396 protein-coding genes, 2 tRNA genes and 1 pseudogene (2 of these 399 running past the window's edge) are annotated in these 457,852 nt (G+C 68.9%); 208 read left to right on the top strand and 191 right to left on the bottom strand.

Annotation, left to right across the window (positions count from 1 at the left end; genetic code table 11):
* A protein-coding gene (locus AC1MGR_RS08600; protein WP_480234306.1) for a heparinase II/III family protein crosses the window boundary here: on the bottom strand, positions 1-1,199 show its 5' portion. Its footprint begins 538 nt before the window's first position; the window shows 1,199 of its 1,737 coding nt (coding positions 1-1,199); its start codon is at positions 1,197-1,199; the stop codon falls past the left edge of the window.
* A 129-nt stretch (positions 1,200-1,328) separates the two neighbouring features.
* Entirely contained in the window at positions 1,329-2,183 is an 855-nt protein-coding gene (locus tag AC1MGR_RS08595; protein WP_480234305.1) for a tetratricopeptide repeat protein, read from the bottom strand.
* 148 nt (positions 2,184-2,331) lie between these two features.
* Between AC1MGR_RS08595 and AC1MGR_RS08590 the strand changes: the two genes are divergently transcribed.
* Positions 2,332-3,714 (top strand): leucyl aminopeptidase family protein, encoded by a 1,383-nt coding sequence (locus AC1MGR_RS08590; RefSeq protein ID WP_480234304.1) that lies wholly within the window; start codon positions 2,332-2,334, stop codon positions 3,712-3,714.
* A gap of 12 nt (positions 3,715-3,726) precedes the next feature.
* Here the strand turns inward: AC1MGR_RS08590 and AC1MGR_RS08585 are convergent, their stop codons facing one another.
* Positions 3,727-4,674: an EcsC family protein gene (locus tag AC1MGR_RS08585; RefSeq protein ID WP_480234303.1), complete on the bottom strand. Its 948-nt coding sequence runs from the start codon at positions 4,672-4,674 to the stop codon at positions 3,727-3,729.
* Between the two features lie 10 nt (positions 4,675-4,684).
* Entirely contained in the window at positions 4,685-6,142 is a 1,458-nt protein-coding gene (locus AC1MGR_RS08580; RefSeq protein ID WP_108034640.1) for an AmpG family muropeptide MFS transporter, read from the bottom strand.
* A gap of 333 nt (positions 6,143-6,475) precedes the next feature.
* On the opposite strand from AC1MGR_RS08580, the gene AC1MGR_RS08575 reads away from it, so the two are divergent.
* Together AC1MGR_RS08575 and AC1MGR_RS08570 are read left to right on the top strand one after the other, a co-directional pair.
* On the top strand, positions 6,476-7,627 hold the full coding sequence (locus AC1MGR_RS08575; RefSeq protein WP_480234302.1) for a histidine kinase dimerization/phosphoacceptor domain -containing protein: 1,152 nt from the start codon (positions 6,476-6,478) through the stop codon (positions 7,625-7,627).
* A complete protein-coding gene (locus AC1MGR_RS08570) occupies positions 7,624-8,079 on the top strand; it encodes a response regulator (RefSeq protein WP_108034766.1) in 456 nt (151 codons plus the stop codon). The genes AC1MGR_RS08575 and AC1MGR_RS08570 overlap by 4 nt, the downstream gene beginning before the upstream one ends.
* Before the next feature lie 34 nt (positions 8,080-8,113).
* On the opposite strand, the gene AC1MGR_RS08565 is transcribed toward AC1MGR_RS08570, so the two are convergent.
* Positions 8,114-8,626 (bottom strand): pilus assembly protein N-terminal domain-containing protein, encoded by a 513-nt coding sequence (locus AC1MGR_RS08565; RefSeq protein ID WP_108034638.1) that lies wholly within the window; start codon positions 8,624-8,626, stop codon positions 8,114-8,116.
* Positions 8,627-9,040: 414 nt separating this feature from the next.
* Between AC1MGR_RS08565 and AC1MGR_RS08560 the strand changes: the two genes are divergently transcribed.
* The 20 genes from AC1MGR_RS08560 to AC1MGR_RS08465 all read left to right on the top strand — a co-directional run bounded on the left by AC1MGR_RS08560 (position 9,041) and on the right by AC1MGR_RS08465 (position 30,753).
* Entirely contained in the window at positions 9,041-9,211 is a 171-nt protein-coding gene (locus AC1MGR_RS08560; protein ID WP_108034637.1) for a Flp family type IVb pilin, read from the top strand.
* A 267-nt stretch (positions 9,212-9,478) separates the two neighbouring features.
* Positions 9,479-9,985, top strand: a complete 507-nt coding sequence (locus AC1MGR_RS08555; protein ID WP_480234301.1) for an A24 family peptidase — start codon at positions 9,479-9,481, stop codon at positions 9,983-9,985.
* Between the two features lie 123 nt (positions 9,986-10,108).
* A complete protein-coding gene (cpaB, locus tag AC1MGR_RS08550; protein WP_108034635.1) occupies positions 10,109-10,906 on the top strand; it encodes a Flp pilus assembly protein CpaB in 798 nt (265 codons plus the stop codon).
* Positions 10,907-10,940: 34 nt separating this feature from the next.
* Positions 10,941-12,431, top strand: coding sequence for a type II and III secretion system protein family protein (locus tag AC1MGR_RS08545; protein ID WP_480234300.1), 1,491 nt, complete (start codon positions 10,941-10,943; stop codon positions 12,429-12,431).
* Between the two features lie 61 nt (positions 12,432-12,492).
* The gene (locus tag AC1MGR_RS08540; RefSeq protein WP_480234299.1) at positions 12,493-13,227 is read left to right on the top strand and encodes a CpaD family pilus assembly protein; all 735 of its coding nucleotides are present in this window, start codon (positions 12,493-12,495) and stop codon (positions 13,225-13,227) included.
* Between the two features lie 86 nt (positions 13,228-13,313).
* Positions 13,314-14,558: a CpaE/TadZ family protein gene (locus tag AC1MGR_RS08535; RefSeq protein ID WP_480234298.1), complete on the top strand. Its 1,245-nt coding sequence runs from the start codon at positions 13,314-13,316 to the stop codon at positions 14,556-14,558.
* A gap of 45 nt (positions 14,559-14,603) precedes the next feature.
* The gene (locus AC1MGR_RS08530; protein ID WP_108034632.1) at positions 14,604-16,058 is read left to right on the top strand and encodes a TadA family conjugal transfer-associated ATPase; all 1,455 of its coding nucleotides are present in this window, start codon (positions 14,604-14,606) and stop codon (positions 16,056-16,058) included.
* Positions 16,055-17,023 carry a type II secretion system F family protein gene (locus AC1MGR_RS08525; protein ID WP_108034631.1) on the top strand — a complete coding sequence of 323 codons (969 nt, stop codon included), beginning with the start codon at positions 16,055-16,057 and terminating at the stop codon, positions 17,021-17,023. Before AC1MGR_RS08530 ends, AC1MGR_RS08525 begins: the two co-directional genes overlap by 4 nt.
* Before the next feature lie 65 nt (positions 17,024-17,088).
* Complete coding sequence (locus AC1MGR_RS08520; protein WP_108034630.1) at positions 17,089-18,051, top strand: type II secretion system F family protein; 963 nt, start codon at positions 17,089-17,091, stop codon at positions 18,049-18,051.
* Positions 18,052-18,190: 139 nt separating this feature from the next.
* Positions 18,191-18,862, top strand: coding sequence for a metallophosphoesterase family protein (locus tag AC1MGR_RS08515; protein ID WP_108034629.1), 672 nt, complete (start codon positions 18,191-18,193; stop codon positions 18,860-18,862).
* 364 nt (positions 18,863-19,226) lie between these two features.
* The gene (locus tag AC1MGR_RS08510; protein WP_480234297.1) at positions 19,227-20,504 is read left to right on the top strand and encodes an amidohydrolase family protein; all 1,278 of its coding nucleotides are present in this window, start codon (positions 19,227-19,229) and stop codon (positions 20,502-20,504) included.
* A gap of 7 nt (positions 20,505-20,511) precedes the next feature.
* Positions 20,512-21,693 (top strand): amidohydrolase family protein, encoded by a 1,182-nt coding sequence (locus tag AC1MGR_RS08505; protein ID WP_480234296.1) that lies wholly within the window; start codon positions 20,512-20,514, stop codon positions 21,691-21,693.
* A 247-nt stretch (positions 21,694-21,940) separates the two neighbouring features.
* Positions 21,941-22,030 carry a K(+)-transporting ATPase subunit F gene (locus tag AC1MGR_RS08500; RefSeq protein WP_056473541.1) on the top strand — a complete coding sequence of 30 codons (90 nt, stop codon included), beginning with the start codon at positions 21,941-21,943 and terminating at the stop codon, positions 22,028-22,030.
* A 36-nt stretch (positions 22,031-22,066) separates the two neighbouring features.
* Positions 22,067-23,782 (top strand): potassium-transporting ATPase subunit KdpA, encoded by a 1,716-nt coding sequence (kdpA, locus tag AC1MGR_RS08495; RefSeq protein ID WP_108034626.1) that lies wholly within the window; start codon positions 22,067-22,069, stop codon positions 23,780-23,782.
* A gap of 84 nt (positions 23,783-23,866) precedes the next feature.
* A complete protein-coding gene (locus AC1MGR_RS08490; protein ID WP_480234295.1) occupies positions 23,867-23,989 on the top strand; it encodes a hypothetical protein in 123 nt (40 codons plus the stop codon).
* 63 nt (positions 23,990-24,052) lie between these two features.
* Positions 24,053-26,143 carry a potassium-transporting ATPase subunit KdpB gene (gene kdpB / locus AC1MGR_RS08485; RefSeq protein ID WP_108034624.1) on the top strand — a complete coding sequence of 697 codons (2,091 nt, stop codon included), beginning with the start codon at positions 24,053-24,055 and terminating at the stop codon, positions 26,141-26,143.
* A 31-nt stretch (positions 26,144-26,174) separates the two neighbouring features.
* Positions 26,175-26,780 (top strand): K(+)-transporting ATPase subunit C, encoded by a 606-nt coding sequence (locus AC1MGR_RS08480; protein WP_480234294.1) that lies wholly within the window; start codon positions 26,175-26,177, stop codon positions 26,778-26,780.
* 36 nt (positions 26,781-26,816) lie between these two features.
* Positions 26,817-29,552 (top strand): DUF4118 domain-containing protein, encoded by a 2,736-nt coding sequence (locus tag AC1MGR_RS08475; RefSeq protein ID WP_480234293.1) that lies wholly within the window; start codon positions 26,817-26,819, stop codon positions 29,550-29,552.
* Positions 29,553-29,590: 38 nt separating this feature from the next.
* Positions 29,591-30,292: a response regulator transcription factor gene (locus AC1MGR_RS08470; RefSeq protein ID WP_108034621.1), complete on the top strand. Its 702-nt coding sequence runs from the start codon at positions 29,591-29,593 to the stop codon at positions 30,290-30,292.
* Positions 30,289-30,753: a PTS sugar transporter subunit IIA gene (locus AC1MGR_RS08465; protein WP_108034620.1), complete on the top strand. Its 465-nt coding sequence runs from the start codon at positions 30,289-30,291 to the stop codon at positions 30,751-30,753. The genes AC1MGR_RS08470 and AC1MGR_RS08465 overlap by 4 nt, the downstream gene beginning before the upstream one ends.
* A gap of 28 nt (positions 30,754-30,781) precedes the next feature.
* Here AC1MGR_RS08465 and AC1MGR_RS08460 read toward each other — a convergent pair whose 3' ends face one another.
* Complete coding sequence (locus AC1MGR_RS08460; RefSeq protein WP_480234292.1) at positions 30,782-31,012, bottom strand: hypothetical protein; 231 nt, start codon at positions 31,010-31,012, stop codon at positions 30,782-30,784.
* A 546-nt stretch (positions 31,013-31,558) separates the two neighbouring features.
* Between AC1MGR_RS08460 and AC1MGR_RS08455 the strand changes: the two genes are divergently transcribed.
* From AC1MGR_RS08455 to AC1MGR_RS08435, 5 genes are all read left to right on the top strand, one after another.
* Positions 31,559-31,759 (top strand): hypothetical protein, encoded by a 201-nt coding sequence (locus AC1MGR_RS08455; protein WP_108034618.1) that lies wholly within the window; start codon positions 31,559-31,561, stop codon positions 31,757-31,759.
* Positions 31,760-31,941: 182 nt separating this feature from the next.
* Positions 31,942-32,451, top strand: a complete 510-nt coding sequence (locus AC1MGR_RS08450) for a ferritin-like domain-containing protein (protein ID WP_480234291.1) — start codon at positions 31,942-31,944, stop codon at positions 32,449-32,451.
* A gap of 371 nt (positions 32,452-32,822) precedes the next feature.
* A complete protein-coding gene (gene rplM / locus AC1MGR_RS08445) occupies positions 32,823-33,284 on the top strand; it encodes a 50S ribosomal protein L13 (RefSeq protein WP_108034617.1) in 462 nt (153 codons plus the stop codon).
* 2 nt (positions 33,285-33,286) lie between these two features.
* The gene (gene rpsI / locus AC1MGR_RS08440; RefSeq protein WP_056222465.1) at positions 33,287-33,766 is read left to right on the top strand and encodes a 30S ribosomal protein S9; all 480 of its coding nucleotides are present in this window, start codon (positions 33,287-33,289) and stop codon (positions 33,764-33,766) included.
* Between the two features lie 78 nt (positions 33,767-33,844).
* A complete protein-coding gene (locus tag AC1MGR_RS08435; protein WP_108034616.1) occupies positions 33,845-34,096 on the top strand; it encodes a hypothetical protein in 252 nt (83 codons plus the stop codon).
* 4 nt (positions 34,097-34,100) lie between these two features.
* Here the strand turns inward: AC1MGR_RS08435 and AC1MGR_RS08430 are convergent, their stop codons facing one another.
* Positions 34,101-34,604 carry a hypothetical protein gene (locus tag AC1MGR_RS08430; RefSeq protein ID WP_108034615.1) on the bottom strand — a complete coding sequence of 168 codons (504 nt, stop codon included), beginning with the start codon at positions 34,602-34,604 and terminating at the stop codon, positions 34,101-34,103.
* Between the two features lie 245 nt (positions 34,605-34,849).
* Between AC1MGR_RS08430 and argC the strand changes: the two genes are divergently transcribed.
* Both argC and AC1MGR_RS08420 read left to right on the top strand, forming a co-directional pair.
* Positions 34,850-35,788 carry an N-acetyl-gamma-glutamyl-phosphate reductase gene (argC, locus tag AC1MGR_RS08425; RefSeq protein ID WP_480234290.1) on the top strand — a complete coding sequence of 313 codons (939 nt, stop codon included), beginning with the start codon at positions 34,850-34,852 and terminating at the stop codon, positions 35,786-35,788.
* Between the two features lie 829 nt (positions 35,789-36,617).
* Positions 36,618-37,151, top strand: a complete 534-nt coding sequence (locus AC1MGR_RS08420) for a Ros/MucR family transcriptional regulator (protein WP_108034613.1) — start codon at positions 36,618-36,620, stop codon at positions 37,149-37,151.
* Between the two features lie 520 nt (positions 37,152-37,671).
* Here the strand turns inward: AC1MGR_RS08420 and AC1MGR_RS08415 are convergent.
* Both AC1MGR_RS08415 and AC1MGR_RS08410 read right to left on the bottom strand, forming a co-directional pair.
* On the bottom strand, positions 37,672-38,964 hold the full coding sequence (locus tag AC1MGR_RS08415) for a hemolysin family protein (protein ID WP_480234289.1): 1,293 nt from the start codon (positions 38,962-38,964) through the stop codon (positions 37,672-37,674).
* Between the two features lie 173 nt (positions 38,965-39,137).
* The gene (locus tag AC1MGR_RS08410; RefSeq protein ID WP_480234288.1) at positions 39,138-39,578 is read right to left on the bottom strand and encodes a PaaI family thioesterase; all 441 of its coding nucleotides are present in this window, start codon (positions 39,576-39,578) and stop codon (positions 39,138-39,140) included.
* A 141-nt stretch (positions 39,579-39,719) separates the two neighbouring features.
* Here AC1MGR_RS08410 and AC1MGR_RS08405 point away from each other — a divergent pair, with 141 nt between their 5' ends.
* Positions 39,720-40,142, top strand: coding sequence for a CoA-binding protein (locus AC1MGR_RS08405; RefSeq protein ID WP_480234287.1), 423 nt, complete (start codon positions 39,720-39,722; stop codon positions 40,140-40,142).
* Between the two features lie 35 nt (positions 40,143-40,177).
* On the top strand, positions 40,178-41,125 hold the full coding sequence (locus AC1MGR_RS08400; protein WP_480234286.1) for a hypothetical protein: 948 nt from the start codon (positions 40,178-40,180) through the stop codon (positions 41,123-41,125).
* A gap of 243 nt (positions 41,126-41,368) precedes the next feature.
* On the opposite strand, the gene AC1MGR_RS08395 is transcribed toward AC1MGR_RS08400, so the two are convergent.
* Positions 41,369-42,682, bottom strand: coding sequence for an MFS transporter (locus tag AC1MGR_RS08395; protein WP_480234285.1), 1,314 nt, complete (start codon positions 42,680-42,682; stop codon positions 41,369-41,371).
* Between the two features lie 443 nt (positions 42,683-43,125).
* Between AC1MGR_RS08395 and AC1MGR_RS08390 the strand changes: the two genes are divergently transcribed.
* The 4 genes from AC1MGR_RS08390 (at position 43,126) to AC1MGR_RS08375 (ending at position 46,464) form a co-directional block, all read left to right on the top strand.
* Positions 43,126-44,406 carry an O-acetylhomoserine aminocarboxypropyltransferase gene (locus AC1MGR_RS08390; protein ID WP_480234284.1) on the top strand — a complete coding sequence of 427 codons (1,281 nt, stop codon included), beginning with the start codon at positions 43,126-43,128 and terminating at the stop codon, positions 44,404-44,406.
* 69 nt (positions 44,407-44,475) lie between these two features.
* Complete coding sequence (locus tag AC1MGR_RS08385; RefSeq protein WP_480234283.1) at positions 44,476-44,649, top strand: hypothetical protein; 174 nt, start codon at positions 44,476-44,478, stop codon at positions 44,647-44,649.
* A gap of 62 nt (positions 44,650-44,711) precedes the next feature.
* Complete coding sequence (locus tag AC1MGR_RS08380) at positions 44,712-45,134, top strand: response regulator (RefSeq protein ID WP_108034607.1); 423 nt, start codon at positions 44,712-44,714, stop codon at positions 45,132-45,134.
* Positions 45,135-45,168: 34 nt separating this feature from the next.
* The gene (locus tag AC1MGR_RS08375; RefSeq protein WP_480234282.1) at positions 45,169-46,464 is read left to right on the top strand and encodes an O-acetylhomoserine aminocarboxypropyltransferase/cysteine synthase family protein; all 1,296 of its coding nucleotides are present in this window, start codon (positions 45,169-45,171) and stop codon (positions 46,462-46,464) included.
* Positions 46,465-46,491: 27 nt separating this feature from the next.
* On the opposite strand, the gene AC1MGR_RS08370 is transcribed toward AC1MGR_RS08375, so the two are convergent.
* From AC1MGR_RS08370 to AC1MGR_RS08340, 7 genes are all read right to left on the bottom strand, one after another.
* A complete protein-coding gene (locus AC1MGR_RS08370; protein ID WP_480234281.1) occupies positions 46,492-46,860 on the bottom strand; it encodes a hypothetical protein in 369 nt (122 codons plus the stop codon).
* A gap of 119 nt (positions 46,861-46,979) precedes the next feature.
* Positions 46,980-48,440: a methyl-accepting chemotaxis protein gene (locus AC1MGR_RS08365; RefSeq protein WP_480234280.1), complete on the bottom strand. Its 1,461-nt coding sequence runs from the start codon at positions 48,438-48,440 to the stop codon at positions 46,980-46,982.
* 447 nt (positions 48,441-48,887) lie between these two features.
* Positions 48,888-50,048 carry a GGDEF domain-containing protein gene (locus tag AC1MGR_RS08360; RefSeq protein ID WP_480234279.1) on the bottom strand — a complete coding sequence of 387 codons (1,161 nt, stop codon included), beginning with the start codon at positions 50,046-50,048 and terminating at the stop codon, positions 48,888-48,890.
* Positions 50,049-50,167: 119 nt separating this feature from the next.
* A complete protein-coding gene (locus tag AC1MGR_RS08355; protein ID WP_480234278.1) occupies positions 50,168-51,004 on the bottom strand; it encodes a PAS domain-containing protein in 837 nt (278 codons plus the stop codon).
* A gap of 446 nt (positions 51,005-51,450) precedes the next feature.
* Entirely contained in the window at positions 51,451-53,790 is a 2,340-nt protein-coding gene (locus AC1MGR_RS08350; RefSeq protein ID WP_480234277.1) for a putative bifunctional diguanylate cyclase/phosphodiesterase, read from the bottom strand.
* A gap of 58 nt (positions 53,791-53,848) precedes the next feature.
* On the bottom strand, positions 53,849-54,625 hold the full coding sequence (locus AC1MGR_RS08345) for an RNA methyltransferase (protein ID WP_480234276.1): 777 nt from the start codon (positions 54,623-54,625) through the stop codon (positions 53,849-53,851).
* A gap of 112 nt (positions 54,626-54,737) precedes the next feature.
* Entirely contained in the window at positions 54,738-55,286 is a 549-nt protein-coding gene (locus AC1MGR_RS08340; RefSeq protein WP_108034599.1) for a formaldehyde-activating enzyme, read from the bottom strand.
* Positions 55,287-55,678: 392 nt separating this feature from the next.
* Between AC1MGR_RS08340 and AC1MGR_RS08335 the strand changes: the two genes are divergently transcribed.
* The 4 genes from AC1MGR_RS08335 (at position 55,679) to AC1MGR_RS08320 (ending at position 59,631) form a co-directional block, all read left to right on the top strand.
* Entirely contained in the window at positions 55,679-56,242 is a 564-nt protein-coding gene (locus AC1MGR_RS08335) for a TadE/TadG family type IV pilus assembly protein (RefSeq protein WP_181259577.1), read from the top strand.
* Positions 56,243-56,249: 7 nt separating this feature from the next.
* Complete coding sequence (locus AC1MGR_RS08330; RefSeq protein ID WP_108034597.1) at positions 56,250-56,903, top strand: TadE/TadG family type IV pilus assembly protein; 654 nt, start codon at positions 56,250-56,252, stop codon at positions 56,901-56,903.
* A 14-nt stretch (positions 56,904-56,917) separates the two neighbouring features.
* Entirely contained in the window at positions 56,918-58,267 is a 1,350-nt protein-coding gene (locus AC1MGR_RS08325) for a pilus assembly protein TadG-related protein (RefSeq protein ID WP_181259576.1), read from the top strand.
* Between the two features lie 152 nt (positions 58,268-58,419).
* On the top strand, positions 58,420-59,631 hold the full coding sequence (locus AC1MGR_RS08320) for an NADP-dependent isocitrate dehydrogenase (protein WP_108034595.1): 1,212 nt from the start codon (positions 58,420-58,422) through the stop codon (positions 59,629-59,631).
* Between the two features lie 394 nt (positions 59,632-60,025).
* Here the strand turns inward: AC1MGR_RS08320 and AC1MGR_RS08315 are convergent, their stop codons facing one another.
* The 3 genes from AC1MGR_RS08315 to glgX (AC1MGR_RS08305) all read right to left on the bottom strand — a co-directional run bounded on the left by AC1MGR_RS08315 (position 60,026) and on the right by glgX (AC1MGR_RS08305) (position 64,472).
* Entirely contained in the window at positions 60,026-60,349 is a 324-nt protein-coding gene (locus tag AC1MGR_RS08315) for a plasmid stabilization protein (RefSeq protein ID WP_480234275.1), read from the bottom strand.
* A 36-nt stretch (positions 60,350-60,385) separates the two neighbouring features.
* Positions 60,386-62,002, bottom strand: coding sequence for a histidine kinase famiy protein (locus AC1MGR_RS08310; protein ID WP_480234274.1), 1,617 nt, complete (start codon positions 62,000-62,002; stop codon positions 60,386-60,388).
* A gap of 193 nt (positions 62,003-62,195) precedes the next feature.
* Positions 62,196-64,472 carry a glycogen debranching protein GlgX gene (glgX, locus tag AC1MGR_RS08305; RefSeq protein WP_108034592.1) on the bottom strand — a complete coding sequence of 759 codons (2,277 nt, stop codon included), beginning with the start codon at positions 64,470-64,472 and terminating at the stop codon, positions 62,196-62,198.
* Positions 64,473-64,786: 314 nt separating this feature from the next.
* Here glgX (AC1MGR_RS08305) and AC1MGR_RS08300 point away from each other — a divergent pair, with 314 nt between their 5' ends.
* Positions 64,787-65,518 carry an SHOCT domain-containing protein gene (locus tag AC1MGR_RS08300; RefSeq protein ID WP_108034591.1) on the top strand — a complete coding sequence of 244 codons (732 nt, stop codon included), beginning with the start codon at positions 64,787-64,789 and terminating at the stop codon, positions 65,516-65,518.
* Positions 65,519-65,548: 30 nt separating this feature from the next.
* Here the strand turns inward: AC1MGR_RS08300 and AC1MGR_RS08295 are convergent, their stop codons facing one another.
* From AC1MGR_RS08295 to AC1MGR_RS08285, 3 genes are read right to left on the bottom strand one after another with little or no spacing between them, the layout of a single operon-like run.
* On the bottom strand, positions 65,549-65,962 hold the full coding sequence (locus AC1MGR_RS08295; RefSeq protein WP_480234273.1) for a TadE/TadG family type IV pilus assembly protein: 414 nt from the start codon (positions 65,960-65,962) through the stop codon (positions 65,549-65,551).
* The gene (locus AC1MGR_RS08290; RefSeq protein ID WP_480234272.1) at positions 65,959-66,492 is read right to left on the bottom strand and encodes a TadE/TadG family type IV pilus assembly protein; all 534 of its coding nucleotides are present in this window, start codon (positions 66,490-66,492) and stop codon (positions 65,959-65,961) included. Before AC1MGR_RS08290 ends, AC1MGR_RS08295 begins: the two co-directional genes overlap by 4 nt.
* Positions 66,489-68,489: a hypothetical protein gene (locus tag AC1MGR_RS08285; RefSeq protein ID WP_480234271.1), complete on the bottom strand. Its 2,001-nt coding sequence runs from the start codon at positions 68,487-68,489 to the stop codon at positions 66,489-66,491. The genes AC1MGR_RS08290 and AC1MGR_RS08285 overlap by 4 nt, the downstream gene beginning before the upstream one ends.
* A 272-nt stretch (positions 68,490-68,761) precedes the next feature.
* Between AC1MGR_RS08285 and AC1MGR_RS08280 the strand changes: the two genes are divergently transcribed.
* Entirely contained in the window at positions 68,762-69,829 is a 1,068-nt protein-coding gene (locus AC1MGR_RS08280; protein ID WP_480234270.1) for a spore photoproduct lyase family protein, read from the top strand.
* A gap of 105 nt (positions 69,830-69,934) precedes the next feature.
* On the opposite strand, the gene AC1MGR_RS08275 is transcribed toward AC1MGR_RS08280, so the two are convergent.
* On the bottom strand, positions 69,935-70,582 hold the full coding sequence (locus AC1MGR_RS08275) for a DsbA family protein (RefSeq protein ID WP_480234269.1): 648 nt from the start codon (positions 70,580-70,582) through the stop codon (positions 69,935-69,937).
* 601 nt (positions 70,583-71,183) lie between these two features.
* Positions 71,184-71,273, bottom strand: a tRNA-Ser gene (locus AC1MGR_RS08270).
* Positions 71,274-71,518: 245 nt separating this feature from the next.
* Between AC1MGR_RS08270 and AC1MGR_RS08265 the strand changes: the two genes are divergently transcribed.
* The 3 genes from AC1MGR_RS08265 (at position 71,519) to flhA (ending at position 75,795) form a co-directional block, all read left to right on the top strand.
* Entirely contained in the window at positions 71,519-72,172 is a 654-nt protein-coding gene (locus tag AC1MGR_RS08265) for an ABC transporter ATP-binding protein (RefSeq protein ID WP_108034570.1), read from the top strand.
* A gap of 100 nt (positions 72,173-72,272) precedes the next feature.
* A complete protein-coding gene (locus AC1MGR_RS08260) occupies positions 72,273-73,517 on the top strand; it encodes a KpsE/RkpR family capsule polysaccharide export protein (protein WP_480234268.1) in 1,245 nt (414 codons plus the stop codon).
* Between the two features lie 112 nt (positions 73,518-73,629).
* A complete protein-coding gene (gene flhA, locus AC1MGR_RS08255; RefSeq protein WP_480234267.1) occupies positions 73,630-75,795 on the top strand; it encodes a flagellar biosynthesis protein FlhA in 2,166 nt (721 codons plus the stop codon).
* Between the two features lie 237 nt (positions 75,796-76,032).
* Here the strand turns inward: flhA and AC1MGR_RS08250 are convergent, their stop codons facing one another.
* The 3 genes from AC1MGR_RS08250 to fliI all read right to left on the bottom strand — a co-directional run bounded on the left by AC1MGR_RS08250 (position 76,033) and on the right by fliI (position 79,095).
* Positions 76,033-77,082: a lysylphosphatidylglycerol synthase domain-containing protein gene (locus tag AC1MGR_RS08250; RefSeq protein WP_108034759.1), complete on the bottom strand. Its 1,050-nt coding sequence runs from the start codon at positions 77,080-77,082 to the stop codon at positions 76,033-76,035.
* Between the two features lie 157 nt (positions 77,083-77,239).
* Positions 77,240-77,647, bottom strand: coding sequence for a flagellar export protein FliJ (fliJ, locus tag AC1MGR_RS08245; protein WP_056222585.1), 408 nt, complete (start codon positions 77,645-77,647; stop codon positions 77,240-77,242).
* Between the two features lie 92 nt (positions 77,648-77,739).
* Positions 77,740-79,095, bottom strand: a complete 1,356-nt coding sequence (gene fliI / locus AC1MGR_RS08240; protein WP_108034567.1) for a flagellar protein export ATPase FliI — start codon at positions 79,093-79,095, stop codon at positions 77,740-77,742.
* 421 nt (positions 79,096-79,516) lie between these two features.
* Here fliI and ctrA point away from each other — a divergent pair, with 421 nt between their 5' ends.
* Positions 79,517-80,218, top strand: a complete 702-nt coding sequence (gene ctrA, locus AC1MGR_RS08235; RefSeq protein ID WP_019903129.1) for a response regulator transcription factor CtrA — start codon at positions 79,517-79,519, stop codon at positions 80,216-80,218.
* Positions 80,219-80,394: 176 nt separating this feature from the next.
* On the opposite strand, the gene AC1MGR_RS08230 is transcribed toward ctrA, so the two are convergent.
* The 6 genes from AC1MGR_RS08230 to chpT all read right to left on the bottom strand — a co-directional run bounded on the left by AC1MGR_RS08230 (position 80,395) and on the right by chpT (position 87,087).
* The gene (locus AC1MGR_RS08230; protein ID WP_108034566.1) at positions 80,395-81,312 is read right to left on the bottom strand and encodes a CheR family methyltransferase; all 918 of its coding nucleotides are present in this window, start codon (positions 81,310-81,312) and stop codon (positions 80,395-80,397) included.
* On the bottom strand, positions 81,309-82,487 hold the full coding sequence (locus tag AC1MGR_RS08225) for a protein-glutamate methylesterase/protein-glutamine glutaminase (protein ID WP_108034565.1): 1,179 nt from the start codon (positions 82,485-82,487) through the stop codon (positions 81,309-81,311). Before AC1MGR_RS08225 ends, AC1MGR_RS08230 begins: the two co-directional genes overlap by 4 nt.
* Positions 82,488-82,572: 85 nt before the next feature.
* On the bottom strand, positions 82,573-82,956 hold the full coding sequence (locus tag AC1MGR_RS08220; RefSeq protein ID WP_056222602.1) for a response regulator: 384 nt from the start codon (positions 82,954-82,956) through the stop codon (positions 82,573-82,575).
* Positions 82,957-82,981: 25 nt separating this feature from the next.
* Positions 82,982-83,467 carry a chemotaxis protein CheW gene (locus AC1MGR_RS08215; RefSeq protein ID WP_056274868.1) on the bottom strand — a complete coding sequence of 162 codons (486 nt, stop codon included), beginning with the start codon at positions 83,465-83,467 and terminating at the stop codon, positions 82,982-82,984.
* Positions 83,468-83,500: 33 nt separating this feature from the next.
* Positions 83,501-86,200 carry a hybrid sensor histidine kinase/response regulator gene (locus AC1MGR_RS08210; RefSeq protein WP_108034564.1) on the bottom strand — a complete coding sequence of 900 codons (2,700 nt, stop codon included), beginning with the start codon at positions 86,198-86,200 and terminating at the stop codon, positions 83,501-83,503.
* Positions 86,201-86,352: 152 nt separating this feature from the next.
* Positions 86,353-87,087 (bottom strand): histidine phosphotransferase ChpT, encoded by a 735-nt coding sequence (gene chpT, locus AC1MGR_RS08205; protein WP_108034563.1) that lies wholly within the window; start codon positions 87,085-87,087, stop codon positions 86,353-86,355.
* Between the two features lie 142 nt (positions 87,088-87,229).
* On the opposite strand from chpT, the gene AC1MGR_RS08200 reads away from it, so the two are divergent.
* Positions 87,230-88,096 carry a 3'(2'),5'-bisphosphate nucleotidase CysQ family protein gene (locus AC1MGR_RS08200; RefSeq protein ID WP_480234266.1) on the top strand — a complete coding sequence of 289 codons (867 nt, stop codon included), beginning with the start codon at positions 87,230-87,232 and terminating at the stop codon, positions 88,094-88,096.
* 13 nt (positions 88,097-88,109) lie between these two features.
* Here the strand turns inward: AC1MGR_RS08200 and AC1MGR_RS08195 are convergent, their stop codons facing one another.
* Entirely contained in the window at positions 88,110-88,592 is a 483-nt protein-coding gene (locus AC1MGR_RS08195; RefSeq protein WP_480234265.1) for a YHS domain-containing (seleno)protein, read from the bottom strand.
* Positions 88,593-88,745: 153 nt separating this feature from the next.
* On the opposite strand from AC1MGR_RS08195, the gene AC1MGR_RS08190 reads away from it, so the two are divergent.
* The 5 genes from AC1MGR_RS08190 to lysA all read left to right on the top strand — a co-directional run bounded on the left by AC1MGR_RS08190 (position 88,746) and on the right by lysA (position 92,572).
* Complete coding sequence (locus tag AC1MGR_RS08190) at positions 88,746-89,366, top strand: DUF1134 domain-containing protein (RefSeq protein WP_108034562.1); 621 nt, start codon at positions 88,746-88,748, stop codon at positions 89,364-89,366.
* Between the two features lie 149 nt (positions 89,367-89,515).
* Positions 89,516-90,244 carry a hypothetical protein gene (locus tag AC1MGR_RS08185; RefSeq protein ID WP_480234749.1) on the top strand — a complete coding sequence of 243 codons (729 nt, stop codon included), beginning with the start codon at positions 89,516-89,518 and terminating at the stop codon, positions 90,242-90,244.
* 189 nt (positions 90,245-90,433) lie between these two features.
* Positions 90,434-90,730: a hypothetical protein gene (locus tag AC1MGR_RS08180; RefSeq protein WP_055952021.1), complete on the top strand. Its 297-nt coding sequence runs from the start codon at positions 90,434-90,436 to the stop codon at positions 90,728-90,730.
* 101 nt (positions 90,731-90,831) lie between these two features.
* The gene (locus AC1MGR_RS08175) at positions 90,832-91,185 is read left to right on the top strand and encodes a hypothetical protein (protein ID WP_108034561.1); all 354 of its coding nucleotides are present in this window, start codon (positions 90,832-90,834) and stop codon (positions 91,183-91,185) included.
* Positions 91,186-91,294: 109 nt separating this feature from the next.
* Positions 91,295-92,572, top strand: coding sequence for a diaminopimelate decarboxylase (gene lysA, locus AC1MGR_RS08170; protein ID WP_480234264.1), 1,278 nt, complete (start codon positions 91,295-91,297; stop codon positions 92,570-92,572).
* A gap of 3 nt (positions 92,573-92,575) precedes the next feature.
* Here lysA and AC1MGR_RS08165 read toward each other — a convergent pair whose 3' ends face one another.
* The gene (locus tag AC1MGR_RS08165; RefSeq protein ID WP_480234263.1) at positions 92,576-93,091 is read right to left on the bottom strand and encodes a DUF533 domain-containing protein; all 516 of its coding nucleotides are present in this window, start codon (positions 93,089-93,091) and stop codon (positions 92,576-92,578) included.
* A 214-nt stretch (positions 93,092-93,305) separates the two neighbouring features.
* Between AC1MGR_RS08165 and AC1MGR_RS08160 the strand changes: the two genes are divergently transcribed.
* From AC1MGR_RS08160 to AC1MGR_RS08125, 8 genes are all read left to right on the top strand, one after another.
* A complete protein-coding gene (locus tag AC1MGR_RS08160) occupies positions 93,306-95,972 on the top strand; it encodes a TIGR02302 family protein (protein ID WP_480234262.1) in 2,667 nt (888 codons plus the stop codon).
* A gap of 92 nt (positions 95,973-96,064) precedes the next feature.
* On the top strand, positions 96,065-96,250 hold the full coding sequence (locus tag AC1MGR_RS08155; RefSeq protein ID WP_108034755.1) for a twin transmembrane helix small protein: 186 nt from the start codon (positions 96,065-96,067) through the stop codon (positions 96,248-96,250).
* A 10-nt stretch (positions 96,251-96,260) separates the two neighbouring features.
* Positions 96,261-97,553 (top strand): AmpG family muropeptide MFS transporter, encoded by a 1,293-nt coding sequence (locus AC1MGR_RS08150; RefSeq protein ID WP_480234261.1) that lies wholly within the window; start codon positions 96,261-96,263, stop codon positions 97,551-97,553.
* Positions 97,554-97,720: 167 nt separating this feature from the next.
* Positions 97,721-98,335 (top strand): acyloxyacyl hydrolase, encoded by a 615-nt coding sequence (locus AC1MGR_RS08145; RefSeq protein ID WP_108034556.1) that lies wholly within the window; start codon positions 97,721-97,723, stop codon positions 98,333-98,335.
* Positions 98,336-98,499: 164 nt separating this feature from the next.
* Positions 98,500-99,072 (top strand): cob(I)yrinic acid a,c-diamide adenosyltransferase, encoded by a 573-nt coding sequence (locus AC1MGR_RS08140; RefSeq protein ID WP_108034555.1) that lies wholly within the window; start codon positions 98,500-98,502, stop codon positions 99,070-99,072.
* Between the two features lie 240 nt (positions 99,073-99,312).
* Positions 99,313-100,062 (top strand): electron transfer flavoprotein subunit beta/FixA family protein, encoded by a 750-nt coding sequence (locus AC1MGR_RS08135; RefSeq protein ID WP_108034554.1) that lies wholly within the window; start codon positions 99,313-99,315, stop codon positions 100,060-100,062.
* Positions 100,063-100,162: 100 nt separating this feature from the next.
* The gene (locus AC1MGR_RS08130) at positions 100,163-101,110 is read left to right on the top strand and encodes an electron transfer flavoprotein subunit alpha/FixB family protein (protein WP_480234260.1); all 948 of its coding nucleotides are present in this window, start codon (positions 100,163-100,165) and stop codon (positions 101,108-101,110) included.
* 191 nt (positions 101,111-101,301) lie between these two features.
* Positions 101,302-102,183 (top strand): 3-hydroxybutyryl-CoA dehydrogenase, encoded by an 882-nt coding sequence (locus tag AC1MGR_RS08125; RefSeq protein WP_480234259.1) that lies wholly within the window; start codon positions 101,302-101,304, stop codon positions 102,181-102,183.
* 28 nt (positions 102,184-102,211) lie between these two features.
* On the opposite strand, the gene AC1MGR_RS08120 is transcribed toward AC1MGR_RS08125, so the two are convergent.
* From AC1MGR_RS08120 to AC1MGR_RS08100, 5 genes are all read right to left on the bottom strand, one after another.
* Positions 102,212-102,514 (bottom strand): hypothetical protein, encoded by a 303-nt coding sequence (locus AC1MGR_RS08120; RefSeq protein ID WP_108034551.1) that lies wholly within the window; start codon positions 102,512-102,514, stop codon positions 102,212-102,214.
* 131 nt (positions 102,515-102,645) lie between these two features.
* Positions 102,646-103,656 (bottom strand): NAD(P)H-quinone oxidoreductase, encoded by a 1,011-nt coding sequence (locus AC1MGR_RS08115; RefSeq protein WP_480234258.1) that lies wholly within the window; start codon positions 103,654-103,656, stop codon positions 102,646-102,648.
* A gap of 77 nt (positions 103,657-103,733) precedes the next feature.
* Entirely contained in the window at positions 103,734-104,375 is a 642-nt protein-coding gene (gene upp, locus AC1MGR_RS08110; RefSeq protein ID WP_055951992.1) for a uracil phosphoribosyltransferase, read from the bottom strand.
* Positions 104,376-104,576: 201 nt separating this feature from the next.
* Positions 104,577-105,029 (bottom strand): DUF2852 domain-containing protein, encoded by a 453-nt coding sequence (locus AC1MGR_RS08105; RefSeq protein WP_480234257.1) that lies wholly within the window; start codon positions 105,027-105,029, stop codon positions 104,577-104,579.
* A 76-nt stretch (positions 105,030-105,105) separates the two neighbouring features.
* Positions 105,106-105,753 carry a TetR/AcrR family transcriptional regulator gene (locus AC1MGR_RS08100; protein WP_108034754.1) on the bottom strand — a complete coding sequence of 216 codons (648 nt, stop codon included), beginning with the start codon at positions 105,751-105,753 and terminating at the stop codon, positions 105,106-105,108.
* Positions 105,754-106,006: 253 nt separating this feature from the next.
* Between AC1MGR_RS08100 and AC1MGR_RS08095 the strand changes: the two genes are divergently transcribed.
* On the top strand, positions 106,007-107,101 hold the full coding sequence (locus tag AC1MGR_RS08095) for a helix-turn-helix transcriptional regulator (RefSeq protein WP_480234256.1): 1,095 nt from the start codon (positions 106,007-106,009) through the stop codon (positions 107,099-107,101).
* Between the two features lie 9 nt (positions 107,102-107,110).
* Here the strand turns inward: AC1MGR_RS08095 and AC1MGR_RS08090 are convergent, their stop codons facing one another.
* The 4 genes from AC1MGR_RS08090 to AC1MGR_RS08075 all read right to left on the bottom strand — a co-directional run bounded on the left by AC1MGR_RS08090 (position 107,111) and on the right by AC1MGR_RS08075 (position 110,552).
* The gene (locus AC1MGR_RS08090) at positions 107,111-107,332 is read right to left on the bottom strand and encodes a hypothetical protein (RefSeq protein WP_146180437.1); all 222 of its coding nucleotides are present in this window, start codon (positions 107,330-107,332) and stop codon (positions 107,111-107,113) included.
* A gap of 149 nt (positions 107,333-107,481) precedes the next feature.
* A complete protein-coding gene (locus AC1MGR_RS08085) occupies positions 107,482-107,673 on the bottom strand; it encodes a DUF1192 domain-containing protein (RefSeq protein ID WP_108034546.1) in 192 nt (63 codons plus the stop codon).
* A gap of 18 nt (positions 107,674-107,691) precedes the next feature.
* The gene (locus AC1MGR_RS08080) at positions 107,692-108,912 is read right to left on the bottom strand and encodes a phosphopentomutase (RefSeq protein WP_480234255.1); all 1,221 of its coding nucleotides are present in this window, start codon (positions 108,910-108,912) and stop codon (positions 107,692-107,694) included.
* A gap of 11 nt (positions 108,913-108,923) precedes the next feature.
* Entirely contained in the window at positions 108,924-110,552 is a 1,629-nt protein-coding gene (locus tag AC1MGR_RS08075; RefSeq protein WP_480234254.1) for an ABC transporter ATP-binding protein, read from the bottom strand.
* Between the two features lie 139 nt (positions 110,553-110,691).
* Here AC1MGR_RS08075 and AC1MGR_RS08070 point away from each other — a divergent pair, with 139 nt between their 5' ends.
* Entirely contained in the window at positions 110,692-111,720 is a 1,029-nt protein-coding gene (locus AC1MGR_RS08070; protein ID WP_480234253.1) for a lytic transglycosylase domain-containing protein, read from the top strand.
* Positions 111,721-111,843: 123 nt separating this feature from the next.
* Complete coding sequence (locus AC1MGR_RS08065; protein WP_108034543.1) at positions 111,844-112,752, top strand: alpha/beta hydrolase; 909 nt, start codon at positions 111,844-111,846, stop codon at positions 112,750-112,752.
* A gap of 26 nt (positions 112,753-112,778) precedes the next feature.
* Here the strand turns inward: AC1MGR_RS08065 and AC1MGR_RS08060 are convergent, their stop codons facing one another.
* The 7 genes from AC1MGR_RS08060 to AC1MGR_RS08030 all read right to left on the bottom strand — a co-directional run bounded on the left by AC1MGR_RS08060 (position 112,779) and on the right by AC1MGR_RS08030 (position 119,852).
* Positions 112,779-113,933, bottom strand: a complete 1,155-nt coding sequence (locus AC1MGR_RS08060) for an endo-1,4-beta-xylanase (RefSeq protein ID WP_480234252.1) — start codon at positions 113,931-113,933, stop codon at positions 112,779-112,781.
* A complete protein-coding gene (locus AC1MGR_RS08055) occupies positions 113,930-114,352 on the bottom strand; it encodes an acyl-CoA thioesterase (RefSeq protein WP_108034541.1) in 423 nt (140 codons plus the stop codon). The genes AC1MGR_RS08060 and AC1MGR_RS08055 overlap by 4 nt, the downstream gene beginning before the upstream one ends.
* A gap of 160 nt (positions 114,353-114,512) precedes the next feature.
* Positions 114,513-114,740: a hypothetical protein gene (locus tag AC1MGR_RS08050; protein ID WP_480234251.1), complete on the bottom strand. Its 228-nt coding sequence runs from the start codon at positions 114,738-114,740 to the stop codon at positions 114,513-114,515.
* A gap of 167 nt (positions 114,741-114,907) precedes the next feature.
* On the bottom strand, positions 114,908-116,557 hold the full coding sequence (locus AC1MGR_RS08045) for a TadG family pilus assembly protein (protein WP_480234250.1): 1,650 nt from the start codon (positions 116,555-116,557) through the stop codon (positions 114,908-114,910).
* Positions 116,554-117,000: a TadE/TadG family type IV pilus assembly protein gene (locus AC1MGR_RS08040; RefSeq protein WP_108034752.1), complete on the bottom strand. Its 447-nt coding sequence runs from the start codon at positions 116,998-117,000 to the stop codon at positions 116,554-116,556. Before AC1MGR_RS08040 ends, AC1MGR_RS08045 begins: the two co-directional genes overlap by 4 nt.
* 420 nt (positions 117,001-117,420) lie before the next feature.
* A complete protein-coding gene (locus AC1MGR_RS08035; RefSeq protein ID WP_480234249.1) occupies positions 117,421-119,211 on the bottom strand; it encodes an outer membrane protein assembly factor BamB family protein in 1,791 nt (596 codons plus the stop codon).
* 65 nt (positions 119,212-119,276) lie between these two features.
* A complete protein-coding gene (locus AC1MGR_RS08030) occupies positions 119,277-119,852 on the bottom strand; it encodes an ankyrin repeat domain-containing protein (RefSeq protein ID WP_480234248.1) in 576 nt (191 codons plus the stop codon).
* A 422-nt stretch (positions 119,853-120,274) separates the two neighbouring features.
* On the opposite strand from AC1MGR_RS08030, the gene uvrB reads away from it, so the two are divergent.
* The 3 genes from uvrB to AC1MGR_RS08015 all read left to right on the top strand — a co-directional run bounded on the left by uvrB (position 120,275) and on the right by AC1MGR_RS08015 (position 124,362).
* Positions 120,275-123,109 (top strand): excinuclease ABC subunit UvrB, encoded by a 2,835-nt coding sequence (uvrB, locus tag AC1MGR_RS08025; protein ID WP_108034536.1) that lies wholly within the window; start codon positions 120,275-120,277, stop codon positions 123,107-123,109.
* Positions 123,110-123,212: 103 nt separating this feature from the next.
* Positions 123,213-123,596 carry a hypothetical protein gene (locus AC1MGR_RS08020; protein WP_480234247.1) on the top strand — a complete coding sequence of 128 codons (384 nt, stop codon included), beginning with the start codon at positions 123,213-123,215 and terminating at the stop codon, positions 123,594-123,596.
* A 37-nt stretch (positions 123,597-123,633) separates the two neighbouring features.
* Positions 123,634-124,362, top strand: a complete 729-nt coding sequence (locus AC1MGR_RS08015) for a YidB family protein (protein ID WP_480234246.1) — start codon at positions 123,634-123,636, stop codon at positions 124,360-124,362.
* 7 nt (positions 124,363-124,369) lie between these two features.
* Here the strand turns inward: AC1MGR_RS08015 and AC1MGR_RS08010 are convergent, their stop codons facing one another.
* Together AC1MGR_RS08010 and mutM are read right to left on the bottom strand one after the other, a co-directional pair.
* Positions 124,370-125,773, bottom strand: coding sequence for a diguanylate cyclase domain-containing protein (locus tag AC1MGR_RS08010; RefSeq protein ID WP_480234245.1), 1,404 nt, complete (start codon positions 125,771-125,773; stop codon positions 124,370-124,372).
* A 239-nt stretch (positions 125,774-126,012) separates the two neighbouring features.
* Positions 126,013-126,912, bottom strand: coding sequence for a bifunctional DNA-formamidopyrimidine glycosylase/DNA-(apurinic or apyrimidinic site) lyase (mutM, locus tag AC1MGR_RS08005; RefSeq protein ID WP_480234244.1), 900 nt, complete (start codon positions 126,910-126,912; stop codon positions 126,013-126,015).
* A 131-nt stretch (positions 126,913-127,043) separates the two neighbouring features.
* Between mutM and ubiE the strand changes: the two genes are divergently transcribed.
* From ubiE to AC1MGR_RS07985, 4 genes are all read left to right on the top strand, one after another.
* Positions 127,044-127,829 (top strand): bifunctional demethylmenaquinone methyltransferase/2-methoxy-6-polyprenyl-1,4-benzoquinol methylase UbiE, encoded by a 786-nt coding sequence (gene ubiE, locus AC1MGR_RS08000; protein WP_108034532.1) that lies wholly within the window; start codon positions 127,044-127,046, stop codon positions 127,827-127,829.
* A 31-nt stretch (positions 127,830-127,860) separates the two neighbouring features.
* The gene (gene ubiB, locus AC1MGR_RS07995; RefSeq protein ID WP_480234243.1) at positions 127,861-129,417 is read left to right on the top strand and encodes a 2-polyprenylphenol 6-hydroxylase; all 1,557 of its coding nucleotides are present in this window, start codon (positions 127,861-127,863) and stop codon (positions 129,415-129,417) included.
* A gap of 47 nt (positions 129,418-129,464) precedes the next feature.
* Positions 129,465-130,736, top strand: a complete 1,272-nt coding sequence (locus AC1MGR_RS07990) for a bifunctional phosphopantothenoylcysteine decarboxylase/phosphopantothenate synthase (RefSeq protein WP_480234242.1) — start codon at positions 129,465-129,467, stop codon at positions 130,734-130,736.
* Positions 130,737-131,005: 269 nt separating this feature from the next.
* Positions 131,006-131,293: a hypothetical protein gene (locus AC1MGR_RS07985; protein ID WP_480234241.1), complete on the top strand. Its 288-nt coding sequence runs from the start codon at positions 131,006-131,008 to the stop codon at positions 131,291-131,293.
* 43 nt (positions 131,294-131,336) lie between these two features.
* On the opposite strand, the gene AC1MGR_RS07980 is transcribed toward AC1MGR_RS07985, so the two are convergent.
* The 3 genes from AC1MGR_RS07980 to speB all read right to left on the bottom strand — a co-directional run bounded on the left by AC1MGR_RS07980 (position 131,337) and on the right by speB (position 135,644).
* The gene (locus AC1MGR_RS07980) at positions 131,337-131,972 is read right to left on the bottom strand and encodes a glutathione S-transferase family protein (RefSeq protein ID WP_108034529.1); all 636 of its coding nucleotides are present in this window, start codon (positions 131,970-131,972) and stop codon (positions 131,337-131,339) included.
* Positions 131,973-132,086: 114 nt separating this feature from the next.
* Positions 132,087-134,579, bottom strand: coding sequence for an esterase-like activity of phytase family protein (locus AC1MGR_RS07975; protein ID WP_480234240.1), 2,493 nt, complete (start codon positions 134,577-134,579; stop codon positions 132,087-132,089).
* A gap of 60 nt (positions 134,580-134,639) precedes the next feature.
* A complete protein-coding gene (speB, locus tag AC1MGR_RS07970; protein ID WP_480234239.1) occupies positions 134,640-135,644 on the bottom strand; it encodes an agmatinase in 1,005 nt (334 codons plus the stop codon).
* Between the two features lie 242 nt (positions 135,645-135,886).
* On the opposite strand from speB, the gene rpsT reads away from it, so the two are divergent.
* The 13 genes from rpsT (at position 135,887) to AC1MGR_RS07905 (ending at position 150,059) form a co-directional block, all read left to right on the top strand.
* Entirely contained in the window at positions 135,887-136,153 is a 267-nt protein-coding gene (rpsT, locus tag AC1MGR_RS07965; protein ID WP_055951936.1) for a 30S ribosomal protein S20, read from the top strand.
* Positions 136,154-136,730: 577 nt separating this feature from the next.
* Positions 136,731-138,245 (top strand): chromosomal replication initiator protein DnaA, encoded by a 1,515-nt coding sequence (gene dnaA / locus AC1MGR_RS07960; RefSeq protein ID WP_480234748.1) that lies wholly within the window; start codon positions 136,731-136,733, stop codon positions 138,243-138,245.
* Between the two features lie 188 nt (positions 138,246-138,433).
* Complete coding sequence (gene dnaN / locus AC1MGR_RS07955) at positions 138,434-139,555, top strand: DNA polymerase III subunit beta (RefSeq protein WP_108034526.1); 1,122 nt, start codon at positions 138,434-138,436, stop codon at positions 139,553-139,555.
* A 61-nt stretch (positions 139,556-139,616) separates the two neighbouring features.
* Positions 139,617-140,744 (top strand): DNA replication/repair protein RecF, encoded by a 1,128-nt coding sequence (gene recF / locus AC1MGR_RS07950; protein ID WP_108034525.1) that lies wholly within the window; start codon positions 139,617-139,619, stop codon positions 140,742-140,744.
* Positions 140,745-140,995: 251 nt separating this feature from the next.
* Positions 140,996-142,846 carry a DNA helicase RecQ gene (gene recQ, locus AC1MGR_RS07945; protein WP_480234238.1) on the top strand — a complete coding sequence of 617 codons (1,851 nt, stop codon included), beginning with the start codon at positions 140,996-140,998 and terminating at the stop codon, positions 142,844-142,846.
* A gap of 166 nt (positions 142,847-143,012) precedes the next feature.
* Positions 143,013-144,176, top strand: a complete 1,164-nt coding sequence (locus tag AC1MGR_RS07940; RefSeq protein WP_480234237.1) for a hydrolase — start codon at positions 143,013-143,015, stop codon at positions 144,174-144,176.
* Positions 144,177-144,286: 110 nt separating this feature from the next.
* On the top strand, positions 144,287-146,512 hold the full coding sequence (purL, locus tag AC1MGR_RS07935) for a phosphoribosylformylglycinamidine synthase subunit PurL (RefSeq protein WP_480234236.1): 2,226 nt from the start codon (positions 144,287-144,289) through the stop codon (positions 146,510-146,512).
* Between the two features lie 34 nt (positions 146,513-146,546).
* Positions 146,547-146,783: a BolA family protein gene (locus AC1MGR_RS07930; protein WP_055951915.1), complete on the top strand. Its 237-nt coding sequence runs from the start codon at positions 146,547-146,549 to the stop codon at positions 146,781-146,783.
* A 22-nt stretch (positions 146,784-146,805) separates the two neighbouring features.
* Positions 146,806-147,312 (top strand): DUF29 domain-containing protein, encoded by a 507-nt coding sequence (locus AC1MGR_RS07925; RefSeq protein ID WP_480234235.1) that lies wholly within the window; start codon positions 146,806-146,808, stop codon positions 147,310-147,312.
* 32 nt (positions 147,313-147,344) lie between these two features.
* Positions 147,345-147,686 (top strand): Grx4 family monothiol glutaredoxin, encoded by a 342-nt coding sequence (grxD, locus tag AC1MGR_RS07920; RefSeq protein WP_108034521.1) that lies wholly within the window; start codon positions 147,345-147,347, stop codon positions 147,684-147,686.
* Positions 147,687-147,816: 130 nt separating this feature from the next.
* Positions 147,817-148,716: an NAD(P)/FAD-dependent oxidoreductase gene (locus AC1MGR_RS07915; protein WP_480234234.1), complete on the top strand. Its 900-nt coding sequence runs from the start codon at positions 147,817-147,819 to the stop codon at positions 148,714-148,716.
* Between the two features lie 71 nt (positions 148,717-148,787).
* Entirely contained in the window at positions 148,788-149,666 is an 879-nt protein-coding gene (locus AC1MGR_RS07910) for an SMP-30/gluconolactonase/LRE family protein (RefSeq protein ID WP_480234233.1), read from the top strand.
* Between the two features lie 168 nt (positions 149,667-149,834).
* A complete protein-coding gene (locus AC1MGR_RS07905; protein ID WP_480234747.1) occupies positions 149,835-150,059 on the top strand; it encodes a hypothetical protein in 225 nt (74 codons plus the stop codon).
* Positions 150,060-150,095: 36 nt separating this feature from the next.
* On the opposite strand, the gene AC1MGR_RS07900 is transcribed toward AC1MGR_RS07905, so the two are convergent.
* Complete coding sequence (locus tag AC1MGR_RS07900) at positions 150,096-150,917, bottom strand: hypothetical protein (RefSeq protein WP_480234232.1); 822 nt, start codon at positions 150,915-150,917, stop codon at positions 150,096-150,098.
* A gap of 86 nt (positions 150,918-151,003) precedes the next feature.
* The gene (locus tag AC1MGR_RS07895) at positions 151,004-153,106 is read right to left on the bottom strand and encodes a M3 family metallopeptidase (protein WP_480234231.1); all 2,103 of its coding nucleotides are present in this window, start codon (positions 153,104-153,106) and stop codon (positions 151,004-151,006) included.
* 386 nt (positions 153,107-153,492) lie between these two features.
* On the opposite strand from AC1MGR_RS07895, the gene AC1MGR_RS07890 reads away from it, so the two are divergent.
* Both AC1MGR_RS07890 and AC1MGR_RS07885 read left to right on the top strand, forming a co-directional pair.
* The gene (locus AC1MGR_RS07890) at positions 153,493-154,257 is read left to right on the top strand and encodes an extensin-like domain-containing protein (protein ID WP_480234746.1); all 765 of its coding nucleotides are present in this window, start codon (positions 153,493-153,495) and stop codon (positions 154,255-154,257) included.
* A gap of 70 nt (positions 154,258-154,327) precedes the next feature.
* Positions 154,328-155,653 carry a L,D-transpeptidase family protein gene (locus AC1MGR_RS07885; RefSeq protein WP_480234230.1) on the top strand — a complete coding sequence of 442 codons (1,326 nt, stop codon included), beginning with the start codon at positions 154,328-154,330 and terminating at the stop codon, positions 155,651-155,653.
* Here AC1MGR_RS07885 and AC1MGR_RS07880 read toward each other — a convergent pair.
* The 3 genes from AC1MGR_RS07880 to AC1MGR_RS07870 are packed head-to-tail and all read right to left on the bottom strand — an operon-like array spanning position 155,640 to position 158,436.
* A complete protein-coding gene (locus AC1MGR_RS07880; protein WP_108034516.1) occupies positions 155,640-156,377 on the bottom strand; it encodes an ABC transporter permease subunit in 738 nt (245 codons plus the stop codon). The genes AC1MGR_RS07885 and AC1MGR_RS07880 overlap by 14 nt on opposite strands.
* Positions 156,374-157,522 (bottom strand): ABC transporter permease subunit, encoded by a 1,149-nt coding sequence (locus AC1MGR_RS07875; RefSeq protein WP_480234229.1) that lies wholly within the window; start codon positions 157,520-157,522, stop codon positions 156,374-156,376. The genes AC1MGR_RS07880 and AC1MGR_RS07875 overlap by 4 nt, the downstream gene beginning before the upstream one ends.
* A 35-nt stretch (positions 157,523-157,557) precedes the next feature.
* Positions 157,558-158,436 (bottom strand): glycine betaine ABC transporter substrate-binding protein, encoded by an 879-nt coding sequence (locus AC1MGR_RS07870; RefSeq protein ID WP_480234228.1) that lies wholly within the window; start codon positions 158,434-158,436, stop codon positions 157,558-157,560.
* A gap of 366 nt (positions 158,437-158,802) precedes the next feature.
* Between AC1MGR_RS07870 and AC1MGR_RS07865 the strand changes: the two genes are divergently transcribed.
* Entirely contained in the window at positions 158,803-159,192 is a 390-nt protein-coding gene (locus AC1MGR_RS07865) for a response regulator (protein ID WP_108034514.1), read from the top strand.
* 2 nt (positions 159,193-159,194) lie between these two features.
* On the opposite strand, the gene AC1MGR_RS07860 is transcribed toward AC1MGR_RS07865, so the two are convergent.
* On the bottom strand, positions 159,195-159,575 hold the full coding sequence (locus tag AC1MGR_RS07860; protein WP_480234227.1) for a YraN family protein: 381 nt from the start codon (positions 159,573-159,575) through the stop codon (positions 159,195-159,197).
* The gene (gene rsmI / locus AC1MGR_RS07855) at positions 159,565-160,533 is read right to left on the bottom strand and encodes a 16S rRNA (cytidine(1402)-2'-O)-methyltransferase (protein WP_480234226.1); all 969 of its coding nucleotides are present in this window, start codon (positions 160,531-160,533) and stop codon (positions 159,565-159,567) included. Before rsmI ends, AC1MGR_RS07860 begins: the two co-directional genes overlap by 11 nt.
* 121 nt (positions 160,534-160,654) lie before the next feature.
* Here rsmI and AC1MGR_RS07850 point away from each other — a divergent pair, with 121 nt between their 5' ends.
* Positions 160,655-161,869, top strand: coding sequence for a penicillin-binding protein activator (locus AC1MGR_RS07850; protein ID WP_480234225.1), 1,215 nt, complete (start codon positions 160,655-160,657; stop codon positions 161,867-161,869).
* 15 nt (positions 161,870-161,884) lie between these two features.
* On the opposite strand, the gene hemW is transcribed toward AC1MGR_RS07850, so the two are convergent.
* The 3 genes from hemW to rph are packed head-to-tail and all read right to left on the bottom strand — an operon-like array spanning position 161,885 to position 164,470.
* Positions 161,885-163,063 carry a radical SAM family heme chaperone HemW gene (gene hemW / locus AC1MGR_RS07845; RefSeq protein WP_480234224.1) on the bottom strand — a complete coding sequence of 393 codons (1,179 nt, stop codon included), beginning with the start codon at positions 163,061-163,063 and terminating at the stop codon, positions 161,885-161,887.
* A gap of 49 nt (positions 163,064-163,112) precedes the next feature.
* Positions 163,113-163,745 (bottom strand): RdgB/HAM1 family non-canonical purine NTP pyrophosphatase, encoded by a 633-nt coding sequence (gene rdgB, locus AC1MGR_RS07840; protein ID WP_108034509.1) that lies wholly within the window; start codon positions 163,743-163,745, stop codon positions 163,113-163,115.
* Positions 163,742-164,470 (bottom strand): ribonuclease PH, encoded by a 729-nt coding sequence (gene rph / locus AC1MGR_RS07835; RefSeq protein WP_108034508.1) that lies wholly within the window; start codon positions 164,468-164,470, stop codon positions 163,742-163,744. Before rph ends, rdgB begins: the two co-directional genes overlap by 4 nt.
* A gap of 291 nt (positions 164,471-164,761) precedes the next feature.
* Here rph and hrcA point away from each other — a divergent pair, with 291 nt between their 5' ends.
* A complete protein-coding gene (gene hrcA, locus AC1MGR_RS07830; protein WP_181259582.1) occupies positions 164,762-165,817 on the top strand; it encodes a heat-inducible transcriptional repressor HrcA in 1,056 nt (351 codons plus the stop codon).
* Between the two features lie 64 nt (positions 165,818-165,881).
* Here hrcA and AC1MGR_RS07825 read toward each other — a convergent pair whose 3' ends face one another.
* Positions 165,882-166,820, bottom strand: coding sequence for a DUF1236 domain-containing protein (locus tag AC1MGR_RS07825; protein WP_480234223.1), 939 nt, complete (start codon positions 166,818-166,820; stop codon positions 165,882-165,884).
* Positions 166,821-167,115: 295 nt separating this feature from the next.
* Between AC1MGR_RS07825 and AC1MGR_RS07820 the strand changes: the two genes are divergently transcribed.
* From AC1MGR_RS07820 to AC1MGR_RS07810, 3 genes are all read left to right on the top strand, one after another.
* Positions 167,116-168,474 (top strand): MFS family transporter, encoded by a 1,359-nt coding sequence (locus AC1MGR_RS07820; protein WP_108034505.1) that lies wholly within the window; start codon positions 167,116-167,118, stop codon positions 168,472-168,474.
* Between the two features lie 368 nt (positions 168,475-168,842).
* Positions 168,843-169,616 carry a YfdX family protein gene (locus tag AC1MGR_RS07815; RefSeq protein ID WP_480234222.1) on the top strand — a complete coding sequence of 258 codons (774 nt, stop codon included), beginning with the start codon at positions 168,843-168,845 and terminating at the stop codon, positions 169,614-169,616.
* A gap of 124 nt (positions 169,617-169,740) precedes the next feature.
* Positions 169,741-169,941, top strand: coding sequence for a hypothetical protein (locus tag AC1MGR_RS07810; RefSeq protein ID WP_146180436.1), 201 nt, complete (start codon positions 169,741-169,743; stop codon positions 169,939-169,941).
* 31 nt (positions 169,942-169,972) lie between these two features.
* Here AC1MGR_RS07810 and AC1MGR_RS07805 read toward each other — a convergent pair whose 3' ends face one another.
* Positions 169,973-171,817 (bottom strand): chloride channel protein, encoded by a 1,845-nt coding sequence (locus AC1MGR_RS07805; protein ID WP_480234221.1) that lies wholly within the window; start codon positions 171,815-171,817, stop codon positions 169,973-169,975.
* 209 nt (positions 171,818-172,026) lie between these two features.
* On the opposite strand from AC1MGR_RS07805, the gene AC1MGR_RS07800 reads away from it, so the two are divergent.
* From AC1MGR_RS07800 to AC1MGR_RS07780, 5 genes are all read left to right on the top strand, one after another.
* A tRNA-His gene (locus tag AC1MGR_RS07800) sits at positions 172,027-172,103 on the top strand.
* 209 nt (positions 172,104-172,312) lie between these two features.
* On the top strand, positions 172,313-173,527 hold the full coding sequence (locus tag AC1MGR_RS07795; protein WP_108034502.1) for a transglycosylase SLT domain-containing protein: 1,215 nt from the start codon (positions 172,313-172,315) through the stop codon (positions 173,525-173,527).
* 201 nt (positions 173,528-173,728) lie between these two features.
* Positions 173,729-174,250: a response regulator gene (locus tag AC1MGR_RS07790; protein WP_480234745.1), complete on the top strand. Its 522-nt coding sequence runs from the start codon at positions 173,729-173,731 to the stop codon at positions 174,248-174,250.
* 135 nt (positions 174,251-174,385) lie between these two features.
* Positions 174,386-175,306 carry a transglutaminase-like domain-containing protein gene (locus AC1MGR_RS07785; protein ID WP_108034742.1) on the top strand — a complete coding sequence of 307 codons (921 nt, stop codon included), beginning with the start codon at positions 174,386-174,388 and terminating at the stop codon, positions 175,304-175,306.
* A gap of 73 nt (positions 175,307-175,379) precedes the next feature.
* Positions 175,380-176,186, top strand: coding sequence for a transglutaminase-like domain-containing protein (locus tag AC1MGR_RS07780; protein WP_108034501.1), 807 nt, complete (start codon positions 175,380-175,382; stop codon positions 176,184-176,186).
* Positions 176,187-176,249: 63 nt separating this feature from the next.
* Here the strand turns inward: AC1MGR_RS07780 and AC1MGR_RS07775 are convergent, their stop codons facing one another.
* Positions 176,250-176,777, bottom strand: coding sequence for a DUF4142 domain-containing protein (locus AC1MGR_RS07775; protein ID WP_480234220.1), 528 nt, complete (start codon positions 176,775-176,777; stop codon positions 176,250-176,252).
* 185 nt (positions 176,778-176,962) lie between these two features.
* On the opposite strand from AC1MGR_RS07775, the gene AC1MGR_RS07770 reads away from it, so the two are divergent.
* Positions 176,963-177,190 (top strand): hypothetical protein, encoded by a 228-nt coding sequence (locus AC1MGR_RS07770; protein ID WP_108034500.1) that lies wholly within the window; start codon positions 176,963-176,965, stop codon positions 177,188-177,190.
* Between the two features lie 6 nt (positions 177,191-177,196).
* Here the strand turns inward: AC1MGR_RS07770 and AC1MGR_RS07765 are convergent, their stop codons facing one another.
* Positions 177,197-178,126 (bottom strand): LysR family transcriptional regulator, encoded by a 930-nt coding sequence (locus tag AC1MGR_RS07765; protein WP_480234219.1) that lies wholly within the window; start codon positions 178,124-178,126, stop codon positions 177,197-177,199.
* Positions 178,127-178,251: 125 nt separating this feature from the next.
* Here AC1MGR_RS07765 and AC1MGR_RS07760 point away from each other — a divergent pair, with 125 nt between their 5' ends.
* Complete coding sequence (locus tag AC1MGR_RS07760; RefSeq protein ID WP_480234218.1) at positions 178,252-179,181, top strand: ring-cleaving dioxygenase; 930 nt, start codon at positions 178,252-178,254, stop codon at positions 179,179-179,181.
* 73 nt (positions 179,182-179,254) lie between these two features.
* Complete coding sequence (locus AC1MGR_RS07755) at positions 179,255-179,878, top strand: alpha/beta hydrolase (protein ID WP_480234217.1); 624 nt, start codon at positions 179,255-179,257, stop codon at positions 179,876-179,878.
* Between the two features lie 2 nt (positions 179,879-179,880).
* On the opposite strand, the gene AC1MGR_RS07750 is transcribed toward AC1MGR_RS07755, so the two are convergent.
* Genes AC1MGR_RS07750 through cyoA form a run of 5 tightly spaced genes read right to left on the bottom strand, consistent with a single transcriptional unit; the run spans position 179,881 to position 184,961 of the window.
* Positions 179,881-180,636 (bottom strand): SURF1 family protein, encoded by a 756-nt coding sequence (locus AC1MGR_RS07750; protein WP_480234216.1) that lies wholly within the window; start codon positions 180,634-180,636, stop codon positions 179,881-179,883.
* Positions 180,636-181,013: a cytochrome o ubiquinol oxidase subunit IV gene (cyoD, locus tag AC1MGR_RS07745; RefSeq protein WP_480234215.1), complete on the bottom strand. Its 378-nt coding sequence runs from the start codon at positions 181,011-181,013 to the stop codon at positions 180,636-180,638. Before cyoD ends, AC1MGR_RS07750 begins: the two co-directional genes overlap by 1 nt.
* Positions 181,010-181,678 carry a cytochrome o ubiquinol oxidase subunit III gene (gene cyoC, locus AC1MGR_RS07740; protein ID WP_108034494.1) on the bottom strand — a complete coding sequence of 223 codons (669 nt, stop codon included), beginning with the start codon at positions 181,676-181,678 and terminating at the stop codon, positions 181,010-181,012. Before cyoC ends, cyoD begins: the two co-directional genes overlap by 4 nt.
* 4 nt (positions 181,679-181,682) lie before the next feature.
* Positions 181,683-183,686 (bottom strand): cytochrome o ubiquinol oxidase subunit I, encoded by a 2,004-nt coding sequence (cyoB, locus tag AC1MGR_RS07735; RefSeq protein WP_108034493.1) that lies wholly within the window; start codon positions 183,684-183,686, stop codon positions 181,683-181,685.
* A gap of 60 nt (positions 183,687-183,746) precedes the next feature.
* On the bottom strand, positions 183,747-184,961 hold the full coding sequence (gene cyoA, locus AC1MGR_RS07730; protein ID WP_480234214.1) for a ubiquinol oxidase subunit II: 1,215 nt from the start codon (positions 184,959-184,961) through the stop codon (positions 183,747-183,749).
* Between the two features lie 347 nt (positions 184,962-185,308).
* Between cyoA and AC1MGR_RS07725 the strand changes: the two genes are divergently transcribed.
* From AC1MGR_RS07725 to AC1MGR_RS07690, 8 genes and pseudogenes are all read left to right on the top strand, one after another.
* Positions 185,309-186,643 (top strand): MFS transporter, encoded by a 1,335-nt coding sequence (locus AC1MGR_RS07725; protein ID WP_108034491.1) that lies wholly within the window; start codon positions 185,309-185,311, stop codon positions 186,641-186,643.
* 199 nt (positions 186,644-186,842) lie between these two features.
* On the top strand, positions 186,843-187,154 hold the full coding sequence (locus tag AC1MGR_RS07720) for a hypothetical protein (protein WP_480234213.1): 312 nt from the start codon (positions 186,843-186,845) through the stop codon (positions 187,152-187,154).
* A 98-nt stretch (positions 187,155-187,252) separates the two neighbouring features.
* Positions 187,253-187,903: pseudogene (locus AC1MGR_RS07715) on the top strand (BON domain-containing protein).
* Between the two features lie 58 nt (positions 187,904-187,961).
* Positions 187,962-188,276, top strand: coding sequence for a hypothetical protein (locus AC1MGR_RS07710; RefSeq protein ID WP_480234212.1), 315 nt, complete (start codon positions 187,962-187,964; stop codon positions 188,274-188,276).
* 488 nt (positions 188,277-188,764) lie between these two features.
* Positions 188,765-189,412: a BON domain-containing protein gene (locus AC1MGR_RS07705; RefSeq protein WP_480234211.1), complete on the top strand. Its 648-nt coding sequence runs from the start codon at positions 188,765-188,767 to the stop codon at positions 189,410-189,412.
* A 493-nt stretch (positions 189,413-189,905) separates the two neighbouring features.
* Positions 189,906-190,721 carry a universal stress protein gene (locus tag AC1MGR_RS07700; RefSeq protein ID WP_480234210.1) on the top strand — a complete coding sequence of 272 codons (816 nt, stop codon included), beginning with the start codon at positions 189,906-189,908 and terminating at the stop codon, positions 190,719-190,721.
* Complete coding sequence (locus tag AC1MGR_RS07695; protein WP_480234209.1) at positions 190,721-191,050, top strand: c-type cytochrome; 330 nt, start codon at positions 190,721-190,723, stop codon at positions 191,048-191,050. Before AC1MGR_RS07700 ends, AC1MGR_RS07695 begins: the two co-directional genes overlap by 1 nt.
* A gap of 15 nt (positions 191,051-191,065) precedes the next feature.
* On the top strand, positions 191,066-191,926 hold the full coding sequence (locus AC1MGR_RS07690; RefSeq protein ID WP_480234208.1) for a universal stress protein: 861 nt from the start codon (positions 191,066-191,068) through the stop codon (positions 191,924-191,926).
* Between the two features lie 23 nt (positions 191,927-191,949).
* Here the strand turns inward: AC1MGR_RS07690 and AC1MGR_RS07685 are convergent, their stop codons facing one another.
* From AC1MGR_RS07685 to AC1MGR_RS07675, 3 genes are all read right to left on the bottom strand, one after another.
* The gene (locus AC1MGR_RS07685; RefSeq protein ID WP_480234207.1) at positions 191,950-192,753 is read right to left on the bottom strand and encodes a universal stress protein; all 804 of its coding nucleotides are present in this window, start codon (positions 192,751-192,753) and stop codon (positions 191,950-191,952) included.
* An 84-nt stretch (positions 192,754-192,837) separates the two neighbouring features.
* Positions 192,838-194,184 carry an NRAMP family divalent metal transporter gene (locus AC1MGR_RS07680; protein ID WP_480234206.1) on the bottom strand — a complete coding sequence of 449 codons (1,347 nt, stop codon included), beginning with the start codon at positions 194,182-194,184 and terminating at the stop codon, positions 192,838-192,840.
* A 181-nt stretch (positions 194,185-194,365) separates the two neighbouring features.
* The gene (locus tag AC1MGR_RS07675) at positions 194,366-194,623 is read right to left on the bottom strand and encodes a hypothetical protein (protein ID WP_480234205.1); all 258 of its coding nucleotides are present in this window, start codon (positions 194,621-194,623) and stop codon (positions 194,366-194,368) included.
* A 452-nt stretch (positions 194,624-195,075) separates the two neighbouring features.
* Here AC1MGR_RS07675 and AC1MGR_RS07670 point away from each other — a divergent pair, with 452 nt between their 5' ends.
* A complete protein-coding gene (locus tag AC1MGR_RS07670) occupies positions 195,076-195,876 on the top strand; it encodes a universal stress protein (protein ID WP_480234204.1) in 801 nt (266 codons plus the stop codon).
* Positions 195,877-195,953: 77 nt separating this feature from the next.
* Here AC1MGR_RS07670 and AC1MGR_RS07665 read toward each other — a convergent pair whose 3' ends face one another.
* Positions 195,954-196,802, bottom strand: coding sequence for a Crp/Fnr family transcriptional regulator (locus AC1MGR_RS07665; protein WP_480234203.1), 849 nt, complete (start codon positions 196,800-196,802; stop codon positions 195,954-195,956).
* Positions 196,799-197,917 carry an HD-GYP domain-containing protein gene (locus AC1MGR_RS07660; protein WP_480234202.1) on the bottom strand — a complete coding sequence of 373 codons (1,119 nt, stop codon included), beginning with the start codon at positions 197,915-197,917 and terminating at the stop codon, positions 196,799-196,801. The genes AC1MGR_RS07665 and AC1MGR_RS07660 overlap by 4 nt, the downstream gene beginning before the upstream one ends.
* Before the next feature lie 208 nt (positions 197,918-198,125).
* Between AC1MGR_RS07660 and AC1MGR_RS07655 the strand changes: the two genes are divergently transcribed.
* Positions 198,126-199,211, top strand: coding sequence for a PAS domain-containing protein (locus AC1MGR_RS07655; protein ID WP_108040296.1), 1,086 nt, complete (start codon positions 198,126-198,128; stop codon positions 199,209-199,211).
* Between the two features lie 22 nt (positions 199,212-199,233).
* On the opposite strand, the gene AC1MGR_RS07650 is transcribed toward AC1MGR_RS07655, so the two are convergent.
* The 3 genes from AC1MGR_RS07650 to AC1MGR_RS07640 all read right to left on the bottom strand — a co-directional run bounded on the left by AC1MGR_RS07650 (position 199,234) and on the right by AC1MGR_RS07640 (position 202,736).
* Complete coding sequence (locus AC1MGR_RS07650) at positions 199,234-200,823, bottom strand: putative bifunctional diguanylate cyclase/phosphodiesterase (protein ID WP_480234201.1); 1,590 nt, start codon at positions 200,821-200,823, stop codon at positions 199,234-199,236.
* A 92-nt stretch (positions 200,824-200,915) separates the two neighbouring features.
* Complete coding sequence (locus AC1MGR_RS07645) at positions 200,916-201,230, bottom strand: hypothetical protein (RefSeq protein WP_480234200.1); 315 nt, start codon at positions 201,228-201,230, stop codon at positions 200,916-200,918.
* A gap of 441 nt (positions 201,231-201,671) precedes the next feature.
* On the bottom strand, positions 201,672-202,736 hold the full coding sequence (locus AC1MGR_RS07640; RefSeq protein ID WP_480234199.1) for a GGDEF domain-containing protein: 1,065 nt from the start codon (positions 202,734-202,736) through the stop codon (positions 201,672-201,674).
* 573 nt (positions 202,737-203,309) lie between these two features.
* Here AC1MGR_RS07640 and AC1MGR_RS07635 point away from each other — a divergent pair.
* A complete protein-coding gene (locus AC1MGR_RS07635) occupies positions 203,310-204,050 on the top strand; it encodes a Crp/Fnr family transcriptional regulator (RefSeq protein ID WP_480234198.1) in 741 nt (246 codons plus the stop codon).
* Between the two features lie 18 nt (positions 204,051-204,068).
* On the opposite strand, the gene AC1MGR_RS07630 is transcribed toward AC1MGR_RS07635, so the two are convergent.
* The 8 genes from AC1MGR_RS07630 to hemN form a co-directional block, all read right to left on the bottom strand.
* On the bottom strand, positions 204,069-204,872 hold the full coding sequence (locus tag AC1MGR_RS07630) for a universal stress protein (RefSeq protein WP_480234197.1): 804 nt from the start codon (positions 204,870-204,872) through the stop codon (positions 204,069-204,071).
* A gap of 296 nt (positions 204,873-205,168) precedes the next feature.
* Positions 205,169-206,245 (bottom strand): histone deacetylase family protein, encoded by a 1,077-nt coding sequence (locus AC1MGR_RS07625; RefSeq protein ID WP_480234196.1) that lies wholly within the window; start codon positions 206,243-206,245, stop codon positions 205,169-205,171.
* 52 nt (positions 206,246-206,297) lie between these two features.
* A complete protein-coding gene (locus AC1MGR_RS07620; protein ID WP_480234195.1) occupies positions 206,298-206,978 on the bottom strand; it encodes a helix-turn-helix domain-containing protein in 681 nt (226 codons plus the stop codon).
* Positions 206,979-207,082: 104 nt separating this feature from the next.
* Complete coding sequence (locus AC1MGR_RS07615) at positions 207,083-207,460, bottom strand: response regulator (protein WP_108040261.1); 378 nt, start codon at positions 207,458-207,460, stop codon at positions 207,083-207,085.
* Between the two features lie 84 nt (positions 207,461-207,544).
* Positions 207,545-207,970 carry a CBS domain-containing protein gene (locus AC1MGR_RS07610; protein ID WP_480234194.1) on the bottom strand — a complete coding sequence of 142 codons (426 nt, stop codon included), beginning with the start codon at positions 207,968-207,970 and terminating at the stop codon, positions 207,545-207,547.
* Between the two features lie 260 nt (positions 207,971-208,230).
* A complete protein-coding gene (gene fixJ / locus AC1MGR_RS07605) occupies positions 208,231-208,839 on the bottom strand; it encodes a response regulator FixJ (RefSeq protein WP_480234193.1) in 609 nt (202 codons plus the stop codon).
* A complete protein-coding gene (locus AC1MGR_RS07600) occupies positions 208,829-210,424 on the bottom strand; it encodes a sensor histidine kinase (RefSeq protein ID WP_480234192.1) in 1,596 nt (531 codons plus the stop codon). The genes fixJ and AC1MGR_RS07600 overlap by 11 nt, the downstream gene beginning before the upstream one ends.
* 57 nt (positions 210,425-210,481) lie before the next feature.
* On the bottom strand, positions 210,482-211,834 hold the full coding sequence (gene hemN / locus AC1MGR_RS07595) for an oxygen-independent coproporphyrinogen III oxidase (protein ID WP_480234191.1): 1,353 nt from the start codon (positions 211,832-211,834) through the stop codon (positions 210,482-210,484).
* Positions 211,835-212,077: 243 nt separating this feature from the next.
* On the opposite strand from hemN, the gene AC1MGR_RS07590 reads away from it, so the two are divergent.
* Positions 212,078-212,290 carry a hypothetical protein gene (locus AC1MGR_RS07590; protein ID WP_480234190.1) on the top strand — a complete coding sequence of 71 codons (213 nt, stop codon included), beginning with the start codon at positions 212,078-212,080 and terminating at the stop codon, positions 212,288-212,290.
* A gap of 67 nt (positions 212,291-212,357) precedes the next feature.
* Here AC1MGR_RS07590 and AC1MGR_RS07585 read toward each other — a convergent pair whose 3' ends face one another.
* From AC1MGR_RS07585 to ccoN, 9 genes are all read right to left on the bottom strand, one after another.
* A complete protein-coding gene (locus AC1MGR_RS07585; protein WP_480234189.1) occupies positions 212,358-213,635 on the bottom strand; it encodes an MFS transporter in 1,278 nt (425 codons plus the stop codon).
* Positions 213,628-213,765 carry a cbb3-type cytochrome oxidase assembly protein CcoS gene (gene ccoS, locus AC1MGR_RS07580; protein ID WP_480234188.1) on the bottom strand — a complete coding sequence of 46 codons (138 nt, stop codon included), beginning with the start codon at positions 213,763-213,765 and terminating at the stop codon, positions 213,628-213,630. The genes AC1MGR_RS07585 and ccoS overlap by 8 nt, the downstream gene beginning before the upstream one ends.
* 7 nt (positions 213,766-213,772) lie before the next feature.
* Positions 213,773-216,088 (bottom strand): heavy metal translocating P-type ATPase, encoded by a 2,316-nt coding sequence (locus tag AC1MGR_RS07575; protein WP_480234187.1) that lies wholly within the window; start codon positions 216,086-216,088, stop codon positions 213,773-213,775.
* A gap of 12 nt (positions 216,089-216,100) precedes the next feature.
* Complete coding sequence (locus tag AC1MGR_RS07570; RefSeq protein ID WP_480234186.1) at positions 216,101-216,607, bottom strand: FixH family protein; 507 nt, start codon at positions 216,605-216,607, stop codon at positions 216,101-216,103.
* 11 nt (positions 216,608-216,618) lie between these two features.
* Positions 216,619-218,172: a cytochrome c oxidase accessory protein CcoG gene (gene ccoG, locus AC1MGR_RS07565; RefSeq protein WP_480234185.1), complete on the bottom strand. Its 1,554-nt coding sequence runs from the start codon at positions 218,170-218,172 to the stop codon at positions 216,619-216,621.
* Between the two features lie 118 nt (positions 218,173-218,290).
* Positions 218,291-219,172: a cytochrome-c oxidase, cbb3-type subunit III gene (gene ccoP, locus AC1MGR_RS07560; RefSeq protein WP_480234184.1), complete on the bottom strand. Its 882-nt coding sequence runs from the start codon at positions 219,170-219,172 to the stop codon at positions 218,291-218,293.
* A gap of 5 nt (positions 219,173-219,177) precedes the next feature.
* Complete coding sequence (locus AC1MGR_RS07555) at positions 219,178-219,327, bottom strand: cbb3-type cytochrome c oxidase subunit 3 (protein ID WP_108040290.1); 150 nt, start codon at positions 219,325-219,327, stop codon at positions 219,178-219,180.
* Between the two features lie 5 nt (positions 219,328-219,332).
* A complete protein-coding gene (ccoO, locus tag AC1MGR_RS07550) occupies positions 219,333-220,079 on the bottom strand; it encodes a cytochrome-c oxidase, cbb3-type subunit II (protein WP_108040243.1) in 747 nt (248 codons plus the stop codon).
* Positions 220,080-220,179: 100 nt separating this feature from the next.
* Positions 220,180-221,823, bottom strand: a complete 1,644-nt coding sequence (ccoN, locus tag AC1MGR_RS07545) for a cytochrome-c oxidase, cbb3-type subunit I (RefSeq protein WP_480234183.1) — start codon at positions 221,821-221,823, stop codon at positions 220,180-220,182.
* A gap of 264 nt (positions 221,824-222,087) precedes the next feature.
* Between ccoN and AC1MGR_RS07540 the strand changes: the two genes are divergently transcribed.
* Together AC1MGR_RS07540 and AC1MGR_RS07535 are read left to right on the top strand one after the other, a co-directional pair.
* Positions 222,088-222,339: a hypothetical protein gene (locus tag AC1MGR_RS07540; protein WP_480234182.1), complete on the top strand. Its 252-nt coding sequence runs from the start codon at positions 222,088-222,090 to the stop codon at positions 222,337-222,339.
* 298 nt (positions 222,340-222,637) lie between these two features.
* On the top strand, positions 222,638-222,994 hold the full coding sequence (locus AC1MGR_RS07535; protein ID WP_108040237.1) for a hypothetical protein: 357 nt from the start codon (positions 222,638-222,640) through the stop codon (positions 222,992-222,994).
* A 58-nt stretch (positions 222,995-223,052) separates the two neighbouring features.
* Here the strand turns inward: AC1MGR_RS07535 and AC1MGR_RS07530 are convergent, their stop codons facing one another.
* From AC1MGR_RS07530 to AC1MGR_RS07515, 4 genes are all read right to left on the bottom strand, one after another.
* Positions 223,053-224,303, bottom strand: a complete 1,251-nt coding sequence (locus tag AC1MGR_RS07530) for a glutamate carboxypeptidase (RefSeq protein WP_480234181.1) — start codon at positions 224,301-224,303, stop codon at positions 223,053-223,055.
* Between the two features lie 218 nt (positions 224,304-224,521).
* Entirely contained in the window at positions 224,522-224,788 is a 267-nt protein-coding gene (locus AC1MGR_RS07525; RefSeq protein WP_055951813.1) for a DUF2312 domain-containing protein, read from the bottom strand.
* Positions 224,789-224,891: 103 nt separating this feature from the next.
* Entirely contained in the window at positions 224,892-225,200 is a 309-nt protein-coding gene (locus tag AC1MGR_RS07520) for a DUF1244 domain-containing protein (protein WP_480234180.1), read from the bottom strand.
* 48 nt (positions 225,201-225,248) lie between these two features.
* Positions 225,249-225,995, bottom strand: a complete 747-nt coding sequence (locus tag AC1MGR_RS07515) for an N-formylglutamate amidohydrolase (RefSeq protein WP_108040233.1) — start codon at positions 225,993-225,995, stop codon at positions 225,249-225,251.
* A gap of 241 nt (positions 225,996-226,236) precedes the next feature.
* On the opposite strand from AC1MGR_RS07515, the gene AC1MGR_RS07510 reads away from it, so the two are divergent.
* Positions 226,237-227,553, top strand: a complete 1,317-nt coding sequence (locus AC1MGR_RS07510; protein ID WP_480234179.1) for a glycerate kinase type-2 family protein — start codon at positions 226,237-226,239, stop codon at positions 227,551-227,553.
* Between the two features lie 163 nt (positions 227,554-227,716).
* Positions 227,717-228,115, top strand: a complete 399-nt coding sequence (locus AC1MGR_RS07505) for a DUF1036 domain-containing protein (RefSeq protein WP_108040286.1) — start codon at positions 227,717-227,719, stop codon at positions 228,113-228,115.
* A gap of 38 nt (positions 228,116-228,153) precedes the next feature.
* On the opposite strand, the gene AC1MGR_RS07500 is transcribed toward AC1MGR_RS07505, so the two are convergent.
* Entirely contained in the window at positions 228,154-229,284 is a 1,131-nt protein-coding gene (locus AC1MGR_RS07500; RefSeq protein WP_480234178.1) for an aldo/keto reductase, read from the bottom strand.
* A gap of 96 nt (positions 229,285-229,380) precedes the next feature.
* Here AC1MGR_RS07500 and AC1MGR_RS07495 point away from each other — a divergent pair, with 96 nt between their 5' ends.
* Entirely contained in the window at positions 229,381-230,298 is a 918-nt protein-coding gene (locus tag AC1MGR_RS07495; protein ID WP_480234744.1) for a LysR family transcriptional regulator, read from the top strand.
* A 768-nt stretch (positions 230,299-231,066) separates the two neighbouring features.
* On the top strand, positions 231,067-232,503 hold the full coding sequence (gene pyk, locus AC1MGR_RS07490) for a pyruvate kinase (protein ID WP_108040285.1): 1,437 nt from the start codon (positions 231,067-231,069) through the stop codon (positions 232,501-232,503).
* Positions 232,504-232,542: 39 nt separating this feature from the next.
* Here the strand turns inward: pyk and AC1MGR_RS07485 are convergent, their stop codons facing one another.
* From AC1MGR_RS07485 to ykgO, 3 genes are all read right to left on the bottom strand, one after another.
* Positions 232,543-233,523, bottom strand: a complete 981-nt coding sequence (locus tag AC1MGR_RS07485) for an alpha/beta fold hydrolase (protein WP_480234177.1) — start codon at positions 233,521-233,523, stop codon at positions 232,543-232,545.
* 6 nt (positions 233,524-233,529) lie between these two features.
* Positions 233,530-234,135, bottom strand: a complete 606-nt coding sequence (locus tag AC1MGR_RS07480; RefSeq protein ID WP_480234176.1) for a tetratricopeptide repeat protein — start codon at positions 234,133-234,135, stop codon at positions 233,530-233,532.
* Between the two features lie 78 nt (positions 234,136-234,213).
* Positions 234,214-234,339, bottom strand: coding sequence for a type B 50S ribosomal protein L36 (ykgO, locus tag AC1MGR_RS07475; RefSeq protein WP_056222898.1), 126 nt, complete (start codon positions 234,337-234,339; stop codon positions 234,214-234,216).
* Positions 234,340-234,712: 373 nt separating this feature from the next.
* Here ykgO and AC1MGR_RS07470 point away from each other — a divergent pair, with 373 nt between their 5' ends.
* Entirely contained in the window at positions 234,713-235,132 is a 420-nt protein-coding gene (locus AC1MGR_RS07470) for a PilZ domain-containing protein (protein WP_480234175.1), read from the top strand.
* 116 nt (positions 235,133-235,248) lie between these two features.
* Here the strand turns inward: AC1MGR_RS07470 and hpnH are convergent, their stop codons facing one another.
* Positions 235,249-236,412 carry an adenosyl-hopene transferase HpnH gene (gene hpnH / locus AC1MGR_RS07465; protein WP_108040219.1) on the bottom strand — a complete coding sequence of 388 codons (1,164 nt, stop codon included), beginning with the start codon at positions 236,410-236,412 and terminating at the stop codon, positions 235,249-235,251.
* 625 nt (positions 236,413-237,037) lie between these two features.
* On the opposite strand from hpnH, the gene AC1MGR_RS07460 reads away from it, so the two are divergent.
* Complete coding sequence (locus AC1MGR_RS07460) at positions 237,038-239,710, top strand: MMPL family transporter (RefSeq protein ID WP_480234743.1); 2,673 nt, start codon at positions 237,038-237,040, stop codon at positions 239,708-239,710.
* 97 nt (positions 239,711-239,807) lie between these two features.
* Here AC1MGR_RS07460 and hpnK read toward each other — a convergent pair whose 3' ends face one another.
* The 5 genes from hpnK to AC1MGR_RS07435 form a co-directional block, all read right to left on the bottom strand.
* Positions 239,808-240,644 (bottom strand): hopanoid biosynthesis-associated protein HpnK, encoded by an 837-nt coding sequence (gene hpnK, locus AC1MGR_RS07455; protein ID WP_480234174.1) that lies wholly within the window; start codon positions 240,642-240,644, stop codon positions 239,808-239,810.
* Between the two features lie 93 nt (positions 240,645-240,737).
* Positions 240,738-242,168 carry a hopanoid biosynthesis associated radical SAM protein HpnJ gene (gene hpnJ, locus AC1MGR_RS07450; RefSeq protein WP_108040213.1) on the bottom strand — a complete coding sequence of 477 codons (1,431 nt, stop codon included), beginning with the start codon at positions 242,166-242,168 and terminating at the stop codon, positions 240,738-240,740.
* A 57-nt stretch (positions 242,169-242,225) separates the two neighbouring features.
* Positions 242,226-243,404: a bacteriohopanetetrol glucosamine biosynthesis glycosyltransferase HpnI gene (gene hpnI, locus AC1MGR_RS07445; protein WP_480234173.1), complete on the bottom strand. Its 1,179-nt coding sequence runs from the start codon at positions 243,402-243,404 to the stop codon at positions 242,226-242,228.
* 106 nt (positions 243,405-243,510) lie between these two features.
* Complete coding sequence (locus tag AC1MGR_RS07440; RefSeq protein ID WP_480234172.1) at positions 243,511-244,122, bottom strand: MlaC/ttg2D family ABC transporter substrate-binding protein; 612 nt, start codon at positions 244,120-244,122, stop codon at positions 243,511-243,513.
* Complete coding sequence (locus AC1MGR_RS07435; RefSeq protein ID WP_480234171.1) at positions 244,113-245,201, bottom strand: flippase-like domain-containing protein; 1,089 nt, start codon at positions 245,199-245,201, stop codon at positions 244,113-244,115. The genes AC1MGR_RS07440 and AC1MGR_RS07435 overlap by 10 nt, the downstream gene beginning before the upstream one ends.
* Before the next feature lie 208 nt (positions 245,202-245,409).
* Here AC1MGR_RS07435 and AC1MGR_RS07430 point away from each other — a divergent pair, with 208 nt between their 5' ends.
* Positions 245,410-246,591, top strand: coding sequence for an amidinotransferase domain-containing protein (locus tag AC1MGR_RS07430; RefSeq protein ID WP_108040207.1), 1,182 nt, complete (start codon positions 245,410-245,412; stop codon positions 246,589-246,591).
* Positions 246,592-246,650: 59 nt separating this feature from the next.
* On the opposite strand, the gene AC1MGR_RS07425 is transcribed toward AC1MGR_RS07430, so the two are convergent.
* The 3 genes from AC1MGR_RS07425 to AC1MGR_RS07415 all read right to left on the bottom strand — a co-directional run bounded on the left by AC1MGR_RS07425 (position 246,651) and on the right by AC1MGR_RS07415 (position 251,318).
* A complete protein-coding gene (locus AC1MGR_RS07425) occupies positions 246,651-247,823 on the bottom strand; it encodes a polysaccharide biosynthesis/export family protein (RefSeq protein ID WP_480234170.1) in 1,173 nt (390 codons plus the stop codon).
* Positions 247,824-248,088: 265 nt separating this feature from the next.
* Positions 248,089-249,576 (bottom strand): LTA synthase family protein, encoded by a 1,488-nt coding sequence (locus AC1MGR_RS07420; protein ID WP_480234169.1) that lies wholly within the window; start codon positions 249,574-249,576, stop codon positions 248,089-248,091.
* 8 nt (positions 249,577-249,584) lie between these two features.
* Positions 249,585-251,318 (bottom strand): capsular polysaccharide export protein, LipB/KpsS family, encoded by a 1,734-nt coding sequence (locus tag AC1MGR_RS07415; RefSeq protein WP_480234168.1) that lies wholly within the window; start codon positions 251,316-251,318, stop codon positions 249,585-249,587.
* A 449-nt stretch (positions 251,319-251,767) separates the two neighbouring features.
* On the opposite strand from AC1MGR_RS07415, the gene AC1MGR_RS07410 reads away from it, so the two are divergent.
* From AC1MGR_RS07410 to AC1MGR_RS07400, 3 genes are read left to right on the top strand one after another with little or no spacing between them, the layout of a single operon-like run.
* A complete protein-coding gene (locus tag AC1MGR_RS07410) occupies positions 251,768-253,075 on the top strand; it encodes a capsule biosynthesis protein (RefSeq protein WP_480234167.1) in 1,308 nt (435 codons plus the stop codon).
* A 31-nt stretch (positions 253,076-253,106) separates the two neighbouring features.
* Positions 253,107-253,874, top strand: a complete 768-nt coding sequence (locus AC1MGR_RS07405; RefSeq protein ID WP_108040893.1) for an SDR family NAD(P)-dependent oxidoreductase — start codon at positions 253,107-253,109, stop codon at positions 253,872-253,874.
* Positions 253,871-254,725: a methionyl-tRNA formyltransferase gene (locus AC1MGR_RS07400; protein WP_480234166.1), complete on the top strand. Its 855-nt coding sequence runs from the start codon at positions 253,871-253,873 to the stop codon at positions 254,723-254,725. The genes AC1MGR_RS07405 and AC1MGR_RS07400 overlap by 4 nt, the downstream gene beginning before the upstream one ends.
* A 42-nt stretch (positions 254,726-254,767) precedes the next feature.
* On the opposite strand, the gene ettA is transcribed toward AC1MGR_RS07400, so the two are convergent.
* From ettA to AC1MGR_RS07380, 4 genes are all read right to left on the bottom strand, one after another.
* Complete coding sequence (gene ettA, locus AC1MGR_RS07395; protein ID WP_108040895.1) at positions 254,768-256,420, bottom strand: energy-dependent translational throttle protein EttA; 1,653 nt, start codon at positions 256,418-256,420, stop codon at positions 254,768-254,770.
* A 267-nt stretch (positions 256,421-256,687) separates the two neighbouring features.
* Positions 256,688-257,005 (bottom strand): hypothetical protein, encoded by a 318-nt coding sequence (locus AC1MGR_RS07390; RefSeq protein WP_480234165.1) that lies wholly within the window; start codon positions 257,003-257,005, stop codon positions 256,688-256,690.
* Positions 257,006-257,017: 12 nt separating this feature from the next.
* Complete coding sequence (locus AC1MGR_RS07385) at positions 257,018-257,917, bottom strand: DNA/RNA non-specific endonuclease (protein WP_480234742.1); 900 nt, start codon at positions 257,915-257,917, stop codon at positions 257,018-257,020.
* Positions 257,918-257,930: 13 nt separating this feature from the next.
* Positions 257,931-258,215 (bottom strand): hypothetical protein, encoded by a 285-nt coding sequence (locus tag AC1MGR_RS07380; RefSeq protein WP_480234164.1) that lies wholly within the window; start codon positions 258,213-258,215, stop codon positions 257,931-257,933.
* A gap of 408 nt (positions 258,216-258,623) precedes the next feature.
* On the opposite strand from AC1MGR_RS07380, the gene dxs reads away from it, so the two are divergent.
* From dxs to AC1MGR_RS07345, 7 genes are all read left to right on the top strand, one after another.
* Positions 258,624-260,597: a 1-deoxy-D-xylulose-5-phosphate synthase gene (gene dxs, locus AC1MGR_RS07375; RefSeq protein ID WP_480234163.1), complete on the top strand. Its 1,974-nt coding sequence runs from the start codon at positions 258,624-258,626 to the stop codon at positions 260,595-260,597.
* A gap of 163 nt (positions 260,598-260,760) precedes the next feature.
* Positions 260,761-261,783 (top strand): hopanoid-associated sugar epimerase, encoded by a 1,023-nt coding sequence (gene hpnA, locus AC1MGR_RS07370; RefSeq protein ID WP_108039509.1) that lies wholly within the window; start codon positions 260,761-260,763, stop codon positions 261,781-261,783.
* A complete protein-coding gene (gene hpnC, locus AC1MGR_RS07365) occupies positions 261,783-262,709 on the top strand; it encodes a squalene synthase HpnC (protein WP_480234162.1) in 927 nt (308 codons plus the stop codon). The genes hpnA and hpnC overlap by 1 nt, the downstream gene beginning before the upstream one ends.
* On the top strand, positions 262,706-263,560 hold the full coding sequence (gene hpnD / locus AC1MGR_RS07360; protein WP_480234161.1) for a presqualene diphosphate synthase HpnD: 855 nt from the start codon (positions 262,706-262,708) through the stop codon (positions 263,558-263,560). Before hpnC ends, hpnD begins: the two co-directional genes overlap by 4 nt.
* Positions 263,560-264,864, top strand: a complete 1,305-nt coding sequence (gene hpnE, locus AC1MGR_RS07355; RefSeq protein WP_480234160.1) for a hydroxysqualene dehydroxylase HpnE — start codon at positions 263,560-263,562, stop codon at positions 264,862-264,864. Before hpnD ends, hpnE begins: the two co-directional genes overlap by 1 nt.
* A 39-nt stretch (positions 264,865-264,903) precedes the next feature.
* A complete protein-coding gene (gene shc, locus AC1MGR_RS07350; protein WP_480234159.1) occupies positions 264,904-266,901 on the top strand; it encodes a squalene--hopene cyclase in 1,998 nt (665 codons plus the stop codon).
* Between the two features lie 81 nt (positions 266,902-266,982).
* Positions 266,983-267,687 (top strand): phosphorylase, encoded by a 705-nt coding sequence (locus AC1MGR_RS07345; RefSeq protein ID WP_480234158.1) that lies wholly within the window; start codon positions 266,983-266,985, stop codon positions 267,685-267,687.
* Between the two features lie 39 nt (positions 267,688-267,726).
* Here AC1MGR_RS07345 and AC1MGR_RS07340 read toward each other — a convergent pair whose 3' ends face one another.
* Both AC1MGR_RS07340 and AC1MGR_RS07335 read right to left on the bottom strand, forming a co-directional pair.
* Positions 267,727-269,058 carry a DUF5666 domain-containing protein gene (locus AC1MGR_RS07340; RefSeq protein ID WP_480234157.1) on the bottom strand — a complete coding sequence of 444 codons (1,332 nt, stop codon included), beginning with the start codon at positions 269,056-269,058 and terminating at the stop codon, positions 267,727-267,729.
* A gap of 11 nt (positions 269,059-269,069) precedes the next feature.
* Positions 269,070-269,903 carry a DUF6502 family protein gene (locus AC1MGR_RS07335; protein WP_108039523.1) on the bottom strand — a complete coding sequence of 278 codons (834 nt, stop codon included), beginning with the start codon at positions 269,901-269,903 and terminating at the stop codon, positions 269,070-269,072.
* Positions 269,904-270,041: 138 nt separating this feature from the next.
* Between AC1MGR_RS07335 and AC1MGR_RS07330 the strand changes: the two genes are divergently transcribed.
* Positions 270,042-270,332, top strand: coding sequence for a hypothetical protein (locus tag AC1MGR_RS07330; protein ID WP_480234156.1), 291 nt, complete (start codon positions 270,042-270,044; stop codon positions 270,330-270,332).
* 437 nt (positions 270,333-270,769) lie between these two features.
* On the opposite strand, the gene AC1MGR_RS07325 is transcribed toward AC1MGR_RS07330, so the two are convergent.
* From AC1MGR_RS07325 to AC1MGR_RS07310, 4 genes are all read right to left on the bottom strand, one after another.
* Complete coding sequence (locus tag AC1MGR_RS07325; RefSeq protein ID WP_480234155.1) at positions 270,770-271,654, bottom strand: BLUF domain-containing protein; 885 nt, start codon at positions 271,652-271,654, stop codon at positions 270,770-270,772.
* On the bottom strand, positions 271,651-272,952 hold the full coding sequence (locus AC1MGR_RS07320) for a putative bifunctional diguanylate cyclase/phosphodiesterase (protein WP_480234741.1): 1,302 nt from the start codon (positions 272,950-272,952) through the stop codon (positions 271,651-271,653). Before AC1MGR_RS07320 ends, AC1MGR_RS07325 begins: the two co-directional genes overlap by 4 nt.
* A 951-nt stretch (positions 272,953-273,903) precedes the next feature.
* Complete coding sequence (locus tag AC1MGR_RS07315; protein WP_108039530.1) at positions 273,904-274,158, bottom strand: hypothetical protein; 255 nt, start codon at positions 274,156-274,158, stop codon at positions 273,904-273,906.
* On the bottom strand, positions 274,155-274,814 hold the full coding sequence (locus tag AC1MGR_RS07310) for a Crp/Fnr family transcriptional regulator (RefSeq protein WP_480234154.1): 660 nt from the start codon (positions 274,812-274,814) through the stop codon (positions 274,155-274,157). Before AC1MGR_RS07310 ends, AC1MGR_RS07315 begins: the two co-directional genes overlap by 4 nt.
* Positions 274,815-275,680: 866 nt before the next feature.
* Here AC1MGR_RS07310 and AC1MGR_RS07305 point away from each other — a divergent pair.
* Together AC1MGR_RS07305 and AC1MGR_RS07300 are read left to right on the top strand one after the other, a co-directional pair.
* A complete protein-coding gene (locus AC1MGR_RS07305; RefSeq protein WP_480234153.1) occupies positions 275,681-276,007 on the top strand; it encodes a cyclic nucleotide-binding domain-containing protein in 327 nt (108 codons plus the stop codon).
* Between the two features lie 694 nt (positions 276,008-276,701).
* On the top strand, positions 276,702-278,918 hold the full coding sequence (locus AC1MGR_RS07300; protein WP_480234152.1) for a VTT domain-containing protein: 2,217 nt from the start codon (positions 276,702-276,704) through the stop codon (positions 278,916-278,918).
* Here AC1MGR_RS07300 and AC1MGR_RS07295 read toward each other — a convergent pair.
* Positions 278,885-279,670: an endonuclease/exonuclease/phosphatase family protein gene (locus tag AC1MGR_RS07295; RefSeq protein WP_480234151.1), complete on the bottom strand. Its 786-nt coding sequence runs from the start codon at positions 279,668-279,670 to the stop codon at positions 278,885-278,887. The two genes, AC1MGR_RS07300 and AC1MGR_RS07295, sit on opposite strands and share 34 nt — an antisense overlap.
* Before the next feature lie 17 nt (positions 279,671-279,687).
* Positions 279,688-279,939: a hypothetical protein gene (locus AC1MGR_RS07290; protein WP_108039609.1), complete on the bottom strand. Its 252-nt coding sequence runs from the start codon at positions 279,937-279,939 to the stop codon at positions 279,688-279,690.
* A 381-nt stretch (positions 279,940-280,320) separates the two neighbouring features.
* On the opposite strand from AC1MGR_RS07290, the gene AC1MGR_RS07285 reads away from it, so the two are divergent.
* The 9 genes from AC1MGR_RS07285 (at position 280,321) to AC1MGR_RS07245 (ending at position 290,368) form a co-directional block, all read left to right on the top strand.
* Positions 280,321-281,928 (top strand): ABC transporter substrate-binding protein, encoded by a 1,608-nt coding sequence (locus AC1MGR_RS07285; protein WP_480234150.1) that lies wholly within the window; start codon positions 280,321-280,323, stop codon positions 281,926-281,928.
* Between the two features lie 292 nt (positions 281,929-282,220).
* The gene (locus AC1MGR_RS07280; RefSeq protein WP_108039538.1) at positions 282,221-283,201 is read left to right on the top strand and encodes an ABC transporter permease; all 981 of its coding nucleotides are present in this window, start codon (positions 282,221-282,223) and stop codon (positions 283,199-283,201) included.
* Entirely contained in the window at positions 283,198-284,160 is a 963-nt protein-coding gene (locus tag AC1MGR_RS07275) for an ABC transporter permease (RefSeq protein WP_108039540.1), read from the top strand. The genes AC1MGR_RS07280 and AC1MGR_RS07275 overlap by 4 nt, the downstream gene beginning before the upstream one ends.
* A 10-nt stretch (positions 284,161-284,170) precedes the next feature.
* Positions 284,171-285,154 (top strand): ABC transporter ATP-binding protein, encoded by a 984-nt coding sequence (locus tag AC1MGR_RS07270; RefSeq protein WP_480234149.1) that lies wholly within the window; start codon positions 284,171-284,173, stop codon positions 285,152-285,154.
* 11 nt (positions 285,155-285,165) lie between these two features.
* The gene (locus AC1MGR_RS07265) at positions 285,166-286,185 is read left to right on the top strand and encodes an ABC transporter ATP-binding protein (RefSeq protein WP_480234740.1); all 1,020 of its coding nucleotides are present in this window, start codon (positions 285,166-285,168) and stop codon (positions 286,183-286,185) included.
* A gap of 57 nt (positions 286,186-286,242) precedes the next feature.
* Positions 286,243-287,736, top strand: a complete 1,494-nt coding sequence (locus tag AC1MGR_RS07260) for an amidase (protein ID WP_480234148.1) — start codon at positions 286,243-286,245, stop codon at positions 287,734-287,736.
* A gap of 45 nt (positions 287,737-287,781) precedes the next feature.
* Complete coding sequence (locus AC1MGR_RS07255) at positions 287,782-288,675, top strand: polysaccharide deacetylase family protein (protein ID WP_480234147.1); 894 nt, start codon at positions 287,782-287,784, stop codon at positions 288,673-288,675.
* A gap of 95 nt (positions 288,676-288,770) precedes the next feature.
* A complete protein-coding gene (locus tag AC1MGR_RS07250) occupies positions 288,771-289,517 on the top strand; it encodes a PIG-L deacetylase family protein (RefSeq protein WP_480234146.1) in 747 nt (248 codons plus the stop codon).
* The gene (locus AC1MGR_RS07245) at positions 289,517-290,368 is read left to right on the top strand and encodes a glycosyltransferase family 2 protein (protein WP_480234739.1); all 852 of its coding nucleotides are present in this window, start codon (positions 289,517-289,519) and stop codon (positions 290,366-290,368) included. Before AC1MGR_RS07250 ends, AC1MGR_RS07245 begins: the two co-directional genes overlap by 1 nt.
* 11 nt (positions 290,369-290,379) lie before the next feature.
* Here the strand turns inward: AC1MGR_RS07245 and AC1MGR_RS07240 are convergent, their stop codons facing one another.
* Genes AC1MGR_RS07240 through AC1MGR_RS07230 form a run of 3 tightly spaced genes read right to left on the bottom strand, consistent with a single transcriptional unit; the run spans position 290,380 to position 293,625 of the window.
* Positions 290,380-291,441: a glycosyltransferase gene (locus AC1MGR_RS07240; protein ID WP_480234145.1), complete on the bottom strand. Its 1,062-nt coding sequence runs from the start codon at positions 291,439-291,441 to the stop codon at positions 290,380-290,382.
* Entirely contained in the window at positions 291,438-292,550 is a 1,113-nt protein-coding gene (locus AC1MGR_RS07235) for a glycosyltransferase family 2 protein (protein WP_480234144.1), read from the bottom strand. The genes AC1MGR_RS07240 and AC1MGR_RS07235 overlap by 4 nt, the downstream gene beginning before the upstream one ends.
* Positions 292,543-293,625, bottom strand: coding sequence for a glycosyltransferase family 4 protein (locus AC1MGR_RS07230; protein ID WP_108039554.1), 1,083 nt, complete (start codon positions 293,623-293,625; stop codon positions 292,543-292,545). Before AC1MGR_RS07230 ends, AC1MGR_RS07235 begins: the two co-directional genes overlap by 8 nt.
* Positions 293,626-294,832: 1,207 nt before the next feature.
* On the opposite strand from AC1MGR_RS07230, the gene AC1MGR_RS07225 reads away from it, so the two are divergent.
* On the top strand, positions 294,833-295,681 hold the full coding sequence (locus AC1MGR_RS07225; RefSeq protein ID WP_480234143.1) for an HD-GYP domain-containing protein: 849 nt from the start codon (positions 294,833-294,835) through the stop codon (positions 295,679-295,681).
* A 58-nt stretch (positions 295,682-295,739) separates the two neighbouring features.
* Here AC1MGR_RS07225 and AC1MGR_RS07220 read toward each other — a convergent pair whose 3' ends face one another.
* From AC1MGR_RS07220 to gltB, 5 genes are all read right to left on the bottom strand, one after another.
* The gene (locus AC1MGR_RS07220) at positions 295,740-297,122 is read right to left on the bottom strand and encodes a class II 3-deoxy-7-phosphoheptulonate synthase (protein ID WP_480234142.1); all 1,383 of its coding nucleotides are present in this window, start codon (positions 297,120-297,122) and stop codon (positions 295,740-295,742) included.
* A 183-nt stretch (positions 297,123-297,305) separates the two neighbouring features.
* Positions 297,306-297,611 (bottom strand): RNA polymerase sigma factor region1.1 domain-containing protein, encoded by a 306-nt coding sequence (locus AC1MGR_RS07215; protein WP_480234141.1) that lies wholly within the window; start codon positions 297,609-297,611, stop codon positions 297,306-297,308.
* A 64-nt stretch (positions 297,612-297,675) separates the two neighbouring features.
* A complete protein-coding gene (locus tag AC1MGR_RS07210) occupies positions 297,676-299,979 on the bottom strand; it encodes an FdhF/YdeP family oxidoreductase (protein WP_480234738.1) in 2,304 nt (767 codons plus the stop codon).
* Between the two features lie 115 nt (positions 299,980-300,094).
* Complete coding sequence (locus AC1MGR_RS07205; RefSeq protein ID WP_480234140.1) at positions 300,095-301,525, bottom strand: glutamate synthase subunit beta; 1,431 nt, start codon at positions 301,523-301,525, stop codon at positions 300,095-300,097.
* A gap of 197 nt (positions 301,526-301,722) precedes the next feature.
* Positions 301,723-306,438 carry a glutamate synthase large subunit gene (gene gltB / locus AC1MGR_RS07200; RefSeq protein ID WP_480234139.1) on the bottom strand — a complete coding sequence of 1,572 codons (4,716 nt, stop codon included), beginning with the start codon at positions 306,436-306,438 and terminating at the stop codon, positions 301,723-301,725.
* Between the two features lie 598 nt (positions 306,439-307,036).
* Here gltB and AC1MGR_RS07195 point away from each other — a divergent pair.
* Positions 307,037-307,978: a hypothetical protein gene (locus AC1MGR_RS07195; protein WP_480234138.1), complete on the top strand. Its 942-nt coding sequence runs from the start codon at positions 307,037-307,039 to the stop codon at positions 307,976-307,978.
* Between the two features lie 85 nt (positions 307,979-308,063).
* On the opposite strand, the gene AC1MGR_RS07190 is transcribed toward AC1MGR_RS07195, so the two are convergent.
* The 6 genes from AC1MGR_RS07190 to AC1MGR_RS07165 form a co-directional block, all read right to left on the bottom strand.
* A complete protein-coding gene (locus AC1MGR_RS07190; protein WP_108039568.1) occupies positions 308,064-308,354 on the bottom strand; it encodes a formate dehydrogenase subunit delta in 291 nt (96 codons plus the stop codon).
* 41 nt (positions 308,355-308,395) lie between these two features.
* Complete coding sequence (gene fdhD, locus AC1MGR_RS07185) at positions 308,396-309,265, bottom strand: formate dehydrogenase accessory sulfurtransferase FdhD (protein ID WP_480234137.1); 870 nt, start codon at positions 309,263-309,265, stop codon at positions 308,396-308,398.
* Positions 309,252-312,113, bottom strand: a complete 2,862-nt coding sequence (fdhF, locus tag AC1MGR_RS07180; RefSeq protein ID WP_480234136.1) for a formate dehydrogenase subunit alpha — start codon at positions 312,111-312,113, stop codon at positions 309,252-309,254. The genes fdhD and fdhF overlap by 14 nt, the downstream gene beginning before the upstream one ends.
* Positions 312,114-312,126: 13 nt before the next feature.
* Positions 312,127-313,686 (bottom strand): formate dehydrogenase beta subunit, encoded by a 1,560-nt coding sequence (locus tag AC1MGR_RS07175; protein ID WP_480234135.1) that lies wholly within the window; start codon positions 313,684-313,686, stop codon positions 312,127-312,129.
* The gene (locus AC1MGR_RS07170; protein ID WP_480234134.1) at positions 313,683-314,156 is read right to left on the bottom strand and encodes a formate dehydrogenase subunit gamma; all 474 of its coding nucleotides are present in this window, start codon (positions 314,154-314,156) and stop codon (positions 313,683-313,685) included. The genes AC1MGR_RS07175 and AC1MGR_RS07170 overlap by 4 nt, the downstream gene beginning before the upstream one ends.
* Before the next feature lie 167 nt (positions 314,157-314,323).
* A complete protein-coding gene (locus AC1MGR_RS07165) occupies positions 314,324-315,232 on the bottom strand; it encodes a LysR family transcriptional regulator (RefSeq protein WP_480234133.1) in 909 nt (302 codons plus the stop codon).
* A 314-nt stretch (positions 315,233-315,546) separates the two neighbouring features.
* On the opposite strand from AC1MGR_RS07165, the gene coxB reads away from it, so the two are divergent.
* From coxB to AC1MGR_RS07095, 14 genes are all read left to right on the top strand, one after another.
* Positions 315,547-316,386, top strand: a complete 840-nt coding sequence (gene coxB / locus AC1MGR_RS07160; RefSeq protein WP_055954876.1) for a cytochrome c oxidase subunit II — start codon at positions 315,547-315,549, stop codon at positions 316,384-316,386.
* Between the two features lie 89 nt (positions 316,387-316,475).
* Entirely contained in the window at positions 316,476-318,107 is a 1,632-nt protein-coding gene (gene ctaD / locus AC1MGR_RS07155; protein ID WP_108039580.1) for a cytochrome c oxidase subunit I, read from the top strand.
* A 173-nt stretch (positions 318,108-318,280) separates the two neighbouring features.
* On the top strand, positions 318,281-319,231 hold the full coding sequence (locus AC1MGR_RS07150; protein WP_480234132.1) for a heme o synthase: 951 nt from the start codon (positions 318,281-318,283) through the stop codon (positions 319,229-319,231).
* Positions 319,228-319,401, top strand: a complete 174-nt coding sequence (locus tag AC1MGR_RS07145; protein ID WP_181259752.1) for a hypothetical protein — start codon at positions 319,228-319,230, stop codon at positions 319,399-319,401. Before AC1MGR_RS07150 ends, AC1MGR_RS07145 begins: the two co-directional genes overlap by 4 nt.
* Positions 319,402-319,428: 27 nt before the next feature.
* Positions 319,429-320,043: a cytochrome c oxidase assembly protein gene (locus AC1MGR_RS07140; protein ID WP_480234131.1), complete on the top strand. Its 615-nt coding sequence runs from the start codon at positions 319,429-319,431 to the stop codon at positions 320,041-320,043.
* Positions 320,044-320,180: 137 nt separating this feature from the next.
* Positions 320,181-321,038 (top strand): cytochrome c oxidase subunit 3, encoded by an 858-nt coding sequence (locus AC1MGR_RS07135; protein WP_480234130.1) that lies wholly within the window; start codon positions 320,181-320,183, stop codon positions 321,036-321,038.
* A gap of 134 nt (positions 321,039-321,172) precedes the next feature.
* Complete coding sequence (locus AC1MGR_RS07130) at positions 321,173-321,541, top strand: DUF983 domain-containing protein (protein WP_480234129.1); 369 nt, start codon at positions 321,173-321,175, stop codon at positions 321,539-321,541.
* Between the two features lie 2 nt (positions 321,542-321,543).
* The gene (locus tag AC1MGR_RS07125) at positions 321,544-322,308 is read left to right on the top strand and encodes an SURF1 family protein (protein ID WP_480234128.1); all 765 of its coding nucleotides are present in this window, start codon (positions 321,544-321,546) and stop codon (positions 322,306-322,308) included.
* 83 nt (positions 322,309-322,391) lie between these two features.
* A complete protein-coding gene (locus tag AC1MGR_RS07120; protein ID WP_480234127.1) occupies positions 322,392-322,808 on the top strand; it encodes a DUF4864 domain-containing protein in 417 nt (138 codons plus the stop codon).
* A 66-nt stretch (positions 322,809-322,874) separates the two neighbouring features.
* Positions 322,875-324,287, top strand: a complete 1,413-nt coding sequence (thrC, locus tag AC1MGR_RS07115; protein ID WP_480234126.1) for a threonine synthase — start codon at positions 322,875-322,877, stop codon at positions 324,285-324,287.
* Between the two features lie 6 nt (positions 324,288-324,293).
* On the top strand, positions 324,294-325,589 hold the full coding sequence (locus tag AC1MGR_RS07110; RefSeq protein WP_480234125.1) for a M16 family metallopeptidase: 1,296 nt from the start codon (positions 324,294-324,296) through the stop codon (positions 325,587-325,589).
* A gap of 208 nt (positions 325,590-325,797) precedes the next feature.
* Positions 325,798-328,683 (top strand): EAL domain-containing protein, encoded by a 2,886-nt coding sequence (locus AC1MGR_RS07105; protein WP_480234124.1) that lies wholly within the window; start codon positions 325,798-325,800, stop codon positions 328,681-328,683.
* Between the two features lie 130 nt (positions 328,684-328,813).
* Complete coding sequence (locus AC1MGR_RS07100; RefSeq protein WP_480234123.1) at positions 328,814-329,167, top strand: hypothetical protein; 354 nt, start codon at positions 328,814-328,816, stop codon at positions 329,165-329,167.
* Positions 329,168-329,234: 67 nt separating this feature from the next.
* Entirely contained in the window at positions 329,235-330,179 is a 945-nt protein-coding gene (locus tag AC1MGR_RS07095; protein ID WP_480234122.1) for a ferredoxin reductase domain-containing protein, read from the top strand.
* 136 nt (positions 330,180-330,315) lie between these two features.
* On the opposite strand, the gene AC1MGR_RS07090 is transcribed toward AC1MGR_RS07095, so the two are convergent.
* On the bottom strand, positions 330,316-332,769 hold the full coding sequence (locus tag AC1MGR_RS07090; protein ID WP_480234737.1) for a glycogen/starch/alpha-glucan phosphorylase: 2,454 nt from the start codon (positions 332,767-332,769) through the stop codon (positions 330,316-330,318).
* Between the two features lie 573 nt (positions 332,770-333,342).
* On the opposite strand from AC1MGR_RS07090, the gene AC1MGR_RS07085 reads away from it, so the two are divergent.
* Both AC1MGR_RS07085 and glgA read left to right on the top strand, forming a co-directional pair.
* A complete protein-coding gene (locus AC1MGR_RS07085; protein WP_480234121.1) occupies positions 333,343-334,947 on the top strand; it encodes an alpha-amylase family glycosyl hydrolase in 1,605 nt (534 codons plus the stop codon).
* A gap of 184 nt (positions 334,948-335,131) precedes the next feature.
* The gene (gene glgA, locus AC1MGR_RS07080) at positions 335,132-336,637 is read left to right on the top strand and encodes a glycogen synthase GlgA (protein ID WP_480234120.1); all 1,506 of its coding nucleotides are present in this window, start codon (positions 335,132-335,134) and stop codon (positions 336,635-336,637) included.
* A gap of 118 nt (positions 336,638-336,755) precedes the next feature.
* On the opposite strand, the gene glgB is transcribed toward glgA, so the two are convergent.
* From glgB to treZ, 5 genes are all read right to left on the bottom strand, one after another.
* Positions 336,756-339,059 carry a 1,4-alpha-glucan branching protein GlgB gene (glgB, locus tag AC1MGR_RS07075; protein ID WP_480234119.1) on the bottom strand — a complete coding sequence of 768 codons (2,304 nt, stop codon included), beginning with the start codon at positions 339,057-339,059 and terminating at the stop codon, positions 336,756-336,758.
* Positions 339,060-342,317 (bottom strand): maltose alpha-D-glucosyltransferase, encoded by a 3,258-nt coding sequence (gene treS, locus AC1MGR_RS07070; protein ID WP_480234118.1) that lies wholly within the window; start codon positions 342,315-342,317, stop codon positions 339,060-339,062.
* A gap of 172 nt (positions 342,318-342,489) precedes the next feature.
* The gene (locus AC1MGR_RS07065) at positions 342,490-345,870 is read right to left on the bottom strand and encodes a maltotransferase domain-containing protein (protein ID WP_480234117.1); all 3,381 of its coding nucleotides are present in this window, start codon (positions 345,868-345,870) and stop codon (positions 342,490-342,492) included.
* Between the two features lie 169 nt (positions 345,871-346,039).
* Positions 346,040-350,941: a malto-oligosyltrehalose synthase gene (locus tag AC1MGR_RS07060; RefSeq protein WP_480234116.1), complete on the bottom strand. Its 4,902-nt coding sequence runs from the start codon at positions 350,939-350,941 to the stop codon at positions 346,040-346,042.
* A complete protein-coding gene (gene treZ / locus AC1MGR_RS07055) occupies positions 350,941-352,743 on the bottom strand; it encodes a malto-oligosyltrehalose trehalohydrolase (RefSeq protein ID WP_480234115.1) in 1,803 nt (600 codons plus the stop codon). The genes AC1MGR_RS07060 and treZ overlap by 1 nt, the downstream gene beginning before the upstream one ends.
* A 245-nt stretch (positions 352,744-352,988) precedes the next feature.
* Between treZ and AC1MGR_RS07050 the strand changes: the two genes are divergently transcribed.
* Positions 352,989-353,195, top strand: coding sequence for a hypothetical protein (locus AC1MGR_RS07050; RefSeq protein ID WP_146180496.1), 207 nt, complete (start codon positions 352,989-352,991; stop codon positions 353,193-353,195).
* 44 nt (positions 353,196-353,239) lie between these two features.
* On the opposite strand, the gene glgX (AC1MGR_RS07045) is transcribed toward AC1MGR_RS07050, so the two are convergent.
* Both glgX (AC1MGR_RS07045) and AC1MGR_RS07040 read right to left on the bottom strand, forming a co-directional pair.
* A complete protein-coding gene (glgX, locus tag AC1MGR_RS07045) occupies positions 353,240-355,339 on the bottom strand; it encodes a glycogen debranching protein GlgX (protein ID WP_480234114.1) in 2,100 nt (699 codons plus the stop codon).
* A gap of 67 nt (positions 355,340-355,406) precedes the next feature.
* Entirely contained in the window at positions 355,407-356,828 is a 1,422-nt protein-coding gene (locus AC1MGR_RS07040) for a trehalose-6-phosphate synthase (protein ID WP_108037857.1), read from the bottom strand.
* Between the two features lie 402 nt (positions 356,829-357,230).
* On the opposite strand from AC1MGR_RS07040, the gene AC1MGR_RS07035 reads away from it, so the two are divergent.
* From AC1MGR_RS07035 to AC1MGR_RS07015, 5 genes are all read left to right on the top strand, one after another.
* Entirely contained in the window at positions 357,231-357,710 is a 480-nt protein-coding gene (locus AC1MGR_RS07035; protein WP_480234113.1) for a hypothetical protein, read from the top strand.
* A 10-nt stretch (positions 357,711-357,720) separates the two neighbouring features.
* Complete coding sequence (locus tag AC1MGR_RS07030; protein WP_056475805.1) at positions 357,721-358,116, top strand: phage holin family protein; 396 nt, start codon at positions 357,721-357,723, stop codon at positions 358,114-358,116.
* Positions 358,113-358,505: a DUF3618 domain-containing protein gene (locus tag AC1MGR_RS07025; protein ID WP_108037861.1), complete on the top strand. Its 393-nt coding sequence runs from the start codon at positions 358,113-358,115 to the stop codon at positions 358,503-358,505. The genes AC1MGR_RS07030 and AC1MGR_RS07025 overlap by 4 nt, the downstream gene beginning before the upstream one ends.
* Before the next feature lie 70 nt (positions 358,506-358,575).
* Positions 358,576-359,304 carry an ElaB/YgaM/YqjD family protein gene (locus AC1MGR_RS07020; protein WP_480234112.1) on the top strand — a complete coding sequence of 243 codons (729 nt, stop codon included), beginning with the start codon at positions 358,576-358,578 and terminating at the stop codon, positions 359,302-359,304.
* Positions 359,305-359,425: 121 nt separating this feature from the next.
* Positions 359,426-359,977, top strand: coding sequence for an RBBP9/YdeN family alpha/beta hydrolase (locus AC1MGR_RS07015; RefSeq protein WP_480234111.1), 552 nt, complete (start codon positions 359,426-359,428; stop codon positions 359,975-359,977).
* 3 nt (positions 359,978-359,980) lie between these two features.
* Here the strand turns inward: AC1MGR_RS07015 and AC1MGR_RS07010 are convergent, their stop codons facing one another.
* The 8 genes from AC1MGR_RS07010 to AC1MGR_RS06975 all read right to left on the bottom strand — a co-directional run bounded on the left by AC1MGR_RS07010 (position 359,981) and on the right by AC1MGR_RS06975 (position 368,334).
* The gene (locus AC1MGR_RS07010; RefSeq protein WP_480234110.1) at positions 359,981-361,012 is read right to left on the bottom strand and encodes a YcjF family protein; all 1,032 of its coding nucleotides are present in this window, start codon (positions 361,010-361,012) and stop codon (positions 359,981-359,983) included.
* A gap of 21 nt (positions 361,013-361,033) precedes the next feature.
* The gene (locus AC1MGR_RS07005; RefSeq protein WP_480234109.1) at positions 361,034-362,473 is read right to left on the bottom strand and encodes a YcjX family GTP-binding protein; all 1,440 of its coding nucleotides are present in this window, start codon (positions 362,471-362,473) and stop codon (positions 361,034-361,036) included.
* Positions 362,474-362,585: 112 nt separating this feature from the next.
* Positions 362,586-363,833 carry a hypothetical protein gene (locus AC1MGR_RS07000; protein ID WP_480234108.1) on the bottom strand — a complete coding sequence of 416 codons (1,248 nt, stop codon included), beginning with the start codon at positions 363,831-363,833 and terminating at the stop codon, positions 362,586-362,588.
* A gap of 54 nt (positions 363,834-363,887) precedes the next feature.
* Positions 363,888-364,406 (bottom strand): SixA phosphatase family protein, encoded by a 519-nt coding sequence (locus AC1MGR_RS06995; RefSeq protein ID WP_480234107.1) that lies wholly within the window; start codon positions 364,404-364,406, stop codon positions 363,888-363,890.
* Positions 364,407-364,420: 14 nt separating this feature from the next.
* A complete protein-coding gene (locus tag AC1MGR_RS06990; RefSeq protein WP_480234106.1) occupies positions 364,421-365,401 on the bottom strand; it encodes an aldo/keto reductase in 981 nt (326 codons plus the stop codon).
* A 97-nt stretch (positions 365,402-365,498) separates the two neighbouring features.
* Complete coding sequence (locus tag AC1MGR_RS06985) at positions 365,499-366,350, bottom strand: AAA family ATPase (RefSeq protein ID WP_108037877.1); 852 nt, start codon at positions 366,348-366,350, stop codon at positions 365,499-365,501.
* Between the two features lie 98 nt (positions 366,351-366,448).
* Entirely contained in the window at positions 366,449-367,099 is a 651-nt protein-coding gene (locus tag AC1MGR_RS06980) for a hypothetical protein (RefSeq protein ID WP_108037879.1), read from the bottom strand.
* A complete protein-coding gene (locus AC1MGR_RS06975; RefSeq protein WP_480234105.1) occupies positions 367,096-368,334 on the bottom strand; it encodes an ATPase in 1,239 nt (412 codons plus the stop codon). The genes AC1MGR_RS06980 and AC1MGR_RS06975 overlap by 4 nt, the downstream gene beginning before the upstream one ends.
* A 272-nt stretch (positions 368,335-368,606) precedes the next feature.
* On the opposite strand from AC1MGR_RS06975, the gene AC1MGR_RS06970 reads away from it, so the two are divergent.
* Entirely contained in the window at positions 368,607-370,448 is a 1,842-nt protein-coding gene (locus AC1MGR_RS06970; RefSeq protein ID WP_480234104.1) for a cation:proton antiporter domain-containing protein, read from the top strand.
* A gap of 18 nt (positions 370,449-370,466) precedes the next feature.
* Here AC1MGR_RS06970 and AC1MGR_RS06965 read toward each other — a convergent pair whose 3' ends face one another.
* A complete protein-coding gene (locus AC1MGR_RS06965) occupies positions 370,467-371,006 on the bottom strand; it encodes a hypothetical protein (protein ID WP_480234103.1) in 540 nt (179 codons plus the stop codon).
* A 258-nt stretch (positions 371,007-371,264) separates the two neighbouring features.
* On the opposite strand from AC1MGR_RS06965, the gene AC1MGR_RS06960 reads away from it, so the two are divergent.
* Positions 371,265-372,440 (top strand): vWA domain-containing protein, encoded by a 1,176-nt coding sequence (locus AC1MGR_RS06960; protein ID WP_480234102.1) that lies wholly within the window; start codon positions 371,265-371,267, stop codon positions 372,438-372,440.
* 75 nt (positions 372,441-372,515) lie between these two features.
* Here AC1MGR_RS06960 and AC1MGR_RS06955 read toward each other — a convergent pair whose 3' ends face one another.
* Together AC1MGR_RS06955 and AC1MGR_RS06950 are read right to left on the bottom strand one after the other, a co-directional pair.
* Complete coding sequence (locus AC1MGR_RS06955; RefSeq protein WP_055954982.1) at positions 372,516-372,836, bottom strand: 2Fe-2S iron-sulfur cluster-binding protein; 321 nt, start codon at positions 372,834-372,836, stop codon at positions 372,516-372,518.
* 193 nt (positions 372,837-373,029) lie between these two features.
* Positions 373,030-373,380, bottom strand: coding sequence for an Hpt domain-containing protein (locus AC1MGR_RS06950; RefSeq protein ID WP_480234101.1), 351 nt, complete (start codon positions 373,378-373,380; stop codon positions 373,030-373,032).
* 277 nt (positions 373,381-373,657) lie between these two features.
* On the opposite strand from AC1MGR_RS06950, the gene AC1MGR_RS06945 reads away from it, so the two are divergent.
* The gene (locus AC1MGR_RS06945; protein WP_480234100.1) at positions 373,658-381,523 is read left to right on the top strand and encodes an apolipoprotein A-IV repeat region-like domain-containing protein; all 7,866 of its coding nucleotides are present in this window, start codon (positions 373,658-373,660) and stop codon (positions 381,521-381,523) included.
* Between the two features lie 81 nt (positions 381,524-381,604).
* Here the strand turns inward: AC1MGR_RS06945 and AC1MGR_RS06940 are convergent, their stop codons facing one another.
* Together AC1MGR_RS06940 and AC1MGR_RS06935 are read right to left on the bottom strand one after the other, a co-directional pair.
* A complete protein-coding gene (locus AC1MGR_RS06940) occupies positions 381,605-382,105 on the bottom strand; it encodes a DUF1489 domain-containing protein (protein ID WP_108038045.1) in 501 nt (166 codons plus the stop codon).
* A gap of 81 nt (positions 382,106-382,186) precedes the next feature.
* Entirely contained in the window at positions 382,187-383,314 is a 1,128-nt protein-coding gene (locus AC1MGR_RS06935) for a hypothetical protein (protein ID WP_480234099.1), read from the bottom strand.
* 148 nt (positions 383,315-383,462) lie between these two features.
* Between AC1MGR_RS06935 and AC1MGR_RS06930 the strand changes: the two genes are divergently transcribed.
* The 5 genes from AC1MGR_RS06930 (at position 383,463) to AC1MGR_RS06910 (ending at position 388,588) form a co-directional block, all read left to right on the top strand.
* A complete protein-coding gene (locus tag AC1MGR_RS06930) occupies positions 383,463-384,689 on the top strand; it encodes an MFS transporter (protein WP_480234098.1) in 1,227 nt (408 codons plus the stop codon).
* Positions 384,690-384,749: 60 nt separating this feature from the next.
* The gene (locus AC1MGR_RS06925; RefSeq protein WP_480234097.1) at positions 384,750-385,892 is read left to right on the top strand and encodes an ABC transporter permease; all 1,143 of its coding nucleotides are present in this window, start codon (positions 384,750-384,752) and stop codon (positions 385,890-385,892) included.
* Between the two features lie 86 nt (positions 385,893-385,978).
* The gene (locus AC1MGR_RS06920) at positions 385,979-386,740 is read left to right on the top strand and encodes an ABC transporter ATP-binding protein (RefSeq protein WP_480234736.1); all 762 of its coding nucleotides are present in this window, start codon (positions 385,979-385,981) and stop codon (positions 386,738-386,740) included.
* 68 nt (positions 386,741-386,808) lie between these two features.
* On the top strand, positions 386,809-387,891 hold the full coding sequence (locus AC1MGR_RS06915) for an MlaD family protein (protein WP_108037895.1): 1,083 nt from the start codon (positions 386,809-386,811) through the stop codon (positions 387,889-387,891).
* Positions 387,892-388,000: 109 nt separating this feature from the next.
* Positions 388,001-388,588 (top strand): ABC-type transport auxiliary lipoprotein family protein, encoded by a 588-nt coding sequence (locus AC1MGR_RS06910; protein ID WP_480234096.1) that lies wholly within the window; start codon positions 388,001-388,003, stop codon positions 388,586-388,588.
* 28 nt (positions 388,589-388,616) lie between these two features.
* On the opposite strand, the gene AC1MGR_RS06905 is transcribed toward AC1MGR_RS06910, so the two are convergent.
* The 3 genes from AC1MGR_RS06905 to thiE form a co-directional block, all read right to left on the bottom strand.
* Entirely contained in the window at positions 388,617-389,246 is a 630-nt protein-coding gene (locus AC1MGR_RS06905; RefSeq protein WP_108037899.1) for an XRE family transcriptional regulator, read from the bottom strand.
* Between the two features lie 86 nt (positions 389,247-389,332).
* Positions 389,333-390,139, bottom strand: a complete 807-nt coding sequence (thiD, locus tag AC1MGR_RS06900) for a bifunctional hydroxymethylpyrimidine kinase/phosphomethylpyrimidine kinase (protein WP_480234095.1) — start codon at positions 390,137-390,139, stop codon at positions 389,333-389,335.
* A 44-nt stretch (positions 390,140-390,183) separates the two neighbouring features.
* Complete coding sequence (gene thiE, locus AC1MGR_RS06895) at positions 390,184-390,894, bottom strand: thiamine phosphate synthase (RefSeq protein WP_480234094.1); 711 nt, start codon at positions 390,892-390,894, stop codon at positions 390,184-390,186.
* A gap of 146 nt (positions 390,895-391,040) precedes the next feature.
* On the opposite strand from thiE, the gene AC1MGR_RS06890 reads away from it, so the two are divergent.
* From AC1MGR_RS06890 to AC1MGR_RS06865, 6 genes are all read left to right on the top strand, one after another.
* Positions 391,041-391,604 (top strand): sugar O-acetyltransferase, encoded by a 564-nt coding sequence (locus AC1MGR_RS06890; RefSeq protein WP_480234093.1) that lies wholly within the window; start codon positions 391,041-391,043, stop codon positions 391,602-391,604.
* 148 nt (positions 391,605-391,752) lie between these two features.
* Positions 391,753-392,751, top strand: a complete 999-nt coding sequence (locus AC1MGR_RS06885) for an NrtR DNA-binding winged helix domain-containing protein (RefSeq protein ID WP_108037907.1) — start codon at positions 391,753-391,755, stop codon at positions 392,749-392,751.
* A 155-nt stretch (positions 392,752-392,906) separates the two neighbouring features.
* Positions 392,907-393,986, top strand: coding sequence for a quinolinate synthase NadA (gene nadA / locus AC1MGR_RS06880; RefSeq protein ID WP_480234092.1), 1,080 nt, complete (start codon positions 392,907-392,909; stop codon positions 393,984-393,986).
* A complete protein-coding gene (locus AC1MGR_RS06875; RefSeq protein ID WP_480234091.1) occupies positions 393,983-395,527 on the top strand; it encodes an L-aspartate oxidase in 1,545 nt (514 codons plus the stop codon). The genes nadA and AC1MGR_RS06875 overlap by 4 nt, the downstream gene beginning before the upstream one ends.
* A gap of 68 nt (positions 395,528-395,595) precedes the next feature.
* Positions 395,596-396,459, top strand: a complete 864-nt coding sequence (gene nadC / locus AC1MGR_RS06870) for a carboxylating nicotinate-nucleotide diphosphorylase (protein ID WP_480234090.1) — start codon at positions 395,596-395,598, stop codon at positions 396,457-396,459.
* A gap of 190 nt (positions 396,460-396,649) precedes the next feature.
* Positions 396,650-397,315, top strand: a complete 666-nt coding sequence (locus AC1MGR_RS06865; protein ID WP_480234089.1) for a L,D-transpeptidase — start codon at positions 396,650-396,652, stop codon at positions 397,313-397,315.
* A 93-nt stretch (positions 397,316-397,408) separates the two neighbouring features.
* Here the strand turns inward: AC1MGR_RS06865 and AC1MGR_RS06860 are convergent, their stop codons facing one another.
* On the bottom strand, positions 397,409-397,756 hold the full coding sequence (locus AC1MGR_RS06860) for a DUF6460 domain-containing protein (protein ID WP_480234088.1): 348 nt from the start codon (positions 397,754-397,756) through the stop codon (positions 397,409-397,411).
* 285 nt (positions 397,757-398,041) lie between these two features.
* Between AC1MGR_RS06860 and AC1MGR_RS06855 the strand changes: the two genes are divergently transcribed.
* Genes AC1MGR_RS06855 through pdeM form a run of 3 tightly spaced genes read left to right on the top strand, consistent with a single transcriptional unit; the run spans position 398,042 to position 402,289 of the window.
* A complete protein-coding gene (locus AC1MGR_RS06855) occupies positions 398,042-399,004 on the top strand; it encodes an alpha/beta hydrolase (protein ID WP_108038049.1) in 963 nt (320 codons plus the stop codon).
* Complete coding sequence (locus tag AC1MGR_RS06850; RefSeq protein WP_108038051.1) at positions 399,001-401,532, top strand: ligase-associated DNA damage response DEXH box helicase; 2,532 nt, start codon at positions 399,001-399,003, stop codon at positions 401,530-401,532. The genes AC1MGR_RS06855 and AC1MGR_RS06850 overlap by 4 nt, the downstream gene beginning before the upstream one ends.
* Positions 401,533-401,575: 43 nt before the next feature.
* Positions 401,576-402,289, top strand: coding sequence for a ligase-associated DNA damage response endonuclease PdeM (pdeM, locus tag AC1MGR_RS06845; protein WP_480234735.1), 714 nt, complete (start codon positions 401,576-401,578; stop codon positions 402,287-402,289).
* 16 nt (positions 402,290-402,305) lie between these two features.
* Here pdeM and AC1MGR_RS06840 read toward each other — a convergent pair whose 3' ends face one another.
* Together AC1MGR_RS06840 and AC1MGR_RS06835 are read right to left on the bottom strand one after the other, a co-directional pair.
* Complete coding sequence (locus tag AC1MGR_RS06840; RefSeq protein ID WP_480234087.1) at positions 402,306-402,743, bottom strand: DUF3429 domain-containing protein; 438 nt, start codon at positions 402,741-402,743, stop codon at positions 402,306-402,308.
* 170 nt (positions 402,744-402,913) lie between these two features.
* On the bottom strand, positions 402,914-406,324 hold the full coding sequence (locus tag AC1MGR_RS06835; protein ID WP_480234086.1) for a tetratricopeptide repeat protein: 3,411 nt from the start codon (positions 406,322-406,324) through the stop codon (positions 402,914-402,916).
* A 284-nt stretch (positions 406,325-406,608) separates the two neighbouring features.
* Here AC1MGR_RS06835 and AC1MGR_RS06830 point away from each other — a divergent pair, with 284 nt between their 5' ends.
* The 3 genes from AC1MGR_RS06830 (at position 406,609) to AC1MGR_RS06820 (ending at position 410,287) form a co-directional block, all read left to right on the top strand.
* Positions 406,609-408,396, top strand: a complete 1,788-nt coding sequence (locus AC1MGR_RS06830; RefSeq protein WP_480234085.1) for an acyl-CoA dehydrogenase C-terminal domain-containing protein — start codon at positions 406,609-406,611, stop codon at positions 408,394-408,396.
* 80 nt (positions 408,397-408,476) lie between these two features.
* Positions 408,477-409,685 (top strand): acetyl-CoA C-acetyltransferase, encoded by a 1,209-nt coding sequence (locus tag AC1MGR_RS06825; protein WP_480234084.1) that lies wholly within the window; start codon positions 408,477-408,479, stop codon positions 409,683-409,685.
* 101 nt (positions 409,686-409,786) lie between these two features.
* A complete protein-coding gene (locus AC1MGR_RS06820) occupies positions 409,787-410,287 on the top strand; it encodes a DUF2059 domain-containing protein (RefSeq protein ID WP_480234083.1) in 501 nt (166 codons plus the stop codon).
* A gap of 30 nt (positions 410,288-410,317) precedes the next feature.
* On the opposite strand, the gene AC1MGR_RS06815 is transcribed toward AC1MGR_RS06820, so the two are convergent.
* Positions 410,318-411,118 carry an EAL domain-containing protein gene (locus tag AC1MGR_RS06815; RefSeq protein ID WP_480234082.1) on the bottom strand — a complete coding sequence of 267 codons (801 nt, stop codon included), beginning with the start codon at positions 411,116-411,118 and terminating at the stop codon, positions 410,318-410,320.
* A 119-nt stretch (positions 411,119-411,237) separates the two neighbouring features.
* Here AC1MGR_RS06815 and AC1MGR_RS06810 point away from each other — a divergent pair, with 119 nt between their 5' ends.
* Complete coding sequence (locus AC1MGR_RS06810; RefSeq protein WP_480234081.1) at positions 411,238-413,442, top strand: 3-hydroxyacyl-CoA dehydrogenase NAD-binding domain-containing protein; 2,205 nt, start codon at positions 411,238-411,240, stop codon at positions 413,440-413,442.
* A gap of 63 nt (positions 413,443-413,505) precedes the next feature.
* Here the strand turns inward: AC1MGR_RS06810 and AC1MGR_RS06805 are convergent, their stop codons facing one another.
* Both AC1MGR_RS06805 and ligA read right to left on the bottom strand, forming a co-directional pair.
* On the bottom strand, positions 413,506-414,381 hold the full coding sequence (locus AC1MGR_RS06805) for a 3'-5' exonuclease (RefSeq protein ID WP_480234080.1): 876 nt from the start codon (positions 414,379-414,381) through the stop codon (positions 413,506-413,508).
* Positions 414,382-414,469: 88 nt separating this feature from the next.
* Complete coding sequence (gene ligA / locus AC1MGR_RS06800; protein ID WP_480234079.1) at positions 414,470-416,932, bottom strand: NAD-dependent DNA ligase LigA; 2,463 nt, start codon at positions 416,930-416,932, stop codon at positions 414,470-414,472.
* A 251-nt stretch (positions 416,933-417,183) separates the two neighbouring features.
* On the opposite strand from ligA, the gene AC1MGR_RS06795 reads away from it, so the two are divergent.
* The 3 genes from AC1MGR_RS06795 to AC1MGR_RS06785 all read left to right on the top strand — a co-directional run bounded on the left by AC1MGR_RS06795 (position 417,184) and on the right by AC1MGR_RS06785 (position 419,699).
* Entirely contained in the window at positions 417,184-418,104 is a 921-nt protein-coding gene (locus AC1MGR_RS06795) for a protein-methionine-sulfoxide reductase heme-binding subunit MsrQ (protein ID WP_480234078.1), read from the top strand.
* A gap of 96 nt (positions 418,105-418,200) precedes the next feature.
* Positions 418,201-418,527 carry a hypothetical protein gene (locus AC1MGR_RS06790; RefSeq protein WP_480234077.1) on the top strand — a complete coding sequence of 109 codons (327 nt, stop codon included), beginning with the start codon at positions 418,201-418,203 and terminating at the stop codon, positions 418,525-418,527.
* Between the two features lie 158 nt (positions 418,528-418,685).
* Positions 418,686-419,699 (top strand): adenosine kinase, encoded by a 1,014-nt coding sequence (locus AC1MGR_RS06785; protein ID WP_480234076.1) that lies wholly within the window; start codon positions 418,686-418,688, stop codon positions 419,697-419,699.
* Positions 419,700-419,777: 78 nt separating this feature from the next.
* Here the strand turns inward: AC1MGR_RS06785 and AC1MGR_RS06780 are convergent, their stop codons facing one another.
* The 3 genes from AC1MGR_RS06780 to ubiG form a co-directional block, all read right to left on the bottom strand.
* Entirely contained in the window at positions 419,778-420,752 is a 975-nt protein-coding gene (locus AC1MGR_RS06780; RefSeq protein ID WP_480234075.1) for an NADPH:quinone oxidoreductase family protein, read from the bottom strand.
* Between the two features lie 70 nt (positions 420,753-420,822).
* Positions 420,823-421,383, bottom strand: coding sequence for a YbhB/YbcL family Raf kinase inhibitor-like protein (locus tag AC1MGR_RS06775; protein WP_480234074.1), 561 nt, complete (start codon positions 421,381-421,383; stop codon positions 420,823-420,825).
* 50 nt (positions 421,384-421,433) lie between these two features.
* Positions 421,434-422,216 carry a bifunctional 2-polyprenyl-6-hydroxyphenol methylase/3-demethylubiquinol 3-O-methyltransferase UbiG gene (gene ubiG / locus AC1MGR_RS06770; protein WP_480234073.1) on the bottom strand — a complete coding sequence of 261 codons (783 nt, stop codon included), beginning with the start codon at positions 422,214-422,216 and terminating at the stop codon, positions 421,434-421,436.
* Positions 422,217-422,436: 220 nt separating this feature from the next.
* On the opposite strand from ubiG, the gene AC1MGR_RS06765 reads away from it, so the two are divergent.
* The 5 genes from AC1MGR_RS06765 (at position 422,437) to AC1MGR_RS06745 (ending at position 429,845) form a co-directional block, all read left to right on the top strand.
* Entirely contained in the window at positions 422,437-423,672 is a 1,236-nt protein-coding gene (locus tag AC1MGR_RS06765; protein WP_108037949.1) for an aspartate kinase, read from the top strand.
* Positions 423,673-423,738: 66 nt separating this feature from the next.
* Positions 423,739-426,003 (top strand): phosphoenolpyruvate--protein phosphotransferase, encoded by a 2,265-nt coding sequence (gene ptsP, locus AC1MGR_RS06760; protein WP_108037951.1) that lies wholly within the window; start codon positions 423,739-423,741, stop codon positions 426,001-426,003.
* Positions 426,004-426,103: 100 nt separating this feature from the next.
* Positions 426,104-427,189 carry a peptide chain release factor 1 gene (prfA, locus tag AC1MGR_RS06755; protein ID WP_480234072.1) on the top strand — a complete coding sequence of 362 codons (1,086 nt, stop codon included), beginning with the start codon at positions 426,104-426,106 and terminating at the stop codon, positions 427,187-427,189.
* Between the two features lie 23 nt (positions 427,190-427,212).
* Positions 427,213-428,079 (top strand): peptide chain release factor N(5)-glutamine methyltransferase, encoded by an 867-nt coding sequence (gene prmC, locus AC1MGR_RS06750; RefSeq protein ID WP_480234071.1) that lies wholly within the window; start codon positions 427,213-427,215, stop codon positions 428,077-428,079.
* A gap of 473 nt (positions 428,080-428,552) precedes the next feature.
* Positions 428,553-429,845 carry a DUF4167 domain-containing protein gene (locus AC1MGR_RS06745; protein ID WP_480234734.1) on the top strand — a complete coding sequence of 431 codons (1,293 nt, stop codon included), beginning with the start codon at positions 428,553-428,555 and terminating at the stop codon, positions 429,843-429,845.
* 60 nt (positions 429,846-429,905) lie between these two features.
* On the opposite strand, the gene AC1MGR_RS06740 is transcribed toward AC1MGR_RS06745, so the two are convergent.
* Together AC1MGR_RS06740 and AC1MGR_RS06735 are read right to left on the bottom strand one after the other, a co-directional pair.
* A complete protein-coding gene (locus AC1MGR_RS06740) occupies positions 429,906-430,643 on the bottom strand; it encodes a hypothetical protein (protein WP_108037957.1) in 738 nt (245 codons plus the stop codon).
* Between the two features lie 13 nt (positions 430,644-430,656).
* Complete coding sequence (locus tag AC1MGR_RS06735) at positions 430,657-431,625, bottom strand: DUF2336 domain-containing protein (protein WP_480234070.1); 969 nt, start codon at positions 431,623-431,625, stop codon at positions 430,657-430,659.
* Between the two features lie 175 nt (positions 431,626-431,800).
* Between AC1MGR_RS06735 and AC1MGR_RS06730 the strand changes: the two genes are divergently transcribed.
* The 4 genes from AC1MGR_RS06730 to AC1MGR_RS06715 all read left to right on the top strand — a co-directional run bounded on the left by AC1MGR_RS06730 (position 431,801) and on the right by AC1MGR_RS06715 (position 433,865).
* Positions 431,801-431,965 carry a YqaE/Pmp3 family membrane protein gene (locus AC1MGR_RS06730; protein ID WP_082487210.1) on the top strand — a complete coding sequence of 55 codons (165 nt, stop codon included), beginning with the start codon at positions 431,801-431,803 and terminating at the stop codon, positions 431,963-431,965.
* Between the two features lie 75 nt (positions 431,966-432,040).
* Complete coding sequence (locus tag AC1MGR_RS06725; protein ID WP_108037961.1) at positions 432,041-432,646, top strand: sulfite oxidase-like oxidoreductase; 606 nt, start codon at positions 432,041-432,043, stop codon at positions 432,644-432,646.
* Positions 432,639-433,361, top strand: a complete 723-nt coding sequence (locus AC1MGR_RS06720) for an FAD-binding oxidoreductase (RefSeq protein WP_480234069.1) — start codon at positions 432,639-432,641, stop codon at positions 433,359-433,361. The genes AC1MGR_RS06725 and AC1MGR_RS06720 overlap by 8 nt, the downstream gene beginning before the upstream one ends.
* A gap of 78 nt (positions 433,362-433,439) precedes the next feature.
* On the top strand, positions 433,440-433,865 hold the full coding sequence (locus AC1MGR_RS06715; protein ID WP_480234068.1) for a GFA family protein: 426 nt from the start codon (positions 433,440-433,442) through the stop codon (positions 433,863-433,865).
* 95 nt (positions 433,866-433,960) lie between these two features.
* Here the strand turns inward: AC1MGR_RS06715 and AC1MGR_RS06710 are convergent, their stop codons facing one another.
* Together AC1MGR_RS06710 and AC1MGR_RS06705 are read right to left on the bottom strand one after the other, a co-directional pair.
* On the bottom strand, positions 433,961-435,658 hold the full coding sequence (locus tag AC1MGR_RS06710; RefSeq protein ID WP_480234067.1) for a methyl-accepting chemotaxis protein: 1,698 nt from the start codon (positions 435,656-435,658) through the stop codon (positions 433,961-433,963).
* A gap of 213 nt (positions 435,659-435,871) precedes the next feature.
* Positions 435,872-436,960: an NAD(P)/FAD-dependent oxidoreductase gene (locus AC1MGR_RS06705; protein WP_480234066.1), complete on the bottom strand. Its 1,089-nt coding sequence runs from the start codon at positions 436,958-436,960 to the stop codon at positions 435,872-435,874.
* Positions 436,961-437,208: 248 nt separating this feature from the next.
* Here AC1MGR_RS06705 and AC1MGR_RS06700 point away from each other — a divergent pair, with 248 nt between their 5' ends.
* Entirely contained in the window at positions 437,209-438,924 is a 1,716-nt protein-coding gene (locus AC1MGR_RS06700; RefSeq protein WP_480234065.1) for a DEAD/DEAH box helicase, read from the top strand.
* A gap of 54 nt (positions 438,925-438,978) precedes the next feature.
* On the opposite strand, the gene AC1MGR_RS06695 is transcribed toward AC1MGR_RS06700, so the two are convergent.
* Together AC1MGR_RS06695 and AC1MGR_RS06690 are read right to left on the bottom strand one after the other, a co-directional pair.
* Complete coding sequence (locus AC1MGR_RS06695) at positions 438,979-439,929, bottom strand: hypothetical protein (RefSeq protein WP_480234064.1); 951 nt, start codon at positions 439,927-439,929, stop codon at positions 438,979-438,981.
* Between the two features lie 218 nt (positions 439,930-440,147).
* A complete protein-coding gene (locus AC1MGR_RS06690; protein ID WP_480234063.1) occupies positions 440,148-441,038 on the bottom strand; it encodes a DUF6925 family protein in 891 nt (296 codons plus the stop codon).
* Positions 441,039-441,141: 103 nt separating this feature from the next.
* Here AC1MGR_RS06690 and AC1MGR_RS06685 point away from each other — a divergent pair, with 103 nt between their 5' ends.
* On the top strand, positions 441,142-442,635 hold the full coding sequence (locus AC1MGR_RS06685; RefSeq protein WP_480234062.1) for an ATP-binding protein: 1,494 nt from the start codon (positions 441,142-441,144) through the stop codon (positions 442,633-442,635).
* Entirely contained in the window at positions 442,632-443,291 is a 660-nt protein-coding gene (locus AC1MGR_RS06680; protein WP_108037979.1) for a response regulator transcription factor, read from the top strand. Before AC1MGR_RS06685 ends, AC1MGR_RS06680 begins: the two co-directional genes overlap by 4 nt.
* Positions 443,292-443,303: 12 nt before the next feature.
* Here the strand turns inward: AC1MGR_RS06680 and AC1MGR_RS06675 are convergent, their stop codons facing one another.
* From AC1MGR_RS06675 to tsaD, 5 genes are all read right to left on the bottom strand, one after another.
* Positions 443,304-443,720 (bottom strand): EVE domain-containing protein, encoded by a 417-nt coding sequence (locus AC1MGR_RS06675; protein WP_108037981.1) that lies wholly within the window; start codon positions 443,718-443,720, stop codon positions 443,304-443,306.
* A gap of 160 nt (positions 443,721-443,880) precedes the next feature.
* On the bottom strand, positions 443,881-444,345 hold the full coding sequence (locus tag AC1MGR_RS06670) for an opioid growth factor receptor-related protein (protein WP_480234061.1): 465 nt from the start codon (positions 444,343-444,345) through the stop codon (positions 443,881-443,883).
* Positions 444,342-445,331 carry an NAD(P)H-dependent glycerol-3-phosphate dehydrogenase gene (locus tag AC1MGR_RS06665; RefSeq protein WP_480234060.1) on the bottom strand — a complete coding sequence of 330 codons (990 nt, stop codon included), beginning with the start codon at positions 445,329-445,331 and terminating at the stop codon, positions 444,342-444,344. The genes AC1MGR_RS06670 and AC1MGR_RS06665 overlap by 4 nt, the downstream gene beginning before the upstream one ends.
* A complete protein-coding gene (locus tag AC1MGR_RS06660) occupies positions 445,328-446,218 on the bottom strand; it encodes a GNAT family N-acetyltransferase (RefSeq protein WP_480234059.1) in 891 nt (296 codons plus the stop codon). Before AC1MGR_RS06660 ends, AC1MGR_RS06665 begins: the two co-directional genes overlap by 4 nt.
* Complete coding sequence (gene tsaD / locus AC1MGR_RS06655; RefSeq protein WP_108037989.1) at positions 446,211-447,254, bottom strand: tRNA (adenosine(37)-N6)-threonylcarbamoyltransferase complex transferase subunit TsaD; 1,044 nt, start codon at positions 447,252-447,254, stop codon at positions 446,211-446,213. Before tsaD ends, AC1MGR_RS06660 begins: the two co-directional genes overlap by 8 nt.
* Positions 447,255-447,415: 161 nt before the next feature.
* Here tsaD and AC1MGR_RS06650 point away from each other — a divergent pair, with 161 nt between their 5' ends.
* The 4 genes from AC1MGR_RS06650 to AC1MGR_RS06635 all read left to right on the top strand — a co-directional run bounded on the left by AC1MGR_RS06650 (position 447,416) and on the right by AC1MGR_RS06635 (position 453,719).
* A complete protein-coding gene (locus tag AC1MGR_RS06650; protein WP_480234058.1) occupies positions 447,416-448,141 on the top strand; it encodes a uroporphyrinogen-III synthase in 726 nt (241 codons plus the stop codon).
* A gap of 129 nt (positions 448,142-448,270) precedes the next feature.
* The gene (locus tag AC1MGR_RS06645; RefSeq protein WP_480234057.1) at positions 448,271-450,622 is read left to right on the top strand and encodes a hypothetical protein; all 2,352 of its coding nucleotides are present in this window, start codon (positions 448,271-448,273) and stop codon (positions 450,620-450,622) included.
* A gap of 135 nt (positions 450,623-450,757) precedes the next feature.
* A complete protein-coding gene (locus AC1MGR_RS06640) occupies positions 450,758-452,428 on the top strand; it encodes a heme biosynthesis HemY N-terminal domain-containing protein (protein ID WP_480234056.1) in 1,671 nt (556 codons plus the stop codon).
* Positions 452,429-452,594: 166 nt separating this feature from the next.
* On the top strand, positions 452,595-453,719 hold the full coding sequence (locus tag AC1MGR_RS06635) for a hypothetical protein (protein WP_480234055.1): 1,125 nt from the start codon (positions 452,595-452,597) through the stop codon (positions 453,717-453,719).
* A gap of 40 nt (positions 453,720-453,759) precedes the next feature.
* Here the strand turns inward: AC1MGR_RS06635 and AC1MGR_RS06630 are convergent, their stop codons facing one another.
* From AC1MGR_RS06630 to AC1MGR_RS06620, 3 genes are all read right to left on the bottom strand, one after another.
* Positions 453,760-454,101 (bottom strand): DUF1491 family protein, encoded by a 342-nt coding sequence (locus tag AC1MGR_RS06630; RefSeq protein ID WP_108037999.1) that lies wholly within the window; start codon positions 454,099-454,101, stop codon positions 453,760-453,762.
* A gap of 44 nt (positions 454,102-454,145) precedes the next feature.
* Positions 454,146-454,844 carry a peptidoglycan-binding domain-containing protein gene (locus AC1MGR_RS06625; RefSeq protein ID WP_480234054.1) on the bottom strand — a complete coding sequence of 233 codons (699 nt, stop codon included), beginning with the start codon at positions 454,842-454,844 and terminating at the stop codon, positions 454,146-454,148.
* Between the two features lie 89 nt (positions 454,845-454,933).
* Positions 454,934-456,874, bottom strand: a complete 1,941-nt coding sequence (locus AC1MGR_RS06620; RefSeq protein WP_480234053.1) for a sensor histidine kinase — start codon at positions 456,872-456,874, stop codon at positions 454,934-454,936.
* A gap of 321 nt (positions 456,875-457,195) precedes the next feature.
* Between AC1MGR_RS06620 and AC1MGR_RS06615 the strand changes: the two genes are divergently transcribed.
* Positions 457,196-457,531, top strand: a complete 336-nt coding sequence (locus tag AC1MGR_RS06615) for a hypothetical protein (protein ID WP_480234052.1) — start codon at positions 457,196-457,198, stop codon at positions 457,529-457,531.
* 39 nt (positions 457,532-457,570) lie between these two features.
* On the top strand, positions 457,571-457,852 hold the beginning of the coding sequence (gene cydB / locus AC1MGR_RS06610; RefSeq protein WP_480234051.1) for a cytochrome d ubiquinol oxidase subunit II. 765 nt of this gene lie beyond the right edge of the window; 282 of the gene's 1,047 nt are visible here — the first part of the coding sequence; its start codon is at positions 457,571-457,573; its stop codon lies beyond the right edge, outside the window.

Raw genomic sequence — 457,852 nt, 5'->3', positions numbered from 1 at the left:
AGGAAGCGGCAGGACGACGTATCGCCCACCGTCGCGGTGGAATGGGCGGCGGTGCTGCGGGCGAGGCGGCGCAGCTCGGGACCGCTGGCCGGCAGGCCGCAATTGACGACGATGCGCTGGGGGCCGCTCGACATCTCGAAGGACAGGCACCCGGCCCCGGCATTGATCGAATCGGGCAGCGGCGGCGGCGCGCCGACATCGGCGACGACGAGCACCCGCCCGCCCTCCAGGCGCTCGTAGCCGGAGTTCGGTGCATGCATCATCGGCTGGGCCAGGGCGCCGTCGTAGACCAGCAGGGTGGCGAGGTGGTCGGCCGCCGTGGCCCCCATGCCGTTGAAGTGGCTCAGCGATGCATCGGCGTGCCGGAGCAGGCGCAGGAGCGGCAGCATGCGGTCGATGGCGTGCAGGAGCGCTTCCGGCGGGTCGATGCTGCGCGAGAGGAAGCTCTGGCGCAGGGGCAGCAGGTCGAGGAGCAGTTCCATGGCGAAGCGCGGATCGCGGCTGCGATGGCCGCCATCGCGCAGGATCTGCCGCTCGAGCTCCCGCACCAGGATGCGGGTCGAGCGGCGCAGGATCGCCTGGATGCCGTCGCAGCACAGGCCGGCATAGCAGAGGGCCACCGCCGCCAGCAGACGGCTCTGCGGGGAAATGCTCCGGCGCAGGTCGCTCTCCAGGTCGCGGGCCGTCTTGCCGAGGGCTTTCAGGAAGGCCTGGTAGAAGGCGTGGTCGGCGCCCTCCAGGACGAGGGGCGACTGGCACAGGAACGAGATCAGCCGGCGCGAGGCCACCGGCGTCGGCCGGGCGAGGGCCGCGTCACCTCGGCCGGCGATGAAATCGGCCACGAAGGCGCGGGCATTGGAGCGGGCCAGGGCGGTATCGGCCGCGCGCAGGTGGCGCAGCCAGCCGAACCCGTACAGGATGTCGGCCCATTCCGGAGAGGGCGGTGCATAATCGAAGGGCGAGCGGCCGCTGACCGACAGGGATCGCCCGGCGAAGACGAACAGGCCGGCGTAGATGTCGTCGGCGAAGGTCGCGTCGCTGGTGCGCAGATCATGCGGCGCGATGACGAGAGCGGTGACGCGGGCACGGGCAAGAATATCGGGTCGGCCGGTCACCCGGGCATAGGTGTCGCGCACCGAGCGCGCGACTTCGCGTCCGATCAGCCGATAGAAGCGCCAGCGATCAGTCCCCCAACGCACGCACTCTCCTCTTCCGGGGGCACAGCCGCGGGCTGGCGTCGCTCCGCGTCCTGTCCATCATGTAACTAAGGCGTGGGCCTTAACCTGCGGTTAACCTCAAGTCACCCGCCCCATCGGTGGCAGACGCCCTCACTCCGCGGGACCAGCGGCGACCTGGCGCACCGGTCGGGCGCTGCGGGCATCGGCGGCCTTCAGTGCCTTCCAGCTGTTCGGCTGTGCCACGAAGGCCCGCAGCGCCGCCGTGTTTGCGGCTGCTTCGTCCGGCGAGAGATCCTGGCTAGAAACGGCTTCCGCCTCGGCGAACTTGCCCTGCAGTCCGAGCACCAGGGCGAGGTTCTGGCGCACCCGGGCGTCGGCGCGGGGCTGTTCGGCGGCCCGTCGCAGGGTCGCTTCGGCCTGCGGCAGTTGGCGGCCGAGGGCATAGGAGAGGCCGAGGTTCGACAGGATGACGGGATCGTCCGGCTGGATCTTCAGTGCCGCCTCGTAGAAGCCCTGGGCCCGGGTATGATCGTTGAGCTGGTCCGCCACCGCGCCCTGGGCCGAGAGCACGCGCCAGTCCGGACGCGCCGGCGTGTGGGCGTTCTGCAGGACGTCGGCCGCCTCCTGGAACCGACCGACCTCGGACAGGCTCTTGCCGTAGGCCGCCAGGACGGTGTTGTTCTTCGGGTTGCGCAGGGCCGCCTGCTGGAGGACCGCGACGGCCTGCGTCTTCTGGTTCGTGGCGCGCAGGGCCTGAGCGTAGCGCAGGGCCAGCGACAGGTCGTTCTGGTCGGCGGCGTACTTCTCGCCGAGGGCCTCGACCTCGCGCCGGCCGACAATGGCTGGACCCTGTGAACGGCCGAAGCCCGGAAGCGAGATTCCCCCGATGGAACCGGTGGTTTCCGGGGATCGAGACTGGCAACCGGCGACGAGGCCCGCCACCAGCGCCGCCGCAAGGATGGGCATCGGGCGCACCCGAGTGAACTTGACCAGCGGCCTGACCATGACGCGCTCCACGATGGCCCACAGGGGCCCAGAATTTGCTGAGGCGAACGCTTCGCGCTCCCGTTGTCCCGGTGATAGAGCGTTAACCCTAACCCGCCGTTAATCTCCCGCCCCCGCCCCCGCCCCCGCCCCTGCCCTCGCGAGTGCCATGACCCAGCCCCTGTCCCGCCTCGTCGCCGATCCCGGCGATGCGATCCCGATCCTCAGCGTCACGCCGGAGAGCTGGCCCCGGGTCGAGGCGGCGCTGCCGGCGCCGCAGGCGGTCTATGCCCGCGCGACCGAGTTCGCGCCGAAGGCCGGGCGGATCGTTCTCCTCCCGGCGGCCGATGGTCGGCTCGGGCAGATTCTGTTCGGCCTGGGCGACGGCAGCGATCCGCTGATCGCCGGCAAGCTCCCGGGTTCCCTGCCGGCGGGCACCTACCGCTTAGTTGCCGAGGAGGGCTTCGATGCCGGTGCCGCAACCCTCGCCTGGCTCCTCGGAAGCTATCGCTTCGCACGCTACCGGGAGGCCGGCTCCGAGCGCCCGGCCCTCGTCGTGCCGAACGGGGTCGACGGCGCCGCCGTCACCCGCATCGCCGACGCGGTGGCCCGGGGCCGCGACCTCGTGAACACGCCGGCGAACGACCTCGGGCCGGCGGAGATCGAGGCCGCCGTGCGCGACGTCGCCGAGCGCCACGGGGCCACCGTCGCGGTCGTGACCGGCACGGACCTCGCCGCCGCGTTTCCCCTCGTCCACAGCGTCGGCGCTGCCTCGCCGCGGGCGCCGCGTCTCATCGACCTGTCCTGGGGACCGACGAACGCGCCGCGCGTGACCCTGGTCGGAAAGGGCGTCGCCTTCGATACCGGCGGGCTCGACATCAAGCCGTCCAGCGGCATGCTCCTGATGAAGAAGGACATGGGCGGCGCCGCTGCCGCCCTCGCGGTCGCCGACATGGTCATGGGCTCGGGCCTGAACCTGCGGCTCCGCCTGATCGTGCCGGCCGTGGAGAACGCCATTTCGGGTAGCGCCTTCCGGCCCGGCGACGTGATCCGCAGCCGGGCCGGGCTCACGGTCGAGATCGGCAACACCGATGCGGAGGGGCGGCTGATCCTCGCCGACGCCCTCGCCCTGGCGGATGCCGACGGGCCGGATCTCATCCTGGACTTCGCGACTCTCACGGGGGCTGCCCGGGTCGCCCTGGGTCCCGATCTTCCGGCCTTCTTCACCGAGGACGAGGCCCTGGCCACGGCGGTGTCCGAGGCGGGACGCGCCGTCGCCGACCCGGTCTGGCGCCTGCCCCTGCACAAACCCTATGCGAGCCTGCTCGATTCGAAGGTCGCCGACCTGAACAACGTCTCGGGCGGTCCGTTCGCCGGGGCGATCACGGCGGCGCTGTTCCTGCGCCGCTTCGCGCCCGGAACGCGGGCCCACGTCCACTTCGACCTGTACGGCTGGAATCCATCCACCAAACCGGGCCGGCCCGAGGGGGGCGAGGTGCAGACCGCCCGCCTCGTCCACGCCCTCCTGTCGCAGCGCTACCCGAAGGCCTGAACCGGGGCACCGTTAGAGGCCGAGCATCGCCTTCTCGGACTCGTAGGCGGCCCGGACGGGCGCCGCGCCGTAGGTCCGCTCCAGCCGTCGCACGGTGAAATGCGCGCGGGCGGTGGACTGAAAGTGGTCCATGAAGGCGGCGTTCACCGCGGCGCCGCCGACGGCCCCGAGGATCGGCACGGCCTGGGCCGCCACCTTCTGGGAGACGACGAGGCCGAAGCGGGCCGCGATCTGGGTCGAGAAGCGGATCAGGGCCGGCGCGGCCTCGTCGAGGAGGGCGCGGTTGCCAGCGTAGCGCGCCGCCTCGACCATCGTCTTGGCCAGTGCCGCCCGCACGGCGAAGTAGCCGCTCTCGGTCAGGGCGCTCCCGGCCGCCTCGCGGCCGCCGAGCGCGAAGACCTGCACGCAGGCGAGCGCATTCTCGGGATCGCTGAGATCCTCGCCCTCCTCCCGGGCGATCTGCGCGATCGAGCGCAGCATCAGGGTGGTGGAGACCGGCAGTTCGACCGCCAGGGTCGCGAGGCCGAAGGCGCCCCCGAGGGCCCCCGAGACGGCGGCCATCGCCTTGTGGCCGAAGGCGCTGGAGGGCAGGTACTTCGCCAGGCGCGTGGCCGTGCGGACCGTCGCGGTGTCCGTGTCGGCCGGACCGGCGAGCAGCGGATCGGTCGGGACCGGGATCGTGCGCCCCTCCGGCAGCGTCGCCAGGGCGACCTTCAGCGAGGCGCGCATGGCGCTCTCCGTGGCCTGCGACACCGCGTCGGTGACCGGGGCGGGCAAGGCCCGGCCGATCATATCGAGGGGTGCGCCGGCCACGGCCGAGAGCCGCGCCGCGAGGCCGGGCTTCTCGAGGGCCTCGACCGCGCGCCGCAGGGCGGCCCGATCGGCCTCGCTCAGCCCGGGCAGGCCGGGGCTCACGGTCGGGGCGGTGGTGGTGTCGTCGACGAGTTTAATGTTGCTCACGTCTGCCATCTCATCCGTGTGCCGGGTGGGGTTTCGCGGGCCGGCCTGCGCCAGGGGTATCCTGGCCGGTGGAAGCAAGGCCGGGGCCCCGCGGATGGTTCCCGCCGATCTCGTCGCCCGCGGCGGCTTCGGGGCGGACCGGGTCCGTCGCGGTCGCCGCCGCGGTGGAGGCCTTCCGCTCGCCCGCCCGGCCGACCAGCAGGCACAGGACGACCACCGGGATGCCGACCGCCGCCGTAAAGGCGAAGAAGACCGGATATCCGTAGGCCGCGACGACGAAGCCGGAGGTGCCGGCTACGAGCTTGCCCGGCAGTGCGTAGAGCGAGGAGAAGAGCGCGTACTGGGTCGCGGCGAAGCCGGGCGCGGTGAGGCTCGACATGTAGGCGATCAGCGCCATTCCGGCGAAGGAGCCGCAGAAATTGTCGATCGAGATCGCTGCGGTGAGGCGCCAGACCTCCGGTCCGCCGAAGGACAGCCACGAGAAGGCGAGGTTCGAGGCCGCGCCCAGGAAGGCGCCGACGACGAGGGTCGGGAACAGGCCGAAGCGCGTCATCGCCCAGCCGCCCACGAAGGCCCCCGCGATGCCGACCCAGATGCCGTAGAGCTTCGACACGGCGCCGATCTCCACGAGGCTGAAGCCAACCTCCCGATAGAGCGGGCTCGCCATCACGCCCGAGATGAAGTCCGGCAGGCGATAGAGGGCGACGAGGAGCAGGATCGCCCAGAGGCCGGCGCCGAGCCGCGTGTGGAGTTCGGTCAGGGGCTCCAGCACCGCGCCCTGAAAGGTCCAGGTGCGCGCCGGGGTGGCCGGCGTCGCCGCGGTGATCGCGCGATCGTAGGCCGGGGCGAGCAGCGCGGCCACCATGCCGACGCCCATCAGCGCCGCCATCGACAGGTAGGCGACATGCCAGCCATAGGCGCTGGCGATGAACAGGGCTCCGGCACCGGCCGACATCAGCGCGAGGCGGTAGCCGAGATTCGAGGTGGCGGCCATCACCCCCTGCAGGTCCGTGCCGGCCGCATCGATGCGCCAGCCGTCGATGACCACGTCCTGCGTCGCGGCGCAGAAGGCCACGAGGAAGGCGCCGAAACCGAGGAGGGCCAGGCTGGTGCCGGGATCGGCGAAGGCCATGAGGGTCAGTGAGAGGGCGACCGCGCACTGGGTCGCGATCATCCAGGCCCGGCGTCGTCCCAGCGCCCGGCTCAGCACCGGCACGTCGAACCGGTCGATGATCGGCGCCCAGAAGAACTTCAGGGTGTAGGGGAGCGCCAGGTAGCTGAAGAGGCCGATCGATTTGATGTCGACGTCCGAGTAGGCGAGGCGCGTCGAGAAGGTGCCGAGGACCAGCAGCAGTGGCAAACCCGACGAGAAACCCAGGGCGAGCATAAGGAGGATCCTGGGGTCCTCGACGATGTCCCGCAGTCGGAGGCGGCGGCTCGGAATGTCCAGCGCGTCGCTTTGGGCCATGGCATGGAACTCCTGGGGGCCGAAAGGCTTGATGCCCGCAAACCATAGCAGGCCTCGGCGCCGACCCGACACGGGACAGTCGCGGGGCCCGCGCGCCGTGGCGCATCGCTTATCATCGGCATCATGCCTTCCGAAATCTTAACGCGAGGTCTCGCATCTTTCTGTTAGCGGCCCGACCGCCCTCCAGAGGTTCCACGATCCAGGTGTTGACGGCGGGGTATCCCGGCAGTTCAAGTCTGTGTTCGCGCCCGATTGGACCGGCGACGGGTCAACGTCCAGGCCACCAGTTCGCAAGCCAACATTTCGGGTGTCTCGTCTTGGCTGAAGCCGATCATGACGCATAGGGAAACGCCGGCCACCAGTGCACGCGGCCTCGGCATCAACGCAGACGCATTCGTGGCGGCGTTCACCGCGAGTCCCACGCCGATGGTCCTGACCGACCCGCGCCAGCCCGACAACCCGATCGTCTGGGCGAACGACGCCTTCCTGAACCTGACCGGCTACGCCTGGGACGAGGTCTCGGGGCGGAACTGCCGCATGCTCCAGGGGCCCGAGACCGATCCCCGCGCCGTGCGCCGGTTGCGCGACGCGGTCGTTGCCGGACGGCCGATCGAGATCGAACTTGTCAATTACCGCAAGGACGGGACCTCGTTCTGGAACGGCATGACCGTCGCCCCGGTGCATGACGGGACGGGGCAGATCGTTCATTTCTATTCGGCCCAGGCCGACATGACCGGCAAGTACCGGAACGAAGTCGCGATGAAGGACGCGCACGACGAGCTCGAGCGACGGGTCGGCGAGCAGACCGCCGACCTTCGCGCCGCGCTCGAGCAGAAGACCGCGCTCCTCCACGAGGTCGACCATCGGGTCAAGAACAACCTCCAGGTCATCTCCTCGCTGATGCTCCTCAAGGCGCGGCGCACCCCGCGCGGTGAGGCCCGCGATGCCCTGCAGGGGATGGCGGAGCGCATCGGCGCCCTCTCGACGGTGCACCGGATGCTCTACTCGACCGGCGACGTCACGCGGTTCGACCTGCGCGAGTTCGCCGAGGACTTCGTCTCGGAGCTGGTGGCGGGGCTCGACACCGATCGGACGTCCGTCAGTGCGGAGATCGACTCGATCGCCGTATCGGCCGCGATGGCGGCGCCCCTGGCGCTGATGATGCACGAGCTGGCGACCAATGCGGTTCGGCACGCCTTCCCCGACAGCCGGCCCGGTCGCATCACGATCACCGCGCAGCGCAGTGACGACGGTCTGCGCATGCTGATCGAGGACGACGGCGTCGGTCTGGCCGGCGGGACGCCGAACCCGGCGGGCTTCGGTCGCTCACTCGTGGAGATGGTGGTGCGCCAGCTCCGGGGGGTGATCGCCTGGAGTGATGTCGCGCCGGGCACCCGCGTGGAGATCGTCGTTCCCCTCGACGCGATCTCGCTGCAAAGCGCCATCACGGATCGGGCACCCGGACCCGAATGGGCTTCCCCATGAGCGAGACGCCCCTGCGCATCCTCGTGGTCGAGGACGAGGTCCTGATCGCCCTCGAACTCGAATGCCTGCTTGATGACCTCGGCCACATCACGGTCGGCGTCGCGGGGAGTTCGGCTGAGGCGATCACCCTTGGACGGACGACTTCCCCAGACGTGGCGTTTGTGGACATCCACCTCATCGACGGCCCCACCGGCGTCGAGGTGGCGCGCGCGCTCAGCGCCGATCCTCACACCACCGTCGTCTTCATGACCGCGAACGCCAAGCGCATCCCTGACGATTTCGCCGGCGCGGTCGGGGTGATCGCCAAACCCTATTCCGAGCGCGTGGTCGCCGGCGCGCTTCGGTACGTCGCCGACCGGCGCGCGGGCCGCGCGGCCACGGTCGAGGGGCTGGACGGGTTTCGCCTGGCGTCGGCGACGGAGAACGCCGATCGGCATAGCCCGGCCCGATGAGGTCCAGGCCGTGCCCTCCGCGGCCTCCGGCGCCCTAGCGACCCGTGGGGCCGGCGCCGGCCGTAGCCAGGGCGCGGCGATTCTCGGCCTGGCTGCTGACCTCGCCGTAGAACTTGGTCGCGTCGCCGAGCTGGATCGAGGGCTGGCAGTTCGGCGTGCACGAATAGGATTCGCGTTCGAGGCCGCGCTGGACCGTGATCACGGCGGCTTGCGGTGCCTGCACGCTGATGGTGGTTTCCGCCAGCATGTGCCCGGCGGTGTCGAGCGCGATCAGGTTGGTGCTGCCGAAGCTCTTCCCCGTCAGGATCAGGACGCCGTTCCGCTGGAGGGCGACGTCGGCGATCATCGGGTTGCCGACGATGACGGTCTGGGTCTTCTCCGGCAGGCGCATGACCTTGGCGTTGTCGACCGTGACCGCCACGACGGTGGGCGGCGCCTCCGGTGCCTGGGCACGCACCGGCCTGCATCCGAAGACGGCGTACCCCGCGACGAGCAGCGCGGTCAGGATCCTGAACGGGATGTAGGGCGGATGGGTTGGGGAGTGCATCGGACGCTCACTGGACCGCACGGCACGACGCAGATCGTGATTGATCTCGGTGCATCGGGACGCACCCGCCGGCCGAAGCTCGCTCACCAAGAGACACCGTTACGGTAAACGAACCGATAACCGCCAGCGCGAACTGGTCGCGCGATGTTCCTGTGTCGACCGTCAGTGAATCGCGGCTGCGCCAAGTAGATTCCTGGGACCACCAAAAGTCTTGGATGGGGTCGGCGAGTTCGACTGCTGAACGCCGAGCGTGCGATTTAACCAAAACTTCACCAAATCCCGAAGCGGACTCCTCCGGTTTGGTTTCGAAGACCGATTTAACCCAATGGCAAGGGCACCCAGGCACACTGAACCTGTCGCCGATTGAGACGCCTACAGCGTGAACGGCACATCCACTTCCAGGGGAATTTTGCCATGACCACCATGTTCAAGCGTTTCGTGGCCGACGAGTCCGGCGCCACCGCGATCGAGTACGGCCTGATCGCTTCGCTGATCGCCGTCGCCGTCGTCACCGTCCTGGGCACTGTCGGGACCAAGCTGAACGCGACCCTGACCACCGTGGCGAACAACCTCAAGAGCTCGTAATCGCGGTCCGCGCACCCCGGACGGTCTCGCGGCTCCGGCCCCGGTGGCCGAGCGGTGCGCTGACGATCGTCCGATCTTGCCGGTTTCGAGGAGTATTGCGGGATGCCCGCGATGCTCCTCGCTCCGTTTCGAACACGCGGTATCGCGCGTCCGGCATCCGCCGCGTCGGATCGGGCGGCACGGACTTTTAATCCCGATCCGGGATCGTGGGGGTCAGGCCAAGCCTTCCCGAGGCTCGGCGCCGCAAGAGACAGGACCGAAAGCGACATGGCCAGCGTCAGTCTCCTCGTCGTGTTTCCGTTCCTGATGGCCTACGCAGCCGTCAGGGACCTCCTGACGATGCTGATTCCCAATACCGTCTCGGTGGCCCTGATCGTCGGCTTCGCGGTCTTCGCCGTCGCGGCCGGATTGGGATGGGACGATCTTTACGGGCATCTCGGCGCCGGTGCCGCGACCTTGCTCGTCACCTTCACGCTCTTCGCGTTCGGTTTCATCGGCGGCGGCGATGCGAAGCTCGCGGCCGCGACAGCCCTGTGGATCGGCTTCGACCAGCTGGCCGGTTATCTCGTGATCGCCTCTCTCGCCGGCGGTGCGCTGACGCTGACGCTCCTCGCCCTGCGCCAGCAGCCGCTCCCGTCCGCGGCCGCCCGCTTCCCCTTCGTGCTGCATCTGCATGACACGAAGACCGGCGTACCCTACGGCATCGCCCTCGCCCTCTCCGCACTCCTCGTTCTGCCCGACACGGCCATCTGGCTCCGCCTGGTCGCGGTCTGATCGAGCCTGCCCATCGATTCGGCATTGCTTCGGATCGATTACCCCTTGTTAACCGTAATTTGAGGAATGCTAGGCCACTCTGGATCGACACGGCGATGTGCCGTCGCAGGTTCGAGTTCGGCGATGAAACCAGCCAGACTGGCCGTCCTTGCCATAGCCCTCGTGGCAGGTGGTGGCGCGGCGTTGTTGATCAGCGGGGAGGACAAGCCGGTCGTTCAGCCGGCTGCCATCGTTCCACCGCCCGTCGTGCCGATGACGGACGTACTGGTGGCCGCCGCCGAATTGCCGATGGGCCAGAACATCCAGGCGCCGGACCTGCGTTGGCAGCCCTGGCCGAACGATGCCGTCACGACCGGCTACATCACCCGCACCAATTCGCCGCGCGGCATGGAGGAGATCGTCGGTTCGATCGCCCGGTCGGGTTTCCTCGCCGGTGAACCGATCCGCCCGCAGAAGCTCGCCCGCTCCGACGGCGGCTTCATGGCCGCGATCCTGCCCGCCGGCATGCGCGCCGTCGCCATCACCATCGATGCGATCGGTAGCAGTACGGCGGGTGGTTTCATCCTGCCCAACGACCACGTGGACGTGATCCGGACCTACCGGGACGAGGAATCCGCGCGCGGGAGCGCGGAGGTTCAGGTCTCCGAGACCTTGCTGCAGGACGTGCGCGTCCTGGCGATCGGTCAGATCCTGCAGGAAAAAAACGGCAACACCGTCGCCACGGGCCAGACGGCGACGTTGGCCCTGACTCCGGCCCAGGCCGAGACCGTCACGCTCGCCCAGAAGGTCGGTCAACTCTCGCTCTCCCTGCGGAGCCTGATGGATAGCGGGCGCGGGGGCGAGCCCCTTCTCGAGGGTCGTCCCGAGACGGCTCTGACCGTGGTGCGGTTCGGCGTCGCGAAGCAGCAATCGCGGCGCTGAGGCAGGCACACGCACCATGACTGAGGACATGTCGATGACCCTCTCCCCCTGGCCGGCGGCGCGCCGCACCCCGCTGCTGGCTTGCCTCCTCGCGGGCATCCTGCCCGGAGCGATGGTGAGCCCCGGTTTCGCTCAGCCCACGGGCGGACTGACGGCGGCCCCGGTCCTGGCGGTCGGAAGCAACGAGGCCGCGACCTCGCGCCGGATCGATCTCACCATGGGGCGCTCCCTGGTGATCGACCTGCCGCGCGACGCCAAGGAGGTCTTCGTCGCCAATCCGAAGGTCGCCAACGCGGTCGTCCGCTCGACCCGGAAGGTATTCATCATCGGCATGGAGAACGGGGCCACCTCGATCTTCATCATGGATGCCGAGGGCCGGCAAATCACGGCCCTCGACGTCACGGTGGCCCGCGACCTCAACGTGCTGCGCCAGACCCTGAACCAGAGCATCGCCGGCGGCCGCTTCGACGTGCGCGCCGCCGGGGATTCGGTGGTGCTGAGCGGAACCGTGAATTCGTCGTCCGAGGCGGCCCAGGCCCTCGACATCGCCAACGCCTTCGTGGGCATCTCAGGGGCCGGCGCCGCGGCGCGCGGCGCCGTCATCAACAACCTGACGATCCGCGGCAAGGATCAGGTCATGCTGCGCGTCACCGTCGTCGAGGTGTCGCGCACGGTCTTGAAGCAGTTCGGCGTCAACCTCAGCGGCGGCTGGTCCGGCCTGAACCTCGTGAACACGGCGCCGCTCGCCCTGAACGGCGGCTCGTTCCCGACCGGCAACCTCCTCTCCGGCACGATCAACGGGCCCGGCGGCGCGAACCTCACGGCGACCCTGCGGGCCTTCGAGCAGGCCGGCGTCTCCCGGGTCCTGGCCGAGCCGACCCTGACTGCGATCTCCGGGGAATCCGCGACCTTCACGGCCGGCGGGCAGATCCCGGTCCCGTCGAACCTGAGCTGTACGTCCGTCGGCACCAGCACGATCCAGACCTGCGTCCCGAGCGTGAGCTACAAGGATTACGGCGTCAGCCTCAACTTCACCCCCGTGGTACTGGCGGAGAACAAGATCTCGGTGCGCGTCGGCACCCAGGTCACCGAGATCGACCAGCAGAACGCCCTGAACCTGAACTTCACCGGGACCACCACGGCCGTGCCGGGCTTCACCGTCCGCAAGTCGGAGACCACGATCGAGCTCGCCTCCGGCGCCACGATGATGACCGCCGGCCTGATCCAGCAGCGCAACAAGGCGGCGATCACCGGCCTGCCCGGGCTGATCAACCTGCCGGTCATCGGCGCGCTCTTCCGGTCACGCGATTACCAGCGGCAGGAAACCGAGCTGATGATCATGGTCACGCCCTACATCGCCAAGCCGATGGAGCCGCGCCAAGTCTCCCGCCCGGATGACGGCTTCGTCGATGCGCAGGACGCGCAGGCGATCCTGCTCGGGCGCTTCAACCGCCTCTACGGCGTCGCCGGCGCCAGTCCCCTGGGCAGCGCCTATCGCGGCCGCGTCGGCTTCATCACCGATTAGTCCGGCGCCCTTCCCTCCGATCCAGGCGCTCCGGCTCCGGCATCAGCAGGACTTACTCCCGATGTCCACCTCGTCCCCCCGTACACCGCTCGCCCTCGTGGCCGTGGCCGGCGTCGCCGCCCTGCTCGGGGCCTGCCGCGCCGATCCCGTCGTGACCACCGGCTCGCTCTATCCGGCCGATTACCGCGCCCGGCATCCCCTGGCGCTCGCCGAGGGCGTGCGCACCCTCGACGTGTTCGTGACGGGCACGGGCCATATCGATCCGCGCCAGGCCGCCGACGTCGACGCGTTCCTCTTGGAATACCGACGCTATGGACGCGGAACGCTGGCCCTCGACGTGCCCGCCGGCGGCACGCCCGTGACGGCGGCCGCGGTACAGCGCACGGCCGCGTCCCTGCACCGGATGAGCCTGGAAGGCGGCGTTTCGGATCGCCAGGTGGTGGTCGCCCGCTATGCCGTGGCCAACCCGAACCTCGCAGCGCCGCTGCGCCTCAGCTTCCAGCGCATGGAAGCCAAGGTCGGGAGCCAGTGCGGGACCTGGCCGCAGGATCTCGGCGTCGGAGATCCCGCTTTCAGCGGCCGCAACGAGGCCTACTGGAACTTCGGCTGCGCGACACAGTCGAACATCGCCTCGCAGATCGCGGACCCGGTCGATCTCGTGCGCGCCCGCCCGGAGGGTCGCATCGACACCATCCGGCGCACGAACGACATCGGCAAGATCCGCGACGGCAAGGATCCGTCAATCGAATGGCGTCAGGATGGGAAGACCTCGATCAAGGCGCAGGTCTCCCAATAACCGCGCCGGGCGGGTGTCCCGCCTCGCTCGCGCCCCGACCCGACTTCGCTCCCGCCGTGGCGGCAACCTGAACCGGAATTCCCTTCATGACGGATCTGAACGAGACGTCCGAGCGCATCATCGCTCCCGTGCCGCGGATCACGATTCAGGCCTTCTGCGAGACGCCGGAAAGCGCGTCGCTGATCGAAGCGGCGGGCACAGACAGGCGCCTGCAGAAGGCGCACATCAAGGTTCAGATGGGTGGCGGCGCGGCGGCCGTCGAAGCCTATCGGCATGCCCCCACGCCGAACGTCATCGTCATCGAGACCCAGGGCGCGAAGTCGCGACCGCTGGAATGCCTCGACTCACTGGCAGAGGTCTGTGACGAAGGAACGAAGGTCGTCGTCATCGGGCACGTCAACGACGTCGCGCTCTATCGGCAGTTCATCCAGCGGGGCGTCAGCGAATACCTGATGGCGCCCGTGCGCCCGATCGACCTCATCCAGGCGATCTCCGACCTGTTCACCGCGCCGGGCGCCAAGCCGGTCGGTCGCACCGTCGCCGTCGTCGGCGCGAAGGGGGGGGTCGGTGTCTCCACCCTCGCGCACAACCTAGCCTGGACGATCGGTCGGGAGCAGGACACCGCGACGGTCATCGCCGACCTCGACATCGCCTTCGGGACTGCGAGCCTGAACTTCAACCAGGATCCGCCCCAGGGCATCGCTGAAGCCGTGTTCGCGCCGGATCGCCTGGATTCGAATCTCCTCGACCGCCTCTTGTCAAAGTGCAGCGACAACCTTTCGCTGCTTGCGGCTCCCGCCACCCTGGATCGCACCACCGATCTCGCCGAGCCGGCCTTCGACCACCTCCTCGATCTGCTGCGGGCCGCCGTGCCGTGCGTTGTCCTCGACGTGCCGCACCAGTGGACCGCCTGGTCGCGCCGGCTGATGATCAGCGCCGATGAGATCCTGATCGTCGCGAGCCCCGAGCTCGCCGCCCTGCGCAACACCAAGAACCTCCTGACGCTCCTGCAGCAGAACCGACCGAACGATCGCAAACCCCGCATCATCCTCAACGGCGTCGGGGTGCCCAAGCGTCCCGAGATCGCCGCGGCCGAGTTCGCCAAATCCCTCGACACCACGATCACGGCCGCGATCCCCTTCGATGCCGCGCTGTTCGGGACCGCGGCCAACAACGGGCAGATGATCGGCGAGGTGCAGGCCAACGCCAAGGTAGCGGAGATCTATTCGTCGCTCGCCGCCTCGATCACCGGCCGCGCCGAACTTCGCCGGGCGCGCCCGAATCTGTTCGAGCCCCTGCTCTCCAAGCTCGCCCGTCGCAAGGCGTCGTGATGCTCCGGCCTGCTCCCCGTGCCCTGATCGCCAGGAGGCTGCACCATGTTCGGTAGACGATCCGGCAGCGCGGCGGTGCAGGTGCCGCGTCCGGCGGCCGTGGTCGAGAAGCCGCAAGTCTCGCTGCCGGTCCACGACGATTCCGCACTGCGCCCCCGTGCGGAGGCGCCCCGCCGGCCCGAGCCCGTGCCCGTGATGGAGACGGTAAAGTCGGAGGATTACTTCCGCACCAAGAGCATGATTTTCGGGGCATTGATCGAGGCGATCGATCTGTCCCAGCTCTCGCGGCTCGATGCGGAGTCGGCGCGCGAAGAAATTCGTGACATCGTCTCGGAAATCATAGGCCTCAAGAACATCGTCCTGTCGATCGCCGAGCAGGAAGAACTGCTCGACGACATCTGCAATGACGTGCTCGGCTACGGCCCGCTCGAGCCGCTGCTCGCTCGCGACGATATCGCCGACATCATGGTCAACGGCGCCAGCCGGGCCTTCATCGAAGTCGGTGGCAAGATCCAGCTGACGAATGTCCGTTTCCGCGACAACCAGCAGCTGATGAACATCTGCCAGCGGATCGTCAGTCAGGTCGGCCGGCGCGTCGACGAAGCCTCGCCGATCTGTGACGCCCGGCTCCCAGACGGGTCACGCGTCAACATCATCGCGCCCCCGCTGGCCATCGACGGGCCGGTCCTGACGATCCGTAAATTCAAGAAGGACAAGCTGACTCTCGACCAGCTCGTCAGCTTCGGGGCGATCTCGCCGGAAGGCGCCCGCATCCTCCAGATCATCGGCCGCGTTCGCTGCAACGTCGTCATCTCGGGCGGTACCGGATCCGGTAAGACCACGCTGCTGAACTGCCTGACCCGCTACATCGACGCCGACGAGCGCATCATCACCTGCGAGGACGCAGCAGAGCTGCAGCTCCAGCAGGCGCACGTGGTGCGCCTCGAAACCCGGCCGCCCAACATGGAGGGGTCTGGGCAGGTCACGATGCGCGATCTCGTCAAGAACTGCCTGCGCATGCGACCCGAGCGGATCATCGTCGGCGAGGTTCGCGGCCCCGAGGCGTTCGATCTGCTGCAGGCCATGAATACCGGTCACGACGGCTCAATGGGCACGCTTCACGCGAACTCCCCGCGCGAAGCCCTGGCGCGTATCGAGTCCATGATCACCATGGGCGGCTTCAGCCTGCCGTCGCGGACCCTGCGCGAGATGATCTGCGGCTCCATCGACATCATCGTGCAGGCCACCCGCCTGCGCGACGGTTCGCGCCGGATCACGCACATCACCGAGGTGATGGGTCTCGAGGGCGACGTCATCATCACTCAGGACCTCTTCCTGTATGACGTGCTCGGTGAGGACGCGAACGGCAAGCTTATCGGGCGCCATCGCTCGACGGGCATCGGCCGTCCCCGGTTCTGGGAGCGCGCACGCTACTACGGCGAGGACGAAGCCCTCGCGGCAGCCCTTGATGCAGCCAGCGCCGGTGGGGGCGGACTGTGAACGCCAGCGGCCTGGCCCTCGCCTCCGGTCTCCTCGCGCTCACGGCCGGGGGGCTCGCCTACGTCTTCGTCTTCCCCTACCTCTCCGGAGAGAAGCGCTCCGCCGAACGGCGCCGGACCGTCAGCGTCGTGGCGGCGCCGGGAAACCGCGTCGCGACCGTCAATCGTCGCGAACAGGTCGCCAAGAGCCTCAAGGAAGTCGAGGCGAAGCGCGAGGGCACCAAGGTCACGCTGGAGCTGAAGCTGGCCCGCGCCGGCCTGTCTTGGACGCGCAATCAGTACATCGCCGTCTCGGCAGTGATGGCGGTGGTGTTCGGCCTCATGATCCTGATTACCACGGGCAATCCGCTCGCGGGCCTCGGGGCCGTGTTCGCCGGCGGCTTCGGGCTGCCACTCTGGCTCATCACGTATCTTCGCAAGCGGCGCATCAAGGCGTTCATCGACGAACTGCCGACGGCGATCGACATCATCACCCGCGGTGTGCGTGCGGGTATCCCGGTGGGCGACTGCTTTCGGATCATTTCGCGGGAGGCTGAGGAGCCGATCCGCAGTGAATTTCGTCAGGTGGTCGAATCCCAGACCCTCGGCCTGTCCCTCGGCGAAGCCCTGATGAAGATGCACGAGCGCGTGCCGGTGTCCGACGTCAACTTCTTCGCCATCGTGATCAGCATCCAGGCGAAGTCTGGCGGCAATCTCTCCGAGGCCCTCGCGAACCTGTCGAGAGTGCTACGCGAGCGCAAGAAGATGGCCGGAAAGATCCAGGCGATGAGCATGGAAGCGAAGGCATCCGGAGGCATCATCGCGGCACTTCCCTTTATCGTTGCCCTTCTCACCTACCTGTCGAGCCCGGACTACATCTCCCTGCTCTGGCGGACTGATATCGGTAAGCTCGCCCTGGTGGGTTCAGCGATCTGGATGTCGCTTGGGGTCTTCACGATGAAGAAGATGATCAGCTTCGACGTCTAGTTCGTCGATGCTCGCCCAGTTCTGATTTCGAATCCTCGTCCGGTCGGATCGTACGGAGACACCGCATGCTGGATCTCATCGCCGCCAAGGTCACCGAGCCGCGCTTTCTCGGCACGGCCCTCGCCGCCATCGCCGCGGCTGCGACCGCCTTCGCGCTGCTCCAGCCCATGCTGGAGCCTGACCGCCTCGGCAAGCGCATGAAGCTGATCGGCGAGGAGCGTGAGGAGATCCGCCGCCGGGAACGCGAGCGCATGAGCTCCAAGGCAAGCCTCCGCGTTGCCCCGAAAGCCTACATGAAACGGGTGGTGGAGCAGTTCAATCTGAGCCGTTGGCTCGGGACCGAGACGGCCCGAAAGCAGCTGATGATGGCGGGCTATCGCTCGCCCGGGGCCGAGACGGGCTTTCTGTTCTTCCGCCTGGTGACGCCCATCGTTCTCGCGCTTGTGGCGATCTTCTATCTGTTCGTGCTCGGTGTCCTCGATCAGCCCTTCGCCATTCGCACGATGATCGTGATCGGGGTGCTTCTCCTCGGCATCAAGGCCCCGGAATTGTACCTCCACAATCGCGCCAGCAAGCGTCAGACCGAGATCCGCGCCGCGTGGCCCGATGCCCTCGATCTCACGCTCATCTGCGTCGAGTCTGGCATGTCGGTCGAGCACGCGTTCCGGCGCGTCAGCACCGAGGTGGTCGGGCAATCCATCGTGCTTGCCGAAGAACTCGCGGTCCTGACCGCGGAGCTGTCCTACCTGCCCGACCGGCGCATTGCCTTCGAGAACCTCGCCAACCGTATCGGCCTCGATCAGATCAAGGCGGTGACGACGGCGTTGATCCAGGCCGAGCGCTACGGAACGCCCGTCGGTCAGGCCCTGCGCGTTTTGTCCCAGGAAAGCCGCGACATGCGGATGAACGAGGCGGAGAAGAAGGCCGCAGCCCTGCCGCCGAAGCTGACCGTGCCGATGATCCTGTTCTTCCTCCCGGTGCTGTTCGTGGTCATCCTGACACCGGCGATGATTCAGATCTTTCGCTAGGGTTCGGCCGTCAAATTCCCGTGGGCCGCGAGTCTCGAGACGGGCGTTGGCTACGGCGCCTGCTTAGCCCGGGGATGTTCAGTGCATCCGTTTCCTGCCATGCGACGGGCATGCTCCTGACCTCGGTACCGGACTTCGCATGAACGTCCTCACCTACGCGATCGGCGACATTCACGGCTGCGCCGATGCGTTGATCCGACTGCTGGAGCAGATCAACCTGCACCGGGCCGGGCGACCGGCCCGCATCGTCTGCCTCGGCGACTACGTGGATCGAGGTCCCGAGAGCGCCCGGGTGATCGAGATTCTCCGTCATCTCCAGCGCGATGCGCCGAATGCCCTGACTTGCCTCATGGGCAACCACGAGCAGATGATGCTGGAGGCCCATCGCGATGTGTATGGGGCTTCCGTATGGCTGAGCAACGGCGGCCGGCAAACCCTGCGTTCCTTCGGAGTCACCGGACCAGAGGCGTTTCCGCACGACGTGCTGACCTGGCTCGCGAGCCTGCCGACCGTCCATGAGGACGCTCGGCGCTACTTCGTTCATGCGGGCTTTCGCCCCGGTCGAACCGGGATCGATCCCGATCCCTGGAACCGCCTCTGGATCCGGGAACCGTTTCTCGGCACGGTCTTCGACTTCGGCAAGCACGTGGTGCACGGCCACACGCCGCAGATGGAGGGGGGCCCCGACCGGCAGCCCTATCGAACCAACCTCGACACGGCATGTGTCTACGGCAGGAGCCTCACGGCCGGTGTCTTCGACGAGACGCAGGCTCCCCCGATCGACTTCTTGCAGGTCGACCGCGACAGCTAGGCTGAGTCCGTTTCACCGCGATTGGTCTGGCCCGCAGATTTGCTTAAATCCTCCGGCGCCGGATAGGGTCTGATTGCCCTGTGATGCGGCTCGGGTTTCTCCGAGACACATGTCGGGCGCCCCGGGAACAGACAGCGTTCCACCGAATTCCTGGCGCTGTCGGACGATCATCTGTGAAAATCGTTGCCGATCGTGGCACACAGATTCTAGCATCCTGAACATCGGAGCCGATCAACGAGCGCCGAGGTCAGGGAGTCGATGCGATGTCGTGGTGCCCAGCGCCGCCCGACCCACACAACCGGCCTCACTGGTCGTCCCCTGCGCACATGACCCGGCCTCGTGACATCCTGCCTGGAGCGCTGACATGGACGCGGTGACCCGCCGAGCCTGGCTCGCCGGAGCGGCCGCGACGGGTCTCGCCGCCACGACAGGGGCCTGGGCGGACGCGGACCCGACCGGTCCTTTCGACCTCGTCATACGAGGCGGCGAGGTGATCGATCCCAGCCAGTCCCTGCGGGGGAAGCGCGACGTCGGCATCCGTTACGGTCGGATCGCTGCCCTCGCGGCGGATCTCCCGAGGGATCGGGCCAAGCAGACGATCGATGTTGCCGGCAAGCTCGTGCTGCCCGGCCTCGTCGACCTTCACGCGCATACCTTTCCCTACGGTTCGGCGATCGGCATTCCGGCCGATGAGACGGTTCCGTTCTCGGGGGTGACGACGGTGGTCTCCGCCGGCGATGCGGGCGCCAATACCATCGCCGCCCTGCGTCGTCACATCGTTGCGCAGACCCGGACACGGATGTTCGCCTTCGTGCACATCGCCAATCACGGGTTGTCGGCCTTCCCCGTCGCGGAACTCTACAACATCGACCATGCCCAGGTGGAAGCCTGTGCGCTCGCCATCGCGGAGAACCCGGACTTCGTTCTCGGCGCCAAGGTTCGGATGTCGGAGAACGTCATCTTCAAGCACGGCGCCGAGCCCCTGCGTCGGGCGATCCAGGCCTGCGAGTTGTCGGGACGTCCCGCCAAGGTGATGGCGCATATCGGCGGCGTCGAGACCGCTGACTTGATGAGCCGCATCCTGGACTTGCTGCGGCCGGGCGACATCCTCACGCACTGCTACTCGGGCGCGCCCAACACGGCCGGGCAGTTCACCAACATCGTGCAGGACGGCAAGCTCCTGCCGGCGGCCCTGGCCGCCAAGCAACGCGGCGTCGTCTTCGACATCGGCCACGGTGGCGGCTCCTTCGATTTCACTGTGGCAGAGGCGGCCATCGCCCAGGGAGCGCCACCGGACACCATCTCGTCGGATCTGCATGTCGTCTCCGGTAACACGCCGGGGATGCCGTTCCTGCCGCTGGTGATGAGCAAGTTCCTCCCCCTCGGCTTCAGCCTGGAGCAGGTCATCGCGATGGCGACCGCGGCCCCTGCCCGCGTCATCGATCGGGACGCGAAGCTCGGGACCCTGCAGGTCGGCGCACCGGGCGACGTCTCGGTAATGGAATGGATCGAACGGCCGCTCTCCATGGTCGACACCCGGAACAACCGACGTGACGGCACTGGCTTCCTCGCGCCCGTCCAGACGGTGAGCAATGGCGTGCCGTTTGGCCGCCCGTATCAACTCCCCTTCTCCGTCCGGTGAGGTCGTGATGATCGCAGCCTCCGACGCCATGAACTCCGCGGCTTGCGGCTGCTGCCTGCCACGGCGGGGCTTCATGCGAGCGGTGGCGGCTTTCGGGGCCGCAGCGGCGACGTGGCCAAGCGTGGCATCGGCGCAGCCCGCGCGTACGCCCTATCGCGGACCCGTCATCGACTGCCACGGCCACTACACGACCGAGCCGCCGGCCATGCTGGCGTGGCGCAAGCGCCAGATCGACGCCATCAACGACCCCGCGCAGTCGCCGTCGCCCTCGGCGTTGTCGGTCAGCGACGACGAGGTCCGGGCGAGCGTCGCCGAGCGCCAGATCAAGCTTCAGGCAGACCGCGGTATTTCCCTCGCACTGTTCTCGCCGCGCGCGGGCGGCATGGGCCACCACATCGGCAATGCCCGGACGAGCCTCGACTGGTCGATCGTCTCCAACGACATGATCCACCGCGTCGCCACTCTGATGCCGCGCAATTTCGTCGGTGTCTGCCAGTTGCCGCAGACGCCCGGCGTCTCGGCGAAGAACTGCACGGCGGAACTCGAGCGCTGCGTGACCCAACTCGGCTTCGTCGGCTGCAACGTGAACCCCGATCCGTCTGGCGGCCACTGGACCGATCCGCCCCTCTCGGATCGCTTCTGGTACCCGCTCTGGGAGAAGATGGTCGAACTCGACGTCCCCGGCATGGTGCACGTGAGCGCCTCGTCCAATCGCAACTTTCACGCGACCGGTGCGCATTACCTGAGTGGCGACACCACGGCCTTCATGCAGTTCGTCACCTCGGACCTGTTCAAGGATTTTCCGACGCTGCGCCTTATCATCCCGCACGGGGGTGGCGCAGTGCCCTACCATTGGGGGCGCTATCGCGGGCTGGCACAGGACCTCAAGCGTCCGCCGCTCACCGACCTTCTGCGCAACGTCTACTTCGACACCTGCGTCTACCACCAGCCGGGCATCGACCTGCTCCTGAAGGTTGTCCCCGCGGACAACGTGCTCTTCGCTTCCGAGATGGTGGGGGCTGTGAACGGCATCGATCCCGAGACCGGCCACGCCTTCGACGACACGAAGCGCTACGTCGAGGCGTCCGCGATCTCCGAGACGGACCGCGCGAAGGTCTATGCCGGCAACGCCCTGCGGATCTATCCGCGGCTCGCGGCCAAACTCGACCAAGCCGCGTCGGCGCCCTGACGGCGTTGATCCTCATGCGATCCTTATAAGATCGCGGCGGGCGCTCACTCGAACCCTAATGCGATTCCCGTCCATCCTCCGGGCGAACGTGATCGGTCGAGACGACCCGGGCCGATCCGCCGGACGGATTTGGACCCAGCATGCTCGACATCGCCTTCCTCGCCGCAGGCCTCGCCTTCTTCGGCCTCGCCGCCGGATACGCCCTGCTGTGCGAACGCCTCTGAGCGCGCTGCCAGGAGCCCCCCGCATGACCCTCGACCTAACCTTCGGTGCCCTCGTGACCCTCGGGCTGCTCGGCTACCTCACCTATGCTCTCGTGCGCCCCGAGCGGTTCTGACGCGCCCTCCGGACGGATTTCCCAAGGACCACTTCCATGACCATCAACGGCTGGATCCAGGTCGCGCTACTCTGCGCGACCGTACTGGCGCTCGTCAGGCCACTCGGCGGGTACATGACCCGCGTGTTCCAGGGTGAGCGCACGTTTCTCTCACCCGTGCTCGGGCCCGTCGAGGCGGCACTCTACCGCGTGGCCGGTATCGACGCCCGGGGCGAGCAGAGTTGGCTCGGTTACGGGCTCGCCATGCTGACGTTCCACGCCCTCGGCTTCGCGGCGCTCTATGGGCTCCTGCGCCTGCAGGATGTCCTGCCCCTGAATCCGGCCGGCCAAGCGGCCGTGGCACCGGATCTCGCCTTCAACACCGCGGCGAGCTTCGTGACAAACACCAACTGGCAGAACTACGGCGGCGAGAGCACCCTCTCCTACCTGTCACAGATGCTGGGCCTCACCCACCAGAACTTCCTCTCGGCTGCCACCGGCATCGCCCTCGCCGTCGCCCTCGTCCGGGGCTTCGCACGGGCGTCGGCCCGGACGGTGGGCTCGTTCTGGGTCGATCTCACACGCTGCACCCTCTACGTGCTGCTTCCGATCTGCGCGGTCTACACCCTGTTCCTGGTCTCGCAGGGCATCCCCCAGACTCTGGGCGCCTCCATCGAGGCCACGACCCTCGAAGGCGCCACCCAGACGATCGCGATCGGGCCCGTAGCGAGCCAGGTCGCGATCAAGATGCTCGGGACCAACGGCGGCGGCTTCTTCAACGCCAACGCGGCCCATCCCTTCGAGAACCCGACTGCGCTCTCCAATTTCATCCAGATCGTCTCGATCTTCGTCCTCGGCGCGGCGATGACCAACGTGTTCGGCCGCATGGTCGGCGACGAGCGGCAGGGCTGGGCGATCCTCGGTGCCATGGGCGTGCTGTTTCTCGCCGGCGTCCTAGTCACCTATGCCAGCGAGGCCGCGGGCAGCTCCGTCCTGAACGATCTCGGGCTGGCGGGCGGCAACATGGAGGGCAAGGAGCTCCGTTTCGGCATTGTCGGGTCCGCTCTGTTCGCGGTGGTGACCACCGCCGCTTCCTGTGGTGCGGTCAACGCGATGCACGACAGCTTCACCGCCCTCGGTGGCCTCGTTCCGATGATCAACATGCAGCTCGGCGAAATCATCGTCGGCGGCGTCGGCGCAGGCCTCTACGGCATGCTCGTCTTCGTCATCGTAGCAATCTTCGTCGCGGGGCTCATGGTCGGCCGCACCCCCGAATATCTCGGCAAGAAGATCGAGGCTCGGGAGGTGAAGATGGCCATGCTCGCCATCCTGTGCCTGCCCTTGATGATGCTGGGGTTCACGGCCCTCGCCACGGTGGTAGCCGCCGGTCTTGCCGGGCCTGCCAATGCCGGGCCGCACGGATTCTCAGAGATCCTCTACGCCTTCACGTCCGCCGCGGCCAACAACGGCTCGGCGTTCGCTGGGCTCAGCGGCAACACCCCGTTCTACAACACGACGCTGGGCATCGGCATGCTGGTGGGGCGGTTTTTCGTGATCATCCCCGCCCTGGCGATTGCGGGCGCCCTCGCGGCCAAGAAGACCGTGCCGGCCTCCGCCGGGACACTGCCGACCCACGGCGGTCTGTTCATCGGCATGCTGGTCGGCGTGATCCTGATCGTTGGCGGCCTGACCTTCTTCCCCTCCCTCGCCCTCGGCCCGATCGTCGAGCATCTGGCAGGCACGGCAGGCCAGACCTTCGCGGCGGGCGGCTGAGCGATGCGGCCCGCCCATCCACCGCGCCGGGGCCGGCGCCACCACTTGCACGGGCTCCGCGCTGGCCACCGCCCGCTCCACACGATGTCCGGGAGCCGGCCGGCCCGACTCTCGGACCTGATCCTGGCAGTGCTCGGGGTCACGCTCCTGGGCGCCCTCGGCCTGGTGCTCGCTGCCGAGTTCACGGGCCGCGCCCTCGCGCCCTGACTCATCGTACGGACCCGGCGCGTCGCGCCCGGCCTATTCGCGATCCTTTGTGGAACCCCCGTCATGTCTCGTCCCTCCACCTCCCTCTTCAGTGCCGCCCTCGTCGGCCCGGCCCTCGTCGGTTCTGTCCGCAAGCTCGATCCCCGGATCATGGTCCGCAATCCCGTGATGTTCGTGGTCGAGGTCGTCGCCGCCCTGACCAGCGTTCTGTTCGTCCGCGATCTCGCGACCGGCGCGACCGGGCTCGGCTTCTCAGGCCAGATCATCCTGTGGCTCTGGTTCACGCTGATCTTCGCCAATTTCGCCGAGGCCTTGGCCGAGGGCCGCGGCAAGGCTCAGGCCGACAGCCTCCGCCGCACCCGCACGGAGACGATGGCCAAGCGTCTCACCGGTCCTGGCGATACCTGGGACTCGGTGCCCGGAACGTCGCTGAAGGTCGGTGACGTGGTGCTGGTCGAGGCCGGCGACCTGATCCCATCCGATGGCGAGGTCATCGCGGGCGTCGCTTCCGTCAACGAGGCGGCCATCACAGGCGAGTCCGCGCCGGTCATCCGGGAGTCCGGCGGGGACCGGTCGGCGGTGACGGGTGGAACCCAGGTCCTGTCCGACGCGATCCGAGTGCGCATCACGGCGGCGGCCGGCTCGACCTTCGTGGACCGCATGATCGCTCTGGTCGAAGGTGCCTCACGCCAGAAAACGCCGAACGAGATCGCCCTCAACATCCTGCTCGCCGGTCTAACTCTTGTCTTCGTCTTCGCGGTGGCCAGCATTCCGAGCTTCGCGAGCTATGCCGGCGGCGCCATTCCCCTCGTCGTCCTCGTCGCCCTGTTCGTGACCCTCATCCCGACCACCATCGGCGCGCTCCTGTCCGCGATCGGCATTGCAGGCATGGACCGACTCGTACGCTTCAACGTGCTCGCGATGTCGGGCCGTGCCGTCGAGGCAGCAGGCGACGTCGATACTCTCCTGCTCGACAAAACCGGCACCATTACCTTGGGCAACCGGCAGGCGACCGAATTCCGGCCGGTGAGCGGGGTCGACGAGCAGGATCTCGCGGATGCGGCGCAACTCGCCTCCCTCGCCGACGAGACACCCGAGGGGCGCTCGATCGTCGTGCTGGCGAAGGACCGCCACGGCATCCGCGCCCGCGACATGGCCAGCCTGAATGCCACCTTCGTGCCCTTCACGGCGCAGTCGCGGATGTCCGGGGTCGACCTCGACGGACGGTCCATTCGCAAGGGCGCGGTCGAGGCGGTGATCGCGTCCCTCGGCGGCCAGCCGATTGCGTCGCGCAGCACGAACGCGGCTCTCGCCTTTCGGCCCGACATAAACTCCGATGCGGTGGCGGAGATCCGATCCATCGCCGAGACCATCGCGAAGGCCGGGGGCACGCCCCTGGCGGTCGCCCGTGGAGGACGGCTCCTCGGTGTCGTGTGTTTGAAGGACATCGTGAAAGGGGGCATCCGCGAGCGCTTCGCCGAACTCCGACGTATGGGCATCCGCACGGTGATGATCACCGGCGACAACCCAATGACGGCGGCGGCCATCGCGGCCGAGGCCGGCGTCGACGACTTTCTCGCGCAGGCCACGCCTGAGGACAAACTCGCGCTGATCCGCCGAGAGCAGGCGGACGGCAAGCTCGTGGCCATGTGCGGCGACGGCACCAACGACGCGCCGGCCCTGGCCCAGGCCGATGTCGGCGTCGCCATGAACACCGGGACGGTGGCGGCCCGAGAGGCCGGCAACATGGTCGACCTCGATTCCGACCCGACCAAGCTCATCGAGATCGTCGGGATCGGGAAGCAGTTACTCATGACACGCGGGGCCCTGACCACGTTCTCCATCGCCAACGACGTGGCCAAGTACTTCGCCATCATCCCGGCGATGTTTCTGACGCTCTACCCGCAGCTTCAGGCCTTGAACGTCATGAATCTCGCGTCGCCCCAGAGTGCGATCCTGTCGGCGATCATCTTCAATGCCCTGATCATCGTAGCACTGATTCCGCTCGCCCTGCGGGGCGTCTCCTATCGGGCAGTGGGGGCGGCAGCGCTCCTGCGGCGCAACCTGCTGATCTACGGCCTCGGCGGCATTCTCGTACCGTTCGTCGGCATCAAGGCAATCGATCTCGCCGTGAACGCCCTGCACCTCGCCTGATCCCCTCCTCGTCCAAACCAGAGTAGTCCCCATGCGCGCGTCCCTGCGTCCCGCTCTCGTCCTCTTCGTCCTGCTGACGGCGATCACCGGCCTCGCCTATCCCCTGGGCATGACCGGTCTCGCCGCGGCAATCTTCCCCGCCCAGGCCGCCGGCAGCCTGATCCGCCGCGACGGTACGGTCGTCGGCTCCAGCCTGATCGGCCAGTCCTTCACCACCGCCCGCTACTTCCATGGGCGCCCCTCGGCGACGGTGGCCGCCGATCCGACCGATGCCACCAAGACCGTGGTATCGCCCTACAACGCCTCCAACTCGGCCGGCTCCAATCTCGGGCCGACCAGCGCCGCCCTGGCCGAGCGCGTCAAAGGCGACCTCTCCGCCCTGAGGGCCGAGAACCCCGGCGCGACGGTGCCGGTCGATCTCGTGACCGCCAGTGGATCCGGGCTCGATCCAGACCTGTCGCCCGAGGCGGCACAGTTCCAGGTACCGCGCGTGGCCCGTGCGCGGGGCGTCAGCGAGGATCGGGTGCGCGACCTCCTCGCCGCGCAGGTCGAAGGCCGGACCTTCGGGCTCCTCGGCGAGCCGCGCGTGAATGTCCTGGCCCTGAACCTCGCTTTGGACGCGAGCCTCCGGCAATAATCCGCTTCGAGGGACACATGGGATGAAGGATTGTCGATGAGCGAGGATGGCCGTGAGCGGCAGCGTCCCTCGCCGGAGGCGTTGCTCGATCGTGCGCGTCGGGACGAGACGGGACGCGGGCGCCTCAAGGTCTTCCTCGGCGCCGCGCCCGGGGTCGGCAAGACTTACGAGATGCTGACGATCGGCCGGGCTCGTCTCAAGGCCGGGATCGACGTGGTGATCGGCGTCGTGGAGACCCACGGACGGAGCGAGACCGAGGCCCTTGTCGAGGGCTTCGAGGTCGTTCCGCGCCGACGGGTCCCCTACCATGACAGCGTCATCGAGGAGATGGACCTCGATGCCCTGCTGGCGCGGCGCCCGACCCTGGCGCTCGTCGACGAGCTCGCCCACAGTAATGCGCCCGGCTCACGCCACCCGAAGCGCTACCAGGATGTCGAGGAGCTGCTCGCGGCCGGCATCGACGTGCACACGACCCTTAACATCCAGCACGTCGAGAGCTTGAACGATGTCGTCGCGCAGATCACGCGCATCCGGGTCCGCGAAACGGTCCCCGACAGCATCCTCGACCGTGCCGACGACATCGAGGTGGTGGACCTCAATCCCGACGACCTCATCGAGCGCCTGAAGGCCGGCAAGGTCTACGTGCCCGCCAATGCGGAGCGCGCCCTGCGCCACTACTTCTCTCGCGGCAACCTGACGGCCCTGCGTGAACTTGCCCTGCGCCGAACGGCCGACCGGGTCGACGACGAACTCCTGAACCACATGCAGGCCCACGCCATCGCAGGACCTTGGAGCGCTGGCGAGCGGGTGATGGTCTGCGTGAGCGAGGATCCGCGCTCCCCCAGCCTCGTCCGCTACGCAAAGCGCCTGGCCGACCGACTGCACGCGCCCTGGACCGCCGTCACGGTCGAGGGCACGCGCAGCCTCGGCCTCAGTGAAGCGGACCGTGATCGGGTCGCCGAGACCCTGCGCCTCGCCGATCGTCTCGGCGGCGACGCCGTGACCGTGCCGGGGAGCCGGCGCGTGGCCGACGATCTCCTGGCGTATGCCCGCGGCGCCAACGTTAACCACATCGTCGTCGGCAAGGCGACGCGGTCCTGGCTGTTCGAGCTCTTCAACGGCTCGGTGGTCCACGATCTCGTGCGCCGGAGTGGTGCGATCAGCATCCACGTGGTGCCCGGCGAGACGCTGCCGACACCCAGCTCACCCAGGACGGTAGCGACGGCCCCGGAGCGCGCCAAGGTCGATGGCACCGGCTACGGCTTTGCTGCCCTCGCCATTCTCGCTGGCCTCGGCTTCGCCCTCGCGCTCCAGCCCTATCTCGGGGTCGAGAATGCCGATCTGTTCCTGCTGACCGCGGTGGTGGCGGTGGCGGCGCGGTTCGGCCTGGGGCCGGCGCTGACGTCGGTGGTCGCCGCGTCGCTGGCGTACAACTTCTTCTTCCTGCCGCCGGTCTACACCCTGACGATCGCCGACCCGACCAACGTCGCCGCGTTCCTGCTGTTTACGCTCGTCGCCGTGCTGGTTTCCAACCTCGCCGCTCGGGCTCGGGCGGTGGCGGTGGTCAGCCAGCGCCGGGCGCGGGCAACGGAGCGCCTCTACGGCTTCAGCCGGAAGCTGTCCGCCTGCGGTACGCTCGACGACGTCCTCTGGGCAACCTCGGCGCAGATCGCCGCGATGCTGCGCGTACGGGTCGTGCTGCTGCTGCCGGAGGGCGACACGGTGACGGTCCGGGCCGGGTATCCCCCCGAGGACCGCCTCGACGCGGCGGATCTGGCGGCGGCGCAGTGGGCTTTCGCGAACGATCGGCCGGCGGGACGCGGCGCCGATACGCTTCCGGGTGCCCGTCGTATTTTCATACCGACGCGAACAGGTCGCGGCCTCATCGGGGTGATCGGCCTCGACGCGGACGGCAGCGGACCGATCCTCACGCCCGAGGATCGACGGCTGTTCGATGCCCTCGCCGACATGGGCGCCCTCGCCATCGAGCGGGTCCGGCTCGTGGAGGATCTGGCGCGGGCGGAGCGAGATGCCGAGACCGACCGCCTGCGCCAGGCCCTGCTGACGTCGATCTCCCACGACCTGCGGACCCCCCTGTCCTCGGTCCTCGGGGCCGCCACAACCCTGCGCGATCTCGACGCCGATCTGGGGAGGGAGGCGAAGGGCGACCTCCTGGCGACCATCATCGCCGAATCCGAGCGTCTGAACCGCTTCATCGTCAATCTCCTCGACATGACCCGGCTCGAGGCCGGCGCAGTCTCGGCGAGCCTGACGGCGCAGGACGTCACGGAGATCGTCGATACGGCCCTGCGCCGTCTGGGTGCGATCCTGGCGGAGCACCGGGTCGTGCTGGAACTCGCCCCGGACCTCCCGGCCCTGCGGCTCGATCCGGTCCTGTTCGAACAGGTGCTGGTCAACCTCCTCGACAACGCCGCGAAATACGCACCGGCCGGCTCGACCGTGATGGTCACGGCGCAACTTATGTCGGGGCAGGCCGGCGGCCCATCCCAAGTGCGCCTTCAGATTATCGATGCGGGCGATGGCCTCCCGGAAGCGGAGCGGGAGCGGGTGTTCGACAAGTTCTATCGCGTCCGGAAGGGCGACAGCGTAAGAGCCGGCACCGGGCTGGGCCTCGCCATCGCCCGCGGCTTCGTCGAGGCGATGGGCGGGACGCTGACGGCGGGCAACCGGCAGGACCGCAGCGGCGCGGTCTTCACCCTCCTGCTCCCGGTGCCCGCCGCGAGCCGGCCCACCTCCGACCTCGCCGCATGAGTCTCACCGTATGAGTCACGCCACATGAGACTTGCCGCATGAGTCTCGCCGTCCTCGTGGTCGATGACGAGCCGCCTATCCGCAAGCTCCTGCGCATGGGGCTGGCGACGCAGGGCTACGCGATCTTCGAGGCGCCAAGCGGGCGGGTGGCCCTCGAACTCCTGGCCTGCGAGACGATCGACCTCGTCATCCTCGATCTCGGCCTGCCGGATATGCGCGGGCACGACCTCCTCCGCCGCATCCGGGAGGACCATCGCGACCTGCCGGTGGTGGTCCTGTCGAGCCGCGACGACGAGCCGGGCAAGGTCGAAGCCCTCGACCTCGGCGCGGACGACTACGTCACCAAGCCCTTCGGCATGGGGGAACTCCTGGCGCGCCTGCGTGCGGCCCTGCGGCATCAACTGGCGGTTCAGGGTGAGCGCGCCCTGTTCGAGGTCGACGGCCTCAGCGTCGACCTCGTGCGCCGCATCGTCCGCGTCCGCGGCGCGGAGGTGAAGCTGACGCCCCGGGAATACGATTTCCTGCGGGTGCTGGTGCAGCATGCCGGAAAGGCCCTGACCCACGCCCAGTTGATGAAGGCGGTCTCGACCTCCTCCGACCCGCAATATCTCCGGGTCTATGTGCGCCAGCTCCGCCAGAAGCTGGAGGCCGATCCCGAGCGTCCCCGGATCCTCCTCACCGAGACCGGGGTCGGCTACCGCCTGCGCGCGCCCGATGACGGGGGTGGACCGATCCGATGACCCTCGACGATCTCCTGCCTGCGGACCGCATCGTCTGCGGCCTGCGCGCATCCGGCAAGGCAGCGCTCCTCGATGACCTGGCACGCCGAGCGGGGCTCGCCCTCGGGCGGCAGGCGTCGGCGATCCGCGCAGCCCTGGCGGCGCGCGAGAGCCTCGGCTCCACCGGAATCGGCGACGGCATCGCCCTGCCGCATGCGCGCCTCGACGGCCTGGAGCGACCTTTCGGACTCCTGGCCCGTCTGCGCGATCCCCTGGCGTTCGAGGCGATCGACGGGCGCCCCGTGGACCTTGTCGCGCTCCTGCTGCTGCCGGTGGACCCCCGGGACACTTCGGTGACGGCACTGGCCTGCATCGCCCGGCGGCTGCGCGATCCGGCCGTGGCGGCGGCCCTGCGTGCCGCCCACGACGCGGCGGGCCTGCACGCTGTTCTTCGCCCGAAGGAGGGCGGGCCCGGCGGCTGAGGGCCGGTCCGAACGCCGTTCCCCCCTTTCAGATCCGGAGTTCGATGCGATCCGCGGCGATCCTGACGGCATTCGGCCGGTGCGCCGTCGCTTCCACGGCATAGTGCAGCGCGGCCTGGCGGGTGCGGAACAAGCCGCCGGCCCGGCCATGGACCTCGACAGCGACCCAGCAGCCGTGCCTGTCTCGTCCGATGACGAAGCGGGACGTGTCGGGGCCGGCGATCGGGTCGTCGGGCGTGACCGGAAGAAGACGGGACATGGAGGGCTCGCGGGTCGGACGATCCCGGTATCGGACCGCGCGAGGAACGTGCGTCGCGGCGCGTGAGGGTTCGAGCGGCAACGCGGTGCGATTCCATAAGGGTCGCATCAGGATCGCCCGCCGTTCCCCAGCCCCCCCTGCGCAGCGCCGGTCCCCAATCGTCCATCTGGTTCGCAGGACCGGCCGGCCTTCGCGGATCGCGTCGGCGGGACAGGGCTTCGGATGGGCCGCTGGCCTCGAAGCGACGGGATGCCCGAGGCTCGCATCCCGCGCCCGAACCATCGTCCCGCTCCCGCGAGCGGCGCGTCGAACGTCGCTCCGGGACGAGTGCCGCGCAGCATGCGGCGGAACTCATCTGGTGCAGGTTTGCGCTCGCCGCGGCGCTCGGGCCGGTCCTCATGCCCCCCGGTCTGGTGACCATTCCTGTCCGGCCGGGCCTGCAGCCTCGACGACCTTCGCAGCCTATGCTGACGGTCGGGCCGACCTTGACCCGGGCGCACCGGCGCGGGAAGGCAGCTCTACCGAATTGGATGAAGGATAGCCGCGATGGCGACGCCCCGCGACCTGAAGGTGCAGATGGCGGGCGAGACCCGCGCCCGCGAACGCGCCCAGGCCCTGGCTGCGACACAGGCAGCGCGCGCTCAGCGTGCCGAGGCGGCAGCGCGCGCCGCCGAGGCCGAGCGCGATGAGTGGAAGGCGCGCGCCCTGGCAGCGGAGGCGGAGCTGGAGCGATTGAAGCGAAGCTGACCGCAGCCGCTCCTGGACATCGACCTGGGTTGAGCCGGTCGTAAACGTGGCGGCATTCGATATGACCCTGTCGCGGCGGCAGAAGACATAGATGTCGCAGGCTGCGCCGGAACATGAGGCGGCACTGTGATCTTCTCGTGACGACAGCGAACGCTTTCGCGATTGATCGGGAGACTACGAACGTGGCTATTGAGACCCGCGAAATCTATGTGACCGCTCTGAAGAACACCCATGCACTCGAAATGCAGGCACTTCAGATCATGGAGCGGCAAGTCGAGCGCCTGCAGCGCTACCCCGAAATGGAGGCGGCCCTGCGCCGTCATATCGAGGAGACGCACGGCCAGAGGACCCGTCTGGAGGAAGCCCTGCACAGCCTGTCCGAGAGTCCCTCCGCCATCAAGGAGGGCGTGCTCGGCTTCGTCGGAAACATCATGGCGCTCGGGCACACGCCGGCCCAGGACGAGATCCTGAAGAACGCCTACGCGAACCACGCCTTCGAGAATTTCGAGATCGCAGCCTACGAGTCGCTTCTCGCCATTGCCGAGGCCGCCGGCCAGCAGACCGCCCTCACCGGCTTCGAGCAATCGTTGCGCGAGGAAGAGGGGATGGCCCGCAAGGTCCGCGAACTCGTGCGTCCGACCACCCTGCGCTACATCGAACTCACCACCGCCGGAGAGAAGGCGGACCGCTAATCCGGCCCCCCGGACTCGTCGCTCGGACGATCGATGGACCTTGCGCCGCCGCTTGCCGCGGCCGTGCAGGTGACTGGCTCGCGAAGCAGGCCGACCCATACCGTCGACGAATCGCTCGATGGGGTGTCTTCCGCTTTGCCGATACCTCTCGTCAGGAGATCGGCGAGTGTCCTGCAACCGAATGCGGTATTCTGATACCGCGTGCTTGAAATAGCTCGAAAGATTGCGCTTTTCGGCGTTTCGAGGCCGTGATCACGCGCCTTTCCGGCTTGACGAAAGACCCCCATCGGCCTAATGGAGCCGCCAACGCCGTCGCGTCCCGCACGCGGCGGCGCATCGTTTTGTCCAGACACCATACGGAACGCCACGGGATGAAGACCTTTTCTCTGAAGCCCGCCGACGTCGACAAGAAGTGGATCATCGTCGATGCGGAGGGCCTGGTCGTCGGCCGGCTCGCCTCCATCGTCGCCATGCGCCTGCGCGGCAAGCACAAGGCCGTGTACACGCCCCACGTCGATTGCGGCGACAACGTCATTGTCATCAATGCCGAGAAGGTGAAGTTCACCGGCCGCAAGCGCGAGCAGAAGGTGTACTACCACCACACCGGCTACCCGGGCGGCATCAAGGAGCGCACGGCCAAGTTCATCCTCGATGGTCGCTTCCCCGAGCGCGTCGTGGAGAAGGCCGTCGAGCGCATGCTCCCGCGCGGCCCCCTCTTCCGCCAAATCATGGGCAACCTCCGGGTCTACAAGGGCTCCGAGCATCCCCACACCGCCCAGCAGCCGCAGGCGCTCGACGTCGGCAGCCTCAACCGCAAGAACGTGAGCGCTTGATCATGGCGACCCTTCAGTCCCTCTCCGACCTGAACCGCGCGAACGTCGAGTCGCCGGAGAACGCCGCCCCGGTCCACGTCCAGAAGCTCGACGCCCAGGGCCGCGCCTACGCCACCGGCAAGCGCAAGGACGCGGTCGCCCGCGTCTGGATCAAGCCGGGCACCGGTAAGGTCGTCGTCAACGGCCGCGCCGTCGAGACCTATTTCGCCCGTCCGGTGCTGCGCATGATCCTGCGCCAGCCCCTTCAGATCGCGAACCGCGTCGACCAGTACGACATCACCGTCTCGGTGCATGGCGGCGGTCTCTCGGGCCAGGCCGGCGCGGTGCGCCACGGCCTCTCGAAGGCGCTGACCTACTACGAGCCGGAGCTGCGTTCGCCGCTGAAGCGCGAGGGCTTCCTCACCCGCGACAGCCGCGTGGTCGAGCGCAAAAAGTACGGCCGCAAGAAGGCCCGCCGCAGCTTCCAGTTCTCGAAGCGCTGAGCGCCTCGTTCGCGACGTATCTGGACAGGGCGGCTTCGGCCGCCCTTTCCTTTTTCAGCTGCAGAGAGACGACTTCCCATGGCGAAGCCCTTCCGACGTGTCACCCAGCCCGACGCCGCCGCAGTGACCCTCTGCCTCGCGCAGGCCGACGGCGCGACCACGGGGGAGGTGAAGCTTGCCGATGGGCGCCTCTTCAGCACCACCGGCGCGCTTCCCATCGCCCAGGCATTCGGCATCGCCGTCCACGTCGCCAACGAGAGCGACCGCGAGATCGTGGTGATCGACCCGCAGGACCTGTGGAAGTCCTCGTGGGGAACGCTGAGCGCCTGACGCCTCAGGCGTGGAGGGCGCGCTCGAGTTCGCCCTTCGACATCTTGGAGCGTCCCGGAATGTCCTTTTCGCGTGCCGCCTTCATGAGGTCGGCCTTGGTCTTGCCGGAACCGGCTTTGCGCGCCGCAGCGGTCTTCTTTGCGACGTCGGCGGGCTGCTTCGAGAACTGCTTGCCCTTTGCCGAATCGGCACGCTTCTTCTTCGTCGATCGGTCGTATTCGGACTTGGACACCGACTCGCGCGCTTTCTTGGGCAGGTAGCGCTCACCCGTCTCGCCGCTCTTCTTGCCGGACTTGGTGTCCCACTCTTCCTCCGTCCATTGCTTCAGGTGGTTGTCGTCCGACTTCTTGCCCTTGTAGCCACCGCCGGCATCCTTGTAGGCCTTGGTCGCCGCCTGGGCCTTGCGCGCCGACCATTGTCCGGGCTTTCCGCCCTTGTCGGAGTCCGTGACCTCCTTCTTCACCTTCTCCCAGAGCTTGGGATCGCTCTTCTCTGCGCTGGCCGACATCCGCTGTTCCTCGGTTGTAGATCTGTGTCTCAGATCCGCGTCTGAGCTCTCTTCGGGCCATAACCGGACAGTCGACGGCGCCGTTCCAGGCGCGCGGAAACGATACACAGGCTTGATCCAGCGTCATCACGCCTTATTCCAGCGTTGCGAAGACATTGACTTGACGAAGCGTCCCGGCCACGTGGCGCGCACGGGTCGATGCGGGACGCGTCTCCGTCGGCCCGACGAAAGGATCTCAGGTGTCCATGAGCGAGCACGGTGTCGGGCAAAAGCCCACGGTCTTCATCGACGGAGAGGCAGGAACCACCGGCCTCGGCATTCGCGAGCGCCTCGAGCGCGACGGCCGCATCGCCCTGAAGAGCATCCCGCACGAGAGCCGCAAGGACATCGCGGTCAAGCGGGACCTCCTGCAGGCGGTCGACCTCGTCGTGCTGTGCCTACCCGATGCTGCCGCCAAGGAGACTGTCGCCCTCGCCGATACCCTGCCGGACGGCGGACCCCGAATCCTCGACGCCAGCACGGCCCACCGGGTCGATCCGGCCTGGGTCTACGGCTTCGCCGAACTCGATCCCGCGCAGGCCCAGGCGATCCGGGACGCGCGTCGCGTCGCCAATCCCGGCTGCTACCCGACCGGTGCGATCGCCCTGCTCCGACCTCTGGTGGAGGCCGGTCTGATCCCGTCGAACCACCCGATCAGCATCAACGCCGTCAGCGGCTACAGCGGTGGCGGCAAATCCATGATCGAGACGTACGAGGGCGGACAGGGCGAGCCCTTCCTGCTGTACGGCCTCGGTCTCGGCCACAAGCATCTGCCCGAGACGCAGGCGTATGCCGGTTTGACGCGGCGGCCGATCTTCATTCCGTCGGTGGGGAACTTCCGGCAGGGCATGCTGGTGAGCGTGCCGCTGCACCTCGATACCCTGCCGGGCTCACCGGCCGTCGCGGATCTGGAAGCCGCCCTCCGGGCCTATTACGAGGGACAGGATCTCGTCCGGGTGATCCCCGCCGGCGACGAGGAGCGCATCGCGCCGGAAGCCCTGAACGACACCGACCGGCTCGAATTGCGGGTCTTCGGCAAGGACGCCTATCGACAGGCCGTTCTCGTCGCGCGCCTCGACAATCTCGGCAAAGGTGCGTCCGGCGCAGCCGTCCAGAACATCACCCTCATGCTTGGGCTCGACTGAACAATCTCGAGCGCGCCCCTGCCCCGTTCGGCGGGGGTGCTTCCCGGGGGTGTGAGCTATCCGTCGAGACAAGGCTCGCCGACACCGGATGGGTGGACGGTATTGGCCCCGCGATCGCGTGCCGAACGCCAGCTCCGCGCTGCATGCGCCGACGCGATTTGACGGCCTCGATCCATAGAACGCCTCCTGATCACGACTGGGTTGTCATTGGACCGAGATCGCTGTGGCGTTCGCGAAGATGAGCCATTGGCAAACCCAAAAATGGCGACCCCCCATCCTCGTCAATGACCTCTGCTCGGAGCGCCTGCATCGCCTTCCCCAAGCTTTTCTGGCCGATGCTGTACGAACTCTCTTCCCTTCATTGCGAACACCATAAAATTGTTCTATCCAACGCAACGTTATGTCCGGTGGTCGGTCCGATTCTAGTCGGAGGTCGTCGGGACAGCATTTGATGCTCTTGAAGAGGCGCAGGTTTCCTTTCGGAAGCGTGGGGTGAGGCCGACGATCGCGGACGTGCCAGCAACGTCGGGCGATCGAACGAGCGGATGTCGACCACGGCTGATCTTATTGCGCCGAAGAGGCGGTTTTAGTCAGCATCGTCCTGTGAATCACCCAAAAACGTCCAGGCGAGAGCGATCCGCGATGGTCTTGTTGGGCAACTGGAGCGCGACTGCTGCAAAGTGTGCATGCGATGCGCGAAAAATTGATAAATGATCCACACAGACACGATGAAAAATTGCTCCTCTTGTGATGTAACATCTTGCTTACGGAAAGATCTGAGCCTACGCTTCAAGACAACGCCGGCACTTATGCAGATTGGCTACGAAACATGACCGAAACAGACAACGACGCAGCTCGACTCATCACCCTGGCCGCCGACATCGTCTCGGCCTACGTCAGCAACAATCATGTACAGAGCGCGGAGCTGCCTAAGTTGCTCAGCGATGTGCATGAGGCGATCCGTGGCGTCACCGCCAGCGGCACGCCGGCTGCCGAGGCGGGTCCGCCGAAGGCGACGCCCCAGGAAATCCGTCGCTCGATCACGCCCGAGTATCTGATCAGCTTCGAGGACGGAAAGCAGTACAAGACGCTGCGCCGCCACCTCACCCTGCGTGGCCTGACACCCGAGCAGTACCGGGCCAAGTGGGGCCTCGCGCCCGACTATCCGATGACTTCGGCAAGCTACTCCGAGCAGCGTTCCGAGCTGGCACGGGCGCTGGGCCTCGGTCAGCAGCGCCGGAAGGGTGTGGCCAAGAGCGCGCCGGAGGAGACCGTGTCCGCTCCGCCGCCCGAGGAGCCGGCGGCCGAGGCTCCGCAGGCCGAGAAGAAGCGCCGCGGCCCGCGTAAGAAGGTCGATGCCTGAATGCGGCCCGCACTGCACGCGCTCAGGTGCGTGCAGTGCGCCTTGGATATCGCCTGAGAGGGTGATCGCGCTGATCGGGCTCCTGCCCGGTCAGCGCTTCTGCTATTCGGACCCTGTTCCGCGGCTTGCCGAATGCTGGAGCCGCATCGCTGTGGCCCTAGGCTCTTCGGTTGGCTCCCGTCGAACCGTTGCGCCCATCGATACCCCTGCGGCGTGCGGTCCTGAGTTCGCTGCGGGCCGTGCTGAGGCGCTTGCAGTCGGGCGCCCAGCTCCACCCCGGTCAGCACGTCGGCAGCCCGGCTTACGCGCAACGGCAGTCGATCTTCGTCGGTCGGTCCATCTCCAGTCCCACGGGTCCTCTCAGGACCCTGAGGAACGCCGGCGCGAGCGGCGAAGCGCATGGAGGGTTCTTCGGGAACGACACGCAGAGTGGCTTGGCGGCCCGGTGGATCCCATCCGTTCCGCCCAGCGGTGCCAAGCCCTCGGTCGTGAACGGCCGCCTGCGAGGCTCCCTGAGCCCTCAGGACAGGGGTATCGCCAGAACCTTGTCGATCCGTCGGCCGTCCATATCGACCACCTCAAAGCGCCAGCCGTGGGATTCGAAGTGATCGCCCGTTCCGGGGATGCGCCCGAGGCGGAAGATCACGAAGCCGGCGAGCGTGGTGAAATCGTCCGAATCCGGATGTTCGGCGAAGGCGAGGCGATCGAAGGCCTGCGAGGCCGGCATCATGCCGTCGATGAGGAGCGACCCGTCCTCGCGCTCGACCACGCTGGGTTCGTCGCCGACTTCGGGGATGTTTCCGGCGATCGCCTCCAGCAGGTCGGTCTGGGTCACGATCCCCTCGAGGCTGCCGTATTCGTCGACCACCACCGCCATCCGCACAGGTTTCGCTTGAAAGGTTTCCAGGACCGCAAGGATCGACATGCTCTCGTGCACGACGATCGGGGGCTGGGTCACCGCGAGAACATTGACGGGCTTGCCGTCGAGCAACTGGTTGAGCAGGTCCTGCTTGCGGACGACGCCGACGATCTCGTCGACTTCACTGCGGCTGACCACCAATTGGGCGTGGTCACAGGTACGCACGGAGGTCAGGATCGCCTCCGGCTCCTCGTCGGCATCGACCCATTCGACCTCGTGGCGGGGGGTCATGATATCGCGGACGCGGCGCTCGCCGATGGAGAAGATGCGCTGCACCGCCTCCTGCTGCGCTTCGCGGATGAGGCCGGCCTCCTGGCTCGCCTGGACCAGGAGGTTCAGTTCGGCGGTGGAGTGCAGCGAGCCCTCGCCGTGGCCCGCCTGGAGGCCGAACAGCCGGACGACGCCGTTGCCGAGGCCGTTCAGGAATAGGATCGCCGGGCGGAACACGAAGAGGAAGACGCCCAGGGGCCGGACGACCGCGAGGGCCGTCCGCTCGCTGCGCTGGAGCGCAAGGCTCTTCGGGGCGAGCTCGCCGAGGACGATGTGCATCGCCGTGATGAGGACGAAGGAGATCACCACCGCGATGGTGTGGGCCGCCGTGGTCCCGACCGGCTCCGGCAGGAAATGCAGTGCCGGAACAATGAGATGCGCCAGGGCCGGCTCGCCGACCCAGCCGAGGGCCAGGGAGGAGATCGTGATGCCGAGCTGCGTCGCGGCCAGGTAGGCGTCGAGCTGGTCGGTGGCGCGCTGGAGCGGGCGGGCGTTGGTCCGTCGCTCGGAAACCAGCTCGGCGACCCGGCTTTTGCGGACGGAGACGAGGGCGAATTCGGCCGCCACGAAGAACCCGTTGGCGAGCACGAGGGCAAAGACGGCGAGGAGGCCCAGGCCGGTCACCCATACATCGTCGGAAATCGTCGTCTCCCCTGGTCAGCGCCGGATCTCTACCAGCAACGCGCGAACCGGGCCACCGCGAACCGGAGCGCGCGCCGGGCCGTCCCAAAACGCCTGGGTATACCAAGAGGGTCGTGTCGAGGTCGCGGGGAATCCGACCGCCGCGCGGACCGCACTCACGCGCCCGGCGGAATCGCGTAGGTGCCGGTGGCGTGGCAGACCAGGGACCCGCCGTCGGGGCCGGTGATGTGGACTTCGCCGACGGCGAGGCGCCGGCCGAGCTTGAGCAGGCGGGCGGTGCCGAGGAGCCCGTGGGGGCCGGGCCTGCGCAGGAAATTGAAATTGAGGCTGGTGGTGACGGCGAGCGCCACCGGGCCGAGGCTGGCGAGGATCGCGGCGTAGAGGGCGTAGTCGGCCAGCGCCATCATGGAGGGGCCGGAGACCGTGCCGCCGGGGCGCAGGTGGCGCTCGTGGTGGTCCATCCGCATCCGGGCGAGGCCGGGGCCGACGTCCACGAGGTGGTAGGTCCGGCCCCCGGCCGCCATCTGCGGGAAGGCCGAGTCGAGGAAGGCCACCGTCTCTTCCAACGTAAGGGCCTGTGGCAGGGTCTCGGACATGGACGGACACTCCGGTTCAACGGGCCGCCACCGACCCGATGACGCGGGTTCCCCGCGCGACGACTGGACGACGCTCCGCGAGTCTTGAGGAAGACCCGCGAAGCCTTGCAGCACGCCCCCGCTTGCCCGACAAGATCAGGGATGCGCCAGTCCCACGATGCCTACGACCCCGCCCTGATCCGCCGGGTCCTCTCCGAGACCCGGACCATCGCGCTGGTCGGCGCCTCTGCCAACCCAGGCAGGCCGAGCCACCACGTCATGGCCTTCCTGCTGGAGCGCGGCTACCGCGTGATCCCTGTCAATCCCGGGCTCGCCGGACAGACGCTCCAGGGCCAGCCCGTCGTCGCCCGCCTCGCCGACCTGCCCGAGCCCGTCGACATGGTGGAGATCTTTCGCAGTTCCGACGCGGCCGGTGGGGTGGTGGACGAGGCGCTCGCCCTCCCCCAGCCGCCGCGCTTCATCTGGATGCAGATCGGGGTTCGGGATGATGCCGCCGCCTCGCGGGCGGAGGCGGCGGGGTGTGTTGTGGTGATGGATCGTTGTCCGAAGTTAGATTTAACTTAAATATATACAGTAAAGATTAAAAAGGAAGACAGAACGTGTTTGACGATCTCCATTATAAAATGTTTGACGAAAGAAATTTTAAGGAAGACTCCGTTAGAGAGTTGGTGATTACACCTATACTTCGACGCTTAGGATTCACTCTCTCTGGCCGGTACAAAGTAGTTAGAGGGTGGAGTTTGACTCATCCATATATATACATTGGGACCCGTAAGAGTCCAGTAAATATCGTGCCTGATTATGTTTTGATGGATGAAAATAAGCCTATTTTGGTTCTAGACGCAAAAAGTCCTTCAGAAGACATATCAAAAAGGCATCACATACAGCAGGCTTATAGTTACGCAATACATCCAGAAATAAAATGTCAGTATTTCGCCTTATGTAACGGCAGAAAAATTGTCATTCACAATATATCGGAGTCAAAGCAAATATTTGAGATTGAATTTCAGAACTATGATAGCAATTGGGGTGAACTCGAGAGATATATGGCCCCAAAATTTTTGATAAAGCCCTACCTACGAGATTTTGCACCTGATTTCGGCGCCGCGCTAATTAAGCTAGGATTAAACTCTGAGTCTCGGATCAACATGCGCAACGTGCAATTGAATATTTATTCTAGGCTCAATGAAAAAATGATGACAGCCAGTGCAAATTATGAATTTGCTGACCAATTACATTGTGCTACATTTGACTTTCATCAAAACAAACTGCGAAAAATAACTAGCTGCCTACCAAATGCATTGAGAGACAGATTTGAGAATGCTTTGAAGTGTGCTCCTTTCAGAGCTGCAGCTGAATTGGCGATCGGAATGGATATTGAAGCACAGTTAGGTCGATCAGTAACAGTACAAGACGAGACGTTTTATCCGCTCATTATACGTTCAATTTCAGCCACGCGATTTTTGCCGGAAAAACCATTTGAGCATGAGGCTGATCTGCCAGAGGGAATTTTCCGGCTGCGAGACCATTATGCCTTTTCAAAATAATCTGATGCCGAAAATCAAAATTACTTGTTGCGAGTCATCATCTGGTGTGAATTTCTGTAAAATAAAATGTCTATAAAATTAAATTACCGGAGAGATTTTTTAAAAAATTTTGCTGCGACTATCCTATTCGGATTAAATTCTGTGAGTTGAGAGAGATCAGATAGCTATATTATTTAATTTAGCTTGAATGAACGTTACCCATTTACTATGAAGTAATATTTATCAAATTGTAGCATTACCTTATCAAATAGTATCACTCTTTGTCTCACGCATGAACGTTACGGCCCCAAAGCTAACCCCAGCCGCTACGGCCAAGTACAGCCCCACCCAACCGACACCGCCCCACTCGCTCAACCTCTGCGCCAAGTACGGCGCAGCGGAGGCCCCCAGAATGCCCGCGAGGTTGTAGGTCACGCTGGCGCCGGTGTAGCGCACGCGGGTCGGGAAGAGTTCGGGCAGGAGGGCGCCCATGGGGCCGAAGAGCCAGCCCATGGCGAAGAGGCCCAGGCACAGGAAGCCGAGGACGAGGCCGCCCTGGCCGCTGCCGAGCATCGGGCCCATCAGCAGGCCGAGGCTCGCGGTGAAGACGAGGCCGGAGAGGAGGACGGGGCGGCGTCCGTAGCGGTCGGCGGCCCAGCCCGAGAGGGGGATGCCGAGGCCCATGAACAGCACGGCCACGCATTCGAAGAGCAGGAAGGTCGGCCGGGTGAAGCCCAGCGTCGAGACGCCGTAGCTCAGGGCGAAGACGGTGGAGAGGTAGAACACCGCGTAGCAGGCCACCATCGCGAAGGTGCCGAGCAGGGTCGCGCGGAGGTACTTGGTGAAGATCACCGCCAGCGGCACCTTCTCGGGGGCGGCCTTTTCCAGGGCGGCCTTGAAGACCGGGGTCTCGGTGAGCTTGAGGCGGACATAGAGCCCGACGCCCACCAGGGCGGTCGAGGCCAGGAACGGGATGCGCCAGCCCCAGGCCTGGAAGTCGGCGGGGCTCAGGGCCAGGGCGAGGCCGAGGAAGCCCAGGTTGGCGGTGATGAAGCCCACGGGGGCGCCGAGCTGCGGGAAGATGCCGTAGAGGGCGCGCCGTCCCGGCGGGGCGTTCTCCACCGCCAGCAGGGCCGCGCCGCCCCACTCGCCGCCGAAGCCGACGCCCTGGCCGAAGCGCAGGACGCAGAGGGCCAGCGGCGCCCACCAGCCGGCGGTGGCGTAGGAGGGCAGGCAGCCGATCAGCACCGTCGACAGGCCCATGATCATCAGGGAGGCCACGAGGGTGGCCTTGCGCCCGACCCGGTCGCCGAAATGGCCGAAGAAGGCCGCGCCCAGGGGCCGGGCGATGAAGGCGATGGAGAAGGTGGCGAAGGCGGCCAGCGTCTGCACCGCCGGATCGGCGGGCGGGAAGAAGATCGGCCCGATCACCAGGGCGGCCGCCGTGGCGTAGACGTAGAAGTCGTAGAACTCGATCGCGGTGCCGACGAAGCTGGCGATGAGGATCCGCGCCGCCGGCACGGCTTCGGCCGGTGTCGTCGGGCGGGCGGCGGCGGGGTGGAGGGCTGTCTGGCTCATGGCCGGGGGCCATAGCGCAGCTCGGACCGGCAGGATAGCGCCGGTTTCGCGCGGCGCCCCCTCCCCCGTGTGGGGAGGGGTCGGGGTGGGAGTGGCCGGGTGACCCGCCACCGGCCGGGGCCGATGGCGACGCCCTTTGGGCGCACGCTCGGCACGCGCGCGGGGATCGAGGGCCGGTGACACCACGCCGTCCTGCGGGGGCGCCATCCGCGAACCCGGACCCGGCGCGGCAAGGCCTCGCCGGTCGAGGCCGGCGGCGCCACCCCCACCCTCGATCCCTCCCCACAAGGGGGAGGGAGGCGCCCTGCCCTGCCTTGACCCTCCGGTCCGTCCGGCATAAAGAACCATCGTTCGTTTCGGCGGATGCCAGCCTCTTCCGCCGGCCTCGGCCGGGGCGTAGAGGATGGGCATGTGCGGGCCGGCGGGCCCGGGAGGTTTTTGCGATGACCGATCATCAGCCCGGCTTCAACACGCGGGCCATCCATGCCGGCGCCCTGCCCGACCCGACCACGGGCGCCCGGGCCACGCCGATCTACCAGACCGCCTCGTTCGTGTTCGACGATGCCGAGCACGCCGCCTCGCTGTTCGGGCTCGAGGCCTTCGGCAACATCTACTCGCGCATCACCAACCCCACCAACGCGGTGCTGGAGGAGCGCGTCGCGGCCCTGGAGGGCGGCACCGCCGCCGTGGCCGTCGCCTCGGGCCACGCGGCCGAGTTCCTGGTGATGCACGCCCTGATGCAGCCGGGCGACGAGTTCATCGCGGCCGACCGGCTCTACGGCGGCTCGATCAACCAGTTCAACCATTCCTACAAGAACTTCGGCTGGAACGTGGTCTGGGCCCAGACCGACGACCCGTCCTCGTTCGAGCGGGCGATCACGCCGCGCACCAAGGCGATCTTCTGCGAGTCGATCGCCAACCCGGGCGGGGTCATCACCGATATCGCGGCGCTCTCCGAGATCGCGAAGCGCCACAACATCCCGCTCATCGTCGACAACACGATGGCGAGCCCCTACCTGATCCGCCCCTTCGAGCACGGGGCCGACATCGTCGTGCACTCGGCGACGAAGTTCCTCGGCGGGCACGGCAATTCCATCGGCGGCCTCGTGGTGGACGGCGGCACCTTCCCGTGGGCGGGCGACGCGCGCTTCCCGATGCTGTCGGCGCCCCGGCCGGAATATGCCGGCAAGGTGCTGGCCGAGACCTTCGGCAACTTCGCCTTCGCCATCGCGGTGCGGGTGCTCGGCCTGCGCGACCTCGGGCCGGCGCTCTCGCCCTTCAACGCCTTCCTGCTGCTCTCGGGCATCGAGACCCTGCCGCTGCGGATGCAGCGCCACTGCGACAACGCCCTGGCGGTGGCGACCTTCCTGCAGACCCACCCGGCGGTGGCCTGGGTCAGCTATCCGGGCCTGGAGACGGACAAGTACCACCAGCTCGCCCGGCGCTACACGCCGCACGGCGCCGGCGCGGTCTTCACCCTCGGTCTGAAGGGCGGCTACGAGGCGGGGGTCAAGCTCGTCTCGAACCTGACGCTGTTCTCGCATCTCGCCAATATCGGCGACACCCGCTCGCTCATCATCCACCCCGCCTCCACCACCCACCGCCAGCTCACCGACCCGCAGCGGGTCGCCGCCGGGGCCGGGCCGGAGGTGGTGCGGCTCTCGGTCGGCCTCGAGGATCCACAGGATCTGATCGCCGATCTCGACGCCGCGCTCACCGCCTGAGCGCGCCCGTGTTAACGGTCTCTTTACCCTATCGGGTCGAGGCTGGCGTCGCGATCACCGGAGGTGGCGATGACGGCCTCGGCTGCGATGGACTGGGCATTCTGGGAACAGATCGGCGACGGCCTGGCGTTCCTCGCCATCCTGACGGCCCTGGTCGCCCTCGCGGTGGCCTTCGCCCCGGAGATGCCGGCGCGGCGCCTGCCCGCCCCGGTGAAACGGATGCGCGACACCGGCCGTTATTGACGGCACCGTCGGCGGGGCCTAGGCCCCCGTCTCACCCCCGTCGCGAGATCGTCCGGCCGCCGATGACGCAGAACCCCCCAGAGACGCCAGCCTCGCCCGCGAAGAAAGACCCGACGGACCTGCCCGTCGTTCTCCTCGTCGAAGACGATGGCCTGCTCCTGATGGAAGCCGCCGACACGCTCGCGGATGCCGGGTTCGAGGTGGTGGAAGCGAGCCACGCCGACAACGCCCTCTCGGTGCTGGAGAGCCGCGCCGACGTCGACGTGCTGATGACCGACGTGGACATGCCCCGCGGCTCCATGGACGGCTTCGCCCTGGCCCGCCTGGTGGCCCATCGCTGGCCCACCATCCCCGTCCTCGTCGTCTCCGGCATGGGCACGCCCGGCCCGCACGACATGCCCGACGGGGCGCGCTTCATCCCGAAGCCCTACGAGCCCTCGACCCTGGTCCGGACCCTGCGCGCCTTCGCCCGCCGCGCCGCCTGACCGCTCCCCCGACCTTCACAGACGGGAGGCCCCGATGGCCACCGAGACCCAGACCCATCGCTTCGCCACCCAGGCGATCCATGCCGGCGCCGCCCCCGACCCCGCCACCGGCGCCCGGGCCCAGCCGATCTACTTCACCAACGGCTTCGTCTTCGAGGACACCCAGCAGGCGGCGGACATCTTCGCCATGCGCCGCACCGGGTTCTCCTACTCGCGCGGCTCGAACCCGACCGTGGCCGCCCTGGAGCGCCGCGTCGCCGCGCTGGAGGGCGCCAAGGCCGCCGTGGCGGTGGCCTCGGGCCAGTCGGCCGTGCTGATGGTGCTGATGACCCTGATGAAAAGCGGCGAGGCCTACGTCGCCTCCTCGCGCCTGTTCGGCGGCTCGCTCGGCCTGATGAACCGCCTCGACGGGCGCTACGACCTGAAGCCCCAGTTCACCAAGGGCCTGACCCCGGCCGATTTCGAGGCCGAGATCACCCCGGAGACCCGGGCGATCGTCTGCGAATCCATCGTCAACCCCTGCGCCACCGTGATGGATCTGGCCGGCATCGCCGAGGTGGCGCGCCGGCACGGCCTGCCGCTCGTCGTCGACAACACCCTCGCCTCCCCGGCCCTGATCCGGCCGATCGAGCACGGGGCCGACATCGTCATCCACTCGACCTCGAAGTTCCTCGGCGGCTCCGGCCAGACCATCGGCGGCGTGATCTGCGACGCGGGCAAGTTCGACTGGGCGGCGATCCCCGGCCGCTACAACCTGATAAGCGAGCCCTGGGCCGACTATGACGGCCTCGTGCTCACCGAGCGCTTCCCGGACTTCGCCTTCGCCTCGGCCTGCCGCGTCTTCGGCATGCGCGAGCTCGGCCCCGGCCTGTCGCCGATGAACGCCTTCCTGACGCTCACCGGTATCGAGACCCTGCCCCTGCGGATGGAGCGGCACTGCGCGAACGCCAGGGCGGTCGCGGCCTTCCTGAAGGACCACCCGGCGGTGGCCTGGGTGAGCTACCCCGCCCTCCCCGGCCAAGAGGGCGAAGCGATGGCCGCCCGGTACGTGCCGCAGGGCCCGGGCTCGATCTTCACCGTCGCGCTGAAGGGCGGCGAGGCGGCGGCGGTCCAGTTCATCATGGGCCTGAAGCTGATCTCGCACCTCGTGAACATCGGCGAGATCAAGTCCCTGGCGATCCACCCGGCCACCACCACCCACCGCCAGCTCGCCCCCGCCGACAAGGCGGCCGCCAAGGTCGGCCCCGAGACGGTGCGCCTCTCGATCGGCCTGGAGAGCGTCGAGGACCTCATCGCCGACGTCGCGCAGGCCCTGGCCCCGCTCGGCTGACGAGCGCCCCTCGCGATCCAGCCGCGCTCAGCCGCGATCGGCCTCGATCTCCGCGAGTGCCGCGCGACCGGCCTCGGTGATGGTCCAGGCGATGACGGAATGGCCCCGGAGGGGGTGCGGACGCGCGCCGCCGACCCGCGCGATCAGGCCCAGCCGTTCGAGGAGCAGGTTCCGCGCATCGTCGGCCGCCATGGCCCGGCTGCGGGCCTCGATCAGGCGCAGGCGCTCGCCCTGCGTCCGCTTCAGGAGCGCGCTCACCGGCTGGCCGCGCGACCGGCGCAGGACTGCGGGCTCGACAGCCGCGACGCCCGATCGCGCCCGGCCGGCCTGGAGCGCGGCCGCCGCCATCCCGTGGCCGTCGGGAACCGTCGTGGAGAAGGATTGGTCGCTTGACACAGGGGTGTTGACCGTCTCTCGCGGCGGAAGGCGCCGCGGCTGCGATAGGCCGGGAGGGGGTTCGGCTTCGGCGCGGCCGGGACGCTTTGGCCCGGACGCGCCCGATCTCTCGAGCCGGCTCAGTTCGCCTTGAGGTACTTCTGCATGCTGGCCCCGAGCCCGGCGGAATGCGCCTGGAGCCTGTCGGAGATCCGCCGGACCATCTCGGCGAGCTGACCGGTCTCCCCGGCGGCGGCCGAGACGCCGGTGATGTTGGACGACATCTCCTGGGTCGAGGCCGCCTGCTGCTCGACGGCGCTCGCCATGGCCAGGGTGAGCTTGGAGAGTTCGGCGACCTCCTCGGTGATCTGGCGGATGGCCGTCACTGCCTCCCCGGTCGCCCTCTGGATGGCGTGCACCTTGTGGGTGATCTCGCCGGTCGCCCGGGCGGTCTGGCCCGCGAGTTCCTTGACCTCGGTGGCCACCACCGCGAAGCCGCGCCCCGCCGCACCGGCCCGCGCCGCCTCGATCGTGGCGTTCAGGGCGAGGAGGTTGGTCTGGTCGGCGATGGACTTGATCATGCCCACCACCGCATCGACCTCGCCCGCATTGGTCGCGAGGTTGCGCACGGTGGTGTCCGTGGCCGCCGCCTGGGTGGCGATCTGCTGGGTCCGCTCGGAGACACGGCCGACCTGTCCGGAGATCTCGTGGATCGAGCTCGTCATCTCCTCCGAGCCGGCGGCCACCGAATTCGCCCGCTCGCTCGCCGCCTCGGCCGACCGGTTCAGGCCTTGCGCGGACTCCTTCATCTCGCCGATCGCCGTCCCGAGGGCATCGACCACGCCGCCGACCTCCTCGGCCATCGCGAGCTGTGCCGTGACCACCGACCAGGTCAGCATCGGGCCGACATAGGCGCCGTCCGCATCCATGATGGCGGAGACCTGGAGGTCGAGGGTCTCGGGGCCGACCCGGATCTTGGTCCGGTGCGGCAGCCGGCTCGCATCGGCCAGCATGTTCCGCTGATGGTGCGGGTTCTTGTGAAAGACGTCGAAGGACTGACCCATCATCTCGGAAGCCTTGATGGGCAGGTAGCGTTCGATTGCCTCGAGGGTCTTGCGCGAGGTGGTGTTGAGATAGTTGATCTTGAAGTCGTTCTTCGGATCGGCGGTCATCACGGCAACCGGCATCTCGTCGATCATCCGCAAGAGCCGACTGGTCTCGTTCTTCTTCGCCGTGATGTCGCTGGCGAACTTGACCACCTTGAACGGCCTGCCATCCGGCCCGAGGATCGGGTTGTAGGTGGCTTCCAGCCAGACCTTGGCGCCGGACCGAGCCCGGCGCAGGAACTCGCCGGACGCGAACGTGCCCGCCTGCAGGCGCGTCCAGAACGCGGCGTAATCCGCGCTGCCCGCCACCTCGTCGCCGACGAAGATCCGATGGTGCTTCCCCTTCAGGTCGTCCAGATCGTAGCCGATGACGGAGAGGAAGTTGGGGTTCGCCCGCAGGATAGTCCCATCCATGGCGAACTCGATGATGGCCAGCGATCGCGCGAGCGCGTCGAGGGTGGCCTGGGTCTCGTTATAGGCAGATCTGCGAAACATGGGACGACTCTCGGAAGACGTCCTGATCCTCTCATCGTTCCTCTAAGTCTGCGTTACGCTGATCCTGGACTTAGCTGTGTTCTATGAAGGCTTTCTCTGCACGGAATCGTAATCTTAGGTCTAAATTCCGATGTCCTTTGAGGCTATGACATAAAATAGCTCAGCGAAGATCTTGCTCGGTGTTCAAATGGCGACGATTGGATGATGCGCAATTCGATTGATCGGCACAAAAATCCAACAAATGACTGTTTCAAGGTGGACTTTACTTGGAACGCTCGGAGCGAAGCCGGCGTGTGTCTCCCGCTGTCCCGATCGTGGCACGGGCCGGCGCAGCCGGTCTCGGCCCACGCGAGCCTGCGGGGACGCTCCGAGAGCTAGGGTCGGAGATCGTCGGGTCGGCAGCGCCACGGGTGGATGAGGCAGGCCGTCAGTGCCGGCCCCCGGCCTTCAGGCCGCGGCGGAGAGGCCCTGCGGGCTCGCGGCCTCGATGCGGTTGCGGCCGAGACCCTTGGCCCGGTACAGGGCCGCATCGGCGCTGGCCAGCAGCGCGCTCAGGTCGCTGCGGTCCAACGCCGCGAGACCGATGCTGACCGTCGCCGGGATGCCCGGCCCCTCCGCCCGCGCGGCGGCGGCGAACCGGCTGGCGATCAGGGCACCGCGACTCAGCGCCTGGTGGCGATCGCAATCGGGGAGGAGCGCGGCGAATTCCTCGCCCCCCAGGCGGACCAGGAGCGCATCGGGACCCGCGCTGGCGCGGGCGGTGTCGGCGAACAGCTTCAGGATCGCGTCGCCCGCCGGATGGCCGTAGCGGTCGTTGATCGCCTTGAAGTGGTCGAGGTCGAAGGCGAGGAGCGCGACGGGGCGCCCCGGGCGCTCCCGCAGCATCCGGTCCCCCTGCTCGAAGAAAGCGTGGCGGTTCGCGAGCCCCGTGAGCTGGTCCGTCTGCGACAGGCGCAGGAGGTGCTGCTTCTCCTCCTCGCGGACGAGGGCGAGGAATGACATCGGCATCGCCACCGAATACAGCACCGCCTCGTACATCGTCGCCTTGGCCACGATGAGGAGCATGTCCGGGCCGTAATGCCGGACGAGGACGGGGGCCACGAAGGCGCGGCCGAGATAGAAGACGGCGTGGACGGCGGAGATCGAGACCGCCACCGGCCGGGACCGCAGGCCCCGGGCTGTCCGGCTGCGCAGGAGGAGCCAGGCCGTCAGGCCGCAGGCCAGCGCGATGGGAAGGGCCGAGACGTGGTTCCAGAAGGCGGTCGGGAATTGTGTGCCGGCAACCGCCCACAGGATCGCGAGGGCCGCCAGGGCGACGAGGGAGGCGCGCAGGTGCCGCCGGCCGTCGAGGCTCGCCGCGGCGTTGAGGACCAGGAGATAGCCCGACACCATCAGGAGGTTGGTCGCCCCCATGCCGAGGGCGATCGGCACGCGGCTGCGGTTCATCGCGACGACGCAGCCCAGGACGAAGGCCACGAGGCCGGCGGCCAGGACGGCGAGACCCTGCGCGCGGGCCGGGTGCGCCTGCCGCTCCCAGAGCAGCAGCGCGGTCGACACCAGCAGCGTCCCGATCGTCAGGTACCAGAGGGTTTGGAGATCGATCTGCATCGCTTCGCCTGTCTCACGGCGAAGCTTACCGGCTCGGAGACGTCAGGTCCTTTATGGTTCCCGACGAATCGGCGACATGGTTCGCGCTGGGTTAAGGCGCCATCGGCGTCCGGGCAGCCTCAGGGGCGCGCGTCCTCCCGGAGCCCGATGCCGATCACCGCGCCCTCCAGGCGGGAGAACCGGATCCCGGCCTTGCGCAGGGTCTCCACCGCCTTGTTGCGGGATTGCTGGGCCGTGCCGTCGAGATGCTCCTCCATGCGCTTCACCGTCGAGAGGGAGAGGCCGGAGGCGTTGGCGAGATCGGACATGGACCAATCCAGCAGGGCTCGGGCGGCACGCAGGTGCCGCCCATCGATCGCCCGGTCCAGGCTCTCCTCGCGGGCAAGGCCGGACAGACCCGTGTCCAACCCCGTCGACCGGCCGGCACCGGTCCAATCCCCGCTGCCCGCTTCCGGCAGGTCCGTCGGCCCGGCAAAGGCCAGGTTGGCCTCGCCGAAGAGGCTCGCCGTGCCCCCTTCCCCGAACAGGACCCTGCTGCGGCGCTGGTCGGCCAGGCGCGCCTGCCGGAGACTCTCGTGGTCCGTCACATCCAGGACGACGCCCGCGGCCCCGCGCGGTCGCCCCTGCGGGTCGAAATAGATCTCGTTTCGTACCGACAGGACCCGCATCGCGCCGTCCGGCCGGCGGAATCGCACCGTCTGATTGCCGAGGGCGGTACCCTGGATCAGGTCGGCGCCGGTCTCCAGTTTCGCGCGGTCCTCCGCCAGGACCAGGGCAACCAGCAGTTCGTAGCTCGGCCGCGTGGTCAGTGGGTCGAGGCCGAGGAGATTGTACAGGCCGCCCGACCAGACGTGCTGGTTGTCGGCGAAATGCCAACCCCAGGTGCCGGTGAGACCGTGGCTTTCAATCAGGTTCAAGAACTGGGCCGGAGAGAACTTGAGATTGTCGACGTGCATGTCCCCGAGACCCGCTGAAACTTTCAAATGATAATGTCATCAATTGAGCATGGCTGCAAATCAGACTAGTCAAATCGGATACCGTCATTTCTGAGCCATTTTGGCTCAAACTGAGCTGAATTCACGGTTTATATTTTGAATATATGGTGTTCGCTCTGTGCGTACGGGTGTTGTGGGACCTTTTTTAGTCGTGGTTATTGCCGGCTGCACCGAGGGCCATCCGCGGCCGTGTCTTCGTGGACGCAACCGTGGCCGATTCTGCGTCTCCGGGGTATCGAAGCACGTCGATCTGCGGGTGAGGTCGTGAACGTTCACTGCGACGTCTGAAGGATGCGCGCCAAGTCGCTGTTTCGCGGGTGATCGGGGCTGGGTTTCCGACGGTTGGGCAGGCGCCGCGGACCGGCGATGGCCCGCCTCGTCCCACCTTCGTGCCCCGCCCGCCCGACTCAGGCGATCTGCAGGGCCGGCTCCGCATCCGCGTCGCCGAGGAGGTCGGGGCGGTTGCGCAGGAACCAGGGGACGCGGCTCGCCGGCATCGGCTTTCCGTAGAGGTAGCCCTGGACGTTGGTGCAACCCCCGTCCCGCAGGAAGGCGGCCTGTTCGGCCGTCTCGACGCCCTCGGCCGTCACGTCGAGGGCGAGGCTTCGGCCGAGCTGCAGCACGGCGGTGACGATGGCGGCGTCGTTGGCGTCGCGCTCGAGGTCCCGGATGAAGCTGCGATCGATCTTGATCTCGTCCACCGGGAACTGTTTCAGGTGGGTGAGCGAGGCGTAGCCGGTGCCGAAATCGTCGAGGGCGACCCGGATGCCGGAGCCGTGCAGGGCGGCCAGCACGTCGCTGACCCGGTCACCGTGGCTGCCGAGGAGGACGGTCTCGGTCACCTCGACGCCGATCCGGCTGCGTGGCAGGCCCGCGGAATCGACGTCGTCCAGGAAGGTCCCGGCGAGGTCGCCCTGGGCGAACTGCGCCGACGAGAGGTTGAGGAAGACCCGGCCGGGATCGAGCCCGAGGCTCGTCCAGTGCAGGAGGTCGGCGATGATCCGCCGGCGTAGGACGTCGCCCACCGCGACGCCGATCTCGGGATCATCGAAGATGGCCGAGAAGGCGCCCGGCGCGAGGAGGCCGCGGGTGGGATGCTGCCAGCGCGCCAGGGCCTCGAAGCCGATCACCGCCCCCGACACCAGGTTGATCTTGGGCTGGTAGTGGGGCTCCAGGCCGCCGCCGCCCTCGAGGGCCGCGCGCATCTCGCGGGTCATCGCCACCCGCTCCTCGATGTTCGCCCGCAGGGCCGACACGAACAGGGTCGCGCGGTTCCGCCCCGAGGCCTTGGCGGCGTAGAGGGCGAGGTCCGCGTTGGTGAACAGGTCGGCCGAGTTCCCGGCATGGTCGGGATAGAGGGCGAGGCCGAGGCTCGCCCGCGGTGCCACGATCCGCCCGCTGATCGGCATCGGCGGGTGCAGGACGTCGAGGATGCACTCCGCCAGCTCGTGGATGCGGGAGCGCCCCGCCCCATCGCGGCCGTTGCAGATGACGACGAACTCGTCGCCGCCGAGCCGGGCCACGAGGTCGTCCGGTGCGATCACGCCGCAGAGGCGCAGGGCGACCTCCTTGAGCAGGGCATCGCCGGAATCGTGCCCGAGGGTGTCGTTGATCTCCTTGAAGGCGTCGAGGTCGAGCAGGATCAGGCCGACCGGCGTGGCCCGGGCTTCGGCCTGGGCCAGGGCCGTCTCCAGGGTGGCCTGGAACAGCGCGCGATTGGGCAGGCCCGTGAGCACGTCGTGATGGGCGGCCGAGCGGATCTGGGCCTCGGCGGCCTTGCGGCTGGTGATGTCCACGAGGCTGGAGACGTGACAGGCGGTGCCGTCGATCTGGACGCACTCGATCGAGAGCAGCACGTCGCGGCGCTCCCCGGTGAGGACGACGATGCCGGTTTCCCAGTCGCGGATCGCCTGGCGCCGGTCGAGCACCGCCTGCATCCTGCGGCGGTCGGCCGAGGCGAGGAAGTCGCGGTTCGCGTAGTTCGCCAGGGTATCGCCGGGGGCGAGCCCGAAGAACTGCACCCCGGCATCGTTGGTGCTGACGATCTTCCCGGTCGCCGCCAGGGAGACGACGATCGGCACCGGCACGGCCCGGAACATCGTCTCGAACAGCTCCCGGCTCTCCGCGAGCTCCAGCCTCGCGCGACGCTCCACGTCGGTCGCCGTCCATTCCAGGCGGCGCAGGCGGTTCGACCGGGCGATGTAGAGCAGCACCGTCAGGTGGCCGAGGCCGAGTTCGATCGCCATGCCGAGGCTGATCTCGGCGGGAGACCGCACCGTGAGAAAGCCCGCCACGAGGATGAGGGCCGAGACGCTGCCGGTGAAGGCCGTCGCGACGAGGCTCAAGGGCATCACGAGCATGAAGACGGTGGGGATCAGCAGCGCTGCTAGGAGCGGGATCTCGGGACGCGCCAGGCAGAGCGCGCCGAAGCCCAGGCCCACGGCGGCCTGCCAGGGGGGAAGCCAGCGCCGCAGCGTCGCGAAGTCCGTGACCCCGCGCAGGGCCAGGAGACCGCCGAGCGTCGCCGCGAGGATGCCGAGTTGGGTGGCCAGGATCGCCCCGACCCCGGTGCGGGCCTCGCCCCGGCTGAGGTCGTCGATGAGGAGCAGGAGGTCGATGACGAGGCAGGCGACGAGGACCGCCCGGGTGTGACGCAGCGTCGAGGGCAGCCGCTCCGACCGGAACGCCGTCTCGTGGGCACGGGAGGCGAAGTCGCCTGCGAGAGTGATGAGCCGATCGGTCGTCATGGCGAACGACCGTGACACGCAAATATCGCGCAGGGGTTAAGACTGCCTGTGCTTGGCTCTATTTCACGGGCCGCGGCCCGCGCGCCGTCAGGGCCCGCAGGGCGCCCCGCATCGTGCGCACGTCCTGCTCGGTCATGGCCATGCGGTGGAGCATGTCGCGCATGTTGCGGGCGATGATGTCCCGCTTCTCCGGCGGGTAGAAGCCGGCGGCGGCGAGGCTGTCCTCCAGGGTGCCGAACAGCGAGGCCATGGCCTCGCGGGTCGCCGGGGGCGACAGCATCTCGCCGGTGAAGGGCAGCGCCGAGAGTCCGGCCGCCCGGCGCCACTCGTAGCTCATGAGCAGCACCCCCTGGGCAAGGTTGAGGGAGGAGAAGCGGGCATCGACCGGGAAGGTCACGATGGCGTCGGCCAGCGAGACCTCGTCGTTGTCGAGGCCGGAGCGCTCCCGGCCGAACAGGATGCCGACCCGCTGCCCGCTGCGGGCCACGACGTCGCGCATGGCCTCGTCGGGCGCGTAGACCCGCTTCATCTGCCCGCGCTCGCGCGCCGTCGTCGCCAGAACGTAGTGCAGGTCCGCGATCGCTTCGCCGAGGGTGGCGTAGACCACCGCACCGTCGAGGATATGGGTGGCCCCCGAGGCGGCCTCGCGCACGCCCTTCTTCGGCCAGCCGTTCTTCGGCGCCACCAGCCGAAGCTCCGACACCCCGAAATTCGCCATGGCCCGGGCGGTCATGCCGATGTTCTCGGCGAGCTGCGGCTGGACCAGGATGATCACGGGCCCGGCGGCCGGGGCGTTGGCGGTCTCGTTGTCGGGTGATTCGTTCTCGGGTGTCATCGGTTCGGTCGTGTTGGGATCGGGCGTTTGCGGGGCGGCGTGCATCCGCGCCGTCTGGCACGCGGCGGGCGCGACGGCAAAGCGCCGCCGGCCCGGGGAGGCCCGAACGGGCTCAGATCTTCCCGTCGAGGCCCATCTGGTAGTATTTGTGGACGATCTTGTCCTGGTTCTCCAGGAGCCAGTCGATCGAGGGCTCGTTGGACATGGCCTTGCGGATTGCCTCGGTCATGCCCCGGCGCTGGATGTCGAACAGCGCCTTGTGGTCGACGGTCTCGGCCTCGATCACGCCCGGGCTCAGCCAGACCGAGCAGATGATGCCGAGGTCGTTGGCTTTCTCCTTCGGGATGTAGCCGGCCCGCACCGCGTCGAGCACGCCGTTGGCGATGGCGAACTGCACCGTTCCCATCAGGATCGAGGTGTACTTGCTCTCGGTGACGCTCACCTTCGAGACGCAGAGCGTCACCGGACGCACCATGATGTCGGTGTTGAGCAGGGCGAAGACGCGGCTGTGACCGACGACCTGGTCGCCTGTGAGGGTGGCGAGGGCGGTGCCCACCGGACCGTCGAGTTCGCCGATGATCACCTCGGGCTCGGAAGCCGTGTTCGGCGGTCCGCCCGCGACGAGGGCCTCGCCGGCGCGGAGGATGATGCGTTCGCTCATGGGATTCTCTCAGGTCAGCGGAGGACGGGACGGCCGGGGCAGTCCCGCGCGGCGGGCAGATTCCGCGTGTGGGCGCCAATGTCCAGCCCCGTGGCCGCATGAGAGTTCTCGCCGCGCGCCGAAGCAGGCGTCCGCCCCGCTCCGGCCGTGGCCCGGTCACGGTGGAGTCACGGCGTTGCGGGGATGCCGGAGACCTTCGCGGAACGCAGTAATCCGACTTTAAGGCTTGGGGTGCATCGCTGGTCGATACGGGATCTCGGCACCGACTGTTCGTAACGACACCAGAGGAACCCTCCCGTCGGACCGTGATGGCAAGGCCAAGCGACCCGCGTCATCAGAACTCGATCGGTTTCGGCACTCTCATGTCTTGCGGCGCCAAGAAAAAGGGCTGGATGAGCCGCTTTCGCCGATCGTCGAGCGGGGCGACGGCCGTCGAGTTCGCCCTGGTCATGCCGCTCTTCATCCTGGTCTTCGTCGAGATCCTACAAGGCGGCCTGTACGTCTTCTGCTACGCGGCCCTGGAGAAGGCCACCGCCGATACCAGCCGGACGATCATGATCGGCGCTCTGACCGATACGGCCTCCACCTCCAACGGCTTCCGCACCTCGGTCGTCTGCGCCAACCTGATCGCCGGGCTCTCCTGCAACAACATCGTCACCAGCCTGCAGACCACCACCCTCACGGGCGCCGGTGGCGGCTACTCGGTGTTCGTCAATGCCGCGGAGACGAGCCTCGTCCCCGTTACCATGGACAATAGCCAGACCGCCTACTGCACGGGCGGTCCGGGCACCTACGGATACATCCAGGTCTTCTACGCGGTGCCGCTCTTCAGCCCGATCTGGATCGCGCTGAAGATGGGCACCCCCTGGAACGGGTCGTCGGTCGTGTTCGCCCGGGCGGCGGTGGCCTTCCGCAACGAACCGTTCACCACCGCCAGCGTCTCGAGCGGGTGCTGACGCCGCCATGAGCCTCCAAACCCTCAGGCGCTTCGGACGGGACGGGCGCGGCATCGCGATCGTCGAGTTCGCGCTGATCCTGCCGCTGCTGATCACGCTCTCGGCGGTGACCTTCGATCTCGTCCGCTACGTCATCTACATGCGCAAGGTCGAGCTCGCGGCCAGCACCCTGGCCGACCTCGTGGCGCGCAACGACACCGGCAAGATCACCCAGACCGACATCCTGGCGATTTCCCGGTCCCAGCTGGTGATGTTCCCGGAGGCGATGTCGGCTGCCAAGGACGCGAACGTCTCGGTCTGGACTCTGCTGAAATGGTCGCTGTCGGGGGTTCAGTTCACCCAGACCGTCCCCAGCTGCACCGCCAACTGCACCTACACGCCGAAGGTCACCTGGACCTCGGGCCAGAAACGGTCCTGCACGACACCGCCCGTACCGGCGCCCAACACGGCGGGGCCGAGTCCGACGACGTTGCCCAGCGACACGTTCGGCCCGGGCTTCCTCGTCGTGGCCGACGTGGTCTTCAGCTACCGGCCGCTCATCCTCCAGTCCGTCGTCGGCCCGATCGACATCGCGAAGTCCTTCTACTTCGCGCCGCGCTACGTCACGGCGATCACCTTCGATCCGAGCGGCGGGATCAATTCCGCCAATGCCTGCCCCTGATGAAGGCATGTCCCATGCGCGCCGACTCCCCGCACCGCATCCCTCGGCCCCGGCACCTGCTGCGGCGCCTGCGCGATGACACCGGCGGCAACGTCCTGATGGTCTTCGCCCTGGCGCTGATCCCGCTGATCGGCCTGACCGGACTGGGCATCGATTACGTGCGCGGCATCAACTACCGCACACACTTCGACCGCGCCGCCGATGCGGCCACGATCACCGCGATCGCGACGGCCCGCGACTACATCTCCACCAATCCCAAGAACGAGACCGACCCGACGGCCTCGGCCCTGGCGCTGGCCAAGACGCGCGGGCTGGCGGCCTTCCAGGTCAATGCCGGGGCGATGCTCAACAGCATGCCGCTGGTCCCGGACCTGACCGTCACCCGGACCGCCGGCGTCATCACCGCCCGGGCGACCTACGGCTCGAGCTTCGTCTCGCCCTTCAGCAAGGTCCTGGGCGATCTGACGGCGATCCAGGTTTCGGGCAAATCCACCTCCAGCCTGACGCTCAGCAACTACGCCGATTTCTACCTGCTCCTCGACACCTCTGGCTCGATGGGGTTCCCGACCTCCAGCACGGCGCAGACCCAGTTCGCCAAGCTCAACCCCGACATGGCCGATGCCAAGGGCAACAACTGCGCCTTCGCGTGCCACTTCTCCGGCTGGAAGGGCTTCAACCTCGCCAAGAGCAACAACATCGAGCTGCGCATCGCCACGGTGAGCAACGCGGTGCAGCAACTGATCGCCAAGGCCCAGACCAACCAGACCCTGGTCAACCAGTACCGGATCGGGCTCTATCCATTCGTGAGCTACCTCGAGACGGCGGCCGACATCACCACGAACCTGGGTTCCCTCACGACGGTGAACCTCGAGAACTACATGGATATCGGCGACTCGACGGTTCCGCGCGGCAGCGGCGGGACGCATTACGAGAACGTCTTCACGACCATCAACACCAAGATCAAGGTCATCGGCGACGGCTCCAGCGCCGCCAAGGCGCTGCCGTTCGTGTTCTTCATCACCGATGGGATCGGCAACAACCAGTACTGGGACAACAAGACCGGCTGGACCGGATCGCAGGCGAAGCTCCTCGATCCGTCCCTGTGCAAGACCCTGAAGGACAAGGGCGTCACCGTCTCGGTGCTCTACATTCCCTACGTGCCCCTCGCGATCCCGTTCAATACGAATGTCGGCTACGAGAACGTGGTGGTGAACGGGCTCATTCCGAGCGTTCCCCAGACCCTGCAGACCTGCGCCTCCCCGGGCTACTTCCGCACGGCGAGCTCGGCCAGCGAGATCCAGGAGGCGTTGAACGCGATGTTCGACCAGGCGACCCGCAAGGCCCGCCTCGTCGCCGGTCCCTGACAGGCCAAAACTTTTGTCATGGCCCTGGGGGGAGCCGCCTGCTTCCGCCCCGGGACCACCCGGGCTAAGGACGGCGCCAGATCGGCATCCGGCTTGCGTTCCGCAGGCGTGCGACGCCGGTGAACGCCCCGGCCCAGGAAGGTGTGCTGCAGATGGACAAGATCAAGGTTGCGAACCCGGTCGTCGAACTCGACGGCGACGAGATGACCCGGATCATCTGGAGCGAGATCAAGAACAAGCTGATCCACCCCTACCTCGACCTCAACCTCGAATATTACGACCTCGGCGTCGAGCACCGTGACGCCACCAACGACCAGGTCACCGTCCAGGCCGCCGAGGCGATCAAGCGCCACGGCGTCGGCGTGAAGTGCGCCACCATCACCCCCGACGAGGCCCGGGTGAAGGAGTTCAACCTGAAGGAGATGTGGAAGTCGCCCAACGGCACGATCCGCAACATCCTCGGCGGCGTCATCTTCCGCGAGCCGATCATCTGCAAGAACGTGCCCCGCCTGGTCCCGGGCTGGACCCAGCCAATCGTCGTCGGCCGCCACGCCTACGGCGACCAGTACAAGGCCACCGACTTCAAGGTGCCGGGCAAGGGCCGCCTGACCATCAAGTTCGAGGGCGAGGACGGCACGGTCATCGAGAAGGAAGTCTTCAAGTTCCCGAGCCCCGGCGTCGCCCAGGCGATGTACAACCTCGACGACTCGATCCGCGACTTCGCCCGCGCCTCGATGAACTACGGCCTGAACCGCAAGTACCCGGTCTATCTCTCGACCAAGAACACCATCCTCAAGGCCTATGACGGCCGGTTCAAGGACCTGTTCGAGGAGGTCTTCCAGAACGAGTTCAAGGCGAAGTTCGACGCGGCCGGCATCACCTACGAGCACCGCCTGATCGACGACATGGTGGCCTCGGCCCTCAAGTGGTCGGGCGGCTACGTCTGGGCCTGTAAGAACTACGACGGCGACGTGCAGTCCGACACCGTGGCCCAGGGCTTCGGCTCGCTCGGCCTGATGACCTCCGTCCTGCTCACCCCGGACGGCCAGACCGTCGAGGCCGAGGCGGCCCACGGCACGGTGACCCGGCACTACCGCGAGCACCAGAAGGGCAAGGAGACCTCGACCAACTCCATCGCGTCGATCTTCGCCTGGAGCCGTGGACTCGCCCACCGCGCCAAGCTCGACGACAACGCGGCGCTCGCGAAGTTCGCCAACACCCTGGAGACGGTCTGCGTCGACACCGTCGAGGCCGGCTTCATGACCAAGGATCTGGCCCTGCTCGTCGGCCCCGACCAGAAGTGGCTCTCGACCACCGGGTTCCTCGACAAGGTCGACCAGCACCTGAAGACCGCGATGGCCTGACAGGGCTCACCCGGGCGGTTCCGTCCGAGCGTTCGCGGGGGGCACTGGGCTACCCCGCGTTCGATTGTAGAGGCGTCCGCGCGGGCGCGTCCTTCGGCGAATGCCCACGCAGCGCACCGTCATCCCGGGGCCGCGGAGCGGAACCCGGGATCCAGACACACAGGTGGTGCAGGACTTTCCATCGGCGGCGGTTCTGGATCGCACGCCTCCGGCGAGCCCCTCCAGGACCGGGCTCGCCTGCGGCGCTCCGGAATGACGGGGGGCCGCCCGCGATCGCCTGGACCGTCGATCGATCGCGCGCCAGCAGCTCAGTGATCGACCCATTGATCGGACACCCGAGACGGGTCGGATCAGCCGGTCCTCCGCGCTCAGTCCGCCATGACCGAGACAGCCGTCAGGAGGCGTGCCGCGCGGCCTCCGCGTTGCGCTTGCGGGTGACGGCGGCCTTCTTGGCGGAGGCCGAGCGCTCCTCGGCGCTGCGACCGGCCGAGGCCTTTCCGCCGACCTTGCCGCCGCGATGGGCCGCCGGGTGGCTGCTCGCCTTGCCGCGGCCGGAGCCGCCGGGCTTCTTGCCGCCGCCGTCATCCTTGTTGACGGTCGCCCAGGCCCGCGCCTCCGCCTCCTTCTCGGGCACGCCGCGCGCCGCGTAGGACTCGGCGATGTGATCCGCCTTGCGGATCTGCTTGTCGGTGTACTTCGACTTGTCGCCCTGGCTCATCGCGAACCCACTCCGCTGGAGGACCCGGGCGGGGCGTCAGCCGACCGCGGCGGGCCCGTCGAGAATCGCCCGGACGCGGCGGACCAGGTCCGTCCGGCGGTAGGGCTTGTTCAGGAGATCGAACTCCGAACCCCCGGCATCGGTTCGCTCCAGACTGGCCTCGGCATAGCCGGTGGTGAGCAGGACCTTGAGCTCCGGGCGCCGGCGCTTGGCCTCGCGGCCCAGGGCGATGCCGTTCATGCCGCCCGGCATGATGAGGTCGGTGAACAGCAGGTCGATGGCGTTCCCGCTCTCCAGCACCTCGAGGGCCTCGCGGCCGTTCTGCGCCATCAGGGTGCTGTAGCCGAAGTCGCGCAGGATGGTGCGGGCGAGCTCGGCGACGTCCTCGCGGTCGTCGACGATGAGGATCGTCTCGGTGCCGGACCCCTCCTGGGGGCCTTCCGCGGCGGGCGCGGCTTCCAGCACCGCGGTCTCGGTGGCCGGGAAGGACAGGCGCACCACGGTCCCCTCCCCGAGAACGGACTCGATGCGCGCGGCGCCGCCCGACTGCTTGGCGAAGCCGTAGACCATCGACAGGCCGAGCCCGGTGCCCTTGCCCTCCTCCTTGGTTGTGAAGAACGGGTCCATGACCCGGGCCAGCACGTGGGCCGGGATGCCGCTGCCGGTATCGGTCACGCTGATGGTGACGTAGCGGCCGGGGGCCAGGGGCCCGGCCACGTCGCCGGTGATGACGTGGTTCTCGGTCCGCACCGTGAGGCGGCCGCCCTCCGGCATCGCGTCGCGGGCGTTGATGAAGACGTTGAGCAGTGCGACCTCGGCCTGGTTCGGGTCGACCCGGCAGTTCCACAGCTCGGGGCCGAGGTCGAAGGCGAGGCTGATGGTCTCGCCCAGCGTCCGGCCGGCCATATCGGCCATGCCCTGGACCAGGGTGTTCAGGTTCACGGAGCGGCCTTCGAGCCGCTGCTTGCGGGCGAAGGCCAGCAGCTGCTGCGTGAGGGTGGTGGCGCGCTCGGCGGCGGTGCGGATATTGTCGGTGGCGCGGCGCAGGCGGTTGCGGTCGGCCGTCGGATCGTCGAGGCCGGCGCCCAGGATGTCGACGTAGCCGACGATCACCTGCAGCAGGTTGTTGAAGTCGTGGGCGATGCCGCCGGTGAGCTGGCCCAGAGCCTCCATCTTCTGCGCCTGGCCCAGGGCCTCCTCGGCGTCGCGCCGGCGCGAGACGTCGAGCTGGGAGGCGAAGAAATACACCAGCGTCCCGTGCGCGTCGTAGATCGGCGAGACGAAGAGCGCGTTCCAGAACGGCGTGCCGTCCTTGCGGTAGTTGATGATCTCGGTGGCGACGTTCTCGCGGGCCGCGATCGCCCGCGCGAGTTCGCGCACCGCCCCGCGATCGGTGTCCGGCCCCTGCAGGAAGCGGCAGTTACGGTCCAGCACCTCGTCGCGGCGGTAGCCGGTCATCTCCAGGAAGGCATCGTTGGTGAAGATGATCGGATTGTCGGGCAGGCGCGGGTCGCTCACCACCATCGGCATGCGCGAGGCCGCCACGGAGGCGAAGAAGAAGGCCGCTTCCGGGCTGATCGGGGTCTCGGCCGGGGATGGGATCGGGTCCTGCGCGAGCGCCCCGTTCGGCGGCATCTTGGGCGTGTCGATCATCGTCGCGCTATCACATCGGCGGGGCTTGTCAGGCGAACCTTCTGGCAGGCGATCCTGACAGGCCGCCCCTTACACGGGTCAAACACCCGGCGCCATCATCGTTCCCTGCACCGGCGGCGACATCCACCGGCCGGCATGACGATTCGGAGAGGGACCGCCGCGCGCGGGGATGCGCGCGGCGGACCGGGGCGGTTCAGCGCTGCTCGGTCTCGAAGCGGACGCTGTGGACGTTGGCCCGCTCGAAGGCCTGCATCACGTGCTGGTACGAGCGCTCCATCTCGGTGGCCTCGACGCCGTCCACCTCCTCGGGCTTCAGGACGAACATCAGCATCGAGCGGCCGGTGACCTCGTAGGTCGCGCCGATCGGCTTGCTCACGACCTCCTGGCTGTCCGGCAGGTTGGTGTCGAGGAGCCGCGTCCAGCCGACGCCGCCCACCGATTCCGGCAGGGTGAACGACACGAGGTCGTGGTAGGCGTTGTAGAGCAGCAGCAGGGTCGCGTCGCCGCCGCGCTGGTGGATGCCCGAGGCCTGGGCCCGGCCGTCGAGCAGCACCGCGATGGCCCGGGCATCGCCCTGCGTCCAGTTCTCCGGCGACATCTCCCCGCCGTCGGGCCGCAGCCAGGTCACGTCCTTGACGCCGAACTCCTCGTCGTAGGCGCCCGTGAGGAAGCGTCCGCGGGTCAGGATCGGCAGGGCCTCGCGCAGCAGGGTCAGTCGCTGCGTGAACTCGGCCAGATCGCGCTCCTCGGGACCGACCGCTTCCCAGTCCAGCCAGGAGATCTCGTTGTCCTGGCAATAGGCGTTGTTGTTGCCGTTCTGGGTGCGGGCGAACTCGTCGCCCGCCAGCAGCATCGGGGTGCCGCGGGAGAGGAACAGCGTCGCCAGCATGTTGCGCATCTGGCGCAGGCGCACCGCGCGGATCTCCGGATCGTCCGTCGGCCCCTCGGCTCCGTAGTTGTTCGACAGGTTGTGCGAGTGGCCGTCGCGGTTGTCCTCGCCGTTCGCGAGGTTGTGCTTCTCGTTGTACGACACGGTGTCGTTCAGCGTGAAGCCGTCATGGGCGGTGAGGAAGTTCACCGAGGCCCAGGGCTTGCGCCCGCGCTTGTTGAACTTGTCGGCCGAGCCGGTGAGGCGGGCGGCGAGATCGGGCAGCATGCCCTCGTCGCCGCGCCAGTAGCCGCGCACGTCGTCGCGGAAGCGGTCGTTCCACTCGGCCCAGCCGGGCGGGAAGCCGCCGACTTGGTAGCCGCCCGGGCCGCAATCCCAGGGCTCGGCGATCAACTTGACGCTGTTCAGCACCGGGTCCTGCCGGCAGGTGTCGAGGAAGCCGCCGCCCTCGTCGAAGCCGTGCGGCTCGCGGCCCAGGATGGTGGCGAGGTCGAAGCGGAAGCCGTCGACCCGCATCTCGGTGGCCCAGTAGCGCAAGGAGTCGGTCACTAGCTGCAGCACGCGCGGATGCGACAGGTTGAAGGTATTCCCGGTGCCGGTGTCGTTGATGTAGTAGCGCGGCTCCTTGGGCATCAGCCGGTAGTAGGAGGCGTTGTCGACGCCCTTGTACGACAGGGTCGGCCCCTTCTCGTTGCCCTCGGCGGTGTGATTGTAGACCACGTCCAGGATCACCTCGAGGCCGGCGCCGTGCATCCGCGCGACCATCTCTTTGAACTCGGAGAAGGCGAAGTCGGGCACCGCGGCGTACCGCCGGGCGGGGGTGAAGAACGAGATGGTGTTGTAGCCCCAGTAGTTCACCAAGCCCTTTTCCTGCAGGTAGTCGTCCTGCACGAAGGCGTGGACGGGCAGGAGCTCCACCGAGGTGACGCCGAGGCTCTTGATGTAGTCGAGCACCGCCGGCGTGCTGAGGCCCGCATAGGTGCCGCGCAGCTTCTCCGGCACCGCCGGGTGCATCTTGGTGAAGCCCTTCACGTGGGTCTCGTAGAAGATGGTCTTCTCCCAAGGCACGTGCGGCTTGCGATCCCGCCCCCAGGTGAAGGCCGGGTCGATGACGCGGCTGCGCCGGGTGAAGGGCGCGGAATCCCGGTCGTCGAAGGTCAGGTCGTCGCCGGTCTCCATCTGATAGCCGAACAGCGCCGGGTTCCAGGTGATCGAGCCGACGAGGCCCTTGGCGTAGGGGTCGATGAGCAGTTTGTTCGGGTTGAAGCGGTGACCCGCCTTCGGCTCGTAGGGGCCGTGGACGCGGTAGCCGTAGATCGTTCCCGGCCGGGCGTCGGGCAGGTAGCCGTGCCAGATCTCGTCCGTGTACTCGGGCAGCTCGATGCGCTCGATCTCGTTCTCGCCGGCATCGTCGAACAGGCAGAGCTCGACCTTGGTGGCGTGGGCCGAGAACAGGGCGAAGTTCACCCCCAGGCCGTCCCAGTTCGCGCCGAGCGGATAGGGCGAGCCCTCCTTGATGCGCGAACGTTTGGCGCGGCCCTGCGGGCTCGAGCGGTCCGCGGGATTCGTCGTGTCGGCCATGTTCGCTCCGGGCGGTATCGATGGGTGCGTCGAGACAGGGCGATGCGCGTCGCCCCGTCTTGGAAACCTGAACAGGAACGCTCACGCTTCGCCGGAAGGTCCGCCCCGGGGCAAATCTTTTTGCATCGCACGGCCCGGCGCGTCGCAACCGCTTCCACACCGCCTGCGCTTGCGGCAGAACGGGTGCGGCAGACCTTTTGAGGCAGATCTTTTGCAGAAGGTCTTTTGCAGAAGATCTTTTGCGGAAGGTCTTCTGCGGCAAGACTGCGAGTGACGGCGCGGCGGGGGCCGCCCGGGGGCGAGGAGACCGGCGCATGACAGAACAGCCCAACGGCCTGCAGGCGATCGCGGATCGCTACCGGGTCAGCCTCGACGCCGTGCGCCACCTCGTCCAGGCGCTGGAGGCCGGCCACGGCCGGATGGCGCAGTTCAACCATCCCGAGCTCGGCGGCTTCGGCCAATGGTCGGGAGCCGGCATGACCATGATCGGCGAGATGTTCAACACCGACCTGAAGGCGCGGGTGGACGCCCTCTGCACCACCCTCGCCGCCGCGCTGCCCGTGGGCGCCTGGTCGGAGGTGCCGCGCGGCGCCGGGGCGCCCTGGCCCGCCGAATGGGGCGCACCGGCCACCGCCGGCTCGCAGAACGGGATGCGCTACGCCTACTTCCCGGCCCAGCGGCGCCTCGTGGTCGAATCGGAGGGGCGGGCCGCGATCTACGACACCGGCGACCACGCCATCAGCGGCGTCTCGCAGCAGCAGGGCAGCGGCACGAGCCTGCGCTTCTCCGGCCCCGGCGGACCCGTGGATCTCGCCAGCCTGAAGCGCCTCGACGAGGCCGAGCGCGGCGAGACCCGTCCCTTCGCCCCTGACCCGTTCGAGGCCGGTCACCCGGGCGCCGAGGCGCCGCAGGCGGGCAGTTCCGCGCCGGTGGCCGGCAGCGACGTGCTCTCGACGATCGAGCGCCTGTCCGAGATGCGCCGCAAAGGGATCCTCACCGAGGGCGAATTCACCGCCAAGAAGGCCGAGTTGCTGGCCCGCCTCTGACAGGGCGTCCGCCCGACCGAAAACGCCCCATCAGACGCCGTTCGGGAAATGCCCGTTCACGACGAGCGCATAGCGGTAGCCGAGCAGATCGACCGGGTAGGTGACCGTGACGGTGGTGAAGCTCACGGCGCCATAGGTCCGGCTGCGGTCGATGGCGACGTGCCGCGCCTGAAGACCGGACAGGCCGCGCTGGGACGCCACCCGCTCGAGGTAGCAGATTCCCGGGACGGCGGAGTCGCAGGCGGCGGCCGTGGCCGTGCAGGCCGGGGCGCCGATCGCGATGCACCGGGCCGTTTCGGTCGCGGATTGCTGCAGGGCGTTCTTCATCCAGAATCCCAGGCCCAGCGCCAGGGTGCCCAGGAGGATCGCCAGGACGATGGGGGACAGGATGGCGAACTCGATGGCGGTCGTGCCGCCCTGATCCGCTGGGAAACGACGGATCATGGAAGGCGAACCACGGCGACGTCGCGCGTCAGGAGGATCGCCGGGAGAATGTCGCCGAGCTGGAACAGGGAGGCCTGCGAGGCGGAGACCGAGATCGTGATGAACTTCGCCGACAGGACGTTCCCGCCGCAGGACCTGACGACCGTGCCGGTGCTCGACCAGGCGGCGGGCTTGCCCGATGCGCAGTAGAAGCCGTCCAGCGCACGGGCATCGGGCGCATTGTTCACCAGGACGCTGACGACGGGCGCGGGCGTCAGTCCCGACAGGTCGACGACGACGGCATTCACCTTGGCGAGAAACGCCGCGAGGTTGCCGGCATCCAGGGTGGACCCGTTCTGGAAGGCATAGATCGCGGCCGCGGAGGTCGCGTCGATGACGCGCAGCTTGAGGAAGAACGCGTATCCGAAGCCGAGCGACGCCATCATCAGGAGGAGCAGAACGGGCGCCAGCAGGGCGAATTCCACGGCCGCGATCCCGTCCCGCGCCGACGCGAAGCGGACGATCGGCCACGCGAAGCGATGGCGGCTCATTGCACCATCACCGGGGTCACGCGGCTTCCGCCGATGGTCAACCCCAGGCAGGGCGCGACGCTCAGGCGGGCGTTCTGATAGATGTCGAGAACGCCGGAGACGATGCCGAAGCAGCCGCCGGGCGGGTAGGTGATGGTCTGGCTCCCGTAGATCGACGCGTTGGAGAGCGGCACATAGACCAGTCCCGACATCGTGTCGGCGGCATTGTTCGCCTGATAGATGTTGAAGGCGCCCCCCAGGACCATCACCAGCAGGTTCTGGTGCCCCCAACGGGGATTCGCGCTTGTGGGCGCGGTCGCGATGATCGTGCCGACGCCGTACCAGCTGATGGTGCCGCCGTCGTACACGAAGGTGACGCCGCGGGCCGTCAGGTTCCGGGTCGTCAGGGACAGCGTGCCCCCGGAGAGCGAGACCGTCGAGGCCCCTGTCACGGCGGAGCCGCCATAGCCGAACGTGACGTTGTCGCCGGCGAGGCTGATGGTGCCGCCGTAGAAATCCACGTCGCCGACGCCGAAGCGTGTGTCCGACCCGGGACCGAGGCTCAGCGAGCCACCCTGGAAGGAGAAGGGTCCGTTGCCGAACGTCAGCGTTCCGCTGCTGGCGATCGACCCTCCGTAGAAGGTGAATGGCCCGTCGCCGAAGGTCATCGATCCCCCGGCCGTATTCGCGATGCCGCCACCCCACAGGGAGAAACGGCCGCTGCCGAAGCGCATGACTCCCGTTCCGTTGCTGATCGCCCCGCCGTTGACGGCGTGAAGACCGTCTCCGAATGTCAGTGTGCCGGCGCCGTTGCTGATGGCGGCACCGAAAGTCTTCGTGCCTGAACCGAACGTCAGGGTTCCATTGGCCGTATTCGTCACGTCGCCGGTGATCGAATAGGTCGCGTTCGGAAAGGTCAGCGTGCCGGTGCCGTTCTGAATGTATTTCTGGAAGACGAGGGTGAGCGCGGCACCGGGCTCCGCCGCGAAGGTCGCGTTGGAGGCATTCTCGACGCGGACATACCCATCGAAGACGTAGCAGCCGCTGGCGAAGGTGAGGGTGCTGGTTCCGCCGAGGATGAGGTTCCCCGACAAGGTCGTCGGCGACGCGCAGCCGGGATCGCCGCTCCCGCTGCCACTGAACCTCAGAGTTGCGCCGCTGACCGTCAATCCGCCGTATCTGTCCCGCGGGAGCGTGGCGCTCTGGCCGGCCGTGTAGATCCTGTCGGGGCCGCGCGCGACCGCCGGGAAGGCGATGAGCGCCTGGGGGGATCGGCTGCCATAGGGCCAGCCCGGACTGCGCATCGCGGCCATGTGCCGCTTGGCATCCACCACTGCGGGCGCGGCGGCGACCGTATCGGTGACCACGGCCCTGTAGGCGAAGGCCGAGGCGGACGGCGCCATCGTGGCCGTGTCGCAGAGATAAGGAGCCTCGGCTCCGGCCGAGTAGCCGACATTCGCCTTCGCCAGCGCCACGTTGGCCGCGCCACAGACATAGAGGAACGTCGTCGCGCTGACGCCGCAGGCGGGACCGGTGATCCTGGCACTGCCATAGAGATTGGTGGGTCCGACCAGGGAGGCCAGGCAGGACGCGCTCCCGTCCGAGTTCAGGCTGGCGGCCGAGATGGCCCGGACGGCGTTCGAGGAACCCGAGCCGAGCAGGCCGGCAAAGGTGGCCGGCCTGTCCCGCGTCACCGTCGTGAACAGGGCTTGCTGCCGCGCATCGGACGGTGAGGGCCCGCTCCGCGTGACCACGGTCGCGTCCGAGAGACCGTTGAGGCCGACGACATTGGCCGCGGTGGCGATCGCCTCCGGGCTGGCCGCATTGTCGACGATGGGTGACGCGGTCGAGGCTGCGGCGAGGTTGGCGAGATCGGCGCTGCGCTGATTCAAAAGTCTCGCAACGTAGAGGTTCGCCGCTTCGATGCAGAAAGCCATGCAGACGACCATGACGCCGATCATCAGCGTCGCCAGGATCGTGATGCTGCCGTCCGCGTTGCTGTGAAACCGATCCCGCATGGGTCGCCTGAGCATCCTCTCGGCCTGCGAGGGTGCGGGCGATCGATTGACCTATAGCCTGGATGAAATCGATTAATATTTATATAAGTGCGATATACGCAACATGAGGTTGGCACAGCTGGTGACTAATTGCCTTGAACGAGCCGATCCGTGAGGGTCTAGTCTTGGGCAATGCCTAACGCGTGCGCCCCCTGCTCGGGCGGTGCCGGCTCCCCAGGGGAGTAGGCGATGCCCCTGGTCCCGGAGGCCCGCGCACCCGATCTAACCGGACCATGGCCCGATCCCGCGATCTCCTCGACGTCTCCACGATCTACCACGAGCCCGCCGTGCCGGATTATCCGCGCGGCCAGGCGATCCTCGACCGCTTTCCGCAGGCCGAGCGCATCGTGGTGCCCTCGCACTGGAACATCCCGAGCTTGCACGGCAATGCCGGCTCGGTCGAAGATTGGGTGCGGATCAAGCGCTCCACCCTCGTGCTCGGGGTGAAGAAGGGTCTCGCCATGCGGCCGAACGGGCGCAGCGCCCACTTCATCGCCCCCTCGACCTCGAACGGCTGCGCCATGGCCTGCGCCTATTGCTACGTGCCCCGGCGCAAGGGCTTCGCCAACCCGATCTCGCTCTTCGTCAATGTCGAGGCCGTGTCCGCCGCCATCGCGCGCCATGCCGCGCGCCAGGGCCCCCTGCCCGAGCCCGACACGATCGATCCGGCTCTCTGGGTCTACGATCTCGGTGAGAACGGCGACCTCTCGGTGGATGCCATGGTGAGCGACACGGTGCGCGACCTCGTGGCGCTCTTCCGGGACATTCCCAACGCCAAGGCGTCCTTCGCCACAAAGGCGGTGAACCGCGACCTCCTCGCCTACGACCCGCAGGGCAAGACGCGGATCCGCTTCTCGCTCATGCCCGAGCGCATCGCCCGCATCGTCGACGTGCGGACGGCCCCGATCCCCGAGCGCATCGCCGCCATCGACGACTTCGTGGCCGCCGGCTACGAGGTCCACGTGAACTTCTCGCCAGTGATCCTCTACGAGGGCTGGGAGGCCGACTGGACCGCCCTGTTCGCCGCCATCGACGACGCGATCGGGCCGGCGGCCCGGGCGCAGCTCAAGGCGGAGATCATCCTGCTGACCCACAACGCCGACCTGCACGCGGTCAATCTCGGCTGGCACCCCAGGGCCGAGGATCTGCTCTGGCGGCCGGACATCCAGGAGGCGAAGGTCTCCGAGGGCGGCGGCGCCAACCTGCGCTACCGCACCGGCTGGAAAGGGAAGTGGCTCGCCCGGTTCAAGGCCCTGCTGGCCGAGCGCATGCCGTATTGCACGGTGCGCTACGCGTTCTGAGGAGCGTGCGACGCGGACCTTCTGCTGGCCCGCCTCGGCCCCAGGCCCCCTCGCCCGTGGCGATCCTGGCGCCGATCGCGGTCGTCAGGCCGAGGCCGATCTGCGTCATGCGGCTTCCTCCGATCCGGCGCGAAGCTCGGCCGCGAGCCTGTGCCGGTCGCCGAAGAGGATGCCGCCCGGCAGGCGTCGGGCGCCCCGGTCGTCTGCCAGGACGAGGCTGGGGACGCCCCGCACGCCGAACTGGGCCATCATCAGGATGGCGGCCTCGATCCGATGCCGGTTCGCCTCGCGCAGCGCCGCGTCGGGCTCGACCAGCCGGGCGGCGGCCTCCGGGAAGCCTGCGCCGGCGAGCACATCCGCCACGACGGTGCGCTCCGCCGTGTCCCGGGCCCCGACGTAACGCGCCTCCTGAAGCACCTCGAGCCCCTCGGCCTCCTGCCCGGGACGGGTCAGTCCGATCGCGACGAGGCCCAGGGTGGCCGCCGTCGAGTCGAAGGCGACGCCGGGCGAACCGAAGATCAGGGCGCGATAGGCCTCGCTGAAGGGCTGCCCGGTCTGGCGGGCGATGCGCTGGTCGTTCTGCCAGACATATTCGGCGAAGGCCGCGTCCATCGGCTGGACGCCATCGCCGGCGAACAGGCCCGTGGGGGCGAGTTCCAGGGTGACCGTTCCGGACCGGGCGATCCAAGCCAGTGCCGGGGCGGCCCCGTAGCACCAGCCGCACAGGGGATCGAACAGATAGGTCAATCGCATGAGCCTGACCCTGACTGATGGCTGTCGCCGCATAGGACAGACTGGATTAAACACACAAATTCAGACAAATCACCCTATACCGCCAGACTTTCCGCAAGACGAAATCCATCTTGAGCCCGGTCATCCGATCCGCGTGTGGCTGTGCGGGTCAAATCGAGCTCCGCCCTTACCGGGCCGGGCCTGAGACGTCACCGATGTCCCGCCCTTGCCGCATCCAGGCGCGGGCGAGGCATCGATCACGCGGTGGATCAGCGCGCCGATCAGGGCGCCGAGCACGACCTTTCCGCCCAAGGCTATCGGGTGAATCGAACGGCTTCGGATCTTGCGTGGCCGTTGCCGGCCCCAGGAGGTTCGGGAACGCGGCCCTCTCCTGCTGTCGGCGCGCCGCTCCAGTCTTCGGCGAGCATCAGCAGGTCGCGGGGTACAGGTCGCACAACGCAGGCATGTGTAGATCAGGCGCGCTTGCCCGCCATGCGAATCCGGGCTGTCGTTCTGGGGAGTTTCGGTGAGCCCTGGGCCGGTGCGGAACAGGCGAACCCCATGCCGTTCGGCCAGGGACCCCAAGGCTCACGCAGAGATCGGACGATCTGAGATCAGAATCTGGCGGAGGGAGCGGGATTCGAACCCGCGATACCGTTTCCGGTATACACACTTTCCAGGCGTGCGCCTTCAACCACTCGGCCACCCCTCCGGTCCCGTCGCCGCGTCTCGCAGCCGCCGGGGCGGCCGGGCTTCGCGATCGCGCCGGGAGGCGTCCTGTACAAGCCGCATGGGCCGGGTGCAAGCCTCAGAACGGCAAAGCTGCCGATTCCCGCGCGATTTCGGCACGGAGCGGCCCAGGGTGTCCGGAGGCACGAGACGACGTTCTCAGATTCGCCGCTTTTGCGGCCGATGCGCGACGGGTTGGCCCGCAGGCCTCGGGAGTCGTTCTCCGTCGTGATCCGCTTCGACAACGTGACCAAGATCTACCGGACGGACGGGCATCGCCGGACGATCCTGGATCGCGTCTCTTTCACCCTGAAGCCCGGCACCAGTTACGGCATCCTGGGGATCAACGGCGCCGGCAAGTCGACCTCCCTGCGCCTCCTGGCAGGCACCGAGATGCCGACGAAGGGCCGCGTGGTCCGCACCACGCGCGTGTCCTGGCCCCTGGGCTTCGGCGGTGGCTTCCACCCCGCCATGACCGGGCGCGACAACATCATCTTCGTGGCGCGCATCTACGGCGAGGATCCGCGCAAGGTGCTGGAGTTCGTGGAGGATTTCTCGGAGCTCGGCAGCTATCTCGACGTGCCGATCCGGACCTACTCGTCCGGCATGGGCTCGCGCCTGGCCTTCGGCATGAGCATGGCCATCCCGTTCGACTGCTACCTCATCGACGAGGTCACGGCGGTGGGCGATGCCCGGTTCCAGAAGCGCTGCGAGGAGGCTTTCGCGGCGCGCCGGGAGAATGCCGACGTGATCATGGTCTCCCACGGGATGGACACCCTGCGCACCTGGTGCCAGCAGGGCATCGTGATCATCAACGGGCGGGCGATCGTCTACGAGAGCATCGACGACGCCATCGAGGTCTATCGCCGCCTGAACGCCTGAGTTGCGCCGGCGCGCCGGCAGCCACGGTTTTGCCGCGCGGGTGGTGCAAAGGGTGTACGGTGGCGGCCGGATGGCCGGACGACATGGAATACCGGGGCGCATGAGCATCGAAATCCGCAACCCGCAGGGACAGCCGCTGACGACGGCCGACCGCTCGAATGCCGTCGCCGAATCCCTGAAGCAGATCGCCCGCGTCTCGCGCTTCGCCGACCGCAAGAAGGGCATCCGCTCCTACCAGAGCCACGTGAAGTCGGACCCGCTGATCCCGGTTCTGTTCGTGGTCTGCTTCCTGATCCCCACCCTGGCGGCCATCGCCTATTACGGGTTGATCGCGGCGGACCGCTTCGTGATCGAGTCGCGCTTCGCCCTGCGGCCGGCCCTCGGCAGCGTCGACAAGGCCTCGCCCGATCAGGTCGGCACCAATTCCGGCTCCCCGATCAAGCAGATGATCGCGCAGGACAGCCTGATCACGACGAACTACATCATGAGCCGGCCGATGATCGAGACCATCGAGAAGACGTATCCCCTGCGGGAGATGTTTTCCCGGCCGGAGGTCGACGTGTTCTCGCGCTTCAATCCCGAGAAGCCGATCGAGAAGCTGGTCAAGTACTGGCATGAGCGGGTGCACACCAAGATCGAGGCCGGATCGGGCATCATCAGCCTGACCGTCAACGCCTTCGATCCGGACGACGCCCTCAACATCTCGAAGGCGATCCTGGCCGAGAGCGAGCGCATGGTGAACGCCCTGAGCGGCCGCGCGCGCGAGGACGCCGTGCTGGAGAGCCAGCGCGAGCTCAAGCGTGCCGAGGAGCGGATGACGAAGATCCGCACCGAGGTGGCGGCCCTGCGCAACCGCGACGGCGTTCTCGACGCGCAGAAGACCAACGAGGCCAACCTGAAGGTGCTGTCGGAGTTGCGGACGACCCGCATCAACCTCGCGGTCCAGCTCATCCAGAGCCAGCGCGATCTCTCGCCGGAGACCCGCCGCATCCAGGACATGAAGGCCCAGATCAAGGACCTCGACGACAACATCGCCCGGATCGAGCAGCAATCCGCCAGCGAGGATCCGGAGCAGCGCCGCATCCTGGCGAACGCGCTGACCCGGTTCGAGGCCTACGACGCCGACCGGGCCGATGCGGAGAAGTACTTCGCCAAGGTGCTGGCCGCGAACGAGCGGGCCCGCATCATCGCCGAGCGCCAGATCGAGTTCTTCAGCATGATCGTCGAGCCGGTGAAGCCCGAATCCTCCCAGGAACCTCGGCGCCTCCTGATGATCAGCCTCATCGCCGGTGGCGCCGGACTGGTGTTCGCCCTCGCGGTGGTCACCCGCAAATACTTCGCCTGAGGCGGTTTTGCCGCCCCCGCGGGCGGCGGGCAGCCCGGTGTTAACCCTTCGCTAACCCTGCGCTCGGCAAATCTTGCCGAGCCCCCGACCATCGGGGGCAGTGAGGGTGACGATGAGCGAGACGGCTGCCGCCGCGCCGGCTCCGGCGGGGGGTTCCGGGGGGAGCCTCGCACATTTCGCGAGCTTCGCGATCCCGAACCGGGCGAACCTGAACGCGCTCTCCAAGCGCACGGACCTGTTCTTCGCCACCGCCGTGATGGGCATCCTCACGGTGCTCATCTTCCCGCTGCCGGCCTTCCTGCTCGACCTGCTGCTCGCGGTCTCGATCATCATCTCGGTGCTGATCATGATGACCGGGCTGTTCATCGACAATCCGCTCGAGTTCACGGTCTTCCCGACCCTGCTTCTGGTGGCGACGCTGCTGCGCCTCGCCCTGAACCTCGCCTCCACCCGCCTCATCCTCGGGCACGGGCACGAGGGCACGGCGGCCGCCGGCCACGTCATCGAGGCCTTCGGCAACTTCGTGATGGGCGGCAACTTCGTCATCGGGATCATCGTCTTCGCGATCCTGATCATCGTGAACTTCGTCGTCATCACGAAGGGCTCGGGCCGCATCGCCGAGGTGGCCGCCCGCTTCACCCTCGACGCGATGCCGGGCAAGCAGATGGCCATCGACGCCGACCTCTCGGCGGGGCTCATCGACGAGAAGGTGGCGAAGGCCCGCCGCGCCGCCCTGGAGGAGGAATCCTCGTTCTTCGGCGCCATGGACGGTGCCTCGAAATTCGTCCGCGGCGACGCCATCGCCGCGCTCCTCATCACCTTCATCAACGTCATCGGCGGGATCATCATCGGCGTCGCCCAGCAGGGCATGCCGTTCCTGGGGGCGGCGAAGTCCTACACCCTGCTCACCATCGGCGACGGCCTCGCCTCCCAGGTCCCCGCCCTCATCGTCTCCACGGCGGCCGGCATCCTGGTCTCCAAGGCAGGTGTGAAGGGCTCGGCCGACAAGGCCCTGGGCAAGCAGCTCGCGAACTACCCCAAGGCGCTCGGCATGTCCTCGGGCGTCATGGTGCTGATCGCGCTCCTGCCCGGCATGCCGATGCTGCCCTTCCTGGCGCTCGCCGGCGCATCCGGCTACGCCGCCTGGCACTTCGCCAAGATCGCCCGCGAAGCGCCCCCGCGGGATGCCGACGGCGCGCCGATGGACGCCTCGGCTGTGGCCGCCGCCGCGGCCGCCAAGGAGGAGACCGTCACCGACCTCCTGAAGCTCGACGACCTCAAGCTGGAGATGGGCTACGCGCTCCTGGCCCTGGTCAACGGCCCGGAGGGCCAGGATCGCCTGACGGACCAGATCAAGGCCCTGCGCCGGCAGCTCGCCGCCGAGCTAGGCTTCGTGATGCCCTCGGTGCGCATCCTCGACAACGTTCAGCTCGACGCCAACGCCTACGTGGTCCGCGTTAAGGAGATCGAGGCCGGCACGGGCCAGATCTTCCCGGGCCAGTTCATGGCCATGGATCCCATGGGCGGCCAGGTGCAGCTGCCCGGCCAGCACATGCTGGAACCGACCTTCGGCCTGCCCGCCACCTGGATCGACGCCTCCCTGCGGGACCAGGCCCAGCTCAAGGGCTACACCGTGGTGGATGCGGCCACGGTGGTCTCCACCCACCTCACTGAGATTATCAAGGCGCACGTCTCCGAACTCCTGAACCATGTCGAGGTCCAGAAGCTCCTGCGCGAGGTCTCCAAGGAGCATGCCGAGCTCCTCAAGGAGGTGATGCCGAGCCAGATCGGCACCACCGGCATCCAGCGCGTGCTGCAATTCCTGCTGGCCGAGCGGGTCTCGATCCGCGATCTCGGGGCGATCATCGAGGGCATCGCCGAGGTCGCCGGCCACGTGAAGAACCCGCGCGACATCGTCGAGCACGTCCGCGCCCGGCTCGGCCGGCAGATCTGTGCCCAGTACCAGGGGCCGGACGGCATGCTGCCGATCATCACCCTGTCGCCGGCTTGGGAGCAGGCCTTCCTCGAATCAATCGCGGGCGAGCGCGACGAGCGCTACCTGGCGATGCAGCCCTCGAAGCTCTCGGATTTCGTCAACACGGTGCGCGACCGCTTCGAGACCGCCGCCCGCATGGGCGAGATGCCCGTGCTCGTGACCTCCGTTCAGGCTCGCCCCTTCGTGCGCTCGATCATCGAGCGTTTCCGGCGCGAGACCCCCGTGATGAGCCAGGCGGAAATCCATCCCCGCGCCCGGCTCCGGACCGTCGGTTCGGTCTGATCCAGCCTACAACTCTCGGCCCGGGATCGTGCGGACCAGCGGCCCGATCCTCTTCCTCTCGTTCGGGGAACCTTTCCCGGTCCCCTTCGCGGCCTCCCCGGCACAAGATACGACCCGAGGCAGAAGAATTCGCAGGTGAGCGAGGGGCCTGAAACCGGAAGGGCCTGCCCTCGCGAACCCGGACGGGACGCGGTGGCAGGCCCTGGCCCGGCTTCGCGGTTCGCGGCGGCGAACGGATCAGACCGGCTTCTTCTCCATGCGGCGCTCGAGGGCATGGGCGTCGAGGCCGGGGGCGGTCAACGGCGCCTCCGGGGCGGCCGCATCGTGCGGCTTGTCCCGCAGGGCCGAGGCGAGGCGGTTGCGCTCGTAGAGGAGGACGACCACCACCGAGATCAGGAACGGGAGCCAGAAGTAGAACAGGCGGAAGACGAGCAGCGCGGCGATGACCGACGGCCGGGCGATGTCGGGCATCGCCACCACGAAGACCAGCTCGAACACCCCGAGGCCGCCGGGCGCGTTCGAGACCAGGGCCGCCGAGAACGAGGCGAGGAACACCGCGAGCACCACGAGGAAGCCCGGGTTCCCGGCCTCCGGCAGGGCGAAGTAGATGATCCCGGCGGCGCCCAGCAGCTCCAGCGGAGCGGCGATGAGCTGGCGGCCCATGATGCGCGGGCGGGGATATTCGAGCTTGAACTTGCGGATCGTCAGCGGCTTCAGGTGCAGCAGCGAGCCGGCGACGTAGAGGGCGACGAAGGCCAGGAGCCCGGCGCCGAGGATGCGGGCGGTGGCGGGGTCCGTCAGGATCGCCGGCAGGTAGCCGTTGAGGCGCGTCAGCGTGTCGGGCAGGACCGTGAGCACGAAGCCGCCGAGCAGGATCGTGCCGAGGCCGAAGGTGAAGGAGCAGAGGGCGACCAGCACCGCGACCTGGGCCGCGGAGAGGCCCTTGGCCGTGTAGGCGCGGTAGCGGACCACGGCGCCCGAGAACACCGAGGCGCCGATGTTGTGGGAGAGCGCGTAGGTCGTGAAGGAGCAGACCGAGACGAAGAACCAGGAGATGTGGCGCACGCCGAGATGCAGCAGCGCGATCCGGTCGTACCAGGCGAGCGCCGCGTAGGCGACGAGGGTCGAGAGCGCGGCGAGGAGGAAGCGGTGGACGGGGATCGCGGCGAAACTGCCCTTGATCTCCGCCATCGAGATGCCGGCCAACTCCTTGTAGAGCAGGTAGCCCGAACCGATCACCGCCGCGAGGCCGATGATCGGCCAGATGAAATCGCTGATCTTCTTCATGGTGGTCCGGACACGCCCCTGTTCGGGCCTTCCCTGCACGACGATGCGCCGCATCGCAAGCAAGGTTCCGCGCGGCCCCGGCAGGGCCACCTCTTCCCATGGGATCATGACGGTTTCGTGCCGGCCGCCCTGGGGAGGCCGGCACGCCGCCCCGGGGTCAGGCGCGGATGCGCGAGAGGCCGATCCCGTCCATGGCGGCCTGGTCGCGGGCCGCTTCGGCGACCCGCTCGGCGGTGCGCTCGCGGTCGTCCAGGATCTCGATCTTCTTCAGGTCCTCGAAGGCCTCGCCGAGCTCGGCCTTGGCCTCGGCCAGCTGCCCCTCGAGAGCGGCTGCGGACTGGCGCATGTTGTCCCGGCGGGTCGCGGCGGCGCGGGCATAGGTCGGGTAGGCGAAATGGGCCGGATCGGTGATGCCGGCGCGGCTCTCCTCATGGGCGACCTCGCGATCGAGCTCCATCGCCATGCGGGTGAAGTCCGCCTTCATCATCTCGATCTGCGTCACGCGCCGACGCTTCTCGTCGACCTGGAAGCGTCGCAGCCGGATCAACGTGTCACGGGATTTCATGGGCGGGTTCACTCCACGCAACGCACGGCTCGCCGGTGCGCGACTGGCCGCGCCCCGGGCCCGGCATCGGGAGATGGAGCCGGGGCGTCCCCTCAGGGAGCGCCGACGATCTCTGCCAGGCGACGGTAACCCTCGCCGATCGAAGTTGCTTCTTCCTTACCCTGACCCAGAAAAGCCTCCATTTCGGGCATCAGCGCGATCGCCTCGTCCACTTCCGGGGAGGCGCCGGCGCGATAAGCGCCGAGACGGATCAGCTCCTCCATGTCGGCGTAGGTGGAGAGCAGGCGCCGGGCCCGGCGCACCGTCGGCAGGTGCGCGGGGTCGCAGGCCCGGGGCATGGTGCGGGAGACTGAGCGCAGGACGTTGATCGCCGGGTAGCGCCCGCGCTCGGCGATGCCGCGCTCCATCACGATGTGCCCGTCGAGGATGCCCCGGACCGCGTCGGCCACGGGCTCGTTGTGGTCGTCGCCCTCGACGAGGACGGTGAACAGGCCGGAGATCGCCCCCTGTCCCGTCCCGGGGCCGGCCCGCTCGAGCAGCCGCGGCAACTCGCTGAACACGGTCGGGGTGTAGCCCTTGGCGGTGGGCGGTTCGCCGGCGGCGAGGCCGATGTCGCGCTGGGCCATGGCGAAGCGGGTGATCGAATCGATCATGCACAGGACCTGCGCGCCCTGATCGCGAAAATACTCGGCCATCGCCAGGGTGACGTAGGCGGCGTTGCGGCGCATCAGGGCCGGCTCGTCGGAGGTGGCCACCACCACCACCGAGCGGGCGAGGCCGGCGGCGCCGAGATCGTCCTGGAGGAACTCCTGCACCTCGCGGCCGCGCTCGCCCACGAGGCCGATCACCGCCACGTCGGCGGCGGTGTAGCGGGCGAGCATCGAGAGAAGCACCGACTTACCGACGCCGGAGCCGGCGAAGATGCCCATGCGTTGGCCGGCGCACATCGTCAGGAACGTGTTGATGCAGCGGATGCCGAGGTCGAGGGGCGGCCCGACCCGCTGCCGGGCATGGGCCGGGGGCGGGTCGGCCCGCAGGGGGTAGATTGCCGGGCCGGGGGGCAGCGGCCCGAGGCCGTCGATGGGCCGGCCGAGGGCGTCGATGGTCCGGCCGAGCCAGGCGGCGGAGGGACGCACCGCGCCGGCGGCCTCGTCGCGCACCAGGGCCGGACAGCCGCGCCGGACCCCCTCCAGTGAGCCGAAGGGCATCGCCAGCGCGCGGTCGCCCTGAAAACCGATGATCTCGCAGGGCACGGCGCCGAGGCCGTTCTCCACCGCGATGTCGAGGCGTCCGCCGAGCCGCATGGCTGCCACCGGACCCGCCACCTCGATCAGCAGGCCGCGAATCGCCACGACCCTGCCATAGGTCTCCAGCACCTGGATTCCCGCGAGGGCGCCGCGCGCATCAGCCAGGCGCAAGCGTCCGACGCTAGGGTCGCGATCGGTCATCGGCGCGTCTCTCAACCATTCGTTTACCTCCCTCCTTAACACTGTGTGCATCGGGCTTGTAGCGCGCCGCCGGTTCACGCCGGGACGTAAAAAATTTCTGTTCGGTGGACGACATTCCGGTGTCGTGGTTCCGAAGAGACAGCGCGCAACTAGTCCAAGCGGACAAGGGACTTGCGGGGATATGCGAAGGTTTCGCATCGGGCCCGGGGACGGTCGGACGAGAACAGACCGTCAACGGTTCGAAGCGTGGCCGGACACCAGATCCAATTGGGTGCTTGCGTCCGTGAAACAGGGTTTGTTAACGATTAACGAATAGCGTTTCACGTCATTGACGAATGAGCGTTCGCCACGGGCCGGTGGCGAACGAACGGCGGGGGCTTGCCCGTACGCTGCACACGGCCGGCTGGGCTGGGGACCGACGATGCGGGTACTTCTGATCGAGGACGACAGCGCGACCGCGCAGAGCATCGAGCTGATGCTCAAGTCCGAGAGCTTCAACACCTACACCACTGACCTCGGTGAGGAGGGGATCGATCTCGGCAAGCTGTATGATTACGACATCATCCTGCTCGACCTGAACCTGCCCGACATGTCGGGCTACGAGGTGCTGCGGAATCTCCGCGTCGCCAAGGTGAAGACCCCGATCCTGATCCTCTCCGGCATGGCCGGCATCGAGGACAAGGTGAAGGGCCTCGGCTTCGGCGCCGACGACTACCTCACCAAGCCCTTCCACAAGGACGAGCTCGTCGCCCGCATCCACGCGATCGTCCGCCGCTCGAAGGGTCACGCCCAGTCGGTGATCACCACGGGCGACCTGATCGTGAACCTCGATCAGAAGACCGTCGAGGTCTCCGGCAGCCGCGTGCACCTGACCGGTAAGGAGTACCAGATGCTGGAGCTCCTCTCGCTGCGGAAGGGCACGACGCTGACCAAGGAGATGTTCCTGAACCATCTCTACGGCGGCATGGACGAGCCCGAGCTGAAGATCATCGACGTCTTCATCTGCAAGCTGCGCAAGAAGCTCGCCAACGCTTCGTCGGGCAAGAACTACATCGAGACCGTCTGGGGTCGCGGCTACGTGCTGCGCGAGCCCAACGAGGGCGAAGAGCGGATCGCCGTCTGAACCACCGGTCGGACGACGAAACGGCCCCGCGCGAGCGGGGCCTTTTTTGTTGGTACGGGATCGCGCGGCGGCCCCGCGCCGATGGCCCCTCCCCCGCCCGGCGGGGAAAGTCCAAAGAAAATGGCGCGGGCTTGCGCCCGCGCCACGCGCCGTCGGAAGGATCGTCCGGGTGCCGCTCAGAGGCCGACCACCCGGCGCATCGCCGGGGCGACGGCCGCCGGGGCGATCGCGGCGGCGGCCGGATTGAGCACCGGCAGCGGCCGGGGCTGCGGCGCGAGGGACGCGCCGGCCTGATTGTACAGGCCCCGGTGCTTGGCGTTCGGGACGAGCTTCTCGGTCAGGCCGATCACGGTCTCGGCGGCGCCCAGGAGCAGCGCACCGTCCGCCGCGAGGCTGCTGCTGAGGCGGGCCAGCACGTCGCCCTTGGTCGGCGCATCGAAATAGATCAGCACGTTGCGGCAGTAGATGATGTCAAACGTGCCGAGCGAATCGAACGGCTGCAGCAGGTTCAGCGGGCGGTAATCCACCATCTGCCGCAGGCTGGCGGAGATGCGCCACTGCTCGCCGACCTGCTCGAAGTGCTTGATGAGCGACTGCACCGGCAGGCCGCGCTGGACCTCGAAGTGGCTGTAGAGGCCGGCCTTGGCCTTCTCCAGCACCTCGGTCGAGAGGTCGGTGCCGATGATGTCGACGGTCCAGCCGGCGAGGCGCGGGGCGGCGTCCTGCAGCATCATCGCCAGGGAATAGGGTTCCTGGCCGGTGGAGGCGGCGGCGCACCAGATGCGCAGGCGGCGCTGGGCGGCCCGGCGGGCCATGGCCTCCGGGAGCAGCACGTCGCGGAACAGGTCGAACGGCGTGCGGTCGCGGAAGAAGAAGGTCTCGTTCGTCGTCATGGCCTCGACCACCGCCCGCTCCATGGCGAGGTCGCGGCCACCCTTCAGGGCGGTCACCAGCGCCCCGAGATCGGCGAGGGCGAAGCGCCGGCAGATCGGGCCGAGGCGGCTCTCCACGAGGTAGCGCTTCTCGCCGCTGAGGGCGAGGCCGGAGCGGGTCTTGAGGTAGGCGCGCAGGAAATCGAATTCGACGTCGGTCATGCGCCCTGCCCCGTCAGAAGATTGCGCAATGCCGGGCCGATCTCGCCGAGCGGCAGGATCGCCTGGGCGAGCCCCGCCTTGGCGATGCTGCCGGGCATGCCCCAGACGGTGCTCGTCGCCTCGTCCTGGGCGAGCACCGCCGCCCCGGCCTCTGTCAGGGCGCGGGCGCCCCCCGTCCCGTCCGAGCCCATGCCGGTGAGGACGACCGCCAGGGAAGCGGCGCCGAAGATCGCGGCGGCATCCTGGAACAGCACGTCGACGGCAGGACGGCAGAAATTCACCACCGGACCGTCGTGCAGGCGGATCGTCACGTCCTGGCGGCTTCCGCCGAGGCCCATGTGGCGGCCACCCGGGGCCACGTAGATCCGGCCCGGCTGCAGGCGCTCGTCGGCCTTGCCCTCGGCAGCCGGCAGGCCGGTGCGGACGCCGAGATGCTCGGCGAACACGGCGGTGAAGACCGGCGGCATGTGCTGGACGATGAGGACCGGGAACTGGCGAAGCGTGGCGCTGCCGATCTTCTCCAGGACCTCGCCCACCGCACGGGGGCCGCCGGTGGAGGCGCCGATGAGCAGGACGCGGGGCGCGACGCCGGTGCGCGCTTTCGGCCGCAGCACCAGGGGCGCAGTCGGACGCAGGGCCGAGACCGGCGCGGGAGCGGGCGCTCCGGGGGAGACGGGGATCGGCGCCCCGGAGGCGCCGCGCTTGCGCGCCCGGGCGGAGCCGAACAGGCGCACCCGCTCGATCAGGTCGGTGCGGAAGGCGTCCGAGGTGGTGACGCCGCGGTTGCTCTCGGGCTTCGGAATGTAGTCGACGGCGCCGAGGGCCAGGCAGCGCAGGGAGATGTCGGCGTTGCGGGTGGTCAGGGTCGACATCATGATGACCTGCACGCCGGGGCTCTTGGCGAGCAGCAGCGGCAGGGCCTGCGTGCCGTCGAGTTCCGGCATGTCGATGTCGAGGAGGATGACGTCGGGGTCGTGGCGCGACATCGCCTCCAGGGCGATCCGGCCGTTGGCCGCCGTGGCGACGACCTCGTAGCCGGCCTCGCCGATCCAGCGGGCGACCAGCCCGCGCACCACCGCCGAATCGTCTGCGATCAGGACCCGGACGCGCTGCCCGGCGAGCGGCGGTGGCGCGGCATGGGTCGACGCGAAGGTCGGGGCGGTGGCGGCCATCATAACTTTCACGCTGTGAGCGACCCGGAGGAACGGTCAGGGGAGGTGCTGGCCCCGGACGGGGCGGGATGCCCGGTCCAGGTCCGCGTCAGGCCGCGTCGGCTTCGGTGGCGAAGCCGACCTGCGCGAGCTTCGCCGTGACGATGTCCCGGTCGAAGGGTTTCATGATGTACTCGTCGGCCCCGGCGTGCAGCGCCCGCGCGATGGCGCCGACGTCGTTCTCCGTGGTGCAGAACAGGACCTTGGGCTTCTCGCCGCCCGGCGTCTTGCGCAGGGCGCGCAGGAAGTCGTAGCCGTCCATGGTCGGCATGTTCCAGTCGAGCAGGATGGCGTCCGGCATGGTCTTGCCGCAGGCGCTGAGGGCCTTCTCGCCGTCCTCGGCCTCGCCGACCTCGAAGTTCATGGTCTCGAAGATGCGGCGCGCCACCTTCCGGATGACGGCGGAGTCGTCGACGATGAGGCAGGTTTTCATCGGTCCCTTCTCCTTGCGATGGGGCTCAGGCCGCGCCGGCGGTGCGGGCGTTCGTCCCGAAGGCGAGGAGCGCATCGACGTCGAGGATGACGAGGAGGCGGCCGTCGAGGCGATGGACGCCGAGGGTGAGGTCGCGCCAGCGGGCATCGAGGTTGATCGGCACCGGCTCGTGGGTCTCGGCGCCGAGCTTGAGCACCTCGCCGACACCGTCGACGATGAGCGCGAAGGTCTCACCGCCCTGCTCCAGGCCGATCGCCATCTGGGCACCGTCCCCCGTGCGGGGCGCCATGCTGAGGCGCCGACGCAGGCACAGGGCGGTGACGACCCGGCCGCGCAGGTTCAGGAGCCCGACGATCTCCGGCGGGGCGAGCGGCACCGGCGTGACGCCGGCCGGGATGAAGACGTCGTGGACCCGGTCGATGGCCAGACCGAACATGGTCTCGCCGACGAAGACGGTGACGAAGTCGTGGGTGCCGACGGTTTCCGCGGCGTTGGTGTTGGCGGCCTGCATCATGGGCTGGGACTCCGAAAGGGGGCGGGCCGGTCAGGCGGCGGCGGCGAGGCTGGCGACGTCGAGCTCGGCGAGAGCCGAGATCAGGCCGCTGCGGTCGAACTTCGCCACGAGGTCGGCGATGCCGAGCGTCCGCGCCCGCTCGATGGCCTCGGCCCCGATGGTGCCGGAGAGGCCGATGACCGGGAGCCCGGCGACGCGGCCCTCGACCTTGCGCATGGCGCCCACGAGGTCGAAGCCGTTGCGGCCCGGCATCTCGAGGTCGCACACCACTACGTCGATCCGGCCGTTGGAAAGCAGGGTCGCCACCGCCTCGTCGGCGCTGGCCGCAGTGACCACGCTGTAGCCGGCGGCCTTGAGGACCGGGCTCAGCATCTCGCGGAAGAAAGCGGAGTCGTCGACGAGAAGGAGCGTCGAGCTGCGCTTGACCGCCTTCTTCGGGCCGCGCGCCCAGTCGTCGTAGGCAAGCGGCAGGAAATGGGCGATGTTGATGATCTCGGTGGCACGGCCCCGCAGGACGGCCGAGCCGATGAGGTCCGAGCGGTCGGCGGAGATCTCCACGTCGAGGCGCTCCTCGACGATGTCGACGATCTCGTCGACCACGAGGCCCATGGCGCGCTCGCCGTCGGAGAAGACCACCAGGGCCTGGGTGCCGGAGGTGCGGATCTCGATCGACGGATCGGCCGGGACCAGCGGCATCAGGCGGCCACGGTACTGGATCAGCGGACGACCGCCGACCCACTCGACCTTGGCCGATTCGATCTCTTCCAGGCGGGTGACCAGGGAGAGCGGCACCGCCTTGTAGCTGCCCGCGCCGCCCTTGAAGACCAGGAGCGTCGCCTTGGCGTCGGCGGCCTCGATCTCCTCGACCTCGGCCTCGACCGGAATGGCGCCGGACTGCGAGCCCTGGCTGACCTGCTGCGCGATGCCGTTCGGATCGACGATCAGCACCACGGCGCCGTCGCCCAGGATGGTGTTGCCGGCGAAGAGCGGCAGGTGGCGCAGCTTGGAGGACATCGGCTTCACGACGATCTCCTCCGTGTGGAAGACCTCGTCGACGAGGATGCCGAAGCGCTGGCGCCCGACCTGCGCGACCACCACGAAGCCGGAATCCACGGCGTCGGCGGCCTGGTCCTGGCCGAGCACGCCCGTCAGGGTGACGATCGGCAGGAGGCGCTCGCGCAGGCGCAGCACCGGGGAGCCGTTGATGCGCTCCACCTTCTGGGCCGTCGCCTTGTCGACCCGCACCAGCTCGAGCACCGCCACCTGCGGCACCGCGAAGCGCTGCTCACCCGCCTTGACGATGAGGGCGGCGATGATCGCCAGGGTGAGCGGGATCTTGATGGTGAAGGTGGTGCCGCGGCCGAGCTGCGTGTTGATGTCGATGACACCGCCGATGAGCTCGATATTCGTTTTCACTACGTCCATGCCGACGCCGCGGCCGGAGACCGAGGTGATGGCGGCGGCGGTCGAGAAGCCCGGATGGAAGATGAACTTCGCCACCTGGGCGTCGGTCATCCGCTCGACCTCGGCCTGGCTGGCGATCTTGCGCTCCACGGCCTTGCGGCGGATGGCGGCCAGATCGAGGCCCTTGCCGTCGTCGGCGATCTCGATCGTGATCGTGCCGCCCTCGTGATAGGCGGAGAGGCGGATGGTGCCGCGCAGCGGCTTGCCCGATGCCTTGCGGTCGGCGGCCGACTCGATGCCGTGATCGGCCGAGTTGCGCACCATGTGGGTCAGCGGGTCCTTGATGACCTCGAGGACCTGGCGGTCGAGCTCGGTCTCGGCCCCGCTCATCACGAGCTCGATCTGCTTGCCGAGTTCCGACGACAGGTCGCGCACCACGCGGGGCAGCTTCTGCCAGGCGTTGCCGATGGGCTGCATGCGCGTCTTCATGACGCCTTCCTGCAGCTCGGCCGTCACGTGGCTGAGGCGCTGGAGCGGAACCTTGTAGGTCGAGTCGTCGTGCCGGCGGGCGATCTCGAGGAGCTGGTTGCGGGTCAGCACCAGCTCGGACACCATCGTCATGAGGTGTTCGAGGGTGTCGACGTTCACGCGGATGGTCTGGACCTTCGCGATGCCGCCCTCGCCGTCGGAGGTGGCGGGCGCGTCGGCGGATTTCGCGGGCGCCTCGGCGGCCTTCGCGGGCATCGGGGCGGGCGCCTCGCGCACCGGCTCGGGGGCTACGGCGACCGGTTCCGGCGCGGGGGCGACGGCGACGTCGAACGGATCGGGACCCTCGGCCTCCATGAAGGCGCGCTCGAGATCCTCGAGGCTCACCTCGCCGGGCTTGAGCTCGCGCACCACCGGGTCGGGCAGCTTGATCTCCGCGACGGGCGCGGGGGCGGCGGGTGCGATCGGGGCGGAGGCCATCTCCTCCAGCGCGCCGATCAGGTCGTCGTCGCTGCCCGCCGGCTCGGAGCCGGTGGCCTCGAGATCGCCTAGGATCGCCTTGAGGCGGTCGAGGGTGACGAGGATGAGGCTGACCGCGGGGCCTGTGACCGGCATGCCGTCGCGGAACTGGCCCATCAGGGTCTCGGCGGCGTGGGCCAGGGCCTCGAGGCGCGGAAGGCCGAGGAACCCGCAGGTGCCCTTGATGGTATGGACGAGGCGGAAGATATTCCGCAGGATCGTCTGATTGTTCGGATCCTGTTCGAACCGGACGAGTTCGGCATCGACCGTGTCGAGGTGCTCGGCACTCTCGGTCAGGAACTCACGCAACAAGTCGTCCATGAGGGTTACTCAGTCCATACGCGCACTACAGTCTGTGCAGGACCGACCTTGCCCCCTAACCGGTTAGGGAAGGGTTTCACCACGGACGATAAAGCCGGAGATCGCCACAATATTTGACGATCTCCCGTCGAAGGGCCGAAACGCGGCCCGCGTCAGGCCAGCGCGGTCTCCGGCGGCTCGGAATCCGATGGGCGATCCGCCTCCGGCGCGGCGGGTGCGGCGGCTGGTGCCTCGGGCATCGCGGCGGCGGTGGGCGTGGCCGTGATCGTCACGGTATCGCCCTCGATCGCGAAGCGCACATCCATCGCCGCGGCGCGGGCGACGAGGCCGGCGTAGAACGGCAGGATGCCGTGGGCATCGACGGTGCCGTTCTCGGGGGTGCCGGCGATCATCTCCTCCACATGGGCCGGAATCCGGGCATGCGAGCCCTTGCTCTTGAGCACCAGGGTCGGGGCCTCGCCGTCGCCCTGCACCACCACGTCGATGAGCCCGCCGCGCGGGATCGCGCTCTGGGCGATCATCACCAGGTTGAGCAGCAGCTTGACCTTGTTCTTCGGGTAGAGCGCCTGGGGCGCACGCCAGGCGAGCTGCGTCTTGTCGTCGGCGAACATCCCGCGTGACACCTTCTCGGCATCGGCGAGGTCGATGGAGGCTCCCGCCGAACCGGCGGCGCCGAAGGCGATGCGGGCGAATTGCAGGCGGGCCGAAGCCTGGCGCGCGCTCTTGGCGATCAGCTCCAGGGCGAATTCCCGCATGGAGGTGTCGCTCTCGTCCTCGAGGACCTCCAGTCCGTTCACGATCGCGCCGACGGGGCTGATCACGTCGTGGCAGACCCGTGAGCACAGGAGGGCGGACAGATCGAGGGCGTCGAGATTCAGGGGGGTCATGGTGCGCTCCGCGCAGGCGTTTCGGGGCCGCGTCCGGTCGTGAACGGCACCGATAGACGGCGCCGGAAGCTTTGAAAAGCACCCGGGCCGATCGCGATCCGGGTCGACAAGGGCCGGTGGCGCGGGCATCATGGCGCTTATCATGTCGATCGATGCGCCGACGCGCGACCGTATTGCGGCGACCCTGATGGAAATTGCCTGCCGGGCAGGCGAAATCCTGAAGCGGCACCACGGGGGCGACTGCCCGCACGTGCTCAAGCCCGACGGCTCGCCGGCGAGCCAGGCGGATGCGGAGTCCGAGGACTTCATCCTCACGGAGCTCGCCCGGCACTGGCCGGGCATTCCGGTGATCGCGGAGGAATCGTCCTACGACCAGCCGCCGGCACCCCTGTTCTTCCTGGTCGATCCCCTCGACGGCACCCGGGACTTCCTCGCCGGCAACGTCGAATACAGCGTCAATATCGGCCTGATCGCGGGTGACCGCCCGATCGCGGCCGCCCTGGCCGCACCCGGCCTCGGGCGGGTCTGGGGCGCGGGCGGGCAAGCCTACGAAGCGGAGATCCGGGACGGGCATCTCGGCGCGCGCCTGCCGATCGCGGTGCGCCCGCGGCCGGACCAGGGGCTGGTGGCCCTGTGCAGCAACCGGCACGGCGACACCGAGACCGAGGCCTGCCTCGGTGCCCTCCGGGTCGGGGCGACCCGCTCGGCGGCCTCCGCCCTGAAGTTCTGCCTCATCGCCGCCGGCGAGGCCGACATCTACGTCCGCTGCGGCCCGACCATGGAATGGGATACGGCGGCCGGTGACCATATCCTCACCGTCGCCGGCGGCTGCGTCGTGGCGCCGGCCGGCCGGCCGATGACCTACGGTCACTATACCCGTAACTACCGCAACGGCCCCTTCGCCGCCCTCGGCGACGCGAGTTACGCGGTCAACCTCGTGCTGCCCGAGCGCAGCCCGCCGACGCGCTCCGCCGACCGGCACGCGACGCAGGAAGGACGCCTGCTCTGATAGCCGGCTGTCCTCAGTCCGGGAAATTCCGCTCGATCTGATCCTTCAGCGTCGGCCAGAGCAGTTCCGCCTCCGCGCCGAGGTGCGGCTCGGCAATGAGGCGGAGCCGGTGCGCGTCGCTGCGGCAGAGATAGAGCCGGTCGCTTCCGTCCGGGCCGGGCAGGCGCACATAGACCAGCGGGTCGGTGTCCACGAGGCGGCCGGCGAGGATCCCGATCGGATCGAAGCCGCCGAGGCGGGGCGCGTAGGCGGCGGGATCGCCGCGGAAGGCCTCCCGGTTCGCCGCCCGTGCGAAACGCCAGGTCAGGCCGTCCCAGAGGGTCTCGTAGGCGGGTCGGCCCGGCTCCGGACCGTCGACGAAGTAGCTGACGGCGTCGAACCCCTGGAGGGCGATCCGTCCCCCGGGCAGGCGCGGCAGGGTCGCGGCGCGTGCGCCGACGGCGTGCAGCCCGGCGGCCGCGGCGCCGCGAAGCAGGTGACGGCGCGTTAACCACATGTTGCTTTGTTTCGCATCATGATCGCCGCGTATCGAGACGCACCGGCCCAGGCCGGAACGGTCTCTAGGATGACAGCCCGGTCCATAGCGCGGTCTCGGTTAGCAAGACGATAGCGCCCGCGGGCGGGTGTCGGCAGACAGGAGGGACGAGGCATGACGTCGAACCATCGGGCCGTCCGCGCCCGTCCAGCGCAAGAGCCCGCGTCCCGGCGCGCCGTGGTCGGCGCCCTGGCGAGCGCCCTCCTCCTCGGTGTGTCGTCCCGCGCCCTCGCGGTCAGCGACGGCGCCCCCGGCAAGTTCCGCCCCGAGGAGCTGGTCGACAACGGACATCGCTTCTTCGGCTCGATGTCGCGCGGACTGGCGCAGCTCGTCGAGGAAGCCACCCGGCGCTGGGGCGAGCCCAACGGCTACATCCTCGGCCAGGAAGCCTCCGGCGCCATCGTGGGCGGCGTGCGCTACGGCGAGGGCACGCTCTACACCCGCAATGCCGGGCAGCGCCGCGTCTACTGGCAGGGTCCCTCCATCGGCTTCGACGTCGGCGGCGATGGCGACCGCACGATGATGCTGGTCTACAACCTTCCGGCGGTATCGGGCCTCTATCGCCGCTTCGGCGGCGTCGACGGCTCCGCCTATCTCGTCGGCGGCTTCGGGATGACGGCGGTGACCGCCGACGACATCGTCGTGGTCCCGATCCGCACCGGCGTCGGCGCCCGGCTCGGCATCAATATCGGGTATCTCAAGTTCACGGCCAAGCCGACCTGGAACCCGTTCTGATTCGCACCATGCCCGGGGTGTGTCCCCGCGCGTCTTGCCCATCACGGGGGGACATGGGCTAAACACACCGGCAAGGGTCGACGGCCATGTCCGTCGTCATTGCCGTCCACGGCGTGTTGAGCGAGCGTTCCCGCGTGATCGAAACCGTGATGATCTTCGCGCTCGGCTTCCTGGCTGCGAGCCTGTGCGCGCTGTTGCTTCTGCCGGCGGTGAATGCCCGGGCCGCTCGGCTGTCGGCGCGCCGCATCGAGGCACGCCTGCCCCTCTCGATCTCCGAAGTCACCGCAGAGAAGGACTACCTGCGGGCGCAGTTCGCCGTGGCCCAGCGCCGGCTGGAGCGTCAGGTCGAGGCCGTGCGGGCCCATCGCCATGCCGATCTCGCCGCCATCGGCGCCCGGACCATGGAGGCCGCCGCCCTCACGCGGACAGTCGAGGCCCGCGACACCACCTTGAGCGAGCGCGAAGCCGTCCTGGCCGCGACCCGCGCCACCCTCGGCGACGTGGAGCGTGACCTCGAGGCGGCGCGCCAGGATACCGCGCTGGGCCTCGCCACCCTGCAGGTGCTGGAGCAGGCGCACCAGGAGGTGCTCGACGACCTCCTCGCCGCCCGCTCCGCCCGGGTCCTGCCGGAAACGGCCGGCACTCCCGCCGCCGCCGGGTCGGAGGTCCCCGACCTGACCGCGGCCCTCGTCGCCGAGCGCGAGACCCTGCGGGCCAGCCTGATCGCGGCCGAGGAGGCCCTGGCCGAGGTGATGGCGCGCCGCGAGGGCGAGGCCGCGGATCTGCGCCGCCGGATCACCGACGTGGCCGAGAGCCTGATGCAGCGCGACCGGCTCCCGCCCGCCTCGGCCTTCTCGATTCCGGCCCGTTCCAACTGAGCGCCGTCCCCGGATCGAACCCGGCGCGGCATGTGCGCGGGAAAACGCCGCGGACGTTGCAAGGATTGGAAAACGCGGCGTAGAAAGCGGCCTGACCACGCGGCGACCATCCGCGCGCCATGTTTCGACCATCTCGGCGCTTCATCGGATCGCCCATTCCCCTGTTTCTTGAGACGGACCGCGCCCCCTATGGCCCTTAAGCTCACGTCGCTTGCCTTCCTCCTCGCCGCCACGGCCTCGATCGCGCCGGCGATCGCCCAGCCCGCGGCGCAGCCGCAAGGGGCCGCGACCGCGCCCCAGACGAAGCGCGGGAACGAGACCCTGAAGAAGTACTGCACCGGCGACTACCTGACCTATTGCGGCAATCTCGCCACCGATGATCCGGCCCTCGACAAGTGCTTCCAGACCAACTGGACCAAGCTCTCGGAGAACTGCCGTCGCGCCATCGACGTCTACCAGAAGACGGACGGCAAGAAGAAGGGCTGAAGCCCAGCCGACGCCGCGCGGGACAGCGTGGCCGTTTCACTCGCATCGTCGGGCCGCAACGGCTATGCTGACCGCCTCCGCGTCCCGGACCGCATGCGTTGATGTTCCTCCCTGCCCGCTCCCTGCCGACGATCGCCGCGATCGGCCTCATCGCGCTGTCCGCCTCGGCCTGCGGTCGGCGCGGCGCCCTCGAGCCGCCGCCCGGTACCGCCGCCGCCCGCTCCGTGGCGCGCCCCGGCCTGCCCGGCGTCGCGAGCCCGCGCGAGTTGCCCCAGAGCGTCGGCCTCGGCGGAGGGACGGCTGCGCCGGAGCCGGATGCGGTCCGCGCCGGTGACGAACTCGACACCCTGGCGGTACCGGGTTCGGGCGCCGAGGCGCCGGTGAAGACCACGCGCGGCGCGAAGCGCGGCTACGTGGTGCCCAAGGAGCCTTTCCTGCTCGACCCGCTGCTGTAGAAGCGGGTCACCACAGCCCTTTCCCCAGCCTCGCGCGGGAGGGCGCGCCCGCCCGGACGCGCCGCGCACGGGCCCCGAAATCCCGGGCGGGATACCCGCAGGCAGGCCGATGCACCACTTCCACTATCGCGACGGCCGTCTCGAGGCCGAGGATGTCGACCTCACGGCCCTCGCCGAGACGGTGGGAACGCCGTTCTACTGCTACGCCACCGCCACGCTGGAACGGCACTACGCGGTTTTCGCCCAGGCCTTCGGCGAGGACGATGCCCTCGTGTGCTTCGCCATGAAGGCGAACTCGAACCAAGCCGTGCTGGCCACCCTGGCCCGCCTCGGGGCCGGCATGGACATCGTGTCCGAGGGCGAGCTGCGCCGGGCATTGGCGGCGGGCGTCGATCCGCAGCGCATCGTCTTCTCCGGGGTCGGCAAGACCCAGGCCGAGATGGCCGCGGCCCTGAAGGCCGGCATCTTCTGCTTCAACGTCGAGAGCGAGCCGGAACTGGCCCAGCTCTCCGCCGTGGCCTCCAGCCTGAACCTGACGGCCTCGATCTCCATCCGGGTCAATCCCGACGTCGATGCCGGCACCCACGCTAAGATCTCGACCGGCAAGTCCGAGAACAAGTTCGGCATTCCGATCAGCCGGGCCCGGGCCGTCTACGCCCAGGCGGCGACACTGCCGGGCCTCGCGATCTCCGGCGTCGACATGCATATCGGCAGCCAGATCACCGATCTGGCGCCCTTCGACCACGCCGCCGGCCTGCTCGCCGGACTGGCCCGCGACCTGATGGCGGAGGGGCATCCCCTCCATCACATCGATTTCGGCGGCGGCCTCGGCATCCCCTACCGCGACGACAATGCCCCGCCGCCGGAGCCCGCGGCCCTGTCGGCGATCCTACGTCCGCATTTCGCGCCGCTCGGCCTGCGTCCGGTCTTCGAGATCGGCCGGATGATCGCCGGCAACGCCGGCATCCTGGTCACCCGCGTGATCTACGTGAAGCGCACCGAGGGCCGGACCTTCGTCATCGTGGACGCGGCGATGAACGACCTGATCCGTCCGACACTGTACGAGGCCTATCACGGGATTCGCCCGGTGAAGGAGCCCGGCGCCGAGACGCCCCGGATGGTCGCCGACGTGGTCGGGCCGGTCTGCGAGAGCGGCGACTACCTGGCGCTCGGCCGCGAGATGCCGGAGGTCGCCCCCGGCGACCTGATCGCGGTGATGAGCGCGGGTGCCTACGGGGCGGTACAGGCGGGCACCTACAATTCCCGCCTGCTCGTGCCGGAGGTGCTGGTGCGCGGCAGCGTGGCCGCCATCGTGCGCCCGCGCCAGAGCTACGAAGACCTGATCGCCCTGGACCGGATGCCGGACTGGCTGAGCCCGCAGGGCTGAGCGTCAGGCGGCGAGTTCACCCTCGATCCGTTCGACCGCCTCGCCCGGCACGTCGAGGGCCTCGGCGAGGCGCTTGAGAAACTCGCGCTCCTGCAGCGTGTCCGCCAGGATGGAAAGGCGGACCGCCGAGTAGATGCGCGTCGCCTGCTCGGGGGTGTCCACCGCGTCCGCGATGACGTCGAGGTCGACCGGATCGGCGATCTCCGCCTCCAGCCAGGCGGCACCGTCCCTGGCGAGGCCGGAGGTTTGCACCGCCGCGTCGAGGCGCTGACGCTCGTCCTTGTCGATCATCCCGTCGGCCAGAGTGGCCGCCACCATGGCGCGGAGCATGAGCCGGGCCTCGTCCTCGTCGATGGCGGGGGCGGCCGGGGCCGCGGTACCTGCGGGCGTGGCGGGCGCGCGCAGGGCCCGGGCGGCGAGGCCGGCCACCAGGGCGAGCCCGCCCAGGGCCGCCCCGGCCGCGAGACGGCCGCGGCGCGCCCGCACAAGGGCATCGACGAGGGGCTTCACATCGACCATGGCGGGCATCCTTCCAACGCGCTGAACGTGAGGCGGCAACACGCGAGGGCGGCAGCGGGTTCAGATCGCGGACGGGTCGACCCGATGACCTTGGCTGATTTGGGCCTGGGCTGATTTGGACCTGGGCTGATTTGACCCCGTCGCGTGGCGCCTTCACCATGCTAGCCTTGCGGCGAGGCGTGGCGCCGATGCGACGCGCGAGGAGCCAGACACGATGGGCGAGGCCGACCCGGCGACCTCCACGAGCAGCGGGCCCGCGCAGGGCACCGGCGGTCCGGTGCTGCGTCAGCGGCTCGACCGACTGGTCGCCCGCTCTCAGGCGGCCGGCCTCTGGGAGCGGGCCTGGCCGATCCTGTGGCGCGGTCTCGGGCTGGTCCTGGCCTTCCTGACCCTGTCCTGGCTCGGGCTCTGGCTCGACCTGCCGCCCCTTGGCCGCGTCGCCGGCCTCCTGCTTTTCACCCTGGCGCTCGTCGCCGCGCTCCTGCCGCTGGCCCGCCTGCGGCGCGACACCCGCCGCGAGGCCCTGGCGCGGATCGACCGCGCCGCCGCCGCCAAGGGCGGGGCCTTGTCCCACAACCCTGCCTCCTCCATCGAGGACACCCTCGCGGTCGGCACCGCCGACCCGGCGACCCGTGCCCTGTGGGCGGTGCATCAGGCGCGCGCGGCCGAGGCGGTGGCCGGGTTGACGCCGCCCCCGCCCCGCCCCGCCATGGCGCGGCGCGATCCCTTCGCGCTCCGGGCGGGGCTGATCGTGGCCGCGGTGGCGAGCCTGTTCGTGGCCGGGGCCGAGTGGCGCTCCCGGATCCTCGGGGCCTTCGACTGGCAGGCGCCGCCGCCGCCCGGGCCGACCTTCCGGGTCGACGGCTGGATCGATCCGCCCCTCTACACCCGTCTGCCGCCCCTGGTGGTGACGATGAACGGCGAGCAGCAGCGCCTGCGCGCGCCGGTGAATTCGACCCTGATCGTCCGGATCGCCGGCCAGGGCGAGGCGGTCCTGACGCCGAATGCCGGCCTGAAGCCGCTGCCCGGCAAGCCGCCCCACGCGGACCTGCGCGAGGACCGGTTCCAGCTCAGCGGCGGCGTCGCGGACCTGACGGTCGCGGCGGGCGGTACGACGCAGCACCTTCTCGTCGAGACCATCCCCGACACGCCCCCCGAGGTGGAACGCATCGGTGCCCTCGAGGTGAACGCCCGCGGGACCTTCAACCTGACCTATCGCGCCAAGGACGATTACGGCATCGCCTCGGCCGAGGGGCTGGTGGAGCCCCTGGCCAACACCCGCGCCCTCGTCCCGCCGCCGAAGATCGCCCTGGCCCTGCCGGCGGATGCCACCGGCGAGCACGACACCAAGACGCTGGTCGACCTCACCGACAATCCGTGGTCGGGCGCTCGCGTGCGCCTGTCGCTCATGGTGAAGGACGAGGCCGGTCAGGAGGGGCGTACCCCCACCGCCGAGGTGACGCTGCCGGCGCGGGTCTTCACCAAGCCCCTGGCGCGCGCCCTGGCCGAGGAACGCCGCCGCCTGATCACCGCGCCCGACGACAGCCGCGGCCGGGTCCAGACCGCCCTCGACGCGCTCCTCATCGCGCCCGACACCTTCACGCCGCAGGCCAGCATCTTCCTCGGGCTGAAGGCCGCCTCACGGCGCCTCAAGGCCGCGCGGAGCGACGAGGGTCTGATGGAGGTGGCCGACCTGCTCTGGGAGATGGCCCTGAAGATCGAGGACGGTGACCTCTCGGATGCCGAGAAGAGCCTCCGTGCCGCCCAGGACAACCTCAAGCAGGCGATCGAGCGCAACGCGCCCGACGAGGAGATCAAGAAGCTGACCGAGGACCTGAAGCAGGCCCTCGACAAGTTCATGAAGGGCATGGCCGAGCGCCAGCGCAAGGATGCGAAGCCCCAGGCGGAGAAGAGCCAGCCGAACCCGAACGCCAAGACGGTGACGCCGGACGACCTCAACAAGATGCTCAACGACATGGCCGAGGCCATGAAGCGCGGCGACACCGCCGAGGCGCAGCGCCTCCTCGACCAGCTCCGCGAGACCCTCGAGAACCTCCAGACCGCGGAGCCGGGGGGCAAGTCCGATCCGAACAGTCGGGAGATGAGCAAGCAGGCCGACGAGCTCGACAAGCTCTCCCGCGAGCAGCAGGACCTGCGCGACGAAACCTACAAGGACGGCCAGGACAAGCGCGGCCAGCAGGGGCAGGGTCAGCGCGGCCAGCGCCCGCAGCGCGGCCAGCCCGGCCAGCAGGGCGACGGCCAGAAGGGCCAGCCGGGACAACAGGGCCAAGGTCAGCAGGGCCAAGGTCAGCAGGGCGAGGGCCAGAAGGGTCAGGGCCAGCAGGGCCAGAAAGGCGACGGCCAGAAGGGCGGCGCCGGTCAGCGCCAGCAGGCGCTCCGCGAGCGCCTGGAGGACCTCCAGCGCCGCATGAAGGACCTCGGCATGCAGGGCGAGGACGGCCTGTCGGAGGCCGAGGAAGCCATGCGCGAGGCCGAGGGCGCCCTCGGGCAGGGCAAGGACGGCGATGCGGTCGATGCCCAGGGCCGTGCCCTGGACGGCCTCAAGCGCGGCGCCGAGGGCATGCAGAAGCAGATGCAGGAGATGGCCGAGGGCGAGGGTGAGGGCGACGGGAAGGGCGAGGGCGAGGGTGGCGAGAAGCCGAGCCAGCAGGGCCAGGCCGGCAACCGCGACGACGATCCCCTCGGCCGACCCACCAAGGGCCGCGACATGACCAACGGCAATGCCCGCGTGCCGACGGCGGACGAATCCGCCGTGCAGCGCACCCGGCGCATCATGGAGGAGCTGCGGCGCAAGCTCGGCGACCCGAACCGCCCGCGCGAGGAGCTCGACTATTTCGAGCGTCTCCTGCGCCGCAACTGACGCCCCGCCCTGCCCCCTGGGCTCCTCCCCCAGAGGGGCCCATATGAGGGGCGACGATCCCCGACCCGAAAGCCACGAGACCTGACGCCGTGATCTCCTCCAACTCCCTCGTGCTCCTCGCCTGCGTCGCGGTGGCGGTGGTCCTGTTCCTCGGCCTGTTCAACATGATGCGCGGGGGCAGCGCCAACCTCTCGCAGAAGCTCATGCGCCTGCGCGTGCTGCTGCAGTTCCTGGCGATCATCTTCATTATGGGCGTGGTCTGGTGGCGTTCGGCCTGACGCCGCTACGATGGGCGCCGCCGCGTTCCTGAGTTCGATCCGCGACCGGCGTACCGCGGCCATGCTGGGCCTGGGCTTCAGCTCGGGCATCCCCTTCCTCCTCGTCTACGTCACGCAGTCGGCGTGGCTGTCCGAGGCCAAGGTGCCGATCGGCATCCTGGGGCTGATGAGCGAGCTGACCCTCGCCTACAAGTTCAAGTTCCTCTGGGCGCCCTTCCTCGACCGCTATGACGCCCCCCTGGTCAGCCGGCTGGTCGGACGGCGGCGGGGCTGGATCCTGGTCTCGCAGCTCGGCGTGATCCTGGCGCTCGCCGGCATCGCCTTCGGTGATCCCGAGCACTGGCTCGCCTGGACCATCGTGTTCTCCCTCGCCCTCGGCTTCGCCGGGGCGACCCAGGACGTGGTCATCGACGGCTGGCGCATCACCGTGGCGCCGGCCGAGCGCCAATCGCTGATGTCGTCCTGGGCCGAGATCGGCTGGCGCATCGGCAATCTCGTGGCCGGGGCCGGCGCCCTCTACCTCGCCGATGCCTATGGCTGGCGCGCGGCCTACCTGTGCATGGGGGTCGCGATGGCGCCCGGCGTGATCGCCGCCCTCCTCGCCCCCGAGCCGGATTCCGACCGGAGCGCGCCCCACGACCGTCCCGGCTTCGTCGAGACCATCGTGGCCCCGATCCGGGACCTCGTCGGCCGCCTCGGTCCCCTGGCGATCCCGATCCTGCTCCTGGTGGCCGGCTTCCGGATGCCCGGCTACGTCGCCAGTGCCATGGCGATGCCGCTGTTCAAGAGCCTGCACTATTCGAACACCGACATCGCCACGGTGACCAAGCTGTTCGGCTTCGGCGTCGCCCTGGCGGGCACCGTCCTGGCCGGCTACGTCGTCCCGCGGATCGGTATGAAGGCGAGCCTGCTCGCCGGCACCGTCTTCGGCTCGGCCTCGCATCTCAGCCTCGCCTACCTGGCGCTGCATGGCGGCGACGGCGGCAACGCCTTCTGGACCTTCGCCATCGCGGTAAGCATCGACAGCTTCGCCTATGCGGTCGCGTCGATCGTGCTGATCACCTTCATGTCGACCCTGGTGGCGACCGAACATGCGGCGAGCCAGTACGCCCTCCTGACCTCCCTCTGCGCCCTCCCCGGCAGCCTGCTGGCGGGCGCGTCCGGCTTCGTCATCGAGACGACGGGCTTCGCCTGGTTCTTCGTGGCGACCTCCCTCATCGGCGTGCCGGTGGCGTTCCTGGCGTGGTGGGTCTGGCATCGGCAGGGCGGGACCGGGTCGATGGCGCCCGCGCCGGCAGCCTGAGCGGCCCGAAGAGGCGGCCATGGCCGGCGCGTGCGACCGGCTCGTGAGAGCGGCGAGTGTGGCCAGGAGGTCTCACCGCACAGCTATCGCTGTCGCGAGGCCCCTGACGCCTGCCGATGCCGCGAGCGGCCATGCTAGACACGTTCGGTCAACCCGGAACCATCCCGATGCAGTCCCACCCGCTTCGCCTCGCCGCTGCCGCCGTCGTGCTCGCCACGGCCATGCCGGTCCAGGCCGCCGACTTCCCGTCCGCGCCGCCGGCCGCCTATGTCAGCCCGGTGAAGCCCCTGAGCATCGTCTCCGAGGTCCGCATCGGCGGCGCCGTGCAGGACCCCGGCAGCGCCGAGCACAACACCAGCAACATCAACGGCGAAATCCTCTTCTCCAAGCCGCTGGTCAGCGTCGATCCGTTCTGGCAGGCCTTCGTGCCCAGGGCCACCGTCGGCGGCAGCTACAACTTCGGCGGCCGCACCAGCTACGCCTATATCGGCGCGACCTGGACCGTGGATCTCTTCCCGCAGACCCTGAACAACATCGTCTTCCTCGAGGGCTTCTTCGGCGCCGGCGCCCATAACGGCTATACCGGTCCGAAGCCCACGGCTCCGGCCGGGTTCAACACGCTGGGCTGCAACCCGCTGTTCCGTGAGGCGGCCGCCCTCGGCTTCCGGCTCACCGAGCACTGGAGCATCATGGCCACCGTCGAGCACATGTCGAATGCCGGCCTCTGCGCGAACAACCGCGGCCTGACCAATTTCGGCGGCAAGCTCGGCTACACCTTCTGAGGCGGCTGCGCCCGCATCTTGTATGAGACGTGAGGGCCGGTTCCGCCGCTGCGGGGCCGGCCCTTCGCATTCAGATTTGAGCGACTCCCAGCGGGGGCAAACTGCGCTAGGTTCCCGCTTCCGCAGGCCTCTCTCGCCAGCCCCGCTCAGGATCGGACGCCACCGTGGTCACCCTCAACCGCATCTACACCCGCACCGGCGACAAGGGGTCGACCGCCCTCGCGAGCGGCGAACGGCGCTCCAAGGCGGATCTGCGGATCGAGACCTATGGCACCGTCGACGAGACGAATGCCTGCATCGGCCTCGTGCGGCTCCATGCCGACCCGCGCCTGGACGCGATGCTGGGCGCGATCCAGAACGACCTGTTCGATCTCGGCGCCGACCTCGCGACGCCGGAAAGCGCCGAGCCGCCGAAATACGAGCCTCTGCGGATCGTCGCGGCGCAAGTCCAGCGGGTCGAGCGCGACATCGACGCGCTGAACGCCGACCTCGCGCCCCTGAAGTCTTTCGTGCTGCCCGGCGGGTCGCCGGCCTCGGCCGCCCTCCACCTCGCCCGGACTGTGTGCCGCCGGGCCGAGCGGCTGGCCGTCGCCCTGGCTGCGACCGAGGGCGAAATCGTCTCGCCGGAGGCGTTGCAGTACCTGAACCGTCTCTCCGACTTCCTGTTCGTGGCGAGCCGGACCGTCAACGCCAACGGCGCCGACGACGTGCTCTGGGTGCCGGGTCAAAACCGCTGAGGCTTCAGCATTTTGAATACGAACGGGCCGCGACCCTGAGCCCGTGAGGCCGCGTACCGCCCCTCGACAACCCTCGCTCGAGCGGGCGGCCGTGGGGCGCGTTGACAAGGCGGAAATGAGGCCGTTACGGTCCGCCGCCTCAATGACCAGGGTTCTGGACCTCCGGTTGTCCCGGAGTTCCTTTGCGCGCCGCGCCGGCCTGGTCGAAGAACATTATCCGCGCGGAGGATTGTGAACGCCATGAAGGTTCTGGTGCCCGTCAAGCGGGTCGTCGACTACAACGTCAAGATCCGGGTCAAGGCCGACGGTTCGGGCGTGGATCTCGCCAACGTCAAGATGTCGATGAATCCTTTCGACGAGATCGCCGTCGAAGAGGCGATTCGCCTGAAGGAGAAGGGCAAGGTCACGGAGATCGTCGCCGTCTCCGTCGGTCCGCAGCAGGCGCAGGAGACCCTCCGCACCGCGCTGGCCATGGGTGCCGACCGGGCGATCCTGGTGAAGACCGACGGCGTGGTCGAACCGCTGGCGGTGGCCAAGATCCTCAAGGCTCTGGTCGAGAAAGAGGCCCCCGGCCTCGTCATCCTCGGCAAGCAGGCCATCGACGACGATTCGAACCAGACTGGCCAGATGCTGGCCGCCCTCCTCGACTGGCCCCAGGGCACCTTCGCGTTCAAGGTCGAGTTCGGCGAGGGGTCGATCGACGTCACCCGCGAGATCGACGGCGGCCTCCAGACCGTGACTCTGACCCTGCCGGCCATCGTCACCACCGATCTGCGCCTCAATGAGCCGCGCTACGCCTCGCTGCCCAACATCATGAAGGCCAAGAAGAAGCCCCTCGAGGAGCTGGCCCCCGATGCCCTCGGCGTCGACGTGACCCCGCGGGTCACCGTGCTGAAGACCGTGGAGCCCGCAGGGCGGAAGGCCGGCATCAAGGTCGGGTCCCCGGCCGAACTCGTGCAGAAGCTGAAGGGCGAGGCCGGGGTCCTCTGAGACTCCGCGCCGCCGACGGCTTCAAGAACCCGCCGCACCGGTGCGGCGGGTGAGACGGGGTCCGGGACCCTCCCGCTATCGATTTCAAGGTTCGCACATCATGGCCACCCTACTCCTCATCGAGCACGACAGCTGCGCGGTCCGCGACGCGAGCCTGAAGGCCCTGACGGCCGCCGCCGCCCTGGGCGGGCCCGTGCACGCCCTCGTGGCCGGCGCCGGCAGCCGTCCCGCCGCCGAAGCCGCCGCCAAGCTCGACGGGGTCGAGAAGGTGCTGCTGGCCGAGGACGCCGCCTACGACCACCTCCTGGCCGAGCCGACCGCCGCGCTGCTCGTCTCCCTGGCGGAGTCCTACGACAACATCGTCGCGGCGGCCTCCACCACGGGCAAGAACGTGCTGCCGCGGGTCGCCGCCCTCCTCGACGTGGCGCAGATCTCCGACATCATCAGCGTGGTCTCCCCCGACACCTTCGAGCGCCCGATCTACGCCGGCAACGCGATCCAGACGGTGCAGGCCGGCGCCGGCAAGAAGGTGATCACCGTCCGGATGGCGGCCTTCAAGCCCGCCGGCGAGGGCGGCGCGGCCGCCGCGATCGAGTCCGTCCAGGCCGCCGCCTCCTCGGGCAAATCGAGCTTCAAGGGCGAGGAGATCGCCAAGTCCGACCGCCCCGAGCTGGCCGCCGCCAAGATCATCGTCTCCGGCGGCCGTTCGCTCGGCTCGTCGGACAAGTTCAAGGAGCTGATCGAGCCCCTGGCCGACAGCCTCGGGGCCGCCGTGGGCGCCTCCCGCGCCGCCGTCGATGCGGGCTACGCCCCCAACGACTGGCAGGTCGGCCAGACCGGAAAGGTCGTGGCCCCGGAGCTCTACGTCGCCGTCGGTATCTCGGGCGCGATCCAGCACCTCGCCGGCATGAAGGACTCGAAGGTCATCGTCGCCATCAACAAGGACGAGGACGCTCCGATCTTCCAGGTGGCGGATTACGGTCTCGTGGGCGACCTGTTCCAGATCGTTCCGGAGCTCCAGTCCGAGATCGCCAAGGCGAAGGGCTGAGGCGGAACAGGCACGTCCGGCCGGTGTGGGCTTCGTGCGCACCGGCTGACCGGTACGGATGGCCTTCCAGCGTGGAAATGCTCTAGGACGCTGCCGCCGCGAAACGTTATAAGCGAGGCGGGCGCCCTCGGCGGCCGGGCGGGGGGCCCGGACCGCGGCGGCGGGACGCCCCAGGGGTGCGAGTGCAGACGATGGGCATCGATATCAGGACGGTCGGCATCATCGGCGCCGGGCAGATGGGCAGCGGCATCGCGCATGTCTGCGCGATGGCGGGCCTCGACGTCCGCCTGAACGACCGCGATCCGAACCGCATCCACAACGGTCTGGCCACCGTCGACGGCAATCTCGCGCGTCAGGTGGCCAAGGGCACCATCGCGGACGATCAGCGCCGCAGCGCGGTCTCCCGGATCTTGGCGGCGGAGACCTTCGACGACCTCGCGCCCTGCGATCTCGTGATCGAGGCGGCCACCGAGGACGAATCGACCAAGCGGCAGATCTTCAGCACGCTCTGCGCGTCGCTGAAGCCCGACGCCCTGATCGCCACCAACACCTCGTCGATCTCGATTACGCGGCTCGCCGCGTCGACCGATCGGCCGGAGCGCTTCATCGGCATCCATTTCATGAATCCGGTGCCGGTGATGCAGCTCGTGGAGCTGATCCGCGGTATCGCGACGGAAGACCCGACCTACGAATCGGCCAAGGCTTTCATCGCCAAGCTCGGCAAGACGTCCACGATGTCGGAGGATTTTCCGGCCTTCATAGTCAACCGCATTCTGCTGCCGATGATCAACGAGGCGATCTACACCCTCTACGAGGGCGTCGGTTCGGTGGAGTCGATCGACACCGCGATGAAGCTCGGGGCGAACCACCCGATGGGGCCGCTGCAGCTGGCCGACTTCATCGGTCTCGATACCTGCCTGTCCGTGATGCAGGTGCTCTACGAGGGACTGGCCGATTCGAAGTACCGGCCCTGTCCGCTTCTCGTGAAATACGTCGAAGCCGGCTGGCTCGGACGCAAGTCCAAGCGCGGCTTCTACGATTATCGCGGTGAGACGCCTGTGCCGACCCGCTGAGGCGGACCGGCACGGACAATCGTCAAACTTACTGCTTATTGCCGTTCGCGGCCGGCTGGGCAGGGCTCGGATAGGCCGGGTTCGCTGCCGGCACCGAACCGGTGTTCGACGACGACGTCGCGTTCGACGAGCCCTTCACGGACCCCGTCACTTCCTGGCGCGAAGCGTCCTGGCTCTGGCTGGCGTAGTCCTTCGGTGAATTCGCACCCTGCCAGGTCATAAGGCCGGTGATGGCGATCGCGAGCAGCACGAGGCTGGCCACGAGAACGTAGAGCACCGGCTTGCCGCGCTTGCCCTGACGGGCGTCCTGGCCGTGGAGATTGTCTGCCATGCGATCCTCGCTTGAACGGTCCAGAGGACCGATGTTTCGACCCGAGCATCGATTTCCGTGAAATCGGCTCGTGATACGTGCTCGGGTCGGAAACGCGACGGTCGAGAGCGGAGTTCCCGCCGAGGTTCGACCTAGCGGCCGGTCACCAGCATGATCTTGCCGAGATGGGCGCTCGATTCCATCAGTTCATGCGCCTTACGGGCCTCCTCCAGCGGGAAGGTGGCGTGGATCACCGGCCGGATCGTCCCGGCTTCGAGCAGCGGCCAGACATCCCGGGCGAGGCCTTCGGCGATCGCGGCCTTCTCGGCCTTCGGGCGGGCGCGAAGCGTCGCGCCCGTGAAGGTCAGGCGCTTCATCATGATCGGGGTCATGCTGAAGGCATCGACCTTGTAGCCCTGCATGAACGCGATCTGGACGAGACGGCCTTCGATCGCCAGGGCCGAGAGGTTCTTGGCGAGGTAGGGCGCGCCGACCATATCCAGGATGACGTCGACGCCGTTGCCGTCGGTGAGGCGCTTCACCTCCTCGACGAAGTCGGCCTCGCGGTAGTTGATCGCCGCCTCGGCACCGAGCTCCCGACAGAACTCGCACTTTTCCGCCGAACCGGCGGTGGCGAACACCCGGGCACCGTGGTGCTTCGCGATCTGGATCGCGGTCGAGCCGATACCGCTCGATCCGCCATGGACGAGGAAGGTCTCGCCGGGCTCGAGGCGGCCACGCTCGATCACGGTGCTGTAGACCGTGAAGTAGTTCTCCGGCAGGCCGCCCGCCTCGACCAGAGACAGGGACGAAGGCTTCGGCAGGCACTGGCCGATCTCGGCGACCGCGAACTCGGCATAGCCGCCGCTGATGACCAGGGCACAGACCTCGTCGCCGATGGAAACGCCGGTGACGCCCTCGCCGAGGCCGACGATGCGGCCGGCGACTTCGAGACCGGGGATCTCGGTGGCGCCCTTCGGCGGCGGGTACTTGCCCTCGCGCTGCTGGATGTCCGGCCGGTTGATGCCGGCGGCCACGACCTCGATCAGCACTTGGCCGGACCCGGGCTGCGGCAGCGGCACCGTCTCCAGGGCCAGCACGTCCGGGCCGCCGGCGCCGTTGAAGCGGATCTGTCGCATGGTCTCGGGCAGGCTGGCTGTCATCGGGATCTCCTCCTGGGAGCTCCGTCATGTGCCGCCCGGACCGCTCTTGGCAAGGTCGCGCCGGGCCGCCGTCGCCGCTAGCGGGTGCCGTACATCCGGTCGCCGGCATCGCCGAGGCCCGGCACGATATAGCCGTGGTCGTTGAGATGGCTGTCGATGGCCGCGGTCCAGACCGGCACGTCCGGGTGGGCCGCCTGGAGCCGGGCGATCCCTTCCGGAGCTGCCAGCAGGCAGACGAAGCGCAGGTCCTGCGCGCCGCGCTGCTTCAGGAGGTTGATCGCCGCCACGGCCGAGTTCGCGGTCGCCAGCATGGGGTCGAGGACGAGGACCGTCCGGTCGACGAGATCGGAGGGCGCCTTGAAGTAGTATTCCACCGCTTCCAGGGTTTCGGGGTCTCGGTAGAGCCCCACATGCGCCACGCGGGCCGATGGCACCAGGGACAGCATGCCGTCGAGGAAGCCGACGCCGGCGCGCAGGATCGGCGCCAGGACGAGCTTCTTGCCGGCGATCTGCGGCGCCTCCATCGACTGGATCGGGGTCTCGATCGTCACCGTCTCCAGCGGCAGATCGCGCGTGACCTCGTAGGCCAGCAGCATGCCGATCTCGTTCAGGATCTGGCGGAAGCCCTTGGTCGAACGCTCGCGCTGGCGCAGCAGGGTCAGCTTGTGCTGGACGAGGGGGTGGTCCACCACCCGGACGGTCGCGGCGGCTGCCTGCATCGCTGGAACTCCAAAGGGCCGAGGTACGGAGCGGCCGAGGTCTGATCCAGGGCGCGGGGAGACCGAGGCAAGACCGGGACCGGATTTCTAGAGCATCGCGGCAGCGCGAGCGAGGGTGTTCGGTTCGGCATCGCCCACGAAAAAGGGCTCCCGGCCCGAAGCCGGAAGCCCTCGCGTCGAAGGGGTGTCTGGATCTGCCGGTCAGACCGAGCGGGTCGTGTCCGCGCTGCGGCGCTTCTGCATGAAGGCGTCGAACTGCTCGCGGTCCTTGGCCCGCTTCAGCTCCTCGACGAACTCGGCGAAGGCGCGGCTCTCCTCCTGAAGGGCACGGCGCTGAGCGTCGAGCCGCTCGATCTCGCTACGACGGTAGTCGTCGAAGGCGAGATTGCCGGTGCTGCCGCCATTGGCGGCCTCGAACGCCGCGGCGAAGCGCGAGCGCATGGCGCCCGCGTTCCACGAGAGGCCGCGACCGGCGAGGCCACGCAACTCGCTCAGCGCAGGGTAGCCCGCGACTTTCCAGGCGATGTAGGCGGCGGCCAGCGGCCACCAGTAGACGAAGGCGACCACGATGGCGCCGATTTCGAGGGATCGCTTGGGGAAGGGGCCGCTACGGCAGACCTTCCCGGTGGTGAAGGGGGAGGAAGAGAAGCTCACGGCTCACGGCTCCAATGTAAATGTGAACGACATTTACTTGCGGACGGGGCGGTGCGCTTTCAAGGGGCCCCACCGGTCAGGCCTGTTCGCGCGTCCGCCCGCCGGCCGCCGCGCCGTGGACGAGGGCGAGCACGCCCGCGCGCAGCAATTCGTACTTGTCCGGCATCCCGGCCGATCTCGGCAGATGTCCGGACGCGGACAGGGTCGCGAGCCCGTGCGCCAGCGCCCAGACCTCAAGGGCGATGAAACGGGGCGCGACGCCGCCGAACCCCTCCGGGAAGGTCGCCTGAAGCGCCTCGACGAGAAGGTCGAACGGGCTCGGCCGGAGACTCGCCACCTCGTTCGGCACGGCGGCCGCGAGGCCGCGGGTCTCGAAGATCGCCGCGTAGTAGCCGGGCTCCTCCTCGGCGAAGGCCAGATAGGCCTCGCCCATCCGGGTGAACCGCTCCAGTGGCGTGCCCTTGGCCGTGAGGGCGCGGGCCAGACGCTCGGCGAGGTCGGCGAAGCCCCGACCAGCGACTTCCTCGAGCAGCGCTTCCCGACCGCGGAAGTGGCGGTAGAGCGCCGCCGGCGTGACGCCGACGAGGCGGGCTGCATCCACCAGCGTGAAGCCGCCGATGCCGCGCTCGGCGATGAAGCGGCGCGCCGCCTCGATCAGCGCCTCCTTGAGGTTGCCGTGGTGATAGTTTCGCCGGTCACCCGGTCCTTCGCGCCAATGCCGCACGCCAAACTCCCCGCCCCCGCTCCGAATCGACATGACCGGTCGTATCGGCCGAAGGTTCCCCGTCCTCGCCTTCTCCTAACACGAAGGGATCAACCGACGAGACCTCCCCGAAGCCACAGGGATCGAAACACGGTGCGTTCTGCGTATCCAACGGGCAGATCACGCGATTTTGCCCCGAATACGCTTGTGAGCCGCGAAGCTTTGCCTGCAAGGTATTTACGAAGCAGAAACCTTCGGATGTGGATCACGAACCGTGCCGGAGTCCTCGGGACAGGGTGAATTCGAGACCCTGACGGACCTCATCTACGAGGCGGCGATCCTTCCCGAACTGTGGCCCGCAGTCCTCGACAAACTCGCTGCCATCGCCGGGGCGCAGGGAACGGTCCTGATCGCGGCCGATCTGGAATCTCATCGCTGGATCAACAGCGAATCCCTCGATCAGGTCATGGCCGATTTCGCCGCCGGGGGCTGGAGCAGCGCCGGCCAGCGCACGGCGAAGCTTCTCGGCGCCCGCCATGCGGGCTTCATCCGCGAGAAGGACGTCTACACGGAAGCCGAACTGGAGCAGGATGTCCTGATCCAGCAGTTCCTGCGTCCGCGCGGTCTCGGTTGGGCGACGGCCACCGCCTGCCCGCTCACCACGGGCGACACGCTGATCTTCAGCATCGAGCGGCGCTACAAGGACGGTCCGGTCCCGCAGGAGGCGACCTCAATCCTCGACACTTTGCGACCGCATCTCGGACGCTCGGCCCTCGTCTCGGCCCGGTTGAAGCTGGAGCGGGCGCGCGCCGCGGTCGGTGCCCTGGAGGTGCTGGGCCTCCCGGCGGCCGTCATCTCGGCCAATGGACGCCTGCAGGAACGCAATGCGAGCTTCGCCGCCCTCGTGCCACGGGTGGTACGGGACCAGCGCGAGCGGCTTACCCTGACTCATGCGGGGGCGGACGCCCTGATGGCGGACGTCCTCGCCGGTCGGCGAGCGCTGGCGGCGCGCTCGATTCCGATCCCGGCCGACGACGACCATCCCGCCATGGTGCTGCACCTGCTGCCCATGCGGGGCCAGGCCCAGGACGTCTTCGGTGGCGACACCATGCTGATGGTCGCCGCCCCCGTCCTGCCTCGTCCCGTGCCGGGGACCGAATTGCTGGCGGGGCTCTTCGACCTGACGGCGGCCGAGGCGCGGATCGCGCGGGGCATCGCCGACGGCGCCACCATCTCGATCCTCGCCGCGCAGCAGAGCGTGCGGCAGGAAACCATTCGCAGCCAGGTCAAGGCGATCTTCGCCAAGACCGGAGTGACGCGCCAGGTCGACCTGGCGCGCCTGATCTCGGGTTTCAGCCTGATCCGCTGACGACAGGGGTCAGCGAGCGTCCCGGCCGCCGCCCGCCCGGTTCGCCGCGAGCGCCCGGAACAGGATGACGTTCGAAAGATCGTACTCGATGGTGATCTCGGCGCGTTGCGCGGGCGACGCGACGCTGTCGGGCAAGGGAGCCGGGGCCGGATTGATCAGGCACGCGATCACCCGATCGCTCGTGCCCCGCTGCACGTGCCGTGCAAGCCGCCGGCGCATCCATGGCGCCATCGTCCATTTCTCAAGCATGACCGCCCTCGCCTGTCGTTCTGGCAACATTCAAGCGTGGGGTGGGGAGGCCTTCATCCCCCATTTGGGGGAGAGGGGAAATTCCTTCGCCGGAAACATCACTTTGAAGCAATTCCTTCGCGGGAAAACGCCTACAGCCGAAAGAGGGAGCCTGCCCGCTCCAGAGCTGCCTTCTTGGCCAGACGCGCCGCTTCCAGGCGCTCCACCTCGGACCGCAACAGCTGGATCCGCTCTTCGAGATCCTCGACCGACAGCGTGTCCAGCGGTTCGCCGACCCGGTGCGCGATGGTCTGCCGGATGGCTCGGTCCTCGTCGTCCCGCATGGTGATCCCCTTCTTGCCTCAGTGCCAGGCCGTCCCCGCATCGAGGGGCGCGACCCCGAGATGCTGCGCGAGGGTCGCGCCGATATCCGCAAAGGTCTCGCAACGGCCGATCGATCCCGGTCTGACGCCGGGGCCGAAGGCCAGCACGGGAACCTGTTCCCGGGTGTGTTCGGTTCCACCCCAGGTCGGATCGTTGCCGTGATCCGCGGTGATGATGCAGAGGTCGCCGGGGCGTAGAACGCCTTGGATCTCAGGTAGGCGGGCGTCGAAACGTTCGAGTTCGGCGGCGTAGCCGGGCACGTCCCGGCGGTGACCGTACTCGGTGTCGAAATCGACGAGGTTGAGGAAGACGAGGCCGCCCCCCGGCAACACCCGGAAGGCATCCAGCGCGGCGTCGAGGCAGGCGGCATTGCCGCCGGGCTTGAGCTCTAGACCGGTCGCCCGATGAGCGAAGATGTCGCCGATCTTGCCGACGCTGACGACCCGGCGTCCGGAGGCCGCGAGTTCGTCCAGGAGCGTCCGGCCGGGCGGCTCGACCGCGTAGTCCTTGCGGTTGGCGGTGCGCCGGAAGCCGTCCTGCGCATTGCCGACGAAGGGCCGGGCGATGACGCGGCCGACGCGATAGGCGTCGCAGAGCTCGCGGGCGATCCGGCAGGTGGCGTAGAGCCGTTCCAGCCCGAAGTGCTCCTCGTGGGCCGCGATCTGGAAGACGCTGTCGGCGGAGGTGTAGCAGATCGGCTTGCCGGTCCGGACATGCTCGGCACCGAGGCCGTCGATGATCGCGACGCCGGCGGCGTGGTTGTTGCCGAGGATGCCGGGAAGGCCCGCTCGCGCGATCAGCGCATGCGTCAGCTCGGCCGGAAAGGTCGGGACCGCGACGGGAAAGTAGCCCCAGGGCTCGCGCACCGGCACGCCGGTGATCTCCCAGTGGCCCGAGGGCGTGTCCTTGCCGGCGGCCACCTCCACGGCGTGGCCGTAGGCGGCGAACGGATCGCCCGGGATCGCAAGACCGGGCGGGATTGCGCCGGCCGCGCCTTGCGCCGCCAGGCCGAGGCCGAGGCGGGCCAGGTTCGGGAGTGCCAGCGGGCCCTGCCGCAGCCCCGCGCGATCGCCCCCCCCGTCGGCGCAGGCGCGGGCGATGTGACCGACCGTATTCGAGCCGGCATCGCCGTAGCGGTCGGCATCCGGTGCGCCGCCGATGCCGACGGAATCGAGCACGATGAGGAAGGCGCGCGGCATGCCCCTCCCCTTCAGGCCGGGATCGGATCGGCGACGGCGTCGCTCTGGAGATCGAAGGCGGCCGCGAACAGCGCCTGAGTGTAGGCGGTCTTCGGCGCGGCGAAGATGTCCTCGGCCGGGCCCTCCTCGACGACGCGGCCGTTCTGCATCACCAGCACGTAGTTCGCCAGCGCCCGCACCACCTTGAGGTCGTGGCTGATGAACAGGTAAGCGAGCCCGCGCTCGCGCTGGAGGTCGCGCAGCAGCGTGACGATCTGGGCCTGGACCGAGCGGTCGAGGGCCGAGGTCGGTTCGTCGAGGACGACGAATTTCGGCTTGAGCACGATGGCCCGCGCGATGGCGATGCGCTGCCTCTGCCCGCCGGAGAACTCGTGCGGATAGCGATTCATGGTCGCCGGATCGAGCCCGACGTCGTCGAGCGCCTTGGCGACGACCGCTTGGCGCTCGAGCCGCGTCTTCACCGCACCCTGGACCACCAGCCCTTCGGCGACGATGTCCGCCACGGTCATGCGCGGCGAGAGCGAGCCGTAGGGGTCCTGGAAGACCACCTGCATGTCGCGCCGGATCGGCCGCATGGCGGCGGGCGGCAGGCCCGCGATGGAGCGGCCGAGGAAAACGATGGGACCCTCGCAGCCGGTCAAGCGCAGGAGCGCCAGGCCGAGGGTGGTCTTGCCCGAGCCGGATTCGCCGACGACGCCGACGGTTTCGCCGGCCCGAACCCGCAGGGACACCCCGTCGACCGCCTTCACGTGGCTGGTGGTCCGGCGCAAGAGGCCCTCGCGGATCGGGAACCAGACCTTTAGCGGACCGGCCTCCAGCAGGCGCGCGGCGTCCGCCGGCACCGGGTTGGCCCGGCCCTTCGGCTCCGAGGCGAGGAGGCGGCGGGTATACTCGTGCTGCGGCCGGGCGAAGATCTCCGCCACCGGTCCGGCCTCGACGACGCGGCCGGCGAGCATGACGCAGACGTTGTCGGCGATGCGCTGGACGATGCCGAGGTCGTGGGTGATGAACAGCATCGCCATGCCGAGGCGCTTCTGCAGGTCGGCCAGCAGGGTGAGGATTTGCGCCTGCACCGTGACGTCGAGGGCGGTGGTCGGCTCGTCGGCCACCAGCAGGTCCGGCTCGCAGGCGAGCGCCATGGCGATCATCACGCGCTGGCGCTGTCCCCCCGAGAGCTCGTGCGGGTAGGCGTTGAGGCGCCGCTCGGCGTCGCGCAGCCCGACGAGCTCGAGCAGTTCGAGGATGCGGGCCCGCGCCTTGCGCCCAAGGAGGCCGCGATGCACCTCCAGCACCTCGCCGATCTGACGCTGAATACTGTGCAGCGGGTTCAGGGAGGTCATCGGCTCCTGGAAAACCATGGTGATGTCGGCGCCGCGGATGCCGCGCAGCCGCTTCTCCGGAAGGGTCAGCAGGTCCTCGCCCTTGAACAGGATGCGGCCGCCCGGATGGGTGGCGCTGCCGTCGAGGAGGCGCAGGATCGACAGGGCGGTGACCGACTTGCCCGAGCCGGATTCGCCGACCAGCGCCAGGGTCTCGCCGGGCGCGATGGTGAAGCTGACGCGATCGACGGCGCGGGTCTCGCGCTCCCGCGAGCGGAAGGCGACCGACAGGTCCTGAACGTCGAGGAGCGTTTCGGGCATCGAGGCCTGTTCTGCAGCAGGGCGGAATTCCCCGCCACGAGGGTTATAGCGTGGGCGACTGGGATCGGCGAACGCCGATGCGACGCGGTCGCGGGCCTTTGTAATTGATCGGCAGCGCGCACGCTCTACAACCCCGACCGTGACCTCGTTCCTCCGCCGTCTTCCCGCCGTCCTGTTCGTCCTCCTCCTCGTCGGTGGTCTCGCCCCAGGGTCGGCCCACGCGGCGGCCGAGGGCGCGACGGAGACGGTCGAGCAGGCCCTGTGCCGCCTTATCGAGGGTTCGGCGAAGGCCCGCGGCCTGCCGGTGCCGTTCCTAACGCGGCTGATCTGGCGCGAGAGCGCCTTCCGCGTGACCGCCGTCAGCCCGGTCGGCGCGCAGGGCGTCGCCCAGTTCATGCCGGGCACGGCCCGGGAGCGCGGCCTGATCGATCCGTTCGACCCCGAGCAGGCGATCCCGCACGCGGCCCACCTGCTCGCCGACCTCAATCGGCAATTCGGCAATCTCGGGCTGGCGGCGGCGGCCTACAACGGCGGGCCGGGCCGGGTCTCCGCCTGGCTCGCGGGTACCGGCGGCCTGCCGACCGAGACCCGGAACTACGTGCTGGCGATCACCGGCTCGCCCGCGGAGGACTGGCGTCCTGGCGCGGCGATCGAGAGGCCCGAGAGCGACACGCCGACGGGGAAGGACGGTTCGGCCGAAAGCTCCAAGAGCCAAGACGCCAAAAGCCAAGAGTCGAAGAGCCAAGAGTCGAAGAGCCAAGAGTCGAAGAGCCAAGATTCCAAAAGCGAAGCGTCCCGGGGTAAGGAAGCCGAGGCCAAGCCCGAGAGCGAGACCAGCTGTCTCAAGGTGACGGCGGCCCTGCGCCTTCCGTCGCGCGGCGATCGGTTCGCGCTGGGCGGGAACGAGGGACCGGCGGCGCCCTGGGGCATCCAGCTCGCCGGGAACTTCTCGAAATCCCTGGCGCTGCAGAGCTTCGCGCGGACACGGAAGCTCTACACAAGCGTGATCGGCGACGTTCGTCCGATGATCATCGGCACACGCCTGCGCAGCCGCGGCACGCGCGCCTTCTACCGCATCCGCATCCCGGCCCAGAGCCGCGAGGCGGCCGACGGCCTGTGCGGGCGCATCCGCCGGGTCGGCGGCGCCTGCCTCGTTCTCAGAACCTGACCGCGACGTTGCCGGACCTCGGAATCCGCCGCGCGCCCATCTGCGGACCGCCCCTGTGCCTACCGCCATGAATCCGCCGCGCCAGCCCTGTCACAGGGGGCTCGCCCCCCAACAGAGAGTTGCATGACCCGGGTTCTCGCCGTCCTTGCCAGCCTCGCCGGTCTCGCGCTCGTCGCGCTCGGCATCACGGCCTGCTCGCCCCTGGCCTTCTTCGACGCGATCGGCCCCCGCGACCAGGGCGGCCGCCTCAGCCTGAAGGACGCGGCGTTCGGCGCCCATCCGCGCCAGCGGCTCGACGTCTTCACGCCCGTGGGCGGGTCCGCCGGCGCCCCCGTGCTGGTGTTCTTCTACGGCGGTTCCTGGAAGAACGGCTCGAAGGAGGACTACGCCTTCGTCGGACAGGCCCTCGCGGCGCAGGGCTTCGTGACGGTGCTGCCGGATTACCGGCTCTACCCGGAGGTCCGCTTCCCGGATTTCCTCGACGACGGGGCGCAGGCCCTGGCCTGGGTCGAGCAGAACATCGCGGCCTACGGAGGCGACCCGAGCCGGGTCGTCCTCGCCGGGCATTCGGCCGGCGCCTACAATGCGGTGATGCTCGGGCTGAACCCGTCCTACCTGCGCCGGGCCGGCGTCGATCCGCGGGTGATCCGCGCGGTGGCCGGCCTGTCCGGTCCCTACGATTTCCTGCCCCTCGATGCCGGCACCGCCACGGAGCTGTTCGGCGAGGCCCCCGACAAGGCGGCGACCCAGCCCATCACCTTCGCGGGTCCGCACTCCCCGCCGGCTTTCCTCTCCTCGGGCGATGGCGACACGACGGTTCGCCCGTCCAACACCCGCAGCCTCGCCGCGCGCCTGCGCGCCGCCCGCGTGCCGGTGCAGGAGCGGATCTATGCCGGCCTCGACCATGCCGACACCCTGCTCGCACTCTCAGTGACCTTCCGGTCGAAGGCCCCGGAGCTCGCCGAGATGGCGGCTTTCCTGCGCCAGCACGCCGGCGAGCGGCCGCAGCAGGCGCGGGTGATCCCTCGTTAAGGGCCCGGAGCGCTGCGACTGAGAGATTAAGCGCCGCGCAGGGTATCCCGCGCCTTGAGATGGTCGGGCGCTTCCGAGAAGGCCCGGTGCATCGCCGACCAGAGCGGCGTGCGCGCGAGGTGCTCGTCGAGCGGCAGGGCGCGCTGGATCAGACCGTCGGCGCGCCGCCGCTCGGGATTGACGTTCAGCCAGGTGTTCCGGTTGGTGATGTCCCAGGTCAGGACGTTGAGCACCGCCGGCTCGTCCAGCACCACGTCGAGGAAGCGGCGGGCGAGATCGGAGACCGCCCGGTCCCGGGCTTCGAGATCGGCCGGATAGGTTCGGTCGTTGATATCGAATTCCGTGATCTCGATGGCGAGCCCGAGGCCGGCGACCTCGCGCAGGAAGCGCCGGAGCTTCTCCGCGTTCAGCGGGTGCTTCGCGTAGAGGTGCCCCTGCAGGCCGAGCCGGCGGATCGGCACGCCGCGCCGCCGCATCCCCTCCAGGGTCCGCAGCACCATGCTCCGGCGCTGGTCGATCCAGTCCGCGTCGAGTTCGAGGTCGTTCTCGTTCCAGACCCCGGCCGCCTGCGGCGCGACCGCGTGCTGGATACGGAAGGCGAGATCGACGTAAGCGGGCCCCAAAGCCGCGAGCCAGGGGGTACGCCGCAGGCCGTCCGGTCGTCCGTCCTGAGGCCCGCAAATCTCGTTGACGACGTCCCAGGCCTCGATCCGGCCCCGGTAGCGCCCGGCCATGGCGCCGATCCAGCGACGCAGGAAGGCTTCGCCCTCCCCGGCCGCGAGACGTTCGCCGACCCAGGCCGGCAGGCCCTCGTGCCAGACCAGGGTGTGGCCGCGCAGGCGCTGGCGGTTGCCCCCCGCGAAGGCGGCGACCTCGTCCGCGTAGGTGAAATCGAGCGTGTCCGGGGTCCGCCAGGCATAGGTCAGCTTCATGGCGTTCTCGGACACGAGGATGCCGGCCTCCCGTGCCAGGGCGCGTCCGTAGGCCGGGTCCTGCCGCAGGGTGGTTCCGTTCACCGCCGCACCGTAGGCCACGCCCTTGCGCGCGGCTGCAGCCTGAAGGCTGTCGGCCGACCAGGACGGCCCTGCGGCGAAGCCGGGGGTTGCGACGAAGCTGGGACTCCCGGCGAGGCCGAGGGCGCCGCCGAGGACGGCCCGGCGGGTCGCGCCGGAGCGTTTCACGCGCCGACGACCTCGGTCTCCGGGGGAATGACCCGGGGCCGGCGGTCCGGACCGATCGCCACGAAGGTGAAGAGTCCCTCGGTGACCTTCATGGTCTCTTCGCCCTCGCGCTCTCGGCGCCAGACCTCGACCTGGATGCCCATGGAAGTGCGGCCGACGCGCACGATCCAGGCGTAGATGCTCACTTCGTCCCCGACGATGACCGGCCGATGGAAGGTCATGGCCTCGACCGAAATCGTGGCGCAGCGGCCGCGCGAGCGCCGGGCGGCGATGTTGCCGGCCGCGAGGTCCATCTGGCCCATCAGCCACCCGCCGAAGATGTCCCCGGCCGGGTTGGTGTCGGCAGGCATCGCGATGGTGCGGACCACGGGCGGCCCGCGGTCGACGGGCTGGTGCGATGCGGGGGCGTCGGTCGTCATGGGGCGGGTCGCCTCGGGATGTGAAGGGTCGCCCGACGCAAGCGACGCGCCGTCAGCGTTCTGCGTCATACCCCGCGCGAACCCGTCGGGCGACCGTCCGAACGTCGATCCGGCACCGCCTGTAACGCGCCGGTCCCTCTCGCGAGCGTCCGTGCCGTGTTCAGTCGATGGCGTGAGTGCCGGACAGCATCTCGTCCCGCATCTGGCGCAGGCAGTGGAGGTGGGACCGATAGCTCACAAAGGTTTCCTCCTTCTCGGCGATATCCTCCCGCATCTCCAACGCGTCGACGATGCGGCCGGCCTGCGCACTGAGGGCTCTCTCGGCGGCGACGATGTGTCTGTTCAGGCGCAGCAGGTGGTCGATCCACCGGGTATTCGTTGCAATCATTTCGCGCCCCCTTCGCGCCGTGGAATCAGTTCGGATTTCTGTCTTTCGATCAGGCAGGATGCCCCATCGGAGGACGGGATGCCCTGGTGCCTGCGGCCCGCAGCCGGTCCGGATGAGGCGCGGAGCCGTTCAGGCCGACAACCATTGCGGGGTAGAGTTGCCGACGATCACTGGACGAGCACGGCCTGGTCGCAGCGCGTGCCTTCCACGGTGAGGTCGGCGTAGCCGAGGCGGATGCCGAGAACCCGCAGCGTGTTGTCCAGGACCTTGTCCAGCGCCGGGGTCGCCGCCGAGAGAGCGGTCGCGACCGTACTCCTGACGACGCCCGGGGCGAGCACGCCGAGGCCATTGATCTGGAGGTCCAGGTCGCCGATCAGGCGGCCGGTGAGTGATTGCGCGTATCCACCCGAAGAGACCGTGCGGACGGTGCGGCGGGCGATGTCGTCGTCGCTGAAGATGACCGGCTGGGCGGCGGGACTTCCGAGCGTCAGGCGGCTGCGGCCCGCAACCGTGAGAGCGGGAGCGACACGGAGGAGAGTCGCCGGCTGATCGAGGTCCGGAATGCGGGCATCCGGATTGAGCAAAGCCTTCGGGATATCCGCGATCGCGAGGTCGACAAGGCCCGTCTGGGCGTCCACCACGACCTGTCTGCTTTGCCGGTCCGACCATGGGCAGGTCACCGACCGCAGCCGTCCCTGCGCCTTGGCGGCCTGCACGTAGAGCGGCAGTTGGAGGGTGCCGAGATTGAGCGGCAGCGTCAGGGTGCTTTCGATGAGGAGACGCGTCTGCGCCGTCGTCACGGTGGCCTTGGGGCTACCGGGCTGGACGTAGCCCGAGCTCTGGCGCTTCTCGCCGATCCCCAGCGTCACCTGGGTCCGCAACAGGCCCGGCACGCTCGCGCCGAGATCCGCGGAGACCTGGCGATCGCCGTTCGCCACCAGAAGCGCTGCCGAGAGGGTGTCCATCAGCCCGATCGATGGTCCCTTGACGCCCGTGCTCGGTGCGAGGTTCGCTGCATCGCCCAGGTCGATGATGCGCCCGATGCGCACGGACCCGCCTGCCCCGCGAACCACATTGTTCAACTGCCCGAGGGCGGCCGCCGCGACGCTGTTGCCCGCGCTCGTGGCCGCGACCGATTGGAGCGCCGAGAGCACCTGACCGACCGTGGCGTTCGCGGTGACGACGTCGTTGTAATTGTCGACCTTGAGATCGAGCGCCGGCTGGAGCGCGTCGAGCACCCGGAAGCCGTCGACCTGCGCCGCCGCGAGGGCTTCGTAGTCCATGGCGGACAGGTTGACCGGCTTCCCGAGCAGAGCCGTGAACAGGCCATTGATGACGCCGGCATCGAGACGCAGCAGCCCGGATCCGATGCTGAAGGACGCGAATCGCGCAGAAGCGGCAGTCCCGCGCACATCGATCTGGACATCGCGCTTGAAGCCGATTGCCGGGGCGAAGAAGGTCGGGGTTCGCGTCCGCAGGTCCACCCGGACGGCGCTGGGCGACACCGCGTTGGACACGAAGCGGTCCGCGACAGGCACCTTGGCATCGCCCACGTAGACGCCCGGCTGGACCTTGATCACCACATCGGCGCCGAAGCCGTTATCGGCCAGGGACTGCCGCGTCAGAAGGTCGGCCCGCTGCGGATCGGCGGCGGCCAGGGTCGCGGCGAGATCGACCGCCCCCTGTGCCTTGCGCCGGGCGACCACCATGGAACCGTAATCGACACCGATCGCCGTCACCGTCAGGAGTGTGGTGATGGCAAGCGCCGTGAAGACTGCGACGGCACCGCGCTCGTCCTGCCTGAAGCGCCCGATCATAACCCACCCCGGCGCACGCTCACCGTGCTCTGGATGAGGTCCGGCGGCAGGGGAATCAGGCCCGAGAAGCCCGAGAATCCCAGGGACTTCGCATCGAAGGTCAGGGTCACGGTGAACAGGGTGGTGTCCGTGGGGTTCGGGCCGACCGCTACCAGCAGGGTGCCGGGTTTGAACATGGCGCCCTCGGTGAGGGCATCCGCGACCCGTCGGCGCGCGAGGTCCGCCCGTTCCTGGTCGCTCACACCGGCGATCGAGGCGCGGGCCGCTTCCGAGGCGATATGCTTCAGGTTGTGCGATGCACCGAGATAGATTCCGAAGGCAACCATGCCGCCAAAAAGGGCGAGCAAGACTGGAACAATCAGAGCAAATTCTACCGCAGCATTTCCATTCCTTGATCCAAGAAACCACCTCAGTAGCAGAGTGTAATCGCCATCAAATTTCATCGTCGAGCCCCCGACTCGCGGTCCGTCCGCTTCGGACTTGCTGACGATCACATCCAGTTGATAACGGAATCTTTCCAGGACGAATTGGAAGCAAGTGAATTCATTTGGCGCGTGAAGGAATATTTATGGCCGGCCCGGGCCGGCACACGCTGTGAAACGCGAATACAACTTGGATTATAATCTTATCGTTTGCTAAATCGCGCTCAGGTTCGCGATCTGATTGTACTAGAAACCGAATGTCTGCGACATATTGTCAGGCTGTTGGCTTTGCGGGAACTAATGTGAGTCGGCGCCTGAACGCCCCTGCTCGCGGAGCGGCGCAGTGGTCCGGCTCGCTCCGCGGCGACATCCTTGAAACGGAACAGGCCCGTTGCCGACGCGACCCTTGGTTCGCCGCCGACCGGTCGCCGGTCGGCGGTGTCAGGGCCGCGGGGACATCGAATCCGGCAGCGCGAAGACCACCAGGGCGTCCCCGGTGCCGAAGCCGGAGCCCTTGGTGAAGGAGGCGCCGCCCGCCGCCACCGCGACGTACTGCTTGCCGTCGAGGGCGTAGGTGATCGGCGGTCCGCCGATGCCGGCGCCGCACTGGAAGCGCCACAGGATCGCGCCCGTCTCGGCATCGTGGGCATCGAGGTGGCCGTCCTCCTCGCCGGAGAAGACGAGGCCCGAGGCCGTGGCCAGCGTCCCGCCGGAGAGTCGGCTGCCGCCCTTCACCGTCCATTTGATCGCGCCGCCCCGGGCGAGGTCCACCGCCGTCAGGGTGCTGAAGCTCGGCTCGGCCTTGGCCTCGGTGGTCTCGGTGTAGCGGATCGCCGGTCGGTCGCCGGAGGCGGGCACGGTCTTGACCACGTAGGTGGTCGCCCCGTGCCGGACCTGCGCGAAGGCGGTGCCCCGGCGCGCATCGTAGGCCACCGGATGCCAGGAGATCGCTCCGAGCGGTCCGGGGCTTACCACGGTGCCGGCCTCGGTCGGCGGCGCGTAGAGGTTCTTCTGGGTGATGAGCGGCTCGGACTTCGCCAGGAGCGTCCCGGTGGTGCGGTCGTGGACGTAGAGCCAGCCGGTCTTCGAGCCCTGCGCCACGGCCTTCACCGGGCCCTGCGGCGTTGGCTGGTCGAGGAGGAAGGGCGGGCTCGCCACGTCGTAGCCCCACTCGTCGTGGGGCACCTGCTGGTAGTACCAGCGCAGCTGTCCGGTGCGGACGTCGAGGGCGACGAGGCTCATGGTGTAGAGGTTGTCGCCCGGGCGCGAGAGACCGAAATTCTGCGGCGCCGGGTTACCGGTGCCGACATAGATCAGCCCCAGTTCCCGGTCGTAGGCCGGCGTCATCCAAAGGGAGCCGCCCCCGACCCGCCAAGCCTCGGGATGTGCCGGGGCGGCGGCCTTCTCGGCGGCGATGTCCCGGTGCAGCGGCACGCCGTCGGGCGTGGTCGCGGAGAAATCGCCCTCCCATCCGTCGGCCTTGGTCACGTACCAGCGCCAGCGCTCGGCCCCCGTGGCGGCGTCGTAGGCGGCGAGCCAGCCGCGACGGCCGTAGCCGCCCTCGATGCCCACCACCGCGCCGCCGTCGAGGCCGCCCTTGGCGTCCTCGACGTGCAGTCCGTAGCCGGCGCCGGCCACGCCGACGATGACGAGGCCGTCGGCCACCAGGGGCGGCATCTTGAAACCGAGCCGGCTCGAGCCCTGGACCGTTCCGGCCCCGAGCTTGTCCGCCAGGGCCGAGGCGGTCTCGGACTCGCCCTCCTCCGGGCGCACCGCCTCGTGGTCCCACAGGACCTTCCCGGTGACGGCATCCAGGGCGATGAGCCGCCCGTCCATGGTCGCCTCGAAGACCTTGCCGCCGGAGACGGCGACGCCGCGGTTCGAGGGCGGCCCGAAGATCTTCTCCGTGCGCGCCTTGTGGGTGTAGGTCCACAGGACCCGTCCTGTGCGGGCGTCGAGGGCGGCGACGTGGTTCTGGGTGGTGGAGACGTAGAGCGTCCCGTCCACCATCACGGGTTCCGCCTGGAAGTAGCCGGTGATGCCGGTCTGGAAGATCCAGGCCGGCCGCAGGGCCTTCACGTTGCCCCGGTCGATCCCGGTGAGCGGCGAGAAGTGCTGATTGGTGTGGTCGCGCCCGAACATCGGCCAGTCGTCGGCCGCCCAGGCCACGGCGGGCAGGCTCGCGAGAAGGAGCGCGGCGACGCCGCGGCGAAACGTATTCGGCATGAGCATTCCTCACCTCGGTCGCCCCGTGGCCGGGCGATCCGCAGCAGACCTTCCGATGGGAACGTTCCGGATCAGCCCGTTGTGCCGGAGCGTTTGGCCCCGGCGAGCTGCGCGGGCGTATCGGCGGCGCCCATGGACTCGGCCAGGGCGGCGGCATCGAGCCCCGAGGCGTCCCGGACATCCGGATCGGCGCCATGGGCGAGGAGCAGCGCGACCATCTCGGTGCGGTTGAACATCGCCGCGGTCATCAGGGCCGTCCGGCTGCCCGTTCCCGTCCCGTCGACCTGTGCGCCCTGGGCGAGGAGCAGACCGGCGATGGCCATGTCGCCCTTGAACGCGGCCCCGGCAAGCGGCGTCTGGCCCCGGTCGTTCGCGAGTTCGGGGTCGCCGCCGGCCTCCAGGATCACCCGTGTCGCCTCGGCCTGCCCGTTATAGGCGGCGAGCATGAGCAGGCTGTCGCCCTTGTCGTTGCGCAGGTTCGCCGGCAGGCCCTGGCCGAACAACTCCGCAAGCTCCTCCGCATGCCCCATGCGGGCAAACTGGAAGACCCGGCCCACGAAGGCCAGGGTGTCGGCGTCGAGTTCGGGCTTCGGCGAAGTCTCGTTGTCCGGAGCGATCTCGTTCTTCGAAGTGGTGTCGGGGTCCATCGGTCTGTCCGGTTCGGGGCGCGATTCGGCGGCGGTCCTGCGCGAAACCTAGCTCCGCGGACGGGAGCGTCGAGGACGTCGCCCGTGAATTCTTACGCTCGGGCAGCCGTTCGACCCAGACGGTGTCGACGGTCTCGCGGATGGTTGCAATCCCGATGGTGCTGCTGGGTCGCCGAGCGAAGGCATTTCCGATCTGACTGCGCGCAAGCCGCGATAAATCGCCCCGTGCGCCGTTTCCAGGCTCGGCGGATCGTCGGACGCATGACGTCCGGCGACTGCGAACCCTTTTCCAAGAGGCCGCTAGAAACCATACTGGCACGATGCCAACTCCGAAGAAGCCACGCGCCGCGTCCGCCTCCGCTCCCGATGCGGAGGTTCCGACCACGAAGCTCGGGACAACCGAGCGTTCGGAAGGCAGGGGTGTGGGAAAGCCGGCCGGAGCGAAAGCATCCGGAACGAAGGCCTCCGCGCCGAGGACGCCGAACTCCAAGGCTTCGAAGCCGGAGCTCCAGCCCCTCGACGAGCACCTTGCGGCCCTCCTCAGCCCGGCCCTGAACCGGAACCGGCTTCCACCGATCGAACCGCCCGCTCAGGCGCGTCCCGGCCAGCCGAAGCCGGCGCGTGGGCGTGGCAAAGCACCCTCGGCGTCCGGCGAAGCACCCGCGGCGTCCCGCAAGGCGCCCGCGGCTCTAGCCAAGGCGCCTGCGGCTCGAGCCAAGGCGCCCGCAGCCGCGCCCGACAAGGCGTCGGGCATGGGCTTCGGTGAGGCCGGGCAGGCGACCTTCGCCCATGGCGAGGCCGCCGACGTCGATCCGCGTCTCGCCCAGGCCCTCGGTCTGCGTGCGCCGGAGGACGGTCCGGTCCCGGAAGGCATGGGGATGCCCGATCCGGCCGATGACGGCGAGACGTCGCTGGCGACCGACGGCGTCTCCGCCACGGTCGACGCGCTCTCGCGCCTGCTCACCGAAGGCAACCCGCTGTTCCGGGACGGCAAGACCTGGGTGCCGCACCGGCCGGACCGTCCGAAGAAGTCCGAGGGCGGGGTCGCCTTCACGCTGAAATCCGAGTTCGAGCCGGCCGGCGACCAGCCGCGCGCCATCGCCGAGCTGGTCGACGGCGTGCGCAAGGCCGAGCGCGATCAGGTGCTGCTGGGTGTCACCGGTTCCGGCAAGACCTTCACCATGGCCAAGATCATCGCCGAGACCCAGCGGCCGGCCCTGATCCTGGCGCCGAACAAGACGCTTGCGGCGCAGCTTTACGGCGAGTTCAAGAGCTTCTTCCCCGACAACGCGGTGGAGTATTTCGTCTCCTACTACGATTACTATCAGCCCGAGGCCTACGTGCCGCGCTCGGACACCTTCATCGAGAAGGAATCCTCGATCAACGAGCAGATCGACCGGATGCGCCACGCCGCCACCCGCGCCCTCTTGGAGCGCGACGACGTGATTCTCGTGGCCTCGGTCTCGTGCATCTACGGCATCGGTTCGGTGGAGACCTACACCGCCATGTCGTTCACGGTGTCGCTCGAGGAGAAGATCGAACAGCGCCAGCTCATCGCCGACCTCGTGGCGCTCCAGTACAAGCGTATCCAGTCGGATTTCGCCCGCGGCACCTTCCGGGTGCGCGGCGACGTCATCGAACTCTGGCCTGCCCACCTCGACGATCGCGGCTGGCGCATCGGCCTGTTCGGCGACGAGGTCGAATCGATCACCGAGTTCGATCCGCTCACCGGCAAGAAGATCAACGACCTGAAGTTCGTGAAGGTCTACGCCAATTCGCACTACGTCACGCCGCGTCCCACCCTCCAGCAGGCGGTGAAGGGCATCAAGACCGAGCTGAAGCAGCGGGTCGACGAGTTGACGAAGATGGGCCGCCTGATCGAGGCCCAGCGCATCGAGCAGCGCTGCACCTTCGACATCGAGATGATCGAGGCCACCGGCGCCTGCAACGGCATCGAGAACTATTCGCGCTATCTCACGGGCCGGAAGCCCGGCGAGCCGCCGCCGACCCTGTTCGAGTACCTGCCCGATAACGCCATCGTCTTCACCGACGAGAGCCACGTCACTGTTCCGCAGATCGGCGGCATGTACAAGGGCGACTTCCGCCGGAAGGCGACCCTGGCCGAGTACGGCTTCCGCCTGCCCTCCTGCCTCGACAACCGCCCGCTGCGGTTCGAGGAGTGGGACGCCATGCGCCCGCAATCGATCCACGTCTCGGCGACGCCCGCCAAGTGGGAGATGGAGCAGACCGGCGGCGTCTTCGCCGAGCAGGTCATCCGCCCGACGGGCCTCGTCGACCCGGTGATCGAGGTGCGCCCGGCTCGCTCCCAGGTGGACGACCTGCTGGGCGAGGTGCGCGAGGTGGCGCAGGCCGGCTACCGCACCCTGGTGACGACCCTGACCAAGCGCATGGCCGAGGACCTGACCGAGTACCTGCACGAGAACAGCGTCCGCGTGCGCTACATGCACTCCGACATCGATACCCTGGAGCGCATCGAGATCATCCGCGATCTGCGGCTCGGCGCCTTCGACGTGCTGATCGGCATCAACCTGCTGCGCGAGGGCCTCGACATCCCGGAATGTGCCCTCGTGGCCATTCTGGATGCCGACAAGGAGGGATTCCTGCGCTCGGAGACCTCCCTGGTTCAGACCATCGGCCGCGCGGCGCGTAACGCGGATGCCCGCTGCATCCTCTACGCCGATCAGGTCACCGGCTCGATGGAGCGGGCGATGGCCGAGACCGAACGCCGGCGGCAGAAGCAGCTCGCCTACAACGAAGAGCACGGCATCACGCCGCAGAGCGTGAAGCGCGGCATCGCCGACATCCTCGACAGCGTCTACGAGCGCGACCACGTCCAGGTGGATACCGGGCTCGCCAAGAACGCCGTCACCATCGGGCACAACCTCAAGGCGGTCATGGCTGACCTCGAGAAGCGGATGCGCACGGCAGCCGCCGATCTCGATTTCGAGGAGGCCGCGCGCCTGCGCGACGAGCTGAAGCGCCTGCAGGCAACGGAGCTGCTGGTGTCGGACGACCCGATGGCCCGCCAGGGCGACGTGGAGCGGGAGGCCGGCCGCTTCGGCGCCAAGCAGAGCCGCATCTCCAAGCCGACCCTCGACAACATGGGGCCGGGTACCGACCGCGAACTGCCGCTCGGTGCTCCGGTCTGGCAGGAGCGCCCCAAGGCGCGCTCGACCCAGGGGCTCGGCGGCCAGAAGCCGAAATACAAGGGCGGGGGCGGACGCAAGCGCGGCTGATCGACGGGGGCGTCGGCGGTTCGGCCGCCGGCGCGCCGGAACCCGGGGGCGGCGGGGGGCTTGGTTCGGGAACAGACGTCCCTTCCCACCCGGAGCTTGTCCCGTGATCCACACAGCCTCGCCCCGCTCCGGGGCTTGCCGCCCGGCCTTCCGGCCCCGTGCCGGCGGTGCGGTCACCGCCCTGTTCCTCTCGGGCCTCGCTCTCTCGGGGGCCACCGCCCTGCTCGTCGGGCCCGCGAGCGTGCGCCCGGCCTCTGCGCAGACGGTGGCCAATCCCAACGACCAGCCGACGCCCGGCACCCTGCCCGGCCGCGACGCCGCGGCGGGGGCCGCCGAGCGGCCGACCGGCCAGGTCGCGCCGCCGAAGGCGATCTCCGCCACCACCGACGTCACCGCGTCGGATGCGAAGCCCGGAGCACGGACGAACCCGCTGGACCACCTGCCGGCGAAGGACCGCGCGAGCACCGGCGGAACACGTCGCGACTAGGACGGACGTTTCAGCGCCAACATAGGGGAGAAGTGCAATGGGTCTGCTCGATCAAGTCATCGGCGGCGTGCTCGGTCAGGTGCTCGGCGGCGGACGCGAGCCCGAGCGGGGTGGCGGTCATGGAGGCGGCACGGGTGGAGGCGGCGGCATGCTCGGTGGGGCGATGTCGCCGATCGTCCAGGCCCTCCTGATGCTGCTGATGTCGAAGGGCGCGGGCGGCCTCGGCGACCTCCTGGGGGGCGGCCATCGTGGCGAGGCGCGTCCCCCGCGCGGCGACGACGGCGATCTCGGTGGCTTCGACCAGGATCACGGACCGGGACCGGGCTATGACCGCGAGGAGCGCGACCAGGCACCCTCCCTGCCCGGCCGGGAGGGCGACTTCAGCGACCTGTCCGGGATGCTCGACGGACCGGGCGACCGCGCCGCGGCTCAGGGCGACCGCAGTACCGGCGCGGGTCCCTACGCGCATCTCGATCACGAGGCGCAGGACGGTCGCAGCGGCCTCGACGGGCTGATCGACCGCTTCCAGCGCGGTGGCCTCGGTGACGTCATGGAATCCTGGATCGGCCACGGCGAGAATCGCCCGGTGGCGCCGGACCGTCTCGCCGACGCCCTCGGCTCGGATACGGTGAACACCCTTCAGCAGCGCACCGGCCTGAACCGCGACGACCTGCTCTCGCAGCTCGCCCAGGCCCTGCCGCAAGTCATCAACGGGCTGACACCGCAAGGCCGCCGGCCCTCCGGGGAGGATATCCGCGGCTGGTAGCCGAGGATCAGGTCGGGCCGAAGCGCATGCCGGGCTCGTAAAGCCGGAAGGTGTTGCGGCCGGAATCCTTGGCCCGGAACAGGGCGAGATCGGCGTTCCGGCACAGCAGGTCGGGATCGGTCCCGTCCTGTGGCGCCATCGCGACGCCGACGCTCACCCCGACGGTGACGCTGGTGCCGTCGAGATCGATCGGTTGAGACACGACCTCGATCAGGCGCTGGGCCAGGGTCCGGATGCTGCTTCCCACCACGGGGCCGGTCTGGATGATCATGAACTCGTCGCCGCCGATCCGCGCCACCGTATCCTCGGACCGGACCAGGGCCCGCAGACGGCTCGCGACGGTTCGCAGCAGGACGTCGCCGGCCTGGTGCCCGAGGGTGTCGTTGACGAACTTGAAGCGGTCGAGGTCGAGACACAGGACCGCGAAGCTGGCGCCGCGCCGCTGGCTCACCGCGAGTTCCTGGACGAGGCGCTCGCGGAACAGGGTCCGGTTGGCGAGATCCGTGAGGGCGTCGTGCCGCGCCATGTGCGCGATCTGGAATTCCGCCTCCTTGCGCGCGCTGATGTCGCGCGCCGCGGCCACGTAGCCGGTCGCCCGCTCGTTGTCGGCATCGTAGGTCAGGTTGAAATTGACCTCGACCCAGATCCAGTTGCCGTCCTTTCGGCGGTAGCGCTGGGTCGACACCGCCCGGGTGATCCGCTCCGCGCAGAGATCGGCCAGGAGCCGTCCATACCCCTCGGCATCGGCCGGATGGACCTGATCCATGGGCCTGGTGCCGATCAGTTCCTCGGCCTCGTATCCCAGGAGGGTGCGGGAGGCCGGCGAAACGTAGCGGCGCACGGTGTCGAGGGTGGCCCAGATCACCATGTCGGAGCTGTTCTCGGCGAGGAGGCGATAATGCGCCTCGCGCTCGCGCAGCTTCGCCTTCGCCCGGTGCAGGCTGAGCTGCGCCGCCACGATCGAGGCGAGATCCTGCAGCCGGGCCCGGTCCGCCGCTGCGAACTGACGCGGCACCTGATCGAGAACGCAGAGGATACCGACGCGCAAGCCCGCCTCGGCGACGAGGGGGGCGCCGGCGTAGAAGCGGACATGCGGCGGGTTGATCACGAGGGGGCTCTCGCGAAATCGCGGGTCGGCCCAGGCATCCTCCACGACGAACACGTCGTCCGATAGGATCGCATAATTGCAGAAGGCGCCCTCGCGCGCCGTCTCGTCGAGGTCGAGACCGCACTTGGCCATGAAGTGCTGGTGGTCAGCCGTGATCAGGGAGACGTAGGAGATCGGCATGCCGAACAGGGCCGCCGCCGTCCGGCAGATGGCGTCGAAGTGCGGTTCCGGTTCGGCCTGCAGGATATCAAGATCCTGCAACGCTCGCAGGCGTTCGGCTTCGTTGCTCGCTTTGGGGTACATGCGTGCCCTGGATTCCAACGGACCGGCGAACCCGAATTGACGGGCTCGGCCCTTTCGGCGGCCGTGCCCAGCCGATTGCATCGGGCTGAAAGCGCTCATCGTGTAGTTGGACGGATAGTCTTCCGAAGAACCGGAAGCCCATTCGCCGAACAACATGTTCGCAGCGATTTATCAAATGAGCTTTAACGGGCCGGAGCCGAGATTTTCGGAACGCAGGGGCTGCGCGTCATCGTCCCCCGTTATTTTGTGGGACGAATCTGGCAAGTCGCGCAAAAGAATGTCGAGCGCCCGGACTGGACGATCCGCTCAATCGTGCCAGTACATCCCCGCGCACCACAGCGATGACCGACTCGGTCATAAACCCGGAATGCATGCTGAAACGCGCCGCTGCCACCGTCGGTGTGAGCGTAATCGCGCAGGGTCGATCCGCCGGCTGCCACGGCCTCGGTCAGGACTTCGCCGATGACCTTGGCCAGCCGCCGGGCCTTCGGCGTCGGCGTCCCGTCCGATTTGGCGAGCTGGCCCGCCCGCATTTCCGGGTGGAGGCCCGCCCGGTGGAGCGCCTCGCAGACGTAGATGTTGCCCAGGCCGGCGATCAGTCGCTGATCCAGGAGGGCGGCCTTGAGCGGCGTGATCTTGTTGCGGAACAGGCGCGCGACGGCGTCCGCGTTCAAGGCTTCGCTCAGGGGCTCGATCCCCATGCCGGCGAAGTGCCGGCTTTCCGCAAGCGTGGGCGTGGGTACGAGGTCCATGAAGCCGAAGCGGCGGACGTCGTTGTAGGTCACGGTCGAGCCGTTCGACATCGCCATCACGACGTGGTCGTGCTTGGCGTTGCCCTGGGCGCCCTCCAGGTAGAAATCCCCGGGCGAGAGATTGCGCCCATCCGGCAGGGCCACGTCGAAGCGGCCGCTCATGCCGAGATGCATGATCAGCGACTCCCCGGAATCGAGGCCGGCGACGAGGTACTTCGCCCGACGGGCGAGGTCGGTGACGGTGCGGCCCTCCAGGCGCTCGGCGAAGCGGTCCGGGAACGGGAACCGCAGGTTCGGGCGCCGCAGGATCACGCGGCTGAAGCGCGATCCCACCAGGGCGGGGGCGAGGCCGAGCCGTACGGTTTCGACTTCCGGGAGTTCGGGCATGCGTGCGATCGGGATCTTCGGTGCGGCAACGCCGACGGGACACGTGCGGCGTCGCCGATGGGGACTGGGTTCGGATGGCAGATGGCGATTTCGGCCACGTTTCGCTATGAGCGTCCGCGAGAGGGTGGTCCATGAGTTCGGTGAAACGGTCGGTCGATCAGTCCGCGGACGCGGCGAGCACGCATTTCGGCTTCGAAAGCGTGTCCCTCGACGAGAAGCAGGGACGCGTCGACGACGTCTTCCGCTCCGTCGCCAAGCGCTACGACCTGATGAACGACCTGATGTCGGGCGGCTTGCACCGCGCCTGGAAGTCGCACCTCATCTCGATGCTGCGGCCGCCGCGCAACCGGCCCTTCCGGCACCTCGACGTGGCCGGCGGCACCGCCGACATCGCCTTCCGCGCCCTGGAGGCCGGCGGCCCGGCGACCCACACCACCGTCCTCGACATCAACGAGGCCATGCTGCGGGTCGGCGCCGAGCGGGCGGGCGACCGCTTCACCGGGCGCATCGACTTCGTGACGGCCAATGCCGAGGCGCTGCCGCTGCCGGCGGAGCAGTTCGACGCCTATACCATCGCCTTCGGCATCCGGAACGTGCCCCGGATCGACAAGGCGCTCGCCGAGGCCCACCGGGTCCTGAAGCCCGGCGGCCGCTTCCTCTGCCTCGAATTCTCCAAGGTCGACCTGCCGGTGCTCGACCGGATCTACGACGCCTACTCGTTCCACGTCATCCCGCGCCTCGGCGCGCGGGTGGCCGGTGATGCGGATTCCTACCGCTACCTGGTGGAATCCATCCGCAAGTTCCCCTCGCCCGGGCGCTTTGCCGGGATGATCGAGGCGGCCGGCTTCCACCATGTTAGCCACCGCCCGCTCACGGGCGGCATCGTGGCGATCCATTCGGGCTGGAAGGTCTCGTGACGACGGATCCCGTCACGACGCGGATCGCCTGATGCTCGGCGCCATCGTTCACCTGGCCCGCGGCGCGCATGTCGGCTTCGTGCTGGCGCGCGAGGGCGCCCTCGCCCTGGTCGACCCGACCGAGTTGCCGCCGCATCTCCGGCTCGTCCTGCGGATCGGCCGGATGCTGGAACGTCCCGGCCTGGGAGTCGGTGCCGGCCCGCTCCAGCGCGCCCTGACGCGTCTCGGGCCGAGCTACGTCAAGTTTGGCCAGTTTCTCGCCACCCGCCCCGACATCGTCGGCATGGCGGCGGCCCGCGACCTCGAGACCCTGCAGGACCGCGTCCCGCCGTTCCCGCAGGAAACCGCAATCCGTCTCGTGGAGGCGGCCCTCGGCAAGCCCGTCGCGCACCTCTTCGTATCGTTCAGCCCGCCCATCGCGGCGGCCTCGATCGCGCAGGTCCACAAGGCCCATCTCCTCGACCTCGACGGCACCGAGCGCGTGCTGGCGATCAAGATCATGCGCCCGGGCGTGCGTGAGCGCTTCCAGCGCGATCTCCAGGTCATGCGCTTCATGGCCCGCGTCGTTCACGTGCTCTCGCCGAAGGCGGAGCGCCTGCGCCCGCGCGAAGTGGTGGAGATCCTCGCCCGCTCGGTGATGATGGAGATGGACTTCCGGCTCGAAGCGGCTGCGATGTCCGAGCTGGCCCAGAACACGAAGGGCGACGCGGATTTCCGTGTGCCGAAGCCCGACTGGGAGCTGACGGCCCGCGACGTCCTCGCCAGCGAATGGATCGAGGGCATCCGCCTCAACGACCGCGCCGCCATCGTGGCGGCCGGGCATGACCCGAAGGCCCTCGGCCGGGCGGTGATCCAGTCCTTCCTGCGCCACGCCATCCGGGACGGCTTCTTCCACGCGGACATGCATCCCGGAAATCTCTTCGTCGATCCGACAGGCACGCTCGTGGCCGTCGATTTCGGCATCATGGGCCGGCTCGGGCACATGGAGCGGCGCTTCCTCGCCGAGATCCTGCTCGGCTTCATCCTGCGCGACTACAAGCGGGTGGCCCAGGTGCATTTCGAGGCCGGCTACGTGCCGGCGCACCATTCCGTCGAGGATTTCGCCCAGGCGATCCGGGCGATCGGCGAGCCGATCCACCAGCGCAAGGCCGACGAGATCTCGATGGCCAAGGTGCTGACCCTGTTGTTCGACATCACCGCCCTGTTCGACATGAGCACCCGCACCGAACTGGTGATGCTGCAGAAGACCATGGTCGTGGTCGAGGGCGTCGCCCGCTCCCTCGATCCGCAGCTCGACATGTGGACCGGCGCCGAGCCCGTGGTGCGCTCCTGGATCGCCCGCAACCTCGGCCCGGTGGGCCGGGTCGAGAGCCTCGGTCGCGCCGCCCTGACCATCACCGACGTGGTCTCGGATATCCCCGACCTCGCCCAGCGCCTGCGCCGCATCCTGGTGCGCCTCGACGAGGCCGGCTCCGGTGACGGCAATCGGCTCGATGCCTTCGCCCGGGCCGAGCGCAAGCGCGCGATCTGGTCCACGCTCGCCCTCTGGGGTATCGCCATCGGTGCGCTGGTGATGGCGTTCCGGTAGCCTCCCGCGCAACGATCCGTCAGGCTCGCCTCCGAAGGGGTTCGACCATGACCCGTCCGCTCCAGAATCGCCGCATCCTGCTCGTCATCGGGGGCGGCATCGCCGCCTACAAGGCGCTGGACCTGATCCGGCGCCTGCGCGAACGGGGCGCGCAGGTGCGCCCTCTGCTCACCAAGGGCGCCCAGGAATTCGTGACGCCCCTGGCGGCGGCGGCGCTTGCCGGCGAACGCGCCCACACGGACCTGTTCGACCGGGCCGAAGAGGCCGATATCGGTCACATCAGGCTTGCCCGGGATGCGGATGCCATCGTGGTCGCCCCGGCTACCGCCAGCCTGATGGCACGCATGGCGACGGGCGATTCGTCCGACCTCGCCGCCACGGTGCTGTTGGCCACGACCCTTCCGATTCTGATCGCGCCCGCGATGAACGTCCGGATGTGGCAGCACCCCGCGACGCAGCGCAACCTCGCGACCCTGCGCGGCGACGGCGTCCAGGTCGTCGGTCCCAACGAGGGTGCCATGGCCGAGGCGGAGTTCGGGCCCGGCCGCCTCGCCGAGCCAACCGAGATTGCTGATGCCGTGGAGGCGATGCTGGCGGACGCCCGTCCGGCTTCGGGCTTCGGCTTCCTGGCGGGACGCGGAACGCCCGCGGTGGCGGCGTCCGGTCCCCTGGCCGGCCGGCACGTGCTCGTCACCTCCGGGCCGACCCACGAGCCGATCGACCCGGTCCGCTACCTCGCCAACCGCTCCTCCGGGCGCCAGGGTCATGCCATCGCAGCCGCCGCGGCCGCCGCCGGCGCGACGGTGACCCTGGTCTCCGGACCGGTGGCGATTCCGGACCCGCCCGACGTGCAGGTGGTGCCGGTCCAGACCGCGCGCGAGATGCTGGCGGCGGTGGAGGCGGCCTTGCCGGTCGACGTCGCCATCTTCGCCGCCGCCGTCGGCGACTGGCGGCCGGCCGAGACGCGCGAGTCCAAGATCAAGAAGGACGGTGCGGTGCCAGCCCCCCTCGCCCTGGTCGAAAATCCCGACATCCTCGCCACCATCGCCGGACGTCCGGCCGGGCGGCCCCGCCTCGTCGTCGGCTTCGCGGCGGAGACCGATGCGGTCCTCGACAACGCCCGCGCCAAGATCGTCCGTAAGGGCTGCGACCTGATCGTCGCAAACGACGTGTCACCGGCGGGCGGCGTCATGGGCGGGACCGCCAACACCGTGCATCTGGTCGGACGCGACGGCACCGTCGAGACCTGGCCGACCCTCGACAAGGACGAGGTCGGCCGCCGGTTGATCCGGCACTTCGCCGCCCTCCTCGACGCCTGATCCACAGGCTTTGGAAAAGCACGCGGAGCCGATCGTGCGCTGGCGCGTTAAGGCTTGACTAACGTCTCCCGCCGCATCATTTCGGCGTCGTTCGCACGTGCAGCAGATCAGCTCGCCCGCGCGGCTCCACAGGAACTCCCGACCCTAATGCCCAGCGACAGTAGTCGATGGACCGCGCCGCCGATGGCCCTCCGCGAGACCCGCGCCTGATCGCTTGATCGGGCTCGCCCGCGACCGGCCCCGATGGCCCGGTCGAACGAGGTGAGCCGATGACCTTCTCGAATGCCCTTCCACGCCTGCGCGTCGCCGTAGCGCCCGTGCGAACCTTGAGCCTTCGCCGTGCGGACGGCTCGAAGCTCGTGCGCGTCAAGGCGCGCCGCCCGAAAGCCCGGACGTCGGCGGCGGGCGATGCCAATGTCGCCCTGATCATGGCCGTGATGATGACCCTGGTCTTCGGCCCGGTGATCGGCGTCCACCTGATCGCCGCCTACGCGCCCGCCGCGCCGGCCTCCGACGTGGCGGTTCGCAGCGTCGGAACGCCGATGCCGCCGGGCTGAGTGTCCGGCCGCCTCCATCCGGCGGCCGGCGTCGACTCTCCAGTCAGGCCCGCGCCGCCTCCAGCTCCGCCGAGAGGGCGGCCTCGGCGGCCATGACCTTGCGCACCGCCGGACGAGCGTTGATGCGTCCGAGGTAGGCCATGATCGCCGGCTCTTCCGGCACCAGCTTGAAACTCGTCGTCCAGCTGAGTGCGGCGCCCCAGAGCACGTCGGCGGCCGAGTGCCGTTCCCCGAGAAGGTAGGGACCTGGCGTGAGGGCCTCGACCAGTGTCCGCAGCACCGCTTCGAAATCGCCGTAGGGTGACATCGCCCTGGGGCCGGGCTCACGTTGGAGCGCCCGGTCGACCACGGCCGGCTCGAAGGTCGACCCGTAGAAGACCATCCAGCGCAGGTAAGGGCCCCGTAGCGGGTCACCGATGGGAGGGGCGAGGCCCCGGTCGGGAAACTGGTCGGCGAGGTAGAGGTAGATCGCCGCCTGCTCGGTGATCAGCGCCTCGCCGTGGCGCAGGGCCGGAACCTTCCCCAGGGGATTGATACGCAGGTACTCCGGCTCCCGCCCCCGCCCCGAACGCAGGTCGAGCACATCCAGCGTATGCGGCGCGCCGAGTTCTTCGAGGAGGATGCGCACGCCGGAAGAGCGCGTCTGGGGAGCGTGGTAGAGCGTGAGATCGGTTTCCAAGCGGTGGACATTCCGGCTGAGTCGGGCGGCGCAGGCTCTGCGCCGGCGCCGCTCAGGTCAACCGTTCGCCCGGGGGGCGACGTGCCTCCTCTTCCGGACTGGCCGAGACCGCGCTCACCATTGGTAGCGCACACCTGCGGTCAGGCCATGGCCGAGCCCCGCCCGCGTCCCGATCGCGGCCTGGTAATCCAGCCGCCAGCCGAGCTGCTCGGTGAATTGACCCTGGAGGCCGGCACCGGCCGTGGCGAAGTCGCCGCGCAGGGACGGCACCGCCACCGTGGCGCCGGCCATGGCGTTCTCGACGCTGGCGAGCCGAACCGCGGTGCTGCTGCTCGCCGGACCCGTCCCAAGGTTGTAGGCGACGCGGATCGAGGGGATCAGGGCGCCCCAGCCGGAAAAGGCGAGTTCGAGGCCGAAGCGCGCGGCGTTCTGCGCGACGTCGAGGTCGCGGTAGGCGAGGTTGTTGCCGGCCGCTCCGCTCTCGGTGAAACCGTCGACCTGACCCGAGAGGTGGGTGAAGCCCGCGAAGGGCGTCAGGCGGATGTCGGCGCTGGCGAACGGCACGCCGAGCTCGGCATCCACGGCGAACGCGAGTCCCGAGGTCTTGCCGGTGCCCGTCAGTCCGTAGGCGGCGGGGCGGCGAGTCCGATCGAAGTTCACCATCGGCGCGCCGCCGACGATGCCCTGCGCGTAGAAGCCCGGGCCGTAATAGCCCGCATAGGCGGAGCCGGTGATCGCGCTCTGATCCTGGCGGAAGTCGCCGGGGCGGCTCAGGGACCCGCCGCCGCCACCGACGGCGATGCCGGCGCGCCAGGGACCGTCGATGGGCAGGTCGATGCCGGCGCTGCCCTGCGCCACCGTCCGGTCGAGTTCCGCGCCGCCGCTGCGCGGCTGATCGGCGAAGACGACATCGCCACCGATCCAGGCACCCCCGGCCTGTCCCCAGGGACCGGCCGAGCCGTTGCCGCGGCGCAGGGCCGAGAGATGATCCTGCACGCTGCGGGTCGCCGAGGCGGCGAAGCCCAGGAGCCCGCCGCCGAGGCTCTGCAGCACGACCGGCGCGGTCTGCTTCATCACCGCGAGCCCGTAAGGATCGACGTAGGTCGGGAGCGTCAGCCGGTAGGCGAACAGGAGGTTGTCGTTGGTCAGGCCCGCATCGTAGCTCTGGCCGTTGATCACCCCCTTGCGGGTGAGGAAGTCGTTGTCGTTGCCCACCAGCAGGAAGTAGTCGTTCGGGGCCTTCTCGCTCAGCACCGGAACGAAGCCCATCGCCTCCAGCTTCTCCGGCATCGTCGTCTGGGTGGCGGGGTTGGTGTTCAGGTTCATCCCGAAGCGGCCGAGATGGACGGGATTGAGCAGGTTCACGGCCTCGGTGGTCTGGACCGGCGTGATGCCCGCGCGCAGGACGCCGCCCGGCGCGATCGGCATGACCCCGTCATAGGCCGTGCCGGCGATGTTGGTGGCCTGGGCCGTGTCGACGAGCAGGACGCTCTTGTAGACGATCGGGTTGGTCGGGCCCGTGCCGAGGCCGTTGGAATCCCGCGACAGCACGAGGAACTGGGTGTCGTTCAGGGCGAGCATCTCGCTCTGGGCCGCCGTGCGGTTGGGGGCGCCGCCGTTGCCGTTCTGCCGGTAGGTGGGCAGTTGCAGGACGTATTCCCGCGTCGGCGCCCCGGGCGTCGGGGTGCCCGACACGTCGTAGTAAAGGATGCGGGTGTTGGTGCGCTGCTGCTGGTCGGCCCCCGAATCCTGCACCGTCGCGCTCTGCAGGATGGTGACGAGCCCGCGCCCGTCCGGCGTCAGCGCGATCGCCTCGAGACCCTGGTTGTTGCGGCGCCCGGACTCCGTCGGCGGATTGATCGAGTTGAAGTTCAGGCGTCCATCGGTGCGGGGCTGGAGGGCCGTCGGGATGCCGATCACGCCCTGCAGCTGCCCCGCCGCGGAGAAGTAGTAGACGTTGGGGCCGTACTCGTCGCTGACGTAGAACGATCCGTCGAGCTTGCGGACGAGGCCCTCGGCATCCAGGCTGATCCGTCCGGCACTCGGTCCCGTGGTGGCCGAGGGCAGCACCGCGCCGAGTTGCGTCGTCGAGCCGGCGCCCGGGTCGAGTCCGCTGAACCGCTGGCCGCGCGCATCGGTGAGGACGATCCCGCCGGCGGGGGTCAGGGTGATCTGCCGCTGGGACGCCGTAGCTTGCGGCAGGTTCGCACCGGGGTCCGGCGTGAACGCCAGGGTGAAGCGATTGAGGCGCCCCACATAGTCGGTGAAGAGGCCGCCGTCAGGGTTGTTGTAGCCGCGGTCGGGCAGCGTGTAGAGCGTGCCCTGGTAGCTTCCCCCGGTCTGGCGCCAGGTGCTCAGGTCCATCGCCAGGGACGAGAACGACCCGAGCGAATCGCCGAGGAAGTCCCGGGTGTCGGCCGAGAGGCGTCCGATGCCCTGAAGCCCCTGGTTGACGTTCGTCGTTCCGTTGAAGGGCACCGACACGGCCCCGTCCGCCCGGGTGATGTTCGGGGTCCGGATCTCCTTCGCGAAGGCGGCTCCGACCCCGATCACCGAGAGGATGACGGATCCGACGGCCCGTACCGCCCGGCCTCGATGGTGCGACACGGCCGTTCCCCACGGTTAAGCTTCCGCGGGCTCTGGGCCGGATCGCATGACGGGCGTGTGTCAGTCGCCTTCCATGCCCGCCCTGCGTGTGTCGACCGCCTCCGCCAGGAGGCAGAGGATCTCGAAGGCGAGGGTGGCACCGGCCAGGGCCGTCACGCCGGAGGGGTCGAGGGGCGGCGCGACCTCCACCACGTCGGCCCCGATCAGGTCGAGGCCGCGCAGCCCCCGGACGATCTGCAGCGCCTCGCGGGACGTGAAGCCGCCCATCTCGGGCGTGCCCGTGCCGGGGGCGTAGGCGGGGTCGAGGGCGTCGATGTCGAAGCTCAGGTAGGTCGGTGCGGTGCCGACCACGGCGCGGGCCTCGGCCAGGACCGCCGGCAGGCCGCGGTCGATCACCGCCTCCATCGGCACGATTCGCACGCCCTGGGCGAGGGCCCAGTCGAGTTCGTCGGCCGAATCGGTGCTGCCGCGCAGGCCGATCTGTACCATGCGGCGGGGATCGAGGACGCCGTCCTCGATGGCGCGGCGGAAGGGCGTGCCATGGGTCAGGCGCGTGCCGTCGTATTGCCCGTCATCGGTGTCGCCGTGGGCGTCGATGTGGATCAGCCCGACGGGATGCGCATTTCCGAGGGCCCGGAGCACCGGGTAGGTGACGAAGTGGTCGCCTCCGATCGAGAGGGGCACGATCCGGGCATCCGCCAGGGGCCGGTAATGGGCTTCGATGGCCCGGGCCGTGGCGGCCACGTCGATGGGATTGACGGGGACGTCGCCGAGATCCGCGCAGGCCGCGAGGTCGTAGGGCGCGACGCCGGTCGCCGCGTTCCGGACCCGTGTCCCGGTGGAGGCTTCGCGGACGCCGCGTGGACCGAGCCGCGCCCCGGGACGGTTGGTGGTCGCGCCATCGAAGGGAATGCCGACGAGGCCGATGTCGATTCGCCCCGGCGCCTCGGACGGGTCGAGGACGGGCAGGCGCATGAAGCTGGCGAGGCCCGAGAATCGCGGGGTCGCCATGCCCGACTGGGGTCGATACCGCGCGATCCGCACCCGATCCGCCTCGCTCAGCATCCGTTCCCCTCGCCGATCCCTGCCTGACCCGTTCAAGGTCCGGCGCACCGCGCCGACCCGACGACGGCACGATGACGTTCCGTTGACGGATCGGCAACGCGTGGCTATAGAGCCCACATCGCCGACGGACGCGCACCCCGCGATCGTCGGCTTCGCCATTGCCCGAACAACCTGCACGCGATCCACCGACACTCAAGCCCGAGGGCTCGTCGCGATCGCCTCAAACGTGACGAGGATGCCCCATGGCCAACACCGTGTCGGCCAAGAAAATGACCCGCAAGATTGCGAAGCGCACCGCGGTCAACCGCTCGCGTCGCAGCCGTATGCGCACCTTCGTCCGCAAGGTCGAGGAGGCCATCGCCGCCGGTGATCAGTCCAATGCACTGACCGCCCTCCGCGCCGCCGAGCCCGAGATCATGCGGGCCGCCCAGCACGGCATCGTGCACAAGAACAACGCCTCCCGGAAGGTCTCGCGCCTCGCCGCGCGGGTGAAGGCGCTCGCCGCCTAACTCACTCTTCCAGCAGAGACGCGAAGAAGCCCGGCAGCGATGCCGGGCTTTTTTCGTTCTGGCCATCCGCTACGAGACATCGGTCCGCGGTCACCTGCCCTATCCGACGGCCCCTCGCCGGAATACCGAACTCGGCCACCGAGTTCTCCGCAGCGCATCGCGTCGCGATCCCGAATCAGGACAGTTTTGGTGAGACGCCGTTAACGCTAATCAAAATCTGTCTTGTTGCGGGCGGACAAGGCCGAGTGTAGCTTAACGATGTGTCACGATGAACCAAACAATTCCCCGCTGCCCTGAGTCCAGAGCGAATCATCCACAAGGTGGGGCCGGCGACTGGACTCCGCTCACGTAACCCGCGCCGGAATTGCTTCAATTTTTGCTATCCCCGTAAGTCCCGTTGTTAGGAGAACCGTAGCTTATTGTTGATAGGCTTGCTTCATCGACAAAAGCCATCCCAGAGGCGGTTGACTCTGGACCGGCAATATGGGTCTCGCGAATGCCTCGCGGGGCGCAACGTCAGTCAAGTGTGCGTACGTACCGGTGGCGGCTCTCCGCTCTCGGCACGAGGAGAGCGATGATGCATGTCGACGGAAGCGTGTCCGGCAATGCCGAGATGGGCATGAGCGGCGTGAGCGGTCCCGATACGGTGGCTGCCTGGGCCCGGGTGAAGCGCCGCCTGCGGGCCGAGCTGGGCGAGGACGTGTTCGCGAGTTGGTTCGCCCGCCTCGAACTGGTGGAGGTCCTGGACGGAACCGCCCGCCTCACGGTGCCCACCCGATTCCTCAAGAGCTGGATCGAATCCCATTACCTCGACCGGGTGCTGAACACCTTCCGCAGCGAGGTCGAGTCCGTTTCGCGCCTCGACGTCTCGGTGCGCGGTCCCTCCGCCGCGGCCCGCCCGGTTCCCAGCACCCCGAAGACGGCCAGCAGTGCCGCGAGCCCCCTCGCCCGTCTCCAGGCCGCCGGCTCGGCGATTCCGTCTCACGGGGATGCCCTCGGCGTCGCCGACGGTGAGTCGGTCCAGGCCCCGCGCGGCGAAGCCGCCGGCGACCTCAACGGCGCCCCCCTCGACAATCGGCTGACCTTCGCGAGCTTCGTCGTCGGCCGCTCCAACGCCCTCGCCCATGCCGCCGCCGAACGTGTCGCCCGCCACGATGGTCAGGGCGCCCTCTACAACCCGCTCTACTTCCATGCCGGCGTCGGTCTCGGGAAAACCCACCTCCTCCACGGCATCGGCCATGCCGCGCGGGAAGCCGGCCGCCGGGTGATCTATCTGACGGCCGACCGCTTCATGTACGGCTTCGTCAACGCCCTGAAGACCCAGAACGCCCTCGCTTTCAAGGAGCGCCTCCGGGCCATCGACCTCCTCATCCTCGACGACGTCCAGTTCATCCAGGGCAAGTCGATCCAGGCCGAGTTCGGCCACACCATCAACGCGCTGATCGATGCCGGCCGCCAGGTGGTGGTCGCCTCGGACCGTCCGCCCACCGAGCTCGAAGCCCTGGAGGAGCGCGTACGCTCGCGCCTCGCCGGCGGCCTCGTGGTGGAGATCGGCAGCCTCGACGAGCAGCTGCGCGCCTCGATCCTGTCTGCGCGCTTGGCCGCCGTGCAGGTCTCGCACCCGAACTTCGAGGTCTCGCCGACGGTGGCCACCTACGTCGCCCGGGCGATCACGGCCAACGGCCGCGACCTCGAAGGCGCCGTGAACCGCCTCCTGGCCCACGCCACCCTCACGGGCACCGCCGTGACCATGGAGACCGCCGAGACCGCGATCCGCGACCTCGTGAAGAACCGCGAGCCGAAGCGCATCAAGATCGAGGACATCCAGAAGCTGGTGGCCTCGCGCTACAATGTCTCGCGCTCCGACATCCTGTCCGAGCGGCGCACCGCCGCCGTGGTCAAGCCGCGCCAGATCGCGATGTACCTTTCGAAGGTGCTGACCCTGCGCTCGCTGCCCGAGATCGGCCGCCGCTTCGGCGGGCGCGACCACACCACCGTGCTGCACGCCGTGCGCAAGATCGACAAGCTGATCGGCGAGGACAACGTGCTGAACGACGAGGTCGAGCTCCTGAAGCGCATGCTGCAGGATTGATGCCCCCGGGGCGTCGCGGTGATCCGCGACGCCCCGAATCATCTGCGGGATAGCCGGCCTCTCGCACTTGCGTTCCCCGGGAGGCTTCGCCAAGTTCAGCGGCCACGGTGCCAGGGTGCACGCAGGACCGGGGCGCGTCGAACGCGCGCCTTCCGGCGACGCCCGACGAGAGACCACGAGTTCAGACCATGAGAGTCACTGTCGAGCGTGCGGCCCTTCTTCGGTCGCTCGGCCACGTGCACCGCGTGGTGGAGCGGCGGAATACCATCCCGATCCTCTCCAACGTGCTCCTGCGCTGCCACGCGGACGGCCTCGAGCTGAAGGCGACCGACCTCGACATCGAGGTGACGGAGACGATCCCGGCCGACGTGGTGGATGCCGGCGCCACCACCGTGCCCGCGCACGTCATCTACGACATCGTTCGCAAGCTCCCCGACGGCGCCCAGGTCTCCCTCGAGACCAGCGGCGAGACCGGGCAGATGACGATCCGCTCCGGCCGCTCGCGCTTCTCCCTCGGCGCCCTGCCCGAGGGCGACTTCCCCGACCTCGCAGCCGGCGAGCTGCCGACCCGCTTCGTCATCGCTGCCTCCGACCTGAAGCGCCTGATCGAAAAGACGCAGTTCGCGATCTCGACGGAGGAGACCCGCTACTACCTCAACGGCATCTACCTCCACACCATCGAGGTGGAGGGGTCCCTGCGCATGCGCGGCGTCGCCACCGACGGCCACCGCCTCGCCCGGGTAGAGATCGAGGCGCCCGAGGGCAGCCGCGACATGCCGGGCATCATCGTGCCCCGCAAGGCCGTCGCCGAGATCATCAAGCTGGTGGAGGATGGCGGCGAGAGCGTCGAGATCGACCTGTCGCCGGCCAAGATCCGCTTCAAGTTCGCCAGTGGCGTGGTGCTGATCTCGAAGCTGATCGACGGCACCTTCCCGGACTACCAGCGCGTGATCCCCTCCGGGAACGACAAGTTCCTCACCGTCGAGCGCGACGTCTTCGCCAAGGCCGTCGACCGTGTCTCGACGATCTCGTCCGAGCGCGGGCGGGCCGTGAAACTCGCCGTGCAGGAGGGCCGTCTCGCCCTCTCGGTGAACAACCCGGATTCCGGCAGTGCCACCGAGGAGCTCGACGTCGACTACGATGCGCCGGCCCTCGATATCGGCTTCAACGCCCGTTACCTCCTGGACATCACGAGCCAGCTCGAGGGCGACACTGCCCTGTTCAAGCTCGCCGATCCGGGTTCGCCGACCCTGATCCAGGATCGCGAGGGGGCGGCCGCCCTCTACGTCCTGATGCCGATGCGAGTCTGATCGGCGCAGGGGGGCCTCGCGGTGCGAGACAGGTCCGGGCCGATCGGCTAAGGGCTGAGGCGTGCGCCTCACCCGTCTGATCTGCCGCGATTTCCGCAATCACGCCGACCTCGACCTCGCGGTCGGCCGCCGCTTCGTGGCCCTGGTCGGCGAGAACGGGGCCGGCAAAACCAACCTCCTCGAGGCGATTTCGCTGTTCTCCCCGGGCCGTGGCCTGCGCCGGGCCGATCTCGCCGCGATGCCGCGCAGCGGCGGCCCGGGTGGGTTCGCCGTCTCGATGACCCTGGCGGGGGACGAGACCGAGCACCGGATCGGGACCGGCTACGAGCCGCCCGGCCTCGATGGGCGTGCGGCCCGCCTCTGCCGCATCGACGGCACCACCGCACCCTCCCCCGTGGCCTTCTCGGAGTTCCTGCGGGTGGTCTGGCTGACGCCGGATCTGGACGGCCTGTTCCGCGGTCCCGCCGGCGACCGCCGCCGATTCCTCGACCGCCTCGTCCTCGCGGTGGATGCGAGCCACGGCGCCCGCGTCAACGCGATGGAACGGGCCCTGCGCTCGCGCAACCGGCTGCTGGACGAGCGCCCCAACGACGGCCAGTGGCTCGATGCGATCGAGCGCGAGGTGGCCGAACTCGGGGTCGCCGTGGCGCTGGCCCGGCGCGAGACCGCCGAGCGCCTGGACCGGCTGATCGCCGAGAGCCGCGACGATGCCCAGCCCTTCCCCTGGGCCGGCCTGCGCCTGGAGGGCGACCTCGACGATCTCGTGGCGGTCTGGCCCGCGATCGAGGCCGAGGACCGCTTCCGTATGGCCCTGCGCCAGGGCCGCAGCCGCGACCGGGCCGCCGGCCGGACCCTGAGCGGTCCGCAGACCAGCGACCTCGTGGTCCGCCATGGGCCGAAGGACGTTCCGGCGGCCACCGCCTCCACCGGCGAGCAGAAGGCGCTGCTCATCGGCCTCGTCCTCGCCCATGCCCGCCTCGTCCAGGCTATGAGCGGGCTGGCGCCCGTGATCCTCCTCGACGAGGTCGCGGCCCATCTCGACCCGCGCCGGCGGGCAGGCCTGTTCGATGCCCTCGAAGCCCTGCAAGGCCAGGTCTGGATGACGGGGGCCGACCCGGCGCTGTTCGGAGAGCTCGACGGGCGGGCCGATATGGTCAAGGTCGTGGATGGACGGATCGCGTCGACCTGATCGCGCACGCGCGTCGGGGCGTCAGACGCCTCCCCGGAATGTCGGTCCGCGCGAGGTCGACGCTGAGGATCGCCTGCGCCGACGCCGCCACCTTCTCGGCAAGGCGATTGACCTCCTCGCTTCGGATGTCCAGAGGCATGTTGCCGATCCCCGGATAGACCCGTCGCGTGCGTCAACGCTTCGAGCGTATTGCCGACACATCGGTGCTGCAAGCCGCTCGCCCGTCCGATCACCATCAGGCCAGGATGCCCATGACAAGCCGCCTCGACGAGGCTCGCGCCGCGTTGAAGACCACCTTCGGCTACGACGATTTCCGGCCCGGCCAGGACGAAGTGATCGGCGCCGTCCTCGACGGCACGGACGTCTTCGCCGTAATGCCGACGGGGTCGGGCAAGTCGATGACCTACCAGCTGCCGGCGCTGGTGGAATCCTCGCTGACGGTGGTGGTCTCGCCCCTCATCGCCCTGATGCACGATCAGGTGCAGCAGATGCTCGGCTTCGGCGTCGCCGCCGCGACCCTGAACTCGTCGGTGGCCGAGGCGACCGCCCGCGAGACCTGGCGGCAGATCCGTTCCGGCGACCTGCGCCTGCTCTTCGTCTCGCCCGAGCGCCTGATGATGGAAGGCCTGATGGACGCCCTGCGGGGCGCCGGCGTGCGGCGGCTCGCCGTGGACGAGGCCCATTGCGTCTCGCAGTGGGGACACGACTTCCGGCCGGAATACCGGGATCTCGCCCGGGCGCGCGAGGCCCTGGGCAATGTCCAGACCGTGGCGCTCACCGCCACCGCCGACAAGGCGACCCGGGCCGACATCACCGAGCGGCTGTTCCCGGCGGGCCGCGAACTCAAGGCCTTCGTCCATTCCTTCGACCGGCCGAACATCCGCCTGACCTTCGCGCCGAAGGACAACCCGACCCGCCAGATCGAGCGCTTCCTGCGTCATCGCCGCGCCGAGAGCGGGATCATCTACTGCTCGTCGCGCAAACGCACCGAGCAGCTGGCCGAGACCCTGGCCAAGGACGGCTTCAACGCCCTGCCCTACCATGCCGGCCTCGACCAGGGCACGCGGATGAAGAATCAGGATACCTTCCTGCAGGAGGACGGCGTCGTGATGACCGCCACCGTCGCCTTCGGCATGGGCATCAACAAGCCGGACGTGCGCTTCGTCTGCCACGCGGACATGCCGTCCAACGTCGAGGGCTATTATCAGGAGATCGGCCGCGCCGGCCGCGACGGCCTGCCGGCCGACACCCTCACCATCTATGGCCTCGACGACATGGCCCTGCGCCGTCGCCAGATCGACGAGAAGGAGGTGCCGGACGAGCGCCGGCGCGTGGAGCGGCGCAAGCTCGAGGCGATGATCGCGCTGTGCGAGGGCGCCACCTGCCGGCGCCAGTCGCTGCTCGGCTATTTCGGCGAGGCGAGCGAGCCCTGCGGCCGCTGCGATCTCTGCCGCAGCGGCGTCTCGCTCATCGACGCCACGGTGCCGGCGCAGAAACTCCTCTCGGCCATCGTGCGCACCGGCCAGCGCTTCGGCGCGGCCTATGTCTGCGACGTGGTCCACGGCAAGGAGTCCGACTCGATCCGACGCAACGGACACACGGCGCTCAAGACCTTCGGCGTCGGGGCCGACAAGCCCATCGCCGCCTGGCGCGCGATGCTGCGCCAGCTCTTCGCCGCCGGCGCCGTGACCGAGAACGGCGACGGCTTCGGCGGCCTCTCCCTCACCGACAAGGGCGAGGCGATCCTGTTCGGCCGCGAGCCGATCCAGATGCGCCCCGACCCCGAGCCGAAGATGGCCGAGCCGCGCGACCGCAAGCGCGGCGCCGCCCGCGAGGACGCGAGCCTCGACCTCGATCCCGCCACCGAGGCGCTGTTCCAGCATCTCCGCGGCCTGCGTGCCACCATCGCGCGCGCCGAGGGCATCGCCGCCTTCATGGTCTTTCCCGACCGGACCCTGATCGAGATGGCGCGCACGAAGCCCGTCGACCTCTACGCCCTGCGCACGGTCCACGGCGTCGGCGAGCGCAAGCGCGAGGCCTACGGCGAGCGCTTCGTGGCGGCGGTCGCGGATTTTCTGTCCCACGCGCCGGCCGACCGTTAGGGCGTCCGACCGGGGTGCGCCGGCGTGATGCGCTTTCGCACTCGTCTATCCGGATCGCCATCGTGTAGGGACGGGCGCGGCCAGCGGCCGCCAGCTTCGAATCGGACGGGTCCTCATCATCACGCCTTCAGATCCGCCCGCTCCGGCCGCCCGTCAGGTCTTCTACATGCCGGGCTTCGATCCCCGGGAACCCGAGACCTACTGGGGTCTGTTCCGGCGGGAAGCTCGGCTGACCGCCGTCCGGCGCGGCCTGGCCATCACGGTCGGGGATCCGGAGCGGACGGCCGACGGCCTCGCCGTCGACTGGCGCGTCGACCTCGACGGACACACCACCCGCTACACGCTCCTGCGCTGGGACGACATCGTCGCGGCCAGGTTCCCCCGAACGAACGGACGCCGCCTCGTCGAGGTGCCGGCCCTGTGGTGGCGCCTGATCCGGTCGGGCTACATCGGTCCCTTCCGGCGTGAGGCCCGGCGCTTCGCCCGGGTCATCGTCGGCGTCCATCTGATCTACCTCTTCCTCGTCGCGCTCAGCCTCGGCCTGGCGGCGGGTGCCGTCGCCCTGGTACCGGGCCTGTCCTGGGCCTGGGGACTCCCGGCGGTGCCCGTGCTGGCCTACGGAGTTCTCGCGCTGCTCATGCGGACCACCCGCGGCAAGCCGTTCTACGTGGCGCATCTCGTCGACGACACCGCCTTCACCCACGATCACGCCAGCGGTGCCGACACCCGGATGCGCACCCGGCTCGACGCCTTCGCGTCGATCATCCGGGGCGCGGAGGGCAAGGCTTCCGAGATCGTGGTCATCGGACATTCCTCGTCGAGCTTCCTCGGGCTCGAGGCCCTGGACCGGGCGCTCGTCGCCGATCCCGAGTTCGGCCGGCGCGGCACACCGGTCTCCTTCGTCAGCATCGGCAGCGTGATCCCGTGGATCACCCTCGATCCCCGCGCCACAGAAACCCGCGGCGCCCTCGCCCGGGTGGCGGCGAGCGACGCGATCCGCTGGCTCGACGTCCGGGCCAAGTGGGACTGGCTCTCGGTGCACCAGCGTAACCCGCTCAGCGCCTCGAAGCTGCCTGCACCCTTCGCTCATCGCCCGGTCGAGATTCACGTCCGGATCGAGGACCTGATCGAGAAGCGCATCATCGCCCGGCGCAAGTGGAACCTGTTCCGGATGCACTTCCAGCTGCTCATGTCGAGCCGCGACCCGGAGGCCTTCGACTACATCGCCTTCGTGGCCGGTGCCGAACCCGTCCACGCGCTGATCCGGCGCTGGCGGGACGTGAAGGAGCAGCCCAAGGGGCGTTTCATCGCGGAAAGCCCGGAGGATTAGCCTCCCGGATCGGGCTCGATCGACGATCGCGTGTTGCCAGGGCGCGGCGTTCCGCTTTAGAGCCGTCACGCACGGCCGGACCCGGACGGGGGCCGTGCCGAGAGGGTCGCATGTTCCGCAACGATGTTCCGATCACCCCCGAACTGGTCCGCCAGCACGGCCTGACGCCGGACGAGTTCGAGCGCTTCCGTGGCTTGATCGGGCGCGACCCGACCCTGACCGAGCTCGGCATCGTCTCCGCGATGTGGAACGAGCACTGCTCCTACAAGTCGTCCCGCAAGCACCTGCGCGGCTTGCCGACCTCGGCGCCGTGGGTGATTCAGGGGCCGGGCGAGAACGCTGGCGTCATCGATATCGGCGACGGCCTCGCCTGCGTCTTCAAGATGGAGAGCCACAACCACCCGAGCTTCATCGAGCCCTACCAGGGCGCGACGACCGGCGTCGGCGGCATCCTGCGCGACGTGTTCACGATGGGTGCGCGCCCGATCGCGGCCCTGAACGCCCTTCGCTTCGGCTCGCCGGACCATCCGCGGACCCGCCACCTCGTCTCCGGCGTGGTCGCGGGCATCGGCGGCTACGGCAATTCCTTCGGCGTGCCGACGGTGGGTGGCGCGATGGGCTTCCACCCGCGCTACGACGGCAACATCCTCGTCAACGCCATGGCGGTGGGCCTCGCCCGTACCGACGGGATCTTCTACGCGGCGGCCACCGGCGTCGGGAATCCGATCGTCTATCTCGGCTCGAAGACCGGCCGCGACGGCATCCACGGCGCCACCATGGCCTCGGCCGAGTTCGACGACGCCTCCGAGTCGAAGCGCCCCACCGTGCAGGTCGGCGACCCCTTCGCCGAGAAGCTGCTGCTGGAGGCCTGTCTGGAGTTGATGGCCTCGGGCGCGGTGATCGCGATCCAGGACATGGGTGCGGCCGGACTGACCTGCTCGGCCGTCGAGATGGGTGCCAAGGGCGACCTCGGTGTCGAGCTCCACATCGAGAAGGTTCCGGCCCGCGAGGCCGGCATGACCGCCTACGAGATGATGCTGTCGGAGAGCCAGGAGCGCATGCTCATGGTGCTCAAGCCGGGCATGGAGGCCGAGGCCGAGGCGATCTTCGTGAAGTGGGGCCTCGATTTCGCGATCATCGGGCACACCACCGACACGCTCCGCTTCGTCGTGAAGCATGACGGCGTCGTCATGGCCGACCTGCCAATCAAGGAACTCGGCGACGAGGCGCCCCTCTACGACCGGCCGCACATCGCCAACACGCATCAGCCGGTGCTCGCCGCCGCCGACGTACCCGAGACGGTGGGCAGCGCCGAGGCCCTGAAGCGCCTCGTCGGCTCGCCCGACCTGTCCTCGAAGCGCTGGGTCTACGAGCAGTACGACCACTTCATCGGCGGCAACACCGTGCAGAAGCCGGGCGGCGACGCCGCCATCGTGCGCGTCGAGGACGGCCCGCGCGGTCTCGCCATGACCGCCGACGTCACCCCGCGCTACTGCGAGGCCGACCCGGTCGAGGGCGGCAAGCAGGCCGTGGCCGAGGCTTGGCGCAACATCACGGCGGTCGGCGGCAGGCCGCTGGCCATTACCGACAACCTGAACTTCGGCAACCCGGAGAAGCCCGAGGTGATGGGCCAGCTCGTCGGTTGCCTCAAGGGCATCGGCGAGGCCTGCAAGGCCCTCGACTTCCCCGTCGTCTCCGGCAACGTCTCGCTCTACAACGAGACCAACGGCGTCGGCATCCTGCCGACTCCCACCATCGGCGGCGTCGGCGTCCTCGACGACGTGACGCGCCACGCGACGCTGAACCTGAAGCGCGCCGGCGACGTGCTTTTGCTGATCGGCGACACCGCCGGCTGGCTCGGACAGTCGGTCTACCTCTCGGTCATCGCCGGGCGCGAGGACGGCGCTCCACCCCCTGTGGACCTCGCCGTCGAGCGCCGCAACGGCGACTTCGTCCGCGGGCTGATCACGTCGGGCCTGGTCGACACGGTCCACGACCTGTCCGACGGCGGCCTCGCCGTGGCGCTGGCCGAGATGGCGATGGCCGGCAGCATCGGCGCCGCGCTCCCCGAGGTGCCCCAGGGCATACCGACCCACGCCTACCTGTTCGGCGAGGACCAAGCCCGCTACCTGCTCGCTGTCGACCCGGAGACGGCGCCGGACCTGCTCTACAGCGCTTCCGCGCAGGGCATCCCGGCGGCGGTGATCGGCGTGACCGGCAACGACCATTTGACCCTGCCCCACGGCGAGACCATATCGGTGGCTGCCTTGCGCGAGACCCATGAGGGCTGGCTGCCGGCCTACATGGCGAGCCAGCCGGCGGGCGTCCCGGCCTGAAGCCCCCTTTTCCAGATCGTCAGGAGCCAACCCGATGCCGATGGATGCGCGCGAGATCGAGGCGATGATCCGTGAGGCGCTGCCCGACGCCCGGATCGAGATCAAGGATCTCGCCGGTGACGGCGACCACTACGCCGCCACGGTCCTGTCCTCGGCCTTCAAGGGCAAGACGCGGGTCGCGCAGCACCAGATGGTCTACGGCGCGCTCCAGGGGCGGATGGGGGGTGTGCTGCACGCCCTTGCGCTCACCACGGGCGTCCCGCAGGATTGACGCTTCCCCGGAGGCGGACCGCATGGACCAGCCGAGCCTCTACGACAACGACATCGTGACCTGGGCCGAGCAGCAGGCCTCGACCCTGCGCGCCCTCGCGCGCCGGCCGGACCTGTCGAACATCCTCGATTGGGAGAACGTCGCCGAGGAGATCGAGAGCGTGGGGCGGTCTCAGATCAGAGCGGTCGAGCAACAGCTCCTCCAGACCCTCATCCATGTCCTTAAGTACATGTCCGCGCCGCGCGCGCAGTCGACCCGGTCGTGGCGGGTCGAGGTGATTGCCTTCCACGCGACCGCGCGGCGGGCCTACGCGCCGGGTATGCGGTATCGGATCGACTGGGACTGGATCTGGAAGACCGCCCGGCTCCAGGCGGAGGCGTCGCTCCAGATGTACGACGATCATCTCGTTGCGGGCTTACCGGACGGGATGCCGTTCACGCCGGACGAACTCGTCGCCGAGACCTTCACGATGGATTGGGCGCTCGAACGCCTGGCCGCGACCTTGAACAGGCCGGCCGACCATCATTAGATCAGCATCACACTGTAGAGGATCGAGAGACCATGAGCGACGTCAACAACGCGATCGAGAACGAGATCAAGTCCCAGGACGTGGTCGTTTTCATGAAGGGCACGCCGCAATTCCCGATGTGCGGCTTCTCGGGCCAGGTCGTGCAGATCCTCAATTACCTGGAAGTGCCGTTCAAGGGCGTGAACGTCCTCGACGATATGGCGATTCGCGACGGCATCAAGGCCTTCTCCAACTGGCCGACCATCCCGCAGATCTACGTGAAGGGCGAGTTCGTCGGCGGCTGCGACATCACCCGCGAGATGTTCCAATCGGGCGAGCTGCAGCAGTTCCTGTCCGAGAAAGGCATCCCCGTGAAGGCGCCGACCGCCGCTTGAGGCGTGTCGCACCTGTGGGACAGATCGAGGGCGCGCGAGCGCCCTTTTTCCTGTCCGCTAAGGCGATGATCGAACATCCGCCCGCTCGAACCGTTGAGGCTCGACAGTCCGAACCGGGGAGCGGCACGACATGCGCGACGTCATCATCGTCGGCGGCGGCCCTGCGGGGCTCAATGCGGCCCTCATCCTCGGCCGCTGCCGCCGGGACGTCCTCCTCTGCGATGCCGGCCATCCACGCAATGCGGTGGCCCCGCGAAGCTGGGGCGTCTTCACCCGGGACGGCACGCCGCCCCTGGAGTTGAGGGCCCAGGCCGAGGCCGATCTCGCACGATACCCGACGGTTGAGCGCCGCGCAGCGAAGGTCACGCGGGCCAAGCGCTGTGACGATGGGTTTGCCGTCGTGCTCGCCGACGGCACCCGCGAAATGACGCGCAAGCTCGTCCTGGCCACGGGGCTGCATCAGGCCCTGCCCTCGGTGGAAGGCTTCGAGGATTACTGGGGCCACGGCGTCCATTCCTGCCCCTATTGCGATGGCTACGAGAACCGGGACCGGCCCCTCGTCGTCTATGCCCACGGCGAGGCCGCCAGGGGCATGGCCCTGGAGCTGACGGTCTGGAGCGACGACGTCACCCTCTGCACCGACGCCCATCCGACGGAATTCTCCGACCACGACCGTGAACGCCTCGGTCGCCACGGGGTCCGCATCGTCGAGACGCCGATCCGGCGCCTGGAGGGCGACGGGTGCCAGCCGCAGCGCCTCGCCTTCGCGGACGGGACGAGCCTGCCCTGCCACGCGGTCTTCCTGATGCCGATGCCGTGCGAGCCGTCCGACCTCATCACCCAGCTCGGATGCGACCTGACCCGCAAGGGCGTGGTGCCCACGGGCGAGTACGAAACCACCAACGTGCCCGGCCTGTTCGTCGCCGGAGACGCCTCCCGCCGGGTGCAGTTCGCCGTCGTCGCCGCCGCCGAGGGCGCGATGGCGGCCTTCGCGGTCAACACCGAGCTACTGCGCGAGGACGTCGCCTGATCGACGTCGCCGCCCGAACGTGCCGCCGCCTTTCCCGTCCCAGCCCCCTGCCGAGCCCGGAGCCCGACACGATGACCCTGCGCGTCCATCCGCACACGCCCCGCGTCGCCGTTCCCTGCCGCTGCACCCTCGGCGAGGAGGCGACGTGGGACGCGCGCTCGGACACGCTCACCTGGGTCGATGTCGAGACACCGACGATCTGGCGCTATCACCCCGGCAGCGGCGAGACGCAGACCTTTCCGCAGGACGAGAAGCTCGGCTTCGCCCTCCTCACGGAGGATCCCGGCATCGTGCTCGCCGGTTTCGAATCCGGTGTCGCGCTCCTGCACCTGGAGGGCGGTCGCCGGGACCCCCTGGTGACGCCCGACGATCATTGCTCCGGCAACCGGCTCAACAGCGGCCATGTCGGGCCGGACGGTGCCCTCTACTTCAGCACCATGGACGATGCCGAGGCCGAGCCCACCGGCACCTTCCATCGCTGGCATGGCGGGCGCCTCGATGCCTTCGGCGGCGGGGTCGCCGTCTCGAATGGCCCGGTCGTCACGCCCGACGGCAGCCGGATCTTCACGGCCGATACCGCCGAGGGAATCATCCGCGTCCATTCCGTCGAAGAAGATCGCATCGGACCGCCGCGGCGCTTCGCGACCTTCGAATCCGCCTGGGGCAAGCCGGACGGGCTGACGGTGGATGCGGCCGGATACCTCTGGGTCTGCCATTACGGCGGATCACGCATCACCCGCTTCGACCCGACAGGCGGGATCGAGCGGGTCCTGCCGGTTCCGACCGCCCGCGTGACGAAATGCGCCTTCGGCGGACCCGACCTCACGACCCTCTACATCACGACGGCCCTGCGTGGACGCGACCCGGCCGTGGATCCGATGGGCGGGCACCTGTTCGCCGTAGAAACCGGCATCCCGGGGCTTCCGGCGGCGATCTACCGCGATGCGTGAAGACTGTAATCAGGTGCGCTGCCGCACCGCGTTAACCTTCGGCGAGGCGCAGAGGTAAATTAACGGTAAATAATCGCGGGCTTTCGGAACTTATTGCCGTTGTCCACATTATCTGCCAGTGACGGGTCCTGCGGCTCCCTCCGGGGGCCAGACGGGACCTTGGGTCCGGTGACCGCCATGCCAGTGTTCGAAGCCAAGAACCTTGATTCCGACTTCGAAGGCTTCGCCTTCCTGACGTCGATTCTGCATCCGTCGGCCGAAGCGCAGACGCGGGCCCTCACGCATGGCCGCAACCGTGCCGCGCGCGGATCGATGATCGCGGACCCGCTGACGATCGAGCCGCACTTCCCCGTCCGGAACGTGGAAACCGAGATCGAGGCTCAGGCGTCCTAACCAGATTTCGTCAGTTTGCCTGAATCGGAATTGGCTTCACCATGTCTGTGGCGTGATGGTGCCCTGCTTGGTGACCACCACCCAGCTCTTGCCCCGCCGCTCGATGCTCTCGATGCGTCCGACGCCCGGAACCGTATCACCGGGCCCGACCTCGACCAGGCGGCGCTTGCGATCCTCCAGAACCGCCACACCGTCGTAGACTTCGCGCACGGCCCAGCCCTCGGCCGGCGACGGCTTCGGCTTGTCCGGAATCGTACCGGTTTCGGTCGGCTCGGGAGCGGCAGGCTTGGCGGCCTGAGGCGCCACGACGGGCGCGGGGGCCGGAGTCGCGGCACGCTTCTCGATCTGCACGGTCAGGGCCGCGAGACGGGCGCTCTGATCCTTTTCCGCCTGCTCCAGACGGTCGCCGGTGGCGGCCAGCTTCGTAGCGAGGCTCTGCTCGGCGCGTCCGAGGCGCTCGGCCAAGTTCGTGTGGCGCGCCTTGGCTTCCGTGCGAGTGGCCTCCGCGTTGTCCTGCAACTGCGCGAGGCCCTTGGCCAGGCGTTCGACCTGACGCTCGGAGTCGATGCGGCCGATCTCCATCTGATGGCGGATCTGCGCGAGGGTCTCGCTGCCATCCGCCACGCGCGGAGTTGCGAGGCTCATGGTGCCGGCGCCGATGAGCGCACCGAGTCCCAGGCTCGCCGCGGCGATCGCGAGAAGGCGCGGCTCGACACGCAGCTTGGCGGTCCAAGGCGTGCCGTTCGTCACGGCCGGGGCAGCGGACCTCTCGGCCGAGGCGCGCGCGCCCAGGATGGCTTGCTTGAGCAGGGTGTCGGGCGAGGGTTCGGCCGACGCCGCGAGGACCTTATCCGTCATGACCAATGCTTCCTGATGGTGCAGGAAGCATTGGTTAAGGCTGTTTCTTTACGAAACCGTTACCCTGTTTTCAGGCCCTTCGGTCGTTAGGCCGCGAGCCCGCGCTGGCGCAGGAGCGGATCGATGCTGGGCAACCGCCCCCGGAAGGCGGTGTAGGCCTCGCTCGGGTCCCGCAGGTTGCCGGCACCGTAGACGTATTTGCGCAGGCGTGACGCCGTCTCGGGGTGGAAGATGTCCCCGGCCTCGCGGAAGGCGTCGAAAGCGTCGGCGTCGAGGACTTCGGACCAGAGATAGCTGTAGTAGCCGGCCGCGTAGCCGTCGCCCGAGAAGATATGGGCGAAGTGCGGCGTCCGGTGCCGCATCGCGATCTCGGCCGGCATGGCGATCCGCTTGAGGGCGTCCGCCTCGAAGGCGGCGACGTCGAGGCCGTCCTCGCCACCGCTCGACAGGTGCAGCGTCATGTCGACGATCGCCGAGGCGGTGTACTCGATGGTAGCGAAGCCCTGATTGAAGGTCCGGGCCGCGAGCAGACGCTTCAGCAGGTCCTCGGGCATCGGCTCCCCGGTGCGGTAGTGGCGGGCGTGCTTGCGCAGCACCTCCGGCTGTTCGAGCCAGTGCTCGTAGAGCTGGGACGGCAACTCGACGAAATCGCCGGCCACCGCGGTGCCGGCGAGCAACGGGTAGGTCACGTCCGAGAGGAGGCCGTGCAGGGCGTGGCCGAACTCGTGAAACAGCGTCCGGGCATCGTCGAAGGAGAGCAGGGTTGCCTCCCCCGCCGGCGCCTTGGCGAAGTTCATGACGTTGACGATGATCGGCTTGATGTCGCCGTTCAGCCGTTCCTGCGAGCGGAAGGCGCTCATCCAGGCGCCGCTGCGCTTGGTGGCGCGGGCGAAGTAATCACCGAGAAAGAGGCCGACCTCGGAACCGTCCGCGTTGCGCACGGCCCAGGCGCGCACGTCCGGATGATAGCGCGGCACGTCGGGCAGTTCTTCGAAGCGCAGGCCGAAGAGCCGCTCGGCCGTGTCGAAGGCCGCCGCGATGACGCCGTCGAGGGGCAGGTACGGCTTGATTTCGCTCTCGTCGAGGTCGTGCTCGGCCCTCCGCAGTTTCTCGGCGTAGTGACGCCAGTCGTGCTTGGCGAGATCGAAGTTGTGGCCTTCCGCCTGGACCAGGGCCTGGAGCCTGTCCCGCTCGGTGGCGGCCTGGTGGTGTGCCGGCGTCCAGACGTTGCGCAGGAGGTCCATCGCCCGGTCGGGCGTGCCCGCCATCGTGTCCGAGAGCTTGAAATGCGCGAAGCTGTCGAAGCCCAGCAGCCGGGCCCGCTCGGCTCGCAGCGCGACGATTTCCGCGATGATGCCGCGATTGTCGGTGGCGCCGCCGCCCTCGCCCCGGCGAGTCCAGGCTTCGTAGGCCTTTTCGCGCAGGTCCCGACGGGTGGAGAAGACGAGGAACGGCTCGATCAGCGAGCGCGACAGGGTGATGACGTGGCCGTGCGCGCTGCCGCGCTCGCGGGCGGCCGAAGCCGCGGCGGCGCGCAGGAAGGGGGGCAGCCCGGCAAGGTCGTCCTCGTTCTCCAGCGGCAGCGCGAAGCTGCTCTCGTCGGCGAGCAGGTTCTGGCTGAAGGTGGTGCCGAGCTCGGCCATGCGGGCGGCGATCTCCGCCATCCGATCCTTCGCCTCGGGAGCGAGGTCGGCGCCCGAGCGGCGGAAGCGGGTCCGGTAGCGGTCCAGGACCCGGCGCTCTTCTGGCCCGAGCTGCTCGGCCTCGGGGTCTACCGCCGAGATGCGGGCCCAGAGGGCGGCATTCAGGTAGATCGCGCTGCCGTGCCGGGCGAGGCGCGGCGTGATGGCCCGCTCGACGGCCTGCAGTTCGGCATTGGTGTGGCTGCCGGTCAGGTTGAAGAACACCGAGGCGACGCGGTCGAGATCGTGCCCGGCCCGCTCGAGGGCGGCCACCGTGTTGGCGAAGGTCGCCGGGGCGTCGTCGGCCGCGATGGCGTCGATCTCGGCCCGGTGGCTGGCCAAGGCCGCCTCGAAGGCCGGGAGGTAATGGGCGGCCGCGATCTGCTCGAAGGGCGGCAGGCCGTGGGGCGTCGACCAGTCCGCGTCGGCGAAGGGACCGATCTGCACCGCAGCGGAGGAGGCCTCCTGTACGGACTCCTGGGGAGCGTCGGGCGTTCCAGTGGTCATTCGCGTTCCTTCGTCCGGTTCGTCGCGTGTCGCGCCGCAAGGTAAGCACGCCGGCGCGAAGCGCAAATGCGGGCCTGTGGCCGGGGGCGACACGGTGACGGTTTCGTCTCTGGATTGACCCTCAGAACGACCCCCTCGAACCCCGGGACCCTCCCGACCGTTACAGGATGTCCGAAGGCCCGGACCAGATGGGACACGCCATGCGCCACCGATCCGCCTATCGCCTCGCCGGAGCCGCGACCCTCATGCTCGTCGGCGAACTCGCGATGCCGGCCGCTGTTTCGGCACAGGAGACGCCGGACCAGGAGACTTCGGCATACGGAACTTCGGCACACGGACCTTCGGCCCAAGCGAAGGGCGTGCCCTCGGATGCCACGGCGATCCCGATGCCGCCGCCGGCACCCCCGCCGCGTCCGGCGGACCTCGCGACGCCGGCCCCGGTTGACGCGCCGCGCCCGCCCGAACGACCGGCGGAGCTGTCCCCGCCCACGGAGGCGGCCAAGGCGCGCGAGCCCGAGCCCGTGAAGCCCGCGGAGGGGGCGGAGGTGCCGGCGCCGCCCCCGCGACCCGCCGAACTCTCCGCCCCCGCCCTGTCCATCACCGTCGCACCGGTCGACGACAGCGCCTGCCGACGCCGTCTGGAGCGCCTCGGTGCGCGCTTCGAGCCCCTGCCGGCCATCGCGAACGGTCAATGCGGCGCGGCCAAGCCCCTGAAGGTCACGGCGCTCGCCGACGACCTCGCCCTGGCCCCGCCGGTCACTCTCGTCTGCGAAGCAGCGGAATCCCTGGCCCGCTGGGCGACGGAGGCCCAGGTCGCCGCCGAGCGCGACCTCGGCCAGCCGCTGAGGGGGCTGACCATCGGGACCTCCTACGAGTGCCGGGGCCAGAACCACGATCCCGACGCCAAGCTCAGCGAGCACAGCTTCGCCAACGGCGTCGACGTGATGGGCTTTACCTTCGCCAATCGTCCGGCTGTCGCGGTGCTGGCCCTGCCGGAGGGAACGCCGGAGGCGACCTTTCTGGCCGCCGTGCGCGGGCGGGCCTGCGGGTTCTTCCGGACGGTCCTCGGCCCGGGCTCGGACGCCGCCCATGCCAACCACCTCCACCTCGACGAGCGGCAGCGGAATGCCGGCCACCGCCTGTGTCAGTGAGGGGCGGAACGCCAGCGGGCTCAACGCGCTTACTCCTGCGCCCTCAGGCGGATAGCGCGGGAGTTCTTCGGTGATCAGGTACCCTTCGACACGACTCGGCGGCGGCCTCGCCGCCCTCGCCCTGGTCGCCCTGGCGGGCGGCGCACAGGCCGAGACGAAGGACAAGGCGGAGGGCCCCGTTCTGACCCGTGAGGCGGTGGAATCCGCCGCCCTTGCGCCGGCCGAAGACGCCGCGAAGGCTGACGCAAAGGACGAGGAACCGAAGACGGGCACGGCGAAAAAGCCCGACAAGGCCGAGGCCACGGGCGAGGCGGCCAAGCGCAGCGGCGCCAAGCGGCCGGAGGCATCCCTCGTGAAGGCGCAAATTCTCCTCGACCGGGCCCACTTCTCACCGGGCGCCATCGACGGCCGGGAAGGCGACAACCTGCGCGGGGCCCTGGCGGCCTTCGCCAGCGCCAACGGCCTGAAGGCCGAGCCGGAGATCGCGCCGGACCTCGCCGACAAGCTCCAGGCGACGAGCCGCGATCCGGTGCTCGCCGAGTACACGGTCACGGATGCCGATGCGGCGGGACCCTTCGTCGAGAAGATGCCGGCGAAGATGGAGGATCAGGCCGACCTCGACGCGCTCGGCTATACCAGCCCGCGCGAGATGCTGGCCGAGCGCTTCCACATGGCCCCGGACCTCCTGAGCGCGCTCAACCCCGGCGCGGATTTCGGCAAGGCCGGAACGGTGATCCTGGTCGCCGCGGTGAAACCCCTCGAGACCGGCAAGGCGACGGCCGAGGAGAAAGCCGCGAAGAAGCAGGCCAAGGAGGCGGCCAAGGAAACCGGCAAGGAAACCGGCAAGGAAACCGGCAAGGAGTTGACCAAGGACGCTGCGAAGGAAGCCAAGCGCGACGACGGCAAGGCGACGGATGCGAAGGCAGAGATCAAGGCGGGAGGTGCGCCAGCGGCCGACGGCGGCGATGGCGATCGGAAGGATGTGACCCGCATCGAGGTCGACAAGGAGAGCCGCAACGTGCGGGCCTTCGACCGGGACGGCAAGCTCGTCGCGTTCTACCCCGCCTCGATCGGGAGCGAGGAGAAGCCGGCGCCGTCCGGCGAGGCCAAGGTCGAGGGCGTGGCCTACGCGCCGACCTACACCTATAACCCGAAATACCAGTTCGCCGGCGTGAAGGCGAAGACCAAGTTCACGATCCCGCCGGGGCCGAACAACCCGGTCGGTGTGGTCTGGATCGATCTGTCGATCCCCTCCTACGGCATCCACGGCACCCCGGAACCGGAGAAGGTCGGCAAGACCGAATCCCACGGCTGCATCCGCCTGACGAACTGGGATGCGCGCGATCTCGCCAACCGCGTCAGCCGCGGCGCGCAGGTGGTGTTCAAGGACGAGTAGCGCGCCATGCACCGACGCCCGCCAGCAGCGCGGCGTCGGCTAGAAAGGCCAGGGCGGCCGTGGCGGCGGTGCCCTGGAGCATCGCCACGGTGTTCTGGTTCTGCAGGCCCGCCACGATCGGCGTCCCGAGGGTCGAGGCCCCCGCCAGGGCACCGACGGCGGCGGTGGCGATGGCCAGCACCAGGGCGGTGCGCAGAGTCTCGACGATGTCGGGGGCGGCCAGGGGCAGTTCGATCCGCCACAGGATCTGGAGCCGGGTCAGGCCGATCGCCCGTCCCGCCTCGCGCACCTCCGGCGGCACCCCCGCGAGGGCGCCCGCCGTTCCCCGCAGGACCGGCATGATGCCGTAGGCGACGAGGGCGAGCAGCGTCGGGGGGCCTCCGAACCCGAGGATGGGCAGGGCGAGGGCGACCACGACCACCGGGGGCACCGCTTGAGCGGCTGCCGCAAGTCCGTCGATCGCCGGCCGCCAGGGTTCGGCGAAGCGGCGGGTGACCAGGATGCCGAGGCCGATCCCCAGGGCGGTCACGAGGGCGAGGCCGGTCCCCGCAAGGGCGAGGTGCGCGCCCGCCAGGGCGAGGAGGCGCTCCAGCGACAGGGGCCGCCGCGCCGACTCGCCCAGGGCCTCGGTGATCCAGACCGCCACGGCGGGGTGGCTGGCCCCGGCGAGGCAGAGGCCCATCAGCGCGAAGCCGAGGGCTGCGGAGATCCGTGACGTCCTCATGCGTGCCACCGCCGCCGCGTCGCGGCCTCCAGCCGGCTGAGACCGCGTTCGGCCAGCAGCGAGAGCCCCACCACGGGGATCGCCCCGAGGAGGATCAGGTCGGGGGCGAACTGCGCCATGCCGTCGAACACGATGCGGCCGAGGCCACCGGCTCCGACGAGGGCGCCGAGGGTGGCGAGGCCGAGGCCCTGCACGGCTGCGACCCGCACGGCCCCGACGAGGATCGGCGCCCCGATCGGCAGGCGAACCCGCGCCAGGACCTGCCCCCGCGAGAAGCCGAGGGCTTCGGCGGCCTGGAGGGTGTCGACGTCCGGCGCCCGCAGGGCCAGGGTCAGCCCGCGCCAGAGCGGCAGGGCCAGATAGGCGGCGATGGCGATGATGGCGGGGACGGGCCCCAGGGCCGAGAGACCCAGCTCCCGCAGGGCCGGGACGAAGCGGAGGAGGCCCGACATCAGGGCGACCATCGCCCCGAGGAGGGCGACGGCGGGCACGACCTGCAGCCCGCCGAGAACCAGGGCGACCACACCCTGCCCCCGCTGCAGCAGGATCAGCCCGACCGCGAGGAAACCCGCGAGAACCAGGGCGGCGCCTGCGAGGGCGAGGTGCTCTACGATCGCCGCATTCACCGTCGCGCGCCGCGCCGCGTACTCGACTGCGAGCGAGAGGGCATCGAAGGTCCCCGCCCCCCAGAGCACGGCGAACGCGAGTCCCAAGCCGAGGCCCGCGGCCAGGCCGAGACCCGGTCTGCGGCTCCGCCGAACCGCGAGGCCCAGGGCGCCGGCGAGGAGGAACAGGCCCAGCCAGGATCCCGCGCCGAGACTGGCCCGGCCGGCCGGCGGAAGCCCCGCGAGGGCGCGGGCGGCGGCCCCGCCGAGGCCAATTCCGAAGGCCAGGATGGCCAGGACGAGCAGGAGCGCGACGATCGACGCAGGCGCGCGCCGTCGCGGGACCAGGAGGACGACGGAAAGAGCGCTCAGCCCGAGGACGACGGCCCCCGGGCCGCCGAGCAGCATCAGGCCGCTCAACGGGTCCCCGAGCGCGAGCCGGTTCCGCGCGATGGTGAGAATGGGCAGCCAGGTCAGCGCGAGCACCAGCGCAATCAACCATGTGGTGCCGAGGAGCCACGGAAGGCGGCGCCCCATCATGATCGCCCGCGGCGTGCCTCCTGGTTTCCCCGGCGTCACGGCAGGAGCCCGTTCTCGGACAGGAACCGGGCCGCCACCGCTTCGGCCACCTCGCCGTCGACGGTGATGCGGGCGTTCAGGCGACGCAGCGTCTCGGCATCGAGGCGGCTGAACACACGCGCCAGGGCGGGCGCGATTTCGGGATGTCGGGCCAGATCGGTCTGCCGGATCACGGGTGCCACCTCGTAGACGATCTGGGCACCCAGGGGATCGCTCATGACGGTGAGGTCGAGGGCCGAGAGGGCCCCGTCGGTGCCGTAGACCATCCCGGCATTCACGCCGCTGATCTCCTGCGCGGCCGCCCGCGCCGTGACGGAGGTGTCGCCGCCGGGCAGGCTGACGATGCGGTCGAGGGGCAGGGAGAAGCCGTAGGCTGCCTCGAAAGCCGTAAGCGCCGCGGGGCTCTCCACGAACTCGGTGGAGGCGGCGAGCCGGATGAGGCCGCGGCGAACGACACCGGCGAAGTCGGTCATCGTGGCCAGAGCCTCGCGCCGCGCCAGCGCCCCGTTGACGGCGATCATCCAGGTGTTGTTGGCCGGCGCCCGGGTCAGCCAGACGAGGCCACGCTCGGCGTCGCGTCGGCGGATGGTGTCGTAGGCGCCCTGCGGCGACTTCCAGACCGGATCGCTCTCCGTACCGGTGAAGAAGGCGCCGTTGCCGGTATATTCGGGATAGACCGAGATCTCGCCGGACAGGAGGCTGTTGCGCACGATCAGGGTCGGCCCCAGCCCGAGCTTGCGCAGGACGGGCAGGTTCAGCCCCTCCAGAACCTGGGCGATCATGGCGCCGGTTAGGGCGCCCTCGGTGTCGCTCTTCGAAGCCACCACGAGGGGTGTCTCGGCCGTGGCAGGTGCGACCGCAGGCAGGCTCGACACGGCAAGCCACGTGACCGCCGACCGTCGCGTCCAGTCTCGCACGCCGGGCCATCCGATTAACATAGGTTGTTGGTGTCCCAGGGGGGCGTGCCTACCGGTAAGCGTCGATGGCGCAGAAATGTTTCAGACCATAACATTGGTGGCCTGCCGACGGCCTTTGACGACGGTCAGGTGCTTGACACGCCCTGCGGAACGGGCGACGGCTCGCTCTGCGCCGGGCCGTTCAGCGGGCCTTGCGGTCTCGCTCTGGCCCTGCATCATTCGCAAGGCGCGAGGCCGATCGCACACGGTGGGAGCGAACCCCTGAGCGTCTTCTGCGGAAGGCGTTCCGGAATTCCAGACAGATCGAAGGGAAGAAGCCCCGGCGTGAGTGCTCAAGTGGACGAAGACCTTCTCAACGGGGCTCGCGTGCTTGTCGTCGAGGACGAGGCTGCGATTTCGATGCTGCTCGAAGACATGCTGCTCGATTTCGGTTGCACCGTCGTCGGACCCGCCGCGCGCCTGTCGACGGCCCTCGAGATGGCGCAGAACGAGAGTTTCGAGGTCGCCATCCTCGACGTCAACGTCGCGGGCGAGCCGATCTACCCGGTGGCCGAGGCCATCGTGAACCGCAACCTGCCGATCGTGTTCTCGACGGGGTACGGCGGCGCGGGCATCCGCGAGCCGTTCCGCGAGCGTCCGGTCGTGCAGAAGCCGTTCAGCCAGGCCGACCTCAAGCGGACGCTGATCGCGGCCGTCGCCGCTGCGCGCGCCTGACATCATCGGATCGGGAAGGCGTCGGCCACGTGCCGGGGCCAGGCCCAGGGTGAGACGAACACCGCGTCCGCCCGGAAGGTCGCCGCGTCGGTGTTCGGGTGCCGGCTGATCCAGGCCCGGACCGCCCGCGAGAACCGCGCCACCTTGCGGGCGTCGATGGCCTCCTGGGCTGCTGCCAGCGTGCTGCGCGCCTTCACTTCCACGAACGCGATCGTCGCCCCGCGCCGGACGATGAGGTCGATCTCGCCGCCCGCCGCGCGAAAGCGCGATCCAAGGGGACGGTAGCCCTTCAGCATCAGGGCGAGGAGTGCCAGGGTCTCGGCCGTTCGGCCGCGCAGCTCGGTGACGCGCCGGCGCTCGGCCGCAGGACCCTCAGGTCTCATCGTCACGCCGGGCCAGGGCCAGGGCGCGGGCATAGACCACCCGGCGGGGCTGGCCGCTCTCTTCCGCCACCAGGGTCGCGGCGTCCTTGATCGAGTGCCGGGCGAGCGCCGCCGTCAGGGCCGCGTCGAGGCCAGCATCCGTCTCCGCCGCGTCGGGCGCCTCGTCCTGCGTGCCGATGATCACCACAACTTCACCCTTCGGCGCGCCCTCCTCCGCGTAGCGCGCGGCGAGGTCTCCGAGGCTGCCGCGCCGAATGGTCTCGTAGAGCTTGGTCAGCTCGCGGGCGATGGCGGCCGGACGCGTGGCCCCGAGGACCTCCACGGCGTCCACCAGCATCTCGGGCAGGCGATGGGGGGATTCGAACAGCACGAGCGTCCCGGGGATGCGCCCGAGCGCCTCGAACCGGTTGCGCCGGGCGCCGGATTTCGCCGGAAGAAAGCCCTCGAAGAAGAACCGGTCGGTGGGCAGGCCCGCGGCCACGATGGCGGTCATCACCGCCGAGGGGCCGGGGATGGGCGTGATGCTGAGGCCGGCCTCGATCGCCGCCTGCACCAGTTTGAAGCCCGGATCGGAAACGAGGGGCGTCCCTGCATCGGAGACCAGGGCCAGGGCCTCGCCGGCCTGCATCCGGGCGATCATTCGCTCGCGCACGGCCGCGTTGGAATGCTCGTGATAGGCCACCAGCGGCGTGGTGATCCCGTAATGCATCAGCAGCGTTCGGGTGACGCGGGTGTCCTCCGCCAGGACCGCGTCGGCGGCGGCCAGCGTCGCCAGGGCGCGGAACGAGACGTCCTTCAGGTTGCCGATCGGGGTCGCCACCACGTGGAGGCCCGGCTCGATCGCCTCGGCTTCGGCGGCGAGCCCGAAGGCCGTGAAGGTGGCGGGTGGGCGGGCGCCGGAACCCGTCGCGCTCGGGTCGCGCCGGCGCCGGGTCCGCGTGTCGTTCTTCTGGGTCATGGCCGGGACCTTGCCACGATCGGGGCCTCCTGCGGAATGCGTGCCGGGGTGTCGGCTCACATTTACTTTTGGCGCCTAGGCTGCAAGCGTGGGTCGTCAGCCGGCGACAGGGGGGCCACCGATGACGCGCACGAACAGGCTGAAATCCGGGCTGGTCGGGATCGCGACCCTTTTCCTGCTCGCAGCCTGCGTCGGCGGACCGGATGGCGGCGGCCGGTTCTCGAACCGGGTTCCGGCGCCCCAGGCGGAAGCTCCCGCGGCCGACGCACCGGTCCCCCCGGCCGGAGGGCGTATCGGCACCGGCGCGGTCAAGGTCGCCCTGGTGGTGCCGCTCACCGGACCGGGCTCGGCGGTGGGCACGGCGATGCGCAACGCGGCCGAACTCGCGATCGAGGATTTCCAGAAGCCCGACCTGCAGATCCTCGTGAAGGACGACCGTGGCGCGCCGGACGGCGCCCGCGAGGCGGCCCAGGCCGCCGTGGCGGATGGGGCCGAGCTGGTCCTCGGCCCGCTCTTTGCCGCTAACGTCCAGGCGGCGGCGGGCGTGGTCCGCGCGGCGGGCAAGCCACTCATCGCCTTCTCGACCGATGCCGGGGTGGCTGCCCGCGGCACCTATCTCCTGAGCTTCCTGCCCCAGGCCGAGGTCGACCGGGTCATCGACGAATCCGTTGCGTCCGGCCGCAAGTCCTTCGCGGCGATGATCCCGGATTCAAGCTACGGCAATGCCGTGGAGGCCCAGTTCCGAGAGGCGGTGGCCCGCAAGGGCGCGCGCCTCGTGGCGATCGAGCGCTATCCGGTCGGCAATCCCGCCGCCGCCATCGGGCGCCTCGGCAGCCTCATCACCGGCCCGGCGGCCCAGGCCGACGCCCTCTTCCTGCCGGACACCCCGGACGGGCTCGCCGCCGTCGCCCCGGCCCTGACCAAGGCCGGGTTCTCGCCCGGACGGGTCCGGCCGATCGGCACCGCCGTCTGGAACGATCCCCGAATCTTCGCCCTGCCCGCCCTCCAGGGCGGCTGGTTCGCGGCACCGGACGCCGCCGGATTCAACGGCTTCTCGCAGCGCTATCAGGCGCGCTTCGGCTCGGTGCCGCCGCGGGTCGCCACCCTCGCCTACGACGCGGTCTCCCTGATGGCGGCCCTGTCGCGGCAATTCGGTTCGCAACGCTTCGCCGACACGACGCTCACCAATCCCTCCGGCTTCTCCGGCGTCGACGGGACCTTCCGGTTCCGGCCGGACGGCCCGAGCGACCGGGCCCTGGCGGTCTACGAGATCCGCTCGGGCGCGCCGACCGTCGTCAGCCCGGCTCCGCGGACCCTCGGCCCCTCCGGAACCTGACCCTCCGGAGCCGGATCAGGCGGCGAGTGCGGCTACCACGGCGTTCAGCACCGGCGCGCCGGCGGGCGTCGCCGCGATGCGGCCATCCGAGCTGCGGGCGATGAGCCCTTCGGCGACGAGGTCGTCGATCCGGCCGGCCTCGAGGGTTCGTCCCTTCAGGGCGGCGTAGCGCCGGGGGTCGATGCCCTCGCGCAGGCGCAGGCCCATCATCAGGAATTCGTCGCCCTGGTCCGAGGCGGCCAGCGCTTCGGTCTCGACGATGCCGTGGCCCTGCGCCTCGACCCGGGCGAGCCAGGCCTCCGGCGCCCGCTCCGTGACGGTCCCGATCCGTCCCGCCCCTTCGACGAGGCGGCCATGGGCGCCCGGGCCGATGCCCGCATATTCGCCGTAGCGCCAGTACAGTAGGTTGTGCCGCGACTCGGCGCCCGGGCGTGCGTGGTTCGAGATCTCGTAGGCCGGGAGCCCGGCCCGGTCGCAGACCTCCTGGGTGACGTCGTAGAGGGCCCGGGCGGAATCGTCGTCGGGCGGGACCAGCTTGCCGGCGGCGGCGAGGCCGAAGAACGGCGTCCCCGGCTCGATGGTGAGCTGATAGAGCGACAGGTGCTCGGCCGCGCGGGCGATGGCGCCCTCGAGCTCGGCCCGCCAGGCGGCCGGGCTCTGGTCCGGCCGCGCGTAGATGAGGTCGAAGGAGTAGCGCTCGAAATGCGCAGCCGCGACCCGCACCGCCGCCATGGCCTCGGTCGCGCTATGCAGGCGCCCCAGCTGCTTCAGCGAGACGTCGTCCATGGCCTGCACCCCGAGAGAGACCCGGTTGACCCCGGCCGCACGATAGCCGCGGAAGCGCTCGGCCTCGACGCTCGTCGGGTTGGCCTCCAGGGTGATCTCGACGCCGGGCGCCACGCTCCAGGCCTGCCCGATGGCGTCGAGCAGGCCCGCCACCGTGGCGGGCTGCATCAGCGAGGGCGTGCCCCCGCCGAGGAAGACGCTCGACACGGTGCGGCCGGGCGTGCGCGCGGCCACGTGGGCGATCTCGGCCTCGAAGGCTTTGAGAAAGCGGCCCTCGTCCACGGGCGCGTGGCGCACGTGGCTGTTGAAGTCGCAATAGGGGCACTTCGAGGCGCAGAAGGGCCAGTGCACGTAGACCCCGAACCCCGCATCGCGGGTCGGGTGGTCCGGGCCTGTCGGTTCGGTCATGACGCGGATGTGCGCGCGGGACCGCCGTTTGGCAATCCCGCCGCCGGCCTCAGGGACGCCGCAGGCAGGTCTGGGCCAGAAGCACGAAGGCGCGGGCGCGATGCGACAGCGCGTTGCCCGTCTGCCAGTCGACCCCGTGCTTCTCCTCCGAGGAGATCTCCCCGAAGGTGCGGTCGTAGCCGTCGGGCAGGAACATCGGATCGTAGCCGAACCCGCTGGCACCGCGGGGCTCGACCAGCTCGCCGAAGACCCGGCCCTCGAAGGTCTCGGTGTGACCGTCCGGCCAGGCGATCACCAGGGCGGATACGAAATGCGCCCGCCGGGTGGTGGCGCCGCGCTTGTCGAGCTCCGAAGCGATCCGTGCCATGGCGCCGGCGAAATCCTTGGACGGACCCGCCCAGCGCGCCGAGAACAAACCGGGTGCCCCGTCCAGCGCGTTGACGCAGAGACCGGAATCGTCGGCGAAGGCGGGCAGGCCCGAGGCGGTCGCGGCGGCGAGCGCCTTGATGGCCGCGTTCTCGGCGAACATCGTGCCGGTCTCGTCGGGTTCGGGCAGACCGAGCTCGCCGGCCGAGACCGCATCGACGCCGAAGGGCGCCAGCAGCTCGCGCATCTCCACGAGCTTGCCGGCATTGTGGGTCGCGATGACGACGCGACCGGTGAGGATGCGGTGCTCGCTCATGCGGAGGCTCCCTGCGCCACGGCCTGCTTCTGGAGGGCGACGAGGGACTGGATGCCGCCCTTGGCGAGGCGCATCAGCTCGAACAGCTCCTCCTCCGAGAACGGCTTGCCCTCGGCAGTGCCCTGCACCTCGACGAGGCCGCCGGTGCCCGTGATGACGAAGTTGGCGTCGGTCTCGGCCCCGGAATCCTCGGCGTAGTCGAGGTCGAGGACCGGCTTGCCCTTGTAGATGCCGCAGGAGACCGCGGCCACGTGGTCGCGCAGGGGATCGACCGAGATGATCGAACGGCCGCGCATCCAGGTGAAGCAGTCGTGTAGGGCGACCCAGGCGCCGGTGATGGCGGCGGTACGGGTGCCGCCATCGGCCTGGATCACGTCGCAATCGACGGTGACTTGGCGCTCGCCGATCGCCGGCAGGTTGGTGACGGCCCGAAGGGAGCGGCCGATCAGGCGTTGGATCTCCTGGGTCCGGCCCGAGGGCTTGCCGGAATTCACTTCGCGCCGGGTGCGTTCGTGGGTGGCGCGCGGCAGCATGGCGTATTCCGCGGTGACCCAGCCCTTGCCCGAGCCGCGCAGCCAGCCAGGACCGCGCTCTTCGAGGGTCGCCGTGCACAGCACCTTGGTGTCGCCGAAGCTGACGAGGCACGAGCCTTCGGCATGGCGGGAGACGGCGCGCTCCAGGGTGACCATGCGCAGTTCGTCGTTCGCGCGCTTCGAGGGCCGCATGCCGCTCTCCTTTCGATGGTGATGGAGTGCGGCTTTACGGTTCCGGCTCCCGGCCGGCAAGCGAGGCCGGGCGGATTGTGGGCGGTGCCGGCGGATCGGTGCCGGTGGTCCCGGCAGCGGGTCGCAGGCGCGGAACGCTGTCCGCGGCCAAGCTGTTTCCCGTGTTCCTCCCCGCTTCCTTACAGGGATGGCGGCGGGGAGCATTGTGTAAATCACGGGAGACCGTCACACTCTCCACCTCAGGAATGGACCGTGACAGAGCCCGCCCGCCCCTTTTCGACATCCCAGCAGATGCAGGTTCTCAGCGCGCTGAACGAACGCTCGCGCGAAATCTTTCGGCAGATCGTCGAGAGCTATCTCACGACCGGTGAGCCGGTCGGCTCACGCAACCTCGCGCGCATCCTGCCCATGGCCCTGTCGCCGGCCTCGATCCGGAACGTTATGGCGGATCTCGAGCATTCCGGGCTGATCTTCGCGCCCCACGCCTCGGCCGGCCGTCTGCCCACGGAGCAGGGCCTGCGCTTCTTCGTGGACGCGATGCTGGAGCTCGGCGATGTCGGGCGGGAGGAGCAGGAGCGGATCGAGGCTCAGATGCGCGCCGCCGCCTCGGGCCACACCTTCGATTCCGCCCTGGCGGAGGCCTCGATGCTGCTCTCGGGCATCTCCCGCGGGGCCGGCGTGGTGCTCACCACCAAGACCAACGTCCACCTCAAGCACATCGAGTTCGTCCGCCTAGATCCGACCCGGGCGCTGGTCGTCCTCGTCTCCGATGACGGCTCCGTGGAGAACCGCCTCCTCGACCTGCCGGCAGGCCTGCCGGCGGGCGCCCTGCAGGAGGCCTCGAACTACCTGAACGCCCGGCTCCAGGGCCGGACCCTGGGGACGCTGCGCGCCGAGATCGAGTCGGGCCGGCAGGCGATGAAGCGCGAGCTCGACGCCATCACCGAGCGCCTCGTGGATGCGGGGCTCGCCGTCAGCGTCGGCCCGTCGGATGCGCGCCAGCTCATCGTGCGCGGGCAGGCCAACCTGCTGGACGACCTGCGGGCCGCCGAGGACCTCGACCGCATCCGCCTGCTGTTCAACGACCTCGAGACCCAGAAGGACGTGATCGAGCTCCTGTCCCGGGCCGAGGGCGGCGAGGGCGTGCGCATCTTCATCGGCTCGGAGAACAAGCTGTTCTCGCTTTCCGGTTCGTCGATGATCGCGGCCCCGTTCCGCGACGGCTCGCAGAAGATCGTCGGTGTTGTCGGGGTGATCGGGCCGACCCGCCTGAACTATGCCCGCATCGTGCCGATGGTCGACTACACGGCCCGGGTGGTCTCCGGCCTCCTCGATCGCAAGCGCTGACGCCGAAACGCGAGAGGGCGGAGCCGTGAAGCCCCGCCCCCTTCAAATGTCCTGAACGCTCGGATCAGCCGCGGATCACGTCGACGATCTCGTAGGTGTCGGGATCGACGATGACGATGTCGTCGTCCACCAGCACGTAGCGATAATCCTCGTATTCCGGCGCGATCCGGATGATGTCCGGCGGCAGGTCGTAGAGGGTGTAGCTGCGGGCGATGGCCGTGCCGACGGTGAGCGCGAAGGCTCCGGCGGCCAGGCGCGGGATGCCGCGGCGGAACACACTCTGGCGGAACTCGGTGCGCTGCGGCGCGCCGAGGCGGCCATAGGCACCCCGGACAGCGCCGCGATCGCCGCGATCACCACGTCCGCCCCGGCCCTCGCGCTCGACGCGACCGTCACGACCACCGCGCTCGTCGCGGTCGGCCCGGCCACCGCGCTCGTCGCGGTCGGCCCGGCCACCGCGCTCGTCGCGGCCGTCCCGGTCCGCCTTCCCATTTCGGTCCGCCTTGCCGTCCCGATCAGCCTTGCCGTCCCGATCGGCCCGGCCATCGCGTGCCGCGGCGCCGCCGTCCTCGCGACCGCCACGCTCGCCGGCCGCCTGGCCCGGACGACCGTCCTGTCGCGCGCCGCCCTCGGCGCCGCGGCCACCGGGCTCGCCGCGCTGGGCGCCACCGGCTGGGCCGGCCCCCGTCTCCGCACCGCCTGCGCCGCCGCGCATCCCAGCGCCGCCGCCCGCACCACCGGCCTCGCCGCCGCGCATGCCGGCGCCGCCGCCCGCACCACCGGCGCCGCCACGCATCCCGCCACCGGCGCCACCGGCGCCGCCCCCGCCAGCTCCTCCTGCACCGGCGCCGCCGCCAGCGCCCATGCCGGCACCGCCGCCTCCGCCGCCGGCACCGCCTGCCCCGCCACCAGCACCGCCACCCGGGCCGCCCTGCGCAAACGCGCTCGCAGCGCCAATCACCAGGGCCGCCGCCGTCACCGTGCTCCGAAAGAGCTTGCTCATGGGATCGCTTCCACTCTCGTTGCTGCCAGACGCCGCTCGACGTCGATGCCGTCCGCAACGAGGAGCTTGGAGAAACCGTTCCCGCTTTTCTTGCGCTGATCTTAGAGCGCACAATCTCGAACCTGATGGACTATTCCAGCCAAGCTCAGGCGACCATCTTCCACAGCCTGGTTTCATCGAGATCTTGTGATGTTGCTGCAACCCGCTGATCGCCCTTGTGAAATTCGCCTCAGTCGGTAACGTCCGACCAAAGCAAGCCGCGAACGGTCTTGCTCAGGGAATAGGGACGGAACGTATGACAGGTGGCGCCGGGACCATCGTATCGAAGGCGGACGAAGCCGCCGACAATCGCCGCCGGATCAAGGCGATCGTCGCCTCTTCGTCGGGCAATCTGGTCGAATGGTTCGACTTCTACTGCTACGCGTTCTTCGCGCTCTACTTCGCGCCGGTGTTCTTTCCCGCCGGTGACAGCACCAGCCAGCTCCTGCAATCGGCCGCGGTGTTCGCGGTGGGCTTCTTCATGCGCCCGATCGGCGGCTGGCTGTTCGGCCGCATCGCCGATCGCCTGGGCCGCAAGACCTCGATGCTGATCTCGGTGCTGATGATGTGCGCCGGGTCGCTGATGATCGCGGTGCTGCCGACCTACGCGACGGTCGGGCAACTCGCGCCGGCCCTCCTGCTCCTCGCCCGGATGATCCAGGGCCTTTCGGTCGGCGGCGAGTACGGCACCAGCGCCACCTACATGAGCGAGATCGCCGTGAAGGGCCGCCGCGGCTTCTTCGCCTCGTTCCAGTACGTCACCCTGATCGGCGGCCAGCTCCTCGCCTCGCTGGTGCTGATCATCCTCCAGAGCTTCCTCAGCGCCCAGGAACTCACCGCCTGGGGCTGGCGCATTCCGTTCGTCATCGGCGCCATCGCGGCGGTGGTGGCCCTCTACCTGCGCTCATCCCTCGACGAGACTGCGACCAAGGAGGACATGGCCAAGAAGGATTCCGGGACCTTCTCGGCCCTGTTCAAGCATTGGCGCGCGTTCTGCGTGGTGCTGGCCTACACCGCCGGCGGCTCGCTGAGCTTCTACACCTTCACGACCTACATGCCGAAGTACCTCTTCAACACGGCGCATATCGACAAGGTCACGGCCTCGCAGATCTCCACGGCCGCCCTGTTCGTCTACATGATCATCCAGCCCTTCTTCGGCTGGCTCTCGGATCGGATCGGCCGCAAGGCCAACATGCTGCTCTACAGCGGCCTCGGCACCCTGATGGTGGTGCCGCTGATGACCGGCATCGGGTCCACCCAGAACCCGGTCCTGTCCTTCGCGCTGATCATGATCGGTCTGGTCGTCATCAGCTTCTACACCGGCATCAGCGGCATCGTGAAAGCCGAGCTGTTCCCCACCCAGGTCCGCGCCCTCGGCGTCGGCCTGTCCTACGCCATCGCCAACTCGCTGTTCGGCGGCACCGCCGAGATGGTCGCGCTCTACCTCAAGCAGCTCGGCTCCGAGAGCACGTTCTTCTGGTACGTGACGATCATGCTCGGCATCGCCTTCATCGCCTCGCTGATCATGCCGAACCCGAAGCGGCACGGATATCTCGATGGTGACGGCACCGTCGAGGAAGCGCTGACCCGCAAGACCCGGCTCTCGGCCGCCTGACCGATCCCACCTTCGAAGGAACGACCGGCACGCGGTGAGCGATCACCGCGTGCTTTTTTGATCCGCTTGGTAGCAGACTCACGTTTGCCTCGAGCCGCCCCCTCGACGGGCTTTCTGTCAACGAATATTTGATGAACCGAACCTGACCAAACTTTAAGATGACACCGCACATGGTCGGGACCACATTCGCCTCAGAAGAGATCGCCAGCGCAGGTAGATCAGCTTGATCAGGGATCCGGGCGCAGCTCTTCTTCGGAGGTATTGCGATGAATAAGACAAGAACAGTTGCCGCTTTCCTTGCCGCAACCTCGCTCCTCAGCGGTGTGGCATTGGCCAACGATGCGGTGAAGCCCGCGACGGCGCCGCCGATGTCAGCCGCGCAGCAGGCGGCGGACAAGGATGTGGGCAGGCTGTCGAAGGACGGTGCCCAGGCCTTCCGCGATCTGCACCTCGCCCGCATCGCCATCTTCGATGCCGATCCCACCCTCGCCAAGACCCTGATCGGCAAGGCGCAGGCGTCGCTGGCCAAGGCCAAGACGGACGAGGCCGTCTATACCAAGGCGGAGGCGGAGCTGCGGAGCCCCGACAAGCACGCCGCGATGGCGAGGGCGGCCGACGCGAAGGCTTCCGACGCGCAGGCCGCGGATGCCAAGACCGCGGATGCCAAGACCGCGGATGCCAAGACCGCGGATGCCAAGACCGCGGATGCCAAGACCGCGGATGCCAAGACCGCCGACGCGAAGACCGCCGAGACGAAAGCCTCCACGCAGCCCACGGCATGGCTGCCCGTCGACGGGCAATTGACCCTCGGCGAGGATTTCGTCGCGACGCCGACCAAGGCGGCCGCGGTGGCGACCGCGAACAAGAGCCTCGAAAAGGGCGACCGCAAGTCGGCCATCGACCAGCTCAAGCTCGCCGGCGTGGACATGAACTTCGTCCTGGCCGTCGTGCCGCTGAACCAGACGACGACGGAGGTCGACCAGGCGGCGAGTCTGATCGGACAGGGCAAGTATTACGAGGGCAACGCCCTCCTCAAGAAGGTGGAGGACGGCGTGCGGTTCGACGTGGTCAACGTGTTCGGAACGCCGCAGAAGGGCGCAGCGCCCGCAGCGACCACCGGTTCGACCGCCGCGCCCAAGTAAATCTCGCATGCGGTTCAGACTCTGATCCGACCTTTCCGGCGCCGCGTCCCACGGAGGGCCCGGCGTCGGCCTTCGGCGCGCCCGCCCTGCGGTGGGCGCTCGTCCTGCTTCGGAGCGCACTTCCATGAGTATCGGGATCAGCCTCGGGCTTATGCTCTCGGCCATCGTCACCGGTTTCGGTGTCGTGCTGGTCTCCGGCCTCGCCGGTCATCCCATCGACGGGCAGCTCCCGAGCGACTGGGGCTGGAGCCTCCTCATGATGGGCGGGGCGAGCCTCTTCGCCTTCGGCTATGCCGGCTGGCGCCGGGCCACCGGGCGCCCCTGAAGGCCGGGAGCGCCCCTGCTCCGCCGGCTCTTCAACTCGTCTCGCCCAGAACCGCCCGGCGCTGCCGATCCAGCTCCTCGCTGTAGCGCTTCAGGGTGTGGCTCTCGGTGAGAAGACCGATCACCTTGCGGCTCTTCAGGTCCTCCACCACCGCCAGGGCCTCGCTCTCCGTCCGGTCGAAGATCGCCGTGGCGATCTTGGCGTTCATGTCGGCGGTGAGGACGTCGTCGGTGTGACGCAGGAGGCCGGCAAGACCGGGCGCCTCGGCCTCCGCCTCCTGCAGGGCCGCATGGGCTTCCGGCACCAGGATGATCCCGGCATACCGTCCCTGCCCGTCCACCATCACCACCCGGGAGGGCGAACCCAGCGGGTGCTTGCGCAGGAAATTGACGAGGCCCTGGTCGAGGGTGGCCGTCGGCACCTCGCGGCGCATGAGCTTGCCCACCGTCAGGGTCCGGATCCAGCCGACATCGTGCGCGCTGCGGATGCTCTCGCCGCGCAGGTGGAAGCGCCATGTCGCGAAGGAATAGCCGAAGGTCTTCCGCACGGTCAGCGACGAGGCGATCACCGCCACCAGCACGAGGCCGGCGATCGGGAAGCTGCCGGTGAGTTCGAGGGCCAGGAACGTCATCGTCAGTGGTCCGCCGATCACCGCCACCGCCAGCGCGCTCATGCCGATCACCGCGTAGGCGAGCGGGGTCAGCCCGAAGCTCGCGAGGCCGGGCAGGATCATCGGCATGCCGGCGGCGAAGATCTCGCCTGCGATCGCGCCGAGGAAGAGCGAGGCGAAGAACAGGCCGCCGCGGAAGCCCGACCCGATGGAGATCGCCGAGGCCGTCGCCTTGGCGACGAACAGCAGGATCAGCGCCGACAGGCCGAGGGTGGTGCCGTGGCTGTCGAGGTGCAGGTGCAGCGCCCCGTGCCCGCCGGAGAGGACCTGCGGCGAGGCGAGGAGCGCCAGGCCCCCGACGCACAGGCCGCCGAGGACCGGCACGCAGAGGGTCGGCAGCCGGGTGGCGCGAAAGCCCGCCTCCACCAGGGTCACGCCGCGCATGATCAGGATGCCGAGGCCGGCACAGATCAGGCCGAGGGCTAGGCTCGGGACCGTGTCGAGGGTGGTCAGGACCGTGGTGGTGACGGCGTCCGCCCGCTCCACCGTGACGAGGGAGGTCTGGGCCACCAGGGCGCGGGCGACGACGCTGCCGCAAAGGGCGGCGACCACCACCGGGGTCAGGGTGGCGATGGAATAGGTGCCGATGATAAGCTCGAAGGCGTAGAAGGCGCCGGTGAGCGGAGCGCCGAAGGCCGCCGCGATCGCCGCTGCCGCCCCGCAGCCGACGAGGGTCCGCTGGTCGGCCCGGCGCAGCTCGAAGGACAGGCCGAGCCGCGAGGCCAGTCCGGCGCAGAACTGCGTGTAGGCCGCCTCCATCCCCACCGAGATGCCGCTGCCGTTGGAGATCGTGTTCTGGATCACCACGATGGTCGAATCCCGGATCGACATCCGGCCCCCATGCAGGGCGTTGGCCTCGATGGGATCGACCACCGGGCGCCGGGTCCGTCGCTGCCAGCGCAGGGCGAGGGTGAACAGCGCGAGCAGGACGCCGCCGAAGGCCGGCGCCAGCAGGACCACGAGCGGCGGGAGATCGGTGGCCGCGCTCAGGCGCAGGCCCGGCGGCAGGCCGTAGAGCAGCTCCCGCAGGGCCTGCGTCGCGCGGTTCATCCCTGCCACGGCGACGCCGCCGCAGCATCCGATCAGGGCCGCCAGCACGATCAGACCGATCTCGCTCCCGCGCACCAGGGCGCGCAGCTGCCCGGGCGCTTGCACGAGCACCTGCCGGGCGAGCGGCGGACGGGAGGGGGTGGAGAACGGTGGCATCGACCGATGACCGGGAGCGTGCGCCGAGGGACGCGCGCGGGGGATGGCTCTGCGCACGGCTTAGCCTGTCGGCGACCCCGGCGTCGACCGCCCGCCTCCGTCGACCGCCTGGCGCCACGAAGGCGACGGGCGACTGGTCCACACTTTTGCCGACGATCGGCCGAAGGCGGCTTGAAATGCGGCGCGGGTCGGGATAGATCGCCCGCAGTGCCGCTGTAGCTCAGTTGGTTAGAGCGCTTGATTGTGGATCAAGAGGTCCCCCGTTCGAGCCGGGGCAGTGGTACCATTCCTTCCCGATGATGTTCGTGCGGCGGTCGTGCTCCGGCATGGCCGCGTTCGGCGTTTCGCGTCACGGCCGCTCCGGCCGCGATGTGCGAAAACGCTCTGGACACCGTGCCAATCTTGCCACGGGATTGCCCCAAACTGGGCCGTGTTGTCGCCACATCTGTCAAGCTAATCTCAATCCGTCGCCAGGGAACGGGTTGGGTCGCGCAGATGCAGGGTCGAAATGTCGGATCGTCACGGACCGTCTTCGCCAAAAGCCCCGTCGCCAAGGGTGCGCTCGCCAAGGGTGCGCTGACCAAGGGCTCGCTCGCTCCCCGCTCCGGCCTCGGTGCCGCCCCGTCGACCTCCGATGCCCTGACCCTCGGAGGCCGCGTCGGCCGCGATCACGGCAGCCGCCCCGCCCTCACCCGCTCGGTGCTCTCGATGCTGCTCCTGGCCGGCGGCCTCGGCGGCGTCCTGGTCTACGGCGTCGGGCCGGATACCGGCGTGGTGCAGTCGGCCCAGGCGATGACCGAGATCACCATGCCGCGGCCACGCATCCAGCCCGTCCCGGTCATCCTGCAGACCTCCGCCCAGGCGAGCGCGATCGCCCCCCGCGCGGTGATCACCGCCGCCTCCGCATTCGCCCCGGTCCACGACCTCGACACCGAACTCGGCTCCAACGCGGTCGACCGCGTCTCCTACGATTATCTCCTGACGGAGAGCTCGGTCGGCGACCCGAACGAGGTGCTCGAATTTGGTCCGATGAAGATCCGGCGCCACCTCGTGCAGAAGATCGTCCGTGCCGCCCAGGCGGTGGAGACCGATCCCGTCCTGCTGATGGCTGTGGCCGACAAGGAATCGAGCTTCAAGACCGAGGTCCAGGCCCAGACGTCCTCCGCCACCGGCCTGTTCCAGTTCATCGAGCGGACCTGGTTCGGCGTGGTGCGCGACTTCGGACCGAAATACGGACTCGCCGGGGATGCCGCCCTCGTGGTCGCGGGCGACAACGGGCGCCCCACCGTCCTCGATCAGGCCGACCGGACCCGCATCCTCGAAATGCGCCGCGATCCCTACCTCTCCGCGCTGATGGCCGGCGAGATGCTGAAGCGCGACGCCGCCCGCATCGCGCTGCGCATCGGCCGCGAACTCACCCTCGGCGAAGTCTATCTCGCCCACTTCCTCGGCCCGGACGATGCCGAGGACTTCCTCGCCACCGTGGTCGACAAGCCGAAGGCCGCCGCCGCGCAGATGCTGCCCGGCCCCGCCCGCGCCAACAAGACGATCTTCTTCGCCGCCCAGCGCGGGCGCCGGAAGGCCGTCAGCCTGTCCGTGGCGCAGGTGCACGAGAAGTTCGAAGCGATGATGAGCACCCGCGGCGAGCGCTACCGCGACGTGCGCTCGGTGGCCGGCATCCTGGCCTACGCCGACGCGACGGTGGACTGACGAAACGCACAGCGCGGACAGCGGCGGGGATGATTTCCCGCAACTGACCGTGTCCTCCCGGCTTTAATGTCGGCGAGCCGCGTCCGGCTCGCCTCGAGACACACACCGCGGAGGCCCTGCTTGCCGGACCCGAAAGGTACGAACGCGGACGATCCGTCCGCCGTCAGCCGGACAACGCTCGCGGACACGCTCAGTCCGGGGCTGTCGCTCGACCGGATCGGCCAGGCCCTCGCCGCCTTCTACGACGACCTCATCGCCGAAGGCGTGCCGGAACACCTCGCGGTGCTCGTGCGCAAGGTGGAACCCGAACCGGCGGCCAAGCCCAGTCCGGCCAAGCCCCGGCCGACCAAGCTCGCCCTCGTGGTCGAGGACGACGCCGCCACGCGCTCGCTGGCCGAGGCGCTGCTGAGCGACACCGAACTCACGGCCATCGGCTGCGACAGCGCCGAGGCCGCCCTCACCATCATGCGCGAGCGCGGCGGCGACGTCGCCCTGGTCTTCGCCGATGTCAGCCTGGCCGGCGCGATGGACGGGGTCCAGCTCGCCTCGGCGGTCGCCCTGCTCTGGCCGGCGGCCCGCATGGTGGTCACCTCGGGACGGCGGGCCGAACGCCCGGGCACCCTGCCGGATCAGGCGGTCTTCATCCCGAAACCGTGGCGCCCGTTCGATCTCCTGACCGAGGCCGAGATCGCCACCACCGCGCCTCAGCCCATCGTGCCCTGACGCGGCCCGAGTCCCCCGCTCCGGGGCTCTTCCGCCGAGCCCGGAACGGGTCGCTTCGGCGCACGACTTGCATCCGTCACCCCAGCGTCCGCGCCGACCAGACCACGCCGATGCGGCGCGGTGGAGCCCCTCGCCTTGCCCATCCTGTCCGTCCGCCACCTCACCACCTACCGTTACCGGCAGCCGGTGGGCTTCGGCGAGCATCGCATCCTGTTCCGGCCGCGCGACAGCTACGACCAGCGCCTGATCTCGGCGACCCTCAAGATCACGCCGGAGCCGAGCGGCCTGCGCTGGCTCCACGACGTCTTCGGCAACTGCGTGGCCGTCGCCACCTTCACGGGCCGGGCGGCGCAGCTCACCTTCGAATGCGCGATCACCCTCGACCACACGCCGGAATCGGCGCCGGTCTTCCCGATCGCCGCCCATGCGGCGTTCTACCCGTTCGGCTACGGGGCCGACGACATCCCGGATCTCAGCCGGTCGATGGAGCGGCAATACGCCGACCCGCGCAACGAGGTCGACGCCTGGGCCCGCAGCTTCGTGCCCCCCGCCGGACGGATCGGGACCCAGGACCTCCTGGCCGAGATGACCCGCAGTGTCCGGCGCAACTTCGCGTACCTGGCCCGCTCCGAGAAAGGCGTGCAGGACCCGGTCACGACATTGCGTTTGAAGCGCGGAAGCTGTCGTGATTTCGCGGTGTTGATGATCGAAGCCGTCCGGGCCCTCGGCATGGCGGCCCGCTTCGTCTCGGGCTACCTCTACAACCCACGCGGGGATCGCGACCGGCACGTGGGTGGTGGCTCGACTCATGCTTGGGTGCAGGTCTACCTGCCCGGCGCGGGCTGGATCGAGTTCGATCCGACGAACGGCATCGTCGGCAACCGGGATCTGATCCGGGTCGCGGTGGCGCGAGACCCGCGCCAGGCAGTCCCGCTGCACGGATCGTTCTTCGGTTTTCCGGCGGACGATCTGGGCATGACGGTGAGCGTCGATGTCGAGGAAGTCGAGCCGGGGGCCGGGGGGCCCCGGGTGACGGATCCGCATCTGGCGCGTTGACGCACCGGCACGGCGTCCGCCGTCCGGCCGCAGACGAACAGCGTGTGTTTCTCGACAGGATCAGGTGGTGGACATGAAGATCAGGACTGGGTTCGACATCGCCTTCGAATCGGTTCAGCCAACGCCGATGATCCTCGCGTTGAGCGTGCACCCCTCACGGATGCCGGACGTCCTGACCCCCCACGTCATCAACTTCGATCCGCCGATCCCGTCCCAGGACTATCGCGACGTCTTCGACAACATCTGCACGCGCATCGTCACGCCGCCCGGGCGGCTGACGATCTCGGCCGATTTCGTGGTCCAGGATTCCGGTCTGCCCGATGCCTACGCGCCTAACGCGCAGCAGATCGAGGTGCAGAACCTGCCCAACGATGTGCTCGTCTACCTCCTGGGCAGCCGCTACTGCGACACCGACAAGCTGTCCGAGACGGCCTGGTCGCTGTTCGGCGGCACGCCCCTGGGCTGGGGCCGGGTGCAGGCGATCTGCGACTACGTCCACGATCGCATCCGCTTCGACTACATGTGCGCCGACGCCACCCGGACGGCCTGGGACGGCTTCATGCAGCGCCAGGGCGTCTGCCGCGATTTCGCGCACCTCGCCGTCGCGTTCTGCCGCTGCATGAACATTCCGGCGCGCTACTGCACCGGCTACCTCGGCGATATCGGCATCCCGCCGGTCCCCGATCCGATGGATTTCTCGGCTTGGTTCGAGGCCTACCTCGACGGGACCTGGTACACCTTCGACGCGCGCCACAACACGCCCCGCATCGGCCGCATCGTCATGGCCCGCGGTCGAGACGCCACCGATGTGGCGATCACCACGAATTTCGGCTACGCGCACCTCGCCCGCTTCGACGTCCACACGGACGAGGTCTTCTGAGCCCGAGGCGGATCGGAGCGGGTCTCCGTAACGCCGCCCCGCCCGCCAGCCGGGCGAGCGGACCTACTTGTCGAGATCCTGCGCCATCTTCAGGTGGTGCTCGAGGGCCGGCTGGGTCTTGGCAGCCCAGGCCTTCAGGTCTGGGTTTTCGCCGCCTTTCGCGTAACGCTGGAACAGGTCGACGGCGTCCTTGTGCGCCTTCACCTGATCGCTGCGGTACTGCTTCGTGAAGGCGTCGCCCTGCAGGCCCTTCAAGGTGTCGAGTTTGTCCTGGTGCGTGCTGTCGAGGGCCGTCGGCAGGGTGGCCTGGACCTTTCCGCCCTGGACCATCGTCTTCATCTCGCCCGTGGTCTTCTCGTGGTCGGCGATCATCTGCTGGGCGTAGGCCTTGGTGGGCGCGTCGCTGTGCTCGGCCGCGAGCCGGCTGGTCTGGATCTCGAACAGGTCGCTGATCCCGGCCTGGGTCACGAAGTCGTCGGTGGAGGGGCTCACCCCGATCAGCGAATTCACTCCCGTCTTCTCGCCCACCGACTGCGCCGCGGCCGGTCCGGCGAGCAGCACCGCGACGGCGATCGTGGCCCTGCGTGTCATCGTACGCTCCTCGGATGAATGCATTCGCGTGAACCTCCTTACCGCGCCGGTGTTCCGAAACTCCGGGCGCTCCGCCGGCCCCGACCCCGGGTGTCCCGGTCCTTTTCGCTTCACCACGAATTCAGGTCACGGGGACGAAAAGGGGCGTGCTGTGCGTTGCACCTCTGCAAGCAGGAGAGACCGAGATGGATGCACGCCTCATCGCGATGAACAACGAGGCCAACCGGATTGCCTCCGAGCGCCTGCTGGAGCAGCTACGGGACGAGGGCCTGCGCTACCGCCTCTGGGTCACCGGGACGCCGCAGGGCGACACGCTCCACATGCGGGTGGACCACCTCTGCCCGGACATGCGCGAGCGCCTCGACAAGGTGCTGCGCGGGCGCGGCCTGACCTTGGAAATCGCCGAGGCCTGAGCCGACTTACGCGGTCGCGTCACCGTGCCGTTCGGCCCAGGGCGCGGCCGAGAGGGCGCGGGCCAGGTAGGCGATCAGGGCGGTGACCCGGGCCGGACGCGGATCGCCCGGCGGCGTCACGAGGTGGAGGTCGATCCGTGGCGGTGTCCAGCCCGGCAGTATCCGGACCAGGCGCCCGTCGCGCAGGTCCTCCCACACCATGAAGTCCGGCTGGACGGCGAGGCCGAGGCCGGCACGCAGGGCCGGCGCCAGCGCATCGGCGTTGTTCGCCCGCAGGGGACCGTCCGGGACCACCGTCGCTTCCTCGCCGTCGGTCCCGAGGAAGCGCCAGCGATCCGGGCTCGGCAGGTAGGCGTAGCCGAGGCAGGCATGGCCCGCGAGATCGTGCGGATGGGCCGGCGCACCGTACCGGGCCAGATAGCCCGGCGTCGCCACGAGCGAGCGGTGTATCGTGCAGAGTCGCCGGGCCCGGAGCGAGGAATCCGTCAGGGCGGCGATGCGCAGGCCGAGATCGAAGCCGCCGCCGACGAGGTCGATCAGGTCGTCGCCGAGATGCAGGTCGATGCTCAGGCCGGGATGACCCGCGAGAAAATCCGGCAGCAGCGGTGCCACGTGCAGCACCCCGAACGACATCGGCGCGGCGAGCCGGACCTTGCCGCGGGGCTGCGCCGCCGCGTCCTGCGCCAGGGCCTCGGCCGCCTCGCCCTCGGCCAGGATGCGGGCGGCGGCCTCCCGGGCCGAGGCGCCGGCCTCCGTCAGGGCGAGCTTGCGCGAGGTGCGATGGAACAGGCGCGCGCCGATCCGGGTCTCCAGCCGCGTCACCGCCTTCGAGACCGTGCCCTTGGTGATGCCGAGCTCGGTCGCCGTCCGTCCGAAGGACCCCGTCTCCACCACTTTCGCGAACACGGCCCAGGCCTCAAAATCGGGGAGCTTCATGGACGTCTTTCAGAAACGATGCGTTTCCATCGTTTCCATTTTCGAACGCAGAGGCAAGGCGCATCTTCCGATCATCGCAGCACGGCCGGTTCCCGGCGCGGTGCAGCCCCTACGGAGATCGTCCCATGTCGCAGAATGGCATCCACCACGTCACCGCGTTTTCCGGCGACGCGACCCGCAACGTCGACTTCTACACCCGGGTTCTCGGCCTCCGGCTGGTGAAGAAGACCGTCAACTTCGACGATCCGGGCACCTACCACCTGTATTACGGCGACGGGACCGGCCGCCCCGGCACGATCCTGACCTTCTTCCCGATCGCACACGCGGCCCCCGGCCGGGTCGGGATCGGCGAGACCCAGGAAACGGCCTTCCGGGTGCCGCGCGCCTCGATCGGCTGGTGGACCCACCGTTTCATCGAGAAGGGCGTCACCCACGAGGCCCTGGTCCAGGTGCTGGGCGAGCCAACCCTGCGCTTCCGCGATCCGGACGGCATGATGCTGGCCCTGGTCGGCACCGAGACGGCGGAGACCGACGGGCCCTGGACGGGTGCCGAGGTCCCGGCGGAGCACGCGATCCGCGGCTTCCACGGCGTCACCCTGCTCCTGAAGGAGGCGGAGGCCACGGCGGCGATCCTGACCGACGTGTTTGGCTTCCACGAGGCCGGACGCGAGGGCGCGGCGATCCGCTACGCCAGCGGCGCATCGGAAGGTGGGTTCGTCACCTTACGGGCCGTGGGCGAGTTCCTCCGTGGCCGCCAGGGCGCGGGCTCCGTCCACCACATCGCCTTCCGGGCGGCGGACGACGCGGAGCAGGCGCGGATGGTGGAGGCGCTAACCCGCACCTACGGGCTCGGCGTCACCGAGCAGCGCGACCGGCAGTACTTCCGCTCGGTCTACTTCCGCGAGCCGGGCGGCGTGTTGTTCGAGATCGCCACCGACGTGCCGGGCTTCACCGTCGACGAGCCGGTGGAGAGCCTGGGCCGCGCCCTCAAGCTGCCGGCCTTCCTCGAGCCGCACCGGGCCCAGATCGAGGGGCACCTGCCCGAGATCGCCTGAACGCGGTCTTCCGAATGTAACCGCCCGCTCCGACCGGAGCGGGCGCCCGCCGCCCGACCGCCGCGAGGTTGTCATGACAGACCCATTCCTGGGCTTCGCCCATCGCTTCGTCCCCGCCACCGCTCCCGGGCTGCCGCCGCTTCTGCTCCTGCACGGCACTGGCGGCGACGAGAACGACCTCCTGCCTCTCGGCCGGACCCTGCTGCCCGGCGCCGCCCTGCTCTCGCCCCGCGGTGCGGTTCTGGAGAACGGGATGCCGCGCTTCTTCCGTCGCTTGGCGGAGGGCGTGTTCGACGAGGCCGACATCCGCCGCCGCGCCGCCGAACTCGCGGGATTCATCGCTGCGGCGCGGACGGCCTACGGCCTCGCCGCGCCGGTGGCGGTCGGCTTCTCGAACGGAGCCAATATCGCCGCGGCCCTGCTGATGCTGCATCCGGAGGTTCTCGCAGGCGCCGTGCTCCTGCGCCCGATGGTGCCCCTGCGCGAGACGCCACCGGTGGATCTCGCCGGCCGGCCCGTGCTGATGCTCTCGGGGGCCGCCGACCCGATCGTGCCGGCTTCCAACGCGGGATCGCTCGCCGAGCGCCTGCGAACCATCGGTGCGGCGGTGACGCACGAGACCCTGCCCGTCGGACACGGGCTCTCCCAGACCGACGTCACGCAGGCCGTCACCTGGCTGAAGCGTCTCGCCGCCTGAGCTCAGGCCGATGCCCGCCCTCCCCCGCGGCGGGCATCGGCGAGGGTGTAGCCGATAGCACCGAGGACCATCAGGGCGAGGACGTACCAGGTGATGGCGTAGACGAGGTGGTTGTCGGGAAAATGCACGATCGTCAGCCCGCCCACCGGCAAGCCACCGGGATTCGGGGTGGCGTCGGCGTCGATGAAGTAAGGGGCGACGTTCGTCAGACCCCGGGCGGCCGCGATGGCGGCGACATCGCGGGAATACCAGCGCCCGGCCTCCGGCGCGTTGCTGCGCAGGAAGGCACCGCCCGGCTCGGTCAGGCGCAGCAGGCCCGTGACCGTGGTCTCGCCGTCGGTCTGCCCGGCCGCCCGCGTCCCAGGATCGCGCCGGTCCCCGGGGACGAAGCCGCGATTGACCAGGATGGTGGTCCCGTCGCTGCGCTCCAGGGGCGTCAGCACCCAGAAGCCGGCGCCGAGATCGGTGACCGCCTGGACCAGGGTCTCACGGTCGTTGCGGAAGCGTCCGCTCGCCTGCACCCGACGATAGGCGTCGGCGTCCGCCGTCAGGCCGTCCCAGGTGCCGGGGCCCGGCGCCGCGACCGGATCGGCATGGACCCGGGCCTCGACCCGGGCGATCAGCTCGTGTTTCCAGGCGCGGCGTTGGACCTGCCAGGTCCCCAGGGCCACGAGGGCCGCCACGAGGATCAGCCCCGTGGCGGCGATGGCGGCGAGGGTGACGGGAGAGCGCCGCGCCGCCGGCCGTGTACGGGCCATCAGCCCATATGCATGTGCTGCGGCATCATGTTGGTGTTGAGGTGGTACATGACCCAGAGGGAGCCCGCGAGGGTGATGATCACCAGCGTCAGGGTGAAGATCAGCGCCAGGACGGTCCAGCCGCCCTCGGACTTCGTGTTCATGTGCAGGAAGTAGATCATGTGCACCACGATCTGCGCCACCGCGAAGCCCATGATGACGATGCCGGTGATGCGGTCGTTCCCGAGGACGTTGCCCATCACCAGGATGAACGGGATCGCCGTCAGGACGACCGACAGCACGAAGCCGGTCATGTAGTCCTTGAAGGTCCCGTGGTTGCCGGCGTCGGCGTGTCCGTGCCCGTGATCGTCGTGCCCTGCCTTCGACGCGGCGCTCATTGCAGGACTCCCATCAGGTACACGAAGGTGAAGACGCCGATCCAGATGACGTCGAGGAAGTGCCAGAACATGCTCAGGCAGAGAAGCCGGCGCTTGTTCTCGGGCACCAGTCCGCGCTTGTGAACCTGCGCCATCAGCGTCACCAGCCAGACGATGCCGAGGCTGACGTGCAGGCCGTGGGTGCCGACCAGGGTGAAGAAGGCCGACAGGAAGGCACTGCGCTGGGGCGTCGCGCCCTCGTGGATCAGGTGATGGAACTCGTAGAGTTCGAGTCCGACGAAGGCGAGGCCGAACAGCCCGGTCACGGCGAGCCAGATCTGCACCCGGCTGAGGTCGCCCTTCTCCATCTCCAGCATGGCGAAGCCGTAGGTGATGGAGGAGAACAGCAGCATCGAGGTGTTCAACGCCACCAGAGGCAGGTCGAACAGGTCCTTCGGCGATGGGCCCGCGGCGTAGTTCCGGCCCACCACCGCGTAGGTGGCGAACAGCGCCGCGAAGATGAGGCAGTCGCTCATCAGGTAGAGCCAGAAGCCGAGCATCGTGCTCCCTTCCGGGTGATGCTCGCCCTTGGCGTCGTAGAAGGCCGTCGGATCGACCTGGGGAATCGTCACCGACGGGCTTCGGCCGGGCTCGAAGTTCATGGCGGGGGACGCGTGGGTTGCCATGATCTTAGACGCGCTCCGCCAGCAGGGCCGTCCGCTGGCCTTCCGTCCGGACGACCTCGTCGGCCGGGATGTAGAAGTCGCGGTTGTAGTTGAAGGTGTGGCCGATCGCGACGACCGCGATGGCGGCGAAACTGAAGGCCGCGAGCCACCAGATGTACCAGATCATCGCGAACGAGAAGACGATGCTGAGCACGCCGAGGATGATGCCGGCCGCGGTGTTCTTCGGCATGTGGATCGCCTTGAACCCCTGGAGCGGACGGGCGTAACCGCGCTTCTTCATGTCCCACCACGCATCGTGATCGTGGATCACCGGCGTGAAGGCGAAGTTGTAGTCCGGCGGCGGCGACGAGGTCGCCCATTCCAGGGTCCGGCCGCCCCACGGGTCGCCGGTCGTGTCGCGCAGCTGGTCGCGGCGCAGGACGCTGACCACCAGGGTGATGGCGAAGGAGGCGATACCGCACAGGATCAGCACGGCGCCGAAGGCAGCGATGATGAACCAGATCTGCAGAGACGGATCGTCGAAGTGCTGGACGCGGCGGGTGACGCCCATCAGGCCGAGGACGTAGAGCGGCATGAAGGCGACCCAGAACCCGGTCAGCCAGAACCAGAACGACACCTTGCCCCAGAAATCATCGAGCTTGAAGCCGAAGGCCTTCGGGAACCAGTAGGTGATGCCGGCCAGCATGCCGAACAGCACGCCGCCGATGATGACGTTGTGGAAGTGGGCGATCAGGAACAGCGAGTTGTGCAGCACGAAGTCGGCCGGGGGCACGGCGAGCAGCACGCCGGTCATGCCGCCGATGACGAAGGTCACCATGAAGCCGACCGTCCAGAGCATCGGCACCTCGAAGCGGATGCGGCCCTTGTACATGGTGAACAGCCAGTTGAAGATCTTCGCACCCGTCGGGATCGAGATGATCATCGTCGTGATGCCGAAGAACGAGTTCACGCTGGCGCCCGAGCCCATCGTGAAGAAGTGGTGCAGCCACACGAGGTAGGACAGAATCGTGATCACGACGGTGGCGTAGACCATCGAGGCGTAGCCGAAGAGGCGCTTGCTGGAGAAGGTCGAGACGATCTCCGAGAACACGCCGAAGGCCGGCAGGATGAGGATGTACACCTCCGGGTGACCCCAGATCCAAACCAGGTTCACGTACATCATCGGGTTGCCGCCGAGATCGTTCGAGAAGAAGTGCGTGCCGACGTAGCGGTCGAGCGACAGCAGCGCGAGAACGGCCGTGAGGATGGGGAAGGCGGCGACGATGAGGATGTTGGTGCAGAGGGCGGTCCAGGTGAAGACCGGCATCTTCATCATGGTCATGCCGGGCGCCCGCATCTTCACGATGGTGGCGATGAGGTTGATGCCCGACAGCAGGGTCCCGATGCCGGCGATCTGCAGCGCCCAGATGTAGTAGTCGACGCCGACCCCCGGGCTCATGGCGGGTCCCGAGAGCGGCGGATAGGCGAGCCAGCCGGTGCGGGCGAACTCGCCCACGAACAGCGAGGCCATCACGGTCACGGCGCCGCTCACCGTCATCCAGAAGCTGAAGTTGTTGAGGAACGGGAAGGCGACGTCGCGGGCGCCGATCTGCAGCGGCACGACGAAGTTCATCAGGCCCGTCACCAGCGGCATCGCCACGAAGAAGATCATGATCACGCCGTGGGCGGTGAAGATCTGGTCGTAGTGGTGCGGCGGCAGGTAGCCCTCGTTCGGCCCGAAGGCCATCGCCTGCTGGGCGCGCATCATCAGCGCGTCGGCGAAGCCGCGCAGGAGCATGACCAGCGCGAGCACGATGTACATGATGCCGATCTTCTTGTGATCGACGGAGGTGAACCAGTCACGCCAGAGGGGACCCCAGAGGCGGAAATAGGTGAGCGCGCCGAGCACCGCGATGCCGCCGAGGCCGACCATCGCGAAGGTGACGAGGAGGATCGGCTCATGAAGCGGCACGGCGTCGAGCGTCAGGCGCCCGAACAGGAGCTTCTGGAGATCCGGATTGGAGAACATGGAACCTGCTCGTGAGAGAAGAGTGCCGAATGGGGGTCGCGGGCGTCCGAGGCGTCCGCGCTATCGATTGAGTTGGCCGGGGGCCACGGGGTCCGAGCCCTTCGAGTCCTTGCCGTCGCCGGCCGGGCCGCCGTGATCGTGGCCCGAATGGTCATGGCCGGAATGGTCGTGGCCCGAGTGCTCCGGCGCCGAACCGGGCTTGACGTCCGGGGCGATCGACTTCGGCTTCATGCCCTCGGGCTGCTCCCGGCTGTGCGACTCGCGACCCGAGCCGCCCACCGTGGCGCCCGGTGCCTCGACGCCCTGCTCGGCGTAGCGGTTGTCGTATTCCAGCCGCTCGCGGTTGGCGTGGCTCTCCTTGCCCGCCCCGCCCATGGCGTCGATGTGCATCATCTCGTTCATGCACATCTTGCCGGGCACGGCGCACATGTTGAGGACCGCGCCGTAGAGGCCGTTCTCGACGCTGGAGAAGTAGCGCACGGGCTCGCGCTCGCTCGGCTTCTCCAAGGCGAGGTAGCTCTGGCGCTCGAGGGGCTTGCCCTCGGCCTTCACCTTGGCGACCCACTGGTCGAATCCGGCCTGGTCGAGGCCGTGGAACTTGAAGTTCATCCGCGAGAAGCCGGAGCCGCTGTAATTGGCCGAGAACCCCTCGTAGGTGCCGGCCTTGTTGATCACCGCGTGGAGCTTCGTCTCCATGCCGGGCATGGCGTAGATCTGCCCGGCGAGTGCAGGGATGAAGAACGAGTTCATGACGGTGGCGGAGGTGATCTTGAACGAGATCGGCCGGTCGACCGGAGCCGCCAGTTCGTTGACGGTGGCGATGCCCTGATCTGGGTAGAAGAACAGCCATTTCCAATCGAGTGCGACGACCTCGACCGTCAGCGGCTTGACCCCCGCGGGGAGCGGCCGGTCGGCGTCGAGGCGGCTCAGGGGACGGTAGGGGTCGAGGGTGTGGGTGCTGATCCAGGTCAGCGCCCCGAGGGCGATGACGATGACCAGCGGCGCCGACCAGATCAGCACCTCGAGCTGCGTCGAGTGGTGCCAGTCGGGATCGTACTCAGCCTTGGTGTTCGAGACCCGGTAGCGCCACGCGAACAGCAGCGTGAAGGCGATGACCGGGATGATGATGAGGAGCATCAGGCCGGTGGAGGCCAGGATCAGGTCGCGCTGGCGGGCCGCGATGTCGCCGGAAGGCTGCATCAGGACCATGTTGCAGCCCGAGAGCAGGCCGAACAGCGGGAGAAGCGCGAGCGTACGAAGCGTTTTGACCGGCATGGACTCGTTTGGCACCATCTCGGAAGAGCGACGTCCGTTGGCCGCGATTGGCCGACGGGGGAATCGTCGGATGTCACTTCGCTGCATTGCATCAATCTGACAAGTCGCGGCCAGCGCGTCTGATCAGCGCTAGGCTCATAGCCCTGAACAGACAAACCGCGCTATGGACCTTCTCCACACCGAGATGGATTGCGCCAAGATACCGCGCAGATTGCCCGGGGCCGCGTCACGCTGCGCTTTGACGCAGACAAAGGGCGAGGCGTACAGGTGTCCCATCCCCCCGGGCGTCGCGCAACGCGCTGCTCCCGATTCGGCCTCGAACGCATGAAGCGAGCACGGTTTCCTCGATGAGCGCAGACTATGCAGTGCCCTCCACCACATCGCTGGAGCGCGACGCGCACGAGGCGTCGAGCGATCACACCGTCGCGCCGGGCGAGATCGCCATCGGCGTCGTGATCGGGCGCGCCGCGGAGTATTTCGACTTCTTCGTCTACGGCATCGCCTCGGTGCTGATCTTCCCCGGCGTGTTCTTCCCCTTCGCCGATCCGCTGACCGGCACCCTCTACGCCTTCGCGCTGTTCGCCCTGGCCTTCATCGCCCGCCCCATCGGCTCGGTGATCTTCATGGAGATCGACCGGCGCCACGGGCGGGCCGCGAAGCTGACCATCGCGCTGTTCCTGCTCGGTGGCTCGACGATGGCGATCGGCTTCCTGCCGAACTACCATCAGATCGGCGCCCTCTCGATCTGGATCCTGGCGGCCCTGCGCTTCGGCCAGGGGCTCGCCCTCGGCGGCGCCTGGGACGGCCTCGCCTCCCTGCTCGCGCTGAACGCTCCCGAGAAGCAGCGCGGCTGGTACGCGATGATTCCGCAGCTCGGCGCCCCGGTGGGCTTCATGCTGGCGAGCGCCCTGTTCGCCTTCTTCCTCGGCAACGTCTCCAACGCCGACTTCCTCGATTGGGGCTGGCGCTACCCGTTCTTCGTGGCCTTCGCGATCAACGTCGTGGCGCTCTTCGCCCGCCTGCGGCTCGTGGCCACCGAGGAATTCTCGCGGATGCTGCAGATGCAGGAGCTGGAGCCGACCCCGGTGCTGGAGCTCCTGCGCAGCCACGGCCGCTTCGTGCTCATCGGCGCCGTGGTGCCGCTGGCGAGCTTCGCCCTGTTCCACCTTGTCACCGTGTTCCCGATCAGCTGGATCCACCTGTTCACGAAGCGCTCGGCGGGCGAGTTCCTGCTGGTGCAGTGCTCGGGCGCGTTCCTGGCCGCCGGCACCATCGTACTCTCGGGCGTGCTCGCCGACCGCATCGGACGGCGCACCCTCGTGGGCGTGGCGGCCGGCCTGATCGGCCTGTTCGCCCTGGCCAGCATCGCCGCGCCCATCATCTTCGGCGACAGCGAGCTCGGCCAGACCATCTACGTCCTGATCGGCTTCGGCCTGCTCGGTCTCTCCTACGGGCAGACCTCGGGCTCGGTGACCGCCAATCTCGGCACGCGCTTCCGCTACACCGGCGCCGCCCTCACCTCCGATCTCGCCTGGCTGATCGGCGCGGGCTTCGCCCCCCTGGTGGCGCTCAGCGTTTCCAGCCGCTTCGGCCTGTCCTGGGTCGGAGTCTACCTCCTCTCCGGTGCGGTCGCGACGCTCTGCGCCCTCGCCTTCAACCGGCGCGAGACCGCCCGCCTCTGACAGCCAGCCCGGACGGGTTGAAGATCGAGCCCCGGACGGCCGTCGCGCCGCCGGGGCTTTTTCGTTGCGGGCCGGCGGACACGGCCGCCCACCGCCGATGCGGATGCGGATCGGCCCGCTTCGCACGCGCGATCCCTCGGGTAGGATGCGGGCGCCGGACGCGGCGCGACGGCACACTCGGACAGAGGCACACCCCATCGTGGCGAAGCTGATCTACACCCGCCTCGAAGACCACCCGCGCGAGACCTACGTCATCACGAGCGGGGCGCTGATCGTCGGTCGCGTGGATTGCATCTGCGACGATCCCCCGCCCGCCGCGCAATGGACCTGGGGCCTGCACCTCGACATCGGGGCGGCCCCGTTCCGGCGGGGTGCGACCGTGACCTCGCGGGACGAGGCCGTTGCGGCGCTCGAGCAGGCCTGGACCGAGTGGAAGCACTGGGCCGGCCTGCGCGATTCGGACCGGCCCGACCCGGCGGACGGAACGCCGGCGCCCCGGGTCCTGCGCTGAGGCGGACAGGAACCGGACTTGCGCTGGATCAAGGTACCTCGGTCCGCACAGCCGCATTCTCGCCCGGCCGCTTCAGGACAGCCGACGGGAGAGACGCCATGACGGACAAGGACCTTCGCCGCGACGTGCTCGACGAACTCGACTTCGATCCGAGCCTGGACTCCGCCGAGATCGGCGTCGCCGTCTCGGACGGCGTGGTGACGCTCACCGGCCATGTCGGCAGCTATGCCGAGAAGGTGGAGGCGGAGCGCGCGGCGAAGCGCGTGAAGGGCGTGCGGGCCATCGCCCAGGAGATCCTGGTCCGTCTCCCGGGAGCGAAGAAGATCGAGGACGACCAGATCGCGGCGCGGGCCCTCGCCATCATCGACTGGTCCGTGCACCTGCCGCGGGACAGCATCCAGGTGAAGGTCGCGCAGGGCTGGGTGACGCTCACCGGGGCGGTGCCCTGGTAGTACCAGGCGATGGCCGCCGAGGCGGCGGTCCGCAAGCTCTCCGGCGTCGTCGGGGTCACGAACCTCCTCGCCGTGAGGCCCGACATCCAGCCCGCGGCGGTGAAGGACCGCATCCTGGAGGCGTTCCGGCGGATCGCCCTGTTCGAGGCGGACGCGATCAAGGTCAGCGTCGAGGGCGACAAGGTCACCCTGGAGGGCGCCGTCACGGCCTGGGCCGAGCGCGAAGCCGCCGAGCGGGCGGCCTGGTCGGTTCCCGGCGTCCGCAGCGTCGAGGATCGCATCGTCGCCCTGCGCTGATGCGAGTCGGATGCCCGGACCGATCCGACGACGACCCCGTGACCCCTTGAGGGCGAACATGACCCCATTCTCCCCGGCGCCGCCCGTCAGCGATGTCCCCCCCGAGATCGCCATCGCCGAGATCGCCGTCGCCGAGAATGCCTGGATGATTCTCTGGCGCACGCTCTGGCTCGACCTTCCCCTCGCCTGGGCGCGGGAGACCGACCGCCTCCTGCAGGGATGGCTGCCGCCGTGCGAGGCCGGCGCGGGCGCGGGCGATGGACCGGCTGGCGCCTATCCACACGAACCCGCGGAGGCGGTCGCGCTCGGTCTCAGCTGCGGCGACTATTCCGAGGATGTCCTCGGATCCGGTCGGTTCGAGCCGGCGGCCTGACGCCGATCGCCCGGTCTCCCGCGTCAAGCTGGACCAATGCCGGCCGAACGCCCGTCGCGCGGTTGGCAAGGATGCAGCGACGTCGTCGACGGTCCTCCGTTACGCCAGGCGGGTGCCTGTGCGGACCCCGACCACGATCTCCGGGTCGAAGAACGCGACGCCCCATGCACCGCACCGGCTGCGCATTGATCCATCTCAAGGTGCTCGGCGAATCCCGGGTCATCATCACCTCCGCAAACAGCAGCGGGAGGCTTTGATGACGATCGTTTTGCGGTCCACGTACATCCGGTCTTTGCATGAGACGGGCGCGCCGTATCTCCGGCGTATGAGACTGTCGGCGATGGACCCGATCGTCTCGGACATCTTCCGCTTCCGGAGCATCGGCAGCCTGCAGGCGCTGAGCCTCGCGATCGCCGCCGCGATCGTCACCCCGGTCCTGCTCTGGCTGGTCCTCTGAACCCGGCGTGATGCCGAACGGGAGACGGGCGATGGACGACAGGACGCTGCGTCGACACGTGCTGGAGGAGCTGGACTTCGATCCGAAGGTCGATGCCGCCGGTATCGGCGTGGCGGTCCGGGACGGCATCGTCACGCTCTCGAGTCATGTCGGCACCTATGCCGAGAAGATCGCGGCTGAGCGGATCACCCAGCGGATCCGCGGGGTCCGGGCCGTCGTCGAGGAGATCGCGGTCCGCGACCCGGCCAACGAGAAGACGGGCGACGAGGAACTCGCCGCACGGGTCGTGAAGGTCCTGGCCTGGAACGTCCAGGTGCCGGACCAGACGATCGGGGTGAAGGTCGAGGATGGCCGCGTCACCCTCGATGGCTCCGTCCCATTCTACTATCAGAGGGCGGCCGCCCAGGCCGCCGTCGCGAAGCTCGCCGGTGTCCGGGAGGTGCTGAACCTCCTCGCCGTGACGCCGCCCGTGCGCTCGGCCGACGTCAAGGCCAAGGTGCTCGCTGCCCTGAAGCGGACGGCGCGGGACCCCGACACCATCACGGTGCGGGTGGAAGGCGACATGTTGATCCTGGACGGATGCGTCGGTCTCTGGCGCGAGCGCGCGCTGGCCGAGCGCGCGGCCTGGTCGGCACCGGGGGTCCGCGCAGTCGACGACCGCCTGAGGCTGACCTGGTGACAGCTTCGGGCCAACCGGCCCGGGACGGGGGCGAGGCCGCCTCGCGCGCCCCGTCGCGAGGCTGACGGGAGGCGCCGAATGGCTTTCGACGACCAGACGTTCTGGGGAGCGCGGGGCAGGTCCGGCCGCCCCCTGCCGCGCTGGCTGCGGGCGAGGCTGTCCCGGCGCCGGCGTGCGACCGTCGATGGGCAAGGGCACGGCGCGCCGCGGGCTCCCGGGAAAGCCGAACCGGCAGAGCCGCAGCCGGACGCGCCGACGGAGCGCCCGATGACCGTCGAGGCCCTGCTCCGGGTCGTCCAGTCGGTGGCCGATGACGGGTTCGGTCCCGGTCCGGTCCCCTTGGACGAACGCCTGCGCGCCTAGGAATCGCGGGGCGGAGGGCTCCCAGTCCCGTCCCGGTCCCGATGCGACGCCCTTGCGATGGATCAAGGACCGGGCGGCGGTCCCGGCCCACGATGTCCCATCCGGTCCGTCCAGCCCATGGGAGGCAGAGATGAAGATTTCGAACGTGATGGTGTCGCTGGACCGCGGCGCGGCGGCCGCGGATCGGGTCCAGCTGTCCGCGCGGCTCGCCGAGCGCTTCGACGCCACCCTGACCGGAGTCGCGGCGCGACAGGTGCCCGCCCTCATCGCCGTCAGCGACGTCCGCGAATCCGAGCGCATCTACGAGATCGAGGACCGGCATGCCCGGGAAGAGCTTGCCGAGGCCCGGGCTGTGTTCCTGCGCGAGGCCGAGCGCGGCATCCGCACGGCCTGGCGGGCCGCGCTCGCCGAACCCACGGCCTATCTCGTGGCGCAGGCGCGGGCCGCCGACGTGATCGTGGTGGGGCGCCACGGGCCGGCCGACGGCGATCCCGGTCTGATGGGCGTCTCGGCGGGCGCCCTCCTGATGGAGGTCGGGCGCCCGGTCCTCGTCGTGCCGCCGGGCATCGAGCGCCTGACGGCGAAACGGATCGTGGTGGCCTGGCAGGACACGCGGGAGTCCCGCCGGGCGGTGCAGGACGCCCTGCCGTTCCTCAGCAGGGCCGAGGCCGTCCAGGTCGTGGTGGTGGGGCCGGGCGCCCACGAGGAGGGCGCCGAGGACGTGGCCGTTTACCTCTCCGGGCACGGGGCCGCCGTCACCACCCATCTGCTTCCGAGCCCCGGCGCCGAGGCCGCGGAGGTGTTCCTCCAGTTCGCGCGGCGCGAGGGCGCCGACCTCATCGTGATGGGCGCTTACGGGCATACGCGGGTGCGTGAATGGATCTTCGGCGGGGCCACCCGCGACATCCTGCAGGCGACCGCGCTCTGTTGCCTGATGAGCCACTGATGCGCCGGACAGCCACCGCCACAGCCACCCTCGTGCTGGCCGTCCTCGCGCTCAGCGGCCCCGCCACCGCCTGGGACCGGGCGGTGCAGCGGGGCACCACCCTCGCGCGCACCCAATGCGCCCGCTGCCATGCGGTCGGGCGCACCGGCGCGAGCCCGCTCCGCGTCGCACCGCCCTTCCGCGAGCTCCACACCCGCTACCCCGTCGAGAATCTCGGCGAGGCCCTGACGGAAGGCATCCGCACGGGTCACCCGAGCATGCCCGAGTTCCGCTTCGATCCGGACGAAGCCGAGGCCCTGATCGCCTACCTGAAGTCCCTGGAGCGCTGACGAGGAGGACGTCCCATGTTCCTGCGCTGCCTCCTCGTGCCGACGGCGCCCGGCATCGATGCCACGCCGCGCCTCGACGCCGCGCTCCGCCTCGGCCGGCGCCTGCACGCCCATATCGGCGTCGCCTTCCTGGCCCCCGGTCCGGAGCACGTCCTGGCCGGTCTCGCGAGCCTTGTGCCCGTCGACGACACGACGATCGAGGCCATCGCGCAGGGCGTGCGCGAGTCCGCCGCGGACGGGAAGGCGGCCCTGCGGGCCTGGTGCACCCGGCACGGCGTCGCCTACATGCCGACTGGCGAGCGCCTCGACGCCACCTTCGCGACCTGGACGGAGCTGTCCGGCGAGGTCGAGCCTCTCCTCACGCGCCTCGGCCGGATCAACGACCTCGTCGTGGTCGACCGACCCGACCCGACCCGGCCCTTCACCGGGCGCGCCCTCGACACGGCCCTGTTCTCCGTCGGACGGCCGACCCTGATGATCGGGGAGCCGGTGGCCTACGATCCCCTGTACCACGTGGTGGTGGCGTGGAACGGCAGCCTGGAGGCGACGCGCCTGATCGGCCAGTCCATCACCCTCCTGCGCGAGGCCACGCGCGTCACCGTCCTCCACGTCCGCACCGAGCGTTTCGCCGAGTCCGAGGCGGCGGACCTCGCCGGCTATCTGCGCTGGCACGGCGCGGTGGCGGAGACCGCGACCCTGCCGGCCCAGGCGGAGATCCCGGTCGGCGCGGTGAACCTGGCGGAGGCCGAGGCCCGGGACGCCTCCATGCTTGCGCTGGGCGCCTATACCCACAGCCGGGTGCGGGAGTTCCTGCTGGGCGGCGTCACCCGCCACGTCATCGCGAACGCCCGGATGCCCGTTCTCCTCGCCCACTGATCCGGCCCCGCGGGACGGCCCCGTCAGTGGCTCATCAGGCAGCAGACCGGACAACCGGCGAGGAGGTCGCGCGTGACCCCGCCGAAGACCCACTCGCTCAGGCGGCCGTGACCGTAGCCGCCGGCCACGATCAGGTCGGCGGCATCCTCGCAGGCGGCGTCGATGAGGGCTTCGGCGGTGGTGGCGCCGTCGGCCTCCCGGCGGACGGCATGGACCGGGACGTCGTGCGCCTCGAGCAGGCCGACGATGTCCCGGGTCTCGGCGCCGCCGTCCGGGACGGTCAGCAGCGAGACGTGGGACGCGCGCGCGAGGAAGGGCAGAGCGTCGCGGACCGCCCGGTGCGCCTCGCGCGTGGACTTCCACGCCACGGCCACCCGCCGCGCCTCGCACCGGTCGATTCCCGGCGGAACCACCAGCAGCGGGATGCCGAGCCGCAACAGCGCGTCGCCCGGATCGACGGCGAGCCTTGAGACCCCGGCTTCGCCCCGTCCGACGATCGCCAGGTCGGCGGCGGGCGCCTGGCGGGCCAGGAACTCCACCGGGATGTCGAGGCTCGAGCGCCATTCGATGCGGCTCCGTCCGGCGCTCTCCGCGTCGAAGGTCGCGTGCGCGGTCCGCAGGTCGTCGAGGACGGCCTCCTCGGCGGAGGCGAGGCAGTAGGCGCCCCCGAGGGTCGGACCGATGGGCGCCGCCGCGTAGGCGGGCATCTCGGCCGCCACCCCGATGAGGCGGGCGCCGAACGCGTCGGCGAGGTGCCCGGCGAGGCGGATGCGGGCGCGGGCGGAGTCACCGAGGTCGACCGAGACCATGAGGCTGGCAAAGGACATGGGGATCTCCTGTTCGGCGATGGGTCGTGACAGGTCGGGGTTCGGGCCGGGCCGATGTGGCGTCTCCTCGTTCGGGGCCTCCCCTCAGGCGGAGCGCAGCGGAGGGATCGCGGTGAGCAGCATGGCGGCGACCGCGAGCAGCATGCAGGCGGTCGCCAGCCATCCGAGCCACCGGAGCGGGCCCCGCACCGCGAAGGCGCCCATGACGTCGCAGCGGGACGCGGCCAGCATCATCACCGCCATGATCGGCACCGCGATGATCCCGTTGACGACGGCGCTCCAGTACAGGGCGCGGATCGGATCGACGGCGCCGAGGCTGATGATCATGCCGACGAGGGTGGCGAGGGCCACCGTGCCGTAGAAGGCGCGGGCCTCCAGCAGGCGCCGGCCGAATCCCACCGGCCAGCGACGCGCCTCGCCGACGGCGTAGGCCGCCGAGCCGGCCAGGACCGGCACCGCCAGAAGCCCGGTGCCGATGATCCCGAGGGCGAAGATCGTGGCGGAGAACGGGCCCGCCAGGGGGCGCAGGGCCTCGGCCGCCTGGGCCGAGGTCTGGATGTCGGTGACGCCGTGCGGGTGCAGCACCGCGGCGGTCGTCACCATGATCGCCAGTGCGACGAGGTTGGAGAAGGCCATGCCCACGAGGGTGTCGACCTCGATCCGGTGCAGGGCCCGCGGACCCTGGCCGGGGGCGTGCAGCAGGTCGCGCCGCCGCGGAAAGGCGTGCAGGTCCTCGGCCTCCTCCGCCGCCTGCCAGAAGAACAGGTACGGGCTGATCGTGGTGCCGAAGATCGCCACCAGGGTCGTCAGGCTCGCCCCGCTGCCGTCGAGGCGCGGCACGGCCATCGCCCAGGCGAGTTCCTCCCAGGACACATGGGCGAAGACGACCACGCCGAGATAGGCGAACAGGCTCAGGGTCAGCCATTTCAGGACGGCGACGTAGCGGGTGTATTGCAGCACCAATTGCATGAGCACGCAGGCCCCCGAGAACAGGACGACGTAGAGCCAGCGCGGACCCGGCAGCAGCAGGTTCAGGGCGTCCGCCATGGCCCCCAGATCGGCGCCCAGATTCAGGATGTTGGCGACGAGCAGGAGCAGGACCACGCCCTGGAGCAGGCCGTTCGGGTAGTGCTGGCGCAGGACGCCGGCGATGCCGTGGCCCGTGGTACGCCCGATCCGCGCCGAGACCATCTGCACGGCGACCATCAGGGGCAGGCTGTAGAGCATGGTCCAGCACAGGCCGTAGCCGAGCTGCGCCCCGGCCTGCCCGTAGGTGGCGATGCCGCTGGGGTCGTCGTCGGAGGCGCCAGTGATCAGGCCGGGCCCGAGCACCCGGAGCAGGCGGGGCTTCGAGGGGCCGACGGCGGCGCTCAGGCCCTCCGGATCGTCGGGCTCGACAGGCTGGAGCAGGGCCGGCGTGAAGGCGTTCACCGGTCTGGCCTCGCGTCGGACGGCCTCGCGCGCGCGGCGCCCGCATGGCTCGCGAGGGCCACCCAGGGAACGTCCCGGTCCGCCCCGAGACCCGCGGGCAGAACCGGAGGCATGCCGTCCCGGCCTTCGATTCCGAGGCCGGTGGTCGCCCATGGGCACCGCTGCGGATGCTGGGGATCCATCAGATCATCGACCATGACGTCGCTCGCGCGCTCGAACCCGCCCGGCCGCGGGCCTCCTGCACAGCGGTGGCTTCGCAGGCATCCGCACGTAGGCGCCAGTCGACGATGGCGTTGGCCTCGCAGAACAGGGCTTGCCCGGCGCTGAGGGCCGCAGGGGCCGAGTCTGCCGGGACGAGGGCCTGGTGCTGCAGCGTGCGCCGCTCGTGGCCCGTGTCGTTGCAGACCACCTTGTGAAAGGTGACCAGGAACATCCTCATCGGATCGCCTCCGTTCCCCGATGACGCGACGCGCGCTCATCGCCCGACGGAGGGGCCGCCGTCCCATCCGTAGAGCCTTCGATTGCGCCCGAAACCGGCGGGATGCCTTGATCTGCCGCAATGCCCGGCCCGGGGGTGCGATGACGCGATCGCGCTTCCGGGGGCACCCGATCGGGCCGCCGGCGTCGCATAGGCTCCCGAGGACGGTCTTCGACCTCGCGCTCCGGTTCGGCTCGGGGTGGTCCGGAACGCTGCGCGGGTCGGCGCCGGCGCGCTTGAGACAGATCAAGGCCGAAGGGCGCCGCCGGCCGCACCATGCCGGCCTCTCGTGGTCGAGCCCAGGAGCGGGTCCCATGTCCGATTCAGGTTTCCCCGCAGGTGCCCATGCAGGTGCTGTCCAGGCAGGTGCTGCCCAGGCAAGTGTCGCCCATGCCGGTGCCTATGCCAGTCTGATGGTCGCGGTCGATGACGGGCGCCACGCGGCCGCACGGGTCCGACTGGCGGCGGACCTCGCCCATCGCTTCGGCGCACGCCTGATCGGTGCCGCCGGCTGCCTGCCGGAATACCCGCAGGGGTTCGGGGAGACCATCGTGCCCGCCGGCATGGCGATCGAGGAGATCCGGCAGGCCGCCCTTGACCGGCTCGCGGGGGCCGAGCGGGTATTTCGGCAGACGTCCTGCCTGAACGACCGGATCGAATGGCGTTCGGATCTCACTGCGCCGATCGCCTTCCTCGAGCGGCAATCCCGCGCCGCCGACCTCGTCGTGGTCGGGCGTCAGGCGGAGGACACGGGCGTATCGCCCGGCATGGCGGTCTCCGTCGGTGACGTGCTGATGGGCCTCGGTCGCCCGGTCCTGGTTGTCCCGCCGGGACTCGAGCACCTCGCCGCCCGCCGGATCGTCGTCGGCTGGAAGAACACGCTCCAGACCCGCCGAGCGCTCTCGGATGCCCTGCCCCTGCTCCGGCGCGCGGAAGCCGTCCGGGTGGTGCGGGTGGCCGAGACCGGCGACCGTGCGGAGATCGAGGACGTCGCCGCCTACCTGGCGCTTCACGACGTTCCGGCGACGACGCAGGTCATGGCGCCCGCCGGCTGGTCCGTGGCCGAAACCCTGGAGGGCGCCGCCGGAGCCTTCGGGGCCGATCTGATCGTGACCGGAGCCTACGGCTACAGCCGCCTGCGCGAGTGGTTCTTCGGCGGGGTCACCCATGATCTGCTGGCGCGCGCGACCGTCTGCTGCCTGCTCTCCCACTGATCCCGGGGCGGCCCCTGTCCGGCCTGGGTTTCGCCGCCCAGCCCCCCGGGACTGCCGGACCCATCCGGGGGTCGGCTTCAGGTGGCGAGGTGCAGCGGGACCTTAGTGCAGGAGACCGGCCCGTCGAGGCCGAGATAGCCGCCATCGAAAGTGGCGAACGCGCGCAGTCGCGCGAGGTCGGGGATTTCGACCCGGCCGCGGGACAGACGTGCGAGCCCGGCCTCGCGCAGGGTGCGCAAGGTGCGGTTCAGGTGGACAGTGGACAGACCGACCGCGTCGGCGAGGGCCGCTTGCCCGATCTCGAGGCGATACGCGCCGCACTCGGCCAACCCCACCGTTTGCAGACAGGCCTGCAATTCGCAGAACAGGTGAGCGGTTCGCTGCGGGGCCGGCATGGTGGCGGTGACGAGCCATTCCCGGGCCCGGGCGAGCTCGTTCAGGGTCATCCACCAGAGGGCACGGTTGATGTTCGGCCGCTGCCGGGTCAGCACGGTCAGGGCCTCGATCGGAATCTCCGCGACCGCGCATCGGCTTAGGGTCCGGATGTTCCAGTCCGAGGCCCTCGGTGGCATCTCCGGCAGCCGGCACAGGTCCCCCGGCAGGACGAACGACGCGATCCGCCGCGAGCGACCGTCCAGGATCCGGTACCGGCACATCACGCCCTGGGCGAGAACGAGCACGGTGCTCCGCCCCGGTTCGGCCGAGAGATCCTGCCGGGCGGACACGACGCGATGATGGGCCACGATCGCGCCGATGGCCGCGCGATCCGTTGCATCGGTGTGTCCGCTATGTTCGAGCTTCGTCAGAAAGGGACCGTTCACGTCGCAGCTTTCGCGGGTTTCGAGTGTCCGGGGCGGTCGGCCGCCCCGGGATTGCTGCCGGCCCGGCGCCGGTGTGGCCGGGCAGAGGATGGGTGCGCAGATCACGCCGCAGCGGAGCGCTTCGACCGTCCGGGCTGCCCCTGCCCCGAGGCCGTCGCCAGGGGTCCGAAGGCCCGGACCAGATCCATGTCGACCTTGCCGGCCATGCCGGCGAGGATCCTGTAGGCCTCGCCGGGGTCGAGGGGCGCCTTGTAGGGGCGGTGTTCGATCAACGCTCCGAAAATGTCGCAGACGGTGACGAGGCGGACGAGATCCGGGATGTCCGGCCCTTCGAGGCCGTCGGGATAGCCCGATCCGTCGAGGGCCTCGTGATGGGAGCGGACCACGGCGAGCATGATGTCGGGAAAGCCGCCCTGCTTCCGCAGCATGGCGTGTCCCAAGGCGGGGTGGGTGCGCATCACGGCCTGCTCGGCCGCATCGAGGCGCCCCGGCTTGTTCAGGATTGCGTGGGGAATCTGCGCCTTGCCGAGGTCGTGCAGCAGGGCCGCCTCGGTGAGGGCGCGGCAATCGGCCAGCTTCAGGCCGAGCTGGCGCCCGAATCCGGCCGCCAGACCGGCCACGAGCAGGCAGTGTTGGTGCGTCGCGTCGTCGAAGCGCCAGACGACGTCGAGCCAGCCCCGGATGTCGGCCTGGTCGAGGGCGCCGAGGACGAGGGTGGCGCCCTCCGTGAGCAGCGCCGGGTTCGGCGCCTGACCCGCCCGTCCGAGATCGAAGAGGCGCGTCAGGGATGTCGCCGCCGCCGCGGCGGCCGTCGCGACCGCCGGTTCGATCGCCGGCGTCGGGGTCGGTTTCGGCACCGGGACGACCTCCGCCAGGAGTGCGGCGATCCGTTCGAAGGGATCGCAGGCCGAGATCACCCGGCTGGCGCCGAGGGCATGCGCCTGGGCGTGGGCGCGCGGCGATTCCTCGTGCAGGATGCAGAGATAGGGCCGGTCGCCGGCGCCGAACTGCTTCAGGTAGCGGCGGACCGAGGCCACCTCGACCGAATTCGTGAGCGGCACGTCGCTGATCAACGCCGCCACGGAGTTCGGATCGATCGACGTCAGTGCCAAGTCGGGATCAAGCACATCGACCACGATGATCTGCCAGCGACCGAAGCTGAGGTCGTTCAGTTTTTGACCTCGCGTCGGCGAATTGGTCAGCAGGACAACGGATCTCACGAATTCCTCGTCATTCACGAAATCGATTGCTTGAAACTTAGGCGTCTGCTCTCAAAAAGTGATGAAAGGGCACGCAGAAACGCCGACGTATGGACCCGATCCGGCGGCATTTCGTGACCGGTATTGGCCTTTTGTCGAATGGTTATCCGGCTATATGCAAGATATCATGGCTTTTGGAGGCCGTTCCAGGGCCGGCGTGGACAAACCGATGCCAACCCGTTCGTTGATGCGCAACAACGCTGTCGCCGGGCAGAGCGGCTTTCGCGGCATGTCTTCGCGCCACTTCCTGAAGATGATCGAGGATGCGGGCGAGGTCGGTTTCTGGTCGGCGGATCTGCGCAAGGACAAGCTCGACGCCTCGATCGGCCTCTATCGTATCCTCGGACTCGATCCCGCGACCCCGTTCACCTTCGGCTTCGGCCTCGACATGATTCACCCGGAGGACCGGGCGGTGCACGGTGACCAGATCGCGGTGCTGCGGACCGGTCAGCCGATCAGCCGGGAATTCCGCATCATCCGGCCGGACCGGACGCAGCGCTGGATCCACCATCGCGCCGAGGTGCTCCTCGGGCCCCAGGGCGAGCCCCATCAAGGCCTCGGCGTGGTCTTCGACGTCACGGCGCGCCACGACACCCAGAAGGCCGTGGAGCAGCGCTTCGACCGCTACAACGCGCTGATCACGGCGACGGCGGCGGTGGTGTGGATCGTCAGTCCCGACGGGGAAGCGTTGGAGATGCCCCTCTGGCAGACCCTGACCGGCCAGAGCCACGCCGCCATGCAGGGACAGGGCTGGCTCGACGCCATTCACCCGGAGGACCGCGAGCGCACGGCCGCCGCCTGGCGCACCGCGGTCTCGCACGTGGCGCCCTACAACACCGACTTCCGGATTCTCTGCGCGGACGGCGTCTTCCGCTGGTTCAACTCGCGGGGCGTTCCGGTGCTGAACCGGGACGGCTCGATCCGGGAATGGGTCGGCGTCTGCCTCACGGTGCCGGGGCAGAATCGCTTCGGCGCCCCGCGGGCGCCGGACAAGCCGGCCGAGACCGGACAGGGCGCGACTCCGATGATCACGCCGGCCCAGATCCGGGGGGCGAGGGGCATGATCGGCATGTCGAAGGACGAACTGGCCCGCCGCTCCCAGGTCTCCGTCTCGACGATCATGCGGCTGGAGGATACGGACTCCGGCGTCCGGCCGCGATCGGAGACGCTGCAGGCCGTCCGGCGCGTCCTGGAGCAGGCCGGGGTCGAGTTCACCTTCGAGCCGGGCGCCAAGCCCGGTCTCCGGGAGGCCTGAGGCGGGCCGCGCCCCCTTGTCCTCAGGCGGCCTGGGTCTGGCTCGGGATCGCGAACTCCGCCGGGTCGCAGGCGGGGTTCGCGATCACGCGATCGATCTCCTCCTTCGGCATCGGCTTGCCGAACAGGTAGCCCTGGCCGAACGCGCAGCCCTGGTCCGAGAGCCAGCTGGAGCTGTCCTCCGTCTCGATCCCCTCCGCTGTGGTGACGAGGCCGAGGCTGGCGCCGAGCTTAATGATGGCGTCGACCAGCTTGGCGCGCTCGGCGCTCATCGTGACGCTGTCGACGTAGCTGCGGTCGATCTTCAGCTTGTCAAACTTCAGTTCCCGCAGGTGGTACAGGCTCGAATAACCAGTCCCGAAATCGTCGAGGGCGACCCGGACACCGAGATTCTGCAGCGAGGTCAGGGTTCTGCGGGTTCCGTCCAGATCCTGGATCAGGGCCGATTCCGTGATCTCGACTTCCAGCCGGTGCGGCGGAAACCCGGTCTCGGTCAGGATCGCCAGGATGCGCTCGGCCATCCAGGCGTCCAGGAACTGCTGCGGGGCGATGTTCACCGCCAGGGTCAGCGCGGCGGGCCATTCCCGGGCGTCGAGGCAGGCGCGGCGGATCAGGCTGTAGCAGAGATCCGAGATCGAACCGGTCTCCTCCGCCACCGTGATGAACTCCGACGGCGCCAGCAGGCCCCGGATCGGGTGGCGCCAGCGCGCCAGAACCTCGACGCCGATCAGCTTACGGCCGGGCAAGGACACGACGGGCTGGTAGAAAGGCTCGATCTCGCCGTTCTCGATGGCGGCCCGCAGTTCCGTCTCGAGCTGCGCCCGGGCCCTCAGCTCCTCGTCCATGGCACTCTTGAAGACCCGCACGACGCCGCGGCCGTCCTTCTTGCCCTGGTACATGGCGAGGTCGGCGGCGTGCAAAACGGCATCCGCATCGGCGAGCTCGCCCGTGACGAAGGCGATGCCCACCGTGGCGCCGACCTTGAGCTCGTTGCCGTTCCACAGGACCGGCGCCGAGATGCTGGCGATCACCCGTTCGGCGAGGCGGAGCAGGCCTTCGCTCCCGCCCTCCAGCCGGAGCAGCATGGCGAACTCGTCGCCGCCCATGCGGGCGGCCATGCCTTGGCGCGGCAGGAACGCGCGCAGCCGGTCGGCAACGGCGCAGAGGACGGCATTGCCGGCCGCATGCCCGTAGAGGTCGTTCACCGGCTTGAAGCGGTCGAGGTCGATGAGGAGCACGGCCGCCGGGGTGCCCGGCTCGTTCGCCGCCTGCCAGCATCCGAGGGTTTCGAGGAACAGCCGGCGGTTGGCGAGTCCCGTGAGGGCATCGTGGCGGGCGACCTGCTCGGCCTGGAGCGCCGCGGTATCGCGCTCGGCCATGGTCCGCCGCAGGATGATCGATTTCCGCACGAAGGCCCCGATCAGCGCCGCCCCCATGAAGGTCGCCAGCATCAGGAATTCGAGCAGATTGTACGCCAGGACGAAGTTCGTCAGCGTGTCGAACAGGCCGAGGGACACGCAGATGGTCCAGAAGCTCGTCCCGATCGAGAGGAGGCACAGGCTCTCGTAGAACTCCCCCTGCCCCCAGGAATGCCGAGCCGCGGTCTTCGTCATGGTCTCTCTCGCGATGGAGGGTGCGGGTGTGGGAGCGGCGCGCCGGACACCGCCTGGGTCGGGCCTGTCGGGGCGGGTGGACCGCGCGGCCCCTAGGACAGGGTGCGGTTCTGCCCGAACAGCCCGTCGATCGTGGCGATCAGATCCTTCGTGCAGACGATCAGGTTCGCCACCGCGTTGCGCGTGCGGAGGGCGTCGGGATCCTGCTCGGGCTCATCGAGGAAGATCTCGTCGATCGCCCGCTGCAGCAGCACGAGGAGATGGTCGAGCGAAGCCGAGAGCGCCTCCATCTGGACGCGGCGCGACCCGAGATCCACACCGGCCGCGAAGTCGGTCTCCAGCTGCATCTTGAGGCGATGCAGACCGTCCGACGCCGTGATCGGCGGAAATGAGAGGATCTGAGCCATTGTCGCTTCACTATGCGGTCGGGTTGCCGGGAGGATACTGAGGCCGGTTTGGGAGACACGGCTGGTCGACGCTTTGGGGTGTCGTGGCGGGCCAGCTTTCATCGCATCGGCGCAGTACCGTCGCGATCGACCTCTGGGCATCGGGACGACTGTGCTCGACGAAGGTTCGCCACTATCCGCCCCGATGATCTTGCGCGATACCGCCAATGATGCCCCGGGTTTAACTTCCTGAAACCTGTCAAGCTTGCGATCTCAGGCCGGCTTTACATGACTTATCTATTCCATTTGCCGTCCTAACGGAGTCTGAATTCGACGCCCGAAACGAGGGCATACAGTCGACTTGTTTGGGATGAAAAGGAACGAATTCAGGATCGACGGTCGTCTCGGCGGTAAAATGCCAGTAAACCGATCAATTCACAGCCCGGGCGCATCCCCCCGGTGTCAAAGGGCGCCGTCCGCGAGGCAGACCCGGTTCCGCCCGCCGCGCTTGGCTTGGTAGAGCGCCTTGTCGGTCCGCTCGACCAGGACCGCGCCGCCGTCGCGAGGGTCGTGCTGGGCCACCCCGATCGAGCAGGTCAGTTGCCCGCAATCCTCGCCGGAACTGCGTCGGATCAGGCGCCGCTGGGCGAGGCGGTCGCGGATCTGCTCGGCCACCGCGGCGGCGGCGGTCCGGTCGGCCCCGTCGAGGAGGATGGCGAATTCCTCCCCGCCGTAGCGGGCCACGAGGTCCCGCCCCTTCACGTTGTCGGAGAGGATTTTGGCCACGAACCGCAGCACGAGATCGCCGGTCTGGTGGCCATAATCGTCGTTGAAGCGCTTGAAGTGGTCGATGTCGACGAGGAGCAGCGAGAAGCCGCTCGCCGGTTCGCTGCGGGCCTGCTTCACCGCGCGGCGCAGGCGCAGGTCGAAGACCCGGCGGTTGGCGATGCCGGTCAGCGGATCGAGGGTCGCCTCGTGGCGGGCCTCCGTCAGGGTCCGGCGCAGCTCCGCGATCCGCGCGGACGCCGCGGAGAGTTGCTGCTCCAGGGTGCGATTGCGCGCCGTCGCGCTCGCCGTCTCGGCCGCCAGCACCGTCGCCGCCTGCATCAGGCTCTCCAGGGAGGCATGGCCCTCCAGGCATCCCGCCCAATGGGCGAGGGTCTGGCCGTAGCTCTGCAGCGCCGTGCGGCTTCCGTCGACCTGTTCGCAGATGGTATTGGCCACGCCCGCGAGCGCCGCCGCCTCGCCATCCACGGCGTCCGCATGCCGGGTCGCGGCATCGGTGCCAAAATGCTCGCCCCAGAGGGCCTGGAGGAGCGCCCCGGACCATGTCCTGCCGCTCTGCTCGTAGGTGTTCAGCAGCGCACTCAGGTCCGGGATCGATTCCGAATAATGGTGGAAGAGAACCTCGTAGTTCTGAGGTAGCAGAGGCAGGCCGTGCTCCTGCAATGCGGCCCAGGCCCGCTCACCGGGATTGGGGTCCGAGGCGAGATCGACGAACGTGTTCGATTCCGTCACCTGCAACATGGTTGGATCGCGCGCTCCGGCGTGTACGCTAGCTTCGGTCTATCGGTGGGCTCCGGTGTCCCATCCCATGGTCCGCCGCCCGCGTGCGCATGGGTGCCACGATCGCGGGCGGCCAGAACCGGCACGACGCGCGGTGCCGATACCTCCACCGGCCATCGCCCATTTCCGAAGACGTCCATGCGTTGAACCCTTCACCGGACAACCGCATCCTTATTTATGCCGGCGCCCATTAAGGTCGCATGGAAAGACCGCCCGAGGATTACGGTCGAAACGTTTTTCAACGATCAGAATTCGATCATTCACCGAAGCATTTCTTCGCCCGCGCGTCTCCGTGCGACGAATTCCGTCACGGCGAAGCAACGGAGCCTGTGCGCCGCGCAGCCGGCAGCCTGGATGCTCGGCGGGTCCTTGGCCTTACGGGCGGAAACACAGCCCGAGCCTTCCGCAGAACTTCCGACCTCCCGAAGTTTCGGTGCCTTGCGGTGAATCAATGCCTCCGAGCCTTCGACCGCCATGCTGGCCGGGGCAGGTGACCTGCGGGATGGGCCCGCGCCTGCGGCCCGGGGAGACGACATGCTGGCGGATCTGGACGTATGCGAACGGCCGGCGCCGGCCTGGCATCACAGGCGGTCGGAGAACGGCTGCGGCGATTGCAAGGTTCGCCTAATCAGCGTCTGCTCCGTCCTGGCGCTCCCCGAGTTGGAAGCCCTGGAGGCGCTGAGCCAGCACCTCGTGCTCGACAAGGGCCAGACCCTGTTCGGGCAGGGCGAGCGCGCCGGTTCGGTCTTCAACGTCATCGCGGGAACGCTGCGCCTGACGCGCCTCCTCCCGGACGGACGCCGCCAGGTCATGGGATTCGCCATTCCGGGCGACTTCCTGGGCCTGGCCCTGGAAGAGCGCTCCTCCGTCTCGGCCGAGGCCCTGACGCCGGTCACCACCTGTCGCTTCGATCGGCACGACTTCACCGCCGTGGTGGAGGCCAAGCCGCACCTGCTGCGGAGCCTGCATGCGCGCGCCGGCTACGAACTCTCCCTGGCCCAGGACCAGATGCTGCTCCTCGGCCGACGGACCGCCGAGGAGAAGGTCGCGGCGTTCCTCCTCGGCCTGCGCGACCGCTACGCCCGGATCGGACAGACCTCCGTCACGCTGGAGTTGCCGATGGGCCGCCAGGACATGGGCGACTATCTCGGCCTCACCATGGAAACCGTCAGCCGCATGCTGACCCGCCTGGATCGCGCCCACGTCATCCTTCTGGTTCCGGGGGGCGTGCGCCTCACCGATCCGAACCGTCTGGCGCAGCTGGCCGCGAACTGAGTTTCGCCCGACCGCCTCTCAATGGCTCATCAGGCAACAGAGTGGGGAGGCCCGCAGCATCGCCCGCGTCGTCCCGCCGAACAGAAGCTCCCGCAGGCGGGACCGGCCATACCCGCCCATGACCACGAGGTCCGCCTCCGCGCGGCGGGCAAAGCGCAGGAGTTCGTCGGGAGCCTCCGCGGCCGGCGCGTTCAGGAGGTGGGTGGTGACGGGGCTGCCGTGCCGGGCGAGGAGCTCGGAGACGTCCTCCGCCCCCTCCCCGCGGGCGTCGCGGCCCACGGCGACGACCGACACCTGATCCGCCCGTCTGAGGAACGGAAGGGCTGCGGACACGGCTCGGCGAGCCTCCGGTGCATCCTTCCAGGCGATCACGATCCGTGCCGCCCTCAGGCCGTCGACGCCCGGGGGAACGACGAGGAGGGGTCGGCCGGCCTCCATCAGGCTCGCCCCCGGATCCACCGCCATGGCGCAGCCTTCCGGTTCGCGCCCGACGACGAGGAGGTCGGCGCCGCGGGCCCGCGCCACCAGATGCGCCGTCGCATCGGCCTCGGCGTGACGCCAGCCGGTCCGCAGCCCGTCGCCGACCCCGTCGTCGAAGACCGCACGGACCCGTGCGAGATCGTCGTCCAGCCGTCCGCGCGCCTCCTCATAGGCGACCTGCGCGGCATCGAGATCTTCTACCGGCCCCAGGCCGGGGATCTTGCGCGCCGCGACCCCGATGAGCGTGGATTCGAAGCGCCTGGCCATGTCGGCCGCGAGCCGTACCCGCCCGCCGGCCGAGCGACCGCTATCGAGGGAAACCATGATGCACGCGATGGACATGGGCGCCTCCTGGGGCAGCGCAGCTGAAGCGGTTCGGGATTTTCGGAGCGGCTTCGGCGCTCGTCCGAAGGCTCCGCAGCCACCTTCGCGGGCGCGGGCGGACGAGGCCTTGATCCAGCGCAAGATTCGATCCGGCGCGAGACGCGACCCAGGGCAGGAACGGTCCGGAAGGCCGCGCGCACGCCTCTGAGCCGGCGCACGCGGCCCCGCAGATGTCATGCAGATCGGAACCCCCGGGGGCCCCGGAGGGGATCGCCGCGACGTCCGGTCCGCAGCGCCGAAGCGCGCAGGGGCGGCTAAGCGGGCACCCGGTGCAGACCGACGCCGGCGTCGGCGGTCGAGGCGGGAATGGGCACACGAACCGGCTCCGGCGCCTCGGCCTCCGCGCATGGCGGGACCGGGACAGCCGGCATGCCCTCCATCCACTCCGGGCTTCGGACGCTTCCCCCTTCGAGCAGCGCCGTCACGTGGGCCTCCACCCCGCGCGACAGGCCGATCAGGTCGTAGCCCCCCTCCAGCACGGAGACGAGGCGACCGCCGCAGACCTGGTCGGCGACGGCGAGAAGCTGTTCCGTCACCCAGCCGAAATCGCGCTCCGTCAACGCGAGGTCGGCCATCGGGTCGCGCCAATGGGCGTCGAAACCGGCCGAGATCAGGATGAGGTCCGGTCGGAAGGCCGTGAGGCGCGGCAGGATCGCCCGGCGGAAGGCGTCGCGGAAGACGGGACCATCGGCACCGGCGGGCAGCGGCACGTTGACGATGTTGCCGTGCGCACCGCGCTCGGAGGCCGCGCCCGTCCCGGGATAGCAGGGCCACTGGTGCGTCGAGCAGAACAGGATCTCCGGATCGTTCCAGACGATCGCCTGCGTTCCGTCCCCGTGATGCGCATCCCAGTCGACGATCGCGACCCGGCCGGCGCCGTGCACCGCCTGCGCGTGCCGCGCCGCGACCGCGACGTTGTTGAAGAAGCAGAATCCGGCGGCGCGCGCGGGGCCGGCATGGTGCCCCGGCGGACGTAGCGCCGAGAAGGCATTGCGGACTGCTCCAGCCATCACCTCGTCGACGGCCCTGACGGCGCCGCCCGCGCTGTGCAGGGCCGCCACCAGCGTGTCCGTCGCCACATGGGTGTCGTCGTCCACCGGCGCGAGCGTGCCGCGCCGCAGCCCGTCGAGGGTCGCGACGACGTAGGCCTCGTCGTGGGCGCGCAGGAGCGCCTCCACCGCGACGCTGGGGGCCTGCTCGCGGATCAGGCCGGCGAACCGCTCCTGCTCCAGGCAGCTCTCGATGACACGGATCCGGTCGGCACGCTCGGGATGCGCCGGAGGGGCAAGATGCGCGAGGGCCGCCAGATGGGTGAGGTGTAGGGTCGTCATCACGGCTCCCTGCGGATAGGCGCCCCGGAACGGAAACTGGACCCGCCGCCGCTCAGCTCGCGAGGTGGCGGAGCGCGGCGGCGTTGCGAAGGACCACCGCGCGGCGGTTCGGCGGAAGCTCGATCAGGCCCTCCCGCTCCAGCTGGGTCACGGCGCGCGAGACGCTCTCGACGGTCAGGCCGAGATGGTCGGCGATGTCGGTCCGCGACATCGGCAGGTCCACCGGGGTACCCCGGCTGCCCATCCGCTGGGACAGGCCGAGCAGGAAGCTCGCGATGCGCTCCTTGGCGGACTTGCGGCCGAGCAGGAGCATGTGGTCCTGCGCCCGCTCCAGGTCCCGCATCATGCCGGCCACGACCTCCCGGGCCAGGGCGCCGTCGTCGCCGGTCAGCGCCCGGCGCTCCCGCCGATGGACGAGGAGCCGGGTCTCCACCACGGCCTCGGCGTGGAACCGGTGCTCCTCGCCGGCTTCGAGCCCGAAGATGTCGCCCGGCAGGTGGAAGTCGTCGATCTGCCGGCGTCCGTCGGAGAGCAGCTTGTAGGTCCGCACGACACCGGAGACGATCTTGTAGAAGGTCGTCGCCCGGTCGCCCTCGGCGAAGATCTCCTCGTCGGCGCCGAAGGTGCGGCGCATGGCGTGCCCAGCATCGTGCGCCGGCGCGGGCACGATGGGATCGACCCGATGGGGAAAGACGACGGGCGCAAGGCCGGTGGATGCGAGAACGGTCTGCATGGGAACCTCCGGACATCGGATCGTGGCTCCATGACTAGGCTCGCGGGGGACGCTGCGAAATTCCGGGGCTTCTCTTAAGGGGTTCTACGGAGGCGCCGGCCGGTTCATTGCGATGCCGCGAGGGCCTCGTGGATCCCATCGAGGAGCGCGCCGTCCTCGAACGGCTTGTCGACGATGCGGTGGAAGCCGGCCGCCCTGGCCCGGCGCTGCAGGTCGTTCGTGGAGCGGCCCGTGATCAGGATCGCGGGCAGGTCGACGGCGCGGTCCCGTAGCCGTCCGACGAGCTGGACGCCGTCCATGCCGGGCATCCAGTAATCCACCACCAGGCAGCCGTTCGCCGGCAGGGCGGCGTCGCCGAGGAGGTCGGCGCCATCCGCGTAGAGCCGGACGGCGTAGCCTTCGAGTTCGAGGATGAATTTGAGGGAGTGCCGGACCGCCTCGTCGTCGTCAACGACGAGCACCGGTCCCGTCTGCTTCGGCATGGTCGTGCCCGTCCTGTCTCGCGCGCATCTAGGGGCGCATCTCCGCGTCGCGCCTTGATCTGCCGCATGGGGCGGCGCGACTGTTCAGCCGAGGACGGGGATGGCGGGAGCCTGGCGCGGCAGGTGCGCCGGACAGGGCACGGGCGGGATGTCGCGCAGCGAGAGCATACCGATGACGGCCTCGCCGCGCGTCACCGGCAGGTGGCGAAACCCGCCGGCGCGCATGAGGCTCAGCGCCTCCGCCACGGAGGCCTCCGCCGCGACGGTCCGGGGATCGCGGGTCATCACCTCGCGGACCAGCGTCAGCATCGGGTCGTGATGCCGGGCGATGACGCGAATGCTCACGTCGCGTTCGCTGAAGACGCCGATCAGCACCCCGCCGTCCAGCACCGCCAGGGCGCCGACGCCGCCATCGCGGAGCCGGTGGCAGGCGGCCGCGACCGTGAAGCCGCCACCGATGCTGAGGAGGGGGCGGCTGCCCAGGAGGTCCGCCACGCAGAGTGATCGCATAACCAGGCTCCCCACCGTCGATGGCCCGAGCGAGAGGGTTCGCCGGCGCCCTGCCTGTCTGACGCGAACGCGAGCCCTGCGCCCTGATCTGGATCAAGGCAGCGCGTCCCGGCCCATCCTTCACGGCCTGCCCTCCCCCGACCCAGACGCGCCATGACCGCGCCGTCCCCGACGTCCGACGCCTCGCCTGCGATCATGGCTGACGAGGCCCTGCGCCTGACCCCGCCCGACGCCCGGCACCGGGCTGGCCCGACCGGGCCTCAGCTGCGCTCCGTCAGCAGGGTCATGCGGACCAGCTCCGAGAGGCTGCCCGCCTCGAGCTTGTCCATGACGTTGGCGCGGTAGATCTCCACCGTCCGGGGGCTGATGCCGAGATCGAGGGCGATGATCTTGTTGGCCTTGCCCGCCACCAGCCCCTCCAGCACCTGACGCTCGCGCTCGGACAGGGCGGCCATCCGGGTCCGGATGAGGCTGCGCCGGGCGACGACGTCGGCGTCCTGCTCCGCCTGGCTCAGGGCGGAGCGGATGCTGGCCAGCAGGATCTCGTCGTCGAAGGGCTTCTCGATGAAGTCGACGGCGCCCGCCTTCATGGCCGCGACGGCCAGGGGCACGTCGGCGTGACCCGTCATGACGATGACGGGCACCCGGATTCCCCGCTGCTTCAGGCGGCGCAGGAACTCGATGCCGTCCACCTCGGGCATGCGCACGTCGGTGAGGATGCAGCCGGACGGATCGGCCACCGCGGCCAGGAAGGCGACCGCCGATTCGTGCACGCGCACGGCCAGCCCGTCGGTGGCGAGCAGGAAGGCGAGCGACTGGCGCACCGCCGGGTCGTCGTCGACGACGTGCACGGGACCGTCATTCGACATGGCCGAGCTCTCTCCTGTCGAAGGTCGGAAGGGTGAAGCGGAAGATCGTTCCGCCCGCGGGGCCGGACTCGACCCGGATGCGGCCGCCGTGGGCCTCGACGATCGTGCGGCAGATCGAGAGGCCGACCCCCATCCCGTTCGGTTTGGTGGTGACGAAGGGCTGGAACAGCCGTGCGGCCACCTCCGGCGCGAGGCCGGTGCCGGTATCGGCCACGCTGACCTCGACGAGGCCCTCGGCGGCCAGGGCCCTTGTGGCGATGACGAGGTCCCGCCGGGGACGCTCGTGCATCGCCTCGATGGCGTTCCGCATCAGATTCAGGAGGACCTGCTGCACCTGGATCCGGTCGGCCAGCACCAGGGGCGCGTCGGGATCGAGGTCGAAGCGGACCCGCACGCTCTTCTCCTTGGCGCCCACGAGAGCGAGGGCGCTCGCCTCCTCGATGAGCTTCGGCAGGCCCTCGATATGGCGCTCGCCCTCCCCGCGGGCCACGAAGTCGCGCAGGTGGCGGATCACCTGCCCGGCCCGCAGCGCCTGCTCGGCGGCCTGGTTGACCGCATCGGACAGCATCGGCACCTCGGCGCCCTCCATCCGTCCGAGGATGCGGCGGCAGCCCTTCAGGTAGCTGGCGATGGCGGTGAGGGGCTGGTTGATCTCGTGGGCGAGGGTCGAGGCCATCTCGCCCAGGGCGGTGAAGCGGGACATGTGCACGAGCTCGGATTGCAGCTCCTGCAGCCGCGCCTCCGTCCGCTGCCGCTCGGTGAGGTCGCGGATGAACCCGGTGAAGTAGCGCTCGCCCCCGGAGCGCATCTCGCCGACGGCAAGCTCCATCGGGAAGGTCGAACCGTCCTTGCGCTGCCCGACCACCACGCGGCCGATCCCGATGATGCGGCGTTCCCCGGTGGTCAGGTAGCGGGCCATGTAGCCGTCGTGCTGGGTCCGGTAGGGCTCCGGCATCAGCAGGCTGACGTTGCTGCCGACGACGTCCTCGGGCGCGTAGCCGAACTGCCGCACGGCGGTGGTGCTGAAGGACCGGATGCGGGCCTGCTCGTCGATGACGATCATCGCGTCCGGCACCGTCTCGAGGATCGAGCGGAGGTGCGCCTCGCGGGCCCGGAGGGCTTCCTCGACGCCGCCGTGCTCGGACAGGGAGCGGATGAGCAGGCTGTAGGCGACGACCGCCCCGCCCCCGTCCGACTGCGCGACGAGGGTCGCGTGCGCGCGGTACGGCGTGCCCCAGCCGTCGAGGCGCAGGCCCTCGGCCTCGTACCGTCCGCCGGCCCGGGCCGCGGCGAGGTCCCGCTCGGGAGCGCCGGCCGCCCGATCCTCGGCGGTGTAGAGGACGGAGACGGGCCGGCCGAGGCGGTCGGCCTCCGGGCAGCTGGCCGCCTGTCCCGGACCGGGGTACCAGCTCGTGATCGCGCCGGCCGGGTCCAGGGTGACCAGCACGACCTCGGTGGCGGGGCCGGGCGGCAGCGCTTCGGCCGATCTGGGGCCCGCGCTCGGTGCCATCCCGGCCCGGGTGTCCTCGCCGACCCGGGCGTCCTCGTTCACACCAGCCTCCGTCCGCGTGGCATCGGCCCGCATGGTATCCCAGCGGGCAGGCGCGGTCCAAGGGACTGGCCGGCTCGGGGGCGGGAGCGCTCAGGCGGCCCGGCTGTGCACGGCGCCGGAGGTGCCGAGATGCGCGTCGAAGGCCGCGGCGACGGTCCGCACGAAGGTCCTGGCCCCGTCTGTGACCGTCAGGACGGCACCGTCCCGGTGGATCAGGCCGTCCTCCGCGAGATCCCGCAGCCGCGGGATCGAGGCGAGGAAGGCCTCGGGATCCCGCCTGTGCCGGCGGCAGATCGCGTCGACATCGACGGAGAAGTCGCACATCACGCGCTCGATCAGTTCGGCCCGGAGGCGGTCGCCGGCCGTGAGGGCATAGCCCCGCAGGACGGGCAGCGCGCCCTGCGCCACCCGCTCCCCGTAGACGCGCAGCGCCGGTTCGTTCTGGACGTAGCCCTGGGGCAGCCGGCCGATGGCCGAGGCGCCGAAGCCGATCAGCGCGTCGGCCACATCGGTGGTGTAGCCCTGGAAGTTCCGGCGCAACCGCCCGGATGCCTGCGCGAGCGCGAGGGGGTCGTCCGGCAGGGCATGATGGTCGAGACCGATCCGCCGGTAGCCGGCCTGCGCCAGCGTCGCGGCGATCGCCTCGGCCTGGTCCCGGCGGGCGGCGCCGTCCGGCAGCGTACCCGCGTCGATGTGGCGTTGGTGCTTTTTGAAGGCGGGCACGTGGGCGTAGCCGAAGACCGCCAGGCGGTCGGGACGCAGGTCCAGGCAGCGGTGCACCGTGTCGATGCAGGATTCCACGGTCTGGTGCGGCAGGCCGTAGATCAGGTCGAGGGCGATCCGCCCGATCCCCGCCGCCCGCAGGTCCGCGACCGCCGCATGGGTGATGGCATAGTCCTGGTGCCGCCGGATCGCCGCCTGCACCGTCGGATCGAAGCTCTGGACGCCGAGGCTCGCTCGCGTGACGCCGGCCGCCCCGAGTGCGCGCGACATTGCGGGCGCCAGGGTGCGCGGATCGATCTCGATCGCGACCTCCGCGTCGGCATCGACCGCGAAGCGGTCCCGCAGCAGGGTCATCAGGTCCCCGAACGCGGCCGGCGCCATCAGGGTCGGCGTGCCGCCCCCGAAATGGATGTGGCGGACCCGGACCGACGGCGCGACGTGCTGCGCCACGTCGGCGATCTCCCGCCGCAGGGTCGCCACGTATCCGGCAATGGGGCCGGCGTGCTGGGTGATGCTGGTGTGGCAACCGCAATACCAGCACATCGCCCGGCAGAACGGCACGTGCAGGTAGAGCGAGGCCGTCGCGTCGGCGGGGAGTGCCCGAAGCCAGGCCGCATAGGTCGCGGCATCGACGGCGGGGCTGAAATGCGGGCTGGGCGGGTAGCTGGTGTAGCGCGGCAAGCGCTCGTCGCCGTAGCGCGCCATCAGATCCTCGCCCATGCGTGCTCCGCTCCCGGCATCCCGCCCCTCGGCCCCACGACGGACCGATCTTGGACCGCAGCCATAGGCGTCCCGCGACCGGCACCGCCTTGATGTGGCTCAATCGTACGGGCGGGTCGCCGGTCCCGTCCCGGGCAGGTCCCCTCGCTTGATCCAACGCAAGGCCCCGAACCCGGAACCGGGGCATCGCTGGCGCCCGGGGCGGGCACTCATGCGACCGCCCCGCGAAGCGAGGACGTCCCGGTGACCCAAGTGCTCCAGATCGAGGCAGGACAAAGCTACGCCCTGGTGGAGGACGGCCTCTGGTGGCCGGGCCTCTACGATTCCCTGCAGACGGCGCGGCGGGCGGCGGACTTCCCGCAAACCATCCTGGCCGGGCTGCAGACGCGCAAGAACGCCGAGGCGGATCGATCGCGCAGAATCATCACCCTCGCGGATCTCGACGCCGTGGCGTAGCGGGGACGCCGGCGGTCCAACATCGCCGGACGCCCGCCCTTCGGTCCTCCGACCCCGCGTCGCGACTTCAGACCGGCGGCGCCCCGGAGGCTTGCGCCGCGTTTGCTTGGCTCCGGCCGGACAGCAGCGGGATCGCTCCCGCCGCGCAAAGGCAGAGGGCGCCCGCGATGACGAAGGCCGGCAGGTAGCTCCCCATGTCGACCCGGGACAGGCCGGCACCGGTGGCCGCCGCGACCGCTCCGACCTGATGCCCGACGAAGATCCGGCCGAGCATGCGGGGCGCCCGCTCCGGACCGAACCGGTCCAGGACCAGCCGCGCGGTCGGTGGAACCGTCGCGACCCAGTCCAGGCCGTAGACGCAGGCGAAGACCGACAGTTCGACGAAGGACAGGTCGGTCAGCGGCAGGCAGAGGAGCGACAGGCCGCGCAGGCCGTAGAACCAGAACAGCAGGTAGCGCCCGTCGAAGCGGTCCGCCAGCCAACCCGCCCCCATCGATCCGACGAGGGTGAGCAGGCCCATCCCGGCGAGAAGCCCGGCCGCCCGCACGGGGCGCACACCGAGATCGGCGCAGAGCGGGACGAAATGGGTCTGCACCAGACCGGTGGTGGTGGCGCCGCAGACCACGAACGTGCCGAACAGGATCCCGACCAGGGCCGCGCCGCCGGGCGCGGACGAGGGCGCGCCGGTCGACCGCGCCGCCCGTCCCGCAAGTGCGGCCTCCGGCCGGGAATGCCTGGGGACGCAGGCCTGCACGGCGAGGAACGCCGCGCCGAGGAGGCCGCAGGCCGCGAGGATGCCGGCGCGCCAGCCGAACGCCTCCGTGATCGCGGCAAAACCGGGCAGCGGCAGCGTCTGCCCGGCCGTCGCGGCGGCGCCGAACAGTCCGACCGCCAGGCCCCGCCGGGTCGCGAACCAGCGCGCCGCCACGGAGGTGCCAAGGACCAGGGACACGAGGCCGCTGCCCAGGCCGACGAGGACGCCCCACAGCAGCATCAGGTGCCAGACCCGGCTCATGGCCAGGGAGGCGAGGAGGCCCGCCCCGATCAGAACGAGGCCGCCGCAGGCGACGCGACGCACGCCGAACGCCTCGATCAGGGGCGCGGCGCACAGGCCCGCCACGGCGAAGACCGCGAGGCGGAGGGCGAAGGCCGCCGAGACGGTCGCGACGTCCCATCCGAAGGCGTGCCCCACGGGCAGGATCATCACGCTGCACGTGCCCGCGGCGCCCGCGGCGGCGAGGATCGCGAGCCCCGTCGCCCCCGCGACCATCCAGGCCCGATCCAGGCCCTCGGGGCGACCGTCCGACCGGCCCGGGGAAGCGTGGGCGAGCGCCAGCTCAGTCATCGTGCAGCACGCGGTACTCCGCACCCTCGATGTCGTCGTACTGGCCGCTGCGCAGCGCCCAGAGAAAGCCGGCGAGGCCCAGGCCGCCGAGGGCGAGCGCGACGGGGATGACGAAGAGGAGGACGGTCATCGCGACCTCAGGCGGGTTCGAGGGCGGTGTCGGTCGCCGGGGGGCGAGCCACGGCCCCCGCCGGAGGGTTCGGCCGGCCGAGGCGGGCCCGCAGGGCGTTGAGGGTGACGACCAGGGACGAGCCCGACATCGCCAGGGCGGCGATCAGGGGCGTCAGGGCGCCGGCGGCCGCGAGGGGGACCGCGAGGACGTTGTAGGCGGCCGAGAACCACAGGTTCTGCAGCATCAGGCGGCGGGCGCGCCGGCCCGCCGCCAGGACGGCGAGGACGGGGGTGAGGCTGCGGCCCAGGAACAGGGCGTCGGCGGCGGCCTGGCTGACATGCGCGGCGGTGACCGGCGAGAGCGAGGCATGGGCGGCGGCGAGCGCCGGCGCATCGTTGAGCCCGTCGCCCACCATGAGAACCTTGAGGCCGGCGACTCGCAGGGCGTCGATCCGGGCGATCTTGTCCTGGGGCGTCATGGCCGCCTCCCATTCGTGGACGCCGAGCCGGCGGGCGACGGACTCCACGGCGGGCACACGGTCGCCGGAGAAGATCATGACGCGATGCCCCAGTGCCGAGAGGGCGGCGACCACCGCCGGCGCATCGGGGCGCAGGGCCTGGCGGACGGGGAAGACCACCGGTGCCCGGTCGCCGTCGCGAAAGCAGATGACCGACGCCTCCGGGTCGGCGGCGAGCATTGCCGTGGCCTCGCGCTCCGCGTCACAGAAGGCGGGCGATCCGAGGTGCAGCACGACGCCGTCCACCGCGACGCGGACGCCGAGGCCGGCTGCCTCCTCGGCCCCCGGGAAGGGGTCCGAGCCGTCGGCCGCGGCGGCGAGGGCCGCCGCCATCGGGTGCCGGCTCGACAGGGCGAGACGGCCGGCTCGCGCCAGGGTGTCGGGGCCGAAGGTCCCGCCCGCGAGCGCGGGCTCCGGCAGGGTGAGCGTGCCCGTCTTGTCGAAGACCACGGCGTCGATCTCGGCGAAGCGTTCGAGGGCGGTTCCGTCGCTGAGCAGGACGCCCTCGCGGAACAGCGCGCCGGCCGCCGCCACCTGCACCGCCGGGATGGCGAGGCCCAGGGCGCAGGGACAGGTCACGATCAGGACCGCCACGGCATCGAGCAGCGCGACGTGCCAGCCGGCCCCCGCCGCGATCCAGCCGACAAGGGTCAGGGCCGCCGCCGCATGGACTAGGGGGATGTAGAATCGGGTGGCCCGGTCCGCGAGCACGAGGGCGCGCGAGCGCGCCTCGAGCGCCCGCCCCATCAGGGCCTCGACCTCGTCGAGGAGGGTCTGGCCCACCGCGGCCGTGATCCGCACCGTGAGGGCGCCGCTGCCGTTCAGGGCCCCGGCGAAGACCCGGTCCCCGCTGCGGACCGTGACGGCTGCGGTCTCGCCGGTGACGAGGCTCTGGTCGAGATCCGAGGTGCCGTGTTCGACCCGGCCGTCGGCCGGCACGCGCTCGCCCGGCCGCACGAGGATGCGCGTGCCCGCCGCGAGTTCGGCGAGGGGCACCTCCCGGAGGCCGCCGCCGGGCTCGGCGACCGTGGCCCGCTCGGCCCGCAGGGTGGCGAGGTTCTCCGCGAAGGCGCGGGTCCGCCGCCGCAGGGTCTGGTCGAGGACGCGGCCGATCAGCAGGAAGAACAGCAGCATCACGGCGCCGTCGAAGTAGGCGTGGCGCGCGCCCGTCAGCGTCTCCACCACGGACATCACCAGCGTCAGGACCACGCCGAGGGTGATGGGGAAGTCCATGGTCACCCGGCCCGCCCGCAGGCCGCGGAACGCCCCCTCGTAGAACGGCCGCCCGGCATAGGCCGCGGCCGGCAGGGCGATCACCGCCTGGATCCAGTGGAAGAGGTCCCGCGTCTCCGGCGTCATGTCCGAGACGTTCCCGGCCCAGACGGAGATCGCGAGAAGCATGACGTTCATCGATGCGAATCCCGCCACCGCCAGGGCGCGGATCAGGCGCTTGGCCTCCGCGGCATCGGCGTCGGCGACCCGGCCCGGGGCGAAGGGCTGCGCCCGGTAGCCGAGCCCGTCCAGGGTGCTCAGGACGGTGGCGACATCGGCCGGGCAATCCGGCCGCCACGTGACGGCGAGGCGCCGGTCCGAGAAGTTCAGGCGCGCGGAGGCCACGCCCGGCAGGCCGGCCAGCCCGCGCTCGATGGTGCCCATGCAGGCGGCGCAGCGCACGCCCTCGACGGCGAAGGCGGCGCGGGTGCTGCCATCCGCCTGCGCGGACAGGAAGGCGGCGTAGTCGCGGGCGAGGGAGGCGCGGGTGTTGGTCTCGCTCCAGGCGGCATGGGCCTCGACATAGGCCAGCGCCAGATCGGTGCAGCACATCGGGAGGCCCTCTCAATCCAGGACGAGGCGCTGCTTGCGCCGCAGCGCGACGCCGTCCCCATCCACGACCTCGACGACCAGCTCCCATTGCCCGGGCGCCGCGTCGGCGAGGTGGCCCGCATAGGTGCCCGGCGCGGTCTGCGTGAGGGTGAAGGGGCGGTCGGCGCGCTTGTCCGTGGGGCGTTCCAGGCGCGCCCGCAGCACCCGGCCGGCCAGGGGCTGGGCGTCGGCGTCGCGGAGGCCGATGGTCAGGGCGGCGCCGCCCTGCCCTTCGCGCAGCACGGCGGCATCCAGGCGCCAGCCGCGCGCGGTCTGCGCCCGGGCGCGCCTCAGCTCGGCATTGTAGCGCTGGCTCGCCTGGTAGGGCGAGGGATCGTCCAGGCCGGACCAGGTCTTCAGGGCCGAGGTCACCAGCACGGCGTCGGCGGTCGCGATGGTGCCGAAGAAGAGCGCGAAGATCGCCAGCACCCGGCGTTCGGTCAGGCGCGGGGCGGGACGCGGCGGAGCGGAAGGGCTCATGGGACCGGTGCTCATGGGACTGGAGCCTTGAAGCTGTCCCGGGCCCGGGCGGTCTCGCCCGTCGCAGGATCGGTGATGCTGAAAGTGAGCGGGACGGAGGCGTCGGTGCGGGCGCCGGGCGGGGCGAAGACCAGCACCCGGAACTCCTGGGTCGCGTCGGACGGGACGAGCATGTCCCCCGGCGTGCCGCCGACGACGTCCACCCGGGCGTCGGGGAGGCCTTCGACGGCGAGCGCGAAGCGACGCGGCGCCCGGCGCTTGTTGAGGAGCCGGACCGTGTAGCCGTTGCGGATGGCGCCGTCCGACAGCGTCACGAAGAGCGGGTTGCGGTCGTGCAGCACGCTGAGGCCGGTGACGCTGCGCGTCGCGAGGCCGTAGAGTATGCCGCCGCCGACGGCCGCCACGAGCACGCCGTACACGACAGTGCGCGGACGCAGGACCCGGCTCACCGGAGGGCCGCCGGCCGCCCGGCTCCGGCCATTCGCCTCGGTGTCGTAGCCGATCAGGCCCCGCGGCCGCCCGAGCCGGTCCATGGTCGTGTCGCAGGCATCGACGCAGAGCCCGCACTGGATGCAGTCCATCTGCAGCCCGTCGCGGATGTCGATGCCGGCCGGGCAGGCGGTGACGCAGGCGAAGCAGTCGACGCAGTCGCCCGCTGGCTGCCCGGCGGCGCGCAGGGCGGTCGTCTTCTTGGCCGAGGTCCGGGGTTCGCCGCGGTCTCCCCGGTACAGGATGTTCAGGGAATGCGCATCGGTGAGCGAGCCCTGGATGCGGGGCCACGGGCACATGTAGGTGCAGACCTGCTCGCGCATGTGGCCCGCCAGCAGGTAGGTCGTCGCCGTCAGGGTCAGGATCGCCCCATAGGCGACGGGCGGGGCCTGGAAGGTTGCCAGCTGCCCCACCAGGGTCGGCGCGTCGGCGAAGTACAGGACCCAGGCGCCGCCGGTCCACCAGGCGATCAGCAGCCAGAGGCTGTGCTTCAGGGTGCGCAGGGTCACCTTCTCCAGGGACCAGGGCGCCGCGTCGAGCTTCAGGCGGGCGCGGCGGTCGCCCTCGACGAGGCGCTCGACGGCGAGGAACAGGTCGGTCCAGACCGTCTGCGGGCAGAGGTAGCCGCACCAGATCCGCCCCGCGACCGCGTTCATCAGGAACAGGGTGAAGGCCGCCAGGATGAGGAGCCCCATCACGTAGGTGATGTCCTGGGGCCAGAGCTCGATGGCGAAGTCGTAGAAGCGGCCACGGTCAAGGTCGAGCAGCACCGCCTGCGAGGGCTCCCCGGGGCCCCGGTCCCAGCGCAGGAACGGCACGAGGTAGTAGACCCCGAGGGCGACCGCGAGGATCACCCACTTGATGGTCCGGAACGTCCCGCGGACGGCCTGCGGATGGATCTTGGTCCGGGCGGCGAAGAGGGCGCCGCTCGCGGGCGGAATCGCGGCCCGGGTCGCCCGCACGCCGAACGTCTTGCCGCGGGCGGCGGCGGGTCCGGTGGCGATCGGCGCGGCAGGCCGGGCCTCGACGGGCGGTCTGGCGAGGGACTGCGTCCCGGCGGGGTCAGCGAGCGACATCAGGGGGGTCCGTCAGGCCGCGGACGCGGCACCGGTGTCGTCTAGGCCGGGGTGGCGCCGGCTGCCTTGATCTCGCTCAAGCGGGGCATGGCCCCGCGGGCGGACGGGAGCGGGCGGCCTATTGGCCGCCGCCGAGGCTGTGCACGTAGATGGCCAGGGACTTGATCGTCGCCGCGTCGAGGCGGCCCTCCCAGGCGGGCATCACGCCCTTGCGGCCCTGGGTGACCGTGGTCACCACATCCTGCGGCGCCGACCCGTAGAGCCAGATCGGGTCGGTCAGGTCCGGGGCGCCCATCTCCGGGTTCCCCTTGGCGGCCTCCCCGTGGCAGGCCGCGCAGTTGCCGGCGAAGACCTCCCGCCCCTTCTCGACGCTCGCGCCCTTCACCCCGGGCTTGCCCGAGAGGGAGAGAACGTAGCTCGCCACCGCCTCCACCTCCGCCCGGGTCAGGATGCCGTCGCGCCCGAAGGCCGGCATGTCGCCGAGATGGGCCTCGCCATGACCGGAGCGCGCCCCGTACCGGATGGTCCGCTCGATCGCCTCGGGCGTGCCGCCCCAGAGCCAGTCGTCGTCCTGCAGGTTCGGATATCCGGTCCGCCCCGTGGCCGCGGTGCCGTGGCAGGCGGCGCAGTTGTCGCCGAACGCCGCCTTGCCGGTGGCGAGGGCGAGGCGCAGGAGGTCCGGGTCCGCGCGGATCTCCGCCACCGGGATGCTGGCGAGCCGCGCCTGCCCGCGGGCGTCGCGGACGGCGCGGACGCCGTCGACCTCGGCCAGCACGGTCTGGCGCTGCGAATAGCCGAGGAGCCCGGCGGTGTAGCCGCTCACCAGCGGCCAGGCCGGATAGGCGATCCAGTAGCCGATGGACCAGATCACCGTCGCGTAGAGGGTGTAGAGCCACCAGCGCGGCAGCGGATTGTTGTATTCGCGAATCCCGTCCCACTCGTGGCCCGTCGTGTCGGTCGCCGCGGCGGGGGGATCGCCCGGAAGGATCGTCTTGGGCACGGCGCTCAGTCCTCGCTCAGGGGAAGGTGGGCGGCCGCCTCGAACCGGGACCGGTTGCGCGGCCAGAAGGCGTACAGGATCACGGCGAGGAAGATGCCGATGAAGTAGAGCAGGCCACTGGTCTGCGCGAAGACGGCGGCGCTTTCGTAGGTCATGGCACTCACCTGAGGTTCTTCTTGTCTTCGTAGATCTTGAAGTCGACCATGGTGCCGAGGACCTGGAGGTATGCGACCAGGGCGTCGATCTCGGCGACCCGGGACTTGTCGCCGCCGAAGTCGCGGAGGGCGGCGCCGGGATAGCGGCGCTGCAGGTCCGCGGCGCCGGGGCCGTCCGGGTCGAGCTGGGCGCGCAGGTCGGTCCGGGCGAGCGCGATCATCTCGTCGCTGTAGGGCACGCCCACCGCCCGGTTGGCCTTCAGGTCCTCCGCGATGGCATCGGCGTCGAGGGGCCGGTCGAGGAAGGCGTAGGGCGGCATGATCGAGGCCGGCACGACGGAGCGCGGGTCGATCAGGTGCTCGCGATGCCAGGCGTCCGAATACTTGCCGCCGACGCGGGCGAGGTCCGGGCCGGTGCGCTTCGAACCCCACTGGAAGGGGTGGTCGTACATGCTCTCGGCGGCGAGCGAGAAGTGGCCGTAGCGCTCGATCTCGTCGCGCATCGGCCGGATCATCTGGCTGTGGCAGAGGTAGCAGCCCTCGCGGATGTAGATGTTGCGTCCGGCGAGCTCGAGCGGCGTATAGGGGCGGACGCCCTCGACCGCCTCGACGGTGCTCTTCAGGTAGAAGAGCGGCGTGATCTCGACGAGGCCGCCGATGGCCACGACGAGGAGCGCGGCGATGAGGAGAAGGATGGAATTCTTCTCGAAGATCTCGTGCCTCTTCCAGAGGCCCGGCTGGGCGAGCGCCATGACGATGGCTCCGTGATGCGGGGGTGAGGCGGGGGCCGCTCGTGGCCGCCGGAGGGACGGCCACGGCGGGAAGCAAGCGGCGGGAGCCGGGCAGCAGGGATCACTCGGCCGGGACGAGGACCGGCGCGACGCCGGCTCCAGGCGTCTCGGTGCGGGCGGCGGCCGTGCGGCCCGCGATGGTCATGGCGAGGTTGTAGGCCATGATCAGCGCCCCGATCAGGAACAGCACCCCGCCCAGCGCCCGGACCAGGTAGTAGGGCTGCATCGCCTCCACGGTCTCCACGAAGGAGTATTCGAGGAAGCCGAGGGCGTTGTAGGCCCGCCACATCAGCCCCTGCATGATCCCGGCGACCCACATCGAGGAGATGTACAGCACGATGCCCAGGGTCGAGATCCAGAAGTGCCACTCGACCAGCTTGAGGGAATACAGTTCCCGCCGGTTCCACAGCCAGGGCACCAGGCAGTAGAGGGCTCCGAAGGAGATGTAGGCGACCCAGCCGAGGGCACCCGAATGCACGTGCCCGATGGTCCAATCGGTGTAGTGGGACAGCGCGTTCACGGCCTTGATGGCCATCAGGGGCCCCTCGAAGGTCGCCATGCCGTAGAAGGCGAGCGACACCACCATGAAGCGCAGCACGGGGTCGGTGCGGAGCTTGTCCCAGGCGCCGGACAGGGTCATCAGGCCGTTGATCATGCCGCCCCAGGACGGCATCCACAGCATGATCGAGAAGGTCATGCCCAGGGTCTGCGCCCAATCCGGCAGGGCCGTGTAGTGCAGGTGATGCGGGCCGGCCCAGATATACATGAAGATCAGCGCCCAGAAGTGGATGATCGACAGCTGGTACGAGTAGATCGGCCGCTCGGCGCGCTTGGGGACGAAGTAGTACATGATCGCCAGGAAGCCGGCGGTGAGGAAGAACCCGACGGCGTTGTGGCCGTACCACCACTGGATCAGGGCATCCTGGACCCCGGCGAACATCGGATAGGATTTCGAGCCGAAGAACGAGACCGGGACCGCCAGGTTGTTGACGATGTGCAGCATCGCGATGGTCACGATGAAGCCGAGGTAGAACCAGTTTGCGACGAAGATGTGCGGTTCCTTGCGCTTCCACAACGTTGCCAGGAAGACCAGCAGGTAGACGACCCAGACGAGGGTCAGCCACAGGTCGGCATACCATTCCGGTTCGGCGTATTCCTTCGACTGGGTGACGCCCAGGAGGTAGCCGGTGCCGGCCACGACGATGAAGAGGTTGTAGCCGAGGATGACGAACCAGGGCGCGAGATCGCCGGCCAGCCGCGCCCGGCAGGTCCGCTGCACGACGTAGAGGGACGTGCCGATCAGGACGTTGCCGCCGAAGGCGAAGATCACCGCCGAGGTGTGCAGCGGCCGCAGGCGCCCGAAGGTGGTGTATTCGAGCCCGAAATTCAGCGACGGCGCCCAGAGCTGGAAGGCGATGGTGCAGCCGACGAGGAACCCGGCGATGCCCCAGACCATCGCGGCGATCACCGCGAACTTCACCGGCCCGAGATTGTAGTTCGGCTTGCCCGCGATGGTCTGGGGCGGAGCGGCGGCCGGCCGCCACTCGTAGCGCTTCAGGATCGCGCCGAAGCCCACCAGCGCCGCGAGGGCGAACAGGCCCATGTGGAAGGCGAAGGGCGCGTCCACCGCGTGGGCGGAGGCCAGGGCACAGAGCAGCGCACCCACGATCAGGACGAGGCTGAGGCCCGCCTCCCCTTCGGTCATGTATTTGGACGTTGGCATCGCGGGCATGGCGGCGTCGATTCCCAGCGCAGGACGGGTCGTCGCCGCATCTACGGACAGGCTCGGCCGGGAGCCTTGATTTGAATCAAGGAGGCGTCGGAGGCCGCCGGCGCGGGGCTGTCTCCGCACAAGCTCCGAAGCGTCGAGGCGACGTCGTCGTCAGGTCGCGACCCGCTTGATCCAGCTCAAGGACGACAATGCGTGGACTTCACAGGGTCAGGGCCGTTTCCTGAAGGATCGAGGCTCATGAACCGACCGTCCGCCGCCACCGCCCTCCCGTCGCGCGTCTTCGTCACCCTGTTCCTGCTCGCGGCTTCCTTGGGCCTGACCGCGCTGCTGTCCGTCGCCGCGATCCTGGTGGCGCTGGTGGTGTTCGATCAGACCGCCCTGGTCTTCGCGGTGGTGATGGCCGCCGCCCGGGCGACGCTCGTCGCCGCCGCCCTCGGGGCCGTGACGGTGAGCGCCACCCTGCTGATCCGTCGCTGGCCGCGCCGCTGAGGCGGATCGGGTGCCCCGGTCGCGCTGCGCGAGCAGGCTCGTCACCAGACAGGCGATTCCGGCCGACCCGTCCGGGTGCCCCCCTCGGGGGCTCGCGGGATCGCCGAGGCGGAGGGCGGTCCGCTCCGCGCCCGGCAAGCCGCCAAGATGGCCGACAGACAAGTCACGGGTCGAACGAAGACAAAGAACCATATCGGCCGCCGATCCCTGATTCAAATCAAGGATCGATCGACTTGGGCCCTGCACAAGACGGTGCCGGCCTGGTCATCGCCGGTACCAAGACAGAGGAATATGGACCATGCGTCTCCCAGTACTTGCCGTGTCGGCCCTCCTTCTGGTCGGCGCCGGACTTCCGGCCTCCGCGACGCCGTGCCGGCAGCAGGTCAGCGCACTCCAGCGCCGCCTGGACAGCATCGGGGCCGTGCGCATCGCCGGCCTCCAGCCCGGACACACCCTCGCCACCGGCTCGCTGAAGGCCCTGCCCCGGGCAGGCACCGAGCCTCCGAGCGACCCGCAGGCCGTGCCGAGCCGGGAGAACGTCGCCGCCGCGCGCCTGCTGATCCAGGAAGCCCTGGCGGAGGACCAGGACGGCAACCAGCGTGCCTGCGAGAACATCCTCACCGATGCCAAGCGCCTGATCGGCGCCCTGCCCTAGGGCGACCGGACCGGGGGGCGCCCCGGTCGTGCGCGGGGCACGCGGGGACGCGGCCGGCTCAGCGGGCCGGGTCCTGCGACAACTCCATCACGAGGCGGGTCGCGAGGTAGAGGCGCGGCGTGATGCTGGCGAGGACGGCGAATTCGTCGGCGCTGTGATACTGGCCGCCGACGATGCCGAGGGATTCGAGCAGGGCGGGCTTGGCCGGGCTGTCGGGCTGGAAGGCGTAGCCCGCATCGGTGCCGCCACCGATCTCCGCGAGGGCGAGGTCGGCGCCGAGTTCGCCGTAGATCGCCCGCGCCCGTTCGCCGAGGGCCTGCGTCGCGGGGTTCTGCGGCAGCGGCGGGCGCCCTCGGGCGAGGTCGAAGCTCACCTGCGTGTCGGGCACCCGGTGCGTCTGGATGATCCGGCGAGCCTGGGTCAGCACCCGGTCGTACTCGCTCGGCACGAAGTAGCGCATGTCGCCCTCCGCCCGGGCCGCCTCGGGGATGATGTTCGGCTTGGTGCCGCCCTGGACCACGGTCCAGTGCAGGCTGGTCCCCTTGGCCGGATCGCCGAGGTCCTGCAGCTGCAGGATCTGATGGGCGAGCTCGACCACCGCGTTGCGGCCCGCCTCCGGCGCCCCGCCGGCATGGGAGGCGCGGCCCTTCACCGTCAGGCTGGCGTAGTTGATTCCCTTGGTCGCCACGGTGACGGCGTCGACGCCGGCCTCGGCGAAGGACGGCTCGAAGGACAGGACCACGTCCTGGTCGCGGGCGATCCGGGCGATTTCGTCGCGCGAGCCGCGCGAGCCGCGCTCCTCGTCGGGGTTGAGCACCACCGTGAGGGTGCCGTAGCCGTCGAAGTGCAGCGCCTCCAGGGCGGCCAGGACGTGCAGGATCATGGCGACCCCGCCCTTCGCGTCGGCGACCCCGGGGCCGTAGGCGCGGCCGTCGCGCTCGGTATAGGGACGCTTGGCGGCATCGCCCGTGCCGAAGACGGTGTCGTAATGGACCAGCATCATGATCCGGCGCGCGCCCTTGCCCGCCCGCGTGCCGATCAGGGTGTTGCCGCCGAAGGTGGGGGCGGCGCGGGTCTCGACCGTCAGGCCCGCGGCCCGGAGGCGCGCCGTCAGGATCCCCTCGACCGTGGACAGGCCGGAGACGTCGCCCGTGCCGGTATCGACATTCACCAGGCCCTTCAGGGTCTCGCGATAGGGCGCGTCCTGGGCCTTCGCCGCGGCGAGCACGGCCTCGTTCGGGGCCGCCAGGGCCGGGACGGGCGCGAGGGCGAGAAGCAGCGCGAGGGCGAGACCGGCGTTCGTGCGCATGGCGATCCTGATCATCGGAGCAGCGGAGGGCGTACGGCCTGCCATGCTCCGAAAACGCCGAGCCCGCAATTTCGCCGCGGCGGCCCGTCGGCCCGCGGCGCGCGGCGCGATCGCGGAATCCCGGCCGGCGCCGGCTATCAGATCGGTCGGATCAGTCGGCAGGCGTCCGGCCCCGGGGCATCCGCCATGCGGGCGGCCCCGGGGACGATGGCGGCGGCTCAGACCATCCCGAGGGCCTGCATGTAGAGCTCGAGGATGGCTTCCTCCTCCTGGCGCTCGGCATGGTCCTTCTTGCGCAGGGAGATGATCCTGCGCAGGGCCTTGGTGTCGAAGCCGGTGCCCTTGGCCTCGGCGTAGACATCCTTGATGTCCGAGGCGAGGCCGGCCTTCTCCTCCTCGAGGCGCTCGATGCGCTCGATGAAGCTCTTCAGCTGGTCGGCGGCGACGGAGGAAGCGTCGACGGCGGGTGCGGCGGATGCGGCCATGGTCGTCTCAAGTCCCTGATCTGCGAGGCGCGGGAGGCTGCGCCGGAACCGCCTCGATAAGCCGTCAAGCTTACCGGGACCTTAGTGCGGCCCCGCGACGGCCTCAGTGCGGCTCGGCCGCGGCTTTCGCGAAGGCCGCCTGCTGCTCGGGCGTCGCCTCGGACTGGTGCAGGCGCTTCCACTCGGCGAAGGGCATGCCGTAGACGGCCTCGCGGCTCTCGTCCTTGGTCATCGGCAGGTTCTTGGCCTCTGCGGCGTCCTTGAGCCAGTTCGAGAGGCAGTTGCGGCAGAACCCGGCCAGGTTCATCAGGTCGATGTTCTGCACGTCGGTGCGGGTCTGCAGGTGCGCGACGAGGCGCCGGTACACGGCGGCCTCGAGTTCGGTGCGGGTGGCGTCGTCGATCTCGGTCATGGTGTGTCTCCCAATCTGCGCCTGAGGTCGGCGCGCCGGGGCCTCCCGTCAAGCGCGGATCGGCAGCATCGGCCGCAGAAGCCGCGCGAATCGGTCCGCCCACGCGGCCTGTCCCGCCTCCGCGACGATGAGGTCCTGGCGGATCTCCACCAGCGCGTTCGGCAGGCCGCGGGCCATGGCGTGGCGGTCGATGGTATCGCCGGGCAGGCCGCCGCCATAGGGCTCGTTGTCGCCCACCGTCAGCCCGTCCGGGTCGGCCCGCAGGCCCGCGATCAGCGGCGCGCTCATGCGGTCGTCCCGGTCCCACAGGATGCCGACCTCCCATGGGCGCGGCACCCCGCGCCAGTACGGCGTGAAGCTGTGGATGGTGACGATGGCCGGGCGCGTGCCGGTGGCCTCGGCCCGGGCGATCCCGGCCTCGATCGCGTCGTCGAAGGGCGCGTAGAAGCGCCGGATGCGCTCGGCCTTGCCGGCCTCGTCGATGCGGGCGTTGCCCGGCACCACGGCCCCGTCGGAGAGGCGCATCACCAGGGTCGGGTCGGCCCGGCCCCGGTTCGGGTCGATGATCAGTCGCGAGAACCGGGTCAGGATCGCGGGGGCGTTCAGGGCGGCCGCGAGCCGTCGCGTCACCGCGGCGGCGCCGATGTCGTAGGCGATGTGGCGGGCGAATTCGTGCTCCGGCACCCCGAGCTGGCCCAGATCCTCCGGCACGTGGTTCGAGGCGTGGTCGCAGATCAGGAGCAGGCCCCCGGCGGGATCGCCCGGGATGGTCTCGACGGGATGCGGTGGCTGCATGGGGCGGGCACGGTCCGGTTGGGCGCGGGCGGCAACGGATGACGGGCGGGATGCAAGGCCCCGGCCGCATCGTGGGGACGCCCGCGCAGGCGTGGCTTGCCGCGGCGGCGAGCGTCGGGCACAGCACGTATCGCGGATCGCGCCGCGACGGCAACAATCCGGCACCATGCCGGGGGCACAACAATCCGGAGGAGAACCACCGGGCCGCCTTTGCGATCGACCACCGGAATACGGAAACGCCATGACCGCACCCGACATGACCGCACCCGCCTCGACCGAATCCCGCCGCGCCCTCCTGCTCCACTGCCTCGACGAGGCGATCGCCGCCGCCCACCCGTCGCGCTGCCTCGTGCCCCACCTGCCCGCCCCGGGACAGGGCCGCCTCATCATCCTCGGCGCCGGCAAGGCCGGCGGCAGCATGGCGGCGGTCGCCAGCCGATTCTACCGGGAGGAGCACGGCGTCGATCCGAGCCGCATCGTCGGCCTGGCGGTCGCCCGCCACGGCTACGGCGAGGAGGCCCCGATGATCCGCATGGTCGAGGCCGGGCATCCGGTGCCGGACCAGGCCGGCATCGACGCCACCATCGACACCCTCAAGATCGCCGCCGATGCCGGTCCAGAGGACGACGTGCTGGTGCTGCTCTCCGGCGGCGGCTCGGCCAACTGGATCGCCCCGGCCGGCGCGCTCACCCTCACCGAGAAGCAGGCCATCACCAAGGCCCTGCTGCGCTCCGGCGCGCCGATCAACGAGATCAACTGCGTGCGCAAGCACCTGTCGCGGATCAAGGGCGGCCGCCTCGCCATGATGGCGCGCAACGCCCGCTCGATCCTGACCCTGGCCGTCTCCGACGTGCCGCACGACGACCCGGCCGTGATCGCCTCCGGCCCCACCGTCCCGGATCCGACGACGCTGGCCGATGCCCGCGAGATCTGCGAACGTCGCGGCATCCCCCTGCCCGAGACCGCCAAGGCGCTCCTCAACGATTCCGCCAACGAGACCCCGAAGGCCGGCGACCCCGCCTTCGCCCGGGCCGAGTACCGCATCATCGCCCGGCCCATCGACGCGCTGGAAGCGGCGGCGGCCGCCGCCTCCGCGGCGGGCTACGAGCCGGTGATGCTCGGGCCCGACGTCGAGGGCGAGGCTCGCGAGGTCGCCGCCGAGCATGCCCGGATGGCCCGCGAGATGGCCGCGGACGGCCGCAAGGTCGCGATCATCTCGGGCGGCGAGCTCACGGTGACGATCCGCGGCGAGGGCCATGGCGGCCCGAACCAGGAATACGCCCTGGCCCTCGCCCTGGCGCTGGAGGGCGCGGAGACCATCCTCGGCATCGCCGCCGACACCGACGGCACCGATGGCGGTCGCGGCGAGGCCACCGACCCGGCCGGCGGCCTCGTCGACCCGACGACTCTGGCCCGCGCCCGCGCCGCCGGGCTCGATCCCGCCGCGATGCTGGCCGACAACGATTCGACGAAGTTCTTCGCCACCATCGGCGACCTCGTTCAGCCGGGTCCGACACGCACCAATGTCAACGATTGCCGCATCATCCTCGTCGGCTAGGGCGTTCGCGCGCCTGATGGGGCGCACGCGTGCCCGGTCCCGGCAGGCGCACGTTCCCCTCGCTGTCCGGCGAGGGGAGGCCCGGACCGCGTCCGGCTCCCTCCTCGCCCGCGGCGGCGCCCGGATCCTCCGCTGGCGGCCCGGGCTCGCGGGCGCGGCCCTCCTGGCCGTCACCCTGCTCCCGGCTCCCGCCCGGGCCGACCTGCGCATGTGCAACCAGACCGCCAGCAAGGTCGGCATCGCGCTGGGCTACCGCGACCCGCAGGGCTGGGTCACGGAGGGCTGGTGGGACGTGGCGCCGAAGGTCTGCGAGACGCTGCTGAAAGGCTCCCTCGCGGCGCGGTTCTACTACGTCTACGCGGTGGACTACACGCGCGGTGGCGAGTGGAGCGGTCGCTCGCTGATGTGCACCAAGGACCGCGAATTCACGATCCGCGGCGTCGAGGATTGCCTCGCCCGGGGCCTCGACCGGAACGGCTTCTACGAGGTCGACACCGGCGAGCAGAAGAGCTGGACGATCCAGCTCACCGACCCGAACCAGCCGGTGGCGCCGACGCCCTGAGGCGTGGCGACTCCGGGTCGGGGCAGCCGTCGCGCCCGTCAGGTCGGGGGCCTCAGCTCCGCCGCGGCCTGGACCTCGCTTCCCCCGAAGATCAGCTGCCGGCGCAGGGGCTGCCGCGAGAGACCGTAGATCAGGCGCGGCGCCGCAGGCGCGCTCGCCGCGTCGAGGGCGGCGCGGTGCTCCGGCGCGAGGACCAGAGCGAGGGCCGCCACGTTGTCCCCGACCTGCTCCGCCCGGCTGACACCCATCAGGGTCGTGGCGACCCCCGGTCGGCCGACCACCCATGCCAGGGCGACCCGCGCGGCCGGTTGCCCGAGCGCGTCCGCCACCTGCCGCACCGCGTCGACGATCGCCCAGTTGCGCGGCGTGAACAGGCTGTCGCCGAAGGGGTTCGCGCCGTCGAGGCGCCGGTCCGCTTGAGTGGAATCGGTCTCGGCGTCTCGCGCCTCGCTCGGCAGGCCGGCCGCGCGGGCCGGGGCGGCCTCGACGGCGGCGCGGTCGTACTTGCCCGTGAGCAGGCCGTAGGCGAGCGGTGACCAGGGGACCAGGCCCAGGCCGAACTCGGCCGCCAGCGGGACGTGCTCGTCCTCTACCTCCCGGCTCACGAGGGAGTAGAAGTACTGCAGCCCGATCGGGCCCGGCAGCCCGCGCACGGAGGCCAGGGTCGCGAGCTTGGCCGCGTACCAGGCGGGCACGTTCGACAGGCCCCAGTAGCGGGTCTTCCCGGCCCGGACGAGACCCGCCATCGTGTCGAGCAACTCCTCGGCCGGCGTCACCCCGTCCCAGGCGTGCAGCCAGTACAGGTCGACGTAGTCCGTCCCGAGGCGGCGCAGCGAGCCCTCGATCGCCGCGTGGAGGTGTTTGGCGCCGCTCCCGCCCGCGTGCGGACCGGCTCCGGCGGCGAATCCCGCCTTGGTGGCCAGCACGATCCGGTCGCGCAGGCTTCGCTCTTTGAGGAAACGGCCGACCATGGCCTCGCTGGCGCCGCCCGCATACACGTCCGCCGTGTCGACGAAGTTGCCGCCGCTCTCGACATAGGCGTCGAACACCGCGCGGCTGCCGGCCTCGTCGAGACCCCAGCGGGCGGTTCCGAACGTCATGGTGCCCAGGGCGAGCGGGCTCACCGCCAATCCCGAACGGCCGAGGGTCCGATACTGTGTCAGGTCCATTGTTGTGCCTCGCTAATCACTGATGCCAGGCTAGCGCGGCTTTGCAGGGGCGATTAGCCTCCCGTGCCGGGAAGGGTCTGTGAGCGGGGTTCAGCAATTCGGCGCGGAGACCTCGACGATCTCGCGGCCTTCGCGGCCGTGGCGCGGACCCGCAGCTTCACCCGCGCGGCCGCCGAACGGGGCCTGTCGCCCTCGGCCCTGAGCCACGCCCTGCGTGGGCTCGAGGCCCGGCTCGGCGTGCGGCTCCTCGCCCGCACGACCCGGAGCGTCGCCACGACGCCGGCCGGCGAACGGCTGCTCCGATCGCTGAATCCGGCGCTGGAGGAGGTCGGCCGCGGGCTCGCGGCGCTGGCCGACTGGCGGAGCGAGCCGTCCGGAACCATCCGGCTGACTACCTTCGCCTATGCCGCGCGCACGATCCTCGAGCCGACGCTGCCGCGCTTCCTGCTCGACCATCCCGCCGTCTCGGTGGAAGTCGTGGTCGATGACCGCCTGACCGATCTGGTCGCCGCAGGCTTCGATGCGGGCATCCGCTTCGGCGAAACGGTCGAGGGGGACATGGTGGCGCTGCGGGTCGGTCCCGACCTGCGCACGGTGGTGGTCGGCACACCGGACTACTTCGCCCGTCATCCCGTCCCCGCCACCCCCGCCGACCTCGAGGCCCATAACTGCGTCTCCTACCGGCTGAGCGGCGGCGGGCTCCTGCCCTGGGAGTTCACGCAGGCCGACCGCGAGATCCGCCTGCGAACGGGCGGACAGTTCGTGGTGAACGACGGCGCGCTGGCGGCGGCTGCGATCCGGGCCGGCGCGGGCCTCGGCTACATGCTGGAATCCGACGTCGCGGCCGATCTCGCGAGCGGACGGCTGGTGCGGGTGCTGGACGCGTGGTGCCCACCGTTTCCGGGCTGCCACCTCTATTATCCCAGCCGGCAGATCCCCCCTGCCCTGCGCGCCCTCGCGGATGCGCTCCGCTGGCGTGGCCGCGGCGAAGAAGACGCCCGAGAGACCCTTTGAGCTCCCCGATGGGTGGGAGCGATTCGCTTTCTACGGGCCGGCATCATCGCCTCAGTCGCCGCAACCATAACGTCAGCCCTGCGGCACTGGAATGACCTTGACAATATTCCTATTATGTGATCTCTTGCCATCACTCGCCTCCCCCGATGGGAGGCCCGCCGGCGGACCGGGTCGGCGGGTTTGGGAGGAGGAGACGGCGCCCGCGTCGATGGCCCGGTTTCGCCATCGCCCCGGGCCGCACCGCGCGACGCAAGGTGTTCCGGCAGGGGGCCGCTCCGGCGGCCCGCTCCCTGGGTCACCCCCAGACAACGGACGGCCCGCCCACTACGAGGCGGGTCCGGGGCCGTGAGCCATGATCAGCCGGCCGCCGGGGCCGTCGATCCCGCGAGGGATCGGGGCACCGGAGGAGGGCCGCCACAAGCCGAGTCGCCGGCGCCGTAGACAGACGCCGTGACGTGACGGGTTCGGGCCTCCGGGGCCGGGCCCAGGGACGCCGGGGGACCGGCATACATTCTGTTCTCGTGGTTTCGCGGCGTCCCGCGTCTCCCACCATCGATCCCCCGCGCCGGAAACGGCGGCGGGCCGCGTCGCCATGCGTGGACGGGTCTGGCTTCGCCCGCCCATGTGCTGGCTGCATCGCCCCGATCCTGCCCGGCGCGGGCCGGCGCGGCGTTCTTGACCTCCCGGCCGCTTCGGTGCTTGTGGCCCTTCGCTCAAGATCCGGTCGTTTCGAAGCCGGCGGAGCCCACTCTGGGGATGGAGACAGCCTTGAAACGTTCACGCCGCACGAAGATCATCGCGACCCTGGGCCCGGCCTCCGACACGCCGGAGATGATCGAGAAGCTGTTTCGCGCCGGCGCGGACGTCTTCCGTCTCAACATGAGCCACCTGCCCCGCGAAAAGCTGCCGGAGAAGATCGAGGTCATCCGCACGATCGAGCGCGAGCTGAAGCACCCGATCGCGATCCTCGTCGACCTTCAGGGGCCGAAGCTGCGCGTGGCCGCCTTCGCGGAGGGCGCCGCCATCCTGGAGAACGGCGCCACCTTCGTCCTCGACAGCGACCCGACCCCCGGCGACGTCTCGCGGGTCTACCTGCCCCACCCGGAGATCCTCTCGGCCCTGGAGCCCGGCCACGTGGTCATCATCGACGACGGCAAGCTGCGGCTGACCGTGACCGAGGTCTCCGAGGGCCGGGCCGTGACCCGCGTCGAGGTCGGCGGCCGTATCTCGAACCGCAAGGGCGTCTCCCTGCCCGACACCGTGATTCCCGTGGCCGCCATGACCGAGAAGGACCGGGGCGACCTCGAGGCCGGCCTCGCGGCGGGCGCCGACTGGATCGCCGTCTCCTTCGTGCAGCGTCCCGAGGACGTGGCCGAGGTGAAGAAGGTCGCGGCCGGCCGCGCCCTCGTGATGGCCAAGATCGAGAAGCCCCAGGCCCTGACCCGCCTGGAGGAGATCATCGAGATCTCCGACGGCCTGATGGTGGCCCGTGGCGACCTGGGCGTGGAAATGCCCCTGGAGCAGGTGCCCGGCGTGCAGAAGCGCATCACCCGTGCCTCGCGCCGCATGGGCAAGCCGGTCGTGGTCGCGACCCAGATGCTCGAATCGATGATCACCGCCCCGGTGCCGACCCGCGCCGAGGTCTCGGACGTCGCCACCGCCGTCTACGAGGGCGCGGATGCGGTGATGCTCTCGGCCGAGAGCGCCTCCGGCACCTTCCCGATCGAGGCCATCTCGATGATGAGCCGCATCGCCGAGCAGGTGGAGCGCGACGCCCTCTACTGGACCATCCTCACGGCCCAGCGCTCCGAGCCCGACGCCACCGCCTCCGACGCCATCGCGGCGGCGGCGCACCAGATGGTCGATGCCCTCAACCTCACGGCCATCATGGCCTGGACGCATTCCGGCTCCACCGCCCTGCGCCTCGCCCGCTCGCGGCCCAACGCGACGATCATCGCGCTGACCCCGAAGCGCGAGACGGCGCGGCGCCTCGCGATGTGCTGGGGCACGCACCCGATCGTCACCAAGGACGCCAGCGACGTGGACGACATGGCGTTCCGGGCGGCGAAATTCGCGGTGCGCGAGAACTTCGCCGAGATCGGCGGCCGCATCATCGTGGTGGCGGGCGTGCCCTTCGGGACGCCCGGCGCGACCAACCTCGTGCGCATCGCCTTCGTCACCCGCGAGCACGCGGCCAAGGCCTGACCCGCCCGGAGCGCGTCCGGGCCCGGCCCCGGACGCGCCTCAGGGACCGGGGCGTGATTCGGCGAGGCGCTCGATCGCGTCGACCACGGCGTCCGTGGCGACGACGTGGACCATGTGGCCGATGCCGGGCAGGACCACGAGCCGCGCCCCCGGGATCAGGCGCGCCAGCGGCCTGGCGTGCCGCTCCGCCGGGACGATCGCGTCGCGGTCGCCCGTGATGATGACGGTCGGCGCGGCGATGCGGTCGTAGGCGGCGCTCTGCTGCTTCAGGGCCTCCGGCAGCGCCATCAGGTCCTGGACGTTGGCGAGCATGGTGCCCGGGCGCAGGACCAGGGCGGCCCGGCTCGACTCGAGGTAGCCGGCCGGAGCCTCCTGGGGCCGGAACACCGACCGGCCCGCCGGCTTCAGGTAGTAGAGCCCGATGGGCGTTGCCACCGTCCGGCTGAGGAGCCAGGTCACCGGCGGGACCAGGGCGAGGCGGTAGTACCAGGGGATCGGGCCGAGCGCGGGCAGCGGCATCGCCGCCGGCGCCAGCAGGACGAGGCCGGCGACCCGTTCGGGGTGATCGAGGGCGAGCGCGGCGGCCAGCGCGCCGGCCCAGGAATGGCCGACGATGAGGGCGGGCCCGATACCGAGGTCCCGCAGGGCCTCGGCGATCGCCGCGGCCTGGGCCTTCGGGGTGGCCATGGCGGCGCCGGTCAGGCGGTCGCTCCAGCCGAAGCCCGGCCGGTCGAGGGACACGACGCGGAACCCCGCGCCGGCGAGGCGGCGGCCGAGATCCGTCATCGGGTCGGCCGCGTTGGCCGAGGCGCCGTGCAGCAGCACGACGGTGCCGCGCGGCGAGGGATTCGGGCCGGCCTGGATCGTGCCGATGCGCCCGCCGTTCACCGTGGCGAACGGTCCCGCCGGCGGATAGCGCGCATCGATCCGCGCCGCGATCAGCAGCGTCACGCCCGCCGCGACCAGCGCGAGGACGACCCCGCCGGCCAGCAGGCCGGTGATCAGCTTGAAGAGAAGCATGATCGGCTACAGGTCGCGGCCGTCGACGTCCGGCGACAGCCGGTCGATGGCCTGCTGAAGCCGGTCCATCCGGGGATACAGTGCCGCCGCCCGGCGGAACGCCTCCAGGGCGCGGCGCTTGTCGTCGAGGGTCTGGTAGATCCGGCCGAGGGCTGCCCAGGCCTCGTAGTGCCGGGGTTCCAGCACGAGGGTACGCTGCAGGTCCGCGATCGCCGCGGAGGAGTCCGACAGCATCCAGAACACCGTCGCGCGCCGGTTCCAGCCCTCCGACCAGCCGGGCTCCAGGGTCGTCGCCCGGTCCATCAGCTCGATCGCCAGGGGAAGATCCTGGCTGGACATCGCCTGCCGCGCCCGCTCGGTGAGCAGATCGGCCGTGGCGCTGCCGGACCGGCCGAGGCGCTGCTCGATCAAGCGCGAGATGCCCTTCGCCTCGGCATCGTCACCCGCCGCCTTCAGGCGCCCGTAGAGGTCGTCGAGCGTGAGTGGCTGCGCCTTCTTCGCCGGCTGCGCCTCCGGCGCCGGCCGGGCACCTGCGGCGGGCGCGAGGGAAACGCAGAAAGCCGCGACGAGCGCGGCTTTCAGGCAGGATCGATGGGGTGAGGGTCGCGACATGGGCGGAGCTTCCTCGCCCCGGATCGCGACGTCAACGTGCGCGCTTGCCGCGTCTCGCGGCCAAGCACCCCGTAGGCCTCAGCCCTGGCGCGCCTTGAAGCGCTTCTGGGTCTTGTTGATGACGTAGACGCGGCCCTTGCGACGCACGATCTGGTTGTCGCGGTGACGGCCACGGAGGGACTTGAGGGAGTTGCGAATCTTCATCGGTCTCACGTCGGTCGGGAACGGGCCCGCCGCCTGTCCATAGGGTCTCGGGAACGAGGCACCTGACGGCGGCCTCGGCGATGTGTCGATGCATCGCGGAAAGGCGGTTGCCTTATCAGGATTCGCGCCGGCAAGGCAAGGCGTCCCGCCCCATTCCGGACCGAAGCTTTGCCGGAAGGGGGTCTTCGCGTTGCACGGAGACCGGATCGAGGACGGCCGTCGGCCCACCGCCCGGACCGCGACGCCCGGTCATGAACGATTTTAGTGCAACACCCCCTCGCCGAGGTCGGATTGCGCGGAGAGCGATATGCGTCTGTAAAGATTCTCTCCGCTATGTCTTCGGAAACGCGCGTGGGGCGCGGAGATAGAACCCATGACGACCGGCATGGAGCAACCCGAAACACCGACGCCGATTCAGCGTCGTGAGGAGCGCAGTCCAACCAATTGGATCGCGACCATCCGTTTCCGGGACGGCACCGAAATTCCTTGCAGTGTGAAGGATGTCTCGAAATCGGGCGCGCGGATCTGTGTCGGCGCGAATCAGGTGCTGCCGCCCGTCTTCATGCTGCGGATCATCGGGCGAGATTTCCTGTGCCTCGTCCGGATCGCCTGGCGTCGCGGCGACTATGTCGGTGTGCGCATCGAGCGCGTGGGCAAGCTGCCGGCCGCCGCACCCGTCACGACAACGACGGCTCCGGCCCCAGCGACGTCGACGGACGCCCCAACGCCGGTGGAGGTCGACGGCGGCGGAATCGGTGTCCCCTCCCGGAAGCGCGGCATCTCGGCTTTCTGAGGCCGTCCGGCGCGGCAACCCATCACCCGCGTGCAAGCCCGCGAACGACAAAAAAACCCCGCCCTGCCGGAGCAGAGCGGGGTTTGTCGTTCACCAGTAGCCGGGCCGAACTGATCTCAGGCGGCGCTGCGGTTGCGGGCTTCGCGCTTGGTGTCGACGCCCGAGGCTTTGATCTCGGAGAGCTTCTGGGCGACGTTGCGTGAGAACACGAACTCGGCCGGACGTTGGTTCTCCAGGCTGACCTCGGGGGCCATGGTACCCTCGGTCTTGATGCCGCGAATGGCGTGAACCAGGGGCTTCCACGGCTTCTTGACGGAGTCGACGACCGAAGAGGCCTCGTAGCCCGAGTGGACCATGCAGTCGGCGCACTTCTCGTAGTTGCCGGTGCCGTAGGAGTCCCAGTCGGTCTCCTCCATCAGTTCCTTGAAGGTCGCCGCGTAGCCTTCGCCGAGCAGGTAGCAGGGCTTCTGCCAGCCGAACACGGTGCGGGTCGGGTTGCCCCAGGGGGTGCAGTGGTAGGTCTGGTTGCCGGCGAGGAAGTCCAGGAACAGGCCCGACTGCTGGAAGGTCCACTTCTCGCGGCCCTTCTCCTTGCCGTGCCGGAACACGCCGCGGAAGAGCTCCTTCGTGGCCTTGCGGTTCAGGAAGTGCTTCTGGTCCGGCGCACGCTCATAGGCGTAGCCCGGCGAGACTGTAATCCCGTCGATGCCCATCTTCGTGACGCTGTCGAAGAAGTCGGCGATCTTGTCGGCGGACGAGTTGTTGAAGAAGGTGCAGTTGATGGTGACGCGGAAGCCCATCTCCTTGGCCTTCGCGATTGCCGCCACGGCCTTGTCGTAGACGCCGCGCTGACACACCGACTGGTCGTGCATCTCCTTGTCGCCATCGAGATGGATCGACCAGGTGAAGTACGGGCTCGGCTTGTACTCCTTGATCTTCTTCTCGAGCAGAAGCGCATTCGTGCAGACGATCGCGAACTTCTTCTGCGCGATGATGCCCTCGACGATCTGGGGAAGGTCCTTGTGCAGCAGCGGCTCGCCGCCGGCGATCACCACCACCGGCGCACCGCACTCGCGGACGGATTCCAGGGCGTCGGCGACAGGCAGCCGCTTGTTCAGGATCTCGTCCGGGTAATCGATCTTTCCGCAGCCGGCGCAGGCAAGATTGCAGCGGAACAGCGGCTCCATCATCATCACAAGCGGGTAGCGCTTGCGACCGGTGAGGTGCTGCTTCAGGATGTAGCCGCCAATCTTCGCGACGTACCGGATAGGGATGCCCAAGACGCGGCTCCTTGTTGTTGGCCCCGATGTATCGGGCTGCTTAGCGTGAAAAAAGGCCAAATTCCAGCGAGCTAGACTGGAACCAATCCGAAAGGCTCCAAATGGGTGCCGTTCGCGCACGTTCTCTCGGCGCTGAAACAATCCGGCCACAGACACAGGCGCGGATCCTTTGGTCGGCCGAAATGCTCCGACGGCATTTAACCCCGCCAGAAGCGCTTATTCCTAGTCCTTGATTGCATGCCAGGGCCGCAGCTTGGCAGTTCGCCGCACTCCTGGCCAATCACCAAAGCTTGCACGCCGGAAAAGTGCGGTGCGAAACCGCACGCTCGGACGAACCCGGGGCCAATCGATCCGTTCGCGTTGCAATACAGATCTTTGGTCGCTACGTGAGCGCCTTAGTGAAGCAAATTCGTGTGAGCCATGCGATTCGCTCGATGAACCGCAGTATCGTCGCTCTACAGCCGCTCGCGACCCCGTTCGTGCGCCGGATTCGGGTTTTGCACCAACAGGTGATAACCGGCGTCACTCAGACAGATCGATTCCCGTCCCGTGGCCGGACCGGCCTCGGCGCCGAACCATGGCGCGGCCGGGCGGCAATCGGATCGCTCAGGCAGGTAGGATACTCGTGATCGAACGGCTCGTCGCGTTTTCCGTCCAGCGTCGCTGGTTGGTCATAGCTCTCGTCGCACTCGTCACCGTCGCAAGTGCCGGTGTGGCGGCCCACCTCTTCAAGATCAATACCGACGTGGAGCGGTTGATCGACAAGGATGTGCCCTGGCGCCAGGACGAGATCAACTACGAGAAGGCCTTCCCGCAACGCACCGGCACTCTGGTCGCCGTCATCGATGGCAAGACGCCCGAGGAGGCCGAGGAGGCGGCGGCTGAATTCTCGGCGGCCCTCGCCAGCCACAAGGACATGATCGAGTCGGTCTACCGTCCGGACGGCGGTGCCTTCTACGAGAAAAACGGCTTCCTGCTGATGTCGCAGGAGGAGCTGACCAAGACCACCGAGCAGCTCGTCCAGCAGCAGGGCCTTCTGGGTCCGCTGGCAGCGGATCCGTCCCTGCGCGGCATCATGCGGGTCCTGGGTCTCGGCGCACGCGGGATCAAGAGTGGCGATGCCAAGCTCGAGGACCTCGAGCGGCCGATGACGCAGATCGACGCGACCCTGCGCAAGGTGCTGGCCGGCGAGCCGGCCCGGATGTCCTGGCAGATGCTGCTGTCGAACGGGCAGACCCAGAGCACCGATCTGCGCAAGTTCGTGATGATCCAGCCCGTGCTGGACTACAACGCCCTGCAGCCGGGCGCGAACGCCACTGAGGTGGTGCGCAAGGTCGCCTCCGATCTGAAGATCAACACCCTCGGCGGTCCCGAAATCGCCGGCGCTCCGCGCATGCGGCTGACCGGGCCCGTGGCCGTGGCCGACGACGAATTCGCAACCCTCTCCGAAGATGCGCTGCTGAACTACAGCGTCACCGTCGGTGCGATCGTCCTGTTCCTCTGGCTCGCCCTTCGCTCCGCTCCGCTGATCGGCGCCGTGTTGATCACCACTTTTGCGGGCCTCATCGTCACCGCCGGCCTGGGCCTTCTGATGGTGGGCGAGCTGAATCCGATCTCGGTGGCGTTCGCCGCACTCTTCGTCGGTCTCGGCATCGATTTCGGCATCCAGTTCGCGGTGCGCTACCGCGCCGACCGCTTCGAGCAGCCCGACCTCCTCTCGGCCATGCGGGCAGCGGCCCACGGCGTCGGCTGGTCCCTGACCCTGGCGGCGATCTCGCTCATCGCGGGATTCTTCGCTTTTCTGCCCACCGCATTCCGCGGCGTCTCCGAACTCGGCCTGATCGCCGGCGTCGGCATGATTGTGGCCTACCTGTTCGCCCTCACCCTGCTGCCCGCACTCATCGCGGTGTTCAGGCCAAAGGGCGAGCGTGAGGCGGTGGAGACGACCTGGCTCGCCGGGGTCGACCCGTGGATCATTCGCAACCGCAAACCGATCCTCATCGGTGTCGGCCTCATCACGCTGGCGGGCATCCCGCTCCTGTTCAAGCTGCCGTTCGATTCGAACCCGATGCACCTGCGCAGCCCGAAGGTGGAGTCGATTTCGACCTATCTCGACCTGATCAAGGATCCGGCGACGAGCCCCAACATCATCGACGTGATGGCGCCCTCCGTCGAGGCGGTGCCGGCCCTGGCTGACAAACTTACGAAGCTGAAGTCGGTGGCCAAGGTAATCGACATCAACACCTTCGTGCCGCCGGATCAGGACCAGAAGCTCGCCACCATCGCGGAGACGGCGCAGCTCCTTGGACCGGTACTGAATCCGGGCCGCAAGCCACCGCCGCCCACGGATGCGGACAACGTCAAGGCAATCAAGGAGGCCGTCACGGCCCTGCGGGGCATCGCGTCCGGCTCGGATGCCCCCGGGGCGAAGGCGGCGGGCGAGCTTGCCACCGATCTCGACAAGCTTGCCGCCGCACCGGTCGGCACCCGCGAGGCCGCCAGCGTTGCACTCACCACCGACCTGAAAACGCTGCTGACCCGTCTGTCCGGCCTCCTGAACCCTGAGAAGGTCACGCTCGACAACCTCCCGCCAAAGTTGAAGGCCGAGTGGGTTGCCGCCGATGGCCGCTCGCGGATCGAGGTCCATCCGAGCGGTGATGCCAACGACAACCGTGTGCTGCGAAACTTCGCGAAGGAGGTGCAGAGCGTCGCGCCACACTCGACCGGCGCTCCCGTCGCGACGACCTCGTCGAGCTACACCATCCTCGGCGCGTTCCTGCAGGCCGCCATCACCGCCCTGGTGCTGATCTTCATCATCCTTTCGGTGGCGTTGCGGAAGCCTTGGGACGTGGCAATGACCCTTGGCCCCCTGGTGCTGGCGACCCTTTGGACGCTGATGGCGCTGCACATCGTCGGCATGCCGTTGAACTTCGCCAACATCATCGCGATGCCGCTCATGCTCGCCGTCGGCGTCGCCTTCCACATCTACTACGTCATCGCCTGGCGGGCCGGCGTGACCGACATGCTGGCTTCCAGCCTGACGCGGGCGATCTTCTTCTCGGCCCTGACCACCGGCACCGCCTTCGGCTCGCTGGTGCTCTCCAGCCATCCGGGCACGGCCAGCATGGGCAAACTCCTTGCCCTGTCGCTGTTCTTCACCCTGGTGGCGGCGTTCTTCGTGGTCCCGGCCTTCCTCGGCCCGCCGCCGAAGCATCCCGATCCGAAGCGTCCGGAAGGCGACGCGGCCCTCCCGCCGGCCGCGCGGCCTCACGCCGCCGAAGCGGTGCCGGCGAAGTAAGCCGGCGCTCCGGGAGCAGACATAAAAACGGGCGCGGATTTGATCCGTGCCCGTTTTTCGATCCGATCACCCGATCGCCGCAGAAACGTTCGAACCGTCAGTCTATAAAATCCGAGAACCCACCGCGCGGGATCCCGGCGACGGCCGCCAAGCTCGCCGGAGCGATGAGGGCATCGCGCTCGACCGCATAGGCATAACCCGGAGCCTCACCGGCGAACCCGGCCCCCGTCGCCGGATGGGTATAGAGTTCGGTGAGACCGTCCGGCAGATGTTCCAGGAGGCCTGCCACCCGGGCCGGCGTCATTGCGCCCGACCAAGCGAGACCCAGCGTCCGGTCGGGGATCAGGAGGCCGGCCTGGCGCGCGCGGACCGCGAGGAGCGCGGCCCAGGGCGCCGTATCGAGGGCCGCCTTCGCGGCCGTGCCCGGCTCGGCCGCCCGAAGTACAGCGCGGGTCTCCCGCGGCACCCGGATCGCCCGCATGCCGTGTCGCGCGCCGGCGGCGAGGACGAGCCCAGCGATCAGCGGATGCACGTGGAAATGCTTGTGGGCGTTGACGTGGTCGAGCGGCAGGCCCGTCGCCCCGTAGGCCTTGAACTGCGCTTCGATCTCGGCGGCAAGCTGACGTCGTGCGGAAGCCTTCAGGGCGAAGTCGAGACCGAGCCGGCCCATATCGCTGCGAATCAGACCGTTCGCCCCGACGAGATCCGGCAGTTCCGCCGCCGATAGGGTCGGCCAAGCCTCCACCATGACGAGATGCAGCCCGACCCGCAGCGACGGCAGGCGCTTGGCCCGTGCCACCGCATCGGCGGCGGCCGGCGCCGAGACCATCAGGCTCGCGGCGGTGAGGATACCGTCGCGGTGGGCCTGTTCCACCGCTTCGTTGACCTCAAGGCTAAGGCCGAAATCGTCGGCCGTGACGACCAATCGCTTCACAATGCTGCTCCGGTTGGCGGTAATCCTGTGCCCTTAAACGCGAAACGGCCGGGCTTTCCAGCCCGGCCGCCCCAGTTCAATGAGTCGTCGCCCTCAGGCGGCGGCGCTGGTCTGACGCTCCTTGAGGAAGCGGTAGAACTCCACGCCCTCGCGCAGACGGCGCTTCATCATGTCGGGCGAGCGAACCATCTCGGAGACGATCGAGGCGATCTTGGGCGCGCGGAAGTAGAACTTCTTGTAGAACTCCTCGACCGCCGCGAAGATTTCCGTGTGCGACAGGTGCGGGTAGTGCAGCGGCGCGATCTGCACGCCGTTCTCGTCGACGAGCTCGGCATTCTCGACGTCGAGCCAGCCGTTCTCGACGGCCTGCTTGTAGAGGAACGTGCCGGGATAGGGCGCCGCCAGGGAGACCTGGATCGTGTGCGGGTTGATGCGCTTGGCGAAGGCGATCGTCTCCTGGATCGTCTCCTTGGTCTCCCCGGGGAGTCCGACGATGAAGGTCCCGTGGATGGCGATGCCAAGGTCGTGGCAGTCCTTGGTGAACTTCTCGGCCACCTCGACGCGCATGCCCTTCTTGATGTTGTTCAGGATCTTCTGGTTGCCGGACTCGTAGCCGACCAGCAGCAGGCGCAGACCGTTGTCCTTCAAGACTTTCAGGGTTTCGCGGGGGACGTTCGCCTTGGCGTTGCACGACCAGGTAACGCCGAGCTTACCGAGCTCACGTGCGATCTCCTCGGCGCGCGGCAGATTGTCGGTGAAGGTGTCGTCGTCGAAGAAGAACTCCTTCGTCTGCGGGAACTCCTTCAAGCAGTACTTGATCTCCTCGATCACGTGCGCGACCGAGCGGGTGCGGTAGGTGTGGCCGCCGACCGTCTGCGGCCAGAGGCAGAAGGTGCAGCGCGACTTGCAGCCACGGCCTGAGTAGAACGAGATATAGGGGTGCTTCAGGTATCCGATGAAGTACTTCTCCATCTCGAGATCGCGCTTGTAGACCGAGGTCACGAACGGAAGCTGGTCCATGTCGGTCATGATCTCGCGGTCCTCGTTATGGACCACGGTGCCGTTGGCATCGCGATAGGACAGGCCCTTGATCTCGGACATCGGGGTGCCGTCGGCGACTTCCTTGACGGTGAAGTCGAACTCGTTGCGGGCGCAGAAATCGATGCAGGGGGCCTGCGCCATGGAACCGGCCGCGTCCACCGCCACCTTCGCGCCGATCAGGCCCGCGATGAGCTTCGGGTTGGCGGCTTTGAGAGCCTCGACGGTCTTCACGTCGGACTTGAACGACGGCACTGAGGTATGAAGCACCACGAGGTCGAAGTCGTTCGCCTGTGCGACGATCTCTTCGAGCTTGATGTTGTGCGGCGGAGCGTCGATCAGCTTCGAATTCGGCACCAGGGCGGCCGGCTGTGCGAGCCAGGTCGGATACCAGAACGACTTGATCTCGCGCTTGGCCTGATAGCGGGAGCCGGCGCCGCCGTCGAAGCCGTCGAAGGTGGGGGCCTGCAGGAAGAGGGTGCGCATGGGGTTCAAGGCCTCAGCGAGATCAAGGGAAAGATGAGACGAGGGTCGAAACGAAGGTCAGAGCGACGATGCACCAGCATCGCGGCCGAGCGTCGTCTCGGGGATCAAGGTACCGTCTGCAACCACGCGATAATCATGGCCCTTCCATGTCACCGCACCTGAGACGAAGCTCCAGGTGAAGTTCATGAAGGAGAGGATGTCACGTATCGGCAACAGCCAGTAGGGGTGCGGCGCGAGACCGAAGGCGCGTTCCAGCCGGACGCATAGGACGATGCGGCAGGCGAGCGCGAAGGCCGCAACCGCGAGCGCAGTGGTTCCGGCGCCGGGAATCAGTGCTCCGATCAAGGCCAGCGGGAACGCATGCGTGACGAACGAACCGGCGTAACCGGCAGGATCGACGTTCCGAATGGTGCGATTCCAGCGCAGCTCATGACTCCACAGGCTGGCAAGGTCGGTGTCGACGCAGGTGTGCCCGATGGTGAAGCTCGGGATCGCAACGACACCGCCCTGCGTACGCAGGGCCTCGCCGATGGCATAGTCGTCGGCGAGGTCGTCGCGGAACGCCTCGAAGCCGCCGATCTCGGCGAGTGCCGTCGTGCTGAAGGCGATGGTCGAGCCGAAGCACGGGTTGGCGAGGCCGAGGGACGTACCCATCACCACGTTAGGGAGGAACTGAACGTCGATGGCGAGTGCCGAGAGGTGAGCCCAGATACCGCGGTGCGCCGGCACGCCGTGATAAAGGCAGGTCACGCCACTCACGCCCGACTGGCTCAACGCAGCGACAACACGCGCAAGGTAATCCGGCTTCACCACCATGTCGCTGTCGGCAAGGACGACGACGTCATGGGCGATCCGGGCCGACATGTTGATGAGGTTCGAGACCTTGCGGTTCGAACCGTGTTGGCGGGCGTCGATGACGAGATCGAGACGTGCGGCCGGATAGGCCGCCTGGAGACGGCGAATCACCGCGATGGCCGGGTCCGTAGCATTCTGGACGCCGAAAACGATCTGGACCGGAGCCGGATAGGCCTGTTGGCAGAACGTCTCGAGGTTCTCATAGAGATTCGGCTCGATCCCGCAGAGAGGCTTGAGAATCGTGACTGTCGGGACCTCCGATCCGAGGTTCGGCTCCGGCTTCCGGGAAAAGCGGGTCGCCAGGGCGGCCGCGGTCAGGCCGTAGAAGCAACCGATTAGGGCGATCAGCGGCAGGAGGTGCGAGAGCCAGGTTAGGTCCATGGAGGGCATCGCTCGGTCACGGGTCTCGTGAGAGTGCCGCGATAGCGAGCGGCGCGAATCGTCGAAGGCGGGGAGAGGAACAAAGTCCGGGGTATAAGCCCCGACTCTAAGGCGCTGGTTTGACGGCGAGCATCCCCGTGGTGCGATCGCGCATGAATGTGAGCAGGCCGTCGGCACCGCCGGTCTTCAGCGGTTCGGCGAAACTGCCGCGCAGGCTCGCCACTTCGCTGACGTTCCCGTTGAGGTAGACGTCCTGGACCCGGTTGCCGGGACCGACCAGAAAATCGACCTGGGAGGTATCGCCATCCTTGTTGGCGACCTCGGTCTGGACGACGCGGTTGGGGCCGCGCACCTCGCTCTGCGGCTTCACCGAAAACTTGCCGCCCGCCGCTTGCGCGAGCCGTGTCGCGTAGGTTGCGGTGAAGTATCGGCCGAAGGCCTCGGTCAGGGCGCCCTGCTGCTCCGGCGTGAAGGTCTTCCACTTCGGTCCGGCGGCAAGACGGATCATGGCCGGGAAATCGAAGGTCTCGCTGAGGGTAGGACCGATGTTGGCCGCACGGGCGCCGACGTCCTTCGGCGCCTCCTTCAGGGCGATCTCGAAGGTCGTGTAGACCTTGCTGATCGAGTCCACCGCGGCATCGTCCGCCGCGCGTGCGACCGGGCTGAGCTGCAGCAGGCCCGCCAAGAGGCCCGCGAGAACGACGCGATTCAGGCGCACTTCTTGAGATCTCCCAGATCGGCGTCGGCGCGGGCGCGAGTGCCGAAGTCATTGGCGAGCACCGGGACGAGCAGGTCGTGGCGCAGGGTCGGCTCACTCCGCGCCTCCACAGTCACCGGCTCGACGGCTTGGGTCCCCTCCAGCGCATGCCAGGCGAAGAGGCCGGGAACGCCCACCAGGAGATCGGCGAGACGCTTCACGAGCGAGAGCGCCAGGGCCGCCTCGGCGGGGATGCCGAAGATGGCGCAGAGCGCGATGAGACCGCCCTCCTGGGCACCGAGGGCGCCCGGAACCGCGAAGGCCGCACCGCGCACCGCCTGAGCGAGGCTCTCGATCACCACCGCCTCGACGACGCTGACGGGGTAGCCCATGAAGTGCAGGGCGACGTAGACCTCGACCGTGCCGATGAACCAGCCGATCAGATGGATACCCAGGCCACCGGCGACGCGGCCACGGTTGCCGTACAAGCGCTTCAAGCTGTCGTAGAGGACATCGATGGCGCCGAGGGCTCGCCATTCACGAGAGCCGGCAAAGCGGCTGATCAGGGCCTGGATGACCTTGTGGCCGCTCCGGCGCTGGATCAGGTAGAAAGCGCCAAGGGCAGGCGCCGCGAGGGCGAGGCCGCCCGCGACCGTCCGGACGATCGGTCCATCGCCGGCGATCCAGACGAGGAGCAGGACGCCCGCGACGGTGAACAGGAACTGGGTGACCGCCTGGGTCATCAGGTCGACGAACATGCTGGCGCCGGCAATGCCGCCCGGCACGCCACGCTTGGTCAGGAGGCGGGCCCCGACGAAGTCACCGCCGACCTGCGCTACGGGAAGGAGCGTGTTGATGCCCTCGCGCACGAAACGAAGGGTCATGCAGTCCCACAGGGTGGGACGCGCCGCTGCCGGAAAGATCACGAACCAGCCGAGACCGGCCCAGGCCACCGCGAAGGCGCGCGCGACGACCACGATCAGGGCACCCCAGCCGGCGCTGACGACAGCAGCCGCGACGTCTTCCAGTCCCGAGGACAGGAACAGGCCGACGACCGTGCAGAGACCGGCGATTAGGGCCAATGTCGTGAGACGTTTCATGGGCCCCTTTCGGCCAGCAGCACAGCGGGTCGCAGCTTAGATCCGCCGTGTTTCCGACCGGAAAAAACCGTCGGAAACGGTGAACGTCTCCGGAAGTTGCAGCTTTGGGAACCGTTGTCTATCACCCCGGAGACACAGTCAGAACCAAAGCGGCACAGGGCGGAAGGCCCGAGAATCAGCCGTCGGGGCGGACAGGGAACGGAATTCGATGGACCGCGAATCACACATCACGGCTGGTGAGGTCGTGCACGACGACGCACAGGCGGAGCGTTACGCCGGAAGCGCCTACGGAGCGACCCGCGATCCCGCGCCGAGCTCGCCTGTCATGGCCTGGAACGAGTGGGACCCATTGGAGGAGGTCATCGTCGGAAGTCTTGACGGTGCGACCATTCCGACACACCACCTGACAGTCATCTTCAACCTTCCGCGAGCCGCCCAGCCCTTCTATCGCTTCGCGTCCGGTTTCCGGTACCCGAAGTTCATGAAGAAGCTCGCTCAGAAGGAGCTCGACAACTTCATCTCGATCCTGGCCGGCGAAGGCGTGAAGATCCGTCGCCCCGACTCCCTCGACTTCTCCCGGAAGTACAAGGCCCCGCGCTGGTCCTCCCGCGGCTTCTGCGTCGCCTGCCCACGCGATCCGTACCTGGTGATCGGCGACGAGATCATCGAGAGCCCGATGTGCTGGCGCTCGCGGTACTTCGAGGGTGATGCCTACCGTTCGCTGTTCAAGGAATACTTCCGGAACGGCGCGCGCTGGACGTCGGCCCCCCGCCCCCAGCTTACGGACGAGCTCTACAACTACGACTACCGGGTGCCGAACCTGAAGGCCGGCGAGCCGATGCAGTTCACCGTCAACGAGTTCGAGCCGGTCTTCGACGCCGCCGATTTCGTGCGCTGCGGGCGCGACATCTTCGTGACGCGCTCCAACGTCACCAACCTGATGGGCATCGAGTGGCTGCGCCGCCACCTCGGCTCCGGCTTCCGGGTTCATGAGATCGAGAGCCGCTGCCCGCAGCCGATGCACATCGACTCGTCGTTCATGCCGCTCGCGCCCGGCAAGGTGCTGGTCAACCCGGACTACATCGACGTCGAGAAGCTGCCCGCCGTCCTGAAGAAGTGGGACGTACTGATCGCGCCGCGCCCCGATCCCGTCGAGGGCTTCATGAGCAAGATCTCGATGTGCTCGCCCTGGACCTCGATCAACGTGCTGGCGCTCGACGAGAAGAAGATCGTCGTCGACGCGAGCCAGCCGACGCTGATCAAGGCCCTCAAGGACTGGGGCTTCGATCCGATCCCGGCGCCGTTCCTGTCCTATGGGCCGTTCGGCGGTTCGTTCCACTGCGCCACTCTCGACGTTCGCCGCCGCGGCACGCTCAAGTCCTACTTCTAGGGTCGGGCGCATCGCCGAACGAAGGATGGGGGGCGCAGCGTGCGCCCCCTTTTTTCGTGTCAGCGCGCGACGCCGTAGACCGACGCCGCTGCCGAGACCGGCGCGGTGACGGTTGAGAAGACGGAGAGGACCTTCTGGACTTCGGTGAAGGGGGCGTTGGAGACGTAGACGAGGTCGCGGTTGCGCATGCGGAAGGCCTGGGTGAGGAACAGGCTGTTGGGGTCGCGCATGTTGATCCGGTAGACCACCGGCACCAGGGGGGTGCCCAGCAGCGGGCTGCCCGGCTTCAGGCGGCGCACCACCGCGGCCGGCTCGAAGCGGAAGATGAAGGTGCCCGAGGGATCGGCCTGGAAGTCGGACAGGCCGCGCGCCTTGGCGAGCGCCTGGGCGAGGGTGATGCCCTCGGCCTGGAACGGGATCTCGGTGGCGTTGCCCAGCGCGCCCACCGCCAGGAAGGTCTGGGGATCGCGCACCAGGGTCAGGGTGTCGCCCGGGCGCAGGAAGATGTTCTCGGCCGGGTTCGACACCACCGTGGTCAGCGGCACCGTGGCGGTCTGCGGGCCGCGCGAGAGCCGCACGAAGGTCTCGTTGACCGGCGCGCGCACGCCCCCGGCGGTGGCGACCACGTCGAGCAGGCGGTCGCCCTTGCCCGAGAGCGGCACCCGGGCCCCGGCCACGACCTCGCCGGTGACGGTCACGGTCTGGGACACCGCCTTGGTCACCGAAACCAGCACCTGGGGCTGGATCGCCTTGCCGGCGAGCTCGGTCTCGATCAGGGCCTGCACGTCCTGGGGCCGGCGCCCGGCCACCTGGATGCGCCCGGCATAGGGCACGCTGATGGCCCCGTCGCGGGGCACCACCTGCTCGGGGATGAGGGCGGACTTGGAGCCGGCCGAGAAGCGGTCGGCCACCAGCGGGCCGGAGAACAGACCGCCCGAGCCCGCCTCCCAGACCGAGACGGCCACGTAGTCGCCGACCCCGATCACGGGCTCGAGGGAGGGACGCCGGTCCCCGAAGGAGGCCAGCAGGCTGTCCAGCGCACGCCCGCGCAGCGCCTCGATCGTGGCCGCCGACAGGTCCACGATCTCGTAGCGGGCAAACGTCCCCTCGCTCGTGGACACGTCCGCCCCATCCACAACCGCACCCGTCGTCGGTCCGGCCGCAGGAAGGAGTGAGGTACAGCCCGACACGAGGCAGGCCGTCAGGGCGGCCAGGGACGCCTTACGAAGCATTGTTACTCTCCTGACCGGACCGCGCACAGGTGCGGTCCGGGGACGACGCCCGCTTCATCAACGGCGCACGGGCGACGCCTTCGTGTTCGATGCGCCGGGAGCCCGACGTCGTCCGCGAGGCGACCGGGATCACGGGACAAGCCTCCGAGCGGTGGCCGCGTCGGACGATAGCGGCAAAACGCTGCGATCGGATTAATGGATCGTGCACCCAGCCGGGCTCCGATCGACCGACGCCGGGTTTGGCCGCCTATCGATCAGCAATGCGTCACGAGGGTGGCAAAGCCAAGCTCTCCCCCTCCCCGGAGAGCGCAACGAGCCGACGAAGGTGTCGCCCGAGCTCCGCCGCGGTGAGGTCGCGTCGTGCTCTTTCCTCGTCGGCATCCGGTCCGAACCGGAAGACGGCGTAATCCGTCGCGGTACCGCCGAAGCCGGGCCGGCAATTGGGAAGTGCCGGGGCATGATCGCCGAACACGCAGAGTGTGGCCGACAAGCCTTCCAATCCGGCGAGAAGGGCTTCGACGGCCCGGCCCGTGTTGCGCACATGGGTCAGGTATTGGGCCAGCGGGTCTTCGATACCCGGCAGCCGCCCCGGCTTCCACGGCCCGTGGTTCTCCATCGTGATGCCGTAGAGGAACAGGGGGCCGGTGCGCCCATGGATTTCGGCCAGGACACGTTCGGCCAACGCCGCGTCGCCCACATAGGGTCCTACCCGGGGAGCCCCGGAGAAGTCGTCCTCCATGATCAGGCGATCGAAGCCGAGGCGCGTCACCACCGCAGCGCGGTTGAAGAAGTCGCGGTGGAAGGGGTGCACGAAGACGGTCTCGAACCCGGCATCGCGGGCGCGCAGGGGCAGACTCGTCGGCTCGTGACCGCCATGGGTGAGGTAGGGGTCGAACACGCCGAAGCCGAGATCCTCGGCATCGGAGCCGGTCAGGACCGCGTGCTCGGTTCGCATCGTGTAGGCCCCGTGGGCCGGCACCCGCAAGCGTCCGTGGAGGGTCGCGCGCGCGCGGATGAGGTCCATGAGCGGCAGGGGCTCCCCACCGAGGCGCACCGGATCGAGGAAGGATTCCAGCTGCACCACCGCGATCACGGGTGCGTCGCCCCGTGGGATCGGGGTCGGAAGGGCGGCTCCCCGTTCCGTCCTGCGATGGACGCGCCAGCGCAGCGCGTAGCCGAGCAGGGTGGCCGGCAGTCCGAACCGGGCGATGTCGGCGTCCAGCGCCGGCGCCGGGAACAGTCGCGCGAGGGCCGCGGCGGCTTTCCCCTCCCCCGAGAGGACCACGCTGCTGTACAGCAGGAGCGGGAGGGCCAGGATCGCCAAGATCGCGACGCTCGGCTCGCCCGGCAGGACTGTCGGCTCGATCGCGTACCAGGCCACGACCAGTGCCAGGCCGGCGAGGATCGGCCCGGCCATGCGGGGGTCGGTGAGCGGGCGGGTGTAGTAGAGCTCCGGGTGGCGCGGCACCTGCCGCAGGAGGGCGAAGTCGCTGAACACCAGGGGTTCCCCGATGATGCTGCGCTTGAGCCGGCTGATGACCGTGAGGATCAGGATGGTGAGAATACACGAGAAGCCGGCGAGCCAGGGTCGCCAGGAGAACTGGAACCAGAACGCCGTCACCCATCCGTAGCCCGAGAGGCGGATCGCGAGGTCACGGGGACGCAGGCTCAAGGGTCGTACCTGCCCACCCTCGCGGGCCTCGATGGCGAGCCCGAGCAGCAGGGCGAGTGTCAGGCTGAGGAGGAAGGTCATCGCGGCCGTCAGGGCTTGCGCTCCGGAAATCGCTCGACGCCACGCTTGGCGCGCAGGCGTCGGATGAGGGGGTTCAGCAGAGCGTAGCGGACCCGCATGGTGAGTATCGCCATCGGACTCATGGCGAGACGCGAAGGGCCGGCCGCATCGCGAGCCGCGGTGAGGCGATCGAGGAGTTGCTCCGCCGAGCACGGCTTGAGGGTGACCGGATCGAGGTAGAGCGGGTAAAGCAGAAGGGTGCCGGCCACGAGTTCGTCGAGCGCGAGTCGGCGACCCCGATCCGCGCCAGGGGCCAGATCCTCCGTCAAACCCCAGCCTGCATAGAAGGGGCGCCCGTGGACCGCGACGGAGCGGCCGCGGATCAGCGCCTCGAAGCCGGCTAGCGATGTCATCGTCTCCACGTGGTCGGCCCGGTCGAGCAGATCGACGATGGAGAGCCCACCGACGATACGGTCGGCGAGGGTGAGGGCTTCGGCCTCCGGGATCGCACCGGTCCGGAACCCGGCCTCCACGTCGGGATGCGGCTTGTAGAGGAGGAAGGCATCCGGATTCCGGGCGCGGGCGGCCCGCAGCAGATCGCGGTTCGATCGTACCACCGGCGAGCCGTGCATCACCGAGGCGTCGTCCTCGACCTGACCAGGGACGAGCACGATCCGACGATCCCGGGGCCAATCGCCCGACGCGTCGGTGAGGCCGACATTGTACTTCGTCAGGCGGCGGGCGATCACGAGGTCGCGCAGGGCCTTCGCGCGCGCGACCAGTTCCGGCGGGAAGGTCGACGTGCGCAGGAGAAACGCGAGCCGGCTCTCCGTCCGCGGATCATAGTAGATCCCGCGATCGTCGACGACGATCGAGGCCCCGGGGGCGAGGCCGGCCCCGAGGCCCACGGAACGCAGGAATCCGTCCTCGATCCGCGCGAGGGGTACGCCCGCTTCGGCGCAGAGTGTTCCCAACCGCTCCGGCATGCGCGTAGCCCAAACTCGAACCTGAGCGCTGTGTTCCTGCGCGGCCGCCACGGCATCCTCCGCCGTCATGGTGTGGATCGGCGCACCCTGCGAACCGACCATGAACGCGTCGAGAACCGGACGCTTCCAGCCGGAGATGCCAACCAGCACCGTCCGGGTCTCGTTCTCGGCGAAGCGGTCGCGCAGCCATGCGACGCGGTCGAGGCAATCTGCGAACCCGATCGGAACCCGTGTCCAGGGGTCGAAGTAGTGGATGCCTTTGCGGTAGCGGAGATCCACGAGTTCGTGCGTCGTTGGAGGAGCGGAGGCGTCACCCGGGCGGACGACGTCGCACCCGGCAAGGCGCGCCTCACAGGCCGTCGCCCAATCGTCTATGAAGACCCGGCGAACCCGCTCGAACAGCACCCAGGGATCGACCGGGAACGGCAGAACCCGCATTCGCGGCGACGGGCTTGGCGACAGGCTCCCGCAACCGCCCGAGCCGGCGACGAGAAACGTACCGTCCGGGTCGGCGGCGAGCACACGCAGCACGAATGCGCGAAGGTGGGCCGTGGAGCGGGCCACGTCACCCTCAGCAAGGATGAGGGACGCACCGGCGAAGCCGGACAACACCTCCGAGATGGCGCCGGCGGTCCGGTGGGAGAACTGATTCCGCCCGAAAGTCCGCGCACGTACCAGCGCCTGGACATCGATCTGCGGCCCCTCGGCAGAGCGCCCGGCGCAGGCGATGCGCAGGCTCGCCATCCCCGTGCCGGGGGTATCGTACGGAGACAGCAAGGGACCGGGCCCTACGATCACCGGGCGTGTCAATCGATCAGCAATTCCGCGGAGGACACCCGAATCCCACACCACGGGTGCCAGCCCCGGACGCCAGCGCGCGGCGAAGGGGACATCGAGCGCGCCCGAGATCTCGGATCGCAGCGCGCGAACGCGCCTGCCTGTGGATAACAGGGATGACGGCAGGGTCGGGGGCATGCTCACTTTCGAACCGGCGTAACCGGCCGCTGCCTTAGCACCTTCGGGCGCCCAAGGGGCATGGGTCGCGGGAGATCGTGGACCTGAGCCGGGCATCCGCAGCCTGTCAGGCGTTGCTGTGGGGGCACAGACCTCAGGAAATCGCCGTCGGCCCTACGAGCGCCCAATTGCTGGGATGGGAGTCCCGTGCGACGGATTTGGCCGTCCAGGGTCGCCCGCATGAACGGGCGCAGGAGCAGGCGTCGGAGAGAATGCTTCAGCCCCGCGCAGACATGCAACGCGACGGACAGGCGACGTTCCTCTTCCTCCAGGGACTCGCATCCCCATTCTTCGCAGACCTGGGCCGCGCCCTCGAGGCGCGCGGTCATCGGGTCCGGCGGATCAATTTCTCGTCCGGCGACTGGCTGTTCTGGCGCCTCCCCTCGGACAATTACCGGGGCCGCTTCGACAAGTGGGGCGCCTACGTCGCGGATTACGTTCGCACGCACGGCGTGACCGACATCGTCCTCTTCGGCGACTGCCGGCCCTACCATGTCGCCGCCACGGCTGCCGCCCAGCCCTTCGGCGTCCGATTCCACGTTTTCGAAGAGGGCTATCTCCGGCCGAACTGGATCACCTGCGAGCTTGGGGGCGTGAACGGCAACTCGGCACTTCCGAAGACGGCGGATGAGATCCGCGCCGCGGCGCGGCGCCTGCCACAGCCCGGCCGCGCGATGCCGTCGAGCGGTGACATGGCCAGGCGCAGCCTCTGGGACGTCGCCTACAACATCGCGAATTTCGGTTTCCCGTACTTCTTTCCGCATTTTCGCAGCCACCGGCCGCATCACATCACGGTGGAATATGCCGGCTGGATCAAGAAGTTCGCCCGCCGCGCCCATACGCGGCGCGAGGCGGCACGGCTGAACGAGGCCTACACCGCGATCGGGGTCGATTACTTCCTGCTGCCGCTCCAGCTCGATAGCGACTACCAGATCCGCGTCCATTCCCCCTTCCTGGGGGTCGAAGGCTTCATGGATCGGACCATCGCGTCCTTCGCGGCCCATTCTCCCGCGCCGACCCGTCTGCTGATCAAGCTGCATCCCCTCGACAGCGGCCTGATCAACTGGCGCAAGTACGCCCGCCATTCGGCCCGTCGGCATGGGGTCAACGACCGCCTGGACATCATCGACGGCGGCGACCTGCCCAGCTTGATCGCCGGCAGCCGCGGCGTCGTCCTGATCAACAGCACTGTCGGAATGCTGTCGCTCGAACTCGGGCGACCCACCTGCGCCGCCGGCAACGCGATCTACAACTTTCCGGGACTCACCCATCAGGGCGGGGTCGACTCGTTCTGGACGGCACCGAGCCCGCCCGATGGTGCGTTGATGGCGGATTTCCGACGCGTCGTGCTGCACCGCTCGCAGATCAATGGCGGCTTCTTCTCCCGTGCAGCCATCGAGCGGGCGATCGCCGGGACCATCCCGCGACTGGAGGCGGCGCTGCCACCGGCGGCCTTGGCCGCGGCCCGGGCGATCCGGGCGGAGGACACCGAGCCCCAGGAACTGGCGCCGGTCTATTGATCCGGTCCGGCCGGCCGCGCTAGCAGTCCCGATGCCTGTCATTCTGATCACCGGAGCGTCGAGCGGCATCGGCGCCGCCCTCGCCCGTCACTATGCCGGGGCCGGAACGACGCTGATTCTCCAGGGTCGGGACCGGACCCGCCTGGATGCGATCGCCGAAGCGTGCCGTGCGAAGGGGGCCACCGTCGAGACCCAACGCCTCGACATCCGCGAGCGGGCGGCCGTCGCTGACTGGCTCCAGGGCGCTGACCGTGCCCGTCCCCTCGACCTCGTCATCGTCAATGCAGCGATCAACGGCGGTGATCCCGGCGGGGACGTGGAGACCGAGGCCATGGCGTTCGAGACCGTGGAGGTGAACCTCCTCGGCGCCCTGAACGTCACACTGCCCTGCGTGACCCTGATGCGCGCCCGCGGCCGTGGTCAGATCGCCCTGGTCTCGTCCCTCGCGGCCTTCGCGCCCCTCCCCGACGCACCCTCCTACAGCGGCACCAAGGCGGCGCTGCTCGCGCACGGCCTTGCCCTCCGGGAAAAGCTGAAGCCGCACGGCGTGCGCATCAACGTCGTCACCCCCGGCTACGTGAAGACCGCGATGGGCGGGGAGTACCAGGGCTGGCGGCCGCTCGAGATCAGCGCCGAGGACGCGGCGCGTCGGATCGCGCGCGGTTTGGAGAAGAACCGAGACATCGTCGCCTTCCCATGGCTCCTCGCGGCTGGTGCGCGTGGCGCGGCGCTGCTGCCGGAATTTCTGCGGCGCCTCGGCATGAGCGGCTTCAAGTTCAAGATCCGGGTCGGCCGGTGACCCGACCCCGGATCGCCCTGTTCGTGCTGGAGGCCCTGCCGAACGCCCGGGCGGTGCGCCGCTTCGTCGTCGACCACGCGGCGGACATCGCCTTCGTCGGTCTGTCGAACGCTGAACGCCCGAGTTCGGGCGGCCTCGTCGGACAGGTTCGGCGCCACCTCGCGCGCTCCGGGCCAGCGATCCTGCCCTATCTCGGCGTCAATTTCGGTTTGCCGGATCTCCTCGCGCCGCTCTCGCCGCTGTCACGCCGGCTGACGGGAGCCGGTAAGTCTGCCAGCGCTACGCCGCTGAGGGCGCTCTGTCGCGGCCTCGGCATTCCGACCCTCAAGGTCGACGACGTCAACGGTCCGGCGGTGGCGCAAGCCTTCGATCGGTACGCGCCCGACCTCATCGTCACCTTCCATTTCGACCAGATTCTCTCGGGGCCGACCCTGACCCGTGCGCCCTTCGGTGGCCTCAACGTCCATCCAGGCCTGCTGCCGCGTCATCGCGGGCCGGTACCGACGATCCACGCACTTGCGGAGGCGGCGCCGGAATTCGGCGTGACGATCCATCGCCTCGCCGTGACGATCGACGCCGGTGCGATCCTCGCGCAGGAGGCGGTGCCCCTCCCGGAGGATACAACCGCGACCCGTGCCTCGGTGATCCTGCACGAGCACGGGCGGGTCCTGCTCGACCGGGCGCTCGCGGACCTCGCGGACGGACGGCTTCCCGCCGGAACGATCGCGCCGATCCTGCCCTATTGTCCGTTCCCCGACCGGGGCCTGCTCAAGGACCTGCGTCGCCGGGGCCGCAAGCTCATGGATGGGCGGGACCTGAAGGACGCCCTGGAGCTGAGCGCCCGGGCCTGAGCCGGCGCCCGCCTCCTGCGAAGCGGTCGCCGGACCGTCGGCTTAGCGCGAAAACTTCTTGTACTTGATCTTCTTCGGCATCAGCGAATCGGCGCCGAGGCGACGCTTCTTATCCTCCTCATAATCCGAGAAGTTGCCCTCGAACCACTCGACGTGGCTCTCACCCTCGAAGGCGAGGATGTGAGTGGCGATGCGGTTCAGGAACCAGCGATCGTGGCTGATGATGACGGCGCAGCCGGCATAATCCTCCAGCGCCTCTTCGAGCGCCCGCAGGGTCTCCATGTCGAGGTCGTTGGTGGGCTCGTCGAGCAACAGCACGTTGGCACCGCCCTTCAGCGTGCGGGCGAGGTGGACGCGGTTGCGCTCACCGCCCGAGAGGGTACCGACCTTCTTCTGCTGATCCGAGCCCTTGAACGCGAAGGCGGCGCAATAGGCGCGGGAATTGATCTCGCGCTTGTTGAAATAGATGATGTCGTTGCCGCCGGAGACCTCCTGCCAGACGGTGGCATTCGGGTCGAGGGCGTCGCGCGACTGGTCGACGTAGCCGAGATGGACGGTCTCGCCGACGGAGATGGTGCCGCCGTCCGGCTTCTCCGCACCCGTAATCATCTTGAAGAGGGTCGTCTTGCCGGCGCCGTTCGGACCGATCACGCCGACGATGCCGCCGGGCGGCAGCTTGAACGACAGGTCCTCGATCAGGAGCCGATCGCCGAACGCCTTGTTGAGGTGCTCGAACTCGATGACGTTGTTGCCGAGCCGTTCGTCGATCGGGATGACGATCTGCGCCGAGGCGTCGATCTTGTCCTGCGACTTGGCCACCAGCTCCTCGTAGCGGGTGATGCGGGCCTTCGACTTCGACTGGCGGGCCTTCGGCGAGGCGGCGATCCACTCCTGCTCGCGGTTGATCGCGCGCTGGCGGGCCATGTCCTCGCGGCCCTCCTGGGCGAGGCGCTTCTGCTTCTGCACCAGCCAGGCCGAGTAGTTGCCCTCGTAGGGATAGCCGCGGGTCCGGTCGAGCTCAAGGATCCAGCCGGTGACGTTGTCGAGGAAGTAGCGATCGTGGGTCACGATCAGGATGGCACCCGGGTACTGGCGCAGGTGGCCTTCGAGCCAGTTCACCGTCTCGGCGTCGAGGTGGTTGGTCGGCTCGTCGAGGAGCAGCAGTTCGGGCTCCCAGAGCAACAGCTTGCAGAGGGCCACGCGACGGCGCTCGCCGCCCGACAGGGTCGCGACCGGCTGCTCGTCGCTCGGGCAGCCGAGCGCCTCCATCGCCTGATCGACCTTGGAATCGAGCTCCCAGAGGTTGGCCGCCTCGATCCGGTCCTGGAGTGCGGTCATCTCGTCCGCCGTCTCCTCGGAATAGTTCATGGCGAGTTCGTTGTAGCGGTCGAGCAGCGCCTGCTTCTCGGCGACGCCCTCCATGACGTTCTCGCGCACGGACTTGTTCGGATCGAGCTGGGGCTCCTGCGGCAGGTAGCCGACCCGGGCGCCCTGGGCGACGAAGCCTTCGCCGGTCCAGTCCTTGTCGATACCCGCCATGATCTTGAGCAGGGTCGACTTGCCCGATCCGTTGATGCCGAGAACGCCGATCTTGGCGTCCGGGTAGAAGGACAGGTTGATGTTATCGAGGACTTTCTTGCCACCCGAATAGGTCTTGGTCAGACCCTTCATGTGGTAGATGAATTCGCGCGCCATGGTGGTATCCCTGTCGTGTCGGCGGTCCGGCGCGCCTTGCGCCTCGACCGTCGGAATCAGCGAGTGCGTTGTTGCGCGGCTGCGTTCGGTCGAGCCGACCGGCGTGCCGCGCGGAAAGCGCCGACGCGGTCGGACCTCGGGCGCTCGCCGTCGTCGAACCGCTTCGCGTGAGAGTGTTGCGCCGGAGTATCAGGGCGGCGACCGACCGGCAAGAACTGGGACGGCGAAGAAGGACCAAGCCACCGAAGAAGGAGCCGGACGCGAGCCTCAGGCGAAGGGGTTCTTCACCGTGTCGGCCGGCCGCGTTTCGTCCGCGACCCGTTCGGGCAAAGGCTCGGCTTCCAGGAAGCTCACGATGGCGGCAAGTGCCGCGGCGAGGGCCCGGGCCCGCTCCAGCCCTTCCGCATCCCGCCCCAGGTCGAGGCTGCCATGGAGAGCGATCCGATCGCGGCCGTTTTCGAGCGAAAGACCGCCGATCGTCTGAACGGCCGCATCGTCCGCGAAGGGCGTGAACCGACCTGGACCTTCCTCGGACGGCAGCTCCGGCGTCGCCTCGGGGTGTTTCGGTGCCCTCCGCCTCGGCATCGGGATCTCCCTTCAGAAGATGGCGCGCATCAGGTCGCGCCAGAGACGCCGCAGGGCGCGATGAAGCTGATCCTTCGCCCAGGATTCGAACGATTCCGGCTCGGGCGCCCGGCGGCGCGGCCGCGCGTCGCCGTCGGGCTCGCCCCGGGAATAAGTCCGCGGCTCCGGCAGTTCCATGGCCCGTGCCTTGGCTTCGGGCGGAAGCATCGGAAAGACGTCGAACCCCGAAACCTCGCGCAGAGTGTCGAGGGAAACGGCCTGCCAGAGCGGATCGTCCTGATTCGGCACCAGATAGGCACCCGCTTCTCCTGTCGCAGGATCGTAGAGAGCCTTGAAGAGCTGCGTCGGCACCAGGACGCGCCCATTGATCGCCTGGATCGCGTCGCCGGCATAGATCGGCCCTGTCACGACGTAGAGCGTGCCGCGTCGGGTCGCGAGACGCCGGACACTCTCCTCGATCGCCGCCCAGAGCCCGCGATTGAGGGCGCGGTCCTGCGGCACGATGTTGGCGAGGCTGAAGGACTGCGCTTGGGCCGTCGCGGTCGGCATGTCGCCAGCGGGAGCCATGTGGCCGCGATCGTAGCCGCTACGGACATAATCATCGAGCCGCGCCCGGTCGGCCGCCGGCACCGCGTCCTCGTCGTGGAAGGCGTCGAGGCGGTCGACCCGGCGAGCCGCCGCGACGCTGTCCCGCGTCAGGCGCTCGGCAGCGTAGAGCGGCGTCCGCGAGACCCCGGAATGGAGCACCGCGAAGGCCTCGAAGCACAGCGGCACGGTGTGCGCGGTAAGCTTCGGGTTGACGATCTCCGGCCGGTGCCCATCCGCGAACGCATTGATGCAGGTCTCGGCCGAGGCTGCTGCCGGCACGACGCAGAGCCACACTGCCAGCAGCAGGTGCCGCGGACCAACCATCAAGCGCGCCGCCTCAGAAGCATACGCGGACCTTGCGAGTCCCCTGCGGCGTCACCCGTGCGCGATAGCCGCAGGGCCGGCCAAGGGTACCCTCGAAGGGACGCACATCGCGATCGGGCGGACCCGGGCTTGCCTGAACCCCACAAGTACCGGGCGTCTCGCACGGGAACGTGAAGGGCTCGACCGGCGCATGGCGGCGGACGAGCGACGGGTCGGCGCCGCCGCCTGCCGCCCAGGCGGAGCCGCTCGCGAGAACCGAGACCGACGCGAGGCCGGCGAGGAAGCGGATGAGCGACATGACCTGCCTCGATGCGGGGTCGGCGAACGGGAAAAGACGGCCGTACCGTTGATCGGAACGAGCAGTGCGATTACCTGCCGGAGTTCAGGCGTCGGCGCCAGCATCTCCACAGTCACGGCTCGGCGACGGATTGCGCTCCCGCGTACCGGATTTCGGAATGGTATTGCAGGCCGCGCGCGGCCTGTGGGAAAGCGCAGACGCCCCCTGGCGTGGCAAAGCTGCGTAATGACGTTATAAGTGCGATCGAAGGGCCCCGGTTTCGTCTTGGGGCGCGCATCGTTCGAGGGTCGGTCCGCGCAGAGCGCTCGCGGTGGGCCGGATCGGGCGGGTGCCATCAAACGAACGGGTGTGGATTCAGTGTCACGGCAAGAAACCTCGCAAGAGACGACCTCCAAAGATCAGGGTTCGGTGACCGCGTCGGAGGCGACGGCGATCCTGGACGGTCTGGCGGAGCCTTCGGCGCTGCGTCTGCTGCCGGAGAGCGCGCTTCAGGCGGTGGCGGACGCGGTGCGCACCGAGATGATCGACGCGGTCTCGGTGACGGGCGGGCATCTCGGCTCGGGTCTGGGCGTGGTCGAGCTGACGGTGGCGCTGCACCACGTGTTCGACACCCCCGACGACCGCATCGTCTGGGACGTCGGGCACCAGGCCTATCCGCACAAGATCCTCACCGGCCGGCGCGACCGCATCCGCACCCTGCGCCAGCCCGGCGGCCTGTCGGGCTTCACCAAGCGCGCGGAGAGCGTCTACGATCCCTTCGGGGCGGCCCATTCCTCCACCTCGATCTCGGCGGCGCTGGGCATGGCCGTGGCGCGCGACCTCGACGAGGCGAGCGCCAAGGCGCAGGGCGCGCCGATCCCGAAGCGGCGCAACATGGTGGCGGTGATCGGCGACGGCTCGATGTCGGCGGGCATGGCCTACGAGGCCATGAACAATGCCGGCGCCCTGCACTCGCGCCTCATCGTCATCCTCAACGACAACGACATGTCGATCGCGCCGCCCGTGGGCGCCATGTCGGCCTACTTCGCGCGCCTGGCCTCGGGCGGCACCTACCAGTCCCTGCGCGAGACCGCCAAGCAGCTGGGCAAGCTCCTGCCCAAGGGCCTCTACCAGCGCGCGGCTGCGGCCGAGGAATACGCCCGCTCCCTGGTGGTGGGCTCGGGCACGATGTTCGAGGAGATGGGCTTCCACTATGTCGGGCCCGTCGACGGGCACAACCTCGACCACCTGCTGCCCGTGCTCAAGAACGTGCGCGACTCCGAGCAGGGGCCGATCCTGCTGCACGTGGTGACCCAGAAGGGCAAGGGCTACGCTCCGGCGGAAGCCTCCGCCGACCGCTACCACGGGGTGGTCAAGTTCGACGTGCTCTCGGGGGTGCAGGCCAAGGCCAAGCCGAACGCGCCGGCCTACACCCGGGTGTTCGGCGAGAGCCTGATCAAGGCGGCGGACGCCGACGACAAGGTGGTGGCGATCACCGCGGCGATGCCGGGGGGCACGGGCATCGACCTGTTCGGCAAGGCGCATCCCGAGCGTACCTTCGATGTCGGCATCGCCGAGCAGCACGCGGTGACCTTCGCGGGCGGGCTGGCGACGGAAGGCTACAAGCCGTTCGTGGCGATCTACTCGACCTTCCTGCAGCGGGCCTACGACCAGGTCGTGCACGACGTGGCCCTGCAGAACCTGCCCGTGCGCTTCTGCATGGACCGGGCCGGGCTGGTGGGGGCGGACGGGGCGACCCATGCGGGCGCCTTCGACCTGGCCTATCTCTGCTGCCTGCCGAACATGACGGTGATGGCGGCCTCCGACGAGGCCGAGCTGGTGCACATGGTGGCCACCGCGCATGCCCACGACACGGGCCCGATCGCCCTGCGCTACCCGCGCGGCGAGGGGGTGGGGGTGGACCTGCCCGAGCGCGGGGTCGCGCTGCCGATCGGCCGGGGCCGGATGGTGCGGGCGCCGGAGGGCGCGCGGGTGGCGCTGCTGTCGCTGGGCACGCGGATGTCGGAGGCGCTGAAGGCGGCCGATGCGCTCGAGGCGGAGGGCATCGCGGTGAGCGTGGCGGATGCGCGCTTTGCCAAGCCGCTGGACGAGGCGCTCATCCTGGATCTCGCCGCGCGCCACGAGGTGCTGGTGACGCTGGAGGAGGGCTCGGTGGGGGGCTTCGGCGCGATGGTGCTGCACCTGCTGGCCGACCGGGGGGCGCTGGATGCGGGCCGGGTCCGGGTGCGCACGCTGACGCTGCCGGACAGCTACCAGGACCACAACACCCCCGACGCCATGTACGCCGAGGCCGGCCTCGACGCCGCCGGCATCCTCAGCACCGTCAAGGCCGCCCTGCCCGAGCGGAAGGCCGGCCAGTCGGGACGTCTGCGCCTCGCCTGAGCCGCCGAACAGGTGTGCGGAGCATCCGGGCTTTGCGGCCCGGGTGTGTCCCCGTTGCGCTTGTCCGGCAGCGGTTTCGATGACAAAAGCGCGCCATTCGCGGGCCCGAACTCCGTTTCGGGCCCGTACACTCGTTTAAGATCCTCAGACCCTTACGAGAGAAATGCCACAGGCGACCCCCTCCGGCCCGTTCGATGCCGGCCCGGTTCTCATCACGGGCGCGAGCGGTTTCCTGGGAGCGGCCCTCGTCGACGTCTTCCGCAAGGCCGGCTTCCCCGTCCGGATCATGGTCCGGGCCACCTCGCCGCGCACCAACCTGACCTGGACCGACGTCGAGATCGTCGAAGGCGACATGCGCGATCGCGCGGCCGTGGCGCGGGCGCTCCAGGGCCAGCGCTACCTCGTCCATGCCGCCGCCGATTACCGCCTCTGGGCACCGGATCCGGAGGAGATCGTCGCGACCAACCGCGACGGCGCCGTGATCCTGATGGAGGAGGCACTGCGCGCCGGCATCGAGCGCGTCGTCTACACCTCCAGCGTCGCAACCATCAAGCCGCACGACGACGGCACGCCGGCCGACGAGACCCGGCCGCTCACCCCCGCCACCGCCATCGGCGCCTACAAGCGCAGCAAGGTCGTGTCCGAGCGCGTGGTCGAGGAGATGGCGGCGCGCAACGGCTTGCCCGTGGTCATCGTCAATCCCTCGACACCCATCGGACCGCGCGACGTCAAGCCGACGCCCACCGGCCGCATCATCCTCGAAGCGGCCTTGGGACGGATGCCTGCTTTCGTCGATACCGGCCTGAACCTCGCCCATGTGGACGACGTGGCCGCCGGGCACCTGCTGGCCCTGCGGCACGGCCGGATCGGCGAGCGCTACATCCTCGGCGGCGAGAACGTGCTGCTGTCGCAGATGCTGGCCGACATCGCCGGCATGGTCGGCCGCAAGCCGCCGACGGTGAACCTGCCGCGGGCGGTGGTCTACCCGATCGCGTTCGTCTCCGAGCAGATCGCCCGCTTCACCGGCAAGGCACCCTTCGCGACGATCGACGGCATCCGGATGTCTCGCTACCGGATGTTCTTCTCCGATGCCAAGGCGCGGGCCGAGCTCGGCTACACTGCCCGGCCCTATCGCGAAGGCCTGTCCGACGCGATCGCCTGGTTCCGCCAGGAAGGACGCCTGTGATGAGCACGACGATCCAGACGGCCACCGAGGCGCGTACCGGCAAGGGCTACCGCGACGAGAACTTTCCCGTCGCGTCCCACCTGATTCATCCGAAGCATCGCAGCGCGATCCTGGCGTTCTACGACTTCGTCCGCGCCGGCGACGACGTGGCCGACCATACCGGCCTGTCGCCGGAGCGGAAGATCGAACTCCTCGATGCTCTGGCCGACGACCTGACCGGCAGCCGGCCGACGGATTCGGCGGCCGAGCCCCTGCGCCGCGAGCTCGCCGCCCGCGGTCTTCCGCCGACGCATGCGCTCGAACTGCTCGACGCGTTCCGCCTCGACGCGCGCAAGAGCCGCTACGCGGATTGGGACGAGCTGATCGCCTATTGCCGCCTGTCGGCCATGCCGGTCGGCCGCTACGTCCTCGACGTCCATGGCGAGGATCCGAGCGTGGTCTGGGGGCCGTCGGACGCGATCTGTGCCGCTCTCCAGATCATCAACCACCTGCAGGATTGCGGGAAGGACTACCGCGCGATCGACAGGGTCTACATCCCGCAGGACACCCTCGACAGCCACGGTGCGGCGATCTCGGAGCTCGGGGCCGACAAGGCTTCGCCCGCCCTGCGCGGCGTCATCGCCGAGCTGGCCGAGCGCACCATGGGCCTCCTCGAAGAGGGCGCGGTGCTGCCCGACCTCATCGCCGACCTGCGCCTCAGCCTGGAGATCGCCGCCATCCACCGCCTCGCCGTCGTGCTGTGCAAGGGGCTGATGGAGCGCGACCCGCTCAGCGAGAAGGTGCATCACGGCAAGGCCGCTTTCGCCCTGACCGCACTCGGCGGCATCGCCGCGACCCTGGCCCGCCGCCCCCTGCGTGGTCGCGCGCTGCGGGCGCAGGCCTCGAAGGTGGCGACTTCGAAGGTCGCGGAGGGGAGCTGGCCATGAGCGCCACGATGTCGCCCGCCGCCGAGAGCGCCGCCCCTGCGGTCGACGCCCTGCCCGCGAAATCCTCGTCCTTCTACACGGCGATGCGGCTTCTGCCGCCGGACCGGCGCGCGGCGATGTACGCGGTCTACGCCTTCTGCCGCGCCGTCGACGACGTCGCCGACGATGGCGGCCCCGCCCCGGTGCGGGCGGCGGAGCTCGACTGCTGGCGCACCGACATCGACGAGCTCTACGCCGGCCGGCCGGCGCCGCGGGTGCAGGACCTCGTCGTGCCGATCCGCCGCTACGGCCTCCTGCGCGAGGACTTTCAGGCGGTGATCGACGGCATGGCGATGGATGCCTTCGAGGACATCGTCGCCCCCGACGAGGCCACCCTCGACCTCTATTGCGACCGCGTTGCCAGCGCCGTCGGCCGCCTGTCGGTGCGGATCTTCGGAATCGCCGAGAAGGAAGGCATCGCCCTCGCCTATCACGAGGGCCGCGCGCTGCAGTTGACCAACATCCTGCGCGACATCGACGAGGATGCGGCCCGCAACCGCCTCTACCTGCCCCGCGAGAAGCTGGCCGCCATCGGCCTGACCGCACCGACGCCGCAGGCCGCCATCGACCATCCGCGGATCGGCGAGGTCTGCATCGCCGTGGCGCGTGAGGCCGAGGCGCATTACCGGGCGACCTGGGACATCATTGCCAAGTGTCCGCGCAAGGTGACGAAGGCGCCGCGCCTCATGGCGGCGGCCTACCGTCTCTACCTCGACGCGGTGCTGGCCCGCGGCTGGGAGAAGCCCCGCGCCCGCGTGAAGCCGGGCAAGCTCGCTCTCCTGGGCGTCGTCCTGCGGCACGGGATCGTCTGATGGCCGGTACGGTTCACGTCATCGGAGCCGGCCTCGCCGGCCTGTCCGCTGCCGTCTCGCTGGTGGAGCGCGGCGCCCGCGTCGTCGTGCACGAGGCGGCCAAGCAGGCCGGCGGGCGCTGCCGCTCGTACTTCGACCCGACCCTCGGGCTGACCATCGACAACGGCAACCACCTGCTCCTGTCGGGCAACACCTCGGCCCTCGAATTCATGCGCACCATCGGTGCGTCGGAGAGCGCCCTGTCCGGCCCGGCCGAGGCGGCCTTCCCCTTCGCGGACCTGAAGACCGGCGAGCGCTGGACCCTGCGCCCCAATGCCGGCCGGGTGCCGTGGTGGGTCCTGCAGGCCTCGCGCCGGGTCCCCGGCACGACGGCGCGCGACTACCTCGCGCCCCTCGGCATCCTGAAGGCCGCGGCCGGCAAGGGTCCGGGCCAGGGAGGCACCATCGGCGAGAGCATGGCCTGCGAAGGCACGCTCTACGAGCGCCTGTGGCACCCGGTGCTGCTGGCCGCCCTCAACACCGATCCGAAGGAGAGCGACACCGGGCTCGCGGCGACCATCCTGCGCGAGACCCTGGGCGCCGGCGGCAAGGCCTGCCGCCCCCTCGTCGCCGTGGGCGGCCTGTCGGCGGCCTTCGTCGATCCGGCGGTCGACTATCTGACCCGGCGCGGGGCCGAGCTGCGCTTCGGCCACCGGCTGCGCAGCCTGTCCTTCGGCGAGGGTCGGATCGCCAGCCTCGTCTTTAGCGACGAGACTATCGATCTCGGCCCCGCGGATGCGGTGGTCCTCGCCCTGCCGCCCTGGGTCGCCTGCGACCTGCTGCCGGGCCTGCCCGCCCCGCAGAGCCACCGCTCCATCGTCAACGCGCATTTTGCTGTGGTTCCGCCGCCGGGATCGCCGTTACTGCTCGGCGTGGTGAACGGAATGACGGAGTGGCTCTTCGCGTATCCGGATCGTCTGTCCGTGACTATCAGCGGTGCCGATCGCCTCTTGGATGTGCCGCGCGAAGATTTGGGACATCGGATCTGGTCCGAAATCGTGACTTTGACCGGTCTTGCACCGGAACTGCCAAGGTGGCAGATCGTCAAGGAGAAGCGGGCGACCTTCGCGGCAACGCCGGCCGAGGCGGCGCGGCGCTCCGGCGCCGTGACGGCCCACGAGAATCTCGTCCTGGCAGGCGATTGGACCGCAACCGGTCTGCCATCGACGATCGAGGGAGCCATCCGTTCAGGAACGACCGCCGCATCGGCCCTCGCCCGGAGGACCGGCACGTGCGGACAGGCACGAGCGCGCGGCGCGGCGTGAGATAAGGCGGCCGCCTGCGCGGCCGGTGAGGCGAGGACGATGCGGGACGCATTCAGGAAGGTCGAGGCGCTGCAGCGCCCCAAGACTCAGGAGATCTCACTCGAGGACGTCGAGCGGGGAGTCGTGCGCGCGACCCAGGCGCTGACGGCTTTGTCGCATGCCGACGGCCACCTGTGCTTCGAACTCGAGGCCGACGCGACGATCCCGTCCGAATACATCATGTTCCATCAGTTCCGCGCCACCGAGATCGCGCCGGAGCTGGAGACCAAGATTGGCAACTACCTGCGCCGTACGCAGGGCAAGCACGGCGGCTGGGCCCTTGTCCATGACGGCCCGTTCGACATGAGCGCCAGCGTCAAGGCCTACTACGCCCTCAAGATGAGCGGCGATTCGATCGAGGCCCCGCACATGCGCCGGGCGCGCGAGGCGATCCTGTCCCGCGGCGGCGCCGCCAATTCGAACGTCTTCACCCGCTTCCTCCTGGCTCTCTTCGGCGAGGTGCCGTGGCGCGCGGTGCCGGTGATGCCGGTGGAGATCATGCACCTGCCGAAGTGGTTCCCGTTCCACCTCGACAAGGTCTCCTACTGGGCACGCTGCGTCATCGTGCCGATGCTGGTGATCCAGGCCAGGAAGCCGCTCGCCCGCAATCCCCGCGGCATCGGCATCCCGGAGCTGTTCGTCGCCCCGCCGCAGACGGTGCGCACCTGGCCCGGCAGCCCGCACGCGACCTGGCCCTGGACGCCGATCTTCGGCGCCATCGACCGGATGCTGCAGGTCACGCAGGACTACTTCCCGAAGACGCCGCGGGCGCGGGCCATGGACAAGGCCGTGGCCTGGGTCAGCGAGCGGCTGAATGGCGATGACGGCCTCGGGGCGATCTTCCCCGCCATGGTCAACACCGTGCTGATGTACGACGTGCTCGGCTATCCGGCCGACCATCCCCAGGTGCGGATCGCCTGCGAGGCGATCGAGAAGCTCGTGGTCGTCAAGGAGCACGAGGCCTACGTGCAGCCCTGCCTGTCGCCGGTCTGGGATACGGCGCTGGCCGGGCACGCCCTGCTCGAAGCCGGCGGCCCCGATGCGGAGCACCAGGCCCGGCGCGGTCTCGACTGGCTTAAGCCGCTTCAGGTCCTCGACATCAAGGGCGACTGGGCGGCGGGCCGTCCGAACGTTCGCCCCGGCGGCTGGGCCTTTCAGTATGCCAACCCGCACTTCCCCGACCTCGACGACACCGCCGTGGTGGTGATGGCGATGGACCGGGCCTCGCACCAGCACGGACTCGTGGCCGATGTGCCGGATTACGGCGCCTCCATCGCCCGGGCCCGCGAGTGGGTCGAGGGCCTGCAGTCGAGCGACGGCGGCTGGGCGGCCTTCGATGCCGACAACAACCACCACTACCTGAACCATATTCCGTTCTCCGACCACGGCGCCCTGCTCGACCCGCCCACGGCAGACGTCACGGCCCGCGTGGTCTCGATGCTGGCGCAGCTCGGCGAGACCCGCGAGAGCTCGAAGGCGCTCGACCGCGGCGTCACCTACCTTCTGAACGACCAGGAGGAAGACGGCTCGTGGTACGGCCGCTGGGGCATGAACTTCATCTACGGCACCTGGTCGGTGCTGTGCGCCCTCAACGCGGCCGGCGTCGATCCGGCCTCGCCCGAGATCCGCAAGGCCGTCGCCTGGCTGATCCGCATCCAGAACCCGGATGGCGGATGGGGCGAGGACGCCTCGTCCTACAAGATCGATCCGGCCTTCGAGCCGGGCTACTCCACCGCGTCGCAGACGGCTTGGTCGCTGCTCGCCCTGATGGCGGCCGGCGAGGCCGACGATCCGGCGGTGACCCGCGGCATCAACTACCTGACCCGCACCCAGGGCGCCGATGGTTTCTGGGCCGAGGAGCGCTACACCGCCACCGGCTTCCCGCGGGTGTTCTACCTCCGGTATCACGGCTACCCGAAGTTCTTCCCCCTCTGGGCCATGGCGCGCTACCGCAACCTCCAGCGCAGCAACACCCGGAAGGTCGCCTTCGGCATGTGAGGCGAAGGCCGTGATGCGAAGGCCTGTGGCGGAAGGACGTCCGATGCGAAGGCCCCGGACCACGGCCGATCGAGCGGCCGCATGAGCGCGATCGCCCCGTCCGGCGCCCTCCCCGTCCTGGCCGTAACCGGTCTCGCCAAGGAGGCACGCCTCGCCTCGGGCACCGGCGTTCGCGCCGTCGGCGCGGGCGGAAATCCGGACCGCCTGCGCGCGCTCCTGGCCGCGCGGCCCGAGCCGGACTGCCGCGCCGTGGTCAGCATCGGCATCGCCGGCGGTCTCGACCCGTCCCTGAAGCCCGGCGACGTGCTGATCGGGACCACCATCGTCACACCGACGCAGCGCTACCCGGCTGATCCGGCCATCGTCGCGACCTGGATACGTGCGCTGGCGGGATCAGGCCTGATCGTCCGCGAAGCCGTCCTGGCCGGCGTCGATGCCGCTGTGATCGACGTCCCTGCCAAGGCGGCCCTGCACACGGCCACCGGGAGCGCCGGGGTCGACATGGAATCGCACGTCGCGGCTGCCTATGCCGCGCAGCATGGGCTGCCCTTCGCGGCCCTGCGCATCGTCTGCGATCCGGCCGACCGCGCAATCCCGGCCTTCGCCGCGCAGGTGCTCAAGCCCGATGGCGAGCCCGACATCCGCGCGGTGCTGGGCGCCATCGCGCGCCAGCCCGGCCAGATCCCCGCCCTGATCCGCCTGGCGCGCGATTCGGGCCGGGCCTTCCAGAGCTTGACCCGATGCCGGGTCCTGCTCGGAACCGCCCTCGGTGTCCCGTCCGCCTGAGATTGCGACGTCCACGGCCTGCGCCGCGACGGCCACGCGTCAGCGACCACCCGGCCCGCCGGGACCACGCCCGGGACCACCGCCGAAGCCACCCGGCCCTTCCGGGCCGCCGAGCCCACCCCCCGGCCCGCGCCCGAATCCGCCGGGGCGCTCGAAGCCGCCGCCCGGCGCTCCACCGAATCCGCCCCCGGGTCGCGCGTGCTCGCTGCCCGGCGGCGAGCGGGTATCGATGTCGAAGCGCGGTGCGCCGCCGGGCTGGCCCCCGGGCAGACGCCCGTCGAGGCCGCGTCCTTCCAAACCCCGACCCTCCAAACCCCGACCGTCGAGACCTCGTCCTTCCAGGCCTCTGCCTTCGCCACCTCGACCGTCGAAACCACGGCCCTCGGATCTCGGTCGCGATCCGCGATCGGGATCTGCCTGGGAGCCGGAACGCTCGGTGCCGCGCGTGTCGATGCGCAGGCTCTCGACACTCAGGCGGCCGTCTCGGGACGGCTCGGCGATGACGACCGCGCGCACGCTGCCGCGACGGGGCAGTCCGGGGTCGGGCCGCCCCGTGATGTCGAGACCGGACCCGATCTGCAGACCTCGGGCATTGCGGCCGACATAGGCCTCGATCGAGACGCGGCGCAGGCCCGGGACGAAGAGCGCACGCGAATCCTCGATCCCCGCGACCGTGAGGCTCGACCCCGCCTGGGCGCCCGTGACGACCGCCCGCCGTCCGATCTGACCGGCATCGACACCGACGAGGCGGAGATCGCCGATCATCGGGTTTCCGTCCGGCCCCCGTCGAACCGGACCGGCCACCCGCGCGGGTCCGTCCGACCGACGCTCCACCAGCGAGGCGACGACCACACCGTCGGGGCGCCGCAGGCCACTCACCGCGACGCGGTCGCCGACCGTCCATCCCTCCCGCTGGGTCGTCGGCAGGGCAACCCGCTGCCCGAGGACGGTGAGGCCGCCCTTCCGAACGGCCTCGACGGGTCCCACGACTTCGCTCGTGACATCGATGCGCCGGGTGCCGAGGGTGCCGCCGGTCTCGAGAGCGACGACGCGGACCACGTGCCCGATCCGCAGGTCGCCCACCGCCGCGGAACGCCCGTCGATCCGCACGGGAACGTCCGGCGGGTAGGTGATGCGCAGGTCGTTGACGATGATCGATCCGAACTTGCGGATCGTCCCGATCACGCCGGTCCCGCCGAGGCCGCGGTCGCCTTCCGAGTCCGACCCGTCTCCGGGCGGATGGCTCGGACGGGCGCCGGTGCCGCCGATGCCCTGGTCGCGGATCGGCGGGAGCGGGTCCGCGCCGGCCGCCAGCGCGAGGGGTGCCGTGGCGAGCAGGCGCAGGGCGTCGCGGCGGTTCGGTGCGCGCATGGACGCCGTCCTCACGCCTTGGCCGCCGCGGGCGGCGCATCCTCGGCATAGACGTAGACGCCGAAATTCCAGCGATGAGTGCCGCCGGCATCGGTCTCACAGGCCGCGTGGGCCTCCCGGTTGGCCTGCTGCAGCGCCTCCATGGCGATCTCGCGGGCGCGGGCTTCGAGACGGTCAGCCAGCTCCTTGGACAGGCCGTCGTAATGGACTGCACGCTCGAGGAAGCGCGGCGTCGGCCCTGTGATGTTGGCGACGCTCGCGGCGATGTGGTCGTGCAGGTTTCGGCCGAAGTAATACAGCTGGGACTCCCCGCCCCCCTTCGGCACGTAGGCCGCCTCCGCGAGGACGATGTGGCCGTCGGCATCGGCGACCACGAGGCCGCGGTCGAGCCACTCGTCGAGGACGGCGCGAGGGCGCAGATCGCGGGTCACGGCCGCGACGAGCTCTTCGAAGGATGCGCCCTTCCCCTCGTTCGCCCGCGTCAGGGGCCGGGGTTGGCCATCCGCGTCGGTGAAGGCGGGATCGGCGAGCCAGCGCGCGATGATCCGGCTGGTGCGTGACACGGAGGACGGCACGGCGCTGACGGGGGCGCCGGCTCCGCGCAGGCGGCTGACCTCCTTGCGGTGGATTCCGGTCAAGAGGCTGACCCGGCTGTCGGTCTGCTCCTTACCGGGCAGCGCGAAGTCGTACTCGGCGACGTTCACGTAGAGCTCGCGCAGGAGCGTCGTGAGTGCCGGGAAGGTGATGCCTCGCGCCACGAAGAGGCGAACAAGCGGCCGGAGCAGACGCGCGACGGGGGCGTGGAGGTTCGCTCCCTCGGAGAGAGTCTCGGTCGGATCGGCCATAGGCCTACCATAGCCAACGCGGTGTGGGACACAATCCCACGGCGTGTGCTCCGACACCTTCGCTGGGCGAGAACGCAATTGACGTGGGAAAATTGCCCACATACGAAGATGGGAGCAAATCCACCCGGGAGCGCCGCCATGGCCCAGTTGACGCCTCTTCGTCTTACGGATGCCCTGCCGCCCCTGCGTGCGGATATGTCGGCGCGGGCGGCGGGACCGACGGGCCGGTCGCCGGCGATCTTGGCGCGCGGCCTGGGCGTTCTGGCGGCAGTCGCGCTGGGTACCCTCGTCCTGGCCTCGACCGGCCAGCGGACCACCCTGGCGGCGAAGGACCTGACAGCGGCAACGGACGTGTCGCGAGCCGTGGCGACCCGCCTTGCCCCGCCCAGCCGAATGGCTGCGGCGACCGATTTTGCGCGAGCCAACTGATGTCAGGCGTCGCGAGCCGTTCCCTCAGTCGGTCGGATCACCGGCAGCCGCGCCTGGTCATCGACCTGCTCCTTTGCGCCGTTCCGGCTATCGCCACCGTCATCCTGCTGATCCTGAGCCTTCAGGCCTGAGCCCTTCGGTCATGGACGGCCAGACACCGACACGACCCTTCGACCACCACCGCCGCCGCACGCGATCGCAGAACGCCCAATGTTTCGAGCCGATCCCCGCTTGAGCCCATCCCTACAGGCCTGCCTGCCCCGTCACCGGTCTGCGCGGACGCGGCACCCGTACGAACGGGCCTTCGTGGTCTGGTGGCGTACGCTGATCGGCCGGATGGCGAACACCCATCGGCGCGACTGAGTCACGCGAGCATCGCCCTCGGTAAGACCTACTCCAAGGATAGGCCTCGCCGTCGGAGCGAACGCCCGGTGGGATCAGGCGGCTCGGATGGAGGGCGCGACCGTGGGGACCTCGGGCACCTTGCGGACCGCCTCGGCCTCGCGGCACAGGGCCGAGGCCAGGCAACGGGCACGCTCCACCCACATGTCGCGCTCCTGACGGAGAGCCTCGACCGCGGCGTGGTCCTGTGCCTGTTCGATGCGCAGATCGTCGATCTCCTCGCGCAATGCCGTCGTCCGGCGCCGTTCCTGAGCCAGGGCCTCCCGAAGCACCGCCAGCGCGGCGTGCTCGGACGCTGCGGGGTGGCCTGCTGGAGCGCGCGGGCTCGCCGGAACAGGCGGGTTCGTCGGACGCAGGTCCGCCACCTCAGTGCGGATACGGTCGACGTCGAGACCGGTCGCATCGGGCGTCGGCGCTGCTGCGGCAGGTGTCTCCGTGCGCCCGGTCTCCGTGCCGGCCGGCGTCGCGCCGATCGATGCGCTGGCGGGTACCCCTTCCTCCTCGATCACCAGACCGTGGAGCATCCGGAACACAGCGTCGCCGTCGAGCCGGGAGAGGTCGAAGCCGCTCTCGCGGGCGAGGTCGCTCCACAGCGTCTGCCCGGCCTCGGCCTGGCCGATAAAGGCCATCGACCAGTTTGCGAAGCCCCGTACCTCCGTCGGCCCGCACTCCAGCACCGTCACGTCGCCGTGCCGCTGATCGCGCTGGATCCGCTCGAAGGTCCGCTCAACCCCCTGGCGCGGGCCTTCCAGAACCTGCGCGAAGGCGCCGCCGTTGAACATCAGGGCGCCGGTGACGCCGACTTCGGCGTTGTTCCGCTGTGAGGTCGCGAGGATCTGCGCCACGGCGCTGCTCGCCTCGGCGTCGCTCACCGTGAGCAGGTTCTTGCTGGCATAGACGAGACGATAGAGGTCGCTCACATCCGATCTCCGGAAAGGCTGGACAATCTTAAGGCTGAACACACTGGGCGATGGCCGCCTCCCGCCTGGGCGAGGCCGTGCGGGCCGAGGTCGGTGAACAGGGCAAGCAGCGCCTCGGCCGGGATCGGCCGGCTGACGAGGTAGCCCTGGACGTCGGTGCACCCCTCCGCGCGGATGCGGCGCATCTGGTCCTCGGTCTCGACGCCCTCGGCGACGGTGGTCATGCCGAGGCTGCGCCCGAGCCCCGCGATCGCGCGGATCACCGCGTCGCCGTCCGGCTTCTGGGTGATGTCGGCCACGAAGGAGCGATCGATCTTGATCTTGTCGAAGGGGAACGAGCGCAGGTAGCTCAGCGACGAGTACCCGGTCCCGAAGTCGTCCATGGAGACCCGGATGCCGAGGGCCCGCAGCCGGTGCAGGGTCCGCAGGGTCCGCTCGTTCTCCTGCAGGAGAACGCCCTCGGTGATCTCGATCTCCAGGCGGCTCGCCGGGAGGCCGGAACTCGCCAGCGCGGAGACGATGACCTCGACGAGGCGATCGCCCTTGAATTGGGCGGGCGACACGTTGACCGCGACGGTGATCGCCGCGGGCCACGTCGCGGCGTCGCGGCAGGCCTGGCGGATGACCCATTCGCCGATCGGGACGATCAGCCCGATTTCCTCGGCGAGGGGAATGAACTCCCCCGGTGGGACCAGCCCGCGTTCCGGGTGATGCCAGCGCAGCAGCGCCTCGCAGCCGGTGACGCGGTCGTTCTCCAGGTTCAGCTGCGGCTGGTAGTGGAGGGAGAACTCGCGCCGGCCGAGGGCCTGGCGGATATCGAGTTCGAGCCGGCGGCGCGCCTGCATGCGCGCATCCATCTCGGCCTCGAAGAAACGGAAGGCCCCGCGCCCGTCGAGCTTCGCCCGGTAGAGGGCGAGATCGGCGCATTTCAGGAGCCGATCCACGTCGGTCCCGTCGCGGGGCGCCACCGCGACGCCGACGCTGGCGCCGATGGTGAGCAACTGCCCTTCGATCATGTAGGTGCGGCCGATGAGGTCGACGATCCGACGCGCCAGGACCCGCGACTCCTCGGGGTCCGTCACGCCGCGCTGGACTACGACGAATTCGTCCCCGCCGATGCGGGCGACCGTGTCGCACGGACGGAGCGTGGCGAGGAGGCGGTCGGCGACCTTCGCCAGGAGCGCGTCGCCGATCGCGTGCCCCAGGGTGTCGTTGACGGGCTTGAACCGGTCGAGGTCCACCAGGAGCACCGCGCAGGCATCGTCGGAGGTCGCCACTTGGACGAGGGCTTCCTCCAGGCGTTCGCGCAGGTGCAGGCGGTTCGGCAGGCCGGTGAGCGGATCGAGGCGGGCGCGCTCGCTGGCCGCGGTCTCGGCGGCGCGGCGCAGGGTGACGTCCTCGAGGGTGATGGTCCAACCCCGGCAGGCGCCGCGGGAGCAGCCGAACGGCTGGATGCCGATCTCGAGCGTCAAGCCCGCGCGCAGGATCTCGAAGGCGAGGCCTTCGCAACGGTCGAGGGCGCGGCGCACCTGAGCGAACAGGGTATCCCGGCGGAGGGGGAGGAGACGGCAGAGCGTGTGGAGGGTCTGACGAAGGCTCGGACGGTCGGGCAGCCCGAACCCGCTCACCAAGTCCCGCGCCGGTCCCGTGCAGAGGAGCAGCTGGCCCCCCTCGAAGACGATGAAGCCCTGTCGCACGACGTCGAGATAGGGCGCCGGCCCGAGGGCGGTCTCGGACGACCCTGGGATCGTCTCCGGTCTCGCAAGAACCTGGACTGCCTGCATCACGTCGCCGCTCCGGTGCGCATCCGGAATGCGCCAGCGCCGAGAGATTAGAGGCTCGAAAGTAAATTATAGGTTTTTGACCCGTCGTTTTTCAGACGTTAAAATCAAGTCCGACGCGAGAGGCCGATCCACTACAATACGCCGGAGATTTTAAACTTACTCTCGCGAAATCGACTGCGAAGAATATCCAGATTGGAGAAAATCGACTCTATCCAGCGATGACGCAGCCGAACTCTATTGTTAGCTTTACCCCAAAATTCGAATGATCTCGCCGACGCAATCGGGGGGAAAGGCATCGGCGAGACCCGGTCGCTCCGAAGACGGCGCGACGGTTCGAACATGTCGGACAATTGCAGCCCGCACATTCACACACAACAACGCGACGCTAAATCGTCGAGGGCGGAAGCCTCTTCGAATGCGACGCTGAAGGATGTCTCAGTGCGGACGCGCGACAGCCCGCCATACCTAGCCGAAAGACCGATTCTCCGACAATTGCCGGGCGATCCAAGCCTGCGCCTCCTCGAGATCCGCGAAGATCGGCGCATGCGGATCCTCGACACATCCGAAGCCCACTTCCAGAAACCAGTGTCCAGCCTCGGAAACGTGCTCGCTGGAGAGTTGGACGAGCACCGCCACGAGCATCCCATCCTCGAAAACCAACCGGCTCTCGCGGTCATTGCTGCCCGTCGCGATCTGGACGGGCTGGAGTTTCATGGTCATGCCGCGGCCCGCGTTCCCAGGTGCAGGTATTTCGAGTTGAATTCCGCTATCGCTTTCAGACGCTGACGATCCAGAATCGTCAGCGTCCTGCCCTTGAGTTCAATCACGCCTTGGCGCCTGAGTTCCTGGAGCGACCGATTCACGTGCACATTCGAGAGCCCGACGGTGTCAGCGAGATCGAGCTGCGTGACCGGGAACTCGTAGGAATTTTCGCTCGCGAACCCGACCACCTGCAGGCGCACGAGCAGTTCACAGAACAAGTGGGCAATCCGCTCGATGGCCGATCGGCAGCCGACATTGACCAGCCATTCGCGCAAGGTCGCCTCGTCGACCAGTGTCCCGAGGCGCAGGGAGCGCGCGATCGCCGGGTGCTCGTCCATGATCCGTTTGACGACGTCGGTGGAAATGCGCACCACGCGGCAGACGGACAGGGTGGTGATGGTGTGGTCCATCTGCGTGAGCAGGGCCACATCGAGGTCGCAGGCGTCGCCCGGCACCAGATAGGCGGTGATCTGCCGTGCCCCATTCGCGCGGTGCTTCTGCCGACAGGCGATGCCCTCCAGGATTAGGATCACGCCATCCGGTGCATCACCCTCGCGGATCAGGTCGACGCGCGGACCGATGACGTAACCGTTGGCACTGATGCGCCGGAGCACGGCTCGATCCTCCTCGGCGAGGGGTCCGAACCCTTCGAGCTTCCGGACCAGGGGGTTCGATGAATCGGCGAGAGGGATCGAGGAATGAGACGACAAGACCTTGTCCGTAATCCTGGCAGCTATCTTCGGATCGCATGAGGTCGCGACCGGCGGTGCAGCGATCGACGCTCACATGGCGCAGAGTCGGCGGCAGATCGGCAAAGGGCGCCGGCAGGACGTCGGACCCAGCGGAACAGGCCTGTTCCGGAGCGCCGGACGCCCGCCGTCGGTCACACGACCCGGCCAGCTCCGCCATCGTCCCGCGCCGCGCCTGCGACATCGCCCCGGCGTTCCTGCCCGGCGTTCCCCTTCGGTGCGCCGATCCAACGATGTCATGCTGCGCTCCGACGGCGCCCCGCGCAGGAGAAATCGCAGGGTTTTGAATTATTTATCCCGCAGCTTCAGCAGTTGTAAGAACCCGCACCGCATTTGTATGATTTCAAACGTTTAACCTATGTTTATATCCGATGACTGCTGCGACTACGTGCTTCCGAGAGAAGCTGGTATCTTTCATTGACCTAGTGCTCGTCGTTCGCCATGGCCGCGCCGGAGCGGGAGTGGCGCGGTTCTCTGGCCTGAGAGAACATGGTCCGACCTCCCCGAATGCAAATCTTGCGTTGTAACCGCTTGCTATGGACGCTATCCGCCGAGGTTTAGGCGCAGCCACGGCAGCATCTGCATCCGAGGGACTTGGCAGCCCGGCAAATTCTAGTTCCGCCGGGCGCCGATCTCGGGAAAATTTACTTCGTCGAGCCGGTCTTATCTCGGTCATCCTGCAGGCCGGTGCGACGCGGATCGAGGTCGGGGTGATCGGTCCGGAAGCCTTCGTGGACGCGTCCAACGTGATCCCCGGTTCGACACCGTCGCCTTACGGACACGTCGGTCAGGTTGCGGGAATCGCCCGGGTGATCGACCGCCACGTTCTCGAGGCGGCGATGGAGCGGAGCCCGACCCTGCGGCGGCAGATGTTGCGCGTCGTCCAGGCGGCGTTGTTCCAGGCGCGACAGACCGCCTTCGTGAATGTCAGCTTCGGCATCGAGACCCGGCTCGCCCGCTGGCGACTCCAGTGCCACGACCGCGTCGCGGGCGACGAGCTTCTCCTCACCCACGAGATTCTGGCGGTGATGCTTTGGGGGTTCAGCGTTCCGGCCTGACACTGGCGGTCCAGAATCTCGAAGGCTCTAGCTTCATCCGGGCACGGCACGGACGGATCACGATCCGGAACCGGAACCGGCTCCAGGAGGCGGCAGGGAACGAGGCGGCAGGGAGCAATGACGGGGTCGCCGAGGCGGCCTATCGACGCCTCGTCGAGGAGGGATGCGGCGCTGCGCCCCCCTCGCGCCTACGTTCCCGGTGCGAGACCGGACTCACTCGGCGGCGTGGGAGGGATCCTCGGCCTGCACCGGTTCCACGTCGGCGAGGGATGGGACATAGGCGCACCAGGCGCATCGGCCGGCCTCCGCCGCGCGCGGGGTGTTCGCCTGAGAGCAGAGCGGGCAAACGTCGAGCCGGAGCCCCGCGTCGCAGAGGACGCCGCGTCCACGGCCGCGGAAAGTAATCTCAGCATCCTGGGAAATGGTTCGGAATCCTGCGTTGTCTGAAACCAGGGACGGGATCGAGGCGCCTGGCCTCGGCGGCACACCGGTCTCGGCGCGCGCGAGCGATAGCGGATGCGTCGCGACGGCGCAAAGTGAATGCTGCAGTGCAACGCTTCGGCCCGCGACGTATTCTGTGTGATCGTGCTGGCCAGGACAGTGGAGCGAGAGACGCCGTGAGACGCACCGAGCGAAGCACAACGTTCATCGCGTTTCGGCGTGACGCGAGCGCGGCCGTTTGACATCTAGCGGTATGCGCTCCTGGCTTCTCATCCTGCTCGGTCTTGCGGCGACGGCTGCGGTCTGGTTGCTCTTGCCGGTTCATGACTGGCTTCAGGCCTTCGGCGCCTGGACGTCGAGCCTCGGCCCACTCGGTCCCGTCGCCTTCGGCGCTCTCTTCATCCTGGCCACGCTGCTGGTCATCCCGGGTACGCCGCTGACGATCGCCGGCGCGCTGGCCTTCGGCTGGTGGTCCCTTCCGATCGTCCTGGGGGCGGCGACCGTCGGCTCCGTCCTGGCCTTCCTCGCGGCACGATCCGTCCTGAGACAGCGCGTCGAGCGCGTCATTGCCCAGCGGCCCGCAATGGTCGCGACGATGGAGGCGGTGGGCGACGGCGGCTGGCAGTTGCTGACTCTGATGCGGGTCAGTCCCTTCGTGCCCTTCAACGCACAGAACTACATCCTCGGCCTGACCCGCGTTCGCATGCGAGATTTCCTCGTCTCGACCCTCCTGGGCATGATCCCCGGGACGATCCTCTGCGTGTATCTCGGCGTGATCGGCCGGACGGCAGCCGACTCGGCCGCCCATTGGATTCCGCTGGGGCTCGGCCTGGTCGCGACCGTCGTGGCCGTCGCCGTGACGCGCCGTCGCGTGCAGGCGAAGCTCGCCGCGCGTGGATTGCATCGCACCGAACGAACCTCCCGGGCGTCCGATTCCCCCGCGCCGGGGCTACCGCGTTCCGAGGGCCGCTGGCTTCGGCCGGGCCAGACCTGCTGGCGCATCGAGCAGGCCCATCGGGCCGCCGTGCTGCATGACGGCGCCGCCTATTTCGCGGCGGCCCGCAGCGCGATGCTGGAGGCGCGTCACTCCATCTTGCTGATCGGCTGGAGCTTCGACCCACGCCTGCGCCTCGCACCGGATGGCCGCCACGCCCCGGAGGGAGAAACCCTGGCGGACCTGCTCCACCGCCTGCGCGCCTGCCGGCCGGACCTCGCGATCCATCTCCTGATCTGGGACATGCCGTGGCCGCTCTCGGCCGGACGGGACCTGACCCCGGAGGCCGTCCGCACCCTGCTCGGTCCCGGCATCACCTACCGGGTGGATGCGACGCTGCCCTTCGGCGCCTGCCAGCACCAGAAAATCCTCGTCATCGACGATGCGGTGGCCTTCTGCGGCGGCGGCGACTTCGAAGCCAACCGCTGGGATACGCCGGCGCATCGCGACCGGGACCTCCGTCGTCGCCTCCCCAGCGGCGAGACCTATCCGCCGCGCCACGACATCATGATGGTGGTCGACGGTCCGGCGGCGGCTGCCCTGGGCGACCTCGCGCGCCAACGCTGGCTCGATGCCACCGGCGAGCGTCTGGCACCGCCGCCCGTGCGGGACGACGCGCCCTGGCCTGTCTCGGTGACGCCCCTCTTCAGCGACACGTCGGTCGCCCTGTCGCGCACCCGGCCCGCCGGCCCGAAGCGCGCTGCGGTGCAGGAGAACGCTGCCCTCTACGCCGCGGCGATCCGGGGCGCCAGGCGGGCCATCTACCTCGAGAACCAGTACCTCACGTCCCCCCAGATCGGCGAAGCGCTGATGGAGCGCCTCGGCGAGGCCGAGGGGCCGGAGATCATCATCGTGGTGGCCGAGCGCAGCCCGAATGCCTTCGATCGGCTGACCATGGACAGCGCCCGGCGAGGATTGATCCGTAAGCTCCGGACGGCCGATCGCCACGACCGCCTGCGTATCCTGGCACCGCATACACCCGAGGGACGCCCGATCCTTGTCCATTCCAAGGTCGGCATCTTCGACGATCGCCTGGTGCGCATCGGGTCGACCAACCTGAACAACCGCTCTCTGGGCTACGACAGCGAGTGTGACCTCGCCATCGAAGTCCTGCCGACCGAGGACGCGCCCCTCCTGCGATCCGCCATCGTGCGGCTGCGGGACGGCCTGCTCGCGCACCACGCGGGCTGCCCGCGCGAGGACTTCGAGGCGGCCGTGCAGCGGTACGGCTCCCTGCGGGCAGCGCTCGACGATCGATCCCGGGTGGCGCCCCGCCGGCTCTGCCCGGTGGTACCGTCGCGGCGCGGTGCCCTCGCCCGCCTGGTGGAGGCCTGGCATCTCGGTGACCCGGCCAGCGTGCGCGATGCCTGGCGGCCCTGGCGCCGGGCCGGTGCCCTGGACACGATCCGGCAGGGCGAACGCCCCGCCGAGGCCGACGCGCCTCAGGCCTCCGGGGCGACCGCCAGCGCCTCCTGAGAGCGCAGTACCGCCCGCGGTGCCTCGATCAGATCCAGGGTGGCGAGGAGGGGGAGGTGATCGGAGGCGCAGCACGCGGCACCGTCCCGCAGCACCGCCACCCGGTCCACCCGGAGCCCCGGACCGACGAACACGTGGTCGAGACGCAGCACCGGATAGCGGCTGGGGAAGGTCGCGAGCCCGGCCCGGCTGAGCGCGATCGCGCGGGCATCGCTCAGGTGCGCGCTCAGCTGACGATAGGCCCGGGACCACGGCGTCGCGTTGAAGTCCCCCGCCAGCACCACCGGTCCCGCCGCCGATGCAGCCGCGAGCCAATCGGGACCGAGGAGGGCCGCGAGTTGCGCCTTCCGCTCCGCCGCGACGAGGCCGAGATGGGTGTTGAGCACCTGCAGCCGGTATCCGTCGCACGCGACTTCCACCCACAGGGCGCCCCGCGGCTCGAGGCCGGGCCGTCCGGCGAGGCCCGGCAGGCTCCCGGCCCTGACGAGGCGGGAGGGATGCGTCGTGAGGATCGCGTCGCCGTAGCGCTCCGTTCCGACCTGGAGCGCGGCGTGGAAATGCGCCCGCATGCCCAGGTGCCGGGCGAGGGTCTGGGCCTGGTCCACGCCGCCGGTCCGGGCACGGCCGAGGTCGACCTCCTGCAGCGCGACGATGTCGGCGCGGCTCGACCGGATGGCGCGGGCGACGCGCTCCAGGTCGACGTGGCCGTCGGTGCCGCGGCCGTGCCGGATGTTGTAGCTGAGGAGGCGCAAGCGCGGGCCGATCGCCGTCAGGCCAGAGGCTCGGCCAGGCGCGTGCGATGCCGGTCGAGGGCGGCCCGCAATTGGGGCAGGAAGGGCGAATGGCTGTCCCACTGCGCCACCGCCTCCTGCAGCCGCTCCAGCGCCTCGACCTGGGCGGACAGGCCCGGCGCCTGGGAGAGATAAGCCCAGATTGCGTCCTCGGCCTCACCGATATCGACGGGCTGTTCGGCCAGCAGGAGGCCCTGGAAGCGCTGTAGCGTGTGGTCGAGATCGGCCATGTCGAACTCCCGGGGTCCTCTCTCAGCATCAACGCCGCACGATCCGGGCGCGGTCCACGCCTCGCGGCGATCCCGACCATATGGAGCGGCGCCCGCGAACGGGGAGCGTCGCCGACCCGCGTCTTCCCGCATCCGGCCCGTGTCATCCGGATGCACCCGCGGTGCGTCACGGATCCGGTGGGTTGGGACTTGACCGATTCGTGGCTATTGACCGATTTTTGGGCATGGGGCGGCCCGGTCGATGGGCGATGGCGGTCCCGCAGCATCGGCGTGGACGGCGCGGAGAACCCGGTTCGGGCTTGGCCCGATCCATGCCAAGGTGCACGTCATGCCACGGTGTCGGCAGTCGCCTGGGAAGCAGACTCGAAGAGGATGGGTGCCTTGTTGAAGTCCACGGTCAAAGCGTTCGTTTCGGCCACCGCCCTCGCCGCCGTGCTGGGCCTGTCCGCCACCGCCCCGGCCGCCGCGGCGAACGTCTTCCGGTTCGCCTTCCAGGGCGACATCAAGTCCCTCGACCCCTACTCCCTGAAGGAAAGCTTCACGATCGGCATGCACGGGGCGGTCTTCGACTCGCTCATCACCCGCGACAAGGACCTGAAGCTCGCGCCCATGCTGGCGGAATCCTGGGAGAATCCCGAGCCGACGCGCTGGCGCTTCCACCTGCGCAAGGGCGTGAAGTTCCACGACGGCTCGGACTTCACCGCCGACGACGTGATCTTCTCGGCCAACCGCGTGCGGGCGCCGGGCTCGAACTTCACCACCAACGTGCCGTCCGACGCCGAGTGGGTGAAGATCGACGACCACACCGTCGACATGAAGCTCAAGAGCCCCAACCCGATCGCCCTGTACCAGTTCTCGACCTGGTACATCATGTCGAAATCCTGGGCCGAGAAGAACGGCGCCGTCGCCCCGACCCTGCCGAGCGCGACCTCCACCAGCTACGCCGCCCTGCACGAGAACGGCACCGGGCCGTTCATCATCACCGAGCACCAGCCCGGCGTGCGCACGGTGTTCAAGAAGAACCCGAATTACTGGGCCAAGGTGGAATCCAACATCGACGAGGCGGTCTTCACCACCATCCAGAACGACGCCACCCGCGTCGCCGCCCTGATCTCCGGCGAGGTCGACTGGATCGACCCCGTGCCCCTGCAGGACGCCCAGCGCGTCAACGCCAGCGGCACCGCCACCGTGATGGCCGGGCCGGAGCTGCGCACGATCTTCCTCGGCATGGATCAGTCCCGCGACGAGCTGAAGGACTCGAACGTCAAGGGCAAGAACCCGTTCAAGGACGTCCGCGTCCGCGAGGCCTTCTACCGGGCCATCGACGAGGAGACGATCGCCAAGCGCGTCATGCGCGGGCAGGCCGTGCCTTCCGCCCTGCTGATCGCGCCGGTGCTGTTCCCCCGCGCCTCGGAGTTCAAGCGGCCCGACTACGATCCGAAGCGCGCCAAGGCGCTCCTCACCGAGGCCGGCTACCCGGACGGCTTCTCGCTGGGCATGGACTGCCCCAACGACCGCTACGTCAACGACGAGGCGATCTGCCAGGCGGTGGTCTCGATGCTGGCCCGGGTCGGCGTGAAGGTGAATCTCAACGCGCAGCCCAAGGCCAAGTACTTCGCCAAGGTGCTGGCGCCCGCCTACGACACCTCGTTCTATCTCGTCGGCTGGACCCCCTCCTCCCAGGATTCGCACAACATCCTGTTCGAGATCGCCGGCTGCCGGGGCGGCTCCAAGCCCGGCCGCGGAAACTGGAACCTCGGCAATTACTGCAACCCGAAGGTCGACGCGCTGGCCGATTCCGTCGAGGCCGAGAGCGACCAGACCAAGCGCAACGCCGAGATCAAGGAAGGCTTCGACACCATCCAGGCCGATTGGGGCTTCATCCCCCTGCACCAGCAGGCCCTCGCCTGGGGCGTCTCGAAGAAGGTCACCCTGGTCCAGCGCCCGGACAACATGCTGATGCTGTACTGGGTCTCGAAGCAGCCGTGATGAGCCCGACGGATCGGTTTCAGGACGTCGCGCCGGCCCGCGTCTCCGCCCAGCGGGGAAAGGGTGATCGCATCCGCGGCGTTGTCCGCCGAAATGGCTCAGGGAGCCCTCCGTCATCCCGGGGCCGCGCAGCGGAGCCCGGGATCCAGAAACGGAGGTGGTGCCAGACTTTCCACCGTCGGCGGTTCTGGATTCCGGGCTCGCCTGCGGCGCCCCGGCATGACGGCGCGCCACGTTTCACGATCGCTCGGAGTGCCGGTCTCGGCAATGTGCACGACCGGATCGCCCATTCATGATCGCCTTCATCCTCCAGCGCCTGCTCCAGTCCGTCGCCGTGCTGTTCGCCGTCGGCCTGATCGCCTTCTCGATGTTCCGGTTCGCGGGCGATCCGGTGAACCAGATCGTGGGCGTCGATACGCCCTATGCCGAGCGCGTCGCCATCCGGAAGGATCTCGGGCTCGACGATCCGGTGGCTGTCCAGTTCCTGCGCTACGCCGGCAACGTCGTGCGCGGCGAGTTCGGCACCTCCTACCAGTTCCGCCAGCCGGTCTCGGCGCTCCTGGCCGAGCGCATGCCCGCCACCCTCGAGCTTGCGCTGTGCGCAACGCTCTTCGCGCTCACCGTCGGCATCCTCATGGGCGTCTACTGCGCCCTGCGGCGGGACACCTGGCTCGCCAAGATCTTCCTCGCCATCTCGCTCGTGGGCATCAGCCTGCCGACCTTCCTCATCGGCATCCTGCTGATCTTCCTGTTCTCGGTGACACTGGGCTGGCTGCCCTCCTTCGGGCGCGGCGACACCGTGCGGCTGGGCTGGTGGACCACCGGTTTCCTCACCGCCTCGGGCCTGCGCGCGCTGATCCTGCCCTCCGTCACCCTGGGGTTGTTCCAGATGACCCTGATCATGCGGCTGGTGCGCGCCGAGATGCTGGAGGTGCTGCGCACCGACTACATCCGCTTCGCCCGGGCTCGTGGCCTCACCACCCGCTCGATCCACCTCGGCCACGCCCTCAAGAACACGCTGGTCCCGGTCATCACCATCGCGGGCCTGCAGCTCGGCTCGGTCATCGCCTTCTCGATCATCACCGAGACGGTGTTCCAGTGGCCGGGCATGGGCCTGCTCTTCGTCCAGGCCGTGCAGAACGTCGATATCCCGATCATGGCGGCCTACCTGCTGCTGGTCGCCGCCATCTTCGTCGTCATCAACCTCGTGGTGGACGTGCTCTACACCATCGTCGATCCCCGCCTGCGCCTGTCCACGGGACGGGCCGCATGAGCGCCTCCGTGCAGGACGCTCCCCTCCTCCCGCCGGCGCCGGCGAAGCGTTCCACTTGGGCCCGCTTCCTCGATTCCGACGTCTATGCCAGCTTCCGGCGCTCGAAACTGGCCATGGGCGCCTTCGCCGTGACCCTGGTCTTCGCGCTGCTGGCCCTGGCGGCGCCCTGGATCTCGCCGCAGAACCCCTACGACCCGGCCCAGCTCGAGCTCATCAACTCGAACCTGCCGCCGATCTGGTACGCCGACGGCGTCGCGCCCTTCACCCTCGGCACCGACGACCAGGGCCGCGACGTGCTCTCGGCGGTGTTCTACGGCCTCCGGCTGTCCTTGGTGGTGGGGCTCCTCGGCGTCCTGGTCTCGGGCGCCCTCGGCATCCTGCTCGGGCTGGTGGCGGGCTATTTCGGCGGCTTCGTCGACACGCTGATCATGCGCATCGCCGACGTGCAGCTCACCTTCCCGGCCATCCTCATCGCCCTGGTGGTGGACGGCGTCGCCAAGGCCGCGGTGGGCAGCCAGATGGACACGAACGCCGCCATCGGGCTCATCGTGCTCTCGATCGGGCTGTCCTTCTGGGTGCAGTACGCCCGGACCGTGCGCTCCTCTGTGCTGGTGGAGAAGAACAAGGACTACGTCCAGGCCGGGCGCCTGATCGGGTTGTCCTCGCCCGTCATCATGGTGCGGCACGTCCTGCCCAACGTCCTCGGGCCGGTCTTCGTGATCGCCACCATCAACCTGGCGCTCGCCATCATCACCGAGGCGACCCTGTCCTTTCTCGGCACCGGCCTGCCCGACTCGATGCCTTCGCTCGGCACGCTGATCCGCACCGGCAACCGCTTCCTGTTCTCCGGCGAGTGGTGGATCGTCGCCTTCCCGGGCTTGGCGCTGGCCGGCCTCGTCCTGGCGATCAACCTGCTGGGAGACTGGCTGCGCGACGCCCTGAACCCGAAACTCCAGTGATGGCGTCGGTATGACAGAGCCCGTTCTCTCGGTCCGCAACCTGCGCGTCGCCTTCGCGGGCCGGCGCGGCACCCTCACGGCCATCGACGACGTCTCGTTCGACATCGCCCGGGGTGAGATCCTCGGCGTCGTCGGCGAATCCGGGGCGGGCAAGTCCGTGACCGGCTCGGCCGTCATCGGCCTGATCGATCCGCCCGGTGCCATCGTGGGCGGCGAGATCCGGCTGCAGGGCGAGCGCATCGACACCCTGTCGCCCGAGGCCATGCGGCGCATCCGGGGCCGGCGCATCGGCATGATCTTCCAGGACCCGCTGACGAGCCTCAACCCGCTCTATCGCGTGGGCCGCCAGATCGTGGAGACCGTCCGCACCCATACGGACCTGTCCGAGAAGGCGGCGCGCCAGCGCGCCATCGATCTCCTGGCCGAGGTCGGCATCCCGGCGCCCGAGCGGCGGATCGACGGCTATCCGCACGAGTTCTCCGGCGGCATGCGCCAGCGCGTGGTGATCGCCCTGGCGCTCGCCGCTGAGCCCGAACTCATCATCGCCGACGAGCCCACCACCGCCCTCGACGTCTCGGTCCAGGCGCAGATCATCGCGCTCCTCAAGCGCCTCGGGACCGAGCGCGGCACCGCCGTGATGCTGGTGACCCACGACATGGGCGTGATCGCGGAAGCCGCCGACCGGGTGGCGGTGATGTATTCCGGCCGCATCGCCGAGATCGGGCCCGTGCGCGACGTGGTGCAGAACCCGCTGCACCCCTACGCCAAGGGTCTGATGGGGGCGATCCCGACCCTGGCCCAGGAGACCGACCGCCTCGCCCAGATCCCGGGATCGATGCCGCGGCTCTCGAACATCCCGACGGGCTGCGCCTTCAACCCGCGCTGTCCCTCCGCCTTCGCCCGCTGCATGGTGGAACGGCCCGACCCGATCCCGGTTGGAGCGCACCGGGTCGCCTGCCACCTCTACGACCGGTCGGAGGCCTCCGCCGCATGAACGCGCCCGTCATGCCGCCACCGATCCCGGGCGGCCGCGCCCCGGACGCCCACTACGTCGCCATCGAGGGCCTGCGGCGCACCTTCGACGTGTCGCGCCCCTGGCTCGCCCGGGTCATCGAGCGCCAGCCGCGCCAGATCCTGCGCGCCGTCGACGGCGTGAGCTTCGAGATCCGCCGGGGCGAGACCTTCGCGCTGGTCGGAGAATCCGGCTCCGGCAAATCCACGGTCGCCCGCATGGTCGTGGGACTGCTGCCGCCCAGCGCCGGCGACGTGCGCATCACCGGCGTCTCGATGACGGACCCGCGCCAGGCCGCCGATCGCCGCCGCCTGCGCCGCCGCATCCAGATGATCTTCCAGGACCCCTACGCCTCGATGAACCCGCGCTGGCGGGTCCGGCGGATCATCGCGGAGCCGATCCGGGCCTTCAACCTGCTCCAGGGGGACATTGCCATCGCCCGCCGCGTCGGCGAGCTCCTCGGCCTCGTCGGCCTGCACCCCGACGACGGGGTGAAGTATCCGCACGAGTTCTCCGGCGGCCAGCGCCAGCGCATCGCCATCGCCCGGGCCCTGGCCTCGGAGGCGGAGTTCCTGGTGGGCGACGAGCCGACCTCGGCCCTCGACGTCTCGGTCCAGGCCCAGATCCTCAACCTGATGCGCGACCTGCAGGACCGCCTCGGGCTGACCTACCTCTTCATCAGCCACAACCTCGCCGTCGTGCGCCACATGGCGAACCGGATCGGGGTGATGTATCTGGGGCGCGTGGTCGAGATCGCAGACGGACGGGAACTCTTCCGTGCTCCGAAACATCCCTACACGCGCATGCTGCTCGATGCGGTTCCGGATATCGGGCTCACCGGGCGCAGGCGCATCCCCGTCTCCGGCGAGATCCCGAACCCCATCGATCCACCCTCGGGCTGCGCCTTCAACCCGCGCTGCCCCTTCGCGAACGAGCGCTGCCGCATCGAGGTCCCGGCCCTGGTGGAGGGAGTGGCCTGCCACGCCTTCCAGGAGCGGCGGCTGCCGGCCTGACGGCCGGTGGCACCCCGAAGGCCCGTGGCATGCGCGGGCGCGTTCCAGAGCCAGAACATGAGCACAGACCCATCCATCGCCGCAGCCGATTGGGCGGCGAGCGCAGCGTCGGACAACGACATCCTCGGCCTCAGCGCCGTCGACCTCTCGGCCGCGATCCATGCCCGGCGCCTCTCGTGCGTCGAGGTCATGACCGCCTATCTGGATCAGATCGATCGGCTGAATCCCGTCGTCAACGCCATCGTGGCCCTGCGCGATCGGACCGAGCTCCTCGCCGCCGCCGAGGAGCGCGACGCACAAGCCGCGCGCGGTGAATTCCTCGGGCCGCTGCACGGATTTCCCCACGCGGTGAAGGACATCGATGCGGTGAAGGGCCTGCCCTTCACACAGGGGTCGCCGATTTTCCGCGATCGCATCGCCGCGGCCGACTCGATCATGGTCAAGCGCCTGCGCAAGGCGGGCGCGATCTTCACCGGCCGGACGAACATGCCGGAATTCGGCCTCGGCTCGCAGACCTTCAATCCCGTCTACGGCGCCACCCGCAATGCCTATGATCCGAGCAAGACCTCCGGGGGCTCCAGCGGCGGCGCGGCGGTGGCCGTGGCCCTCCACATGCAGCCGGTGGCCGACGGCAGCGACCATGCCGGCTCCCTGCGCAACCCGCCCGCCTTCAATAATCTCTTCGGCCTGCGCACCGGCTACGGCCGCATCCCGATCGAGACCAAGGACGCCTTCACGCCGGGCCTCGGAGTCTCGGGCGGGATCGGGCGTTCCCCGGCCGATATCGGCCTGCTGCTCTCGGTCCAGGCCGGCTACGACGCGCGCGTGCCCTACGCCAACACGCAGGACCCCGCGATCTTCACGGAAGGCCTGCAGCGGGACTTCGCCGGCGCGCGGATCGCCTGGTTCGACGATTTCGGCGGCTACCTGCCCTTCGAGCCGGGCGTGCTCGACCTCGATCGCAGCGCCCTCAAGGCCTTCGAGGCGCTGGGTGCCACGGTCGAATGGGATCGCCCGCGCTTCGACATGGGCAAGGTCTGGCGCGACTGGCTCATCCTCAGGGCCTGGATGACGGCCTCCAACCTGCGTCCGCTCTACGACGAGCCCGCCTACCGCGCCCTGCTCAAGCCGGAGGCGGTCTGGGAGGTCGAGCGCGGGCTCGCCCTCTCCGCCGACCAGGTCGCCGCCGCCCAGGAGGGCCGCACCGCCTGGTACGAGGCCGTGCGCCGGTTCCAGGAGCGCTACGACTTCCTGCTCATGCCCTCGGCCCAGGTCTTTCCCTTCGACGTCGAGGAACGCTGGCCGGAGACGGTCGGTGGTCGGGCGATGGACACCTACCATCGCTGGATGGAGGCGACGATTCCCGTCACCATGAGCGGCCTGCCCGCCCTCAACGTGCCGGCGGGCTTCGATCCGGCCGGGCGGCCGTCCGGCATCCAGATCGTCGGGCCGAACAACGGCGAGCGTGCCTGCCTGCAGCTCGGCGCCGCCTACGATGCCGAGACCCGATGGGTGACCCGGCGCAGGCCCGCCCTGCTGAACCCCGCCTGATCCGCCTCCAGAATTCTGATCCGAAATCCCTTTCCGAGCCCCCCGATGACCGACACGTCCGCGCCGCATCACGGCCGCTACGCCTACAGCGCCCTGCCCGACCGGCCGGTCTACGACTGGCCCGGGGGCAAGCGCCTCGCGGTCTATCTCGGGCTCAACCTCGAGGGTTTCGATTTCGGCCGTGGCCTCGGGGCCGAACTCGCGCCGGGCGGCCCGCAGCCGGACGTGCTCAACTACGCTTGGCGCGACTGGGGCAACCGGGTCGGCGCCTGGCGCATCAGGGACACCCTCGATGCCCTGGAGATGCCCGCGAGCGTCCTCGTCAACAGCCGCCTCTACGCCGATTGTCCCGGCCTGATCGAGGCCTTCCGGGCGCGCGGCGACGAGATCGTCGGCCACGGCCGCACCAATACCGAGCGCCAGGGCGACCGGCCGGAAGCCGAGGAGCGGGCCCTCATCGCAGAAGCCACCGCGATCCTGACCGCCCAGGAGGGCAAGGCCCCGAAGGGCTGGCTCGGGCCGTGGATCTCGCAGAGCCATTCGACGCCTGACCTCCTGGCCGAGGCGGGCTACACCTACCTGCTCGACTGGTGCCACGACGACCAGCCGACCTGGTTCTCCACCCGCGACGGCGGGCGGATCCTCGCTGTGCCCTACCCGCAGGAATTGAACGACATCCCCGCCATCGTGGCCCGCAAGGAGACCGGCCAGCAATTCGCCGACGCCATCGTCGAGGCCTTCGACGAGATGCTGGAGCAGTCGCGCCAGGCCCCCCTGGTCATGGGCATCGCGCTCCATCCCTACATCGTCGGCCAACCGCATCGCCTGCGGCCCCTGCGGCGCGCCCTCGCCCACATCGCGGCCCACCGCGACGAAATCTGGCTCACCACCGCCGGCGGCATCGCCGCCTTCGCAGCGGAGAGCGAGACCGCGCTGTAGCCGGACCGGCGCCGGCCGATCGTTCAGACATCGATCAGACAGGGGCAGCTAAAGCGAAGGCTCGCGTTTCTGCAACGCCCCTGCCGAGCCCCCCCATGCATGCCGATGCCTTCCTCGCCGCCGCCGAACGCCTGCCGGTCGCCGACCTCGACGCCCTGACGGGCGGCAAGGGCGTCGTTGTGGTGGCCCCCCACCCCGACGACGAGAGCCTCGGCTGCGGCGGCCTCATGGCCGAGGCCCGGGCGCAGGGTCGCGAGGTCCGTATCGTCATCGTCAGCGACGGCTGTGGCTCGCACACGCACTCGACACTCTATCCGCCGGCAAAATTGCGCGACCTACGCGAAACGGAGACGGTCGACGCAGCTGGTATACTGAGCGTTCCGCCGGAGGCCGTGACCTTTCTCCGCCTGCCCGATGCCGGGGTCCCCAGCGCCGGCCCGGTCGCCGAAGAAGCCGCGGCCCGAATCGCCGCCATCGCCCATGACGCCGGTGCCGGCGCCGTCTGCGTCACCTGGGGCCACGACCCCCATTGCGACCATCAGGCCGCCGCCGCCATCGTCCGCCTCGCGCGGCCCCACCTCGGACAGATCCGAATTTTCGCTTATCCCGTCTGGGGTTGGACCCTGCCGGAGGGCACCGAGGTCGGCCCCGATCCGACCGGCCTGCGCCTCGATGTCGGCGCCCACCGCGCCACGAAGGCCGCCGCGATCGGCGCCCACCGCTCCCAGACAACCGATCTCATCTCCGACGACCCGACCGGCTTTCGCCTGGAGCCGGCCATGGTCGAGCGCTTCACCGGCCCCTACGAGATCTTCGTCGCGATGGACGCGCCCGCCCCATGATCGCCGACACCACCCTCATCACCCTCAACAAGGGCCGCGACGCCCATCTCGCCCGCCTGCTCGAAGGCGTCGCGCGGGGCCCGCATCCGCAGGCCTGCGTCATCGTCGAAATGGGCGCCGAGCCTAAGCCCTTGCCCGATTACGGCTTTCCGATCCGCCGGATCATCCTCGATAGCGACGGCCTGCCCCTGGCGCGGGCGCGCAACGCCGGGCGCCATGCCGCCGAGACCGAGCGGCTGATCTTCCTCGATGTGGATTGTATACCCTCTGCCGATCTCGTGCCGAGCCTCAGCGCCGATCTAGCCGAAGCCGACGGGCTGATCTGCTGCGAGATCCGCTACCTGCCGGCTGGCGCCGTCCGAGAGGGCTGGACGGAGGCCGGACTACGCGCGGTGGGACACGCCCATCCCGTTCGTCAGTTCCCTACTCAGGGCATCGCCCAGTCCGACAATGCCGGGCTGTTCTGGTCCCTCGCCTTCGGCGTCCGGGCAACGACCTTCGACCGCCTCGGCGGCTTCGATGAGGGTTTCGACGGCTACGGGGCGGAAGATACCGACCTGGCGTTTCGCGCCGAAGCGCTTGGAATTCCGGTGCTATTCAGCGCCGGCGGCCAAGCCTTCCACCAGCACCACCTCGCCTGTGACCCGCCGCTGCAGCACTTCGCCGACATCGTCCGGAACGCCACGCGCTTCCGGACGCGACACGGCCTCTGGCCGATGGACGGATGGCTCGATGCCTTCGCGCAGCGCGGACTCATCAACGCGGGATGGCGCGATGGCCTCATCGTTCTGCGCCAACCGGGCGCCGACGAGGTTGCCGCGACGCGGCTCCCCGCCGACCGGCCTTTCTGACAGGTCGGCGCCTAACGGCGGCGCGCGTCCAGGTGATCCGCCAACTCGGCGATAAAGGCGCCGGTGTGCGCGATCGCGCCTGGCCGCGTGAGACCGCCGATCACGCTCGGATCGAGCCGTTCCGCAGCCGCGATGACCCCCGGCCACGCCGCCGGTTCGGGCCAGGACTCACAATGGAGGGCCGCACCCATTGCCGCGAGGGCATGCGATTTTTGGATCTGCTCGTCGAAGGCTCGCGGTTCGGGAAGGCATATGAAGCGCTTTCCCGCCGCCGAAACCGCCGAGACGACCCCATCTCCTCCGCCGCCGACCACCAGGGAAGCCCGGGCGATATAGGGAGCCGGATCGGCGACCCATCCATGAAGATGCAAGTTCGCCGGGACGTCACTTCTTGTTCCGTCGACGGGACCGAGAACGTGCCAGTGCCGCTGCGGCACCGCAGTCGCGGCTGCTGCGAGATCCGCCCAGCGGCCACCGGTCCCGCCGCGTCCATAGATGACGAGGATCGATCCATCCGCATCCATCTGGCGGTTTAATGCGGGCGTTCCGGAGAGAAGTCCGGCGTAGAAGGTCTTGGCGCGAACCCATTCCGGCATCTCGGGGGAGTCGAGTTCCGGCGGGAAGAACGCGAGTAGCCGCTCAGCACTGCGAAAGGCTTCGAGATGCGGCATGTCCGTGCGCGACCCGGCGAGCCGGACGACCAGGGTCGGCACGGACATCAGGCGTGCGAACAACGCGATCTCTACGGACACATCGACGACGATCATCGTGGGATCTTCGGATGTGATCCAGTTTGCGAGACGGCCCATTCGCGCGCGCACGTTGTCAGCACCCACCGGAGCGTAGTGCAAGGCCTGCGGTCGCTCAGCAGATCCGTCCCGCCCGTCGAACTCAACGGCCACCCGATCGTCGGGCAAATCGAGGATCGATCCCGGTGCGGTGGCGAGGTCGAAGTCGGAAAGCGTTCCGATCAACGTCATCGGGCGATCAAGTGCTCGCGCGATCAGGCAGGCACGCTGCCAATGGCCGGCCCCCTGATGGTGAACGTAATAGCCGATCGGGCGCCGGCTCATGCGACCCGCGCGGCAGGAGCTGGTTGTGCCTCGACCAACATCGCGCGGAGACCTGCGAGAGCTTCGTCGAGCGGAACCGGGACCGCCTCGGGAATGCCCTCTCCCACCTGTGCCTCGACCCGCTCGACGAGTGCGATACCGTTCGGGCAGGTCTGCCAATCGATGGCGGCGAGATCGGCGTCGGTAATACCGATAGCGCTCAGGGCCGCAGCGGTCCCTGCCGGGTCCGTGAAGCATCGCGCCAACTTGCGTCGACGCTCGATCAATGCGCGCCAGTGTGCCGCCGGAGGAAGGCAGTAGGTTTCGAGGCCCTGTGCCACGCGTGTCCGGCGGAGCATCTCAGTCGCCATCCCGCCAGTTACCCGGCCCGTTCCTCGATCGGAAACCGCGATGGACACGCCGGGGCAATGGCGGACCCGTCCGCCATGCCAGCGAACCCGCGCAACCAGGGCATTGTCTTCGCCGCAGGGGAGCATCGGCAATCCACCCACGCGACGATAGAGGTCGGCACGCAAGGCGAGACTGGCGGCCACATGATCGCCATGGCGGGGGGCTGGATCGTGGGTGGGCGGGTCGAAGACCTCTTCCAGGCGCCGCACAGCCACCCAGTAGTCCTCGATCCGCGCATGGAGCGCGGCGAGGCGTGGGTCGTCCGCTGGCGTCTCGCCGTGAAGGACGAGGCGTCCGCCCACCAACTCGGCGTTTCGCAACGCTCGGAGATTTGCCATCACCCAATCGGCGGGCGCGACCGCGTCGGCATCCGTGCTGATGAGGACACCCTCGGCGACGCCCTCCTGATCCAGCCAGGCAGCGCCGGCATCGAGGGCCCGGCGCCGCGCGGTGCCGACATGCGCATCGGGTGAGGCGATCGTCGCTTCTATGATCCGCAGGGTAAGGTTTGGAATCTCCGCGTTCCGTTCCATCCCATGCAGGGTCGCCACCGTATCATCGGTGCAATTGTTGGCGAGAACGACGACGCGCAGGCGCGCACCATCCCCGATACCGTGTTGGCGGTCGAGTGACCGTATCAGGCGCGGCAGCGCTTCGGATTCGTTCCGAGCGGGCACACAGACGACCACCCGACCGAGGGTAAGATCCGGCTCACGCATTGCTGACCCGGGCAGTCACCGCGGTGTTGGCTGCCCGCTGGAGCTCGAGCGCGTAGAGGGCTTCGTACTGATCGGTCATGGTATCGGCATTGAAAAGTTGCTCCGCCCGACGCCGGCAATCGGCCCGGGAGAGACCGATGGCCTGCGTGACGGCGCGGCCGAGATCGGCGACATCGTCCGCCGCCGCCAGGACCCCACAGGAGCCATCGAGGATGTCGGGGATCGCACCGCGCCGAAACGCCGCCACTGGTGTCCCACAGGCTAAAAATTCAGCGAGAACCAGCCCGAACGGCTCTTCCCAGCGCGGCGTACAGAGAGCCACATGAGCTTTGGCGACCTGAGCCGCGAGTGCCTCATGTCCCAGATGCCCGAGATACGTCACATCGTCGCCGAGGCGCGGCGCAATCTCGTTGTCCCAATACGCCGGATTGGAACGCGGACCCGCAAACTTCAGGGGGAGGCCAGCGGCGCGTGCCGCGTCAATGGCCAGATGAGGGCCCTTTTCGGGAACGAGCCGGCCCATCCAAATCGCATGCGGTTCGCCCTCAGGATCAGCGGCATAGGCAAACGCCGTGAGATCGATGCCATTGCCGATGACCTGCGGATCGCCGATCAGGTCGTGCCATTCTCGAGCGAGGGACGGCGAGACGGCTGCAAATGTCATGTCCCGCGCCCGTGCCCGAACACCACGGACGAAAGGCTCGAAGGGCGGCGTATGCAGCGCCGTCACCATCGGAACGGCGAGTTCACCAGCTCGAAGCAGGGGCAGGAAGTGAAGGCTGTTGTTGTGGACGAAATCGTAGCCGCCGGTCACGACCGCATCCATGATTCTGACGTAAGCGGAATGCTCGGCTGCATCGATTCGCGCCTCCGAAACATCATCGAACGCGCAGCCGGTGGGGGGGCAGACGGCGATAACTCGAAAATCACCCTGCGACCCCTCGGAGGCGTAGAGCGTGACATCGTGGCCACGAGCCTGCAGGGCGGACGCAAGTAGATGCGTGTGCATCTCCAATCCTCCCGAGAACGGCTGCGCGATCGGGAATTTGAGATGCGCGAGGATAGCGATCTTCACAGGATGCGGGTCACGATGTTCGAGGGATCGAAGCGCCGGATTGGCATCATCCAAGCCGTGGACTCCCGCACCACGGGGATGCAGGCAGGTGAGAGATGGCCATGGCGAACCACAACGTAGCGTGAACAAACGGGAAGATTCGTATTTGGTGTACCACCACTTTCCCGGGCGAGCCGCGAAAAAATTCAACTGACTGAGTTGTGGCGACGAAGTTTCGTTCTAGGCGCCTCCTCGGATACTGGAGCGCGGATCCGAAGTTTTATTATCCGATCATCCTTAAGTGCAAAAATAACGCTCGGTAAAGACATATACGTAGAGATTATCCACTCCGATGTATAATTTTACAAAATAAAATAAACTCTCTAAATAGTACTTCTCAATAGCGGAGATAAAATTCGAAAAGTATTTTCGATAAAATAAATATACTACTCGATATTGTCCATATTGAAAACTTTGAATATTGCTTTCACATATATGTATTATTCACTTATGGATAATTTATCCGATGTAATTTTACAGATTTGGCAGTTTTCTGTTTAAATTATCAAATCGGCACGTAGATCGGTGAGCGGTTGTTGCGGACCGCAAGCGAGCAAGGAAGCTCAGCGGTGAATACTCTTTTTATCGAACGGTGGGGCTGCAACCTAAAGTCGCCTCGCTGACTGCGAGGCCTGATCGTTGGAAACCAACTGCGATGATTTGTATCTGTAATGTTTCTTGAACGCGGTTTACGGTCTGAGAACACTTATTGGTCATTATTGGACTGTGCTACCGCCTCTGAACCTTATCAGATGACGAATTTCTCTCACTCGATTTCTGCCACCAAAAACCCTTAGGATAAATTTTCTAGCTAAGAGGGCCGTTGCAATCTTACTAATATGGAAATAAAAATTCTGAATAAGGTAGAATATAATATTAAATATTGATATTTTATTTACTTTCATGGTCGGGACAAATGATCTAGGTCGTTGGAGGAAGCCTGCACGTCATGGCGCAAGGAGCCATTTACCTGCTTACCGATCGTCCAGATCGAAGCGCGTCCCTAGAAACTCTTATCAGAACGATCGGACCCTGCGAGGTTATTGCCGCGGGTGACGATCACCCTGCGAGCGTACAGCCGCGCGCAATCGTATCCGATTTGACGTTGAGCCGCCGGGAGTCGGTGAGCCGCCTTCGTAGCTTCCTACACCACGGCAAGATACCCGACATGCCGGTGATCTGCCTCCTACGCTCGACGACCGACCACGATCTGCGGCAGGCCCGCAACCTCGGCGCTACCATCTGCTTCCCCGCATATACTGCGCCGCATCTCGTCGTTCAGGCACTCGAGGCGGAGATGAAGCTGGAGAAGCCGGACCTTGCCACGCAGCCGGTCATACAAAACGTCACGCGCGCCAAGGAAATTCTCAACGGTCTCTTTGACGGAGTCCGGGGAGGCGGCCCGATCTCCCTCGCACAGGTTGATGCGGGGCTGGATCCGATTCTTGCTGCGGTGAAAGAAGGCGGTCTGACCCGTTGGCTTGAGACGGTGTGGACACATGACGATGCCACGTACCAGCATTGTCTTCTCGTTGCAGGAGTGGCGGCTCAGTTCGTGTTGCACCTTGGCTTTCGCACGGAAGATCGCGAACATTTCGTCCGCGCCGCCCTCCTGCACGATGTCGGCAAGGCGCAAATTCCGCTCAAGATCCTGAACAAGCCCGGGCGCCTCGACGCGGATGAACTGGTCATCATGCGCCGCCATCCGGTCATCGGTTACGACATCCTGCGCGAAAGCGGGTGTGACGCAGCCACCCTGGGCGCCGTGCGTCACCATCATGAGATGCTGGATGGATCCGGCTATCCCGATGGTCTCGTGGGTTCAGAAATCAGCGACACCGTGCGGCTGCTGACAATCTGCGACATCTACGCGGCGTTGACGGAGCGCCGATCCTACAAGAAGCCGATGCCCCCACGCGAAGCGTTGTCGATCCTGTCAGGGATGACTGGCAAACTAGAATTGAGCCTTGTGCAGCATTTCGGGAACGCGATGCTGCAACCTGGTTCCCAGGCCTAAAAACGGGACATCGGAAAAGCTTGATCGGCTTCTCCGACGTCGTTCGGTGAGTGGTGCGCTACTCGGCAGCGTCGAGGCGGGGGCGTTCGATCGCCGAGCGCTCACGCTTCACGAGTTCCGCCGTGAGGAACGCCACTTCTAAGGCTTGTTCGGCGTTCAGGCGCGGATCGCAGTAGGTGTGATAGCGATCGCGCAGATCTTCGGCCGTGAGCGCCCGGGCGCCGCCGGTGCACTCTGTCACGTCTTTGCCGGTCATCTCCAGGTGGATACCGCCCGCAATGGTCCCTTCGGCACGGTGGACCCCGAAGAATCCTTCGATCTCCAGCATCACACGCTCGAACGGACGCGTTTTGAAACCGCCAGCCGAGATCGTGTTGCCATGCATCGGATCACAGACCCACACCACCTTACGGCCCTCGCGCTCGACAGCTCGGATTAGCCCGGGAAGGTGGTCACCCACCGTCTCGGCACCGAAGCGACAGATCAGCGTCAGGCGTCCCGCCTCGTTAGACGGGTTCAACTGATCCACGAGTTGGATCAAACCCTCGGCCGTCATCGACGGACCGCACTTGAGACCGATCGGGTTCTTGATGCCGCGCGCATATTCGACGTGCGCGTGATCCGGCTGGCGGGTCCGATCACCGATCCAGAGCATGTGGCCCGACGTTGCGTACCAGTCGCCACTCGTCGAATCGACGCGGGTCAGCGCCTCCTCGTAGCCCAGGAGCAGGGCTTCGTGGCTGGTGTAGAAATCCGTTGTGCGGACCTCCTGGTGCGTCTCTGGATTGATCCCGATGGCCCGCATGAAATCGAGGGTTTCGGTCATCCGCTCGGCACAATCGGCGTAGCGCGAGGATTGCGGCGAATCCTTCACGAAACCGAGCATCCACCGATGGGAATTCTCGAGATTGGCGTATCCGCCGGTCGCGAAAGCGCGCAGCAGGTTGAGCGTTGCAGCCGACTGGCGATACGCTTCGAGTTGCCGGCGCGGGTCGGGCACCCGCGCTTCCTCCGTGAAGGTCAGCCCGTTGACGATATCGCCGCGATAGCTCGGGAGGGTTACTCCGTTCAGTGTCTCGTTCGGTGAGGAACGGGGCTTCGCGAATTGGCCTGCGATCCGACCCACCTTCACCACGGGTGAACCGCCTGCGAAGGTCAGAACGAGAGCCATCTGTAGGAACACCCGGAAGAAGTCGCGGATGTTGTCGGCCGAATGCTCGTCGAAGCTCTCGGCACAATCCCCCCCTTGAAGCAAGAACGCTTCGCCGGTCGACACTCGGGCTAGAGCCGACTTCAACTTGCGGGCCTCACCTGCAAACACGAGCGGCGGAAAGCTAGCGAGTTGGGCCTCGACCGACTCCAGGGCGGCGGCATCCGGATAGGCAGGCACCTGCTGGATCGGCAGGTTTCGCCAGGTCTTCGGTGTCCAACGCTCGCCCATAATCGTCTCCGTTCCGCCTTTCGGTCGGCTCCGCACGACGGAGGGCCGCGCGGAGAAGCGCGGCTTATAGAGCGGTTCTTCGACAGAGGCGAGAGATGCGGGGCTGTAGCTGCTATTCCTGGCACGCGCGAGAAACTGGATTGGAAAGCTCGTTCGTCGAACCCAGATAAAATTTTTGTTCCATCAGTCCCCGGCCGGATCGCTGTCCTCAATGGCAATGCCGTGTTCCGACAGGATCCAGAAGATCGCCGCAAGGTCTTCTGCCGTGACATCCCGTTGCGGCAACGCTTCCTCCAGATCCTCGTAGGTCAGACGACGTTGGCGTTGTGCCTCGGCTTTGGCCAGAAGGACATCGACTACCAGCCTCATGTCCTTCGGCAATCCGTCATGACTTGGGCTCCGCTCGTTCGAGGCGGGGTGAAGCGCATCGGCGAGCATCCGGTCAATGACGATCTGGCGGCGGGCGTAGGCGTCGTTGGAGTGTTCCATTCCGTCGATTATGGGTCATCGGCGCCGGCCGTCGAGGGGACCGGCGCCGGAAAAGCAGCCGGCGTCAATCGGCGAGCGCGATCGGCGTTCCCTTTCGAATCCGCACCGGGATCGCCTTGGCGGCAGGTGTCTTGGCCTGCTCGTCGTAATGCCAAAGCGGAATGAGCGCGTTGAGCTCAGGGTAGTAGCCCCCAACGTTCCCTTGCGGGATACCGTACTGGATAACCCGCAGGCCGCTCACCTCCCGCAGGAACTCGTCATCGGCGTCGGCTGAGAGATCCACCGTCTCTCCGTCGGCAAGTCCGAGACGTTCCATATCGTTGCCGTTCATGAAGAGAACCAGCCTCGTACCTTTCACGCCGCGAAAGCGGTCATCGTAGCCGTAGATCGTCGTGTTGAACTGATCGTTTGAACGCAGGGTGATCAGGTCGAGCACATCGCGGCGATCGCTACACATGTCTGGATCTACCTCGAGACCACCGGGCACGGTGAAGTTGGCCTTACCGGTTTCGGTCTCCCATTTGCGGTCTCGTGCCGCGAGCGGCTTGTGGAGGCCCCCGGGCTGGAACATTCGCCCGTTCAGGTCGTGGAAGACCTCCGGGTAGGTTGCCTCGATCGCATCCCGAACCCGGCCATAGTCGCCAACCCAACCGTCCCAGTCGACCCTTGGGTTCGGCGGTAGCAAAGCCTTCGCCATCTCAGCAACGATCCACGGCTCGGAGCGAACCTGATCGCTAACCGGCTTGGTCTGTCCGCGGGAACCGTGGAAACAGGAGGTAGAATCCTCCATCGAAACTGCCTGGGGGCCGCTTGCCTGGACGTCGACCTCGATCCGGCCAAGGCAGGGCAGGATGTAAGACACGGCACCATGGACGAGGTGCGAGCGATTCAGCTTTGTCGAAATTTGCACCGACAGGCGCAACCTACTCCAAGCCTCCTCCATACGCACAGTGTCGGGTACGGCGCGCACGAAGTTGCCGCCGAGACCGATAAACGCCTTCACCTCACCCGCAAGGATCCCTTCGCAAGCCTCGACGGTGTTGCGACCCTTCTCCCGCGGTGGCTCGAAACCGTAGAGTTCCTTGAGTTTGTCGAGGGGCGCTAATTCCGGCTTCTCCGTGATGCCCACGGTCCGCTGTCCCTGGACGTTGGAATGCCCGCGGACTGGACAGAGCCCAGCCCCGGGACGACCGACATTGCCGCGCAGAAGCATAAGATTCACGAGCATCTGGACGCCCTGGGTGCCACGGCGATGCTGAGTCAGACCCATGCCGTAGACTGCGACGACCGAACGAGCTCGCGCATAGACTGTGGCGGCTGCCTCCAGCGCCTCGCGGGTCAGCCCCGAGCGTGCCCCGATGTCCGCCCAGGACTGAGAGTCACAGAAAGCAACGAACGCCTCGAAGCCATGGGTGTGCTCGGCGATGAAATCGACGTCGAGAATACGCGGACGACCAACCTGTATCGCCTCGCGGTCCGCGGCGATCAGAACCTTGCACATGCCAGTGATTGCCGCGAGGTCCCCGCCCGCCTTGACCTGATGATACTGCGTCGAGATCTCAGTAGAGCTGCGCGTCAGCATCTCGGTCGGTGATTGCGGGTTCGTGAAGCGCTCCAGGCCGCGCTCCCTCAGTGGGTTGAACGTGATGATCGGAACGCGTCGCCTACGCGCCTCTTGAAGAGGGTGCAGCATGCGTGGGGCGTTGGAACCGACGTTCTGTCCGAAGAACAGGATCAAATCGGTCGATTCGAAATCCTCAAGGATCGTCGTACCGACCGGCGATCCAATCGATGATTTCAGGCCGACTGAAGTCGGCTCATGGCACATGTTCGAAGAGTCGGGCAGGTTGTTCGTGCCATGCATCCGCGCCATCAGCGCATACATGTAAGATGTCTCGAGGGAAGCGCGTCCGGAAGTGTAGTAGATTACTGCGTTCGGATCGAAGGCGCGCAACTCGTGCCCAATCTCCGCGAAGGCATCTTCCCACGAAACAGCCACGTAGCGGTCGCTGTTTAGATCATAGCGGAGCGGATGGGTCAGGCGCCCCTTTTCCTCAAGGGCATAATCTGTCCAGGTGAGAAGCTCTGTTACAGTGTGACGCTGAAAGAATTCGGGTCCGATCCGTTTGGCGGTTTGCTCCCAGACCGTCGCCTTCGCCCCGTTCTCGCAATACTCGAATGTGCTAGGCTTAGCCGGCTTCGACCAAGCGCACGAGACGCACATGAAGCCTTCCGGCTTGTTCTGCTTCATCAGCAGAGCTGCGCCCGAAACCGGGATCTGTTCGCGCGTCAGAATTTCAGCCAGGGAACTCGCAGAACCCCAGCCTCCCGCCGGGCCGTCATAGGGTTCGATTTTGGGTTCGGCCATCGGTTCGGTCATGCGCGTGTCCCGACATCTTGGGTGTCAGGACAGCAATGATGCGCGGACCCGGCGTGTTCCGGACTGCGACGGCAAGACGTCGCAATCCGGCCCGGCATGACCCTCAGCGCGGCAGGATGCTCGCACCCATCAGGGCCTCGTCGATCGAACGCGCTGCTTGGCGTCCCTCGCGGATTGCCCAGACCACAAGGGACTGTCCTCGACGCATGTCGCCCGCCGCGTAGATCTTTTCGTTCGAGGTACGGTAGTCGAGCTCGTTCGCCGTGACATTGCCGCGCTTGTCCATAACGACGCCGGACTCTTCCAGAAGGCCCTTGCGGATCGAGCCTGCGAAGCCGATCGCCAAGAACACGAGATCGGCAGGCAGCGTGAACTCGCCACCCGGGATTGGCTGGCGCTTCTCGTCGACGCGTGTGCAGACCACACCAGTCAGCTTACCCTTCTTGCCCTCAAGCCGAAGCGTCGCGGCTTGAAACTCGCGTTCGGCGCCCTCGGCCTGGCTGGAAGACGTCCGCATCTTGGTCGGCCAGTACGGCCAAACCGAGAGCTTGTCTTCACGCTCCGGAGGGCGCGGCCGGATGTCAAGCTGAGTCACCGACAAGGCGCCCTGGCGGAAGGAGGTCCCGACGCAATCGGACGCCGTATCGCCGCCGCCGATGACGACGACGTTCTTCGCGGTCGCAAGAATGGGAGCCTCGCCGTTCCCCGGCATCGGCTCGGCCCCGACGCGGCGGTTGGACTGGACCAGGAAGGGCATGGCGTAGTGGACGCCCTCAAGGTCCTGACCTGGTAGCTGCGGGTTGCGCGGATCCTCGGCACCACCGGCGAACAGCACCGCGTCGAACTCGGCGGTCAGTTCATCGAGCTGCCTGTTGACGCCGACATTCACACCGTAGTGAAACCGGACGCCCTCACCTTCCATCTGCTTCACGCGCCGATCGATGTGGCGCTTCTCCATCTTGAAGTCGGGGATGCCGTAGCGGAGTAGACCACCCGCCTTCGGCTCGCGCTCGAAGACATGAACGTCGTGCCCGACACGGGCCAGTTGCTGCGCAGCCGCGAGCCCGGCCGGACCGGAGCCAATGATCGCAACTTTCTTCCCGGTCTTATGGTCGGCGGGCTCAGGCTTGACCCACCCGTTGTTCCAAGCGCGATCCGCGATCGCCTGCTCGATCGTCTTGATCGCCACCGGCTGGTTCTCGAGATTTAGCGTGCACGCCTCCTCGCAGGGAGCTGGGCAGATGCGACCGGTGAATTCCGGGAAGTTGTTGGTGGAATGGAGGTTGCGGGCCGCCTCTTCCCAATCGGATTGGTAGACGAGCTCATTCCAGTCCGGGATCTGGTTATGAACCGGGCACCCCGTCGGACCGTGACAGAACGGAATACCGCAATCCATGCAACGGGCGGCCTGCTTCTTGAGATCGTGCTCGTCGAGCGGCAGCGTGAACTCGCGGAAGTGGCGCACGCGATCGGCGGCGAGCTGATACTTCTGCTCCTGCCGGTCGAATTCGAGGAAACCCGTGACCTTGCCCATCGTCTGACCGTCTTTCGCGAGTCTGTCTGATCCGTCGCGCGGAAGGCGGCCGCATCAGCCTGTTCCGCTTCCATCGCCAAGCCGGCTACACAGCCGGTCCGCATTATCTTTCAGCCATCTTAGAGGGATGACCCGTGAAACGCCCGGCTTCGACTATAGCCGGGTGCTGTCACGATAGAATGTCCGTCGGCGCGCGCTTATTCGGCCGCCACCGGCATCCGCGCCATCTCCATTTCGCGGAGGGCGCGCCGGTACTCCACCGGCATCACCTTGACGAACTTGGTGCGGTAGCCGGCCCAATCATCGAGGATCGCCTTGGCGCGCGGGGAGCCCGTGTATTTCAGGTGATTGGTGATGAGCTGAGACAGGCGTTCCTCGTCGTGTCCCGACATGTCGGCCAGGATATCCACGCGGCCCTTGGTCTCGAGGTCGCCGTCCTGGTGGAAGCGCCGCATCAGGTCGTCCTCCTCCTCGACGGGTTCTAGATCGACCATGGACAGGTTACAGCGCGCCGAGAATGAGCCGTCCTCATCGAGGACGTAGGCGATACCGCCGGACATGCCTGCCGCGAAGTTGCGCCCAGTCTCGCCGATCGACACCACCACGCCGCCAGTCATGTACTCACAGCCGTGGTCGCCCATGCCCTCGACCACCGCGATGGCGCCCGAGTTGCGGACGGCGAAACGCTCGCCAGCCGACCCGCGGATGTACGCCTCGCCGGCAATCGCTCCATACAGCACGGTGTTACCGGCCATGATGGTGTGCGAGCCTGGCGCCCGCAGGGCGTCAGACGGACGGATGATCAGCTTGCCGCCCGACAGGCCCTTGCCGACGTAGTCGTTGGCGTGGCCGGTCAGAAGCAATGTCACGCCGGCTGCGAGCCAGGCGCCGAAGCTCTGGCCGGCCGTACCGGACAGCTCCACCCGGATGGTATCGTCGGGCAGACCCTCGTGGCCGTACCGCTTGGCCACAGCTCCGGAGAGCATGGCGCCAGCCGTACGATCCGAGTTCCTGATGTCGTCCCGCACCACCACTGGCTCACCGCCGTCGAGGGCCGACTGCGCGCCTGCGATCAGGCGGCGATCGAGAACCGTATCGATCGGATGCTTCTGCTTTTCGGTATGCCGGATCGCGACATGCTCGGGCACCTCTGGACGGTGGAACAGCTTCGAGAAGTCGAGGCCACGCGCCTTCCAGTGATTGATGACCTCCAACGTATCGAGGAGATCGGCCCGGCCGATGAGATCCTCGAGCTTGGTGTAGCCCATGGATGCCATCAACTCGCGCAGCTCCTCAGCTACGAAGAAGAAGTAGTTGATCACGTGCTCGGGCGTACCCTTGAAACGCTTGCGCAGGACGGGATCCTGTGTCGCCACGCCCACCGGGCAGGTGTTCAGGTGGCACTTGCGCATCATGATGCAGCCGGCCGCGATCAGCGGCGCGGTCGAGAAGCCGAATTGATCGGCTCCGAGCAGGGCCGCGATCAGCACGTCGCGACCCGTGCGGATACCGCCGTCGGCTTGCAGGACGACGCGCCCCCGCAGGTGGCTGAGAACCAAGGTCTGTTGGGTCTCGGCAAGGCCCGTCTCCCAGGGACCGCCCGCATGCTTGATAGAGGTCAACGGCGCGGCGCCGGTACCACCATCGAAGCCAGAGATTGTGATGTGATCGGCGCGTGCCTTCGCGACACCGGTGGCGACCGTGCCGACGCCGACTTCGGACACAAGCTTCACCGAGACATCTGCCTCGGGATTCACGTTCTTCAGGTCGAAGATCAGCTGAGCGAGATCCTCGATCGAGTAGATATCGTGATGCGGCGGTGGCGAGATCAGGCCGACTCCCGGTGTCGCGTAACGAACCTTGGCGATCTTGGCGTCGACCTTATGGCCGGGCAACTGGCCACCCTCGCCCGGCTTGGCGCCCTGCGCGACCTTGATCTGCATCATGTCGGAATTCACGAGGTATTCCGTGGTGACGCCGAAGCGGCCTGAGGCCACCTGCTTGATGGCCGAACGGCGCGAGCGCCCATCCGCCATCGGCTTGAAGCGCTCGACCTCCTCGCCGCCCTCACCTGAATTCGAGCGTCCGCCGAACGAGTTCACCGCGATCGCGAGGGTTTCGTGCGCCTCCTTCGAAATAGACCCGTAGGACATGGCGCCCGTCGCGAAGCGCTTGACGATGTCGGCCGCCGGCTCGACCTGATCGATGTCGACCGGCGCACGTCCGATCTCGGCCGCCTGCTTGATCCGAAACAAGCCACGGATGGTCTTGAGGTGGTTCTCCTGCTCGTTCACTAGGCGCGCATATTCCCGGTAGCGATCGGGTAGGCCGAGGCGCACCGCGTGCTGGAGCGTCGCGACGGAGTCGGGCGTCCAAGTGTGGCTCTCGCCACGCAGGCGGTAGGCATACTCGCCGCCGACATCGAGTGCAGTGCGGTAGATCGGCGAGTCACCGAAGGCGTCGGCGTGACGCCGCGCGGTCTCCTGTGCGACCTCGGCCATGCCGATGCCCTCGATCGTCGTCGCAGTTCCGAAGAAATCGCGGGCGACAAAGGACGAATTCAGGCCGATTGCATCGAAGATCTGCGCACCACAATAGGACTGGTAGGTCGAGATGCCCATCTTGGACATGACCTTGAGCAGACCCTTATCGATCGACTTGATGTATCGGTAGACGATCTCGTCCGGCGTCAGATCCGGCGGGAACTCGTCCTTCATTGCAATCAGTGTCTCGAAGGCGAGGTAGGGATTGATCGCCTCAGCGCCGTAGCCGGCCAGACACGCGAAGTGGTGTACCTCGCGCGGCTCCCCCGATTCAACCACAAGGCCTACCGACGTGCGAAGCCCCTTGCGGATCAGGTAGTTGTGCACGGCGGCGGTTGCGAGCAGCGCAGGGATCGCGATGCGATCCGGCCCGACACCACGATCCGACAGAATGATGATGTTGTAGCCGCCGCGCACGGCGACCTCAGCCCGGTCGCACAAGCGGTCGACCGCACCCTCCATGGCCGCCGCACCGGTCTCGGCCGGGAAGGTCATGTCGAGGGTCTTGGTGTCGAAACGATCCTCGAAGTGCGAGATCGAACGGATCTTCTCGAGGTCACCGTTGGTCAGGATCGGCTGACGGACCTCGAGGCGCTTCTTGCGGGAAGCTCCCTCCATGTCGAGCAGGTTTGGGCGCGGACCGATGAACGAGACGAGGCTCATCACGGCCTCCTCGCGGATCGGGTCGATCGGCGGATTCGTCACCTGCGCGAAGTTCTGCTTGAAGTAGGAGTAGAGGGACTTCGGCTTGTCCGACAGCGCCGAGAGCGGTGTGTCGGTGCCCATGGAGCCGACGGCCTCCTGGCCGGTCACGGCCATGGGCGCCATGAGGAGCTTGAGATCCTCCTGGCTGTAGCCGAAGGCCTGCTGGCGATCGAGGAGCGATACGTCCGAGCGCGAGGCGCGTGGGATCACAGGCTTCAGATCCTCGAGGACGATCTGGGTGTTCTTGACCCACTCGGCATAGGGATGGGCAGCGGCAAGCTCGCTCTTGATCTCTTCGTCGGAGACGATGCGGCCCTTCTCAAGGTCGATGAGCAGCATCCGGCCAGGCTGCAGACGCCAGGACTCGACGATCTTCTCATCCGGAATCGGCAGAACGCCCATCTCGGACGCCAACACCACCAGCCCGTCGTCGGTAACCAGGTAGCGGGCCGGGCGAAGACCGTTGCGGTCCAGCGTCGCGCCGATCTGGCGGCCGTCAGTGAAGCAGACGGCCGCAGGGCCGTCCCACGGCTCCATCAGGGCGGCGTGATACTCGTAGAACGCACGGCGCTCCTCGCTCATCAACGGATTGCCGGCCCAGGCTTCCGGGATCAGCATCATCATGGCATGGGCGAGAGAATAGCCACCCTGGACGAGGAACTCGAGAGCGTTGTCGAAGCATGCGGTATCGGACTGGCCCTCGTAGGAGATCGGCCAGAGCTTTGAGATGTCGTTGCCGAACAGCTCCGAATCGACGCTCGCTTGGCGCGCCGCCATCCAGTTCACGTTACCGCGCAGCGTGTTGATCTCGCCGTTATGCGCGACCATCCGGTAGGGGTGCGACAGGCGCCAGGTCGGGAACGTATTGGTGGCGAAGCGCTGGTGCACCAGGGCGAGTCCCGAAACAAAGCGCTCGTCCTGCAAGTCGCGGTAGTATTCGCCGAGCTGATCGACCAGAACCATGCCCTTGTAGACGATGGTACGGGTTGAGAGCGACACAGGATAGTAGGTGCTCGCGCGCTCGTCCTTAAGGCCATAGACCTTGTTCGAGATCACCTTGCGGGCGGTGAACAGGCGACGCTCGAAGGCATCCTCGTCCGACACGGTCCCAGGGCGGCCGATGAAGATCTGCCGATGGCACGGCTCTGTCTCCTTGACCATCACGCCGAGATCGCTCGGATCGACAGGCACGTCGCGCCAGCCAAGGAAGGGCAGCCCCTCGTCAGCCAAGGCCTTCTCGACGATCTCCTCGACGATGCGGCGCGCCTCGGCATCCTTCGGCATGAAGAATTGGCCGACCCCGTAATGTCCGGGCTCAGGCAGAATGATCCCAAGAGCCTCGCACTCGGCCTTGAAAAAGGCATGGGGGATCTGAACCAGGATTCCGCAGCCATCGCCCATCTTCGGGTCTGCGCCGACGGCACCCCGATGATCGAGGTTCTTCAGGATTTGCAGACCCTGCTGGACGATGGCATGCGTCCGCCGGTCGTGCATGTCTGCGACGAAGCCCACGCCGCAGGCATCGCTCTCGCGCGCAGGGTCATAGAGCCCCTGGGCTTTCGGGAGCGCGCGGTCGCGTACGATCAGCGGTGCGGTTCCGTCACGCATCGCGGGAACCGACGCCTGCAGCGCCTCGAACTCAGAAGATGCGACCACGTCCACCATCTTTCGCCTCCGACCTGCCCGCATGCGAGCATGTTTCATGCCCAGAGCCTGCGGGGCGTCCGGGTTTTGTCTCTCGACAGCGTCGGCTCTGGGCGGGTTCTTCGGTCAGGAAGCGCCCGCAACTCGCGGGCTCGACGCCGGCTTGGTTTCAAGCCGTGCGGGCCCGGATCGCCGCAATGGCGGCCGGCTTCGAATCTCGTTTGGTCGCCGGCAACGTCACCTGAGCGAGATCCTCACAGCCACCCAGACAGGCACTCTGCCGGGAATGGGACAGCTTTACTGTCCTACCGACGGAAAGTGACAGATTTTAACCGCTCCAGCAAGGGCGTGACCAGCGGCACGCTGCGGTTTTCCGGCGCATGGTTCCATCGTGCTGGTGGCTTTGTTGCCGCAGCCTCGCAGACCGCTGGAACACCAGAGATCCATCGACGAGGCACCCAGATAGCAGCTTCGCAATGTCGCCCCATTCAGTCTGTCTACACGGAGGGCCAAGCACAAGCGGCGTGCGGGGATCGTCCCAAATCCCGGCGGACCTTGGAGCGGAGGACCTGCGCGAACAGCAGGCCTCCGCACCCACCCTTCTCTGGATATCGCAGCGATGGTTTCGTCTCGCAGGAAGCCCATTCGTGCATTCGCCTCGTTCCGCGCCCTGTCGGCCGGTATCCTGGCCCATGTCGCGATAATGTCGGCGATCGGTGCCGCGCAGGCGCAATACGCCTACGAACCCGACCTGCTCCTCCCGCCGCGTGCTGTGGTCTGGCGGCTGAATGACCGCGGTTTCACGGATGTCACGCGTCCGCACTTCGACGGCCGGGCCTATGTTGTCGAAGCCTCGAATCCCTACGGCGATCGCCTTCGCCTTTTCGTCGATGCCCGGGACGGCCGAATCGTAGGACGCCAGCGTCTGGACACAACGCTCGATACGCCCTCGCAAGTCGTGCGCCGTGCCCCCGGCTATGGCTGGACGGAAGACGACGAGGCTCCCCGTCGTCCAATCCGGGAGGCCGAGCGAATCATACCGCCTGCGAACATCCCCTTCCCGCAGGATCAGGCTCGCCCAATCCGCCCCGAGATTGCCGGGCGCTCGGATCTCGCAGCTCGATCGGAACCCGGAACGCGGACCGGTCCGCAGGCGCGGCCCGAGCCGGCTGATCGGAATCCCATGGGCCTGAACCCCGATGCCCGTGGAGCCGAGTCAAAATTGAAGGCCGAAGCGCCTCGGAAAGTCGTTCGCCTCACCCCTGCGCCCAAGGCGGCGCCACCCGCCGGCACGCCCGGAACGCAGAAGCTGTCCGATGTGCCCCCTGCTTCGCCGAAGGCGGAAGCTGCCCCCGCGGCCGGGACCGTCGCGATTACAACACCTCCGAAGGCTGAAGCCCCGGCCACCGCCATGACGCCAGCCTCGGTGCAGCCGGCACCACCTGAGAAGGCGCTTGCGCAGAACTGGAAGGACGTGCCAGCCGATGCCAAGCGACCTATCAGGGTAATTGGTGGTGCAACGATCGTCCCCGGCCCCACGAAAGAGCCCGAGAGGGACTGAAAGCCGTCGTGAACGGATATGATACAAGAGGGGCCGCGCGGTCAGCACCACGCGGCCCTTCGTTCGTTGGAATCGCGAGGCGGGATCAACCAGCGTCGCTTGCGCCTGCGCCCTGGAGATGCGGGTCGCGGGTGGCGGCACGTACGGGACTGTCGGCGACTGGCGTGTCCTGAAGGGCTCTGAGCGCGAGGGGATCGAGGCCACTGTCTGAAATGGGTCCATAGGCTTCGAGGGCTCTGCGCATCTTAGGCGTCCAGAATGCCACGATGTGCTTATGAATGCCGGCCACGGCTTCCTCGTCCGGGTAGGAGCGGAAGAACGTGGCGATCTGATTGGCCATGCGGACCAGCTTATCGTCGGACGTCAGGGCGCTCATGGGCTTGGAAACTCTGTCGAGAGAACGGGAATCGTGTGGCGTCAGGGCTGTACGGGTAAGTCGAGACGTTCGCGGCCGGTGAACACTGTCAGGGTGTCGGCGCGGGCGATGGCACACAGCGTCATGCCATGGAGACGCGCCCGATCGATCGCCAGTGAGGTTGGAGCGGAGATTGCGACGAGCACTGTCGCGCCGAGACTCGCTGCCTTCTCGACCATCTCGAAGGAGCAGCGACTGGTGATAACGATGAAGCCGTCCGCCGGGTCGGCGTTGCGCCGGATCAGGGCGCCGATCAGCTTGTCGAGGCCGTTATGCCGCCCAACATCTTCGCGAAGCGCCACAAGGCCTCCGTCGAGATTCGCCCAGGCCGCGGCATGGACCGCCCGCGTCTCCGCGTTCAGGATCTGCGCGTCGCCCATGGCCGTCAGCGCCCGCTGGATCGCCGCGATGGTGACCCGGCCGGCACCATGGAGAGGTGCATCGGCCTTCGGTAGCGACGCGAGGTCGTCGATTCCGCAGACGCCGCAGCCGGTACGTCCCGACATGGCGCGCTTGCGTGCGAGGTGTTCCCGTAGGCGGCCGGGCACGAGATCGACCAGAAGGCGCATGCCTCCCTCCGCCGAATCGGTCTCGACCTGAACGGAGCGGATTTCTTCGGCGGCCGCGATGATGCCTTCCGTCAAGCTGAACCCGTAGGCGAAATCTACGAGGTCGGCCGGCGTGGTCATCATGACGGCGTAGGGTACGGTGCCGTAGACTAGGTTGATCGGCATCTCGACAGCCAGGGGCCGGGTACCGCTGCGCGGCTCCGGATGGTCGTAGGCGACGACCAAGGTTGGGACGCGGCGGGCGGTCTCGACCGCCGCGTCCTCTTCATTCGCCGTCAGGCTGGTCTTGTCATTCGGCCGCATTCAGCTGGGTCGCAATCCGGGTCAACGAGAAATCTTCCTCGAAGAACCGCGCCTGCCAATCGGAGGGGCGGTTCGTCCGCCGAACCTGCACCGCGGTCACCTTGTACTCGGGGCAGTTGGTCGCCCAATCCGAGTAGTCGGTTGTGATCACGTTGGCGCCGGTCTTGGCGTGGTGGAAGGTCGTATACACCACACCAGGCTGCATGCGTTCGGATACAATCGCCTTCAAGGCTATGTCGCCGGAGCGACTTTCCAGCGCAACGAGGTCTCCGTCGACGATGCCACGCACCTCTGCATCGAAGGGGTGGATCTCCAGTACGTCCTCCTCGTGCCAGCGCGAGTTTTCTGTTCGGCGGGTCTGCGCGCCGACGTTGTACTGCGACAGGATGCGGCCGGTGGTGAGGATCAGCGGGAAACGCGGGCCCGTCCGCTCTTCCGTGGGCACGTACTCGGTGATCATGAATTTGCCGAGGCCGCGCACGAAGCGGTCAACGTGCATCATCGGCGTGCCGGTCGGGGCAGCCTCGTTGCAGGGCCACTGGATCGAGCCGAGCTCGTCCAGCTTATCGAAGCTGACGCCGGAGAAGCTCGGCGTCAGGGACGCGATCTCATCCATGATGTCGCTGGGGTGGCTGTAGTTCATCGGATACCCCAGGGCATTGGAGAGCAGCATGGTGCCCTCCCAGTCCCCGACGCCGGAGAGCGGCGGCATCACCTTGCGCACCCGGGAGATGCGACGCTCGGCATTGGTGAAGGTGCCGTCCTTCTCCAGGAACGAGGCGCCCGGTAGGAAGACGTGTGCGTACTTCGCCGTCTCGTTCAGGAAGATGTCCTGGATGACGATGCATTCCATCGCCATCAGGCCGGCCGTAACGTGGTGCGTATCGGGATCCGACTGGGCGATGTCCTCGCCCTGAATGTACATGCCCTTGAATGCGCCATCGACGGCCTCGTCGAGCATGTTGGTGATGCGCAGACCCGGATACTGATCGAGCGACACACCCCACAGGGCCTCGAACGTCTCGCGGGTCGCATCGTCCGACACGTGCCGGTAGCCCGGCAGTTCGTGCGGGAACGAGCCCATGTCGCAGGAGCCCTGCACGTTGTTCTGGCCGCGCAGCGGATTCACACCGGCGCCGAGCATGCCAATGTTGCCGGTCGCCATGGCGATGTTGGCCATGCCCATCACCATGGTCGAGCCCTGGCTGTGTTCGGTGACTCCGAGACCGTAGTAGATGCCGGCGGCTCCGCCCTTCGCATAGAGGCGGGCGGCGGACCGCAGTTCGGCCGGGTCGATGCCCGTATAGGCGGCTTGAGCTTCCGGCGAATGGCGCTCGTCGGCAACGAAGCGGGCCCAGGCCTCGAAGTCTCCGAGATCGCAGCGCTCGCGAACATAAGCCTCGTCGACGAGGCCTTCCGTGACGATGACATGTGCCATCGCATTGATGAAGGCCACGTTCGAACCGGGCTTCAGGGGCAGATGGAAGTCCGCCTTGATGTGCGGCGACTTCACGAGGTCGATCTTGCGGGGATCGGCGACGATGAGCTTGGCTCCCTCGCGCAGGCGCTTCTTCATGCGGGAGGCGAAGACAGGATGGCCGTCCGTCGGGTTGGCGCCGATGACGAGGATCACGTCGGAATGCGCCACGGAGGCGAAGTCCTGCGTACCGGCCGAGGTACCGAGCGTTGACATCAGCCCGTAACCGGTCGGCGAGTGGCAGACGCGGGCGCAGGTGTCGACGTTGTTATTTCCAAAGGCGGCGCGTACCAGCTTCTGGACGAGGTAGGCCTCCTCGTTAGTGCAGCGGGACGAGGTTATGCCGCCGACCGAATCCTTGCCATATTTCGCCTGAATGCGTTTGAACTCGGAGGCCGCGCGATCAATCGCCTCCTCCCAGCTCACCTCGCGCCATGGATCGGTGATCTTCTCGCGGATCATCGGCTTGGTGATCCGGTCCTTGTGTGTGGCGTAGCCGTAGGCAAACCGGCCCTTCACACAGGAATGGCCCTCGTTCGCCTTGCCGCCCTTGTAGGGCACCATCCGGACGATGCGGGTGCCCTGCATCTCGGCCTTGAACGAGCAGCCGACACCACAATAGGCGCAGGTGGTGATCTCGGAATGGTCTGGCTGGCCATGCTCGATGATCGACTTCTCCTGAAGGGTCGCGGTCGGGCAGGCCTGCACGCAGGCGCCGCACGACACGCATTCGGAGTTGAAGAAGTCGGTCGGGCCGGCGGCCACGCGGCTGTCGAAACCGCGACCGGAGATGGTCAGGGCGAAAGTGCCCTGCGTCTCTTCGCAGGCGCGGACGCAGCGGTTGCAGACGATGCACTTCGATGGATCGTACGTGAAATACGGGTTCGATGTGTCTTTGGGCAGGTACTGCTCGGAGGTCGGTTTGACGTGATTGGCCCCATCATAACCGTAGCGCACGTCGCGCAGGCCCACCGCGCCCGCCATGTCCTGCAATTCGCAATCACCGTTGGCGGCGCAGGTCAGGCAGTCGAGCGGGTGGTCGGAAATGTAGAGCTCCATCACACCCTTGCGGAGCTTGGCGAGCTTGTCGGTCTGGGTCGAGACCACCATGCCGTTCTCGGCCGGCGTGGTGCAGGAGGCGGGCGTGCCGCGGCGTCCCTCGATCTCGACGAGACAGAGACGGCAGGAGCCGAAGGCCTCCAGGGAATCGGTGGCGCAGAGCTTGGGGATCTGTGTGCCGGCATGCATCGCCGCCGCCATCACTGACGTTCCCGCCGGCACCGTCACGCTCATCCCGTCGATGGTCAGCGTCACGGTCTGATCCGAAATGCGGATCGGTGTACCGTAGTCGATCTCTTTGATGAGGGCCATGGATCGCGCCTCCTTACTCGGCCGCAACGGACATGGGCCCGCGCTGCTGGAAATCCTCGGGGAAGTGGGTGATCGCGCTCATGACGGGCATCGGCGTCAGGCCGCCCATGGCGCAGAGAGATCCGTCGGTCATCACGTCGCAAAGGTCTGCGACGACGGCGAGGTTCTCGGTCGGCCGGATGCCGGCGATGACCTTGTCCATGGTCTCGACGCCGCGGGTCGCTCCGATCCGGCAGGGCGTGCACTTGCCGCAGGATTCGACAGCGCAGAACTCGAACGCGAACCGCGCCTGCTTGGCCATGTCGACGGTGTCGTCGAAGACGACGATCCCTCCGTGACCGACGAGGCCCTTATTGGCCGCCATCGCTTCATAATCGAGAGGCGTATCGAGGAGGTGGTCGGGGAAGTAGGCCCCAAGGGGGCCACCCACTTGCACCGCGCGAACTGGACGTCCGCTCTGCGTACCGCCGCCGAAATCCTCGATGATCTCGCGCAGCGTGATGCCGAAGGCGTACTCGATCAAGCCGCCAAACTTGATGTTGCCGGCCAGCTGGATCGCGAGGGTTCCGAGCGAACGACCCATGCCGTACTCGGCGTAGGCCTTCGCACCATGCTTGAGGATGTAGGGCACGGCGGTGAAGGTCATCACGTTGTTGACGAGTGTCGGCCGGCCGAGAAAGCCCTTCAATGCGGGGATCGGCGGCTTGGCACGCACAATGCCGCGGCGACCCTCCAGACTCTCGAGAAGCGATGTCTCCTCACCGCAGATGTAGGCGCCAGCTCCGAGGCGGACTTCCAAGTGGAAGGCCTTACCGGAATTCATCACGTTCTCGCCGAGCACGCCGGCCTTGATGCCATTGGCGATCGCCTCCTTGAGGGTCGCGAAGGCCTGCGGATATTCGGAGCGAAGGTAGATATAACCGCGGGTAGCGCCCGTCGCAACGCCAGCGATGGTCATACCCTCGATGAGGTTGAAGGGGTCGCCTTCCATCATCATACGGTCGGCGAACGTCCCGGAATCGCCCTCGTCGGCATTGCAGACCACGTATTTCTGCTCCGCCTGCGCGAGCATCACCGTGTTCCACTTGATCCCAGCCGGAAATCCAGCGCCCCCGCGACCGCGCAAGCCGGATTCGCGCACTTCGGCGACGATGCCGGCCGCGTCGAGCTTCAGGGCAGCTTCCAGCCCCTGGTAACCCCCATGCGCACGATAATCCTCCACCGAGACCGGATCGACCACGCCGCAGCGCTGGAAGGTGAGCCGATGCTGACGGGCGAGATAGGGGATCTCCTCCGGTCGCCCGAGTCGGAGCGGGTGGGCGCCGCCCTCGACGAGACCCGCATCGAGCAGACTGTCGACGTCGGCGGGCGTGACCGGTCCGTATGCGATACGACCTTCCGCGGTGGCGACCTCGATCATCGGCTCAAGCCATAGCAGGCCACGTGAGCCGGTACGGACGATCGTGACGTCGAGGTTGCGGCACTCGGCGCCAGTGAAGAGCGCACGGGCGACACGATTGGCGCCGAGCCCCAAGGCCACGGCGTCGCGCGGAACGGTGATCGTGATGCTCACGACGTCATCTCCGTCAAGGCGGCTTGGAGGGAATCGGCCGTGAGTCGCGCCAAGGGCTCGTCGTTCACGAGGGCGCCGGGACCGTTGGCACAGAGACCAAGGCAGTAGACGGGCTCGACCGTGATCTCGCCATCGGCCGTGGTCTCGTGCCAGTCGACTCCAAGACGCGACAAGATCTGAGCGTGCAAAGCGTCTGAGCCCATGGCCTGACAAGCCTCGGCGCGACAGAGCTTGACTTGATGGCGACCCGCCGGTGCGCGACGGAAGTCGTGATAGAAGGTGATACAGCCGTGAACCTCAGCACGCGACAGGTTCAAGGCGTCCGCGATTAAAGGTACCGCGCCTTCGTCGACATAGCCGAAGGCTTCCTGCAACGCATGAAGGATCGGGAGCGTCGCCCCTTCGAGGTGGACGTGTTCGGCGATGATCCCGGCGGCACGCGGCTCGCTCCAGGTCTCGTTCGGCACCATTGTTCCTACCCGGACTGAGATTGTTCTCATTCCAGGGTGGTATATCGCCAACCCCCGATCAATCGCGCTGATCCGTGGCACGACAATGGAATTTTGTCGAAGCGCGTCGTTGCAACGCGAAAAGACATCGCAATCACCGTGCGATTTGCCGCGCCTTCAGGATGTTTTCACAACCCGTCGATCATCTGCGTGATCAATCCCGCCACGTTCCGCGCTTCCACAATCAAGCTGGCGCAAAGAGGTGTCATCGGTTCGCGTTCCGGTACCACGAGGCCGACGACGTGGCTAAGGTCGGGATCGATGATCGGAACGGCCCTGATACGATCGCTCAGACGAAACGTATCTGCGAGAACGGCCGGCATGATGCTCGCCCACTTGGCTGTCCTCACGTGAGTCAGGAGAACGATCATCGAATTGGACTCGAGCAGCGGCGCGGATACCGTCCCGGCTTTGAGCAACTGCCGATCGATGATCCGTCGGTTCTGCATATCAGGGGTCAGCAAGCATAGCGGCAAGCTCGCCACCTCGTCCCATGCGACTGACTCACGTTTGCCAAACACCCCGTCGATCGCGGTGAGCAGCCGATAGCGCTCCCGATAGAGCGGCACGGCGGTCAATCGGCCAAGGGGCTCATTTTCCAGATACGTGATGCCAGCATCGATCTCGAGATCGGCGATCAGTCGCCCGATCTCGCCGGAGGTGGTGGATTGGACGGAGAAGCGAACGTTTGGGTGGCGCGCCCGGAACGGAGTCGTGAGCGCGGCGACGATCGGGGTCGCCGTCGGAATTGCCGCAAGTCGGAGCGTTCCCGAGAGGCCGCGCCGTAGGCTCGCCACCTCCTCGCGCATCGCTCTCGCGTCGCCGACGATGCGGCGGGCCCATTCGAGGACGCGCTCACCTTCCGGGGTGAACCCCTGGAATCGTGATCCCCGTTGCACGAGAAGCACACCCAGACGTTCTTCCAACTGCTTCACGCCGGCCGAGAGGGTCTGCTGCGAAACGTTACAGACCTGGGCCGCCCGGCCGAAATGACGCTCGCGGGCAAGGGCCAGGATGAATTCCAGTCGATCGATCACGCGCAGCCCCTCCGCCGGCCTCGGGGCTAGGCGTCGCCTCCTCACCTTGCATCATGAATACCGGAGGACGCATCGCTCAGCCTGCGACATTTCGATAGACGGTCAACGGTCTGAGTCGAGACCTTCAAGCGGCATGATGCGACGCTGTTGCGGTTGCGCACCTGACGGCCTTGTGGTCTGACACGCCAATCGGCCCGACGTGGGTTCTCATCCGCGAACGGCCCGCGATCCGCGAAATGCACTTGCGATTTAGACCAAACCCAGCAAGACGCGCGGCATCGGCGATCACAATCACGGGGAGCCACGAGAGGCACATGCGGACGACGCAGGCGCAACACCGGTCATCATGGGGGCTTGCCGCGCTCGGCGCGTTCCTCGTTTCTTCGTCATCGGCTCTCGCGGCCGGCATTGGCCAGCCCGTGCCGTGGCAGATGGACCGTCAGGTCGCCGTCACCGAGAACGCCCGGGACATCCATTCGTTCGAGCACGGCATGCACTGGCTGTCGTTCGGCATCTCGCTGTTCGTGCTCGGCCTGATCCTCTACTGCGTCTTCCGCTTCAGCGAGAAGGCGAACCCGACGCCTTCGAAGACCACCCACAACACCATGATCGAGGTGGCCTGGACCATCGTTCCGGTGCTGATCCTGGTCGCAGTCGCGATCCCGTCGTTCCGCCTCCTGCGCACGCAGCTCTCGGACCCCAAGGCCGACGTCCTCGTGAAGGTCATCGGCCATGCCTGGTACTGGTCCTACGAGTACCCGGCTGTAGAGAACGGGGGTGGCTTCACCTTCGACGCCAACCTCGACGAGGACAAGCAGCCGAAGTTGCTGGGTACGGACAACGACATGGTCGTGCCGGTGAACAAGATCGTTAAGATCCAGGTCACTGCTGCCGACGTCATGCACTCCTGGGCGATGCCGTCCTTCGGCTTCAAGATCGATGCCGTTCCGGGCCGCCTGAACCAGTTCTGGTTTAAGGCCGAGCGCGAAGGCACATATCATGGCCAGTGCTCTGAGCTCTGCGGAGCGCGCCACGCCTACATGCCGATCACCGTTCAGGTCGTGAGCGAGGAGGCCTACGCCAAGTGGCTCGCCGAGGGTAAGACCAAGTTCGCCCGCATCGACGATCCGTCGAAGTTCGCCGACGCCCGGTAAGGGCACGGACCCTGGGAACCGGGCCCTTAGCGGCGTCCGGTTCCACCCATCGAGATGATCACGAGAAACCTGGACTAAGGTCTGCATCCATGGCGAACGCCGCTGCACATACGGGGCACCACGACGCCCACGACCACCACATGCCGTCTTTCTTCTCCCGCTGGTTCCTGTCGACGAACCACAAGGATATCGGCACCCTCTACCTGCTGTTCGCATTCTGCGCGGGCATCATGGGAGCGTTCCTTTCCTTCGGTATCCGCATGGAGATGGAGGAGCCTGGCCTGCAGTACTTCGCCAATCCCGGCACCTACAACGTATTCGTGACCGGCCACGGCCTCATCATGGTGTTCTTCATGGTGATGCCCGCCCTGATCGGTGGCTTCGGCAACTGGTTCGTGCCCCTCATGATCGGCGCGCCCGACATGGCGTTCCCGCGCATGAACAACGTCTCGTTCTGGCTGACGGTCGCGGGCTTTTTCAGCCTCGTCTGCTCGCTGTTCGTCGAAGGCGCCCCCGGCTCCTCCGGCGCCGGTACCGGTTGGACCGTCTACCCGCCGCTGTCGAGCGCAGGGCACCCGGGTCCCGCCGTGGACTTCGCGATCTTCGCACTCCACCTCTCCGGCGCTGGCTCAATCCTCGGTGCGATCAACTTCATCACCACCATCCTGAACATGCGCGCGCCGGGCATGACCTTGCATAAGATGCCGCTGTTCGCCTGGTCGATGCTCGTGACCGCTTTCCTGCTGTTGCTGTCGCTTCCGGTGCTCGCCGGTGCGATCACGATGCTCCTCACTGACCGCAACTTCGGCACGACCTTCTTCGACCCGGCCGGCGGCGGCGATCCGGTGCTCTACCAGCACCTGTTCTGGTTCTTCGGTCACCCCGAAGTGTACATCATGATCCTGCCGGCCTTCGGCATCGTCTCGCACATCATCTCGACCTTCTCGCGCAAGCCCGTCTTCGGCTACCTCGCTATGGCCTACGCCATGGTCGCCATCGGCGTCGTCGGCTTCGTCGTGTGGGCGCACCACATGTACACGGTCGGTCTCTCGCTGCAGACGCAGTCCTACTTTGTCTTCGCCACGATGGTCATCGCGGTACCCACCGGCGTGAAGATCTTCTCATGGATCGCGACGATGTGGGGTGGCTCCATCCGCTTCACCGCCGCCATGCACTGGGCCGTCGGCTTCATTTTCCTGTTCACGGTCGGCGGCGTCACTGGCGTTGTCCTCGCGAACTCGGCCGTCGATAAGTACCTGCACGACACCTATTATGTCGTGGCGCACTTCCACTACGTGCTCTCACTTGGTGCCGTGTTCATCATCTTTGCCGGTGTCTACTACTGGTTCCCGAAGATGACTGGGCACATCATCCCGGAATGGGCCGGCAAGCTGCACTTCTGGCTCGCCTTCATCGGTGCGAACGTCCTGTTTTTCCCGATGCACTTCCTCGGCCTCGCCGGCATGCCGCGTCGCTACGCCGACTATCCGGAAGCCTTCGCCGGATGGCACAAGGTCTCCACCTGGGGTGGGCACATCTTCGCCCTCGGCATGGTCGTGTTCTTCATCGGCGTCGTCCTAGCCTTCCGCTCGAGCAAGCGGGCCGCAGACAACCCGTGGGGTGAGGGTGCGACCACCCTGGAGTGGACGCTGTCCTCTCCCCCGCCCTTCCACCAGTTTGAGACCCTGCCCCGGATCGTCGACGAGCCGGGCCACCACTGAGCAGAGTTCAGCTTCGAGGATTGCGAGGACCGCGCGAGCGGTCCTCGCTCTTTCCCGGAGGCCCCGCCAAACTCCCGCAGTTCGCTCTGCGATTTTGTCGAGGCCTCCCGCAAAGGGCGGCGCAGCGGCGCGATCCGAAGCCTCACCAGACACGAAAAACGTATCGGGACCCCATGACGAGCCTGTCGAACAGCCTATCCGCTGGCGCCGAGCCTCAAGTTCTGTCGCCGGTCGGCGGTGAGGTGTCGGACTTCTTCGCCCTGCTGAAGCCGCGGGTGATGGTGCTGGTCATCTTCACTGCCCTCGTCGGCATGCTGGTCTCGAACGTCCATATCCAGCCGGTGGTCGGCTCCATCTCCCTGCTGATGATCGCCGTCGGCGCCGGAGCTTCCGGCTGCCTCAACATGTGGTGGGACGCCGACATCGACGCGGTGATGACCCGGACCGCCAAGCGTCCGATTCCGGATGGCCGCATCCGCCCGGATGAAGCTCTGGCCTTCGGCATCGTGCTGTCGGTGGGCTCGGTGCTGGTCCTCGGTCTCGCGTCCAACTGGCTGGCGGCCGGGCTTCTTGCCTTCACCATTGTATTCTACGCCGTCGTCTATTCGATGTGGTTGAAGCGGGCGACGCCGCAGAACATCGTCATCGGCGGCGCAGCGGGCGCCCTCCCCCCGATGGTGGGTCAGGCGGCCGTCACAGGTACCATCGGCATCGAGTCGCTGGTCCTGTTCATGGTCATCTTCATCTGGACGCCGCCGCATTTCTGGGCGCTGGCCCTCATCAAATCCGCCGACTACGCCAAGGCGGGTATTCCGATGATGCCGAACGTCGCCGGACCGGAATCTACCCGCCGCCAGATCATCGCCTACTCGCTCCTGCTCTTCCCCCTCGGTCTCGCGCCCGTCGCGCTCGGGTTTGGTGGATGGCTCTATGCGGTTACCGCGCTGGTGGGCGGTCTCGGGATGCTGGCCTTCAGCGTGCACGTCTTCCGCAATCGCGAGGGTGAGCCGGAGCGCAAGGCCGCCATGGGCATGTTCGGATTCTCGATCCTGCACCTCTTCCTGATGTTCGCGGCCCTGCTCGCGGAGCAGAGCCTTGGCCTCTTCCGCGCGGTGAGTCTGTGAGCGAACGCCCCGGCCTGCCGGGAACCCAGCGCCCGCTGACGCCCGAGGAATCGCAGCGTCGGCGGAAGCGCTCCATCGCAATCGCCGCCGTCCTGTTCGCGCTGGTGACCATCTTCTACGTGCTCACGATCGCGAAGCTCGGGCCTCAGGTCCTCAACCGCCCGATCTGATCGCGCCGGACAACGGAGACGCTTCTGATGGCCGACCCCAGACATGCGCCGCCGGGTGGAGCTGCCCGCAAGGCTGGCGTGACAGCCTTCGCCTGTGCAGGCCTTGCCTTTGGAATGATCGGCCTCGCCTTCGCGTCGGTGCCGCTTTACGACATGTTCTGCAAGGCAACCGGCTACGACGGCACGCCGCGTACGGGCCTCGCCCCGACCGCTGCGGCAATCGACGACAGCATGGTGGTACACTTCGACACCAACGTTTCGTCAAGCCTGCCCTGGCGCTTCCATGCCGAGGCGCCGAAGGTCGAAGCTCGGCTCGGAGAGACGAAAACCGTTTTTTTCCGCGTTAAGAACACCGGCACGACGCCATCGACCGGCATCGCCACCTTCAATGTCCAGCCGGGTCTGATGGGCAGCTTCTTCGTCAAGGTGCAATGCTTCTGCTTCAACGAGCAGACTCTGCAGCCGGGCGAGACGATGGACTTCCCGGTGGTGTTCTACATCGACCCCGAGGTTCGCAAGGATTCGAACACTGCGCACCTGTCAGAAATGACGCTGTCCTACACCTACTTTTCGTCCAAGAACGGACAGCCCACGGCCGCGCTTGCGACAACGGGCGGCACGGGGACGAAGTCGAATTTTTGACGGCACAAGCGTGACAACAGCGCGTGACCCTGGGTAAGGGTTTGCCACAACAAACCGGGGCAACCCGGTCGAGACGACGCATTCAGTGGATCGAGGATCGGCGACGGTCCGGAGGTCGGGGGTAGGAGAAGAGTTCCATGGCCGAGGCGCACGCCAAAAATCACGACTTCCACATTCTGGCCCCGAGTCCCTGGCCGCTGATCGGCGCTTTCTCGGGCTTCCTGATGGCGTTCGGCGCCGTGTTCTGGATGAAGAGCCTTCAGATTGGCACGCTCACCCCCGGTCCGTACATCTTCGGCGCCGGCACTCTCGGCGTGCTCTACACTATGTTCGCCTGGTGGAAAGACGTCGTGCACGAGGCCAACACGGGCGACCACACCCGCGTCGTGCAGCTTCACCACCGCTACGGCATGATCATGTTCATCGCCTCTGAGGTGATGTTCTTCGTCGCGTGGTTCTGGGCCTATTTCGAGGCGGCTCTCTACACGGCCGATCCGATTCAGGCCTCGCGCGTCGACTTCACGGGCGGTACTTGGCCCCCGAAGGGCATCGAGGCGTTCGACCCGTGGCACCTGCCGCTTCTCAACACCCTGATCCTTCTCACCTCCGGCACGACGATCACCTGGGCGCACCACGCCCTGCTGCACGATGACCGGAAGGGTCTGAAGTACGGTCTGTGGCTCACGATCATCCTCGGCGTCCTGTTCTCCGCCTGTCAGGCCTACGAGTACGCCCACGCCCATTTCGGCTTCTCGGGTAGCATCTATTCGTCGACTTTCTTCATGGCGACGGGCTTCCACGGCTTCCACGTCATCATCGGCACGATCTTCCTCGCGATCTGCCTCTACCGGACCTATCTCGGTCAGTTTACCACGCGGCAGCATCTCGGGTTCGAGTTTGCGGCCTGGTACTGGCACTTCGTCGATGTGGTTTGGCTGTTCCTCTTCGCCTCGATCTACGTCTGGGGCGCAGGCGCCGGTCATGCGGCGCATTGAGCCCGGCTTGCACAGCATGCCAGTGTTGAAGAGGGCGGCGCGAGCCGCCCTTTTTCATGGTCGCGCCTGAAGCGCACGCGTTCCGTCCCCATATGCGGTGGCATGGCATAGCGCCGTACGAGGAGTAATCGATCTTGGACGCATCGCGGCTGAAGCCTCCCCCGATCTCCGCCGGTCTGCGTGGCCGTTGTCCCCGTTGCGGAGAGGGGCACATGTTCGACGGCTTCCTGACGTTCCGCCCCTCCTGCGAGGTGTGTGGATTGGATTATGGCAGTTTCAACTCCGGCGACGGGCCGGCTTTCTTCGTCATGTCGATCGTGGGGATCATCGTCGTCGGGCTCGCGCTTTGGATGGAGATCACTTACGAGCCACCTATCTGGGTCCATGCCCTGGTGGCCGGCTCTCTGTCGATCGGACTCAGTCTTCTAATGGTACGGCCGCTGAAGGGCGTCCTCGCGGCCCTGCAGTTTACCAACAAGGCCGAGCAGGGACGCTTCCGCTAGCCATGGCTTCCATCTTCCGTCCGGGCGCTTGGCGCAGTCTCCTGGCTCCGGGGCTCGTCTCGCTGATCTGCCTCGCGATTCTCCTCGGCCTTGGAGGTTGGCAGCTCGAACGTAAAGGCGAGAAGGAAGCTTTAATCGCGCGTATCCTGGCGCGATCCAAGGTCGAACCGCCGGCCGTGCTGCCGCCGCCACAGAGTTGGGACTCAGCCCGCGACGAGTTTCGACGTGTCCGGGTCACCGGCCGGTTTCAGCACGGGGCGGAGACGCTGGTCCATGGTCTCGCTGCGGGCGAGGTCCCGGGACGAGCCCTTCAAGGCTACTATGTCCTGACCCCCTTCCTGCTTGAGGATGGCGGCTCCGTGCTGATCAATCGGGGCTTCGTGCCCACCGAGTTGAAGGCACCTGCAAGTCGCGCGGCAGGGCAGGTCGAGGGGGTCACTACCGTCACCGGCATCCTCCGTGGATCCGAGCCGCGGACGATGTTCGTGCCGGCACCGGACCCGGTGCGAAACGAATGGTTCAACCGCGATATTGCCGGGATCAGCGCCTCGCGCGGCATCGCCAATCCCCTCCCCTACCTCGTCGAGGCGGATTCGACACCGAATTCTGGTGGGTGGCCGAAGGGCGGTCAACTCCGGGTCGATCTGCCGAATAACCATCTGCAATATGCCTTTACGTGGTTCGGCATCGCGGCCTGCCTCGTCGGCGTATTCGCGGTCTTTGCTTGGCGTCGCCTGCATGACGATCTGCCCCCCGCGCAAACGTGACGCGTGCGGCCGAAAACTTGCTTCGCCTACTGCGCTGATCCAGCTAACCTTCGGGTAAGTGGTCACGATACGGAGTGGGCCCTATGCGCACCGTCCTCCTGTGCCTCATCTTGATGTCGTTGCCTTCGGCCGCTTTCGCAGTCGACGCAGCCGCGCGGGACGCTGCGAAGGCTACGGTGGAACGCCAGATCGATGCGTTCCGCCGGGACGATGCGGCCACCGCCTATGCGCAAGCCGCCCCCGCGATCCAGGGGCTCTTCCCAACGCCAGAGACCTTCATTGCAATGGTTCGACAGGGGTACGGCGCCGTCTATCGAAACCGGCGCTACAGTGTGGATCGGATCGAGGATGCCGGCGACGACGCGGTAGCCCTCGGCGTTAGCTTGCAGGATGAGGATGGGACCGACTGGGCTGCCCTCTACAGCCTGGAGAAGCAGCCGGACGGCGCTTGGCGGATCACGGGGTGTCGCCTGATGAGGGCCCCGGGCAGCAACGCCTGACCCCGTCCAAGATTTTCGACACGCCCGCCGACATCGTGTAGACGGGGCGCCTTCCCGGAGGCCCCCTTGCTTCACGTCTCGACCCGCGGCGCCGCGGCGCCCCTCAGCTTTTCCGATGCCCTTCTCGCCGGCCTCGCGCGCGACGGCGGTCTCTACGTGCCCGAGAGTTGGCCGCAGATCACCAAACCGGCCATCTCCGATCTGGCCGGCCTGCGTTATGCCGATGCGGCCAAGACCGTGTTACGCCCCCTGATCGACGGGGAGATCGCGGATGCGGACCTCGATCGTATGATCGAGGAGGCCTACGCCACGTTCCGGCATCCGGCCGTCTGCCCCCTCACGCAACTCGGCGACAACCTTTTCCTGCTGGAACTCTTTCACGGCCCGACGCTCGCGTTCAAGGACGTGGCGATGCAACTCCTCGGGCGCCTGATGGACCATGTCCTGCGCGCCCGCGGCGCGCGGGCCACCATCGTGGGGGCCACATCGGGTGATACCGGTAGCGCCGCGGTCGAGGCTTTCCGTGGCCTTGATCAGGTCGACATCTTTATCCTGTTCCCGGAAGGGCGTGTGTCCGAGGTCCAGCGCCGGCAGATGACGTCGGTGGGAGCCCATAACGTCCACGCCATCGCCATCGACGGCAATTTCGACGACTGCCAGAACATCGTCAAAGCCCTGTTCCAACACGCTGATTTCGCCGACGACGTTCGGCTCTCGGGCGTCAATTCAATCAATTGGGCCCGAGTTGCCGCCCAGGCGGTCTATTATTTCACCTCCGCGGTGGCCCTGGGTGCCCCCCATCGGCCGATCTCCTTCGCCGTTCCGACCGGAAATTTCGGGGACATCCTCGCAGGATGGGTCGCCAAACGCATGGGCCTACCGATCGATCGCCTGATGATCGGCACCAATGCCAATGACATCCTGGCCCGTACGCTGGAGCACGGCACGTACGAGGTCCGCGGAGTCCAGCCGACCACATCGCCCTCCATGGACATCGAGATCTCTTCGAACTTCGAGCGCCTGCTATTCGAAGCCTTGGGGCGCGACTCTACGAACCTCGGCCGGCTCATGGCAGGGCTGAAGCAGTCGGGCGGTTTTCATCTCGATCCGTCCGTCCTCGATACCGTGCGTAGTGAGTTCGATGCCGCGGCCGTTTCCGAGCCGGATGTGATGGCTGAGATCGCCCGCACCCATGCGGAGACCGGCCATGTCATCGATCCGCACAGCGCCATCGGCGTGCATGCCGCACGGAAACTCCTCCGTCAGGCTCCTCACACACCTGTCGTAGCGCTCGCCACCGCTCACGCCGCCAAGTTCCCCGATGCCGTCGCACAGGCGATCGGTGGGCGGCGTCCCGAGCTTCCGCCGCACCTCGCCGACCTGATGGATCGCAAGGAAACTTTCTCGCGCGTTGCCAATGATCAGGCGGCGGTCGAGACCTTCATCCGCGAGCGTGCCCGCATCATCAAGGGAGCGTGACCGCTCATGAACCAGCATTTCGCCACGCACGGCGCCTCGCCCGATCTCAAGATCACCAAGCTCGACAATGGGGTCACCGTGGTCACCGAGGCGATGCCGGGCGTGGCGACGGCGACGCTCGGCGTTTGGGTCGGGGCCGGCTCACGTCATGAACGCGCCGACGAGGGTGGTCTGAGCCACCTCATCGAGCACATGGCGTTTAAGGGCACGAAGACCCGCTCCGCCCGCCGCATCGCCGAGGACATCGAGAATGTCGGCGGCGATATCAATGCCGCGACGAGCGCGGAAGGGACGAGCTACACAGCGCGCGTACTCGGCGAGGATGCGGGAGTCGCCCTCGATGTGATCGGAGACATCCTTACCGACTCGGTCTTCGATGCCGGCGAGCTCGCGCGCGAGAAGAGCGTGATCCTGCAGGAATACGCGGCGATCGAGGATACGCCCGACGACGTCGTCTACGAGGCGTTCACCGAAGCGGCATTCCCCAACCAGCCGATGGGCCGGCCGATCATCGGTACGCCTCAGACGATCAACAGCTTCGACCGCGAAGCGATCGAGGCCTACATCGCGCGCGAATACACCCCCGACCGCATCGTTCTGGCCGCGGCAGGCGCCATTGGCCATGACCAGATCGTCGAATCGGCATCGCGCTATTTCGGCAACCTAAAGCCGACTCGGCCGCCAGAGACGGTGCCGGGGATCTATGGTGGCGGCGAGAAGCGGTTGCCGAAGAAGCTCGAGCAGGCCAACGTCGTTCTCGGCCTGCCGGGCCTCTCGTTTCGCGACGACAACTACTACGCGCTCCACATCTTCGCGCAGGTGCTGGGCGGCGGCCTGACCTCGCGGCTATGGCACGAGGTGCGCGAGACGCGTGGACTCGCCTACGAGATCCAGTCGTTTCATTGGGCGTTCTACGATTGCGGCCTGTTCGGGATTGGCGCCGGCACGTCCGGGGGTGATCTCGCCGAACTGATGGACGTGACGCTGGATGCAACCATCCGCGCCGCGGCAGATGCCGACACGGTCGAAGTCGCTCGAGCGAAGGCACAGCTTAAGGTCGCGCTGCTCTCCGCCCTTGAAACGCCGGGCGGTCGGATCGAGCGCAACGCGCGCCAGATCCTGGCCTGGGGCCGGGTCATTCCGGCCAGCGAGGTGATCGCGAAGGTGGATGCCGTGACGGTCGACGACGTTCGTCAGGCTGGTCAGCGGCTGCTGAAAGGCGCCCCGACGCTGGCCGCCATCGGCCCGATCAGGAAGCTTCCGACCCTTGATCGCATCACAGCGGCTTTGAAGGCAGCGTAAGCTTGGCAAACGCGGCTTGTTTTGGCCGCAAAGGCGGGCGATCGAAACTCGTCGGCGCCACGGTTCAGAACCGGTGAACGCCGTCACGCAAGGTGTCCGTTCGCCTTGCTCGTCGAGGCCCCCACCGATACGACTGGATGCACAGCTGAGCCGTCTCCCGTCGCCTGTCTCCACCGATCATGCCTCGCCCGGCCGGAACACTCGCCCGTTGCGTAGATTCGCCCTCGTCCTGGCCGCCTTCGCCGCGGCTCTCCTCAGTGCCCTGATCGTCGGAGGACCGGCGCAGGCTGTCGAGGCGGTCCGCGTTACCCTCGACGCGCCCGTCATCGATCTTACGTCAATGATCGAGCGCTATCGCTCCGATGGCGACCTGATCCAGATCTCCACCGCACCCGGGAAGGACGGCATCGTCCGGCGTATCGTGGTGAAGGCCCGGGAGACCGGTGCCCGTCCCGACTGGATGGTGTTCGCGCTCACCAACGACACCGACGAGCAGGTTGATCGGGTTCTTGTCGCCCCGCACTTCCGCCTCGTGGGTTCCGGCGTGGTCTGGCCCGACCTCGGAGGTTCGCGCATCGCCGCGATCACTGCGAGCCAGGGCATCCGGCCCGAGCGCGACGAGAACCCGGAAGCCGATCAGTTCGTCATCACCCTCGACCCCGGTGCGACCGTAACCTACGTCGCGGAGTTGCGGGGGCCGAACATCCCACAGGTGTACCTCTGGGACCAGGAAGCTTACCGAAAAAAGGCCAATGGCCTGACCCTGTACAAGGGTATCATCATCGGTATTGCGGGCCTCCTCGCCCTTTTTCTAACGATCATCTTCGTTGTGAAGGGCGCGATCATTTTTCCCGCCGCCGCATCGCTGGCTTGGGCCGTGCTGGCCTATGCCTCGATCGATTTCGGCTTTCTGCAACGCGTGTTTCCCATCACTGAGGTGGCCGAGCGGGTCTACCGCGCCTCGACGGAGGCGGTTCTCGGCGCGACACTCCTGGTTTTTCTGTTCGCCTATCTCAACCTCAGTCGGTGGCACGTGCGCTACAGCCACGTTGCGATCATCTGGCTCCTGTTCCTCGCATGTCTGGTAGGACTCGCGGTGTTCGATCCGCCCGTGGCGGCGGGCGTCGCCCGGATCTCCATCGCGGCGGTAGCGGGGGTCGGCCTGCTGCTGATCGTCTATCTGGCGGCGCATAATGGTTATGACCGCGCCATCCTGCTGGTGCCAACCTGGTGCCTGCTTCTCGTCTGGGTGGTGGCTGCCGGGTTCGCGATCACGGGGCAGATCAGCAGCGACTTGGTGCAGCCGGCGCTCATCGGCGGGCTCGTGCTGATCGTCATGCTGATCGGCTTCACGGTAATGCAGCACGCCTTCGCGGGCGGTGGCCTGACCCATGCTCTCGTCTCGGACACCGAGCGCCGTGCCTTGGCCCTCACGGGCGCGGGGGACGTGGTGTTCGACTGGGACGTTCCGGGGGATCGGGTCTTTGCCGGTCAGGAAATTGAGGGACAGCTTGGTCTGAAACGCGGCGCTCTCGAAGGTCCGGCGGCCAACTGGCTGAGTCTGGTCCATCCCTTCGACGTCGAGCGTTACTCGGCGGCCCTCGACACGGTCATCGAAGAGCGCCGTGGGCGCATCGTGCACGACTTCCGCCTGCGCTCCACCGCTGGCCCGTACTATTGGTATCGCCTCAAGGCGCGACCCGTGATCGGATCCGATAGGGAGGTCATCCGTGTCGTCGGCACGATCAGCGATGTGACCGAGGTGAAGACAGCGGAGGAGCGCCTGCTCCACGATGCGGTACATGACAGCCTGACGGGCCTGCCGAACCGCGAACTCTTCTATGACCGTCTTGATGCGGCCCTGGCCTTTGCCAGCCAGGATCCACGGCTACGGCCCACGACGATCGTCCTCGATATCGACCGGTTCAAGGCCATCAACGACGCCATCGGTCTTTCGGCTGGTGACTCGATTCTGCTGACGCTGTCACGCAGGCTCGGACGCCTTCTTCGGCCGCAGGATACCCTGGCCCGGGTCGCTGGCGATGAATTCGCCCTGATCCTGATCTCGGAGCGCGAGCCGGACCGTATCCTCGCCTTCGCCGAAATGATTCGCAAAGCCATCGCGACTCCGATCACCTATGCGGATCGCGAAATCTTCCTGACTGTCTCCGTCGGTCTCGCCCTCTACGAGGGGGGTGCGAACCTGAAGCGGGAAGAGGTGTTCAAGAATGCTGAAATGGCGATGATTCAGGCGAAGCGCGGCGGCGGAGATCGCACAGAGGTATTTCGGGCCACCATGCGCAACGAGCGCGGCGATCGCCTCATGCTGGAAGCCGATCTGCGCCGGGCGCTGGATCGCAATGAGATGAAGGTACTTTTCCAGCCGATCGTCCGCCTGGAGGACCGCACCGTCGCCGGTTTCGAGACGCTCCTGCGCTGGGACCATCCGAAGCTGGGCCGCATCGCTCCCGCGACGTTCCTGCCGATCGCCGAGGAGAGCGGCTTCATCGTCAACCTCGGAATTTTCGCCTTGGAGCGGACCGCCCTCGAACTAGCAGCTTGGCAGCGGTCCCTCGACGTGGAGCCGCCGATCTTCGCCTCCGTCAACGTTTCCTCGCGGCAGCTCCTGCGCCATGATCTCCTACATGACGTGAAGACGATCCTCGCCCGCTCCGGCGTCATACCAGGTTCGCTGAAACTGGAGATGACTGAAAGTCTGGTCATGGAGAATCCAGAATACGCCGCGCAGATGCTTCACCGCATCCACGACCTCGGCGCAGGCCTGTCCCTGGACGATTTCGGGACTGGTTACTCAGCCCTCTCCTATCTTCAGCGCTTCCCTTTCGACACGATCAAGATCGATCAGTCCTTTGTCCGCCAGATCGCGACGGGCCAAACCGCCATTCTGCGATCAATCGTCAAGATGGCTCAAGAACTTGGCCTGTCGATCATCGCTGAGGGTGCCGAGTCAGAAGTCGACACTCAGATCCTGTTCGAACTAGGCTGTGAATATGCGCAAGGTTTCGCGTTCGGCGAACCGATGTCGATGCTTCAAGCTCGGCATTTGCTCGGCGCAGCGCCTGAAGCCGCCTGAGTGAGATCAGACGGATGGCGGCAAACCATCGGATCGAGTTAAACCTCCCTTAACCATGATCCGGCATCGTCAGCGTCGAGTTGATGTGCGGGCGGCAAGGCGCAATGCGCCGGCCGAGGGAGATGAGGTTATGGCGCAGGCTGCGTTGCGGATCGTGGACGACGAGATCGACACCGGTCTCGTCCGACGCTTGATGGCCCGCCCGCTTCGTGCGGCGCCGGACGCTCCGATGACTCCCGAGGCCCCGACTGCCGCATCGGTCGCTATCGCGCCGACGGGTACGTCTGCGGCAGGTGAAGTGTCCCGGCTCAAGGCCGAAGTCATGGTGATGAAGGCCGTACTCGGGGCCGAGCGTCGCGAGTCCGACCGCCTCCGTGCCTGCATCAGCCGGATCGACGGCGCCGAGCTGTTGTCGCCGGAAGCCCAGGCGGTCCGCGACCGTTGGGCCGCCCTCGTCGACCATCTGCTCAACGAACCGCGCTGAGGCGAGGGGTCGCAAAGCGACCTCTGTGCGACGCACCCACTCCATTCCCCACACCTGAAGGACGACCATGAGCGCCCGCTGCTCGCTCGTCGTCAACGGCAAGTCCGTGCGCGTTTCCACCGGCGACACCCCGCTGGAAGCCGCTCTCGCCGATGGGATGATCGCTGCTACACCCGGAGCCGGTGGCCAGGGCGCCGGCCCATCGCCCCGTCGAGCGCAGAGCCGTGCGCATCGCGGTGAGGCCATCAAGCTTTCGCTGCCTCGCGCGGCGGCCATCGAGCCGCCAGTGCGCCTCGTCTTGCCGAGCCGGCCGGCCGCCGTGCAGAAGCGAACCGGTACGGTCACCGAGATCACCGCCCTCGGTCCGCATACCGTCCAGGTCGTCGTCACGATCACCCGTCGGCTCGCCCTCGAACCCGGCCATGGGGTCGACGTCACCTTCGAGAATTTCGCACCTGTCACCCTGAGCCCGACGCTGCGCGTCGATGGATCGGCCGAACTCAATGAATTGGTCTTTCATCTGCGCCAGGACCGCGACGGCTTCGGTCTCGGTCACGAATTGGTGGAAGCCCTCGGGTGCGACCATCCGGTAAAGGTGAAAGGTCCGGTCGGCCGCGGCTTCTACCGTGCCGGGGGCGGACGCCTCGTTCTCGTTGCTTCCGAGACCGGTTTCGCTCCGATTTGGTCTATCGCCCATGCGGCCCGCTACATCGAACCGGCCCGGGAAATCATCCTGGTGGTCGGCGCTCGCAATCCACTCGACCTGTACATGCGCCCGGCCCTCGATTGGCTTCGCGCGACCGGCGTAACTCGGATCGTCACCGTCTCGGATCGTGCCCGCCAGCGCCCCCCCGAGGTTCGCCCCGGTCCGCTCACGGCCCATCTGCCATCGCTGCGAAGCACAGACGTGGTCCACGTCGCCGGGGACGCCTCCACGGTCGGGGCCGTAGAGGTGCTCGCAGCAACGACCGGCGCCCGGTGCCATCCGATCCTGATCGACGCCGGTATTTGATCTGGCATTCGCTGACGCTGTGGAGACTAGACGAAACGAGCCGCATCCCCCCTGCCGGAGATGCGGCTCAATCGTTTCCGGACGGCGACTGCGGTCTGCCCGGCTCCTTTCAAGGGAACCGGGCGTAAATGGCTGATTAGCCGAGCCGAACCCGCCAGATCTCCTCGGCGTATTCTCGCATGGAGCGGTCGGAGGAGAACCACGCCATTCGGGCGGTGTTGAGGATGGCCGTCCGCCACCAGGTCTTCGGATCGTTCCAGGCCCGATCCACAATGCGCTGCACCCGCCAGTAATCGTCGAAGTCCACCGTGAGGAGATAGCGGTCGTTGTGGCGCAGATCGTTGACGATGGGTCGGAAGCGGCCCGGCTCCTCCAATGAGAAGCCTCCCGCCTCGATCAGGTCGAGGGCGGCATTCAGGCGGGGCGAAGCGGCGATGGCGACCTCAGCGTAGTTCGGCTCGGCCATCCGCGCCTGCACGCCGGCAGCATCCAGGCCGAAGATGAAGATATTGTCCGCGCCGACATGGTCGCGGATCTCGATATTCGCGCCATCGAGGGTACCGATGGTCAGCGCACCGTTGAGGGCGAGTTTCATGTTGCCGGTGCCGGAGGCTTCCATGCCGGCCGTCGAGATCTGCTCGGAAAGGTCGGCGGCGGGGATGATCGCCTCCGCCAAGCTTACCGAGTAGTTCGGCAGGAAGACCACCTTCAGGCGGCCCGCCACATCCGGATCGGCGTTCACCACCTCGGCAACGTCGCAGGCGAGCTTGATGATGAGTTTGGCCTGGACGTAGCTCGGCGCCGCCTTGCCGCCGAAGATCTTCACACGCGGCGTCCAGCTGGCCTTCGGATCCGCCTTGATTGCCTGATAAAGGGCGACGGTCTCGATCACATTGAGGAGCTGGCGCTTGTATTCGTGGATGCGCTTGATCTGTACGTCGAATAAGGCCGACGGATCGATCGTGATACCGGTGCGATCGGCCACCACCTCGGCGAGAGCAGCTTTCCGTGCACGACGCATGGCCGCGTAGCGGGACTGGAAGTTCACGTCGGATGCGACATCGGCCAGGCCGTTTAGCAACTCCGGCGTATCGAGCACCTCCGGTCCGACCGCCTCGACAGCGAGGGCCGTGAGCTCCGGATTGGCATTGTGGAGCCAGCGCCGGAAAGTGATGCCGTTGGTCTTGTTGACAATTTTGTCGGTGTCGAGGGCGTGGAGATCCTTGAACACCGTCGAGCGCATCAGATCGGTATGCAGTGCAGAAACGCCGTTGACCCGGCGCGCGCCCAGGAACGCCAGATGGCCCATGCGGACCCGCTTACCGTGGGTTTCGTCGATGAGCGACACCGCGGCGAGCTTCTCGGCGGAACCCCGGCCCTGCTTGCCTTGCTCTTCGAGATGCATCCAGTTGATCAGGTAGATAATCTGCATGTGGCGCGGCAGCACGCGCTCCATCAGCTCGACCGGCCAAGTCTCCAGGGCTTCGGGCAGGAGCGTATGGTTCGTATAGCCGAGGGTATGCGTCGTGACGTGCCAGGCATCCTCCCAGTTGAAACCATGATCCTCGAGGAGAAGCCGCATCAGCTCCGGCACGGCGATGGCGGGATGCGTATCATTGAGCTGGATGGCGGCGTGATCGGGCAGCGACCGCAGATCGCCGCGCTCGGCCGCATGCCGGCGCACCAGATCCTGCAGCGAGGCGGAGGTGAAGAAGTATTCCTGCCTGAGGCGCAACTCCTGGCCCTCGGCCGACGAGTCGCTGGGATAAAGTACCCGGGAGATCGCCTCGGCCCGAGCACGCGACGCGACGGCGCCCACGTGGTCGCCGCCATTGAATCGCGCCAGCTCAAGAGGCACGTCGGCCTCGGCCTTCCAGAGGCGAAGCGTGTTCACATGGCGACCGCGCCAGCCGACGACCGGAACGTCATGGGCTACCGCCCGGACCGTTTCGGCCGGATGCCAATGGCGGCGGATCACGCCTTCCGAGACCGAAGACATGGTGACGTGGCCGCCGAAACCGATCGTGTAGGTCGCCTCAGCCCGGGGAAACTCCCACGGGTTACCCTCGGCGAGCCAGGTCTCAGGGGCTTCCTTCTGCCAGCCATCCTCCAGCGATTGTCGGAAGAGGCCGTGATCGTAGCGAATGCCGTAGCCGATTGCGGGAATCGACAGACTCGCCATGCTGTCCATGAAGCAGGCGGCAAGGCGTCCGAGGCCGCCATTGCCCAACGCGGCGTCCGGCTCCGCCGCTTCCACGTCGCCGAGTTCAACGCCGAGTTCGCGCAGGGCAGCGCGGGTGGTCTCGACGAGGCCGAGGTTGTTCATGGCATCGGAGAGGAGGCGACCGATCAGGAATTCCAGCGACAGGTAATAGACCCGCTTGTTCGGGATCGACCCTTCGGCATCGTGGCAGGCGTCGACGACCCGGTCGCGCAAGGCGAGTGCCGTCGCGGCGAACCAGTCGCGCTCACGGGCGGTCCGAGGCGTTTTTCCGATGGCGTAGACCAGCTTGGCCAGGATTGCCTCCCGCAGGTCCGCTACCGCATCGCCGGACGGCTTGTGCACCGGTCGGGTTCGTTCTCGCGCCATCGGCGAGGGCGATCGCGAAGCCATCTCCGACGCCTCCACGGAAGCCGTGACGTCGGAATTGTCTCGTCCGATGAGTTTGTCGTTCAGCACGTCTCAGTCCTCCCTTCTCGGCCGTCAAACTTGGAAGCCGCGGTCGTGATGACAACCCTGGGGCTGCCATCCTCTCGGGCTTTCCTGTTCTGCGTTCGGCCTCGTCCCCTTCGTCTCGTCTAGCGGACCGGTGCTGCCTCGGCGGCACGGAACCCTTGATCATTCTGTGGTCTGGTGTCCGATCGTCGCGCCGGAGCGGCTTTCCCGCACGCCACCAATCCTAAAATTTCGATACCTCTATAGAATGCAGTGTGTTGCTTGCCCGAGCGTGCCCTGACGGAATGCCTTCCAGACCACGACAGTCCGTCGGAAATCAAATCTGCGTCATCGTTTCCGACAGTCCCAGCCAAACCGCGCGGGAATGAGACCACAGCACGTTCGAATATTGTCTGAACGCCCTGTGGTTCTAACGGGTCGCGCGCGGTGCCGTCTGCGGCTAGGGTCCGGCCCGGACGCGATCGGAACGCGTCGCCGGAGGATGGCATGGCGGAAACGGTCTGGTGGAAGAGCGGCACCGTCTATCAGGTCTACCCGCGCTCCTTCCAAGACAGTGACGGAGATGGGATCGGGGATCTCCGCGGCATCACCCGCCGCCTCGACTATCTCGCCTGGCTCGGCGTCGATGCCGTCTGGATCTCGCCGTTCTATCCCTCGCCGATGGCGGATTTCGGTTACGATGTCGCCGATTATTGCGGCGTCGACCCGCTGTTCGGAACGCTGGAGGATTTTGACGCTCTGGTGGCGGAAGCCCATTTCCGCCGGCTCAAGGTGATCCTCGATTTCGTCCCGAACCACACCTCGATCGCCCATCCGTGGTTCGCCGAAAGCCGTGCTTCACGCTCAAGTTCAAAGCGAGATTGGTACATCTGGCGCGATCCAGCGCCCGATGGTGGTCCGCCGAACAACTGGATCAGCAACTTCGGCGGCCCCGCCTGGACCAGGGACGAGGCGACTGGGCAGTACTACTATCACGCCTTCCTACGCGAGCAGCCGGATCTGAACTGGCGCAATTCAGACGTTCGCGCCGCGATGCACGATGCGCTGCGCTTCTGGCTCGACCGCGGCGTCGACGGCTTCCGTGTCGACGTGATCTGGCATTTGATGAAGGATGAGGGATTCCGCGATAATCCCGAGAACCCGAGCTTCGGCCCCGGGCAGGCCGAGATCAATCGGTTCGCCCAGGTCTATTCTGCCGATCGTCCGGAGATCTTCGATGTCATCGCCGAGATGCGAGCCGTTCTCGCGCCCTATGGTGAGCGGGTTCTGATCGGCGAGATCTACCTGCCCGTCGAACGCCTCGTCGCCTATTATGGCGCCGATCTGGCGGGGGTCGATCTGCCCTTCAACTTTCAGCTGATCCAGACACCCTGGAACGCTCGCTCGGTGGCCGAGCTCGTGGTGTCCTATGAGGACGCCCTCCCCCCGGGCGGATGGCCGAACTGGGTGCTCGGCAACCATGATCAATCCAGGATCGCGGCACGGGTCGGCGCCGCTCAGGCCGGAATCGCGGCGATGCTCCTGCTGACCCTGCGCGGCACGCCGACCCTTTACTACGGTGATGAGATCGGTCTCGCCCACGTGACAATTTCGTCAGACCGTGTCCAGGATCCCTGGGAGCGCAACGAGCCGGGCCATGGCCGCGACCCGGAACGCACGCCGATGCAGTGGGACGATTCACGCAATGCTGGGTTCAGTGCGGGAGAGCCATGGCTCCCATTGAGCCCGGACGCGGCGACCCGGAATGTCGAGTGGCAGCGCGACGATGCCCGATCGCTTCTTACCCTCTACCGCCGGCTCCTGCGCCTTCGCAGGGATCACGCGGCCCTCTCGATCGGAGAATTTCGCCGTCTTCCCATTTCGACGGACTTCGTTTTTGCCTACGAACGGCACGACGGTGATGCGACACTCCGCATACTGCTAAACTTCAGTGCATCTCCACAAACCGTTAACTTTACCGCCGGAAATGACGGCAGCTGGGCCATTCTACTTTCGACTCACACGGATCGACCCGACAGCCGGTCCGAGAGCGATGTGGTTCTTGCGGCCAATGAGGGTCTGATCCTCTTTCAGAATTCGGTCGGAACCTAGTTCGATCCTCACAACAGCGTGTGAAAAGCGGGCACTTTGGTCCCGTTTCGAGAAAGTTCCTGAACGTGGCTTGAATTGTGCAACGCAACGGAACATTAGCCGTCACGCTGCGTTCACGAGGTCGACGTCGATGCTGGGCTCTCGCTCTCCGTTCCCGCCCACCGCTCGACGCGGGAACGCATTCATGAGCCTGGCGGACCAGCAAGACCCCATCGATTTCCACCACAGCACCCGATCCCGGCAACAATTACAGCCCCGCATCCTTTTCGCGACGCCGGAGATGGCCGACTTCGTGAAAACGGGTGGCCTCGGCGAGGTCGCTGGCTCCCTGCCGAGAGCCCTGCGTAAACACTACGATGTCCGCGTCCTGATTCCGGGCTACCGGCAGGTCGTTGAGCAGTTCGATCATATCCCGATCGTCGCGCAGTTGCCCGGCCACGCCGGTGTTCCGCCGTGTGATCTCGGCCTCGTGGAGACCAGCGACGGGTTGCAAGTCTACGTCGTCCTTAACGCAGATCTCTATCAGAGAGACGGGACGCCTTACGGCAATGCCCAGGGCGATTTCGGCGACAACGACATACGCTTTGCCCGCCTGAGTCTCGCCGCCGCGGAAATCGCGCGCGGCATCGACGGATCCTGGGCTGCGGATCTGCTTCACCTGAACGACTGGCAGGCAGCCCTCGCCCCGGCCTACCTCGCGTGGAACGGATTGCGGGTTCCGAGCATCCTCACGGTACACAATCTTGCGTATCAGGGCGTTTTCCCCCGCGAATCCCTGGGACGCCTCGGGGTACCCGAAGATGCCTTCCAGATGGATGGCGTCGAGTTCTACGGCCAACTCTCCTTTCTCAAGGCTGGGCTCTACTACGCGTCGCACGTAACGACGGTCAGCGAGACCTACGCCCGGGAAATCATCACGCCGGAATCAGGCTGCGGCCTCGATGGCCTGCTTAGAACTCGGGCCGCGCAGGGGCGTCTAGCCGGCATCTTGAACGGCATCGACGAGAGCTGGGATCCTCGCACCGACCCGCATCTTGCCGCTCGCTTCGAGATCGATGACTGGAAGGGCAAGCGCGCCAACGCCGAGACCATTCGCCGACAATTCGGTCTGGCCGTTTCGCGTGGGCCTCTCTTTGCCGTGGTCTCGCGCCTCGTCCATCAGAAGGGCATCGACCTCAGCATTGGGGCGGCCGAGTCCATCGTGGCCGAGGGCGGGCAACTGGTGGTAATCGGCCAGGGCGAAGGCCGTTTCGAAGGCGCATTGCGCGATCTTGCCCGCCGTCACCCATCCTCCGTCGGCGTCCATGTCGGCTTTGAGGAGCGGGATGCCCGCCGCATGTTCGCCGGCAGCGACTTCCTGCTAATGCCCTCGCGCTTCGAGCCCTGTGGGCTCGCCCAGATGTATGCGCAACGCTTCGGATCTCTGCCGATCGTTCATCGTACCGGCGGACTCGCCGATACGGTCGAGGACGGGGTCACCGGCTTCACCTTTGGCGAAGCCTCCACACGCGGCTTCTCAAGTGCCATTCGCCGCGCGTTTGACACCTTCGCGCAGAAGAAGCGTCTGAATGCCATGCGCCGCCACGCGATGTCGCGCTCCTTCGGCTGGGATCAGGCCGCGACGAACTACGCCTCGCTCTACGCCCGAGCCTTCGGCAACACGGCCGCCCTTCGCCTCCGCGCCGCCTGATATCGGCACGTCCCGCTTATCGACGAGAACAGCCGGCGGGGTTCATCCGCCGGCTGTTCTCGTTTTCACTGGCAGGCTGCGACCCATCTCGGTGGACGGGACGCACGGTACCCCGGTCCTACCCCTCGCGCAGGAAGATCGTCGTCGCCAGCGGCGGGATTGTCAGGGATACGGAGTAGGGCTGGCCATGGCTCGGTACGGCCTCGGCCTGGACTCCGCCCATATTGCCGACGTTCGAACCGCCGTAACGTCCGGCATCGGAGTTGATGGCTTCCCGATAGAAGCCGTCCGCCGGCACACCGACTCGGTAGCCTTCACGCGGCACTGGCGTAAAGTTGGAGACGACCACCGCGATCTCCTCGGGCTCACGACCCTTGCGGGCCCAGGCGATGACGCTGTTGTCCTGGTCGTCCGCCACCAACCATTGAAATCCACCGGCTTCGGTGTCGCGGCTATGAAGGGCGGGCGTGGACTTATAGAGGTGATTGAGGTCGCGGATCAGATCCTTGACGCCCTGGTGCATCCCATCTTCCAGAAGATGCCAATCGAGGCTCTGATTGTGGTTCCATTCCTTTTCCTGGCCGAACTCGCAGCCCATGAAGAGGAGCTTCTTGCCGGGATGGCCCCACATGAAACCGTAATAGGCACGCAGGTTCGCGAACTTCTGCCAGCGATCGCCGGGCATTTTGCCGAGCAGCGAGCCTTTCCCGTGCACCACCTCATCATGGGACAGGGGTAGGATGAAGTTTTCCGAAAACGCGTAGAGCAAACCGAAGGTCAGGTCGTGGTGATGGTATCGCCGGTGGATCGATTCTTTCGAGACAAAGTTCAGGGTATCGTGCATCCACCCCATGTTCCACTTGAAGCCGAAGCCAAGGCCACCCGTGTAGGTCGGGTGTGAGACGCCCGGCCAGGACGTGGACTCCTCCGCCACCGTCAAGGTGCCGGGTGCATGGGCGTAGGTCGCCTCGTTGGTCTTGCGGAGGAAATCGATGGCGTCGAGGTTCTCATTGCCACCATACCGGTTCGGGATCCATTCGCCCTGACGACGCGAGTAGTCGAGGTAGAGCATCGACGCGACGGCATCCACGCGCAGGCCGTCGAGGTGATAATGTTCGAGCCAGAACCGCGCATTGGCGGCGAGGAAGCTGGAGACTTCTGTACGGCCGAAATTGTAGATGTAGGTGCCCCAGTCCTGATGGAAGCCCTGCCGTGGGTCTGCGTGTTCGTAAAGGTGGGTTCCATCGAACTGGCCAAGGCCGTGGGCGTCGAGAGGAAAGTGACCTGGCACCCAGTCCAGCATCACACCGATTCCGGCCGCGTGGGCCGCATCCACGAAAGCGGCGAAATCGTCCGGCGTCCCGAAGCGGCTCGTCGGCGCGAAGAGCGAGACCGGCTGGTAGCCCCATGAACCGTCGAAGGGATACTCCGTGATCGGCAGCATCTCGATATGCGTGAAGCCCATCTCCTTCACGTAGGGGATCAGGCGCTCGCCCAATTCCCGGTAGGTCAGATAGCGGTTGCCCTCCTCGGCCACGCGGGCCCAGGAGCCGAGGTGAACCTCGTAGATCGAGATCGGGATGTGACGCGGGTCCTTCTCTCCGCGTGTCGCCATCCAGTTCTCGTCGTGCCAGGCTGGATCGTTGGTCCCCTGGAGAACCGAGGCGGTCTCCGGTGGTTTTTGGGCAGCGAAGGCGACCGGATCGGCCTTCAGCGGTAGGAGAGACCCGTCGGCTCCACGGATCTCGTACTTGTAGTGCGCGCCGGCCTTCAGGCCGGGGATGAACAATTCCCAAATCCCGCCGTTCTGCCAGAGCCGCATGGGGTGGCGACGTCCATCCCAGTTATTGAAGTCTCCGACGACGCTGACGCGGCGGGCATTCGGCGCCCAAACCGCAAATCGGAAGCCGTCAATTCCGTCAACGGGGCGATGCTGTGCGCCGAGGATGCGGTAGGTGACGTTGCTGCCGACCTCACGCAGGTTGTCGATGTCTTCTTGGCGCAGGGACGAACCGAAGCCGTACGGATCGTGCCGCGAGCGCTCGACGCCGTCCCAGGTCTCGACGGAGAGTTCGTAGAGCGGACGTCCCTCGCTTGGCAGACGCGCAATGAAAAAACCGTCCGGATGCTTGCGCTCCAAAGGAATACGCTGACCTCCCACCAGCAGGCTCGCGGATTTCGCCTCCGGCAGCACAGCGCGAATTTCCCACTGATCCGAACCCACCTGATGGGGGCCCAGCACCGAGAAGGGATCGCCATGGCTCGCCGCCATGATCGCGGCGATCACGTCAGGGTGGAGAGAACCGGTTTCGGACGCCGCGGCCTGCGGCGCCCGGGTGGTAACGGGCGCGACGTCCGCCGATCTGGAGGTGCCGGACGCCTGGCCGGTCCTGCTCGCGAACGTCTCGTCGATGCCCATCATTCAAACGCCTCTCTTGATCTCGTCCAGAATGTTGAGAACCCCACGGGCGGGGATTTCGATCCAGTCAGGACGATTGTTGGCTTCGTAATCGACCTCGTAGAGCGCCTTCGTCAGAAGTGAGAGCTTGAGCAGGCGGCTTTCGGTCTCCAGATCGGTCACGGCAGCCCGGCTCATGGAAACGGCTTCGCGGTAGCCGTCGAGGAAGGCCGCATCAATCATGCCGCGCCAGGCGATTGACGCCCGACGAGCCCGCTCCTCGGAATCCGAGAAACGCGCGGCGATCCCGCGGGTCACGGTCTCGGCGCCATACGCGAAGGAGCGCAGCATCCCGGCAACGTCGCGCAGCGGCGTCGACTTGATTCGGCGCTCATCGGCCGGCCGCGAGGGTTCGCCTTCGAAGTCGACGATGATCAGATCGTCCTCGGCCGCCAGCACCTGCCCGAGATGATAGTCGCCGTGGATGCGGGTCTTCGTGGCGCCCTGGGGTGCCTTGGCGGTGAGGGTCTCGATTGCTGCCTCGACCTCGTGACGGCGCCCAGCCAGCTCGGTGCTCGCGGCATTGGACGCGCGGCCCGCGAGGCCGTCGAGACCGCGGAAGGCACGTTCGGCCTGACGGCGCGTGTCGTCGCCGAGGGCGTAGAGATCGGCATGGTCGAAGGGCTCGGCCGCGAAGGCTGGGTCGTCGGTCTCGACCGCGAAGGCGTTGTGCATCTCGGCCGTGCGGCGGCCGAGCAGGATCGCCCAGCGCAGGTGGGTCTCGAAGGCTTCGGCCGGCGACGGCGCTTCACTTTCCGGAGCCAGCACCACCGTGTCGAAGTCACGGCGCAGCCCTTCCAGCATGAGGGTCCAGGCATCGCCCTGATTCGGCACGAACTTCTGCAGTACCGCGAGTGCCGTGCGGGTTCCCTTGGCATCGACGTGCTCGAGGACGCCGAGAAGCGCCGGCGTGTTGTTGAAATGCGCAGTCTCGGTGAGGAAGCGCCCGACCTCGATTTCCGGATGGGTTCCAGTTTGGAGGCGGCGCAGCAGCTTGAGCATCATCTTCGATCCGATCGCGATCGAGGTGTTGCTCTGCTCGGCATTCAGAGACCGGACTTCGCCAGCTTCGACGCTGATCTCCCTGTCGAAAGCAGACGTGGTCGAAAACACGAGGCGCCCGGTCTCGGTGGCGATCTCGCGGCCCTCGCGCATGCTCTCGATCATCGAGACAGCGAAGTTCGGCGATGCCGCCGCACCAAGCAGCAAGCCGGTGCGCGGACCACGGCGCACGCGGGCGACGGCGTGCTGGAGCATCGCCTCGTCCTCGCGCCCTTCATCGACAGCCACAGGCACGAAATAGTCCTGCCGCTCACCAGTAGAGAGATGAACCGCGACGCGGGGCAGAAGGAACTTCGCCTCGCCGGTGCTGTCCTTGAGGGCCGCGCTGTCGGTGACCTGCACGGACTTGATCCGCGAGCCCTTAGCGGCGAACCAGCGGCGGGTCGCGATGAATCGGGGGGCGACGGTGCGCTCGAAGGCCGTGCGCTCGCGCCCGGCCATCAAGGTCTCGATACCGCCCGTGAGAACGAGGGTGAAGAGTTCGGGCAGTTCTGGCTGCGGGCCGATGCTGCCGGTGTTCGCCGCACTGAGGGAGAACCAGTAGAAGCCGTAGGACGGCAGGGTAAGCAGGTAGGGCAGCTCGCCGATGGCCGGGAACTCTGACCCACCGGTCAGCTCGATCGGCACCGCGCTGCGCAGTTCTGACAGATCGAGCTGCACCGCCTGCGGTGCCCGTGACAGGTTGGCCACGCAGAGGACGCGCTCGCCTTCGAATTCACGGATCCAGGCCAGAACCTTGCGGTTCGACGGATACAGGAACTGCATGCCGCCGCGGCCCAAAGCCACCGAGTTGTTGCGGATCGCGATCATCCGGCGCGTCCAGTTCAGCAGGCTGGTCTGCGACTGGGTCTGCGCCTCGACGTTGATGGCGTCGAAGCCGTAGATCGGGTCCTGCACCGAGGGCAAGAACAGCTTCTGCGGGTTGGCCCGCGAGAAGCCGCCGTTGCGATCCGGCGACCACTGCATTGGCGTGCGCACGCCGTCGCGGTCGCCGAGGTAGATGTTGTCGCCCATGCCGATCTCGTCGCCGTAGTAGAGCACCGGCGTACCGGGCATCGACAGGACAAGGGACTTCATCAACTCGATCTTGCGCCGGTCGTTCTCCAGCAGCGGCGCGAGGCGGCGCCGGATACCGAGATTGATGCGGGCGCGGCGCTCGGCGGCATAGAACGACCAGAGGTAGTCGCGCTCCTCGGCGGTGACCATTTCGAGCGTCAGCTCGTCGTGGTTGCGCAGGAAGATCGCCCACTGACAGCCCTCGGGAATCTCCGGGGTCTGGCGCATGATGTCGGTGATCGGATGCCGGTCCTCGCGGGCGATCGCCATGTACATGCGCGGCATCAGCGGGAAGTGGAATGCCATATGGCACTCGTCGCCGTCGCCGAAATACTGAGCGGTCTCCTCGGGCCACTGGTTGGCCTCGGCGAGCAGCATCCGGTCAGGATAGCTCGCGTCGAGAGCCGCGCGGATCGCCTTGATGACCGTGTGGGTCTCCGGAAGGTTCTCGCAGTTCGTGCCGTCGCGCTCGATCAAGTACGGGATCGCGTCGAGGCGCAGGCCGTCGACGCCCATATCGAGCCAGTAGCGCATCACCTCGATGACCGCCTCGAGCACGGCCGGGTTGTCGAAGTTCAGGTCCGGCTGGTGGCTGTAAAAGCGGTGCCAAAAATACTGCTTGGCGACAGGGTCCCAGGTCCAGTTCGAGACCTCGGTATCGAGGAAGATGATGCGCGTGTCGGAGTACGGGGTGTCTGTATCCGACCAAACGTAGAAGTCGCGCTCTGGCGAGCCGGCCGGGGCCTCGCGCGCCCGCTGGAACCATGGATGCTGGTCCGAAGTGTGGTTGATGACGAGCTCGGTGATCACCCGCAGGCCGCGTTCGTGCGCGGCGTCCACGAACTTCCGGAACTCTTCCATCGTGCCGTAGGACGGGTTGACGTCGCGGTAGTCGCCGATGTCGTAGCCGTCGTCGCGAAGGGGCGACGGATAGAACGGCATCAGCCAGATGGCCGTGACACCGAGGTCGCGGACATAGTCGAGCTTCTGCGTCAGGCCCTCGAAATCGCCGATCCCGTCGTTGTTGGAGTCGAAGAACGACTTGACGTGGATCTGGTAGATGATGGCGTCACGGTACCATTGCGGATCGCTGCGATCGATCATCGCGTCGTTGCCTCATGCGTCGAGTTCAAGGGCGTGTCCGGGGCATCCGCACCACTCACAGCGATGAGACTGGCGAGCGCGGCGTCCGTCGGCTGGGTAGGCGCCGACAATCGGGCGACACGACGACGGCCCGTCGGGGCCGCCGGTTTTTTTGCTGACACGGGCACGCGGCTTACGCAACCCGGCTCGGGGCACGAAGGCGCCAGATCACGGCCGAGCGCTCCGCGGGATCGAGGGCGATGCGGTGCGATTTGCCACGCAGCTCGAACTTGTAGCCAAGCAACAGGTCCTCGACCTCGACCGCGCCATGATCGGGCTGGCCCAGCAGCCAGAGGGGAACCTCGTACGTGCATTCCTGGCGGTTGCGCGGATCGAGGTTGACCAGCACGAAGATGCAGTTGTCCCCATCCGGGGTCACCTTGGCGTATCCGATGATCTGGTCGTTGTGAGCGCCGGTGAAGACGACGTTGCGGAAGTCCCACAGAGCCGGGTTATCGCGCCGGATCTGGTTGAGCTTTATAATGTGGTCGCGGATGTTGCCGGGCCGGTGGTAATCCCAGGCCTTCAGCTCATACTTCTCCGAGTTGAGGTATTCCTCCTTGCCCGGGTAAGGCTCGGCCTCGCACAACTCGAAGCCGTTGTAGATGCCCCAGACGCTCGACAGCGTAGCAGCCAAAGTCGCGCGCACGATGAAGCCCGCCCGTCCACTGGTCTGCAGGTAGATCGGATTGATGTCCGGCGTGTTGGCAAAGAAGTTCGGCCGATAATATTCGCCCATCTCGCCAGCCAGATCGGTGGAATAGGCGATCAGGTCCGGCTTGGTATCGCGCCAAGTGAAGTAGGTGTAGCTCTGCTGGTAGCCGGCCTTGGCGAGCTTCTTCATCATCTTCGGCCGTGTAAACGCCTCCGCCAGAAAGATTACGTCCGGGTAGCGGGCATTCACTTCACCGATCATCCATTCCCAGAACGGGATCGGCTTGGTGTGCGGGTTGTCTACGCGAAAGATCCGCGCCCCGAGTTCGGCCCAGCCCATGACGATATCGCGGAGCTCGATCCAGAGGGACGGCAGCGCGCCGCCGTAGAAGTGGACGTTGGAAATGTCCTCGTATTTCTTGGGTGGGTTCTCGGCGAACTTCAGTGTGCCATCGGGACGCCATTCGAACCATTCCGGGTGGTTCTTGATCCAGGGATGGTCCGGCGAGCACTGGATTGCAAAGTCGAGTGCGATCTCCATACCGTAGGCGTGACTCGCCGCCACGAGGCGCCGGAAATCGTCGAGGGTGCCGAGGTCCGGATGCACAGCCTCGTGGCCACCTTCCTCTGACCCGACCGCGTAGACCGAACCGACATCCCCGGGCAGCGCCTTCAGGGTGTTGTTCTTGCCCTTGCGGTTGGTCTTGCCGACGGGGTGGATCGGGGTGAAATACAGCACGTCGAAGCCGAGTTCGCGGATCTCGGGCAAGCGCCGGATCACATCGTCAAAGGTGCCGTGGCGGTTGACGTCCATCGATTGTGAGCGCGGGAAGATCTCGTACCAGGCCGAGAACCGCGCCGCGAGGCGATCGGCGATCACCGGCACGTTCACGGGATAGCGCGAGAGGTTGATCCGCGGCGCATGTCGACGGATCAGATGCGCGTTGGCGGGCGCCAGCATGAGGTCGAGCTGTCCGGCAGAACCGGACGACTGAGCCTCTAGATCGCTCACGAGAGCCTTGAGCCGATCGCTGTCCGAACCCGTCGCGTTCTCGACGGCCGCCATCACGAAGGCGACGCCCTCAATGGTCTCCAGGCGGACATCGACCCCGGCGTCGCGCTTCTTCAAGGTGTCGCGGACCCAGGACGAATAACCGTCGCGCCAAGCCTGTATGGTGAACTCATATCGAGCGTTGCGCAGGAGCGGGAAGTGGCCACCCCAGCGATCGTTGTCGACGAACACCATGCGGTCGGCCCGCCATTCGGACTCGCCGACGACACGAGACAGGATCTCGGCATCGATGATCTCGTGGCCGTCGCTGAAGATGTCGGCGGTGACCTTGACGCTCTCGCCGACGACGCGCTTGACCGCGGAGCGTCCACCATCGAGTTCCGGCATGACCGCCTCGATGACGACCCGGCCCTCGCCACTGGGCGTGCTCGGCTTCGGCGCCGTTTTCACGCCGGAACGCTCCGCGGCGAGGATGCGTACCTCGCCCGGTGCCAGTGCCAGGGCGACGCCCGGGCGGAAATCGATCGGCTCCGCCTCGGGGGTCCGATCGATGAAGTCGCCGAGCATGCCACCGGTCCGGGCCAGAAGGGCCTCAGGCTTCACCGGCACGGCGGACTCTGTCGGGTTGTACAGCACCAAGGTGGCGCTGCGCGCGGAAGCACCGTGGCCGGTGTCAAAGCGCAACAGGGCAGTGTAGGGCGCATCCGGCGACGATATCCGTGCCTGGGCACCCTCGACATTGGCAGCCGGAAGCTCGGAACGAAGAGCATTGATCGCTGCAATCGAAGCGGAGATGTCGATGCCGGTATCGGTTTCACGCACCTCCGGGGTCGTCTCGACCACGTGCAGGGCACGCTGGTAGCCCCATTCGTAGCCGATGGGCATCAGCACGCCGGCCGAGAAGAAGGCCGACAGGGCGTAGCGCGCCGTCAGATGACGGGCGATGGCTGCGGCGTCGCCGTCGAGGTCGGCCGCCAAGCGGGCCATATCGTGATTTTCGGGGAAGGCGATGGAGGGCGCGATGACCCGCAGGCGCTCATATTGGTCGAGCGCCCAGGAGGCCTTCAGGTCCCACCAAGCGAAACTGTTGAACAGGTAGTCGAACCCAGCACCTGCCGTGGACTGCGCCTCCTCGAAGGTACAGCCGAGGGTCTCGGCCGCGAACAGGCAATCCGACTCCAAAGCCTTCGCGGCACCGATCAGGTCGCACCAGACGGTCGCCGGCACCTTGTAGGCGGCATCGCAGCGAAAACCCTGTACGCCGAGGTCCTGCAGGCGGTTCACGTAGCCCGACCAGAAGGCCGTCAGTTCCCGGCGTGATCGTTCCGAATGATAGTCGAGTTCGGCGAGATCGCCCCAGACCGTGCGGATCGACGGATCGTCGGGGTCCACCGCATAGGGGCTCTCGATCTGACCCTCGGCATCCCGCACAAAGAGGTCCGGACGCTGGCTGGCCAGGGGACCATCCATGGCGGTGTGGTTGATGACGAGATCCGTCATCACGCTGAGGCCGTGGGCCGCGGCAGCGGCGCAGAACCGGCGGATCTGCTCGTCGTCCGAGGTTCCGTCCTGGTCGCGGAATCGCTCGTCAAGGCGGTCCGGGTCGGCCACGGCGTAGAGGCTGCGTGACCCACCGGTCTGGTGGAAGGGGTTGAGATAGACCCAGTCGAACCCGAGGGCGGCGATCCGGGGCAGTTCGGCGGTCCATGCGGACACCCGGCCGACGAGAAGCGGGAAGAGGTTGTAGATGCGAGGGCCTTCCGCCCGGGGCGCGAGGGTTGCGGGAAGCGGCACCTGACCGGCTGCGGTCCGCTGGGCGGCGGTCGTTGCGGGGCTGGGTGCGTTCATGCGTGCTCCATCTCGTCTTCTGCGTGCACGGCTGAGGAGCCTGAGAGGGGCCACCTGAACCGGCGAGCGGCTGTCCCACGGACGGTACAGCCGTGACGGGGAAGGTCGATCCTTTCCCCGCATCGATCGTGTCGGTACGCCCCACTGTTGCGCGGCGTTCGATCCGCCGTCAGCGGATCCGCTTCAGGACGGCATAGGGCAGACGCGCGAAGGCCCGTCCGAGTTCGATCTGGCCACCCTCGGAAACGACTTCGTCGCCGGTGACGAGATCGACCCAGGCTGAGCCGGGCGCCACCGCCACATCCGTTCCGGCAAAGGCCTCACTCGACCAGAGGACGTCGCCGACGAGGCGCGCGACGAGGCGCGGTATCGCCACCACGAGGTCTCCCTCGCCCGTCGTCGCATCGGAACGTGTAAATGCGATCACATGCTCCGCATGCGGACCGGACACTGGAAGCGCCTGATAATCGGCATCGGCGTAGAAGCTCGGGCGGGCGGCGCGATCGGCCAGGAGCCGGGCGAGGGTCGCTTGCTTCACACGCCCGTCCGTCCAGTGCTTCAGAAGATCGGCCGCTGGCGCGCCCTCCTCGAGGGCACGGGTCAGGGCCGGATAGTCGACCGGACGCCGGTTGTCGGGATCGACGAACGAGAAGTCCCAGAACTCGGTGCCCTGATACGTGTCGGGCAGGCCGGGAAGGGTCGCTTTCAGCACGGTCCGTCCGAGACCGGCGATCATGCCAAGGTGGGCGAGGCGCCTCGCGAAGGGACGTAGCTGTTCCAGGAATATGGAGCCTGGCGCGATGAGCCGGGCGAAGAGTGCGTGGACCGCGCCCTCGTATTCCTCGTCGACGTTGACCCAGCTCGACCGTCGCTTGGATTCGCGCAGGGCCTTCTCGGCGTAGGCGTCGAGCCGCTGCCGGAAATCCTCGATCGCCGCCGAATCGTCCACCTCCAGAAGCTCCAGCGGCCAAGCACCGAGGATGGCCTGGAAGAACATCCACTGGTCGTTGGCGTCCGGCACCGGCTCCTTGTCGATCACCGTCAGGTGGGGCTGGGCGAGGTTCGTCCACGTCTCCCAGGCAGCAGCCCAATCCTGAGGAATTTCCGACAGGGCGAGCAGGCGTGAGCGAGCATCCTCGCCACGCTTGGTGTCATGGGTCGCCGTCGTGATCATCGCGTTCGGCCAATCGCGCGCCCGCGCGGCCTGAAGCGCGTGGAAGTGCTCCGCATCAAGACCGTACTCGCCCGGATCGCCTCCGACCTCGTTGAGGGCGAGGAGTTCGGCGAAACGATAGAACAATGTGTCTTCCAGGCTCTTGGCCATCACCGGACCGGTCAGCTGCTGAAAGCGACGGCGGAAGCGCAGAATCACCTCCGGATCGGGTCGACCCGGGCCCGTCACGTCGATACGCCCAAGCATGGCGTCCGCGGCGAAGTCATGCACGGACCGGTCCGGCAGCGCGCTCCAGCGCTTGGCCTTCTTCACGGCCGTCTCGATGAGACGGATATCCTCGTCCTCTACATCGCTCTCGTCGAGATCGCCCGGCAGATAGCTGCGATAGGTCGGGAAGCGGGCGATTATCTCGATAAGCGCCCGGCGGATCGCATTTACGGAAAAATCGCGCGTCCGCCGGTCGGCATCGGCGACCGCCTTAAGGTCGGACGTCATGACCTCGAGCTCAGAGGCGAAGCTGATCTCCAGAATTTCGGCCTTGGCGGCGCGGAGCATGAACTTGTACGGCTCGTCGAACTGAGTGCGGCTTTCGTAGAGTTTGCGGATTTCGGCGCGCTTGCCCCTGTCGACGAGAATGCCGTCGAGTTGGTTCAAGACATCGTAGCCGGTCGTTCCTGCCACGGGCCAGGGCCGCAGGCGCTCACCGGGTTCGAGGATCTTCTCCACCACCACATAGAAGCCCGGGCCGATGGCGGCCTGGAGCGCCCGCGCATAGCCGACCGGGTCGGCGAGGCCGTCGATGTGATCAATGCGCAATCCGTCGATCCGTCCCGCCTCGATGTGACGGAAGATCGTCTCGTGCGAGCGCTGGAACACGTCGGACTTCTCGACGCGAAGGCCCGCAAGCCCGTTCACATCGAAAAATCGACGGTAGTTGATGTCGCTCGCGGCGATCCGCCAATGGGCGAGACGATAGGATTGCTGCTCCAAGAGCCGGTGCAGGGGACCGAAGCTGTCGGGGTGACCCTTCGCGCCGTTGAGGAGCTTCAGCGTCCGGCCGATCGCGGCCGCAATGGCAGGTGATGCCTCGACGGCTTCCACGAGGCGTTCCTTCAACTCCTCCGCCTCTGCAGGGAAAACTCGGCGACGCTCGTCGCTCGTGTCCTCGCCCATGAGGCGCAGGCGCTCCGAAATACCCAGCACCTCCAGCGCGGCCGCGTCCTCGATGTCCCCCAGGGCTGCGAGCGAGCGGTTGAGGATCGTCGGATATTGCAGCGGGCAGATCGGGAATTCGTGCTCGTAGTGCCAGATGCTGAAGGCACCCTTCTCCGGGTCGAACTTCAGCTCCAGCGTCCCCTTCTCAAGGGCTTCGCCGTAACGGTCGCCGAGGAAGGGCACCACGAGCTTGTTCTTGGCGCCAAGCCGCGACCAATCGATATCGAAGGCCTCGGCCGAGGGCGAGAGCCCCCCCCATTCAAGAACGGAGAGCCACCAGGGATTGTCGGCTCCGCCGACGCCCATGTGGTTCGGGACGATGTCGAGCAACAGCTTCAGGCCGGCGCCGTGCAGGGCGTCCGAGAAGCGGGCGAAGCCCTCCTCGCCGCCGAGCTCCGGGTTGATCGTGGAATGGTCGACGATGTCGTAGCCGTGCGTCGAGCCGGGCCGGGCCTTCTGGATCGGCGACGCGTAGACGTGGCTGATGCCGAGCTTGGCGAGATAGGGAACGATCTTCTCCGCATCCGCGAAGGTGAAGTCCTTATGGAATTGCAGCCGGTAGGTCGACCGGGGCGGAGCGGAAGCGAGGCGCGCGGCGCCCGAACGCGGCCCACGATCCTCGGCAGCGAGAGAGGCGGCGAGCTTGGCGAGAGGTCCTCCCGGTGCAGCGATGCTCTCCAGGGTACGATCAAGCTTACGTCGCCAGTTCGGATAGCCCTCAGTCGAGCCCGGCACGTTGGCTTGGGACAGCTCTGACACGACGTCCTCGTACTGGACCGCCGTGAGCATGGACGGCGCGCGGCCGAGGTAACGGGCGGCGGCCTCGAAGGGCGCCGCCTCGGGCGGGTCGTAGCTCGGCAACAACTGCTCGGAAGCGAGCGCCTCCGTCAGGCGGGCACGCTCCTCGACGCGCTCGCGGCGCTCTGCATCGGCCCGCTCGGAATCGTAGAGCCCGAGGGCTTGGCGCGTGTCGGTGTCGACGCCCCGCCACCAGCCGACGAAGGTAGGCAGGTCGTGGGTGGTGATGGCCGTGAGGGCATCGCGGGGATAGGCAGCCGGTGGCTTGAACCTTGCTCCCTGCTCGCGCTCGAAGGCGAGGATTCGGTAGCTTAGGATGCCGGCCTGCATCAGGGCGTCGGAGAACCCCTCCGGTGCGGTCCCGAGGTCTTCGGCGATCACGAGGCACTTGGCGCGATAGCTCTCCAGGCGCAGCACCGCGAGCATGGGCTCGAAGGGCATCGCCACGTAGGCCCCCTCCTTCGCCGAGCGCCCGACCGGGATCAGGAAGAGGCGCGCGAGCTGGAATGCATGGTCGATCCGGATCGCGCCGGCATGACGCATGTTGGCGACTACCAGGGCGCGGAAGGCTGCAAGCCCGTCGCGCTCCATCTCCAGGGGATGGAATGCCGGCAGGCCCCAATCCTGACCCTTCGGCGCGAGCAGATCCGGCGGCGCTCCAATGGAGACGCCGTTGGCGAACCGCTCGGGATGCGACCAGATCTCCGAGCCGCCGCGGTCGGCGCCGACGGCGAGGTCGCGATAGAGCCCCAGGCGCATACCGGTGGCGAGCGCCGTGTTGGAGGCGTCTTCCAGCTGCCGATCCGCGCGGTACTGCAGCCAGATGTGGTAGGTCACGGTATCGGCATGGGCCTCGGCGAAGGCCCGCACGGCGGGTGTCCCGTTGCGGCGCATCTCCTCCGGCCAGTCGCCGAGCCACTGGGCGCCCTGGGCCTGATAATGCTCGGCGAGCGCTTCGAAGGTCCCGTGCGCTTCGAGGTCCTCTCCACCGGCGGACCGGAAGGCGGCGAAGCCCGCATCCGTCCCGTCACGCGCCGCGGATTCCTCCCAGAGGACCCTCAGCACCGGCGAGAGTACCGCCCAGATCCCGGCATGCTCGACGAGCTTGGCCTCGCGCAGACTTTCCACTCGGTCCGCCATGGAAGCCAGAAGATCAGCCGCCTTCGAACCGACGAAGCCCGGCAGGACGCCGGGTTCGATGAAGAGGGTTTCGAGGAAGAGTCGCGACGAGGGGGAGTAGGGTGAGATCTTGGTGCGATCCGTGGCGAACAGCGCATGGACCGGGCTCAGGCCCAGGAATGACGCGCCGCGCAAGCCCGCATCCCGCGCCGCCCGGCCGGCATCGGCATAGGAGCCGATTCCCAGATTGTCGGGCGAGCGCAGTCCGTAGAGCTGTGCTGCGAGCCCCCAATCGCGGGCGCCCTCGTCGGCATAGGCCCGCGGGCGCCAGCAGCGCTGCGGCGCCGAGATCACCCAGGAATCCGAGCGATGTTCGCCGAGAGTGACTGAGAGGTGATGATAGCCCGGGGTGAGCGGCGGCAACTCGAAGTCGGAGCCTGTGACCGTGACACGACCCTCACGGTGATGTCCGCGCTCGTCGACCAAACGCCAGGACAAGGTTCCGTTGACCCCTTTGATTTGGATCGGGACGCTGATGGCGCGGCGGGCTTCGGCCGGCAAAAGAGGCGGGATCAACCCGCTGCGCACGGCCGCGACTTCGGCAAGGCTGGCAGCAATGTCGGTATCGGTCTCAACCGGGAAGCCCAGAGCGGCGATCATCCCGCGCCGGACCTCCAGCGCGGTCTCCACGGGCTGACCGAAGGCATCAGTATAGCCGGCGGCGACGCCGAGAAGGTCGGCAAGGCGTTCTAGATCGCGGCTCATCAGTTCACACCCGTCAGGAAGACACCCGTCCAGGACGGAAGTTCGATCGATCCGTTGCCCGACCCGCTCGACCAGATGACCTGACCACTGCCGCGTTCGACCGAGAAATCATCTGTGCCGACATTGGCGACGAAGCGCAGCCAGCCGCCCGCATAGGTCCATCTGCAGTCGACGACGTCGGGCCGCGGCAAGGACGCCTTCGCGCCCAGGTAACGTGTCTTCGTGAGCGGCACCACGCTCTGCTGCCGGATCTGAAGCAGGTTGCGGGTGTCGGCCAGCACCGCGCGGTGTGGCGGCTCCGAGCGCTCCGACCAGTCGATGCGCGAATCCGTAAAGGTTTTCGCTTCGGTGGGGTCTGGAATCACCGAGGTGTCGTCAGCGAAGGCCGCGAAGCTCTTAAACTCCCGGCGGCGTCCCTCGCGCACGGCCTTATTCAGTTCTTCATCCGGCGCAAAGTCAACGAAGAACAGGAACGGCGCGGTCGCCGACCACTCCTCGCCCATCCACAACATCGGGATCTGCGGGCTCAGGAGTAGCCCCGCCCGGGCGAGCGCGACTTTCTGCGGATCGCATAACGCGCTCAAGCGCTCACCCAGGGCTCGGTTTCCGACTTGGTCGTGGTTCTGGAGGAACGTGACGAAGGCCGACGGCGGCAGGTGGGCCGAGGGCTCACCGCGGGGATGGTTATCGAGGGTCGGGAACGGCTCGCCCTGATACGCGAAGCCCTCAGATAGACAGCGAGCGAGGTGCTCGACAGGCTTGTCGGCGAAGCTCGCATAATAGCCAGCATCTTCGCCGGTCAGGAGTACGTGCCAGCAATGGTGCAGGTCATCGGCCCATTGCGCGTTGTGCTGGATCGCTTGCCCCTGCGGATCGCGCTCGAGCCAGCGGGCTTGGTTCGCCTCGTTTTCAAGAACCAAATGGATGTGGCGGCCTGAAAGTCGCCCACGGATCGATTCCGCGAGCTCACCGATGAAATGCTTCTCGGAATCGTCGAGGATCGCATGGACGGCGTCGAAGCGCAGACCGTCGAAATGAAATTCCTCGAGCCAGTACAGGGAGTTCTCGATGAAGAAGTCACGGACCACGCGTCCACTGGTCTCCCCGTCGAAATTGATCCCGGCGCCCCAGGGGGTCTGGTGTCGCTCGGTGAAGAAGGTCTTGGCGTAGGCGTTGAGGTAGTTTCCGGCCGGCCCGAAGTGGTTGTAGACGGCATCGAGGAAGACCATCAGCCCGAGGGAATGCGCCTTGTCGACCAAGGCCTTGAGGTCGTCCGGTCGGCCATAGACACTGTCCGGGGCGTAGGGCAGAACCCCGTCGTAGCCCCAGTTCCGCGTGCCCTTGAAGTCGGCCAGCGGCAGGAGTTCGATGGCGGTGACGCCGAGGTCGCGCAGATCCTCGAGCTTGCCTTCGAGCGCCACGTAGGTGCCTTCCGGCGTCGCCGTTCCGACGTGAAGCTCGTAGAGAACGACCTCCTCCCAGGGGCGTCCGGTCCAGGCACCGTCGGTCCAATCGTAAGTCCGCGGGTCGATCACCTCGCTGAGGCCGGAGATGTCGTCGGGCTGAAACCGCGATGCCGGATCCGGCACCACGAGGTCGCCGTCTATGCGATAGCCGTAGCGCGCGCCGCCGGCCGCGTCCGAAACCGTGACACGGCGCCAGCCTTCACCGGTTTCCGGCATCGGATGGTCAGCACCATCGAGGACCAGGCTGACCTCTTGAGCGGTCGGAGCCCAGAAAGCGAAGCGGACTCCGTCCTTCCCCACTTCGCTGCCGAATGCCATGCTGTGGGCGCGCCGCATTAAGCCACCATCTTCCGTCTCTCGCATTCGTCGGGGGACGTGAGCGTCCGTCGCACCTTGCAGAAGCCGGCGCGCCCGGTGTTGTTCCCTGCGTGATCACTGTCGAGGTAAGGCGCGGCTCGGCGACGACAACCGCTAGCTGAAAGAGTTTTGTGCACTGCACCGATTTCCCAGCGTCGAGCCGAACGCGGTCCGACACTTGCCTCGCATGGGACGAGCACGGTCGCTACGGTATGAGATCGAAGATGACAGAGATTGATGAGGTGCTGGTTCTGGCGAGGGCCAAGCTGAACCTCGCCAGGAAGGGGCATGGAGAGCGATGCTGGGACATCGACGGCGCCGAGGCTCACCCAACCTCCGAATGCCCCCTGCTGCCTCTTTCGGAAGCCGAACGGGAGGAATTCCTGGAACAGGCCCGTTATGAGCTGCACCGTGAGGGCCCGTCAGGCTGACCTCTTGTCGAATTTACAATCGATGGTGTTGGTCCGTCGTCCGCTCATCCCCGATAGGCCGAAGCCGGCCTCGCGCGCAGGACGTAGATCGCTTGCGGATCGAGGCGGAGTCCGGCCCCGGGTGGGAACAGGGCCTGTCCGGCCGGAACCGCACCGGTCTGCCTCGTGGTGTCGAAGATGGCCGTCCAGGGGCCACCGATGATTGGCGCCAGGGTGAAGTCGCAGGGCTCCTCGGCCGCGTTGACGAGGATGAGGAGGCGGTCTGCCTGTGGCAGATCATTGCCGATCTGCATGCCGAAGGCCTGCCGATCGGAATCCGCCCAATCCCCAGCGCTCATTTCAGTGCCCCCCGGGGCGAGCCAATGAACGTCCCGGAGAGGCCCGTCATTGACCGGCGCACCCGTGAGATAGTCGCGCCGTCGAAGGGCGGGCTGCTCGCGGCGAAGGCGCGTGAGGTTTCCGACGAACGTCGTCAGGCTGAGGTCGGGATCGGTCTCCCAGTCCATCCAACTCGTAGCGTTATCCTGCGCGTAGGCATTGTTGTTGCCGCGCTGACTGCGCGAACGTTCATCGCCCATGAGCAGCATCGGTACGCCCTGCGCCAAGAACACCGTTGCGAGGAGATTGCGCTTTTGGCGAGCGCGTAGATTCAGGACAACGGGATCGGTGGTTTCGCCCTCGACGCCATAATTGCGAGACAGATTGTGCCCATGCCCATCGCGATTGTCCTCGCCATTGGCGAGATTGTGCTTCTCCTCGTAGGCGACGACGTCGGCAAGGGTGAAGCCGTCATGAGACGCAGCAAAGTTGATGCTCGACAGCGGCCATCGCCCGGATGCGGCGAAGATCTCGCGTGAACCCGACAATCCCTGTGTAATCTTAGCCAGAGTGCCGCGATCGCCGCGCCAGAAGCCTCGGATGCTGTCGCGAAACTGATCGTTCCATTCACTCCAGCCGCGGGGATAACCTCCCAGCTGATACCCCCCGGCACCGATGTCCCAGGGCTCGGCTATCATCTTCACGTGGGCGAGGATGGGATCCTGGGCAACGGCCTGGAAGAAGGCGGCCTTCGGGCTGAAATCATGCGGGTTGCGGCCGAGGCTCGTCGCCAGATCGAAGCGGAAACCCGCCACGCCGTAGGCCGTCACCCAGTGACGCAGGGAATCGAGCACCATCTGCATGACGCGCGGATGGTCGAGATCGAGGGTGTTGCCGCAGCCCGTACAGTCGATTTCCTCGCGGCGATTGTCCGGCTTCAGTTTATAGTAACTGGCATTGTCGACGCCGCGGAATGAAAGGGTCGGGCCGGTGTGATCGGCCTCTGCCGTATGATTATAGACGACATCCAGAATCACCTCGATTTCGGCGGCGGCGAGCTCGCGGATAGCCGCGCGCAGGCCGCCGATGCCGGCCGGGCCGCGGTAGCGCGGATCGGCAGCGAAGTAGTTCAGCGGTGAGTAGCCCCAGAAATTCACGAGACCTTTCTCAACGAGGAAGCGATCGTCGGCGAAGGACTGGATCGGCAGGAGTTCGACAGCAGTAACGCCGAGTTTCAGCAGGTGTTCGATAATCGCCGGATGAGCGAGCGCCGCATAGGTGCCCCGTGCCGCTTCCGGCACATCTGGATGAAGCTGCGTCAGCGCCTTGACGTGCGCCTCGTAGATCACCGTCTGAGACAAGGGCCGCCGAACCGGGCTTACCGCGAGGTCCGGTACCTCTGGCGGCGTGACGATGCCACGCGGCATGAATGCGGCGCTGTCGCGCCGATCGATCTGATCGGCACGCTGGAGGCCGCGGCGATGGCCGTAGAGTGAATCGTGCCAGCGGATGCGACCCTGAATGTCGCGAGCATAGGGGTCCAGGAGCAGTTTGGCGGGATTGAAGCGGTGGCCTTGCGCAGGATCCCAGGGACCATGGATACGGTACCCGTAGAGCTGGCCCGGGAATACGCCGCGCAGGTAACCGTGCCAGACGTCGTCTGTACGGCAGGGGAGTCGAATTCGCCGGGTTTCATGGCGCTCGCCTGCATCGAACAGGCAGAGGTCGACGGCCGTGGCGTTCTGTGAGAACAACGCAAAGTTGACACCGCGCCCGTCAAAATGCGCGCCGAGCGGCGCCGGTACGCCGTCATCGACGCCGATCATGTGGTCAGTTGCGGTCAAGAAGCTGGTGCCGTCCCGGGTTTAGGCGCCGCCGGGCGACGCAGACAGATTACTCCGCAGCAGCTGCGGCACGGGGCGGTTCACGCTCGATCGTTCGGAAATTCTCGAGTTCCGCCATGAAGTTGCGTGCCCACCAGTCCACATCCTCGCGCGTCATGCGCTCGACCATCGGCTTCCAGCGCTCGAGGCGCTCACCGCGCGGCATGTAGAGCGCGGTACGGATCGCCTCCGCGACCTCGAAGCGGTCGTAGGGATTGACGAGGAGCGCCTCGGGCAACTGCCGCGCAGAGCCGGCGAACTTCGACAGCACGAGGACGCCGGGATCCTCCTCGGTCTGCGCGACCACGTACTCCTTGGCGACGAGGTTCATCCCATCGCGCATCGGTGTGACGAGACCGACGCGCGCCGCACGATAGAGCCCCGCCAATACGGGGCGCGGATAGGCCTTCGTGACATACTGGATCGGCGTCCAGTTCGGCTCGCCGAGGGTACCGTTGATGTGCCCGACGGTCTCGTTCACCTCTCGGCTGAGGTCTTCGTATTCGGGAACCTCGGTGCGGGATTTCGGCGTGATCTGAAGGTAGACTACGTTGCCGCGCTGGTCAGGATTCGATGCGAAGAAGCGGTCCACCGCCTCCATGCGCTCGGGTACACCCTTCGAATAATCTAGCCGGTCGACGCCGATCAGAAGCTTGCGCGTCCGCAGGCCCGCCATCGTCTCGCGGACGGTGCGGTTGGACCCGGCATTCTCGGCCGCCTCCTTGAAGCCGGCCACGTCGATGCCGATCGGGAAGCTACGGATGCGCGTACGACGACCGTCAACCATCAGCGACCCGCCGCCGAGAGGGATCGCCCGCAGTTCGTCGATGAGGTTCCGGGTCAGATTGTGCACGTCCGGATCGGTCTGCAGGCCAATCAGGTCGTAGTCCGCGATGCCGCGCAGAAGATCGCCGCTGGCAGGAAGCGTGTTGAACACGTCAGCCGCGGGCCACGGGATGTGGTGGAAGTAGCCGATTGGATTCGCGATCCCGAGACCACGAAGCTCGGAGGCCAACGGCAGTAAGTGGTAGTCGTGCACCCAGATTATGTCGTCGGGCTCGACGAGGTTCGCGAGGGCTCGGGCGAAGATGCGGTTCACGCGCTGGTAACCGGCATAATCGGAGCGAGAGAAAGCTCCGAGGCCGAGCCGATAGTGCATGATCGGCCAAAGGGCCCGGTTGGCAAAACCGCTGTAATACTCCCGGTGATCCTGCGGTGACAAATCGACCACAGCGTAACTGATATGACCCCGATCGATCAGGGTCGGTTCGCTGGACGGGTTCTCGACGACATTGCCGCTCCAGCCGAACCAGAGGCCTTCATAGGCGGTGAACGCCTCCTTCACGGCCACTGCGAGGCCGCCCGCCGCGACGGCTTTTCCCCCTTCCTCGGGGATTGCAACGCGGTTCGATACGATGACGAGACGTGCCACGAAGCCGGCTCCGGTCCTCACGGGTCTCGCGCAGAATCGCGCGCGACCAGAATGATACATTGGGTGAACGCGCGGAAGCCAAGCGCGATCCGTCGGTGTAGCCAAGCGCGTTCGATGGACCTGGGTCAAGGCCTGAATGCGTGGGGTTCACGGCAAACAAATCCTCATCGAACCATCTCCTGTCCAATTCGGGCGCGCCGCGTTGCCCCCCGTCGGACCTCATCTATCACCTCAACGGTCAAGCTTCCGCAGCTTACCGAACGCCAGCTGAACGGAGGCTGACGTGTGTCGGGCCATGCTCTGGTCAAGGCACGGTGCTTGAGGGCGGAACCGTGTCTCTTCCGCTGCTGTTTAACCGTCGCAACTGCCAGTTCTTTTCAACTCGTGTCGAGGAGTATCACCGTGACCGCAAACCAACCCCCAGGCCCCACGGGCGCGGAGCCGGCGAACCAGACGGCCGATTGGAAGGCCCTTCGCGGCGATGTCGAGGGTATTGCGGATGTTGCGGCCGAGCGTGGCCGAAGCTTCGTCGAAGCGGCTCGTTCGCATGCGACCGACTACATAGACCAGCGCAAGGGTGACGCTGCGCGTTCCGTCACCGACCTCGCCAAGTCAGTTCGGGAATCGAGTAAGACCTTCGAGGCACAGCCGAACATCCGTGCTTTCTTCGACAGCGCTGCCGATGGTCTCGAACATCTTGGCTCCTCGATCGAAGAGCGCAGTTTCTCCGAATTCTACGAGGACGCAGAAGCGTTTGCCCGACGCGCGCCAGTGGCCGTCGCGGTCGCCACCTTTCTTACCGGCTTCGTGGTGGCCCGTTTCATTAAGTCGACGAGCGCTGCTCCTCTGACCGATACCTATCCAACCCACCATCGCCTCTAAGGACCGTTCGATGACCACCGGTCCGCAATCCAGCATCCAGGGCCTGATCGGCGACGCCCTGCGGGAAACCAACGAACTCGCGCGGAAAGAGATAGCTCTCTTCCGCAACGAGATGACCAGCAACGTTCGAGCGCTGTTCATCGGCCTCGGGCTTCTCGTCGGCGCCGCTGTGTTCGGCGTCGTCGCTCTTTTCGTCCTCGTCGACGCCCTGGTGAAGTGGCTCGCCACCGTCGTTCACTCAGAGGCACTGGCAGCCCTGATCGTGGGCGGCGTCCTCCTCGTCGTCGCAGTGGCCCTCGCCCTGATCGGGCGGAATGCCATGTCGCTCTCGACCCTCGCCCCCGTTCGGACGACCCGCCAGGTTCGCGAGGACGCCCGTACATTGTCTGAGAGGGTCTCGGGATGACCGAATCGTTGAACGAGCTCGAGAAGGACATCGAGGCGAGCCGGGCTCGTCTCGATCAGACCATCGACCAAATCCAGGAGCGCCTCTCGGTTTCCAGCATCGTCGATGAGATGCTGGGCAATGCCCGGCGCACGCCCCTCAGCGGGGCGTATGACGGGGCTCTGGAGGCCGTCCGGCGCAATCCTGTTCCGGTGCTATTGATCGCCGCAGGAGTCGGCTGGCTCATCCACCGCATGTCGACCAATCAGACGACGCCAGGCATTCGCCGGCGTGCGCGCCTTGCGGTCGACGGCCTCCCGGTCACGAAGACCGGCGCGGACCGCGTGTACGACCCGGACCTCCCAACGCAGCACCCCGTCAACCATCTCTCCGGCGAGACCCAGATTTAGTCCCTCGCAGGGCGATCGCATGTAGCTCGACCCGGCCCCAGCGGCCTTCGGCGACCCTTAGGAGTAACCCATGAGTTCGACACAGAAACCCGGTGACGAGCACCGCTCTCTCCCCGACGACATCGCCCTCGCCGCCGGCATGCCGCGGGGCCACCTGTCCGAAGGCTCCCTTCACGATGTGCCGAGTCCTGGCTCTCACCACACCGGCACTCAGACCCATAGCATCTACACGACGGAAGGCGGCCATGCCGGTTCGACCGCAGACGAGGTGAAGGCGCGCGCCAACGACCTTCGCGACCGCGCGGCCGAGACAGCCGGCGATGTCCGCGATCAGGTTTCCGATAAGGTCCAGAACCTGCGTGAGCGCGCCTCGGATGTCTACGATGATGCGCGGAATTGGGCATCGGACACCCATCAGGAAGGACGTCGTCGGATCAATGAGTTCAGCGAGCGCAGCGGCGGGCGCCTCCGGGATGGTCGCTCGGCCGTCGAGGATTTCGTGTCCGAGAACCCGCTTCTCGTCGGCGTCGTCGGGCTTGCGGCCGGTCTCCTGATCGGCGCTCTGCTGCCGCGGACGCGTACCGAAGACGAGAACGTCGGCCCCTGGGCGGACGAAGTGCGCGATCAGGGCCTTCGTTACGCCCGCGATGTGACGCATCGCGGGCGGGAGTTCGTGGCGACCGCCCTCGATCCAGAGAATCTGAACGCCGCCGTCCAGCGTGCGACCGGCAACGAACAGCCTGACGTCGGAGCTCCGACCGAATCCTCGCCGGTGTCCTCCGCGACTAGGCCGCATTGATCCGACACGCGAAACTCACGCGTCTGCATGAAAGGGGTGGCACGCGATCGTGCCACCCCTTTCCGCGTCGAAGGTCTCGAACGCCTCGACGATGTTGAGCTCAGCCGTTATCGGAAAAACCATGAAGATTGCCGATTGCGAGATCCTGATCCTGCCGGGCTATGCCGGCTCCGAAGACGAGCACTGGCAGGCTCGCTGGGCCGATCGGCTTTCGACAGGTCGGATCGTCGATCAGGAAGACTGGCATCACCCCAACTCCGAGGCTTGGCGCGCGCGGATCGTCGAGGCCGTGAACGGGGCGAACCGCCCCGTGATCCTGATCGCGCACAGCCTCGGCGTCGTGGCGGCGGTGCAGGCCGCCCCGGGCTTCGCGCCCGGGATCGTGCGCGGCGCGCTCCTCGTGGCGTTTCCGGACGTGGAGACGACGCCGAACCTGCCACCCAGCGTCACCGATTTCGCGCCGGTGCCACGTGATCCCCTGCCCTTCCCGTCCCTGGTGGTGGCCAGCCGCAACGATCCGTACTGCAGCTATGCCCGCGCCGAGGACTTCGCCTATGCCTGGGGGGCAGTCGTCTTGGATGCGGGCGAGTCTGGACACATCAACGTGGCGAGCGGGCATGGCCCCTGGCCGGAAGGTCTGATGCGCTTGGCCGGCTTCATGAAGACCCTTTAGCGATCAGCTCTTTCCCTCGTCCGCCAGCGGCTTGAGGAGCTCGCCTGCCACATCCGAGAGACGCGGCGGCGCTTCGCGTACGAACGGCAGCGGACGGCAGACGGCCATCGCGGCGAGGCCGAAGCGCGCCGTCATCAGGCCGTTGAGCACACCTTCCCCCAGCTTGGCGGAAACGCGCGCGGCGATGCCGAGACCGAGCACCTGCTGGATCATGCTTTCGCCAACTGCCATTCCGCCCGTTACCGTAAGATGGGCGAAGGCGGCGCGTGCGAGGCGCAGGAAGCCGAGGAAGCCCGGGCGTCCACCATAGATTGTGGCGATCCGGCGCAGCAGGCGCACGGCGGCGAAGATCACGAAAGCGACGTCGACGATGGCACGGGGGCTCAGTGCCGTCACCGCCGAGACCTGCTTGGCCGCCGCCGCGATCGCATTCCGAGCCTGGTGGTCGAGGAGCGCGAGCAATTCGTGCTCGGCGAGGCCGATCCGGTCATCCACATCGAGGATCGCGTCCCCGAGGGTGGCGAGGCGCGCACGGCCCGGTGCCAGAGCGGTGCGCTCGGCGTAGAGGCCTGTTAGATCGCGGACGACGGCCTGCGCGGCGGAATGATCGCGAGCGGTAATCGCCTCCATAGCCTTGGCACGGACCCGCTCGATCTGGCGCTCGCGCCAGATCCCCGACAATTCTCGCGCGACGAGGGCCAAGAATGCGACTGCGGCGACGGCCAGCAGGACCAGGGCGACGGCGCCGAGCCACGGGGTGGCGCTGATGAGATCAGCGATCAGGCGCTCCACCGACAATCCGATTCCGAGGGAAACGAGACCACCGAGGGCGACGAGCAGCAGGCTGAGCCACGGCGCCCGCGCCTTGGGCGCGACCGGAACGGACACTCCGTCAGCCGCTTCGACGATCTCGAAGGGCTCCTCGACGATGCGGACCTGGGTCGGCGCCGCAGGCGGTGGCGCTACGGCATCGGTGATCGCATCGGATCCGCTCGGTGGAATGCGAAAGGCGCGAGGGCGATTGCTGGAGCTCATGGGTGGGACATCCCGGTGGTCTTAGGCGAGTTTGTCGCCGATGAGGAACTGCATGGCGCGGTCGAGCCGGATCTGCGGGAGGTCGCCGGGTCGACCGAGGGCATCGGGCTTCACCAGCGGGGGGCGGAAGCGCGGGAACCGTAAGGACCCGGGCGGGACGGCCCCTTCGAGCACTGATTCTGGACGCTGCGGCAGCTCGCCAGGGAAGATCGCTGCCTCACTCAAGCCGTCGAAAACCTCGTCGCCGACACGCTCGCCCGCTTCCGGCGTCCCGGATACGGCGCGAAGAATCTCGTCGCCGTCATGTACTGTGGTCTCGCGCGTCGCACGGACCGAGGCGAGGGCCACCGTGCCAACCCGTGCACCAGCCGCCTCCGTCCGCCGCATGGCCCGTGAGACGAGGAGGCGCAACAGGGCGTCGAGGCGATCGTGGCTGGTTTGGTGCAGGTGGTCGGCCTTGGTAGCGGCGAACAGGATGCGCTCGGCGCGCGGGGCGAACAGCCGGGATAGGATGGTGTTGCGCCCGATGCGGAAGCTGAGGAGCACGGAATCGAGGGCTTCTTCTAACTCGGCGAGCGCGGCCGGCCCGGCATCAACCGCCGCGAGGACATCGACGAGAACGATCTGCCGGTCGACCCGCTGGAAGTGGTTTCGGAAGAACGGCTCGACGACCTTCGCCTTGTAGGCCTCGAAGCGACGCTCCATCAGTCCGGCGAGGCTGTCGGGGCCTAAGGTCTCGGGCAGGCTATCGAGGGGCGCGAAGGTCAGGGCCGGCGAGCCGGCGAGGTCGCCGGGCATCAGGAAGCGTCCGGGCGGGGTGGTCGCCACCGCCTCGGGTCCGGCACGTAGCGCCGACAGGTAAGTCTTGAACGCGGTACTCGCGTGTTCGGCCACTACCTCGTCGAGGGGCGCCAGCGGATCGAGGCCCTTCAGGGTTTCCAGCCAAGGCGCCGCCATCGCGCCACGCCCGGCCCGACGTGTCCCTGCGATCGTGGCCCGTGACCAGGCCGTGTAGCTTTGGTCAATCAGCGCGAGGTCGAGCAGCCACTCGCCGGGATAATCCACGACATCGAGCATCAGCGTCCCGGGGCCGGAGCGCCAGCCGCCCGAGCGCTCGTATTCAATGGCGAGCCGGAACTGACTGATCCGGTCAGTCGAGCGAGGCCAGAGCCGCTGCTCGGTCAGGGACGCGTAATGCTCCTCATAGGGAAAGCGCGGAATGTCGTCGTCCGGCTGCGGTACGAGGCGTGCCCGGCGCAAACGGCCCTCATGGGCTGGCGCAAAGGCCGGGAGGGCATGGGCCTCGACGAGGTGATGGATCAAGGCCGTCGTGAAGACAGTCTTGCCCGATCGCGCCAGTCCGGTGACGCCGAGCCGAAGGGTCGGCTGAATCAACAAGTCGCTCGATGCTTCGGCAAAGGCCTTGACCGCGGAACCCGCGCGCGCGGCGAAGCTGTTCATGGCAACCTTTTCTTAGAGCGGGCGAGGGAAGGCGATGCGGGGGCCGCGGCGCTGTCGCTCAGGTGGCGCGACCGAGATGCCGCCGCAAGACTTGAGCGTTGGCGCCCGGTGATCAGGGTATCGTGACTTGTGCGTTGAATGCGGCAAGAGTCATGGCATCGAGACGCGCAATAGCTGCCTCCACCAGGGCCGGGCCGGCGCGGAGGGCGCCGAGTTCCACGCTCGACATCGCCTGCATGACCGGGCGCAGATTCGGCAACGGACGCCCTTCGGGCCCGAACAGCTTGAGGTCGTCATCAACCTTCAGGCCGACGCTCGCGGCGATCCGCGTGGCATAGTTCCGGATGCGGTTCTCGTCGTTTCCGCATACGGGCGGAGGCACGCTGAGATCGAGGAGGGGCAGGCTCGGCAGACCCGCCGCAATCACCGGCAATGCCGCGGATTCTGCCACGAAACGTTCCTGCAGACTCGCTACCGAGCCGGGCTTCGGGAGCGGCGTCCGCTTCTGGCCGGTCGACGCGCCTCCCAGCACAGCGCCCGGCGCTACGAGAAGCACGGATGGTCGGGCGATCACCGTTGAGGGCTTCACCATAATTTCGGAAGGGCGGACCAGGAGCGCCGATTGCGAGGGTGTCGCCGCTGGCGGTTTCGCAGAGTCCCGAGCCTTGGCGGATTCATGCATTGGGCTCGGACGCCCCCGCATGCGTGCTAGCGGGGACCAGGGCTGAATCCGCAGTGGACCGCCCCGGGGCGCGATCGCGGCGCGGGCGACTCCGCCGCGTGGATGGCGAGCCAGGAAGCGCGCCCGAAGTGTACCGCCGATCCCCCGGGGCGCAAGCTCCGGCGAGATCTTCGCGCCCATTCGACGGCTCGCACGTGGTGCGATCGATCCGCCGATCCGGCACTCGGCGGGAGCCCAGCGCCGTACGACGGCGAGGGCCGAGCGGCGGCCGAATTCGCGGTAGTAACGCCGGAGCAACTGCGCCGCGGCATCGGCTCCATTGGCCGCGGTAGCGAAACCGGTATGGCCCTCGCTATCGGCGCCGATCTCGCCGTTCCAGCGGGCCTTCTTGATGCACCAGTAATTGTTCAGCTTGACGCAGCGGGCGACGAAGGCCGGCTCACCGGCGATGTAGCGGGCGACGAGGGCGAGCGAGGCCGGGCGCAGGCTCTCGACCGCTTCATAGCGCCAGTTCGAGACGGCGCGGCCCTCCGACTGAAAGACCGGGAAGGGCGCGGGCACTCCTTCGAGAGCAACGACCGCCGTTCGCCAACGCGTCACATCCGGGCGGAGATCTTCGACCGTCCCCTCCAGGCGCGGCAGCAGCGTCGTGAGGACAAGAAGCGTGGTCAGGAGCACGGGATCTGCGAAGCTTGAGCGGGTTCAGTGCAACGGCGATTGGTCAAGAAGGGTTCAATCCGCGCTGTCGATGTCCCGCGGGGCAACGAAGCGCTCCAGTCGTCCGGTGCCGGCCGCGACAGTACTCCAGACGTCCCCTTCGAAGTCCAGGACCACCACGGCGGCGGTGGGAAACTCCAATGCCAGCCGTCTGCGCGCAGCCGTCTCGCCGGAGCCGACCAGCCGCATCGCCAGATCCTGCAGGCCAGGATTGTGGCCTATCATCAGGAGGCTTCCGGCCGTATCCGGCGTCGACTGAACCACGGCGAGCAGGGCCGTCTCCGGCGCCTCGTAAATCGAAGGGACGATCTTGGCCTCGAGCCCCTTCAGGGCGCCCTGTACCGCCTCCCAGGTCTCGCGCGTCCGCCGTGCCGGCGACACGACGACCACCTCGGGAATCAGGCCTTCGGCTGCCAAGTATACGCCCATTCTCGGAGCGGCCCGCTTGCCGCGGGTGTTCAGCGGACGATCGAGATCGGCGATGCCGGGGGGACGGTCAGACTTGGCGTGACGCAGAAGAATCAGACGACGCATGCGAACTTGGACTTTCAAGTGAATCCGACGACGGGATGCGGGGTATAAGGCGCTTCGAGGGCACTCATTTCGTCGAAGGTGAGTTCAAGATCGAGGGCTGCGACGGCATCCGCGAGATGGCTCGGTTTCGAGGCGCCGATGATCGGCGCGGTCACGACGGGTTTCCGGAGGAGCCAGGCCAGGGCGACCTGGGCGCGTGGGACGGCCCGCGCGGCGGCGATGGCCGAGACCTGACTGACGATAGCGCGGTCGGCGGCATCCGCGGAAGCGTAGAGGTGTCGTCCGACCTCGTCGCTGTCCTGGCGTGCGCTGCGCATGTCCCAATCGCGGGTCAGCCGGCCACGGGCCAGGGGACTCCAGGGCAGCACCGCGATGTCCTGGTCCAGACAGAGCGGCAGCATCTCGCGCTCCTCCTCCCGATGCAGGAGATTGTAATGGTCTTGCATCGTGGCGAAGCGGGTCCAGCCGTAGCGATCAGCTGTGAAGAGCGCCTTGGCGAATTGCCAGGCGTACATCGACGAGGCGCCGATGTAGCGGGCCTTGCCCGCCTTCACCACGTCGTGAAGCGCTTCCAGCGTGACCTCGATCGGTGTGCCGTAATCCCAGCGATGGATCTGGAAGAGATCGACGTAGTCGGTGCCGAGCCGCTTCAGGCTGGCGTCGATGGATGCGAAGATCGCCTTGCGCGACAGCCCGCCGGCATTGGGCTGGCTCGTCAAAGGGAAGAAACACTTGGTGGCCAGCACGATGGCATCGCGGTCGGCGTAGTCGCGCAGGGCGCGCCCGACGATCTCCTCGCTGGTACCGTCCGAGTAGGCGTTGGCCGTGTCGAAGAAGTTGATGCCGAGATCAAGCGCCTGCTTTATCAGCGGCCGACTCTCGTCCTCGCGCAGGGTCCAGGGGTGGGGACCACGCTCCGGCACACCGTAGGTCATGCAGCCGAGGCAGAGGGGCGAAACGTCGAGGCCGGTGCGGCCGAGCTTCTTCAGTTTCATCGGGAACGATCCGCTGGAAGTGAGCCTGCGCGGGTGACCTTTCTTAATTGGGTTTCACCAACGCTCGGGGCCAGGGGCCGACGCCCGTGGGTACAGCTCAGCCGCCGCGCTGCTCGCGGCGCATCAGGAACGCGAGTTTTTCGAACAGCCCGACATCCTGCTCGTTTTTCAGGAGCGCGCCGTGCAGCGGCGGAATCAGCTTACGGCCATCACGCTCGCGCAGGGTTTCCGGCGCGACGTCCTCGGAGACAAGGAGCTTGAGCCAGTCCAGCAGCTCCGAGGTCGACGGCTTCTTTTTCAGGCCTGGCACCTCGCGGGTCTCGAGAAAGACTCGCAGGGCTTCTTCCACAAGGCGGTGCTTGATGCCGGGATAGTGGACCTCAACGATGGCCTTCAGGGTCTCAGCATCGGGGAACTTGATGTAGTGGAAGAAGCATCGGCGCAGGAACGCGTCCGGCAGTTCCTTCTCATTGTTCGAGGTGATGATGACGATCGGGCGCCGCTCGGCACGAACCGTCTCGCCAGTCTCGTAGACGTGGAATTCCATCCGATCGAGCTCGGTCAAGAGGTCGTTCGGAAATTCGATGTCGGCCTTGTCGATCTCGTCGATGAGCAGGACCGGACGCTCCGGAGCAGTGAAGGCCTCCCACAGCTTGCCGCGGCGGATGTAGTTGCCGATGTCCGAGACGCGCGGGTCGCCGAGCTGGCTGTCGCGCAGGCGTGAGACCGCGTCGTACTCGTAAAGGCCCTGCTGCGCCTTGGTGGTCGACTTGACGTTCCAGGTCAGCAGAGGCGCGCCGAGGCCCTTGGCGATCTCCTCGGCCAGGACTGTCTTGCCGGTCCCAGGCTCCCCTTTCACCAGCAGCGGACGCTCCAGGACGATGGCGGCGTTCACTGCCGTGGTAAGATCGGAGGTCGCGACGTAGTCGGCAGTGCCGGTGAAGCGCATGACGGAACTCGCGGGATGGGGACGCTGAGACGTCCGGGGTTAAAATGCGACCGGGTTCCCCGCAAGGCACCGACCGCGGTCGTTGACGACTGGCCGGGCTAGAGTGTCTTCCCGTCGTGCCAGACGCAGTTCGAGGCCAGGATGCCGAGATTGACGTCGGATTTTTGCGGTTGGGGCAGGGTCTTTCCATCCATCGCAAGATCGATCTTGATCTCAACCTGCCCCTTCGCCTCGTTCTGGCGCCGGGAGAAGTAGCAGTATTGCTGAAACGGCTGGTCCTCGTTCGCCCGGAAGTTCCAGCCGGTGACGATCTGGCCATCCATGTAGGGCACCTGCTTGAACACCGTGAAGGTGGTGTTCACGGGCGCCTTGGAGGCTGGCGCCGCGTCGTTCCCGAGCTGCGCCTTCGTCGGGGTGGGCGCGCCACCCGGCTTCGGCAGCGAGCCCTCGAGCTTCAGGACATTGTCGGTCAGCGTGACTTCGCCCTTCGTCTTCAGGGTCACGTCAGACAGGGCCGCCTGCATCGCGGCCGCGATCTTCTCGGCCGCTGAGTCGAATTGGTTCATGTAGGCATAGCCGTAGGAGGCCGCGCCGACTCCGGCGCCGGCCAGAAGCAGGAAGGCGCCAGCCCCGATGGAGCGAAACAGGAAGGCGCGCGCGGCGACGATGCGCGCCTCAGCCCGAAGGCGCCCGTTCACGCTCTGAGCGAGGACGACGTTCTCGGGGGTGCCGGAGGTGTGGATGCTCACGCGCCGGCTCCTGCGCTGGCGGCCTGGGCCGGGCCGCGTCGATCGATCGGGATCACCGCGCCGCCCGCCGCCGCCGGGGCTGCAGGCGGTACGGCGGCCGGTGCCTGGGCTGCGACCGAAGGTTCTTCCGGGACGCCCCGAGGTTGGCTCAACGCCATTTCCTGGCGTAGGGCGTCGGTAATCGAGTCGAGCATGTAGGGAGTCGCGGCCGGGTCGACCGTAGCGCCGAGATCGTCCTCATCCATGAAGGTCTTGCGCACCGAAACGGCGCAGAGGGCGAGGATCGTCGAGGCGAAGGCGGCGCAGAGAGCCGGCACGAAGACGAAGATGCGTAGGAACGCGTGGACCTGCGCCTCGCTCACGTCGATCGGGTCGACGCCGTAGACCATGGCGGTGAAGGAATGCAGTTGCGAGCGGTTGACCGAATTGCGGTAGGCCTGCTCGGCATCGGCGACCTTGCGCTCCGCCGCGCCGCGGTCGAGGTCGCTGCGGGCCTTGCGAGCCTCCTCGAGCATCTTCGTCACGGCGCCCCGGTCAGTGCCGGCCTTGGCGACGGACGCGTTCAGGGTCGCCGTGCGCGGATCGGTGACGCACTTCATGTTGGAGTAGCGCTGCCCGCGACTGTTGGTGCCGTAGACGCGCTCACAGCGCTGCGCAGGCAGTCCGGCGAGCTGACTTGCATTCTCGGCGGCGCGCTTCTCAATCTGCTCGAGCTCGGTCGTGTACTGCGCCACTCGGGCATCAGCCGCGGCGATGCGGTTGTCGATGGTGCCACGATCGGCCTGGGCGTCCTTCAGCGCGGTCTTTGCCTTGGCGGCGTCCATCAGGCGGGGATGGAACATCATCTCGCCGAGCTGAGACACGGACTTTGTGGTGACGCCGGCCGCGAAGATGATGCCCACGATCGCGAGCGCGCGAATGAAGTAGGACCGCTGCGTGCGGGCCAGGATCCCGAGGGGAACGCGGCACAGCTCCACAGCCGCGTAGACCAGCGGCGCGAGCAGCATGAAGTAGAAGGCCTTCGAGTCGCCGTCGCTGTAGACGCCCGCGAACAGCCATGCCCCCCAGAGGGAGGCACCGATGACCATGAACTCCACGAGGTAGGCGATGGCGACGTAGCCCCACTTGATGCGGTAGCCTCTCTCGATATGCCGTTCGTGAGTCCACCGATCGGACTCTCGGCGCCATTCTCGGGCTTCACGTTGCACGTCGCGGTTGGGCGGCGTCTTTCGCATGGGTCACTCGTATCTCGAAACGCGACGCTGCGCGCTTAACCGTCCGTTAAGGCTTTGCCTTATGCTCATATTGTGCCGTTTTTGCGCCGCATCAGGCGTGCTGACCAGCACGGTCTCCCCATCCGAATGGTCGCAGCCGACCATTTCGTTGTTTCCAGGCGTGTGTGCTGTTGCGCCGGGATGCAGCCGGTGCCCATGGTCAGCGACGGAGAGGCCGGGCGACACCTGCGCGCGCCACCGTCGCTTCCGGCACCAGGAGACATTCCCGACCGATGATGGACGTGCACGCCGGATCTTACAAGGAAGCGATCCTGTTCCTCGTCACCGCGGGCGTGGTGGTGCCGTTGTTCCATCGGCTGCGCATCAGCCCGGTGCTGGGCTTCATCGGCGCGGGCGCGCTGCTCGGCCCCTTCGGTCTCGGGCGCTTCGCCGAGACGCACCACTGGGTCTCGACCTTCACCATCGCAAACCGGGCGGAAATCGAACACCTCGCCGAGTTCGGTGTCATCTTCCTCATGTTCATGATCGGCGTCGAGCTGTCGTGGGAGCGTCTGCGAACGCTGCGCCGCCTCGTCTTCGGTCTCGGCTCGATCCAGGTCCTCGCCTCTTCGGTCGTCATCGGCCTGATCCTCCTATCCCTGTCGGTACCCCTCGCCGCCGCGATCATCGTCGGCCTGGCCCTCGCCCTCTCGTCGACCGCGATCGTGCTGCCGGTCCTAGCGGACCAGAAACGACTGAATACCCCGGCGGGCCGCGCCAGCTTCGCGGTCCTGCTGTTTCAGGACCTCGCCGTGGCTCCGGTCCTGTTCGCGATCGCGGTGCTGGGCCGGAACGACGGCTCGGATGTGGGGGGAGCCTTGGCCCTCGCGCTCGGCCAGGCGGCGGTCGCCATCGTGGTGATCGTCGTGGTCGGTCGCGTGGCGCTGCGGCCGCTGTTCCAGCTGGTCGCCCGGACACGCTCACCCGAGCTGTTCATGGCGGCCTGCCTCCTCGTCATCATCGGCACTGCCGTGACGGCCGCCGCCGCCGGCCTCTCGATGACCCTCGGCGCGTTCGTGGCCGGGCTGCTGCTGGCCGAGACGGAATATCGCCGCGCCATCGAGGCGACGATCGATCCCTTCAAAGGCCTGCTGTTGGGCGTGTTCTTCGTCTCCGTGGGCATGAACCTCGATCCGGCTCACCTCATGTCGGCCCCGGGCGCGGTGCTGGGTCTCGCCCTCACCCTAATCCTCATCAAGGGGACCATCATCTTCGTCGCGGCGCGCTTCCTGAAGCTCTCCCGGTCGGTGGCGATCGAGGCAGCGCTGCTGCTGGGGCCCGGTGGAGAATTCGCCTTCGTGCTGATCGGCGGCGCCCTGGCGGGGGGCCTCGTGCCCGAGGAGGTCGGGCAAGCCGCACTGATCGTCACCACTGTGACCATGATCGCGATCCCGGCCCTCGCCGTACTCGCAAGGCGCCTCGGGAAGCAGCTGTCCAGCGCGCAACTCGGCCGCGCGCGGGCCGAGCCGGTGCCGGACCGTCAGCAGAACCGGGTCATCATCGCGGGATACGGCCGCGTCGGTCGGCTCGTCGGGGAAATGCTGGTCCGCCACAAGATTCCGTATCTGGCCCTCGACGCGGATGCGGCGCGGGTCTCGGAACACCGGCGCTTGGGCAATCCGGTCTACTTCGGTGATTCGGCCAATCCCGAGCTGCTGCGCCGCTGTGACATCGCCAATGCCCGGGCCCTCGTCGTCACCCTGGACAATCCCAGAGCCGTCGAGGCCGTGGTGGAAGCGGCTCGAGCCGAGCGACGGGACATCACCATCGTGGCGCGGGCGCGCGATGCCCGCCACGCCACGGCGCTCTACGAGATGGGCGTCGACGATGCGGTTCCAGAAACCATCGAAGCCTCGCTCCAGCTCTCGGAGGCCGTTCTCGTCGATGTCGGGGTACCGATGGGGCTCGTCATCGCTTCGATCCACGAGCGACGCGACGAGTACCGGGCGATGCTGAAGAAGAAGGAGACCGAGGTCCGGCCTGCCTTTCGCGCTCGCCGCACCGTCGGCAAGGGCGTCGAGGTCCGGGACGGGACGCCGGCGGACGACGCCAAACCGGTCAGCAAGACGGCGTGAGGGACGAACCGGAGCGCCTCAGAGCAGCCGGCCCTGGCCACGGGTCGGCATCACGGGCGTGCCGAGGGAACTCGAAGCGTTCGATTGCGATGGATTGGGCACCGTACCGCGTCCGGACTTGCGCCCCGGAGGCGACTTCGCGGATGCCGGCTTGAGGGCATCGGGCGGCTTCGGCGTCCGGGGCTTGGCACGACGGACGGATGAATGGGCGGTCGGATCCATGCCGGGCGCATAACTACAGCGGTAGACGATCTCGTCCGGCGGACCGAGGCCGGTGTCGAGCGGAATCGTCACCGTATCGTCGTTGAAGCGCCATTTGCGCGTGCCCTTGTCCCAGTACAGCCAGATCGTCGTCGGATGCCCCTGGATCGAGAAGATCGCCGCCTTCTTAGAGACCGCCCGGATGGTGCGCGGCTCGTACATCCCCTTGGCCCGATAGGCATCGGCGAACGAGGCGGGCTGACGGTCGATGAAGGTGTTGCGCACAACCTGAATCGTCGCGCCCGGCTCCGAGAGGAACCGCTTAAAATCGCTCAACGAGCGCAACGCGAGCGCCATGTCGGTCACTCCTAAACTCTACGCGAAGACCATGCGCCCTGACGACTTGTCCTGACTTGCACGAGACCGTGCGGCCAAGATGTTCGATTCAGATGACAAGTCCTGTTCGCCGGAATAACGGTCGCATGGCGATATCAACAGAAATCCGGGGTTATACCCAGCTTAACGTATGTGACTCCGCCGGCGTCAGTGACTCGGCTAGGTGTCGCGCGCGGGACGGGTCTTGACCCCGACACCGGCTTCCCGCGTTGTCGCCCCATGCTGCTTCAGTTCTTCACCGCCCTGCGCGAGGCCAAGGTCCCCGTCACGCTTCGGGAATTCCTGACGCTCCTGGGTGCGCTCGACCGCGATCTGGCCGGGAAACGGATCGAGGAGTTCTACCTCCTTGCCCGCACAGCCCTGGTGAAGGACGAGCGCAACCTCGACCGCTTTGACCGCGTGTTCGGTACCGTGTTCAAGGGTATCGAGACCGTGCGCGAGGTGGCCGGGCCCACGCCGATCCCGGAGGAGTGGCTGCGGAAGCTCGCCGAGAAGTACCTCACCGATGCCGAGAAGGCGGAACTTCAGGCGCTTGGCTGGGACAAGCTGTTCGAGACCCTGAAACAGCGCCTCGCCGAGCAGCGCGAGCGCCACCAAGGCGGCAACAAGTGGATCGGCACCGGTGGCACCTCTCCGTTCGGGGCCTACGGCTATAATCCCGAGGGCATCCGGATCGGCCAGGACGGCAACCGCAACTTCCGCGCGGTGAAGGTCTGGGACAAGCGCGAATTCCGGGATCTCGACGACACGGTCGAGCTCGGCACCCGCAACATGCGGGTGGCTCTGCGTCGCCTGCGCCGCTTCGCCCGCACCGGCGCAGCGGACGAACTCGACCTCGACGGCACCATCCGTGAGACCGCGGCCAAGGGCTATCTCGACGTGAAGCTCCGGCCGGAGCGACGCAATGCCGTGAAGGTGCTGCTGTTCCTCGACGTCGGCGGCTCGATGGACTTCCACGTGGCTCTGGCCGAGGAGCTGTTCTCCGCTGCCCGCTCGGAGTTCAAGCACTTCGAGCACTTCTATTTCCACAACTGCCCCTACGAGCGCGTCTGGCGCGAGAACCGGCGTCGGCACGACGAGACGCTGCCGCTCCTCGACGTGCTGCGCACCTACCCGCCGGACTATCGCGTGGTGTTCGTGGGCGATGCCTCCATGAGCCCCTACGAGATCGCCATGGCGGGCGGGTCCGTGGAGCACTGGAACGAGGAGCCGGGACAGGTTTGGCTGACGCGCATCCTCGAGAGGTTTCCGAAGGCGGTCTGGCTGAACCCTGTTCCGGCGCAACACTGGGCCTACACCCAGTCGATCGGGATGGTCCGCCGGCTCATGGGCGAACGCATGTTCCCGCTTAACCTGGAGGGCATCGATGGGGCGATGCGGGCGCTCATCCGGTAAGTTGTTTCACCGCCATCAAGAATTCTGTGCGGAGCGCCGTCGGACCAGCGCGAACCCCGGCCCCGGGATGCCGCCTCAGCCCTGTCGGGCCGGTGTCGTGACGCTGAGGCCGTCCAGCTCCGGGGTGATGCGGATCTGGCAGCACAGCCGCGAGGTCGCCCGCACGTCGGAGGCGAAATCGAGCATGTCCTGCTCCATCGCCTCGGCGGGACCCACGACCTCGGCCCAGGCCGCATCGACGTAGACGTGGCAGGTGGCGCAGGCGCAGGCGCCGCCGCATTCCGCATCGATCCCCGGCACGTTGTTGCGGATCGCCGCTTCCATCACGGTCGATCCCACGTCGCCCTCCACGGTCCTGGCCGTTCCGGCGTGGTCGACGTAGGTGATCTTGGGCATCGGGGGCTCCGGGCTCGGACAACGCGTAGAACGGCCGGTTGTGCGGCGCAAAGCCTGCCTTGAAGGGGCAGGCCTCCGAATGCAAGCGCGCTCGCCGACCGGGCGATGTTTCCTGCCCTTACGCCGCAGCCGCCGTGCCGTTCCATCGCCGGTCCGCGACGCGACGTCCGGGCCCGGTATTTGGCCCGGTATTTCACGAGGGTCGCGACAAGGTCGCGAGGGTTTGGGCCACCGCGGCGGCGAGCGTTTCGACCGGGGGAGCGGTCCCGCCCGCGCGCAGCGTGTCTTCGATCGTCCCCGAGAGTTCGGCGACGCGGACTGCGCCGATCCCGAGGGCCGAGCCCTTCAGGGTATGGGCGAGGTCCGCCCGCTCGGCCGGAGCCAGGTCCGGATCGGCGATCCCGGGCAGGAGGCGGCCGCACTGGTCGGCGAAGAGTGCGAGCAGTTCCGCGGCGAGCGCCGTGTCGCCGAAGGTCTGGCGCGACAGGTGCTCGGCGTCGAACAGAACCGCCTCGGAGGGGTCTCGGGAATCCGGATCTCGCACAACATCCTCGCGCCTGCGGCGACGGCCATCCTGGCTATCCACAGCTGAGCCCCGCCGTCGTTCGCTTCCGTCTACGCGTTGAGGCATCATGCAGAAAGACGACGGCGCGGTGCCGGCCACGGGCTTGGTAACCATTCCGTTAAGGTTTTTTGGGCGCCGCGGCGGGCTCGGGTATCGGAGCCTCGTGCCGAAGTCTAAAGTTCCTTGGTAAATTGGTAAAAGTAACCTTGATCGACGGGCGCGGCCGGCGATCGGGATACGCGTAACGAGGCGTTGTATGGCCACGGAAAAGAAGCTCAAGGATCCGGCCGAGGCGGCTCTGTCGGCGATCGAGCAGGCTTTGAACCTCGACGCTTTCGCCCCGGGTGACGAGGCATCGCGGGTGGAACCCCGCCTTCCGGACGTCGGCGACAGCGATCCCTTACGCGATCCGAGCGGTCGCCTCGCGCCGCCGCGCCTCGACCTCGACCAGCCCCTCGCCTCGGACCTGCCGCCGCCGGACCGCAACCGGCCCCGCCGCGAGGGCGGACTCCTGCCGCCCGACCGCTCGATGGTGGCCAACGACGACCGCCAGAACATCGGCATCCTGCAGCAGACCCTGCGCGTCCGCCCCTCGCGCACGCCCTACCTCATCGCCGCCGCCGCCGGCGCCCTCTGGATCGCCGGCCTCCTCGCCCTGGCCTGGGTGCAGTCCTCCGGCGACCTGCGCGGGTTCTTCCAGGGCCTGACGGCGATCCAGGGCGCGGTCGCGGCGACCGCCCTCGTGGGGCCGGTGGTGCTGTTCGCCATCATGGGGATGCTCGCCGTGCGCGCCCAGGAGATGCGCCTCGTGGCCCGCGCCGTGGGCGAGGTGGCGATCCGCCTGGCCGAGCCCGAGAACTTCTCCACCGACGCGGTGCTGACCATGTCGCAGACCGTCCGGCGCGAGGTCGCGGCGGTGGGCGACGGCGTCGAGCGGGCGCTGGCCCGGGCCGGCGAACTCGAGACCCTGGTGCGCGGCGAGATCGCGACCCTAGAGCGGGCCTATTCCGACAACGAGATCCGCATCCGCTCCCTGGTCGAGGAATTGGTCGCCCAGCGCGAGTCGATCATCGCCAATGCCGAGCGCGTGCGCGGAGCCATCACGGGTACCCACCAGAGCCTGACGGCCGAGCTCGACGGCGCCGCCGAGCGCATCGTCTCCGCGGTGACCGGCGCCGGCGACCGGGTCACCAGCGCCCTCGACGCCCGCGGCGAGGCCATCACCTCGGCCCTCGGCGACCGCGGCGACGCGATCACCGCCGCCCTCGGCGAGGCCGGCGACCGCGTGGTCGAGCTGGTCTCCGGCCGCGGCGACGACCTCGTGCAGCGCCTCGCCTCCACCAGCGAGGGCGTGCGCGGCAGCCTCGCGGAGGTCGGCAGCGCCCTCACCCTGTCCCTCGAGTCCCGGGCCGACGAGGTCACCCGGGCCTTCGAGCGCACCGGCGGCATCCTCACCACCACCCTGGCGGAGAATGCCGGACAGGTGGCGCGGACCCTGGCGCAGACCGGCTCCGAGGTGATCGAGGCCCTCAACCGCCAGGGCGGCGAGGTCCGCCAGACCTTCGAGCTCTCCGCCCGCGGCCTGGAAGAGGCCTTCCTGGCCCGCGGCTCCGAGCTGACGGCCCAGTTCTCGTCCACGGGCGGCGAGATCACCGCGCGCTTCGCCGAGACGGGCGATGCCCTGCGTGCCCACTTCGCCGAGACCGGCGCCGCCCTCACCCACGACATCTCCGTCCGCGGCGATGCCCTGCGCAGCGAGATCGAGACCGCCGGCACCGGCGTGTCCGCCCTCATCGAGTCCCGGGCCCGCGAGGCCCAGACCGGCCTCGCCGCCGCCGCCGGCAGCATCATCGAGACCTTCACGACCCGCGCCGACGGCGTGCGCGAGGATCTCATCCGCTCGGTGGACGGCATCGCCTCCGGCCTCGACACCCAGGGCGGCGCCCTGGCCGAGCGCATCGAATCCGCTGCGGCCCGCCTGCACGAGACCATCACGGTGCACGGCGCCGAGGTCTCGACCCTGTTCGAGACCCGCGGCCGCGACACCCAGGCCGGCCTGGCGCTGGCCGCAAGCGCGATCATCGAGAGCTTCGGCGCCCGCGCGGACTCCCTCCGCGAGACCCTGATCGGCTCCGTCGAGGAGGCGACGACCCGCCTCGACGAGCGCGGCGGCACCCTGGCCGAGCGCATCGAGGCCGCGGCCGCCCGCCTGCGGGAGACGATCGACGTCCATGGCGGATCGGTCTCCGAGCGCATCGACGCCTCGGGCCGCGAGGCCCAGGCCGCCCTGGCGCTCGCCGCCAGCGCCATCGTGGAGACCTTCGGCAACCGCGCCGGCGGCGTGCGCGACGAGCTCTTCCGCTCGGTGGAAGGCCTCGCCACCGGTCTCGACCAGCACGGCGCGGCCCTGGCCGAACGCATCGAAACGGCGGCGAGCCAGCTGCATCGGACCGTCACGGTCGAGGGCGCGAACCTGGAATCCACCCTCGGGGCGACCGGCGACCGCGTCGGCGAACTCCTGCGGGTGCGGACCCAGGAAGCCACGCAGACGCTCGAGGGCGCCCTCTCGGCCCTCGGCCACACCTTCGAGACCCGCGCCCTGGAAGCGGTGGACAGCCTGCGCGTCACGGCGGCGACCCTCGAATCCGAGATCGGCACCCGGACGGCCGAGGCCGCCGACACCTTCCGCCGCAGCGCGGAGGAGACCACCGTGGCCCTCGGCGCCAGCACCACCGAGGCCGCGCAGTCCCTGCGCCGCGCCTCGGCCAGCGCCACCGGCGAGCTGGAGGCCCGCACCGTCGAGGCGGTGCAGATCTTCGAGAACCGTCTGGCCGCCACGTCGGCCGATCTCGCGGCCCGGACCGCCGAGGCGGCCGAGCTCCTGCGCAACGCCGCCGACGGCCTCGGCGGCACGGTCGGCAGCAGGGCCAGCGCCTCCATCGAGGCCCTGCGCAGCACCCTGGATGCGGTCAACGACGAGCTGGCGCGCCGCGCCGACGAGGCGGCCGGCACGATCGCCCGCGCGGCCGACGGTCTCGGCGGCGATCTCATCGCCCGCATCCGCGACGTCGAGACGGTCTTCGACAACCACGGCCGGACCCTCGGCGATCTCATCGCCGCCCAGGCGCAGGACGCCCAGACCCAGCTCGCCAATACCGGCCGCGACATCGTCCTCGCCGTCACCGCGCAGGGCGCGCGGGTGAACGACGCCCTGAGCCAGACCGGCGCCAGCTTCGCCGACACGACCGAGACTCGCGTCCAGGCCATCGACCGCGTGCTCAACGACCGCCTCGCCACCCTGCAGGAGACCATCGCCCGCGGCGACATTCTCGCCGAGCGCATCTCCCGCGACACCGCCGCCCTCACCGAGTCCGTGTCGGGCCGCCTGGAAGAGATGGACCGCGTCATCACCGTGCAGGGCAAGGTGGTGGCCGACAGCATCGCCGAGCGCACCCGCGAGGCCCAGGAGGCCGTCGAGAACCAGCTCGGCGCCCTCGAGGAGCGCTCCGCCCGCCGCTCCACCGAAATCGGCGAGACCTTCGCCAACCTCGTCGCCCAGATCGACGGCCATCTCGGCGGCCGTGCCACCGCCCTGAACGAGGCCCTGATCGTGCGCACCGCCGAGATGGCCCGCGTCATGGCCGAAGGCGGCCGAGACCTCGTCCAGGCCCTCGACACCCGGGCGGACACCATGGCCCTCGACATCGCCCAGCGCGGCGCCAGCCTCGGCGACGTCCTCGGCGAGCGCTCGGCGGAGATCGCCCGCCGCCTCGACGAGCAGACCCTGGAGCTGTCCCGCCGCCTCGACGAGGGCGCCGGACGCTTCGATGCCGGCGTGCTCGGTCGCCTTGAGGCGATCGGCACGGCCCTCGAGGAGCGCAGCCGCCTCATCGAGGAATCGTTCGGGGCCCAGGCCTTCGAGGCGATCCGCCTCATCGAGAGCCGCACCCGCGCGGTGGACGAGGATCTGGCGACCCGCACTCGCGAACTGGTCGAGATGATCGTCGATCGCACCGGCAACGCCAATCAGGCCCTGGACACCCAGGCCGTGGCCATCCGCGAAGCCTTCTCGGAGCGCGCCGACGAGCTCGTCCGCCTGATCGACGCCCGGACCGCCGCGATGGGCACCGAGCTCGACGAGAAGGGGCGCGCCGTGTTCGGCGCCCTCGGCGGCCGCATCACCGAACTCGCGCGCCTGTTCGACCTCGGCAGCAACTCCCTCGGCGCGGTGCTGGAGCAGCGCGGCGAGACCATCCTGGCGCGTCTGCGCGAGATGGTCGCCGAGGCCGACCGCCAGCTCAGCGAGGGCGAGGGCCGCCTCGGCACCACCCTCGACCGCCGCACCTCCGATATCAGCTCGCTCCTCGACGAGGGCGTGCGCACGGTCCACCAGCTGCTCGACGACCGCACGGGCGAGATTCGCGCCCTGCTCGACAACCACGCCAGCTCCCTGGGCGCGAACTTCAGCGACCGCATCGCGCCGCTGCACGACACCCTCGACCAGCGCGGCCGGGCGTTCGTGGACACCATCGCGGCCAGCCTCGGCAGCGCCGCCGAGGCGGTCGAGGCCCGGACGCGGGCCCTGGCCACCCTCTTCGACGAGCGCATCGATCACCTCGACGAGGTGGTGGACCGTCGCGGCGGCAGCCTCGCGGACTCGGTCGAGGCCCGGACCCGCGCCCTCGCGGAGACCTTCGACCAGCGCATCGGCGTCCTCGACGAGCTCGTGGACACCCGCGGCAAGCGCCTCGCCGAGACCCTGGGCGCCCAGACCCAGAGCCTGGTCGAGCAGTTCGACCAGCGTCTCGGCAGCCTCGACGACGTGGTCGAGCGGCGGAGCGGCGAGATGGCCCAGGCCGTGGACGAGCGCACCCGCGCCCTGGCGAACCTGTTCGACCATCGCATCAACATCCTCGGCCAGCTCGTCGACCATCGCGGCGCGCATCTGACCGAGACCCTTGAGAGCCGGACCGAGGCCCTGACGACTCTTCTCGACCAGCGCATCGGTGCCCTGGACGAGATCGTCGACGGCCGCGGCAACCACCTGACCCAGTCCCTCGATGCCCGGGCCCAGGGCCTGCGCAGCCTGTTCGACGAGGTCCTGAGCGCCCTCGACGGGCTGCTCGACGGCCGTGCCGAGGCCCTGACCGACCGGGTCGAGAGCCAGACGCGCGGCCTCACCACCCTGTTCGACGAGCGCCTCGGCGCCCTCGACCGCCTCGTGGACCACCGTACCGGAACCCTGTCCGACGAGGTCGATGCCCGTGCCCAGGCGCTGGTCGCGCTCATCGACACGCGGGTCGGTGCCCTCGACCAGGTGGTCGATACCCGGGCCGGCGCCCTGCGCCAGCAGGCCGAGGCCATGGCGCAGACCCTCGTCGCCCTCTTCGAGGAGCGCGCCTCCGGCCTCACCGCCCAGGCGGACGACCGGACCCGTGCCCTCGTGGCCCTGTTCGACGAGCGCCTGCAGGCCCTGGAAGGCTTGGTGGACGGGCGCGCCGGCACCCTGGCCGACCGCGTCGAGGAGCGCACCCGCACCCTCGCCTCGGTGTTCGACACCCAGCTCCGGACCCTCGACGAGACCGTGGACCACCGCGCCAACGTCCTGGCGCAGCAGGCCGAGGACCGCGGCAGCGCCCTGGCGGCGATGTTCGACGAACGGCTCACCGCCCTCGGCGGCCTCGTGGAGGCCAGCGCGGCGGAGTTCGCCCGCACCATCGATACGCAGGGCCAGGCCCTGACGGAGGCGGTGGACAGCCGGTCGGAGGCTTTCACCAGCCGCATCGACAACCGGATGAAGGTGTTCGCCACCCTCGTCGCCTCGCGCGGCGACGCCCTCGCCACGGCCTTCGACGACCGCCAGGACGCCTACGCCTCCCTGGTGGACGCGCGGTCCGCGGCGATGCTCGCGGCCTTCGACGAGCGGGTCGACCGTCACGCGGCCCTCGCCGAAGCGCACAGCCAGGCCCTGGCCACCGCCCTCGACCAGCGCAACGAGGCCGTGGCGGCGCTGCTCGACACCGGCACCGGCGCCCTGGCCGAGGCCTTCGAGCGTCGCTCGACCGCCCTGGCCGGCCTCGTCGAGGCCCGCGGCCAGGCCCTCGCCCGCCGGCTGGCGGAGAGCGCCGAGACCATCACCCGGGCCATCGAAACCGGGGGTGGTGCCCTGGTGGAGACGCTCGACGGGCGCGGGAACGCGGTCGTCGCCCAGCTCACGGACCAGTCGGAGCGCCTGCGCGCGATCGTGGACGGACCGGCGGCCGAGCTCGTGGAGGCCCTGGCGCTGCGCGGCGACGCCATCGAGCGCGCCCTGCAGGAGAGCGGAGCCCCGCTGGTCGCCGCCATCCGCGAGCGCACCGAGGCCCTGGCCGCCCAGTCCCGCGCCTCCGCCGAGTCGCTGCTCTCGGCCATCGACGGCGGTGCGACCCGGGCGATCGCGTCCCTGAACGACGCCAACGACCAGATGCGCGGCGAACTCACCACCGTTCTCCAGCGCATCGACGGGGCCAACGAGGCCCTGCGCGAGCTCCTGGCCGGGACCGGCCAGAACCTCGGCCAGATCGAGGCGGGTCTCTCCCACCGGATCGCCGACATCCGCGACGGCCTCGCGGCCGTGGCCAGCGAGACCGAGCGCGCCAGCGCGGGCGTCTCGGAGCAGGTCCACCTGCTCCGGAGCGTCGCGGAGGGCGCCCTGCGGGACGCCGCCGAGCTGGCGGTCTCCCTCGACGAGCGCGGCCGGGCCCTCGACGCGATCGGCCGCACCCACGCGGGGACCCTGCAACAGGCCGTGGGCCACCTCGAAGGCGCCGCCGGTCAGCTGCAGGGCGCGGCCGGCCAGATCCAGGGCGCCGAGAGCCGCCTCGCGGACCGGCTGGGCGAGCGCGAGGCCGCCATCGCCAGCGTGCTGTCGCGGATCGAGGAGCGCTCCGGCACCCTCGACGCGCAGACCGCGCGCTTCGACGCGATGATCGGCGAGACCCTGCGGGCCGCCGAGGAGCGGGCGCGGGCCCTGGGCACCAGCCTGTCCGAGACCGCCGCGGGCGCCGGGACCACCGTCGCCAAGGCGTTCGAGGGCCTGCGCGCCAGCGCCGACAGCGAGAGCGGTCGCACCGCCGAGGCCGTGCGCAGCGCCATCGAGGCGGCGTCGCAGCAGATGATGGGCGTCCTCGAAACCGCCTCCGGCCGCTTCGGCGAATCCGTCAACGGACTGCGCGAGATGGCTGCCGAGATCCGGCGTGAGCTCGACGCCACCCGGGCCGACCTGCAGCGCGGCGTGCTCGAGATCCCGCGGGAGACGCAGGACGCCACCGGCGAGATGCGCCGCGTGGTCTCCGAGCAACTCAAGGCCCTGACCGAGCTCTCCAGCCTGGTCCAGAGCTCGGGCCGGGCGGTGGACGCGGCGGTGCCGCAGGTGTCCGAGCCGAAGCGCCCCGCCGCCGCACCGGCTGCGGCACCGGCTCCTGCCCCCGCGCCGGCGGCGACCGCCCCGGCGGCTCCGGCGAAGGCCGCCCCGGCCAAGCCCGCCGCCGCACCCGCGGCCAAGCCCGCCGCTCCGGCGGGCCGCCCCGGCACCGCGATGAACCTCGTCTCCGCCCCCGCGGCGGGCCGGGCCGCCCCGGCGCCCCGCCCCGATGCCCGGACCGGCGAGGGCCGCGGCTGGCTCTCGGACCTGCTGACGCGCGCGTCCATCGACGAGGACGCGGACCCGGCGGAGTCCGCGCCCGCTCCGGCCACGAAGCAGCAGGCCGAAGCCCAGAAGAACGCCGCGGAGCGCGGGCGCACCGCCCTCGAGACGATCTCCAGCGACATCGCCAAGATGATCGACCACCAGACCGCGGTGGAGCTGTGGGAGCGCTATCGCCGGGGCGAGCCGAACCTGTTCGACCGGCGGATCTACACCGCGCAGGGCCGGCAGACCTTCGAGGAGGTTCGCCGCCGCTACGCCGCGGACGCCGATTTCCGGCGCACCGTGGACCGCTACGTCGGCGAGTTCGAGCGCCTGCTCGGCGACGTCTCGAAGAACGACCGCGACTCCTCGCGGGCGGATGCCTACCTCACCTCGGAGACGGGCAAGGTCTACACCATGCTGGCCCATGCCAGCGGCCGCTTCGACGGGGCGTAGGGCTCCGCGCACCGAACCGGACGAACGGACCCCCGCCCTCCCCCCGGAGGGCGGGGGTTTCCCGTTCGCGATCGAGGACCGTCAGATCAGGCCGAGACCGGCGAGTTCGCGGCGCAGAGATTCCGGCATCTCGGCGAGCCCGCCCGCCGTGCGGGCGTCGAGGTCGGCCGGCGCATCCTCCGCCTTGAGGTAGCGCCAGCCCTGGAACGGCCGGCAGGGACGGGGCGCGACGGCGGTGACGTCAGGTTGCAGGATCAGCCGGCAGCGACCGATCCCGTCGGTATCGGTGAACGGCGTGATGGCGCTGATGGACTGGCGGCAGAGCAGCGTGCCCTTGATCACCCAGTAGATCGAGCCGCGCCCGACGATCTCGGCGGCGCGGGTCGGCACCATGCGGGTGGTGTGGACGGGGGCGGGATCGCGCCCCTCGCGCAGGGCCGCCTCGCGGTTGCGGGCGATGCGCTCCTCGAGCTCGCCGATGCTGGCGGGACCGACGCAGAGCTTCAGCAGGTGAAGGGTCTGAGCGGCGGGCTTGGCAAAAGGCGCGGCAAGGGACGTTCCAAGTGATCTGGCAGGGGGCATGGCGACGTTGTAGCAGCCGCGCCGCAGCCGCGCGCCTTCGGTGTGGACGGCGCGACCCCGCGCCGCTCACAGTCCGGTGTTCTAGGAGAACAGCGCGCGCTTCTCGTCCTCGGAGAGGGCATCGATCTCGGCGAAGGCCGTCGCGATATCGGTCTGCGCCTGCTCGGAGACGTGGAGCGTCGCCGGGGTGACCGGCTCCGGCGCATCCTCGGCCGCGAACAGCGCGTCGGCCTCGTCCGGGGCTTCGGTCTCGCATTCGTCCGCCTCGGGCGCGGCGAGGGCGGTCTCGGGCGCGGCCTCGTCCGGCGGCGCGTCGGCGACCGGGTCCGACTCCGGCAGCGTCATCGCGGCGGCCTCGTGCGCCGGGGCCTCGTCCGTCTGGGCCTCGTCCGTCGGGCCGTCGTTGGCTGGGGCGTCGGTCGCCAATGCGTCGGTGGCTTCCAGGAAGACGATGTCGTCCTCGGCGGACGGATCGTCCGTCAGCGGCGCCCGGACGAAGGGGACGGGCGGCACCGGCTCGGCAGACGATCCGTCCATGTCGATGTAGCGGTCGACGTCGCTTTGGCAGAGGTCGGCCTGCACCTCCGGCGCGCCCTGGCCCGCGGGCCCCGCCGGGACCGGATCGAGGGCATCGCCCCAGATCGCCATCATGGCGGCGAGGCGCTCCTCGAGGTAGCGCAGGGTGTGGATGATGCGCGCCGTGCGCTGGGCCGTGAGGTCCTGGAACGAGCAGGCCGTGTAGATGGCGGTGGCGCGCCGGTCGAGCTCGTCGCAGATCTCGGCGTCCGAGCCGGATTCGCGCAAGGTCCAGGCGGCCTCCTGGACGTGCTCGGCGGCGCTGAGGATGTCGGAGGTCGCGTTCTCGGTGGAGCGCACGATGGCGTCGAGGGCCGCGGAGGCACCGCCGAGGCGGGTCTGGTCCTGGTCGGGGGTGTTGATCGCCGCGATCTCGGCCTTCGTCCGGGCGATGGCGTGGGCCATGTCCATCAGGTCGCCGCGCACGCGCCCCATCTGGCTGCTCTCGCGATCGCGGGTGACCACGCTCTCGAGGCGGGCGATCGCGTCGAGGACGATCCCGGTGTCGCTGGTGCGGTTGCGGCGGAGATAGGCGTCGAGGAACCAGCGACCGCGCTCGCTCTCGGTCATCGCCGCCTCGATGCGATCGTATTCCGAGATGTCGAGGGACGTCAGCGAATGGGAACTCGACATCAAGCACGTGTCCTTGGCCGCGGGGACCGGCACGCGATAGCCGGGTCCAAGCCGTCGCAGGTTGACAGGATCGTTTTAACGCCGGCTTTACGCAGCCTCCGCCTGACGCGACGTTCTCCCAGGCCCCCCTCGTCCCAGTCCGGTCGTTGTGTCTGACCCGTTTCCTGCGCCCCCGGAGCCGAACGCCTTTCGGCTGTCGGTGCTCTACGCCGTCGTCTTCGTCGAGATCGGCATCGCCATGCCGTTCATGCCGGTCTGGCTGAACGCCCTCGGCCTCGACGCGGCCGTCATCGGCGCCCTGCTCGCCCTGCCGATCGCCATCCGCATCATCGCCACCGCGCCCCTAGTCGGGCTGATCGACCGGGGCATCGCGGCGCCGCGGATCCTGCTCGTCGGCAGCCTCGTCCTGGCCGGAACCTACGTGCTGATGCCCACCGGTGCGGCCCTCGGCTGGCCCGTGCTCGCGCTGCTCATCGCGCTGAACGCCGTCGCGGCCGCGCCCCTGGTGCCGAGCATCGACTACCTGACCCTGGGGGCCGTGCGCCGGAGCCGCCGGCTCGACTACGCCCGGATCCGGATGGCCGGCTCCATCGGCTTCCTCCTCGCCAACTTCGCCGGCGGCGCCGCCCTCGGGGCGATGGGCGAGCGCCTCGCCGTCCCCCTCCTCCTCACCGTGCTGGCGCTGATCGCCGCCGGGGTGGTGGCGGCGTCCCGCATCGAGGCGCCCCCGGTGCCGCCCCGCCATCCCGAGGCCGGCCGGCCCGCCCTGCCCCGCGTCCTGTGGTTCGCGATCGGCGCGGCGGCCCTGATCCAGTCGAGCCACGCGGCGATCTACGCCTTCGGCAGCATCCACTGGAGCACGCACGGCATCCCCACCGCCTGGATCGGCACGCTCTGGGCCATCGGCGTCGCCTCCGAGATCCTGCTCTTCGCCCTGATCGGCCGCCTGCCCGCGCGCTGGCGCAACCCCTTCGCCCTGCTCGGCCTCGGCGGCGGGGCCGCCCTCCTGCGCGCCGTCGGCATGGCCGCGTTCGGGGACCGGCTCGGGCCGGTGATCGCCCTGCAGGTCCTGCACGGCCTGACCTTCGGGGCGACGCAGCTCGGTGCCATGGCGGCGGTGTCGCGTTTCGCCCCGGACGGCGCCCGCGGGCGGGCCCAGGGCACGATCAGCTCGGCGGGCGCCCTCGCCTCGGCCAGCGCGACGCTGATGACCGGCGCCGCCTACCAAGCCGGGGGCGGACCGCTCGCCTTCGTGTTGATGGCGCCCCTGGCCGGCCTCGGCTTGTGCCTCGTGGCACGCGCCGCGCAGGCCGCCCGCGCTTTCAGCCTTCACAGCACCACGATTGTGGGCCAGGGGGCAGGACAACCCGATTAACCTTGACCGTCCGGTAACCGCGATCGGTGTACCGTGACCGCGGCAGGGAGTGCGGCGTCATTGGCTAGAGCCGAGATCAGGAACCATCCGGACGCTGCCGACGCCGCGATCCTCGAGGGCGGCCGCGTCGGCCTGTCCGGGCGCTGGACCGCCGACCAGGGCGCGGCCGTGGAGGTCGCCGCCGCGCGCATCGCCGGCAGCGCCGCGGGCACGCCCCTCCTCGTCGACCTGAGCCGAGTCGTCCGCCTGGACACCCTCGGCGCCTGGGTGCTGGAGCGGACCCGCGCGGAGATCGAGGCCGCGGGCGGACGCCTGGCCTATGCGGGCGCCTCTCCCGAGCACCGCATCCTCCTCAGCGAGGTGAAGCTGCGCGCGGCCGAGCCTCCGCCGCCGCGCCGCGGACGCCTGTTCGGCTTCCTCGACGACCTCGGACGGCGCGTCGTCGGCGCGAAGTCGGACTTCGTCACCGGACTCGCGTTCTTCGGCGAGGTCGTCACCGCCTGCATCCGGGTCGCGGCCCGCCCCGGCACCTTCCGGGGTACCGCCCTCGTCAACCAGATCGAGCAGGTCGCCTTCCGGGGCGTGCCGATCATCGTGCTGATCTCGTTCCTGGTCGGCGGCATCGTCGCCCAGCAGGGCATCTTCCAGCTCCAGCGCTTCGGCGCCCAGAGCTTCGTGGTGAACCTGATCGGGCTCCTCATCCTGCGCGAGCTCGGCGTGCTCCTCACCTCGATCATGGTGGCGGGCCGCTCCGGCTCGGCATTCACGGCCGAGATCGGCTCCATGCGGATGCGCGAGGAGGTCGACGCCCTGCGGGTCATGGGCCTCGATCCCATCGAGATCCTGATCGTCCCCCGCATCCTCGCCCTGGTGATCGGGCTGCCGATCCTGACCTTCCTCGCCTCCCTGGCGGCCCTGGCCGGCGGCGGCCTCACCGCCTCGCTCTACGGCGGCATGACCGTCGACGCCTTCCTGGCGCGCCTGCAGGCGGCGGTCTCGCTGCACCACGTGGCGGTAGGGCTGATCAAGGCGCCGTTCATGGCCCTCATCATCGGCATCATCGCGACGATCGAGGGCTTCGCCGTGGAGGGTTCGGCCGAGTCCCTGGGCCGCCACGTCACGGCCTCAGTCGTCAAGTCTATCTTCATGGTGATCGTCCTCGACGGATTGTTCGCCGTCTTCTTCGCCGCGATCGACTTCTGAGGCTCGGCCCCGACGTGTCCGCCCCGCACCTCCAGACGAGCCCGACCCAGCCGGCGCCGGCGACCGCGCCGGAGCCGATCATCCGCGTGCGCGACCTCGTGGTCGGCTTCGGCAGCAAGATCGTGATGAAGGGGCTGAACCTCGACATCCGGCGCGGGGAGATCCTGGGCTTCGTCGGCCCCTCCGGCCAGGGCAAGTCGGTGCTGACCCGGACGATCCTCGGCCTCGTGCCCAAACGGGCCGGCACCATCGAGGTGTTCGGCGAGGACGTGGACGGGCTCACGGTGACCCGGCGGCGCCAGATCGAGCAGCGCTGGGGCGTGCTGTTCCAGCAGGGCGCGCTGTTCTCGGCGCTGACCGTCAAGCAGAACATCCAGATGCCGATGCGCGAGCACTTGAACCTGTCCGAGCGCCTCCTCGACGAGTTCGCCCGCCTGAAGATCGAGATGGTCGGCCTGAAGCCGGATGCCGCCGACAAGCTGCCCTCCGAACTCTCCGGTGGCATGATCAAGCGCGCGGCCCTGGCCCGCTCCCTGGCCCTGGATCCCGAGATCCTGTTCCTCGACGAGCCGACCTCGGGCCTCGACCCGATCGGCGCCGGGGAGTTCGACGAGCTCGTCGCGACCCTGAAGCAGACGCTGGGCCTGACCGTGTTCATGGTCACCCACGATCTCGACAGCCTCTACACCGCCTGCGACCGCATCGCGGCCCTGGGCGACGGCCAGATCATCGCGCAGGGCACGATCGAGGAGATGCTCCAGAGCGACCATCCCTGGCTGCGCTCCTACTTCCACGGCAAGCGCGGGCGCGCGGTCGTCTCGCCAGGCACGCATCATGCGCCGGCCTGACGTCCGCCGCCCACGGCGTGCCGCCGCGCACCGCCCGCGCCCCACCCCGTCAAGGTATTGCTGATCCGATGGAGACTCGTGCGAATTACGCGCTGATCGGCGCCTTCACCCTCGCGGTCGTGGTGGCGGCCTTCGGATTCGTTTTCTGGCTGCAGGGCGGGTCCCGGAGTCAGGTCCGGCAGGCCGTGCGCATCGTGTTCTCGGGCAGCGTCGGCGGCCTCGCCAAGGGCTCGACGGTGGCCTTCAACGGCATCAAGGTCGGCGAGGTGATGGATGTGCGCCTGCTGCCGCAGGACCCGCGCCGGGTCGTCGCCATCGTGGAGGTCGAGCGCACCACCCCCCTGCGGGCCGACACCCGCGCCCGCCTCGATTCGGCGATGCTCACCGGCGTCTCGACGATCTCGCTCTCCGGCGGCAATGCCGATGCCCCGGCCCTGACGCCGGGCTCGGGCGACCAGATGCCGACGATCTTCGCCGACAGCTCCGACATCCAGGACATGATGGCGGCGGCCAAGCAGATCGCCCAGCGCGCCGACGACGTGCTCCAGCGCCTCGACAAGGTGGTGGCCGGCAACGAGGGCGCGATCACCCGGACGCTCGCCAACGTGGAAGCCTTCTCGAAGACCCTGGCGGAGGCCGGGCCGGCGGTGAGCGGCCTCGTGAAGGCGATCGACGGGCAGAAGCTCAACCGCGTCATCGACAATGCCGATCGCTTTTCCGGGGCCCTCGCCGCCGGGAGCCCGGACATCGAGGGCGCCCTCAAGGACGCGCGTTCCCTCGCGGCCAAGCTCAACGCCTCCGCCGACCGCGTCGATGCCGTGCTGAAGGGGGCCGAGGGCTTCCTCGGCTCGGCCTCGGGCTCGGCCGGCACCAGCACCTTCACCGAGGTACGCGAGGCGGCGATTTCCGTCCGCGATGCCGGAAAGGCCTTCCGCACCCTCTCCGAGAACCTCGACAAGCGCACCTCGAACATCGCCACCAGCTTCAACCGCTTGAGCGGGACCGGGCGGCGCGAGGTGGAGGCGCTCTCCACCGATGGCCAGCGCACGCTGAACACTCTGAACCGGACGGTGAAGAGCCTGGAACGGGACCCCTCGCAGGTCATCTTCGGCGGCAAGCCGTCGTTGCCGGAATACAACGGTGGCCGTTGAAGCGACCGCCCTCCGGCCGTGCGTGCTGCGACGCACGGCAACATTCCGGCCTTGCGTTAGTTTACCGCCACGCTGTGCGTCAGCGCGGCGACGGGTTTCCGGAATGCGTATGACACTTCACCAGACGGCCCCCGCGCTCGTCGCGATGCTCCTCGCTTCCGCCCTCGGCGGCTGCGGCGGCGGCGCGGTACCGCTCACCTTCGATCTCGCCGCGCTGCCCCCCACCGGGCGGGCCGTCGGCGCCGCGCGGTCGTTCACCGTGGCCGAGCCGGTGGGCATCCAGCCATTCGAGGCGGACCGCATCATCGTGCGCGAGCCGGGCGGAGCGCTGTCCTTCCTCGGCGGCGGCCAGTGGGCCGACCGTCTGCCGCGGCTGATCCAGACGCGGCTGATCCAGAGCCTGGAGAATTCCGGCCGCCTGAAATCGGTGAGCCGCCCCGGCGACAAGATCACCTCCGACTACCAGCTCATCAGCGAGATCCGGGCCTTCGACATCGCCGCCGGCACCGGCGAGGCGGTGGTCGACCTCTCCGCCAAGATCATCGCGGAGGGCTCCGGCAAGGTGATCGCGGCGCGGATCTTCACCGCCCGCGTGCCGGTGCCGCAGGTCGATGCCGGCACCGCCGCCGTGGGCCTCGACGCCGCCCTGGCGCGGGTTCTCGGCGAGATGGTCGCCTGGGTGAATTCCGGCCGCTGAGGTGCCGAGGGGCCGAGGCCCCTTCACCTCACTCCATCACGGCGGCCTTCATGATGACGACCATGATGGCCTTGGCCGGCTCCGGACCGATGCAGCGCACGGTGTGCGGGCGGTCGCAGCGGTAGCGCAGGGTCTCGCCGGCCCGGGCGCGCTGGACGGTGCCCGCGACCTCGACCTCGAGCAGGCCCGACGTCACCGTCAGCGATTCCACCGAGCCGCGCTGATGCGGGTCCGAATCGAGCACGCCGCCCGGATCGGCGGTGAGGTCGTACCATTGCAGCCACTCGACGGTCTTGATCCAGCCGATGATGGCGAGGCGGACCTTGCCGTCGTCCGAGACCAGGATCGGCGTGTCGGCGCGGGAGGTCTTCTCGATGAAGGGCTCCTCGTCGCTCGTCGCGAGCACCCGCTCGATCGAGACGTCGAGGGCCTGGCTCAGGCGCCAGATCGTGGCCAGGGTCGGGTTGGTCTCGTTGCGCTCGATCTGGCTGATGATCGACTTGGCCACCCCGGACTGCTCGGCCAGCTCCGACAGCGACAGGTTGTAGGCCTTGCGCAGACGCTGGATCGTCTTGCCGAGCTGGCCGGAGAGCACCTGCGCCCCCGTGAGTATGTCCCGCTGCCGCCCGCGCTCGGGCGTCGTCACCTGGTCGTCCATCTGTCCCGACATCCGCGCGTCCGTTCCATTAACCGGACGCTTGTGCGTTACTTCAAACGCAAACGGAGGGACGACGCAAGGCGCGGTCAGACCCAGAGGGCGTGGAAATGGTGCACGGGGCCGTGGCCGTGACCCACGGGAACGCCGTCGGCCCCCGCGATGGCGGCGGAGACGTAGCGCTTCGCCTGCGCCACCGCCTCGACCATCGGCAGGCCGCGCGCGAGGCCGGCCGCCACGGCCGACGACAGCGTGCAGCCGGTGCCGTGGGTGTTGCGGGTGCGGATCCGCGGCGCGGCGAAGCGCCGGAGCGTGCCGTCGCCGCTCATCAGGTGGTCGACGCTCTCGTCGCCCTCGCCGTGGCCGCCCTTCACCAGGACGGCCCTGGCCCCGATGGCGAGGAGGCGGCGGCCCTGGGCCACGGCGGCGTTCTCGGTCTCGGCGGTGGGTTCGCCGATCAGGGTCGCGGTCTCCGGCAGGTTGGGGGTGACGAGGTCGGCCAGCGGCAGGAGGTGGCGGCGCAGGGCCTCCACCGCGGCCTCCGAGATCAGCCGGTCGCCCGAGGTCGCGACCATGACGGGATCGAGGACAATCGGGATTCGACCCGCGTGCCGGGCGAGGCCCGCCGCCACCGCCTCGATGGTGGCCACCTGCGAGAGCATCCCGATCTTCACGGCCCCGACGGCGAGATCGGAGAACACGCTGTCGATCTGCGCCGCGACGAAGTCGGCCGGGACGTCGTGGATGGCCTGGACGCCGCGGGTGTTCTGCGCGGTCAGGGCGGTGATGACGCTCGCCCCGTAGACCCGAAGGGCCGCGAAGGTCTTCAGGTCGGCCTGGATGCCGGCCCCGCCGCTCGAATCGGATCCCGCGATGGTGACGGCGATGAAGGTCATGGTGTGAAGATCCTGGCGTCAGAAATGCTGGCGTTTCCCGAAGCTTAGGCCGCGACGCCCCGCGCGGCGAGGGCCGAATCGACCCGGACGCGCAGGTCGCGGGCGCGCCCGGCCACCGACTCGCCGGAAAAGAGCGACGAGATCACCGCGATCCCGTCGGCTCCGGCCTCGATCACGGCGGCGGCGTTACTGGCGTCGATGCCGGCGATCGCCCCGAGGGGGAAGCCGGCGCCACGGGCGAGGCGCCCCCGGAAGACGATGCGGGCGAGGCCGTCGAGCCCCACCGGCGGGTCGGGATTGTCCTTGCTCGTCGTCGCGAACACGCCGCCGATGCAGGCGTAGTCCACGGGCAGCCGGTAGAGCTCGTCGGCCTGGGTGCCGGTCTTGAGGGTGAGGCCGATGAGCGCCTCGCGTCCGAGGAGGCGGCGGGCCTCGGCCGGGTGCAGGTCGCTCTGACCGAGATGCACGCCCTCGACCCCGGCCGCGAGGGCGAGGTCGACCCGGTCGTTGACCAGGAGGGGCACGCCCGTGCCCTCCAGGGCCGCATGGATCGCCCGGATGCGGGCCAGGGCCGCCCGGGCATCCGCGATGGATTTCTCCCGGTACTGCAGCAGCGTGCACCCGCCCTGCACGGCCTCCGCCGCCATCGCGGCGAGGCGGTTGCCGTCGGTGCCGGACACGCCGGTATCGAGGAGGCCGTAGAGCCGCAGGTCGACCGGCCGGCCCCGTCCGATGGCTTCGTCCCGTCCGATCACGCTGCGTTTCCCCGGTTTCGTCGCTGGTTTCGTGCAGTGTAGGGCTGCGCCGCCGCGATCGGAAGCGCCGGCCCGGGCGGAGCTTTCCGGCGCGGCGTCGCGTTGCCACCCCCGACCCCCATCATCACCCGAGGCAGGCCCCGCGCATGGACCGCACGCAGAAGCAGAAGATGCTCGCCGGCGAGATCTACGATCCCGACGACCCGGAGCTTCACGCCGACAGCCACGCCTGCAAGGTCTGGATGCAGCGCTACAACGCGGCCCTGGCAGAGACGCCCGCCCTCCGCCGCGAGCTCCTGCGCGAACGCCTCGCCGCGGTCGGCGCGGGCGCGGTGATCCGGCCGCCCTTCCACTGCGATTACGGTCTGCACATCAGCCTCGGTGCCCACGTCTTCCTGAATTTCGGCTGCGTCATCCTCGATTGCGCCCCGGTGAGCATCGGCGACCGCACCCAGATCGGGCCCGGGGTCCAGATCCTCACCCCCGACCATCCGCGCGAGCCGGGGCCGCGGGAGGCGGGCTTGGAATTCGCCCGTCCGATCCGGATCGGCCGCAACGTCTGGATCGGCGGCGGCGCGATCCTGCTGCCCGGCGTCACCGTGGGCGACCATGCCATCATCGGCGCCGGCAGCGTCGTCACCCGCGACGTGCCCGAGGGCGCCACGGTGGTGGGCAATCCCGCTCGCGCCCTGCCCCACCGCCAGGCCTGAAACATCCGCCCCGCTCGAGGATCGGCCCGATCGCGGCTTGGGACACGGGCGCCGCGGCGGTTTTTCCACATTCATCACGTCGCCGCGATATGCCATGAGCAGGGGCCGGCACTGCGGGCATCACGGATAGCGGCGGGGATCGGGGCGCGTGACCACGGCGGAGGAGACCCAGCGGGATTCGGAGAGCGCGCTCTCCAATCCCTCCGCCGTCGGGCTCGTGGCCGTGATCATCGCCGCCACCGACGGCGAGCCGCGCGCCCTCACCGTCCAGGTCGGCGGCCAGGCGAAGGGCCGCTCGGACGGCCTCCCGGCGGGGCCGCTGGTGCCCGAGCACCCGACGCTGGAGCGCGGCCTGCGCGCCTGGGTCGAGCGCCAGACCCACCAGCGCCTCGGCTACGTCGAGCAGCTCTACACCTTCGGCGACCGCGACCGTCAGGGCGACGATGCCGGCGGCCTGCACTCCCTGTCGGTGGCCTATCTCGCCCTGGTGCGCGAGGTGCGCCCCGGCGGACTGGCGGAGGCCTCCTGGCGCAACTGGTATCGCTACCTGCCCTGGGAGGATTGGCGCGCGGGCCGACCCGAATCCCTCGGCGAGATCGAGACCAAGCTCCTGGCCTGGGCCGAGCAGGCCTCGGACCCGAAGCTGCGCCGCCGGCGGGAGGACCGCCTCGGCCTGACCTTCGGGCTCTGCGGCGGCGCCTGGAACGAGGAGCGCGTGCTGGAGCGCTACGAGCTGCTGTTCGAGGCCGGGCTGATCCCGGAGGCGCAGGGCCAGTCCGGCGAGGCGCGCGAGGCGGACCTCGCGATCACGGGCCAGCCCATGGCCCTCGATCACCGCCGGGTGCTCGCCACCGCGATCGGCCGCCTGCGGGGCAAGATCAAGTACCGCCCGGTGGTGTTCGAGCTGATGCCCCCGACCTTCACGCTCTTCCAGCTCCAGCGCACGGTGGAGGCCCTGTCCGGCACCAACCTGCACAAGCAGAACTTCCGCCGCCTCGTGGCGCAGCAGGGGCTGGTGGAGGAGACCGACGACGTCACCAGCGGCGCGACCGGCCGCCCGGCCCGCCTGGTGCGCTTCCGCCGGGAGGTTCTGCTGGAGCGCCCGGCCCCGGGCTTCCGCCTGCGCCCGGCCCGCCGCCCCGCCTGAAACCCCGCGATCGCCCCGAATGACAGTCGCGGTGCAGCGTCATTTTCGCATCGCAAAAACGTTATGCTCAAACCCTGCATATCTGGACAAGGCGATCCGGGCCGCCTACGTTAGTCGGCACAATGCTCAATTTGAGCATAAGTGAGGACGCGTCAATGGCGGCGACCAGTCACCCGATCGGCCAGGCTCTCCAGGGGCTTCCCAAGGGCCAAGGTCTTCCTTTTGGCCAGGATCTTCCTCCTGCCCAGGATCTTCCCGCGGACTTTCCCCTGCCCGAGATCTACGCGCGTGTCAGCCGTCACGTGCCGGCGATCGAGTGGCCGGCCCTGGCCGGGGACGTCGCCGCGATCCTGGAGCTCAAGAAGGCCCGCAACGCCGTCATCCTGGCCCACAACTACCAGGCGCCGGAGATCTTCCACACGGTGGCGGACATCGTCGGCGACAGCCTGGCGCTGGCCCGCGAGGCCGTCACGGTGGATGCCGACGTCATCGTGCTCGCCGGCGTCCACTTCATGGCCGAGACCGCCAAGCTCCTGAACCCGGGCAAGACGGTTCTGATCCCCGACAGCCGCGCCGGCTGTTCCCTCGCCGACTCGATCACGGCGGCGGACGTGCGCGGCCTGCGGGACAAGTATCCCGGGGTTCCGATCGTCACCTACGTCAACACCTCGGCGGCGGTGAAGGCGGAATCCGACCTGTGCTGCACCTCCGGCAACGCCGTCGAGGTGGTGCGCTCGCTGAACGCGCCGCGCGTGCTGATGATCCCGGACGAGTTCCTGGCCCAGAACGTCCAGGCCCTGGTGCCGGAGGTCGAGATCCTGACCTGGGCCGGCCACTGCGAGGTGCACGAACAGTTCACGCCCGCCGACATCCGCGAGGTGCGCGAGAGCTATCCGGGCGTCACCGTCATCACCCATCCGGAATGCCCGCCGGAGGTGGTCGCCGAGGCCGACTTCTCGGGCTCGACCGCAATGATGATGAACTTCGTCCTGGAGAAGCGGCCCAAGCAGGTGGTGCTCGTCACCGAGTGCTCCATGGGCGACAACATCGCGGCCGCCAACCCGGACATCGAGTTCATCAAGCCCTGCAACCTGTGCCCGCACATGAAGCGCATGAGCCTGAAGAACATCCGGCACGCCCTGGAGACCCTGACCCAGGAGGTCACGGTGGAGCCCGAACTCGCCGAGCGCGCCCGGATGGCGGTGGAACGCATGCTCGCGGTGCGGACGCGATGAACGCGCACGCCCCCTTCTCCTTCGCGCTTCCGGGCTCGGACCGGATCATCGTGATCGGGGCCGGCATCGCCGGCCTCGCCACGGCCCTGCGCCTCGCGCCGCGCCCCGTCACCCTGGTCACCGCCGCACCCCTCGGGTTCGGCACCGCCACCGGCTGGGCGCAGGGCGGCATCGCCGCCGCCATGGGCAGCGACGACGCGCCGGCCCTGCACGCCGCCGACACCGTGGCGGCGGGCGCCGGGCTAACCGAGGCCGACGTCGCCCTGCGCGTCGCCGAGGCCGGCCCCGGCCTGATCGACTGGCTCGTCGGCCTCGCGGCCCCCTTCGACCGCGACGCCGCCGGCGCGCTCGCCCTCGGCCTCGAGGCGGCGCATTCCCGCCGCCGCATCGTCCGGGCCGGCGGGGATTCGACCGGGCGGATGGTGCTCGAGACCCTGGTCCGGGTCGTCGCGCGCACGCCCTCCGTCACGATCCTCGTGGCTTCGGCCCGCGACCTGATGCGGGATGCCCGCGGCGCCGTGGCCGGCGTGGTCTGCGAGCGCGACGGCGCCCGCTTCCCCCTGCCCGGCCGAGCCGTGGTCCTGGCCACCGGCGGGGTCGGGGCGCTCTATGCCTCGACCACCAATCCCCGGGGGGCCACCGGGCGCGGCCTCGCCCTGGCGGCCCGGGCCGGCGCCGTGCTGCGCGACATGGAGTTCGTGCAGTTCCACCCCACCGCCATCGCCGCCGGGGCCGACCCGATGCCGCTGGCCACCGAAGCCCTGCGCGGCGAGGGAGCGCGGCTGATCGACGAGACCGGCGCGCCCGTCATGGCCGGCATCGCGGGGGGCGACCTCGCCCCGCGGGACGTGGTGGCGCGGGGCATCTTCCAGGCACAGGCCCGCGGCGCGCAGGTCTTCCTCGATTGCCGGGGCGATCTCGGTGCCCGCATGGCGACCCGCTTCCCCACCGTCGCGGGCCTCTGCGCCGCAGCCGGCATCGACCCGCGGCTCCAGGCGATCCCGGTCCGGCCGGCGGCGCACTACCACATGGGCGGCGTGAAGGTGGACGCGACCGGCGCCAGCACGGTGCCGGGCCTGTTCGCCTGCGGCGAGGTCGCCTCGACCGGACTGCACGGCGCCAACCGGCTCGCCAGCAACTCGCTGCTCGAAGCGATGGCCTTCGCCCCGGCGATCGCCGAGGCCGCCGCCGTCGTACCGGCCCCGGGCCAGGGCCGCGCCGAGGCGACGACGCCCCGCAGCGACGGCGACCCCGAGGCCCTGCGCGCCGTGATGGAGCGGCAGGTCGGCGTGGTGCGCGAGGCGGAGGGTCTCGCGGAGGCCATCCGCCACCTCGCCCCGGCGGCGCGGGCGGGCTGCGACGCCGCCCTGACCGGCCTCGCGATCGCGGCCTCGGCCCTGTCGCGGCGGGAGAGCCGCGGCGCGCACTGGCGCAGCGATCATCCGGCCCAGGACGTCCCGGCCCACACCGAACTGACCCTGGCCGACCTCTGGGCGATGGCCGAGGCGGTCGAGCCCGGCCGGGCTGTCGCCGCCGCCTGAGCCCTGCAAACCCGGACCGGCCCCCTGGGCGGGGCCGGCCCCGCGTCCTCCGTACCGGAAGCTCAACCATGTCCGATTTCTCGGCGCTGCCACCCCTGCCCCGCTTGATGATCGAGCCGATCGTCCGCGCGGCGCTGCTGGAGGACCTCGGCCGGGCCGGCGACATCACCACCGACGCCATCGTGCCGGCCAGCGCCCGCCTCGCGGGCGTCATCGCCGCCCGCCAGGACGGGGTGATCTCCGGCGTCGACACGGCGGTGATCGCCTTCGGGCTGATCGATCCGAGCGTCACCGTCACGGTGGAGCGCGGCGACGGCAGCCGGGTGAAGCCGGGCGACGTGGTGATCCGCCTGGCCGGTCCGGCCCGGGCCATCCTCACCGCCGAGCGCGTCGCCCTCAACCTCCTGTGCCGCATGTCCGGCGTCGCCACCGCCACCGCCTCCCTGGTCGAGGCGGCCCGGCCCCACGGCAAGGCCCGCATCGTCTGCACGCGCAAGACCACGCCGGGCCTGCGCGCCCTGGAGAAGCACGCGGTGCGCGCCGGGGGCGGCTCGAACCACCGCTACGGCCTCGACGACGCCGTGCTCATCAAGGACAACCACGTCGCCGTCGCCGGCGGCATCGTGCCGGCGATCGAGCGGGCCCGGGCCTATGCCGGCCACCTCGTGAAGATCGAGGTGGAGGTCGACACCCTGGCGCAGCTCGCGGAAGCGCTCTCGGTGAAGGCCGACGCGGTGCTCCTCGACAACATGTCGCCACAGCAGCTCGCCGAAGCCGTGGCGATGATCGATGGGCGGGCCATCGCGGAGGCGTCCGGCCGGATCAACCGCGACACCGTGGGCGCGGTGGCGGCCTCGGGCGTCGACCTGATCTCGTGCGGCTGGATCACCCACAGCGCGCCGATCATCGACCTCGGCCTGGACGCCGTCTGAGGCCTTCCGCACGGCCAAGGTGCCACGGTGTTGCCATGAAATCACGACGCCGCGGCAAGCGTCGTTGCGGTGCGAATTCGGCTTGGCTTTGAAGCGTGAGCGTTTACGTCTTGGGCACACTTCGCGCCGTAACGTGCGTCAAGTTTTCCAAGCCGTTTCCACAGAATACGTTCGCCTTTGAGAGGCTCCGATGCGCCGTTTCGCCCCCGCCCTGACCGGGCTCGTCTGCGCGCTGGGCGCGTGGGCGTCGCCCGCCGCCGCCTACGAGATCGATCCGCTCACCCGCCAGCCGCTCGATAACGCCCTGGTCATCCGGGTGCGGCCGCAGAACGAGCCCGTCGCGCTCCCGACCGCCAACGCCTCCCTGCCCGCCGCCGACCCGATGGCCCCGTCCTCGGCCGTGCCGCAGATGTCGGCGATCCAGCGCGAGGAAGTCGCCTACGCCGGCAGCTACGCCCCGGGCACCATCGTGGTCTCCACCGCCGAGCGGCGCCTCTACTACGTGCTCGGCGACGGCAAGGCCCTGCGCTACGGCGTCGGCGTCGGCCGCCCGGGCTTCACCTGGGGTGGCGTGCAGACCATCACCATGAAGCGCGAGTGGCCCGATTGGCGTCCCCCGGCCGAGATGCTGCGCCGCCGCCCCGACCTGCCGCGCTTCATGAAGGGCGGCATCGAGAACCCGCTCGGCGCCCGCGCCATGTATCTCGGCAACTCGATCTACCGCATCCACGGCTCGAACGAGCCGGAGACGATCGGTACCGCCGTGTCCTCGGGCTGCATCCGCATGACCAACGACGACGTGGCCGACCTCTACACCCGCGCCAAGGTCGGCGCGAAGGTCATCGTCCAGCGCTGATCGTTCAACTTGAGCGACAAACGAGAAAGGGGCCGGTGGAGACACCGGCCCCTTTCTCGTGGGCGACACGTGAGCCGCAGTCCTAAACCGCCTCTACTTCGACACCGCGAAGAAGCGCGACAGGAGCCAGAGGGGCACCACCACGACGGCGCCGGCCAGGATCCAGCGGCCGAAGTCGTGGAAAGTGGCGAGGCCGAGATCGATCAGGGTCCGCACCGCGTCGTAGGCGTGCCAGAACAGCAGGCCGGGAGTGACGCCGAGGGTCGCCATCACGGCGCCGACCAGCACCGACAGGAACAGCAGCTTCATGAAGACGGCGGCGGGCGAACCGCCGAGGAAGCGCCGCAGGGCCGAGCGCCGGCCCTGCTCCGGGAACGGCGCGCCGGCATAGGGCTGGCCGCCGTAGGGCGGCGGGCGGCGCGGATCGTGGTCGAGCGTCATCGGGTCCTATCCTTGGCCGTGCTGCCGGCCGATTCTTCGGGCCGCGCCTGAGTGCCGTTTCCTCGGGCCGCCCGGTCCCGCCTCTCAACCCGGTGAACCCGGCGGAACCGTGACGCGGGCGACACAGTTTGCACGAAACGCGGCACATGCGAGAGCGTTAGGCGTTTTCGCACGGGGGACGGATGGCACCGTCGCGCGCACGGTCCCATCTTACGGATGCGATCTGCGTCCTCCCCGACCGCATCTCGCCCCGCAGACTGACCCGTCCATGAAACGAAACGCTCCATGATCGACCACGCCCTGTTCGATCCGGCGATGATCGATCCCGAGACCAAGCGCCTGAACGCCGAGATCGTGGCCGCCCATGCCGCGCAGGCGGATCCGTGGTCGATTCCCATGACCGAGGTCCGCGCCCGCCGGCGCCAGGGCACGCAGGCCTCGCCGGCCATGCCGCGCAGCGCCCGGGCCGAGATCCTGACCATCGACGGACCCGGCGGCCCCCTGCAGCTGCGCGTCATCCGCCCCGATGCGCGGAAATGGACGAAGCTGCGCGGCGCCTACCTGCACATCCATCGCGGTGGCTGGGTCTGGGGCTCGGCCGACGAGCAGGACCCCTGGCTGGAGCGCATCGCCGACACCTGCGGCTTCGTCTGCCTGTCGGTGGAGTACCGCCTCGCGCCCGAGCATCCCTATCCGGCGGCCCTCGAGGATTGCGAGGCCGCCGCCCTCTGGCTCGCCGGTCCCGGCCGAGCCGAGTTCGGCGTCTCGGCCCTGACCATCGGCGGCGAATCGGCGGGCGCGCAGCTCGCCGTGATGGTGCTCCTGCGGCTGCGCGACAAGCACGGCCTGCCCCGCGCCTTCCGGGGGGCGAACCTGAATGCCGGCTTCTTCGACCTCGGCCTCACCCCGAGCGTGCGGAACTGGGGCGACGAGCGCCTGGTGGTGAACACCCAGGACCTCACCAACTTCGCCAACGTCTACGTCCGCGAGGGCATCGACCGGCGCCGGCCCGACGTCTCGCCGGTCTATGCCGACCTGAAGGGCCTCCCGCCGGCCCTGTTCACCGTGGGCACCCACGACCCGCTCCTCGACGACACGCTCTACATGTCGGCCCGCTGGGCGGCCGCCGGCAATGGCGGGCACACCGCGATCTATCCGGGCGGCTGCCACATCTTCGTGCGCTATCCCGGGGCGATGACGGAGCGGGCGCTGGAGCTGATCGACCGCTTCCTGATGGCCCTGGCCTGAGCAAGCGCGCGGCCGCATCCCCGCTGCCGGAGCGCTTCGCCGCGTGGTTCTCCGCGCGCGGCTGGGCGCCCCGGCCCCACCAGCTCGAACTCCTCGACATCGTCGGACGCGGCCGTTCGGCGCTCCTCGTGGCGCCGACGGGCGCGGGCAAGACCCTGGCGGGCTTCCTGCCCAGCCTCACCGCCCTGGCGGACCGGCCGGCCTCGGCGAAGCCGCGCGGCCTGCACACCCTCTACGTCTCGCCCCTGAAGGCGCTGGCCGTCGACATCGCCCGCAACCTCGACGCGCCCATCGCCGAGATGGGTCTCGGCGTGCGCGTCGAGACCCGCACCGGCGACACGCCCTCGCACAAGCGCACCCGCCAGATCGCGCGGCCGCCCGACATCCTGCTGACCACGCCGGAGCAGCTCGCCCTGCTCATCGCCCACCGCGAGGCCGCGGACCTCTTCGCCGGCCTGTCCTGCGTCGTCCTCGACGAGCTGCACGCCCTCGTCACCTCGAAGCGCGGCGACCTCCTGTCCCTGGCCCTCGCGCGCCTGCATCGCCTCAGCCCCGGCCTCACCGCCATCGGACTCTCCGCCACCGTGCGCGAGCCGGACGAGCTGCGCCGGTATCTGGTTCCGCAGCGCCTGCCTTCGCCCTCCGGGGAGACGCAGGCCGATCCTGCCATGGCGGAACTCGTGGTGGTCAGGGGCGGCGCCGCGCCCGACCTCCACATGCTGGAGACCGGCCTCACCCTGCCGCTGGCGGGCCACACCGCCTGGCAGGCGATGCCGGCGATCTACGACCTGATCGGGCGGCACCGCACGGTGCTGGTCTTCGTCAACACCCGGCTCCAGGCCGAGTACACCTTCCAGGAACTCTGGCGCATCAACGACGCCAACTATCCCATCGCCCTGCATCACGGCTCGCTCGACGCCACCCAGCGCCGGCGGGTCGAGGCCGCCATGGCGGCGGGCCAGCTGCGGGCGATCGTCTGCACCGCCACCCTCGACCTCGGCATCGACTGGGGCGACGTCGACCTCGTGGTCAACATCGGCGCACCCAAGGGGGCGAGCCGGATCATGCAGCGCATCGGCCGCGCCAACCACCGCATGGACGAGCCGTCCAAGGCTTACCTCGTGCCGGCCAACCGGTTCGAGATGCTCGAGTGCCAGGCCGCCCTCGACGCCGTGGAGGCCGCCGCCCAGGACACGCCCGACGCCCGCCTCGGCGCCCCCGACGTTCTGGCCCAGCACGTCCTCGGCATGGCCTGCGCCGATGCCTTCGACGCGGTGCAGCTCTACGAGGAGATCGTCTCGGCCGCTCCCTACGCGACCCTGTCCTGGGAGGATTTCGAAGCGGTGGTGGATTACGTCGCCACCGGCGGCTACGCCCTGCGGGCCTATGAGCGCTTCGCCAAGATCCTGCGCGGGCCGGACGGCCTGTGGCGGGTGCGCGATGCCCGCATCGCCCAGCAATACCGGATGAACGTCGGCACGATCGTCGAATCCGCCAAGGTGAAGGTTCGCCTCGCCCGCGGCGTGCGCGGCAAGCCGGGCGCGATCCTGCCCCGGGGCGGCCGGGTGCTGGGCGAGATCGAGGAGGACTTCGCCGACACCCTCACGCCCGGCGATACCTTCCTGTTCGCCGGCGAGGTCCTGCGCTTCGAGGGCCTGTCGGAGGACGAGGCCCTGGCGACCCGCGCCGGGCCGGGCACCGACCCGGCGATTCCTTCCTATGCGGGCGCGAAGTTCCCGATCTCGACCTTCCTGGCGGCGCGGGTCCGCGCCCTGATCGCCGATCCCTTCGAGTGGGACCGGCTGCCGCGCCAGGTCTCGGACTACCTCCTGCAGCAGCGGACCCGCTCGGTCCTGCCCGGCCCCACGGGATTGCTGGTGGAGAGCTTTCCGCGCGCCGGGCGCTACTACCTGACCGCCTTTCCGTTCGAGGGTCGGCTCGCCCACCAGACCCTCGGCATGCTGCTCACCCGGCGCCTGGAACGGGCGCGGATGCGGCCCCTGGGCTTCGCGGCCAATGATTACGGCATCGCGATCTGGCTCAACCGCGATGTCGGCGAGCGCATCGGCCGCGAGCCCGACTTCCTCGAGACCCTGTTCGCGGAGGACATGCTCGGCGACGACCTCGAGGCCTGGCTCGACGAATCCGCCATGATGAAGCGCACCTTCCGGCAATGCGCCGTGATCGCCGGGCTGATCGAGCGGCGCTATCCGGGCCAGGCCAAGACCGGCCGGCAGGTCACGATCTCGACCGATCTGGTCTACGACGTGCTGCGCAAGCACCAGCCGGACCACCTCCTGCTCAAGGCGGCGCGGCAGGATGCGGCAACCGGACTCCTCGACGTGAAGCGCCTCGGTATGATGTTGAGGCGCATCCAGGGGCGAATCATCCACAAGGCGCTCGATCGCGTCTCGCCGCTCTCCGTCTCCGTCATGCTCGAGATCGGGCGCGAACGGGTCTACGGCGAGGGCGCCGACGAGATTCTGGCCGAAGCCGAGGCGCAGCTGCTCGAAGAAGCGCTGGCCTGAGCGCGTGGTGAAACGCCCTGCCCCGAACGCAGAGGATGCGGTTTTGGCGCTCGGCCAGAGACTTGAGAAGACCATCCGGGCTCCCGGCCTGACCCTCGCCGGCGAAACCCTCGCCCTCGACCTCTGCGGCGGCCTCTGGCTCGCGCAGCACCGCACCCTGGTGGTGTCCGATCTCCACCTGGAGAAGGGCTCCGCCTATGCGGTCCGCTCCGGGCAGTTCCTGCCGCCCTATGACACCCGCGAAACCCTGGCCTGCCTGCACGAGGTGATCGCCCGCCTCGACCCCGCTCGCGTCGTCGCGCTCGGCGATTCCTTCCACGATTCCCGGGGGCCGGAGCGCATGGAGCCGGGCGACCGCGCCATGGTGGCGGCCCTGCAGGAGGGGCGCGACTGGGTCTGGATCGCCGGCAACCACGACCATGCGGTGAGCGAGGGCGTCGGTGGCCGCTACGCCGAGACCCTGACGGTGGGCGGCCTGACCCTGCGGCACGAGCCGACCGTCGATGCGCCCGAGGGCGAAGTGTCGGGCCACCTGCATCCCTGCGGCAAGGTCGCGATGCGCGGACGCGCCGTGCGGCGGCGCTGCTTCGTCACGGACGGCCGCCGCCTCATCATGCCGGCCTTCGGCGCCTATGCGGGTGGCCTCAACGTGCGCAACGCCGCCTTCGAGCCGCTGTTTCCGGCCGGCTTCACGGCGCACCTCCTCGGCGACGGCCGCGTCTTCGCCATCGGCAAGGGGATGCTGAGCAAGGACTGACGGGAGCGGGACGGGCTCAGGCAGCGATCAGCAGGGAGGCTCCGGCGACGCCCGACAGGGCCAGGCGCAGGCGGCCGAGCCAGACCGGGACGAGACCGCGGCGTGGGAGGTCCTGGTCGACGAGGCCCCAGGCCAGCACGAGGATGCCGAGGATGCGCAGGTCCCACGGCATCGGCGCCGCGAGGGCCGCCCAGGCGATCAGCGAGGGCAGGATCGCGATGGCGTAATCCGCGCCGCCCGAGTTGCGCGCGGCCGCCGCGCCCCAGCGGATGCCGCCGAGGAACGACGCGATGAGGGCGCCGTAGGTGGAGAGCACGAGGCGGGGACTGAGGCCGATGGTGCCGAGGCCGCCATCGGAGCCGCTATAGGCGAGCAGGGCGAAACCCAGGAACGGAATCAGCCCGGCGATCCCCAGGATCAGGGCGGCGGGTGGAACCGTCGTCACGCGCGCCATCGGCTCTCCGCTTGTCCGGGCCGCCCGAGGGGGGGACGACCTGCGCTTCGGAATGGATCACCCCGCCACCATGGTCCGGGGATCACCGCTTCGACAACGCCGGGAACCGGGGGTTCGCCGCAACGCGCGGCGGCGTCAGATGCTCGCATCCCCCGCCCCCTCGCCGCCCCTCAGATCCGCCGGGCCGGCGGCACGTTGCCGGTGGGGGGCGCCGCGCCGAGCAGGCTCATCGTGTTCTCAGCCGGTAGCGGAGCGGGGATCTCGTTGGCCGCCGGCTCCGGAACCTTGGGCTTGAAGGCCGTGACCTGGGCCCGCGCGGCGCTCAGGGATTTCGCGTCGAGCTTCGAGGCGACGTCGTCGCGCTTCTTGGCGGCGTCCTCGTCGCCCTGCGCGGCGGCGGCCGAGAACCACAGGAAGGACTGTCCGAGATCCTGCTGGACGCCCATGCCCCGGGCGTAGAGGACCGCGAGGTTGTACTGGCTGTCGCGCACGCCGAGCTCGGCCGCGCGCTTGAACCAGAGGGAGGCGGTGGCGAAGTCGGGCTTGCCGCCGGCCGCCGGGTTCTCGGCGTAGATCACCGCGAGGTTGTGCATGGCGCGGGCATTGCCGAGGTCGGCGGCACGGCCGTACCAGAGCTTGGCCTGCGCCAGGTCGCGGGTCACGCCGACGCCCTTCTCGTACAGGCTCGCGAGCTTGTACTGAGCCGGCGCGAAGCCGCTGGCGGCGATCTGCTCGAACACCTTCACCGCGAGGGCCGGGTCGCGCGTCATGCCGCGGCCTTCGGCGGCCCGCATGCCGAGGTCGTAGGCGGCGGCACCGTCGCCGCCGAGGGCGGCTTGGCGCAGCTTCACCAGGTTCGGCGGCACCGCCGCGAGATCCGTGGTCAGGCCGGCCATCGTCGTCACCCGGGGCACCAACGACCGGGCGGCCTCGGCGGTCGCCGCCCCCTTGGCGGGCGGGCTCTCGGCCAGACTCTGCGTCGTCTGCGGATCGGACCCGGCGGGCGCTGCGCCCTTGCCATCCGGAGCCTTGCCATCCGGAGCCTTGATATCCGGCGCCTTACCGTCCTGCGGCTTGGCGTCCTGCGATTTGGCGTCCTGCGATTTGGCGGCCGGCTCGGCGGCGCCGGCATCCGGGGCCGGATTTCCGGCGGGCGTCGAGAGCGCCGCGACCGGCTCGGTCCCCGACGACGCTGTGTCCGAGGTCCGGCGGGCGGTCACCGCCTGCAGGGCGCCGAGGAGGAGCACCACCGCGGCGAGGCCGAGGAGGAGCGGCTTGCGGCGGCGGTCGATGCCCGCGCGGAAGCGCGCCAGGCGTCCGTCCTGGCGGGCGGCGTCGGGACCGTCGCGCAGGCCGTCGGCATCCTGCGCCTCGGCCTGACCGGCGGCCTCGGCCTGCGCGGCCTGCGCGGCGCGCCGGGCGGCGGCGATGAAGCTGGTCTTGATGTCGCTGTCGGCCGCGCCCGCGGCCTCGCCTGCCTCGACCCGGCTGGCCGGGCGCTCACGGCCGGGGCGTCCGGCGCCCGGCTCCAGCGGCAGATCGGGACCGGAGACCACGAGGCGTTCGGCCCGGAGCGCGTCCGGCCGGCGCGACGGTGCGCCGCCGACGGGATGGTCGGCGCCCGGCTCGCGGATCGTCTCCTTGGCTGCCTCGCGCGACGCCAGGTCCCGGGCCAGCATCTCGCGGGCCAGGATGTCCTTCGCGGAGAGGTCCAGCGCGGTCCGGGCGCTGCCCGGGAGGGCGGCGTCCGTGTCGGCGGTGCCGATCCGGCCGACCAGACGCTCCAGGGCGGCGTAGACCCCGGTCAGCGTCGATTGCATCCGCTGCTCGGAAGCGACCTGATGCGCGCGCAGATCGGCGAGGCTGGCCCGCAGGAGGGCGACTTCGCCGGTCTCGGCCGCGGCGCCCATGGTCTCCGCGACGGCATTTCGGGCGGCGCGCTCGACCGCGGCCTCCATCGGCGCCTCGGCCCGCAGGGCCGAGACCTGGTCGAGGAGATCCGTCATGGTGCGCTCGAGTCCGGCCAGGGCCGGATCGGCGTCGCGGGTGTCGATGCGCTCGGCCAGCGCCAGGACCTGCTGCTCCAGGGCGTCGAGGCCCTCGTCGCGCGGGCCTTCGCCGGTGCCGATGCGATCGAGCTTGACCGTCAGCTCGTGCAGCATGCCGTGGATCGAGGCGAAGTTCTCGTCGGGCATCGCCGGCCGGCGCAGGGTGGCGCCGATATCCTCGAGGCGCCCGATCAGGTCGCCGACGGGATTGATGCTGACCCGGTCGACCTTCTCCGACAGCGCATCGATCCGATGCAGGATGACGTCGGAATCCTGGTGGGCGGCCATCGGGCCGGCGCCGCGCAGGGCGTCGAGCTTGGCGCCCATCTCCTGGATCTGCTCGCCGATTCCGGCGTCCGCGTTCGAGCGCAGGCCGATCCGGATCTCCTCCAGCAGGGGGCGGAGCTCCGCCATGCTGGCGGTCTCGCCGGGCATGCCGGCCTGGAGCTGCGAGATCTGGGTGCTGATGGCCTGGAGGCCGTTGGCGAGGCTCTGGATCCGCTCGGGTCCGGCTAGGGCGCCGATCAGGCGGCGGATCTCGTCGAGCTCCCGGAACAGGCCGGCGACTACGTCCTGGTCGGCGATGCCGGAGGGGACGCCCTGGAGCGTCCCGTTCATCTTGGCGGCGAGGCGCTCCACATCGGCGGCGACGCGGGCGTGGACGTTGTCGGCGACGTCCTCGGCGAGGCGCTCGACCTGCACCCGGATCGCCTCGATGGGGGCCGCGATCGCGGCGAGGTCGCCGGGGACCTGGGCCTTCTCGACGCCGGCCGCGAGGGTCTGCATCGCCTTTTCCAGCGCGCCGACGTCGCGTCCGCTGGCGAGGCTGCCGATCGATTCGCGCAGGCGGATCGTCTCGCTCTGGAGCTCGGCGATGACGGGCGCGGCCAGGGCCGGGGCGACGGTCGGGGCCGGGGCGGCGGCGGGCGCGGGCGCGGGGGTGGCACCGGCCAGCTCGCGCTGGCGCTGGCGGATCTCCGTGACCGCGTCGCGGATCTCGGTCACGGCCGGCCGGCCGCGGCGGCCGAGCGGACGGGGCGTGGCGAGCTGCTCGCCGATCTCCGTCATCCGACGCTCGATCTCGGCGAGACGCTGCGCCATCTCGGAGGGCGGCGAGCTGACGGGCTCGACCTTCGGGGCGACGGGCGCGGGCGCCACGGACACGGGAGTGGGCGCCAGCGGAACGGACGCCTCGGCGCCGATGCGCTGGTCGATGCCGTCCAGGCGACGCATCATCTCGGTGAGGGCCGCGTTCTTGCCTGTGGGCCCGGTGGGCGCGGCGCCGGCCGACGGCCGGACCGCGACGGGCGCCGGGGCGGCGGCGACGGGGGTCGTCTCAACGCTTGCGCCCGGTGCCGCCTGCGGTTGCGCGCCCGGTGATTCGGGTGCAGCCTTGTCCACGAGCGCGTGCGGATCGACGATGGAGGCGATCCAGGTCTCGACCGGAATGCCGGCGCGACGGGCGACATCCCGCGCCGCTTCGAGAACGTCGGGATCGAAGCCTTCGAGGTCGAGCGTCGCGTTGCGTGTCATCGTCAAACCTGACCCGGCGAAGTCCATGGTTCGATCCGCGAGTGCCCCCCGCCACACGGAAAGCGAGGGAGGGGTTAACGGCAGATCCGTCATCCCCGACATTTGGTAGTCTTGGTAAACAGGCGGTTAAGGCTTGGCCGATTGTGGCTCACGACCGATTTGCGCCGCAGCCCGGCAAGCCCCCCCTTTCGCCCGCCGCAAATTAGTTTATATGTGAACCATCAGGTGCGCCGGCGGCCGCGAGGCCGTCCAGGAACGCAGCCGTTTCCGGGAGATGATGCGCGATGCCAAGCTACAAGGCACCGGTCGAGGACGTCCTGTTCCTGCTGAACGACGTGTTCGGGTTCCACCGCTACGACAACCTGCGCGGCTTCGCGGACGCCTCGCCGGACGTGATGGAGGCGGTGCTCAACGAGGGCGCCAAGCTCGCCGAGACGGTGCTGGCGCCGCTCAACGCCGTCGGCGACCGCGAGGGCTGCACCCGCCACCCCGACGGCAGCGTCACGACCCCGAAGGGCTTCAAGGCCGCCTACGACGCCTATGCGGGCGGCGGCTGGATGGGCCTGTCGATGCCCGAGGCCTATGGCGGGCAGGCCCTGCCGCACACCCTGAACACCGCCATCCAGGAATTCGCCTCCGGGGCCAACCTCGCGCTCGGCATGTATCCCGGCCTGACCCAGGGCGCGATGGCCGCCCTGCTGGTGCACGGCTCCGAGGAGCAGAAGGCGCGCTACCTGCCGAAGATGGTGGAAGGCGCCTGGACCGGCACCATGAACCTGACCGAGCCCCATTGCGGCACGGATCTCGGCCTCCTCAAGACCAAGGCGGTGCCCAACGGCGACGGCTCCTACAGCCTGACCGGCACCAAGATCTTCATCTCGGCCGGCGAGCACGACCTCTCCGAGAACATCATCCACCTCGTCATCGCCCGCATCGAGGGCGCGCCGGCCGGCACCAAGGGCATCTCGCTCTTCGTAGTGCCGAAGTTCCTCGTGAACGACGACGGCTCCCTCGGCGCGCGCAATCCCGTCTCCTGCGGCTCCCTGGAGCACAAGATGGGCATCCACGGCAACTCGACCTGCGTCATGAACTACGACGGGGCGCAGGGCTGGCTCGTCGGCCAGGAGAATCGCGGCCTGAACGCGATGTTCGTGATGATGAACGAGGCTCGCCTCGCCGTCGGCGTGCAGGGCCTGGGCCAGTCCGAGGTCGCCTACCAGAACGCCGTCGCCTACGCGAAGGACCGGCTCCAGGGCCGCGCCCTCACCGGTGCCCAGGCGCCCGAGAAGGCCGCCGACCCGATCATCGTCCATCCCGACGTGCGCCGGACGCTGATGGGCATCCGCGCCTTTAACGAGGCCGCCCGCGCCCTCGTGCTCTGGACCGCGCTCCAGGCCGATATCGGGCACCGCTCGGACGACGCGACGCAGCGTCAGGCGGCCGAGGACCACATGGGCCTGATGACCCCCGTGGTGAAGGGCGTGCTGACCGACCGGGGCTTCGCCAACGCGGTCGAGGCCCAGCAGATGTTCGGCGGCCACGGCTACATCGAGGAATGGGGCATGTCGCAGTTCGTGCGCGATGCCCGCATCGCCATGATCTACGAGGGCGCCAACGGCATCCAGGCCATGGACCTCATCGGGCGCAAACTGCCCAAGGACGGCGGCCGGGCGATGATGAGCTTCCTCGGCGAGGTGCAGACCTTCATCAAGGACCACGGCGAGGACGAAGGCATGACGCCCTACGTAGCGCCCCTCCAGGCCGGCCTCAACGACCTGCAGGGCGCCACGATGTGGTTCATGCAGAACGCCTTCACGAAGCCTGACAATGCGGGCGCCGGCGCCACCGACTACATGCACCTGCTCGGCCTCGTGGCCATGGGCTACATGTGGGCGCGCATCGCCAAGGCCGCCCTCGCCCGCCAGGCCGAGGCCGCCACCGAGGCGATGGCCGCCAAGCTGGTGGTGGGCCGCTTCTACATGGAGCGCCTCCTGCCCGAGACCGCGACCCGGCTGGTGCGGATCAAGGCCGGCGCCGACACGACGATGGCGCTGAGCGCCGAGGCGTTTTAGACCGTCGCGACCGTTGCGCCCCGCCCCTCCCGCGGCGGGGTGATGCCCGCGCCGCCAGGGTCAAGAGAACGAGGACACGCATGCCCGAGGCCTTCATCTACGACCATGTCCGCACCCCGCGGGGCCGCGGCAAGCCCGATGGATCGCTGCACGAGGTGACGGCCCTGCGCCTCGCCGAGGTGGCGCTCCGCGCCCTGAAGGAGCGCAACGACCTCGACACCCGCCGCGTCGACGACGTGGTGCTCGGCTGCGTCGATCCGGTGGGCGAGGCCGGCGGCGACATCGCCCGGGCCGCCGCCCTGGTGGCCGATTACGGCACGCACGTGCCGGGCGTGCAGATCAACCGCTTCTGCGCCTCGGGCCTCGACGCGGTGAACTTCGCCGCCGCGCAGGTGATGGCCGGCCAGCACGACCTGACGGTGGGCGGCGGCGTCGAATCCATGAGCCGCGTCGGCCTCGGCGCATCGGGCGGCGCCTGGCCGGTGGACCCCGCCATCGCGATCAAGTCGTACTTCATGCCCCAGGGCGTGTCGGCCGACCTCATCGCCTCGAAATACGGCTTCAGCCGCGACGATTGCGACGCCTACGCGGTGGAATCGCAGAAGCGCTCGGCCGCCTCCTGGGCCGAGGGCCGCTTCGCCAACGCGGTCGTGCCGGTGCGCGACATCAACGGCATCACGCTGCTGGCCAACGACGAGCACATGCGGCCCAGCACCGACATGCAGTCCCTCGGCCAGCTCAAGGCCTCCTTCGTCCAGATGGGCCAGATGGGCGGCTTCGACGCCGTGGCGGTCGATGCCCACCCGGACGTCGAGACCGTCAACCACGTCCACCACGCGGGCAATTCGTCGGGCATCGTCGACGGAGCCGCCGCAGTGCTGATCGGATCGGCCGAGGCCGGCAGCGCCGCGGGCCTGAAGCCCCGCGCCCGCATCCGCGCCTTCGCCAACATCGGCTCGGATCCGGCCCTGATGCTCACCGGCCCGGTGGACGTGACGAAGAAGGTCCTGGCGCGGGCCGGCATGAGCCTGTCCGACATCGACCTGTTCGAGGTCAACGAGGCCTTCGCCGCGGTGGTGCTGCGCTTCCAGCAGGCCTTCGACGTGGACCCGGCCAAGATCAACGTCTGCGGCGGCGCCATCGCCATGGGCCATCCGCTGGGCGCCACCGGCGCGATGATCCTCGGCACGGTGCTGGACGAGCTGGAGCGCACCGGCAAGGAGCGCGCCCTGGTGACCCTCTGCATCGGCGCCGGCATGGGCACCGCCACCATCATCGAGCGGGTGTGAGGCTGGGTCGCCTCCCAAAGGCGGCGCAACTGAGGTAGAGGGCGGCGCCCGACGCCGCCCGGCGCCGGGCTCACGACAAGAATCTCTGAGGACACGCCACGATGACGCGCCTGCTCGCCACCCTCTGCCTGACCACGGCCCTCTGCCTGCCGATGGCCGCCCGCGCCGACGATGCCGCCGAGCGCATCGCCGTCGCCAAGGACCTGGTGCAGAAGACCACGATCAAGAACCTGGAGGTCGGCTTCACGGGTGCCCTCGAGAAGACCGTCGCCCCGATGAAGGAGGACAAGGCCGAGGCGATCCGCAAGGAGATCCGCGCCGAGTTCGACAAGCAGCGCGAGACGATGCTGGACGGCCTGTCGAAGGCCTATGCCGAGAAGTTCACGCTCGACGAGCTGAAGCACCTCGCCGAGATCTACGGCGACAAGACCTATCAGAAGTTCCAGACGGTCAATGCCGACCCGGCCTCCACCGTGACGACGATCACGCAGGCCTCGGTGACCAAGCTCCTGAACATGCTGGCCATCGCCTCGGCCGGCGACTCGGCCGCCAACGCCGCCCCGGGCGCCCCCGGCGCGCCGATGCCGATGCCGGCGCGCTGAGGCGGACCGACGGGAATCCCGATGGCCGGCTCAAGCCACATGCGCGCGGGCGAACCCGCCCGCCGGAGAGCCGGCCACCGGGAAGCCGCGGACCTGGGGCAGCGCCTCCAGGTGGGGCTTGGCGAAGTGGTAGCCCTGGAACAGGCTCGCGCCGAGGCTGCGCAGGGTGGCGAGTTCGGACGCCGTCTCGACGCCCTCGGCGATCACCGCGATGTCCAGGGAGCGGGCGATGCCGATGATGCCCGCCACGATGATCTGGCGGCGCTGGTCGGTGTCGATGCCGCGCAGCAGGTCCATGTCGATCTTGATGAGGTCGGGCTGGAAGTTCGCCAGCAGGCTGAGGCCGGCGAAGCCCGCGCCGAAATCGTCCAGGGCGGTCAGGAAGCCCTGGCGGCGATACTCGGCGACTATGCGCGAGACGTGGGCGGTGTCGCGGAACTTCTCGTTCTCGGTGAACTCGAACATGATCCGGTCGTGGGCGAACCCCGCCTTGCGGGCCGCCTCCAGGGACGAGCGGATGCAGGCCGCCGGTTCGTAGACGGCGTTCGGCATGAAGTTGATCGACAGGCGGGTCGCGTCGTCGGCCGGGAACAGCTGCCCGGCGAGCTCGATCGCCTTGACCCTCGCCGCCTGGTCGAACCGGTAGACGGTCTCGGGCGTCACGCGGCCGAGAATCGAGGCGGCGGATTCACCCCCCGGGCCGCGCACGAGCGCCTCGTAGCCCCAGACCCGGTTGGCCGGGAGGTCGAGGATCGGCTGGAACGCCATGGTAAAGGTGAAGTCGAGTTCGGCGCCCTCGCGGCAGCCCTGGCAGCCGGTCCGTGCGGTCATGGTCGAGTCCTGTCGCGGAAAGGTGCCCCCCGGCAATTCGAGTTGCCACCGCAAGTTTTGACATTGGCTTAAGCTCGCAGGCCGACGCCGCTCACCCGCCGCATATTCGAGGATCAGTGATGAATCTGACCAACTTCCGACTCGAAACCGACGCCGACGGGATCGCATTGGCGACCTGGGACATGCCCGGCCGCTCGATGAACGTCTTCACCGACGCGGTGATGGACGAGCTGAGCCAGGTGGTGGACGCCGTGGTGGCCGACCCCGCCATCAAGGGCTGCGTGATCGTCTCGGGCAAGGACAACTTCTCGGGCGGCGCCGACCTGACGATGCTCCAGGGCCTCGGCCGCGCGTTCGAGAGCCTGAAGGCCGAGCGCGGCGAGGAGGAGGCGATGCGCCACTTCTTCGAGGAGTCGCGCAAGCTCAGCCTCGTCTTCCGCAAGCTCGAGACCTGCGGCAAGCCCTTCGCGGCGGCGGTTCACGGCATCTGCCTCGGCGGCGCATTCGAGCTCGCCCTCGCCTGCCACCACCGGGTGCTCTCCGACGATCCGAAGACCCGCGTCGGCCTGCCCGAGATCAAGGTCGGCCTGTTCCCGGGCGGCGGCGGCACCCAGCGCGTCGCGCGCCTGATGCAGACCGGCGACGCCCTGCAGATGCTGTTCAAGGGCGAGCAGATCCGTCCGCTGATGGCCCGGAACATGGGTCTCGCCCAGGAAGTCGCGGCCAAGGACGAGATCGTCGCCAAGGCCAAGGCCTGGATCGCCGCCGGCGGCTCGGCCGTCGCGCCCTGGGACCAGCCGAAGTTCAAGGCGCCCTCCGGCAAGGTCTACTCGCCGGCCGGCATGATGATCTGGCCCCCGGCCAACGCCATCTACCGGCGTGAGACGCACGACAACTACCCCGCCGCCAAGGCGATCCTGGCCTCGGTCTACGAGGGCTTGCAGCTGCCGATGGATCAGGCCCTGCGCGTCGAGAGCCGGTACTTCGCCCACATCCTGCGGACGAAGGAGGCGGCGGCGATGATCCGGACGCTGTTCCTCTCCATGGGTGAATTGAACAAGGGCGCGCGCCGTCCGAAGGACGTGCCGGCCACCAAGGTCCAGCGGGTCGGCGTCGTCGGCGCCGGTTTCATGGGAGCGGGCGTCGCCTACGTCACCGCCAATGCCGGCATGGAAGTCGTCCTAGTCGACCAGTCGATGGAATCCGCCGAGAAGGGCAAGGCCTACGCCCACAAGCTCGTCACCGACCAGATCAACAAGGGCCGGGCGAAGACCGCCGACCGCGACGCCCTCCTGGCCCGCATCAGCGCCAGTGCCGACTACGCCGACCTCGCCACCTGCGACCTCGTCATCGAGGCGGTGTTCGAGGACCCGAAGGTGAAGGCCGAGGTCATCGCCAAGGTCGAGGCCGTGATCCGGCCGGAGACGATCTTCGCCTCCAACACCTCCACCCTGCCGATCACCGGCCTCGCAAAGACCTCGGCCCGGCCGGAGCAGTTCGTCGGCATCCACTTCTTCTCGCCGGTGGAGAAGATGATGCTGGTCGAGATCATCAGGGGCGACCAGACCGGCGACGCCGCGCTGGCCACGGCCCTCGACTACGTCCGGGCGATCAAGAAGACCCCGATCGTCGTCAACGATGCGCGCGGGTTCTTCGCCAACCGCTGCGTCGGCGCCTACCTGCTCGAGGGCCACAAGATGCTCAACGAGGGCATCCCGGCGGCGATGATCGAGAATGCCGGCCGCCAGGCGGGCATGCCGGTCGGTCCCCTCTCGCTGACCGACGAGGTGGCGGTCGACCTCGCCCTGAAGATCGTCAAGGCGACGGAGGCGCAGCTCGGAGCCGACAGCATCGACCCCGCCCAGAAGGCGCTGCTCAGCACTCTGGTCGAGGGCGAGGGCCGGCTCGGCCGCAAGAACAAGAAGGGCTTCTACGACTACCCCGAGGGTGCCCCGAAGCGCCTGTGGCCGGGCCTCTCCGGCCTCCAGGCGACGAAGGTCGACCCCGACGCGGTGGACTTCACCGAGCTGAAGCAGCGCCTCCTCGTAGTGCAGGCCCTCGAAGCGGCCCGCACCGTCGGCGAGGGCGTGGTCACCGATCCGCGCGAGGCGGATGTGGGCTCGATCCTGGGCTTCGGTTTCGCCCCCTTCACCGGTGGCGCCCTGTCCTACATCGACTTCATGGGCGCCCAGGCCTTCGTGACGCTGGCCCAGGGCCTCGAAGCCAAGCACGGGCCGCGCTTCGCCGTGCCGCAGAACCTCCTGGACATGGCCGCCCGCGGCGGCACGTTCTACGGCGACGCGGCGGTGAAGAAGGCGGCGTGAGGCGGAAACGCCGCCCGGCTTGAACCCGGGCGGCACGCATGGCGGGCGGGGGCGGTCGCCGCCTCACCCCACCGAGGCGGCCGTCATCCGGATCCGCAGCACCTCGACGTCGTCGTGGTTGCTCGACAGCAGGTCGGTGATGTCGCCGGCCAGCAGCGCCTTCACGTGGCGGCACCGGGTGCCGTAGCGGCCGGCCATGCAGGTGCAGCGCAGGTGTGGGCCGCCGGTACGATCCTCCAGGGTCACGGCGTAGCGGTTGCCGCTGCTGCCGCGCACCGCGAAGTGCAGGCCCGCCGCGGCGCTGGACCGCGCGCCCGCGGCGAGGCTGGCCCGTTCCGTCAGGGAGCCCGGCCGGCTGCGCGGCGGCAGGGCGAGATCGGGCCCGGCCGGCACCGTGGTGATCGGCAGGCGGAGCGCCCGCGACAGGGCTGGCACATCCGGCGCACCGGTTTCCCGCACGGCCGCCAGGGCGATCTCCGCACAGGCATAGGCGTCCTCGCCCGCATCGTGGTGCGCGAAGCGGATGCCGAGGCGCGCCGCGACCTTGCCGAGGCCGCAGCCCTCCTCCGCCGGGAACACCCGCCGGGCGATCTGCAGGGTGCAGAGATAGGCGAAGGCCGGCGGCCGGTGCCCGTACGCGGCCAGGGACGCCCGCAGCACCCCGAGGTCGAAGCCGGCATTGTGGGCGAGGATCAGCCCGGAGGCGAGGTCGGGCAGGAACTCCGCCATCACGGTGGGGAAGTCCGGCTGGCCGCGCACGTCCGCCGGGAGGATGCCGTGGACCCGGATGTTGCCCGGCGAGAAGCGCAGCTCCGGCGGGCGGATCAGCCGGGATTCCCGCCGGACGACCCGGCCGCCGGCGATCCAGGCGAGCCCGACGGCACAGGCGCTGTCGCGCCGCTCGTTGGCGGTCTCGAAGTCGAGGGCGATGACGGTCATGCGGAAATCGCGGGGCCCTGTGCCGGCCGGACGCGGCCAAGCGCCTGCGGGTGCAGGACCCCGAGTCTAGGCGTCCGCGATTCCCGGCTCAAGCACTGGCGACGAGCGCCAGCCATGCCTCCTCGCTGATGACCTCGACGCCGTGCTTCTGGGCGTCCGTCAGCTTGGAACCGGCGCCCGGCCCCGCCACGACGAGGTCGGTCTTGGCCGAGACCGAGCCCGAGACCTTGGCACCCAGGCGCTCCGCGGTGGCCTTGGCCTCGGACCGCGTCATCCGTTCCAGGCTGCCGGTGAACACCACCGTCTTGCCGGCGAAGGCCGTGGCGGTGGCCGGGGCCGCCATCGGCTCCGTCCGGACCTGATCGAGGAGCGCCCGGACCGCCCCGTCGTTGTGCGGCTCGGCGAAGAACGCGATCAGCGAATCCGTCGCCACCGGGCCGATCTCGCCGTCATCGGCGAAGTGGCGGTAGGCATCCCCGGGACGCTGCTCGGCCGCCCGTGCGAGGGCCGCCGCGATGGCCTCCTCGTCGCCGTAATGGCTCAGGAGGCTGGCGCGCTGCGGCGCGGACAGGCGCACGCGTCCCTGCGGCTGCTGGGTCTCGGCCTCCTCGTCCTCGCCGGTCTCCGGCTCGCCGCCGGCGCGGGGATAGCCCAGCTCCAGCAAGCGGTCGCGGGTGGTCGGGCCGATGCGGGGTACGGCGGAGAGCTCGATCCAGTCCGCCCCGGCCTGATCGCGGGCCGCGGCGGCGACGCCCGCCATCAGGGCGGGCATGTCGGGGAAGCGCTTCGCCAGAGCCTTGGCGGTGGACTCGCCGATCTCCGGGATGCCGAGGGCGAAGAGAAAGCGGTTCAGGGGCAGGGTACGGCGATCCTCCACCGAGGCGAGGAGGTTCTTGATCGCCTTGTCCTCCTCCTCGCCCTTCTTCTTGGTCGGCTTCTTCGGGGCGGGGGTACCCTCGGCCCGGCGCTCGGCGGAGAGCGCCTCCCGCCGCGCCACGATGGCGGCCTTGAGCGGTTCGAATTCCAGGCGGAACAGGTCGGCGGGCTGGCGCACCAGCCCGGCCTCGAACAGCACCTCGATATAGGTCTGGCCGAAGCCCTCGAGATCGAAGCCGTTGCGCGAGACGAAGTGCTTCAGGCGCTCGACCCCCTGCGCCGGGCAGATCAGGCCGCCGGTGCAGCGGCGCACGGCGTCGGGCTTGCCCGTGCGCGGGTTGATCTCGCGCACGGCGCGGCTGTCGCAGGCGGGGCAACGGGTCGGGAAGGCGTAGGGCTTCGCATCGGCCGGGCGCTTCTCCAGCACGACATCCATCACCTTCGGGATCACGTCCCCGGCCCGCTGGACCACCACCGTGTCGCCGACCCGGATGTCGCGCCCGTCGCGGATCGGCTCGCCGTCGGCCCCGACGCCCTGGACGTAGCCCTCGTTGTGCAGGGTGGCGTTCGAGACCACCACGCCGCCCACCGTCACCGGTCGCAGCTTCGCCAGCGGGTTCAGGGAGCCGGTGCGCCCGACATTGATCTCGATGTCCTCCACCACCGTCAGCGCCTTCTGGGCGGCGAACTTGTGGGCGAGCGCCCAGCGCGGCGAGCGCGAGACGAAGCCGAGGCGGCGCTGCAGGGCCAGGTCGTCGACCTTGTAGACGACGCCGTCGATGTCGTAGCCGAGGTCGGCGCGCTCGGCCTCGATGCTCCGGTAATGCGCGATCATCGCCGCCGCATCGGGGCAGAGCGTCGTCCGGTCGTTGACCGGCAGGCCCCACTCCGAAAACCGCTCCAGCACCCCGTGCTGCGTGCCCTCGAACGCCGGCACCACCTCGCCCCAGGCATAGGCGAAGAACTTGAGCGGCCGCGCCCGGGTGATCTCGGGGTCGAGCTGGCGCAGGGAGCCGGCCGCGGCGTTGCGGGGATTGGCGAACAGGGCCTTGCCGGCCGCCGCCTGGCGGGCGTTGATGGCCGCGAAATCCGCGTGGCTGAGATAGACCTCGCCGCGCACCTCGCAGACCGGTGGAACCTCCGCCCCGGCGAGCCGCTGCGGGATATCGGAGACCGTGCGGGCATTGGCGGTGACGTCCTCGCCCACCTCGCCGTCGCCGCGGGTCGCCGCCGTGACGAGGCGCCCGTCCTCGTAGCGCAGGGCCAGGGAGAGGCCGTCGATCTTCGGCTCGGCGGTGAAGGCCAGGGGCTCGGCCTCGGGCCAGTTCAGGAAGCGCCGGACCCGGGCCACGAACTCCGCCACCTCCTCGTCCGCGAAGGCGTTGCCGAGGGAGAGCATCGGCACGGCGTGACGCACCTTCGCAAATTTCTCCGAGGGCTTGGCGCCCACCGACGCGCTGGCGGCGCCCGTTCCGGCGAGATCCGGAAACCGCGCCTCGATCTGCTCCAGGCGCCGGCGGAGGGCGTCGTATTCGGCATCCGTGATCTCGGGCGCATCCTCCTGGTGATAGAGCCGGTCGGCCTCGGCGATCCGTTCGGAGAGGTCCGCATGCTCGGCCCGCGCCGTCTCGGCGGTCATCGTCTCGAGGCTGTCGGCGGGGCTGTCTGCGGGCATGGAGCGGCTTCGTGATCGGGGGCGGGCGCGGCGTCGGCTTATAGCAATCGACAACCGTCCCGGCACCGGCCAAGGTTCCGGTTCGTTCAGAGCTCTGCACAGGCCTGTAACCCCCGCGCCCGCCGCGCGAATACCGTCCAAGACCCCGCACGCCCCGGTGGTCCGCGACGCCGGCTGCGACCCCGCGCCACCTCACGGATCCCTCCCGGCCCCTATCTTTCGACCCAGTCGCCCAACGATCCCGGATCGCCATGCCAGCCCTGCCCGTCTTCTCCGCGCCCTGGCGCGACCGCACCGGACGCGTCTCCGGCCTGAAGCTCGCGACCTTCCTGTTCGCCCTGGCCCCGGGCCTGTGGCTCGCCGGGGCCTACGCGGCCGACGCCCTCGGGGCGAAGCCCATCACGGCGCTGCTCCACGGCACCGGCAAGTGGGCGGTGCGCTTTCTTATGCTGTCCCTGGCGGTGACGCCCCTGCGCCGCATCGCCCACGCGCCGAAGCTCATCCTGGTGCGACGCATGCTCGGCCTGACGGTGCTGGCCTACGGGCTCATCCACCTGATGCTCTACGTCGTCGACCAGAACTTCGTGCTGACCAAGGTCGTCAGCGAGATCGTGTCGCGGATCTACCTCACCATCGGCTTCGTGGCGCTGCTGGGCCTCGTGATGCTCGGCGTCACCTCCACGGACGGGATGATCCGGCGCCTCGGCAAGGCCTGGCCGCGCCTGCACAAGACCGTCTACGTCATCGCGATACTGGGCCTGATCCACTACTACCTGCAGGCCAAGATCGACGTCTCCGACCCGGTGTTCTGGACCGGGGCCTTCCTGCTGCTGATGGGTCACCGCGCCATGCAGCGCTTCGGCTGGCCGACCAACCCGCTGACCCTCGCGGGCCTCGCCGTGGCGGCCGCCCTCCTGAGCGCGCTGCTGGAAGCAGCCTGGTACGGCGTCGCCAGCGGCATCCCGGCGAGCCTCGTCCTGTCGGCCAATCTCGATGTCCCGGACACCATCCGTCCCGCCTGGTGGGTGCTGGCCCTCGGCCTCGCCGTGCCGGTCCTCAACGCCGTCCGGGCCCGGATGGACAAGAGTGGGCGCGGCAAGGCGAAGGTCGCGCCGGCTTCGCGCCCCTCCCCGGCGCCGGCACCCGCGCGGGAGGTCGTGGCGGCGCGCTGACGGCCGGCGGGCGAGCTTGCTCCGGGTCCGCAGACTTGCTCCGGATCAGCGGCACGCGCATGTAGCGCCTGTCGCCACGGAGGGGGGAAAGCCCGCATGCGGATTCGGATCTTGCGGGCTGCGGCCCTCGGCCTCGGCACCCTGGTGTCGGTGAACGCGGCCCGCGCCGCCTGCACCCTGCCGGAGCCGCCCCCGGCGACGGCCCGTCCGGCCAAGCCCCCGCTCCCGGCCAAGCCCGCCTGCCTCGACGCCAAGGGGGGTTGCCCCGGCTGGGAAGCCTACAGCTACAACGACGCGATCAAGGCCTACAACGAGAAGGCCGCCGCGTTCCGCCCCCTGGCGGAGGCCTACGTCAAGGCGCTGAACGCCTACGTGAAGGCGAGCAGCGACTACGCGCAGTGCGAGGTGAAGACGCTGCAATAGGGACGCGGGGCGCCTTCGGCGAACGCCGCACGCGTGTTACGGCTGGACGTCACCGCCTGCCTGGCCGAGCCCTGAGGTCGGCGGCCGTCGCTTGACCCCCGCCGGGGGCGGTGCCACAGCCCGCGCAGTTTCCGCTCACCGCCAGACTGGACGGCCCGATGCCCGACTCCCTCGACCTGCTCGTACTGGGCAACGCCATCGTCGACCTCATCGCCCGCACCGAGGAGGACTTCCTCGCGGCCCAGGGCGTGCCGAAGGGCGCGATGCAGCTGATCGACGAGGCGCGGGCCGAGTCGCTCTTCGCCGCCATGGGTCCGGCCACGATCGTGTCGGGCGGCTCGGGCGCCAACACGGCGGTGGGCGCGGCGATGCTCGGAGCCAAGACCGGCTTCGTCGGCAAGGTCCGCGACGACGAGCTCGGCGGCCTCTTCGCCCACGATCTGAAGGCGACCGGCGTCCGCTTCCCCGTGGCCGCCGCCACCGACGGACCGGCCACCGCCCGCTGCTTCATCCTGGTGACGCCCGACGGCGAGCGCACCATGAACACCTATCTCGGCGCCTGCCAGGGGCTCTCGCCGGCCGATGTCGACGAGGCCACCGTGGCCGCCGCCCGCGTGGTCTACCTCGAGGGCTACCTCTGGGACCCGCCGGCCGCCAAGGATGCGTTCCGCAAGGCCGTGACCATCGCCCACGACGCCGGCAACGCCGCGGCCCTGACCCTGTCGGACGCCTTCTGCGTCGGGCGCTACCGGGAGGAGTTCCTGGGCCTGATCCGCGACGGCAGCATCGACATCCTGTTCGCCAATATCGGCGAGCTGCAGAGCCTCTACGAGACCGACGACGCCGAGGTCGCGATCCGCGCCCTGCGCGAGGAGAGCGCGGCCCGCGGCCGGGACCTCCTCGGCCTCGTCACCCGCTCGGCGGACGGCGCCCTCGTGATCCAGGGCGGTGCGGTGCAATCGGTATCCGCATCCCCGGTCCACGAGCTCGTCGACACCACGGGCGCGGGCGACCTGTTCGCGGCGGGCTTCCTCGCCGGCCATGCCCGCGGCCTCGACCATCGCGACAGTGCCCGTCTCGGGGCGCTCGCCGCCGCCGAGGTGATCCAGCACATCGGCGCCCGGCCCCAGCACGACCTCGTCGCCCTCGCCAAGGCCCAGGGCCTGCTCTGAGGGACCGCGCGGCCCGTTCGTCCTCCCCCCTCTCCGGGGGGAGGCGGATCCGGATCGCGCCCCCCCGGCCAGGAAAACTCATAGCCCCAGCAGCACCTTGCCGACGGCCTCGCGCCGCTTGAGGATGCCGAGGGCCTCCGCGTAATCGGCGAGCGGGTATTCGCCGTGCACCTTCGCGGTGAGGCGCCCCTCCGCCACCCAGGCCAGGAGCTGCTCCTGGTTGGCCCGGTGCGCCTCCGGCTCGCGCTCGACGAAGACGCCCCAGTGCACGCCCTGGATGTCGATCCCCTTGAGAAGCGCCAGGTTGAGCGGGATGCGCGGGATGTCGCCGGCGGCGAAGCCGATGACAAGGTAGCGCCCCTTCCAGCCGAGCGACCGCAGGGCCGGCTCTGCGTAGTCACTGCCGATCGGGTCGTAGATCACGTCGACGCCGGCCCCCTCGGTCAGCGTACGCAGGGCCTCGCGCAGGTTCTCGGCCGCGTAGTCCACCGCCATCGCGGCGCCATGGGCCTGCGCCGTCGCCAGCTTCTCGGGGGAGGACGCGCAGGCGATGACCCGGGCCCCCATGATCGCCCCGAGCTCCACCGCCGCGAGGCCGACGCCGCCGGAGGCCCCGAGGACCGCCAGGGTCTCGCCCTGCTGAAGATTGGCCCGATCGCGCAGGGCATGCAGCGACGTGCCGTACGTGATGGTGAGCCCGGCGGCCTGGGCGTCGGAGACCCCGTCCGGCACGGGGGTGAGGTGCCGGGTGGCGACGGCGATGCGCTCGCGGCAGGTGCCGAATTTCCGATGGACGATGACCCGGTCGCCCACCGCGAAGCCCTCGGCGCCTTCGCCCAGGGCCTCGATGACGCCGCAGGCCTCGCCGCCGGGTGAGAACGGCAGCTCGGGCTTCACCTGGTAGCGGCCGGCGATGATGAGAGTGTCGAAGAAGTTCAGCGCCGCCAGGGTGATGCGGACCACGGCCTCGCCCGGCCCAGCCACCGGATCCGGCAGATCCGCGAGTTCCAGATCCTCCGGTCCGCCGAGACGGGTACACAGCAGCGCCTTCATGCCCAAACCTCCCTGGATCGTCGTCTCGGCGCTTGCACCGGCGCGGGCGTCCGCGCAAGCGCCGAGGCCGTCAGGGGCGCTCGTAGGTCCCGATGAGGCAGCCCTTGGCGAGAACGCGGTCCGCCATCGCCTCCAGGAGCGCGCCGCGGCCGGGATGCTCGGGCAGGTCCAGCGCCCGGTCGAGGGCGTAGGCCTGGAACAGGTAGGCGTGCGGGCCGTGGCCGGTGGGCGGATCGGGCGGCAGCCAGCCCGGCTTGAGGAAGCTGTTCTTGCCGAGATCGAGCGCCGATTCGGACTGGCTCGCCGCGCCCTCCGCCAGTGGGGCGCTCGGATCGAGGTTCCAGGCGATCAGGTGGACCAGCGGGTTCGGCGTGGGGCTGCCGGCGTCCTCGCACAGGAGGACGACCCGGACCGTACCGGGCGGCAGGCCGGTCCAGGCCAGGGGCGGCGACGCGCCGGCGCCGTCGGCGGTGAAGCGGGCCGGCATCGCCGTCCCGTCCGTGAAGGCGAGGCTGGTGAGGCCGAGGCCCTCCGGCACGGTGGCGAAGGTGGTCCGGTAGGCAGTCTTGTCGAGCCCGGCCTTCAGGCCTGACAGGGCGGCGCCCACCGCGTGCGGAATCTTTTCGAGCAAGGTCGGTCTCCCATGAGGTCTGCCGACCAACCGCGGGCGCCTCCGAAGGTTCAGACCGGGTGCCCGCCTGCGGCCGGGTGCGCGGCCGCAGGCGGGCGCTGCGCCGTGATCATGTAGTTCACCGCCGTGTCGCGGCTCGCCCGCCAGGAGCCGTCCAGGGGGTTGAGCACCACCCCGGTCGTGTCGGTGACGGTGAGGCCGCCCGCGCTGACGGCGCGGCCGAGCTCGTCGGGCCGCACGAACTTCTCCCAGTCGTGGGTACCCTTGGGCAGCCAGCCGAGGACGTACTCGGCCCCGACGATCGCCAGCGCGAAGGAGCGCAGGGTCCGGTTGAGGGTGGCGGCGAACAGGAGGCCGCCGGGCTTCACCGCCCGGGCCGCCTGCGCCACGAAGGCCGGCATGTCCACCACGTGCTCCACCACCTCCATGGCGAGCACGATGTCGAAGCGTTCGCCCCCCGCCACCACGTCCTCGATGGTGCGGGCGCGGTAATCCACCGGCACGCCCTCGGCGTCGGCATGGGCCTGGGCGACCTTGATGTTGGTCGGTGCCGGATCGAGGCCGGTGACCTCGGCGCCGAGCCGCGCCAGGGGTTCGGACAGGACGCCGCCGCCGCAGCCGATATCCACCAGGGTCAGGCCCTCCAGGGCGAAGGGCGCGCGCGGATCGCGCCTGAAATGCCGGCAAGCCGTGTCGCGGATATAGGCGAGGCGGACGGGGTTGAAGCGGTGCAGCACCCGCATCGGTCCGGCCTCGTCCCACCAGGTCGCCGCGATGGCTTCGAAGCGAGCGACCTCGTCGCGGTCGATGGAGGCGCCTGTGGGTCCGGTCATCGTCTCGGCATAACTCGTGCAGGGTGGGCGCGTCCCATTGTTGACACGCCCGGGCGGCCCTTGTACCCGCCGAAGCCCTGTCCGGTACAGCAGCCAAGCGACGCGGCAGGCCGTTCGGGTTCCGGGAAATCCGTCCCGCGGCCCGCCGAATCCCTGGTCACGCTCGATCCCCGGCTCAAGCGACGTGTCGCGGACGCGACAGGCTCCGTCTGGTGAGAACATGCCCCGTCTGGTGATGAAGTTCGGCGGTACGTCCGTCGCCAATGTCGAGCGCATCCGCAACGTGGCGGCCCACGTGGCGCGCGAGGTCGCGGCCGGCTACGACGTGGCCGTCGTGGTCTCGGCCATGTCCGGCAAGACCAACGAACTCGTCGCCTGGGTCAAGGACGCGAACCCGATCTACGACGAGGCCGAGTACGACGCCGTGGTCGCCTCCGGCGAGCTCGTCACCGCCGGCCTCCTGGCCATCGCGCTCCAGAAGAACGGCATCAAGGCCCGCTCCTGGCAGGGCTGGCAGATCCCGATCCTGACCTCGGACGCCCACGGGTCCGCCCGGATCGAGGGCATCGACGGCGCCCGCCTCGATGCCGGCTTCCAGCGCGGCGAGGTCGCGGTCATCGCCGGCTTCCAGGGCATGCACGAGGCCACCGGCCGTGTGACCACCCTCGGGCGCGGCGGCTCCGACACCAGCGCAGTGGCCATCGCCGCCGCCATCGGCGCCGAGCGCTGCGACATCTACACCGACGTCGACGGCGTCTACACCACCGACCCGCGCGTGGTTCAGAAGGCCAAGCGCATGGAGCGCGTGACCTTCGAGGAAATGCTGGAGATGGCGTCCCTGGGCGCCAAGGTCCTGCAGGTCCGCTCCGTCGAGCTCGCCATGGTTCATCGCGTGCCGACCACGGTGCGCTCCAGCTTCGATCCGCCGGACAACGCCCGGCCCGGCACCCTCATCTGCGACGAGGACGACATCGTGGAACAGCAGATCATCACCGGGATCGCCTTCTCCCGGGACGAGGCGCAGATCACGCTTCGTCGCGTGAAGGACAGCCCCGGCATCGCCGCCGCGATCTTCGGACCGCTGGCCGACGCCAACATCAACGTCGACATGATCATCCAGACCGTGTCGGGCGACCAGTCGACCACCGACATGACCTTCACGGTCCCCTCGGCCGATTACGACCGGGCGCGCAAGATCCTCGACGCGCAGAGCGGCGCGATCGAATTCGCGCAGATCGAGGGCGCCACCGACGTCGTGAAGGTCTCGGCCATCGGCGTCGGCATGCGCAGCCACGCGGGCGTCGCGGCCAAGGCCTTCCGGGCCCTGGCGCAGAAGGGGATCAACATCCGGGCGATCACCACCTCGGAGATCAAGTTCTCCGTGCTGATCGATGCCGCCTACACGGAGCTTGCCGTTCGCACGCTCCACTCGCTATACGGCCTCGACCAGGCCTGAAGACCCGGAGCGCGCGAACGCCCGCGCGCCAACCGGACACGAGGCCGAAGCCGGATCGAGGAGACCATGCCCGCTGCGCCCGGAGGCCCGCGCCTGCTTCTGCGCCGCCTCCGCGAAGCGATGGCGGAGCCGGTCAGTCCACAGGCTCGTCTCGACCGCATCGTCACGTTGATCGCCGCCAACGTGATCGCGGAGGTGTGCTCGGTCTACGTCCTCAGCGATGACAACATCCTCGAACTGTTTGCAACCGAGGGTCTGAACCGGGAGGCGGTCCACCTGACCCGCCTGCGGGCCGACGAGGGCCTCGTCGGCCTCATCGCCAAGACCGCCGAGCCGCTGTCGCTCTCCGACGCCCAGTCCCACCCGGCCTTCTCCTACCGCCCGGAGACGGGCGAGGAGGCCTATCACGCCTTCCTCGGCGTGCCGCTCCTGCGCGCGGGCAACACCCTCGGGGTGCTCGTCGTCCAGAACAAGACCTACCGGGTCTATTCGGAGGAGGAGATCGAGGCGCTCCAGACCACCGCGATGGTGCTCTCGGAGATGATCGCCTCGGGCGAGCTGCAGGCGCTGGCGCCGGGGGCCGGCTCGGCCGCGCGCCGCCCGGTGAGCCAGCGCGGCGTCGCCCTGGCCGACGGCATCGGCCTCGGGCACGTGGTGCTGCACGAGCCGCGCATCGTCATCAAGCAGCTCATCGCCGAGAATGTCGACCGCGAGGTCGAGCGCCTGGAGCAGGCCATCGGCGAGGTGCGCTCGGCCATCGACGACCTCGTGGAGCGCGGCGACATCATCGGCACCGGGGAATCCCGCGAGGTGCTGGAGACCGTGCGGATGTTCGCGCACGACAAGGGCTGGCTGCGCCGGATGCGCGAGGCCGTGCATTCGGGCCTGACCGCCGAGGCCGCCGTCGAGCGCGTCCAGTCGGACAACCGCGCCCGGATGATGCGGCAGAGCGACCCCTATCTCCGCGACCGCCTGCACGACCTCGACGACCTCGCGAACCGCCTGCTGCGCACGCTGATCGGCGCCGAGGGCAACGGCGCGCAGCGCGTGCTGCCCGAGAACGCGATTCTGGTGGCGCGCTCGATGGGTCCGGCCGCCCTCCTCGACTACGACCGCACGGCTTTGCGCGGCGTCGTGCTGGAGGAAGGCGGGCCGACGAGCCACATCGCCATCGTGGCCCGGGCGCTGGGCATCCCGGCGGTGGGCGAGATCGCCAACGCCACCGCCCTCTGCGATGCGGGCGACGCGATCATCGTCGACGGCGCCACCGGCGAGATCCAGGTCCGGCCCGGCCCGGAGATCGAGGCGGCCTATGCCGAGATGGTGCGCCTGCGCGCCCGCCGGCAGGAGCAGTACCGGGCGCTGCGCGACGTGCCGGCCGTGACCCTGGACGGCACGCAGATCGGCCTGCAGCTGAACGCCGGCCTCCTCATCGACCTGACCCACCTGCACGAGACGGGTGCGGACGGCATAGGCCTGTTCCGTACCGAGCTGCAGTTCATGGTGGCCCAGCGCATGCCCTCGGCCGCCGAGCAGCAGGCGCTCTACGAGGCCGTCTTCGCCGCCACCGGCGACCTGCCGGTCACGATCCGCACCCTCGACATCGGCGGCGACAAGATCCTGCCCTACATGCCGGCCCTCGAGGAGGAGAACCCGGCCCTGGGCTGGCGCGCGATCCGCATCGGCCTCGACCGCCCCGCCCTCCTGCGGGTGCAGCTCCGCGCCCTGCTGAAGGCGGCCGGCGGCCGGGCCCTGAAGATCATGTTCCCGATGGTGGCGACGGTGGACGAGTTCACCCGCGCCAAGGCCATCGTCGAGCGCGAGAAGGCGCACCTGCGCCGGCACGGTCACGCCCTGCCGAGCGACTGCAAGCTCGGCGTCATGGTCGAGGTGCCCTCGCTCCTGTTCCAGATCGACGAGATCGCCAAGGCCGCGGACTTCCTGTCGGTGGGCTCCAACGACCTGATGCAGTTCCTGTTCGCCGTCGACCGCGAGAACCGTCGCGTGGCCGACCGCTTCGACACCCTGAGCGTTCCGGCCCTGCGCGCCTTCCGCGTCATCGCCGAGCGCGCGGCCGCCGCGGGCTGCCCCGCCACCGTCTGCGGCGAGATCGGCGGACGTCCCCTCGAAGCCATGGCCCTGATCGGCCTCGGTTTCCGTCACCTCTCGATGTCGCCGGCCGCCATCGGCCCCGTGAAGGCCATGGTGCTGGGTCTCGACGTCCAGGCGGTGGCGGCCTTGCTCGACACCGAACTGGCCCGCGCCGGAGACGGCGCCAGCCTCCGTCCGGCCCTCGCGGCCTTCGCGAAGGCGCAGGGCGTGCCCATCTAGCCTCGGCGTACCTATCTCAACGGGTCGTGCCGCGGCCCCGTCGTCGACGAAGGCCTCCGGCCCGACGAGCCCTTGTTCTGATGAGAGTTTTCCACGGGCGATGACCCCCATTCCTGCAGAGCGTCTCGACGCGATCCTGACGCGCCACGACATCGTCACCGCCACGCTGAGCGCCGGCTCGGCGGATTCCGATACCTTCGTGCAGCTGTCGCGCGAATTGTCGGAGTTGGAGAGCGTCGTCGCCGCCATTCACGCTTACCGCGCCGCCGCGCAAAACCTCGCCGACATCGAGGCGCTGATCGACGAGCCCGGCAGCGACTCGGAGATGCGGGCGCTCGCCGCCGACGAGAAGCCGGAGGCCGAGGCCGGGCTGGAGGCCGCCCACCGCGCGCTCCAGCTCATCCTGCTGCCGAAGGATTCCGCCGACGAGAAGAGCGCCATCCTCGAAATCCGCGCCGGCACCGGCGGCGACGAGGCGGCCCTGTTCGCGGGCGACCTCTTCCGGATGTACGGCAAATACGCCGACGCCAAGGGCTGGAAGGTCGAGGTGATTTCCGAAAGCGAGGGCACCGTCGGGGGCTATCGCGAGGTGATCGCCGAGGTGAAGGGCAAGGGCGTGTTCGCGCGCCTCAAGTTCGAGAGCGGCGCCCACCGGGTGCAGCGCGTGCCGGACACCGAGACCCAGGGCCGCATCCACACCTCCGCCGCCACCGTGGCGGTGCTGCCCGAGGCCGAGGAGGTCGACATCGTCATCAACGACGCCGACCTGAAGATCGACACCATGCGCTCGCAGGGCGCCGGCGGACAGCACGTCAACAAGACGGAATCGGCGATCCGCATCACTCATATGCCGAGCGGCATCGTGATCTTCGTCCAGGAGGAGCGCTCGCAGCACAAGAACCGCGCCCGCGCGATGTCGCTGCTGCGCTCCAAGCTCTACGACGCCGAGCGTACCGCCAAGGACGCGGCCCGGGCCGCCGACCGCAAGTCGCAGGTGGGCTCCGGCGACCGCTCCGAGCGCATCCGCACCTACAACTTCCCCCAGGCCCGCGTCACCGACCACCGCATCAACCTGACTCTCTACAAGCTCGAGGAGGTTCTGGCCGGCGAGGCGTTGGACGAGCTGGTCGATGCCCTGGTCACCGAGCATCAGGCCGAGCTGCTGGCCGCCGAGGGCATGGCCTGACCCGGATGGACGCGCCGGAGCCGATGCGCCTGGATCCGGCGCTCACCCGCACCGACGCCCTGCGGCGCATGAGCGAGGCGCTCGTCGCCCAGGGCCTGCCGGCGCGCGACGCCCGCTTCCTCCTTCTCGACCTCCTCGGGCTCAGTGCCACCGACCTGATCCTGCGGGGCGACCTGCCGCTCGGACACGAGGCCGCCGCGACGCTCGAGGGCGCCGTCGCGCGGCGCCTCCGGGGCGAGCCCGTCGCCCGGATCGTCGGCGCCTGGGAATTCTGGGGCCTGCCGTTCGGGCTCGCACCCGAGACCCTCGTGCCCCGGGCGGATACCGAGACCCTGGTGGAGGCCGCCCTGGTCCTCCATCCCGACCGCCGGCGCCCGGTGCGGATCCTCGATCTCGGCACCGGCTCGGGCTGCATCCTGGTGGCGCTGCTCAGCGAGTTGCCGAACGCCGGCGGGATCGGCCTCGACCGCTCCCACGGGGCCCTCGTGCAGGCCCGCGCCAACGCGGTGCGGAACGGCGTCGGGACCCGCGCCGCCTTCGTCTGCGCGGACTGGACCGCGAGTCTCCGCGGGCGTTTCGACCTCATCGTGTCGAACCCGCCCTACATCGCCCGCGACACCATCCAGGGGCTCGACGTCGAGGTCCGGGGCCACGACCCGATGGCGGCCCTGGACGGCGGCCCTGACGGCCTCGACGCCTACCGGAGCATCGTCGACGCCCTGACCGGCGGGCCGGTCGGACTCGCCCCGGGCGGCGCACTCGTCCTCGAGGTGGGTTACGATCAGGCCGAAGCCGTCGAGACCCTCGGGACACGGGCGGGCCTCGGCCCCGCCATGCGGCATCACGATCTGGCCGGGCATGCCCGGGTGGTCCGCTTCGGTCCCGTCTGAGGGGAGAGAGAGACGAAAATCCTGTGGGACAGGCGAAAAAACTGCGCCTGACGGCTGCATCGGGGCAAAAAACGCTTGTTGCCCCCTCGGCGAACCGCTAGTGTCGCAGGCAGATCGCGAACGATCCATTAAGATGGGTCGTGGTAAGACGGGTGGCGGCTTTGGTCCGCGACGCTCTTAGACGGTCCCCCCACGATCAGGCTGGCGCGCGCGGGCAGAGGCGCAGGAGCTTGGTCAACTTCGTGCCTGAAAACCGAAGGACGCCTGGACGCTCAGAGCGCGCCTTGGTCAACGGACAGAGACGACAAGCACGGCGATATCGATCACGGACACACCGGACCCGGATCACGCGGCGCCAGCGACGAGCCTGAGGACAGGCCGCGTCGTGGCCGCCTGGAACCCGCCGCATCATCAGACGCTCCGAGACGAACGAGGGTCAATCGAGACCGATGAGACCAAACCAGAATAGACGGATGCGCGGTCGCAACCGCCCCAAAGGTCCCAATCCGCTCACGCGTTCCTACGAATCCAACGGGCCGGACGTCAAGATTCGCGGTACCGCCCAACACATCGCCGACAAGTATGCCCAGCTCGCGCGCGACGCGCAGGCCAGTGGAGACCCGGTGGCGGCAGAGAACTACTTCCAGCACGGCGAGCACTATTTCCGGATCATTTCCGGCGCCCAGGAACAGACTCGTCAGCAGGTCGGCGGCTACGCCCGCGGCTTCGACGACGACGGCGACGAGGGCGACGACGAGGGCCAGGGCGCCCCGCAGGGCTACGCAGCCTCGAGCTACGGCGCCAATGCCTACAACGAAGAGTACGGCGACCCGGCCCAGCAGCCGCAGCCGACGGCCTACGAGCCCCGGCAGGACACGCGTCCGGACAATTACCGGCAGGATTACAACCGGCAGGATTCGAACAGACAGGATTCGAATCGGCAGGACTCCAATCGGCAAGACGCGAACCGGCAAGACGCGAACCGTCAGGACTCCGGTTCGGACAACAACCGGCAGAACCGCCGCGACCGCTTCGCCAATCGCGGCGACCGTCCGCAGCGCTTCGACAATCAGCGCGACGGCAATCGTCCCGACTACAACAACCGGCGCGACGAGTTCAGTCGGCCGGACGGCAATCGCCAGGACGGCAATCGCCAGGACGGCAGCCGTCAGGACTACAATCGTCAGGATGGCAACCGTCAGGATTTCCGGACGGACTCCCAGCGTCAGGAAAGCCCTCGGCAGGACTACAATCGCCAGGACCAAGCCCGGCAGGATCAGCCGCGGCAAGACCAGGCGCGCCAAGACCAGCCTCGCCAGGATCAGTCACGGCAGGATCAGCCGCGCCAGGATTTCCGTCCCGCCCCGGCTCGCTCCGACGCCCCCCGCTACGAGAATGGGCGCGCGGACAATCCGGTGAACGAGGCGCCGCGCGGCGAGTTCGGCGGCCAGGATGCCGTCCGTCAGGACGCGCCCCGGGCCGCCCGCTCCGGCGAGGCGCCGCCCCGGCGCAGCCGTCGCCGCGACGAGCGGGATACGGCCGGTCCGACCGAGGACGTGGCCGCCCTGCCGGCCTTCCTGATGACGCCGCCGCGTCCGGTTCCCGTCGCCGAGCCGTCCGGGCAGCCGGATGCCCCGGGCGATGTCAGCTCCGCGGCACAGGACGACGGCGCACCGGCGCCCAAGCCCCGCCGCCGTCGCCGCGCCCGGTTCGAGGGATCGGACGGTCCCGTGGGCGCCGACGATCCGACGCCGGTCACCGAGTAAGCCCGGTTCCATTTCGCGGAACGGCAGGAAGCCGCCCCACCGGGCGGCTTCTTCGCGTTTCTAGGGGCCGCGCCAGTCGAGGAAGGCCTCGACCCGGTGGATCAGCCGGCGATGGCGCGCCGCTTCGCCGAACGGGGCGAGGTCCCAGCTCCAGCGTCGATCGGGCTGACCCAGACGCACCCCGTGCAGCAGGTCGAGGCGCCCGGTCACCCCTGCGCTCCGGTCCTCCTCGACCTGCTCCACGTCCGTGACGAGGCAGACCCGGGCCCGCAGACCCGCGAGCCCGTCGAGATGGGCCCGGACGATCCGGCCTCCGAGATCCGGCGGCACGAAGCCCGGCCGATCGAGGGGCAGGATCGGCAGCTGCGACAGGAGATTGGCCGAGACCACGAAGTCGACGGCCTCGTCGCCGCAGAGGGCGGCCAGGGGTTCGGGCCGGTCGGGCCGCAGGGCGAGGTCCGCCGTGACGAGGCGGACGTTGGGATAGGCCCGCGCCCGAAGGCGGGCCGGCCAGAGGTGCACGGCATCGACGAGGTGGACCTGCGCGAAGCGCGCGGCGAGCTCCGCGAGCGGGACATCCTGGAGGAGGCCTGAGCCGAGCACCACGGCCACGCGCCGCTGCGGGAGATCCTCGCAGGCATCCAGGATCGCGGCCCGCGCCGCGGCGAGATGGGGAGCCCAGGCGCTGCGGCAGCGGCGCCCGCGGGACATCAGCAGGACGCTCTCGCGCAGGTGGCCCCTCCGGCGATGGGCGAAGGGCACCGGCGTGACGAGGAGGTGGAAGAGTTCGACGAGCACTGGAAGCCCCGGATCAGCAATCCGAGCCCGATGGCGCCCGCGCGTCCGGCGCACCGCCTGGCTGCGCCGAGAGGCGGACCACGCGCTGGGCCGTCGTCACCGACAAGGCCTGGAACGCGGCCTGGATCCCGTTCCATTCCTCGGGCGGCCGCACCGGCCCGGGTTTCGCCCGCAGGAACAGCTTCAGGGTCCCGAAGCCGAGGCGGATCGAGCGCAGCAGAAACAGCAGGGGATCGTGATCCGCCGTCTCGTAGGCGCGCCGGGCGAAGGCGGGCGACACCGCGGCGAGGCGCGCGACCTCGGCCAGGGCCGTCTCGAGGTCGCCGGCCCGGATCAGGTCGTCGATGCGCCGCTCGTCGGCATCCGTCGCGCGCGGAAGGGTCTCGCCCACCCGCGGGGCGTCCATCGCTGCGGCGGGCTGTCCCCGGGGCGCGACGCGGGTCACCAGCATGGCCCGCAGGACGGCATCGCCCCGGGCCCGTTCGCCGAGCGCGGTATAAGTCGCGCCGGAGAAATGCGCGCCGGCATTGCCCGCGACCACGTGCACCGTCTGCCGATCGCCGCGCGCCACCAGGACGTCGGTGACGCGCTCGCCGAGGGTCGGCCGCTGCGCGACGGCCCGAAGGTGCTCCTGCCCCCGCGATTCGGAAACGGTGACGAGATCGGCCTCGTCCAGGCGGGGCGAGCGCTGCAGGATGGGCCGGGCCACCGCGATGTCCGGGTCGAAGGCCAGGTCCCGCACCACGTCCCGCGGCGCGTTGCGCACATCGGCCAGATCGTCCGCCAGGACGATGCGCGCGGCGCCGTCGACGGCGCGGGCCAGGGGCAGCATCGCGGCGTCGAAGACTTCCACCGCCTCCTCGCGCAGCCCGGCGGCCCGCTCGGTGAAGAGCGTCGACAGCCGTTGCAGCACCCGTCCGCGCTGGAGCAGGCCACCGGACTGGACCACCTGCTCGATGTCGCGCACGAGGGTTTCGATCATACGCGGACTCCCTGCGCGGTCCGTCCTTCAGCGATGTTCGACACCATCCTGGGGACGCAGAGATTAAGAAACTGAAATTCGCGATGGGCCGGCCGGGGAACTTGGCCGCGACGATTCCGTTGCGCTTGGGCCGTTGCGACCGCATTCCCGCGCGCGCAGTCTACCCGGAGCGACCGTGTCGAATCTCGTCCGCATCATCCTCGCGATCTTCCTGCCGCCGATTGCCGTCCTCATGACCACGGGCATCGGCCTGCAGTTCCTCCTCAACATCCTGCTGACGCTGATGGGTGTGCTGCCGGGCACCATTCACGCCCTGTGGCTGGTGCTGCGCGATCGCTGAGGGAGTGATAGCCTGCCGCGCGGGCCGATCGTCGAGCCACGGTCGCCGCGACCGGTCGGACAGCGCGAGGGGAGCATGAGCACACGAGGTTTCACGGGGCGCAGGCCGCCCGAGGCGACCCGCGAGCGTCTGCCCCCGGGCCAGTACCTCACCGAGGACTTCCCGGTGCTCCAGATCGGTCCCAACCCGCGGATCGACCTCGCGACCTGGTCCTTCACCCTGCGCGAGGGCTCGCGCCCCCTGAAGAGCTGGAGCTGGGAGGCCTTCCAGGCCCTGCCCCGCACCCGCTGGGGCGGCGACATCCACTGCGTGACGAAGTGGTCGAAGTTCGACACCGCCTGGGAGGGCGTGAGCTTCGACGACCTCCTGGCCGATGCCGGCATCGCGGCGCCGACCGCCTTCCTGCTGGCCGAGGGCTACGACGACTACACCACCAACGTGCCGGTCGCGGACCTGACCGGCGGCAAGGCCATGGTGGCGACCCACTACGACGGCGCGCCGATCCCGGTGGACCATGGCGGCCCGGCCCGGCTGCTGGTGCCACACCTGTATTTCTGGAAGAGCGCCAAGTGGGTGAAGGGCCTGCGCTTCACGCAGCGGGACGAGGGCGGCTTCTGGGAACTGCGCGGCTATCACATGTACGGCGACCCCTGGCGCGAGCAGCGCTTCACCGGTGATTGATCCCGCCCCAGGACCCCTGCCCTGGCAGACCGCGACCCTGACGGCCATCCGGCCGGTGACGCGGCGCGTGAAGAGCTACCGCTTCCGGGTCGCCTTCGACCGGCCGATGCTGGCCGGGCAGCACGTCGACGTGCGCCTCACCGCCCCGGACGGCTACCAGGCCCAGCGCAGCTACTCGATCGCCTCGCCGCCGGACGGCGACGGCACCATCGAACTGCTGATCGAGGGCCTGCCGGACGGCGAGGTCTCCGGCTTCTTCGACGCGGTGGCGGCGGTCGGCGACACGATCGAGCTGCGCGGGCCGATCGGCGGATCCTTCGTCTGGCGCCCCGAGGATGGCGGCCCCCTCCTCCTGGCGGGCGGCGGCTCGGGGGTGGTGCCGTTGCTCTCGATGCTGCGCCACCGCGCGGCGGCGGCGCCGGGGGTCCCCGCGCTCCTGCTCTATTCCGTGCGCGATGCCGGCGAGATCATCGCCGCCGAGGAGCTGGCCGTGCGCGCCCGCGACGAGCCGAATTTCCAGCTGATGCTCAACCTGACCCGGGCCGGAGGCCGCCGGGTCGATGCCGCGATGATCGTCGAGGCGCTGGACCGGCTCGGCCCCCCGCGCCACGCCTATCTCTGCGGCGGCAATCCCTTCGTCGGGGCGGTGGCAGACCTCCTCCTCGATGCCGGGGTGGACCCCGCCCGCGTCCGGACCGAGCGCTTCGGCGGTTGAGCGCCCATCGCGGGGCCGGCCGAGCCCCGCGACGGATCACGGATCGCGAACATCTTCGGGAGACGGAGGGACACGGGAATGTCGGCGGAAGCCAACCAGCGCGAGGGACAGTGCCATTGCGGCGGCGTCCGGTTCCGGGCGTCCCTGAGCGACGGTCTCGATACGGTCCGCCGCTGCACCTGCTCGTATTGCCGGATGCGCGGGGCGGTCGTCGTCTCGGCCGAGGCCGGCGGCGTCGAGCTCCTGCAGGGCGCGGACCTGCTGACCAGCTATCGCTTCAACACCGGCGTGGCGCAGCACTTCTTCTGTTCGCGCTGCGGGATCTACACGCACCACCAGCGGCGCTCGAACCCGGAGCAGTACGGCGTCAATGTCGCCTGCCTCGACGGCCTCAGCCCCTTCGACTTCGCAGAGGTCCCGGTGGTCGATGGCGTCAACCATCCGAACGACACCGGTGGATCGAGCCGGCTCGCCGGCACCCTGCGCTTCGTGCCCGCGACCTAGTCGCCCCGCCCCGGCCCGGGGGACTGCGTCCACGGCCGCGTCCCTAAGGTCGCTGCCGGACCCATCCCCGAGGCACGGAGGGGCGGCGCCGGAGGTCAGGCCGCGCGGACGGTCGCGAGGAAGCGGGAGACTTCCGTCCCCAGCTGCTCGGACTGGCGCGAGAGCTCGGAGGCCGCGGAGAGCACCTGGCTCGCGGCCGCGCCGGTCTCCTCGGAAGCCTGGGCCACGCTGGCGATGTTGCTCGTGACCTCGCTGGTTCCGGTGGAGGCCTGTGCGACGTTTCGCACGATCTCCTGCGTCGCGGCGCCCTGCTCCTCCACCGCCGCCGCGATCGACGCGGCGACGCCGTTGATCTCGCGGATGCGCGTGCTGATCGAGCCGATGGCCGAGACCGCCTGCCCGGTCACGCCCTGGATCTGGCCGATCTGCATACCGATCTCCTCGGTGGCCCGCGCGGTCTGGGCGGCCAGCTCCTTCACCTCGGTGGCCACCACGGCGAAGCCGCGCCCGGCATCGCCGGCCCGGGCGGCCTCGATGGTCGCATTCAGGGCCAGCAAGTTGGTCTGGCTGGCGATGTTCGAGATCAGCCCGACCATGTCGCCGATCCGCGCGGAGGCCTGGCTCAGGGCCTGGACCAGCTGCATGGTCTGGTCGGCCTCGCCCACGGCCGTCTGGGCGAGATCCGAGGATCCCGAGACCTGACGCCCGATCTCCTGCACGGAGGAGCCGAGCTCCTCGGCCGCGGCCGCGACGGTCTGGACGTTGGCGGCGGCCTCTTCGGCGGCGCCCGCCACGGTGACGGACTGGCTGGCCGTGTCGCTGGCGGTGGTGGTCATCGTCTGGGCGGTCGCCTGCAGCTCGGTGGCGGAGGACGAGACCATGCCGACAATGCCGCCGACGGCGCGCTCGAAGGAATCGGCCAGCTCCACCATCGTCCGCTTCCGCTCGAGGGCCGCGGCCGCGTCGGCGATGCGCTTCATCTCGGCCTGCTCGGCCGCCTTGACCGCCACCATGGCCTTGATGCCCGCGACGGCGCGACCGATGGCGCCGATCTCGTCGCCGCGGGCCGCTTCCTTGATCTCGGCCTCGATGTCGCCCTTGGCCATGCCCTGCAGCACGTGCACCAGCTGGCCCATCGGCCGGGTGATCCCGAAGGCGACGATCGCGGCGGCCAGGGCCATCGCGCCGAGCAAGCCCGCCACGGTCGCGGCGAGCAGCATCGCGCTGGCGGCGCTGACGGCCCGCTCGGCATCGTCGCGGGCCTGGCGGAGCTCGGCGGTCAGGATCTCGAGGCGGGGCTGGATGATCTCCCGGACCTTGGCCCGCGCCGCGGAGCCCTCGATCAGCAGGATCTTGGCGGCCGCATCCGCCTCGTTCTTCAGGCCGAGCGTGTTGGACCGGTCCATGATGGCAAACAGGTCACCGATCGATGCGCGCAGCTTCAGCGGCGCCGCCTTGCGCTCAGGCGTATCGGACAGGGCAATCAACCGGTCGGCCCCATCCAGGGCCGCTTTCGTGGCCGCGTCGTAACGCGACCTGTATCCGGCCATTTCCTGTTCGCGGGTCTCGATGATGATGTTGCGCGCCTGGACCGAAGCCTCGTTCACGTTGATGCGGATGCTCAGGATACTTTCGAGCCGCGCGGCCTGACCGTCGACGATGCTCACCGTCTGCTGCGCCAGACTTCTCAGCGTTGTGTATGAGTAGAACGCCAGACCAGCTGCCAGAACGGCAAGAATAGCAAGCGGAGACGCCACCTTGACGATGATCTTGGCGTTCTGGAGGATGCGCATAACGGTAACCCAGGAGTAAAATGATCCCGGGGTCCTTAGGAACATTCGCTTAAGAAGCGATAAACACTATTTCTCACATGTTGCTGAGAGCAACAAAATTCTTTGCGTCAACGAAATATCTTGAAAGATTATTTTGGAGGCGCCGGGGGCGTGATGCTCCTCGCCCTACCCTAAGGAACCCGTCGCCCCGCCGCGTTCCCCGGCCGGCTGCGCTCAGGCCTCGACCAGCCGGTCCGCGACCTCCTCGGCCAGGGACAGGCTGGAGGTCAGGCCCGGGCTCTCGATTCCGAAGAGATGGATCAGGCCGGGAAGCCCGTGCTCGGCCGGGCCGTCGATCCAGAAATCGGCGGCGGGCTCACCCGGTCCCGTCAGCTTCGGACGGATGCCGGCATAGTCCGGGGTCAGCACGCCGTCGGGCAGGCCGGGCCAGTAGCGGCGGATCGCGCGGGCGAAATCCTCGGCCCGGGCGGGATCGACCCGGTAGTCCAGGGTCTCCACCCACTCGACGTCCGGTCCGAAGCGCATGCGCCCGGCGAGATCGAGGGTCAGGTGGATACCGAGGCCGCCCTCGACCGGCGCCGGGTAGATCAGGCGCGAGAAAGCCGGCCGGCCGGTGCAGCCGAAATAGCTGCCCTTGGCCAGGACCTGGCGGGGAATGCGCGCGGCGGGATAGGCCTCGACAGCGCCGGCGACCGCCTGGGCCCCCAGGCCGGCGGCGTTCACCACGGCCTCGAACGGCAGGGCCTCGCCATTGACGGTGACGCTCCAACCCTCGGAAATCCGGGCGATCTCCGTGATGCGGCTGTTGAAGGCGATGGCGCCCCCGGCATCCTCAAGGTCGCCCTGGAGCGCCAGCATCAGCCCGTGGCTATCGACGATGCCGGTGCCGGGCGCGTGCAGGGCCGCCACGCAGGCGAGGTTCGGCTCCAGGGCGCGGGCCTCGGCTCCGTCGAGGAGCGCCAGACCCGGGACCCCGTTGGCGTCGCCGCGGTCCTTCAGCGCCGCGATGGCGTCGCGCTCGGCCTCGGCGGTGGCGACGATGAGCTTGCCACAGCGGCGGTAGGCGACACCGTGGCTGTCGCAGAAGGCCGCGAGCAGGGCCGCGCCGGCGACGCAGTGCCGGGCCCGGAGGGAGCCGGCCGGATAGTACATTCCGCCGTGGATCACCTCGGAATTGCGCGCCGAGATGCCCGTGCCGATCGCCCCCTCGGCCTCCGCCACGATGACCGCGTGGCCCCGGCGCGCGAGGGCACGGGCCACGGCGAGACCAACGATTCCGGCACCGACGACGAGGATATCCATGACGGGCCGGAGATGAGCACGAGACGGACGGGGAACACAACATGAGGCGTGCCCGCCGCAGGCCCGGGTGCCCAGGGGTGGAGGGGCATGCATCCGCGGTCATGGCGCTGCGCCGCAGTTCCGGCTACAAGAGACAGCATCCGTAACCGTTCGAGGCCGGAATCACGTTGGTTTGGAGAGGATCGCGCCCGTCGCGACGGCTCCCCGGCGGGTTCTCCGCCTGCTTGCCCGCTAAGGCTTCCGTCACAGTGCCCTTCCCAACCCTGCCGGCCCCGCTCGCCCGAGCGCTGACCGCGCGCGACTATGAAGACCCGACGCCCGTCCAGAGCGCCGTCATCGAGGCGGCCGCGCAAGGCCGCGACCTGCTCGTCTCGGCCCAGACCGGCTCGGGCAAGACCGTCGCGTACGGCCTCGCCTTCGCCGAGACTCTCCTGGGCGACGCCGAGCGCTTCGGCCCCGCCGGCGCGCCCCTCGCCCTCGTCATCGCCCCGACGCGCGAACTCGCGCTGCAGGTCGAGCGCGAATTGTCCTGGCTCTATGCGGAGACCGGCGCCCGCGTCATCTCCTGCGTCGGCGGCATGGACCCGCGCCGCGAGAGCCGCCAACTCAACGACGGCGCCCACATCGTCGTCGGCACCCCGGGCCGCCTGCGCGACCACCTGGAGCGCCGCAACCTCGCCACCCAGGACCTGCGCGCCGTCGTCCTCGACGAGGCCGACGAGATGCTCGACCTCGGCTTCCGCGACGACCTGGAATTTATCCTCTCGGTAACCCCGAAGGAGCGGCGCACCCTGCTGTTCTCCGCGACCCTGCCGAAGGCGATCGCGACCCTGGCCGAGCGCTACCAGAACGACGCCCTACGCATCGCCGTGAAGGGCCAGGAGCGCGGCCACGCCGACATCACCTACAAGGCGATCCGCGTGGTGCCGCGCGAGCTGGAGCACGTGGTGGTCAACACCCTGCGCTTCATGGATGCACCGACGGCGATCATCTTCTGCAACACCCGCAACGCAGTGCGCCACCTCCAGGCGGTGCTCACCGAGCGCGGCTTCTCGGCCGTGGCGCTCTCGGGCGAGCTCGGCCAGGGCGAGCGCAACGCGGCCCTGCAGGCGCTCCGCGACGGCCGGGCCAAGGTCTGCGTCGCCACCGACGTCGCCGCCCGCGGCATCGACCTGCCCACCGTCAGCCTCGTGATCCACGCCGACCTGCCGCACGATGCCGAGGTGCTGCAGCACCGCTCCGGCCGCACCGGCCGCGCCGGGCGCAAGGGCACCAGCCTGCTGCTGATCCCGGCCTCGAAGCGGCGCCGGGCCGAGCAGATGCTGATGATCGCCAAGGTCTCGTTCGAGTGGGCCGGCCCGCCCACCGCCGACGAGATCCGCCGCCTCGACGGCGAGCGCATGTGGCAGGACCCGATCTTCACCGAGGAGCCGGCCGAGGAAGACATCGCCATGGCCGAGACCCTGATGGCGCAGCGCACGCCGCAGGAACTCGCCGCGGCCCTGGCGCGGATCTATCGCTCCCGCCTGCCCGCCCCCGAGGACGTCACCGATCCGGGCGCAGGCCCCGAGCGCAAGTCCCGCCCGGTCTACGACCCCGCCGATGCCGACCGCATCGACGCCCAGGGCCCGGCCGTGTGGTTCCGGCTCAATCTCGGCCGGCGCGACAACGCCGATCCGCGCCGCCTGCTGCCGATGCTGACCCGGCGCGGCAATATCGGCCGCCAGGAGATCGGCGCGATCCGCATCTTCGATCGCGAGACCAAGTTCGAGGTCCGCGGCGGCGCCGCCTCGCGCTTCGCCCAGACCTTCGCCAAGAACGGCTCGCCCGAGATCCAGGTGGAGCCGCTCCTCGACGATGAGCCGGCCCGCGAGGAGAAGGGGCCGAAGGGCTTCAAGAGCCCGCGCGGGGCGCGCCACGAGCGCGAGATCGCCAAGAAGCCGCGCGCCAGCCGGGCGCGCTGACCGGACCGGGCGCGTCGGTTCGACGAAGGGCGCCCGGAACCGGGCGCCCGTTCGCTAGAAGTGGTCGGGCAGGCTCTTCACCGCATTGCCGAGGGCCTCGACGCTCTCGGCGATCTTGCGGCCGGCCGGGGCCAGCGACGGCACCTTCACGCCCAGGAACTCGGTCTGCTCCGGCTCCGGCTCCGCCTGCGCGACCTGGGGCGCCGCAGCGGTCTCCGGCTTCGCCGGCTTGACGCTCTGGGCCCTTGCGACGGTCGGCTTGGTCACCACGGGCTTGGTCTCGGCAGACTTGACAACCGTCGTCCTCGCCTCCGCCTTCGCGGCGACGGGGCTGTGCTTCGGCGTCTCCGGGGCCAGGGCCGTGAAGGTGCCGTTCGTCGCCCGCGACCGGGTCGTCTCGTTGGGCAGCGGCGCGATCAGGGTCGCCGTGCGCGTCGCCGGCACCAGCGAGGCCGGGCGAGCCGGCGGCAGGACCGCGACATTCTCGATCTGCGGCAGGCGCGCCGGCTTCGCGACGACGGGCGTCGCGACCGGCATCGCCTCGGCCGCCCGTACCTCGGCGACCTTCGGGCCGGCGAGCTTTGCGTCCACGGGTCGCGCGTCAGTGGGTTTCTCTTGAATGCGCCTGATGTCGGCGACCTGCGCCGCGGGCGGGGTCACCGCCGCCGGCAGGAGCTCAGGCTTCGCCGCGGGCGGCTGATCCGGCGCGGCCGCGATCGGCTTCGGCCGCGACGGCGCGAGGGCCGGGACGCCATCGCGCAGGTCCGGCCATTCGGAGGCGTTGTGCCCAAGGCTCGCGGGCGTCGCGGACGCCGTGGCGAGGGTCGGACGGGTGAATTGCGGACCCGCGAGACTGCCGAGCGCCGCGAAGGCGAAGGCCGTGAATCCGGCAAGGCCCAGGAGGCCGGCGCCGGAGAGCAGCACCACCCGGAGGTTCACGCGGGACGGGTGCGGGGCCGGCGCGGCGGGGCGCCGAGTCTCGGAGGGATCGATCGCTACGGACATCAGGGTCTCAGACATCTCGCACGCTTCAGGAGGTTCGGATTGACCGTTGCCGGTCGATCACGCGGCGCTGGTCGGGCACGACCGGCGCGGCGACGCCGGAGCGGCGACACCTGCGTGTAACGAAAGAGGCGCCGCAATGGGGCATGAAGATGTCCTTAACCCAATCCTTGAACAGGCTTGGATCAGATGCGGCACGAATCTGAATATAACCAACAGGTTTAACGCGAGGTGTCTGGGGAGGACTTAGCACTGTCCTGATTCGCCGCCGCAGCAGCCTGGACTTGGACGAGGCGCGCGACGGCGCGCGTGGTGCGGCTCGCCGCCCCGGGCGCGACGGCCTCCCCCGCGAGCAGGCGCGCCTTCAGGCGGACCCGTTCCGGGTTGCCCCAGCGGGTCAGCATCGCCTGGAACGCGGCATGCGTCGCAGGGTCGAAGGGGCAGGGCCGGCCCTGTCCGTCCCGGCAGGGATGCGGCGGGATGAACTGCGCCACGGGCACCATCCCGGCCGGGATCGGGGCGGTGGCGGCATGGGTGCGGCCGAGGGCCAGGATCTTCGGGTCGAGGAAGGCCCGCGGCGCGCCCGGATGCTCAGCGGAGCCAGCGAAGACCTCGATCCGGCCGAGCGGCGTGGTGACGACCGCGTCGGCGGCGGCCATCAGGCTCCGCACCGCAGCGGGATCCTCCGCGACGGTCCGGCCGGCCAGGGCGTCGAGGCGCGCGAGTACTCCCGGATCGGCGGAGCGGAGGCGCAGGCGGCCCTGCGGCAGGTCGAGGCCGAGATCGAACCACTTATCCCCAAGATTCCGCGGCTGCAGCGCGTCGTCGTCGCGCCCGGCCGCGCGGATCGGCCCGCCCCCCGTCCGGGGGCAGCGCGCCTGCGGCAGGCACAGGGCGACGGCGTGGCTCCAGCCGCCGGCGAAGGCGGTCTCGTAGGCCACCGGGATCGCCTCCGCCGGATGGAGGGCGATGCCGCCGAACCGGGTGACCCAGCCCGGGCGGCCGTCCGCGAGGGCGGTGACGGCTTCGACGCCACGGCACCCGACGCTCGCGAGCGCGCCGAATCCCCCCATCGCCCAGGCGGTCTCCGGATCGGCCAGGGCTCCGGCCACGAGGCGCGAAACCGAATCGGGGCGCTGCCATCCGGCGTCGGGTTCGCTACACACGGGGCGACGACCGCGCACGCATCCCCCGACGGGTTCCCCTCAGGCCGCCATGCCTCACGACGCCGCCTCCGCGCCCCGATCCCGGTGGGGCCTCTCCGCCCGGACGGCCGGCAACCCGGCCCCGACGGAGCGCATCGGCCGCTGGCCGCACTGGGCGTCGTGGTCGACCCGCACCCGGATGATCGTCCTCGTCCTCGCCATCGACGTCCTGGCCGCCCTGGTCTCCTGCGGCGTGATCGTGCTGAACGCCCGCTCCGCCGTCGAGGTCGAGATGCAGGCGGCGATGACGAATGTCGAGCTTCTGGTCTCCGACACCATCGATCTCGCCCAGGCCGGCCCGCCGGCCGGCATCCTGCAGACCCTGAACCTGCGTATCCACGACCTGCGCCACGTCCGCGTCACGGTCCTGGACGGCGCGGGCAAGATCATCACGGGCGGCCTCGGCCGGGTCAGGCGGGATCAGCACGCCTCTCCGGCCTGGTTCGCGGCACTGATCGCCCCGGCGATCCGGGAGCACGACCTGCCCATCGTGGCCCAGGGCCAGCGCATCGGCACGGCGCGCATCACCACGCAGCCCCGCGACGAGATCGACGAGGTCTGGGGCTATGCCCTGTCGCTGTCGCTGGCGAGCCTCTGCCTCAGCCTCGGCCTGCTCGGCGCCCTCACGGTGGCGTTCGGCCGAGTGCTGGCGCCCCTGACGCAGCTCTCCGAGGGCCTGATCCAGCTCGAACAGCAGGACTACACCGCGCGCCTCGAACCGCCGGCCTCCCGGGAGCTCGCCGCCATCGCGGCCCGCTTCAATCGCGTGGCGCAGGCGCTCTCCGAGACACGGGCGGCCAACGGGCGCCTGAACCGCCAGCTCCTCTCGGCCCAGGACGACGAGCGCCGGCGTACGGCCCTCGAGCTCCACGACGAGTTCGGGCCCTGCCTCTTCGCCCTGGAGGCCACCGCCGCCTCGGTCGTGCGCATGGCCGAGGCGGAGGCGCCCCCCGACCGGGACCGCCTGAAGCAGCGCGCCCAGGACATCGCCAGCATCGTCGGCCAGGTCCAGACCCAGAACCGCGACCTCCTCAACCGCCTGCGGCCGCACGCCCTCGGCCAGGTGCCCCTGCCGGACTGCCTCGACCTGCTGCTGCGCGACTTCCGGCGGCGGCATGCCGGCACGCGCTTCGCGGGCAGCTTCGAAGGGTTGGCCCGGGGCTACGGCGACGTCACCGACCTCACGGTCTTCCGCTGCATCCAGGAAAGCATGACCAACGCGGTCCGTCACGGGCGCGCCTCGAACGTCACCGTGCGGGCCCTCGACGAGGCGGTTCTGGGCACGGCCGGCGCCCGCGCCCTGCACCTCACCATCCGCGACGACGGCAGCGGCATCGCGCCCGAGCACGGCCTCGGGCTCGGTCTGTCGGGGATGCGCGAGCGCGTGGAGGCCCTGGGCGGCACGTTCCGGCTTGACAATGCCCCACCCGGCGCGGTTGTCCGGATCATGATTCCGCTCGATGATGAGCGCGACGCCGAAACGAGCCCGATTCCCAGCGCATGAACGCGATCGCCCCCACCGCCGAGGCCCCCACCCTCGTCATCGACGATCACCCGATCGTCCTCCAGGGATGCCGGCGCGTGCTCGAGGATGCGGGCATCGAGCGGATCCTCGAGGCCACCAGCGTGGTGGCGGCCTATCGCCACTTCCTGCGCGCACGCCCCGCCACCGTCATCTGCGACCTCACCTTCCAGGGCAGCGGCCTCGCCGGCCTGGAGCTGATCCGCCGGATGCGCACCGCCAGTCCGGGGGTGCGGGTCCTGGTGTTCAGCATGCACAACGATCCGGTGATCGTCTCGCGGGCCCTGGAGGCCGGCGCCCTCGGCTACGTGCTGAAGGACCACGCCTCAGGCGAGCTGTTCGAGGCCTTCGAGCGGGTCCGGTCCGGCCGGCCCTACCTCGATCCGCGCCTGGCGACCGAGGTCGCGATGCTCCGCACCGACCCGAAGCGCACGCCCGAGACCCAGCTGACGCCGCGCGAATTGCAGATCCTGCAGCGCCTGGCCCAGGGCAAGTCTTACGGCGCGATCGCGAGCGACCTCTCGGTCAGCTACAAGACCATCACCAACGCCTGCTCGATGATGCGTCAGAAGCTCGGCCTGCGCACACTGGCGGAGCTGATCCACGTGGCGGTGACGCAGGCCCAGCGTCAGGGCTGATCGGCCTGAGGGTCAGGCGAGCCCGCCCATCTCGCGCACCACCGCCCACTCGGCCTCCGTCACCGGCTGGACCGACAGGCGCGAATTGTTGGCGAGCACCATGGCGGCGAGGCGCGGCTCGGCCTTGATCGCCTCCAGGGTCACGGGGCGCGGCAACGCCTCGACGGCGCGCAGGTCGACCATGCCGAAGCGGCCGGTCGCGTCGGAATCATCCGGGTAGTAGGGCCGGATCACCTCGACGATCCCCACGACGGCTTTGCCCTCGTTGGAATGGTAGAAGAACCCGCGCTCGCCCACCTCCATGGCCATGAGGTGCTTTTTCGCGACGTGGTTGCGCACGCCGTTCCAGTGCGTGCCGGCGGCGCCCGCGGCGACCTGCTGCTCCCAGGACCAGGTCGAGGGCTCGGACTTGTAGAGCCAGTAGGCCATGCACTTCTCCAGAGACGCCGGCTCCATAGCACCGGCCAAGCGTGGCCGTCAGGCCCCGCAAAAGCGCGCTGCACAAGCGTGGCCGTCAGGCCCCGCAAAAGCGCGCTGCACAAGCGTGGCCATCAGGCCGCAGCGAAAGCGCATCGACCGAGCGTGGCCGTCAGGCCCCCCGGAGCGCCGACTTCCAGTAGTTCAGGCTCGTGGTGTTGATCGGGGCGCCGGCCTTCGCGTTCCGGGCGGTGACGAAGGCGTGGAACTCAGCCGCTGCCGCCGACCCGAGGAGATCGGACAGGGCCGAGAGGATGCGGGTGATGCGCAGGTGGTTGTGGTCGTGGGACCGGAGCCAGCCGTCGGTCTCGGCATAGAAGCGGGTCATCCGCCCGAGGGCGGCCCGCAGGCCGGACAGGGCCGCCGGATCGTTGCGGATCGCCTCGGCCTCGGCCCGGCTGAGCACCGGCGCGCCCGGCACGGCGAGGCTCGCCTCGTGCAGGGGGAAGCACCACTGGATGAAGTCGTGCACGCCCTCGATATGGGCGTCGTCGAAGGCGAGGACGTCGGTGAGGCGACGCCCGGCGCCGTCGTCGCCGGTGCCGGCAAGGAAGGCGCGGACGGGGTACTGACTCACTCGGCTTCTCCGCGCAGGGGCCGCGCCAGCAGGGCGGCGATGACGCCGTCGACGCTGGCGCCGCCCGAGACGATGGCGGCCACCGCCTCGGCCACCGGCATCTCGATGCCCCGGGCGCGGGCGAGATCGACCAGGGCGGCGGCCGTGAAGGCACCCTCCGCGAGCTTGCCGCCGGCGGCCGCCTCGGGCGAGGCCCCGGCGCCGAGACGCTCGCCGAAGGCGAAGTTGCGCGATTGCGGCGAGGAGGCGGTGAGCACTAGGTCGCCGAGGCCCGACAGGCCCATCAGGGTTTCCGGCCGGCCGCCATAGGCGCGGGCGAAGCGCATGAGTTCGGCGAAGGCCCGGGCGATCAGGGCGGCCCGGGCGCTGTCGCCGAGGCCGCGCCCGGCGACGATGCCCGACGCGATGGCGAGGACGTTCTTGCCGGCCCCGCCGATCTCGACGCCGCGCACGTCGTCGGTGTGATAGACCCGCAGCGTCGGACCCGAGAGGATGCCGGCCAGGCGCGCGGCCAGCGCGGCATCCGCCGCCGCGAGCGTCACCGCCGTGGGCAGGTTGCGGGCGACGTCCGCGGCGAAGCTCGGGCCGGACAGGACCGCGACGGGGGCCGACGCGCCCAGTTGCCCGGCCGCGACCTCGCTCATGAAGGCATCGGTGCCGCGCTCGATTCCCTTCGCGCAGAGCACGATGGCGGCGTCCGGGGCGAAGGCGGGGGCGAGATCGGCCAGCACCCCGCGCAGGGTCTGGGCCGGCGTCACCATCAGCACCGTCCCGGCCTCGGCGAGGTCGGTGGCTACGGCGGTGACGGCGATGCGGGCATGCAGGGGTACGCCCGGCAGGTAGCGGGCGTTCTCGCGGGTGTCCTGCAGGCGCGCCGCCGCCTCCGGGTCGCGCAGCCACAGGGTGACGTCGTGCCCGGCCGCGGCGGCCGCGTTGGCCAGGGCCGTGCCCCAGGCACCGCCGCCGACGACTCCGATCCGCCTCATGGGGTCGTCCCTCGCGCTGTGAAGTGATCCGCCCGGAGACGATACAGGAGATGCGGCCGCAGCGGATGCCCCGGTGGCAGGGCCGGATGCGCGAAGCCGCCCTCCGGGCGCATGCCGAGGCGCTCCATCACCCGACGGGAGGGCGTGTTCGCCTCGGCCGTGAAGGCGACAACCTCGGGCAGGCCGCAGCGGCCGAACAGGTCGGCCAGCGCGAGGCGGGCGCCCCGCGTGGCGATCCCGCGGCCCCAGGCGTCGCGCGCGAGGCGCCAGCCGATCTCGACGGTCTCGCCCGGCCGCTCGCCCCCCGGGAAGGGCATCGGCCGCAAAAGGCGCGCGCCCCCGATCATCCCGACGAACCCGCCTCCCTCCAGCGCGACGGCCCAGGGCCCGAAGCCGTCCACCGCGAAGCGCCGGGCGCAGCTCTGCGCCTCCGTCCGGCTCGCGGCCGCGTCCTTGGTGGCGGGGAAGTGGCGCATGACCTCCGGGTCGGCGTTGAGGGCGGCGAAGCGCGCCGCGTCGCCCGCCTGCCAGGGCCGCAGCCGGAGATCCCCGTCGCGAAGGCCCTCGGGCGGCAACGCCGCGGCGGCGTCCCGCAGCTTGCCCCGCATCTTGCCCCGCAGGGCCAGCGACCGCCGGTTCAGCGCGAACAGGTCGGCCCGTCCGACCAGGACCGCCTCGCCGAGGTCGGTGGCGGCGCCGAGCTGGTCGAGGGACAGGTTCGCCCAGGCGGGGGCCGGCACGCTCTCGCGCCAGGGTCCACCGCAGGTGTTGTCGAGGAGGATGCGGGCGAAGCAATGGTCGCGGTGCACGGGCCAGTCCGCGCGGGCCGCCTCGGGCAGGCGCCGCTCCACGAGGTCGCGCCAGCGCAGCCGCGCGGCCTCAGGCAACCGCCTTCGGCTCCGCGAAGGGCCAGCGGGCCCGGGCCGGCGCGGTGAGGTCGTCGACGAGGCCGAGGCGCAGGCGCTCGATCCCCGCCCAGGCGATCATGGCGCCGTTGTCGCCGCAGAGGGACAGGGGCGGCGCCACGAAGGCGAGGCCCGCCTCGCCGGCCTGGGTGGTCAGCGCCCGGCGGATCGCGCCGTTGGCCGCGACCCCGCCGGCCGCCACCAGGGCGGTGGGATGCCCGGCGACGCCCGCGAAGTCGCGCATCGCCACCCGCAGGCGGTCGACCACCACGTCGACCACCGCCGCCTGGAAGCTGGCGCAGAGGTCGGCGACATCGACGGAGGAGAGCGGCGCCAGCTTCTCGGCCTCGATCCGCAGAGCGGTCTTCAAGCCGGACAGGGAGAAGTTGGCCTCGCGCCGGCCGAGCATCGGGCGCGGCAGGGCGAAGCGCTCCGGGTCGCCGGTCTCGGCCAGGCGCTCGACCTCGGGGCCGCCCGGGTAACCGAGGCCGAGAAGCTTGGCGACCTTGTCGAAGGCCTCGCCGATGGCGTCGTCGATGGTGGTGCCGAGGCGGACGTAGTCACCGACCCCCTTCACCGCGACGAGCTGGGTGTGTCCGCCGGAGGCGAGGAGCAGCAGGTAGGGGAAGCCGATGCCGTCGGTGAGCCGCGCGGTCAGCGCGTGCGCCTCCAGGTGGTTCACAGCGATCAGGGGCTTGCGCGCCACCAGCGCCAGGGTCTTGGCGGTGACGAGGCCGATGAGGACACCGCCGATCAGGCCGGGGCCGGCCGCCACCGCGATCCCGTCGACCTGGGCCAGTCTCAGGCCGGCGCCGGAGAGCGCCCGGTCGATCAACCGGTCGAGCACCTCCACGTGGGCGCGGGCCGCGATCTCGGGCACGACGCCGCCATAGGCCGCGTGCTCGGCGATCTGGCTCAGCACCTCGTTGGAGAGGATGCGCCCGCGCCCGTTCTCGCCGGGGGCGACCACGGAGGCGGCGGTCTCGTCGCAGGTGGTTTCGATGCCGAGGACGTTCATGGACGGCGGATCATCTCGAAGGGGGCCTCGTCAAAGGCGTGCGGGGTGGCCCGTGGGATGCGCCGCACCCTATCGTCCGCCTCCCCCGGCGGCAACGACGGGTTGCCAGCGCCGGCGGGACCGGCATGGATGGGCGCGGAGTTCGGGGAGCGCGGGGCGGAATGCGGATCTGGGTGGCGCGGCCGGAACCGGGGGCGGCGCGAACGGGCGCGCGCCTCGCCGCCCTGGGACATAGCCCCCTCGTCGCACCGGTCCTGGCCGTCGACGCGACGGGCGTCCGCCTGCCGGAGGAGTCCTTCGCCGGGCTGATCCTCACGAGTGCCAACGCCGCGGCGGCGCTGGCGCCGGAGGATCGCGAGCGCCTCCGTACCATCCCCACCTTTGCGGTGGGGGCACGGACCGCCGCCCTGGCGCGTGAACTGGGCCTCGCCGACGTCCGCGCGGCGGAGGGCGACGCGCGGTCCCTGGCCGGACTGGTCCGGGCCGTCCTTCCGAGGGGCGCGCACCTCGTCCACGCGGCGGGAGCCGAGCGCAAGGCCGAGCCGGCCGCAACCCTGGTCGCGGCCGGGTACCGCCTCACCGTGCGCGAACTCTACGCCGCCCGGGTGCTGGCGCGGCTGCCCGGCGCGGCGGCGGAGGCCCTCGCGGCGGGACGGCTCGACGCGGCGCTGCACTATTCTCGGCGCAGCGCGCAGGCGGCACACGATCTCGCCAACGCGGCCGGGCTCGGCGGAGCCTTCGGGGGCCTGACGCATTACTGCTTGTCGGCCGACGTCGCCGTGCCCCTGGTCACCGCCGGGGTCGCGGTCCATTTCGTGCCCGAACGCCCCGGGGAGGACGCGCTCCTCGCGGGATTGCCGGCCCCCGGGCCAACTGGAATGCGATAAGGGCCTCGCTCCGGCGGCGGCCCTGGTGCTAGGACGAGCGCAAGAAGCTGCGCCGCCAGCCTCGACCCACCGGGCGCCGGATGCGCCGAACGGGCCGGGCGGCGGGAGACGGGAAGGGAGCCTTGAACCGTGAAACCACCCAACAGCGACGCCAACCGCCCGGGCTCTCCCACCGGCAACCGGCCGGCCGAACCCGGCAAGCCCGCCACGCCGGGCGGCTCCGTTCCGCCGACGGTCGAGGGCGCGACCAAGCCGGGCCAGCCCGGCGGCGCGCCGGGTACACCGGGCAAAGGTGAGCCGATCAAGGGTGAGCCGGTCAAGGACGGCACGAAGACGGACGCCGTGAAGACGGAAGCCGCAAAGGCGGCGATCCTCACGCCCGAGGCCGCGAAGTCCGACACCGCGAAGTCCGACACCGCGAAGTCCGACACCGCGAAGTCCGACACCGCGAAGTCCGACACCGCGAAGTCCGACGCCGTGAAGTCCGACGCCGTGAAGTCCGACGCCGTGAAGCCGGATGCTTCCAAGCCGGACCCGACCCGGCCCGATCCGCTGGCCGTCGGCGCCGCGAAGACCGAGACGATCAAGGCCGACGCGCCGAAGCCGGATGCCCTGAAGACCGAGCCGTCGAAGATGGAGCCGTCGAAGACCGACGCACCGAAGGCCGAGCCGTTCAAGGCCGATGCCGGGAAATCCGAGCCGCCCCGCTCCGGCGGGTTCGCAGGCACGCAGCCCGGCGCACGTCCGGGTCAGCCCGTGACCGACGGCCCGATCATCGACCTCAAGGCCAAGCGCATGCCGGATCCCGTGCCGCCGGCGAAGCCTGCCGGTGCTGCCGGTGCTGCCGGTGCTGCCGGTGCTGCCGGTGCTGCCGGTGCTGCCGCGGGGATGGCGGGCAAGCCCGCCGATGGCAAGCCGATCGATAGCAAGCCGGTCGATAGCAAGCCGGTCGACAGCAAGGCGTCCGACAGCAAACTCTCGGATTCCAAGCCCTCCGCGGAGCCCCCGAAGGCGGGCGGTCCGACGACGCCGCGCATCACCCCGGCCGCCACAGCTGCCCCGGCCGCCTCGTCCGGGGCCGGCTTCGGCTCCCTGGTCACCGCCGGCCTGCTCGGCGGCGTGGTGGGTGCGGGCCTCCTGTTCGGCGTCGCGCGCAGCGGCCTGATGGCGCCGGGCGAGGATGCCCGCATCACCGCCCTCGACCAGCGGATCGCCGCCCTCGCCCCGAAGGACGCGGTGGCCGGCCTGGATAAGCGGGTCGCCGCGAACGAGGCCGCGCTCAAAACCGTGCCGGAGGCCGTGTCCACGGCGCGCCAAGCCCTCGAGAAGGCGCAGGGCCTCGAGAAGGCGAACGCGGCCGAGGGCGGCGCGCCGGCTCCGGCCGAGGGTGCACCGGCCGCGGCAGCGGCCCCGGCCGCCGTCCCGTCCGATCTCGTTGCGCGCCTCGACGCCCTGGACCAGCGCGTTTCGGCGCTTCAGGAAGAGCCGGGCCGCGACCAGGGCTCCGATGCCCGGATGGCGGTGGCCCAGTCCGCCGGGCCGCAGCTCGCCGAGTTGCAGCAGCGCCTGAAGGCCATCGAGGGCAAGGTCGAGTCCGCCCCGAAGCCGGCCGCGCAGCCCGACCTCGCGCCGAAGCTCGCCGCCCTGCAGGGGGACGTCGAGGCCAAGACCAAGGCCAATGCCGAGGCTGCCCAGGCGCTGAGCCAGAAGGTGGCCACCCTCCAGCAGTCCCTCGACGCCCGCGTCCAGGCCGCCACCGAGGCGGTCCAGGCCGCGACCCAGGCCAGCGAGAAGGCCGCCGACGCGAACAAGACCCAGGCTGCCGAGACGGCGAAGGCGGTGGAGCGCCAGCTCCAGGCCCAGGCGGACAAGATCGCCGGACTCGACAAGGCCGTCTCCGAGCGCGCCGAGACCGCGACCCTGCAGGCCGCCCTGCGGGTCGTGTCGGCCGATCGGATCGTCACCGCCCTCAACACCGGCGCCCCCTACGCGGATGCCCTCTCGGCCCTGCGCGGGCTGGAGCCGGGCGACCCGGCCCGCCTCACGGCGGTGGCGGCCTTCGCCGACAAGGGCGCGCCGACGGCCCGCTCGCTCGCGGCCGAGTTCCGCCCCATCGCCGAGAAGATCGCGGCGAAGCGCCGGGCCGCCCAGAGCAAGGCCGTGGCCGAGACCGGCGACATCGGCACCAAGCTGATGAGCATGGCCGAGTCGATCGTCCAGGTCCGCCGCGTCGAGACCCCGGCCGCCGGCGGCAGCGCCAACGCCACGGCCCCCGACACCGCCCCGAAGGTGCAGGACGCCCTCGATCGCGGCGCGATCAAGGAGGCGGCCGAGGCCTTCGCGGCGCTGCCCGAGGCGGCCCGGGCCGAGGCGGGCGAATTCGGCACCAAGCTCGCCTCCCGCGCCGCCGCCGGCGACGCCGCCCAGGGCCTGCTCGCCGACGCCTTCAAGGGTCTGCCCGCCACCGGCGCCTCCCGTTGAGCGCGCGGCCGCGCGCCCTGCCCGCCGGCGGGATGCGCGGCCACCCGGATTCCGCGCGGGAGCGCCGAACGCTCCCGCCCCCGACTCTCGGTGTCGCCGGACCGGCCGACGCCACTCCCAGGAGTTTCTGATCTCATGTGGCGCGCCCTCGCCTTCCTGGCCCTTCTCGCGGTTGCCGCCTATGGCGCGACCTGGGTCGCCGATCACCCCGGCACCGTCACCATCGTGTGGAACGGCTACGAGGTGGCCACCAGCCTCGCCATCGGGCTGATCGGCGTCCTGATCGCCGCCATCTTCGTCGGCTTCATCTGGGCCATCGTGCGGGGCTTCATCACCCTGCCGGAGACGCTGGTGCGCGGCTCGCGCGACCGGCGCCGGGCCAAGGGCTTCTCGGCCCTGTCCCGCGGCATGGTCGCGGTCGGGTCGGGCGATCCCCTCGCCGCCCGCCGCCACGCCAACGACGCCGAGCGCCTGCTCGGTGCCGAGCCGCTGACCCTGCTCCTCAAGGCTCAGGCCGCCCAGATTTCCGGCGACCGCGAGGCCGCCGAGCAGGCCTTCCAGCGCATGGTCAACGATCCCGAGACCCGCGTGCTCGGCCTGCGCGGTCTCTTCGTCGAGGCCCGCCGCCGCGAGGACGACGCCTCCGCCCGCGCCTACGCCGCCGAGGCCGCCCGCCTGGCGCCCAGCGTCACCTGGGCCAACGAGGCCGTGCTCGAGGCGCAGTGCGCTGACGGCGACTGGAGCGGCGCCAACGAGACCGTGGAGCGCCGCGCGTCCCTCGGCCTCATCGACAAGTCGACCGCCCGGCGCCAGCGCGCCGTCCTGCTCACCGCCGCCGCGCAGGAGCGCGAGGCGGGCGAGCCGGAGGCCGCCACCGAGCGCGTGCTCAAGGCCGTCAAGCTCGCCCCCGACCTCGTCCCGGCCGCGGTGCTGGCCGCGCGCCTGATGGTGCGCCGGGGCGACCTGCGGAAGGGCGCCAAGATCATCGAGGCCGCCTGGCGCGCCGGACCGCACCCGGACCTCGCCAAGACCTACCTGAACCTGCGCACCGGCGATTCCGTCCGCGACCGAATGGCCCGGGCGGAGACCCTGGCCAAGATCTCGTCCTGGCACCCGGAGGCCCGCCTCGCCATGGCGCAGGCGGCCTACGAGGCTCGCGAGTTCGGCCAGGCCCGCGACGCCCTGGCGCCGCTCCTCTCCGACCGGCCCACGGTCCGCGCCTGCCTGACCATGGCCCGCATCGAGGAGGCCGAGCACGGCGCCGGTTCGGGCCGGACGCGCGAGTGGCTTTCCCGCGCCGCCCACGCCCCGCGCGATCCGCTCTGGATCGCCGACGGCATCGCGTCCGAGACCTGGGCGCCCGTCTCGCCGGTGAGCGGCCGCCTCGACGCCTTCGTCTGGAAGACTCCGACCGAGCTGATCGCCGGTCCCGAGACCCCGCACGACGGGGACGAGACGGCCCCGGAGGGCGCCCTCGCGGCGCCGATGCCGGCCGGCCAGCCGGCGCACACCGCGATGCCGATGCCGACGGCGTCCGCGAAGGCGGATGGCGCGGCCGAGCCCAAGCCCACGACGGTGCTGTTCCCGTCGACCGCCAAGGAGCCAGCCACCGCGAAGGAAACGGCCACCGCCAAGGAGACGGCGCCGGTGGCCGCCGGCATGGCGGCCGCGGCCGCGCACCCGGTCTCGGGCTCCACCCCGTCCGGAAACCCGACGCCGGGTCCGCTCTCGGCCAAGACGCCGACCCCGGTGGTGTTTCCCCCGCCGAAGGCCGGCGGGGACACCCAGCCTCGCCGCGCAGGCTGACCACGGACCCCGACGCCGAGCCCGGTCGCGACCCCGGGGCTCGGCGCCAGCATGGCACAGGCTGGGTGGCACATGCAGGGACGGTCCCGGGCGACCATCCTTAAAGGTCGGTTCACGCAATTCCGCTAATCCTGTCGATCAGCGAGTTCTGCGTAACCAAAGTGCCATGTCCCCATCATTCGACGATGCGCCGGACCTCTCCGGCCTGATCGAATTGTCGCGTCTCGACAACCTCGATCTGAAACCGCTCATCCTTCGGGTGCAGACGGATCTCTTCCTGTCGGCCCCGGTTCGGGACCGAAAGACCGTGTCCGCCTTCGCGTCCCTGGCCGGGGGCCTGATCCCGATCGTCGACGACGAGACCGCAGAGATCGTCGCCCGCAAGCTCGCCGCCTTCCCCGACACGCCGCCCGGCATCCTGGCCGCCCTGGTGGAGCGCGGCGGTGCCGCCCGCGACGCGGTGATCGCGCACGCACCGATCCTCACGCAGCCGATGATCCAGGCCGCCCTCGCCGAGGATGCCGAGCTCGGCCCCGCCATCGCCAGCCGGCACGATCTCAGCCGCGCCACCGTCATGGACCTGATCGGCCGCGAGGAAGCCGCCATCGACCAGGCGCTGGCCGTGAATCCGGCCGTCACCCTCCAGGGCGAGGTGCTGGCCCGCCTCGTCGCCCGGGCCCGTCGGAATCCGGACCTCGCCCGGGCGCTCCTGGCCCGCCACGACCTCGCCCATGCCGACGTGGCGCCGCTGTTCCTGCTGGCCGACGAGACCCGCCGCGAGGCGATCGGCCTGGCAATGATGGCGACGGCTGCCCTGCGGCCGACCCCGCCCGCGCCGCGCGAGGCCGGCGCCGTGCTCACCGGCTTTTCCGCCCGGGGCGACGTGGCCGGGTTCGTAGCCGCCCTCACCGAGATGCTCGCCCTGCCCAAGGGCTTCCTCGCCACCACCCCCGACCCGTCGCTGCGCTACGAGCTGCTCACGGTCGCCCTGCGCGCCACCGGCCTGCACGAGGAGGAGGCGGTCTACATCTACCTCACGCTGAACGAGACCGTGGCCCAGTCGGTCGACCGGGTGTTCAGCCTCGTGAAGCTGTTCCGGACCCTCCCGCGCGTCGCCGCGCGCGACCTCCTGGCCGCGATCCTGGGCTGGACCCCGCCGGAGCGGGCATCGCAGGCGGCCCACCAGCCCTACCATGCCCCCGACGCGCAGCGGCCCCGGGCGCAGGCCTCCGCCAGCGAGCGTCCGCCCCTGCGCACGCCCCTGCCGAGCCGGCAGCGCCAGGCGAACTGATTCCGCGCCGACGCCGGACGCGCTACGCGCGGGCCGTGCCCTACTCGGCGAGGTCGAGGCGGTGGCGCCCGGCGCGATCGTCGATCTCGACGATCCAGAGATCGTCGTCGAAGCGCAGTTCCTTGCCCAGGCGCACCTCCACGTCCGCGGGCGTGGCCTCGCTGAGGAGCGCCACGAAGCGGCGGTCGCCGTCGGACTCGGTGTCCACCAGGGATTGCGGAGCCGGGCCGTAGAGATCGGCGCGGCCGTCGAGGCGATCGACCTTCACGAAGATCGCCCCCGCTTCGGAGGCGCCGCGGCGGCGCTGGACCGCGGCGATACCCTCGATGTCGAGGCGGCGAAGATGGGCGGAGACCCAGAAATCCGAGCGCAGGCGTGGCATGCGCCGGTCTATAGCACGCCGCCCCGCCGGATCAGCCCCGCCGATCAGCCCCGGGCGGCGCCCGCCCGGGTCGCGAGTTCGCGGAAGGTCCGCGTCGAGGGCTCGCCCTTCACCGGCAGCTTGCGGTCCCGCTCGAACTTCTCGATCGCCGCCCGGGTGCTCGCGCCCATCAGGCCGTCGGCCTTCAGCGGCCCGTAGCCGAGCTTGACCAGGGCGCGCTGGGCCTGGGCGATGGAGAGGCCCCCGAGGGTCGCCACCGAGGCGGTGGTCTCCGCCCCCGCCGGCTCGCCGGCCCGGATGATCTCGCCGATGCCGTCCCGCGGGGCCCGGGCCGCCGTTTCGGCCCGGGCCGGCTCCGCCTTCGACGCCTCGGGTTTATTGGACGCTTCCGGCTTGCTCGACGCGTCCACCTTGGCGAGGGCGGCGGAGGCGGGCTTCGGGGCCTCGGCCGCCCGGGCGAGCGCCGGCTTGGCGGGCAGCTTGGGGAAGATCGGCGCGGGATGGCGGCCCATCTGGTAGCCGAGGGCGTTCAGGCAGATCATCGACACCGCGCCGAGAACGACGGCGACCCCGAGAACCTCGCCGGGATGGCGCAGGACGGCGCGGCCCGCGCCCCCCGCCAGGGCCGTGACCCCTGCAAAGCGCCCGGGGGCCGGCCGGCGGCGGGCGGCGGGCCGGGCCTCGCGCCCGCGGGACGGGACGACGATCTCTCGCTGGTCGCGGCGTGCGTGCGGCTCGCGCATTCGATCTCCTCAGGACTGTTCGCAACGGCGTACGGGCCCCGCGCGATGCGGGGCCCGGACCGTCCGGCGCCGGCAGGATCGCGACGCGCTCATCCGGCGCGCCGCAGGGGAACGTAGCTCTCGCGCACGGGCTCGGGGCTCGTCTCGAACAGGCCCATGGGCCGGCGCATCGGCACCGGGCCGTCTTTCACGGCGCCCACGAGGCTGCCGCCCGAGACCGGCGGGCGCAGGCGGGTGCGGATCGGGGCCGACGGGATGGCCCCGGTGCCGACCCGGCAGGCGCGCGGCAGGGTGACGATGATCGTGGTGCCCTCGCCCCGGGTGCTCTCGATGGTGATGGCACCGCCATGCAGGCCGACGAGGCCCTGCACCACGGAGAGGCCGAGGCCGGTGCCCTCGTGGGTGCGCTCGTAGCCGCCGGCGCACTGGTAGAACGGGTTGCCGACGCGGGGCAGGTCGGCCTCGCTGATGCCGATGCCGGTATCGGCGACGATGAGGTCGAGGTGCTTGCCGGAGCCGCGCAGGCCCACCTCCACCCGACCGCCGCGCGGGGTGAACTTCACCGCGTTCGACAGGAGGTTGATGACCATCTGGCGGCAGGCGCGCATGTCGGCGGTGATTTCCACCGGCGTGACGCTCGCATCGCGCACCAGGGCGATGCCGGCCTGGTCGAACTTGAGCTGCATCAGGTTGCAGCAGGTCTGGATCAGCGCCGAGAGGTCGAAGGGCTCCGGGGCATAGTCGAAATGGCCGCTCTGGATCCGCGACATGTCGAGGAGCGTGTTGACGACTTCGAGCAGGTGCTGGCCGGAATTGCGGATGATGCCGGCATATTCCCGGGTGCGCTCCGGATCGGTCGCCATGCCGCCCTCCCCCGAGAGGACCTCGGAGAAGCCGATGATGGCGTTGAGCGGCGTGCGCAGCTCGTGGCTCACGTTGGCGAGGAAGCGGCTCTTCACCTCGTCCGCGCGCTCGGCCTCGGCGCGGGCCTGCTCCAGCTCCTCGGCGTGACGGCGGTGCTCGGTGACGTCGCGGGTCACCGCGACGACGCTGGAATGCAGGCGGCCGGGCGCGGCCGTCTCCGCCGTCTGGCCGTCGATCCGGTGGATGCGCATCTCGGCGAAGATCACCCGGGGCGCCTCCTCGGCCCGCGCCGCGGCGGAGTCGAGGTGCAGGCGGAACTGGACCCGGGCCGGACGGCCATGGGCGGCGACGTCGCTGAGGGCCTGCAGCAGCAGGGGGCGGTCGCCGACATGGACGCGCTCCAGGAGGCCGTGGCCGTGCAAGGAGGCCGGCTCGGCGCCGAGGAAGCGGGTGGCCGAGGCGCTGGCATCAAGGACGCGGCCGTTGTGGTCGTGCCAGGTCACGAGGTCGTCGATGGCCGAGAGCAGCATGCGGTCGCGGCGCTCGTTGTCGCGCAGGCGGGCGAGCCAGCGGCCCTCGTGGCGGAAATGTTCGAGGGCCTGCGCCGCGATGTGGCCGATGGCCGTGATGGCGAAGACCGGCATCGCCAGGGCGCGCGACCACTCGGGCAGCGGGGTGCCGTCGGCCAGCGGCGGCAGCAGGGCCACCGCCAGGGCGCCGAGGGCGGCGATGATGGCGGCCGCCAGGGTGGCGCGCTGCGAACCGGAGACCACGGCCTCCAGGGGGATCGCCACCAGCCAGATCGCGGCGGCGGAATTGGCGCCCCCCGTCATCATGGCGAGGCAGACCACCACCCCGGTCAGGCCCGCCGAGGAGATGGCGTGGGCGAGCCAGAGGATGCCGGTGCGGGACAGGAGGACGGCGGCGAAGACCGGCAGCATCAGGCTGGCGATGGCCAGGGCCTCGACGGCGGTGGGCACCCCGCGCAGCACGAGGTAGGGCGGCAGGCCCAGCATCATCATCAGGCCGGTGGCGAGGCGGGAGACCAGGAAGCGCTCGTGCCGGAAGCGCACGCCGCCATCCTCTTTCACCGACTCATGGACGAGCCCCGCGAGGCGGACATCGATGAGGGAAGCCAGGGCACCGTAGATACGCAATACCGACACGCACAGCGCGGATCAGGCCCGACGGCCATCCCCGACGCCCCTTGGCTCGACGAAAACTCGACTGAGGCGAACTTCGCAGAGCCGACTTAAGCGAGTCTTGCGCTAGACAGTCCGATTGTCTCCGCATGCTTTCCGGGACGTAACCGTGACCGGTCCACCCAATAGACCTTTTCGGGGCACGACACGAAAAAGCCTCGAACGACATCGGGATAAGCTTGTGTTCACCATTCCGGCGCTTTGCGGGCCGCGCGTCAAGCGGTCTTTACCGATCGCGCCCGACGGTGATCGCGCCCCGGCCGGGGCGCGTCCGGGCCGAGACCCATGTCCTTCCTGATCCGTGCCGGTCTGGTGATCGGCGTCCTGTCCTGGCTGGCGCTGCAGCGCCAGGGCGAGCGCGCGCCCGCGCCACCGGCGGTGGCCGAGGCGGTCGCGGCGGCCTGGGACGCGCTGCCCGCGCCCGTGCGCGACGCCGCCCTGCGGGAGGGCGCCGCGGAGATCGGGCGGCGGGCCGGGCAAACCCTCGCGGCGCCGTCCGCTTCGAGGCCGGCCTCCGGCGACACGCTCTCGGACAGCGACAGGAAAGTCCCGTGGCGGGGCGCGCAAACCCGCGCGGATCGCGCTACGCTGGCCCAGCGCGGGGAACGCGCATCCCCGTGAGGGGGTAGATGGTTCGCGACGCGGCGAGGGGTCCAGGGGATGTTCGGCTTCGGGATGGAATACGAGGGCGCCGCCTTCTGGCTGCCCGTGGTCTGGGCGGCCCTCCTGGCGCTCGCGGTGGCGATGTACGTCGTGATCGACGGCTTCGACCTCGGGGTCGGGATCCTGTTCACGGCGGCGCAGAAGGGCAATTGGCGCGACCGGATGATGCTCTCGGTCGCCCCGATCTGGGACGGCAACGAGACCTGGCTGGTGCTCGGCGGCGGCGGCCTGTTCGCGGTCTTCAGCGTCGCCTACGCCATCCTGCTCCCGGCCCTCTAC

Source organism: Methylobacterium sp. BI1 (genome assembly GCF_056680125.1).
The sequence above is the reverse complement of the archived record's forward strand: the minus strand, read 5'-3'. Positions and strand labels throughout refer to the sequence as shown.

Coding starts and splice junctions, on each gene's coding strand:
- AC1MGR_RS08595 (WP_480234305.1), bottom strand. CDS start 2,183: ATGGTCAGGCCGCTGGTCAAGTTCACTCGGGTGCGCCCGATGCCCATC.
- AC1MGR_RS08590 (WP_480234304.1), top strand. CDS start 2,332: ATGACCCAGCCCCTGTCCCGCCTCGTCGCCGATCCCGGCGATGCGATC.
- AC1MGR_RS08580 (WP_108034640.1), bottom strand. CDS start 6,142: ATGGCCCAAAGCGACGCGCTGGACATTCCGAGCCGCCGCCTCCGACTG.
- AC1MGR_RS08575 (WP_480234302.1), top strand. CDS start 6,476: ATGACGCATAGGGAAACGCCGGCCACCAGTGCACGCGGCCTCGGCATC.
- AC1MGR_RS08570 (WP_108034766.1), top strand. CDS start 7,624: ATGAGCGAGACGCCCCTGCGCATCCTCGTGGTCGAGGACGAGGTCCTG.
- AC1MGR_RS08565 (WP_108034638.1), bottom strand. CDS start 8,626: ATGCACTCCCCAACCCATCCGCCCTACATCCCGTTCAGGATCCTGACC.
- AC1MGR_RS08560 (WP_108034637.1), top strand. CDS start 9,041: ATGACCACCATGTTCAAGCGTTTCGTGGCCGACGAGTCCGGCGCCACC.
- AC1MGR_RS08555 (WP_480234301.1), top strand. CDS start 9,479: ATGGCCAGCGTCAGTCTCCTCGTCGTGTTTCCGTTCCTGATGGCCTAC.
- cpaB (WP_108034635.1), top strand. CDS start 10,109: ATGAAACCAGCCAGACTGGCCGTCCTTGCCATAGCCCTCGTGGCAGGT.
- AC1MGR_RS08545 (WP_480234300.1), top strand. CDS start 10,941: ATGACCCTCTCCCCCTGGCCGGCGGCGCGCCGCACCCCGCTGCTGGCT.
- AC1MGR_RS08540 (WP_480234299.1), top strand. CDS start 12,493: ATGTCCACCTCGTCCCCCCGTACACCGCTCGCCCTCGTGGCCGTGGCC.
- AC1MGR_RS08535 (WP_480234298.1), top strand. CDS start 13,314: ATGACGGATCTGAACGAGACGTCCGAGCGCATCATCGCTCCCGTGCCG.
- AC1MGR_RS08530 (WP_108034632.1), top strand. CDS start 14,604: ATGTTCGGTAGACGATCCGGCAGCGCGGCGGTGCAGGTGCCGCGTCCG.
- AC1MGR_RS08520 (WP_108034630.1), top strand. CDS start 17,089: ATGCTGGATCTCATCGCCGCCAAGGTCACCGAGCCGCGCTTTCTCGGC.
- AC1MGR_RS08515 (WP_108034629.1), top strand. CDS start 18,191: ATGAACGTCCTCACCTACGCGATCGGCGACATTCACGGCTGCGCCGAT.
- AC1MGR_RS08510 (WP_480234297.1), top strand. CDS start 19,227: ATGGACGCGGTGACCCGCCGAGCCTGGCTCGCCGGAGCGGCCGCGACG.
- AC1MGR_RS08505 (WP_480234296.1), top strand. CDS start 20,512: ATGATCGCAGCCTCCGACGCCATGAACTCCGCGGCTTGCGGCTGCTGC.
- AC1MGR_RS08500 (WP_056473541.1), top strand. CDS start 21,941: ATGACCCTCGACCTAACCTTCGGTGCCCTCGTGACCCTCGGGCTGCTC.
- kdpA (WP_108034626.1), top strand. CDS start 22,067: ATGACCATCAACGGCTGGATCCAGGTCGCGCTACTCTGCGCGACCGTA.
- AC1MGR_RS08490 (WP_480234295.1), top strand. CDS start 23,867: ATGTCCGGGAGCCGGCCGGCCCGACTCTCGGACCTGATCCTGGCAGTG.
- kdpB (WP_108034624.1), top strand. CDS start 24,053: ATGTCTCGTCCCTCCACCTCCCTCTTCAGTGCCGCCCTCGTCGGCCCG.
- AC1MGR_RS08480 (WP_480234294.1), top strand. CDS start 26,175: ATGCGCGCGTCCCTGCGTCCCGCTCTCGTCCTCTTCGTCCTGCTGACG.
- AC1MGR_RS08475 (WP_480234293.1), top strand. CDS start 26,817: ATGAGCGAGGATGGCCGTGAGCGGCAGCGTCCCTCGCCGGAGGCGTTG.
- AC1MGR_RS08470 (WP_108034621.1), top strand. CDS start 29,591: ATGAGTCTCGCCGTCCTCGTGGTCGATGACGAGCCGCCTATCCGCAAG.
- AC1MGR_RS08465 (WP_108034620.1), top strand. CDS start 30,289: ATGACCCTCGACGATCTCCTGCCTGCGGACCGCATCGTCTGCGGCCTG.
- AC1MGR_RS08460 (WP_480234292.1), bottom strand. CDS start 31,012: ATGTCCCGTCTTCTTCCGGTCACGCCCGACGACCCGATCGCCGGCCCC.
- AC1MGR_RS08455 (WP_108034618.1), top strand. CDS start 31,559: ATGGCGACGCCCCGCGACCTGAAGGTGCAGATGGCGGGCGAGACCCGC.
- rplM (WP_108034617.1), top strand. CDS start 32,823: ATGAAGACCTTTTCTCTGAAGCCCGCCGACGTCGACAAGAAGTGGATC.
- rpsI (WP_056222465.1), top strand. CDS start 33,287: ATGGCGACCCTTCAGTCCCTCTCCGACCTGAACCGCGCGAACGTCGAG.
- AC1MGR_RS08435 (WP_108034616.1), top strand. CDS start 33,845: ATGGCGAAGCCCTTCCGACGTGTCACCCAGCCCGACGCCGCCGCAGTG.
- AC1MGR_RS08430 (WP_108034615.1), bottom strand. CDS start 34,604: ATGTCGGCCAGCGCAGAGAAGAGCGATCCCAAGCTCTGGGAGAAGGTG.
- argC (WP_480234290.1), top strand. CDS start 34,850: ATGAGCGAGCACGGTGTCGGGCAAAAGCCCACGGTCTTCATCGACGGA.
- AC1MGR_RS08420 (WP_108034613.1), top strand. CDS start 36,618: ATGACCGAAACAGACAACGACGCAGCTCGACTCATCACCCTGGCCGCC.
- AC1MGR_RS08410 (WP_480234288.1), bottom strand. CDS start 39,578: ATGTCCGAGACCCTGCCACAGGCCCTTACGTTGGAAGAGACGGTGGCC.
- AC1MGR_RS08405 (WP_480234287.1), top strand. CDS start 39,720: ATGCGCCAGTCCCACGATGCCTACGACCCCGCCCTGATCCGCCGGGTC.
- AC1MGR_RS08395 (WP_480234285.1), bottom strand. CDS start 42,682: ATGAGCCAGACAGCCCTCCACCCCGCCGCCGCCCGCCCGACGACACCG.
- AC1MGR_RS08390 (WP_480234284.1), top strand. CDS start 43,126: ATGACCGATCATCAGCCCGGCTTCAACACGCGGGCCATCCATGCCGGC.
- AC1MGR_RS08385 (WP_480234283.1), top strand. CDS start 44,476: ATGACGGCCTCGGCTGCGATGGACTGGGCATTCTGGGAACAGATCGGC.
- AC1MGR_RS08380 (WP_108034607.1), top strand. CDS start 44,712: ATGACGCAGAACCCCCCAGAGACGCCAGCCTCGCCCGCGAAGAAAGAC.
- AC1MGR_RS08375 (WP_480234282.1), top strand. CDS start 45,169: ATGGCCACCGAGACCCAGACCCATCGCTTCGCCACCCAGGCGATCCAT.
- AC1MGR_RS08365 (WP_480234280.1), bottom strand. CDS start 48,440: ATGTTTCGCAGATCTGCCTATAACGAGACCCAGGCCACCCTCGACGCG.
- AC1MGR_RS08360 (WP_480234279.1), bottom strand. CDS start 50,048: ATGCAGATCGATCTCCAAACCCTCTGGTACCTGACGATCGGGACGCTG.
- AC1MGR_RS08355 (WP_480234278.1), bottom strand. CDS start 51,004: ATGCACGTCGACAATCTCAAGTTCTCTCCGGCCCAGTTCTTGAACCTG.
- AC1MGR_RS08350 (WP_480234277.1), bottom strand. CDS start 53,790: ATGACGACCGATCGGCTCATCACTCTCGCAGGCGACTTCGCCTCCCGT.
- AC1MGR_RS08345 (WP_480234276.1), bottom strand. CDS start 54,625: ATGACACCCGAGAACGAATCACCCGACAACGAGACCGCCAACGCCCCG.
- AC1MGR_RS08340 (WP_108034599.1), bottom strand. CDS start 55,286: ATGAGCGAACGCATCATCCTCCGCGCCGGCGAGGCCCTCGTCGCGGGC.
- AC1MGR_RS08335 (WP_181259577.1), top strand. CDS start 55,679: ATGAGCCGCTTTCGCCGATCGTCGAGCGGGGCGACGGCCGTCGAGTTC.
- AC1MGR_RS08330 (WP_108034597.1), top strand. CDS start 56,250: ATGAGCCTCCAAACCCTCAGGCGCTTCGGACGGGACGGGCGCGGCATC.
- AC1MGR_RS08325 (WP_181259576.1), top strand. CDS start 56,918: ATGCGCGCCGACTCCCCGCACCGCATCCCTCGGCCCCGGCACCTGCTG.
- AC1MGR_RS08320 (WP_108034595.1), top strand. CDS start 58,420: ATGGACAAGATCAAGGTTGCGAACCCGGTCGTCGAACTCGACGGCGAC.
- AC1MGR_RS08315 (WP_480234275.1), bottom strand. CDS start 60,349: ATGAGCCAGGGCGACAAGTCGAAGTACACCGACAAGCAGATCCGCAAG.
- AC1MGR_RS08310 (WP_480234274.1), bottom strand. CDS start 62,002: ATGATCGACACGCCCAAGATGCCGCCGAACGGGGCGCTCGCGCAGGAC.
- glgX (WP_108034592.1), bottom strand. CDS start 64,472: ATGGCCGACACGACGAATCCCGCGGACCGCTCGAGCCCGCAGGGCCGC.
- AC1MGR_RS08300 (WP_108034591.1), top strand. CDS start 64,787: ATGACAGAACAGCCCAACGGCCTGCAGGCGATCGCGGATCGCTACCGG.
- AC1MGR_RS08295 (WP_480234273.1), bottom strand. CDS start 65,962: ATGATCCGTCGTTTCCCAGCGGATCAGGGCGGCACGACCGCCATCGAG.
- AC1MGR_RS08290 (WP_480234272.1), bottom strand. CDS start 66,492: ATGAGCCGCCATCGCTTCGCGTGGCCGATCGTCCGCTTCGCGTCGGCG.
- AC1MGR_RS08285 (WP_480234271.1), bottom strand. CDS start 68,489: ATGCGGGATCGGTTTCACAGCAACGCGGACGGCAGCATCACGATCCTG.
- AC1MGR_RS08280 (WP_480234270.1), top strand. CDS start 68,762: ATGGCCCGATCCCGCGATCTCCTCGACGTCTCCACGATCTACCACGAG.
- AC1MGR_RS08275 (WP_480234269.1), bottom strand. CDS start 70,582: ATGCGATTGACCTATCTGTTCGATCCCCTGTGCGGCTGGTGCTACGGG.
- AC1MGR_RS08260 (WP_480234268.1), top strand. CDS start 72,273: ATGAGCATCGAAATCCGCAACCCGCAGGGACAGCCGCTGACGACGGCC.
- flhA (WP_480234267.1), top strand. CDS start 73,630: ATGAGCGAGACGGCTGCCGCCGCGCCGGCTCCGGCGGGGGGTTCCGGG.
- AC1MGR_RS08250 (WP_108034759.1), bottom strand. CDS start 77,082: ATGAAGAAGATCAGCGATTTCATCTGGCCGATCATCGGCCTCGCGGCG.
- fliJ (WP_056222585.1), bottom strand. CDS start 77,647: ATGAAATCCCGTGACACGTTGATCCGGCTGCGACGCTTCCAGGTCGAC.
- fliI (WP_108034567.1), bottom strand. CDS start 79,095: ATGACCGATCGCGACCCTAGCGTCGGACGCTTGCGCCTGGCTGATGCG.
- ctrA (WP_019903129.1), top strand. CDS start 79,517: ATGCGGGTACTTCTGATCGAGGACGACAGCGCGACCGCGCAGAGCATC.
- AC1MGR_RS08230 (WP_108034566.1), bottom strand. CDS start 81,312: ATGACCGACGTCGAATTCGATTTCCTGCGCGCCTACCTCAAGACCCGC.
- AC1MGR_RS08225 (WP_108034565.1), bottom strand. CDS start 82,487: ATGATGGCCGCCACCGCCCCGACCTTCGCGTCGACCCATGCCGCGCCA.
- AC1MGR_RS08220 (WP_056222602.1), bottom strand. CDS start 82,956: ATGAAAACCTGCCTCATCGTCGACGACTCCGCCGTCATCCGGAAGGTG.
- AC1MGR_RS08215 (WP_056274868.1), bottom strand. CDS start 83,467: ATGCAGGCCGCCAACACCAACGCCGCGGAAACCGTCGGCACCCACGAC.
- AC1MGR_RS08210 (WP_108034564.1), bottom strand. CDS start 86,200: ATGGACGACTTGTTGCGTGAGTTCCTGACCGAGAGTGCCGAGCACCTC.
- chpT (WP_108034563.1), bottom strand. CDS start 87,087: ATGACCCCCCTGAATCTCGACGCCCTCGATCTGTCCGCCCTCCTGTGC.
- AC1MGR_RS08200 (WP_480234266.1), top strand. CDS start 87,230: ATGTCGATCGATGCGCCGACGCGCGACCGTATTGCGGCGACCCTGATG.
- AC1MGR_RS08195 (WP_480234265.1), bottom strand. CDS start 88,592: ATGTGGTTAACGCGCCGTCACCTGCTTCGCGGCGCCGCGGCCGCCGGG.
- AC1MGR_RS08190 (WP_108034562.1), top strand. CDS start 88,746: ATGACGTCGAACCATCGGGCCGTCCGCGCCCGTCCAGCGCAAGAGCCC.
- AC1MGR_RS08185 (WP_480234749.1), top strand. CDS start 89,516: ATGATCTTCGCGCTCGGCTTCCTGGCTGCGAGCCTGTGCGCGCTGTTG.
- AC1MGR_RS08180 (WP_055952021.1), top strand. CDS start 90,434: ATGGCCCTTAAGCTCACGTCGCTTGCCTTCCTCCTCGCCGCCACGGCC.
- AC1MGR_RS08175 (WP_108034561.1), top strand. CDS start 90,832: ATGTTCCTCCCTGCCCGCTCCCTGCCGACGATCGCCGCGATCGGCCTC.
- lysA (WP_480234264.1), top strand. CDS start 91,295: ATGCACCACTTCCACTATCGCGACGGCCGTCTCGAGGCCGAGGATGTC.
- AC1MGR_RS08165 (WP_480234263.1), bottom strand. CDS start 93,091: ATGGTCGATGTGAAGCCCCTCGTCGATGCCCTTGTGCGGGCGCGCCGC.
- AC1MGR_RS08160 (WP_480234262.1), top strand. CDS start 93,306: ATGGGCGAGGCCGACCCGGCGACCTCCACGAGCAGCGGGCCCGCGCAG.
- AC1MGR_RS08150 (WP_480234261.1), top strand. CDS start 96,261: ATGGGCGCCGCCGCGTTCCTGAGTTCGATCCGCGACCGGCGTACCGCG.
- AC1MGR_RS08145 (WP_108034556.1), top strand. CDS start 97,721: ATGCAGTCCCACCCGCTTCGCCTCGCCGCTGCCGCCGTCGTGCTCGCC.
- AC1MGR_RS08135 (WP_108034554.1), top strand. CDS start 99,313: ATGAAGGTTCTGGTGCCCGTCAAGCGGGTCGTCGACTACAACGTCAAG.
- AC1MGR_RS08130 (WP_480234260.1), top strand. CDS start 100,163: ATGGCCACCCTACTCCTCATCGAGCACGACAGCTGCGCGGTCCGCGAC.
- AC1MGR_RS08125 (WP_480234259.1), top strand. CDS start 101,302: ATGGGCATCGATATCAGGACGGTCGGCATCATCGGCGCCGGGCAGATG.
- AC1MGR_RS08120 (WP_108034551.1), bottom strand. CDS start 102,514: ATGGCAGACAATCTCCACGGCCAGGACGCCCGTCAGGGCAAGCGCGGC.
- AC1MGR_RS08115 (WP_480234258.1), bottom strand. CDS start 103,656: ATGACAGCCAGCCTGCCCGAGACCATGCGACAGATCCGCTTCAACGGC.
- upp (WP_055951992.1), bottom strand. CDS start 104,375: ATGCAGGCAGCCGCCGCGACCGTCCGGGTGGTGGACCACCCCCTCGTC.
- AC1MGR_RS08090 (WP_146180437.1), bottom strand. CDS start 107,332: ATGGCGCCATGGATGCGCCGGCGGCTTGCACGGCACGTGCAGCGGGGC.
- AC1MGR_RS08085 (WP_108034546.1), bottom strand. CDS start 107,673: ATGCGGGACGACGAGGACCGAGCCATCCGGCAGACCATCGCGCACCGG.
- AC1MGR_RS08080 (WP_480234255.1), bottom strand. CDS start 108,912: ATGCCGCGCGCCTTCCTCATCGTGCTCGATTCCGTCGGCATCGGCGGC.
- AC1MGR_RS08075 (WP_480234254.1), bottom strand. CDS start 110,552: ATGCCCGAAACGCTCCTCGACGTTCAGGACCTGTCGGTCGCCTTCCGC.
- AC1MGR_RS08065 (WP_108034543.1), top strand. CDS start 111,844: ATGACCCGGGTTCTCGCCGTCCTTGCCAGCCTCGCCGGTCTCGCGCTC.
- AC1MGR_RS08055 (WP_108034541.1), bottom strand. CDS start 114,352: ATGACGACCGACGCCCCCGCATCGCACCAGCCCGTCGACCGCGGGCCG.
- AC1MGR_RS08050 (WP_480234251.1), bottom strand. CDS start 114,740: ATGATTGCAACGAATACCCGGTGGATCGACCACCTGCTGCGCCTGAAC.
- AC1MGR_RS08045 (WP_480234250.1), bottom strand. CDS start 116,557: ATGATCGGGCGCTTCAGGCAGGACGAGCGCGGTGCCGTCGCAGTCTTC.
- AC1MGR_RS08040 (WP_108034752.1), bottom strand. CDS start 117,000: ATGAAATTTGATGGCGATTACACTCTGCTACTGAGGTGGTTTCTTGGA.
- AC1MGR_RS08035 (WP_480234249.1), bottom strand. CDS start 119,211: ATGCTCATGCCGAATACGTTTCGCCGCGGCGTCGCCGCGCTCCTTCTC.
- AC1MGR_RS08030 (WP_480234248.1), bottom strand. CDS start 119,852: ATGGACCCCGACACCACTTCGAAGAACGAGATCGCTCCGGACAACGAG.
- AC1MGR_RS08015 (WP_480234246.1), top strand. CDS start 123,634: ATGGGTCTGCTCGATCAAGTCATCGGCGGCGTGCTCGGTCAGGTGCTC.
- AC1MGR_RS08010 (WP_480234245.1), bottom strand. CDS start 125,773: ATGTACCCCAAAGCGAGCAACGAAGCCGAACGCCTGCGAGCGTTGCAG.
- mutM (WP_480234244.1), bottom strand. CDS start 126,912: ATGCCCGAACTCCCGGAAGTCGAAACCGTACGGCTCGGCCTCGCCCCC.
- ubiE (WP_108034532.1), top strand. CDS start 127,044: ATGAGTTCGGTGAAACGGTCGGTCGATCAGTCCGCGGACGCGGCGAGC.
- ubiB (WP_480234243.1), top strand. CDS start 127,861: ATGCTCGGCGCCATCGTTCACCTGGCCCGCGGCGCGCATGTCGGCTTC.
- AC1MGR_RS07990 (WP_480234242.1), top strand. CDS start 129,465: ATGACCCGTCCGCTCCAGAATCGCCGCATCCTGCTCGTCATCGGGGGC.
- AC1MGR_RS07985 (WP_480234241.1), top strand. CDS start 131,006: ATGACCTTCTCGAATGCCCTTCCACGCCTGCGCGTCGCCGTAGCGCCC.
- speB (WP_480234239.1), bottom strand. CDS start 135,644: ATGCTGAGCGAGGCGGATCGGGTGCGGATCGCGCGGTATCGACCCCAG.
- rpsT (WP_055951936.1), top strand. CDS start 135,887: ATGGCCAACACCGTGTCGGCCAAGAAAATGACCCGCAAGATTGCGAAG.
- dnaA (WP_480234748.1), top strand. CDS start 136,731: ATGCATGTCGACGGAAGCGTGTCCGGCAATGCCGAGATGGGCATGAGC.
- dnaN (WP_108034526.1), top strand. CDS start 138,434: ATGAGAGTCACTGTCGAGCGTGCGGCCCTTCTTCGGTCGCTCGGCCAC.
- recQ (WP_480234238.1), top strand. CDS start 140,996: ATGACAAGCCGCCTCGACGAGGCTCGCGCCGCGTTGAAGACCACCTTC.
- AC1MGR_RS07940 (WP_480234237.1), top strand. CDS start 143,013: ATGCCGGGCTTCGATCCCCGGGAACCCGAGACCTACTGGGGTCTGTTC.
- purL (WP_480234236.1), top strand. CDS start 144,287: ATGTTCCGCAACGATGTTCCGATCACCCCCGAACTGGTCCGCCAGCAC.
- AC1MGR_RS07930 (WP_055951915.1), top strand. CDS start 146,547: ATGCCGATGGATGCGCGCGAGATCGAGGCGATGATCCGTGAGGCGCTG.
- AC1MGR_RS07925 (WP_480234235.1), top strand. CDS start 146,806: ATGGACCAGCCGAGCCTCTACGACAACGACATCGTGACCTGGGCCGAG.
- grxD (WP_108034521.1), top strand. CDS start 147,345: ATGAGCGACGTCAACAACGCGATCGAGAACGAGATCAAGTCCCAGGAC.
- AC1MGR_RS07915 (WP_480234234.1), top strand. CDS start 147,817: ATGCGCGACGTCATCATCGTCGGCGGCGGCCCTGCGGGGCTCAATGCG.
- AC1MGR_RS07910 (WP_480234233.1), top strand. CDS start 148,788: ATGACCCTGCGCGTCCATCCGCACACGCCCCGCGTCGCCGTTCCCTGC.
- AC1MGR_RS07900 (WP_480234232.1), bottom strand. CDS start 150,917: ATGACGGATAAGGTCCTCGCGGCGTCGGCCGAACCCTCGCCCGACACC.
- AC1MGR_RS07895 (WP_480234231.1), bottom strand. CDS start 153,106: ATGACCACTGGAACGCCCGACGCTCCCCAGGAGTCCGTACAGGAGGCC.
- AC1MGR_RS07890 (WP_480234746.1), top strand. CDS start 153,493: ATGCCGCCGCCGGCACCCCCGCCGCGTCCGGCGGACCTCGCGACGCCG.
- AC1MGR_RS07880 (WP_108034516.1), bottom strand. CDS start 156,377: ATGAGGACGTCACGGATCTCCGCAGCCCTCGGCTTCGCGCTGATGGGC.
- AC1MGR_RS07875 (WP_480234229.1), bottom strand. CDS start 157,522: ATGATGGGGCGCCGCCTTCCGTGGCTCCTCGGCACCACATGGTTGATT.
- AC1MGR_RS07860 (WP_480234227.1), bottom strand. CDS start 159,575: ATGAGACCTGAGGGTCCTGCGGCCGAGCGCCGGCGCGTCACCGAGCTG.
- rsmI (WP_480234226.1), bottom strand. CDS start 160,533: ATGACCCAGAAGAACGACACGCGGACCCGGCGCCGGCGCGACCCGAGC.
- AC1MGR_RS07850 (WP_480234225.1), top strand. CDS start 160,655: ATGACGCGCACGAACAGGCTGAAATCCGGGCTGGTCGGGATCGCGACC.
- hemW (WP_480234224.1), bottom strand. CDS start 163,063: ATGACCGAACCGACAGGCCCGGACCACCCGACCCGCGATGCGGGGTTC.
- rdgB (WP_108034509.1), bottom strand. CDS start 163,745: ATGAGCGAGCACCGCATCCTCACCGGTCGCGTCGTCATCGCGACCCAC.
- rph (WP_108034508.1), bottom strand. CDS start 164,470: ATGCGGCCCTCGAAGCGCGCGAACGACGAACTGCGCATGGTCACCCTG.
- hrcA (WP_181259582.1), top strand. CDS start 164,762: ATGCAGGTTCTCAGCGCGCTGAACGAACGCTCGCGCGAAATCTTTCGG.
- AC1MGR_RS07825 (WP_480234223.1), bottom strand. CDS start 166,820: ATGAGCAAGCTCTTTCGGAGCACGGTGACGGCGGCGGCCCTGGTGATT.
- AC1MGR_RS07820 (WP_108034505.1), top strand. CDS start 167,116: ATGACAGGTGGCGCCGGGACCATCGTATCGAAGGCGGACGAAGCCGCC.
- AC1MGR_RS07815 (WP_480234222.1), top strand. CDS start 168,843: ATGTCAGCCGCGCAGCAGGCGGCGGACAAGGATGTGGGCAGGCTGTCG.
- AC1MGR_RS07810 (WP_146180436.1), top strand. CDS start 169,741: ATGAGTATCGGGATCAGCCTCGGGCTTATGCTCTCGGCCATCGTCACC.
- AC1MGR_RS07805 (WP_480234221.1), bottom strand. CDS start 171,817: ATGCCACCGTTCTCCACCCCCTCCCGTCCGCCGCTCGCCCGGCAGGTG.
- AC1MGR_RS07795 (WP_108034502.1), top strand. CDS start 172,313: ATGCAGGGTCGAAATGTCGGATCGTCACGGACCGTCTTCGCCAAAAGC.
- AC1MGR_RS07780 (WP_108034501.1), top strand. CDS start 175,380: ATGAAGATCAGGACTGGGTTCGACATCGCCTTCGAATCGGTTCAGCCA.
- AC1MGR_RS07775 (WP_480234220.1), bottom strand. CDS start 176,777: ATGACACGCAGGGCCACGATCGCCGTCGCGGTGCTGCTCGCCGGACCG.
- AC1MGR_RS07770 (WP_108034500.1), top strand. CDS start 176,963: ATGGATGCACGCCTCATCGCGATGAACAACGAGGCCAACCGGATTGCC.
- AC1MGR_RS07765 (WP_480234219.1), bottom strand. CDS start 178,126: ATGAAGCTCCCCGATTTTGAGGCCTGGGCCGTGTTCGCGAAAGTGGTG.
- AC1MGR_RS07760 (WP_480234218.1), top strand. CDS start 178,252: ATGTCGCAGAATGGCATCCACCACGTCACCGCGTTTTCCGGCGACGCG.
- AC1MGR_RS07755 (WP_480234217.1), top strand. CDS start 179,255: ATGACAGACCCATTCCTGGGCTTCGCCCATCGCTTCGTCCCCGCCACC.
- AC1MGR_RS07750 (WP_480234216.1), bottom strand. CDS start 180,636: ATGGCCCGTACACGGCCGGCGGCGCGGCGCTCTCCCGTCACCCTCGCC.
- cyoD (WP_480234215.1), bottom strand. CDS start 181,013: ATGAGCGCCGCGTCGAAGGCAGGGCACGACGATCACGGGCACGGACAC.
- cyoC (WP_108034494.1), bottom strand. CDS start 181,678: ATGGCAACCCACGCGTCCCCCGCCATGAACTTCGAGCCCGGCCGAAGC.
- cyoB (WP_108034493.1), bottom strand. CDS start 183,686: ATGTTCTCCAATCCGGATCTCCAGAAGCTCCTGTTCGGGCGCCTGACG.
- cyoA (WP_480234214.1), bottom strand. CDS start 184,961: ATGCCGGTCAAAACGCTTCGTACGCTCGCGCTTCTCCCGCTGTTCGGC.
- AC1MGR_RS07725 (WP_108034491.1), top strand. CDS start 185,309: ATGAGCGCAGACTATGCAGTGCCCTCCACCACATCGCTGGAGCGCGAC.
- AC1MGR_RS07710 (WP_480234212.1), top strand. CDS start 187,962: ATGACCCCATTCTCCCCGGCGCCGCCCGTCAGCGATGTCCCCCCCGAG.
- AC1MGR_RS07705 (WP_480234211.1), top strand. CDS start 188,765: ATGGACGACAGGACGCTGCGTCGACACGTGCTGGAGGAGCTGGACTTC.
- AC1MGR_RS07700 (WP_480234210.1), top strand. CDS start 189,906: ATGAAGATTTCGAACGTGATGGTGTCGCTGGACCGCGGCGCGGCGGCC.
- AC1MGR_RS07695 (WP_480234209.1), top strand. CDS start 190,721: ATGCGCCGGACAGCCACCGCCACAGCCACCCTCGTGCTGGCCGTCCTC.
- AC1MGR_RS07690 (WP_480234208.1), top strand. CDS start 191,066: ATGTTCCTGCGCTGCCTCCTCGTGCCGACGGCGCCCGGCATCGATGCC.
- AC1MGR_RS07685 (WP_480234207.1), bottom strand. CDS start 192,753: ATGTCCTTTGCCAGCCTCATGGTCTCGGTCGACCTCGGTGACTCCGCC.
- AC1MGR_RS07675 (WP_480234205.1), bottom strand. CDS start 194,623: ATGAGGATGTTCCTGGTCACCTTTCACAAGGTGGTCTGCAACGACACG.
- AC1MGR_RS07670 (WP_480234204.1), top strand. CDS start 195,076: ATGGTCGCGGTCGATGACGGGCGCCACGCGGCCGCACGGGTCCGACTG.
- AC1MGR_RS07655 (WP_108040296.1), top strand. CDS start 198,126: ATGCCAACCCGTTCGTTGATGCGCAACAACGCTGTCGCCGGGCAGAGC.
- AC1MGR_RS07650 (WP_480234201.1), bottom strand. CDS start 200,823: ATGACGAAGACCGCGGCTCGGCATTCCTGGGGGCAGGGGGAGTTCTAC.
- AC1MGR_RS07645 (WP_480234200.1), bottom strand. CDS start 201,230: ATGGCTCAGATCCTCTCATTTCCGCCGATCACGGCGTCGGACGGTCTG.
- AC1MGR_RS07640 (WP_480234199.1), bottom strand. CDS start 202,736: ATGTTGCAGGTGACGGAATCGAACACGTTCGTCGATCTCGCCTCGGAC.
- AC1MGR_RS07635 (WP_480234198.1), top strand. CDS start 203,310: ATGCTGGCGGATCTGGACGTATGCGAACGGCCGGCGCCGGCCTGGCAT.
- AC1MGR_RS07630 (WP_480234197.1), bottom strand. CDS start 204,872: ATGTCCATCGCGTGCATCATGGTTTCCCTCGATAGCGGTCGCTCGGCC.
- AC1MGR_RS07625 (WP_480234196.1), bottom strand. CDS start 206,245: ATGACGACCCTACACCTCACCCATCTGGCGGCCCTCGCGCATCTTGCC.
- AC1MGR_RS07620 (WP_480234195.1), bottom strand. CDS start 206,978: ATGCAGACCGTTCTCGCATCCACCGGCCTTGCGCCCGTCGTCTTTCCC.
- AC1MGR_RS07615 (WP_108040261.1), bottom strand. CDS start 207,460: ATGCCGAAGCAGACGGGACCGGTGCTCGTCGTTGACGACGACGAGGCG.
- AC1MGR_RS07610 (WP_480234194.1), bottom strand. CDS start 207,970: ATGCGATCACTCTGCGTGGCGGACCTCCTGGGCAGCCGCCCCCTCCTC.
- fixJ (WP_480234193.1), bottom strand. CDS start 208,839: ATGTCGAATGACGGTCCCGTGCACGTCGTCGACGACGACCCGGCGGTG.
- AC1MGR_RS07600 (WP_480234192.1), bottom strand. CDS start 210,424: ATGCGGGCCGATGCCACGCGGACGGAGGCTGGTGTGAACGAGGACGCC.
- hemN (WP_480234191.1), bottom strand. CDS start 211,834: ATGGGCGAGGATCTGATGGCGCGCTACGGCGACGAGCGCTTGCCGCGC.
- AC1MGR_RS07585 (WP_480234189.1), bottom strand. CDS start 213,635: ATGACTGAGCTGGCGCTCGCCCACGCTTCCCCGGGCCGGTCGGACGGT.
- ccoS (WP_480234188.1), bottom strand. CDS start 213,765: ATGACCGTCCTCCTCTTCGTCATCCCCGTCGCGCTCGCCCTCGGCGGC.
- AC1MGR_RS07575 (WP_480234187.1), bottom strand. CDS start 216,088: ATGTGCTGCACCGATCTGGCGCTGGCCTATGTCGAGGCCCATGCCGCC.
- AC1MGR_RS07570 (WP_480234186.1), bottom strand. CDS start 216,607: ATGAGCCCTTCCGCTCCGCCGCGTCCCGCCCCGCGCCTGACCGAACGC.
- ccoG (WP_480234185.1), bottom strand. CDS start 218,172: ATGTCGCTCGCTGACCCCGCCGGGACGCAGTCCCTCGCCAGACCGCCC.
- AC1MGR_RS07555 (WP_108040290.1), bottom strand. CDS start 219,327: ATGACCTACGAAAGCGCCGCCGTCTTCGCGCAGACCAGTGGCCTGCTC.
- ccoO (WP_108040243.1), bottom strand. CDS start 220,079: ATGGCGCTCGCCCAGCCGGGCCTCTGGAAGAGGCACGAGATCTTCGAG.
- ccoN (WP_480234183.1), bottom strand. CDS start 221,823: ATGACCGAAGGGGAGGCGGGCCTCAGCCTCGTCCTGATCGTGGGTGCG.
- AC1MGR_RS07540 (WP_480234182.1), top strand. CDS start 222,088: ATGAACCGACCGTCCGCCGCCACCGCCCTCCCGTCGCGCGTCTTCGTC.
- AC1MGR_RS07535 (WP_108040237.1), top strand. CDS start 222,638: ATGCGTCTCCCAGTACTTGCCGTGTCGGCCCTCCTTCTGGTCGGCGCC.
- AC1MGR_RS07530 (WP_480234181.1), bottom strand. CDS start 224,303: ATGCGCACGAACGCCGGTCTCGCCCTCGCGCTGCTTCTCGCCCTCGCG.
- AC1MGR_RS07525 (WP_055951813.1), bottom strand. CDS start 224,788: ATGGCCGCATCCGCCGCACCCGCCGTCGACGCTTCCTCCGTCGCCGCC.
- AC1MGR_RS07520 (WP_480234180.1), bottom strand. CDS start 225,200: ATGACCGAGATCGACGACGCCACCCGCACCGAACTCGAGGCCGCCGTG.
- AC1MGR_RS07515 (WP_108040233.1), bottom strand. CDS start 225,995: ATGCAGCCACCGCATCCCGTCGAGACCATCCCGGGCGATCCCGCCGGG.
- AC1MGR_RS07510 (WP_480234179.1), top strand. CDS start 226,237: ATGACCGCACCCGACATGACCGCACCCGCCTCGACCGAATCCCGCCGC.
- AC1MGR_RS07500 (WP_480234178.1), bottom strand. CDS start 229,284: ATGGACCTGACACAGTATCGGACCCTCGGCCGTTCGGGATTGGCGGTG.
- AC1MGR_RS07485 (WP_480234177.1), bottom strand. CDS start 233,523: ATGCTTCTCTTCAAGCTGATCACCGGCCTGCTGGCCGGCGGGGTCGTC.
- AC1MGR_RS07480 (WP_480234176.1), bottom strand. CDS start 234,135: ATGTCGCGACCCTCACCCCATCGATCCTGCCTGAAAGCCGCGCTCGTC.
- ykgO (WP_056222898.1), bottom strand. CDS start 234,339: ATGAAGATTCGCAACTCCCTCAAGTCCCTCCGTGGCCGTCACCGCGAC.
- AC1MGR_RS07470 (WP_480234175.1), top strand. CDS start 234,713: ATGACGACCGGCATGGAGCAACCCGAAACACCGACGCCGATTCAGCGT.
- hpnJ (WP_108040213.1), bottom strand. CDS start 242,168: ATGCGCACCCTCTTCCTGCAGGCCCCCACCTTCGACGGCTTCGACGGC.
- hpnI (WP_480234173.1), bottom strand. CDS start 243,404: ATGGACCTAACCTGGCTCTCGCACCTCCTGCCGCTGATCGCCCTAATC.
- AC1MGR_RS07435 (WP_480234171.1), bottom strand. CDS start 245,201: ATGAAACGTCTCACGACATTGGCCCTAATCGCCGGTCTCTGCACGGTC.
- AC1MGR_RS07430 (WP_108040207.1), top strand. CDS start 245,410: ATGGACCGCGAATCACACATCACGGCTGGTGAGGTCGTGCACGACGAC.
- AC1MGR_RS07425 (WP_480234170.1), bottom strand. CDS start 247,823: ATGCTTCGTAAGGCGTCCCTGGCCGCCCTGACGGCCTGCCTCGTGTCG.
- AC1MGR_RS07420 (WP_480234169.1), bottom strand. CDS start 249,576: ATGACCTTCCTCCTCAGCCTGACACTCGCCCTGCTGCTCGGGCTCGCC.
- AC1MGR_RS07410 (WP_480234167.1), top strand. CDS start 251,768: ATGCTTCAGCCCCGCGCAGACATGCAACGCGACGGACAGGCGACGTTC.
- AC1MGR_RS07405 (WP_108040893.1), top strand. CDS start 253,107: ATGCCTGTCATTCTGATCACCGGAGCGTCGAGCGGCATCGGCGCCGCC.
- ettA (WP_108040895.1), bottom strand. CDS start 256,420: ATGGCGCGCGAATTCATCTACCACATGAAGGGTCTGACCAAGACCTAT.
- AC1MGR_RS07390 (WP_480234165.1), bottom strand. CDS start 257,005: ATGCCGAGGCGGAGGGCACCGAAACACCCCGAGGCGACGCCGGAGCTG.
- AC1MGR_RS07385 (WP_480234742.1), bottom strand. CDS start 257,917: ATGGTTGGTCCGCGGCACCTGCTGCTGGCAGTGTGGCTCTGCGTCGTG.
- AC1MGR_RS07380 (WP_480234164.1), bottom strand. CDS start 258,215: ATGTCGCTCATCCGCTTCCTCGCCGGCCTCGCGTCGGTCTCGGTTCTC.
- hpnA (WP_108039509.1), top strand. CDS start 260,761: ATGCCACAGGCGACCCCCTCCGGCCCGTTCGATGCCGGCCCGGTTCTC.
- hpnC (WP_480234162.1), top strand. CDS start 261,783: ATGAGCACGACGATCCAGACGGCCACCGAGGCGCGTACCGGCAAGGGC.
- hpnD (WP_480234161.1), top strand. CDS start 262,706: ATGAGCGCCACGATGTCGCCCGCCGCCGAGAGCGCCGCCCCTGCGGTC.
- hpnE (WP_480234160.1), top strand. CDS start 263,560: ATGGCCGGTACGGTTCACGTCATCGGAGCCGGCCTCGCCGGCCTGTCC.
- shc (WP_480234159.1), top strand. CDS start 264,904: ATGCGGGACGCATTCAGGAAGGTCGAGGCGCTGCAGCGCCCCAAGACT.
- AC1MGR_RS07345 (WP_480234158.1), top strand. CDS start 266,983: ATGAGCGCGATCGCCCCGTCCGGCGCCCTCCCCGTCCTGGCCGTAACC.
- AC1MGR_RS07340 (WP_480234157.1), bottom strand. CDS start 269,058: ATGCGCGCACCGAACCGCCGCGACGCCCTGCGCCTGCTCGCCACGGCA.
- AC1MGR_RS07335 (WP_108039523.1), bottom strand. CDS start 269,903: ATGGCCGATCCGACCGAGACTCTCTCCGAGGGAGCGAACCTCCACGCC.
- AC1MGR_RS07330 (WP_480234156.1), top strand. CDS start 270,042: ATGGCCCAGTTGACGCCTCTTCGTCTTACGGATGCCCTGCCGCCCCTG.
- AC1MGR_RS07315 (WP_108039530.1), bottom strand. CDS start 274,158: ATGACCATGAAACTCCAGCCCGTCCAGATCGCGACGGGCAGCAATGAC.
- AC1MGR_RS07300 (WP_480234152.1), top strand. CDS start 276,702: ATGCGCTCCTGGCTTCTCATCCTGCTCGGTCTTGCGGCGACGGCTGCG.
- AC1MGR_RS07290 (WP_108039609.1), bottom strand. CDS start 279,939: ATGGCCGATCTCGACCACACGCTACAGCGCTTCCAGGGCCTCCTGCTG.
- AC1MGR_RS07280 (WP_108039538.1), top strand. CDS start 282,221: ATGATCGCCTTCATCCTCCAGCGCCTGCTCCAGTCCGTCGCCGTGCTG.
- AC1MGR_RS07275 (WP_108039540.1), top strand. CDS start 283,198: ATGAGCGCCTCCGTGCAGGACGCTCCCCTCCTCCCGCCGGCGCCGGCG.
- AC1MGR_RS07270 (WP_480234149.1), top strand. CDS start 284,171: ATGACAGAGCCCGTTCTCTCGGTCCGCAACCTGCGCGTCGCCTTCGCG.
- AC1MGR_RS07265 (WP_480234740.1), top strand. CDS start 285,166: ATGCCGCCACCGATCCCGGGCGGCCGCGCCCCGGACGCCCACTACGTC.
- AC1MGR_RS07260 (WP_480234148.1), top strand. CDS start 286,243: ATGAGCACAGACCCATCCATCGCCGCAGCCGATTGGGCGGCGAGCGCA.
- AC1MGR_RS07255 (WP_480234147.1), top strand. CDS start 287,782: ATGACCGACACGTCCGCGCCGCATCACGGCCGCTACGCCTACAGCGCC.
- AC1MGR_RS07250 (WP_480234146.1), top strand. CDS start 288,771: ATGCATGCCGATGCCTTCCTCGCCGCCGCCGAACGCCTGCCGGTCGCC.
- AC1MGR_RS07240 (WP_480234145.1), bottom strand. CDS start 291,441: ATGAGCCGGCGCCCGATCGGCTATTACGTTCACCATCAGGGGGCCGGC.
- AC1MGR_RS07235 (WP_480234144.1), bottom strand. CDS start 292,550: ATGCGTGAGCCGGATCTTACCCTCGGTCGGGTGGTCGTCTGTGTGCCC.
- AC1MGR_RS07225 (WP_480234143.1), top strand. CDS start 294,833: ATGCCGGTGATCTGCCTCCTACGCTCGACGACCGACCACGATCTGCGG.
- AC1MGR_RS07220 (WP_480234142.1), bottom strand. CDS start 297,122: ATGGGCGAGCGTTGGACACCGAAGACCTGGCGAAACCTGCCGATCCAG.
- AC1MGR_RS07215 (WP_480234141.1), bottom strand. CDS start 297,611: ATGGAACACTCCAACGACGCCTACGCCCGCCGCCAGATCGTCATTGAC.
- AC1MGR_RS07210 (WP_480234738.1), bottom strand. CDS start 299,979: ATGGCCGAACCCAAAATCGAACCCTATGACGGCCCGGCGGGAGGCTGG.
- AC1MGR_RS07205 (WP_480234140.1), bottom strand. CDS start 301,525: ATGGGCAAGGTCACGGGTTTCCTCGAATTCGACCGGCAGGAGCAGAAG.
- gltB (WP_480234139.1), bottom strand. CDS start 306,438: ATGGTGGACGTGGTCGCATCTTCTGAGTTCGAGGCGCTGCAGGCGTCG.
- AC1MGR_RS07195 (WP_480234138.1), top strand. CDS start 307,037: ATGGTTTCGTCTCGCAGGAAGCCCATTCGTGCATTCGCCTCGTTCCGC.
- AC1MGR_RS07190 (WP_108039568.1), bottom strand. CDS start 308,354: ATGAGCGCCCTGACGTCCGACGATAAGCTGGTCCGCATGGCCAATCAG.
- fdhD (WP_480234137.1), bottom strand. CDS start 309,265: ATGCGGCCGAATGACAAGACCAGCCTGACGGCGAATGAAGAGGACGCG.
- fdhF (WP_480234136.1), bottom strand. CDS start 312,113: ATGGCCCTCATCAAAGAGATCGACTACGGTACACCGATCCGCATTTCG.
- AC1MGR_RS07170 (WP_480234134.1), bottom strand. CDS start 314,156: ATGGTGCCGAACGAGACCTGGAGCGAGCCGCGTGCCGCCGGGATCATC.
- coxB (WP_055954876.1), top strand. CDS start 315,547: ATGCGGACGACGCAGGCGCAACACCGGTCATCATGGGGGCTTGCCGCG.
- ctaD (WP_108039580.1), top strand. CDS start 316,476: ATGGCGAACGCCGCTGCACATACGGGGCACCACGACGCCCACGACCAC.
- AC1MGR_RS07150 (WP_480234132.1), top strand. CDS start 318,281: ATGACGAGCCTGTCGAACAGCCTATCCGCTGGCGCCGAGCCTCAAGTT.
- AC1MGR_RS07140 (WP_480234131.1), top strand. CDS start 319,429: ATGGCCGACCCCAGACATGCGCCGCCGGGTGGAGCTGCCCGCAAGGCT.
- AC1MGR_RS07135 (WP_480234130.1), top strand. CDS start 320,181: ATGGCCGAGGCGCACGCCAAAAATCACGACTTCCACATTCTGGCCCCG.
- AC1MGR_RS07125 (WP_480234128.1), top strand. CDS start 321,544: ATGGCTTCCATCTTCCGTCCGGGCGCTTGGCGCAGTCTCCTGGCTCCG.
- AC1MGR_RS07120 (WP_480234127.1), top strand. CDS start 322,392: ATGCGCACCGTCCTCCTGTGCCTCATCTTGATGTCGTTGCCTTCGGCC.
- AC1MGR_RS07110 (WP_480234125.1), top strand. CDS start 324,294: ATGAACCAGCATTTCGCCACGCACGGCGCCTCGCCCGATCTCAAGATC.
- AC1MGR_RS07100 (WP_480234123.1), top strand. CDS start 328,814: ATGGCGCAGGCTGCGTTGCGGATCGTGGACGACGAGATCGACACCGGT.
- AC1MGR_RS07095 (WP_480234122.1), top strand. CDS start 329,235: ATGAGCGCCCGCTGCTCGCTCGTCGTCAACGGCAAGTCCGTGCGCGTT.
- AC1MGR_RS07090 (WP_480234737.1), bottom strand. CDS start 332,769: ATGGCGCGAGAACGAACCCGACCGGTGCACAAGCCGTCCGGCGATGCG.
- AC1MGR_RS07085 (WP_480234121.1), top strand. CDS start 333,343: ATGGCGGAAACGGTCTGGTGGAAGAGCGGCACCGTCTATCAGGTCTAC.
- glgA (WP_480234120.1), top strand. CDS start 335,132: ATGAGCCTGGCGGACCAGCAAGACCCCATCGATTTCCACCACAGCACC.
- glgB (WP_480234119.1), bottom strand. CDS start 339,059: ATGATGGGCATCGACGAGACGTTCGCGAGCAGGACCGGCCAGGCGTCC.
- treS (WP_480234118.1), bottom strand. CDS start 342,317: ATGATCGATCGCAGCGATCCGCAATGGTACCGTGACGCCATCATCTAC.
- AC1MGR_RS07065 (WP_480234117.1), bottom strand. CDS start 345,870: ATGAACGCACCCAGCCCCGCAACGACCGCCGCCCAGCGGACCGCAGCC.
- AC1MGR_RS07060 (WP_480234116.1), bottom strand. CDS start 350,941: ATGAGCCGCGATCTAGAACGCCTTGCCGACCTTCTCGGCGTCGCCGCC.
- treZ (WP_480234115.1), bottom strand. CDS start 352,743: ATGCGGCGCGCCCACAGCATGGCATTCGGCAGCGAAGTGGGGAAGGAC.
- AC1MGR_RS07050 (WP_146180496.1), top strand. CDS start 352,989: ATGACAGAGATTGATGAGGTGCTGGTTCTGGCGAGGGCCAAGCTGAAC.
- glgX (WP_480234114.1), bottom strand. CDS start 355,339: ATGATCGGCGTCGATGACGGCGTACCGGCGCCGCTCGGCGCGCATTTT.
- AC1MGR_RS07030 (WP_056475805.1), top strand. CDS start 357,721: ATGACCACCGGTCCGCAATCCAGCATCCAGGGCCTGATCGGCGACGCC.
- AC1MGR_RS07025 (WP_108037861.1), top strand. CDS start 358,113: ATGACCGAATCGTTGAACGAGCTCGAGAAGGACATCGAGGCGAGCCGG.
- AC1MGR_RS07020 (WP_480234112.1), top strand. CDS start 358,576: ATGAGTTCGACACAGAAACCCGGTGACGAGCACCGCTCTCTCCCCGAC.
- AC1MGR_RS07015 (WP_480234111.1), top strand. CDS start 359,426: ATGAAGATTGCCGATTGCGAGATCCTGATCCTGCCGGGCTATGCCGGC.
- AC1MGR_RS07010 (WP_480234110.1), bottom strand. CDS start 361,012: ATGAGCTCCAGCAATCGCCCTCGCGCCTTTCGCATTCCACCGAGCGGA.
- AC1MGR_RS07005 (WP_480234109.1), bottom strand. CDS start 362,473: ATGAACAGCTTCGCCGCGCGCGCGGGTTCCGCGGTCAAGGCCTTTGCC.
- AC1MGR_RS06995 (WP_480234107.1), bottom strand. CDS start 364,406: ATGCGTCGTCTGATTCTTCTGCGTCACGCCAAGTCTGACCGTCCCCCC.
- AC1MGR_RS06990 (WP_480234106.1), bottom strand. CDS start 365,401: ATGAAACTGAAGAAGCTCGGCCGCACCGGCCTCGACGTTTCGCCCCTC.
- AC1MGR_RS06985 (WP_108037877.1), bottom strand. CDS start 366,350: ATGCGCTTCACCGGCACTGCCGACTACGTCGCGACCTCCGATCTTACC.
- AC1MGR_RS06975 (WP_480234105.1), bottom strand. CDS start 368,334: ATGCGAAAGACGCCGCCCAACCGCGACGTGCAACGTGAAGCCCGAGAA.
- AC1MGR_RS06970 (WP_480234104.1), top strand. CDS start 368,607: ATGATGGACGTGCACGCCGGATCTTACAAGGAAGCGATCCTGTTCCTC.
- AC1MGR_RS06965 (WP_480234103.1), bottom strand. CDS start 371,006: ATGGCGCTCGCGTTGCGCTCGTTGAGCGATTTTAAGCGGTTCCTCTCG.
- AC1MGR_RS06960 (WP_480234102.1), top strand. CDS start 371,265: ATGCTGCTTCAGTTCTTCACCGCCCTGCGCGAGGCCAAGGTCCCCGTC.
- AC1MGR_RS06955 (WP_055954982.1), bottom strand. CDS start 372,836: ATGCCCAAGATCACCTACGTCGACCACGCCGGAACGGCCAGGACCGTG.
- AC1MGR_RS06945 (WP_480234100.1), top strand. CDS start 373,658: ATGGCCACGGAAAAGAAGCTCAAGGATCCGGCCGAGGCGGCTCTGTCG.
- AC1MGR_RS06940 (WP_108038045.1), bottom strand. CDS start 382,105: ATGCCCCCTGCCAGATCACTTGGAACGTCCCTTGCCGCGCCTTTTGCC.
- AC1MGR_RS06935 (WP_480234099.1), bottom strand. CDS start 383,314: ATGTCGAGTTCCCATTCGCTGACGTCCCTCGACATCTCGGAATACGAT.
- AC1MGR_RS06915 (WP_108037895.1), top strand. CDS start 386,809: ATGGAGACTCGTGCGAATTACGCGCTGATCGGCGCCTTCACCCTCGCG.
- AC1MGR_RS06910 (WP_480234096.1), top strand. CDS start 388,001: ATGACACTTCACCAGACGGCCCCCGCGCTCGTCGCGATGCTCCTCGCT.
- AC1MGR_RS06905 (WP_108037899.1), bottom strand. CDS start 389,246: ATGGACGACCAGGTGACGACGCCCGAGCGCGGGCGGCAGCGGGACATA.
- thiD (WP_480234095.1), bottom strand. CDS start 390,139: ATGACCTTCATCGCCGTCACCATCGCGGGATCCGATTCGAGCGGCGGG.
- AC1MGR_RS06890 (WP_480234093.1), top strand. CDS start 391,041: ATGGACCGCACGCAGAAGCAGAAGATGCTCGCCGGCGAGATCTACGAT.
- nadA (WP_480234092.1), top strand. CDS start 392,907: ATGGCGGCGACCAGTCACCCGATCGGCCAGGCTCTCCAGGGGCTTCCC.
- AC1MGR_RS06875 (WP_480234091.1), top strand. CDS start 393,983: ATGAACGCGCACGCCCCCTTCTCCTTCGCGCTTCCGGGCTCGGACCGG.
- nadC (WP_480234090.1), top strand. CDS start 395,596: ATGTCCGATTTCTCGGCGCTGCCACCCCTGCCCCGCTTGATGATCGAG.
- AC1MGR_RS06865 (WP_480234089.1), top strand. CDS start 396,650: ATGCGCCGTTTCGCCCCCGCCCTGACCGGGCTCGTCTGCGCGCTGGGC.
- AC1MGR_RS06860 (WP_480234088.1), bottom strand. CDS start 397,756: ATGACGCTCGACCACGATCCGCGCCGCCCGCCGCCCTACGGCGGCCAG.
- AC1MGR_RS06855 (WP_108038049.1), top strand. CDS start 398,042: ATGATCGACCACGCCCTGTTCGATCCGGCGATGATCGATCCCGAGACC.
- AC1MGR_RS06840 (WP_480234087.1), bottom strand. CDS start 402,743: ATGGCGCGCGTGACGACGGTTCCACCCGCCGCCCTGATCCTGGGGATC.
- AC1MGR_RS06835 (WP_480234086.1), bottom strand. CDS start 406,324: ATGACACGCAACGCGACGCTCGACCTCGAAGGCTTCGATCCCGACGTT.
- AC1MGR_RS06830 (WP_480234085.1), top strand. CDS start 406,609: ATGCCAAGCTACAAGGCACCGGTCGAGGACGTCCTGTTCCTGCTGAAC.
- AC1MGR_RS06825 (WP_480234084.1), top strand. CDS start 408,477: ATGCCCGAGGCCTTCATCTACGACCATGTCCGCACCCCGCGGGGCCGC.
- AC1MGR_RS06820 (WP_480234083.1), top strand. CDS start 409,787: ATGACGCGCCTGCTCGCCACCCTCTGCCTGACCACGGCCCTCTGCCTG.
- AC1MGR_RS06815 (WP_480234082.1), bottom strand. CDS start 411,118: ATGACCGCACGGACCGGCTGCCAGGGCTGCCGCGAGGGCGCCGAACTC.
- AC1MGR_RS06810 (WP_480234081.1), top strand. CDS start 411,238: ATGAATCTGACCAACTTCCGACTCGAAACCGACGCCGACGGGATCGCA.
- AC1MGR_RS06805 (WP_480234080.1), bottom strand. CDS start 414,381: ATGACCGTCATCGCCCTCGACTTCGAGACCGCCAACGAGCGGCGCGAC.
- ligA (WP_480234079.1), bottom strand. CDS start 416,932: ATGCCCGCAGACAGCCCCGCCGACAGCCTCGAGACGATGACCGCCGAG.
- AC1MGR_RS06795 (WP_480234078.1), top strand. CDS start 417,184: ATGCCAGCCCTGCCCGTCTTCTCCGCGCCCTGGCGCGACCGCACCGGA.
- AC1MGR_RS06790 (WP_480234077.1), top strand. CDS start 418,201: ATGCGGATTCGGATCTTGCGGGCTGCGGCCCTCGGCCTCGGCACCCTG.
- AC1MGR_RS06785 (WP_480234076.1), top strand. CDS start 418,686: ATGCCCGACTCCCTCGACCTGCTCGTACTGGGCAACGCCATCGTCGAC.
- AC1MGR_RS06780 (WP_480234075.1), bottom strand. CDS start 420,752: ATGAAGGCGCTGCTGTGTACCCGTCTCGGCGGACCGGAGGATCTGGAA.
- ubiG (WP_480234073.1), bottom strand. CDS start 422,216: ATGACCGGACCCACAGGCGCCTCCATCGACCGCGACGAGGTCGCTCGC.
- AC1MGR_RS06765 (WP_108037949.1), top strand. CDS start 422,437: ATGCCCCGTCTGGTGATGAAGTTCGGCGGTACGTCCGTCGCCAATGTC.
- ptsP (WP_108037951.1), top strand. CDS start 423,739: ATGCCCGCTGCGCCCGGAGGCCCGCGCCTGCTTCTGCGCCGCCTCCGC.
- prfA (WP_480234072.1), top strand. CDS start 426,104: ATGACCCCCATTCCTGCAGAGCGTCTCGACGCGATCCTGACGCGCCAC.
- prmC (WP_480234071.1), top strand. CDS start 427,213: ATGCGCCTGGATCCGGCGCTCACCCGCACCGACGCCCTGCGGCGCATG.
- AC1MGR_RS06745 (WP_480234734.1), top strand. CDS start 428,553: ATGCGCGGTCGCAACCGCCCCAAAGGTCCCAATCCGCTCACGCGTTCC.
- AC1MGR_RS06735 (WP_480234070.1), bottom strand. CDS start 431,625: ATGATCGAAACCCTCGTGCGCGACATCGAGCAGGTGGTCCAGTCCGGT.
- AC1MGR_RS06725 (WP_108037961.1), top strand. CDS start 432,041: ATGAGCACACGAGGTTTCACGGGGCGCAGGCCGCCCGAGGCGACCCGC.
- AC1MGR_RS06715 (WP_480234068.1), top strand. CDS start 433,440: ATGTCGGCGGAAGCCAACCAGCGCGAGGGACAGTGCCATTGCGGCGGC.
- AC1MGR_RS06710 (WP_480234067.1), bottom strand. CDS start 435,658: ATGCGCATCCTCCAGAACGCCAAGATCATCGTCAAGGTGGCGTCTCCG.
- AC1MGR_RS06705 (WP_480234066.1), bottom strand. CDS start 436,960: ATGGATATCCTCGTCGTCGGTGCCGGAATCGTTGGTCTCGCCGTGGCC.
- AC1MGR_RS06695 (WP_480234064.1), bottom strand. CDS start 439,929: ATGTCCGTAGCGATCGATCCCTCCGAGACTCGGCGCCCCGCCGCGCCG.
- AC1MGR_RS06685 (WP_480234062.1), top strand. CDS start 441,142: ATGCCTCACGACGCCGCCTCCGCGCCCCGATCCCGGTGGGGCCTCTCC.
- AC1MGR_RS06680 (WP_108037979.1), top strand. CDS start 442,632: ATGAACGCGATCGCCCCCACCGCCGAGGCCCCCACCCTCGTCATCGAC.
- AC1MGR_RS06675 (WP_108037981.1), bottom strand. CDS start 443,720: ATGGCCTACTGGCTCTACAAGTCCGAGCCCTCGACCTGGTCCTGGGAG.
- AC1MGR_RS06665 (WP_480234060.1), bottom strand. CDS start 445,331: ATGAGGCGGATCGGAGTCGTCGGCGGCGGTGCCTGGGGCACGGCCCTG.
- tsaD (WP_108037989.1), bottom strand. CDS start 447,254: ATGAACGTCCTCGGCATCGAAACCACCTGCGACGAGACCGCCGCCTCC.
- AC1MGR_RS06650 (WP_480234058.1), top strand. CDS start 447,416: ATGCGGATCTGGGTGGCGCGGCCGGAACCGGGGGCGGCGCGAACGGGC.
- AC1MGR_RS06640 (WP_480234056.1), top strand. CDS start 450,758: ATGTGGCGCGCCCTCGCCTTCCTGGCCCTTCTCGCGGTTGCCGCCTAT.
- AC1MGR_RS06635 (WP_480234055.1), top strand. CDS start 452,595: ATGTCCCCATCATTCGACGATGCGCCGGACCTCTCCGGCCTGATCGAA.
- AC1MGR_RS06630 (WP_108037999.1), bottom strand. CDS start 454,101: ATGCCACGCCTGCGCTCGGATTTCTGGGTCTCCGCCCATCTTCGCCGC.
- AC1MGR_RS06625 (WP_480234054.1), bottom strand. CDS start 454,844: ATGCGCGAGCCGCACGCACGCCGCGACCAGCGAGAGATCGTCGTCCCG.
- AC1MGR_RS06615 (WP_480234052.1), top strand. CDS start 457,196: ATGTCCTTCCTGATCCGTGCCGGTCTGGTGATCGGCGTCCTGTCCTGG.